The sequence below is a fragment of the Lysinibacillus sp. CTST325 genome, from assembly GCF_054665055.1.
This window is the reverse complement of record NZ_BAAFHO010000001.1, coordinates 346,028-807,400: the sequence shown is the minus strand read 5'-3', so window position 1 is coordinate 807,400 and position 461,373 is coordinate 346,028. Positions and strand designations below refer to the sequence as shown.

The window sequence follows — 461,373 nt, the reverse complement described above, 5'->3', positions numbered from 1 at the left end:
AAAGCTTAAAGGCTGCAGAAGAGCTAGAAAAAGAAGGCCACTCTGTAGAGGTTATTGATTTACGTACAATCCAACCAATTGATATTGAAACAATTATTGCGTCAGTTGAAAAAACAGGTCGTGCAATCGTTGTACAAGAGGCTCAAAAACAAGCAGGTATCGCTGCAAATGTTGTGGCTGAAATTACAGAACGCGCGATTTTAAGCTTAGAAGCACCAGTACTTCGTGTGGCTGCACCAGATACTGTGTACCCATTCCCACAAGCTGAAGGTGTTTGGTTACCGAACTATAAAGATGTAATGGAAACTGCAAAAAAAGTTTTAACATTCTAATGTAGCTTCTAAACAAGGAACTGTAAATAGAAAGGATGGGTACACATGGCATTTGAATTTAGATTACCAGACATAGGCGAGGGTATTCACGAAGGCGAAATCGTGAAATGGTTCGTTAAAGCTGGAGATGCAGTAAAAGAAGATGATATTCTTTGTGAAGTACAAAATGACAAAGCAGTGGTAGAAATCCCTTCTCCGGTTGAGGGAACAGTAGAGGAAGTCTTAGTAGGAGAAGGCACAGTAGCGGTTGTTGGTGATGTCTTAATCCGCTTTGATGCACCTGGCTATGAAGACTTAAAGCTAAAAGGTGATGACCATGCTGAGGCGAAAACAGAGGCTCAAGTTCAAGCAACAGCTGAGGATGGTCAGAAAGTAGAAAAGGCTCCTGTTAAAGATGAGCAGGCTCCAGAGAAAGCTACTGAAAAGACTGAAACTGTAGCTGTAGCTGATGAAAATAAGCGTGTCATCGCAATGCCTTCAGTACGTAAATTTGCACGAGAGCATGATGTTAATATTCGTGAAGTTAAAGGTACAGGCAAAAATGGTCGTATTTTAAAACAAGATATTGAGAATTCCCTAAAAGGTGGAGGCGCTGTAGAGGCTGAAGTAGCACCGGTGGCTAATGAGGAGGCTGTTCAGCAAGAAACAACTGCACAAGCAGCAGCACCAGTAGTTCTTGAAGGTGAATTCCCTGAAACACGTGAGAAAATGTCGGGCATTCGAAAAGCGATTGCAAAAGCGATGGTTCACTCGAAACAAACGGCTCCACATGTTACACTAATGGATGAAGTCGATGTAACAGCTCTAGTAGCACATCGCAAAAAATTCAAAGATATTGCTGCTGAAAAAGGTGTCAAATTAACGTACTTACCATACGTAGTTAAAGCGCTTATTTCAACTTTACGCGAATTCCCAGAATTTAACCGCTCATTAGATGATGCAACACAAGAGATTATTCAGAAGCATTATTATAATATTGGTATTGCAGCAGATACAGAAAAAGGCTTGTTAGTACCAGTTATTAAGCACGCAGATCGTAAATCTGTATTTGCAGTATCAAACGAGATTAATGAATTAGCGACAAAAGCACGTGAAGGCAAGCTTGCACCACATGAAATGAAGGGCGCTTCGATGTCGATTACGAATATCGGCTCTGCAGGAGGACAATGGTTTACTCCGGTAATTAATCATCCTGAAGTAGCAATTCTAGGTATTGGTCGAATTTCAGAAAAACCTGTAATAAAAAATGGTGAAATTGTAGCCGCACCTGTGTTAGCATTATCATTGAGCTTTGATCATCGTATGATTGATGGAGCCACTGCGCAAAATGCTTTAAATCACTTAAAGCGTTTGCTAAGTGAACCAGAATTATTATTAATGGAGGCGTAACAAAAATGGTAGTAGGAGATTTTCCAATCGAAACAGATACTCTTGTCATTGGTTCAGGTCCTGGAGGATATGTAGCCGCAATCCGTGCAGCTCAAACTGGCCAAAAAGTAACAATCGTTGAAAAAAATGTACTTGGTGGTGTGTGCTTAAACGTAGGTTGTATCCCATCAAAAGCATTAATTTCAGTAGGTCACCGTTTTGAGCATGCTAAACATTCAGATGACATGGGTATCATCGCTTCTGACGTGAAATTAGACTTCTCAAAAGCACAAGCATTTAAAGACAGCGTTGTTAAAAAATTAACTGGCGGTGTTGAAGGCTTACTTAAAGGTAATAAAGTTGAAATTGTACAAGGTGAAGCTTATTTCGTTGACGCTCATTCAGTGCGTATCATCAATGGTGAATCTGCTCAAACTTACACATTTAACAATGTAATTATCGCAACAGGTTCTCGCCCAGTTGAAATTCCAACATTCAAATTCTCTGATCGCGTACTAAATTCTACTGGCGCACTTTCTTTACAAGAAGTACCAGGTAAATTAGTGGTTATCGGTGGAGGTTATATTGGTACAGAGTTAGGTTCAGCATATGCTAATCTTGGCTCACAAGTAACAATTATCGAGGGCGGAAAAGATATCTTAGCTGGTTTCGAAAAACAAATGACACAAATCGTGAAAAAAGGCCTTAAAAAGAAAGGCGTTGAAATGGAAGTAAACGCATCTGCAAAAGGCGTTGAAGAAACAGAAAACGGCGTAGTAGTAACATATGAAGTTGGCGGAGAAGAGAAAAAAGTTGAAGCTGACTATGTATTAGTAACTGTGGGTCGTCGTCCAAATACAGATGAAATGGGCCTTGCTGAAATCGGTATTGAATTTGGTGAACGTGGTCTTATCAATGTTGACAAACAATGTCGTACAAATATTCCAAACATCTATGCAATTGGTGATATTGTAGCTGGTCCTCAACTTGCTCATAAAGCATCTTACGAAGGTAAAGTTGCTGCTGAAGCAATCGCTGGTGAAAAATCAATCGTTGATTATTTAGCTATTCCTGCTGTATGCTTCACAGATCCAGAAATGGCAACAGTTGGTTATAACGAAGATGAAGCGAAAGCTGAAGGCATTGAATACACTGCAGCGAAATTCCCATTCGCAGCAAATGGTCGTGCACTTGCATTAAACCAAACAGAAGGTTTCGTGAAGCTTGTTGCGCGTAAAGAAGATGGCTTATTAATCGGTGCTCAAATCGTAGGTGCTGGTGCATCAGATATGATCGCTGAAATGGGCTTAGCAATTGAAGGCGGCATGACTGCTGAAGATATCGCATTAACAATCCATGCTCACCCAACATTAGGTGAAATTACAATGGAAGCTGCTGAAGTATTACTTGGCAACCCGATCCATATTGTAGCTAAAAAATAATAAAGTTTATGAAAACGGCTATAAAGCATTTGCTTTGTAGCCGTTTTTTTGTATATTACTTGTAATTTTGATAAAGTAATTATATCGAATGAATATTCAAATAATATAGTTCGGTTGGGATTATATTAAATACCGAATAGATTTAGCAAATGTGTCAGATAGTCTCTGAAATTGACTGCTAGATATTCGAACATGATATCGATGTTTGTATAACAAAAGAAGTTGAACAAAAAACTGGGGTGATAACAATGGAACTAGGCTTAAAAGGGAAAGTAGCAGTTATTACAGGTTCAAGTAAGGGAATTGGTTATTATACAGCGATGCAGCTTGTGAAAGAGGGGGCAAAGGTTGTACTTTGTGCTCGTGGTGAAAAACAGCTTCAAGTGGCCGCTGGCTGTATTAAAAACGAAACAGGCGAGGACGTATTAATTGTAGCGACTGATATTACAAAGGAAAAAGATTGTAAATACTTAATTGAACGAACAGTAGAACATTTTGGTCGCCTTGATATTCTTATTAATAATGCAGGGACAGCTTCAGCTAATCCATTTGAAGCGGTTAGTAGTGAACTATGGCAAGCTGATTTAGATTTAAAAGTGTTTGGTGCTGTCAATTGTTCAAAATATGCTGCACCTCATTTGCGTAAGGTTGGTGGAGGTGCAATAGTTAATGTGACTGCGGTAATGGCTAAAACACCACCAGCAAATTCACTCCCTACTACTGTAAGTCGTGCGGCAGGACTTGCGTTAACAAAGGCTATGAGCAAAGACTTAGGGAAAGATAATATTCGTGTGAATTCTGTTTGTATTGGGCTTATTCGTAGTGATCAAATAGAGAAGAAGTGGAAAGAAGAAGCGCCAGAACTATCATGGGAAAATTATTCCCGTAAAGTAGGTCAAGAGATTCCGCTTGGTCGAGTAGGGGATACTCAAGAAGCAGCGAATGTCATTACTTTTTTAGTATCAGATGCAGCTAGTTATGTGACAGGGACTGCTGTAAACATTGATGGTGGTTCTGGACACGCATTATAATGTAAAAAAAGACTATTTAGCGGTGTCTAAAAAACGAATATAGAGCAGTTTTTAGACAACCTCTTTATCCTATATATAGAAAAAGGATGGCTCAAAGTGTTTTGGAGTTATCCTTTTTTTCTATTGTTTTCCTAAAATTACAATAGACAGAAAATTCCTGCAGATGTAGAATAAACGTTATAGGGGGTGAAATGTGGCGAAATGTTGAACGGAAATTTTACTTCGATGTTAAAGAGAGTTGTTCGTATGATTGTTCAGATTGGGATACTCAATATTTTTTATTACATGGGTGTTGGCATTGTGGCTTTACTACATGTACCTCTTCCGGGAAGTGTAATTGGATTACTATTACTAGCACTTTCACTCAATTTTAAAATAATTAAAGTAGAATACATTCAAGATGGAGCAGGCTTCTTAATTGGCGTATTAACCTTGTTTTTCATTCCTGCAACAGTAGGAGTGATTGACTACCCTGAACTTTTTTCAACAACTGGCCTATTGATTATGCTAGCCGTTATAGCAAGCACGCTAATCTCTATTTATGTTACAGGATTACTTAGTCAAATGGTTGAGAAAAAAGAGCTGGCTAAAAAAGAAAGAGAAGCCATTGTAGAAGAAGGAGAGGGGGAATTAACGGTTGATTGAAATTATTGTTGTCGTTGGCACCGTTGTCTTATTCGTGTTATTTACAAAACTTTATCAACGTTACCCACATCCTTTAATGATCCCACTAGTGACGACAACGATCGTCAGTGCTGTTATGTTATTAGTCTTTAATATTCCATATTCTACTTATATGGAGGGAGGGCAATGGCTTCAAAAAATGCTAGGCCCAGCAGTTGTAGCATTAGCTTATCCTCTATATAATCAGCGTGAGATCATTATGAAATATAAGTATGCTATTTTGTCAGGTATTTTTATCGCCATGATTACAGGCTTAGCGACAATATTTGTGATGCTGAAATGGATTGGCGTCAATAAAAGTTGGCTGCTGACGGCCTTGCCTAAATCATTAACGACACCTGTAGGTATGCAGGTGAGTGAGACAATTGGTGGCATCCCACCATTAACAGCTGTACTCGTAATGCTAGCAGGGTTTGTAGGCGCTATTATTGGACCGTTAGTCATTAAATACGGCAAAATTGATTCTGCCGTTAGTAGAGGTGTTGCGGTAGGTAGTGCTTCACATGGAGTTGGACTTGTTAAATTAAGAGAATATGGAGAACAAGAATTATCAGTAGGCTCGCTATCTATGGCCTTAACTGCAATTATTGGCGCATTTTTATGTCCACTTTTTGTTTATTTATTTTTGTAAAAAAAAGCTATATACAGAAATCTGTATATAGTCTTTTTAATTTTTTTCGATAATAAATTGAATGGTATGAGCAAGTCCTGTATGGAGTATACCTTCATTTCGCATTTGTTCACCTGTGAAAAAATGGATGATTTTATGAGGCTGACACCACTTTAGAACATCCAAAGGATCATATAAGAAATCAAGCTGTCTTGGGCCACCTGATGCGTAAGGTAGTTGATAAATTGAATAAAGTTCCATCATAATACGACCGCCAGGTTTTACAGAGTTTACAATCCGCTTAAACACTTCTTGTTGCTGTTCGGCTGGAAAATGTCCAAACACCATAATAGCAGCATCAAACTTTTCTACTGTCAGTTCATCTTGCAGTAAGTCAGTGAGCTTTGTGTGCACTCTAACGTTATGTTTTTCTGCGAGCTGTTCTGTTTTTTTAAGACCACTTTCCGCATAATCAAAGGCAGTTACTGTATGCCCCTGTAAAGCTAAAAATACAGCATTTCGACCTTCACCTTCGGCATATGCAGCCACATTTGGGTAATCCTTTAAATAGTGTACATAGTCTTCTATAAATGCATTTGGCTGCTCACCATACACATATTCAGCTGTTTTAAATCGTTGATCCCATGTATTCATTCCATCACTCCCTTTCTAAATATTTTAAGTAAATTATGCTCTAGAATCGAATTTTTTGCTCAGTATCTTTGAAAGCAACTATGCGTTGCGAATTAGCAAATAACAACTTCTAGAATAAAGTGTAATAATCCATTATTATTTGATCAAAATCCGATAAGTTGGAGGTGAAGTTCAATGAATTTAGAAAACCGTTTAAAGGATTTAAGAGAACAACATAAGTATACACAAGATGATGTCGCAAGTTTTTTAAATATTTCAAGACAATCCGTTTCAAAATGGGAGTTAGGAAAGGGCTATCCTGATATTGATAATTTAAGAAGGTTAAGTGATTTATATAAAATTTCTTTAGATCAGCTTATTACAGGTGAAGAAAAATATCATAAACTAGAAGCCTCAGTCCTAGCTTCAGCCCCTGATTCAAATAAATCCGATCACAAAACTGTTGGTGATTTTTTGTGGAGGTATTGGTGGCTCGTTTTCCCTATGTTTGGTATGATTTCTTCTTGGTTCTATTATCATTAATAATCGACAAAAAGCTACCTCTTTCTGAGGTAGCTTTGCCATTAAATAATAGGTTTGCGTTCTTTAATGACGCGAATTGTTTTTAATGTGGTATCTTCTGGTCCTTGTACTGGTAAACCAGCTTCAATATTCATTTGAATATAACGAATATTTTCTTGAGTAATTATTTCCCCGGGAATAAAAATCGGAATACCTGGGGGATATACCATAACGAATTCTGCGCAAATACAATTATCCGCTTCTGCAAGAGGAACAACTTCAGTATCTGCATAAAATGCATCACGTGGTGACATAGCAAGTGCAGGAATTTCTGGTACATTGACCATGGTTTCAGTAATAGCAGCTTCTGAATCGAATGCTTTTGACATACGACTAAGGGCATTGATAAGGAGATTAATTTCCTTTTTCGTATCACCTAATGTCACTAAACATAAAATATTGTATAGATCTGATAATTCTACTTCAATATTTGCATTGTGACGAAGCCATTCTTCAGCTTGATGACCAGAGATACCTAAATCTTTAACGCTTATTAGTAGCTTTAAAGGATCCATATCATAAGTTGCTGATGAATTTAATTTTTCTTTACCAGCACATTTTAAATGCGGAATTTGGTTAATGCGTTTACGTGCATCCTTTGCCAAGCGAAGTGCATCGTCAATTAAATCATAACCATGGATCGCTAGCTGACGTCGTGCTGTGTCAAGGGAAGCGAGTAATGGATAAGATGTCGATGTTGTTGTTAGCATCGACAGGATAGCTTGTACACGCTTTGCAGAAACAAGTCCTTCACGAACATTTAAAATAGACGTTTGAGTCATAGAACCACCAAGCTTATGTACGCTTGTTGCAGCCATATCAGCTCCAGCTTCCATTGCAGAGTATGGAAGATCATCATGAAATTTAATGTGTACGCCATGTGCTTCATCTACAACTACCGGAATATTGCGGCTATGGACGATTTCGACAATACGCTTTAAGTCTGCTGAGAAGCCGAAGTACGTTGGATTAATAACAAGAACTGCCTTTGTATCTGGATAAGCATTTAAAGCTTTTTCAACAGCTTCAGGCGATATTCCATGAGAAATACCATATTCACTATCTACTTCAGGATGAATAAAAATCGGGATTGCTCCAGCGAAAACAATCGCCGACATAATGGATTTATGAACATTCCGTGGTACTAGAATCTTATCACCTGGACCGACGACGGTCAGAATCATCGCCATGATGGCGCCACTAGTACCTTGAACGGAAAAGAATGTATGATCAGCACCAAAGGCTTTGGCAGCAAGTGCTTGCGCTTCTTTAATGGCGCCCTTTGGTGAATGTAAATCGTCTAGTGGAGCAATATTAATTAAATCAATTGATAAAACGTTGTCGCCGACGAATTCTCGGAACGCAGGGTCCATACCTTGCCCTTTCTTATGGCCTGGAATATGGAACTGAATTGGGTGTCTGTTCCGATGTTTAAGTAATACGTCGAACAATGGAGTCTCTAATTGTGACAACGCAGGTACCACCTCACTTTATAATATGTAAGAAAACAAATGAATTATAGCACCTAATTGCAAGAAAAAATAGACTTTACAGAAAAAAATAAAATAAAAAGGATATTTTGATAATTCCGAGAAAATAGTATCGTAGGAAAGGGGAGATATTATGAATTGGAATTCACGTGTGACGGAACTTTTAAATATTAAATACCCAATTATTCAAGGGGGATTAGCCTATTTAGCATATGCTGATTTAGCAGCTGCGGTATCAAATGCTGGGGGGCTAGGGCAAATAACAGCTATGAGTTTACGAGATCCTGATTTATTGCGCGCAGAGATTCATAAACTACGAACATTAACGGATAAACCGTTTGGCGTAAATTTTGCAATTGGTATGTATGGCACTGGTTATGAGGATATGGTGCGTGTTGCAGTGGAAGAAAAAGTACCAGTTGTTTCGATGACTGGAGGAAATCCTGCACCTATTTTTGATATTTTGAAAGGAACGGATATTAAAAAATTAGTACTTGTTGCTGCACGTAGACAAGCTCAAAAGGCGGAAGAGCTAGGCGCAGATGCTGTTATGGTTGTTGGGCAAGAAGGTGGAGGCCATCTTGGGCGTGATGATATAGGGACAATGGTACTTGTACCACAGGTTGTAGATAGTGTGAAAATACCTGTTATTGCTTCGGGTGGAATTGGTGATGGCCGTGGCTGGATGGCAGCTCATGCACTAGGAGCAGAGGGGATTGAAATGGGTACGCGTTTTATAGCGACAAAGGAATGTGTTGATGCTTCTGAGGCTTATAAAGAAGCCTTAATCGCAAGTACCGAGGCAGATACGACTGTTATAAAACGCTCTATAGGTGCACCAGCAAGAGCGTTGAGCAGTGAATTTACGGAAAAGATATTAGAAATTGAGCGTACTACACCTACGTATGAGGCATTAAAAGATTATATTAGCGGGAAAGCAAATAAACGTTTTATTTATGATGGTGAAAAAGATGAAGGGATTGGCTGGGCTGGACAAGTTACAGGTATGATTCATGATATTCCAACAGTCGAGGAGCTGATCACTCGAATGCTTGCAGAAGCAGAAAGTATTCGGGTAAAATGGGCTTAATGTATATGTTTTTCGTATCGGTCAGTAATATAAAGGTGGTTATGTCCAATGGAATACTCTTATCCGTTTTCGACGGATTGGTCAACTGAGGAAATTGTTGATGTTGTCCAATTTTTTGAAGGAATTGAACAAGCTTATGAAAAAGGCATTAAGCGTGAAGTAATGATGGCGAAATATCGTCGTTTTAAAGAAATTGTTCCTTCACAGGCCGAGGAAAAAACAATTTTTCGTGAGTTTGAAGAAGCAAGTGGCTATGTCAGTTACCCTGTTGTGAAACAAGTAAAAGAAGGAACTGATGGCACGATTATTAAAGTTGCCCCGAAGCAACGTAGATAAAAAATTGTGGACGTGAGTATTTCTCATGTCCACATTTTTTTATCTGATAGCTTTACACTGTCTCGGTGTTAAAAATAAGCGTATTTCATATACTACATAAACAAAAAAATTTCCTTATTTTTGTAAAATAGAGAAAAAATAAATAATTTCCTCAAACCCTCATCCACAAGAATAATCTTCAAACAAATTTTCATTTGCTAGGGATAATAACGAAAATTTTCCACAATATATAAATATCTATGAAAATTATTTTAGTTATTATGTCACAAAGCATGAAGCACAATCCGTCAAACTTTATTTTCCAACAATGATGTTATAAATAGGGAGTAAACGGCTAAAAGTTTCTTCCGTTAATTGATGAAGTTGGCTAGCTGACAGCTTGACAGCTTCATCTTTTGGAATATGACGACCTACTAAAAACTCTCCTTTTTTAACATCACGTAAACGGATAAGTAATTCATCTAGCTTGTCTTCCTTTGCATCTTGCAAGGGGATTGCTGCTGGAGACATATGATCCCCGGAGACAATGAAATCATCAGGAAGCTGCTGCAGCATTGCTCTGTTGGCAATTAAACGTTCTGCCATCACATTTTTTTGTGGAGCTTCATAAATAATAGCTAAGACGATGAATAAATGTGTGCTCCAAAGTCCAATCTGAAAGTGAGGTAATGATTTATAACCTCTTTTGTACGGGGCAAAAGCAACCCAGCTGTCGTTTGGGGGATTTACTGTTCTACGCGCATGCTTCGCAACATGAGGATAAAATTCTTCTCCAAGATGACTCGAAAAGAAGGAAGAAAAATCCTCTCCAAGCAATTGGAATTTTGGTCGTACACATACATTTAATGCATCCATTCTCTGTTCTAAGCCGTCTATTTGAAAAACATTGAAGTCTTTGTTAGTCCACTTTATTTTCGGCATTTTTATTAACTCCTTTCGATTTATAAGGTTTATTTTATAAGGAAAATGGGAAAAAATCTTATAACAAGCATTTTATCGAATGTGATAAGTTTTGTGAAAAAATAAAAAAGGAAGTGATTTTTATGAAACCAATCGTAAAAATTATACGTAAAATCGACATTGAAAAGCAATATGAACACATTTTGCAATTAGAATTAGATTATGAATTAGCCTCGCTATTCTCGGCAATGAATGAAAAAAATGAATTTGAAATTGAAAAAAGTAAAAAACGTTTGGGTGAAATTCAGCTGGAACTTGAAAGCTTGCACGCCTATGCGTAATAAAAATTATATACCGATTTGAAAAATCACTTGCTGAATATTCCGACAGCAGGTGATTTTTATTGCTATAAAGGGTAAAATAGACAGTATATCATAATGGAAAGTTATACTTTCAGGGGAAAATTATGTGCTGCTTATTAACAAAAAAAGTATTTTGAGTTGGCTTAAAGCATAGGGCCTTTTCTTATAATCGAAGGGTGGGTTTTTATGGATTTACAACAAATTGATCAATTTGCGAAAAGTATTATATATGAAGCGGGTAGCCGTATTCGAGAGGCCTTTTCGTACAATCTAGTTATCGAGACAAAATCGAGTGCAAACGACCTTGTCACAAATATTGACCGTGAAACAGAATTATTTTTTATCGAAAAAATACGAGGTTTCGATCCAACCCACAAAATTTTAGGGGAAGAGGGAATGGGAGAGAAAGTTGAGTCGTTAGATGGCGTTGTATGGATTATTGATCCAATCGATGGCACGATGAATTTTGTGAAACAACATCGTCATTTTATGATTTCTATCGGTATTTTTGTTAATGGGGTAGGCAAGCTTGGTTACATATTTGATGTAATGCGTGAAGATTTATTTTATGCTATTGCAGGTGAAGGGGCATGGTACAATGACTCACCATTACGTAAATTGCAGTCAGTCAAAATAGAAGAATCGGTCATTGGTATAAATGCTCACTGGGTAGCACCCAATCGACATATTCACCATGAAAAAGTAATTGACATGGTAAGGAAAGTACGTGGTACGAGGTCTTATGGTTCAGCCGCAATGGAAATCGCGTTTGTTGTCAGTGGTAAATTAGATGCTTATGTGTCTATGCGACTATCGCCGTGGGATATTGCTGGAGGTACGATTATCGCTAAGGAAGTTGGTGCTATTACCACTAATTTACATGGAGAGGGCTTTGATTTCTTGCATCAGGATACGTTTATCATTGCCAATCCTTCTATACACAAAGAGTTATTAGAAAAATATATTGTGCCTTATGAATAATAAAAGGAGCCATGTCTATTTTTTAGACAGGCTCCTTTTTGCTATTAAAGTAGTCCTTGCTCACGCAGTTTACGTTTCATTTTAAAGGCTGTCATGAAGATGACACAAGTAGCCACAATGCCTGCTATTATACCTAATACACTACTAACTGCCACTGAATATCCGATAGAACACATTGCTAAAACAGCCGCTAATGCGTATACGGCCATTACGAATTTTGCACGATTCATAGCCGAGCCTCCTATATTAAAAATTTGTAAATCAAATATATTTTTTAGAATGAGGAAAATTCTAATAAGGACATTTCTATCCTTCTTGTGCTATAATATCACAGTTAAACATTCGAAAAAAGAATATGGAGTGGAATAATGACAAACTTACGTCAAGATCTTCGCAATATCGCAATTATCGCACACGTTGACCATGGTAAAACTACTTTAGTCGACCAATTACTAAAACAATCAGGTACATTCCGTTCAAACGAACGTGTTGAAGAACGTGCAATGGACTCTAACGATATTGAACGCGAACGTGGTATTACGATTTTAGCTAAAAATACAGCAGTAAACTATGAAGGAACTCGTATCAACATCCTTGATACGCCTGGACACGCTGACTTCGGTGGTGAGGTAGAACGTATTTTAAAAATGGTAGATGGCGTTGTACTAGTTGTCGATGCGTATGAGGGTTGTATGCCACAAACACGTTTTGTGTTAAAAAAAGCATTAGAACAACGTTTAACACCAATCGTTGTTGTTAATAAAGTAGACAAAGATTCAGCTCGTCCACTAGAAGTAGTAGATGAAGTACTTGAATTATTCATTGAACTAGGTGCAGATGAAGATCAATTAGACTTCCCTGTTGTCTATGCTTCAGGTGTAAATGGTACAGCTTCTTTAGACGCTGATCCATCTAAGCAAGAAGCGAATATGGAATGTCTATTTAAGAAAATTATCGAAGCTATTCCAGCACCAATTGATAACTCAGAAGAGCCATTACAATTCCAAGTAGCTTTACTTGACTATAATGACTTCGTTGGACGTATCGGTATTGGTCGCGTATTCCGCGGAACAATTTCTGTAGGTCAACAAGTATCTCTTATGAAGTTAGACGGAACAGTGAAAAACTTCCGTGTAACGAAAATCTTTGGTTTCTTCGGCTTAAAACGTGAAGAAGTTGAGACAGCAAAAGCTGGTGACTTAATCGCCGTTTCAGGTATGGAAGACATCAATGTTGGTGAAACAGTTTGCCCTGTTGAGCACCCAGAAGCGCTAACGCCATTACGTATTGATGAGCCAACTTTACAAATGACTTTCTTAGTAAACAATTCTCCATTCGCAGGTCGTGAAGGGAAATGGGTTACTTCTCGTAAAGTAGAAGAGCGTTTACGTGCTCAATTACAAACGGACGTATCTTTACGTGTTGAAGATACTGATTCTCCAGATGCTTGGACAGTTTCAGGTCGTGGGGAGCTTCACTTATCTATCCTTATCGAAAACATGCGTCGTGAAGGCTTCGAATTACAAGTGTCAAAACCACAAGTAATCGTGCGTGAAATCGACGGCGTGAAATGTGAACCTTACGAACGCGTTCAAATCGATGTGCCTGAAGAAAATGTTGGTTCAATTATTGAATCAATTGGTACACGTAAAGGTGAAATGCTTGATATGGTGAACAACGGCAGTGGTCAAGTTCGTTTAACGTTCTTAGTACCAGCTCGTGGATTAATCGGTTATACAACTGAATTCATGTCGATGACAAAAGGTTTCGGTATTATCAATCATACGTTCGATTGCTATCAACCATTATTACCAGGAAAAATTGGTGGCCGTCACCAAGGTGTACTAGTTTCAATGGAAACTGGTAAATCAACAACTTATGGTATGATGCAAATTGAAGACCGTGGTACACTGTTCTTGGAGCCAGGTACAGATATTTACGAAGGTATGATCGTTGGAGAAAATACTCGTGACGCTGATATCACTGTAAACATCACAAAAATGAAACAAAAAACAAACATCCGTTCAGCAAACAAAGACCAAACGAATGTAATTAAAAAGCCACGTATTCTATCACTAGAAGAAGCGCTTGAATACTTAGGTGATGACGAGTACTTAGAAATCACACCAGAATCTATTCGCCTTCGTAAACAAATTCTAGATAAAAACGAACGTGAGAAAGCAGCGAAAAAATTACGTAACGCAGAACAATAATTTTCCGCTGACATGAAAGGAAGAGGAGTCTTGGATATAAAGTCCGCTTTATTGGGTGAACTAAATGTTATTCAAGTTGCTGCATCAACAAATGCAGAGGAAACAACAAAGGTTTATGAGAGAATGTCTGGTATAACAAGATTTTTATATGAAAATTTACCGAGCTATGACATTGCAGGCTTCGTTGTATTTCTTCTTGTATTTGTACTTTCTGCAATTGTCTATAAATTAGGCTTTGCAAAGAAGTTAAAGCTATCTCAAAATATTGTCATTTATGTGTTCCTATTCCTAGGATGTATTATGTTGACATTTTTCGCGTTATTCCTACCTATGATTGAGGGTCTCATCGTAGCGGCGTTAATTTTGATTGTATATAAAACACGTATGTGGCGTGAAAAGAGAGAAGAGCAACAAGCTGCCAATCAATGAGAGTAGCTTGGCTCCTATACCGTGAAACTTGTATTGAGTTTTTAAGTAATAAAACAGCCTTAGCATTAATTTGCTAAGGCTGTTTTATTTGGTATAGTAAAAAATTTTATCATTTTAAGCCATCTACATATAAACAATTGACTACGGAACCCATTTTCAATCGATTGTGTCTCTCAAACCTAAATTGATTGGCACCGAAATCTTCTAGTGTGAATAAGTTAATGTCGATAGGCTTATTTTCATCAATCAAGGAGGAAATGGAATGCGGTGGCTTAAAAAAGGTTTACTATTTAGTGTTATTGCTTTATTACTCCTTTCTTTGACGGCGTGCAATAAAACAGAGCTTGAAAAAGTCAAAGTTGGGGAAGTGACGCGCTCGATTTTCTATGCGCCGCAGTATGTAGCACTTGAAAAGGGGTACTTCAAGGATGAAGGGCTTTCCGTTGAGCTACAAACAATTGCGGGTGGCGATAAGACAATGACAGCGTTACTATCTGATGGAATTGATATCGCCTTAGTTGGATCGGAAACTTCTATATATGTAACGCTTCAAGGCGCTAATGACCCGATTCAAAATTTTGCGCAGTTAACTCAAACAGATGGCACATTTTTAGTGGCACGTAAAAAGATGGATAGTTTTTCATGGGATCAGTTAAAAGGTTCTACATTTTTAGGGCAACGTAAAGGTGGAATGCCGCAAATGGCTGGTGAGTTTGTCCTGAAAAAACATGGCATTGACCCTGCGAATGATTTAAAACTCATTCAAAACATTGATTTTGCTAATATTTCTACAGCCTTTGCTTCTGGAACAGGGGACTATGTACAGCTATTTGAACCACAGGCTAGTATCTTTGAGAAAGAAGGTAAGGGCTATATTGTCGCTTCTTTTGGTACTGAATCTGGGCAATTACCTTATACATCGTTTATGGCAAAAAGCAGCTATTTAAAAGACAATGCGAAGACAGTTCAAGGCTTTACAAATGCATTGAAACGAGCGCAGGATTTTGTACAAAAAGCGAGTCCAGCTGAAATAGCAAAAATTATTCAGCCATACTTTGAAAATGTAGATGTTGGATTAATTGAAACAGTGGTTGAGCGTTATAAATCACAGGGTTCCTATGCTACAGATCCTATTTTAGATAAGGGGGAATGGGATAACTTGCAAAAGATCATGGAGGAAGCAGGTGAACTTCCTCAACGGGTGGACTATGAAAAGCTTGTGAATACAACCTTTGCTAAAAAGGCAGCTGAGTAATATGGATATTTTAAAAGTAGAAAATATTCACCATAGCTATTTTTCAAAAACGCAGGCTAAGGAAGTTTTACGTAATATAAATTTAGATATTCGTGAAGGTGAGTTTGTTTCTTTTATAGGACCGAGCGGATGTGGGAAAACGACGTTATTATCAATTATTGCGGGCTTATTTTCGTCCACAGAAGGTAAGGTATACATTGAAGGTGAGGAAATTTCATCACAAAATCAGTCTCTCATTGGTTACATGCTTCAGCAAGATTATTTATTTCCTTGGAAAACTATCGAAGAAAATGTCACGATTGGTTTGAAAATCATGGAGCGAAGTACTAAAACACATAAAGTAACTGCAAATGCACTTTTGCGAGAAATTGGTTTACCGCACGTAGGGAATAACTATCCGAGAGAGTTATCAGGTGGCATGCGTCAACGAGTAGCACTGGCAAGAACTTTAGCAGTGGACCCTAAAATTTTATTGCTAGATGAACCGTTTTCGGCACTTGATTATCAGTCTAAATTAAAACTGGAGGATTTGGTTGTTGAAACGTTAAAGGCCTATCAAAAAACTGCAGTTCTTGTAACGCATGATATTGGTGAAGCCATTGCGATGAGTGAACGGGTATTTCTATTCTCGGCAAATCCGGGTACATTGCATAGAGTTTTTGAAATGCCTTCGGAGTTACAAGAGCTTTCACCTTTTGATGTTCGACAGCATCCAGCATATTCAGATATATTCCAAACTATTTGGAAGGAGCTGGAGAGTCTTGGATAATGCTTTATTTAAACAGTATCTGCAAATGTTAAAAAAAGAAAAGCGCTATGTTCGATTATATCAACTTATCATCTTACTCGTGTTTTTTTGTGGGTGGGAGCTTCTTTCAAGATTTGGATGGATTGACCGTTTAATTTTTAGTTCACCAACGCAGGTATGGCACACATTAGTAGAAAAAGTGAGCGATGGTACGTTAACACTGCATGTTGGTGTTACGTTAATGGAAACGATCATTGGCTTTATTGCTGGTACATTAATAGGTACTTTAATAGCAATCGTATTGTGGTGGTCACCGATGCTATCAAAGGTACTAGACCCATATTTAGTTATTTTAAACGCCATGCCGAAAGTTGCCTTAGGACCAATTTTAATAGTCGCTCTTGGTCCGGGGTATTTTTCAATTATAGCGATGGGTGCGTTGATTTCAATCATTATTACAACCATCGTAGTTTATACAGCTTTTAAAGGGGTAGATCCAAACTACAGCAAAGTATTACAAACTTTTGGGGCAACTAGATGGCAAATATTTAGGGAAGTTATTTTACCTGCTTCATTCCCAACGATTATTTCTACTTTGAAAGTAAATGTAGGACTTTCTTGGGTAGGGGTCATTGTAGGTGAATTTTTAGTTGCTTCAAAAGGGCTAGGTTATTTAATTATTTATGGTTTCCAGGTGTTTAATTTTAATCTTGTGCTTATGTCACTTCTCATCATTGCTTTTTTTGCGACGATTATGTATCAGGTTGTCGAGTTGATTGAGAAGGCGATTGTAAAAAATAATGGTTAGACGACGAAGGAGGTGTCTCAAAAATAATGAGACACCTCCTTCAATGTGCTGTTAAAATTCTTTATCCATTTGTGGTGAAGTACGATAAAAACGGAAATTTCCTGTTTCAATGCGTGCAACGGTATTTTCTTCAATACGATCATGACATGAACCACACATATACGTATGAATTGGTCGATTGCGTAATTTTTTTGCTAACGGTAAATTATCATCTAAATTGTTAATTGTATCGCAAATAACGCATTTTACGCGCATTGCATTCCCTCCTACTCAGCACGAATTGCTAATATATTTTTGATAGGGTTGTCTACATTTGAACCGTCTCTAAATAGCACATGAACAGGGCCATCTTCCATTAATGGCTTGCCATCTTGGCTATATTTTAAAATGAATGTATACGCTTCTTCAATTGTAAATGAATATTCTTTGCCATCTTCACATTCTATGACGATTGTTGTTGCTTCAGGTTTAATCTCAGCATTTTTCAAGAAGTGACTTAATTCGATCCCGAAAGTACCTGTTTCCATCCCTTTGCGGTCAAATTTTCGTTCTGATTTCAATGTTGGTGGGAAAGTAGCTCCTTCCATAATCTCACGCGACCAGTGAGCACCTACTTCACGCATATATTTAATATCCGAATCTTCTTCAACTTCTTTTGTATCGAAGTACGTTTTTAAATCTAATTTACGATCATCGAAAATCCAAACAGTGGGATCTAATGTTAGTTGGAATGTAACTGCGCCCTTGATAGGAATTATTGTTTCCATTATAGAAATCCTCCTCAAATCTTGTATATCCATGAAATAGTATAACGCTAATGACTAGAGATAATAAAGAAATATAATTCGATTTCTCTATTTTCCAATGTAGACACTTGCATTTTTAACGACTAAAAGATAAACTTTATTAAGATAGAATCGAAGAAATATCAGATAATGGGGGCGTCCTCATGGATACTAAATCACAAACTTCTTTTCAGGAGAAGGCTTTGGAGCTTTTAGTTGCTGATGCAGACAAAATTGCTCGCCTCATTCGAGTACAAATGGATCATTTAACAATGCCACAATGCCCTTTATATGAAGAAGTATTAGATACACAAATGTTCGGCCTTTCACGTGAAATTGACTTTGCTGTGAAGCTTGGACTCGTTGATCGCGAAAAAGGTAAAGAAATTCTCGATTCACTCGAGAAAGAGCTTTCTGTATTACATGACGCGTATACAGACAAATAAAAAGAAAAAACTCAAACGCAATTTGCGATTTGGGTTTTTTTTCTAGAATGAGGTTTTCCGATGAAACAATACTTAAAACGTTATGCACAAAATTTTGATTACTCATTATTTTTTACTGTCCTATTGTTAAGTTTATTTGGATTAGTAATGATTTATAGTTCAAGTATGATGGTAGCAATTGCACTAAAAGGAAAAGCGGCAGATTACTATTACCACAAGCAAGTAATCAACTTAATAGTAGCTTTTATCGGATTTTTAGCAGCAGCATTTTTCCCGTATAAGCATTATGCAAATAAAAAAGTTATGTTGCTACTTACGGCTGTGCTTGTCGTGCTTTTTGCTTGGGTAAAAATAGCTGGTAATGGTGATGAAGTAGGAATAGGATCTAAAAGTTGGATTCATGTTCCCGGTTTTGGGAACTTTCAGCCTTCTGAATATGCGAAGCTATTTATAATTTTATATTTTGCTGCTGCTTTTTATCGGAAAGGACAAAAATATACATTTGAAAAGCTACAACCAACAGAAATATTTTATCCAATATTCCTCTGGATTCTTGTTGTTGCTTGTGTAGCATTTGAAACCGATTTGGGAGCGAGTATTATTCTTTGTGGGATTGCTGTTTGTGTAGTAGCAGCGAGTGGCATTCCCTTTAAAACGTTTTGGAAGTTTTTCGGGGTATTGGGCGCGTTTGGGGGAGTAATCTTTGGTATACTATGGTTGTTTAAAGGGAATATGTTAACTGATAACCGTTTAGGCCGTATTAAATCATTCATAAACCCGTTTAATTATGAAGATGGTAGTGGTCACCAAGTTGTCAATAGTTATTATGCAATTGGCGGAGGCGGTTTAGAAGGAAGAGGTCTCGGTCAGTCGATTCAAAAATTGGGGTATTTACCTGAACCACAAACCGATTTTATTATGGCAATTATTATGGAGGAACTAGGAATTTGGGGAGTTCTTATCGTATTAGGTGGTTTAGGATTTATTGTATATAAAGGATTTTCGATTGCGTTACGCACGAAAGATCCACTAGCACGTATGATTACGGCTGGTATTGCGAGCTGGATTGGCTGGCAAACGTTTATTAATCTTGGGGGTGTAACTGGGTTAATCCCGTTAACCGGTGTAACGCTACCTTTTATTAGCTATGGCGGGACATCTATAATTATTCTATCTTTAGCAATGGGAATATTAATCAATGTTTCTATGTTTGAAAAGGTAGAAAGGAAAAAGACACAATCATAAAGGGGGATATCAATGGAGTCAATCAAAAAAATTCTCGTAGCCAATCGAGGAGAAATTGCAATTCGTATTTTTCGTGCATGTACGGAGTTGAATATCCAAACAGTAGCCATTTATTCGCGAGAGGATAGTGGTGCATTTCATCGCTTTAAAGCAGATGAAGCCTATTTAGTGGGAGCTGGCAAGAAACCAATTGATGCTTATTTAGATATTGAGGGCATTATTACGATTGCCAAAGATGCTAATGTTGATGCGATTCATCCGGGTTATGGTTTTTTATCGGAAAACGTAGAATTTGCACGTCGATGTGAAGAAGAGGGGATTGTCTTCATTGGACCGACTTCCCAGCATTTAGATATGTTTGGAGATAAGGTGAAGGCGCGTGAACAAGCAATTGCTGCAGGCATTCCTGTTATTCCTGGTACAGATGGTCCAGTAGATAATTTAGCAGAGGTAGAGGCTTTTGCTAGCGCATATGACTATCCAATTATGATTAAGGCAGCATTAGGCGGCGGTGGTCGTGGAATGCGTCTTGTTCATACAGAAGAGGAGCTAGCTTCCTCGTATGAACGTGCAAAATCAGAGGCGAAGGCAGCATTTGGCTCTGATGAGGTATATGTAGAAAAGGCTATTATTAAGCCAAAGCATATTGAAGTCCAAATTATTGGCGACCAACAAGGTAATATCATTCATTTATATGAACGTGATTGCTCGATTCAACGTCGTCATCAAAAGGTTGTTGAAATCGCACCATCTAATTCGATTTCTGAAGATTTAAGAGACCGAATTTGCGATGCGGCGGTTCAATTAATGAAAAATGTCTCATACATAAATGCGGGGACAGTTGAGTTTTTAGTTGCAGGCGAGGATTTTTATTTCATCGAAGTCAATCCTCGTATTCAAGTAGAGCATACGATTACTGAAATGATTACAGGTGTTGATATTGTGCACGCCCAAATTAAAGTAGCAGCGGGCTACGGACTGCATAGTGAGGAAATCCATATGCCACAACAGGCAGATGTTCCAATGATTGGCTATGCGATTCAAGCACGTGTCACAACGGAAGACCCGGCTAATGACTTTATGCCGGATACAGGGAAGCTTATGGTGTACCGTTCAAGCGGTGGCTTCGGCGTTCGATTAGATGCCGGAAATGGCTTCCAAGGGGCTGTAGTAACACCGTACTATGATTCATTGCTGGTGAAAATTTCAACGACAGGGATGACGTTTAAAGAAGCCGCAGCAAAAATGGATCGAAATTTAAAAGAGTTCCGTATTCGTGGGGTGAAAACGAATATCCCATTCTTAAATAATGTCGTGACGCACGAGAAATTTTTAACGGGTGCATTTGATACAAGCTTTATCGATACAACACCTGAGCTATTCATTTTCCCTGAGCGCAAGGACCGTGGGACAAAGCTCTTAAGCTATATTGGTAATGTAACGTTAAATGGCTTCCCAGGAGTAGAGCAGAAGGCGAAACCAATTTTTGTGCAGCCGAGTATCCCAAAAGTCGATAAACTAATCGTTCCTCCGGCGGGGACAAAGCAAATTTTAGATGCCCAAGGAGCAGACGGGCTTGTGAAATGGATTCTAGAGCAAGAGGACGTGCTATTAACGGATACAACTTTCCGAGATGCGCACCAATCACTTCTTGCGACACGTGTACGTTCACAGGATATGTTCCAAATTGCAGATGCAACAGCGCGTATGATGCATGATTTCTTCTCACTCGAAATGTGGGGAGGCGCGACGTTTGATGTGGCTTACCGTTTCTTAAAAGAAGACCCATGGGAGCGCCTTGCTAAGCTGCGCGAACAAGTACCGAATGTGCTATTCCAAATGTTATTACGTGGTGCGAATGCAGTTGGTTACACAAACTATCCAGACAATTTAATTCGTGAATTTATCGCTGAATCAGCGGCATCAGGCATTGATGTTTTCCGTATTTTCGATAGCTTGAACTGGATTAAAGGAATGGAAGTAGCCATTGATGCTGCACGTCAATCAGGTAAAATTGCTGAAGCTGCGATCTGTTACACAGGAGATATTTTTGATGAAACAAGAGCAAAATATTCAGTTCAATACTACAAGGAAATGGCAAAGGAGCTGGAGGCAGCGGGTGCTCATATTTTAGCGATAAAAGATATGGCTGGATTATTGAAACCAGAAGCAGCATATCGTTTAATTTCCGAGTTGAAGGAGACGACAAGTCTACCAATTCATCTGCATACGCATGATACAAGTGGCAATGGTATTTATTTATATGCCAAAGCGATCGAGGCGGGAGTGGACATCATTGATACGGCGCTCGGTTCGATGGCAGGCTTAACGTCCCAGCCAAGTGCCAATTCCTTGTACTATGCAATGAAGGGCAGTAAGCGTGAGGTTCGTGCCGATATTGATGCGCTTGAAAAGTTATCGTACTACTGGGAAGATGTGCGTAAGTATTATAAGGATTTTGAAAGCGGCATGATTAGCCCGCATTCTGAAATTTATGTCCACGAGATGCCAGGTGGCCAATACAGTAACTTGCAGCAACAGGCCAAAGCAGTGGGCCTTGGGGACAGATGGGAAGAAGTGAAGCATATGTATTCACGCGTAAACCTTCTATTTGGCGATATTGTCAAAGTAACCCCATCATCGAAAGTCGTCGGTGATATGGCGTTATTTATGGTACAAAATGATTTAGATGAAAATTCTGTACTGACAAGAGGGCAAACTATCGACTTCCCAGATTCTGTGATTGAGTTCTTCCAAGGTTATTTAGGACAACCTCATGGTGGTTTCCCAGAGGCACTGCAAAAGGTTGTGTTAAAGGATCGTGAAGCAATTACGGTACGTCCTGGCGAGCTATTGGAGCCTGTGAATTTTGAGCAACTAGAGGCGGTACTAGAGGAAAAATTAAATCGTGCCGTGACGAAACAGGATGTGCTAGCGTTTGCTTTGTATCCAAAAGTGTTTGAAGAGTATGCAAAAACAGTGAACTCCTTCGGTAATATTTCGGTATTAGATACGCCAACATTCCTATATGGATTAAAACTAGGCGAAGAAATCGAAGTCGAGATCGAAAAAGGGAAAACACTGATTATTAAACTTGTTTCCATTGGTGAACCACAGCATGATGGTACGCGTGTTATTTACTTTGAGCTAAACGGTCAATCCCGTGAACTAGTAATTCAAGATATGACTGTCGAAGTAGATGGTAGTTTGGCATTAAAAGCTGATCCAAGCAATCCAAATCAAATTGGCGCAACGATGCCAGGTACGGTCTTAAAGGTAGTCGTATCGAAAGGAAGCCATGTGAAACGTGGGGATCACTTATTAATTACTGAAGCAATGAAAATGGAAACGACCGTCCAAGCACCGAAAGATGGTATCGTGAAAGAAGTATACGCAAGTGCGGGCGACGCCATTTCAACAGGTGATTTGTTAATTGAAATTGAATAATTGATAAAAAAGAAGGTTATTAGATGGCTTTTATAGCATACTAATAACCTTTTTTATTTGCTATATTGGTTCATCAGCATAATGTAGGATTGCTTTCCTGGGGGAGGCGGGGCAACAAGTCTGTGCGAAAGCGAAGCGACAGCAACAAATGTTTTCTGTGCGAAAGCGAAGCGACAGCAACACGATTTTGCTCACGAAGGCGTTATCACAGGATGTGGTGGTTAAAAACTGAAATTGTTCCGATAAAATGGGATATCATTCCGATAAAAGTTAAAATTGTTCCGATAAAATAGGATTTTGTTCCGATAAATCTACAAAGTATTCATATGAATATGAATTCATCACAATATAGTGGAGTGATTTCCTGGGGGCGTCCGATGATCCGCTTGGGCCAACACGATATTGGTCACTCAGTCGTTGCCACAGGACGTGGCGTTCTTAGACTGAGTTCCTCTATTGCAGCGGATGTTTGAACACTCGCTGAAAGAAATTAAATTTATCTACTAACTTTTACGTTTTATCGACTAACTTTTGAATTTTATCTACTAACTTTCACGTTTTATCGACTAACTTTTGAATTTTATCTACTAACTTTCACGTTTTATCGCCCAACTTTTAATTTTTATCGACATCTACATTCCAGAGAGCAAAAAAAGGATTCACACACAAAACTGTGTATGAATCCTTTTACTTTATTTTGTCGCCCAGCCTCCGCTTCAACCAACTTATTCATATGACATACGTTTTAACAAATACCATTCCTAACTTTGATGATGTGCCTATCATTTTGCTATGTTTCAATAATAAATTTGTGAATTTTTTGAGGCAGAAGCGTTTGAAAATAAAAAGATTCGCCATCGAAAAATATGGCGAATCTCTTTCTACTATTATTTATTTTTTTCATTATAATTGCTACGTGCAACTAGCATTACCATATAGCAAAGTAGACCAAATAGAATTGAAATAAATAATGAATGAAGTAATGCGACTGTTAAATTCAATTTAGTTAGGACTACTAGCATACCAGCAATTACTTGTAAAATTACTATAGTAAATGCAATAATCCAGCCGTAGTAAATAACACGTTGATTTTTATATTCTTTTATAACGTGCCACGTTATGTATGCAATCCAAATGAAAAAGATAAGAACAGCTAGACGATGCCCCATTTGCACCCATTCATACATATTATTAAAAGCTGCGAAAGGTGTGTCGTTATAGCAAAATGGCCAGTCAGGACATATTAAGCTAGAATCTGTATGGCGAACAAGCGCCCCTGTATAAACGACTAAATAAGAATAAATTGTGACAGCAATCGTATGCCAACGTAATTTTTTTCCAATAAAAACGTTATCGGCATCAAATTTCCGATCGACTTCAAATACAATCATAGAAAGAAGAAGGACAGCAGCAAAGGAAATAAGAGAAATCCCAAAGTGGAGCGCTAATATGAAATCACCTTGTCCCCACAACACTTGAGCTGCTCCGATAAGAGCTTGTGCGATTAAGAAAAACATCGCTAAGAAACCTAATAATTTTACTTCGCGAATATGACCGAGTTTACGCCATGTCCAAACTGTTAACGCAAGAATTGAAATAGATACGACCCCAGTTACAAGACGATGTGAAAATTCAATTAAGACTGCTGGTGTAATTTCTTTTGGAATAAGAGAACCATTGCAATCAGGCCAGTTTCGACCACAGCCTAAGCCACTATCTGTTTTGGTAACAAGTGCCCCACCTAGTAAAATAAGGAGCATTCCAACTGTAGCGGCAACAGCAAACCATTTCATATACCTGTTGTGTTGCATAAAATGAGTCACCTACTTTATCTATGAACATTACATGAAAGTAATGTTTCTGCTACTAGATGATATCGAAAATACAATTAAAATACAACTTGTAAAGAGTAGGGAGTATTAGATGTCGATTCCATTTCACAAATTGTTCATAATTTCGTACTCTAACCTTCACAATTCATTTTAGAAAATGATTTACTATAGATATGTTGTTTTTAATATATTTCTAGACAAAGCTAATTTTTACAACTTCATCTAAATTTCACTTAATGTCTAGAAATCAATCGCAAATTTCGCTATAGTAATTGGTAGCGGAATATGCTTACAAAAATGAAAGGAGAAGGTATCATGTCAAACGGTCGTGCACTGACGGCTACTAGAAATAGTGGACCAGCATCAACATCTGTTGTAAAAGATTTCTTAGCACTAATAAAAATTGGAATCGTTAACTCGAATCTTGTCACAACGTTTACAGGGATGTGGCTGGCATTTCAATTTACTAGTAGACACTTCTTGCAAGAGCTCGATGTCATATTGTTCACCATGCTGGGTGCGGCATTAATTATAGGTGGCTCAGGCGCAATGAATAACTTTATTGATCAGGATATTGATCCAATCATGAAAAGAACGAAGGGTAGACCGACAGTAACGGGTAGATTTAAGCCGAATTTTGTATTGACTATTGCCCTCTCATTTTTAATTGTAGGTGAAATTTTGTTATTTGCGGCATCGTTTGCGGCCGGCATGTGGGGACTAGTAGGAGTATTTGCTTATGTCGTTCTGTACTCAATGTGGTCAAAGAGGAAGCATGTTAGTAACACGGTTGTAGGAAGTATTTCAGGGGCGATTCCACCAGTTATTGGGTTTGCAGCTATTGAACCTGCATTAGGTCCTGGAGCACTTGCCTTATTCCTTATCATGTTTGCATGGCAACCACCGCATTTTTATGCACTTGCTATGAAACGTACTGAGGAATATCGTGCAGCTAATATACCAATGCTACCTGTAGTAAAAGGATTTAAACGTACAAAGTACTCGATGTTATTCTGGATTCTTTTATTATTACCATTACCATTCCTTTTACCAGAGCTTGGAGTAGGCTTCTTAATTCTTGCCACTGCATTGAACTTGGGCTGGTTGATTCTAGCTTTTAAAGGCTTTACTACAAAAGATGATATGAAATGGGCAAATAAAATGTTTATCTATTCGTTGAATCATATGACCATACTATTTGTATCCATCATAATTTTTGCGTTGTTTAGCTAAATCTAGGAATTCTTTCTTTTCCTAAAGAATTCATATAGACAGAACTTATTTCCTAGGTACACATGAAAATACAACAAAGAAAGAGGGGTTTAATTAAGCATGATGAAAGGGCTTAAAAAATGGCGTCTTTTTTCACTACTAGCAGTGATGATGGTTTTCCTTTCTGGTTGTGGTGAAGATTATATTTCTGCACTGAAACCATCTGGTCAAGTAGGTAAAGAACAATTCAATCTATTAATGCTAGCTACTGGGATTATGACGTTAGTTGTAGTAGTAGTATCCGTTATCTATTTACTTGCATTCTTAAAATTCCGCCGTTCAAAAGTTGGCGAAAACGTTATTCCTAAGCAAGTAGAAGGAAGTCACACTCTTGAAATAATTTGGACAGTTATTCCAATTATTTTGTTATTAATCTTAGCTGTACCAGTTGTTACGGCTACTTACAAATTTGCAGATGTTGCTGCAATGGATGAAGTAGATGAAAACGGTGACAAAACAGCACTTACAGTAAATGTAACTGCTAAATTATATTGGTGGGAGTTTGAATACCCTAACCAAGGTATTGTAACTGCACAAGAATTAGTTGTACCAACAGGTCAAAAAGTTTACTTTAACTTAAAAGCTGCCGATGTTAAGCACTCATTCTGGATTCCTGCTGTAGGCGGTAAAATGGATACGAACGTAGATAACTTAAACAAGTTCTATCTAGAGTTCGATAAAGAATCAAAAGACCTTAAAGACGGCGTATTCTATGGTAAATGTGCTGAGTTATGTGGTCCTTCACATGCTCTAATGGACTTCAAAGTAAAAGCATTAAGCCCGGATGCATTCGACGCATGGGTAGCTTCAATGAAAGCAACAGATAAAAAAATAGCTGACAAAACTTCAGCTGATCTTGGGGAAGCAACATTTGCTAAGAGCTGTATGGGTTGTCATGCTGTATCTGGTACAAGCGGTCCAGGTGCAGGTCCTAACTTAACTGCATTTGGTGACCGTAACCGTGTTGCTGGTTTCTTAGAACATAATGAAGAAAACTTAAAAGCTTGGATTAAGGATCCTGGGAAGTTCAAGCCAGGTAACTTAATGATGAATCCAGAAGGTACTGCGCCAATTTATGGCGACTTAACTGACGAAGAAATTCAAGCTCTAGCAACTTATATCATGGGCTTATCTGTTGAGAAATAATTTCAAGTTTTATGTAACAAACTTTGAGGGAGGTAAAAGTTGTGAGCTCATACACACAGAAAAAGGGCTTTGGAGCAACTGTCTGGGACTACATTACAACTGTTGACCATAAAAAGTTAGCAGTAATGTATTTATTAGCCGGTACATTGTTCTTTGCTATCGCTGGTTTTGAAGCGTTATTAATGCGTATTCAATTAATGAAACCAAATAACGATTTCATCTCAGCTGGTTTTTTCAATGAATTATTAACAATGCACGGAACGACAATGTTATTCCTAGCTGCGACTCCATTACTATTCGCATTTATGAACATGCTTGTACCATTACAAATTGGTGCGCGTGACGTAGCATTCCCGTTCCTTAACTCTTTAGGGTTTTGGTTATTCTTCCTAGGTGCATTATTCCTTCACCTGTCATTCTTTATGGGTGGCGCACCTGATGCGGGCTGGACGTCTTATGCATCATTATCTTTATATTCTCCTGGACATGGTATTGACTTCTATGTTCTCGGTTTACAAATATCAGGGGCGGGTACATTAATATCAGGTCTTAACTTTATCGTTACGATTATTACAATGCGTGCTCCAGGTATGACATTCATGCGTATGCCATTATTCACTTGGACTGCGCTAGTATCAAGTGCATTAATTCTGTTCGCATTCCCTCCATTAACAATTGGTTTATTAATGATGTTATTTGACCGTATGTTCGGTGGTAACTTCTTTGACCATACTATGGGTGGTAACACAATTATTTGGGAACACTTATTCTGGATCTTCGGACACCCAGAGGTTTATATCTTAGTATTACCAGCGTTTGGTTTATTCTCTGAGATTATCCCAGCGTTCTCTCGTAAACGTTTATTTGGATACTCTTCAATGGTATTCGCAACAATTTTAATCGGTTTCTTAGGGTTCATGGTTTGGGCTCACCACATGTTTACAGTTGGTCTTGGGCCAACAGCTAACGCAATCTTTGCTGTTGCAACAATGGCAATTGCCGTTCCAACAGGTATGAAAGTATTTAACTGGATCTTAACTATTTGGGGCGGATCTATTAAAGTTACAACACCAATGCTTTATGCACTTGGTTTCATCCCGTCATTCGTTGCGGGTGGTGTTACAGGGGTAATGCAAGCATCTGCACCTCTTGACTACCAATTACACGATTCTTACTTTATCGTTGCTCACTTCCACTACGTAATCGTTGGTGGTATCGTAACAGCGTTATTTGGTTCAGCGCACTTCTACTGGCCAATTTTCTTCAACCGTATGTTAAACGAAACACTTGGTAAAATTACTTTCTGGGTATTCTTTATCGGATTCCATTTAACGTTCTTTGTTCAACACTTCTTAGGTTTAATGGGTATGCCACGTCGCGTATTCACTTACATGGAAGGTCAAGGTTGGGATCAGTTCAACTATATCTCTACAATCGGTGCATTAATGATGGGTGTAGGGGTTATCTTAATGGTAATCAACTGCTTAATGTCAATCAAAGGCAAACCAGCAGGTCGCGATCCATGGGGCGATGGACGTACATTAGAATGGTCAATTCCACAACCAATCCCATTCTATAACTTCCGTCAAACACCACTTGTTCGTGGTTTAGATCCTTGGTGGATTGAAAAACAAGAAGGTAATAAAGAAATTACATTTGCTGAGCCAATCGGTGATATTCATATGCCAAATAACTCAGCTATCCCATTTGTTATTTCTGTAGGTATGTTTATCGCGGCATTCGGTGCTCTTTATAATCCAGATGCAGATAAACCGTGGTCAATTTACGTTTTAATTGCAGGTCTTGCAATTACATTTGGTGCTATGATTTTCCGTTCTGTTAAGGACGATCACGGCTTCCACTTACACAAAGAAGAAATTCTTGAAATTGAAGAACAACTTTACGGCAAAGGAGGAAATAAATAATGGATTTCAATACTAAATTTACTCCTCATACTTGGCCAGATCATCCTGAACAAGCGACGATGGAAGGGAAAAATAAAGTTGTTGGTTTCTGGATTTTCCTTGCCTGTGAAGTTGTACTTTTCGCAAGTTTATTCGCTACTTACCTAGCACTTAAGAACAAAGGGCCTGCTGGCATGGAGTTCACTACACAAGGTTTATTTGAATTACCTTTAGCTTTCGCAATGACGATGTTATTATTAACATCTTCACTAACGTCTGTTTATGCAATTTACCATATGCGTAACTTTAACTTTAAAGCTATGCAAACTTGGTTTGGTATTACAGTACTTTTAGGTCTTGGATTCTTATGTTTAGAAATTTATGAATTCAATCATTATGTAGGTCTTGGTTTTACATTTAACCAATCTGCATTCTCAACTGCGTTTTATTCATTAGTTGGTACACATGGTTTCCACGTAACATTAGGTCTTGTGTGGATTACTACGTTAATGCTTCGTAATGCTAAGCGTGGTCTTAACTTATACAATGCACCTAAATTCTTCGTGGCTGCATTATACTGGCACTTTATCGACGTAGTTTGGGTATTCATCTTTACAGTAGTTTACTTGATGGGAGTGATCGGATAATATGTCTTCACACGATACACCTATAGTTGCTAAGTCTCAGGCACAATACGAGTATGATCGTCATCATAATGCCGTTCATATGCGTAAACAAGTAATTAACTTTGCGATTATGATTTTCTTTACGTTTATCGCATTCGCAGTAGTTGCAGCTGATTTTTCTAAATACTTAATATTCCCACTCATCTTATTGCTTGCGGGTGTTCAAGTTGTTCTTCAACTTTACTCTTTCATGCACTTAGAAGACAAAAAAACACACTTCGGTGGTGTAATTGGTTTCTTCATGTGGATGGGTATACTAATCGCATTTACATTCTTCTTAGCATTTTTAACAATTATTTGGTGGTAATCACCAAAAAAGCACGTTCTCTACTTTCAGTAGGAACGTGCTTTTCTTTTTGGGTTCTATTCACGTTTAAGTGAATGAGCAGGTAAGAATTAATATAATTCATGTGAGAGTGATTTCCGTTCCAGGCTACTCGCTTTCCTGTGGGCGAGCGTCGAGCCGCTTCCTCCGCTGAGGGAACGAAGGCTAAGTGCGTCACGTCCTGTGACAACGCCTTCGTGACCAACATCGTGTTGGCCTCAGGGTCTCGCCTGTCTCGCTTTCCCACGGGAGTCGAGTAGCCTTCCACTCCAATCAGCGATAGCATAGAATTTTTATAAATTTTATTCATTTCAATAGTGGACGTTATGGATAACACACCATAATGAACAAAATAGACTTGTAACAGTGACGTAATTGTACATTGCTGTTGGTTTCACTCAGACAAACCCTTTTGCTAAAGATACGTTATCATTTAAATTAAGAGAATACATGCTATGTGAATCAGTTGATTGGAGTGGAGACTGGGTGACTCCTTGGGGATTAGCAATAGAGGAACGAAGGCTAAAACCATCACGTCCTGTGATAACGCCTTCGTGACCAACATCGTGTTGGCCCGAGACCCTGGAGCGAGCTGCGCGAGTGAAGCGGCTCATCGGACGCCCCCAGGAAAGCGCCCAGTCGGAACGGAAATCAACCCCACGCTATGGTGAGGAGCTAGCAAGAAATAATATAATTCATGTTGGTTTTTTATACTTTGAATAATTTTTTTATAAATACGATAATCCTGAAAGAGAGGTAAACTATAGATAGTAATTTGTTCACCTTTCGTTCATTGCAGAATAAGTGTAAGCGTTCTATAATAGGAGTACTGAAGTTAAAGGAGTGCGTTCTGTATGCCACTTAGTATATTTGGTTTCCAAGCTTTATGGAGCCCATACTTAATAGGGGTTCTTGTTTTCATAACAGTCATCTATTTTCTAGTCACAACAAAGTGGCGCAAGGATTTTAAAGTAAGCGAGCCTTTGAAAAGGAAAGAGGCTATTTATTTTGTACTGGCAATGGTAACGATTTATATTATTAAAGGATCTCCAATAGATTTAATGGCGCATATTATGTTTACGATGCATATGGTGCAAATGGCTATTTTATTGTTACTTGTACCGATTTTCTTAATTAAGGGAATTCCTTGGTGGGTATGGAAAGTTGCAATTGAAGCACCGGTTGTTAAATCTTTATTTAAAACATTTACACTCCCGGTCGTTGCGATATTTGTGTTTATTGGTTTATTTTCTTTCTACCATTTACCTGCAGTATTAGACTACATTAAATTAAACGAAACTTTACATGGTACATATACATTTGTATTATTTGTTTCTGCAGTTTTAATGTACTGGCCTTTGATTCAAAAGATGCCTAATAGTTCGCAAATGAAACCATTGTTTAAGTTAGCCTATATCATTGCTAACGCGGTATTAATTACACCTGCGTGTGCGTTAATTATTTTTGCGCCAAACGCTATGTATGAAACATATACAAATGGTGATGCATGGCTTAAAGCAATGGAACTTTGTGTACCTGTTTCTACATTATCTAGTTTATCTTTATCAGGTCCAGAACTCTTTACAAATATGACACCTGTTGCCGATCAGCAACTGGGCGGCGTTTTAATGAAGATTTTACAAGAGCTTATTTTTGGTGTATTACTTGGATCAATATTTATTAATTGGTATCGTTCAGAACAAAAGGATCCTGATAAAATTACTGCTGATGCGTTAAAAGAACATCAAAAGAAATGGGAAAATCAACAACAACAACATCAGTTGTAAAAAGAAACTTAATTTGTATAAGGGGTTTTGTAAATGGAATTGCAAATTTTGCCTACTATAAGTACATCATTCATCGTTATTAGTGCTGTACTTGTAGCTATTGGTTGGGGCTTAATTATAAAAAGAAAAGTAGAGGCACATAAAAAAGTAATGCTTGCAGCAGGAGTTGCAGCACTTATCTTCTTTATTATATATGCTTCACGAACAATCTTTATTGGTAACACAGCTTTTGGTGGCGGAGAAGATTTAAAGCCATATTATACTTTCTTCTTAATTTTCCACATTACTCTCGCAACAACTGGAGCAGTATTTGGAATTGTTAGTATTATTTCTGGCTTGAAAACGAATCTCAAGCTTCACCGTCGTATAGGACCGATTACAAGTATTATTTGGTTCTTCGTAGCTATTACCGGAGTTTTAGTATACATTTTACTATACGTTATGTTTGAACCAGGTGAAACAACATCTGTCATTAAAGCTATTTTAGGCTTTTAACCTATTTTAGCGGGTGTTCGAACATCTGTACCTGCCGCTATGTTAGCACTACGCTTTCGTGCAAAAAACATCTGCAGGTCTAAGCACAAAGTCGATTTCGGACGCAATTATGCCGAGGCATAATTGATAAAAAAATCTCCCTCCTTATTTTTGAGAAGGAGGGAGATTTTTTATGGATGTTTGATTAAATAAGGAAACGACAACAACAACGAGTAAAGGGCCAATTAAAATACCGGAAAATCCAAACATTTTAAAACCGATAAACATGGCAATAAAGGTTGTTAGTGAGGAGAGTCCAACTTTATTTCCAATAACTCTGGGCTCAATCATTCGTCGAACTAAAAATTGAGCGATCGTAAGTACGACTAACATAACAGCATAGATATATTCACCTGTAAAGGCTTTGTATATTGCCCAAGGAAGAAGCAAAATAAATGAATCTAAAAAAGGAACGAAATCTAAAACGACTAGTAAGAGTGCTAAAATAAGGGGGAATGGTGTTTTAAGAAAATAAAAGGTTCCAAAAGCTATAACAAAAATGCAAATACCAACTAAAAATTGTGCTTTTACAAAACCAAATAAAGCAAGTTTTACACGCTGTCCAATAAATAGTATTTTTTGATGATAGTGAAACGAAATAGGCGCTAACATTTTACGGTTAATATTCGGTAATTCTAAAAGAAACATATATAGTACGATCCAATAGACAAAAATGTCGAACAAACGAGAAGTTATATACGTAAGTGAAGATGACCAAACATTTAAATTTGTTAAAGAAAGAGCATATTTCTCGATTGAAGATAGAGCCCGTGCTATCATAAGTTGAATTTGTATAACAAGATCTAGGGGCAAGTGATAAGTATAGTTGGAAAGCTTGGATTGTATTTGAATCCATAGTGATGATAGCTGATTGAGGTACTCTGGAATATGAATGATAAATGTTGAAAATTGTTTCCAGCTTATAAATATAATGAGAATACATAATAGTAATGTCATGCTTGAAAAGAACAAGAAAAAAATAGATGCGACTATTTTGCGTTTTTTTCGGAACCGTTTACTAATTCGTATGATGACAGGTTCCAATAATAAGGCAGTTACGTAGGCAAGCAGTATAGGTAATGACAGGGATATAAACCAGAGAATTGCAATTCCGATAGCTATAACGATGATCGGATGGCGAAAAAAAGGGTGTTTTAAAAATTGTAACATTTATCTCACCTACATCATGTAAAAGATATAGTTAGTATGAGAAGAAATAAAATTTTTACTCAAAATAAAAAAGACTGGACCACCAGTCTTTTCAGATGTAGCTATTGCACTGCATGCTGTTGCCGATTTACTGTTAACCCTTATAAAAAATAAAATAATTTCGATGATTAATCGACATATATGCAAAGTGAAATAACTATCTAAAATTATGCATGAATTTCAAAAGCTTCTAGGTCTAATCTAACCTTTTTTAAGATTTCTTCACATTTTTTTACAAGATGAGCTGGGTAAACTTCATCATCACCATACTCAACGCCGTGTGGATAGTAGTACTTACCAAGTGCTGGTTTCATTAATGTTAGAATTGCATCATGTGCACCAACATCACCAGATTTAGCATATGAGAATACACGTAGGTAATAACGACCTTCGCGAGTATCGAAACGCTTATCAAATGTCATACGTTCGTAATCCCAGCCGCCATCACATTCTAAACCATTTTTTTTCATGACGCTTACAATAAGTTCTTGATCAGCTGTTAAATTTTCAAGGTTAGTATTTTCGAAATACATCTATAATCCTCCTTTAGGTTCTCGTACATAGTATACGCTCATTTTTATAATAGAGCATATTCGACATTGTTGCAATGACAACATTGTGTCAACCCAATTACAATTGATATAATAAATAGAATAATGTGATAAGAAGGAGTCATGTATGAAAGCTTTATTTCGCATTTTTATGGTATGTGCTGCAATTACATTAATTGGCTTTATGTTTTTTAATACACCTCGTGAAAACGAGCCATTAAAAGGCCCGAATGCCAATTCAAATGTTATTCCCAAAACCGAGTTAAAGCAGCCTGAAATGGGAGCAACGACACGTCCAAAAAGCGGTATGTCGACATTAATCGGTCAAGAAGCTAAGGTAGTTTTGGAGAAATATGGTGAACCCGTACGAAAGGAACCATCCTCCTTTGGATATGATTGGTGGATCTATAACTCCAGTGCTTCTACATTTTTCATGGTAGGTGTTGACAATAATATTGTGACACAAGTTTACATTGCTGGTGAAGATTTGGATGCTTTTCCTTTTAAGGTCGGTCAGAAACGCGATGATATATACCGAATGACCATTATTGATTATGAAGTAACTGCGAATGTCGGTAAAAATATTTTCGTTTTCTCGATGAGTGAAGAAGATATGCAGACACGACTGCTTGTAAAATTCGATGGGCTTTTTGCACAACTTTATATAGATAGAGAAACGGGTAAGTTACAAGGAATACGTTTTACGAATAGTAAAACCCTTGTTCTTCATCAACCTTACGAAATGACTTATCAAGGTGAGCTAGTAATACCAACACCACCATCTTCCTTTTTACAGCAGGAAATTAATGAAGCAAGTGCTGCACAGCTTGACGATTTAATAAATGTAACAAGAGATGAACATGATTTAACGCCATTAAAAATGGATGATTCATTAGAAGAAGTTGCAAAAATTCATAGTGAAGATATGAAGGTTCACAATTTCCTTGCTCATGAATCACCAACAAATGGAGATTTGAAAAAGAGATTAGACACACATGGAATCGAATATAGTGAGGCGAATGAAAATCTTGCGACTGATTATTTTGATGCGATTGAAGCAATGCATGGCTGGCTTAATTCACCTGAGCATCGAAATGTAATTTTAAATGATAAATATACGACAGTGGGATCTGGAGTATTTTTAAACTATTATACGCAAATATTTTTAGAATCTTCTTCTCAGGGGCTGGATAGTGAGAATAAAGACTCTGAGGAACCAGTAGAAAATATTGATGAATCATCACCATAAATAGAAATTTGAGACTGAAAATAAACTTGGCGAAATCAAGTTTATCTTCAGTCTTTTTCATTTTTAACTTCTTTCAGCATTTGTATTGTGTACCAAAAGCGAAGCGAAAGGTACAGAAGTCTCCCATCTCTATAGGTGAGATGAGCACAATGATCGCCTACATTTTTCGTCACATCGTTACATACGCCGTCATATGATAGAGAACCGAAAGGGGGAATGAAGCTTGCAATTAGCGGAGCTATTAAAAGATTGGCCATGTAGCGTAACTGGGGGATCTATTCGCACAACTATTACAGGAGTCGAGGATTATGCTCAGGCAGTAAAACCTGGGGATATTTTTATTGTACGTAAAGGTAAGAAAACAACGGGAAGTCGTTTTGTAAAAGAAGCATTAGCTCGGGGTGCTGCCGCAATAGTATCAGAGGAAAGTATTTCAATGCCAATTACCGATCAAAATATTCCTTTTGTTTGGGTTCCGAATACATCCTTATTTTTATCGTATGCGAGTGCAAAGCTTTCAGCCTTTCCCGCAGAAGCATTAACAGTCATTGCGATTACAGGTACAAATGGTAAAACTACAGTGAGTCATTTTGTGAGCCAATTATTAAGAGCCCTACATAAAAACGTTGCAGTTATTGGAACTGTAGGATTTTTCATCAATGAACAGAAACAACAAACTGTGTATGAGCAATTAACTACATTACAGGCAAAAGAGTTGCATCCGATTTTAAAGCAATGTGTACGAAATGGTGTTACACATGTTGTTTTAGAAGCTTCATCAATGGGATTACAGCAAAATAGACTTGATCATTGTGATATCGATTGTGGTGTTTTTTTAAATTTATCGGAGGACCATTTAGAAGATCATGGAGGGCTTGAGGCATATAAGCGTGCGAAAAAAAGATTGGCAGATTTATCGAAAAAGCTAGTGCTAAATGGAGATGATAATTTTTGCCGTTCCGTCGGTATTTATGATAAGAAAAAATCCTGCTCATTTGGCTTTGATAATCATAATGATTTACATATCCAAATTGTCAGTGAATCATTTGGAAAAACGGTACTTTGTTTACAAACGTCATCGAGTGAGCATATTGTAGAAATCCCTTTTGTTGGTAAATATCATGTACAAAATGCTGTAGCTGCGTTGATGACTTTATGGCGCATAGGTTTCTTAATTGAAGAGATAGCAGAGCATATGTGGTTGTTAAGGCTACCAGAAGGAAGACTTGAGAAAATAGACAATCCATTTGGGATTGATGTGTACGTAGATTACGCACATACTGCAGAGGCATTACAGGCTGTTCTGCAAACTTTTGATCGCTCGAAAACCCTGTACCTTGTATTTAGCTGTGGGGGAAATCGAGATAAGGCGAAACGTTTTGCGATGGGGGCAGTAGCTAGTAAGTATGCTGATGTCATTTTTTTAACGACTGATAATCCGCGTGATGAAGACCCGATTTTAATTAATGAAAGTATTATTGCTGGTTTTACTGAGCAGCAATATTATGAAATCTATCTAGATCGGAAAGTTGCTATTCATCAAGCATTAGCAAAGGCAGAAAAAGGTGATATTGTACTTGTTGCCGGAAAAGGGCATGAACAGACCCAACAAATAAAAAATCAAAAATTCCCTTTTTCCGATCAACAATGTATTCGAGATTACTTTTTAAATCTTATGACTAAGGACGGCGTTGAATGACAAAGAAAGAACCAGTCGCAATAGCCAGTTTTCGTCCAGTCTCATCCTCGATATCACATTCCATCACAAGTGTCTGACGCCCTTTATGCACGAAACGTCCATGAGCAATCAGTTCTTTGTTGGTTGTTGTAGCAATATAAGAGATATTTATATTTGTTGTGACAACATTAAAGCCTTCTGGTACTGAGCGTGAAGCAAGTCCTCCCATTGCTGCATCTGCAATTGTTGCAATAATCCCGCCGTGTGGTACCTTAATGGTATTATGGATAACAGGTGTAATGGGAATGCGAACTTCGCTAACTTCAGGCTCAAATTTGCCAACCATGTGTAAGGCCGCATTAATATAACGTCGATGAATACCTTGTTGTTTATCGCGAAGGCCAGACAATAAATGTAGTAAAACTTCCTCATCTTCAGCTGTACTATGTTGTAAAATCTCTGCAAGTAATTGTTCTATTTCTTTTTTAGACGATGGTACCAATTTAAAAACTCCTTCATTTAAAAATATCAATAATGTAAAATTACCATAAAATCTGTTATGATGGGAAAGAGATTGGGGGAATTAAAAATGATGATGACCTCTGACTGGGCAATCATTTTGGATGAGGCCGATGCGCTTTGTGAGATGATTCTTTCCTCTGAGCCTGCGAAAATGCTTCAGCAAGCATATGATGCTGTGTATAGCGATGTCCAAATAGTCGAAGTTATTTATGCATTTAATCGCATGAAAGAGCAGTATGAAGATGTACAACGTTTCGGAAAATATCATCCGGACTATCATACAATTATGAAATCGATTCGTCAGCAAAAGCGCGCACTCGATTTAAATGAAAAGGTTTCAGCTTTAAGAATTGCTGAAAACGATTTTCAAGATTTACTTGATCAAATAAGCTTACTTATAGGGAAAACTGTTTCAGAAGCGGTAAAAGTCCCTGTAAGTAATCCGTTCTTTGCATCAGGTTCTTCATGTGGTGGAGGATGTGGCTCAGGCGGTTCTTGCTCTTGCTCTGCATAAACAAGGTAATACTTTTTCTAAGACTGTATGCAAACTCAGGTGAGTTTCTATACAGTCTTTTTTTATACGATGCTACAGTAGCTACAGCTCAGTGTGTGTAATGACTGCAAAAAAATTGTATAGTAATTGCATAGGCGTTATAGAAATTAAAGGAGGATTAACAGATGAAGACGTATCGAATTGCCGTTATACCAGGAGATGGGATTGGTAAAGAGGTTGTACCAGCGGCGATAGAAGTTCTTGATAAAGCCGCTCAATTAGATGGCAACTTTCAATTTGAATGGACAACATTCCCATGGGGTTGTGATTATTATTTAGAGACAGGTAAAATGATGCCTGATAATGGTATTGAAATTTTAAAAGGGTACGATCAAATCTTTTTAGGTGCTGTAGGAATGCCAGATTTAGTACCAGACCACATTTCATTATGGGGGCTACTTATTAAAATCCGCCGTGAAATGAAGCAATCTATTAATGTGCGTCCAGCAAAGCTACTTCAAGGTTTACCTTCACCTTTACGTAATCCAAATGGCTTTGATTTTGTTGTTGTACGTGAAAACTCAGAGGGAGAGTATGCTGAGAGTGGTGGCAGAATACATAGTGGACAGGATGAAGTTGCTATCCAAAATGCTATTTTTACAAGGAAGGGAACAGAACGTGCCATGCGATATGCATTTGAAATGGCAAAAACTCGACGCCAGCATGTTACAAGTGCCACAAAATCTAATGGAATTACATACAGTATGCCTTTTTGGGATGAAGTGTTTGCACAAGTAGGTAAAGACTACGAGAACATAGGACAAGTATCCAATCATATTGATGCTTTAGCTGCCTTTTTAGTGATGAAGCCGGAAAACTTTGATGTCATTGTTGCATCCAATTTATTTGGGGATATTTTAACCGACTTAGGTGGTGCGATTATGGGGAGTATCGGAATTGCTCCAGCTGCAAATTTAAATATAGAACGACAATATCCATCTATGTTTGAACCAGTCCATGGCTCTGCTCCTGACATTGCAGGACAAGGTATAGCAAATCCACTTGGACAAATTTGGACAGGTAAAATGATGCTTGATTTCTTAGGCTATCATGAAATTGGGGCAAAAGTGCTGAATGCGATGGAAGCAACATTAGCAGAAGGTATTAAAACAGGTGATTTGGGAGGAACAGCGACATTACGTGATGTAACGGATGCGGTATTACATCATCTACAATAAAGCAAAACTTTAAACAGTGGGGTTTTCTTCAGCCCCGCTGTTTATTAGATTTTGGCTGTTTTCTTAAAGATTGTGCTATTCAACTAACGGAGTAGGCTAGTGGAATAAGAGGGGATTATTGACTCAGTGTAGAATATTTCCCTTGGAGAGTGATTTTATGAATGTTAGATTCTCGTTTGTTTTAGATAAAAATGTGCCTAATGGACCAGGGTACTCTGCTTACGAAAACGGTTTTATAGAAGGTGCTTTAAACATTTTTCTAGATGAAAAATTGTTTTTTAATGACCCATATGTCAATCTTGCAGAGTTAGGAACCCAACTGGGTGAATGGTTACAAAAGATTCGCAGAGGCCTTAAAGAAAATATGGACTATGAAACAATTGACCATAATGAGACAATACTCAATTTCATTTATGTAGGAAATGATTATTGGAGAATTTATTCAATTTGGCAGAATTTCGAAACAGACAAATACATTACCACAACTGTATTAGCTGAAGCGGTCACACATTACATACAGGGGTTAAATAAGGAACTTCACGAAATTGATTACGTTGTTAAACTCGATAAGTTCCTCCAATAATTCACTCCTCATTTAAATCAAAAGGAATAATCTCTTTCACTCACATGAAAGAACTTAATCATCTTTCATTTTCTGTGGTGAAGTGCTAATTTTTGCGCTACATGGGTGGCTAACGGGTGCGATTGTTCAACAAAAGAAAGGTTTAAAATATAGAGTAGACTATGTTATACAGATATAGAGAGATATAATAATTAATTTGTGGTAAGTTATGAATAGTTTGATTTCTTTAAACTAAGTAGAAGAATATAAAATGTTATGGAGGAAATATGCTTAAAGACAATTTTAAAATTAGTAATATTCCCGCAGTTTTATGGGGAGAAAAGAGTGAAAAAATTTTTATTGCAGTACATGGAAATATGTCAAATAAAGAAGATGCAGTGATTCAAATATTAGCTGAAGAAGCCAATCAAAAAGGTTATCAAGTATTAAGCTTTGATTTACCTGAGCATGGAGAAAGAAAAAATGATAATACTCCTTGTAAAGTACAGTTTTGTGTTAGTGAATTATCTATAATTATGAATTACGCAAAAGAACATTGGAAAGAAGTAAGCTTGTTTGCATGTAGTATGGGAGCTTATTTTAGCCTTTTAGCTTATCAAAACGATGTGCTAAAAAAGGCATTATTTTTATCACCGGTATTTAATATGGAACGAATTATCGAAAATATGATGAAATGGTTTAATGTAACACCAGAGCTTTTGCAAAAAGAAATGACTATAGAAACACCTATTGGTCAAAAGTTATATTGGGATTATTTATGCTATGTAAAAGAACATCCTATTAATACATGGAATACAGATACATATATTATGTATGGAGCCAAGGATGAACTGTGCGAATTTGAAACGATTGACTATTTTGCAAAAAAACACAGTTGTGAATTAGAAGTCATGGAAGCAGGTGAACATTACTTTCATACTGAAGAACAGTTGAAAGTATTTGAGCAGTGGTTACACAAGCACATCGATTAACAAATTACAATTTATCTAAGAGATTTAGTAAAGAACCTGTTAGAGAAGAATTGTGAATATATAAACTGATTTTATATTTAAGAGGAATTATAAATGTGAATTTATTCACTTAAACAAACAGGTGCTTTACCTCAATATGGTCCACTATTTTTCACCAATCCCTAAATCTATTATAGACACGAAGCGAGATGTTATTTTTTTCTAAACAGTTTATCCTCAAGAGGGATGCCAACCACAACAACCAAAACCGTTAGAATTACCAGGGCTTGAAAAATAAAATACGCAACTTGATCGAACATCGTATCTCTCCATCTTTTATTAATAATTCCTACCTTATATTCTGTAATTATTCAACCCCTATTGAAGAGTCCAACTAAACAAATAAAGAGGCTGGGACATAACTAAATGGTTCCTTCATAAAGCCGAATAATCTCTAAATTAACAAAACACGATAAATAGAAAAACCGAACTATTCCGAAACACTTCATGAGAGTTTCGTTGGATAGTTCGGTATTTTTGTTGGCTGAAACACATTTGTCCCAGCCCCTTTTAATAATATAACTTACTTCATTACAACGTATACAGTTGTTACTTTTTATATTTTGTGAACTTCAACAATAGGGCGCGGCTCTTGGTATACAAATGCGCATGCTAAAAATGGAATTTTGCACCAATTTATTGCACATAAAATTCATCATATAGGGCAGCTTTCTGTGTAGGCACGAGAGTTAGATTTATCCCCTGTACCTGCTAATTATATAGATAGAAATAAATAAAAGGTAAGGGCTGTTAAAAGAAGGCCCTCACCAATCAATGTGTTAACTATAATAAAATGGAGATTAGCCTCCATTTTATTATTCTTATTTTTGTAGTAATTCTACAGCAATATCAGGTCGATCTGTAATAATACCTTTTGCACCGTTGTGAATTAATTTAGTCATTGTTGCTCCGTCATTAATAGTCCAATAATGAACAGGGATGTTTAAATTGTTTAAAAACTGGATGAACTTAGGTGATTCTAGTGTGATTACTCCTGATTTAGGCGGTATCTGGAATACGTCTACCTTTGGATGATATAAGTGTCCAAACTGGCTTGAGAAAGAAGCAAATGCTTTACGAACATCTGATTCACCAGCACCGAGCGCTACTTGATTTTGTGCATATAAGTTAAAGCGATCAATCTGTTCACCGTAAAAGCTCGTGACAACTACTCGATTCTCAGCACCAAGTTCTTCAATTAAACGCCATAGTTTAGATGGCATTAAACTTCCTTCATACGTATCTGGTGCATCTTTAATATCAATATTTACTAACAAGTTTGGATAAGTTTCTAATAATTCACGTAATGTGACAACGTCAATTTTTTCATCTCGATAAGGAAATTCCCCATCTAAATCTTCAAATTGATAACCGTGGTTTAGTGCATTTATTTCCGCTAAAGTCATGTCTGCAACAAGTCCGTAGCCATCTGTCGTACGATCGACAGTATCATCGTGGAAAACGATAATTTCCTCATCTTTGGTTAAGCGAATATCTATTTCAAAGCCGTCAACACCTAACTGTGCGGCTTTTTCAAAAGCAGGCATTGTATGCTCAGGTGCTATATGAGCACCGCCACGATGTGCGAGAATAATTGGGTGATCAAATTGTAATGCTTGTTTACCTTCTCGTTGTTGAGGTTTAGAAATAGCTTTACTACCTGCCCAAGCCGCTGCACTTGCCGCTGCGATTGCAAGTGCAATCTTTGTTTTCTTACCCATATTCGTCCTCCTTAACAATTAAATTAATATAAATAGTACTGGCAATTTCACTTTTTAACTTTTTTCAGTTTTTTCAGCAATTGTTTTTTCTAGAGAAAGCAAAGCGTCAGCTACAATATATGCCGAGGCATAATTGCTTTTTCAGTGAGCAAACAAAAAGTTCTAACGTAAACTAGTACTCTATAACTTGCATAAGTGAATGTAAAACTCTAAGTCAACGTTGTATGCTTTTCCATTATAACGGAAAATTGAGCGTTCTGTCAGCTAAACTCTGTTGCTATCATTTTCCGGTCTATGGTATTCTTTTATGTAAGAAATGAGGGGAATACTATGAACGAACGCCAAGGACTAATCGTTTACGTCCATCAATTAAAACATGCGAAGTCTCTTCGAAAATATGGTCATGTTCTTTATATTTCTCGGAGGCAAAAATATGTAGTGATTTATTGCGAGCGAGAGGAAATTGAATCAATGACAACTAAACTACAACGCCTTCCATTCGTGAAAGACGTTGTAAAGTCTTATCGTCCATTTGTTAAAACTGAGTATGAAAATGCAAAACCAGATAAAGCGAAAGAATATGACTATAAAGCAGGTCTATAATACTATGTTAACGCCGGAATATAGTGATGAAGTCTCATTATTCCGATCAAGTATTGATAAAATAGTTTTGATTCCGAAAATATAGAAGAGTGCTTTATTTCTACAACAACCGCTTTTCTATCTAGTCGTTTAATACTTTCTTCAAATATTTTTTGTCGCTGTGAAGGCTGCTCTTCATTATAAGGGATGCCTTCTCGACAAATATAAATCGGCATGAATTTACTTTCACCGACTGGTTTTAAAGCGACTGCTAAAGAAGCAACCTTTTTTTCTTCTTTAGTGGATGTTAGTATAAAGGCTTGGTGGAAGCGATCTTGATTGGTTCTCACTATTTCAAGTAGCTCATAAACATCACCATAGCCCTCACCTAATTCTATAAATTGTTGTGGCATAAAAACTGCACATCCTTTCCAATACACATAGTATCATGCTGCGGGAGGTCAAGCACATGAAATTTGCAATGAGTTTTTTTTCCATTCTAGTACTAATCATTACCGGAACGTTATTTTTTCAGTACCATGCTTATTCGTCTGACTTAGAGACAGGCAATGGCGAATTCCGTTATTCACAAGAGATAGAAATTGTCTATCGAGAAAATAGCTTGGATATTCGACAACATTTTAAAAATTTACCCAACCAAAAAGTGGAGATAGAGTGGCCAGAAAATGCGATAAATCCTAGTTGCTTTATCGATAACGAAAAAAGCTGTAATCGCTTATCAAAAGAAGTCTCATATTTTAAAAAAGGGGAGACTAAATCACAATCTGTTTCATACATAATTCCGATTAAGGGTGGCTTAAAAGATAAAATGCTCATCCAAAATGTTTTCGCCACATTAACGAATGGTGAATCATCTTATTCTGTTGTACATATTTCAACTGATAGTAAAATTGTTGGTCAGTGGATAACGGGCTTGCCTTTAGTAGGTCAGCAAAAACTATCACTTGTTAACTATACAATGTTTAGTGGATATGGTACAGTTCGTGATATTTATTGGCAAACGGGTGATTTAAAAGTACAAGAGCAAACTCCTGTGTTGTCTATTTATGCCCCGGGAGCTATTTCGAAGGATTTCTTGAAATCATTGGAGAGTTTTAAATTTTTGAATGATCAACATATTGCTATTATTCAAGAAAAGAATCCAGTGAAAGAACATGATGACCGACTTTTATTTTTACCAGAGCTAACTGAACAAGCTGTTGAACAGGAAGTTATACTGTCGCAAATAAAGACGAAATATAAGTTTAAAGATTCACCAACATGGTTGCCGGAAGTGGTGGCTTCCTATTTAGTGAAGGATACGATTGGCTCGGATAAAGCAAAGAAAATCGTGAAGACGTTAAAAGAATATATGACAGCTAATCAAGAGTCGACATGGCAGGAAGCTTTGAATAAACTTGGGGAAGAGCCGATTTCCCCTGCATCAATGGACGATCTTTTATCCGAGGTATTAGATGCAAAAACGTCTTATTTTAAGTTGAATGCTGCCCAAGAAAATGGCACATATCCACTATTATTTGAGGATGACCGAAGTGTTTACGTAAATGACGATTTGAGAGAAGATGTTCATGTAATACTTTATGAAGGGCAAGTATTGTATAATGCTGATAAATTGTTACCTTATTTAGGCTATACTGCTGGTGAAGGTGAAAATGGGTATTATATCAATAGTGATAATCGTACCTTCCGATTCCCGAAAGAACCAGGATTTTATGTATTTAATCAACGTAGATATTCGACTATTTCAGAACCGATTATTAAAATTGCCAATAATTATTATGTTGAAGAAGCTTGGCTACAACGATTATTTTTAGTAGAATTACAAAAAAGTGATGGTCGTATCAATATTAAGTTATTAACACAAGAACAAGAATAAATTTTTTTGCAGCGGAGGTTCGTCTTTCGCTGCAAAAATGCTTTTATCTTCAATTAACATGTTATTGCAGCAACAACAATGTTTTGTCTGTGCGAAAGCGAAGCGACAGCAACAATAATTACGCCAAGGCGAAATTAATTTATGGAAAAAGAAAGTACGGTGATTTGCCTATGAGAGTTGTAGCAGGAGAACGAAAAGGGATGCCTTTAAAGGCAATTGCAGGGAACACGACGAGACCTACAACTGATAAAGTAAAGGAATCCATATTTAATATTATTGGTCCATTCTTTGATGGAGGTATGGCGCTCGATTTATTTGCAGGGAGCGGTGGCTTAGGTATCGAATCTTTAAGTAGAGGGGCTGAGCACGCCGTTTTTATTGAAAAGGATGCAAAGGCGTTCCAAGTACTACAGGAAAATATTAAAAAATGTCGTTATGAGGATTGCTCTGAGCTTTTTCGTATCGATGCGAAGCGTGCTGTGAAAGCGTTATTAAAACGTGATATTGCGTTTAAATTAGTATTTTTAGATCCACCATATCATCACAAAGAATATTATGACTTAGTGCAGATTCTTGTCGACAATGATAAAATTCAACATGATGGCATTATTTTATGTGAGCATGCAAAAGAAGTAGAATTACCACAGAGATTTGGGGACTTTGTATTAAAAAGACAAGAAACATATGGCGGAACGATTATATCCGTTTATCTTCATTCGGAGGGTGTCTAAACACCCCTTGGAAATTGATCGTTGCATAGAGGAAGAGGGAGAATAAGTTGTCAGAGAAGATTGCTGTAGTTCCTGGAAGTTTTGATCCAGTGACATTTGGTCACTTAGATATTATTAAACGGGCGGCAGATGTATTTGACACAGTTTATGTTGCTGTTTTAAATAATTCATCCAAGCATCCGTTATTTTCAGTAGAAGAGCGCATGGCATTAATGGCGGAAGTTACTAAAACATTGCCTAATGTACGTATTGAAAGTTCATCGGGGCTATTAATAGACTATGCTAAGGAGAAAAAAGCAAAAGCGATTGTCCGTGGTTTACGTGCTGTTTCGGATTTTGAATACGAAATGCAAATTACTTCGATGAACCGTTTTCTTGATGAAACCATTGAAACGTTTTTCATCATGACAAAAAATCAATATTCATTCTTAAGCTCAAGCATTGTTAAAGAGGTTGCGAAATACGGCAGTGATGTTAGTGAGCTTGTTCCTCCTTGTGTTGTAGAAGCTTTGAAAGAAAAGTATAATTTTTAACTTCTTTCAGCAGGTGTCCAAACATCTGTACCTGTCGCTACGCTTTCGGTATAAAAGACATCCGCTGAAATAGAGTAACTCAGTCTAAAAACGCCATGTCCTGTGCATTACTGAAATGACCGATATCGTGTCGGCCCTCGTGCAGGCCCAAAGCCGATTCCGGACGCAATTATGCCAAGGCATAATTGATAAATAAACTAAACAAGTGAGGCTGGGACAAAACTGATCAAAGCCTTAAAAAGCACGAGAAATCAATTTTAGAAACGTTGATTTCTCGTGCTTTTTTGATGTGGAATTTTGTCCTGGTTTTATTTCATTTGACAAAAAATGGATTCAGGAATTATTATAATATTTTCTGCTATTATTTTTGGTTACATCTAAAGAAAGTTATAAGAGTAGGGAATGATTGAATTCCTCTATTGTGCTTTCTCCTAAGTCCAGTCTTTACTCCTCACTCCAATCAAAAAACTTAAATGCTAAACCTTATCTTTAGATTATTTATTTTAAGAAAAAAAGAGCATAAATAGTGGGTACAATGATTATGCTAAGTAGGCGGAATTTTAGATATGGTCGAACGGAAAGCTTGGCTGATTTCGCAATTACGAAAATTTGTAAGTGAATGCTTATACTTTGCATTGTTAACAACATAACAACTAGTAACGGTAAATATGGCAGATTTGGAAAAGCTGAGACAGTCATTTTAAGACCATTTGTAACTTCAAGAATGGCGGCTATGGAAAGCTCAGCTGTATAGGGAAGTTTGGGTAGCAGTGAATCTAAGCCTTGCTGGACAATCGTCTGGATGGTAGTGAAAAAAATTATTGTAGTTCCAACTAATAGTATTGTTGGCGCTGTTTCTTTAATGCTTTCAGAAAAAGGTGCTGTATGTAAAGGTGTATTGTGTATGGAAATGCTAGGAGGATCCGTTTTACGAAATAAGAAGTAACCAGTTATTAAACAACAAATATTAAAACTATGTAGTAAACATAAAAACATCCATCCGAACGTATTACTGTGTAATAAATCAAGGCTGACAAATCCTAGCACGAAAAGAGGACTTGGAGCGTGACATACGGCTAATAAAAAATTTGCTTCTTTTGGATGTAGTTGCCCACTGTTTTTTAAGTAAACAATTGTTGTTGCTCCAGATGGATACCCCCCGAGTGCGCTAATAATATAGGCTTGTACGTATAAAGAAGCTCTTTTTGTTTTCGTTCGCATAGGAGCCGTTAAACGGAGAAGCCATTGCGTTAAAATAAGGTAAGGTAATAAATACGGGAAAAGGGCCTCCATAAAAAGATTTAAACCTAAATCAGTACCGTTATGAGCAGTTTGTGGGAATAACAAGAGTAATAGAATAAGAACTATGCAAATCGCTATTTGAATTATCGCATACATGTTATCATCTCGTTTCAACTTTTTGTCATTCACATAGGCAAATGCTAAAATCAATATATGTAAAAAAGGCAAAAACATGAACGTATGGTTTTGCAAGCGTCCTAGGAGGTGTTTTTCTTTTGAAGAAAAAAATTAGTATTTATGCAGTGTTATTAGTCGCGATTTGTTTTTTAATGTTGTACCGACTAGACGCTTATATCATGAAGCCAGGAAGCGCTTATGATGTCAGTAAATTTGTTAACGTTGAAAATAGCCATACCGATGATAAAGGATCCTTGAGTTTAATGACGGTGGCTATGCAGCAAGCTACCCCTTTTTCATATTTATGGGCAAAAACTCAAAAATATCAAAAACTAATGGATATTGACCAAGTTCGAAATCCATTGGAGGATGAAGAGGAATATAATGTTCGACAGTTTAAATTAATGTCTGATTCTCAATTTAATGCAAAGTATGTAGCTTTTCAGAAAGCTGGGCTCCAAACAAAAATTCTCTTTAACGGTGTTTTTGTATTAAATGTCCTAGATGGCGGTGCTTCAGATAATTTAATAAAAGCTGGTGATGAAATTATTGAGGTTGATGGCCAAAAAATTAGAAACCAACAAATGCTTGTTGATCTTTTAAAGCCGAAGCAACTTGGAGATAAGGTGACAATTAAATTAAAACGTAATACAAAAGAACAAGAGGTAACGATTACATTAAAGGAAATACCTGAATCAGAAGAGAAAAGGGCAGGGTTAGGTATTACTTATACTGAAAGTAAATCTATTGAAACAAATCCAAATGTGTCTATGAAAACGGAGGATATTGGCGGCCCATCTGCTGGGTTAATGTTTACCTTAGAAATTTTAGACCAACTTCTCGAAGAAGATTTAACGAAAGGCTATGCTATTGCAGGGACAGGGGAAATGCTGGTTGATGGCTCTGTTGGAAGAATTGGTGGAATAGACTATAAAGTCATTGCTGCTGATCGTGATGGTATGGAAATCTTTTTTGCACCAGATGATGAAATTACTCCAGAAATGAAAGCTAAATATCCTGAACTGGAATCTAATTATGCTACAGCAGTAAAGACAGCGAAAGATATTGAAACAAAAATGAAAATAGTTCCGGTTAAAACTGTGGATGATGCAATTGCATATTTAAAACAGTTACAGCCGAAATAAAGGTTTTTCTGTAGCGTGGGGTTGATTTCCGTTCCGACTGGGCGCTTTCCTGGGGGCGTCCGATGACCCGCTTCACTCGCTTCACTCGCTTCGCTCGCTCCAGGGTCTCGGGCCAACACGATGTTGGTCACGAAGGCGTTATCACAGGACGTGATGGTTTTAGCCTTCGTTCCTCTATTGCTGATCCCCGAGGAGTCGCCCAGTCTCCACTCCAATCAACCATTTCACATAGCGTATAACTTTTGCATTTCGCTCAAATAAAAAATGGAAGAGCAGCTTCGCTTTCGCTCAAAAAACATTTGTAGCTGCCGCTTTGCTTTCGCGCAGAGCAAAGCTTCCGGGGGGCGTCTGATGACCCGCTTTTACGTTTTAACAAAATGACATCCAACTTTTTAGTTTGAGCGGGACCTTTTCAGGAATTATCGCCCAACTTTTAAATTTTATCTACCAACTTTTACGTTTTATCTACCAACTTCTGAATTTTATCTACCAACTTTCACGTTTTATCACCTAACTTTTAATTTTTATCGAACAAAAAGGATTCACACACAAAACTGTGAGTGAATCCTTTTACTTTATTATGTTTTAAGTGTCTTTTAGCATTTCACTCTTTAATTTATAGTGATAGTATGCAAAATGTTTGCGTAGCAGATGTACAATAACATTCTCTATTCTGTTTGATTATGGTAAGTGGCCATAGCGTTCATTCTTAATTGCATAAATTAAAAGTACTGCACTATCATTGATTGGAATGGAAGGCTACTCGACTCCCATGGGAAAGCGAGACAGGATGTTTTCTGTGTGAAAACAAAAGCGGAGGAAGCGGCTCAACGCTCGCTCACAGGAAAGTAAGTAGCTTGGAATGGAAATCACCCTCATTTAAAGCGCCACGACATTTCTTGACCATTTTTTTGTCAATAACATAAAAGGATGCTAGAAGAATTTCTGGCATCCTTTTGCATTGCTTAAAAACGAATCGGTGGTGTTTGATAATCTTTAGGAAGACTTTGCTCTTTTATTCCTTGTTCTATACTTAAATTGTATACTTCTGCTGCATGAATATCTACAGCAAGCATAGCATCATCCATAGCTGCTACACGACTGATTAAAGGTAAAGGTATATCTTTTTTATGCATTCCTAAATAGCCTTGTCCCTTCTTGCTCATACCAAGTAAACGTATACTAGATGGGGCTTCAAAGCTTTGCAACTGTTCTTTTGTAAATCCGGTATAAATGTGTGTGAGCATACGTTGGAGTCTTGTCCAAGTATAGCGCTTGGATTTGATTTTCTCCATAAAACTACTGAATGAATGACTTGTTTTCGCTGCTTTAATTAGAGCATTCTCAATGCCTTCTGATACTTCGGCGTAGCGCGTAAGTTCATGGGGTGTGTGACGAATAAGCGTAAACTGTAACAATGGCCAAAAAGTTTCCCAACTTGCAAAATCACCATATTTTTCGTGCCAATCAGCTAAATAATCAAACGATGCTTTAGGGAGAAAATCTTCCACACTTTGTAGAGTGTTGGTTGTTGCTAGAGCCTTGCGTATTCCTGTGGCACTAGCAATGGATGCCCCTTCTTGTAAAGCGTCATGGTAACCTGCAACAATGCGAGGGATCGTTAAAGGTTTAATGTTACTACCTAGAGCCATAGCAGCCTCAATATAATGAAAACCAAGTATATTGTTTGGTTGTCCCAAATCAATGTATGTTGCAGGGAATTTTTGAGAAAGCTGTTCATAGGCGTAATGTAGACTTTTAGGATAGCTTGCACCCGTTTTAAGGCTTTCTTTAATAAGAGTGTTATATTCAGTGCGATGATTATTAATGAGCTGAAACGTATTCATAAAGGGTTGAATGGAACCGTCTTCGCTTCCAAAGGCAAAAGAATCGCAACCAATTGCAGATAGTAAGGAAATTGCTCCTTTTGCGAAATCAGTTGCAGGCGCGGTACTATAAACGTAGGGTAGCTCAATGACTATATCAACACCACCAGCGAGAGCCATTTTTGTGCGTGTCCATTTATCGACCATGGCTGGTTCACCACGTTGCAAAAAATCCCCACTCATGACTGCGATCACAATATCCGCTTGTGCTACTTTTTTTGCCTGTTCCATATGATAGGCATGTCCGTTGTGAAAAGGATTGTATTCAACAACTATTCCGACTGCTTGCAAATGTAAGCCCCCTTTATCAATATCATTTGCTTCTCGTTCTTATTTAGAGCTTTTTTCTTATATAGAACGGTTTGGAGCAAATACACTTTTTATAATATATAATTATAGGTGGGTTTTATTGTGGTGACAAGAAATTATCTTGACATCTATTTTTACACATTATATAATCAACATTGTTGTCTCGAGGTGATTAAACGAATGAAATGGTCAATTCATCAATTATCTAAATACCGCCAAAACGGGATGCCAATCGATGCCTATGTCCAACTGGACGAGGTGATGGAGCGAAACCAGGATATTCGAGCAATTTCGCCCGTTCATGTAAAAGGGCTATGTACTTTCGGTGCATCGCAAATGACATGTCAGCTAACTGTGACAGCGACGTTAACATTACCATGTGCACGCACGTGGGAAGATGTTGAGTTTCCTATCGAGGTTGAGACAGTTGAAGTTTTCAGCTGGATTGACGAGGAAAAACGAGGGGAAGATGACGGAGATATTCACTATATTGTTGGTGAAGTAATCGACATGAAGCCGGTTATCGAGGAGTTAGTGCTTCTTGAAATACCTTTGCAAGTGTTCAAGGAGAATACCGAAGGACAAGTGCAAGGTGGTAAAAACTGGTCTTACGCAACAGATGAAGACGTTGAACTACACAAAAAAGCTGACACACAAAAAGTGGATCCAAGACTAGCTAATTTAGCTAAGTATTTTGATCAAACAGACGAATAGACGATCTGTAAGGAGGTGCCATCAATGGCTGTACCATTTAGAAGAACTTCTAAAACTGCAAAAAGAAAGCGTCGTACGCATTTCAAACTATCTGTACCTGGTATGGTAGCTTGCCCAAACTGTGGGGAAGCAAAATTATCACACCGTGTTTGCAAAGCTTGCGGACAATACAAAGGTAAAGAAGTAGTAAGCAAATAATACAGTGTTTGCTCACTTAAAAGGCTAGTAGAGAGACCATGGCTCTTTACTAGCCTTTTTGTTGGTTGAAAGAGACGGAATTTTTCGGCAATAATGAAAAGATATATAGTACTATAATAATTGTATGATACAATTTATCCGTCGGGACAAAGGGGGAAATAGTATGGCTTACATAATTGATAACAAAGAAGGTATTATGACGTTTACGATTAATCGAGAAGAAAAACGGAATGCGGTGAATGATGAGGTTATGGATGGGCTACAAGAAGTCATTACATATATTCGAAATCATGATGATGTTCGTTTTTTAGTCGTAACGGGAGTAGGGGATAAATCATTTTGCTCGGGAGGGGACTTATCTGAATTCCATGCGCTCGAAACAGAGGATGAGGCGTTTGGGATGTTGGGTAAGATGGGCGAAATATTATACGACCTTGCAACATTGCCTGTGCCAACGATTGCATTAATTAACGGAACAGCGGTTGGTGGAGGTTGTGAAATTGCAACAGCTTGCGATTTTCGTCTAGTGGCAAGTCACGCGAAGTGCGGTTTTATACAGGGGACATTAGCAATTACGAGTGGCTGGGGAGGCGGTACATACTTATTCGAACGAGGATTACGCCATGATCTTGCGATGAAGATGCTAGTCGATGCGAAGCCTTATCCGGCGGAATTACTATATGAGATTGGTTGGGCAATGCGCGTTTTTGAAGGTTCAAAAGAAGCAGCATTGAATGATTTTATCGAACATATGCGTAAAATTCATCCTTCTGTTCATAAGGCTTATAAAGAAATTGAGCTTCGTAAGTGGCGTGAGCGTAATATGTATGAACGTGTTATGGAGGAAGTTCGAACATGTGCGAAATTGTGGGAAAGTGAAGCTCACCACGAGGCAGTTGCTAATTTCCTAACAAAGAAAAACAATAAATAATGTATAACGGCAGTGATTATAAGAAAACATAATCACTGCCTTTTTTAATTCGATGATTCTATTTTGCTCGCGCACGCATATAGTAGTAAAAAATGCGAGGGTGATAGATTATGGAATTGAAAAAAAGAAAAGATCAATGGACAAAGGAAGACGATGAAAGATTAGCAGAAATTGTGTTGCATAATGTGCAAAATGGCAAAACACAGCTAGAAGCTTTTGAAATGGCTGCTGCTGAACTAGGTCGTACAAAACAAGCATGTGGTTTCCGTTGGAATAAAACATTACGTAGTCAATATAGTCAGTCACTACTAGCTGTGCGAAATCAGCCGCAACAATCGATGCGAAGCCATTTGAAACTGGCATTAACAAGTTTTGATGAATTAACAGAAGCCTATCAAAGTCTCGAAGTAAGGCACCGTGAATTACAAAATGAGCATGATAAACTAGTGAAATGGTTGCAGCAAGGGTATTCTTTAATGAAAGATTAAAATAAGAAAGCTGACGAAAGTTAAAATTGCTGTAGAGTAAGTTACTTAGAAAAAATGTAAACTTGAACGAAAACATAATGCTGCGCTGAGTGTTTCAAAAATTATTTATCCTCATTAACGGTCCGTGAAAAAACCACCGATTAAAGTTTCACTTTTTATATTATCGTAAACACTTAGTCAATCCTGTATAATAAAAGAACCTGCAAAGGAGGTGCCTTAGAAATCATTCTAAGGCACCTCCTTCTGTAGAAAGGGACAAAAAGGGTCATTTAACTTCTTTCGGCAAATGTTTAATGTAACGTAAGTGAAACGGCAGTTACAAATGTCTTTTGTGCCGAAAGCGTAGCGACAGGTACAGGTATCCGAACATCCGCTGAAATAGAGGAACTCAGTCTAAGAACGCCACGTCCTGTGGTAATTTATCTGTCCGAAAGCGAAGCGACAGTAACAAATGTTTTCTGTAGCGAAAGCAAAGCGTCAGCTACAATTATGCCGAGACATAATTGATTGATGGTCAGTAGTGGCTAAGATGTTATTGCGATAGAACTGTTTAGGAGGGCGTTCTCTTATGTTAGATCGCCATTGTAAATGTGGGAGGTGTAATGAGTTGTGGATGTAGCGATTATTGGTGCAGGTGCTGTAGGTCTATTAACGGCAAGTTTTTTAGCTGAGTCTGGTATGTCTGTAACGTTGGTTGCAAGAAGGCAGGGACAGGTAGATGAACTTAATGCGAACTATTTAACACGAGTGAATGTTGATGGAACGAAAACTGTACAAAAAGTTGCTTCAACTACGAAATTAATGGAGTTACCGCAGCAAGATTTAATTGTAATTGCTGTTAAGTATGGTCAATTACAAGAGCTTTATGGACAATTATCTGCGTTACCAAGTACAATTTCGTTGTTGTTTATGCAAAATGGTTTAGCGCATTTTGATGAAGCACTGCGTTTACCACAAAAAAATATTGCCTTTTGCTCTGTGTCATTTGGTGCTCAAATGATAGATCAGGCAACTGTGCAACATAGGGGTGTAGGTGCTTGTAAAATTGCAATAGAGCGAGGGAATAGGGATGCCTTTAACGATTTGTTACAATTTGAAAATTCCTTATATCCAGTTGAATTGGTTGCTAATGCTGAACAAATGTTGTTTGAGAAAGCTGTATTCAACTGCTTGATTAATCCTTTAACGTCCGTATTGCAAGTGAGGAACGGAGAATTAGTAATGAATAAGCAAGCGTTTTTATTAATGCAAACTGTCTATCAAGAATTAACGGATGCTTTTGAAGGCGTAGAGCAAGCTATACCTTTTTTCAAGGTGATAGAGTTATGTGAAAAAACAGCAAGTAATACATCATCTATGCTAGCGGATCGGATACATGGGAGAAAAAGTGAAATTGACACGATCGTAGGAGTAATATTAGAAAAAGCTCTAGCAAAAGGTCATGATTTGCCTACTTTACGCACTTTATACCACCAAGTACTTGCGATAGAGGAGAGCGGTGAAAGACGTTGAAAGATTTTTTACATATAGTTATAAGTATCCTTATTTTTTGTCCAATCCTCCTTTTTGTGATTGTCTATTTAATTAGTCGGAAGGTTAAAATTCGAGGCACTCATGCTTTTGGAGTGGCATCGGACGTGACAACAGTGTGTTTGTTTTTTTCAGTACCACTAGCAATTGGTGTGCTGTGGAATGTCAATGTTAGTGCACTATTAGTAACGCTTGCGATAATGATGGCAATGATTTTTACATATATTGATTGGCGAACGAAAAAGGAAATTGAAGTGAAATCGCTACTTAGGAAAATTTGGCGCTTTCAATTTTTAGTGTTAAGTACGGCATATATTGTTATTTGTATAGTAGGTGTTATTCGATCTGTTATAGAATATTTACAGGCTGTCTAAGCATTTTCTTTTCATGTTGAAGCCATAAGCGTTAAAATAATAGCATTAAAGATTGTTTTATATTAATAACTCTATATGTGCAAAAAATTAAATAAAATTCCAATGCATGACAACGTTTGAGTATCTGACAAAAAATCGTATACTGTTTTTCTAAATATTTGTTGGGATTGTCGATTTGATAAACGTTCTAATTGCTTAGTAGTATTAAAGGGATTTATTTTATTTTAAGTTTGCTTATGAAGAGTAAGAAGATGATTTAGTGAGTAGAGGAGTTTGTGTTAAATGAAACTGGAGTCAATCCAAGTACCCATAAAAAATCGTTTGCTAGCAGATTATTGGTCGTCGAATACTGCCATCCATGAGTTTTTTGAATACGCATATAACGATAAATCTTTTGAAAAACGAGCGCAATATTTAGATCAGCATGCATATGATCAAAAAGAATTAACAGCCATCATACGTCAATTTATGGAGCCGCTCGGTTTATCAAAGAAAGCGAATGAACATTTGCTACAACTAGAGCAAGGGGCTGTTGCAGTTGTCGGTGGGCAACAAGCGGGTATCTTAACAGGCCCTCTTTACTCGGTGCATAAGGCGATTTCGGTCATTGCATTAGCGAAAGAGCAAAGTGTAAAACTTCAGCGACCGGTTGTTCCTGTTTTTTGGATAGCTGGTGAAGATCATGATTTAGAGGAAATTAACCACACGTATACAGTACGTGGTGAAGATATTAAAAAGCGTGTTTACGGTGAACGTTCAAGACGTAAAACGATGGCTTCTGAAACAAGTATAAACGAAGAATCAATGACACAATTAATGAGTACGATTGCGAAGGATATGGGCGAAACAGAATTCACTGAAATGCTTGTGAAACAATTAGTAGATACTCTTAATGAGTGTGAAACATTTACGGACTTCTTTGCGCAACTTATGAACCAATTGTTTAAAGATGAAGGTTTATTGATGATTGATGCAGCGGACTTTAAATTCCGCCAATATGAGCGTGAGAATTTTACCCGTATCATTCATAAGAATGAAGAAATTGCTAAAGTGGTGACAGAAAAAGAAGCGGAGTTGGAACGTGCAGGCTATGGTAATCCTATTTTGGCATCAAACGAAGCGGCCAATTTATTCTATGTAGAAGATGGGGAGCGTCATCTTTTAGAAAGAAAAAATCAACAATTTGTTAATCTAGCTGCAAATATCAAGCTATCACGTGAAGAAGTTTTAGAAATTGCTGAAAAACACCCTGAGCAGTTAAGTAATAACGTTGTGACGCGTCCGCTAATGCAGGAAATGACATTGCCTGTGCTTGCATTTGTTGGTGGACCAGGGGAGCTTGCTTACTGGGCGACATTGAAAGATGCATTTGCGGTATTAGGTTTACAAATGCCGATTTTTGCTCCGCGTCTTCATATCACAATTGTCACACGTCACGTAGAACAACTTTTACGTGAATATCGTTTAAATGTTGCCGATGTTTGGGATGGAAAAGCGGTACAGCTTAAAGAACAGTTTATTGCTGAAATACAGGATGCTGAAGCGAAGCATCAAATTCAGGCGATGCAACAAGATCTTTTAGAAAAGTATGAGGCCCTTCAACTTTATTTAGAAGAGCAACAACTATTGCTAGATAAAATTCTTGTGAAAAATAAAGAGAATCATCTAAAACAATTTGAGTATTTACAGCAAAAGGTTGAACAAACTGTCCTTAACAAGCATGAAACGACAATTCGAAAATTTATGACGCTACAAAATGAGTTGTATCCAAATGAAGGATTCCAGGAAAGAACTTATAATCCTTATCAATATTTTAATGAGTTTGGACCTATGCTAATTACTGAAATGTTGAAACAAAATTATAGCATTGGCAATCACCACTATTTAATTTATTTATAATTCCAATGTTTGTAACGTTATACCCAATTAACAATTTAATACAATGTTAATTTGATGAACAATGACGACATAAATAGTAAATGGAGAGCTATCCTACTAAGGGTAGCTCTTTTTTTGTGTCATTTATCATGGATTCAATAACTTGTTAAAGGTCTATTCACGTATTAAGTGTTAAAATGTCAAGTTTTTTTTAAAAAAAGTGGTGGAAAGTGGGGGGATGTGGTACATTATTTAATAAAGTGGGGTGAATAGCATGTTCATGGGAGAATATCAACACTCTGTTGATGCGAAAGGACGATTAATCGTGCCCGCAAAATTTCGTGACGCCTTAGGTGAAACGTTTGTTGTCACACGCGGACTTGATAATTGTTTATTTGGCTATCCTATGGATGAATGGCGAAAACTCGAAGAAAAATTAAAGGGCTTACCGATGACCAAAAAGGATACACGTGCATTTGCAAGGTTTTTCTTTTCTGGGGCAACGGAAGTAGAGATAGACAAGCAGGGGCGCATTAACATTCCTTCAACTCTTATGCAGCATGCACATCTTGTAAAAGAATGTATCGTGTTAGGAGTTTCGAATCGAATTGAAATATGGGCGAAAGATGCTTGGGAAGCTTACTTTAGTGAGTCGGAACAATCCTTTAATGAAATTGCAGAAAATATGATTGGCTTTGATTTCTAAATTTTTTTTTAGTTAAGGCCAGAAGGGAGCGAGTGGTATGTTCGATCATACAACCGTGTTATTAAAAGAAACTGTTGATGGGTTGAACATCGATCCTGATGGTGTATATGTGGACTGTACGTTAGGTGGAGCAGGACACAGTGAATATTTAGTACAACAATTGTCTGAAAAAGGGCGTCTAATTTGCTTCGATCAAGATATGACAGCTATTAACAATGCAAAAATTCGATTGGCGCCATATATTGAGCGTGTGACATTTGTTCATTCGAATTTCCGCTATTTAAAAGAAGAGCTATTAGCGCTTGGTATTGAGCAAGTTGATGGTGTTTTATATGATTTAGGCGTATCTTCACCACAGCTAGATACACCAGAACGTGGCTTTAGTTATCACCATGATGCACCTCTAGATATGCGCATGGACCAAACGGCACCACTTACAGCATTTCATGTTGTGAATGAATGGGCATATGAAGATTTAGTACGTATATTTTTCCGTTATGGAGAAGAGAAATTTTCCAAGCAAGTTGCTCGTAAAATCGAAGAAGCACGTAAGGTGGCACCGATCGAAACAACCGGCCAACTTGTAGAACTTATTAAAGAGGGTATTCCAGCAGCGGCTCGCCGTAAAGGTGGACATCCAGCGAAGCGCATATTCCAAGCAATACGAATTGCTGTTAACGATGAGCTAGGCGCGGCAGAGGATTCTTTAGTCGATGCGATTGATATGATAAACGTAGGTGGACGCATTAGTGTCATTACGTTCCATTCATTGGAGGACCGCCTATGCAAAACTATTTTTAAGGAAGCGTCATCATTACCGGAATTACCACCGAATTTACCAGTGATTCCAGATGACATGAAGCCAACTTTAAAGCTTATCACGAGAAAGCCGACTCTTCCTTCTGATGAAGAATTGGCAGTAAACAATCGTGCTCGTTCAGCAAAGCTTAGAGTGGTTGAGAAAATTAACGACAAAGGGCGTGAGTAAATGGCAGCAGTTCGTGTAAGGCAGCACCAGCAACAACAAGTGCAACAACCGATAACACCCCCTAGTCCACAACCCACTATCATCCGTCGTAAAAAAACGAACCAGAAGTTTGAAAAAACAATGCTAATTGTTTTAGTTAGCATTGTTGCTGTATTATCGGTACTAGTTTTAAACAAGCAAGCAGCAATTCAAACGACAAGCATGGACATTCAAAAAATCGAAACTGAAGCAGAAGAGATTGCAAAAAAGAATGTTGACTTGACAGTTCGTGTGAGTGAACTTTCTACATACGAAAACATATGGAAAAAAGCTAAAGAACTCGGTTTAACTCAAAATGAGAAAAATGTAAAGGTAGTGCCGGGAGAATGAAAAAAAAGAGATTTCGATTCCAATGGGGAGCCTTTCTATTATTAATTTTTTATGGAGGGCTCTTTTTTCTATTGTTCTCAAGAATGTTTATGTTACAGGCGACAGGTGAAGTGGAAGGACAAGAGCTTGCGGCAAGAGCAGCTGCGAAATATAGCAAAGAAAGTGCAATATCAGCAAGCCGTGGGAAAATTTACGATACAAATGGGCAAGTCATCGCGGAGGATACACTGAGTTATCGACTAATCGCAGTCGTCAATGAAAAAGCCACGACCGATGCAAAAAAACCTCGACATGTAGTAGATCCAGAAAAAACTGCGAAAATATTAGCAGAATATATTCCTGAATTGGACGAAGAAAAAATCTATAAGCAGCTTACTAGGGTAAATAATGAGGGCGAAAAGCCTTATCAAGTTGAATTTGGAAGTGCAGGCCGTGGATTAAGTCATGAGACTATGAGTAAAATCAAGGCGGAGAAATTGCCAGGGATTTTATTTGTAAACGATTTAAAACGTTATTATCCAAATGGTATATTTGCCTCGCACTTAATTGGTTTTGCACTAAAAGAGGATAATAAGGATGGTACGTTCACGACAAAAGGGAAAATGGGTCTTGAGCTTACCTACAACAAAGAACTAACCGGAAAAGACGGTAAGATTGAATATGAGACAGATGCATTCCATTATTTATTGCCAAGTAGTGAGAAAATGGTGACACCTGCGAAAAATGGTGATGACATTTATTTAACACTAGATAAAACAATTCAAAGCTTTTTAGAGGAAGCGATGACAGCGGTTGAGAAGGAATATAACCCTGAAGCGATGACAGCTATTGTGGCAGATCCAAAAACTGGTAAAATACTAGGGATGTCACAGCGACCTACGTTTAATCCTGATACACGGGAAGGCGATAATATGAAGTGGCTGAACGAAGCTATTGAAGAGACTATAGAACCAGGCTCGACGATGAAAACGTTCACGCTCGCTTCGGCTATTGATACAGGTGTGTGGGATCCGAATGAAAAGTATATGTCAGGTCAATACAGAGTCCTTGATAAAGTAATTAAAGATTACAATAAAGTTGGTTGGGGTAAGATTAATTATTTACAAGGCTTTCAACGTTCATCCAATACTGCAATGGCACACTTATTAAAGCTTATTGGTGAGGATGTCTTTTTTGACTATTTAGATCGATTTGGGTTTGGTAAAAAAACTGGTATTGATTTACCGAATGAAGCAGCGGGGAAACTTTTATCGAAATACCCAGTAGAACGGGTGACAACAACGTTCGGTCAAGGTTCTACGGTAACGCCGATTCAATTAATTCAAGCATTGACAGCGATTGCGAATGACGGGAAAATGATGCAACCGTATGTGATAGATCGTATTGTTGACCCTTCGACAGGAAAAACGATTAAAAAGCATGAGCCGATTGTTAAGGGACAACCAGTTTCAGCCGACACGGCGAAGCAAGTGAAAGAAATTCTTGCCTCTACGTTAACAGCTGAGAAAGGTACGGCGACGGATTTTGTTCTTGATGAATATGAAGTTGCAGGGAAAACAGGTACTGCCCAAATTCCTAAGCCAAATGGTAATGGTAAATATTTCGAAAACGAGTATTTGTATTCATTCCTAGGGATGGCTCCTGCTGATAACCCTCAGCTCATTATGTATGTTTCTGTAAAAAGACCAAAGTTAAAGGGTGACCTTGGTTCTATACCAGTGTCAAAAGTATTTAACCCAGTTATGTTAAATAGCTTAAAGTATTTAAATGTTAATCCAGAAGATGTAAAGCATGTTGACGATACAAAAATACAAGATTACACAGGTAAAAGTGCTGAGGCTATACAAGTAGAGCTTGCGAACGATGGTCTAAAGCCAGTTATTGTTGGTAGTGGCGGTAAAATTATTGATCAATATCCAAAGGGTCCTCAAAAACTTGTAAAAGGTAATTTTGTATTTTTAAAGACTGAGGGTGATATAACGTTGCCAGACTTCACCAATTGGTCGTTACGTAATGTACTTGCTTTTAAGACAATGGCAAATTTAGAAATTGAAGTTGTTGGAGAGGGCTTTGTAGCTAGTCAGAGCGTCTCGGCAGGAACGGTAATTTCAGATAGTTCACCGATTGTCGTGAAGCTGAAAACGCCAGCTGAAAGTTTTAAGCAAGATGTAGAAACCCCACCCGAAGGTGAAACAACTGAATAAACCCTGAATAGAAGCCCACTTTATTTCATACGTTGTAAAAAACAAGGTGTGATGTCGAATGAAGTGGATTTCTATCCATTCCAAAAAGCGATTGCGTATTTTATACGTATTGTTTATGTTTGTAGCTGTTGCGGTTGTTATTAGGCTTGTCTTCTTACAAGTATTAGATCAAAAAGATCTGACAAAGAAAGCCGAAGAGAATTGGGACCGAGAAATTCCTTTTGCCAATGAGCGAGGGCATATTACTGATCGTAAGGGGAAAAATATTGTCACAAATAAGCTTGCGCCAACTTTATATTTCATGCCTTCGCAAAGCAAGGATATTGAAGGAGCAGCAGCGAAAATTGCACAAGTTTTGGGCGTAGATGAACAAAAGCTGTTAGAAAAAATGAAGAAAAAAGAATACTTAGTAAAGCTGGCACCTGAAGGAAAAAATATTCCCTACGAAAAAGCAGTAGAGTTACAAGGTATGCAGATTGAGGGGTTATATAGTGGTGTCGATTATTCAAGGGATTATCCTTACGGTACCCTATTATCTCGTTTTTTAGGCTTCACAGGTTATGATGCTCAAGGTTTAGCTGGAATTGAATATGAATACGATAAGTTATTACAGGCTAATTCTTCTGCAATACGGATCTTTACAGATGCGAAAGGGAATAATTTACCGAACGTAAAGAGCGCCTGGAAGGCTGGTGAAGATGGCGCAACAATCGAGCTAACGATAGACGTAGACGTACAGCAGGTCGTCGAGCGTGAACTGTCACAGGCAATGGAGCGTTATGATGCTGACCAAGCAATGGCGATTGCCATGAATCCAAACACTGGCGAGATTTTAGCGTTATCCTCATATCCAACCTTCAATCCAGCAGAATATCAAACGGTAGAGCCTGCTATCTACAATCGAAATTTACCAGTTTGGATGACATATGAGCCAGGGTCAACGTTCAAAATTATAACGCTCAGTGCTGCTTTAGAAGAAAATGTAGTGGATTTAGAGAAGGATACTTTTTATGATCCAGGCTATTCAATGGTTGCCGGAGCAAGATTGCGCTGTTGGAAGCGTGAAGGTCATGGCTCTGAAACCTTCCTCGAAGTTGTAGAAAATTCTTGTAACCCTGGCTTTATTGAATTAGGTCAGCGAATAGGTAATGAAAAACTACTACAATATGTTAAAGATTTTGGTTTTGGCAAAAAAACAGGTTCTAACATCGCTGGTGAAGCTTCAGGGATTTTATTTTCCAAGGATTCTTTTGGACCTGTTGAGCAGGCCACAACTTCATTTGGCCAAGGTGTTGCCGTTACACCAATTCAGCAAGTGCAAGCAGTAGCTGCAGCAGTAAATGGGGGCAAGCTTTATACGCCATATGTTGTGAAGCAAATTATAAATCCTAATACTGGAGAAGTTATAGAAGAGACTAAACCGGAAGTTAAAAAACAGGTTATTCGTGAGGAGACGTCTGCAAAGGTACGAGGTGCATTAGAATCTGTTGTCGCAAAGGGCTCGGGACGTCAAGCTTACCGAGATGGATTACGGATTGGTGGCAAAACTGGTACAGCACAAAAAGTAGAAAATGGTCGCTATAAAGACGGTGAATATATCGTATCGTTTATTGGCTTCGCACCTGCGGATAATCCGCAAATTGTCGTTTATGTAGCAGTAGATAACCCGAAAAAGGGAACACAGTTTGGCGGTGTGATAGCAGCTCCAATCGTTGGCCAGATTATTGAAGACGTTGCACCTTTTGTTGGCATTGAAAAATCGAAGGAACAGCTTGAAAAGGATTATCGTTGGGGTGACCCAATTACTGTGAAGGTACCAAGTTTTATTGGTCAAACGAAGGACGATATTGCCAAGCAACAATATCCATTCCGTATTGAATGGCATGGAGAAGGTACTAAAATTGGCAATCAACTGCCTGAAGTGGATAGTGTTATTAAACAAGATGGCACCATTCACCTTTATTTAGAGAACTAATATAACTTTACCTTTAAAAAATGGGAAAGAACCACTATTATAATGAAGGGTAGTAATAAATACATGAAAGTTTGTGCTTTTTTCTTCAAGAAGAAAGTGAAACAAGATTTAAAGGAGATTTTTCAATGAAACTCGCAACAACACTTACCATTTTAGCTCTTGCTTTTATAGTAACAGTTATCCTGGCACCAATTAGTATTCCACTTCTTCGCCGATTAAAGTTCGGGCAAAGTATTCGTGAAGAGGGACCACAATCCCATATGAAAAAAGCTGGTACACCAACGATGGGTGGCATTATTTTCTTACTTGCCATTATCCTCACTACTGTTGGTGTAGGTAGCTTTTTAGATTTATTTACAACACAAACCGTCGTACTGTTATTAGTATTAATAGGGTTTGGGTTAATCGGCTTGTTTGATGATAGCTTAAAGGTTGTTTTTAAACGTAATTTAGGACTAACATCACTTCAAAAGCTTATTTGTCAAATTGTCATTGCAATCTTGGCCTATTTCTTACTACATGTAGGATCGTTTGATACAACACTTGCTATACCATTTACAGATTGGACGATCGATCTTGGTATTTTCTATGTAGCCTTTTTAATTTTCTGGTTAGTGGGCTTTTCGAATGCAGTGAATTTAACAGACGGATTAGATGGACTTGTGGCAGGTACTGCATCTATTGCCTTTGCAGCATTTGGTGTTATTGCTCTGTTCCAAGATCAAGCTGATATCGCCTTATTTACATTTGCGGTAACAGGTGCATTATTAGGATTTTTACTTTTTAATGCGAATCCTGCAAAGGTATTTATGGGGGATACGGGTTCGTTAGCATTAGGTGGAGCTTTAGCCATGGTCTCTGTTTTAGTAAAAGCAGAATTTCTACTGTTATTAATTGGATTGGTGTTTGTTATTGAAACATTATCCGTTATTTTACAGGTAGGTAGCTTCAAACTTCGTAAAAAACGTATTTTTAAAATGAGCCCTATTCATCATCATTTTGAATTATCAGGTTGGTCAGAATGGAAGGTAGTACTTGTCTTTTGGTCAACTGCTTTAGCAGTAGCATTGATTGCAGTTTTATCGGAGGCGTTCTTATGAGAAACTTTTCAGATTTACAACATAAAAAAGTCCTTGTTTTAGGTCTTGCTAAAAGTGGTGTGGCTGCAGCTGAGATATTACATGAGCTTGGCGCATTTGTGACGGTCAATGATTCAAAACCATTTGATGAAAGCCCAGATGCGCAAGGTCTATTGCAAAAGGGAATTACAGTTATTTGTGGCCGTCACCCAGAGGATTTACTCGATGAAGGCTTTGAATTAGTAGTGAAAAATCCAGGGATTCCTTATAGCAACAAAATAGTAGCAGATGCAATAAACCGTGGAATCCCCGTATGGACAGAAATTGAGCTTGCCTATTTAATTAGTGAAGCGCCGTTTATCGGTATTACAGGATCAAACGGTAAAACAACTACGACAACAGTAATTTTCGACATGCTGAATAACGGAGGTTTAGAACCGTTAATTGCAGGGAATATAGGAACAGTCGCATGTGGTGTTGCAAGAGAAGCAAAAAAGGATAATGTAATTGTTACAGAGTTATCATCTTTCCAATTAATGGGTATCGAAACTTTTAAACCAAAAATTTCTATATTAACAAATCTTTATGATGCGCATCTTGATTATCATGGGACGTTTGACAACTATGCAGAGGCAAAGTTTGGTGTTACACGTAATCAAGATGAAAGCGATTATTTTATTTATAATGCTGATCAGCCAATTGTTGTTGGTTATGCAACACAATCAAAAGCTAAAAAGATACCATTTAGTTCTAAGGGACGTATGGATGAAGGAATTAGTGCGGATGATACAACAATTTACTGGCAAGGTGAGCCATATCTAGATCGAGCAAATATCGCTTTGCCTGGTAAGCATAACTTAGAAAATATTTTAGCAGCTGTCGCATCTTGTATTTTACTCGGCTGTGACAAAGCTAAAATGGAAGAAGTTTTAGCAAAGTTTGGAGGAGTTCGTCACCGTACTCAGTTCGTACGTGAATGGAACGGACGCAAGATTTACAATGACTCAAAAGCAACAAACTGCTTAGCAACAAAAAGTGCTTTGGATGCATTCCAAGCACCTGTTATTTTACTGGCAGGTGGCTTAGATCGAGGACATTCATTTGAAGAATTACGTCCATGTATGAGCCATGTAAAGGGTGTTGTTGCCTTCGGAGAAACAGGACTACGCTTTGTAGAATTTGCAAAGTCATGTGGTGTACAACAAACTGTCATTGCCCAAAATGTTGAGGATGCAGTACATTACGCGGCGCCAATGTCAGCAGAAGGCGATGTTATTCTATTATCTCCAGCATGTGCAAGTTGGGATCAATATGACAGCTTTGAAATACGAGGCGATGTTTTTATTGATGCTGTAATGAAGCTGTAATGAGCCTGTAACTATTTTAGAATATACTTGACTTGGAAGGATGGCAATACTGAGAGGGAAAGAAAGCTATTTATTGCTCGTCACAACATTGATGCTTTCTATAATCGGCATTATTTTCGTCTATTCTGCAGGTACCTATTGGAGTGCCGTTCATTATAGTGGAAAAATGCCGTTTTATATGAAGCAAAGTTTATACTTTGCGGTAGCTATTGTAGTGTTTTTAATCACTATTCGATTAAATATTTTGAAAGAGCAGTCCTTTTGGAAACTGGCCTATATATTTTCGCTAATTTTACTAGTCCTTGTACTGATACCAGGAATTGGACTAGTTCGAAATGGTTCTCAAAGCTGGATTGGCATAGGTCCTTTAACAATTCAGCCAGCAGAGCTAACGAAAATTACAGTCATTGTATACATGAGCCATATTTTAGCGCAGCATAAAACAGGTACGTCGATTATTAATTGGCGGCATGGATTGATTTTATTATTGCCTGTTGTACTTATTATGCTACAGCCTGATTTTGGTTCAGTTTTTATTCTAGTTGTGTCTGTGTTTCTATTGTTTTTTGTGGCAGGGTATCCTTTAAAGCTTTATGCGATCTTTATGGTTGCTGGGATTGCTGGATTAGTAGGCTTGATCGTCACAGCGCCATACCGACTAAAGCGGATTCAGGCATTTATCGATCCGTGGGTCGATCCTTTAGGTAGTGGGTTTCAGGCTGTACAATCATTAATGGCTATAGGTCCTGCCGGAATTTTCGGGCATGGTTTTGGACAAAGTAGGCAAAAGTTTTTATATTTACCCGAACCACAAAATGACTTTATTTACGCAATAATTCTTGAAGAGGTTGGATTGCTTGGTGGGCTTGTTATTTTAGCACTTTTCGTACTGGTGATTTATGCAGGCTATAAATTTGCAGTGCGTGCTAAAACAAGAACATCCTATTACGCAATCATTGGACTAGTAACAATGCTTGCCGTACAAGCATTTCTAAACATAGCAGTAGTAATTGGTTTAGTTCCTGTAACAGGTGTTACATTGCCTTTTATCAGCTATGGAGGAACATCTTTAGTAACAATGTGGCTAATAATAGGTATTATTTATCAATTAGCGAAATAAATATAAAGGAGGAGTACTTTTTTGGAGAAAGTAATTGATATAGAAGATCGCATACCTACGCTAAAAAAGCGACGAAAAAAGCGTACAAATCGGAAATTCATAGTGCTAATATTACTTTTCTTTATCGTGTTAGCAGTACTCCTTTATTTTCAATCTCCTTACAGTAAAATCAACAACATATCAGTCAACGGTGCTCGATTAGTAGATGAACAATTTTATATGAAGACAAGTACTCTTACAACTGGGAAGTCGATGTGGGGATTTAAAGTAGAAGACGTAGAGAAAATATTACTAAAGGATAAATGGGTGAAAGAAGCACATGTTAAACGTAATTGGCTTCAAGGTGTGACAATAGAAATTAAAGAATGGAAAAAGGTTGCGTACTTAGCTGGTGACGGTACTTATTATCCATTGCTTGAAAATGGCAAGCGCTTTGAACAAGCTGGGGATGATATCCCGATTGATGCACCTGTATTTATCGGCATAACTGGCGAAAAGACCATTAAGAAGCTGGTCAAGCAATTAGCTCAATTAAATCCAGAAGTATTAGCATTAATTTCTCAAGTCAATACAAACAGTAATGAGACAAATCCTAATGCAATCAAGCTCTATATGAACGATGGCTATGAAGTTCGTGCCGTTATTCAAACTTTAGCAGAAAAGCTAAATCATTACCCTTCACTTGTGGCACAAATTCCAAATTTGGAGAAGGGGGTTATTGATTTAGAGGTCGGCTCGTATTATCGTCCTTTCAATAGTGAGTACAACCAAGCAAATATTGATTTAGATCAAGATGCGGCCAACCAGGAAGTGGAAAAAGATGAACAACAAGAAAAAGAATAGCAAAGAAAATTTCTTTTCTAGAAAACAATTTCAGTTGCTTATTGTTTGTGTGAGTATGGGGTTTATCATTGGCTATTCCTACAACCAGGCAAAAGATAATCGAGATGCAGGTTCGACTAATAAGGAGCTTTTCGAGCAAGAGGATTCTTATCGTGAGGAGTTAATTGCACAGCAAGAGCGCAATAAAGAATTATCAGAAGAGGCGAATGCTTTGCAAGAAAAAATTCGCAAGTATGAAAAATCATTTGTCGCTAGCAAAAAGGATTATACAAAGCTTGTTGAAGAAGCAGAGGATTTACGCTTGTTGTTAGGCGATTTAAATTCAGAAGGAAAAGGGATACGTATTACCCTTCAAGATGGTGATTACAGTCCAAAATCCGCTAATCCTAATGAGTATATCGTGCACGAAAGTCATATTTTTAAATTGCTCAATGAGCTTAAAATTTCTGGTGCGCAAGCAATTGCTATTAATGGTCAACGTGTTTTGGCGAATTCTTATATACGTTGTAATGGACCAGTCATTACTATTGATGGTAAGCAACATCCAGCTCCATTCGTCGTCGAAGCTGTAGGAGATTCAGCAACATTAATAGCTGCCTTAAACTTAACTGGTGGCGTTGTGGATCAATTATTAAATGACAATATTGTTGTATCATTAGAAGAAGATCAAAAGCTTACAATGCCAAAAGCAAAAGTAGAAAGTTAAACGATTTCTAGTCAATATTTACAAATTAAATTTGGTTATAGCCTCTAGGTAGCTTATAGATAATTTTGCATAATTCAAGATCTAAGGCGTAAATCTGTGAGGGGTTACGATACGTCTAGGAGGGGCTATTTTGAAAAAAAATATGTTTACCCGAATAACGATCGTGCTATTTATTATCGGTTTGATGATAGCGGTACAATACAATACCATAAAGCAACCAGCTGAGCGAGATACACGAGATATTTGGGCCATAAGAGAGGAATTAGCAGAAGAGAAGCAAAGGCATTCCGCATTATTAGCAGAAATTCGCTCACTTAATGAAGTAGTGGGTCGCTATGAGCAATCTGAGAAAGCAAATTTACAGTCAGCATTAAATGAAACGCTGAATCGTTTAAAACTACAGGCCGGGCTAACGGAAGTCACAGGTCCAGGAGTTATACTTCGAGTTGAACCAGCACCAGAATTAGTTGAAATGGGGTTTGAAATCAAAGAAATCACACCTGATTTACTAACCCAATTACTAAATGCTCTGTTTAAAAACAATGCAGCGAGTGTCTCGATTGATGGAAATCGGGTTGTTCAGACGACAGCCATTCGAGACATAAATGGAAAGACTACAGTGAACAGTGTACCACTGTCCTCACCACCCTTTGAAATTTATGTTGGGACAAGCTCTTTTAAAGAAGCTCAAAAAATGTACAACTCGTTACAAGCTTCTACATTTATCGATTCCTTTTATTTGGATAACTTTAATTTAATAATAGAGGAACCAACTGAGCATTTAACAATCCCAGCATTTGATCAGCGATTGACAAATGATTATTTAACAGAGGTGGAAAAAGGAGAATAATATATGTGGCTACCATTTTTAGGTTTGATATTTGGACTTGCCCTTGGCTTGTTAACAAATATACAAATACCCTCTATATATGAAAATTATCTGTCAATAGCTGTTTTAGCAGCTTTAGATACGTTATTTGGCGGTATTCGTGCTCAATTACAGCAAGTATATGACGATAAAGTATTTGTATCAGGATTCTTTTTTAATATAGCTTTAGCAGCAGGATTAGCCTTTTTGGGTGTGTATTTAGGGATAGATTTGTATTTAGCTGCTATTTTCGCTTTCGGAGTACGTTTGTTCCAAAATATAGCAATAATTAGGCGTATTTTACTAACCCGTTTGGATGAGAAACGTCATAAAAGGAACAAAAATTCCATAGAATGAGAGAAAAATTGAGCAAAATGCTCGATTTGCTTAGACATTATGCCGAATTTACAATAGAATGAGAATAAGAAGCATTTTTTCAAGGAGGTGCAGCTAATTGAATCAGCAAGATTTATATATTTCTCTTGATATAGGATCTTCCTCTATCAAGGTATTAATAGGTGAAATGAGCGACGGCCAATTACATGTAATTGGAGTCGGAAATGTAAAATCGAATGGAGTTCGAAAAGGTGCAATTGTTGATATTGATGCAACAGTTCAATCGATTCGAAAAGCAATAGATCAAGCCGAACGAATGACAGGGTATCAAATTAATGAAGTCGTTTTAGGTGTTCCTGCTAACCAGACGATGTTACAGCTAGTTAAAGGTGTTGTCGCTGTAAATAGTGAAAATAGAGAAATTACAGATGATGATTTAGATAGAGTGGTAGAATCTGCACAAGTCATGTCAATACCTCCTGAACGTGAATTAGTAAACATTATTCCACGACAATTTATTGTGGATAATTTAGATGAAATCAAAGATCCACGAGGTATGATTGGTATTCGTTTAGAAATGGATGCCACAATGATCACAACTTCTAAAACACTTTTACACAATGTTTTACGTTGTGTAGAACGTGCAGGTCTAAGTATTCGAGAAATCTATTTACAACCATTAGCAGCAGGTTTCTTTGCATTAACAGAGGATGAAAAAAACCAAGGTACCGCTTTCATTGATTTAGGAGGCGGTTCAACGACTATTACAGTATTTGAAGAAGGACTGTTAACACATACGGGTGTCATTCCAGTTGGTGGCGATCATATTACGAAAGATATTTCAATCGTCTTAAAAACACCAACAGAACAGGCAGAACAAATTAAACATCAATTTGGACATGCCTTTTATGATGACGCATCAGATGATGAACTCTTTGAAGTACCCGTTGTAGGGACAGATTCAACAGATCAGTACAGTCAGCGCTTTATATCAGAAATAATTGGTGCTCGTTTGGAAGAATTATTTGAGTTAGTCATCGACGAGTTAGCCCGTCTAGGTGTAAGAGATTTACCAGGCGGTGTTGTTTTGACAGGAGGCGTTGCAAAGCTTGAGGGAATTGCACAATTGGCACGCCAGATTCTGCAAACACGTGTTAGAATATATACACCTGACTATATTGGCGTTAGAGAGCCTTCATTTACGACGGCAGTTGGACTTATTCGTTACGCCTATTTAGAAGATGATTTTTATGGAAAAAGTACTAATACGCAGCCTATTGAATATGCAGTTGTAGGATCCCCTACAGCCACACCTAAGAAGCAAGAATATGCTGCACCTTCAGAATCAAAAGGAAGCGTGATCGGAAGAGCAAAAAAATTATTTGATAAATTTTTTGATTAACTTCTTTCAGCAGAAGTCTCCCACCTCTATAGGTGGTGAGAGATGAATGCGGATTTAAGCTACTTTTCAGCAGATGTCCAAACACCTGCTGAAAGAAGTTAATGCCTCCGGCGGATGTCACGGAATCGGAAAGGAGTTCTTTGTGCCAGCACAAAGCCGATTCCGGACGCAATTATACCGAGGCATAATTGATCTTGAATGCGTAATGAATGATACAGAGTCGAGTTACCGTGGGAGGAAAAAGAAATGTTAGAATTTGATACAAGTGTTGATCAACTTGCAGTAATAAAAGTCATTGGTGTTGGTGGCGGCGGTAACAACGCTGTCAATCGAATGATAGAACATGGTGTACAAGGTGTTGACTTTATCGCAGTAAACACAGATGCACAAGCGCTAAATTTATCGAAAGCAGAAATAAAGCTACAAATTGGTACAAAACTCACACGTGGATTAGGTGCAGGTGCAAATCCTGAAGTAGGGAAAAAAGCTGCTGAAGAGAGCCGTGAACAATTAGAAGAGGTTCTACGTGGTGCAGATATGGTATTCGTTACAGCCGGAATGGGCGGAGGGACTGGTACTGGTGCCGCGCCAGTAATCGCACAAATTGCTCGCGATTTAGGAGCTCTTACAGTCGGTGTTGTAACGCGTCCATTTACGTTTGAAGGTCGCAAACGACAAACACAAGCTATCGGTGGTATTGGTGGCATGAAGGAGTCTGTTGATACTTTAATCGTCATTCCGAACGACAAGCTATTACAAATTGTCGATAAATCTACGCCAATGCTAGAGGCATTCCGTGAAGCAGATAATGTTTTACGACAAGGTGTACAAGGTATATCAGATTTAATTGCAACACCAGGTCTTATTAACTTAGACTTTGCAGACGTAAAAACAATTATGTCTAACAAAGGTTCAGCGTTAATGGGTATTGGTATTGCTACAGGTGAAAACCGTGCTGCAGAAGCAGCTAAGAAAGCTATTTCAAGTCCTTTACTTGAATCATCAATTGATGGCGCTAAAGGTGTCCTCATGAATATTACTGGTGGCTCAAATCTTAGCCTATTTGAAGTACAAGAGGCTGCAGATATTGTAGCATCTGCTTCAGATGAAGAAGTTAATATGATTTTCGGTTCTGTTATTAACGAAAATCTAAAGGATGAAATTATTGTTACAGTAATTGCGACTGGTTTCTCAGAGGAAGCTTTACAGCAACAGCGTAATACTGCACGACCGACGTTAAATACAAATAGACAAGCTGCACAACAACAGCAAGCTCCGATTCGTGAGCAACGTCAAGAAGTACATGTACAGCAAGAACAACCACGTCAAAATCAACAAAATTATGTACAGGATGACATGCTTGAGGTACCAGCATTTTTACGTAACCGTAAAAATCGCGGATAAGCATCCAACCTTCTAAAAAGCTCGTATTTTACATTATGTGAAATACGAGCTTTTTATGTTGATAATATGTAAATGAAAAAAACTGAGATTAGTCCGATAAAACGAGATTTTGTTCCGATAAATCTTCAAAGTATTTATATAGCAGTGAATTCATCACAATAGCGTGGAGTTGATTTCCGTTCCGACTGAGCACTTGTCGCTGACGCTTCGCTTTCGCGCAAGCAAAGCTTCCTGAGGGCGTCCGATGAGCCGCTTGGACCAACACGATGTTGGTCACGAAGGCGTTATCACAGGACGTGATGCGTTCCCCTACGTGCTCGCTACAGTGTCGCATCTGTGCCGCTGATCCCCTAGGAGTCGCACAGTCTCCAACTTTTTAGTTTTATCGGAACACTTTCAGGGATTATCGCCCAACTTTTGAATTTTATCGACTAACTTACACGTTTTATCACCCAACTTTTAATTTTTATCGACATCCACCTTCAAAAGAGCAAAAGAAGGATTCACACACAGCCTTGTGTGTGAATCCTTTTACTTTATTATGTAGTCTAGTCTGAACGTAAATCAACTAATTCACATGGCAAGTATCCTCTGACACGTCGCTTTAAATTAAGTGATACACGTAATTTAAACAAATGGGTGGCAGTGAAAATGAAGCGACAGCAACAGATGTTTTTTTGTGCGAAAGCGCAGTGAAAACGAAGCGACAGCAACAGATGTTTTTTGTGTGAAAGTGCAGTGTAAACGAAGCGACAGCAATAGATGTTTTTTGTGCGAAAGCGCAGTGTTAACAAAACGACAGCAATAACAATAATGGAGGAAACGGCTCGATGTTTGCCTCTTAGAAAAGCGGCGGATAGCCTGGAACAGAAATCATCCTCATATAAAGCGCTACAACATTCATAAAAATTTCCTTGGCCATTTTCAGCGTATAAAAAATTAATTATGTTCAAATGTGTAAGGAAAAGATGTATTTTGTCAAAACATTTTAATAAAATGATGCGATTGTTTGACAATATTTGTGGGAGTAACATGCTAACTTTGTATGTAGGAGGCGGCTGTTATGTATGGAGAATGGCTGGTGCTCATTAATACCCTTTTTAATCTAGCGATACTCAAGTTTACGGCAAAAGTAACAGGGGTTTTTGTAAAGAACACGAGATTATTAATGAGTTCTATTTGTAGTAGTTTTGTAGCTGTAATAGGTGGACAAATGCTGTTAACGACGCTACTGAGTTTTATCTTACTGATCGGACTAGCTTTTCGCTTCAAGATTCGAAGCTTTCAAAAGCAAGGACCAATCGTTTTAACAGCAACAATTATTATTGGTGGATTATTAACAGCATTACAACCGTATTTAAAGAATCTTTCTGTTGTCCATTTTATAATTATTTGCCTACTATTAGCAGTTGGTAATCTTCTTGCTTTTTATAAGCAATGGGGATTTGTAAAGCTTGAGCGGTTAAGTGGTCAGTTTGTGTTTGATACGACGTTAAAAATTTTTGATGTAAAGATACCGCTTTCTGCATTTGCGGATACGGGAAATCAAGCGATTGAACCACTATCAGGAAAACCTGTACACTTTGTCTCTTATGCAGCGTTACGACCACACTTACCTGCAACATTTTGCAAATCATTATTAGAATGGCAAGAAACTGATCCGTATAATGTATCTATGTTTTCAGAAGATTATCAGCGTTATATTCGATTTATTCATGTCAATACAGTACAACAGCAATCGGTTGTATTAGGTTTTCGCTTTGAAGAGTGGCATATCAAAGGGGAGCACTCACAAGTGAAAACGAATGAATATATCGTTTTAACAAAAAAAGCTAAAAATTTTCCACATAGCACAGCAGCAATTTTACATTTTTCAGCGCTTTCAAATAACTCATAGAGGGGGAGAACTATTGCTTCTTAGGCTACTTGCTAGCTTGAAAAAATTTTGGAGTAAGTTTCGGAGTCGTGAAACGTACTATATAGGGGGAAATGATTCATTGCCAGTGCCACTAAGTCGAGAAGAAGAAGTTACAGTCATTGCATCCTTTATGAATGGTGATTTACGAGCTAGAGATACACTAATTGAACGTAATTTACGTCTTGTTGTTTATATTGCTAGACGTTTTGATAATACGGGTACACCGATTGAGGATTTAATAAGTATTGGCTCTATCGGTTTAATAAAGGCGATTGAAACGTTCAATACAGATAAAAATATTAAGCTTGCCACATACGCGTCTCGTTGTATTGAAAATGAGATTTTGATGCATTTACGTAAAACAAGTCGCATGAAGGGTGAAGTTTCATTAGATGAACCATTAAACTCCGATGCTGATGGAAACGAGTTGTTATTGTCTGATATTTTAGGAACTGAAGAGCATATTATTTTAGACAATGTAGAGAAGAAAATTGAGCGTCAACATATGTTTCATGCCATTAATTTACTAGGTGCACGTGAACGATATATTATGGAATGTCGTTTTGGTCTCAATGGAAAAATTGAAATGACTCAAAAAGAGGTTGCTGATCATTTAGGTATTTCGCAATCCTATATTTCCCGATTAGAAAAGAAAATTATTCAAGATTTACGTGAAAATCTGAATCAGCCAATATCTTAGAGAGGGAAATTTACCCTACCTAAAATTGGTCGTAGCTTTTGTGCATATTCTCGTTTCTCTCGGACAAACTGATGTAACGGTTTAGTCAGAGAATAACATCCGGAGGAATCGAATATGCGAACTAAAGTAGATCTTTGCGGCTTAGATACATCGACTTTGCCAATTTTAAAGCACGAGGAAATGAAGGAACTATTCATTCGTTTACAAGCTGGAGAAACTGAGATTAGGGAAGAGCTTGTAATGTGCAATTTAAGGTTAGTGCTTAGTATTGTCGGTAGATTTGCCTACAGGGGTGAGCAGGCAGATGATTTATTTCAGGTAGGCTGTATTGGCCTCATGAAAGCCATTGATCATTTTGATTTGAAGCATAATGTACGATTTTCAACATACGCTGTACCGATGATCATTGGTGAAATTCGTCGCCATCTGCGTGATCATCATGCATTACGTGTTTCTCGTTCTCTAAGAGATATTGCGTATAAGGCGATGCAGGCAAAAGAGCAATGGATAACCGATAATTTACGAGAACCAACGATTGAAGAAATTGCTGAAATGATTGACATGAAAAAGGAAGATGTTTTATTTGCCTTAGATGCCATTCAAGACCCAGTTTCTTTACAGGAACCCATTTATTCAGACGGTGGAGACGCTGTTTATATGATGGACCAATTACGTGATGATGATGTATCAGAAGATCAATGGGTTGCCTACGTGTCAGTAAAGGAAAGTTTGCAAAAGTTAGATGATCGTCAACAAATGATTGTTGCAAAGCGTTTTTATTACGGTGAGACACAAACTGAAATTGCAAAAGAATTGGGGATTTCTCAAGCGCAAATTTCACGTCTAGAAAAAAATGCAATTGAAACAATGCAGAAAGATTATAAGTAAAAAACAATGCGCATCCGAATGCTCGGTGCGCATTTTATTTATGTCAATAATTAAGAAAGTAAAAGGATTCAAGCACAGCTTTGTGTGTGAATCTTTTTTTGCTCTTTAGCAGGTGGATGTCGATAAAACTAAAAAGTTGGATGTCATGTGAATTAGTTGATTGGAGTGGAGACTGGGCGACTCCTTGGGGCTCATCGAACGCCCCCAGGAAAGCGCCCAGTCGGAACGGAAATCAACCACACGTTTTGCCAAAGAGAGATTCCTTAATCATTTCATGTTCATTTAAACAACAATAAACACATAAATATATAGAGAAAACATAGTTTGTTGAGATAAAACGATGTTGAGAGTAATTGATTTAGGGAGGGATAAAATGCGTTTCTCAATGTTACAGCAAAAAGAAGTTATTGAAGCAGGCAATGGACGCTTTTTAGGATTTGTGGTAGATGCAGAGGTATCTAAAGAAACAGGCTATGTTACGGCTTTTATGATTGCAGAACCCCGTAAATATCTAGGCTTTTTTCGCGGAGAAGAATCTGTTAGGAAAGTGTATATGAAAGATGTACTTGTAGTGGGGAAAGATGTAATTTTGGTAAAAGCATTATCCTAAAGAGAAAAATATCTATGCCTATAAAAAAATTTAGCAATTTTAAAGCATAAGGATGGTATAAGTACTTCACATAGGTCAGGCTATTCATTGATAATTCAAGCATTGCTTGTTACAATAAAAGAAACTATTGTTGTAAAGTTGGGAAAAACAGTGACAAAAATCTTAGCAAATTTAAAGAAAATTAATGATCTTATACAAACAGCAAAAAAACGTGCAAATCGTGAAACAGAAAAAGTCCAAATTATTGCAGTGACAAAAGAAGTTTCTGTAGAAAGAACACAAGAAGCAATTGATACAGGGCTTATGCATTTAGGTGAGAACCGTCCTGAAGGCTTAAATCGTAAAATTGAAACGATTCATGCTGATGTACATTGGCATTATATCGGATCTTTACAAACACGTAAGGTCAGACAAGTTATTAACAGTATTGATTATTTACATTCATTAGATCGTTTGAGTTTAGCTCAGGAAATTGAAAAAAGAGCAGACAAACCTGTAAAATGTTTTGTACAAGTTAATGTATCTGGCGAGGAAGCAAAACATGGTTTATCGATTGAAGAAGTTCTGCCTTTTATTGAATCATTAAAGGATTTTACAAAAATTCAAGTTGTTGGTTTAATGACAATGGCACCAAACACAGATGAGGATACAATTATTCGCTCTGTTTTTAAGCAATTAAAACAATGTCAACAGCAAATAGCCGAGCAAGGATTCGCGCACGCACCTTGTACCGAGTTATCAATGGGCATGTCTAATGACTTTGAAATTGCGGTAGAAGAAGGGGCTACATTTGTTCGAGTTGGAACGGCTCTTGTTGGAAATGAAAGAAGGGAACAGGATGAGCATGAAAAATAAAATTAAAAATTTCTTTTATCTTGAGGAAGAACTAGAAGAAGAAATCACGCAAGCTCCTATTCAACAGCAACAACCCGTACAACAACAGCAACAGATTCAATCTGCGAAGCCTAAAAAAGTTATGAAAGAGCGTAAAGCAGCGGTTCAGGAAATTTTTCCGCAAAGTACAGCACCTACAAATAACATAGTAAGTTTGCAGGCAGCCATGAATTCTAAAGGCGCAAAAGTTGTCTTAGTTGAACCTAGAGTTTATGCCGAAGCTCAGGATATTGCGGAACACTTAAAAAATAAGCGTGCAACGATTGTCAATTTACAACGTATTGAGCGAGAACAAGGTGTACGGATTATTGATTTTTTAAGTGGCACAGTTTATGCACTTAGCGGTGATATTCAAAGAATCGGTAAAGATATTTTCCTATGCACACCTGATAATGTAGAAGTGTCTGGCGAAATTTCGAATTTTATTTTAGACGATAATTAATAGCGAGGATTGTAGTTTATATGGATTTATGGATAATTCTAGGTTATATATCATTAGCATTTAACGTGTATTCTTATATGTTAGTTGGATATGTTTTAATGTCATGGGTGCCTGCTGTACAAGATTCAGCAATTGGCCGTTTCCTTAAAAAAGTATGTGAGCCTTATTTGGGGATTTTTAGAAAATTCATCCCTCCAATTGGGATGATTGACATTTCACCAATTGTGGCAATTTTTATGCTTACTTTTATTAAAAATGGGCTTTTTATTGTAATTCAAAAAATATTCTTTATGTTTTAATAAAAGAAATCCTCACGAACGGTGGGGATTTTTTATTTATGGGGAATACTTTTTAGATATCCTTAAAATACCAATGAAATGGTACAAGTAAAAGAGTGATAATAGAGGTGAAGTTATATGGAGCATTTAATACAGCATTTTAGGAAAGATGAACAGCCTTTCATTGAACAGGTTATAGGTTGGCAGCATGAGGTAGAGGATCGATATGCTCCAAAGCTTACTGATTTTTTAGATCCTCGGCAGCGCTTTATTGTAGCATCGATAATTGGACAGTATGACACATTAAAAACAGCTAGTGCTGGGCTCTTTGATGAAGCAGAAAGACAACGCATGCTGATTTATCCTACTTATTATGAGCCTATGGAGGAAGATTTTCAGCTTACAGTATTTACGATTCAATATCCTGTGAAATTTGTTCAATTAGGACATCCAGATGTCCTTGGAGCTTTGTTATCTTTAGGGTTGGAGCGTGGCAAATTCGGTGATATTCGTGTCAATGACCATCTTATACAATTTGTAGTAGCGATGGAGGTAGCTGATTATGTACGTTTACATTTAACAGGCATCGGCAAGGTAAAGGTTCATGTAGAATCGATTAAAGAGACGGAGCCATTGCTACAAAACGAGGATGAGTGGCTAGAAGAATCTCATACGGTTTCTTCTATGCGTTTAGATGTGATTATCTCAACGGTTTTAAAAATTTCTCGTCAGAAGGCACAAGCATTAATTACAGGTAAAAAGGTACGCGTCAATTGGGCTGAACGGGATTCAGTTGCTTTTGAATTACAAGAAGGAGATATTTTATCTGTACGTGGAAGCGGTCGAATAAAAATGATGATGACTGAAGGTCGTACAAAAAAAGATAAAATTCGTTTGCAAATCGGTCGATTGACCCCAAAAAGCTAAAAATCAAGTAAATTTCATTAATTTTTACTGCTAAGTTGTTGGAACAATTGTATAATAGAAAGTACGAATGTACATGTAAAGGAGAGAAGGATCGTATGCCGTTATCACCTATTGATATACATAATAAGGAGTTTACTAAATCTTTCAGAGGTTATGCTGAAGATGAAGTAAATGAATTTTTAGATCAAATTATCAAAGACTATGAAATTTTGTTACGTGAAAAAAAGGAAGTAGACAGACAACTAGAAATTTCCTTAGAGCAAGCGAGATATTTTAGCTCCTTAGAGGAAACGTTACAAAAATCAATTGTTGTTGCACAAGAAGCAGCTGATGAAGTACGAAGAAATTCGCAAAAAGAGGCTAAGCTCATTGTGAAGGAAGCAGAAAAAAATGCTGATCGTATTATCAATGAGGCTTTAACAAAGGCTCGAAAAGTGACAATTGAAATTGATGAGCTGAAAAAGCAGTCAAAGGTATTCCGTAATCGCTTTAAAATGCTTGTAGAGGCACAACTGGATTTACTAAATGCAGACGATTGGGATCATTTGCTACAATATGATATTGACCTTACTGAAATTCAAGCATCTGTTGAAGAAGCACAGGAAGCCGATCAAGTTTAATCGCTTTATTATGTAGCAATAAGTGAAACTTGACGTGATTGTTTGATTTTCATATACTATTGAAATAGTAATTAATTTGAACAGATATGCAAACAGGCAGAGACGAAGACAGTATTTGTTAGGCGTAGTTAAGCGATTTGGGGATAGTGTGAGCCCGAACAAGCAAATAACAATGAACATCACTTCTGAGCTAAAATAACTGAATGTAGTAAGTTATTTCGTGATGCACAACGTTAACGTGCTTAAGAGTGGTAGTACAATTTTGTGCTACAATTAGGGTGGTACCGCGAGTATAAGCTTCTCGTCCCTTTGAGGGATTGAGAGGCTTTTTTTTATGTTCAAATGGCGGAAGGCTTCCATTTTTATTCGTGTGGCCTATACTTTCGTTGTTGAAAAGTATTGATTTTGCCAATAACTAGAACTTAGGGATGGCATTTCTCAAAATGTATGCCGTGAATATAAGTTGATCGTCGCACACCCCAAAGAAAGCGCCAAGTCGAAACGGAATCAACCTTACGTTATGGTAATGAGTCTAATAACTGTCGTATGTGTGAATGAGCGCCTAAGTGCATATGTTCTTTGTTTGTAAACATAAAGGAGGAATTGAAAAATGGTTGAGTACAAAGATACTTTATTAATGCCAAAAACAGATTTCCCAATGCGTGGAAACTTACCGGCAAATGAACCGAAGATGCAAGAAAAATGGAATGAAATGGACATTAATAAATTACAGATGGAGCGTACAGAAGGACGCCCTGAGTATGTGTTACACGATGGACCTCCATATGCAAATGGTGATATCCATATCGGTCATGCTTTAAATAAAGTACTGAAAGATATGATTACGCGTCATCGCTCTATGACTGGCTACCATGTAAACTATATTCCAGGCTGGGATACACATGGTTTACCAATTGAGCAAGCACTTACGAACAAAGGTGTAAAGCGCAAAGAAATGACTGTTGCTGAATTCCGTAAATTATGTGAAGAGTATGCTTACGAGCAAATCGACAACCAACGTACACAATTCCGCCGTTTAGGTGTTCGTGGTGATTGGGAAAATCCATATATTACATTAAAGCCTGAATTTGAAGCACGTCAAATTGAAGTATTCGGAAAGATGGCTGAAAAAGGCTATATTTATAAAGGTTTAAAACCAGTTTACTGGTCTCCATCATCTGAATCTGCACTTGCAGAAGCAGAGATTGAATATCAAGATATTAAATCGCCTTCTATTTATGTAAGCTTTGCGCTTAAAGATGCTAAAGGTGTTGTCCCAGCAGATGCTAAAATGATCATTTGGACAACAACACCTTGGACAATTCCAGCAAACTTAGGGATTTCTGTGAACCCTGAATTTATCTATGTGGTAGTTGCTGTTGCCGATAAAAAATTCATCATCGCAAAAGAATTAGTAGAAACAGTTGCGAACGAACTTGAGTGGGAGTCATATGAAGTTGTTCAAGAAGTTAAAGGTGAAGCTTTAGATCGAATTGTTGCACAGCATCCATTCTATGACCGTGAATCTCTTGTGATGGTTGGAGAGCACGTCACTGCTGAAGCGGGTACTGGCTGTGTTCATACAGCACCAGGACACGGGGAAGACGACTATCATATTAGTAAGCTATATGGTTTACCAATTCTTAGCCCTGTTGATAATAGTGGTTGCTATACAGATGAAGCACCTGGTTTTGAAGGTGTATTCTACAATGATGCAAACAAATTAATCACAGAAAAATTAAAAGAAGTCGGTGCATTAGAAAAACTTAACTTCTTTACACACTCTTATCCACATGACTGGCGTACGAAAAAACCAGTTATTTATCGTGCAACACCACAATGGTTTGCGTCAATAGATGCATTCCGTGATGAGTTGCTAGACGCTGTAAAATCAACGACATTTACACCTGCTTGGGGTGAAACTCGTCTTTATAATATGATTCGTGACCGTGGAGACTGGGTAATTTCACGTCAGCGTGCATGGGGTGTACCAATTCCAATTTTCTATGCTGAAAATGGTGAGCCAATTATTACACCAGAAACAATTGCTCATATCTCTGCATTATTCCGTGAACATGGGTCAAATATTTGGTTCCAAAAAACAGCAAAAGAATTATTACCTGAAGGCTTCACACATGCAGGTAGCCCGAACGGTGAATTTACAAAAGAAAACGATATTATGGACGTTTGGTTTGACTCAGGTTCTTCTCACCAAGGTGTGCTAGTAGAACGTGGTATGAAATATCCAGCTGATTTATATTTAGAGGGCTCTGACCAACACCGTGGATGGTTCAACTCATCATTAATTACTTCTGTAGCTATTAATGGCTATGCACCATATAAGGGACTATTAACACATGGTTTCGTGCTAGATGGTGAAGGTCGTAAGATGAGTAAATCTTTAGGGAATGTAATTATCCCGAAAAAGGTTATGGATCAATACGGAGCAGATATTCTTCGTTTATGGGTTGCCTCTGTAGATTATACAGCCGACGTTCGTATCTCAATGGATATGTTGAAGCAAGTATCTGAAGTTTATCGAAAAATCCGTAACACATTCCGTTTCTTACACGGAAATGTAGCAGATTTCGATGCAACGAAAGATCGAGTAGCATATGAGGATCTTCGTGAAATGGATCAGTACGTTTATATGCGCTTGCAGGATGTATTAAAAACTGTACGTGCTGCATATGATCGCTATGATTTCGCAGCTGTTTATCATGCAGTGAATAACTTTGTTGCAGTAGAACTATCTTCATTCTATTTAGATATTGCAAAAGATGTTGTGTACATCGAAGGCCATGACAACAAAGACCGCCGTGCGATGCAAACAGTTATTTATGACACATTAATGACATTAGTAAAAGTAATGTCACCTATTATTCCTCATACAAGTGACGAGATGTGGTCTTATTTACATGCTCAAGGTGTTGTAGAAGAGGTATCTGTACAATTAACAGACTTCCCAGAGGTACATGAACATGAAAACTTCGAAAGTCTACGTGCAAAATGGGTGAAAATTATTGATGTTCGCGATGATATCTTAAAAGCATTAGAAGAAGCACGTAATGCAAAAACAATCGGTAAATCACTTGAAGCAAAAGTGACAGTTTATGCAAAAGAAGATGTGGCAGCATTATTAAATGATGCAAGCATTGATTTTGCACAGCTTTCAATCGTTTCTGCTTTTGAAGTAGCGTCAATTGATGCTGCACCTGCAGATGCATTAGCTCTAGAGCATGCATCGATTGTTGTAGAAAAAGCAACAGGTGAGAAATGTGAGCGTTGCTGGTCTATTTCTGAAACAGTCGGCTCAAATGAATCACAACCAACAGTGTGTGCTCGTTGTGCAGAAGTTGTAGCAAAGTATTACGCTTAAAAACAAGAATCTGCATTCTATATAATTAGTAACGCAAGTCTCCTTGGTGATGGGGGGCTTGCGTTTTTTATTTTGTCATTGAGGTCTAGCAGATTCTTTTTTGTAGTGGAGTGACTTGGATGCTTCATTTACGTGTTCTGAACTATTTAAATAATATTTCTTGCGTATTGCGGTAGTCTGTTGGGGATATACCGACATATTTCTTAAAAGTAAGGCTGAAATAATTAGGTGTGTTAAAGCCACAGATGAAGGAGATTTTTTCGATGGTGTAATCGTATTTTCGCAAATAGGGCAGTGACTTGATGATACGTGTAAAGGCTACATAATCCACAAAATTGCGACCAGTCTCTTTTTTAAACAATCTGCTAAAATGAGTAGCACTAAAGTTGATATATTTGGCAACATCACTGATCGTCAGTTGTTCATCAAAATGCTCCTCGATATATTGGATAGCCTTTTGGAGCTGTTCTTGCTTTGTTAAATCTTCATAAAATCGTATATGAATACTATGAACGGGCGGTTTCCTCCGTGCCTTTCGAGCTTGGCTATAGGATTCCTTGACTTGCATGGGGTCCTGAAAAACTCCACCAATCCCCATAAAAAGATGGATACAATAATCTTTTTTTAACACTTCAATAACCTCAAGTAAACAAGCGCCCCCCTCAGACCAATGCTTAAATGATGTGTATTCATTAGGAATGCGCATAAGCAACAGTAAATAACGTTCAAAATGTAAAAAGGATAGAGGTGCTTTATGAGCAAAGTTTTGGTGAAATACATTTGTTATAACACTGCTTGCATCATGAGGGATAGGTCCATCTTCATTTACATCTATATAGCCTTGGATTAAAAAGACGATATTTGGGATGCAATGCCTCGATAAGAAAGATGATGACTGGATTATTTCCTGCTCACTTTCAACCTCTCCTCGTATAAGCCGTTTTAAAAAAGCTTCTCGGAAGGGTGAAGTATGGTCTTGCGTAATTTGCTGCGATAACTCAAGCATTGTAAGAGTACTTGCCTGTTTTTCTTTGTAGGATGTATAAAGTTTTTTAACATTTCTTAGAAATTTTGCTTTCTGTAATGGCTTTATAAGAAGTGCGGGCAAATTTAGTTCAATTGCTATACCAGTTGAGTAAGTAAGGTGTTCTGCAACAATAGGGATAGTTATACTATTAGGATAATTTCTTTTTAACCGATTTATCTTTACCCAGTCAAATAAATGGTTGATTTCATAAACAATGATGGTGGAAGTCTCTGTTTTGGGTTCGTCACAGTTAATAAAGGTATTAGGTAAAAATTCTTCTAACCAGTAGTCCATTTGTTGTTTTTCATTTGAATTTTCAATGTACCAAACAATATTTAATATGCTAACATCTCCTTTCTATTGAAAATGGAAAAGAATAAAAATATTTTAACTTATAATAGCATTTTTTTGTACTAATACAGCAATATTTTGTAACTATTTTCTAGATTAAATAGAATAGAATAATTGTAGTGAATAATAATTTGAAATTTCAGATAATTATCCACTGATCCAGAAAGGGGGAGCTGAAATATGGCGGAAGTAGGGAGTCATGATTATGAATACGTGGAAGCTGGAACTGTAGATGTGAAGGATCTTCCATCGCTAGATGAAACTACGAACAAAATTATGAAAGATGAGTTTACTACAGGTTTTAGCTTAACGGTATTTTATTTCATTTTAATTTTTAGTATTCCAGTTATGAACTGGTTTGCTCCGGAGCTTGCTTTTAAGAAAATTTGGGGTGGTATAACAGTTACATGGTTTGTGACAACCGTCGTAATGATGTTAATGGCCTTTATTATTGCGTATGTGCATACAGCATTGTACGAAAAACGCCTAAAGAAATACGAAATACTAAATAAGTAGTTTCAGATTAGGGGGTATGTTGAATGATGAAAGCTCTATTAGAACCGAAGATGTTAATGACTATTGCTTTAATGGGGACAATTGTATACATTACGTATTTAACGAAAAGAAATGCAACGGCATCTGATTTCTTTGTTGGGGGACGAAGTTTTGGATGGTTTACAAATGGTTCTGCAATAGGAGGAGACTATTTAAGTGCAGCTACATTTCTTGGGATAGCTGGTTTAACTTTTCAATTAGGGTATGATGGTGCTTATTATGCATTTTGCTTTTCCATTGGATTAACGTTGTTAGCTATTTTTGTGGCAGGTCCATTAAGACGTTTTGGTGCATTTACCGTTGCCGATTTTTTAGCCTATCGTTTTCATAGTAGACGAGCTAGGCTAGTAGCAGTAGCTGTAGTTTTAGCGATTTCGGGTTTTTATGCAGCGCCACAATTATTAGGGGCAGCTCAAATTTTAAGTATGTTTTTTGGGACTTCATATGAATTCGGCATCATCTTTACTTGTATTGTAATGGTCTTCTATGTAGGGATAGGCGGTATGAAAGGAACAACAATCAACCAAGCTTTAGAGCTTTGGATTCGCCTTGGTGCGTTTGTTGTTATGTTGATTGCAGCAATGTATAGTGGTTTGCATTACGATAAAATTTTAGCTGCTATTAATTCATTCAGCGGTCCGATTGCAGGAACCTCACCATATGCACTAGATGGAAATGATGTTAATTTTGATGGTGCTGCATGGACCGGGACAGGCTTTTATTTCCCAACATTTTGGCAAACCATCAGTATGACAATAGGTTTAGCATTAGGTACAATTGGTTTGCCGCATATATTACTAAGATTTTATACGAATCCAAGTGCGAAGGCGGCTCGTAAATCAGCATTAATGGCGATCGGGATTGCCAGTACGTTTTTCTTATTAGCTGTATATTTAGGTGTTGTAGGTCGTTCTATTTTTATCTCGGGTACAGCAAGTGAGGAAGTAATGCGTGATCTAGTGCTTGGCGGGAACAATATGGTTATTCCTACGACAGCACTGGCACTAGGAGGTAAATGGCTGCTTGGGCTAGTCATAGCAGGTGCATTTGCGGCCATATTCTCGAATTTATCAGGGTTATTTATTACAAGCTCAGGTGCATTAGCCCATGATTTATATGCAAGTATTATGAAAAAGGATATTACAGAAAAACAACGAGTGATTGCAGGGAAAGTAGCGATTGTTATATTAGGTATTTTATATGGAGCATTGGGCTTACTAGTTAAGGATGCATCCATAGGACATTTAGTGGCACTAGCCTTTACTGTTGCGGCGAGTACCTTTACACCAATATTTATTTTAGGTATTTGGTGGAGAGGAATGACAGAAAAAGGAGCTATTGCAGGTTTACTCATTGGTCTTGGCGTATCTATGTGGATGATTTTTCTACCAGGAACATTACCAAGCTTCTTACAATTTAAAATCCCTGGCATAGTGACAGTACCAGTAGGCTTCTTATCCGTTGTTATTGTGTCATTATTAGATCGAAAAGTACCGGCTGATGTCAATGATTTCATGAAGCGTGTGCATTCAAAAGAGTCTGAAACAGCCTGAAACTTCTGTATCTGTATAACATTGAATAAAAATTGATAAGCTATTGCCATTACTTATGAAGTGATGGCAATAGCTTTTTTTGTAGGAACGAAAGTGACGGTAGAAGGGCCGAAGCGACGGAAGGAAGAGCCGAAGCGACGGAAGGAAGAGCCGAAGTGACGGAAAGAAGAGTCCAAACGACGGATAGAAAGGCTGAAGCGACGGATAAAAGAGTCAAAGTGATGGATAGAGCTGCAAAAGCGAGAAAAGAAGAGCTAGAATGACGGATTGAAGCCAGAGCGACGGATAGAAGAGTCGGAGCGATGGAAAGAAAGGTCAAAGCGACGGATGAAAATCAGAGCGACGGAAAGAAGAGCCGAAGTGACGGAAAGAAGGCCGAGAGCGACGGAAAGAAAGGTCAAAGCGACGGATGAAAATCAGAGCGACGGAAGGAAGAGCCAAAGCGACGGAAAGAAAGCCGAGAGCGAAGGAAGGAATGGCCGAAGTGACGGATGAAAATCAGAGCGATGGAAAGAAGAGCCGATGCGACGGAAAGAAATGTCAAAGCGATGGAAAGAAAGCCGAGAGCGACGGAATGAAAGGCCGAAGTGACGGATGAAAATCAGAGCGACGGAAAGAAGAGCCAAAGCGACGGAAAGAAGAGTCAAAGTGACGGATGAAAATCAGAGCGACGGAAAGAAGAGCCGAAGTGACGGAAAGAAGAGTCGAAGCGACGGATGAAAATCAGAGCGACGGAAGGAAGAGCCGAAGTGACGGAAAGAAAGGTCAAAGCGACGGAAAGAAAGCCGAGAGCGACGGAATGAAGGGCCAAAACGACGGATGAAAATCGGAGCGACGGAAAGAAAGGCAAAAGCGACGGATGAAAATCAAAGCGACGGAAAGAAGAGCCGATGCGACGGAAAGAAAGGTCAAAGCGACGGAAAGAAAGCCGAGAGCGACGGAAGGAAGAGCCGAAGCGACGGAAAGAAGAGTCCAAACGACGGATAGAAAGTCCAAAACGATGGATAGAGCCGCCAAAACGATGGATAGAACCACCAAAATCATGGATAGAACCGCCAAAACCGTGGATAGAATCACCAAAATCATGGATAGAACCGCCAAAACGACGGATAACTCAACATACATCCGCAAGAAAGCGCCAATCGGAGCAAAAATCAACCCCACGCAATGGTATTCATCTATATTTTAATGCTATATTAGTTATTCTGAGATGGGCTGTTATGGTAGAATAGGTTAGATGTTGAGCGAACGGAGGAGTGTCTGTGTATAAATATTATGGATTGGCCGTATTCGTAGTTATTTTAGATCAGTGGACAAAATGGCTAATTGTGAAAAATATGGAGTTTGGCGAACGAATTTCAGTATGGGATCCGTGGTTTGGGATATTGTCTCATCGTAATAGAGGAGCGGCATGGGGTATGCTCGAAGGACAAATGTGGTTATTTAGCATTGTCACGATAGGCGTTATTTGTGCTATCCTATACTTTTATCATAAAGAGGCTAAAGGTAAACCTATTTTTCAAATAGGCTTAATGCTTTTATTAGGTGGAGCTGTAGGTAATTTTATTGACCGTATCTTTAGAGGTGAAGTGGTCGATTTTGTAAGTGTCTTAATTCCAGTAATTAATTATAATTTCCCAATCTTCAATATTGCAGATGCTGCTTTAACAATGGCGGTAGTAATATTAATGATTGGCTTAATCGTTGAAGAGAAAAAAGGAAAGAAACAGGTGAAAGAATGACGCAAGTATCATATACAATGGAAGAACAACAACAGGGAGAGCGCATTGATAAGGCGCTTTCGGGCGTGCAATCAGAGTGGTCGCGTACACAAATCGGGAATTGGATTACTGAGGGTATTGTCAAAGTAAATGGAGAGACAGTCAAGGCGAAGTATAAGGTAAAAGTAGGGGATATCGTAGAAATTGATGTACCCGAAGCAGAGCCATTAGATGTTATTGCTGAAAACTTAGAGCTTGATATTGTTTATGAAGATGCAGATGTTCTTGTTGTAAATAAACCAAAGGGCATGGTTGTCCATCCAGCACCTGGACATATGACAGGTACGCTTGTAAACGGCTTAATGTATCATTGTCAGGATCTATCAGGTATCAATGGCATTATGCGACCAGGAATTGTTCACCGTATCGATAAAGATACATCAGGATTATTAATGGTTGCTAAAAATGACACAGCTCATGAATCGTTAGTGAATCAGCTAGTCAATAAAACAGTGACACGTAAATATACTGCGCTAGTTCACGGGCATATTGCACATGATAAAGGAACAATTGATGCACCGATTGGTCGCGATCAAAAGGATCGTCAAAAACAAGCAGTTGTCGATAAAGGGAAGCATGCAGTAACTCACTTCCAAGTTATCGAACGCTTTGGTGAATATACTCTTGTAGAATGTCGTTTAGAAACGGGACGAACTCATCAAATTCGTGTGCATATGAATTATATTGGATTCCCACTTGTTGGTGATCCAAAATATGGACAAAAAAAGACAATTGACTTTGGTGGACAAGTATTACACGCGGGTGTATTAGGCTTCGATCATCCTACATCAGGTGAATATTTGCAGTTTGAAGCACCAATTCCTGCTGATTATGAACAATTATTAAATGATTTAAGAAATAGTCATTGACGTATAGTAAAAGAAGGTCTATACTAACGAAAGTGAATGAACAACTTAACTAAATATTCACCTTTAATGACAGTCCAGAGAGGCTGAGAAGGTACATGTGAATGTGTTGTAAAAAATTTGTGCTGCAAATTTTTCAACATACTATTTAAACACGTATATAACCCTCTCAGGCCATTCGCCTTGAGAGGTTTTTTTATGGACACATGACCAACAATATATAAAAGAGAGGAGGAAACTTACATGGCACAAAATGAGCTATTAGATAGCCCATCTATGGCAAGAGCGTTAACACGCATTGCACACGAAATTATTGAACGTAATAAAGGTATCGATGAATGTATTCTAGTTGGTATTAAAACACGAGGTGCCTTTCTTGCAAGACGCCTTGCAGAACGAATTGAAAAAATTGAAGGCAAACCAATCCGTACGGGGGAGCTAGACATCACTCTCTATCGAGATGATTTAACGACAAAGCATGATAATGAACAGGCACATGTTGAACAGGTAGATATTGATGATGTGGTCGTTAATCAAAAAATTATTTTAGTCGATGATGTACTTTATACTGGGCGTACAGTACGCGCTGCACTTGATGCAGTAATGGATTTAGGGCGACCTGCACAAATTCAACTTGCAGTACTAATTGATAGAGGTCATAGAGAACTACCAATTAGAGCTGATTATGTTGGCAAAAATGTACCAACATCTGGCGCTGAGCGTATTGTCGTAAATTTACAAGAGGTAGACGGAGAAGATTGCGTCATCATTTTTAAAGAAGATTAACTATAAAGTGAGGAAACCTTATGTCAAATGCAGTATTAGATATTAAAGATAAACCGACCCCAGTCCAACTAGTGACATTAAGTTTCCAGCACATGTTTGCCATGTTTGGGTCAACGATCTTAGTTCCTCAGTTGGTTGGTCTTAGTCCAGCGATTGCCCTTTTAACAAGTGGAATTGCTACACTGTTCTTCTTATTAATTACGAAATTTCAAGTGCCAGCATATTTAGGTTCATCCTTTGCCTTTATCGCCCCGATTTTACTTGCAGCAGGTGGTTTAAATAAAGATGGTTCAAGTGTAAATCCAGGTCATGCGATGATTGGTGCAATGGCAGTCGGGATTACGTATGGTATCGTATCCCTAATCATCTGGAAAAGCGGCTATAAATGGATTATGAAAATTTTACCTCCGATTGTAGTAGGACCTGTCATTATGGTAATTGGTCTTGGATTATCAGGGACAGCGGTAAATATGGCGATGAACGTTGATGGTAAATATAGCTTTTTACACTTCTCAGCAGCGTTAGTGACATTATTTACAGCTATTATTTTCACGATTTTCTTTAGAGGTATTTTAAGCACAATGCCAATCTTAATTGGTTTAATCGTAGGATATATTTACTCAATGATGATCGGAATTGTAGATTATTCACCAATTGCCAAAGCAGATGTTTTTGCAAAGCCTGAGTTTTTAATCCCAGGTGTTCACTACGACTTTGAAATCACAACCAAGCTACTCCTAACGATGGTACCAATCGTTATCGTAACTATTTCAGAACATATCGGTCACCAGTTAGTATTAGGGAAAGTTGTTAATCGAGATTATATTAAAGAGCCAGGCTTACACCGTTCACTTTTAGGGGACGGAATTGGAACATTTATTAGTGCATTAATCGGTGGTCCACCGAAAACAACTTACGGTGAAAATATCGGTGTTCTTGCTATCACACGTGTTTACAGTGTGTATGTCATTGCAGGTGCAGCAGTCGTAGCAATTTTACTATCATTCTTCGGGAAAGCAATGGCAGTTATTGCAACAATCCCAACAGCTGTACTTGGTGGGGTTTCCATCTTGCTCTTCGGTATCATTGCAGCAAGTGGATTACGAATGTTAGTTGATAATCATATCGACTTTGGGAATAGTCGTAACTTGGTTATTGCCTCTGTTATTTTAGTCATTGGCATCGGTGGAGCGAAGTTCGTTATTTCGGAATCACTAAGTATTGAAGGGATGGCATTAGCAGCGATTATCGGTGTTGTTTTAAATGCCATTCTACCAGGTAAAAAAGAAGCGGATATACCAGTACCGTACAATCAAAATAAAAATTCATAGAAGTACCTTTTAATGAATTGTCCAGAGAGGCAAAAAAAGGGAAGTTGTAGACAGTCTAAAAGTAGGAGTGTATCCTGCTGTAGTTTGTCGCGCCTCCTTATGCCTCGTTGATGACATCAACGGGGCTTTTATTATCTTCATTCATCCCACCCCTGAAGATGAGATGAATGAAGATAAAGCCTCCGGCGGATGTCACGGATTTTGAATTGTGCTCGCACAATTCAAAATCCGGACGCAATTACGCTAAGGCGAAATTGATTTTAGCGAACGTTATACATAACGTTCATGAAACACAACCCAGTGGAGGTACATGATGAAGAACTTATTATCGATGGAACATTTAACAATTGAAGAAATTAACCACATTCTAGATCGAGCGCAAGCTTTTGAGAATGGTGAAGCATCATCATTATCTCGCCCATACAACGTCGCAAATTTATTTTTCGAACCAAGTACGCGCACGAAAACAAGCTTTGAAATGGCAGAGCGTAAAGTTGGCTGTATCGTGATCCCATTTGACGGTAGCTTTTCAAGTGTCTCAAAAGGAGAGACATTGTACGATACGGTAAAGACGTTGGAAATGATTGGTATGGATGCAGTAGTCATTCGCGCAAAGGAAGATGCGTATTACAATGAACTACTTGAAGGCATCGATGTATCCATTATTAATGGAGGTGACGGCACTGGTCAGCATCCGTCTCAATCATTATTAGATCTTTATACAATCAAAAAAGAGTTTGGTTCTTTTGAAGGGTTGAATGTGACAATCACTGGAGATATATGTCATAGTCGTGTAGCGAAATCGAATGCGTTAGCGTTACAGCGCTTAGGGGCAAATGTACATTTCCTTTGTCCGGAAGAGTGGGCAGGTAGTTTCGAAGCGCATCATTCTTGGGATGATTTAATCGAAATAAGCGATGTGATTATGTTACTTCGTGTGCAGCATGAACGCCATAAGGTAAATAAAAGCTTCTCAAAAGAGAGCTATCATCAAGAGTACGGTTTAACAATTGAACGTGAGAAACAAATGAAGGAAAAGGCAATTATTATGCATCCAGCACCGGTCAATCGTGATGTGGAAATTGCGTCAGAGCTAGTAGAATGTGAGCGTTCTAGAATTTTCGAGCAGGTTCGTAATGGTGTCTATACACGGATGGCTATTCTTGAAACAATTTTAAAGGGGAGAGAGTAACATGACAAAGATTCTTCAAAATGTACAAATGCTAAATGAACAAGGCGAGCTACAAACAGTAAATATCGCTATGGCGGATGGCAAAATTACTGCAATAGGTCAAAACGTAACTATAGCAGACGCAGAAATGATCGAAGGAAATGGTTTAGTTGTTGCACCAGGCTTTGTCGATGTACATACACATCTTCGTGAGCCGGGCTTTGAACATAAAGAAACAATTGCTACAGGGTCAGCATCAGCAGCAAAAGGCGGCTTCACAACAATTTGTGCGATGCCAAATACAAAACCAGTGCCAGACTCAGTAGAAAATATGCAGTTGATTAACGGTCTTATTAAAGAAAGTGCAGTTATTCGAGTACTTCCATATGGCTCATTAACTAAAGATATCTCAGGTGAGGTTCGCACAAGTATTGAAGAATTAAAAGCACATGGGGCTGTCGCATTTTCAGACGATGGTGTTGGTATCCAGCTTGCATCAACAATGTATGAGCAAATGAAGGATGCCGCACAGCACGATATGGTAGTTGTCGCACACTGCGAAGATAACTCATTAATTTACGACGGAGTAATGCATGAAGGGAAGCGTAATCAAGAGCTTGGTTTACCAGGAATACCATCAATTTGTGAATCCGTTCAAATTGCACGAGATGTTCTACTGGCAGAAGCAGCCGGAGCACGCTACCACGTATGTCACGTATCAACGAAGGAATCTGTACGTGCAGTTCGTGACGCGAAAGCAGCGGGTATTCGTGTCACTGCAGAAGTTTGCCCACATCATTTATTACTTGAAGAAATGGATATCCCATCAGATGATGCAAACTGGAAAATGAATCCTCCATTACGTGGAGCAGATGATAAAGACTCACTTCACGCAGCTATGCTAGATGGCACAATTGATTGTATCGCTACAGACCATGCTCCACATACAGTAGAAGAAAAATGCTGTGGTATGGTTGGTGCTCCGTTTGGCATTGTAGGCTTCGAAACAGCGTTCCCACTGCTTTACACACAGTTTGTAGAAACAGGGAAATGGTCGTTAAAACAGTTGATTGACTGGATGACTGTAAAGGCAGCTCAAATTTTCGATTTACCATATGGCACATTAGAAGTTGGTGCTTCGGCAGATATGATTTTAATTGATTTAAATAAAGAGCAAACAATTGATGCAGAAGGCTTTGTATCAAAAGGACGCAATACACCATTCAATGGTTGGGTTGCAAAAGGATGGCCAGTGTTAACAATTTTTGAAGGCAATATCGTATACCAGGAGGCAGAGTAATGAAAAAACGTTTACTTATTTTAGAAGATGGCACAGTATTTACAGGTACAGCGTTCGGTAGTGAGCGAGCTTCACAAGGTGAGGTTGTATTCACGACAGGGATGACAGGTTATCAGGAAACCATTTCTGATCCTTCGTTCTACGGACAAATCGTAACGTTAACTTACCCTTTAATCGGTAATTACGGTATTAACCGTGATGACTTTGAATCGATCACACCAGCTATTCGTGGATTTGTAGTCCGTGAATTAGCAAAAACACCTTCAAATTTCCGTTGTGATTTAACGGTAGATGAGTATTTAACTTCAAAGGATATTCCAGGGATTGAAGGAATTGATACACGAAAATTAACACGCATTATTCGCAGTAAAGGTTCAGTAAAGGCTATTTTAACAGCGGCTGATGAAGAAGTGAATGTGGATGAAGTCGTAGCAAAATTACAGGCAACACCAGCGATTACACATCATGTTCGTGAAGTATCACCGAAAGCAGCCTACCCGTCACCAGGTCGTGGCAAACGAGTAGTATTAATTGATTATGGTATGAAGCACGGTATTCTTCGTGAGTTAAACAAACGTGATTGCGATGTGCTCGTTGTCCCTTACAATACACCGGCAGAAGAAATTTTAGCATGGCATCCAGATGGGATTATGCTGTCAAACGGTCCAGGTAACCCTGAGGACGTAGTAGAAGGCATTGAAACCGTACGTAATTTAATCGGAAAAGTGCCAATGTTCGGTATTTGCTTAGGTCACCAAATCTTCTCGCTAGCATGTGGTGCACAAAGCTTTAAATTACCATTCGGTCACCGAGGTGGTAACCATCCGGTAAAAGATTTACGCACGGGTCGCACAGACTTAACATCTCAAAACCATGGTTATGCGATCGATATCGATTCATTGAAAGATACAGATTTAGAAATAACACATATCGCATTAAATGATGGTACTTGTGAGGGTGTACGTCACAAGAACTATCCAATCTTCACGGTGCAATATCACCCAGAAGCATCACCAGGTCCAGAGGATTCAAATCACCTATTTGATGAATTTATCGAAATGATGGAAGTAGAAGCAGGGAAGGGGAAACAACATGCCTAAACGTACAGATATTGAAACTATTTTAGTAATCGGATCAGGTCCAATCGTGATCGGACAAGCAGCAGAATTTGACTACGCAGGAACACAAGCTTGTCTTTCTTTAAAAGAAGAAGGCTACCGCGTTATTTTAATAAACTCAAACCCTGCGACAATTATGACAGATACAGAAATTGCTGACAAAGTATATATTGAGCCAATTACACTTGAGTTTGTATCACGAATTCTACGTAAAGAGCGTCCAGATGCCATCCTACCAACACTTGGTGGTCAAACAGGTTTAAATATGGCCATTGAATTAGATAAATCAGGAATTTTAGATGAGCTTAGTATTGAAATTCTTGGAACAAAATTAGAAGCGATCCATAAAGCAGAAGACCGCGATTTATTCCGTAATTTAATGTATGAGCTAGGTGCACCAGTACCGGAATCAGATATTATTCATAACTTAGACGAGGCGAAAAACTTTGTAGCGAAAATTGGCTACCCAGTAATCGTTCGTCCTGCCTTCACGCTTGGTGGTACAGGCGGCGGTATTTGCTACAACGATCAAGATCTAGAGGAAATCGTGACATCTGGTCTAAAATATTCACCAGTAACACAATGTTTACTAGAAAAATCAATCGCTGGTTATAAAGAAATCGAATATGAAGTAATGCGCGATGCTGCCGACAACGCAATCGTTGTATGTAACATGGAAAACGTTGACCCAGTTGGTATTCATACAGGTGACTCTATTGTAGTGGCACCTACGCAAACACTTTCAGATCGAGAAAACCAAATGTTACGTAATATTTCATTAGATATTATCCGAGCACTAAAAATTGAAGGTGGCTGTAACGTACAGTTAGCACTTGATCCATACAGCTTTAATTACTATGTGATCGAAGTAAACCCTCGTGTATCGCGTTCGTCAGCGTTAGCATCAAAAGCAACAGGCTATCCAATTGCAAAGTTAGCAGCAAAAATCGCAGTTGGTTTAACTTTAGATGAAATCAAAAACCCTGTAACAGGTTCTACGTATGCTTGCTTCGAGCCAGCTCTAGACTACATCGTGGCGAAAATTCCACGCTGGCCGTTCGATAAATTCGAATCAGCAAAGCGTAATCTTGGTACACAAATGAAAGCGACTGGTGAAGTAATGGCACTTGGTCGTACATTTGAGGAAGCTATGCTAAAAGCAGTACGCTCTCTTGAAACAGGCCAAGTTCACTTAGAGCTAAAACATGCAGAAGAGAACTCTGATACTTGGATTGAAAAACGTATTCGCAAAGCAGGTGACGAGCGTCTATTCTTCATCGGTGAAGCACTTCGTCGTGGTGTAACAATTGAGCAAATCCATGAATGGTCTGCAATTGACTTATTCTTCTTAAATAAATTCAAAAACATCGTAGATATGGAGCAAACACTTGCTAACCATAAAAACGATAAAGATGTGTTACGTACAGCAAAACGTCTAGGCTTTGCAGATAAGAAAATTGCTGAGCTTTGGGACACAACTCCAGAAGAAGTATATGCATATCGTAAAGAAAATGGCATTATCCCAGTATATAAAATGGTTGATACATGTGCAGCGGAGTTTGAATCTGAAACACCATACTTCTATGGCACATATGAAGATGAAAACGAATCGATTAAATCAGATAAGCCGTCAGTTGTGGTACTTGGTTCTGGTCCAATCCGCATTGGTCAAGGGGTTGAATTCGACTACGCAACAGTACACTCAGTATGGGCAATTCAAGAAGCGGGCTACGAAGCGATTATTATTAACTCGAATCCAGAGACAGTATCCACTGACTTCTCGATTTCAGATAAATTATACTTCGAGCCATTAACAATCGAAGACGTTATGCATATTATCGACCTTGAGCAACCAATTGGAGTAGTTGTACAATTCGGTGGTCAAACAGCTATTAATCTAGCTGATAAATTAGCTGCCAATGGCGTGAAAATCTTAGGTACAACACTTGAAGATATCGACCGTGCAGAAAACCGAGACAAGTTCGAGCAAGCATTACGTGACTTGAACATTCCACAGCCACTAGGTCAAACAGCTGTATCAACGGAGGAAGCACTTGCTATTAGTGAACGTCTAGGCTTCCCTGTACTAGTTCGTCCTTCATACGTACTAGGTGGACGCGCGATGGAAATCGTCTACAACCAAGAAGAATTACAACATTACATGGAGAACGCAGTAGAAGCATCTCCTGATCACCCAGTATTAGTAGACCGCTACTTAACTGGTCAAGAAATTGAAGTAGATGCCATTTGTGACGGTGAAAATGTCTTAATTCCAGGTATTATGGAGCATATCGAGCGGGCAGGGGTTCACTCTGGTGACTCGATCTCTGTATACCCGCCACAAAAATTAACACAAGTGCAAAAAGATACGTTAGTGGATTATACAACTCGACTTGCAAAAGGTCTTGGTATCGTAGGCTTAATGAACATTCAATATGTAATTTCACAGGGTGAAGTATTTGTCATCGAGGTTAACCCTCGTTCATCTCGTACAGTACCGTTCTTAAGTAAAATTACAAACATTCCGATGGCGAATATTGCAACGAAAGCGATTCTTGGTAAATCAATCGTAGAACAAGGCTATCCAGCAGGCTTAGCGCCAGAGCAAAAAGGTGTCTTCGTTAAAGTGCCAGTATTCTCATTCGCTAAATTACGTCGTGTTGACATTACACTAGGGCCTGAAATGAAATCAACAGGTGAAGTAATGGGTAAAGATGCAACATTAGAAAAAGCACTTTACAAAGGTCTAGTTGCAGCAGGTATGGAAATTCGTACAGAAGGAACAGTATTGTTCACTGTATCCGATAAAGATAAAGAGGAAGCAATTGCACTTGCAAAACGCTTCTCAACAGTAGGCTATCGTATTGTCGCTACTGAAGGTACAGCTCAAGCGTTTGAAGATGCAGGTGTACGCACAGATGTAGTTGGCAAAATCGGTGCAAAAGGTGAAACATTAATCGATTTAATTCAAAACGGTGAGGCACAACTTGTTGTCAACACTTTAACAAAAGGCAAGCAGCCGGCACGTGATGGCTTCAGAATTCGTCGTGAGTCTGTAGAAAATGGCGTACCTTGCTTAACTTCATTAGACACAGCGGAAGCGATGGTTCGAGTTATTGAATCAATGACATTCACAGCAGAACAAATGCCAAAAGCGGAGGTAGTACATTAATATGATTCGTCAAGAGAAAATGACGGTCGTCTCTCAAAAGCAAATTGCGACAAACATTTTCGAATTGACACTTCGTGGAGAACTGGTTCAGGATATGACACCTGGCCAGTTTGTCCATGTAAAGGTGTCAGATTCAATGGAGCCGCTTTTACGTCGACCAATTAGTATTGCAAACATAGATAAAGACAACAACGAATTTACAATGATTTATCGTGCGGAGGGTCGCGGAACAAAAGTGTTAGCGACAAATCGCGAAGGGCAGCTTGTCAATGTCCTTGGTCCAATCGGTAATGGGTTCCCTGTGGAAGCAGTAAAAGAGGGAGGAACAGCTCTACTAGTTGGTGGGGGAATTGGAGTACCTCCATTACATGAGCTTTCCAAGCAATTGAATGCACGTGGTGTTAAAACAATTCATGTGCTAGGCTTCCAAACGGAGGATGTATGCTTCTATGAGGAAGAATTCAGTGCCCTCGGTGAAACGCATTATGTAACGGTTGATGGTTCTAAAGGAACAAAGGGCTTTGTCACAAATGTTTTAGAGTCACGAGCACCTGAATTCGATGTCTTTTATTCTTGCGGTCCGCTACCAATGTTAAAAGCACTTGAAGGCTTTTATCTAGAAAAAGAAGGATATTTATCATTTGAGGAGCGTATGGGCTGTGGGATCGGTGCTTGCTTTGCATGCGTATGTAAAACAACAGACCAAGTAGCAAAAGACTATGTCAAAGTATGCTCTGACGGTCCAGTTTTCCCGAAAGGTACGGTGGCATTATGAGTCGTTTAAACATTCAATTACCAGGATTAGACTTGAAAAATCCAATAATGCCAGCATCCGGCTGCTTTGGCTTTGGACGTGAATATGCACAGCTTTATGATTTATCAAAGCTTGGCGCTATTATGATTAAAGCTACGACTGTGGAAACACGTCCCGGCAATCCAACTCCACGCGTAGCAGAAACAGCAGCAGGGATGTTGAATGCCATTGGTTTACAAAATCCCGGAATCGAAAAAGTAATGAATGAAGAATTAAAGTTTTTAGAAGCGTATGATGTGCCAATCATTGCAAATGTTGCGGGTACAGAGACAGCGGATTACGTAGAAGTAGCGCAACGCATTTCTACTGCACCAAATGTGAAAGCATTAGAACTTAATATTTCTTGTCCGAACGTTAAATGTGGTGGAATTCAATTCGGTACAGACCCTGCAACTGCACGTGAGCTAGTGAAAGCTGTCAAAGCTGTTTCTGAAGTGCCTGTATACGTGAAATTGTCTCCTAACGTAACGAATATCGTAGAAATTGCACAAGCTGTTGAAGCGGGTGGTGCAGATGGTATTACAATGATTAATACACTAATTGGTATGCGTTTAGACGAGCGTACAGGTAAGCCAGTGATTGCCAATGGTACAGGTGGCTTATCTGGTCCTGCCGTAAAGCCAGTTGCGATTCGCATGGTCTATGAAGTGTATAAGGCTGTCAATATTCCGATAATTGGGATGGGTGGCGTGACAGAAGCGCAGGATGTTATTGATTTTATGTCGGCTGGCGCATCTGCAGTTGCTGTTGGAACAGCAAACTTTGTTGATCACTTCGTTTGTCCAAATATTATTGATGAACTACCTGCAAAGCTCGATAAATTAGGGGTAGAGCATATTTCAGAAATTATCGGAAGGAGCCATCGTCTATGAATACAAAACCAATACTAGCATTAGATTTTCCTGGAGAAGCAGAAGTATTCAACTTTCTAAAGCACTTTAACGAGCCTCTTTTCGTGAAAATTGGTATGGAATTATATATGCAGGAAGGGCCGGATATTGTACGCAAGGTAAAAGATCTAGGTCATGATATTTTCCTAGATTTAAAATTACACGATATTCCTAATACAGTTGGCTCTGCTATGAAAGGTCTAGCAAAATTAGGGGTAGATTTAGTCAACGTTCATGCTGCGGGCGGACGTCCTATGATGGAGGCAGCGCTTGAGGGACTTGAAGCGGGTACTCCGGCAGGACGTGAACGTGCGGCATTGATTGCTGTAACACAGCTGACGTCTACAACAGAAGAGCAAATGCAGGCAGAGCAAAGAATTGCTTTATCTTTACAAGAGTCTGTATTACATTATGCAAGCTTAACAAAACAGGCTGGCTTAAATGGTGTTGTCTGCTCCGTACATGAGGCAAAAGCTATTGCTGAAGTGTGCGGTGAAGATTTCTTACGTGTGACACCTGGTATCCGATTAGCAGGTGGCGACGCACACGACCAAAAGCGCATTGCAACACCAGACGGCGCGAAACGTGACGGTTCTTCATTAATCGTCGTTGGACGTGCCGTTACAGGTGCACAAGATCCAGTAGCAGCATATAAAATCGTAAGTGAATTATGGGAGGCATAACTATGACATTACAAAATGAAATCGCACACGCTATGTTAAAGGTAGGAGCAGTAGAATTAAATCCAACAGAACTATTCACATGGGCATCAGGCATTAAATCCCCAATCTACTGTGATACACGTCTAACAATTTCTGATCCTGTAATTCGTAAGCAACTAGCATACGGTTTAGCATCTCTTATTAAAGAAAACTTTGATACAACTGAAATCGTAGCAGGTACAGCAACAGCGGGCATTCCACATGCAGCTTGGGTAAGTGATATTTTAGAATTACCAATGGTTTATGTACGCTCTAAAGCAAAAGAGCATGGCCGTGGTAACCAAATCGAAGGAAAATATGCAGCAGGTCAAAAAGTCGTAGTAGTAGAAGACATCGTTTCTACAGGCGGTTCATCCATTACAGCTGTTGAAGCTTTACGCGCAGCAGGTTGTGAAGTACTAGGCGTTGTTTGTGTCTACACATACAACCTTCCACGCGCTGAACAAGCATTTGAAGAGGCAGGCATTAAATATGTATCTCTAACAAATTTCGATTATTTAATTGAAGCAGCGAATGAATCAGGTGCTATTCAAGAAGGAGACATTCCATTCTTAAAAGATTGGCATGGTAAATTAAAAGCAGGCGAGCTTTAATTAAAAAAGGGGTGGTATGATAATTTATTCATACCACCCTTTCATTTGTTGAAAAACTATTGTGTCATAAAAAAGACTGGCCAATATTTTCCTGAGTCTGATTACAGTATGAAGGGTCAAGGGAATCTTTGTTAATGTTGTGCTTGGGATAGGGTGATTTCTTAAAATAAAGTAGAATGACACGCAATAAGATACACGATATATGAAGTGGTTGATTGGGGTGGAGGCTGGGCGACTCCTTGGGGATTAGCGTCACAGATGAGACCCTGGAGCGAGCAAAGCGAGTGAAGCGGCTCATCGGACGCCCCCAGGAAAGCGCCCAGCCGGAACGGAAATCACCCCCTCGCTTTGACCAAGAACTACACATTATTTAATCATTTACAGTAGCGGAGAAATGAGTCGCATAAGTGATTCAAGCATGCGTTTTTGAATACTTCGCTTTTGAAATGACGCCCATGTAATTTCTATAGATTCTTTAAAATCATGTTCAAAATCATCTTTTATATCTAGAACTGTTTTAGATTCATATAGGACCGCAATGATTTCATAATTAAGCTCAAAACTACGAATATCCATATTTGCTGTACCAATTGATGCAACTTCATCATCAACAAGTACAATCTTAGCGTGCATAAAAGCATCTTTAACGCGGTAAATGGAGACACCCGCTTTTAGAAGCGGTGTAAAGTATGATTGGGATGCTTGATCACTAATGATACTATCGCCTTTTCCTGGATATAAAATGCGGACATCTACTCCAGAAAGTGCACTCAAACGTAATAATGTTAATGTTTCCTGATCAGGAATGAAATATGGAGTGGCAATCCAAATTGACTTTTTGGCAGAGCCCATAATTTTCAATAAAGCATTTCGAATATTTGTATCATCTGAGCTAGGTCCACTTGCAACGATTTGTACGGCACCTTCTGCCTGATGAGTTCCTTGACTTGGAAAGTATGTGCTATCCATAAATTGATTCCAAGACTCAGTATTTAAGCTACTAGTGGCATAGAGAAAATCTTCTAGGAAAATGGCCTGCAGTTTATATAGTGCTTTTCCTTCAATTTTTAAATGACTATCACGCCAAATAGGAAACTTCTTCGAACGACCAAGATATTCATCCCCGACATTGAGTCCACCTGTAAACCCAATTGTCCCATCTACAATAACAATTTTACGATGGTTACGATAATTGACGGTTTCTAATAGCCAAGGTGAAAGAATAGAATCAAATTCGACTACTTCAATCCCTGCCTCTTTCATTGGTTGTAAGAAACTACTGCGTAATTTACTACTACCAAGTCCATCGTAAAGAAATCGTACGATCACGCCAGATTTAGCTTTTTTTATTAAGGCATCTCGAATTGTTGTACCGATATCATCTGATCGATAAATATAGTATTGAATATGAATATGATGTGTAGCTTTTTCAATCGCTTGTAGAATCTCAGTAAATGTTTCATCACCATTTGTTAAGAGTTTTGTTGCTGTTTCATGAGCAACAGGACCACCGCCAAATTTTTGTATAACTTGTATCAAATAAGTGGATCGTTCATTTAAAGGGGAAGAGGATTCTAAATTAAAACTTCTTCCTTCTAAAATTCCACGGAATAATTTCCTTTTTTCTTCTGAACGTTGTAAATGTTTCTTTCTTCTCCAGCGACTTCTTCCAAACAGTAAGTACAGAAGTAAACCGATAACAGGGAGAATGGCTAATACTAAAAACCAAGCTAATGTACTTTGCGGGGAACGGTTTTCAATAAAAATAACAAAGGAAATCCCTATAATTGTGATAGGCAATAGTATGCCGATTAAGGTATATAAGGAAATGACGGACTTATTTAAGACGATGAGCATAATTGCCGCAATTGCAAATACAAATAGTAATTGGACTACGCGATTCTTCATATGTATACATTTTCACCTATTCTTTTTTATATTTTTATAAGAGGAAGTAGTACTTTAATAGTTTTATGATAAATTGTTTCCTATTTATTTACAATATAGACACTTCCGCGCTAACGGATATTGTTAGTAATGAGCAAATTTATATAGCTAATTGCAAATGATTCCTCTACTGTGAATCAAAAATCTTTACCATTGATCAATTAAAACATTTAGAACAATTATACCTCGGTGTAATTATTGCTGCCACTTCGTTTTCCCTACAGAAAACATTTGTAGGTACCGCTTCGCTATCACTACAGAAAACATTTGTAGTTACCGCTTCGCTTTCGCGCACATAAACAATGCATCCTTGTGCTTAGGCCTGCATGTGGGCCGACGTGATGTCGGTCATTTCGGTAATGTCACAGGACGTTTTTTTAGACTGAGTTCTTCTATTTTAGCGGATATGTGTAAACTCGCTGAAAAGAAACTTAGCCTGCATTATTAGACCACCTAAAGAGGTGGGATACATCTGTACCTGAGTTACCAAAAATAATTGATGAAAGAGGTTAAATTTTCTCAATAATACTTCTCCTAAATGATAAATCAACTTAACGGAAAATAATAATTAACAATTCATTATGCGTAATATTTTCCATTTTAAGGAATACAATATTTGGAATATTCATAACATTAAAATAATTTAACGAAGAAATTATTAACAAAAAATTTATAATTGAATTGTAAGAGGTATGTATATTTTCCTTGAAGAAAAATAGAGATTTAATATTATTTAAATATAATGAAATGTGTGTATTTTATGATATTAATTATTTTTAAAAAGTAATTAATATTCATTATTAATGTTATTATGCTATTTTTCAGGGAATGAAAATAGTTTTTTATGAATAATTAACTATCATTTGACATTAATTGTTTTTTAAAAATAATAGAGTGTTTAGAAATGAAATAATAAATAATGAAAAATTATGAACTCGATTTCTCATGATTTTGATGATGATGTAAAGTCGAAATTGTATTTATTTTTACAATAATTTAAAAATGTACTTGATTTAATATATTATTTCTAGATAAAATGATGATACAATTAATTGTCAGATAATTCTTTTGTTGGAATAATAGTTTGCGAATGAGAGTGATTATTAATGACAACAATTTATATGAAAGTAAGATGCTAATTATATTTAAGGATAAAGCTGTTTTGATTTTTCTGAAAATTGAAATACGCGGTGAAGAAAACATTAAGTAAACAAAAGCAAATTCATTTAAATTGAATGTGGTTCTTAAAAAGTTGTTTTTTTGATTTGATAGGGAGGTAATCGTGTGACAAATAATCATGAAATGATTATTGAGATTAATAATTTACGTACAAGCTTTCGGCGAGCAGATGAATATTTCGCTGCAGTAGATGGTGTTGATTTGCGCATTCGAAAAAATGAGGTGCTTGCAATTGTAGGTGAGTCAGGTTGTGGTAAAAGTACTTTAGCTACATCAATTGTTGGATTACATAATCCTATCAACACAAAAATTGAAGGTGAAATATTATATAAAGGAAAAAATTTAGTAGATATAACGGAGCAGCAATATACCCAGTTACGGGGAAGCGATTTCGGTTTTATTTTCCAAGATCCACTGGCAGCACTGAATCCGTTAAAGCGAATCGGTTTCCAAATTGAAGAACCACTTATATACCATACGGATTTAAATGAAGCACAACGCCGTGAGCGTGCAATGGAGTTATTACAGCAAGTAGGTATACATAACCCGGAACGTATTTATAAGCAATATCCGCATGAATTATCAGGTGGTATGCGACAACGCGTAATGATAGCGACAGCGATTGCATGCAAGCCACCTCTTATTATTGCAGATGAACCAACAACGGCATTAGATGTAACGATTCAAGCGCAAATACTAGATTTATTAAAAGAATTACAAATAGAAACTGAGTCAGGCATTTTGTTAATTACCCATGACTTAGGTGTAGTAGCTGAAGTAGCAGATCGAGTTGCAGTAATGTATGCTGGACAAATTGTCGAAGAAGCACCAGTTATTGAATTATTTAGAAATCCTAAACATCCATATACACGTTCGTTACTTAACTCTATTCCTCAATCCCATAAGGTAAATGAAAAGTTAGAGGTTATTCATGGTATGGTTCCTTCATTATTTAATTTGCCGCGTGGAGGTTGCCGATTTGCACCACGTATTCCATGGATTGACGAAAGCGCCCATGAGGAAAATCCAACATTACATGAGGTTGGACCAGAACATTTTGTTCGTTGTACGTGTTGGAAAGATTTTCACTTTAAGAAGGATGAGGGAAAATAATATGAGCTTTATGCAAATTAAAGATTTATGCGTGCATTATCCTATCCGTGGTGGTTTCTTCAATACAATTGTAGATCATGTTTATGCGGTAGATGGCATTAGTATGGAGTTTGAAAGAGGTAAAACGTATGGTCTTGTTGGAGAATCAGGATGTGGCAAATCGACAACAGGTAAGGCAATTATTGGTTTAGAGCAAGTAACATCGGGTCAAATAATCTATGAAGGACAAGATGTAACGAAAATGCGTCGTAGTGGTAATTCAGGATTTAATCGAGACGTACAAATGATTTTCCAAGATTCTCATTCAAGTATGAATCCAAGAAAACGTATACGTGATGTTATTGCAGAGCCTATTCGAAATTTCCTGCGTCTAAGTGAAGAGGAAGAACGAAAACGAGTTAACGAGCTTTTAGCGATTGTTGGAATGCAAGAGGATGCCCAATATAAATATCCTCATGAATTTTCTGGTGGTCAAAAGCAACGATTGGGTATTGCACGTGCTATGGCATGTCGCCCCAAATTAATTATTGCAGATGAACCTGTTTCTGCTCTTGATTTATCTGTACAAGCACAGGTTTTAAACTTTATGCAAGATATACAAGAGGAATTTGGCGTAACGTACTTATTCATTTCACATGATTTAGGTGTTGTAAAGCATATGTGTGATGAAATCAATATTATGTACCGAGGACGCTTCGTAGAAAAAGGACAAAGAGAAGATATTTATAATGATCCACGTCATATTTATACACACCGTTTACTATCTGCAATTCCAGATATTGAGCCTGAAACACGTGTAGAACGTAAGCAAGAGCGTTTAAAAGTAAGTCAGTATTATAAAGAAAATCAGCATAAATTTTTTGATAAAGATGGAAAAGTTTATCCTTTACAATCAATTTCAGATACACATGCTGTAGCGTTGGCGTCGATTGAAGGAGGAATGTGATTATGTGGAAAACGGTTCTTCGAAGAGTCATCATCATGGTTCCACAAATTATTATTTTAAGTATGTTAGTGTTTATCATTGCTAAGCTAATGCCAGGCGATCCATTTACAGGTTTAATGGGACCAGAGACAGATCCTAACCGTATTGAAGAGTTACGCGAAGCAGCAGGCTTAAACGACCCATGGTATCAACAATATGCGAGATGGGTGTCAAATGCAGTACATGGCGACTTAGGCAAAAGCTACACATATCAACGCAGTGTAACATCACTTATTGGTGAACGAGCGCTCAATACTTTCTACTTATCATTAGTTGCAATGATCCTAACTTATTTAATTGCTATTCCATTAGGGCTTCTAGCGGGGCGTTATCAAGATTCTCGATTAGACCGTGGAATCGTGTTTTATAACTTTTTAAGTATGGCAATACCTCCGTTCGTGTTTGGTTTAATTTTAATTTATGTATTCGGCTATATATTAGGCTGGGTTCCAACATCGGGTTCGGTGGATGTATTAGTTGAAAAAGGTACTTTTGGTTATTATTGGAATAAAATGTATCATATTATTACACCGGCTATTACAATGGCAGTTTTGGGAACGTATACAATCATTCAATATTTACGTTCAGAAATTATTGATTCTAAAAACCAAGACTATGTTAAAACAGCACGTAGTAAAGGTTTACCAATGAATAAAGTATATACACGACACATTTTCCGTAATTCATTAATTCCGATTGCGGCGGGTCTTGGTTTCACTATTACAGGTTTACTAGGCGGAACAATCTTTATTGAAACAATCTTTAGTTATCCAGGTATGGGAGAACTATTCATGTCTTCAATTGCGAGTCGTGACTATAGTGTAATTACGGCACTTATCGTGTTGTATGGTTTCTTGGGGTTACTTGGAAGTATGTTATCAGACATTATTTTAAGCATTGTAGACCCACGAATTCGTATCGACTAACTTGCAAAGAATAGAGGTGACTTTACATGGATAAAACAGAAGAGAAAAAATTAGAAGAACAACATCGCCCAGCTGTAGGTTTCCAAGTTGTTTGGCGCGAGTTTAAAAAAGATAAATTAGCGATGTTTTCATTAATATTATTAACATTATTAATAGCAGCAGTGTTTATTGCTAGTTTTATTATTGATGTAGACGAAATAATGAAAGTTAAATTACTAGGTCGCTTTGCGGAGCCGGGTGTAGATGGATATATTTTAGGTGCAGATGACGCAGGGCGTGATATTTTTGGACAATTAATTATCGGAGCGAAAAACTCTTTAATTATTGCTATATGTATTACGCTTATTGCAGCAGTTATCGGTATTGTTATCGGTTTAATTACTGGCTATTACGCAGGTAAAGTTGACCTTGCTATTATGCGAATTATGGATTTCATTATGATTTTACCTAGTTTTATGATTACGATTGCCATTGTTTCAACACTAGAGAAATATTCACCGATCCACATCGTCATATTATTAAGTATGTTTGCTTGGATTGGGAAGGCAAGGTTAATACGTAGTAAAACATTAACTGAAGCTCGTCGAGATTATGTAAGTGCTTCAAAAACAATGGGCACAAGTGACTTCAAAATTATGTTTAGAGAAGTTCTACCAAACTTAAGCTCCATTATTATCGTTAACTTAACATTAAGTCTAGCGGGTAATATGGGTGCTGAAACAGGGCTTTCATTTTTAGGGTATGGCTTACCACCTTCAACACCGAGTTTAGGTACTCTAGTAAGCTATGCAAGAGATCCTGAGATTTTAGTGGATAAATGGTGGATTTGGTTACCCGCAGCATTATTTATTTTATTAATGATGCTTGGTATAAATTATGTTGGTCAAGCGTTACGACGTGCGGCTGACTCAAGACAACGATTAGGTTAAGGAGGAAAGGTAAATGAAGAAAAAAAGTTATGTTCTTTTAACTTTACTATTGACACTAGTTTTAGCACTAGCGGCATGTAGTGGAGGGGGCAAAGAATCTTCAAAAGATGACAAGAAGAAAACAGCAACTCGTAGTTTCCCAATGGAAGTAAAGAATGAAGGAGAACCAATTAAAGGTGGTGTTTTACAAGTAGCTTTACCATCTTCATCACCGTTCAAAGGTATCTTTTTACAAGAATTCTCCTCAGATACCAATGACTCAGCGATTATGAAATTTGCAAGTAACATTCTTTTTGATAATGACGGTGACTTTTTACTAACAGATACAGGTCTTGCAAGTCTAAAGGTTGACGCAGATGCAAATAAAGCAACTGTAAAAATACGTGAAAATGTAAAATGGTCTGATGGAGAGCCATTTACAATCGACGATGTTATCTTCCCTTATGAAATTATCGGTCACCCTGATTATGAAGGCGTTCGTTATGACGATGATTTCCAAAATATTATTGGCGCTGAAGAGTACCATGATAAGAAAGCAGATACAATTTCAGGTTTAAAACGAGTAGATGATCATACATTAGAAATTTCATTTAAATCAATTTCACCAGCAATTTACAGCGGTGGTGATGGATTGTGGAGTTCAGCTGTACCAAAACATCAATTAAAAGATATTCCGGTAAAAGATATGATAAGCTCTGATGCAGTGCGTGTAGATCCAGTAACTTTAGGGCCTTTCAAATTCGATAAAATTGTTAATGGTGAGTCTGTGAAATTTGTTAAAAATGAAAATTACTGGAAAGGTGAACCTAAACTCGACGGTGTAGTAGTAAAAGTAGTTTCACCAGAAACATTACCGAAGGCATTAAATTCAGGAACTTATGACATAGCGGTAAATGGTTTCCCAGGTTCAAAGATTACACAAATTGAAAATTCTAAAAACTTAGCGATTTTATCGCGTCCACGATTATCTTATAGCTATTTGAGCTTCAAACTAGGTAAATTCGATAATGCAAAAGGAATTAACGTAACAGATAAAAATGCAAAATTAGGTGACCCAAAATTACGTCAAGCATTAGCTTATGCAATCGATGTAGAAGAGGTAAACGAAAAATTAGGCAATGGTATTAATACACGTGCCACAACGTTAATTCCTCCAGCATTTGCATCATTCCATACAAAGGATATGCCAGGCTTCACGTATGATAAGAAAAAGGCGCAACAATTATTAGATGAAGCAGGCTATAAAGATGTGGATGGCGATGGCATTCGTGAAGATAAAGATGGTAAACCATTTACAATCAAATTAGGGGCACAAGGTGGTACGGATGTTCTAGAATCTACAATTGAATACTACCGTCAAAACTGGAAAGAGGTAGGTATCAATGTTGAATTGGCCACTGGACGTCTAATGGAATTTAACTCATTTAGTGATAAGCTTAAAAAAGATGATCCAGAGATTGAAATGTTCTTTGGTGCTTGGAGTACAGGAACAAATCCATCTCCAAAAGGATTATATGGTGAGGGTGCATTATTCAACTTGTCACGTTTTGTATCACCTGAATTAACTGCAATTTTAGATGATATCGATTCTAAAGAATCTTTAGATATAAATCATCGCAAAGAAGCATTCCGAAAGTTTGAAGAGTATATGTTTGAACAGGCTACAACAATTCCAACTGTGGCAGTTACTGATCTAATTCCAGTTAATAAACGTGTTAAAAACTATAATTTTGACTATGCAAATGAAACTCAATACCATGAAATCGAGTTAACTGCTGATGCTCCATTAAAAAACTAAATAGCACATAGTTAAGTGTGAGAGTGTAAAACTGTAGGTAAATTCTTTAACAAGAATTTCCTACAGTTTTTTTACGTGTGTTTTAACTTCTTTCAGCAAATGTTTTCTGTAGCGAAAGCAAAGCGTCAGCAACAGAAGTCTCTCGCCTCTATAGGTGGTGAGATGAATGCGGATTTAAGTTACTTTTCAACGTGTGTCCGCATGATCAAAGGAAACCTAAATATTGTATGTAGGTCTGTTTCAAAGTGTAGGACCGTACATTAACTAATAGGGGCAAGAAAAAGCATTCGTTGCGATATCACATAAATGCTTTGGTCAATTACATAATGCGACAATAAGGAGCTATTTTGTCAAATCAAAGTCCCCTTACAGCTTTTCATTCATTAAATTCATACTGAATCCAGAATAGTTATCTAATTTATGTCGAGAAATTAATTTATTTTTTACAAAAAAATAAAGGAGAAGTCCGTAACAAATAGTTGAATTAAATTATTTGTTTTCTGTAATAATTCTAACTTTAAGGCGTTGATGTGTTAATAGAAAAAATTATTTATTAATAGTTATTAGGAAAATATGTAAAAATGGTAAAATATATAAACAGAGATCAGCGTCATAGGTGAGACCCTGTAACGCAATCGGCCATCCTCCAGAAAGCGCCCGGTCGGAATGGAAATCAATCACACGTTACGGTGTTCAGCCAAAATTTATTTAAAAACCTAATCCGAATAAATGTAGAATTTATGAGGGAAAGTATAAGGAATAAATGAATATTTGTTATATTGTAATAATAAAAAAGTAACGCTTTAAACCGATAAAGTGGGAAGTCAACAAAATATTCATTGAAGAAAAATACAAATTTATTGAGTGGAATTGGAATAGTTGTATGGATTAATTTGTATATAAGAATATAAGAAATGTAAAAATTCACTTGCTTAAATGCATTATTTCTAGCTAAAATGATATTACACTTAATTATCAGAATATTATTTTATTTGAGATTTGCGCGAAAATTGAGATTGATATTGTTTTAAATTGATGATTTTATACTTTGATATGATTTTAAAATAAATTATTTTTGATGAACTTAATATTTAAATGTAATTTTTATGTAAAAAAGATATTGCTTAACACGCAGCATCAAACACTCACTACATTGGTAACAGTAGGTAAGTAAAAACTCTTAAAAGGTGTGATATAAAATGAGCTTAATGTTAGAAGTGAAAAACCTTAAAGCTGGTTTTGATATAGACGGGGATCTATATCATGCAGTTGATGATGTATCATTTTCAGTTAAATCTGGTCAGATCGTTGGAGTAGTTGGTGAATCAGGCTGTGGAAAAAGTGTAATGTCTCTTTCTATTATGCAATTACTTCCCAAAGGAGTTGGTAAAATCACCGGAGGAGAAATAAGATTCCACGGGAAAAACATAGAGAATTATTCGAACGATGAGATGAATAAAATTAGAGGAAATGATATTAGTATGATTTTCCAGGAGCCTATGACATCCTTAAATCCTGTTTTTACTATAGGCTCACAAATTGAAGAAATTATGCTTAATCATAGTAAAATGTCTAAAGTTGAGGCTAGAAGTAAGGCAATTGATTTATTAAAACAGGTTGGCATCCCAAGAGCTGAAAAAATTGTAAATGAATACCCTCATCAATTGTCAGGTGGTATGAGACAAAGAGTAATGATCGCTATCGCTATTGCTTGTCAGCCTAGACTTTTAATAGCGGATGAACCAACTACTGCACTTGATGTAACAGTGCAAGCCCAAATACTAGAATTATTGAAAAGTATTCAGGGGGAAAATAGCATGTCTATTGTCCTGATCACCCACGATTTAGGTGTAGTTGCGGAAATATGTGATGAAGTAATTATTATGTATGCTGGAAAGATTGTAGAACGGACAACTGTTGATAACTTGTTTTACAATCCCAAACACCCATATACGAAGCTCTTAATGGCATCGATTCCGAGAATAGATACAGAAGTAAATGAGTTAGCTACTATTAAAGGCATTGTACCTTCTTTAAAAAATATGCCTCAAGTAGGCTGCCGTTTTGTTGATAGATGTCCATCGGCGATGCCTGAATGTAGCAGTGTTATGCCGCAACTTACCTTCGTAGATATCAATCATGAAGTCTCTTGTTTACTTTATGAAGGCAGTAATTCTAGAAAGGGTGTGAGTAGACAATATGAATCAAACTACAAATAATAAAGAAAATTTATTGGAGCTAATTAATTTAAAAACCTATTACCCGATTAAAGGTGGATTATTCAAACATACGATTGGGCATGTTAAAGCAGTTGATAATATTTCTTTTTCCATAAAAAATGGTGAAACATTAGGGTTAGTAGGCGAATCTGGCTGTGGAAAGTCAACAACAGGTCGTACGATTTTAAGATTGTTAGAGTCAACAGAAGGAAAAATTATTTTTAATGGTCATGATATTACAAAATTGCAAGGAAAATCATTAAGAGAAATAAGGAAAGATATCCAAATGGTGTTTCAAGATCCTTATGCATCATTAAATCCTATGCAAATGGTAGGTAGTATCATAGCTGAACCAATCATGAATTACCATAAAAAATCACTTAAATCCTTAAAAAATGAAGTTTTAGAGCTTTTACAAAAAGTTGGCTTACCCGAAGATGCATATTACAAATATGCGCATGAATTTTCAGGTGGACAGCGTCAGCGTATTGGTATTGCTAGAGCACTTGCACTTAAACCAAAACTAATTATAGCGGATGAACCAGTTTCAGCATTAGATGTCTCTGTGCAATCTCAGGTTCTTAATCTGCTAAAAGAGTTACAGGATGAGTTTGACTTAACATTTTTATTTATTGCTCATGATTTAAGTGTTGTAAAACATATGAGTGATCGAATCGGTGTTATGTATTTAGGGAACATTGTGGAAATTGCAGATAAAGAACATATTTATGATGAACCACTTCATCCTTATACACAAGCGTTAATCTCTGCAATCCCGGTACCTGATCCAAGGAAAAAGAGTAGCCGTATCGTATTAGAGGGTGATATCCCTAGTCCGGCTAATCCTCCTAAGGGGTGTCCTTTCCATCCACGTTGTCCGAAGGCGATGGCAGAGTGTTCATTATCTAAACCAACCTTAAAGGAGGTGAAGCGGGGGCATAGAGTTGCATGCCATTTATATTGAAAAATAATAAGAAAATAGTGTGTTAATTATTTTCAAAATAAAATTCACGGGGGGATAAACAATGAAAAAATCAGCATTATGGGCTTTCATGCTAATGCTAGTAACAGCTTTATTTTTAGCAGCGTGTAATAGCGACAACTCGACAACTGACAAGGATAAGGAAAAAGATAAAGGTGATTCCACAAAGACTAGTGAAACAGCAGAAAATAAGGTTGTAACATTCGGTACTGACCAAGCGCCTGAAGGTGTATTTGACCCAGCCTTTAATGGAAGTATTGTAGATAGCTATATCCAAGGTTTTACAACGGAAGGTATCTACTCTGTAAATGATGACTTAGAGTATGTTCCAAATTTAGCAACTTGGGAAATTAGTGAGGATAAATTAACTTATACGTTTAAATTTAAGAAAGGTGTAAAATGGCATAATGGCGAGGAGTTAACAGTTGATGACTGGGTATTTGCATTAGAGACACTAGCTGATAAGGAGTACGATGGTCCACGATTCAATTATGTTGAAAATATTAAAGGCGCAAAAGCAAAAAAAGAAGGGAAAGCTGACAAAATCGCAGGGATCGAAGTCGTTGATCCATATACTGTGAAAATTACTTTTGAAAAAGTGAAAATTAATAATTTGGAAAATCTTTGGTCTAATCCAATGCCAAAGAAACATTATGAAGGTATTGCTGTTAAAGATTTAAGCGAGTCGAAACAAGTTCGTGAAAATCCTGTTGGCTTAGGGCCGTTTAAAGTGAAAAAGGTTGTAGACGGTGAATATTCTGAATTAGAGCGTTTTGATGATTACTGGAAGGGCAAGCCGCAGCTTGATGGGGTGATTGTAAAAGTAATTGACCCATCATTGGCAGCCGGTGCGTTCCAAAACGGAGAAATTGACATCATGGATATTAGACCACAAGCTGTGAAAGAATTGTCAGCATTGAAAAATGTACGTATTGAAGAAACTAATGGTGTAAGTTACTCGTATATCGGTCTTCGTTTTGGTCATCGTGATAAAGCTACTCTTAAAAATGTAGCAGATTTTGATAAGTTTAAATCAAAAGAATTGCGTCAAGCACTGTTATACGCAATTAACCGTCCAGCAATGATCGATGCTTTCTTAGAAGGAAAAGCTAATGTTGCGAATACTGTAGTTCCACGCGCCTTCTGGACTGCTGCAGAGGAATCTGACTTAAATCAATATGGACACAATCCAGAAAAGGCTAAAGAGCTTCTTAAGTCTGCAGGTTATGTAGATATTAATGGTGATGGTTTTGTAGAAGATCCTAAAGGTAAACCGTTTAAAATTTCATTTGGTCACTATGCTGGTCCTGCTGCTTTTGAGGGACGCTCTCAAGCAATCATTCAAGCTTGGAATGATATCGGAGTGAAAACAGAACAAGCAACTGGTACTTTAATCGAGTTTAACTTATATAACGATATGAAAGATAATGATGATGCTGCATTAGAAGCATTCTTCGGTTCTTGGAGTACAGGTGCAGATCCTGACCCATCTGGATTATGGGGGAACGATGCAGAATGGAACTACGGTCGCTACGTAGATGCAAAGAACCAAAAATTATTAGATAAAGGCTTAAGTGAAGAAGCATTTGACAAAGATACACGTAAGAAAACTTATGTGGAATGGCAAAAATACTTCAATGAAGAATTACCAGCCCTACCATTATGGGAAAACATGGATTTATATGGCATTAATAATCGACTACAAGGTGTTCATATTAACGCTGTTGGTTTCCAAACAGATGTTCATAAATGGTACATTAAGGAATAAATAAAAAACTTACAAAGAAAGTTCTTAATCCTACTAACTAGGTCCACTTCATGAATTGGACCTAGTTAGTAAATTTCTAGATAAGGAGACGTCACATGCTTCAATACACACTTCGAAGATTTCTTGGCATGATTCCATTGTTACTCCTTATTTCTGTGGTGGTGTTCTTTTTAGCGAAAATGATGCCAGGGGATCCATTTGCTGGTGAAATCAATCCTTCTAATACGAATCCACAATACATTGAAGAAATGAGAGAAAAATTAGGCTATAATGACCCGATTATCGTGCAATATGGTAGATGGGTAGGTAAATTTATACAAGGGGATTTCGGGAAATCTACTGTTTATAAAAAACCGGCTGCAGAGATTATTGCTCAGCGAATACCAAATACAATATTTTTAGCGTTAACATCATTAGTTTTTACGTACATTTTTGCATTTCTTATGGGAATGTATGCTGGAAGAAAGCCTTATACACTCGGGGATAATTTAATTGCAACTTATAATTATTTAGCTTTAGCCATTCCGTCGTTTGTTGCAGGGATTGTTGCTATTTATTTCTTTTCCTTTAAGCTAGGATGGTTTCCTTTTAGTGGTTCCGTAGGTGTAGGCATAGGGGAGGGAACATGGGGTTACTACATGAGTAGGGTGCACCATGTTTTATTACCAGCACTTATTTTAGGGTTAATGGGAACGGCGTCCTATACACAATTTTTACGAAATGACATTATTGAAAATAGTAGGAAAGATTTTGTAAGAACAGCGAGAGCAAAGGGAACAAAAGAGTCGAAAATTTTTAACAAACATATTTTACGGAATTCGATTATTCCAATTATTACGTTTCTTGGTTTTGATATCGCAACATTAATTAGTGGTGCGGTAATAACAGAAACTATCTTTACTTATCCGGGGATAGGCGCACTTTTCTTAGAATCTGTTGGACGTAGAGATTATGCGGTCATGATGTCGATAACAATGTTACTTTCGTTTTTAACACTGTTTGGAAATTTAGTGGCGGATATATTATATGGTGTAGTAGATCCGCGTATTAGACTAGATTAAGGAGGGGAAAATTATGACATTGGTAACTGATCAAGAAGTTTTATCTCCAAAAACACCAAAAAAAAGCCCCTCTCCATGGGTGATAGCGAGACGAAAGTTTGTTAAAAATAAATTAGCTATGATTAGTCTAATTTTTTTATTAGTAGTTATCGTTTTATCTTTTTTAGCTCCCTATATTACAACAAAAGACATTGTACGTGTCGACTTTATGAAAATTAGTCTACCTCCATCAAGTGAGCATTGGTTGGGAACAGATACGAATGGACGAGATGTTTTTACTAGAATGCTCTACGCTGGTAGATCATCTTTAACAGTTGGGTTAGGCTGTATGATTTTTATTGTAATGATCGGGACAGCTGTTGGCGCTATTTCAGGGTATTTTGGAGGAAAAATAGATCAAATGTTAATGCGATTTACTGACTTCGTATTAATGTTTCCATTTTTAGTTTTCGTCATTGTTTTAAATACTATCCTTACTGGAAAAGTATCTGGTTTATGGACATTAATAATTGTCATTTCACTTTTAGGCTGGGGAAGTGTTGCAAGGATTGTGCGTAGTAGGGTACTAGCTGAAAAAGAAAATGAGTATATATTAGCAGCGCAATCTATTGGTTGCAAACCTTCAAAAATAATTATTAAACATTTATTACCAAATGTTGCCTCGACGATTATTGTACAAGCAACATTATTAATGGCTGTAACAATCGTTGCTGAGTCCAGTTTAAGCTTTTTAGGATTTGGTGTACCAGCTGATACTCCGAGCTGGGGCAATATGTTATTTGAGGCTAGAAACTCAGAGGTACTGAAAAATATGCTTTGGATGTGGGTACCACCTGCAACAGCCATTACTCTAGTTATTTTGTCGATCAACTTTATTGGAGAAGGATTAAAAGATGCTTTAAATCCAAAATCAAGAAGGTAATAGACAAGCTTAAGATTTGTTAGAGAAGAAAATAAGACACCTTTAAAAGTAATAAATTCTCACTTTTAAAGGTGTTAATTTTTTATTTACATTAATTGGAAATAAATGAAGATAGAAAATCCATCCAGCAATAAATGATGGATGGATTTGTAAGGTTTATCGATGATCAATCCAAGTTTTCACAAGATCTGCAGTACCATAAACGTAATGCTGATCGCCAACTTCGTGGTATGCTGCGCTATCGTCAACCTCTGTATGCTTGTACGGAATACGTTGACGACGTTTTTCTGACATTGGGTCAGGAAGTGGAATTGCTGATAATAATGATTTTGTATACGGATGAACAGGGTTATTGTATATATCATCTGCTTTACCGATTTCCAAGATTTTACCACGGTACATAACAGCGATACGGTCACTGATATACTTAACCATAGATAGGTCATGGGCAATGAAAAGATATGTTAATCCACGTTCTTTTTGCAGTTGTTTTAATAAGTTTACAACTTGCGCTTGAATCGAAACGTCAAGTGCAGAAATAGGTTCATCGGCGATAATAAACTTAGGATCTAAGCTTAGCGCACGAGCAATTCCAATACGTTGACGTTGACCGCCAGAGAATTCGTGTGCATAACGGTTTGCGTGCTCTTTGTTTAAGCCAACAGCCTCTAGTAGTTGATTAACTTTTTCACGACGCTCTTTTTTATCTTTGTAAAGACCATGAATCGTAAAACCTTCACTAATGATTTCACCAGCTGTCATACGCGGGTTTAATGAAGCGTATGGATCTTGGAAAATCATTTGCATTTGACGATTAAATTTCTTTAATTCATTTTTAGATTTCTGCCCATGGACGTTCTCACCATCGAAAATAATTTCACCATCTGTAATGTCGTACAGACGAATAATGGAACGACCAGTTGTTGATTTACCACAGCCGGATTCTCCTACAAGACCAAGTGTTTCACCTTCGTATACATCGAAGCTAATACCATCAACAGCTTTAATAGGGTTACTTGCTGAACCGAAATGCTGCTTTAAATTTTTAATTTCAAGAACTTTTTTTGCGCCCGTTTTAGTCATTTGATTGTGCCTCCTTTGCTAAATATCCTTCAATACGTTTAGCAACCGCATCTGGAAGCGGAATTTTTGGTGCATTAGGATGCATCAACCAAGTTTTGGCAAAGTGTGTTTCGCTTACTTGGAACATCGGTGGCTCTTGCTCGTAGTCAATAGCCATTGCGAACTCGTTACGAGCGGCAAATGCATCGCCCTTTGGAGGGTTCGTAAGATCTGGTGGTGAACCAGGAATTGTGCGTAATAGCTCATCGGTATTGTTATCTAAGTCTGGCATTGAACCAAGCAGACCCCATGTATAAGGGTGCTTAGGATTATAGAAAATATCATTAACAGTACCATATTCAACGATTTGACCTGCATACATAACTGCAACCCGGTCAGCAACGTTTGCCACGACACCTAAATCGTGGGTAATGAAAATGATCGATGTTTTCGAATTTTTTTGGATTTCTTTCATTAGCTCTAAAATTTGCGCTTGAATGGTAACGTCTAATGCTGTTGTTGGTTCATCGGCAATTAGAAGCTTTGGATCAGCTGCAAGTGCGATGGCAATAACAACACGTTGGCGCATACCGCCTGAAAACTCATGCGGATATTGGTTATAACGTTTTTCAGGGAAGGGGATACCTACCTGCGTTAAAAGTTCAATTGCACGTTCTTTAGCATCAGCTCTTGATACTTTTTTATGTTGTAAAATAACTTCAGTTATTTGACGTCCGACCTTCATCGTCGGGTTTAAGCTTGTCATTGGATCTTGGAAAATCATCGCAATTTCATTTCCGCGTACTTTTGACATTTCTTTATCGCTTAAAGGCACTAAATCGCGACCGTTAAATAAAATTTGACCTGACTCGTAAATACCAGGTGGCTGTGGAATTAGTTTCATTAAAGCGTTACTTGTAACACTCTTACCAGAACCGGATTCACCAACGATTGCGAGTGTTTCACCTTCTTTTAAGTCAAAGTTTACACCACGAACAGCATGAACAAGTCCTGCATACGTTTTAAAGTTTATTTTTAAATCTTTTACTTCTAAAATTGTTTTACTCATTTTCGGCCACCTCCTTATTTACGTAGTTTTGGATCTAATGCATCACGTAAGCCGTCACCAACTGCGTTAAACGCAAAGATTGTTAGTGAAATGAACATTGCAGGGAATATTAAACGCCAAGGTGCATTTGCAATCGCGCCATTTCCTTCAGAAGCCATTGTTCCCCAAGAGGCTTGTGGAGCAGGAATCCCAAGTCCTAGATAACTTAGGAAAGACTCTGTAAAAATAGCAGATGGTACTGTTAATGTCATTGATACTAAAATCGCACCAAGTGCATTTGGCACTAAATGTTTTAAAATTAAATGTCCTGTTCGTGCCCCCAGAGTTCGAGCGGCTAAAACATACTCTTGATTTTTAATAGATAATACTTCACCACGTACAATACGGGCCATATTGATCCAACCTGTAATGGATAATGCGATAATCATTGGTATAATACCTTGTTGTAATACTACTAAAAGTACGATTACAACTAAAAGGTAAGGAACAGCTGTTAAAACATCGGCAATACGCATCATAATATTGTCAACACGACCGCCCGCTAAACCAGAAATACATCCCCATAATACGCCAATGATCAAGTCAATAATTGCCGCAGCAAATCCGATGAATAAAGAAATACGAGCGCCAGCCCATACTCGAACGAAAATATCTCGCCCTAAATCATCTGTACCAAACCAGAATTCTGATGATGGTGGGGCATTAAAAGCGCCTAATTGCTCTTTATAGTTGTATTGTGAAAACATTGGCACAAATGTAGCCATTAAAACAATAACTATTAAAGCGATTAAACCAAAAATCGCTAGTTTATTATGGGAAAAACGAATAAATACTTCCTTCCAAAAGGAGACAGATTTATCTGCTAATTTTTCAGTTGCTTCATGATTTCCGCCAACAATTTTAAACTTATCTTTTTCGATATGTTGCTGTGTCATTACTTTTTCGCTCCTTTCAATCTAATTCGCGGATCGATCACGCTGTATAAAATATCTACAATGAATACCGCAAATAAAAGAATGATTGCGTAGAACACCGTTGTCCCCATAACTACTGTATAATCACGGTTCGTAATACTTTGCACAAAGTGTTTACCTAATCCAGGAACCGCAAAAATTGACTCTACAATGAAGCTACCTGTAACAACAGCAGCAGTTAATGGGCCTAAATAAGTAACGACTGGTAAAAGCGCGTTACGTAAAGTATGGCGGAAGACGACTGTCCATTTACCTAAGCCTTTTGCACGGGCCATTTTTACATAATCACTATTATTTTGTTCAAGCATACCTGAACGTGTCAGTTTAGCAATAAAACCCATATGCGATAATGCAATTGCTAAGGCTGGCAATATACTATAACTAAAGCCTTTCCATCCACTAATCGGGAATAACTGAAGCTTATAGGCAAGGAAATACTGCATGAGTCCAGCTAATATAAAGGATGGGACAGAAATTCCAAGCACCGCAAAGGTCGTTGCCAAATAATCTGGGAACTTATTATGATAAAGCGCTGCAATTACACCGATTAATACACCAAAGCCAATTGCTAGCAGCATCGCTTCAATCCCTAAAGTTAAAGATACAGGGAAGCCTTCTGCAATCATATCATTTGTAGAACGCGCTTTATATTTCATAGATTCACCGAAATTAAAAGTGGCCGCATCGATTAAATAATCTTTGTACTGAATATACCAAGGGTTATTTAATCCATACGTTTCGTTTAACTTTGCCTCTATTTGAGGAGGGAAATTACGTTCAGATGCAAATGGGTTACCAGGAGCAAGACGCAATAGGAAAAACGTTGCCGTTACGATGACGAAAAGCGCGAGAAGTATATACATCAGCCTTTTCAAAATATATTTAATCACATAAAACTCCTCCTTCTATTTGTCAATTATCTGACAAATAAGTGCTTTCGTATTTTAAAAAGAGCTGACTCGTGCCACAGTGGCTACGAGGCAGCTCTCTGCTTAGAGCTTAAAAAGAAATTATTCTTTAATCTTTACGTATTTAAGGTGAATATCACCAGTAGGATTTGGATCTAAGTTTTCAACACCTTTTTTAACTACTGATAAGTTAGTGTAGTAGTAAATAGGTGCAACTGGGAATTCTGTCATAACAATTGCTTCTGCTTGTTTTAAATAATCAAAACGTTTAGCTTCGTCTACCTCAGCTACCGCTTTGTTCAATAAATCTGTGTATTGAGCATTTTCCCAGCCTGTTTGGTTGTTACCATTTTTAGCTGAATCGAACATTTCAAGGAATGTATATGGATCTAGATAGTCAGCTACCCAGCCCATACGACCAATTTGATAGTCACCAGTTTTTAATTTATCAATATAAACTTGCCATTCAGAATTATCTAATGTAGAGCTGATACCGAGTTTTGTGCTCCATTCTGATTGAATATATTGAGCGATCGCTGCATGCGCTTCAGAAGTGTTAAATGAAATGTTAACTTTAATGTCTTTAGGATCTTTAATGCCAAGTTCTTTCATACCAGCTTCAAGAGCAGCTTTTGCTCCATCAACATCGTTATCTTTGATGTAACCACGGTCTTCTTCAAATTTAGGAACTGCTACCGGAATCATACCTGTAGCCGGTTTTTGTTCACCTTTAGTTACGTTGTCAATTAATTTTTGACGATCGATTGCTAGAGTAAGAGCTTTACGGATATTTGCATTAGACATAATTTTGTCTTTTGTATTGAATTTATACCAATAAATACTTGCTTGGTCCTTGATTCTTAAAGAACCATCTTTTTTGAATCCATCAATTGCATTAAGATCTACTGTTTGGAATGGTGCACCGATATAGTCAAGCGAGCCAGATTTAAAGTTAGTAGCAACAGTTGGTTCTTTTTCAATCATTGCAATATTTACAGTGCTAACATCAACATTTGATGCATCCCAATAATCTTCATTTTTTGTAAGAACGATAGAAGCGTCATGTTTCCAATCGCTTAATTTATAAGGACCATTTGTTACGTAATCTTCACCTGCGTCTGCGTACCATTCTTTATTAGCTTCAGATACTTTTGGGTTAACTGGTAAATAAGTTTTGAATCCTGTTAATTCTAGGAAATAAGGAGTTGGGTTTTCTAAAGTTACGACTAAAGTTTTGTCATCTTCAGCTTTGATACCAATAGCATCGGCAGAACCGCCTCCTTCGTTGTATGCTTTAGCCCCTTTAATTGGGTAGAAAATAGAAGCATACGAAGAAAGGTTTTCTGGATTTAACGCCCATTTCCAAGCATATTCGAAGTCACCTGCTACAACTGAATCACCATTTGACCATTTTGCATCACGTAAGTGAAAAGTATAAGTCTTTTTATCAGGACTGATTTCCCACTTCTCAGCCATACCTGGAGTAGGCTTACCTTCAGCGTCTGAAACAGTTAGACCCTCGAAAATGTTAATTAAGATAGCACTAGATGTAGTATCCTCTGCAAGTCCTGGGTTTAAAGATGGTGGTTCTGAAGTTATTGCTAAGTTAAGCTCTTTAGATTTTGAACCAGAATCTTTGCTTCCGTCTGAAGATGAAGAATTATCAGACTTTTCACCACCGAAGCCACATGCAGCTAGTACTAATGAGAATACTGCAAGGACAGTTAATAATAAAAACTTTTTGTTTTTATTCATGTGAATCCCCCTTATACAATTTTAAGCCTTCTATGAAGCTCTTATTTAATATACCAAAAAAATCATTGTGTACAAAATAAAAAATATTCAAATTTATATAGTATTATCTGACATTTTTGAACATAATAATTTTTTTCGATTCATCGATTTAAATGGAGAAAGCGCTTTCATGATAAAAAAATGATGTTTATTTGTTCTAAATATCAAAAATAGAATAAAAATAAAAAAGTAACTTACTATATCGAAAATTCTTATTCTTCAGACAATGCTATTGTTATTTGAAAAATGAGTCAAAAGTAACGTGGGTGATTTATAAGATATTTGTGTAGATTTGTAGAAAATCATTGTAAAACTGAGTGATTTAGATTCCAAGATAGGTATTTCCTGTAATTTATATTCTCAAAGAATGAATATTATTATCTATTAATGATATATAAGAAACTTGTTTTGTATTTATCTTAGATTAACCGGTATAAAAGAGAAGAAAGAAAAATTAGAGTAAAATGTGGCTCTCTTAAAGAATAAATATCGTGTATTTCAGTAAAATATGTTTTTTTGAAATAATTTACACATTACTTGAATATACAATAATGTATAAAAAAACAGTGTATTGAATCAATTATATGAATGTAAAATTCGGCATACAGTAAATGGAAAAATACGTTTGTTTTTTGATATTGTTTTATGGAGAAATCCAATTGTCTTGCTTAGGAGGAAAGCTCCTACATAAAGTTACTAAACATTGTGTAGGTAGAACTAATGAGTAGAAAATTACTGCACTTCTTTACATGGTCGATTTTACCATATTTAATTAACTAAATGGTAGTCTTCTTAAAAATAAACAGTAAAGTAGCAGTTAACGGTAGTTAAAGGTGAATGTTTCCTTAGGCGAGCGAAGGATTATTAGCGTATATGATGTTAGTATCCTTAATTATGGTAGCTCCATTGCACTCACGTTTTCGATATCAGAAATGTAGTAAAACATTAATAAAGCAGAGTATTTCGATTAAAGAAATGCTCTGCTTAAATGTTTAAAGCTTAAATTGATTAATTTGGGTTTGTAAGTCCGAGGATTTTTCGCTTAAATCTGTAGCAACATGATTTACTTGTTGCATTGTCGCAGCTTGTTCCTTACTAGCTTCGGCAATGATTTGTGTATTGGCTGCACTAGAAGAAGCACCCTGAGCAATTTCTGCAACAGAGGCTGCTACTTGTTCAGCGCTTGCAGAGATTTCTTCAGAAGTAGACGAAATGTCTTCTATTTGATCTGTCATCGTATTGATCGCTTTTACGATCGCTTCGAAAGAGTTACCTGCGTTCCCAATAATTTTCACACCATCTGTGACAGATTGTAGCCCATCTTCGACAGCCTTCTCTACATTTTGCGTATCTTCTTGGATTTCTTGTGTTAACGTAACGATTTGATTGGCTGATTGCTTTGATTCTTCTGCTAGCTTACGAACTTCATCAGCTACGACAGCGAAGCCCTTGCCATGTTCACCTGCACGTGCAGCTTCAATTGCTGCGTTGAGTGCTAATAAATTTGTTTGATCTGTGATGGCTGTAATTACTGTAGTTATATTGCCTATTTCTTCTGATTGCTTACTTAATTTTTGAACGACCTTGTTAATTGTTTGAGTAGAATTATAAATCACGTTCATTTGTTGTTGAGCTTCATCAACTGTACTATTACCGTTATTCGCCAATTCAGTTGTTGTCACTGCGCTTTGATGAAGTTGTTGGGTTGCCTCTGCTATACGTTGTACACCTACTGCTGTTTCATCCATTGCAAGTGCACTCTCATTGGCAGCAATTGTAGCAGTTGAAGCCGTATTCGCTGTTTCGTTAATACGTACAGTAATCTCATCAGTAGAAGCAGAAATTTCTTCTATAGAGGCAGAAAGTTCCACAGCAGAAGATGATAAATGTTCCGCATTGCCTTGGATATGGGTTAATAAACCTCGTAAGCTACTTTTCATTACGTTAAAGGCTGTTGAAAGCTGACCGATTTCATCTTTAGATTGATGAGAGATATCTTGATGATATAATTCACCATTAGCAATATTATTGGCAGCCATAACTACGGATTTTAAAGGTCGTGAAATTGTACGCTGTACATAATACATCAGAGATATCCCAAGTATTACACCAATAATGATAGCGATGATTGAGATTGTTTGAGAATATGATACTGCTTGTTTAGATTCTTTCGTGACAATATCAAGTTGATTTTTTTGGTAACTTACAATTTTCTCTGATACTGCTAACAAATCTGTATTTGCTTTTTGAACATCGCCATTAACTTTTTGTATCGCTTCTTCTAATTTTCCAGCATCATGAAGTGCTAATGCTTCTTCAGCTGCTTTGTTAAAAGCTTCATTATATGTATGTAGATCTTTTGCATAAGTCTCCATTTCGGATGAATCAGATTTTTCATTGATCTCTATTATATGCGCGTTTAGCATTCTAGCATGCTTTGTAAAGTTATCTTTATTAGCTGCTGTGTCTTCAAGGAGTATTGCCCGAATGTAAAGACCTTGCATTGCTCGTTCAATTTGAATATTATTAGCTAATTCTACTAGCGTTACACGGTTTTCTAGCGCACTTTCTACCTTCTTATCAATGTTTGAGAATTGAATAAACATAATGACCAATGAAATAATTAAGGTCAGAATGATGGTTAAAAAACCAAAGCTTAATTTTTTGCCTACAGACATAAAGATACGTCCTTTCTGGAATGCCATTTACTTTTTATTTAAATTTAGCCATTTAGAAGGGGAGAAGTCAATAACCTCGGAATAAACAGTGCGGATTATTCATCAGTTTTTTTAGCGTTATTATAATAAGGAACAATAGATACAAAAATCGATCAAATTAAAGGGGAATAGGATAGATGTATAGTACAGAATACGTGGTCCTGTCATGAGAAAGAAAACGATACATTTCATTTGTATAAGTAGATAAGTTAATCCAGTCTATAGGATATGTTTGTTTTATTTTTCATCAAGGTAAGCCTCGCCATGGAGAAGACAAGACGTCTCGACGATTCTCATAAAATGCTGAAAGTCGGAGTTTTACGATTAAATAGTTATACAACTTTATGCAATGCAAAAGTTTATCTACAGTCTGAGAGACTGGGACATAAGTATGTATTTTCAAAAGCACAATTATAATATCGCATCAGAAAAGCGCGAGAAATCAACATTTCTAAAATTGATTTCTCGCGCTTTTTAAGGTTTTATCCAGTTATGTCCCAGCCTCAATCTTTAAGATTGTTTTTTTAACTGTAAAATGACAGCTTCATCTGGGTCAATGTATAAAGTCTTTTGTTCAAAGTAAATAACAAAACCAGGTTTAGAGCCATTTGGTTTTTTTACCTGACGTATTTCTGTGTAATCTACAGGAACAGAGGAAGAGTCTCTTGCTTTTGAAAAATAGGCAGCAAGTGTTGCCGCTTCTCTTAATGTTGTTTCGTCAGGTTCACTTGTATGGATGACAACATGTGAGCCAGGGATATCCTTTGTATGCAGCCAGGTATCCGTGCGTTTAGCTATTTTAAATGTAAGCATGTCATTTTGTTTATTATTTTTCCCAACAGAGATCGCTACACCTGTTGAAGAGGCATAACGTTCAGGCTCGGGTTTCATTTGTTTTTTCTTTTTTCGTGCATGACGTAATTTCAAATAACCTTGTTCTGCTAATTCTTCGCGAATTTCTTCAATATCTCCAGGAGCAGCTTGTTGTACCTGCTGAGCAAGCATTTCGAAATAGGTAATTTCCTCTTTTGTTTTTTCTAACTGTTCTTGAACCATAATAAGGGCATTTTTTGCTTTTGTATATTTTGTGTAATAGCTTTGAGCATTTTCAACAGGTGTTTTACGTTCACTGACTGGAATGGTGATTTCTTCATCTCCAGTTTCACTATAATAGTTAGTGACAGTTACTTCCTTTACACCTTTTTCAAACGCGTAAATATTCGCCATCAGTAATTCTCCATATAATTGGAACTGATCAAGCTTAGATGCGCGTTCGTAGTCTTTATTTAACTTTTTAGTTTTTAATATAAGCTTGTCAATTTCATTTTGCAGCCATCGCTCCAAATCACCAGCTTGCTGTTTAACTCGATCACGCTCAGCTCGAGCAAAGAATACGCGGTCAAGTAGCTCATGGACATTTGGATAAATCGTTACATCTCCTTGTAAATGTGTTAAAGCGATCGGTGAGAAGTACGTTTTATTATTTGCATTTACATACATCGGCTTTGTTCCGCCATTATTAAAGGAAGCTATGAAATTTTTAAAGCAATTTACACGATCATCTGTGTCAGCTAATCGGAATAATAATTCCTCAGCATGTATAGGCGAGAAACCAATAAATTGCGAAACGACTTCCTTAGCCGTTTTTGATTCAGAGAAAAACAGTGTAAGCTGTTCGTCGGTTACTGCTAGTGGGTGCCATTTATTCTGTGCGGGCGGTGCGATATAAGGCTGACCAGGTAAAACTGTACGGAAACTATTCACAGAAGGTGGCAAATGCTTTAAGCTGTCGACTATTTTTCCCTGCTCTTTATCTATTAACAAAAGGTTACTGTGACGGCCCATAATTTCAGCATGGAGCTCCCTTACAATAGGGTCGCCAATTTCATTTTTACTTTCGATTTCTACTATTATAATTCGATCAAAATCGTGCTGTTTAATAGAAGAAATAAACCCACCCTCTATATGTTTTCTCAACAGCATACAAAACATAGGTGGTTCTGCTGGATTTTCTATAGATTGCTCAGTAAGGTGAACACGTGCGTAAGAAGGATGAATCGAATAAAGTAACTTATGATTGCTTCCGTTTGCACGGATATGTAGCACAACTTCCTGAGCGTTTGGTTGATGTATTTTAGTGATCCGACCTGTTACTAATTGTTGTAGGTCGGCTGTCATTGAATAAGTAAATAAGCCATCAAATGCCATATGAATTCCTCTTTCCAAAGATATAAGCATCTTGGTACTTTCGTATTTATTATTTTTTAATGGTGCATTAGCTCCATACTCTAAAATTTGTGTAGTAGTTATCACTATAGAGTGGCAAATGTACTTTTCCACCATAGTGTGGTTGATTTCCGTTCCGGCTGGGCGCTTTGTTGTTGCTGACGCTTCGCTTTCGCACAGATAAAACAATTGCTGTCACTACGCTTTCGCACAGAGCAAAGCTTCCTGGGGGCGTCCGATGAGCCGCTTCGCTTCGTTCCTCTGTTGCTGATCCCCGAGGTGTCGCTCAGTCTCCATTCCAATCAACTTCTAGACATGGCATAAATTTTAACAAAGGTCATCTCTTCTTTTGGTGATGAGTTTTTTCTTATGTTTATCATAGCATTTTTTAGGCGAATATTAAAATATAGCTTCGAATGTGGTAGAATTAGCTTTTGCTCAATCTTCATTCAGTGGGTGTCCAACCACCTAGCGAAAGCTATAATTATGCTAAGGCGAAATTGCTTTAATTTTTTACGGAGAGACATCATAAATGACAGAGCTTATGTTATAATAATCCCAGTATGCAAAGAAAGGTGTGACGAACCTTGGTGCGTAGTATGACTGGTTTTGGCAGAGGTGTCACAACAACAACAGACTTTCAATTAACCGTAGAAATGCGCTCGGTCAACCATCGATTTTTAGAAATCAATGCAAAATTCCCGAAAGAATGGCTTGAAGCAGAAATTTTTGCAAAGAAATTAATTTCGCAAGCTTTGTCACGTGGCAAAATTGATGTGATGGTTTATGTTAAAGATTTAGAGAACGTCGAGCAATCTATTGAAATTAATTGGTCATTAATTGAAGCGTATCGTAAGGCAAAAGAGCAATTAGCAAGTAAAGTACCACTAGAAGAAAAATGGACAATGCAAGAGCTACTATCGCTTGAACAAGCGCTTGTACAGGAAAAGCCACAGCTTACACCTGAGGATTTACTCTGTGCTGTTGAAAAGGCTATTTCACAAGCACTTGAACAGCTCATTCAAATGCGTGAGCGTGAAGGGCAAGAATTACATGATGTTGTTGTACAATATAAAGAACAGTTAATGGAACAAGTGAACCACATTCGTTCATGTGCATCTCTTGCTGTAGAAAAATATCGTACACGATTATTGGAAAGAATTTCTCAAGTGGCGGATGGAGCGTTGTTAGAAGATCGCCTACTTGCCGAAGTAGCGATATTCGCAGAACGTGTGGACATCACTGAAGAATTGGACCGATTAGATAGTCACTTTAATCAACTGGAAGAAACATTACAAGAAACGATTTCAGTTGGCCGTAAATTAGACTTTTTAATGCAGGAAATACACCGCGAGATCAATACGATTGGTTCAAAAAATCAATCAACAGAGGCGGCCGTTGCAGTAGTTCAGGCGAAAACAATTTTAGAAAAGATGCGTGAGCAAGTTCAAAATATCGAATAGCTTGCCTGTATCTGTTATAAATTAAGGGAGATATAGAGAATAAATGATAAAAGAACGTGGATTATTAATTGTTCTGTCTGGCCCATCTGGTGTAGGTAAAGGGACAGTGCGAAAAGAATTATTTTCTCAGCCGAATACGAATTATGAGTATTCCATCTCGATGACAACACGAAATCCTCGCGAAGGTGAAGTAGATGGTGTAGACTATTTTTTCAAGACACGTGAAGAATTTGAAACGTTGATTGAACAGGGTGGCTTATTGGAGCATGCTGAATTTGTAGGGAATTATTACGGAACACCGTTAGCCTACGTAAATGAAACACTTGATGCAGGACGTGATGTGTTTTTAGAAATCGAAGTGCAAGGTGCTGCACAAATCCGCAAAAAGGCACCAGATGCATTATTTATTTTCTTAGCCCCACCAAGCTTAACGGAATTAAAAGACCGTTTAGTTGGTCGCGGGACGGAAACAGCAGACGTTATTGCGAAGCGTATTGCAACTGCAAGTGAAGAGCTCGAAATGATGAGCCTTTATGATTATGTAGTTGAAAATGATGAAGTGACAAATGCTTGTGATCGTATAAATGCGATTATTAAAGCAGAGCATTGTCGTAGAGAACGTGTTGAAAAAAGATATTTGTCAATGTTGAGAGGAGAATAAACCTATGTTATACCCATCAGTAGATACATTAAAAAAAGAAATCGATTCAAAATACTCATTAGTAAGTCTAGCATCTAAACGTGCTCGTCAAATGCAAGAGGAACAAGACACTGAACGTTTACACAAGTATGTTTCCCATAAATACGTAGGGAAAGCACTTGAAGAAGTAGCGGCAGGTGTACTTACGAAAGTATCACAGGATGAGTCAACTGTGTACGAAGACGAAATCTAACATTGATAAGTAAGCTTTTGCCAAATTAATGTTAACTTCTTTCAGCAAATGTCTTTTGTACCGAAAGTATAGTGACAGGTACAGAAGTCTCCCACCTCTATAGGTGGTGAGATGAATGCCGATTTAAGCTACTTTTCAGTGGATGTCCAAACACCGCAGAAATAGAGGAACTAAGTCTAAGAACGCCACGTCCTGTGGCAACGACTGAGTGACCAACATCGGTGCTGTTGCTACGCTTTCGCACAGACAAAAACACGTTGCTGACGCTGCGTTAGCACTACGTTTTCGCGCAAAAAACATTTGTTGGCCTAAAGCCTCCGGACGCAATTATGCCGAGGCATAATTGATCGTTTGCAGTGGATTTTTGATTATACAGAATGTCGAGAGCTCCCGGGGAATGTTCCTTTGGGAGCTTATCATTTGAAAGGACGATTGTGCATGAATAAAAATATTTTACTTTGTGTTTCAGGTGGCATAGCAGTTTATAAGGCTGTCGCTCTAGTGAGCAAGCTATCTCAGGCAGGAGCAAATGTAAAGGTTATCATGACAGCATCAGCAAGACAATTTGTGAATCCGCTGAGCTTTCAAGTTATGTCCAAAAATGATGTTTTTTTCGATACTTTTGATGAAAAGGATTCGAGTGTTATTGCCCATATTGATTTGGCGGATTGGGCAGATTTAATTTTAGTTGCACCAGCTACCGCAAATGTCATAGGTAAATTAGCGAATGGAATTGCAGACGATATGGTAACGACGACCTTGCTTGCAACAACTGCCCCTGTATGGCTTGCACCAGCGATGAATGTACATATGTATGACCATCCAGCGGTAAAACGAAATTTGGCTCAGTTACAATCTGATGGCTATCAATTTATTGAGCCTTCGGAAGGGTTTTTAGCATGTGGCTATGTTGGTAAAGGTCGTTTAGAGGAGCCAGAAAAAATAACAGCGATTGTACAAGAGTTTTTTTCAAAGAAGCATAAGCCATTAGCTGGTAAAACGGTAGTGGTTACAGCTGGGGTGTCTTATGTTCCAATGGACGAGCACCATGTAATTAGTACGCAGGCGAATAGTAGAATTGGTCAGGCAATAGCAAAAGAAGCGAAAACACTTGGGGCAAATGTAATCCTCATAGATGATAACGATACAAGCGTGCATAAGCTCTTTGAGCAGGTTGAGGATTATAAAAAGCAATATCCATCTGCATTTTTTATCCATGCAGCAAATACGCCTACAATTGAAGGGGCACCAATACTATCAGTAGAAGGAATGACCGCAATAACTTTTGGGCAAAAAGTTATTGGTGAGCCCATGTTAACAATTATGTCTGACACGTGGATTGATTTTAGTGACACGGCAGAAGTAAATGGTCAATTGTGGGATACGACAAATGCCACGCAGTTTGCACAATCATTATGGACATATATATTACAGGGTGAGAAGCAATGAGTTTGTTGATTGCAGAGGTTATAGTGGATGTTTCAACTTACCATGTAGATCGTCCATTTGACTATGAAGTGCCTACAGAATGGGCACATATTATAGAGATGGGCTGTCGTGTAAAAGTACCGTTTGGGCCAAGAAATGTTCTAGGCTTTGTGGTCGGATTAAAAAATGAAACAGATGTACCATCTAATAAATTAAAGTCTATTGCGCAAATTTTAGATATAGAGCCTGTATTAACCGAAGAAATGCTGTTAATGGCAAAGTGGCTGAAAAACGAAACGATTTGCTATGAAATTGATGCCTTACAGGTCATGCTCCCATCAGCGCTTCGAGCGAAGTATGAAAAAATCATAACGCTACTAGAGGAGAAAGATGCTTTGCCAGATGAGGCTCAAGCTATTTTTGGTAAGCGACAACAGGCTAATTTCAAAGAATTCGAGCGTGCAGAATTACTTCCTTTATTAAAACAGCTTATCACTAATAAAATTGTAAAAATTGAAAATGTTGTGAAGCAGCAAGGCAATGTGAAAGAAATACGGATGGTCAAAATTTCAGATCATCAGCATGATATCGACAAAGCAATGGAAGGTGCAGCGAGAGCAGCTAAACAACGCCATTTAATTGAATGGATGGGCAAACATCTTGGAGAGGTCCTTTTGCCACAGAAAATCTATGAGGAAACAGGTGCATCTGTCGCGGTATTACAGTCAGTTATTGACAAAGGAGCTGCCCATTTTATACAAGAAGAGGTATATCGAGATCCTTTTACGAGAGAGGTTTCCCGTACGCAATCTTTACAGTTGACGGATGAGCAGCACGTAGCTCTAAAGGCTATTACTAAATCGATGGAAGAACAGACTGCGCAAACTTTTTTACTGCACGGCGTTACTGGAAGTGGTAAAACTGAAATATATTTGCAAGCGATACAAAAGGTGTTAGATGAAGGTAAGGAAGCCATTATGCTAGTGCCTGAAATATCATTAACACCACAAATGACAGAGCGTTTTCGTAGTCGTTTTGGTGAGATGGTTGCTGTGATGCATAGTGGCTTATCTGTCGGTGAAAAGTATGATGAATGGCGCAAAATTCAGCAAGGAAAAGTAAGTGTTGTTGTTGGAGCTCGTTCAGCGATTTTCGCACCTTTTACAAATTTAGGCCTCATTATTTTAGATGAAGAGCATGAATCAACCTATAAGCAAGAAGATTCACCTCGTTATCATGCTAGAGATGTAGCGATTTGGCGAAGTGAATTTTACAAATGTCCTGTTATATTAGGTAGTGCAACGCCTGCACTTGAATCATTTGCGAGAGCAAAGAAGGGCGTATATAGTTTGCTATCATTAAAGCAACGTGCTTTGCATCAACCGTTACCAACTGTTTTTATTGCCGATATGCGTGAAGAACTTCAAAAAGGGAATCGTTCTATGTTTTCGGAGCAACTTATTGATGCTATACGTGTAAGGCTTGAGAAAAAAGAACAGATGGTGCTGTTTTTAAATCGTCGTGGCTATTCTTCTTTTGTGCTTTGTCGTGATTGTGGAACGGTTGTACAATGTCCGAACTGTGACATCTCGTTAACGTATCATCGAACTACCGAGAAATTAAAATGTCATTATTGCGGATATGAGGAGCGTGTTCCTCATATATGTCCACAATGCCAGAGTGAGCATATCCGTTATTTTGGTACGGGAACACAAAAAGTCGAGGAAGAAATTTATAAGCTATTTCCTGAGGCAAGGGTTCTCCGAATGGATGTTGATACAACGAAACAAAAAGGCGCACATGAAGAAATTTTGCAGGCATTTGGGGAAGGAAAGGCAGATATTTTGCTCGGGACGCAAATGATTGCTAAAGGTCTTGATTTTCCAAATATTACGCTAGTTGGTGTCCTTAGTGCTGATACCTCTCTGCATCTACCCGATTACCGTGCAGCGGAGCGTACATTCCAATTATTAACGCAGGTTAGTGGTAGGGCTGGGCGTCATGAAAAGCATGGTGAGGTTATTATTCAATCGTATACACCAGAGCATTATGCAATAGAATTGGCCAAAATACAAGATTACGAGCCATTTTACGAACGCGAAATGTTTTTACGCCGCCGCTCTAGCTATCCTCCGTATTATTATGTAGCACTTGTTCAAATATCTCATGAGGATGTCATGATGGCGGCAGAGTATGCTGGACGTGCAGCGGATTGGCTAAAGGAAAACTTATCAAACAGGGTAGCAATTATTGGTCCAACAACTGCAAGTATTAGTCGTCTCCAAAATAGATATCGTTATCAATGTTTGATAAAATATAAAATTGAACCAAATCTCATTCCTGTATTACAGCGCCTTCTAGCGATGTATCGAGCGGAATGGATTAAACAGGGAATATTAATGACGGTAGATTTAGATCCGTCAACTATATAAAATGCTCCATCACCTAAATTTGAGCATGACTTTTTGTTGAAACGTATGTCATGGGTAAGTTGATTTCCGTTCCGGCTGGGCGACTCCTCGTGGATCAGCGATGGGGGAACGAAGGCTAAAACCATCACGTCCTGTGATAACGCCTTCGTGACCAACATCGTGTTGGCCCGAGACCCTGGAACGAGTAAAGCGAGTGAAGCGGCTCATCGAACGCCCCCAGGAAGTTTTGCTCTGTGCGAAAGCGAAGCGACAGTAACAAAGCGCCCAGCCGTAACGGAAATCAACCCTACGTTATGATATGAACTAGTTAGATAATGATGAGGCGTTACAAGACAAGGTATAAGCCTTAATATAGAAATGAGGAACATAACATGGCAATTAAAAAAGTTATTGAACATCCAGCAAAGGTACTATCAACGCCGTGCGCAGAAGTAAAAGAAATTAATGAAGAAATTATTACATTACTAGATGATTTATATGACACAATGGTTGAATACGATGGTGTTGGTATTGCTGCACCACAAATAAATGTAGGATTACGTGTTGCCATTGTCGAACTTGGCGAGGAACGAGATATTTTAGAAATGATTAATCCGACTGTCATTGAAACAGATGGTGCTGAAGTTGATATTGAAGGATGCTTAAGCTTCCCAGGATTATACGGTGAGGTTGAACGACCTGACTATGTGAAAATTGAAGCATGTGACCGTGAAGGACGTGTATATGAGTTAGAAGCGGGAGGCTTTGATGCACGAGCAATTTTACATGAAATCGATCATTTAGATGGCGTGCTATTTGATTCAAAAATCAAACGCATTGTAACTGAAGAAGAACTTGAAGCGATGTACGCTGAAGAGGAGGAATAATATGACTTCAATAATTTTTATGGGGACACCTGATTTCTCCGCGCCAATTTTGCGTATGCTACATCATGAAGGCTATGATATTAAAGCTGTAGTTACACAACCAGATCGTCCAGTTGGGCGTAAGCGTGTGCTAACACCACAACCTGTAAAGGTAGCAGCTATGGAGTTAGGTTTACATGTTATTCAGCCGGAAAAGCTACGCGGTTCTGAGGAATTACAGCAAATTATTGATTTACAGCCTGACTTAGTTGTAACAGCCGCTTTTGGACAAATTTTGCCGAAAGAATTACTAGATGCACCACCGCTTGGTTGCATTAACGTCCATGCGTCACTTTTACCGAAGTATCGTGGTGGAGCACCTATTCACCAAGCAATTATTGATGGTGAAAAAGAGACTGGTGTAACAATCATGTATATGGAGCAAAAGCTAGATGCCGGTGATATCATATCTCAAAAGGCTATCCCAATTGAGGAGGAAGATCATACAGGTGGACTATTTGATAAGCTAAGTGCTGTAGGCTCTGATTTATTAAAAGCTACACTTCCTTCTATTATAAATGGAACAAATAACCGTACAGTGCAGGATGAAGCGCAAGTAACCTTTGCAAGCAATATTTCGCGTGAACAAGAACGTATCGATTGGACAAAGGATGCTACAACTTTATACAATCAAGTGCGTGGTCTTCATCCGTGGCCAGTTGCCTATACAACCTTTGAAGATGGCAACTTTAAAATTTGGTGGGCACAGGTGGGTAGCACAAAGCATGATGCTTTACCTGGTGAGGTTGTTGAGATTTCGAAGGATCATTTTGAAGTTGCAGCAGGAAATGGTACAACACTTGCCTTGTATGATGTCCAACCAGCTGGTAAAAAACGTATGACAGCAGAGGAATATTTACGTGGTACAGGTTCTAAATTACAGATTGGGGACCAATTTAAATGAGTAAAAAAAGCGTAGTAATTTGGGATGGAAATGTGCGTGATGCTGCACTTTCTATTCTGTTAGCAGTGGATAAAAATCAAGCCTATAGTAATTTGCTTTTAAATGAAACGATCAAGCGACATAAAATTGAAACGAAGGATCGTGCGCTTTTAACAGAAATTACGTATGGTACTTTACAATATAAAATGACACTTGATTACTATTTAGAGCCATTTATTCGTGGCTCAGTGGATCATTGGGTGCGCTGGCTTTTACGTTTATCTTTATATCAAATGCATTATTTAACGCGTATCCCACCACATGCAGCGGTAAATGAGGCTGTAGAAATTGCTAAGCGTCGAGGTCACAAAGGGATAGCTTCAATGGTCAACGGTATTTTACGCTCTATTTTACGTCAGGGTGTAGCTTCTACTGATGACATTAAAGATCCAATTGAGCGCCTTGCTATTGAGACGAGTCATCCCGAATGGTTAGTGCAGCGCTTTGTCGATAACTACGGTATTGAAGTAGCGTCTGAAATGCTACATGAAAATAATGTACCCCCAGTGCAGACTATACGTGTAAATACGACGAAAGCAAGCGTTGAGCAAGCGATTGCCAGCATAGAAGCGGAAGGTTTATCAGCGCAAAAAAGCGAGCTAATGCCTGAATGTTTACATGTAACAAATGGTCAGCCAGCTCGAACAAAGGCATTCCAAGAAGGGCTTATTACTATTCAGGATGAAAGCTCCATGATTCCAGCAAATGTTTTACATCCATCACCTGGCATGCGCGTTTTAGATATGTGTGCAGCTCCGGGAGGAAAGACAACACATATAGCTGAGATTATGAAAAATGAAGGTTCGATTTTAGCGACTGACCTTCACCCTCATAAATTAGATTTAATCGACCATAATACGGATCGTCTAGGGATTGATATCGTAGAGACTGCTCCGATTGACGGACGTAAGGCACCGGATTTTCTACAACGAGAATCATTCGACGCTATTTTAGTCGATGCGCCTTGTAGTGGTTTAGGTGTTATGCGCCGTAAGCCAGATATTAAATATACAAAGCGAGAAGAAGATTTAGAAAGCCTCCAAAAAATACAATTGGCACTATTAGATGCGGCAACAAAAGTATTGAAAATAGATGGCAAGCTTGTGTACAGTACATGTACAGTGGATAAAAGGGAAAACGAAGGTACTGTAGAAGCCTTTTTAACAACGCATCCAGAAATGGAAGCTATACAACTAGAATCTTTACCAACAAAATTAGCGGAAAAGCAAGCAAATGGCATGCTTCAAGTCTTTCCACAAGACTTTGGCAGTGACGGTTTCTTCGTTGCCGCCTTTCGTAAAAAAGGAGAATCCAACTAATGGTGGATCAAGAGAAATTTAATGAGCGTATTAACGACTTAGTTGAAGAAGCAGAAGACAAGCCTGTTCGACGCCCGAAAAAAGAAAAACCAAATTTAAAGGAATCGGTATACTCATTACAGCCGGAACAATTAGAAGAATGGTTAAAGGAAAATGGAGAAAAACCATTCCGTGCAGCACAAATTTTTGATTGGCTTTATAATAAACGTGTAAAAACATTTGAAGAAATGTCTAACCTTTCAAAGGGATTACGTGAAAAGCTTGAAGCAAGTTTTGCATTGACGACATTGTCAACAATTATTCAACAGGAATCCAAAGATGGTACTATCAAGTTTTTATTCCAATTACAAGATGGCTATTCGATTGAAACTGTATTAATGCGTCATGAATATGGGAACTCTGTTTGTGTGACGACACAAGTAGGCTGCCGAATTGGCTGTACGTTTTGTGCGTCAACTTTAGGTGGATTAAAACGTCACTTACTAGCAGGGGAAATCGTGGAGCAAGTTGTCAAAGTACAACAAACTTTAGATGAATTGGGCGAACGTGTGTCACATATCGTCATTATGGGTATAGGAGAACCTTTCGATAATTATGATGCGATGATGAACTTCTTAAAAGTCATCAACCATGAAAAAGGGTTAAATATTGGTGCTCGTCACATCACTGTCTCCACATCAGGAATTGTTCCTAAAATTTATGAATTCGCTGATGAACAGCTACAAATCAACTTTGCAGTATCCTTACACGCACCAAACCAAGAGGCTCGTCAAAAACTGATGCCAATTGCACGTGCTTACAAATTGGATGAATTAATGGAAGCCGTTCGTTACTATACGAAAAAAACTGGCCGACGTGTTACTTTTGAGTATGGTTTAATGTCTGGTGAAAATGATTCTGTTGAAATTGCAGAAGAATTATCTGCATTAATAAAAGGACTTAAATGCCACGTAAACTTAATTCCTGTAAACTACGTACCAGAACGTGATTATGTTCGCACATCCCGTAGTCAAATCTTTGCCTTTGAAAAAACATTAAAGAAGAATGGTATTAACGTAACGATCCGCCGAGAGCAAGGTTCTGATATTGCTGCTGCTTGTGGTCAATTACGTGCGCAAGAGAGATCTGAAGAGACGAGGTGACCAGTGTTGGAATACACAGTCGAAAGTGATATTGGGTTAAAAAGAGCAATTAATGAAGACCGTGCGGCATTTTTTAAACGTCCAGACGGGCTTGCACTAGCACTTGTAGCGGACGGCATGGGGGGTCATAATGCTGGCGATGTAGCGAGTGATATGGCGATGAAACAGATAGAATCCGTTTTTTTACAGGCAGAGGCACATCATTTTGCATCAACAACATCAAAAAAAGAGTGGTTATTACAAGCAGTCAAGCAATTGAATAAAAGTATATATGACTATTCTTTATCACATGAAGACTGTAAAGGGATGGGCACGACGTTTATTGCAGTGTTAATTGAAAAAAATCATTGCTTTATCGCACATGTTGGCGATAGTCGTGTGTATTATTTCTTTGATGATGGTGCACAACAAATAACAAGAGATCACTCCTATGTAAATGTTCTGGTTGAAAATGGTGAAATTAGTGAAGAGGAAGCGTTGACGCATCCGAAGAAAAATTTCATCTTAAAAGCTGTAGGTACAGAAGAAACGATTGAACCTGACTTTTATGAAGTTGATTTAGCATCAGAATCGTATTTACTCATTTGCTCTGACGGTTTAAGCAATAAACTTACAGTGTATGAAATGGCATCAATTATTACGTATCCGGATTCAATAGAAGAAAAAGGACGAAAACTTGTGGAATTAGCAAATGCAAGCGGGGGAGAAGACAATATCTCCCTCGTGCTACTCACAAGGCAAGATGAGGAGGTGTAAGTATGCTTGTAGGTAAACGAATTAGTGATCGCTATAAAATTATAGGGCTAATTGGTGGCGGTGGTATGTCCAATGTTTATTTAGCACATGACATGATTTTAAACCGTGATGTAGCGATCAAAATATTACGCTATGATTTTACCAATGAGGATGAATTGCATCGCCGTTTTCAACGTGAAGCACTTTCTGCTACAAGCCTTACACACCCAAATATCGTTAGTGTTTATGATGTAGGTGATGATGGTGATCTACATTATATTGTGATGGAATATGTCCGAGGAAAAACATTAAAGCAGTACATACAGGAATTTGCACCAATTTCTCCTGCTAGAAGTGTGCATATTATGAAGCAGTTAACATCAGCAATTGCCAATGCCCATGAAAATCATATTATCCATCGTGACATTAAACCTCAAAATATTTTAATGGACGCTGAAGGCAATGTGAAAATAACTGATTTTGGCATAGCGATGACTCTTAGTGCAACGTCATTTACACAAACGAACTCCGTACTAGGAACGGTGCATTATTTATCACCAGAGCAAGCTCGTGGTGGTACGGCAACAAACAAATCTGATATTTATGCACTTGGCATTGTTTTATATGAATTATTAACAGGTGAATTGCCCTTCTCAGGCGAGTCAGCTGTTTCGATAGCGCTTAAACATTTACAATCTGAGACGCCATCCGTTCGTGCATTCGATGCTACAATTCCTCAAAGCGTGGAAAATGTTGTGTTAAAAGCTACAGCGAAAGATGCTTCTCATCGTTATTCAACTGTAGAAGAAATGCAAGCAGATTTAGAAACAATTTTATCGCCAAATCGAATCAATGAACCGAAGTTTGTCATACCGGAAGATAATGATGTGACAAAGGCTATTCCGATTATAAAAGAGCCAACTATACGTAAAGATGAAGATTTAACGAAGACAAGAGCAATCGAACCAATTACACAAGCAAAGCCGAAACCTGAGGCTAAGAAGCCTGTTGCAAAGACAGCACCTGTAAAGAAAAAGATAAAATGGCCAATATATGTTGCTGGACTATTAATAGCGGCTATCGCCATTTTCCTATTCCTTTATTTTGGCACAGATCTATTTAGCCCTAAAAAGACACCTGTACCTAGTGTGGCTAATTTGACAGTTGAGGAAGCTACTAAGAAATTAGTGGCTGAAGGTTTTACTGTTGGTAAAGAACCTCAGGAGCGTTATGATGAGAGCGTTGAAAAGGGTAAAGTCATTGAAACAGACCCTACAGAGAGTACAGAGCGTGTAAAAGGTACGGAAATAGACTTAATCGTCAGTCTTGGAATAGAAACGACGAAAGTGGAAGATTATAGAGGACAGCAAATCAGCCAAGTTCGATCAATGTTAAATGGTAAATTTTTAGAACCAGATATTAACTATGTGCATTCAACAGAGCGAGAAGGAACAATTATTGATCAAGATCCTAAACCTCAAGAAGAGGTAATCGCTAAAGATACAAAGATGGAATTTAAGGTAAGCGCAGGTATACAAATGGTTACCGTAGGTAATGTTGTGAATTACACGAAAGCTCAAATGGATGACTATGTTAGAAGAAATGGCTTAAAATGGAGTATTGCTCGTGAAGACTATCATAATACAGTAGCTGCTGGAAGTGTTATTTCCCAATTGACAAGAGCTGGGACTGAAGTTGAACCAGGCTCTACAATAGCTGTTGTGATAAGTAAAGGACCTGCCGAAAAACCTGTAAAAACTTTGGTGAAAACTGTGCATGTGGAAATACCATATGAACCAACAGAGGAAGGTATGGAGCAATCTATTCGTATTGAAATTCAAGATAAAGACCATACAATGTCATCAGCTGCCGATAAATTTACTATTACGGCTAATAAACCGTATAAAATACAGCTTGTTATTGAAGAGGGCAAAGTAGGCGCATATAGAATTATACGTGATTCGCAAATTATTGAGGAAGACAGTTTCAATTATGATGATGTTAAATAAGGGGGAATTGGATGGCGCAAGGCCAAATACGTAAAGCATTAAGCGGTTATTACTATGTATATGATGGAGAACAACTAATACAATGTCGAGGACGTGGGGTATTTCGTAATCGCGGGGAATCCCCACTCGTTGGCGACAATGTAGAATATACTCTGGAAACAGAGGGATCAGATGGTACTATTCAAAAAATTATGGAACGCCAAAATGAATTAGTACGTCCTCCAATCGCCAATATTGATCAAGGGATTCTTGTGTTTTCTGTAAAAGAACCTAATTTTAATACAATTTTATTGGATCGTTTCTTAGTTGTTTTAGAGTCATTTTATGTTCATCCGATTATTTGTTTAACAAAGATGGATTTGCTAGAAGATCATGAACGTGAGGAATTGCAAAGCTATATAGCAGATTATGAAAGTATGGATTATACCGTACTGCAAACCTATAAGGGTGAGGAAGAATTAGTTGATCGTCTACAACCTATTTTAAAGGGAAAAACTTCTGTATTAGCAGGGCAATCGGGAGTTGGGAAATCCACACTACTAAATACTTTAATTCCAGATTTAAATTTAAAAACCGGAATTATTTCACAAAGCTTAGGGCGTGGAAAACATACGACTCGTCATGTCGAATTAATCGAGGTATGTGATGGCTTATTAGCAGATACTCCAGGATTTAGTTCATTTGATTTTGATGAAATAGAAAAAGAAGAATTAGGCGCATGCTTCCCTGAAATGGCCCGTATGGCAGATGATTGTAAATTTAGAGGCTGTTTACACTTGAAGGAACCAAAATGTGCAGTAAAGGCAGCTGTTGAGGCGGGAGAAATTCGTGACTACCGTTATAAACACTACGAACAATTTATGCAAGAAATTATGGATCGAAAGCCGAGGTATTAATGATGATACAAATAGCACCATCAATTTTAGCAGCGAACTTTGCTAAATTAGGAGAAGAAGTAAAAGAAGTAGAAAAGGCAGGGGCACAGCTTATTCATATCGATGTTATGGATGGTCATTTTGTGCCAAATATTTCTTTTGGCTCTATTGTATTAGACGCCATTCGTCCTTTAACTGATTTACCGCTAGACGTTCATTTAATGATCGAAAATCCTGATCAATATATTGAACAATTCGCCAAAGCAGGAGCAGACTATATTACGGTGCATGTTGAAGCTTGCCGCCATTTACACCGCACGATCCAATTAATTCGCTCATATGGAGTCAAACCTGGTGTTGTATTAAACCCACATACACCAATAGAATCTATTCAACACGTTTTAGAAGATATTGATATGGTGTTGTTCATGACAGTGAATCCAGGATTTGGTGGGCAAAAATTCATTCATTCTGTTGTGCCAAAAATTGAAGCATTAGCAGCTATTATTAAAGAACGTAATCTCGATATTGCTATAGAGATTGACGGTGGTATTAATGCAGAGACTATTATTCCTTGTGCCAAAGCAGGAGCAACAATTTTTGTAGCTGGTTCCGCTATTTATAGTAAAGAAGATCGTTCTGCAGCCCTACAGGAAATTTTAGCTGCTGGTGAGGCAGCGATTCAAGGATGACAGTAGTCGTTGTTTGTGCAGGTGGGCCAAGAGCGGAACTCTGTTCATTTAGTCCGTATAAAGAACAAAGTGATGTGTTATTTATCGGAGCAGACCGAGGGGCTCTATATTTAATCGAGCAAGGAATCACACCGCATGCCATAGTAGGAGATTTTGACTCACTATCGCAAGAGGAATACAAGCTGGTGATGGCACATACAAATGATAGACAACGATTCCAGGAAGAAAAAGATGAAACAGATACGGACTTAGCGTTATTAAAAGCTTTGACCTATACACCGCTAGAAATTGTACTTACAGGTGTTACAGGTGGTCGTTTAGATCATTATGAGGCAGCAGTTCGTTCGATTTATCGATTACAAAAAGAGCATCCGCAGGTAGTGTTAAAGATTATTAATCATGCAAATATGTTGCAATTTTTAATGCCGGGCAAGCACTTTATTGAAGTAAACGAGCAATACCGTTATTTGTCTTTCTTTGCACATGAAGAGCCGATTAAAGATGTGACATTAAGGCATGTGAAGTATGAAACAACAAATGAGGAAATCTCTCTTGGTACATCTCGCTTTACAAGTAATGAAATAATAGGGAATTCAGGGTCTATATCTTTCTCGCAAGGCATATGTTTAATGATAAGAAGCATAGATTAGCATAAGGGGGAGAGAGTCCTGAAAGTATATACGTTCCAGCTGCCGAAATTTGTAAGTAGTATTACGCGTACATGTATCAACATTTTTAAAAAAGAAAAGAAAGTAAAAAAATCCGACTAACACTAGTCGGATTTTTCTTATGGTATTGGAAAACAAAACGGTCAAGGAATTCTTTGTGAATATTATGGTGGATGATTTCCGTTCCAGGCTACTCGCTTTCCTGTGGGCGAGCGTCGAGCCGCTTCCTCCGCTGCGCTCCGTGCAGGGTCTCGCCTGTCTCGCTTTCCCACGGGAGTCGAGTAGCCTTCCACTCCAATCAGCGGTAGCGTAGAACTTTTATTAATTTTATGTATTTCAAAAGTGAACGCTATGGCTACTCACCATAATCAAACAGAAGAAACTTATAACAATAATGCTATTGTACACCTGATCTTGCTGACGCTACGTTAATTCTACGCTTTCGCGAAAGACATGCCAGAAGATACATACTATGAGAAGTGGTTGATTGTAGTGGAGACTGGGCGACTCCTCGGGGATCAGCGTCACAGATGAGACCCTGGAGCGAGCAACGCGAGCGAAGCAGCTCATAGGACGCCCCCAGGAAAGCGCCCAGTCGGAACGGAAATCAACCACTCGCTTTGTTGAAGAACTATACTTTATTATATCGTAACTGCCATTCTGCATAAGTGTTTTGTTGTGCTGCTATAAGTAATGAAAGCCGCTAGGAATTACTATGAGAAGTAATTTCTAGCGGCATAGTCATTTTATTATATAAATATTCACAAAGGCGGTTGGTAGTTTGCCCAGTTAATAAGACAGAAAAAAATCGATTTGCGCCAAATGCGAAATCGATTTTTTGGAAGCAACGATTAAACGCGCTCGATTTTACCTGATTTTAATGCACGTGCAGAAACCCATACACGTTTTGGTTTACCGTCTACTAAGATACGAACTTTTTGAAGGTTAGCACCCCAAGTACGTTTGTTAGCGTTCATAGCGTGGGAACGGTTGTTACCAGTACGAGCTTTACGTCCAGTGATTACACATTGTTTTGGCATGTAGTATTCCCTCCTTACTGTTGATGCTGAAAGATTATTATTTCAGTTCGGTATTTCACATACCATAATAATTTAACATACCATGACGTTCAGTGCAATAGTTTTCACTTAACCTTTCAAGAAAAAAACCTTTACAGACAAAAAATACTTGTTAAATAATGGTTGTTAATTCCTAGGTGTTACAATTCTTGGTATATAGTAGCTCGATTTTAACCCAACACTAACTGCACGCCCGATTGGAAAAGATTAATAAGCAGCGGAAGATAAAAAAACCCTTATTTTCCTCGGTAGCCAAGCTTCATTGAAACACGTTTACCCGTTTCCACTAAACGCTCTGTAAGGGTATTAATATGTTCTGCAGAAACGTTAAAGCTAACAAAACCTATACTTACTGCACCGACTACTTCATTGAACCCATTTAAAATGGAAACTGCAATTGAAGATGTTCCTGCTGTTCTTTCCCCATGACTAATGGCAAATTCTTGTAGTCTTATTTGTTCAAGCTGTGCCTCTAATTCAGCGATTTCTTCATGAGGAATAAGCTGTTCAATAATTGCTCTTGCTTGAGAAACGGGCATTGTGGCTAAAATTGCTTTATTTGCAGCTCCAATATGCATCGGTATACGAATACCTAGCTGATCGTAAATACGGATGGGATTAGCTGCACTGTCTATTCTTTCGATAATAATTGTATCTATACCAGCGGGCTTACTTAAATAGACGCTTTCCTCGACTTCTCTTGCTAAACGCTCTAATTCTGGCCTGATTTTGCTAATGTAGTCCATCGTATCATACACTTGTAAGCCAAGTTCCATCCATATTGTACCAAGCCGATATTGTTTAGTTTGATCGTCTTGTTCAATCATTCCTTCCTTAATCATCGCTTTTAAAATTCTATGTAATGTACTTAGTGGTAAATTGCATTTTGCCGAAAGCTCTGAAATGGACAAGCTGTTTTCATTTGCTTCAGAAGCCAAAACTTTAGCGATTGTCATAGCTCGTTCTAATAATTGCATGGATGTCCCACCTCTCTTTCATTCATTTTATTTTTATTCCGTCTCTACGTCTAGCTACGTAATGTGGATATCTATTTCATTATGCTTCCTGCCCAAATAGAACGAATATATAAATTTTTCTAAATATATTGACAGTATACTTTAAAACGCATATATTTTTCATATAAACTTTCCTCTCGACGGAAACGTTTTCCACTACACGGAAAAGGGGTGAAGGGAATGCATTATTGTTCATCAATGTATGCACCTTTGAAACACGTAATAGTAAAACATCCAAAAGATGCTTTCCGAAACCAAGAGCATCTTAGCGATGAATGGAAAACATTTAACTACTTATCAGAACCTAACTATGATGAGGCTCTGAAAGAATATGCTGAATTTATGAGCATTCTAGAAAAGTATGTTGAAAAAATTGATTTTTTACCAGAATCAGATGAAGTAGGGTTGGATTCGTTGTATGCGCATGATCCTGTAAAGTTCACATCAAATGGTGCCATTATCTTGAAATCTGGCAAAACATTAAGACAGCCAGAAGCAGCTGTTTATAAAGCATTTTTACAGGAAAAGGGCATTTCAGTTATCGGAGAATTGACTGGAGAGGCTGTATCAGATGGTGGTGATATTGTTTGGCTTGATGATCGTACACTTGCTGTAGGTCGAGGCTATCGAACGAATGATGAAGCTATTCGACAGCTTAAGGACATGACGGAGGATTTTGTCGATGAATTTATTGTTGTACAACTACCGCATGATTTAGGTGAAGCAGAATGTTTACACTTAATGTCCTTCATTAGTATGGTGGACAAGGATTTAGCGGTTGTGCATTCACGATTAATGCCAGTTTTTTTTCGACAGCTTTTAATTGAACGAGGTATTCAATTAATTGAAGTTCCGAATGAAGAGTATGATGCGCTAGGCTGTAACGTTTTAACGCTTGCACCTAGAGTATGTATTGTTCCCAATGGAAATCCAATTACAAAGCAACAATTACGTAATGCAGGTGTAACAGTTTACGAATATAAAGGAAATGAAATTTCGCTAAAAGGAACAGGTGGACCGACATGTCTAACTTGCCCAGTAGTAAGAGGATAAAAGGAGATGAAGTACAATGTTGTTTAAAAATGTTATTGTAAAAAATCCAGGAAATAGCTATGTAAATGGTTTAACGACTAGTAACTTAGGAAAACCGATTTTAGAAGAATTATTTAAGCAACATGAAAAATATGTTGAAGCTTTGAAGAAATGTGGCGTTGAGGTTACACAGCTTCCAGCAAATGAAGCCTTCCCAGATTCAACATTCGTAGAGGATACAGCTGTTTTAACACCTGAATTTGCCATTATTTCAAATCCAGGTGCAGAAGCTCGTAATCGTGAGATTGAGGGAATCGAACCAACTGTTAAAAAGTTCTATGGAAATTTATATTATATCGAAGGCCCAGGAACACTTGATGGCGGAGATGTATTGCAGGCAGGAAAGAAATTTTATGTCGGTATCTCTGACCGTACTAATGAAGAAGGAGCTCGACAATTTAAAGGAATCGTTGAAAAAGAAGGCTATGAGGCAACGATTATTCCGTTAAAGGAATTTTTCCATTTAAAAACGGGTATCGCATATGTTGGTGAGAATCGTATGGTGCTAGCAGGAGAGTTTATCGACCATCCTGCATTCGAATCCTATGAAAAAATTATTATTCCAAAAGAGGATGAGTATTCAGCAAACTGTATTCAAGTAAATGATTATGTCATTATTCCAGCAGGCTATCCAGAAACTAATCGTAAATTAAATGATTTAGGCTACCAAACAATTGAGCTTGAAATGTCTGAATTTAGAAAACATGATGGTGGGCTAAGCTGCTTGTCATTACGTTTTTAATTCAATACCCAATCAATTTATCTCCTATAAATTGATTGGGTACTTTAGTAGAGTTAATGTCAGAATTTTCGATATATAGATAACAACTAGAGAGTGGGGATGGATGTTGAGTAAAGGGGAACAACGGCAAGATAATCAATTAAACCGTTCAATGAAAAGTCGTCATTTATTAATGCTATCGCTCGGTGGAGTTATTGGAACAGGACTATTTTTAAATGTTGGCTACACAATTAATCAGGCAGGTCCAGGAGGAGCATTAATTGGTTATTTATTTGGTGGCTTAATATTGTACATGGTAATGAATTGTCTAGGAGAATTAGCTGTTTACATGCCTGTAACTGGTTCTTTCCAAACCTATGCAACACGTTTTATCAGTCCTTCAGCAGGATTTTCTTTAGGGTGGATGTATTTTGTCGGGTCAGCTGCCACAGCGGGGGTAGAATTTACTGCGGCGGGAATTTTGATGAAGCATTGGTACCCAAATGTCCCTGTTTGGATATGGTGTGCCGTATTTATGGTACTGTTATTTACTTTGAATGCATTAACAACTAGAGGCTTTGCAGAGGCAGAGTTTTGGTTTGCAAGCATTAAAGTCATTGCGGTGATTGCATTTATCATTATAGGAGTTGCTGCAATCTTTGGATTGATTCCACTAGCTGATCGTCCAACACCAAATTTTACGAATTTAGCACCGTCTGGTTTATTCCCAGCAGGTATTACAATCATATTTGTCACGATGATGAATGTTATCTTTTCTTATCAAGGTTCAGAACTTGTTGGAATTGCAGCAGGAGAAACCGAAAATCCAGAAAAAAATATTCCTCGGGCAATAAAGACAATTCTTTTTAGAATTATAGTTTTCTATATTGCTTCTATTATTGTTTTATCTGCCATATTCCCTTCATCGGAGCTTGGACTACTGGAAAGTCCTTTTGTCACATTGATGAATTTAGCTGGCGTTCCATATGCTGCTGGCATTATGAACTTTGTTATTCTAACAGCGATATTATCAGTAGGTAACTCATGTTTATATGCTTCAACACGTTTATTATGGTCGATGTCAAAAGAGGGAATGGCTCCTAAATTATTTGGACGACTAAGGAAAAACAAAGTGCCATTAAATGCACTCATTTTCACGATGCTCTTCTCGCTTCTTTCCTTATTAACGAGCGTGATGGAAGCAGATGCAGTATTTGTTTTACTCATGTCTATTGCAGGGATTTCTGTAACAATTTCATGGATGGGAATTTGCGCATCTCAATTGATGTTCCGATATCGTTATGTCAAAGCAGGAGGAGATGTATCTGAATTAAAATTTAAAACTCCATTTTATCCAATGATTCCAGTGTTCTGTATTGTTTTTTGTACGCTAATTCTTATCTTTTTAGCTTTCGACCCAACACAAAGAGTTGGTTTACTATATGGAATTGGATTCTTTATCGCTTGCATGATTTTCTATAAATTAAAATTGAGTAAAACAAATACAGTTTCTTCTGAGTTAGAAATAAAAAATGAGGAATCACTTGATATACATTGATATGTATTCGGTGTTGAGAAGATCGGATAAAGGAGAATTTTTATGAATGTTTATCTTTGGAATACACCTGAAAAGCTACGCGCATTATTATGTGAAATTGTCAGTTGGGAAAGTAGGACATTAACAAAAGGTGAACATGAATTTGCCTATAAATTAACAAATAAATTGCAAACGCTTACTTATTTTCAGAAAAACCCGGAACTTATTGAATTGCATGATGCGGGTCTTGAACGCAATGCTGTGACTGCCTTGTATAAGCATCCATCTGCAGTAGAAACAGTTGTTTTAATAAGTCATTTTGATACTGTCCATACCGAAGAATATGGTGAGCTTGAACCATTAGCCTTCTATCCTGAAGAGCTTACAAAAAAGCTAATGGAACCTAAATACAAAAAAGATTTACCGGAAGCCGCAAGAATTGATTTAGAATCGGGTAACTATTTATTTGGTCGTGGGACGATGGATATGAAAATGGGGCTTGCTTTGCATATGCAGTTGATTGAAAAGGCAAGTATCGAAGAATGGCCAATCAATCTAATTTTAACAGCTGTGCCAGACGAAGAAGTGAATTCTGCTGGGATGCGTGCAGCAGTTGTAGAGCTTGTCAGACTTCGTGAACAGCATGGCCTTTCTTATAAACTATTTTTAAATAGTGAGCCTTCTTTTTCGCAAGGCCCAGCTGATATCAATGAATATATTTATTCAGGAACTATCGGTAAAATTATGCCTGCTGCCTTATTTTACGGAAAAGAGACTCATGTGGGGGAGCCATTAAAAGGAATGACAGCAAATTTTATTGCCTCATACATGACGCAGCATATGGAGTGGAATCCAATTTTCCGTGAAACAGATTTAGGTGAAAGTACGCCATTACCTGTATCCTTACAATTAAAAGATTTGAAAAGGGAGTATTCTACACAAACACCTTATCGTGCAGCAGCCCTTTATAATGTGTTTTTATTAAAGCGCACAGCATCGGAAGTAATGGATATTTTTGAACAAGTTGCATTAGAAGCAATGTCAGCTTGTAATGAGCAGTATAAGCGAATTTGTGAGCGGGAAGAGGTACATGGCGTAGGTGAAGTAAAGGTAATTCGTTATGAGGCACTTTTAGAGTATGCGATCAAGAAATTAGGGGCTAAGGAAGTAAGTTTAATAAAAAATCAGGTTATTGAAAATAGTATATGGGATGATCGAGAGAAATCTATTCGCATCGTGGATCAGCTAATGATTCGTTGTCAGGAACTAGCACCAGCGGCAGTGATGTTGTATGCGCCACCTTACTATCCTGCGATCAATTCATCCAATCATCCCCTTGTCATTCAATCGATAGAATTAATGAAGAAAACAGCCAAAACATTTGATATTGAGGTGGAGCAAATTCACTATTTTAATGGTATTTGTGATTTGAGCTATGTTAATTATTCCGATGACTCAAATGAATGGACAGCATTCGAGCGCAATACACCTGTATGGGGAGACACATACAGTATTCCTTTTGAAGCAATGTCCGCATTACAAGGCCCTGTTTTAAATGTTGGACCTTTTGGCAAAGATGCCCACCAAAAGACAGAAAGATTACATGTGGATAGCGCATTTAAGGAAATGCCAGTGATGATTGATACGCTGATTAAAAGCTTATTTTAATTTAAGGAATGGCTCTGTTAAATAATATTGATGATATTTAAATAGGCTGGGACAAATGTGTTTCAGCCAACAAAAATACCGAACTATCCAATGAAACTCTCATGAAGTGTTTCGGAATAGTTCGGTTTTTCTATTTATCGTGTTTTGTTAATTTATAGATTATTCGGCTTTATGAAGGAACCATTTAGTTATGTCCCAGCCCCTTTTTTGCTGTTAGAAGTAAGGCGTTGAAAGTAATCTTCATAACAACTTACTTGTAAAGCAACACCCGATTCACCAATTAACTTAATTGATTCTGGTTCAAAGATTACATTGTTGTTTATACCTGGAAAAATGCCAGCCGGAACGAAAATCACCCCCTTGCTTTGCCGAAGAATCCTTTTTTTACATAATATTTTCATTTCATTGACACAATAGTTTTACAAAAAACATGGAAGCTGATTTTTGAAATAAAGCATCAGCTTTTTTATTTTTGAGAATATTTTATGCAGCGAAGTGAAATGCCTGCTATATAGTTTTGTTTTTGACTACGGAAACCTGCCTAGCAATATGGTAGGCTTTTAGAGCTTTTTTAAAAGGTCGAGCTAATCTTGTTCTTTTTTCAACAATTTTTCAAAGACTACTTGTATTTTTCATTATTTAGACGATAAATAAAGGACAAATTATTGCAAGATCGTTATTAGGAGCGGACGTTATGGAAAATCAAGAAAAGCTTGTTCTCTCTATACAAAAAGAAATGATTCAATTTAATTTAAAACGCATGCGAACAGTAGCATGGACATTGATGTATATATCAGCCATCATTACAATTATTCATTATGGCGAGGTCTTCTTTGTGAAAACAGAGAGAGCGATGGTGCCAGTTTATATAGCCATCCACACTATATTGTTTTATCTAGATCTAGCGGTGTTGTTATTTGTAAAAGAAAAGAAAATTAAGGTTACATCTCTTAACTTACGAAAATACGAATTTATCTTACTTGCTTATATTTATACTAGCTTGTTATTGATTACTGTCATAACCGTAATGGACGTTTATTTCTTTAAACATGCGGCTCTTTATGAGGTGCTGTTTTTATTGATTTGCACTGTTTTTTCAATCCATTTCCTGAAAATTTTTTGGATTATGTTCATAACAGTGCCACCAATTTTAATAAGTGCTTATTTGAGTGTTGGGATATCAGGTGAAAGTATTAAAATATTTTTACCGATGTCCCTTATTATTCCCATAGGGCTTATTATTCAGCGTCACACTTATAAAGTACAAAGACAAATTACGAAACAACATATTTTATTACAAGAAGAAATGACAAAAACTAAGAATTTATCAAAATTATTAGCTGAGAAAAATAATGAACTATCAGAGCAAGCATTTCGGGACACATTGACAAATTTGCCTAATCGACGAGCTTTTAATAATAAATTGACACAAATAGGGCAACAACTTAGTAAACCAAAATCTTTAACTGTCATGATGATTGATCTTGATTTCTTTAAAAACTTAAATGATAATTACGGTCATTTACAAGGTGACGAAGCTTTAATAAAAGTGGCAGCTCTATTAGATGAAATTGCAGAAAAGTATAATGCATTTGCAGCACGTTGGGGAGGCGAAGAGTTCGTAATCGTTAGTCAGCATGCTGCTAAATTTTCAGCGCATGTGTGTGAGGAAATTTTAGAGGAAGTACGCCACTTAAATATTCGTCATGAGCATTCAAAAGTAGCTGATATTGTAACAGTCAGCATCGGGATGTGTCATGCCAAAATCTCAAATAGCGAGCAACTGAAAATATGCTGTGAATTAGCTGATCAAGCACTATACATAGCAAAACAAAACGGTCGTAACAACTTTTACTGCAAAAGTGGAAATTTCGATGAAGATGTATGTTTACCTTTTAAATGTCAGTGAAACGTTGATACAATGCGCTTTCATGCCTTCTAAGGTTGCTTAATGCATAACGAAAGTGTTACAATATCATTTAGTCAAAAAGAGCCAAGGGGGCATTTCTATGTCAATTGAATTAAACAATGAATTCGGCCAAATTGATATTTCAACAGATGTACTTGCACAAATAGCTGGTGGCGCTGCTGTAGAATGCTACGGTATTGTTGGCATGGCATCTAAACATCAAATTCGTGATGGTCTAACTGATATTTTACGTAAAGAAAATTTTGCAAAAGGTGTTGTTATTCGAAAACAGGACGACGATTTACATATTGATATGTACATTATTGTTAGTTACGGGACAAAAATTTCGGAAGTTGCTTATCAAGTACAATCGAAAGTGAAATATACAGTGGATAAAACATTAGGTATGAGCGTGAAATCTGTCAATATCTTTGTGCAGGGCGTTCGTGTAGCGAATGATTAAGAGGAGGAACTAATTCTAATGCAGTCTTTAGACGGAATTAAGTTTGCAGAAATGGTGCAAATGGGTGCCCATCACCTGTTCCAAAATGCAAATTATGTTGATTCATTAAATGTATTTCCAGTACCAGATGGTGATACAGGAACGAATATGAACTTATCGATGACATCTGGGGCAAAGGAAACAGAACAGTATGCGTCAGAACATATCGGCAAAACAGCTCAAGCTTTATCAAAAGGTTTACTTATGGGAGCACGCGGAAATTCAGGCGTTATTTTATCGCAGTTATTCCGTGGCTTTGGTAAATCTATTGAAAAAGAAGCGACAATTGATGCCAAGGGTTTTGCCGGTGCCTTCCAAGCAGGCGTAGAAACTGCTTATAAAGCAGTAATGAAGCCAGTTGAAGGAACGATTTTAACGGTTGCACGTGAAGCGGCGAAAAAAGGTGTAGAAGTGGCAGAAACTGAAACCGATATCATTGCAGTGATGGAAGCATTTACTGCTGAAGCGCATGCTTCGTTGCAACGTACACCTGAACTTCTACCTGTTCTAAAAGAAGTCGGTGTTGTAGATAGTGGCGGTCAGGGTCTTCTATTTGTGTATGAAGGATTTTTAGCATCTTTAAAGGGCGAGCCATTACCGGTGAAAAATGAAGCAACTTTAGATGATTTAATTAATGCAGAACATCATAGAGCACAAGATTTCATGAATACTATGGATATTGAATTTGGTTATTGTACAGAAATCATGGTACGTTTTGAAGAAGGAAAAGAGCCATTTAGCGAAGAACAATTCCGTAATGAATTAAACCCTCTAGGTGATTCTTTACTCGTTATTTCGGATGAAGAAATTGCAAAAGTGCATATTCATTCTGAACAACCAGGCGCTGTTTTAGCAATGGGCCAAAAATATGGTAGTCTAATTAAAATTAAAGTCGACAATATGCGTGAACAGCATTCTGCCATTGTTGGTGAGGATCATAAAGCACCTTCTCCAGCTAAGAAAGCAGAAAAGCACCCATATGCGATTGTAACGATTGCAATGGGCGAGGGAGTTGCTGAATTACTTCGTTCAATTGGTGCCTCTTATGTTATCGAAGGTGGTCAAACAATGAACCCTTCAACTGAAGATATTGTGAAGGCAGTACAAGAAATTGGTGCTGAAAAAGTATTGATTTTACCAAATAACAAAAATATCGTGATGGCAGCAGAACAAGCAGTAGAGCTTTTAGATATAGAAGCGGCTGTAGTTCCAACGAAAACAATCCCTCAAGGTATGGCAGCGATTTTATCGTTTAATCCAGAGTCGGCAGTTGAAATGAACCAAGCAACAATGACAGAAGCCTTCGCAAATGTTAAAACAGGCCAAGTAACTTATGCAGTTCGAGATACATCTATTGATGGTGTGGAAATTCATAAGGATGATTTCATGGCTCTTGCGGAAGGAAAAATTGTATTATCTACCCCAGCATTAAAAGATGCTGCTGAGAAGGTAATTACTGATTTAGTGGATGAAGATGCAGAAATTGTAACAGTCATCTATGGTGAGGATACAACCGAAGAAAAGGCCTCAGAATTAGTGAAATTCATTGAAGAGAATTATCCAGAGGTTGAAGTAGAGTTATTTAATGGTAAACAAGGATTATATCCATATATTATTTCGGTAGAATAATTCACTCTACTTTGCGCATAAGTAGACAAAGCAGTGCACAAGCCGTGTACTGCTTTTGTTTATGGTACAGGGAGAATAGGGGATAAGAAACGAGTTGAATCAGCTAAAAATAAATGATTTGATGTATGCATCCAGTGGACAATGAACTTGGAAATACTGGGATATCAACATTTTGAAATTATTGTGTATACGGAGTAGACAAAAGTTAAACAATATTTCCAATGTGTAAATTATAGTCGTGTAAATTTTCTGAAAGTTGATAAAGAAGTGCTTTACTTTTATAGTAACTATCAAGCATGATATAAATAAAAAATCGATATTATTATATGGATAGAATAGAGGGGTGTTATTATGAAGTTTACTTCAGTATTTGATATTATTGGACCAGTGATGATTGGGCCTTCTTCTTCTCATACGGCAGGTGCCGCACGAATTGGACGCGTTGCCAGAGATTTATTTGGAAGACAACCGAAGTGGGCGAAAATCCACTTATATGGTTCGTTTGCTGAAACGTATAAAGGACATGGAACAGATGTGGCTTTGGTAGGGGGCCTATTAAATTATGATACATTCGATGAGCGAATCAAAACAGCTTTTGCCGATGCAGAAAAGGCAGGGTTAGATTATGAGTTTATCCCAGAAACAGCAAATATGGAACATCCGAATACAGCTCGCCTTGTAATTGGTGATGATGAAGGAGAGATGTCTGTCGTAGGTATTTCTATCGGTGGCGGTAAAATTGAAGTGAGTGAGGTTAATGGCTTCAAGCTACGTCTAACAGGTGGTATGCCAGCAATCCTTGTTGTTCATGATGATCGTGCTGGCTGTATTGCCAATGTGGCAAATTGCTTAGCGATGCATGCTGTCAACATTGGGCATATGGAGGTTTCGCGTATTGAACGTGGTTTAACGGCCCTTATGGTGATAGAAGTCGATCAAAACATTGAGGAAAAAGTATTACAACAAATTTCTTTAATACCACATATTTCGAAGGTTTCTAAAATTAATAACTAAGGAGGTGCACGAATATGGACGTATTGTTTCATAATGTTCGTGAACTAGTTGAACGAGCGGAGCAAGAAGGAAAGCTAATTTCTGAAATTATGATTGAGCAAGAAATGTTAATAACTGGACGCTCAAGAGATGAAATTATAAAGCAAATGGACAATAATTTAACGGTGATGGAAGAAGCTGTTGAAAGAGGCTTGAATGGTGTAAAATCTGTAACAGGCTTAACAGGCGGTGACGCAGTATTGCTTCAAAATTACATTGCGCAAGGCAATTCGCTGTCGGGGGATTTATTACTAGACGCGGTGAGTAAGGCTGTTGCAACAAATGAAGTTAATGCGGCTATGGGTACAATTTGTGCTACCCCAACTGCGGGTTCTGCTGGGGTTGTACCAGGGACATTATTCGCGGTAAAAAACAAGCTAAATCCGACACGTGAGCAAATGATTCGTTATTTATTCACATCGGGTGCTTTCGGCTTCGTTGTTGCTAATAATGCTTCGATTTCAGGTGCTGCTGGTGGCTGTCAAGCAGAGGTTGGCTCAGCTGCTGGTATGGCAGCAGCTGCGATTGTAGAAATGGCTGGTGGTACGCCGCAGCAATGTTCAGAAGCATTTGCGATTACACTGAAAAATATGCTAGGGCTAGTTTGTGACCCGGTAGCGGGATTAGTAGAGGTTCCTTGTGTTAAGCGAAATGCTATGGGAGCGGCAAATTCCCTTGTGGCAGCGGATATGGCCCTTGCAGGGGTTACAAGTCGTATCCCATGTGACGAAGTGATTGGTGCGATGTACCGAATTGGACAATCTATGAGTCCGAATTTAAAAGAAACTGCACGTGGTGGCCTTGCTGCAACACCAACAGGTAAAGCTATTAGCAGAGCCATCTTTGATAATGGCAATTTAGAAAGTATTAAGTCACTTCAAAAATAAAAATATTAAACACGCTTTTCCTAAGAGGAAGGCGTGTTTTTTTGAGGCAATATAATTGAAAAGTTATATAATGATATTGAATATATAAAATTGCGTAGCATGAATTGTTCGAAAGTGTTAACACGAGCAACAATATTATGAAAGCTAAGAGTAGTCGTAAGAAAGGGGAAAACTCATATGCTGAAAAATAGTATGGTTAAACGAATGACTGCAGGTAAAGTACTTGTAGTGAAAAACTTTGGAGGAGCTGTCGTGCAAGGTGACTGATTTAAAGAATCCCGTTACTGAATTAAAGGGAATCGGGAAAGAAACAGCAGGACATTTAGAGGCATTGGGCATCGAGACGATTGCGGATTTGTTATGGACGTTTCCGCATCGTCATGAGGATTTTCGCTTAAAGGATTTAGCACAAACACCACATAATGAACGTGTCACAGTTGAGTGTAAAGTTGAACGTGAGCCGACAGTACTGTTTTTAGGTCGCAATAAATCACGATTACAAGTCACGGTGCTGGCAGGTCGACATTTAGTTAAGGTTGTTTTTTTTAATCAAGGCTATTTGAAGCAAAAGCTTGTACCGGGAGCTATTATCACCGTTACGGGAAAATGGGACCGCGGCAGACAAGTAATCAATGGAACGTCTGTAACGTTTGGCCCTAAGACAGATCAAGTCGACTTTGAACCTGTTTATAGTCTAAAAGGTTTGATTCCGCAAAAACGATTTCGTAAATATATGCGACAAGCATTAGATGAGTTTGGTGCAGAGATACCAGATGCTGTTCCGCAGCGTTTACAAGCAGATTATAAGCTTGCTACAATGCGTGAAGGGCTTGAGGGAATTCATTTCCCTGTTGATGCTGGACATGCGAAACAGGCTAGAAGACGCTTTGCCTATGAAGAGTTACTAAACTTTCAAGTACGTATTCAAGCGTTACGTAAAATTAGAAAAGATAGTGAGCACGGTACAGTTATACAGTTTGATTTGCAAAAGTTACGTGCTTTTATTGCATCATTGCCCTATGAATTAACCGGTGCGCAAAAACGAGTTGTCAATGAAATTTGTAAAGATTTGAAAGAGCCTCATCGTATGAACCGCTTACTTCAAGGGGATGTAGGGTCGGGGAAAACAGTTGTCGCGGCAATATGTTTATATGCAGCAGTAACTGCTGGTTTTCAAGGGGCATTAATGGCGCCGACGGAAATTTTAGCTGAGCAGCATGCTGAAAATTTGAAGGAATGGTTTGAGCCATTTGGCGTACGTGTAGCTTTACTATCAGGATCGACGAAAGCAAAGCAGCGTCGTTTACTATTAGAAGAACTGGCAAACGGAGACATAGATATTTTAATTGGTACACATGCGTTAATTCAGCCTGATGTCGTTTTTTACAAGCTTGGTTTTGTGATAACAGATGAACAGCATCGTTTTGGTGTAGAGCAGCGTAGAATATTGCGTGATAAAGGAGAAAATCCAGATGTGCTCTTTATGACGGCGACACCAATCCCGCGTACACTCGCGATTACAGCATTTGGAGAAATGGATGTTTCGATGATTGATGAAATGCCAGCGGGGCGTAAGCAAATTGAAACGCATTGGATGAAAAAAGAGCAATTTGGCTCTGTTATGTCAAAGCTAGAATTAGAGCTTGCTGCTGGTAGACAGGCTTATGCTATTTGTCCGCTAATCGAGGAATCAGACAAGCTGGATGTACAAAATGCGGTAGACATCTATGAGCAACTTGCAACATATTTTAATGGGCGTTACAATGTCGGATTAATGCATGGTCGCCTATCGGCGGATGAAAAAGACGCTGTCATGCGAGCCTTTAGTGAGGGAACTATTCATGTGCTCGTTTCTACAACTGTTGTTGAGGTTGGGGTTAACGTACCGAATGCAACTTTTATGATTATTTATGACGCTGAACGCTTCGGCTTAGCTCAGTTGCATCAGCTGCGTGGGCGTGTTGGACGAGGCGAACATCAGTCATATTGTGTATTGTTAGCCGATCCGAAATCTGATGAAGGCAAAGAGCGAATGCAGTCGATGACGGAAACGAATGATGGCTTCCGTCTAGCGGAAAAGGATTTGGAACTACGTGGTCCAGGTGACTTTTTTGGTCGTAAACAAAGTGGTTTGCCTGATTTTAAAGTAGCGGATTTAGTGCACGATTATCGAATACTTGAAACGGCAAGAAAAGATGCAACAGATATGCTTGAGACAGATGCTTTTTGGCATGATGATGAGTACAAATATTTACGCGAAATGCTTGAAAATTCAGGTGTTTTACAAGGGGACCGCTTCGATTAACTAAATCTTTGATGCTCAATTAGGAATGTGAGCACTTGTTTTAAAAACAAGTCTTGCATTCTTTTTTTATACTCTATATACTGATATTAGTACCAAGTGCTAATAACAACTAAAAAGGTGGCGAATGATGTTGAGACGAACGAAAAAAGAGCGACAGCGACAATTATCCGAAACGATAGCTGATAATCCATTCGTCACAGATGAACAGCTAGCAACACAGTTTCAGGTTAGTGTCCAAACAATTCGTTTAGATCGTATGGAATTAGCGATTCCAGAATTACGAGAACGAATTAAAGATGTTGCTTCGAAAACCTATGAAAATGAAGTTAAATCACTACCGATTGATGAAGTTATCGGAGAAATAATTGATATTGAATTGGATAATCGTGCATTATCTATTTTTGACGTAAAAGAAGAACATGTTTTTCAGCGCAATGGCATCGCACGTGGGCATCATTTGTTTGCACAGGCAAACTCATTAGCGGTAGCAGTAATTGATGACGAACTAGCATTAACCGTACATTCTAACATTACCTTTGTGAAACCTGTTAGAGCTGGAGATCGTGTTATTACAAAAGCAATCGTTATCGGACGTGATGAAAAAAATCATCGTACAAAAGTAGAGTTAACGTCCACTGTTAACGGTGAAACAGTTTTTGTTGGTGAATTTGATATGTACCGCACGAAAGGTAAAGGTGAACAACAATGAAATTAGCGCTTGATGGAATGGGTGGAGACAACGCACCAAAATCAGTTGTTGAAGGTGCTTTATTAGCATTAGAGCAAATTCCAAATTTAGAAATTCAATTATATGGTCAGCAGCAAAAGCTTGAACCATTTTTAAAAATACATGATCGATTAACTGTAGTACATTGTGAGGAAGTTGTGGAAGGAACAGACGATCCAGCACGAGCTGTTCGTCGTAAAAAGGATTCATCAATGGCAAGAATGATGGATGCTGTTGAAGAAGGAAAGGCGGATGCTTGTCTTTCAGCAGGTAATACAGGTGCTTTAATGGCAGGAGGCTTATTTAAAGTAGGACGTATTGAAGGGATTGCTAGACCTGCTCTAGCCACTACACTTCCTACTTTAGATGGTAAGGGCTTTTTAATGCTTGATTTAGGAGCAAATGCAGACGCACGACCTGAGCATTTATTGCAATATGCGATTATGGGCGATATTTATGCGAAAAAGGTAGGCGGCTTACAAAAGCCACGTATCGGCTTGTTGAATATCGGTACTGAGGATAAAAAAGGAAATGAATTAACGAAGGCAGCTTTTGGATTATTAAAAGAAGCGGATTTAAACTTTATCGGTAACGTTGAAGCTCGAGATTTACTTGAAGGGGTAGCGGACGTTGTTGTAACAGACGGCTTTACGGGTAACATGGTGCTGAAATCGATTGAGGGTACTGCTGGCGCGTTATTTTCAATGCTAAAAGAGGCGTTCATGTCTTCAACAAAAACAAAAATTTCGGCAGCACTTATGAAAAATAATTTGCGTGACCTAAAAAATAAAATGGACTACACGGAGTACGGTGGTGCAGGTTTGTTTGGTTTACAAGCACCTGTCATTAAGGCACATGGCTCATCCAATGCCAAAGCAATATACAGTGCGATTCGCCAAGCAAATACGATGGTTGAGCATACAGTCATCTCGACGATTACAGATACAGTACGTCACTTAGAAATTGATTAACTTCTTTCAGCGGGTGTCCAAACACCCACTGAAATAGAGGAACTCGGTCTAAGAACGCCGCGTCCTGTGGCATTACCGAAATGACCGACATTATGTCGGCCCTCACACAGGCCTAGGCACAAAGCCGATTCCGGACGCATTGTTTATCTGTGCGAAAGCGAAGCGACAGCAACAAATTATGCCGGGGCAGAATTGATTAAAAAGGGGATTAAAAAAATGACGAAAATAGCATTTATTTTTCCAGGCCAAGGTTCTCAAGTAGTTGGGATGGGGCAAGAGTTTATCGAGAATGCGGCAGAAAGTAAAGTATTTTATGAGCGTGCAAATCAATCGCTTGGCTTTGAGCTTTCTAAGCTTATGTTAGAAGGACCAGCCGAGGAGCTAACATTGACTTACCATGCACAGCCGGCATTGTTAACTACTGGTGTGATGGTTGCAGAAAAATTACTTGCCGCAGGTATTAAGCCAAATTATGCAGCTGGACATTCACTTGGAGAATATGGTGCATTAGTAATCGCTGGTGTGCTTTCATTTGAGGATGCAGTTTCTGTTGTGCATAAGCGTGGGCTTTATATGAATGAAGCTGTACCTGCAGGACAAGGTGCTATGGCAGCTATTCTAGGGATGGAGCTTGAGGCACTGCATGAAGTAACGGAAAAAGTTTCTGCAGCAGGTGATCCAGTTCAGGTAGCAAATGTAAACTGTCCAGGGCAAATCGTTATTTCAGGTACGAAGGAAGGCGTTGAAAAGGCGTCTTTAGCAGCGAAGGAAGCTGGTGCTAAACGAGCAATTCCTTTAGTTGTTAGTGGTCCATTCCATTCAGAGCTAATGCGACCATCATCTGATAAATTAAAAGCAGCGTTGGCTGATATATCATTATCAGCTCCACAAATCCCAGTCATCGGCAATGTAATGGCGAAAGGATTAGAGGATGTTCTAGCTATTCAGCATGAATTAGTAGAACAAGTATATAGCGCTGTGCAATGGGAAGCATCTGTGCGTGAAATGATTGCGCAAGGTGTGGATGTCTTTATTGAGTGTGGACCGGGCAAAGTATTAAGTGGATTAGTGAAGAAAATTGATCGATCTGTTGCGACATACTGTGTTTATGATGAAGCATCATTAGAGGCTGTGCTAGAAGCGGCGAAGGAGTGGACAATTAATGCGTAAATTAGAGGGTAAAGTAGCTGTTGTAACTGGTGCTTCACGTGGAATAGGACGATCTATTGCATTAAAGCTTGCTGATGAAGGTGCTAAAGTTGTCGTTAACTACAGCGGTTCACAGGCAAAGGCAGAGGAAGTTGTCGCAGCGATTCAAGAAAATGGCGGCGAGGCTATAGCCGTACAAGCGAGTGTTTCAAAAACAGAGGAAGTTTCAGCATTAATGGATGTAGCGGTGAAAACATTCGGCTCGCTTGATATTTTAGTCAATAATGCGGGTATTACTCGTGATAACTTGTTAATGCGTATGAAAGAAGATGAATGGGACGATGTGCTAGATACGAACCTAAAAGGTGTTTTCCTTTGTACGAAAGCAGTAACACGTCAAATGATGAAGCAACGTGCAGGCCGTATCATCAACATTTCATCGATTGTCGGCGTAGCTGGTAATGCAGGGCAAGCTAACTACGTAGCTGCAAAAGCAGGTGTTATTGGGCTAACTAAAACAACTGCAAAGGAATTAGCTTCACGTAATATTTTAGTAAATGCAATTGCACCAGGCTTTATAGAAACTGAAATGACTGAGCAACTACCAGAAGATATCAAGCAAGGTATGCTTACGCAGATTCCTCTAGCGAAACTTGGGCAGCCTGAGGATATTGCAAAGGCCGTAGCTTTTCTAGCTTCAGATGATGCTAACTATATGACAGGTCAAACGTTACATATAGATGGCGGTATGGTAATGTAATTTCAAATAGTCATAGATAATGATTTTTTGTATAATCATTGAGGGGAGGTGAATGTTTTGTCTACAGTATTAGAACGCGTAACAAAAGTAATCGTGGACCGTTTAGGTGTTGAAGAAAGTGAAGTTACTCTAGAAGCTTCTTTCCGTGATGATTTAGGTGCTGACTCATTAGACGTAGTTGAGCTTGTAATGGAGCTTGAAGACGAATTCGATATGGAAATTTCTGATGAAGATGCTGAAAAAATCTCAACAGTTGGTTCTGCAATTTCATACATCGAAAGTAAAATAAACTAATCGTTTAACTTTATATAGCAGAGATTAATCACCTCTACTGGTGCTGACGTGGATGCGGTCATTATACAATATATGTTTATGATTGAATAAAGTTAAAGCCTTTGGCAGAAATTACTCATGCTTTTCTTCGGTGTGGAGAGTAAATACTATGCTGAGGCATGTTTAAAAAGGGGACGAAATGGTTCGTTTAGCGAACCATGATCGTCCTCTTTTTTTATATTCATTCAGTAGAAGACACTCACTTATGAAGGTGGTAAGAAGAATACAAGAGTCGTTCTTTTTTTAGTGAGTGTCCTAACACCTACTGAACTAGAGGAACTCAGTCTAAGAACGCCACATCCTGTGGCAACGACTGAGTGACCAACATCGTGTTGGCCTAAAGCCTCCGGCGGATGTCACGGATTTTGAAAGGAACGAATAAAGGATGTTAGCCTAAAACCTTCGCATCATGCGAAAACGGCTGACTGACCTGCATCGTGCAGGCCAAGGCATAATTCAAAATCCGGATGCAATTTCGCCTTGGCGAAATTGACCTTGAAAAAATTAATTTCCAAAACATTGTATTTAAGCCGAAATACTTTTGCATAAATGCCTTGAAAAAGGTACACTTAAACGGTAGAAACTATTAGGAAGGCAGATTGTTCAATGGCTATGAAAAGAAAAGGAACTATGCAGAAATCTGGCGTGCTTCCTGAAAAAGTACGCAATCAATTCGAGCTTTTACAGCATGAATTAAATATCACATTTATTAATAAAAATTTATTGTATCAAGCATTCACACATTCATCTTATGTGAATGAGCATCGCCGTAAATTGTTTACGGATAATGAGCGTCTTGAATTTTTAGGAGACGCAGTACTTGAACTGTCTGTTTCTAAATACCTTTTTGAGAAATATCCTCATATGAGTGAGGGTGAGCTGACGAAGCTACGAGCATCCATAGTATGTGAGCCGTCACTTGTTATCTTTGCAAATGAATTAGGCTTTGGTCGCTTTGTATTACTCGGAAAAGGTGAGGAATTAACAGGTGGACGGGAACGCCCAGCGTTACTTGCGGATGTATTTGAGTCATTTGTAGGTGCCCTTTATTTAGATCAAGGCTTACAAACGGTTGTGTGCTTTTTAGAACGCATCGTATTCCCGAAAGTAGAAGTCGGTGCTTTTTCGCATGTGATGGATTTCAAAAGCCAATTGCAAGAAATGGTACAGCAAACAAATAACGGCCTTCTTCATTATGAAATTATTGATGAAAAGGGTCCTGCACATAACCGTACCTTTGTATCGAGCGTACTATTAAATGGGCAAGAGCTTGGTAATGGTCGTGGGAAATCAAAAAAAGAAGCCGAGCAGCAAGCTGCACAATGTGCGATGCGTTTAATGCGTGAGCAAACTGCAAAAGAGGAGGCTTAATAGATGTTCCTAAAACGACTCGAAGTGATTGGCTTTAAATCTTTTGCGGAACGCATTGGAGTTGATTTTGTACCTGGTGTTACAGCGGTGGTTGGACCAAATGGTAGTGGTAAAAGTAATGTCACTGATGCTATTCGTTGGGTACTTGGGGAGCAATCGGCAAAGTCGTTACGTGGGGCAAAGATGGAGGATGTTATTTTTGCTGGAAGTGACTCACGTAAGCCACTAAACTTTGCAGAGGTAACATTAATTTTAGATAACACAGATGAACAGTTAGCTTTTTCATATACAGAAGTTAGCGTAACAAGACGCGTATACCGTTCAGGTGATAGTGAATATTTACTAAATAACCAGCAGTGTCGCCTGAAGGATATTACGGACTTGTTTATGGACTCAGGACTTGGGAAAGAGGCCTTCTCCATTATTTCGCAAGGCCGTGTCGATGAAATTTTAAATAGCCGACCTGATGACCGTCGTTCAATTTTTGAAGAGGCAGCTGGCGTATTAAAGTATAAACTAAGAAAGAAAAAGGCAGAGCATAAGCTTGTTGAAACAGATGAAAACTTGTATCGTGTTTTGGATATTTTACATGAGCTAGACAGTCGTCTGGAGCCGTTAGAAATTCAGGCATCAAGTGCAAGAGATTATGTGCAAATGTCAACAGAGTTAAAGGATTTTGATATTGCTATCCTTGTGCACGATTTAAAAAATTGTGCACAATCTTTGCATGCTCTGAAAGCTGAGTATACGGAGCTATATGAAACGGAGCAAAAACAAGCTCATCATATTTCTTCGATAGAAAAGCAAACTGCAAGTATTCGTAAGCTTTTAAAAGAGTTAGATGATTATCTAGATACGACTCAGGCCGAGTTTGTTAATGCAACAATGGAGGTAGAGCGTTGGGATGGTCGTAAAGCGTTAATGGCTGAAAAACGACAAAATGCTTCTAATCAACTACTTCAATTGAACACGGCGTTACAAGAAGCAAAAGCTGAAGTTGAGGCTCTTATAGCTCAAGAGCAAGAGAAAAAAGAATTGTTCACTGAAAAACAGCAAGAGGTTGCAGCGCTGAAACAAAGCATTAAGCAATTAGAACAATCTTTAAATCGCTCAGTTTCTGAAATTGAAGAAGAAATTGAAGAACAAAAAAACCACTATATCGATTCTTTAAACGAAGAAGCAACAGTTAAAAATGAATTAAAAAATATCGAACAACAGTTAGTGCAGCAAAAAGCGATGGCGACACGAATGTTAGACCAAACTGATGAAATCGGGCAAGAGCTTGCGCAAATTCTAGCTGAAAAAGAGAAGCTAGTTGTTGCTCATACTACAACAACTAACGAATTGCAGGGAAAACTTGAGCAATATGAAGCATTGCAAATACAGCTTAAAAACGTCAATGCATCATTTAATGAAAAGCAGGATATGCTTTATAAAGCTTATCAGCATCAGCAGCAACTGAAAGCTAGAAAAGATACGCTTGCTGAGCTAGAAGCAGATTTCTCTGGGTTCTTCCACGGAGTAAAAGAAGTATTATTAGCACGTGATAAAGGTGAATTAGCTGGGATTGAAGGGGCTGTTGCTGAGTTAATTCAAGTGGATGGGAAATATTCTCAGGCTATTGAAACAGCATTAGGGGCAGCCTCTCAGCATATTGTGACAACCAATGAACAATTTGCTCAACAGGCAATTCATTGGTTAAAACAAAAGAGAGCTGGACGCGCAACATTTTTACCTAAAACAGTTATCAAGTCACGGAAGATCAATCTATCTATGATTCAGCTAGCAACTGAGCACCCAGCATTTGTCCAAATGGCTGACGCACTTGTAACGTTCGAAGAAAACAACCGCACAATTGTCGAGAACCTCCTTGGTAATGTTATCGTTGCATCAAGTTTAGAAGGTGCAAGCCAAATTGCTCGTTTATGTGGGTTTAGGTATCGTGTTGTAACACTTGAAGGTGATATCGTCAATGCAGGCGGTTCACTGACAGGTGGTGCAATGAAGCAACAATCTTCACTCTTTACAAGAAAAGCGGAATTAGATGGTTTAATAGTAAAGCTAGAATCGTTGGAAGCATCTATTTATAGTGCTGAACAGGCTGTCTCCACTGAAAAAGAGAAGCTTGCAACATTGCGAGACAAAGTAGAACAATTGAAACTTGACGGTGAGCAACTACGAAAAGATGAAATGCAACAAGCGAGTCGTATACGCGAGCTAGAAGTTGGCGAGAAAAGCTTGTCTGCACGAGTATCTTTTGCTTCTAATGAAACACAAGATGTAAAAACACGCGAAGAAGCATTGTTAGCTCAAAAGGAAGCGGCTTCGGAGCGTTTAACGGCACTAGCGACAGAACTGCAAGAGATAAACGAAACAGTGGAGCAACTAAGTAAGGTGAAGCTACAAAGTGAATCGGAGAAAGATTTACTTCGTGAGCAGTCAGCGGAAAAACGCTCGCAGTTAGCGGTAATACAGGAGCAAATGTCACAAGTACAAATTGCTACAGCAGAGCTAGCCCTACAATTAAACAAAGCTCGTCAAAAAGTCGACAATATTTCTCAGGAAATAATCTGGCTTCAATCTGATGAATCGACAAAACTTTTAAGTGATGAAGAAGTGGATGAGCAAGTTGCTACGTGGAAAACGAGAAGAGATTCGTTGCAAGACACTATTTCACAGAAAAAAGATGAAAAAGTAGCACAACAACAAGAGCTTACTACTTTAGAGGAACAGCTGAAGGAATTGCAACGTACACATAAAGGCTACCTTGAAGCGATACGTGCAAATGAATTGAAGCGAAGTCGTGTAGAGTTTGAAATCAATAATTTCAATGAACAGCTAGAAGAAAACTATCAGCTAACATATGAGGAAGCTGAGGAGTTAGCCCTAGCGATTGATGATGAAGAGCATATGCGACGTCGAGTGAAATTACTGAAGAAATCTATAGAGGAGCTAGGTCCTGTTAATTTGAGCGCCATTGAGGAATACGATCGCGTACTTGAACGCCATTCATTTTTAACAGAGCAGCGTGAGGATTTACTTGCTGCACAGGAAACATTACATGAGGCTATTAAAGAAATGGATGAAGAAATGACGCTACGATTTAGCGAAACCTTCTATGCCATTCGAGAGCAATTTAAACGTGTATTCCGTGAATTGTTTGGTGGAGGGCAGGCGGATTTAGTGTTATTAGACCCTCAGAATCTGCTAGAAACAGGTATTGAAATTGTAGCACAACCTCCAGGGAAAAAATTACAAAATCTAAGTTTGCTTTCAGGTGGTGAACGTGCACTAACCGCGATCGCTTTATTATTCTCCATCCTAAATATTCGACCTGTACCATTTTGTATTCTCGATGAGGTAGAGGCGGCTTTAGATGAGGCGAATGTCGTCCGATATAGCCAATATTTGAAGAAATTTAGCCGTAATACGCAATTTATTGTAATCACCCATCGTAAAGGAACGATGGAGGGAGCGGATGTGTTGTATGGTATTACAATGCAGGAATCTGGCGTATCTAAACTTGTATCAGTAAAATTAGAAGATGAACCCGTACTTGCGGAGCAAAGGAGCGAACAAGCATGAGTTTTTTTAAACGTTTAAAAGATAAATTGACAGGCAATCCCACCGAGGAAGAAAAAGTAGTAGCAATCAATGAAGAAGAAGCTGCTGAACAGAAGCAAGACGAAGCAACAGAGCCTGCTCAAATTGAAGCAACTGTGGATGAAATGGAAAAAGCTGAGGAAGTTTCAGTAACGGAAACCTCAATTGAAACAGAAACTCCTGTAGCCATTGAAGATCAAGAGCAACAAGAAGTGCAAGAGGTCGCAGTAGTAGAAGAACCTGTAAAGGAGAAAAAACCTTCTGCATGGTCTATTACACAAAAGTTCAAGGCTGGTCTTGAAAAAACGCGAAATTCATTTACTTCTAAAGTAAACGACCTAGTTGCTCGTTATCGAAAAGTGGATGAAGATTTCTTTGAAGAATTAGAAGACTTATTATTACAGGCAGACGTTGGCTTTGAAACAGTAATGGAGCTAATGGATAAATTACGCTTTGAGGTTCAGCGTAAAAATATAAAAGATACAAACGGTATTCAAACGATTATTTCTGAAAAACTTGTGGAAATTTATGAGCAAGGAGAAGAGGATTTAATCGAGCTTAATATACAACCTAAAGGTGAGCTTACGGTAATTTTATTCGTAGGGGTAAACGGTGTTGGGAAAACGACAACAATCGGTAAACTTGCCCATCGTCTAAAATCACAAGGTAAAACAGTTGTTTTAGCAGCAGGTGATACTTTCCGTGCTGGTGCCATCGATCAATTACAAGTTTGGGGAGATCGTGTAGGCTGTGAAGTGATTAAGCAATCGGAAGGTTCAGATCCAGCGGCGGTTATGTATGATGCAATTCGTGCAGCGAAAAACCGTAATGCAGATGTGTTAATTTGTGATACAGCAGGGCGCTTACAAAACAAAGTAAACTTAATGAATGAGCTTGAAAAAGTTCATCGAGTAATCTCTCGTGAGGTACCGAATGCTCCGCATGAAGTACTATTAGCATTAGATGCAACAACAGGTCAAAATGCACTAGTTCAAGCACAAACATTTAAGGAAGCTACAAATGTAACGGGGATCGTTTTAACGAAGCTTGACGGCACTGCAAAAGGTGGTATTGTTCTTGCAATTCGTAATAAGTTACACATTCCTGTGAAGTTTGTTGGTCTTGGTGAAAAAATGGATGATTTACAACCATTTGATGCAGAGCGCTATGTGTATGGCTTATTTGCTGATGGTTTAGATAAAGAACTACAAAATAGTGAGGACTAGGTTCATCACCGATGTGGATGACTTTTGTTAAAACGTATACTATGTAAATAAGTTGATTGGAGTGGAGGCTGGGTGACTCCTTGGGGATTAGCGATAGAGGAACGAAGGCTAAAACCATCACGTCCTGTGATAACGCCTTCGTGACCAACATCGTGTTGGCCCGAGACCCTGGAGCGAGCAACGCGAGTGAAGCGGCTCATCGGACGCCCCCAGGAAAGCGCCCAGCCGGAACGGAAATCAACCACATGCTTGGTGATGATCCGAGGATTAACATTTAAGTAAGTAAATTTGTAATTGCGCTCGTCTGTGCAGGTGAATCGCATTGTTTAAAAGGGAAATACTGGATATAGGTGAAAAACGCCTAAAGCAGTTAATTAAAGCTTTTAGACAAGGAGATTACCTTGACACAGACGGGCGCTTTTCGTTATGATACAAATGACTAATAACGGGAGGAGAAACATTCGATGCTACTTGAAAAAACAACACGCATGAACTTTCTCTTCGACTTTTATCAAGCATTATTAACAGATAAGCAAAGAAGTTATATGGAGCTCTATTATTTAGATGATCACTCACTTGGAGAAATCGCTGAATCGTATGGGGTTTCACGCCAAGCTGTTTATGATAATATTCGTCGAACAGAAGCGATGCTTGAAGAATATGAAGAAAAACTATGTTTACTTGAAAAATTTCAACAACGTACACAAATGCTTGCGCAGCTAACAACAGGGATTACAGAACAAAGTATGACAATTAAAGAGCAGCTAACGCTTATAGAACAGTTGAAAGAATGGGATTAGGAGGCGAAAGCAATGGCTTTTGAAGGATTAGCGGAACGACTCCAAGGAACGATCCAAAAGATTAAAGGTAAAGGTAAAGTATCGGAACAAGACGTTAAAGAAATGATGCGCGAAGTCCGATTTGCTTTAATCGAGGCGGATGTTAACTTAAAAGTAGTCAAAGAATTCGTTAAAAAGGTCAGTGAACGAGCTGTCGGTGTAGATGTTATGCAAAGCTTAACACCAGGTCAGCAAGTTATTAAAATCGTACAAGAAGAATTAACAGAATTAATGGGTGGCGAGCAAAGCCCAATTAAATTTAATACAAAGCCACCAACTGTTATTATGATGGTCGGCTTACAAGGTGCAGGTAAAACGACAACTACAGGTAAATTGGCGAATGTGTTACGTAAAAAATATAATCGTAAGCCATTACTAGTTGCTGCAGACGTTTATCGTCCAGCGGCTGTTCAGCAGTTACAAACATTAGGGAAGCAGTTATCCCTACCTGTTTTTGCGTTAGGAACCGATGTATCTCCAGTAGAAATTGCACGTCAGGCAATTGAATTGGCAAAAGAAGAACATCATGATGTCGTTATTATCGATACAGCAGGTCGCTTGCATATCGATGAAGATTTAATGCAAGAATTAAAAGATATTCGTGCGTTAAAAGAGCCGGATGAAGTATTCCTAGTTGTAGATGCTATGACTGGTCAGGATGCTGTAAACGTGGCAGAAAGCTTTAATGAAGCAGTCGGTATTACAGGAGTTGTGTTAACAAAGCTAGATGGTGATACACGTGGTGGTGCGGCGCTATCAATTCGTTCCGTTACACAGAAGCCCATTAAGTTTGTTGGTATGGGTGAGAAGATGGATGCGCTGGAACCTTTCCATCCAGAGCGTATGGCGTCCCGTATATTAGGGATGGGTGACGTTCTATCACTTATTGAAAAGGCTCAGGCAAATGTTGACGAAGCAAAGGCTAAAGAACTAGAGGAAAAGTTTAAAACCCAAAGCTTTACATTTGATGATTTTGTTGAGCAATTGCAGCAAGTAAAGAAAATGGGTCCACTTGACGAAATTTTAAAAATGTTACCGGGTGCCGGCAAAATCAAAGGCTTAGACAATGTTAAAGTTGATGATAAGCAAATGGGTCGCGTAGAAGCGATTATTTATTCGATGACACCTGCTGAAAAGACGAATCCAGAAATTATTAACGGTAGCCGTAAAAAGCGTATAGCGAAGGGTTCTGGGACATCAATTCAAGAGGTAAATCGTCTATTGAAGCAATTTGAAGAAATGAAAAAAATGATGAAGCAAATGACAGGCATGGCAAGTGGCAAAGGAAAGAAAAAGATGAAACTACCAGGCTTCGATTCATTGTTTAAATAATATTTTATAGGTGTTAAGAAAAAACACTTTACAAACAACCTAAACATTGATAATATACTATCTTGTGTGAAACTTATTCGGAGGTGCTATTAAAATGGCAGTTAAAATTCGCTTAAAACGTATGGGAGCTAAAAAATCTCCTTTCTATCGTATCGTAGTTGCAGACGCTCGTTCACCACGTGACGGTCGTTCAATCGAAACAGTTGGTACTTACAACCCACTAACTAAACCAGCTACTGTAAACATTGATGAAGAGAAAGCTCTTAAATGGTTAACTGACGGTGCAAAACCATCAGATACAGTGCGTAACTTGTTCTCAGAACAAGGTATCATGGAAAAATTCCATAACCAAAAATTCAGTAAATAATCGGGGGCGAGGTCTTTGAAGCAGCTGATTGAAGCAATCGTTTTACCGTTAGTCGATTATCCAGAAGAAGTTCGTATAGAGACGGATGAAAATGCAAATCGAATTGTTTATAAACTTTTTGTTCATCCAGAGGATCGAGGGAAAGTCATAGGCAAGCAAGGGCGAGTAGCGAAAGCGATTCGTACAATTGTTTATTCAGCGGCGGGTAGTCACCATCAAAAAAAGACCTACGTCGATATATTGGATTGAAAGAAAAGATTTTCACGTCTTTTATATGCAACAAGCACTGGAGAGTCCTGACAGGTATGTTTACATGCGCTTAGGAATTCGAAGTGGCCTTGAGGTAAAGCGTAAAATCTGGACTTGAAAGGAAGGAGCTTGCCGGTTCCTTCCTTTTTTTATTATCGTAGTTACATTGAGAGATAATTGAACATAATGACATTGAGGAAGACTGGTCAACGTCTAAGCTATAACACCGTCCACCAAAAGTTAAACTGCTTTTGTAGGTGAAAGGTGAGAGAAAGGTTACTTTTTGATCTGGCTAGCTAGTAGCTTGATGGGGATGAGCATGTTTTAGCATTTTTATATGAGGTGAGATTTGAATGGAATGGTTTAATGTAGGTCGTATTGTCAATACACACGGTATTCGCGGTGAGGTGCGTGTGTTATCAACAACAGATTTTGAGGAAGAGCGCTTCGCAGTAGGAATAAAGCTTGCGGCGTTTAAAAAAGACGATAAAAAGCCAACATGGGTAACAATTGAATCAATGCGTCGTCATAAAAACTTTGTTTTGTTAACCTTTGAGGGTATGAATAACATCAACTTGGTTGAGCCTTTCAAAGAAGGCATGCTCAAAATTACGAAAGATCAAATGACAGATGATTTATTAGAGGAAAATGAATATTTCTTCCACGAAATAATTGGCTGTACAATTGTATCTGAAGAAGGCGAAACAATCGGAGCAGTGACTGACATTCTTCAAACGGGTGCTAACGATGTATGGGTAGTCAAGGGCACTAAAAAAGAGCATTATATCCCATATATCGAGGATATCGTCAAGGAAATTGATGTTGCTGAGAAGAAAATAGTGATACATGTAATGGAAGGTCTTCTATGATGAATATTCATGTGTTAAGTTTATTTCCGGATATGTTTACAGGCGTTTTTGGAGCATCCATATTAAAGAAAGCACAGGAAAAAGGTGCTGTAAATATGGAAGTAACTGATCTCCGTGGATTTTCAGGTAACAAGCATAATCAAGTAGACGATTATCCGTATGGTGGTGGTGCGGGGATGGTGTTAAAACCAGAGCCGATGTTTAGCGCTGTAGAGGCCATTACAGAAGGGAAAAATCCTCGTATCATTTTGATGTGTCCGCAAGGTGAACGCTTTACTCAAAAAAAGGCAGAAGAGCTAGCGCAAGAAAAAGAACTAGTATTTTTATGTGGTCATTACGAAGGTTATGATGAACGCATTCGTCAGCATCTTGTCACAGACGAGATTTCAATTGGAGATTTCGTATTAACTGGTGGCGAGCTAGGGGCTATGACGGTTATAGATAGCGTTGTACGACTTCTGCCGGGGGTTTTAGGACAAGAGGATTCCCACATACAAGATTCGTTCTCAACGGGTCTTCTAGAGCACCCACATTATACACGCCCTGCTGAATATCGCGGAATGAAAGTACCTGATATTTTACTATCGGGCAATCACGCAAAGATTGAGCAATGGCGTATGGAAGAATCTTTGAAAAGAACATTCGAGCGTCGTCCTGATTTACTCGAGAATTATCCATTAACAGACAAGCAAAAATTGTATTTAGAAAAACTTAAAAACAACGATAAAGATGCTTGATTGCTATCTATATTTATGATAACATCTAATCTGTACTTCTATGTGAAGTACTGAATTACGGTGTTCCGCTGTGGCATAGATTGCGTGCAAGAGCATCTGTCTAAGGAGAGAAAAACAATGTCAAACATTATTACAGAGATTACAAAAGCTCAGCTTCGCACTGATCTACCAACTTTCCGTCCAGGTGATACTGTTAAGGTACACGTGAAAGTAGTAGAGGGTACTCGTGAACGTGTCCAAGTATACGAAGGTGTAGTAATTAAACGTCGTGGTGGCGGTATTAGCGAAACTTTCACAGTTCGTAAAATTTCTTACGGTGTAGGTGTTGAACGTACATTCCCTGTACACACACCAAAAATCGCTAACTTAGAAGTTGTACGTCGTGGTAAAGTACGTCGTGCTAAACTTTACTACCTACGTAACCTACGTGGTAAAGCTGCTCGTATTAAAGAAATTCGATAATTATGACTTAAAAGTGAGGGGCTTGTGTAACAAGCCCCTTTTCTTTTTGCTTGTCATCTTAAATAGCTATCAACTAAAATGAGGATAGACAAGGGGGCAAATCTCGATGGAAAAACAAATAAAGGAAAAGAATGAATTATGGGAATGGACAAAGGCACTTCTAATTGCATTTGCGATTGCAGCGATTATTCGTTATTTTTTATTTACACCCATTGCAGTAGATGGCCAATCCATGATGCCAACCCTTGAAGATGGCGACCGTATGATTGTGAATAAAATTGGTTATAAAATAGGTGAACCAAAACGCTTTGATATTGTTGTATTTCATGCTCCTGAGAAGAAAAACTATATTAAACGTGTTATTGGGCTTCCAGGAGAGACATTGGAATATAAAAATGACCAATTATACATTAACGGTGAACCGATAGATGAGCCTTATTTAGATGCTTACAAATCAAAAATTACAGAAGGTACTTTAACCGAGGATTTTACATTAAAAGACATTGATGTAAACCTAAAAGATAATGTAATTCCAGAAGGCTATGTTTTCGTTATGGGAGATAATCGTCGATACAGTAAGGACAGTCGTATTATTGGAGTCGTCGATCAGAAAGAGATTATTGGTAATACAAGTCTGATTTTCTGGCCGTTTAGTGAAATTAAAATTGTAAAGTAATTCTTGAAAGGGAGGGCTAAACACTCCCTTTTTCTTTTAGTTTAGGAGGTATAGATATGACTATACAATGGTTTCCAGGGCATATGGCAAAGGCCCGCAGAGAAGTAACAGAAAAATTAAAGCTAGTTGATATTATATTTGAATTAATAGATGCACGTTTACCGCTATCTTCCCGAAATCCGATGATAGACGAAGTGATTAATCAAAAACCGCGTCTCCTTATCTTAAATAAATCAGATATGGCAGATGAGCACGAAACGCGTAAATGGGTAGAGTACTTTGCTCAACGTGGTCATAAGGCAGTAGCAATCAATTCCCTTGAAGGCAAAGGATTACAGCAGGTTACAAAGGCTGCTCAAGAAATATTAAAAGAAAAATTTGACCGTATGAAGTCACGTGGGATGAAGCCAAGAGCTATACGTGCAATGATTGTTGGAATTCCAAACGTAGGGAAATCGACGCTAATTAATCGCCTAGCAAAGAAAAATATAGCAAAAACGGGGAATACTCCAGGGGTAACTAAGGCTCAGCAATGGATAAAGGTTGGTAAGGAGCTAGAATTACTCGATACACCAGGTATTTTATGGCCGAAATTTGAAGATCAAGAAGTAGGTTATAAATTAGCCTTAACAGGTGCTATAAAGGATACGATAACGAATATGGAGGATTTAGCGGTATATGGTCTACGCTTTTTATCCGTTCATTATCCGGCACGAATGGAAGAACGCTATGGCTTTCAGTTTATACATGAAGATTTAGTGGATACCTTCGATCATATCGGTAAACTTCGCCGTGTTTTCGGTCCCGGAGGAGAAATCGATTATGATCAAGTAGCTCAACTGATCGTTCGAGATATTCGTGGCCTGCAATTAGGCAAACTAACATTTGACTTTGTTAGCGAACAACTTGAAAAAGAAACAGAGCAGTAATAATACGAAACTTTAATTAGTGGGCGTTTTTCATCTCCGCTGATTAGTAGTCTTCACCAATCGGGCATTTACGAGCAGTGAATCCCTCACCTAAAATCATTGCTTTCGATACAAATAAATTACTGCCCGTTAATGCGGGATAACGAACGTAAAACTGTCATACTCACGCCTTAAATCGTGAGCGTGACAGTTTTTCTTTTAGGAATGCTTCTTTTTGCCGATAAATGATATAGAGCGAGAAAAAGAAATTATATTAATATTGATATAGAAAAAAGGGAATGCATATTTTTGGTTTATCACCAAAAGTTGAGGATGTCTTTTATTAAAACATATGCTATATATAAGTTGATTGGAGTGGAGGCTAGGCTAGGCGACTCCTTGGAGATCAGCAATAGGGAAACGAAGGCTAAAACCATCACGCCCTGTGATACCGCCTTCGTGACCAACATCGTGCTGCTGCCGCTACGTTGCACTACGCTTTCGCGCAAAAAACATCTGTTGCCCCAAGCGGCTCATCGGACGCCCCCAGGAAGCTATGCTCTGTGCGAGAGCATAGCGACAGCAAATGTTTTCTGTAGCGAAAGCAAAGCGACAGCAACAAAGCGCCCAGCCGGAACGGAAATCAACCACACGTTATGGTGATGATTCATATTTTGAGAGAATCCACTACCTTGTAGTGAAAAAATGACTGATATTAGTAGAATGCTCAATAACAGTCAGCGCAAAATAGCTTTGAACTGTTGATGTAGACAAAAAGGGAGTAAATATATGAAAACGATTAAAGAAATTACTACAGCATTGAAGGAAGCGGAGGAATGGCAGGACTGGATGACAAGGGTAGCAACCGATGAACGTGCAGGTGTGCAAAAGGCTTGGCAAAGCTGGCAAAAGCGCCAAGAGAAAAAGCAACATATACTGCAGGAACATCAAGCGAAAGTTGATTTCGATCAAAGTTACGGAGGAGCAAATACCTTGATTGCAGGGGTAGATGAAGCAGGGCGTGGACCGTTAGCAGGGCCAGTAGTAACTGCTGCTGTTATTTTACCTGTAAATTGTGAGGCTCTAGTTGGATTAAATGATTCAAAGCAATTATCAAAAGATAAACGCAATGCTTATGCTGCTTTAGTAAAAGAGCATGCATTATGTTATTTTGTCCATTTCCAATCAGCACAACAAATTGATGAATTAAATATTTACGAAGCGACGAAGCAATCGATGAAGACAAGTGTAGAATCGTTATCTATTCAACCTAATTATGTGCTAGTTGATGCTATGACGCTGCCAATCTCTATTCCACAGGATTCAATAATTAAAGGGGATGCGAAAAGCTTAGCTATTGCAGCAGCATCCATATTGGCAAAAACGGCTCGAGATGATTATATGGATGAATTGGATAAGGAATTTCCTATGTATGGTTTTGCTCAGCATGCAGGATATGGAACAAAACAGCATTTAAAAGCACTTGAAGAGTTTGGTCCAACTATTTATCATCGCACATCATTTGAACCGATAAAGTCAATGCTTTAACTTGTTTAAGCAATGTTTTGTGTAGCGAAAGCAAAGCCGCAGCTATAAATATTTATTGTACAAACATCCGCTGAAATAAGTTAATGCTCCGGCGGATGTCATTTGAAAACATATTAGCAAACAAAAAAATAAAAGGCACATCAGCAAAAGTTAGAAATGATATTTGTTGAAACATATATCATGTGAATAAATTGATTGGAGCGGAGACTAGACGACTCCTTCGGGATCAGTGGCTCATCGAACGCCCCCTAAGACAGTGCCCAGTCGGAGCAGAAACCAACCCCACGATAAAAAAATGAAGCCAATTACGCTAAGGAGTAATTGATGAAAGGAGTATGTATATGACAGCCACATCTTTTAATCCGATTCAAATGCAACAAACTGCTTTAACCCCAACTAATCAGCCACTTACTTTAAAACAAGGGCAAGTATTTCAAGGAACAATCAAACAATTATATCCAGATCAAATGGCGGAAATACAAGTTGGTCAACAAAAGTTTATTGCTAAACTCGAAGTGCCACTAAAAGCAGGTGATGCCCACTTCTTCCAAGTAACTGGTACAAGCCCACAAACAGAACTAAAAGTTGTTACGGGCCCTATGGAGCAATCGGCTTCTCAAAGTCAACAAATTAATCAGTTACTTGAATCAATGAATTTGCCCAAAACAGCTGAGATGCAGCAAATTCTAGCTCATTTTATGAAAGCACAGCTACCGATTTCAAAAGAGCAGCTGATGCAGGCAGAAGTGTGGTTAAAGGCATTACCAGAGGGTGTTACTAAGATGGATGCCCTACAAGCCATTCAAAAAATGGTAGAGTTTAAAATGCCAATGACAAATGATGTTTTTCAAGCTCTTATAAGTGGACAAAAAACTACTGGTATGGTTTCCGTAATGGAAAACTTTACGCAGCTTTTAACGAAAGAAATAGCTTTACCAGAAAACCTTAAGCAAAATCTAATGCAACAGGTACAGGCTATTGCAAAGCCTTTTGAAGTAGAAACAGGTAGTTTAGTACTTGCCAAGTCCATACAAATATTAACGAATAATGCTGCTTCTATGAGTGAAAAGATTCAAGCCATGAATATTTTAAAAGAGGCGGGGATACTTCCTCAGCAGGCAACCTTACAAAACTGGTCAAGTCTTAGTGATGTAAAGTCTATCCAGTCAAATCAGTTTCAACAAGCTGGAGAAGTTATTCAAACCATTTTATCGACAAAATCTGACAATATAAATCATCTTGTTGACCAGCTTAAATCTTGGACAGCCAATCAAAGCTTGCTAACCAATGAACAAAAGCAGTCATTAAATCAACTTATCGATCGATTTAATCAGCTACCAGCAACTAAACAAACGCTAGAGATTTTCGCAAAACAGATGCAAGAACAACTTATAAAAGCGTTTGCAGAAAATTCTTCGGATCGTTTATTTACACAAGACGCCAATGCTCTTTCGGTAAAGGACCATTTATTATCGCTTTTAAAGCAGGAAGCTACTACTCCGCTACAAAATGAAGCGTTCATGCGAAGTCTTATGAAAAATAGTGTTGAATCCTCGCAATCAATGATTCAACAGATCGTTACGCAAGCAGATGCCCATGTACAAAATTCTATGGACAGTAAAGCAATGGAACATGCACTTAAAACGGTATTAAAAAATCTAGGAGTTAGTTATGAAGCGACGCTTAGTAATAAGTCAGCAGATCTACAGCAAATTGCACATCAATTAAAACCGCAACTACATACATTATTGCAGGAACCACATATTTCTCCACAACTGAAGGAAGCCGCAGAAATGCTAATGGCACGAATGAACGGCATGCAGCTAGCATCAGGGGAGAATGGCCATCAGCATCAGCTTATTATGCAAGTACCATTAGAATTTTTTGGCAGGAAAATGGATGCAACATTGCAGTGGAATGGGCGCATGAAGGAAGACGGTAAAATTGATGCCAATTATGCGCGTATATTATTTTATTTACAAATGGAATCTATGAAAGAAACGGTTATTGATATGCAGGTTCAAAATCGTGTAGTTTCTGTGACAGTATTTAATGAAAATGATGATATTATTCCGCTTGCGGAACCGCTGAAAGCAGCGTTGAAAATAGGCCTAGCTGAAAAAGAATATCAACTTTCAGGCGTTTTTATTAAGCAATTTGAAAAAGCCCAACCTGCAAAAACAACCCCTGTAGTAGAACAGCAGGAGGAACATAGCGGGGTGGATTTTCGCGTATGAGTGAAGAAAAATTTACTCGAAAAGAGGCCATCGCTCTCACGTATAAGCTAGGACGTTTTGATAGTCCAACAGTAGTAGCAAAAGGAAAAGGGAAAATAGCAGAAAATATATTAGCGCGCGCGAATGAGCACGATGTCCCGATTTATGAGGATCCTAACCTTGTTCAATTACTTGGACAATTAGATCTAAATGAGTCAATCCCGGAAGAATTGTATGAAGCTGTTGCTGAGGTTTTTGCATTTATTTATCGATTAGACCAACAATATGCTGAAAAATATAGAAAAAATAGATAATTCTGATTTTCGCAAAACTCTGTTTTAGTACACAAAACAGAAAAAAGCGTCATATTAATAGATAAAAAATGAATAAGAGACAAGGTATAGACTTTATCAGAATCTTTAGTTAGAATAGATTATGTTAGTAAAACAATTTTATGCAAATGTTTGATGGGAGGATGTATTATGAATATCCATGAATATCAAGGGAAAGAGATTCTTAGAAAATATGGTGTAGCTGTACCAAACGGAAAAGTTGCTTTTTCCCCTGATGAAGCAGTGAAAGTAGCGAAAGAACTTGGCTCTAATGTGACAGTAGTCAAGGCGCAAATTCATGCAGGTGGACGCGGTAAAGCGGGGGGCGTAAAAATCGCTAAAAACCTTGACGAGGTGCGTACATACGCAAAAGAATTACTAGGTAAAATTTTAGTAACTCATCAAACAGGTCCAGAGGGAAAAGAAGTAAAACGCTTATATATTGAAGAGGGTTCTGATATTCAAAAAGAATACTATTTAAGTTTAGTATTAGACCGCGCAACATCCCGTGTAACAATGATGGGGTCTGAAGAGGGCGGCATGGATATTGAAGAAGTAGCGGAATCAAATCCAGAAAAAATCTTCAAAGAAGTTGTGGATCCTGTTGTTGGATTAACAGGTTTCCAAGCGCGTCGCATGGCGTTTAATATGAATATTCCAGCTAACCTAGTAGGGAAAGCTGTTAAATTAATGTTAGGTTTGTATCAAGCCTTTATCGACAAAGATGCTTCAATTGTAGAAATTAATCCACTTGTTGTAACTGGACAAGGTGAAGTTGTAGCATTAGATGCTAAATTTAATTTCGATGCAAATGCGTTGTATCGTCATAAAGATATTGTCGAATTACGTGATTTTGATGAAGAAGATCCAAAGGAAATCGAAGCATCTAAATATGACCTTAGCTATATTTCATTAGATGGCAATATTGGCTGTATGGTTAATGGAGCTGGTCTTGCGATGGCTACGATGGACACAATTAGCTATTATGGCGGAAGCCCTGCTAACTTCTTAGATGTAGGTGGCGGTGCAACGGCAGAAAAAGTAACAGAAGCTTTCAAAATTATTCTTTCTGATCCACATGTAAAAGGCATTTTCGTAAACATTTTTGGCGGAATTATGAAATGTAACATTATTGCCGAGGGTGTTGTGACAGCTGCCAAAGAAATTGGCTTAGCTGTGCCGTTAGTTGTACGTTTAGAAGGTACAAATGTGGAACTTGGAAAAGAAATTTTAAATGCATCTGGTTTAAACATCGTTGCAGCGGATTCAATGGCTGACGGTGCACAAAAAATTGTGGGACTAGTAGGCTAAGGAAGGCAGGGAGAACAATGGCTGTATTTATTGATAAAGATACGAAGGTAATTGTACAAGGGATTACGGGCGAAACAGCGCTTTTCCATACGAAGCAAATGCTTGATTATGGTACTAAAATTGTAGCTGGTGTAACACCAGGTAAAGGCGGTCTTGAAATTGAAGGAGTGCCTGTATTTAACACTGTAGTGGAAGCTGTAGCTGCAACAGGCGCAACAACTTCAGTTATTTATGTACCTGCTGCATTCGCGGCAGATGCTATTTTAGAGGCAGTTGATGCTGAATTAGAACTAACAATCTGCATTACTGAACATATTCCTGTCCTTGATATGGTTAAGGTTAAACGTTATATGGAAGGTAAAAAGACACGTCTAGTTGGTCCAAACTGTCCAGGTGTTATTACGGCAGATGAGTGTAAGATTGGTATTATGCCTGGTTATATCCATACGAAAGGGCATGTAGGAGTTGTTTCTCGCTCTGGTACGTTAACATACGAAGCCGTACACCAATTAACACAAGCTGGTATTGGCCAAACTACAGCTGTAGGTATCGGTGGAGACCCTGTCAACGGTACAAACTTTATCGATGTTTTGGAAGCGTTTAACAACGATCCAGAAACATATGCAGTTGTGATGATTGGGGAAATTGGAGGTACAGCTGAAGAAGAAGCGGCTGAGTGGATTAAAGCGAATATGACGAAACCTGTCGTTGGCTTTATCGGTGGACAAACAGCGCCTCCAGGTAAACGTATGGGTCACGCAGGTGCTATTATTTCAGGTGGTAAAGGAACAGCTGCAGAGAAAATTAAAGCAATGAATGCTGCAGGTATTGAAGTAGCGGAAACGCCATCTGTCATTGGTGACACACTTATTAAAGTAATCAAAGAAAAAGGGCTATACGAAAAGTGTAAAACCCATTAAAATGGAAGATGTAGCACATTGTGGCTACATCTTTTACTTTATGTAGACACGGCTTTAAATGCTTCTATTGGAATTTGTTCAAGAACCTCCTACTTACTTAAGGACCTTTCCTAAAAAAAGCTGTGTCATTAAAGATGCGGTCATTTAATTTCTTCTATATTAAAAGGAGGTTTTTAAATGATTTTTTCAGTCGATACACAGAGATTGCTAGCTTTACATTATATATACCCATTACCACTTCAAAAACTTCAGCAATTACTGTCCCCGGTGGATATACTAAGTTATTTTGAAGACGCGCCCCCCTACGAGATTGCAAAAGCATTGCAACTACCATCTCAAAGAGCATCGGAAATATCCCGGAGTTTTCGACAAATTATGACATTTCCTTTTAGGGAAACTTATGAACGGGCCAATATTTCCCCTATTCCTTTTCATCATCCTTTTTACCCGGCGCAATTATTTGAAATATCCAGTCCACCTACTGTATTGTATGTGAAAGGTCGGTATTCTCTATTAACGGACGAAAAACAAGTAGCCATTATAGGCTCTAGAAAGGCTACAGCTTATACAAAGACTGCGATGGACTTAATCGTTCCGCCTCTTGTTGAACACGGATATACTGTCGTAAGCGGGCTTGCAAGAGGGGCAGATACGATCGCTCATGAAACAACCATAAAAGTTGGCGGTTCCACAATTGCAGTGCTTGGACACGGGTTTAATTATATATACCCTAAGGAAAACCAGTCTCTTGCTGGGCATATGGCGGAGCATCAGTTACTTGTCACAGAGTATCCTCCATATATGAAGCCTGCAAAATGGCATTTTCCAATGCGTAACCGAATAATTAGTGGATTGTCCAAAGCTTTAGTTGTAACCGAAGCAGCATTAAGAAGTGGCACACTTATTACAACAGAATATGCTTTAGAGCAAGGAAAAGATGTATTTGTTGTACCGGGTCCAATTAATGCGGAGCAATCAAAAGGCACAAATAAATTACTATTAGAAGGAGCTATTCCGGTGTGCAATGGTCACGAAATCGTTGAAACACTTACTCTCTTTTCTAACAAAAATTGAAAAAAAGTTGCATTATCTTAAAATCTGTTATACATTTTGCAACAGGTAACTTAAAAAATTAGCAATAGACCTCTCTAAGGGGGAGATATAGATGGCGGATTATTTAGTGATTGTAGAATCACCAGCAAAAGCAAAAACAATTGAACGATATTTAGGGAAAAAATATAAAGTGAAAGCGTCAATCGGGCATGTTCGTGATCTACCACGTAGCCAAATGGGTGTTGGTCCTGAAAATGATTTTGAACCTAAATATATTACTATTCGTGGTAAAGGTCCTGTTTTACAGGAATTAAAGTCTGCAGCTAAAAAAGTGAAGAAAGTCTTTCTAGCGGCCGATCCAGACCGCGAGGGAGAAGCGATTGCTTGGCACCTTGCGACTGCGTTAAATATTGATATTGATTCAGATTGTCGTGTCGTTTTTAATGAAATTACAAAAGATGCGATTGTAGACTCTTTTAAAAACCCACGTCCAATTAATATGGATTTAGTAGATGCACAGCAAACACGTCGTATATTGGACAGACTTGTTGGTTATAACATTAGTCCGATTCTTTGGAAGAAGGTTAAAAAGGGATTATCAGCAGGACGAGTACAATCTGTAGCACTACGCATGATTATTGATCGTGAAAATGAAATTAAAAATTTCCAACCGGAAGAATATTGGACAATTGAAGGTTCTTTTGAAAAAGGCAAGAAAACGTTCGATGCGCTTTATTATGGTGATGGAAAAGAAAAAATTAAATTAACAAATGAAGAACAAGTAAAATCTATTTTAAAAAATGTTAAAGGTACAAGTTTTGAAGTTGTCAATGTATCTAAAAAAGAACGTAAACGAAATGCAGCACCTGCTTTTACAACCTCTTCTTTGCAGCAAGAGGCCGCACGTAAGTTAAATTTCCGTGCTAAGAAAACGATGATGCTTGCCCAACAATTATATGAAGGTATTGATATTGGTAAAAAAGAGGGGACAGTCGGTTTAATTACGTATATGCGTACCGATTCTACACGTATTTCGGACACAGCAAAAACTGAGGCAATCGCCTACATTGAATCCAAGTACGGTAAAGAATTCATCTCCACGGAGTCGAAGCAGGCTAAAAAAGCATCCAATGCACAAGATGCCCATGAGGCTATTCGTCCAACTAGTACGATACGAACTCCAGATGAATTAAAAACGGTGCTTAGTCGCGACCAATTGCGCTTATATCGTTTAATTTGGGAGCGCTTTATCGCTAGTCAGATGGCGCCAGCTGTACTTGATACAGTTGCTGTTGATTTACAAAATGGGGATGTTTTATTCCGTGCAAACGGCTCACAAGTTAAATTTGCTGGCTTTATGAAGTTGTATATTGAGGGTACAGATGATCAAACTGAAGAAACAACAAAGCTTTTACCTGAAATGGAAGTTGGCGATCAAGTAAAATCTCTTGAAATTGAGCCGAAGCAACATTTTACACAGCCACCACCACGTTATTCAGAGGCGCGTCTTGTAAAGACAATGGAAGAGTTAGGTATAGGGCGCCCGTCCACATATGCACCGACCCTCGATACAATACAGCGCCGTGGCTATGTCGTATTAGATGCAAAACGATTTATGCCGACTGAGCTGGGAGAAATCGTGCACCAACTCGTACTAGAGTTTTTCCCTGATGAAATAAATATCGAATTCACAGCACAAATGGAGCAAGATTTGGATGATATTGAAGAAGGTAGTCGTCAGTGGAAAGAAATTGTCCGTGAGTTTTATAAGGATTTTGAGGTCCATGTAAAACATGCAGATGAGGCGATGGAAAAGGTTGTTATAAAAGATGAACCGGCCGGCGAGGATTGTGAGCTTTGTGGATCTCCAATGGTCTTTAAGCTTGGACGATATGGGAAATTTATGGCTTGTTCAAACTTCCCAGATTGCCGCAATACAAAAGCTATTATGAAACCTATTGGCGTAAAATGTCCTTCCTGTGAAACAGGCGAAATTGTAGAACGAAAGAGTAAAACAAAGCGTTTATTCTATGGCTGCAATCAGTACCCTGAGTGTGAATTTGTTTCTTGGGACAAGCCAATTAGTAGACCATGTCCGAAATGTAATGCATTATTAGTAGAGAAAAAAATTAAAAAAGGTGTGCAAATTCAGTGTACGAAATGTGACTATGAAGAGACACCTACTCAATGATAGAAAGATGGTAAGAACATGACTGAACAAGTAGTAAATGTAATAGGCGCAGGTCTTGCGGGCAGTGAGGCTGCTTGGCAAATTGCTCAACGTGGTGTGAAAGTTAGACTTTATGAAATGCGTCCAGTAAAGCAAACACCAGCTCACCATACTGATAAATTTGCAGAGCTTGTTTGTTCGAACTCACTACGTGCAAATGGATTAACAAATGCCGTAGGTGTGATTAAAGAAGAAATGCGTATTTTAGATTCTGTTATTATGAAGGCAGCAGATGCATGTTCAGTACCAGCAGGCGGTGCCTTAGCAGTGGATCGTCATGAATTTGCGGGCTATGTGACAGAATCAGTGAAAAATCATCCTCTTGTGGAAGTAATTCATGAAGAAGTCACTGAAATTCCAGAAGGCATTACCGTGATTGCCACAGGACCACTAACATCGAAAGCTTTAGCTGAAAAAATTCAGGGCTTAACAGGTTTAGATTATTTATATTTCTATGATGCAGCAGCACCAATTATTGAAAAAGACAGCATCGATATGGAAAAGGTTTATTTAAAATCTCGTTACGATAAAGGGGAAGCAGCTTATTTAAACTGTCCTATGACAAAGGAAGAATTTGATCGTTTCCGTCAAGCGTTAATCGAAGCGGAGGTTGTGCCATTAAAAGAATTTGAAAAGGAAATTTACTTTGAAGGCTGTATGCCAATCGAAGTAATGGCTGCTCGCGGGGAGAAAACAATGTTATTTGGACCGATGAAGCCAGTAGGTCTAGAAGATCCAAAAACAGGGAAACGACCTTATGCTGTTGTTCAATTACGTCAAGATGATGCAGCAGGAACTCTTTACAATATAGTTGGCTTCCAAACACATTTAAAATGGGGACCACAGAAAGAAGTATTGCAATTAATTCCGGGATTAGAGAATGTTGAAATCGTTCGTTATGGCGTTATGCATAGAAATACGTTCATTAATTCACCAAAGGTTCTAGAGAAAACTTATCAGCTTCGCGAGCGGAAAAATATTTTCTTTGCTGGCCAAATGACAGGTGTCGAAGGATATGTTGAGTCTGCTGGTAGTGGATTAATTGCTGGTATTAATGCGGCTCGATTAGCATTAGGACAAGAACAAATTATCTTCCCATTTGAAACGGCATTGGGAAGCATGGCGCGTTATATAACAGAAGCACAATCGAAAAACTTCCAGCCAATGAACGTTAACTTTGGAATTTTCCCTGAACTTCCTCCGGGACGTCGTTCAAAACCAGAGCGTGCAGAGATGCATGCTACACGTGCAATAAGCACAATTCGTAATTTTGTGAATTCACAAACAATTTGATTGCAAAAAGCCTCTAAAAGTTGATATACTCTTAGAGGCTTTTTCTTTTTTGTAGGCAAAATGCTAATTTACACGTATTTTATTATTTTGTATGGAGATTTTCTCAAAATATAAACATTTGCACTTGCTATATGATGAAGATAGGTATAGTGTCAATATGTATGTTTTCTACATTAACGATACCCTAAGTGACAAACTAAAGAGATAAACGAAATTGTCCTTTCTTTAATAGCAGGTGTAAGTATTTGGGTTCATCACCAAACGCTAGGGATGACATTGAAACGTATGCTATGTATAAATGTTGGTTTCCGTTCCGACTGGACGCCCCCGGGAAAGCGACCAGCCGGAACGGAAACCAACCCCACGTTATGGTAATGAGCCGTCATTTACAGAAGGTTTATAATAATTCGTTGGTGGTGAATCTTTTAATGTTAGTTTCGTCCCGAGATGCACTTGAACAGTTTATGCTTTATATCCAAATTGAAAAAAACTTCTCTGTTCATACAGTGCGAGAGTATGAATCGGATCTACTAGATTTTTTAGCGTTTTTGCAGGCGGAGGGCGTAAATGATTTAGCTAGTGTTGAGTATATACATGCACGTCTTTATGTGACGAAATTGTATGATGAAAAGAGAGCAAGATCATCGGTATCAAGGAAAATCTCCTCTATACGCTCCTTCTATCGCTTTCTAAATAGACAGTACGGATTAGATGATGGGGCATTTCGATCACTTTATCATCCAAAAAAAGAATCACGCTTACCTAGTTTTTTCTATGAAGAAGAGTTGAAGCAGCTTTTTGATGCGAATGTTGGCGATGATTTGAAATCATTAAGAAATACGGCTATATTAGAGCTGTTATATGCGACAGGTATTCGTGTAAGTGAGCTCACCTCTATTCAAGTAGAAGATGTTGATTTCCATTATTCAATTATTAGGGTAATGGGAAAAGGGCGAAAAGAACGTATTATTCCATTCGGGCAATTTGCGAGTTTAGCTATGCAGGATTACATAGAACAAGCTCGTCCACGATTGATGAAAAACACAAGTCATCAGCAATTGTTTGTCAACATGCGCGGTGGGGAACTTACTCCTCGAGGTGTACGTCATATTTTAACTGAAATGATTGACAAGGCCTCGCTCCATACGAAAATATATCCACATATGCTTCGCCATACTTTTGCTACACATTTATTGAATAATGGCGCAGATTTACGTACGGTGCAGGAGTTATTAGGTCACGCTCATTTAACTTCTACACAAGTTTACACACATGTAACAAAAGAGCATCTTCGTCAAACCTATATGAATGCTCATCCAAGGGCATAATAAGCTAAGGAGGAAGGCAAATGGGACAAATTCATGCGACAACGATATTTGCGGTTCATCATAATGGAGCTTGCGCTATGGCAGGTGATGGTCAAGTAACCCTAGGGAATGCAGTTGTGATGAAGGGTACAGCAAGGAAGGTCAGACGTCTGTTTAATGGGCAGGTACTTGCCGGATTCGCCGGATCAGTTGCCGATGCTTTTACACTTTTTGAAATGTTTGAAGGAAAGTTAAATGAATACAATGGCAACTTACAACGTGCAGCGGTTGAAGTAGCTAAGCAATGGCGCGGTGATAAAATGCTACGTCAGTTAGAGGCCATGCTACTTGTAATGGATAAAAGTACGCTCCTTCTTGTTTCGGGTACGGGAGAAGTAATTGAACCGGATGATGGAGTATTGGCAATTGGTTCTGGGGGTAATTATGCATTATCAGCAGGTCGTGCTCTGAAAAAATATGCGGGTGATATAATGTCTGCTCGCGAAATTGCAGAAGCGGCATTAGAGACTGCTGCTGAAATCTGTGTGTTTACGAATCATAATATTATCGTGGAGGCGCTTAACTAATGACAAAAAATAATTTAACGCCAAGACAAATTACTGAGCATTTGGATCGTTATATCGTTGGACAAAATGAAGCGAAGCGAGCGGTGGCTATTGCGTTACGTAATCGATATCGTCGTTCACTGTTAAGTGATGAGATGAAGGCTGAGGTAATTCCGAAAAATATTTTGATGATTGGACCTACAGGTGTCGGAAAAACAGAAATTGCACGAAGAATTGCAAAGCTAACGAATGCACCATTTGTGAAGGTAGAAGCAACAAAGTTTACAGAAGTAGGGTACGTTGGACGTGACGTAGAGTCAATGGTACGTGATGTAGTAGAAGCTTCTCATCGTCTTGTAAAAGAAGAAATGATGGAGTCTGTAAAGGACCAAGCAGAAGAATTAGCAAACGAAGCCATCGTTAAGCTATTGGTTCCTTCCTTACGAAAAAAACAGTCTATGCAAAATCCATTTGAAATGTTATTTGGTGGGAAAGAACCGCAAGCCAATGACGATTCCTCTGAAGAAACTGAAGTACGCTCCAAACGTGCGCAAATCGCTATCGATTTACGTAATGGTAAATTAGAAAATGAATGGGTTACAGTTGAAGTAACGGAACAAAATCCTTCTATTTTCGATGCGTTACAAGGAACTGGCATGGATATGTCAGCTAACAATGGCATGCAGGATATGTTATCTAATTTGATGCCTAAAAAGCAAAAGAAACGCCGTGTACAAGTGAAAGACGCGCGCCGTATTTTAACAATCGAAGAAGCGAATAAGCTCATAGATGCAGATGAGGTTGCCCAAGAAGCTATTTCAAGAGCTGAACAGTCAGGTATTATTTTTATTGATGAGATTGATAAAATCGCTAGTAAGGATGGTAACTCCTCTGCGAATGTATCACGTGAGGGTGTGCAACGTGATATTCTGCCAATCGTTGAAGGTTCTACTGTAACGACGAAGTACGGTGCTGTAAAGACAGACTTTATGCTGTTCATTGCTGCTGGAGCATTTCATATGTCAAAGCCATCAGATTTAATTCCTGAATTGCAAGGCCGATTCCCGATTCGAGTAGAGCTTGAAAAATTAACGAAGCAAGATTTTGTACGTATTTTGAAAGAGCCAGACCAATCACTTATTTTGCAATACAAGGCATTATTAGAAACAGAAGGCGTGGAAATAAACTTTACGGAAGACGCGATTGAACGAATTGCAGAAATTGCAACCGAGGTCAATCAAGCAACTGATAATATTGGAGCTCGACGTTTACACACAATTTTAGAACGTTTATTGGAAGAATTATCGTTTGAGGCTGCAGAAATTGCGCCTGCAAATATTCCAATTAATGCTGCATATGTAGATCAAAAACTTGCGGGTATAGTAAAAAACAAAGATTTGTCACAGTTTATATTGTAAGATAAGGCTGAATAGTTTCATTCAGTTGTAAAAAACTTTAGAATATTAAGTAAATACTCTTCGGATTATTTATAGGAGGAACATATAATGAATTTATTAGAAAAAACGCGTAAAATTAACTCGATGCTCCAAGCATCTGCTGGTAAGCCAGTAAACTTTAAAGAAATGGCAGATACATTAGGAGATATTATAGACAGTAATGTTTATATTGTTAGCCGTAAAGGGAAGCTTTTAGGCATTTCAATTCATCAACAAATTGAAAACGAACGTATGAAAAAGATGTTTGAAGAGCGTCAATTCCCAGAAGCGTATACACATAGCTTGTTTACAATTTCTGAAACATCTTCAAACTTAGATATTAATGACGAACATACTGCTTTCCCAGTTGAAAACAAAGAGCTATTCCAAAATGCATTAACAACGATTGTTCCGATTGTTGGTGGTGGTGAGCGTCTAGGTACATTAATCCTTGCTCGTTTATCTTCACAATTCGAGGATGATGATTTAATTTTAGCTGAGTATGGTGCAACAGTAGTTGGTATGGAAATTTTACGTGAAAAATCTGAGGAAATTGAAGAGGAAGCTCGTAGCAAAGCTGTTGTACAAATGGCAATTAATTCTCTTTCATACAGTGAGTTAGAAGCTATTGAACATATCTTTGAAGAGCTTGACGGCCATGAAGGCTTACTTGTTGCTTCAAAAATTGCAGACCGAGTTGGCATTACACGTTCAGTTATCGTAAACGCATTACGTAAACTAGAATCTGCAGGTGTAATCGAATCTCGCTCTCTAGGTATGAAAGGTACTTATATTAAAGTACTAAACGGTAAATTCTTAAACGCATTAGCTGAAATTAAAATGAAATAATAATAAAACGTTCTTCGGGAACGGTGTCAGGCATCTGGAATGAATTTTCCAGATGCCTTTTAACTTCTTTCAGCAGGTTCCAAACACCCGCTGAAATAGAGGAACTCAGTCTAAGAACGCCACGTCCTGTGGCAACGACTGGGTGACCAACTTCGTGTTGGCCTAAAGCCTCCGGCGGATGTCACGGAATCGGAAAGGAGTCCTTAGAGGATTTTAGGCTAACTGACCTGGCTACGCTTTCGCACAAAAAGACATCTTACCACTGACGCTACGCTTTCGCGCAGATAAAACAGTGCTGAAGTTTCTTTTTATAACTATAAATTAGAGTGATGTGCCAGAAGATACACGCTTTGTGAAGTGGTTGATTGGAGACTTCTTGAGGATCAGCGGTAGAGGAACGAAGGCTAAAACCATCACGTCCTGTGATAACGCCTTCGTGACCAACTTTGTGTTGGCTCTAGCCCCTGCAGCGAAGCGGCTCATCGAACGTCCCCGGGAAGCTTTGCTCTGTGCGAAAGCGTAGCGACAGCAACAACAAAGCGCCCAGCCGGAACGGAAATCAACCGCTAGTTTTGCCTGAAGAGCCATACTCTATTTAATATGACACCTAAAATTCATTAGTAACATGAAGGCATCTGGAATAATTGTGTTCCGGATGCCTTTTTGAACTTTATCGTAGTTCGACAAGAATTCGACGAATTTTTCAGCTGATTTACCATGCTCTAATTAAGTCGAACTATGATATAGTACTAAATAGGGGGGAGAAATAATCTATTTTTTAATCCTTTCCCTCATCTCCTATAGGTATGTTTTCGACCCTTATAGAAGCAATTATCATTGCTTTCTCCCTAAACTAGATTTTTCGAGTTCACGTTACTTTTTGCATAAATGAAAAAAATAGATGCTTCAATTGTTACTTATAAGACAGTCTAGAATAACTATTCTGAATTTTTGGCATTTTTCCCATCATGGACATAAATAGTAAAAAGGAACTCTAATTTAGACATTGTGTCTACTGATATTTTGTTAAAAAAAGGAAAAAACTCAATCCTAAAACCGTAAACACTGTCTAAGTAGTGTAAATTAACTAGATGTATATTGTGACCCGTGAAGCCTGTAGTAGTAAGGGGTGCAGAAGTATTGTCCTGGTTATTCGTGAATAAAAATGGGTCGTATATACTATTAAAAAGGGACAAAAGACAATAGACACTAGGTATCATCTTAATTACAATTGTGTTATTGGATAAAAAATGAAATACATAAATGAGGTGAATGTTTTGGATTTGTTTGGAGGAACTATTAGTAGCCTGGAAAACGGACTTTCCTATGCAACTTTGAATCATAAAACAATCGCTAATAACATTGCGAATGTCGATACGCCGAATTATAAGGCGAAAAGCGTAAGTTTTAAGGATATGTTGGCGAAAGAACAACAAATGTCAATTTCGGCATATCGTACTGATAGTAGACATTATGATTTCGAGATTCGACAATCAACACCAGGCGTGAATAATGTGGATGGCTTACGTTATCGAAATAACGGTAATGCCGTTGATATGGATGCTGAACAGGCGAAACTAGCGAAAAATCAAATTTATTACAACGCATTAATTGAACGTATGAACGGTAAGTTAAATACTCTAAATACTGTCATAAAAGGAGGTAAGTAATAGATGTCTATTTTTCATGGAATGAATACCACTGCCTCAGCTTTAACAGCACAGCGTTTACGAATGGATGTCATTTCTTCAAATATGTCAAACATGGATTCAACGCGATCTAAACAAGTGAATGGGCAGTGGGAACCATACCGCCGGAAGTCTGTGACACTTACAGCGCAAGAGGGACAGTTTTCAAAGTTCTTTAATGTAGCACTTGGTAAAGACGCAAAAAGCGGCGTTGGTAACGGCGTAAAAGTTACACAAATAAAAGAGGATACAGAAACACCCTTCAAACTTGTGTATGATCCAACTCATCCCGATGCAAATGCAGATGGCTATGTAAATATGCCAAATGTAGATCCATTAAAAGAAATGGTAGATTTAATGTCAGCTACTCGTTCCTACGAGGCAAACGTAACTGTATTTAATGCAAATAAATCCATGCTGACAAAGGCTTTAGAGATTGGAAGATAAATAAGAAGAAAGGAAGATACATAATGACAATTTCGTCCGTTTCACAAATGACACCTACGCAGGTTGTAAATGAAACAAATAAACTTAAAACGACACCTTATGAAGCACAACAGAGCTTTGCGAACTCGTTAAAAGAAGCAATATCAAAAGTAAATGATCAACAAATTACTTCTGATAATCTTACTCAAAAGTTAATTAATGGTGGAGATGTAGAGTTGCACGAAGTGATGATTGCATCACAAAAAGCGAGCATTACATTAAATGCAACAATTGAAGTTCGCAATAAGGTGATTGAAGCTTACCAAGAAATAATGCGAATGAGTGTCTAACTTTATTTGAACAAGTGATTACATTCACTATTGAAGTAAAGAAAATATCCCATAATTAGGTAGAGGATTCCTAAGTGGATTACGTTACAGATAATACCATTGAGCGAGACAGTAGGGAACGAAGGTTAAAAGCATCACGTCATGTGATGATGCCTTCGTGACCAACATACTGATTGTCCCAAGTGACTCATCGGATGCTCCTAGGAAAAAGCCTAATCGAAACGGAAATCAACCTGTAATGGTGATGATAATAATGGAATGTTATGGGATGCCACTGTTTTCGCGAATTATTAGATGGATAGGTTATTCACTATAACCGGAGGATCATAATGAATGAACGATTGACGAAAATAAAAAACGACACCAGCCAATTTTGGACAAGTCGTAGCAAAAAACAAAAAATTGTGATGATTAGTTCAGTGTTAGGAATTATAGCACTTGCTACCGTTATTACAATTTTCGCTACAAAAACTACATATGTACCACTTTATAAGGATTTATCGACAAGAGAAATCGGACAAGTGAAGGGAGCGCTAGACACTAAAGGTGTAAAGTATGAAATTGAACCGGGAGGGACATCGATTTCAGTCCCTGAAGACCAAGTAGATTCATTGCTAGTGCAATTGGCATCGGAAGGATATCCGCAATCAGGATCGATTGATTACTCTTTTGCAAATAGCTCTGGGTTTGGTATGACAGATAATGAGTTTAACCTATTAAAAAAAGCAGCGACTGAAACAGAAATTGCGAAGCTCATTAAAAATCTAGATGGTGTAAAAGATGCAAAGGTAATGATCAATGTTCCAGAAGAGGGAGTTTTCTTAAAGGATGTTAAAGAAGAAGCGACAGCATCTATTGTTTTGAATACTGATCCTGGCTATAAATTTACAGAGCAACAAATTGCCACTATGTACAATTTAGTAGCAAAAAGTGTTCCGAATTTAAACACGGATAACATTGTTATTTCTAACCAATTCTCCGAGTACTTTGATCTACATGCTGCAACTGCTGATGGAACTTCAACAACGACAGCTGAAGGTCAGCTACAAGCGAAGAAATTGGTTGAGCGCGACCTACAGCGACAAGTTCAAAGTATGCTAGGTACGCTTATGGGACAAGACAAAGTAGTAGTTTCTGTGACAACAGACATTGATTTCAAAAAAGAAAATCGTGAAGAAAAACTAGTTACGCCGGTTGACGAAGAGAATATGGCGGGAATAGAAATTAGTGCTCAACGTATTACAGAGCAATATTCTGGAGGGGCTGCAGCTACTGGTACACCTGAAGCTGAAACGACGACAGATAACTTCACAACTTATAACGAAGGTGTAAATGGTAATGGAGAATCCGAACGTAAAGAAGAAACAATTAATAATGAAGTAAATCGTATACGCAAAGAAATCCAAGAGGCACCATATAAAGTTCAAGATATGGGTATCCAAGTAATCGTTGAACCGCCGACAGCAACTGACGCAGGAACGTTACCAGATGGGGTTCGTGAGGATATCCAGAAAATTTTAAGTACTATTGTTCGTACGACGATTTCTAAAGATGTAGCAGCAGAACTTACTCAAGATCAAATCGATGAAAAAGTAGCTGTTTCAGTGCATCCTTTAAATGGTAAAGCAACAGAGACAGCTAGCGAAAAATCTGTTATTCCATGGTGGGTTTGGGTAATCGGCGGCATATTACTAGCTGTAATATTATTGCTTGCATTCTTCATTATCCGTTCACGTAAACGTGCGCAGGAAGAAGAAGAACTTAGTATCCTAGATGAACAAGAAGAACTAATGATTGAAGATATTAATGAAGAAATTGAAACGGAAGCTACAATGCGTCGTAAACAGCTTGAAAAAATGGCAAAAGATAAGCCAGACGATTTTGCGAAGTTACTGCGTAGTTGGATTGCGGAAGACTAACTAGGAGGTTCGACTGTGTCCAAGAAAGATAAAGAATTAACTGGAAAACAAAAGGCCGCGCTCTTGTTAATCTCATTAGGGCCTGAGGTTTCAGCTTCTGTTTATAAACATTTAACAGAAGAGGAAATTGAACGCTTAACATTAGAGATTTCAAGCGTTAAAAAAGTAGAAGCAAACGTTAAAGAAGAAATTATTGAAGAATTCCACAATATTGCGCTTGCGCAAGACTATATTACACAGGGTGGTATTGGCTACGCGAAGACAGTATTGGAAAAAGCGCTTGGTGTAGAACAGGCGCAAACAATTATTAATCGTCTAACATCTTCTTTACAAGTGCGTCCGTTTGACTTTGCGCGTAGAGCTGATCCAGCACAGATTTTTAACTTTATTCAAAATGAACATCCACAAACAATTGCCCTTATTCTCTCTTATTTAGAGGCAGGGCAAGCGGGTGTTATTTTATCTTCATTACCACAGGAAGTACAAGCTGATATTGCTAAACGTATAGCCGTAATGGAATCAACTTCTCCAGAAGTTATTAGTGAAATTGAATCTGTATTAGAGCGTAAATTATCATCAACTGTTACACAGGATTACACGGAAACGGGCGGCATTGACGCAGTTGTTGAAGTGTTAAATGGTGTAGACCGACAAACTGAAAAAACGATTCTCGATGCACTCGAAATTCAAGATCCAGAGCTTGCTGAAGAAATCAAAAAACGTATGTTTGTATTCGAGGATATTGTTACGCTCGACAATCGCTCAATTCAACGTGTTATTCGTGATTGTGAAAATGAAGACTTACTGCTTTCAATGAAAGTTTCAAGCGAAGAAGTAAAAGATATTATTTTCCGCAATATGTCACAACGTATGGCTGAGACATTTAAGGAAGAAATGGAAATTATGGGACCTGTACGTCTGCGTGATGTAGAGGAAGCACAATCTCGAATTGTTGCTGTCATTCGTCGCTTAGAGGATGCTGGTGAGATTATTATTGCACGTGGTGGAGGAGATGACGTCATTGTCTAGAATCATCCGTTCTGTATATACACAGTCCAATGGCGATCATGTCAAAAAGATTCAAATTCGTGATATGTTTGAGATGCAAGAGGTAGAGAACGGAGAAGTTCCACCTCAAAAACAAATTACTATCGAAGAAGTGCTAGAAGAGCGCGAACGTTTACTTGCAGAGACTAGAGCAATTTTACAGGCTGAACGTGAGGCTTTTGAACAAGAAAAGCAAATGTTCTTTCAAGAAATTGAACATTTAAAGCAAGGTTGGGAAGAAGAACGACCTAATCGAGTGCAAGAAGCTTATGATGAAGGATTTGGTCAAGGCTATGAGGACGGGATAAACAAAGCTAATGAAGCGATGGCACAATCTCTCCAAACGGCCAATGAAATAATCATTCATGCGGGGGAAAACGCTCGGAAATATATTGAAGATCAGGAATCGATTATTTTAGAGTTAGGCTTAACTGCAGCAGAGCGAATTATTAATGCATCTTTAGAGCGAGACAACGAATTATTTGTTTCGATCGTTCATAGAGGACTTAAAGAAGCGAGAGAAATGAAAGAAATAAAAATTTACGTTACACCTACCTACTATGCTTTAATTACTGCTAATCGGGATGAACTAGCTGAAATGTTCCCAACTGACGTACCATTTATGATTTTTGTAAATGAGGAGTTAGAACATGAAACAGATTGTTATATTGAAACAAATCATGGCCGGATTGTTGTAAGTATTGATGAGCAATTAAACGAACTAAGATTGAAGCTATATGAAATATTAGAAAGTAAGGAATGATCTAGATGAAAACGGCTCAATTAATCGAACAAATACCTCAAATACCAACCTTTAAAAAATTTGGTAGAGTAACTAGAGTTGTCGGCTTGATGATTGAGTCACAAGGTCCAGATAGTTCCATTGGTGATGTCTGTAAAATTCATGTGGAAACTTCCAAAAACGGTCATCAAATCATCTTAGCAGAGGTTGTAGGCTTCAAAGATGAAATTGTCGTCTTAATGCCTTTTACTTCTCTACGAGAAATATCAATTGGCTGCCTAGTCGAAGGTACAGGGGCACCACTTGAGGTAAAAGTAGGCCCCGAGCTAATCGGTAAAGTACTTGATTCTATGGGAAATCCAATAGATGGAACTTTATTACCGAAAGGATTAATGACAGTTCCGACAGAGCAGGACCCACCCAATCCACTAACGCGCCCACCTATTAATGAAAGACTTGAAGTAGGTGTTAAAGCAATTGATGGCATGCTAACAGTGGGTAATGGACAACGTGTTGGTATTTTCGCTGGTTCTGGGGTCGGGAAAAGTACATTGCTCGGTATGATTGCGCGAAATACCCAAGCAGATTTAAACGTAATTGCGCTAATTGGAGAGCGTGGTCGTGAGGTTCGGGAGTTTATAGAGCGTGATTTAGGACCAGAGGGTTTAAGTCGGTCAATAGTAGTAGCTGCTACTTCTGATCAGCCTGCACTAATGCGAATTAAAGGAGCCTTTACCGCAACAGCGATTGCCGAATATTTTAGAAATCGCGGCTTAAATGTCATGTTGATGATGGACTCTGTGACCCGTGTTGCCATGGCGCAGCGTGAAATCGGTCTTGCGACAGGTGAACCACCAGCTCAAAAAGGTTATACACCATCTGTATTTGCCATTTTACCTAAACTATTAGAACGCACAGGTACTAATGAGAAAGGCTCTATTACTGCCTTTTATACAGTGTTAGTAGATGGTGATGATATGAATGAGCCAATAGCAGATACGGTGCGAGGGATTTTAGATGGACATATAGTGCTTGATCGAAACCTTGCCAATAAAGGTCAATATCCAGCTATTAATGTCTTAAAAAGTGTCAGCCGTTTGATGAATCATGTGGCAGAGCCAGAGCACAAAAAGGCAGCAGAACGATTAAGAGAGCTCTACTATACATATGACAAGTCAGAGGATTTAATTAATATCGGTGCCTATAAGACAGGAACATCAAAGGAAATTGATGAAGCTATTTACTATGAACCTCTCATTACCGCTTATTTAAAGCAGGGCTATTTAGATAAGGTGACCCTTGAGGAAAGTAAGAATGAGTTAATTTCATTATCGAACGGTGGTGGAAAATAGGGTGGTAAGCTATATATATCGTTTTGAAAAAGTGTTAACCATTCGAGAGCAGGAAAAAAATGAAACAGAAATTGCCTATAAAGAATCAGTACGTTCTTTTGAAGAAATAGCGACTAAGCTATTTGAGTTGTTAAAAAAGAAAGAAGATTTAATAGAGTTTCAGCAGGAACGTTTAGCTGTAGGTTCATCAATAGAGGAAGTTCATCATTATGCACGGTTTATTGATAGCCTCGAAAAAACAATTGCTGATGTACAGCAGAAAGTTGTTCAAGCTCGTGCAAAAATGAATTGGCACGAAGAAAAATTATTAGAAAAAAACTTGGAAGTACGTAAATTTGAAAAAATGCGAGAAAAAGATTTTAAAGTATTTCAGCAGGAACAGGATCGTATCGAAGGCATTTTTTTAGATGAGATATCATCACTTACGTATAACAAGAGAGAAATCAGGTGATTTCATGGCGAAAACAGACAATAGACTTAAAGCAGAATTAGTAGAACAACCGCCTAAACGTAAATCAGGAGGCTTGCGAAAGTTTTTTACGTGGTTTGTAATACCTATCATGTTTGTAGCGGCAGTTCTACTTGTTGTTGCAACCCTTATGAATACGAATGTCTTTGATTTAGGGAAGAAGGCAGTCCAAAGCCTACCATTCGTTCCTTCAGAAGAACAACAAGCAAAAGATGCTGTCGTTAATAATGATTCAAAAGTTGTAAAGTTACAGGCCGAAATACAAGAAAAAGAAGCAGAAATCGTACAGCTTCAAAAAAAGATGGATACGGCAACGACTGAAAAAGAAAAGTTAACGACAGAAAATGAACAGCTGAATTTTGAAATTGAAAAATTAAATAGGGAGCAAAGTGACGTAAAGCGTGACTTTACTGATATTTTAAAAACATTTGATAAAATGTCCCCTAAAGCAGCAGCGCCAGTTCTTATTAAAATGAGCGATACTGAAGCACTGCGTATTTTAACAAACTTAAAACCAGATAAATTAGCTGCGATTTTAGAAAAAATGGATCCACAAAATGCTGCTAAATATACAGAAATGATGGCTAAACAATAAGGAAATATGAAGGGAGGTGAAAAAATGGATGTGGCAATGATGCAAATGATGTCTAAGGCTATGCCAGCTAAAACTGCGGCTGCAAAACCTACAACATCAGGCGATTCCAATATTAAAGCAAATGGACCGTCGAACAAGTTTGGGTCTGTTTTTGGACAGATTATTTCTTCTTCAAATCAAATGCAGCAGCCTACACAGTCAACAGACACAAAAGATACCTCTGATTTGACAGCTGTTTTAAATGCTGAATCTATAGAAGACGTACTAGACTTACTGGATATTCCACACGACGATGGCTTGTTAATGCTTCAAATTGGTGATGAAGGCAAAGCTGTTGCAATAGATGAAATGTTAAATCTTGATAACTTAATGGATGCATTGGGGATTGATACCGAGCAACTTCAACAATTAGTACAACAGTTGCTAGGAGAAGATAAAGAAGCAAAAGATGTATGGGAGCTTTTAGCAATAGTAGACGCTCAGGCACCAATGCTTCAAACGCAAATCGTAGCAGCTTTACAAGGCGAAGGACAAGTGACTCCAAAGGAAGCAGCGCCATTACTTCAAGTGTTAAAGTTAGCACAATTAGTTGGACAAAAAACGGACTTAACAGCATCACAAGAAAACTTACTAACTGACATAAAAAGTCTTTTGACAACGATTCAAACACAAGTAGAAACGACTCTATCTGAACAGCAAGTAACAACTAAAACAACAGTAACGCTTCCGTTGCAAGGCTTCCAGAAAGTAGTTCAACAAGTTCAGGTTACAAAGCAGACAGACACAAGTGCTAATGAAATGGTGACTTCTAATACAGTCCAAACAAAAGCAGACACGTTCCAAGTGACACTGCCAGCTGCAAAACCAGCACAGTCTGAGGCATTTTTGAAAGAGATGCAGGCAATCATCAATAAAGCCCAAATCTCAAATGCACAAGGTATTACACGCCTATCTTTGAAATTGTATCCGGAAAATCTAGGAACAATACGTATCGAGCTTGTGCAAAATGACGGTGTCCTGACAGCACGACTACTGGCTTCTACGGCTCATGGACGTGAATTACTTGATAGTCAGGCACATCAATTAAAGCAAGCCTTTGTACAGCAAAATATTCAAGTTGATCGTCTCGATATTGCTCAATCATTGCAAGACGCAGATCGCCAACAACGCGACCAAAGCTTCTTCAATAATTTCTTCAAGCAACAACAGCAAGAAGAGCAAGAGCAAAAAAACGACGATGAAGATGAAGGTAAATCATTTAGTGACTATTTAATAAATGAGGAGGTGTAAAGATGGCAGATGCGACGACTAATACAAAACCAGTAAATACAAATGTAACGGATGAACTTTATTATTCCAATTATAAGAAGCCAACGAAGCAGACGGGTAATAGTGATCTTGGAAAGGATGCCTTCTTAAAATTATTAATTACTCAATTACAACACCAAGATCCAACAAATCCAATGGATGACCGAGAGTTTATTTCTCAAATGGCACAGTTCTCTTCTTTAGAACAAATGCAAAATATGACAAAAGCGATGGAATCATTACTTGCCTCACAGCAACAAACACAACTTATGAGTTATACAACATTTGTTGGTAAGGAAATACAATGGCACGAAGTAACAGATAAGCTAGACGAAAAAAACAAACCTATTATTAATGAAGGAACAGGCACAATTAAATCAGTGAAGTTTGTAGATGGTGAACCGGTGTTTGTACTAACTGATGGTAAGGAATTAGCTCCTGGTAATATCTCAGCTATTTTAGGCGGTTCAAGTGAAAATGTAGTAACAGAATCTCCACTTGTACAAGCAAGCAAACTAATTGGTAAAAATGTTAAGTATATGGACGGCGAGCAAGAACTACAAGGACGTATCGTTTCTGTAACAACAAAAGATGGTGTTACTCATTATGTCTTAGACAATGACAAAAAATTAACAGATAAAGAATTTACCGTAATAAGCGAATAAAGGTGGAGAAGAATGATGGATAAGTTTTCAATACATCGTGTACCATTGCATCCATCTATTCGCCAGACACAATCTAAGCCAATAAACTCACAGCAATCGTTTAAAGCTCATTTACAAGAAGCTACCAATCAACAAGAGTTAAAAGTGAGCAAGCATGCCCATGAACGTATTATGGAGCGTAAAATAGCGATTTCTGAACAAGAATGGCAGGCTGTTTCAGACAAGGTATTTGAAGCACACTCAAAAGGTGTCAAACAACCATTAGTCTTGATGGATCAAGCAGCTTTAATCGTCAGTGCTAAAAACGCAACTGTCATTACAGCGATGGACCGCACGGAAGCAAAGCAGCAAATATTTACAAATATTGATGGCACAATAGTGCTATAAGGGCTGGACCTTTGAAAGGAAGCCTAGGTGTGCTGATTGATAGAGGCACACAATATAAATGAAGGGAGAACGACATTATGTTACGTTCTATGTATTCAGGTATTTCAGGTCTTAAAAACTTCCAAACAAAGTTAGACGTTATTGGTAATAATATCGCTAACGTTAATACAGTTGGTTTTAAAAAAGGGCGTGTTAATTTTAAAGATTTAATGTCTCAAACACAAGCGGGCGCATCTGGATCTACTGCAACAACTGGGGGTGTAAACCCAAAACAAGTAGGTTTAGGTTCACAATTAGCTGCTATTGATACCATTCACGGTGGCGGATCCTTACAGAGTACAGGACGTGGACTAGATTTAGCGATTGAAGGTGATGGCTTCTTTATGGTAGCTAATGCGAATGGCGCTCCAGACGAAACTACTGGCTTTATTGATGAAGATGGATTCAATAACACGTTATTTACACGTAATGGTATTTTCTACATGGACAACAATGGCTACATAGTTAATGCCGATGGGAAATATTTAGTTGGTGTAACGGCTGGTGATCAGATTGTTACTGAGAAGGATGATACAGGTATTTTACCGGATGCTGCACCAAAAGCATCTGGAGATGAAGGTGCCAACTTATTTGATGATGCTGGGGAGTTAACACCTGCTGAGGGGGGTGTAGGACCAATTCGTATCCCGACAACAGCCAAAGAGGTAAATATTGGACCTGATGGTACGATAACTTATGTAGATTTAAATGGTGATAAACAGTGGGCTGGACAATTGGTAATGGCTAAATTCCCGAACGCTGGCGGTCTTGCTAAAGTAGGGGGTAATTACTATCAACAAACTACAAACTCAGGTGTAGCGTATGCACAAGTAGCTACTGTAGCAGGTATGGGTAAAGTTGTTCCAGGTACGGTAGAAATGTCCAACGTAGACCTTTCAGAGGAGTTCACTGAAATGATTGTAGCGCAACGTGGTTTCCAAGCCAATACGCGTATTATCACAACTTCTGATGAAATTCTTCAAGAGCTTGTGAATTTAAAACGCTAGGTTTTATAAAATAGATTTTAGTAAGAGATATATACGTAATATGATCATACAGGTAAAGAAAATACTAGATAGATTACAAAGTGCTCAAAACTAAAACATAATTTCATATGAGGGAGGGTCGGGCCGGCTCTCGTGTTAGACCCGGCCCTATTTCAATGATTGAACTAACACGTTTAAATGGCAAAGCATTTACATTGAATGCTTTATACATAGAAACGGTCGAATCTTTTCCAGATACGACCATTACATTAACGACTGGAACCAAAATCATTGTTTTACAGAGTCAAGATGAGGTGCGACAAAAGGTAACAGCCTTTTATAAAAATATACAAATACTATCAAACCCGCATCTACGAGGTGAAGAAGATGAAGAATAACAAAGTGTTAACGATGATTATCATCGTACTAGTAGCAATCATACTTATCGGGGGTATTTGCTTTGTATTGTTTACCCAATTTAATAAGCAAGGAAAGTCCCTAGAGCCAACTATTGATGAAATCGTAGAAGCTTCTGTTGAAATTCCAGAAATCACTACTAATCTAGTTGATAACAAAATTGTACGCTTTTCGTTAAAAATTCAAACATCAAATAAAGATGCTGCAGCTGAATTAACGAAACGTGATTTCCAAGTGAAAAATATTGTTATTCAAGAGCTTTCAGAAATGGAGCAAAAAGATTTAGAAGGTAAGCAAGGGAAACAAGTTTTCCAAAAATCATTAAAAACAAAAATTAATGAATTGATGCAAGAGGGAGAAGTTCAGGAAGTTTATTTTACCTCCTTCATCACCCAATAATAAAGAAACTGCTTGAAATGGAGGTGGGCAAATGGCAGGAGATGTGTTATCTCAATCCGAGATAGATGCGCTGCTTTCCGCAATATCAACCGGGGAAATGTCAGCGGACGACATAAAAAAAGAGGACGAGGGGCGCAAGGTTAAAGTGTATGACTTTAAACGAGCACTACGTTTCTCAAAAGATCAAATCCGAAGTTTGACCCGAATACATGAAAATTTTGCACGATTACTGACAACCTTCTTTTCTGCACAGCTAAGAAGCTATGTGCAGATTACTGTTGCATCAGTGGACCAAATACCTTTTGAAGAGTTTGTACGTTCGATTCCGAATATGACACTCATTAATGTGTTTGAAGTGCCACCATTAGATGGTAATATATTGATGGAAATAAATCCGAACATTGCCTATTCGATGCTAGATCGTTTAATGGGCGGTAGTGGGGCGAGTCATAGTAATGTAGATAACTTAACAGAAATAGAAACTAAAATTATGACAAACCTTTTTGAACGTTCATTCGACAATTTACGCGAGGCATGGGAAAATGTTGCGGAAATTGATCCAATCTTAGTAGAACTTGAGGTTAACCCTCAATTTTTACAAATGATTTCACCAAATGAAACAGTTGTCGTTATTTCCTTAAATACGATTATTGGTGAGACAAGCGGTATGATTAATATTTGTATCCCGCATGTTGTATTGGAGCCAATTGTTCCAAATCTTTCTGTTCGTTACTGGATGCAGACGAATACAAAAGAGATGTCTCCAGAGCAAACAAAAATGCTTGAAACACGTGTGAAACAAGCACAACTACCTGTTTCCGTTGAACTAGGTATTACAGACATTACCATTGAGGATTTCCTCACAATGCAAGTTGGTGATGTTATTCAATTAGAACAAAAAATTGAAGATCCACTACTGTTAAAAGTAGGGACATTACCGAAATTTACAGTTCAACCAGGAAAGCAAGGCAAAAAATTAGCAATCCAGATTATCGACCCTTTGAAAGGAGGAGACGAAGATGAGTGATGAAATGCTCTCCCAAGAAGAAATTGAAGCGTTATTAAGGGGCGAAACGTTGGAAGATAAAAACAGCGGCACTGAAGCTTCTACAAATGAGGAAATTAATGATTTAAAAGTAGAGGATTACCTCGATTCGTTTGCCCAAGATGCGTTAGGTGAGGTAGGAAATATATCTTTTGGTAGCTCTGCTACGGCGCTTTCAGCGTTATTAGGTCAAAAAGTAGATATTACTACCCCAAGTATTTCAATGATTAACCGTAATAAATTAGAAGAGGAATTTCCTCATCCTTATGTAGCCGTACAGGTTGAATATACAATCGGATTAACAGGAATGAATTTACTTGTCATTAAGCAATCCGATGCAGCGATTATTGCTGATTTAATGTTAGGTGGAGATGGCTTAAATCCGAAACCAGATTTAGGTGAAATTCAACTAAGTGCCGTGCAAGAAGCGATGAATCAAATGATGGGTTCTGCGGCTACTTCAATGTCAACAGTATTTAACAAAAAAGTGGATATTTCTCCACCTACTATAGATTTAATGAATATTTCTCAAAACGAAGGACGAGAAAATATTCCTGAAGATGATTTACTCGTAAAAGTATCTTTCAGATTGAAAATTGGTAATTTAATTGATTCGAATCTAATGCAATTATTACCGCTGAAATTTAGTCAAAACATTGTAAAATCTCTGTTAGGAGAAACAGAATCAATCGAGGAACCTGTGGCTGCAACAATAGCACCTGAAGCGCCAGTAGCACCGACGCCTGTCCAACCACAAGCGCCAATAGCACCACCGCCTGCGCAACCAGTATATCAACAGCAGGCAGCTCCTGTGCAGCAACCAATGTATCAAGAGCAACAACAGATTCCCCAAGCAACAAGACCTATGCAACCGGTCAATGTTCAACAAGCACAGTTTGCTAGTTTTGATCCAAATGTTATCTCGCAATCTGAAGCTAGAAATTTAAATATGCTACTTGATATTCCATTGCAAGTTACTGTAGAGTTAGGACGTACAAAGCGTTCTGTAAAAGAGATATTAGAACTATCTAGTGGTTCGATTATTGAACTAGATAAATTGGCTGGTGAACCAGTTGATATTTTAGTTAATAGCCGTTTAATTGCTAAAGGTGAAGTCGTTGTTATTGATGAAAACTTCGGTGTCCGCATTACAGATGTTTTAAGTCAAGCAGAGCGTTTAAATAATTTAAGATAGTTTCAATTGGAGGAGTTAACCATGTCTAAAAGAATTTTGATTGTAGACGATGCCGCATTCATGCGCATGATGATCAAGGATATTTTATCGAAAAATGGGTTTGAAGTTGTTGGAGAGGCTGCTGATGGTTTACAGGCTGTTGAAAAGTACAACGAATTAAAGCCAGACCTAGTAACAATGGATATTACGATGCCAGAAATGGACGGTATTGCTGCTCTTAAAGCAATTAAAGGTTCAGATCCAAATGCAACTGTAATTATGTGTTCGGCAATGGGACAACAAGCAATGGTAATCGATGCAATTCAAGCTGGTGCGAAAGACTTTATTGTTAAACCTTTCCAAGCTGATCGTGTAATTGAAGCGATTCAAAAAGCTCTAGGATGATTGAATGCAAATGTTAAAATCATTTCGTCTAACGATGATTTTCGCATTTCTTGTTTCCTTCCTGTTTTTGTACCCTACAACGACTCCTGTGTATGCAGAATCTAACACAAATTTTGTCAACGACTGCATCAATAATAAAGGAGATTGCAAAGAAGATAGTACTCCAGCTGCTAAGCAAGATTCAGATATACAGGCGGCTGGAGACATATCTGCGTGGGAATACATAAAAATGGTGTTGGCGCTTATTTTTGTTATAGCTTTATTTTATGGATTAATAAAGTTTTTAAATAAAAGAAATTTGAACTTTCAACGTAATCAATTAGTACAAAATTTAGGCGGTTTATCGTTAGGTGCTCAAAAGTCAGTACAACTATTACAAGTAGGTAAAACACTCTATTTAGTTGGGGTCGGTGAGGATGTCCAGCTATTACGTGAAATTACTGATCCTGATGAAGTTGCAACACTTTTAGCACTTTATAATGAACGACAAGAACTTGCAGTAACATCACCGTATATTGCAGAAGTATTATCTAAGTTTAAGAGAAAAAATAAAGAAAGTTCACCAGCACAGCAAAAACAAGGCTCTTTTGGTGAGCTATTTGAAAAAAAGATTTCCGAAATTAAACAGGAGCGCAGTGAAGAACTGGAGAAATGGAAGCAAAAGGAGAATGATGATAAATGAATGATGTAATCAGTGTTTTTTCCAACAGCGACCCGACAAATGTCTCTAGCGCTGTGAAGCTTCTCTTGTTGTTAACAGTTCTTTCACTGGCACCAAGTATTTTAATTTTGATGACATCGTTCACACGAATAGTTATAGTATTATCGTTTGTTCGTACTGCGTTGGCGACACAGCAAATGCCGCCGAACCAGGTCATTGTGGGCCTTGCCTTGTTTTTAACTTTCTTTATCATGGCCCCAACATTTCAAGAGGTCAATAAAGAGGCGTTGCAGCCATTATTTTCTGAGAAAATTGGAATTGAAGAAGCGTATGATCGTGCCAGTGTGCCGTTTAAAGAGTTTATGAGTAAGCATACAAGGCAAAAGGATCTTGATTTATTTTTAACTTATAATAAAGCAGAAAAGCCAGCATCAGTAGAAGCAATTCCCCTTACAATGCTCGTACCTGCTTTCGCATTGAGTGAGATTAAAACAGCGTTTCAAATTGGCTTTATGATTTTTATTCCATTCCTAGTAATCGACATGATTGTTGCAAGTACTCTAATGTCGATGGGGATGATGATGTTACCACCGGTTATGATTTCATTGCCGTTTAAGATTTTATTATTTGTACTCGTTGATGGTTGGTATCTTGTGATGAAATCATTACTACAAAGTTTTTAGGGGATGATACAGTATGACAGGTGAATTGGTTATTTCAATTGCAGAGCGTGCCATTATGATTATCCTTCTAACAAGCGGTCCGCTATTATTAGTTGCTTTAATCACTGGTTTAGCGGTCAGTATTTTTCAGGCAACAACATCGATTCAAGAGCAAACTTTAGCATTCGTTCCGAAAATCATCGCTGTATTAGCAGCCATCGTATTTTTCGGTCCTTGGATGTTATCACAAGTGACTAGCTATGCGAGAGACATTTTTGAGAATTTAACGCGTTATATAGGGTGAGTAGATGAATGAATTAATCCCGCATTTTACGGTTTTCTTATTAGTGCTTGTGCGCGTATCGGCATTTTTTGTCACTGTGCCTTTTTTCTCGTACAGAACGATTCCGCCACAAGTTAAAATAACGCTCGCATTAGTTTTAGCTTGGATGATGTATTACACAATTGACGTCGAACCATTTGTATTTAATGGTGATTACATACTTTTAGTGATGAAAGAAGCGCTCATTGGACTGTTGCTCGGTCTAGTTGCTTATATCATCATGTCGGCAATTCAAATTGCCGGAAGCTTTATAGATTTTCAAATGGGTTTTGCCATTGCCAATATTATTGACCCGCAAACAGGTGCACAAAGTCCATTGATCGGACAATTTTTTAATACGCTAGCATTACTTTTTCTACTAGCTATAAATGGACATCATATGATTCTCGATGGAATTTATTATAGTTATCAATTCTTACCGATGGATCAAGGATTTCCTAATTTCGCAAATGCCAATTATATAGAGTTTATCATCACAACATTTACAGCTGTTTTTGCGATTGCCTTTCAAATGGCTGCTCCTGTTGTAGCAACTTTATTTTTAGTCGACTTGGCACTAGGAATCACGGCGAAAACTGTACCTCAATTAAATATTTTTGTTGTAGGTTTTCCTATTAAAATTGGTGTTAGTTTTCTAGTGTTATTCACAATGATGGCTGTAATGGTTCAGGTGATACAAAAGCTTATTACAATTATGATTTATGCGATGCGTGATTTAATGGCTATTTTAGGTGGTGGGTAAAATGTTGCTACTGCTGGATTTAGATTTACAGTATTTTGCGGGAGAAAAAACGGAAAAGGCGACGCCCAAAAAACGACAAGATGCTCGAAAAAAAGGTCAGGTTATCAAAAGTCAGGATATTTCCAGTGCAATTGTCATGCTCATGGTATTTATCTTTTTATACTTCTTTGCAGGTTCACTGCTAGACGATCTTTTAGCTTTTTTTAGGCAAACTTTTATTCATAACATACGCGTAGAATCACTAACAATTGATAGTGTGATGCGCTTATTTACAGAAACATTGGTGCAAATGGCTTTTGTTATTGGTCCAATTATGGGAATTGCATTTGTTGGAGCATTGGCAGGTAACTTTCTACAGTTCGGTTTTCTATTTACATTAGAACCAATGAAGTTTGATTTAAAGAAAATGGACCCGATCAAAGGGTTGAAAAAAATATTTTCTGTTAAAGCCATTATAGAGCTTATAAAGTCAGTATTAAAGATTGGCTTCATCGGTGGCGTTACGACAATTATAGTTTGGACGAATTTACCGGAAGTTTTGGCGTTATCCTTTAAAAGCCCATGGATAACTCTTATTACCGTGGGTAAGCTTGTTGGTATCATGGGGATTGCTGCTTCGCTCGTCTTACTATGTGTATCCCTTTTAGACTGGATGTATCAAAAATTTGATTACGAAAAAAATCTTAAAATGTCTAAGCAAGATATTAAAGATGAATATAAAAATAGTGAGGGCGATCCGCTGATAAAATCGAAAATTAAGCAACGCCAACGCGAAATGGCAATGCGTCGAATGATGTCAGAGATTCCAAACGCCGATGTTGTCATAACTAACCCAACTCACTATGCGATTGCACTCAAATATGATGAGGAAAGTATGGAAGCCCCACGCATTGTTGCCAAGGGTACAGACTTTATCGCTCAAAAAATTAAACTGATTGCGAAAGAACATGATGTGATTATGGTTGAAAACAGGCCATTAGCACGAGCAATGTACGATCAAGTAGAAATCGGTGATCAAGTACCAGAAGAGTTTTTCAAAGCAATAGCCGAAGTGCTTGCTTATGTTTATCGAATTAAGCGGAAAATTTAAAGCTTTTTGTAGGAGGGACACAAATGAAAGTTCGCGATATAGGGGTTTTAGGTGCGGTTATTTTAATCGTTGCGATGCTCATCATTCCTCTTCCTCCGTGGATGTTAAGTTTCTTAATCGTCATTAATATTACATTAGGATTAATAGTACTGTTAACAGCAATGAGTATGAAGGAAGCGTTAGACTTTTCTATTTTCCCTTCAGTTATTTTATTGTTAACTTTGTTCCGACTCGGATTGAGCGTTTCTACAACACGTGCCATTTTAGCCAAAGGTGATGCTGGTGCGGTTGTTGAAACGTTTGGAGATTTTGTAGTCGGCGGGAATGTACTAGTTGGTTTAGTTGTATTCTTAATTCTTGTGTTAATTCAGTTTATCGTTATTACAAAAGGAGCGGAGCGTGTAGCTGAAGTAGCAGCACGTTTCACACTGGATGCGATGCCGGGTAAACAAATGAGTATTGATGCTGATTTAAATGCAGGAGTTATTTCTGAAAAGGAAGCACGTGAACGACGCGAAAAAGTAGCGGGTGAAGCGGACTTTTACGGAGCGATGGATGGTGCCACAAAATTCGTAAAAGGGGATGCCATTGCCTCCATGGTCATGGTTATTATCAACTTATTATTTGGTATCATCATTGGTGTTGTGCAGATGGATCTCCCATTTGCAGATGCAGCAAATCATTTTTCTAAGTTAACAGTTGGGGATGGTATTGTCTCACAAATTCCCGCGCTACTTATCTCTACTGCGACAGGGATTGTCGTAACACGTGCATCTTCTAAGGGAAGTCTTGGTGAAGATATTACAGGGCAGCTTTTTGCTCAAGCGAAACTGCTTTATGTAGCTGGTGGAACCATACTTTTACTTGGATTTTTCACACCTATACCTCTCTGGATAACAATTCCAATTGGTGGTTCACTAATTGCTGGTGCTTATATGATGGATCATAAGAAACCAGAGGATGAAGAAGAATTACTTGAAATTGAGGAAGAAGTGGCAACAGACGGCATGAAGAGCCCTGAAAACGTTGTGAATTTATTAAATGTGGACCCAATCGAGTTTGAATTTGGCTATGGTTTAATACCGTTAGTAGACGCTGCTCAAGGCGGCGATTTATTAGATCGAGTCATTATGATACGTCGACAGTTAGCATTAGAATTAGGGATTGTCATTCCGGTTGTCCGTATTCGCGATAATATTCAATTACAACCAAATGAATATCGAATTAAAATAAAGGGTAATGAAATGGCACGTGGTGAACTTCTACTTGATCATTATTTAGCAATGAGTCCAGGAGATGATGATTCTATCGAAGGAATTGACACAGTTGAACCATCATTTGGCTTACCTGCAAAATGGATCACTGAGCAAGTGAAAGAGGATGCCGAAATGTTCGGCTACACAGTTGTTGACCCACCGAGCGTAGTGTCGACTCACTTAACCGAAATGATTCGTGCAAATGCTTATGAATTACTCGGTCGTCAAGAGACGAAGCAGTTAATTGATCATTTACGTGAAACACATCCAATTTTAGTCGAAGAGCTGACGCCTACACCGTTATCGACTGGAGAAATTCAAAAAGTACTGGGTAAACTCCTACGAGAAAATGTTTCAGTCCGAAACTTACCAATTATTTTTGAGACGCTAGCAGACTATGCAAAGTTAACGAGCGATACCGATATATTAACGGAGTATGTACGTCAATCATTGGCACGTCAGATTACTTCTCAATACGTAGGAGACAGCTCATCATTAAAGGTTATAACTGTTTCAGGTAAAGTAGAGAAAATGATTGCTGATAGTATTCAACAAACTGATCACGGAAATTATTTAGCAATGGATCCACAAGATTCTCAAACTGTCTTGGAGATTATTGCTGCAGAAGTAGAACGCGTTTCCTTTATGGAACAATCTGCTATTATCTTATGCTCTCCTGCAGTTCGTATGTATTTACGTCAACTAACGGAGCGTTATTTCCCGCAAATTCCAGTTCTATCATACAATGAACTTGATGCTACGGTTGAAATTCAAAGTGTTGGGATGGTGAATGTTGAATGAAAATGAAAAAATATTATGCATCCTCCATACCAGAAGCGATGAAGCTTGTGCGTGCTGAATTAGGTGAGGACGCTGTCATTTTGAATTCGAAAGTAGTAGTTACAAAAAAGTTTTTTGGAATCATTAAAAAGAAAAGTTTTGAAGTTGTTGCAGGGATTGATTCAATGGAGCCGAGTAATGCGGCTCCAGCACCTGCAGCTTTACCTCTAACAACAGCTAAAAAAGAGAATGTAAGGTTACAAGAGATTACGAATGCTGTGCAAGCTAACATGCACCAAGTACAGCCAAAGAACGATGCGCCCTTGCATGCGGAAACTGGCATTTCTGAAGATTTGAGAAAGGAAATTGCAGATTTAAAATCTTTAATGCATTCTATGCATAAGAAGACTATCCAAGATCAATATCCCGATGAACTCTTATCCTTCATTGAATACTTAAGACAGCAGGAGCTAAGTGAGGAGCTCATCACAAAGATTGGTGATGAGCTTTTTACGCATTTCAAAGAAGCGTCAGAAATCAATTTTTCTCAATGTAAGATGGTTACGAAAAATTTATTGCGAAAAGAGCTAGAGAATCTCCCAGTCGGGGGCTTATCCTATGAAAAAAAATATATTAATGTTCTAGGTCCAACAGGCGTAGGAAAGACTACAACAATTGCTAAAATGGCAGCTAGAGCAGTTTTAGAAAAAAAGAAAAAAATAGGATTTATCACGACAGATACTTACCGTATTGCCGCAATTGAGCAATTAAAAACGTATGCTGGACTGTTACAAGCTCCTGTCGAAATAGCCTATAATGCAACAGATTTTGAACAAGCAATCCATCGATTGTCCCATTTAGATTTAGTGTTTATAGATACAGCAGGCCGAAATTATAAAGAGGTAAAATATGTAGACGATTTACAGCGTCTCATAAAATTTGATGATCAAGCTGAGTCCTTCCTAGTACTTGCTATGACAACGAAAGAAAAGGATATGGCAAACATTGTAGAGCAATTTAAGCAATTACCAATTGAAAAATTCATTTTTACAAAAATTGATGAAACAAATTCTATTGGCACAATGATTAATTTAATGATTAAATATAATAAAGGACTTGCTTACTACACGAATGGTCAAGAAGTACCAGAAGATATTGAGGAAGCTGATCTAGAAGCAGTACTAAATTTATTTTTTCAAGGTGAAGAAAAATGAGAGACCAAGCTGAAACATTACGCTTGAAAATGTTGAAACAGCAGGGTGAATTAGGCAGGGCAATTGCAGTTGTAAGTGGTAAAGGTGGGGTTGGTAAAAGTAACTTCACGATGAATTTTGCCATTACATTGGCCAATAAAGGGAAAAAAGTTGTCATCGTTGATATGGATATTGGTATGGGGAATATCAATATTTTAATTGGAAAAAATGTATCCTATAGTTTAAAAGATTACCTAGAAGGAAATAAGTTACTAGATGAAGTAATATTTGAAGGTCCTTACGATTTAAAGTATATTTCAGGTGGGTCTGGTATGTCGGGCGTCTTAGAATGGTCAGAGAGTATGTTTGATCGACTCATCTATGCATTTGAGCAGCTTCAAAAAAGCTTTGATTACATCTTATTTGATATGGGAGCAGGAGCAACTAACTGGTCATTAGATTTACTAACTTCTATAGATGAAATCATCGTTTTATCAACAGCAGAGCCAACTTCTATAACAGATGCATATTCAATGATGAAATATATTCATACGAGAGATGTAGACAAGCAATTTTATATACTCTGTAATCGAGCTTATAGTAAAGAAGAAGGACTGGAAACTAATGAACGACTGAAGCGTACGATGAAACGTTTTTTGGACAAAGAGGTTACGGTATTAGGTTCATTACCTGAAGATTCTGTTGTGCGTAAGGCTGTGCGTGAGCAAGTGCCTTTTTCACTTGCTTATCCAGACGCGCTTATTACAAAGACACTTCATCTTATAGTGGCACGTTTCATAGAACACCGTGTGGAGGAAGTTCATGCACATGATCAGTCAGCGGGTAAATTCTTAACTAAATTAAGAAGTATTTTTTCGAAAGGACGTGATTAATTGGACTTTTTACATAAAAGCAAGCTATTAGTTGTTGATGATTCTGCTTTTATGAGAAAGCTAATTAGTGACTTTTTTGTTGGTAACTCGAAGGTTGAAGTAGTTGGAACAGCACGAAATGGGAAAGATGCGATAAAAAAGATTCAATCATTGCAGCCAACAGTTGTGACAATGGATATTGAGATGCCTGAAATGAATGGGCTGGATGCTTTAAAAGAAATTATGGCTATATGTCCAGTACCTGTTGTCATGCTCTCAAGTACAACTCAACGAGGAGCAGAAAATGCCTTATCAGCAATAGAACTTGGTGCAGTAGATTTTGTCGCGAAGCCGAGCGGAACTATTTCTCTTGATTTACATAAAATCCAAACTGAACTTGTCCACAAGGTTGAACAAGCATCATTGGTACCTATTTCAAAATTAAAGAAGCCTTCTGGTAGTAAAAGACAACAAGAACAGCCATTAATAGCGAGTACCGTTAGAAGAGAATCATTTAGTCAAGCCATGGTGACTCCTCCTGTCAATGTTTTTCCGACAATGGCAGAATTATCAAAGTCACATGTGGAATGGAATAAAGTTGGCCGGAAAATTGTACTGATTGGGACTTCCACTGGCGGACCTAGAGCATTACAAGAAGTAATAACAAATATCCCAAAATCAATTCAAGCACCAATTTTAATTGTCCAGCATATGCCAGCAGGATTTACAAAATCTCTCGCTACTCGTTTGGATCAATTGAGCGAGATTACCGTAAAGGAAGCTGAGCAAGGAGATATTCTTCAAAATGGAACGGCGTATATTGCACCTGGTGGGTATCATTTAAAACTAAGAAAAGTAGGTACCTCCTTTGGCATAGTCCTTGATAATAATGAACCACCTAGATCTGGACATCGCCCTTCTGTAGATGTGATGTTTGAAGATGTCAGCCAATTTAAAGATTTTGATAAAGTGGCAGTAATTATGACAGGCATGGGCCATGACGGCTCTGATGGACTAAAAGCACTAAAAAATACTGGAAATGTGATGGCAATCGCTGAGTCAGCTGAAACTTGCATAGTGTATGGTATGCCGAAAGCAGCAGTGGAAACGCAGCTTGTCGATGAAGTAGCAGATGTAGATGATATTGCACAAACAATAATGAAATATTTGCCTTAAAGGGGTGTCCTCTTATGGAAGTCAATCAATATTTAGAGATGTTTATTGAAGAAAGTAAAGACCATTTACAAGCGTGTAGTGAACATTTATTAGAACTAGAAAAAAATCCAGACGATTTGGCGATTGTTGGAGAAATTTTCCGCTCTGCGCATACATTAAAAGGTATGTCTGCGACAATGGGCTTTGAAGATTTAGCAGATTTAACTCATAAAATGGAAAATGTGTTGGATGCGATCCGAAATGAGAAAATCCATGTAACTCCTGAAATTTTAGATGTTGTCTTCGAGTCTGTAGACCATCTAGAAGAGATGGTAATGGACATTGCAAATGGCGGAGATGGAAAACGTGATGTATCTTCAACTGTTGCTCAATTAAAGCGTATCGAGTTAGGAGAGGAAGCGATTCCTGAAGTAGTAGGAACTACTGAGACACCCGCTACTGCTGTAGCAAGTGTTTTAGAGTATGACGGCTTTGAACAAACCGTTATTGCACAATCTGCTGAACAAGGTTTCAATGCATTCGAAATTTCAGTGAAATTACGTGAGGACTGTCTTTTAAAAGCAGCACGAGTATTTATGGTGTTCGAAATTTTAGAAAAAGATGGGGAAGTTATTAAATCAAATCCATCAGTAGAAAAGCTTGAAGACGGACAGTTTGACCAACAATTTTACGTAGCTTTCGTAACAAAAGAATCTGCTGAAGATATGCAGAAAAAGATTATGAGAGTTTCAGAAGTTGAAGAAGTGATTGTCGCAACTATTGAGACACCAACTACTGCTGTAGCAAGTGTATTAGAGTATGACGGCTTTGAACAAACCGTAATTTCACAATCTGCTGAACAAGGGTTCAATGCATTCGAAATTTCAGTGAAATTACGTGAGGACTGTCTTTTGAAAGCAGCACGTGTATTTATGGTGTTTGAAATATTGGAAAAAGATGGGGATGTCATTAAATCAAATCCATCTGTAGAAAAGCTTGAAGACGAACAGTTCGATCAACAATTTTACGTAGCTTTCGTAACAAAAGAATCTGCTGAAGATATGCGGAAAAAGATTATGAAAGTTTCTGAAGTCGAAGAAGTGATTGTCGCAACGATCGAACAAAAGCAACATAGTGAAAAAGAACAAGCAATTCAAGAAGTAGTGGCAACAGCAACGGTAGAAGTTGAGGCTCAACCTGCTACTGCACCTAAAACAAATACTGCAGCACCTACACCTGCAAAAGCAGCGGCTCCTGCTAAGGCTGATAAAAACCATGCGCCTGTTGGTAATAAAACAATTCGTGTAAATATCGAGCGACTTGATATATTAATGAACTTATTTGAAGAACTTGTTATCGATCGAGGACGACTACAGTCTATTGCAACTGAGGTTAACCATGGAGAGTTAAATGAAACAGTGGAGCGTATGAGCCGCGTCATGGGTGATTTACAAACTATTATTTTAACGATGCGTATGGTTCCAGTTGAAACAGTATTCAATCGCTTCCCGAAAATGATTCGTCAGTTATCTCGTGATCTAAACAAGAAAATTAACCTCGAAATTATTGGTGCTGAAACAGAACTAGATCGTACAGTAATCGATGAAATTGGGGATCCTCTTGTTCATTTAATTCGTAATTCTGTTGACCACGGTATTGAAAATCCGACAGCTCGTCTGGCAAAAGGTAAACCAGAAGAAGGAACAGTTGTCCTGCGTGCTTATCATAGTGGTAACTATGTCTTTATTGAAATTGAAGATGATGGAGCAGGTATTAACCGTGAAAAAGTACTTGCGAAAGCTATTTCTAAAGGTATTGTTACACAAGAACAATCATATGCAATGTCAGATAAGCAAATCAATGAGCTTATTTTGGCTTCTGGTTTCTCAACAGCAGATGTTATTTCTGACGTATCAGGCCGAGGCGTTGGATTAGACGTTGTTAAAACAACAATAGAATCATTGGGTGGAAATATTTCAATTGAATCTACACAAGATGTAGGATCAAAATTCTCAATTCAATTACCACTGACATTATCGATTATTTCTGTCATGCTAGTAGAAATAGAGAAAGAGATTTATGCAATTCCACTTTCATCAATTATCGAAACTTCAATTATCCGTTCATCTGAAATTATGAATGCGCATAATCAAAAAGTAATCGACTTCCGTGGCAAAGTAGTACCACTAGTATTTTTAGAAGAAATCTTTGAGGTACCTCGCAAAGAACCACAGGGTGACGAATTCCATTCAGTGGTCATCGTTCGAAAAGGTGAGAAGCTTGCTGGTTTAGTTGTGGATTCATTCATTGGCCAACAAGAAATTGTGCTGAAATCATTAGGAAACTACTTAACGAATATTTTTGCAATTTCAGGTGCAACAATTTTAGGTAACGGAAAAGTAGCCTTAATTGTGGATTGTAACGCACTTATTAAATAAGGTGAATGAATAAGAGAGGTGTAAATAATGACAAATGCAGTGGAACAAGAAAGTATTAAAGTAATTGTTTTTCAACTAGCAGATAAAGAATATGCGATTCCAGTCTCACATGTACAAGGGATAGAAAAACTAATGCATATTACGCGCGTACCGAAAACGGCGAAATATGTAAAAGGTGTTATTAACCTACGCGGTGTCGTAACACCAATTGTAGATTTACGTGAACGATTTGAATTACCAGTCTCTGAGCACGAAGAAACAACACGTATTATCATTATTTCATTAGAAGATATGGAAGTAGGTTTCGTCGTAGACTCAGCAAATGATGTGTTAGACATCCCTGCTGACTCAATTGAACCACAGCCCGAAGTAGTAGGTTCACTGGAAGAAGAGTTTATTTCAGGGGTGGCTAAAATAGATAAACGATTATTAATTTTATTGCATTTAGAGAAAGTACTAAATCCACTAAAGTAGGGATCGATAATGACATATAATCAAAAGATTACATCACTACATTTAGATGTATTAAAGGAAATTGGTAATATAGGTGCTGCGCATGCTGCGACAGCACTTTCCAATTTACTTGGTAAAAAAATTGATATGCGAGTACCAAAGGTCGAAATGGTGTCATTTAATGACATGATGGAGCTTGCTGGAGGATCTGAAAATGTCGTAGTTGGAATCTATCTACGCATTGAAGGTGATGCTGAAGGTAGTATGTTCTTTATTCTGCCAATTGAACAAGCAAATCGTTTTATTCGTCGTCTCATATTTGATGAATCATTCGACTTTAAAAAACGACCTGTTTCAGAGTTAGGTTTATCAGCTATGCAGGAGATGGGTAATATTTTATCTGGCTCTTATTTATCGGCGTTATCTGATTTTACAAATTTAAAAATTTATCCAACTGTGCCAGGACTAAGTGTTGACATGTTTGGTGCCATTATTAGTATTGGTTTGATTGAATTATCACACGTTAGCGATAATGTTATCGTCATAAACACATCCATTTTTGAAGACGGTGTAGAAGATCAGGAAACGGTAAGAGGGCATTTCTTCTTATTACCAGATCCAGACTCATTTGATGCTATTTTTAAAGCATTAGGAGTTTCATAGATGATGCTAAACAGTAGTAATGGGCAAGTTATAAAAGTTGGAATTGCACAAATGGATGTAGTAAAGTTACCAAATACGATAAGAACATCAGGTCTTGGATCTTGTGTTGGTGTTATTTTATACGATGAATCAAAAAAAATAGCTGGTTTAATTCATGTGATGTTGCCAGATTCGAGTTTAGGGAGACAAGAGTCAATAAATGTGGCCAAATTTGCTGACACAGGCATTGCGGCAATGATTGACTTATTAAAGTTAGAAGGCGTTCAAAAATTCAAGCTAAAGGCAAAAATTGCGGGTGGTGCGCAGATGTTTCAATTCACTTCCGATAAAGATTCTATGCGCATCGGCCCACGTAATGTAGAAGCTGTAAAGCATGAGCTAAAGCGTCATGGAATTCGTTTAGTTGCCGAAGACACGGGCGGTAATAGTGGTAGAACAATTGAATTTAATCCTGCGACTTCGACATTACAAATTCGAACGGTTAACCAAGGAGTGAGCGAAATATAATGTTTGGTTCTATTTTTTATAACCTATGGGGAGCGTTAATTGCCTTTTCTATATATTTTTTTAGTACATTTCTAAAACCTTATACACCACTACGAATTATCATAGGGTCATTTGTGGCGGGAATCATTGTGTTTTTCGTCATGTATATTGTAAGATTTTTAATTGCCTACATTTTATTCACACCAGAGGACGCTGAAGAAGTCGTTGACAGTGAGCATGAAGAAAACGAATCCGGCAATCGTGAGGAAGACAATCAAGAAACACCGACGGCCAACTCTACCGTTGAGTTTCAAGATGAAAACTCAGAAGAAATTGCTCAAGTTGTACGCACGATGATGAATCGTGAAGATGATCCGCAATTAAATAGTGCTTAAAAAATGGGAGTCGCGAGGAGCGGCTCTTTTTTATAGTTATTTAATTCTTTTGCCTTAGTAAGTTTAGACTAAATCTAAACTTACTAAGGCCTGACACATAAATGTAAAGAATCTGTGATAGAGTATGAGAAACAAATGAAATTATAGTCGATTCTTGTTATAATATAGGAAAGAATTACATTGGTTTTTTATGTTAGAGGCTCATAGCTAATAACTCTTTGTTGCCCTCTACGAATAACTTAATTAAAAAGAAGTACAACGGAAAACATCAAGGTAATATAAGACAGTGGCAAACAGGCGCGTAGAAGCGTTTTTCTTAGAGAGGTGGATTACATGACACAACCAATTCTGAACGATGAACAAAAGCTGTGGAACCGCTGGATAAATGAACGTGATCCAGATGCTGGTGATTTACTTATAAAAAAATATATTTCTCTAGTATCCTATCATGTACAACGCATTGGAGCGAGCTTACCAAAGAGTGTATCGCGAGATGATTTAACGAGCTTAGGTATGCTAGGTCTTTTTGACGCGTTAAATAAATTTGATATTAATAGAGACTTGAAATTTGATACATATGCTTCTTTTAGAGTAAGAGGAGCAATTATTGATGGTTTACGTAAGGAAGATTGGTTGCCGCGTTCTGCACGTGAGAAGGCAAAAAAATTAGATGCACAGATTGAACAGTTAGAACAAAAATATATGCGTCATGTAACGCCTGAGGAACTTGCGGAACATATGACTTTACCTGTTGAGGAAGTTTACCAAACTGTACAGGAGCATTTCTTTTCAAATGTTCTTTCCATTAATGAGCAGCAAGATCAAGATGAGACTGATGGAAAGTCATTTGTTATTCGTGATGATACGACAACGACACCTGAGCAAGCTGTCGTTAAGTCAGAACTGCTTGGGGATTTAGCGGAAAATATCCAAAAGCTCAATGATAAGGAGCAGCTGGTGCTTAGTTTATTTTATACTGAGGAATTAACATTAACAGAAATTGGAGAAATGCTTGAATTATCAACATCACGCATTTCGCAAATCCACTCTAAGGCGTTATTAAAGCTACGGAAATTATTATCTAATGAAATGATTAATGCATAATAATCCTAATATACATATCGTTGAAGGAGGGAGTCTCATGAGTTTAAAAGGTGTCGAACTACAAATAGCTATTCCAAAAACTTTTGAAGCAGGGAAAATGGCGGATCAGGCACAACAACAAACTTTGGCTCAGCAAGCACATGCAAATGAAGCGTTAAAAAAAGAAATAGAACGCAAGCAAAAAGTTGTGAATACTTCAGAGGGTATGGATGAGATTAGTGAAGATGAAGAAGCAGGTATCGAGTATATAAAAGGTACTCGAAAAAAGAAAAATAAGGATAACGAGAAGCGAGAGACACAAGCGCAGCATCCGTTTAAAGGGAATTTTGTGGATTTTAGTGGATAGGAGCTTACTATGACAATCATACTAATTGCAGTTCTTTTTATTTTACAGCTACTTTCATTTTATTTCCTTATTATATTAAATACGAAGCTAGCGAAATTTAAGGACTTAGAAAAAAAACAGGAGCGTTTAATGCATGAAATGGATGACACCATCAGTGTTTATTTAGCTGAGATGAAAGATGAAAATGATCGCCTAATTCAAGAGCTACAACGAGTTTCGAAGTCTGAAACTCAAACGAATGCTGTGAAACAGGAAGAACAGATTGAGAGACAAAAGGAGCAAGGGCAAAAGCCTTCTTTGACAAAGGAAGAAAGCACAGTAGACGGTTCTCCTAGTCTAGATAATGAACCGCGTTTTTATGTGCCCAAAAATATTGTAGCCAATGCTTATTCACGTCAGCAGCAAACTGGAGCTAAAACTGAAGCTAAGGTAGTGCATTCGGCCCAGCAACCAACTGATGCAACCAAAAAGGAAGTAGCGAAGCCATTAACAATAGAACAACAAGCTGTTCAATTAGCGAAACAAGGTAAAACAGCAGAAGAAATTGCCAAACAGCTGCAAAAAGGAAAAACAGAGATCGAGCTTTTATTGAAATTTCATCACTAAAACAGTTGCGAATGGGATAAAGCTATGATATAGTTGCAAATGGTGTTATTAATACACACGCATTTTGATGTAGTAAGTGGTGCTCTAAGCATAGGGTAGCTTGTTGCAAGTGATAAATGCGGAGGATAAAAACCAAACATACTAGGAGGAAATACACATGTCAGTAATTTCTATGAAACAATTACTTGAAGCTGGTGTACATTTCGGTCACCAAACTCGTCGTTGGAACCCAAAAATGAAGAAATATATCTTCGTTGAGCGTAACGGGATCTACATCATCGACTTACAAAAAACTGTTAAAAAATTAGAGGAAGCTTATGACTTCATGCGTCAAGTTGGTCAAGACGGTGGTAAAGTTCTTTTCGTTGGTACGAAAAAACAAGCACAAGAAGCGATCAAAGATGAAGCTGAACGTTCAGGCAACTACTACATCAACCAACGTTGGTTAGGTGGTACTCTTACAAACTTCGGTACTATTCAAAAACGTGTTGCACGTATGAAAGCAATCGAAAAAATGGAAGAAGAAGGAACTTTCGAAGTTCTACCTAAAAAAGAAGTAATCCAACTTAAAAAAGAACACGAACGTCTAATCAAATTCTTAGGCGGTATCCGTGATATGCACGATCTTCCAGACGTAATGTTCGTGGTTGACCCACGCAAAGAACGCATTGCTGTTGCAGAAGCTCGTAAATTAAACATCCCTCTAGTAGGTATTGTTGATACAAACTGTGATCCAGATGAAATCGACTACGTAATCCCTGCTAATGATGATGCTATTCGCGCTGTTAAACTTTTAACTGCTAAAATGGCTGACGCTTTAATCGAGTCAAAACAAGGTGAAGAAGAAGCTCCAGCTGTAGAAGCTGCTGCTGAGTAATTCACGTTTACAAAAAGGTGATAAGTGGCTCAGGACCCTTATCACCTTTTTTAGAACTTATCACTAAAATTTATACAACCAATTTGAGGAGGAAACACTAAATGGCAAACATTACTGCACAATTAGTAAAAGAATTACGTGAAAAAACTGGCGCTGGAATGATGGATTGTAAAAAAGCGTTAGTACAAACTGATGGCGATATTGATGCTGCAATCGATTTCCTACGTGAAAAAGGTCTTTCTTCAGCTGCTAAAAAAGCTGACCGTATCGCTGCAGAAGGTACAACTTACATTTTAGAACAAGGTAACGAAGCAATCATCCTAGAAGTAAATGCTGAAACTGACTTCGTTTCTAAAAACGATAAATTCCAAGTATTAGTTGCTTCATTAGCTGAACAATTACTTGCTGCTAAACCTGCAACAGTTGAAGCTGCATTAGAGGTTGCAAATGCTGAAGGTGTAAAAGTTGTTGACCAAATTTCAACAGCAATTGCAACAATCGGTGAAAAAATTACTCTTCGTCGTTTCGAAGTGAAAACAAAAACTGATGCAGATGCATTCGGTTCTTACTTACACATGGGCGGCCGCATTGGTGTATTAGTTACTTTAGAAGGTTCTACAGATGCTTCTGCTGCTAAAGATGTTGCTATGCATATCGCTGCTATTAACCCTACTTATGTTTCTCGCGATGAAGTTTCTGCTGAAGAAGTTGAACGTGAGCGTAAAGTATTAACTGAACAAGCTCTTAACGAAGGTAAACCAGAAAACATCGTAGCAAAAATGGTTGAAGGTCGTCTTGGTAAATACTTCGAAGATGTTTGCTTACTTGACCAAACATTCGTTAAAAACTCAGATCAAAAAGTACGTGACTTCGTTGCTTCAACTGGCGGTTCAGTAAACGGCTTTGTACGTTACGCTGTAGGTGAAGGTATCGAAAAACGTGAAGATAACTTTGCTGAAGAAGTAATGAGCCAAGTTAAAGGTAACTAATTTACTTGCGTTTGATCCTAATCAAATAATATCTAGATTTTCTAGACAAAAAATGGGGAACACAACATAGCGTGTTCCCTATTTTTCCGAAATGAGCGAAAAAAGATATAATTGGTTCATCCACCAAAAGTTGTGGATGTTTGTTAAAACGTATACTATGTATATAAGTTGATTGGAGTGGAGACTGGGCGACTCCTTGGGGTCAGCAATAGTGGAACGAAGGCTAAAACCATCACTTCCTGTGATAACGCCTTCGTGACCATCATTGTGTTGGCCCAAGCGGCTCATCGGACGCCCCAAGGAAGCTTTGCTCTGCGCGAAAGCGAAACGTCAGCGACAAATGTTTTCTGTGCGAAAGCGAAGCGTCAGCAACAAATGTTTTCTGTGCGAAAGCGAAGCGTCAGCAACAAATGTTTTCTGTGCGAAAGCGAAGCGTTAGCAACAAAGCGCCCAGTAGGAACGGAAACCAACCACTCGTTATGGTAATGAGCCATATAATTTCCTATTCTGCCTTATTCATAACTAGCAATTATTGTTATTTATACTATAATGGAAAAGGAAATAGAGATGTTTTAAATAAAGTCTGACGGAGGTTTACAATGAGTGTGCCACAATATAAACGAGTAGTTATAAAATTAAGTGGTGAAGCGTTAGCTGGGGAAGCGGGCTTCGGTTTATCACCAAAAATTATCAAGTCTGTTGCAGAAGAGGTAAAAGAAGTAGTAGATCTTGATGTAGAAGTTGCTGTTGTTGTAGGTGGCGGTAATATATGGCGTGGAAAAATCGGTAGCGAAATGGGGATGGATCGTGCAGCAGCCGATTATATGGGTATGCTAGCAACGGTTATGAACTCTTTAGCGCTACAAGATGCACTGGAGAAATTAGGAATTGAAACACGTGTGCAATCTTCTATTGTAATGACACAAGTAGCGGAGCCATATATTCGCCGTAAAGCAGTTCGTCATCTAGAGAAAAAACGTGTAGTTATTTTTGCAGCAGGTACTGGTAACCCATTCTTCTCTACTGATACTACAGCTGCGTTACGTGCAGCTGAAATCGACGCAGATGCGATTTTAATGGCAAAAAATAATGTAGATGGTGTTTATTCTGCGGATCCAAAAGTAGATGCGACTGCCATTAAATATGATACACTCACATACTTAGACGTTATCCAACAAGGCTTACAAGTAATGGATTCGACAGCTTCTACTTTATGTATGGATAACGATATTCCGTTAATTGTCTTCTCAATTACGGAACCAGGTAATATTAAACGTGCCGTACAAGGCGAAAAAATTGGAACAGTTGTTAGGAGGAATGCATAATGGCTAAACAAGTTTTAGAACAAGCTAAAGAAAAAATGAACAAAACAATTGCCGCTTTTTCACGTGAACTATCTTCAATCCGTGCAGGTCGTGCAAATGCTGCTTTATTAGATCGCATTACGGTTGATTATTATGGTGCACCAACACCGATTAATCAGCTTGGAGGTGTTTCGGTACCAGAAGCACGCTTATTAGTTATTACACCTTACGATAAAACAATTTTAGGTGAAATCGAAAAAGCAATTATGAAATCGGATATTGGTATTACACCAACAAATGATGGATCTGTTATTCGTTTAATGATTCCTGCTTTAACAGAAGATCGTCGTAAAGATCTTGTGAAGCAAGTGAAAAAAGAAGCAGAAGATGCAAAAATCGCTGTACGTAATGTTCGTCGCGATGCGAATGATGATCTAAAAAAACTTGAAAAAGCTGGCGAAATCACAGAAGATGATCTACGTGGCTACGGTGAAGATATTCAAAAATTAACGGATGACTTCATCGTTAAAGTAGATCAAGTGACGAAAGAAAAAGAAAAAGAAATTCTAGAAGTGTAAGCAACTCGTTTTGCATATCTATGATGGAACTTTTTGATGAGATGAAGGCGTCCTATATAATAAAGGACGTCTTTTCTCTTTACTATTAAAGTATCTTCATTCAGCGGGTGTTCAAACACTTACTGAGATAGAGCATCTTTAATTGTTTTTAGGGAAATATCTTTCATCTATTTTTGCTTTCATTTAAGATTAAGAAGAACTATTCTTTACGTGAACTGAAATACATTATTGAACAATGAACAAAATAAGGGAAACAATAACCCTTTTTAACCTTCAGGTGAGTGGGTGTGATAAAAGTCTTAAAAGCCCATCTAATAAAGAGTTCATCACCAAAAAGTTGGAATATGTCATGATAAGTTGATGTTCGTTTTGACTACACTCATTTGTAACGAAAATTAACTTAACATATGGTGATATTTTAAAATGTGTATAGTTCTAAAATAAGGTAGTTCATACATAGTCAATTTAGAGGGAAAAAAAAGACAAAACGCGCTTTTGTTTGTTATGATAGGTTAGTATACGTCCGATTAGTTGTAGTGGGGGAGTTAGCATGTTTAAAAAGCTATTAGGTAAACAAATAAATATAGATTCACTATCATTGGAGGAACGTGTTGCCCTTGCTAAAAACGAGCCGATTCCTGCCCATGTAGCGATTATTATGGACGGAAATGGACGTTGGGCAAAGAAACGCGCCATGCCACGTGTTGCTGGGCACCATGAAGGTATGAAGACGGTACGAAAGGTAACTAGATTTGCGTCAGATCTAGGTATTAAAGTTTTAACGGTGTACGCGTTCTCTACAGAAAATTGGAAGCGACCAAAACCAGAGGTCGATTTCCTAATGCGTTTACCTGTCGAATTTTTAGGTTCCTTTTTACCTGAAATGATGGAACGCAATGTACGTGTTGAGATGATAGGAGATCCAACTTTATTACCTGCACATACGCAAAAAGCGTTGTATGAGGCGATGGAGGAGACGAAGCATAATACAGGATTAATTCTAAATTTTGCTTTGAATTATGGAAGTCGTTCGGAAATGGTTAATGCCATGAAAACAATGCTTCAGAAGGTGCAGGATGGTCAATTAACGATGCAAGACATAACAGAAGAATGCATGACCTCTCATTTAATGACGGCTCATTTGCCAGAGCCAGATTTATTAATTCGCACAAGTGGTGAAGTGCGATTAAGTAACTTCATGTTATGGCAGCTCGCCTATACAGAATTTTGGTTTACAGATACATTGTGGCCAGATTTTAGCGAGGAAAACTTACTGAAAGCGGTGGAAAACTACCAGAAACGTAATCGCCGTTACGGTGGGTTGAAGGGAGAAGAAACAACTTGAAACAACGAATTATTACAGCAATAATTGCAGCAGCACTATTTATTCCATTTGTTATTTATGGGAAAGTGCCATTTACAATACTTGTGCTTGCGATGGCTGTTGTCGGCTTTTATGAAATACTAAAAATGAAAGGTATTTCCCTTTTTTCAGTACCTGGTTTTTTAGGGTTACTAACATTAATACTACTTGTTATACCAACAGACTGGTCAAATAAGGTAGTAGATGCAATTGGCTATTCCTCCAATTTAATGGTTGTGTATGGTCTAATGATGCTATTACTCATATATGTAGTACTTGTAAAAAATAAAATTACATTCGATGAAGTTGCATTTATATTATTAGGTGCGTTTTATGTCGGGTTAGGCTTCCATTATTTAATTGAAACACGAAGCTATGGTCTAGAGTTTGTCGTATATTGTTTACTTGTAGTTTGGACAACTGACTCAGGTGCATATTTTGTTGGAAGAAAACTAGGCAAAAATAAACTATGGCCTGAAATTTCACCGAAGAAAACCGTGGAAGGTTTTGTAGGTGGGATTGTTATAGCAGTAATTTTTGCAATCGCGATGCAAGCAATTTATCCATTTGCAAAAGGCTATGGCTCACTTATTTTCATTACAATCTGTGCGTCAATTATTGGCCAAATGGGCGATTTAGTGGAATCTGCTATCAAGCGCCATTTTGACGTAAAGGATTCAGGAAATATTTTACCTGGGCATGGCGGTATTTTAGATCGCTTTGATAGTCTATTGTTCGTAGTCCCTTTACTACATTTTTTCCATTGTTTTTGGTAACTGGGAAACAATAGCGGTCATCGGACGCCTCTAGGAAAGCTTCCAGTCGGAACCGACATCAACTCTACGTCATGCTGACGAGCCATAATAATAGCATTTTCCTCTAAACAGAGTGCTATATCATTTGCTGAGATAGAAAAAGGGGACAATTTGTCGTGAAAAAAATTAGTTTACTTGGTGCAACTGGTTCAATCGGTTGGCAAACCTATGATATTTTAAAAGAACAACGCGATGCCTTTCATTTAGTAGCGTTTTCTTCAGGAAAAAACATCGAAAAAACGCGTGAAATGATTGAAACTTTAAAGCCCGAGCTTGTATCTGTTCAATTAGAAGAAGATGCAATTATGCTCGCTAAAGAATATCCACAAGTACACTTTACGTTTGGTGCAAAAGGGCTTGTAGAGGTCGCTACACATCCTGATTCGACGGTGCTAGTAAACGCGGTTCTTGGTAGTGTTGGACTAGAATCGACATTAGCTGCAATTCGCATGGGCAAAACAATTGCTATTGCCAATAAAGAAACACTTGTAACTGCTGGACATTTAGTGATGGCAGAGGCCAAGAAATATAATGCAGCAATTTTGCCGGTTGATAGTGAGCATTCTGCGATTTTCCAATCGATGAATGGTGAGAATCCGAAAAATATTGAACGATTAATTATTACGGCTTCTGGTGGTAGCTTCCGTGACAAAACACGCGAGGAATTGAAGCATGTAACGGTTGCAGATGCACTAAATCATCCGAACTGGTCAATGGGTGCGAAAATTACGATAGATTCAGCTACAATGATGAATAAAGGGCTAGAAGTCATTGAAGCACATGTTTTATTTGATATGCCTTATGATAAAATTGATGTACTTTTGCATAGAGAAAGTATTATTCACTCTCTAGTTGAGTATCATGATACTAGTGTCATTGCACAACTAGGTACGCCGGACATGCGTGTACCTATCCAATATGCATTAAGCTACCCAGATCGTATGCCGCTACATAACGGACAACGACTTAATTTAGCGCAAATTGGTCAGCTACATTTTAAAGAAATGGATTTTGAACGTTATCCAGCATTGCGACTAGCATATGAGGCTGGGCGCACAGGCGGTACAATTTTAACAGCGATGAATGCAGCGAATGAAGCGGCAGTTGCGGCATTTTTACAAGGGAAAATAACATTCCTTGAAATTGACGAAACGATTGAGCGTGTAATGCAAGCACATAACAACATATTAGTGCCAGATTTGCAAACAATTTTGCATGTAGACAGTGAAACAAGAAAAACAGTGTTAGACATGGTAAAATAAAGAGAGAAGATATCGTTAACTATTCGCTTTTAAAGGTGGGGTATTATGCAAACAGCTATTGCATTTATTTTAATATTTGGCCTACTTGTATTCTTTCATGAATTTGGTCACTTCTTATTCGCGAAACGAGCAGGAATTATGGTTCGGGAATTTGCAATCGGTATGGGACCAAAAATTTATGGAAAAACACATGGTGAAACAATCTATACGATACGTTTATTGCCGATTGGCGGTTACGTGCGTATGGCTGGCGAGGACATGGATGGCGCCGAATTACAGCCGGGCTATCGAGTAGGGCTTATTGTAGATGAAGAAAATGTTGTAAAGAAAATTATCTTTAATCAAAATAATAAGCAATTACCAGATTTGTTATTTTTAGAAGTTGAGCGTGCCGATTTAGAAAAGGATTTATTTGTAGAAGGCTATGATGAAGAGGAAAAATTAGTTCGTTATAATGTTGCAAGAGATTGTATTCTTGTAGAAAACGGTAAAGAAACGTTAATTGCACCATATGATCGTCAATTTAACGCTAAAACAGTTGGTCAACGAGCTATGACAATCTTTGCAGGTCCGTTATTTAACTTTATATTAGCTTTTATTATTTATATGCTGATTGGCTTAATTCATGGTGTACCTACGTACGAGCCAATCATCACGGAAGTAGTAGAAAATGATCCGGCTGCACAAGCAGGAATGCTTGCAGGTGATAAAGTAGTTGGCATTGACGGACAAGTAGTTGAAAAATGGCAAGATTTAGCTGCCATTGTACAAGATCACCCTGGTGAAGATATTACTGTAACAGTTGATCGAAACGGTCAGCAAGTTAACCTAAAAATGAAGGTAAAAGAAGTAAAACAAAATGGCGATAAATATGGTCAAATAGGGGTTAAGTATGAGAGTCCACGTGAATTTAATCCATTAAAGGCTGTTGTTTATGGCGCACAAGAAACGTATAATATGACTGCTCGAATATTTGAATTGCTTGGTATGTTAATTACCGGTAAATTCACGATAGATGCTCTATCAGGTCCAGTAGGAATTTATAAAGCGACAGAGCAGGTAGCTCAATATGGATTCATCAATTTAATGAATTGGGCTGCGATGTTAAGTATTAACCTTGGAATTATGAATTTACTTCCGCTTCCAGCACTTGACGGTGGTCGTCTATTGTTCTTTGGCTTCGAAGCAGTAAGAGGCAAACCAATTGATCGTCAAAAAGAGGGTCTTGTGCATTTTGTCGGTATCGTACTATTGATGATCTTAATGGTCGTAGTTACATGGAACGATATACAACGATTCTTCTTTTAACTTATTTCAGCAGATGCCAAACATCCGCTGAAATAGAGGAACTCAGTCTAAGAACGCCACGTCCTGTGGCAACGACTGAGTGACCTATATCACGTTGGCCCAAAGCTGATTCCAGACGCAATTACGCAGAGGCATAATTGATCTAAATAAGTTAAGTTAAGTTTTTCAAGTAAAACATATTTAGAAGAAGCCTGGGCAATTATGCCAAGGTGGAAATTGATTGAAAAAACATAGCTTTGAGCGCAATTTTTTTGAAACATTGCGTTCAAAGCTAAATTTGTTTATGCTAATTAGAGTATAAAACTTATCTATTAAAAAGGTGGAACACTGAATGAAGCAAAGTAAAACATTTATCCCAACGCTACGTGAAGTACCTGCTGATGCAGAGGTTAAATCACATAAGCAATTATTACGTGCAGGGTTTATTCGTCAAAATACAAGTGGGGTATACTCGTATTTACCGCTTGCAAAACGTGTCTTAACAAAAATAGAAAACATTGTTCGTGAAGAGATGGAAGCAATCAATTCAATTGAGCTTTTAATGCCTTCATTACAATCTGCGGAACTTTGGCAGGAATCAGGTCGCTGGGAAAAATACGGTCCAGAATTAATGCGTTTAAAGGACCGTCATGATCGTGATTTCGCATTAGGGCCAACTCATGAAGAAGTAATCACAACTTTAGTACGCGATGAAATTAAATCATATAAAAAATTACCGCTAACACTTTATCAAATTCAAACTAAATTCCGTGATGAAAAACGTCCTCGCTTTGGTTTACTACGTGGCAGAGAGTTTATTATGAAAGATGCATACTCTTTCCATGCATCACGTGAAAGTTTAGATGAAACATATGATGATATGTATCGTGCTTATTCAAATATTTTCTCTCGTCTAGGTTTAAACTATCGTGCAGTTATTGCAGATGCAGGCTCAATTGGTGGGAAAGGTACACATGAATTTATGGTGCTTTCTGAAATTGGAGAAGATACAATTGCATACTCTGACACGTCTAATTATGCTGCAAACATCGAAATGGCAGAAGTTCTTGTAGACTATCAACCATCAGATGAAGCGTCAAAAGAGCTTGAAAAAGTGGCAACACCAGACCAAAAAACAATCGAAGAAGTATCAGCTTTCTTAAATGTTGAGCCTTCAAATGTCATTAAATCATTAGTATTTGATGTTGACGGTGAATTAGTTGTTGTACTTGCTCGTGGAGATCACGAAATTAATGATATTAAGCTGAAAAATGCGCTTGATGCTGGTTCTGTTGAACTTGCAAGTGAAGCGGCAATCCGTGATTTATTAGGCTGTGGAGTTGGTTCAATCGGTCCTGTTAAATTACCGATAGACGTAAAAGTAGTAGCTGACAATGCTATTAAATCGATTCGTAACGGTGTAGCCGGTGCAAATGAAGATGGTTTCCATTTAGTTAATGTTAATCCAGAGCGTGATTTTGCAGTGAATAAATACTTAGATATTCGTTTTATTCAAGAGGGTGATCCATCTCCAGATGGACAAGGAATTATCAAATTTGCAGAAGGTATCGAGGTTGGTCATATTTTCAAATTAGGAACAACTTACTCTGCAAAAATGAATGGTACATTCTTAGACGAACAAGGTAAATCACAACCATTTATTATGGGATGCTATGGTATTGGTGTATCACGTATTTTAGCTGCTGTTGCAGAGCATTTCCAAGATGAAAATGGTTTTGTGTGGCCAACACAATTAGCTCCTTATGATATCCATGTTGTCCCTGTTAATACAAAGGATGAAACACAAGTTGCCTTAGCTGATGAGCTATATGGCTTATTGAAATCATACCGTTATGATGTGCTATTAGATGATCGTGCTGAGCGCGCTGGGGTTAAATTCGCAGATGCTGACTTAATTGGCTTACCTGTCCGTGTCACAGTAGGTAAAAAAGCAACTGAAGGTATTGTTGAGGTTAAATTCCGTCAAACAGGTGAAACGTTCGAATGGAAAAAAGAAGAGGTCATTGATCGCTTAAATGAATTTTTCCGCAAAAATTAATTTCCTTTAAAACGGCTTGTCCCAAAAAGGATGAAAATGGCATTAAATAGATAAAAGATTCGCGCCACTTCTCGGGGACAGCGAGCCAAGCATGAATTCATAGATGTTTAGGATTTGTGAGGCTTGACGGTCGCCCGCGGAAAGGGAGCGAATTTTTTCTTTGATTCGTAAACGTTGGTGAGGAAATAAAACAAGGGGCTTTTAAGACTGCCTCTTTCTGAAAGTAGGTGTCAATAGATTGGAACAGCAACAAGAAGCAAGAACGAAGTTTCAAATGCTCTTGCAACAACTAGAGTTAACAGATGATGTGTATATGTCCTTTTTTGAAGAAGGTGAATTATCACGACTAACTGTACACAAAAAGAACAGGCTATGGAATTTTACCATTAAATTACGAGATATACTTCCTTTTTCACTATACCAACTATTTCGTACTCGTTTGACTGAAAAATTTTCAGCGATCGCTCAAATCCACACAACTTTCGATACGGTAGAGAAAAATGTTACGGAAGAACTTGTCCAACAATATTGGCTAACAGTAGTAGAACAAATAGATGAGATGGCGCCACCTTTAAAACATTGTCTAGCATCGCAAATGCCTATGTGGAATGGGCAAAAAATCACTTTATCTTGCATGCAAGAAATGGAATTTATGATGCTGAAAACAAAGTATGCAGAAAAGCTTTCCGAAAGCTATAGTCAATTTGGCTTTCCACACATTGTGATAGATTTTGTGCTTCAAGATCAAACGGAAGAAATGATCGCGGCACAGGAAGCTTTCATGGAACAGAGGCGTTTAGAGGAAGCAGCTTTAGCTCAGCAAGCGATACAAGATTACCAAAAACGTGAGCAGGAGAAGAAAGAAAATCCAGCTATTGCGAACCTTGGTGACCGTCCATTCCAGCTTGGTATGTTAATTAAAGATGATGAAACAATGGAAATTAAACGCATTGTTGAAGAAGAACGCCGTGTTATCATAGAAGGTTTTGTTTTTGATACGGAAATTAGAGAGCTGAAAAGTGGTCGCTCTTTATTACAAATAAAAATTACCGACTATACGGATTCTATCGTAGTAAAAATGTTCTCACGTGATAATGATGATGCGGAACTTATGAAGCATTTGAAAAAAGGCATGTGGGTAAAAGTCCGAGGCTCTGTACAAACTGACACATTCATTCGTGATTTAATCGTTATGGCAAATGATATTAATGAAATAAAAAAAGCAACACGTCAGGACCACGCGCCAGAAGGCGAAAAACGGGTGGAGCTACATCTTCATACACCAATGAGTCAAATGGATGCTGTGACACCAGTTGGTAGACTTGTTGAGCAGGCTGCAAAGTGGGGTCATCCAGCCGTGGCTATTACTGACCATGCTGTTGTTCAATCCTTCCCAGAGGCCTATGCAGCAGGGAAAAAGCATGGCATAAAAGTTATTTATGGCTTGGAGGCTAATTTAATAGATGATGGTGTACCGATTGCGTATGCACCTGAGAACCGATTATTATCTGATACTACCTATGTCGTGTTTGACGTAGAGACGACAGGACTATCAACTGCTTACGATACTATAATTGAGCTTGCTGCGGTGAAAATTAAAGATGGAAATGTGATAGACAAATACGAAAGCTTTGCCAATCCACATCACCCCCTTTCAGCAACAACCATTGAACTGACAGGCATTACAGATGATATGGTACGTAACGCGCCAGAAGTGGAGCAAGTCATTAAGGAGTTCCATGCATTTATCGGAGATGGCATAGTAGTAGCCCATAATGCATCGTTTGATATGGGCTTTTTATATACAGGCTATAAAAAATTCGGGCTAGAGGGTACGATTCATCCAGTTATTGATACGTTGGAGCTTGCGAGAATGCTGTATCCAACGATGAAAAACCATCGTTTAAATACACTTTGTAAAAAATTCAATATTGAATTAACCCAGCATCACCGGGCTATTTATGATACAGAGGCAACGGGTTATTTACTTTTACAGCTGTTAAAAGATGCAGATGAATTAGATATTAAATACCACGACGACTTTAATAAGCATGTTGGTGGTGGGGATGCTTATAAAAAAGGACGACCAATGCACTGCACAATATTAGCGGTAGATAATGCTGGATTAAAAAATTTATTTAAATTAGTTACCCACTCCCATACAAAAACTTTCTATCGTGTACCTCGCGTAACACGAGCGGTTCTAGAGCAATATAGAGAAGGTTTATTAGTCGGATCAGGTTGCAGTAATGGTGAATTATTTGAGACGATGATGAATAAATCCCCAGAGGAAGCAGAGCAAGTTGCGAGATTTTATGATTATATTGAAGTTCAACCAAAGGCAGTGTATGCACCGTTAATTGAGCGCAATGTTATACGTGATGAATGGACACTTGAAGATATTATTCGCAAGCTTGTAAAGCTAGGGAAGAAAATCGATAAACCAGTTGTAGCTACCGGTAATGTACATTACTTAGATCCAACAGATGGGATGTTCAGACAAATACTAATCGGCTCTCAAGGTGGTGCCAACATCTTAAATAGATCAAAGCTACCTGAAGTTCATTTTAGAACGACTAATGAAATGCTTGAAGAATTTGATTTTTTAGGACCGGATCTTGCGAAGGAAGTAGTTGTCACCAATTCTCAAAAAGTCGCAAATATGATTGGTGAAGTTAAACCAATTAAAGATGATTTATATACACCAAAAATTGAAGGTTCAGATGATGAAGTTACAAATTTAACCTATGAAATGGCACATCTTATATACGGAGAAGAGCTACCAGAAATCGTGAAGGCCCGAATTGAAAAGGAATTAAAGTCAATTTTAGGCCATGGTTTCGGCGTAATTTATTTAATTTCTGCGAAGCTTGTGAAAAAATCATTAGCGGATGGCTATTTAGTAGGTTCCCGTGGATCTGTTGGATCTTCATTAGTAGCGACCTTTATGGAGATTACCGAAGTAAACCCACTTCCACCTCATTATGTTTGTCCAAATTGTAAGCATTCCGAGTTTTTTAATGATGGTTCTGTAAGCTCAGGCTTTGACTTACCAAATAAAGATTGTACGGAATGTGGGACACCATATAAAAAAGATGGGCAAGATATCCCATTCGAAACGTTCCTTGGCTTTAAAGGAGATAAGGTACCTGATATTGATTTGAGTGTGACACGTTGTTAACTGAAAAGGTTAACCACCTTAGTTGGTAGAACTGCTATTTCGAAGTGTGGAATGAGAGAGTAACGCCTTGAAACACACTCGCTGAAGCTACGACAAGCGTGAACGGTATTGCAAACACCAAAAACGTTTGAAGCTCGTTAAAGTAGACTGAAGTTCACCCAAACAATTAGGCTGTGGAAAGAGGGATAAGTCTCTTGTGAATGATAGGTCTGGCGTCTATAAAATTCCTATGGTTAGAAGCGGTAGAATAATCGAGACGAACCCTCGACTGACTTTTCGTGAATGTCACGTAGTAGAAATACTGCGGGGTCCAGTTAGGACTTCTAGGTGTGGATGAGTAAGTGTTAGGTTATGAAAATCCATATTGTGTTACAGGCACAATCCAGCCTAGCGGAATTTAGAGGGAACCTAAGGGAATTATGTACAGATAGAAATAGTGGAACGTGTGAAGCTCCTAACGTAAGAGAAGATTGCACTTCAATGACGACGGTGTATGGAAAGGCAAAATGGCTATAACATACTTTAAAGGAGTGGCAGTAGTGCCGTAGTACTGACGAAGAAATGCTGTTGATGACTGAATAACCAATAAGTCGGAGGAAAAAACATTTCAGAGGGAAGGGCACAAGTCGTTAACGTTGAAACAAAACCTACAATAAGTCAGATTTGTATATGACTAAAGAGAACGAAAACTTCGTAAAGGAAGTGATTAGTTGGCTGACTTAATGATTCAAAAATTAAGAAATATTTTGGTTTGCAAGAGACATTTGATAACCTTTTTATAGAAAGCGAAAAAGGTCGATACTTCACAGATATTTACAAGTGAAGATTTAAAAGGCTCATCACCAAAATTTGTGGCTGCCATTTGTTAAAACATCTGCCATGTATATAAGTTGATTTCCGTTCTGGCTGGGCGACCCCAGGAAAGCGCCCAGCCGGAACGGAAATCAACCACACGTTATGGTGATGAGCCATTTAAAAGTAATGGATTGCTGATATATCCTATTGAAAATAAATAAAATAAACGAACTAAGAACGGAAGTAGGAAATCCAAAGCTTAGTTTATAAATTTCAACAAAGTTAACGATGGAACGCCGTATGACGCCGAAAGGGTCACGTACGGTGTGGGACGGGGGAAAAGCTGGAGATAATATCAAAAGTTTACCTATCGTCATATTTCTCGGGAGAATATCAACCACAAGCTCATAACTATACGAAGGTATTATTCGGTGAAGATTATGTATATCGTGCTGGAACAATCGGTACAGTTGCAGAAAAAACAGCGTATGGCTATGTAAAGGGTTATGCTAGTGATAACAACTTGCATTTCCGCGGTGCCGAGGTAGATCGCTTAGTGCAAGGTTGTACAGGTGTAAAACGTACAACAGGGCAACACCCTGGAGGAATTATCGTAGTACCAGATTATATGGATATCTTTGACTTCTCACCAGTGCAATTCCCTGCGGATGCACAGGATGCAGAATGGCGTACGACACACTTTGATTTCCATTCCATTCACGATAATATTTTAAAACTTGATATTCTTGGACACGATGATCCGACTGTGATTCGTATGTTGCAGGATTTATCAGGGATAGATCCGAAAACGATTCCAACAGATGATCCAGTCGTTATGAAAATCTTTAGTACTCCAGAATCTTTAGGCGTAACAGAAAAACAAATTGGTTGTAAGACCGGAACTCTCGGCATTCCTGAGTTCGGTACACGTTTTGTACGCCAAATGCTTGAAGATACGAAGCCATCAACATTCTCAGAGCTTGTGCAAATTTCAGGACTTTCACACGGAACAGACGTATGGCTTGGTAACGCGCAAGAGTTAATTCAAAACGGTACATGTGTGCTGAAAGAAGTAATTGGCTGTCGTGACGATATTATGGTGTATTTAATTTACCAAGGGCTAGAACCGTCACTGGCATTTAAAATAATGGAGTCCGTGCGTAAAGGGAAAGGTTTATCTGAAGAGTTTGAGGCAGAAATGCTGTCGAATAAAGTACCAGGCTGGTATATCGAATCATGTAAAAAGATAAAATACATGTTCCCGAAAGCCCATGCGGCAGCTTACGTGTTAATGGCTGTTCGTATTGCATGGTTTAAAGTACATTTCCCGATTCTTTATTATGCAGCGTATTTCACAGTACGTGCAGATGATTTTGATTTAATTGCCATGGTACAGGGCTCGCAAATGATTCGTGCAAAAATTGATGAAATCAATATAAAGGGCTTAGATGCTTCAACAAAAGAAAAAAACCTATTAACTGTGATGGAACTAGCGCTTGAAATGTGTGAGCGTGGGATGAGCTTCCAGAAGGTCGATTTATATCGTTCTCAGGCTAGTGAATTTATCATTGATGGGAACTCTTTAATTCCACCATTCGATGCGATTCCTGGACTTGGTACAAACGTTGCGAAACAAATTGTGGCAGCACGTGAGGATGGAGAATTTTTATCGAAGGAAGATTTACAGCAACGAGGCCGTGTATCCAAGACATTGATTGAATACATGGATCAATTGGGTTGTTTAGAAGGAATGCCTGATGCGAATCAATTATCACTTTTCTAAAATAAGAAGGTTAGTGTAAAGCATCTTCACATTAACGAATAACTTATCTGCATTATGTTCAAATTAAGGCTTATAAAGTTGGGGATGACATTTGTTAAAATGTATATCATGTAAATAAGTTGATTGGAGTGAAGGTTGGAAGCCCCTAGGAAAGCGCCTAGCCGGAACGGAAATCAACCCCCTCGTTATGGTGATGAGCCTAATTTAAGCACAAATTTCAATTTTATACCCAAGCATAATTGATTAGATGAGGTGTCTAGAAAAAGGAAATTTGCATTGTGCTGTAAACTATGCTATCCTAATGGTAATAATTTGTTGATATTTTTCCAGCAAAAGAGTGGGACCTTCCCGCTCTTTTCTGTTGTTATACCGTAGCAAAACAAATTTTTGACTAACAGCAGGTAAGACCGTTAAATTTCACCAAAGCTACTGGTGGAATTTCTGTTTTATTACGCCAGAATTTGATAGATACAGGAGGAAATAATGAGCAAAGTACCATCTTTAATTGAAGAGCTCGCCAAACCGATTGTTGAAGAGTTAAATCTTGAACTTGTAGATGTCGAGTTCGTAAAAGAAGGACGTAACTGGTTTTTACGTGTTTATGTGGATACACCTGAAGGTGGAATTGACATTGAACAATGTGCTCAAGTTAGTGAACGACTAAGTTTGCTATTGGATGAAAATGATCCAATTACACAAAACTATTATTTAGAAGTTTCTTCACCTGGAGCAGAACGTCCATTAAAAAAAGATACTGATTTTGAAAATGCGATTGGCAAATTTATTTATGTTAAAACCTATGAGCCCATCAAGGACATGAAGGAATTCCAAGGCTACTTAACGTCATACGATGAACATACATTAGTGATGGAAGTACGCATTAAAACGCGTAAAATTACAGTAACAATTGAACAAGAAAAAATCGCATTGGCACGACTAGCCATCGATTTCTAAGCATAATGCATATTTAGGAGTGAAAACAAAAATGAGTAGTGATTTGTTAGATGCGCTAAATGCGCTAGAAGAACAAAAAGGAATTTCAAGAGATGTGTTAATTGAAGCAATAGAAGCGGCATTAGTTACAGCTTACAAACGCAACTTCAATCAAGCACAAAATGTTCGGGTTGACTTAAATTTAGATAAGGGCTCTATTCGTGTCTTCTCACGCAAAGATGTAGTCGAAGAAGTAGAAGATGACCGTTTACAAATCTCTGAAGAAGATGCCAAGGCAATCAATCCTGCATACCAGTTAGAAGATGTGGTTGAGCAGGAAGTAACACCTCGAAACTTTGGTCGTATTGCTGCACAGACAGCGAAACAAGTTGTTACACAACGTGTTCGTGAAGCAGAACGCGGCTTAATTTACGAGCAATATGTAGACCGTGAAGATGATATCGTGACGGGTGTAGTTGAGCGTCTAGATGCTCGTAATATTTACGTAGGTCTTGGAAAAGTAGAGGCTGCATTACCACAAAACGAACAAATTCAAGGTGAAACATACCATCCACACGATCGCATTAAGGTTTATATTACAAAGGTTGAACGTACAACGCGCGGACCACAAGTTATTGTTTCACGCACACATCCGGGTTTATTACGTCGCTTATTTGAAATGGAAGTACCTGAAATTTATGAAGGTATTGTAGAAATTAAATCAATTGCTCGTGAAGCAGGGGATCGTTCTAAAATTTCTGTTTATGCACATAACGAAGAAGTAGATCCTGTAGGCTCATGCGTTGGAGCAAAAGGCGCTCGTGTGCAAACAATTGTAAATGAATTAAACGGTGAAAAAATCGACATCGTTGAATGGTCAGAAGACCCAGTTGTATTTGTAGCAAATGCTCTTAGCCCATCTAAAGTTTTAGATGTTCAAGTCAATGAAGAAGAAAAATCTACTACTGTTGTTGTTCCAGACTATCAGCTATCACTAGCAATTGGTAAACGTGGTCAAAATGCTCGTTTAGCTGCTAAGCTAACTGGCTGGAAAATTGATATTAAGAGTGAAACAGATGCTCGTGAGTTAGGTATTTATCCATCTGCAACAAGCACTTTCATACCTGCTGAGGATGAAGAAAGTGATTTTGATGATGTGACAGTTGACTTATATCAAGACGACGAAGAATAAGTAAGAAAGCCCGTGTGACTAGTTAGCTGCCATTATTCAGTGGGCGTTGGGCTGCGTCGACTGAATAATGGCAGAGCCTATATTGGAAAATATTATGGGTAAATTCCAAATATATATAAACAATGTAGTGCATGGCTAGTCCACCTCTTACGACAAGCTTCAGAGAGGAAAGGTGATTCTTATGGCTATTAATAAAAAAGTACCTCTTCGAAAATGTGTAGCTACCGGAGAAATGCTACCAAAAAAAGAAATGATTCGTGTCGTTCGTTCGAAAGAGGGCGAAGTAAGTGTTGATATCTCCGGAAAAAAACCCGGACGTGGTGCCTATGTCTCTAAAACGGAAAAAGCGATTGAAATCGCCCGTAAGAAAAATGTTTTAGGGCACCAACTTGATGTAAAAATCCCTGAAGAAATCTACGATGAGCTTATTTTGTTGATTCGTAGGGAGTCTATTATATGATTAATAATCAAGCGGTGTATAATTTGCTTGGGATAGCGGCAAGAGCCCGTAAAGTGATTTCAGGAGAAGAGTTAGTAGTAAAGGAAGTCCGCAATGGTAATGCTAAGCTAGTACTGCTTGCAAACGATGCTTCTAAAAACTCTAGCAAAAAAATTCAAGATAAATGCACGTATTACAACGTTGAGTATCATGTAATTGGTGATCGTTATGATCTAGGACATGCTACAGGTAAGGAGGCCCGAGTGGCTTTAGCTATTACCGATAAAGGTTTTGCAAGCAAATTGTCTAGTCTACTCAACGAAAAATAATCGGGGGTGAGCAGATGACCAAAATCAGAGTTCATGAATATGCGAAACAGGTGAATAAATCGAGTAAAGAGGTTATTGAAGCACTAAATAAATTAAATGTTAGCGTAACAAACCATATGTCAATGTTAGAAAAAGATATAGTGGCAAAGTTAAACCAAACATTTAAAACTATAAAAGACGTGAAGCAACCTACTCAAAATGTATCGCAAAAATCACAGCAATCGGTGAAAAAGCAAGATGGGCAAAAGCAGCAATCTGCTACTTCCAAGCCTAAGGCCAATAATCAGCAACATCAGCAACAAACGCATCAAAACTCAAATTCGTCTAACGAAAAATCTAAGAATACAAAAGGTAGTCAAAATCGAAATATGACAAATAATAATAATAACAACAATAATAATAACAATAATAATAATCGTAGAGGTGGCGGAGGTTACAACCAACGTCCAAAACCAGGAATTCATGGCGGAAAACGTCGCCATCCAAAAACACACCAACCAAGTCAACCAGTGAAACAAAAGGAATTACCAGAAAAAATTACTTTTGTTGAATCACTTTCTGTAGCGGAATTAGCTAAAAAGTTACACCGTGAGCCATCAGAAATTATTAAAAAATTATTTATGCTTGGTGTAATGGCAACAATTAACCAAGAATTAGATAAGGATGCAATTGAATTAATTTGCGCAGACTATGGTGTAGAAGTTGAAGAAGAAATTCGTGTAGATATTACGGATTTAGAAACACACTTCGAACAAACAGAAGAAGTTAACGAGGCGGAATTATCAGAACGTCCTCCTGTAGTAACAATTATGGGTCACGTTGACCATGGTAAAACTACATTGTTAGACTCTATTCGTAATACTAAGGTTACAGCTGGTGAGGCTGGAGGTATTACTCAGCATATCGGTGCTTATCAAGTAACTGAAGGCGACAAAAAAATATCGTTCCTAGATACACCAGGACACGCAGCTTTTACAACGATGCGTGCGCGCGGTGCGAAAGTAACGGATTTAACGATTTTAGTAGTAGCTGCGGATGATGGCGTAATGCCACAAACAGTAGAAGCGATTAACCACGCAAAAGCAGCGGAAGTACCAATTATTGTTGCAGTCAATAAAATGGATAAACCTTCAGCTAATCCTGACCGTGTGATGCAAGAGTTAACAGAGCATGGCCTAGTTCCTGAAGCTTGGGGTGGCGAAACGATTTTCGTACCAATCTCCGCACTAAAAGGTGAAGGCATTGACACATTACTTGAAATGATTTTACTTGTCGCTGAAGTTGGAGAATTAAAAGCGAATCCTAATCGCTTAGCACTTGGTACAGTAATTGAAGCACAATTAGATAAAGGTCGAGGTTCTGTTGCAACACTTTTAGTACAAGATGGAACATTAAAAGTTGGGGATCCGATTGTTGTCGGTCATACTTTTGGGCGAGTACGTGCGATGGTAAATGATAAAGGCCGTCGTGTGAAAGAAGCTGGACCATCAACACCAGTAGAAATCACAGGCTTAAATGAAGTACCACAAGCTGGCGACCGTTTCGTTGTCTTTGAAGATGAAAAAACAGCACGCCAAGTTGGGGAAACTCGTGCAATGTCAGCGATTCAAGCACAACGCTCAGAAAAACAACGTGTAACGCTTGATAACTTATTCGAACAAATGAGTCAAGGCGAAATGAAAGAGCTTAACTTAATTGTTAAAGCTGACGTTCAAGGTACTGTAGAAGCTATGGCCGCATCATTAATGAAAATTGATGTTGAAGGCGTAAACGTGAAAATTATTCACACTGGCGCTGGTGCGATTACAGAATCAGATATTTCTCTTGCAGCGGCTTCAAATGCAATTGTTATTGGCTTCAACGTTCGTCCAGATATCAATGCTAAACGAGCAGCTGAAGAAGAAGGCGTAGATATTCGTCTGCACCGCATTATCTATAAAGTAATCGAGGAAATTGAACAAGCAATGAAAGGTATGCTTGATCCAGAATTCGTAGAAAAAATTATTGGTCAAGCAGAAGTTCGACAAACAATTAAAGTATCAAAAGTTGGTACAATTGCTGGTTCATACGTAACAGAAGGTAAAGTAACTCGTGATTCTGGCGTACGTGTAATCCGCGACAATGTAGTAATTTTTGAAGGTGAATTAGATACACTTAAACGTTTCAAAGATGAAGTTAAAGAAGTTGCCAAAGGTTACGAATGTGGTATTACAATTACAAACTTCAACGATATTAAAGAAGGCGACATTATTGAAGCCTATATTATGGAAGAAGTTAAACGCGTTTAATGATTGTATATGCAGAAGTTGAATTCATGATTCAAACTGCCCATTCGTTGAAGGAAAAACGTGCTGTCTTACAGCGTATGCTTACCCGCACTAAGCAAAAATTTAATGTATCCATAGCGGAAATTGACCATCAAAATGTATGGCAACGCACGAAATTAGCGCTTGTTGCTGTTTCTTCTTCAAAAGAAGCAGCCGAGCGTGAAATTAATCACGCGCTTCATTACTTACAGTCAAATCCGGCTTGGGAACAGTTAAATGTGTGGCGAGACTATTTATAAGTAACATTAGAAGTTGTGTTGTATGATTTAGTCATACCTTGTATGTAAATATATGTGCAAGTGAAGACATAACTTTCTGTACATCGAAATTGAGGTGACAAACTATGTCTCTACGCTCAAACCGTGTCGCTGAGCAAATGAAAAAAGAGCTTGGTGATATTATTGGACGTAAAATAAAAGATCCGCGTGTTGGTTTCGTTACTGTTACTGGTGTTGAGGTGACAGGTGATTTACAACAAGCGACAATTTATATTACAACTCTAGGCAATGAACGTGAAAAAGAGGAAACATTAAAAGCTTTATTAAAGGCTTCTGGTTTCATTCGCTCAGAAATCGGGTCACGAATCCGTTTACGTCGTACACCAGAACTAATCTTTGAATTCGATTCATCGATTGAATATGGTAATCGTATTGATTCATTGCTACGTGGTTTACACGAAGAATAAGCTTAACTTAAAAAAGTCTGCCATATGCATGTTCATGCAGGCAGGCTTTTTACATTCAACGGAAATGCTACAGAACATTTTGCATTTTTTTCTGAAGTGTCAGGGCATTCATCTATATAAAACTGTAGCAGAAAAACAAAATATGCTAAAACTGAAATGAGGAGGAAATTTATGAACGGTATTTTACCGCTTTGGAAGGAACGCGGCATGACAAGTCATGATTGCGTCTTTAAATTACGAAAAATTTTACGTACTAAAAAAGTTGGCCATACAGGCACACTTGATCCAGGAGTTGAGGGAGTACTTCCCATTTGTATTGGTCAAGCAACACGCATCGCAGAATACTTAACGGATGCAGGAAAAACCTATGAAGCTGTTATTTCAATTGGACGTACAACGACAACTGAGGATGCAGAAGGAGAAACGGTTGAGCAAGATAGTACAAATAAAAAGTTCACACGTACTCAATTGCAAGAGGTTTTAGCATCGCTAACAGGTGTTATTCAACAAACGCCACCGATGTTTTCAGCTGTCAAAGTAAATGGTAAACGTCTCTATGAATATGCTCGAAAAGGCGAAATTGTCGAAAGACCTACTCGTCAAGTTACTATATATGCATTGGAACTACTCGATGATGTAGAAATATATGAAGGGCAAGAAATTACATTCCCTGTACGTATAGCGTGTAGTAAAGGGACGTATATCCGAACACTAGCTGTACAAATTGGAGCGGCACTTGGCTATCCAGCACACATGAAAGAGCTCGTACGCACAGCCTCAGGTACATTTACGCAAGAGAATTGCTTTACGTTGGCACAAGTTGCTGAACTGATGGAAGCTGAACAAATGGATACATGCATTTTACCAGTTGAGTATGCATTAACAGATTATCCATATATGGAGATCACTTCCGCAAACGAAAAAGAAATTTTCAATGGACAAGTGCTTCCCGCAGATGCATTATTAAAGATACATGATAAAATTGTTTTTGGAATCAGTGGGAAAGCAATTGCGGTCTATCATGCCCATCCTACAAAGGAAGGGCTTATGAAGCCACATAAGATGTTTCCGACGATAGAGTAGGAGGATTTTTAGTATGGAGGTCATTCATTTAAAATACCCACACCAACTACAGCAACGAGAAAGCATGCAGCCATATTCATTGGCTCTTGGTTTTTTTGATGGTGTACATAGAGGGCATCAGGCAGTTATTAAGGCAGCGAAGGACGAAGGAGACAAGTGTCAAATTCCAACGGCTGTTATGACATTCGATCCACATCCTTCTTTAGTGCTTGGCGGACGTAACGAAAAAGTATTTTATATAACGTTATTACAGCAAAAGTTGCAACTTTTCGAAGAACAGGGTGTTGATACAGCATTTGTTGTGCATTTCACATCTGATTTTGCAAAGCTTTCACCTGATGCATTTATTGATACATTTATTCGTGGGTTGAACATTCAACATGTTACAGCTGGCTTTGATTATTCTTTTGGTGCATTTGGTAAAGGAACAATGGAAGATATGCGTGCATTGAGTAATGGAGATTACGGCGTAACGGTTGTTGAAAAGAAAACTGATGAAATCGAAAAAATTAGCTCTACACGTATCCGTAAGCTTTTGCAAGAGGGAGAAATGGAAGAAGCAAGATTGCTCCTAGGACGACCATTTGAAGTTACGGGTATCGTTGTACACGGTGATAAGCGAGGGCGCACAATAGGTTTCCCAACTGCAAATGTCCAAGCGTTAGAGGGAACTTATATTCCTGCTAGCGGTGTATATGCGGTTCGAGTACTTGTACAAAATAACTGGTATGATGGTGTATGTAATGTAGGATATAAACCAACATTTAAAGATCCAAACGACAAACAATTATCCATCGAAGTCCATATATTAAACTTCGAAAAAAATATTTACGGTGAAGAAGTGCATGTCGCTTGGTATAAACGTATAAGAAGTGAACGAAAATTCGATGGTATTGAAGCTTTGAAAGCACAAATCGAAAAAGATAAACAGGAAGCAATTGAATATTTTAAGGTTATTACCAAAAGTTAAAGCGTATACCATGAATATAAGTTGATTGGAGAGGAGGCTGGGCGACTCCTTGGGGCTCATCGGACGCCCCCAGGAAGCTCTGCGCGAAAGCGAAGCGTCAGCAACAAAGCGCCCAGCCGGAACGAAATCAACCCCACTTTATAGTGATGAGCCGTATTTTATCGGCTTCATGCAAATTAAATCTGCTTTAACATTTGAATAGGCTGACGTTAACGCTTGCTTGACCTATTGTTTTATGGTAACATTCATAAGTGCATAATATGCTTATCCTTAGCTCGGTATATCGATGACTCCAACGTGTACTGTGCTAATGGGGATTAACAATTATTTAGGAGGTCCATACAAAATGGCTATTTCAAAACAACGTAAAAACGAAATTATTGCTGAGTTCCGTACTCACGAAAGTGACACTGGTTCTCCAGAAGTACAAGTTGCAGTATTAACAGAGGAAATTAACGCTCTAAACGCTCACTTACGTACACACAAAAAAGATTTCCACTCTGAGCGTGGTCTTCTTAAAATGGTAGGTCGTCGTCGTCACTTATTAAAATATCTTCGTGAAACTGACGTACAACGTTACCGTGAACTAATCACTCGTTTAGGCTTACGTCGCTAATTGTCAATCGAAAAGCGGGATTAATCCCGCTTTTTCTTTATGTTTATAAACATTAAGAATAACCAAGGCGAAATTGATTATTTAGAAAAAAGCATGTATGATATGAACTTCAAGCAAAAAAACACTGTTTCAATCAAATACAGAAATAAATCCTAAATAAATTGGCAATAACTGAATTTAAATGTATTATTATTTCATGAAATATTTAGCATAGAACAAGCATTTTTGGTACACTTACTATTAGTACATACAGACGAAGTAAGTGTTTTTATAATAGAGAGGGGTTCATTGAATGAACGAAAAGAAAGTCTATTCCTATGAATGGGCTGGCCGTCCACTTGTAATCGAAGTTGGACAGTTAGCAAAACAAGCAAATGGGGCCGTATTAGTACGCTATGGTGATACATCTGTACTTTCAACAGCAACAATGTCAAAATCACCGAAACCACTTGATTTCTTCCCATTAACAGTAAACTACGAAGAACGTTTATACGCAGCAGGTAAAATTCCTGGTGGCTTTATTAAGCGTGAAGGACGTCCATCTGAAAAAGCAATACTAGCAAGCCGGTTAATTGACCGTCCAATTCGTCCAATGTTCCCAGACGGTTTCCGTAATGAAGTACAAGTTATTTCAATGGTTATGTCTAACGATCCGGATTGCACGTCTGAAATGGCTGCAATGGTTGGATCATCATTAGCGTTAGCGATCTCGGATATTCCATTCGACGGACCGATTGCAGGTGTACAAGTTGGATATATTGACGGTAAATTTATTGTGAACCCAACTGTGGAACAATCTAATCAATCAACAATCCATTTATCTGTAGCAGGTAACAAGGATGCTATCAACATGGTTGAAGCAGGTGCACTAGAAGTACCGGAAGAAGTAATGCTAGAAGCCATTATGTTCGGTCATGAAGAAATCAAAAAAATTATTGCTTTCCAAGAGCAAATTGTTGCAGAAGTAGGGAAAGAAAAATTACCAGTAACATTATTTGAAATTGATGAAGCGATTCAAGCAGATATAAAAGCAGCTTGTGAGACTGACATGCATGATGCAATTCAAACTGCAGAAAAACATGCACGTGATGAGGCTATTCAAGCGGTAAAAGACCGTGTTATTGCTTCTTATGAAGAGCAAGAAGCGGATGAAGTAACAATGAAGCAAGTTTATACAATTCTAGATAAAATGGTGAAAGACGAAGTACGTCGTCAGATTACAGAAGATAAAGTTCGTCCAGATGGTCGTAAGTTAGACGAAATCCGTCCACTTTCTTCTGAAACTCAGCTTTTACAACGTACTCACGGTTCAGCATTATTCACGCGTGGACAAACACAAGCCCTTTCTATTTGTACATTAGGTGCACTTGGGGATGTACAAATTATCGACGGTTTAGGTGTGGAAGAATCAAAACGCTTTATGCATCACTATAACTTCCCACAATTTTCAGTAGGGGAAACAGGCCCAATTCGTGGACCAGGTCGTCGTGAAATCGGTCATGGTGCTCTAGGAGAGCGTGCTCTTGATGCGGTTATTCCAGATGAATCTGTATTCCCATATACAATCCGTTGTGTATCGGAAGTACTTGAGTCAAATGGTTCTACATCTCAAGCTTCTATCTGTGCTTCAACGTTAGCAATGATGGATGCTGGTGTTCCATTAAAAGCACCTGTAGCAGGTATTGCAATGGGTCTTATAAAAAAAGGCGAACACTACTCTATTTTAACTGATATTCAAGGTATGGAAGACCACCTTGGAGATATGGACTTTAAAGTTGCTGGTACAGCTAAAGGTGTAACAGCACTTCAAATGGACATTAAAATTGATGGTTTATCACGCAATATTTTAGAAGAAGCATTAACACAGGCTAAAATTGGCCGTATGCACATTTTAGAATCAATGCTTGCTACTCTTGCAGAACCACGTGAAAAATTATCTACATTTGCACCGAAAATTGTAATCGTGAAAATCAATCCTGATAAAATTCGCGATGTCATCGGACCTGGTGGTAAACAAATTAACAAAATTATTGAAGAAACTGGCGTAAAAATTGATACTGAGCAAGATGGTACAATTTACATCTCTTCTGCAGATGAAGAAATGAACGCTCGTGCAAAACAAATTATCGAAGACATCGTACGTGAAGCAAAAGTTGGCGAGTATTATTTATCAACAGTTAAACGTATTGAAAAATTCGGTGCGTTCTGTGAAATATTCCCAGGGAAAGACGGCTTACTTCACATCTCTGAAATTCAAGAGGAACGTACAAAACAAGTTGAAGATGTCTTAAAACTTGGCGATCAATTACTTGTAAAAGTTATTGAAATAGACAAGCAAGGTCGTGTGAATTTATCTCGTAAAGTTGTTATCCAAGAGGAAAAAGAACGCGCTGAGCAAGATAAATAATAAATTGTAGAAAAGGCTGCGTATAATGCGCAGCCTTTTTTAAATCAAATATAAGGAAAATGGTTCAATAAGGGATATTTTGGGGGAAGCTTCACATTATGGTTCATCATTAAAAGTCGTGGATGACTTTTGGTAAAACGTATACTATGTAAATAAGTTGATTGGAATGGAGAATGGGCAACTCCTTGGGGATTAGCGATATAGAGGAACGAAGGCTAAAAGCATCACGTCCTGTGATAACGCCTTCGTGACTAACATCGTGTTGGCCCAAGCGGCTCATCGGACGCCCCCAGGAAGCTTTGCTCTGTGCGAAAGCGAAGCGTCAGCAACAAAGCGCCCAGTCGGAACGGAAATCAGCCACACGTTTTGGTGATGATCCCACATTATGCCTTTGAGTAGAACCAGAGATGAATTGGGGGAGATTTTTTGGTACAAGTACATACATGTCAGAATGGTGTGCGTATTGTGTCTGAGCAAATCGATCATGTAAGATCCGTTGCGCTAGGCATTTTTGTTAATGCAGGATCTCGTTATGAGCTACCTGAGGAAAATGGCATTACACATTTTATAGAACATATGCTTTTTAAAGGGACAAAAACTCGAACAGCTCGCCAAATTGCTGAAGAATTTGACCGAATTGGTGGAGAGTTAAATGCCTTTACATCTAAGGAAAACACTTGTTATTATGCAAAGGTTTTAGACCATCATGCTGAGCTTGCAGTTACAATATTAGCGGATATGTTCTTTAATTCTACGTTTGCAGAGGAAGAGTTAGAGAAGGAAAGACAAGTAGTACTAGAGGAAATATTAATGAGTGAAGACGCAGCTGATGACGATGTTCACGAAAAACTATGGGGAGTCATGTATCCAAACGACGCACTCGGTCGACCAATTCTCGGAACTGCGGCTACTTTAAAAACATTTACAGCAGATATGATACGTAATTACATGGCTAAACATTATGGTCCAGAATCAGTTGTTATTTCAATAGCGGGAAATATTTCTACGAAGCTCATGCAAACAATTGAAGACTTATTTGGCCAATATCAGCCATCTCCTCTTGCGGTTGAGCCTGTGCTTTCGAATCCTCATTTTTATCCAGGAGAGGTCTCAAAAACTCGCGATACGGAGCAAGCGCATTTGGCCATTTCTTATCCAGCAATTGGTGTAAAGGATCCAGATATGTATAGCTTTATTGCACTTAATAATATTATCGGTGGTAATATGAGCTCTCGTTTGTTCCAAGAAGTACGCGAAGAACGTGGTTTAGCCTATTCAATATTTTCTTATCAATCCTGTTATGCAGATGTTGGCGCATTTACGATTTATGGTAGTACAAGTCGTCAGCAATTATCACAGCTTCAACATACAATTGATGCGACATTACTTGATATCGTAGCAGGTGGTGTGACTGAGGAAGAGCTTACGAATGCGAAGGAACAGCTGAAGGGTAGTTTTGTACTCGGTCTAGAGGGGACAGGTGCTCGTATGAATCGCAACGGTACAAGTGAGTTAGTACATCGCAGACATCGTTCTGTAGACGAAGTATTAGCGTCCATCGATGCCGTATCGATGGAATCGCTAGATCGCTTAATAGCAAAAATCTTGAAAGCTGAGCCAGCCATTTCAATTATTGGCCCAGAAGCTTAAAAAAAGGTTGCCGTTTATAGGCAACCTTTTCTCTATTCAGTTGCTTAAAAAACCTCTCTTGCTAAATATAAGGTATGGCTTTGACGAAAAATAAAATTACTAATGAGTATACTCAATAGTGAAGGGATCAAAATAATTATCAAATTTTCTGCTATTTGGGATAAAAAGTAATGAATAGGTAAATTAATTATAAAAATAAGGAAGATGGCTGTTAACATTCTAAAATAACGCATCCGCTTTTTCTCGTCTAGATGATGGATATAAAACTGGATGGAGATGAGTAAAGAAGCACTGCTAATATAGGCGAAGTACATGGCAAAATGCTCTAGAAAATTATCGTCAGCTGCTGTTTGTGAAAAATAAGCAGGTGCTATTAGAACAAAAAGTAGCATCACGATGCCATGACAATATAGAAAATCAGCTTGTAGCTGTGTTTTTCTTGTCAAAGGCAGACTATTAACAAACAATTCCCAATTTACTTTTTGATCGTCCTCATAAATCCCTTCAACAATGGAAGCAGAAAAAACTGCAGCAAATATTACTATTGCGGGATTATCTAAAAAAGGTATTTCCATATTACTTATGATCGTACAAATAATAACTGCAAAAAGAATGGACCATTTTTGAATCATTATTCTTTGTAAAATTAAAGCCTGCATTGTCTCTTTCCCTCCTAGAATTCTTTGCGTTGATAAATTACGGTTGAAATGATAGAGGACAGCCATAAGATTAAAAGTCCAGCAATAGGAGCAAAAAACATATACTGTTTTAAGTTGGATAATGTTAATGTCATATCTGGAAAATACTCTTTTAAAAGACCAAATAAGAAACCAGGTATGAAGCAAAGAGCAATAAGAACCATTCTTCCCTTTATAGAACCGAATTTAATGTAGATCGGTAATAAAAGTGCTAGCATACAAAAGGCTAATGTCACAAGAAGGTTAAATGTTGGAAAAAACTCTGTTGATGCCCAGTTATTCGTAAAACGATGAATAATGAATACAATCGGTAGTGCGAGTATAAGCCCAAAAAGCATAAGAAGGATACTAAGTATATATTTACTAAGTACTATGTCCCCTTTTGAAATGGGTAAAGTATTTGCATATTTATCCCAACTGCTTTGTTCATCATAGGTAAGAGCAGTTATAGTTTGAAAGGTCACGATAAATATAATTATTGTAAAGAGCATTAAACCTTGTTGCATAAAAATTGATATAAATAGGAAAAAAATCAGCACGAAAGCCTGTGTTTTTAGTTGACGTTGAATCGTCATTAAATCTTTTAAGATAAGACCTGCCATGTTCAAACACTACCTTTCACATAAAATAGCATGATATCTTCTATAGAAGGCTTTTCAAGGGAGAATACCTCATTTACTTCATTTTTTAGAACTAAGACTTCTGTTCCAAAGGTTCCATTACGTTTTCTTATAATGGCATGTTCTGGTATTACACTTACTTCCTCATTATTTCCTTTAAATATGCCGTACTCATAGACAAGTACATCCTTACTTTCGCTAAATAAAATTTCCCCATTATGAATGAATGTAATGTAGTCAGCTATCTTTTCTAAATCACTTGTTATATGAGAAGAAAATAGGATGCTATGTGTTTCATCCTGCATAAACGTTAAAAATAAATCGAGAATTTCATCACGAATAATTGGATCTAGCCCACTCGTTGGTTCATCTAAAATTAACAGCTTTGGATGATGCGACATGGCTAATGCAATGGACAGCTTCATCCTCATTCCTCGAGATAATTCTTTTACCTTCTTCCTCACTGGAATTTTAAATTGTGCTAATCGTTCGGAATAATAGCCTGAATCCCATGTTTTAAATACTTTTTTCATAAATTTGTCGAGCTGCGTCGCATTGAGCGTTTCAGGCACATGTAAATCGTCAAAAACCACACCGATGTCGTTTTTTATCGATAATTCATGTTCGACAACATCCTTACCGAATAGCAAAATTTCGCCATATTCTTTTTTGAGTAAATTAAGTATGCATTTAATTATAGTAGACTTCCCAGCACCGTTTTCTCCTACAAAACCCATGACAGTGCCTTGAGGTACTGAAAAACTTACATCATTAAGAGAAAACCCTTCAAAGCTTTTCTGTAAATCATGAACTTCAATAGCATTCATTTAGTTGTCCTCCTCCAAAATTAATGAAAGTAACTCCTGTAATTCTTCTTTTGTCAGCCCAGCAGTTTTGGCCGTTTTCACTGCCTGTTGCATATGCTTTTCAACTTGACGTAATAATTCCTCGCGTAGAAAATCTTGATTTCGTTCTGTAACAAAACTTCCTTTTCCAGCTACTGTTTCGATAAATCCATCTCGCTCTAAATCAGCATAAGCTCGCTTCGTTGTCATAACGCTAATTTTTAAATCCTTTGCAAGTGCACGAATAGATGGTAGTGCGTCACCTGCCTGTAATTTATTGGCTAGTATCGCTTCCTTAAGCTGTACGGTTATTTGCTCATAGATGGGTTTATCACTGGCGTTGCTTAAATGAATATGCACAAATTTCTCACCTCTCAAAACTGTATATATACACTATATACAGCATGATGAATAAATGCAATATTTTCATACTTTGGGTAAGGGTCACGAATTGCAAAAACTCGGCATATATTGGGGTAACGGTTCAAGGAGGGAGATGAGGAATGCTACTATCAGAGATGGTGGATAAAGAGTTAATTCAAATTGAGGGTGGCGTACATTTTGGTATATTGGCACATACAGAATGTCTATTAGATGTACAAACAGGAAAGATTCATGGTTTTGAAATTGTTAAAGATAAATTGCCATTCCAAAAAAAGAAAGTGAAAGTTAGTGAAATGATACCTTGGCACGAAATTATACTAATTGGAGAAGATCGAATTTTATTTAACAAAACAACGACGGTACAGTCAGAATTTTTACAGTGAGGTGAGCTTTTGGAAAATGAAAAATGGCTTGTTATCGGTGAGGATCTAAGATTAAAGGAATTAGCTACAATGCTAAGAAGCCCATCGAGAACGGTATTTTATAAAAGAACATCAGTTTGGAATGAAGAGTTAAATAAGCTTGTATTAGAATTCCAACCAAATAGAATTATTCTTCCCATCCTTCCACTAAAAATTGAAGTGGAACAGCTGTATGGGATATCCCAAGTTAAGTTTTATACAGGGCGTTTGACTATGCATTGGAAGCAATTGCTTGAGAAAAATGAAACAAATTGTTATTTGCAACAAGAATCATTTATTTGGCAAAACGCAAGATTAACAGCCGAGGGATTTATCGCCACGTTTTACGGACTCGAGCAAAAATGTATTTACGGACAAAACTTTACTATCGCAGGTTTTGGACGCACAGCCAAAATGCTCGCCTCTTTACTCGTCAAGATGGGCGCTAATGTCCATATAGTTGCGCGTTCAGTAGTACAAGTGAGTGAAGCAAAGGCATATGGTTATAAAGCTACGAATTTAGACGACCGCAAATGGTCAATTAATGACGGGATTTTTATCAATACGATTCCAGCAAAATGGATTACAGAATCATTCCTAGATCATGTCCCAGCTGTCCTATATGATTTGGCTTCAGAGCCTGGCTGTTTAGATATAGACACTGAGCAATTACAAACGTATGTACTATTGCCATCATTACCTGGGAAATACTTTGCACATGATGCAGCTACAATATTGTGCAAGGCAATAGAGGAGGAAGAAAATTGCTAACGGGTAAACGAATTGGTTTAGGTATTACAGCCTCTCACTGTACGTATGAGGATGTAGTACCTAAAATTCAAAATTTTATAGATGCAGGAGCATCAGTTATTCCAATCATTACGCATTCCGTGTTACATGCGGCTACTCGTTTTGGTACCGGAGAGGAGTGGATTGCAAAAATAGAGGAATTGACTGGAGAAAAGGTTATATCCTCTATTAAAGAGGCAGAACCATTCGGACCATCCAATCCATTGGATGCAATGGTTATAGCGCCGATGACGGGCAATAGTATTAGTAAATTTGCTAATGCAGCAACAGATAGTCCGGTATTGATGGCGGCTAAGGCAACATTGCGTAACGGTTCGCCTGTTGTCCTAGGTATCTCAACAAATGATGCGCTTGGCTTAAATGGTATGAATATTATGAGGCTGCTAAATGCTAAAAACATTTACTTTATTCCATTCGGGCAGGACTCACCACATTCCAAGCCAAATTCCTTGATTGCTGATTTTGATCAAATGGTCGCAACTGTACATGAAGCGATTACGGAGAAAAAGCAATTACAACCACTGTTTATACAATATTTCAAATAATTCATGAATTACACACAATTTTCAGTATTTTTGTGATACAATAGCACACATTATGGAACATGTACTCAAGGAGAGATGACAGATGACAAAGCAGTTAACAGTTGCGGTTGTTGGAGCAACAGGGGCAGTAGGCACAAAAATGATGGAACAGCTAATTAAACGGAATTTTCCAATCGGAGATATTAAGTTTTTAGCTTCTGCACGTTCAGCAGGGAAACCAATCGAATTTAATGGTAAGACATATACAATTGAAGAAGCGACACCTGAAGCTTTTGAAGGCGTCAATGTCGCTTTATTCTCAGCTGGTGGTTCTGTATCAGCGGTGTTGGCGCCAGAAGCGGCAAAACGTGGTGCCGTAGTGATCGATAATACGAGCCATTTCCGTATGGATCCAGAGGTACCACTAGTTGTGCCTGAAGTAAATCGTGGCGATCTTGCTAAGCATAAAGGGATTATTGCGAATCCAAACTGCTCTACAATCCAAATGATGGCTGCACTTGAACCTATTCGTAATGCATTTGGCTTAACAAAAATTATTGTATCAACATACCAAGCAGTTTCAGGTGCAGGTATTTCTGCTATTCAAGAATTAAAGGCACAAAGTGAAAATTGGGATGCAGGTAAGGATGTAGAAGCAAATATTTTACCTTCTGGTAGCGACAAACGTCATTATCCAATCGCTCGTAATGTCATTCCACAAATTGATAAATTTACTGACAATGGCTTTACATACGAAGAAATGAAAATGATTAATGAAACGAAGAAAATCATGCATGCACCAGAGCTAAAAGTAGCAGCAACTTGTGTTCGCGTGCCAGTCGTTTCAGGACACTCTGAATCTGTTTATATTGAAGTAGAAAAAGAAGCAACGGTACAGGAGATTTTTGAAGTATTACGCAGTGCACCAGGTATAGTATTACAAGATAATATCGCAACACAAACTTACCCAATGCCTATCTATGCAGAAGGGGAAGATGCTACTTATGTAGGACGTATTCGTCAAGATTTAGACAATAAAAAAGGATTCCACCTATGGATCGTTTCTGACAATCTTTTAAAAGGCGCTGCATTAAACTCTATTCAAATTGCAGAAGCAATGCTGGAGGATAACTTACTATAAGAGGGGTGTAAGGATGAATTTAGGTCGAATTGGAACGGCGATGATTACGCCGTTCAAAGAAGATGGCACGATTAATTATCCAGAACTAGAACGTATTATTAATTATTTGATTGATAATGGTACAGATTGTATTGTCGCATGTGGCACAACCTCTGAAAATCCAACTATGTCCACAGAAGAAAAAATTGAAGTTGTACGCTTTACAGTAGAAAAAGTAGCAGGCCGTGTACCTGTAATTGCAGGTACAGGGGATAACGAGACTGCTTACTCTATTGCAATGACGCACAAGGCTGAAGAAAATGGTGCAGATGGTATCATGCTTGTAGCACCATATTATAATAAGCCAAATCAGCGCGGTATTTTTGCGCATTTTGAAACAATTGCAAAAGAAACAAGTTTACCTGTCATGCTTTATAACGTGCCAGGACGTACAGGCGTCAATGTTGCCTATGAAACTTCCGTTGCTTTAAGTAAAATTCCTAATATTTCATGGATTAAAGAAGCAAGTGGCAATTTAGATCAAATGGGCGATATTATTGAGAATGTTGATTCAGATGATGATTTCTTCGTGTATAGTGGGGATGATGGTTTAACACTTCCACTACTAGCAATAGGCGGAACAGGAATTATTTCAGTTGCTGCTCATGTTGTTGGAAATGATATGCAATTAATGATTAAAGCGTTTGAAGAAGGAAATCACGAGCTAGCAGCCAAAATTCACCGAGCATTATTACCACTTGTACGCGCGTTGTTCGCACAGCCAAATCCATCGCCTGTAAAATACGCGATGACCAAATTAGGCTTTGATACACTTAATGTTCGTCTGCCAATGATGGAAATGACAGATGAAGAAAAAGCAAACTTTGACCGAATTTGGGATACGTATCAAGAAAAAGCGAAAAGGTTTAGAAAAATAAGTACTTTTAGTTAAATCCTAAGACCGTAAACAAACGTGAGATTTTTTAGTTTGTTTACGGTCTTTTTCTTTTGTTAGAAACATAGAAGAATAAGACCGTCGCTCCAGATGGGGGGCCCTCATGGAAGATAGTATCCGCTCGGGTAGGATGGGAAACCGCTCAGGTAAGGCAGGAATCCTCTCAGGCGCTAGAACAACCTTACAGAGAATGGCTTACAAACGGCGATATATCCCATCTCCAAAAACTACATCGCTTAATAAAAGACAAAAATTAGACCTTTCACAATGCCACATACTCAACCTGCTTTCCATCTATTAGTAATAAAATTAGCAATAAATTTCTGTTTCCATCATGAAAGTTGAATTTTTAATTTGTGCAAAAGCTTTGCAAACCGTATAATAAATCTTAAGTGGTTGCTGTTCGGGATATTTTTTAGGAGGAAATAAATTGACGAAAAAGAAAAATGAATTAATTCGCATCATCCCACTTGGTGGCGTGGGCGAAATTGGGAAAGCAATGTACGTAGTAGAAATTGACGAAGAGCTATTTGTAGTGGATAGCGGCTTAATGTTCCCTGAAGACGAAATGCTGGGCATTGATATCGTAATTCCGGATATTACGTATTTAGAAGAAAATAAAGATCGTGTAAAAGGGATTTTCTTAACACATGGTCATGAAGATGCAATTGGCTCGATTGCCTATGTATTACAAAAAGTGAAAGCGCCAGTGTACGGATCAAAATTAACAATTGCACTTGCAAAGGAACATTTAAAAGAATTGCCTGCACCACATCAGGTGAAATTCTTTGAGGTTACGAACCGTAGTCGTATGAATTTTAACTCGACGTATGTGACATTCTTCCATACAACACATAGTATTCCCGATTCGTTAGGGGTAGTGTTCCATACATCTGAAGGAGCAATTGTTCATACAGGGGAGTTTAAATTCGATCAATCAGCGACAGGTAAATTTAAACCTGATTTAGCAAAAATGGCTCAGTTAGGTGAAGAAGGCGTATTTATTCTGTTATCTGAGTCGAGTGAAGCTGAGCGACCAGGTTATACGACATCTGAGATTGTGATTGAAGAGCAATTATCAAAAACATTCCATTCAGCACCAGGTCGTATTTTAGTTGCTGTTTATGCATCGAATTTTATTCGTATCCAACAAGTATTAACACAAGCTCAAAAGTCGTTCCGTAAAGTAGTCATCGTAGGTAAACCTTTAGAAAAAGCTGTGGATTTAGGTGTACAGCTAGGTTACTTAACAGCTGAGGAAGATACAATCATCCCTATTTCAGAAATGCAAAAGTATCAAGATGATGAGATTATTATTATTGCTACAGGTAATAAAGGGGAACCACTTGATGCATTAGAGAAAATCGTTCGCAAACATCACCGAGACATTAAAATAAAGCAAGATGATACAGTATTAATTACTTTTACACCATCTCCTAGTATGGAAGTACAAATGGCTAATACGATGAACTCTATCGCAAAAGCAGGCGCTGAAATTCTAACATCTAGCAAAAATGTACATGTGTCGGGTCACGGTAGCCAAGAGGATTTAAAATTAATGCTAAACTTAATGCAACCGAAGTACTTTATCCCTGTGCAAGGTGAGTACCGTATGCTTATTGCTCACTCTAAGCTTGCTCAACAACTAGGTATGCAAAAATCACAAATTTTTATCGCCGATAAAGGGGATATTGTGGAATATAAAAATGGTAAAATGCGGATGAGTGGCCGTGTACAAGCTGGTAATGTATTAATAGACGGTATTGGTGTTGGCGATGTAGGCAACATCGTACTTCGCGATCGTAAATTATTATCGCAGGATGGTATTTTCATTGTTGTAGTAACGTTAAACCGTGCTCAAAAGAAAATTGCATCTGGTCCAGAAATTTTATCGCGTGGTTTCGTATATGTACGTGAATCAGAAGAATTAATGGTAGAAGCTTCTGAGATTGCGAAAACTGTAATTGAAAAATACGTTGGTAAAGATACATTTGAATGGACAAACATTAAACAAGAAATTCGAGATACACTGAATACGTATTTATTCCAAAAAACGAAGCGCCGCCCAATGATTATCCCAATCATTATGGAATATTAAAAATGAAAGATCATCGTTGAATGAAAAAGGATTTTCTAGCCGAATGTAAACGGTGGAAAATCCTTTTTTTGACTCAATCCTAAAAGTTAGGAATGGCATTTATTGGAACATATACTATTTATATAAGTTGATTGGAGTGGAGGCTGGGTGACTCCTTGGGGATTAGCGGCTCATCGGACGCCCCAGGAAGCTCTGCTCTGTGCGAAAGCAACAAAGCGCCCAGCCGGAACGGAAATCAACCACACGGTATGGTGATAAGTCTATTTTTTGAAATAATCAAGTTCTACATGTTATTATTCGCTACATATAAAGAATGGATTACAAAAGAAGGTGAAATAGATGGCGACTAGTAAAAAAAGAAAAGTCACGAAAGGTAAAACGACTTCAGAAAAAAAAGAAATGCATCCGCTTATGTATGAAGTTTTAGGGCTTATCTTAATTGCATTAGCGGTTATTATGATTTTTGAATATGGCATGATTGGACGTGTTCTCCAAACTATAGCAATGTTTCTTTTAGGAAATTTACATTTTGCTGTGCCATTTATGCTTATATTTGTTGCGTTATTACTGATGATTGGGCGGAAAAAAATAAGCATTTATGATCGTCTCATATTAGGAATGCTCCTCATTGTTATGAGTTTAACAATTTTTAGTCACGGCATTCTTTTTGAACAATTATCAAAATCTGGAGGTTTATTATCAGACTCTGTGTTGCGAGAATCTTGGCGAATTTTAATTAATTCAGAGGGTATAATCCATCGAAGTAATGCACTTGGCGGAGGTATGATTGGTGCACTGTTATTCAGTGCTCTACATGTATTATTTGAGGCAAAAGGTGCGAAGGTCGTTGCATGGGTTATTTTCTTTATTGGCTTAATTTTAGTAACAGGAAAGGCGCTTGTTCCATATTTAGCGGAAAAAATGCCTGACCTTTTTGGCAAATGGCAAAAGAAACATCGTGAAAAGAAAAAAAATGTGCCAAAGAAACCTAAAAATCGCCGTTCAAAAGTAGAAAGCAAGGATGAAATCGCAGCTGTCGAACAGGAGCCTAAGGTACAAGAGGAAGAAGAAGTTTCTCATGAACCAATCATCTCTGCCTTTACTCAAAATGTGTCTCATGAACGAGAAGAATTTGCAATAGCTGAAAATGAAGATATAGAACATGGAGAAATGGTTGATGATGTCCATATCGAAGGGGCAGATGCTGTAGAAAATGCAGATTATCAACTGCCGTCTTATAATCTATTACAATTACCGCCACAACATGACCAAAGTGGCGAATATTCTGTCATTCAGGCAAATGCGAAAAAGCTTGAGCAAACTTTGCAAAGCTTTGGCGTAAAGGCAAAAGTAACGCAGGTTCATTTAGGCCCAGCAGTAACGAAATACGAAATATTACCGGATATAGGCGTGAAGGTGAGTAAAATTGTAAACTTACAGGATGATCTTGCCTTAGCACTTGCTGCAAAGGATATTCGTATGGAAGCACCTATTCCTGGGAAGTCTGCGATTGGCATTGAAGTACCAAATAGTGAGGTAGCCATCGTTACACTTCGGGAAGTGTTAGAGTCTAAAGATGGTGCAAAGCCAGAAGCTTTATTACAAGTCGCATTAGGTCGTGATATTACTGGACAAGCAGTACTCGCCGAGCTCAATAAAATGCCACATTTACTTGTTGCAGGTTCAACGGGTAGTGGGAAAAGTGTGTGTATAAATGGTATTGTCGTATCAATCCTAATGCGTACAAAACCACATGAGGTAAAGTTAATGATGATTGACCCGAAAATGGTGGAGTTAAATGTTTATAATGGAATTCCTCATCTACTGGCACCAGTTGTTACGGATGCTCGTAAAGCGTCTCAGGCGCTGAAGAAAGTTGTGGCTGAAATGGAGCGCCGCTATGATTTATTTTCTCATACAGGTACTCGGAATATCGAAGGCTACAATGGTCATGTACAAAAAGTCAATGAGCAAACGGATGAAAAACATCCGAAATTACCTTATATTGTCGTAATTGTAGACGAGTTAGCGGACTTAATGATGGTTGCCTCAAGTGATGTAGAGGATTCTATTACACGTTTAGCACAAATGGCACGTGCAGCAGGGATTCATTTAATTATTGCAACCCAACGACCAAGTGTTGATGTATTGACAGGAGTTATTAAAGCAAATATTCCTTCGCGTATTGCCTTTGCCGTTTCATCAGCTATCGATTCTAGAACAATATTAGATATGGGTGGAGCAGAACGTTTACTCGGTCGAGGAGATATGCTGTTTTTACCTGCTGGTGCATCTAAACCAAAACGTGTGCAAGGGGCATTTTTATCAGATCAAGAAGTTGAGTCAGTTGTTACCTTTGTTATAGAACAGCAAAAAGCACAGTATCAGGAGGAAATGATTCCGACCGAAGAAGAGACAATTTTAGAGGAAACGGACGAATTATTTGATGAGGCTGTGCAGTTAGTTGTAAGTATGCAGACGGCCTCTGTTTCGATGTTGCAACGCCGCTTCCGTATCGGCTATTCGAGAGCTGCTCGTATTGTCGATCAAATGGAACAACGCGGTATTGTCGGGCCTCCAGAGGGTAGTAAACCTCGACAAGTGCTCATTAATCAATACGATAATTAGTGCCAAAACAACGACAAAAAATTGAATAATGTTGTGGACATCGAGAAGGCCCAATTTCATTTTAAAATTTGAACGTAATTAGGCTAAGGTGCAATTGATTTCAATCTATAAAAATGTTATATTTATGAACGATTAGTAGGAATGTTGTACATCAGATGTCTGATCTCTGATATTGGTGGTGATATATGTGACTATTAAAGCAGATCATCGTCATCTCTATCTTCAAGTAATTGATCGTTTAAAGTCTGACATTGAAACAGGCATTTTTAAAGAAAATGAAAAACTGCCTTCAGAGTTTGAATTATCAAAATCACTAGGAGTCAGTCGAGCAACTCTTAGAGAAGCGCTACGACTGTTGGAAGAGGAAAATGTTATTGTACGTCGACATGGGGTGGGGACTTTTGTAAACCCTAAACCGTTGTTTACTTCAGGAATCGAGCATTTATCGAGCATTTCTTCTATGATAGAGGCAGCTGGTATGGAACCCGGTTCCCGCTTTTTAAAGGCGACGGAAAGCATACCTTCTGAGGAAGATTTAAAACGCTTCCAATGTGATGGCGAAGATAAAATACTCACAATTGAACGTGTCAGAACAGCGGATGGCGAGCCAGTAGTATACTGCATAGACAGATTACCAGCAAGCTTCCTGCCAACTGACTTTGTTGAAAAAAAAGAAGTTTCACTTTTCTCTGCACTTGAACAATCCGGTAAAATTCATGTTGCCTATGCCGTTACATATATTGATCCAATCGGGTATCATGAGCAAGCTTCACCGATTTTAAATTGCGGGCGTGAAACAGCTCTTTTAGTATTAAAGCAATTGCATTACGATGATCATGATCAAGTAGTGCTGTATTCAAAAAATTATTTCCGAGCTGATAAATTCAGCTTCCATGTAGTTCGTAAACGGGTGTAGAACATTTCTAAATATTTTTCCTGCTAATTACAATACCTTTGGGGGGTTAACAAAATGAAAAAACGTAAATTTGGCTTAGTATTATCATCAGTTTTAGCTGCAAGTGCAATCTTAGGTGCATGTGGTACGAAAGACGAAGAAAAACCTGCAAAAGAAAATGGAAATGCATCATCAGGCGAAAGCAACAAAGAAGAAGCATTCTCAGTAGCAATGGTTACTGACGTAGGTGGCGTTGATGATAAATCATTCAACCAATCCGCTTGGGAAGGTGTGCAAGCTTACGGTAAAGAAAATAACCTAAAAGAAGGTAATGGCGGCTTCGCTTACTTACAATCAAAATCAGACGCTGACTATGAATCAAATTTAAACGCATTATTACGTCGTGACTTTAATTTAGTTTTTGGTATTGGTTATTTGATGGAAGATGCTATGACTGCAATAGCTGAAGAAAATCCAGATAAAAAATTCGCAATCGTTGACGCTTCAGTTAAAGCAGACAACGTAGCATCTATTATGTTCAAAGAGCAAGAAGGTGCCTTCTTAGCTGGTGTAGCTGCTGCAAAAATGACTAAAACAGGAAAAATCGGCTTCGTTGGTGGAGGAGATATTCCCGTTATTAATCGCTTTGAAGCTGGCTTCGTTGAAGGAGCTAAAACAGTAAATCCGGCTATTGATATTCAAAAGAAATATACTGGCGCATTTGATAAAGCTGATCTTGGTAAAATGACAGCTAACAGCATGTATTCTTCAGGTGTAGATATTATTTTCCACGCTGCTGGTGCAACTGGTAACGGTGTATTCTCTGAGGCAAAGGAACGTAAGAAAAAAGATCCTAATGCAAATGTATGGGTAATTGGTGTAGATGCTGACCAATACGAAGAAGGTAAAGTAGATGATAAAACAAACGTTACTTTAACTTCTATGTTAAAAGGTGTTAACGCAGCAGTTATAGATATTTCAAATAAAGCTAAAAACGGTGAATTCCCTGGTGGCAAAACGCTTACTTATGGTTTAGCTGAAGACGGCGTGAAACTTGCAGATTCTCGTGGTGCAATCCCAGCAGATGTTCAAACTGTTATTGATGAATATAAAGAAAAAATTGCTAAAGGTGAAATTAAAGTTCCAGAAAAAGTGAAAAAATAATTCATCTTTTGATCATCATAAGGACTTTTAAAAGGCCCTTATGATGATTTTTCAATCTATCGTTATATTTCGACTATTCGCAATACTCTATTTGATTCTTTTTGTTTACCATAGAGGTAGTAATTTTTCTATGAGTTTATCGTAAGAATAGTAATGATGGTAACAAGTTAATAGAAGAAAGGTTTCTAACGATGACCTTTCCTGTATTAATTTATCTTCATTCAGAAGAATATCTACCTCTATTAGTGAGACAAGACATGCATGAATTTTTTGTTAATAGGGTACATAATGCCAACTGAACGAAGATGGAACCTCTGGCTGAGGTCATTGCTGTCGATGTAAAAAACGTTGAACTAACAGTGACTATGGCTAGTATTATTAAGTTTGTCTCAAACAAATATAGAAAACGGTTTCAAAAACTGGACGTATTGTTTATCTGTGCGAAATGGAGTGTTAACGAGGCGTCAGTAACACATGTTTTCTGTAGCGAAAGCAAAGCGACAGCTACACATGTTTTCTGTAGTGAAAGCGAAGCCGTAGCTACAAAATGTTTTACGTAGCGAAAACAAAGCAATAGCTACACATGTTTTCTGTAGCGAAAGCAGAGCGACAGCTACAAAATGTTTTCTTTGGCGAAAGCAAGGCGACAGCCACAATTACGCCAAGGCGAAATTGATAAAAGTGCCTATTAAGGGAGTGACGAAATTGGAATACGTGATTGAGATGCTAGGAATCCGAAAAGAATTCGGTGATTTCGTGGCGAATAATAACATCACCCTCCAACTGAAAAAAGGCGAAATCCATGCATTACTAGGTGAAAATGGTGCAGGTAAATCGACTTTAATGAACGTCCTTTTTGGTTTGTATCAACCAGAGGGCGGCGAAATTCGAGTTCGTGGGAAGGCTGTTAAAATTACAAATCCGAATGTGGCCAATGATCTAGGAATTGGTATGGTGCATCAACACTTTATGTTGGTGGAAAATTTTACAGTAACAGAGAATATTATTTTAGGTTCTGAGCCTACAAAAATGGGTGTTATTAATATTAAAGATGCGGCAAAGAAAGTACAGGCACTTTCGGAAAAGTATGGTTTAGATGTTGATCCATATGCCAAAATCGAGAATATTACAGTAGGGATGCAACAGCGTGTTGAAATTTTAAAGACATTATACCGCGGTGCAGAAATTTTAATCTTTGACGAACCTACTGCATCTTTAACACCACAGGAGATTACGGAGCTTATTCAAATAATGCGCCGCTTAATTGCAGAGGGCAAATCCATTATTTTGATTACCCATAAGCTAAAAGAAATTATGGAAGTCTCAGACCGTGTGACGATTATCAGAAAAGGGGAAGGGATTGGAACAGTTACAACTGCTGAAACAAATCCTGACCAATTAGCTGAAATGATGGTTGGTCGCCAAGTCGAATTTAAAACAGAAAAAACAGAAGCAAATCCAACTGATGAAGTACTTGCGATTGAAAACTTGATTGTTACAGACTATCGTAATATCGATAAAGTAAAAGGGTTGAACTTAAAAGTACGCAAAGGTGAAATTGTTGGTATTGCGGGTATCGATGGAAACGGACAATCTGAGTTAATCGAGGCCATAACGGGTCTACGTAAAATTAAAAGTGGTAACGTTAAATTAAATGGCAAAGAAATAACAAATATGAAGCCTCGAAAAATTACGGAGGAAGGCGTTGGGCATATCCCACAAGACCGTCATAAACACGGTTTAGTGTTAGATTTCCCAATAGGTCATAATATCGCACTGCAAACATATTATCAGTCTCCAATCGCTAAGGGCTTTGTCATGGACTACAAGAAAGTGTCTGAAAAAGCACGCCAAATCATTGAGGAATATGATGTGCGTACTGGTAATGGTGAAATGACACCGGCTCGTGCCCTTTCAGGTGGTAACCAACAAAAAGCGATTATCGGTCGTGAAATTGATCGTAATCCTGATTTATTGATCGCAGCATTACCAACACGTGGTCTTGACGTAGGGGCAATTGAATTTATTCACTCTCGCCTTATTGAGCAGCGTGATAAAGGAAAAGCAGTACTGTTAATTTCATTTGAATTAGATGAAGTCATGAATGTTTCGGATCGTATCGCTGTTATTTATGACGGTCAAATTGTGGATGAGTTAAATCCAAAAGAAACGACAGAACAAGAGCTGGGCCTATTAATGGCAGGGCAAAGTAGTAAAAATAACATGAATGGTGCGAAGGAGGGGAACGACTAATGTCAAATCGTGTCATTAATATACTCGTTCCTATCATCTCTATCATTATCGGTTTAATCGTTGGTGCTATCGTGATGGTAGTCAGCGGCTATGACCCAGTACAAGGTTATAGTGCCCTTTGGACAGGTATTTTTGGAGATTCATATTCAATTGGGAACACAATCCGTCAAATAACACCGTACATATTGGCGGGTCTTGCGGTAGCATTTGCCTTCCGCACAGGTTTATTCAACATCGGTGTTGAAGGTCAGCTAATTTTAGGTTGGCTAGCAGCAGCTTGGGTAGGATATGCATTTGATTTACCTAAAATCATTCACTTACCATTAGCATTACTTGCGGCAGCAGCTGCAGGTGCATTTTGGGCCTTTATTGCAGGTTTCTTAAAAGCGAAATTTAAAGTTCACGAAGTTATTGCGACAATTATGTTAAACTACACTGCGCTTTATATTGCGAATGCAGTCATTAAAAACTTGTCAGACGGTGGCTTTAAAACAGAACGAGTTCATGTATCAGCTTCATTACGTTCTCCGTTTTTAAGAGAGCTAACAGACAATTCAAGTCTTCACTATGGCATCATTGTTGCTCTGTTAATGGTAATAGTTATGTGGTTCATTTTAGAAAAAACAACACGCGGATATGAGCTAAAAGCGGTAGGCTTTAACAAGCATGCTGCAGACTATGCTGGTATGAGCGTTAACAAAAACATTATTTTAGCTATGACGATTTCAGGTATGTTCGCAGGTCTTGGTGGTGCTATGGAGGCACTAGGTACTTTCGGAAACGCTTCTATTAAACCAGGCTTTACAGGTATTGGTTTCGATGGGATTGCTGTTGCCTTACTTGGTGCCAATACGCCACTAGGGGTAGTATTCGGGGCTTCATTATTCGGCTCACTTAAATACGGAGCACTAAATATGCCAAATGCTGCAGGTATTCCAGAGGAAATCGTGTCTATTATTATCGCGTTAATTATTTTCTTCGTGGCATCAGGCTATATTATTCGAGTAGCAGTACAAAAGTTGAGCAAGAAAAAGGAGGGACAATAACATGGGCTTTTTAGAAATGTTATATTTCATCATCCCTTCGGCGATTCTTTATGCAACACCTTTAATTTTTACGGCAATCGGTGGTGTATTCTCTGAACGTTCTGGTGTAGTAAACATCGGATTAGAAGGTTTAATGATTGTTGGTGCATTTGTTGGTATTTATGTCAATTTAGAATATGCTTCAACTTTCGGTTCAGCAACAATTTGGATGGCAATGCTGGCAGCTTTCATTATTGGGGGAATCTTTTCACTTCTTCATGCAGTTGCGTCTATTTCCTTCCGTGCCGATCAAACAGTATCGGGGGTAGCTATTAACTTATTAGGTTTAGCGGTATCCGTATTCTTGGTAAAAATGATTTATGATAAAGGTCAAACAGATATGATTGACCAAACCTATGCAATAAATCGTTTCGCTATCCCTTATTTAGAGGACATACCGTTCTTTGGTCCATTATTATTCCAAAATGTCTACAGTACATCGATATTAGCTTTTGCAGTAGCTATTGGGGCATGGTTTATCATTTATAAAACACCATTTGGATTACGTTTACGCGCTGTCGGTGAACATCCAATGGCTGCAGATACGATGGGTGTAAACGTTAATAGAATGCGCTATATTGCTGTTGTTATTTCTGGGGCATTAGGTGGTCTTGGTGGTGCAGTGTATGCGCAATCAATTGCAGGCAATTTCTCACATGCAACAATTGCCGGCCAAGGCTTTATGGCCATTGCTGCAATGATATTCGGTAAATGGCATCCGATCGGTGCATTAGGTGCAGCTTTATTCTTTGGGGTAGCACAAACGTTAAGTGTTGCAGGAAGCGGAATTCCTTACATTCAAGATATTCCAGCTGTATACTTACAAATTTTACCGTACGTCTTAACGATCTTTGCATTAGCAGGATTTATCGGTAAAGCAAATGCACCAAAAGCTAGTGGCCAACCTTATATTAAAGGGAAACGCTAATAACAAACAGATAATTATTGATACTAAAGACTGGGCGAAAATGCTCAGTCTTTTTCCTTGTACATATCTCAAGTGTTTGGGAAAATAATGGTTGGATGTTGATCTTTATTTGCTAGTATAAACAGGTTCATCAATTATCCAAATGTAATTTCACACATTTCATATACATACTTTGGATTCTTTTTGCAATTATAGACAATAGACATGTATAGTATGTGTAGTACTTTGTTATATTAAGATAGATAAGGAGGGTTCTATATATGTTTAAAACAATACCTTTTGCAAAAGGTGTCAATTTGCATATCCGACAAACGACCCAATTTAAAACCGTAAATTTTTCAATTAAATGGAGAAGAGCTTTAACGGCGACAAATGCGTCTGAACGTACAGTGTTAACAAATGTATTGCAACACAGTAATGATAAATATAAGACAACAGCTGCATTCCGAAGTTTCTTGGATGACTTGTATGGCACAGTGTTATATTTTGACACATCTAAACGTGGTAATGAACATACAGTACTGATGAATGTAGAAGCCGTTAATGATCATTATTTGGCAAATACAAGTGTTTTAAACGAGGTACTTGATTTATTGCACACAGCAATATTTGAACCGAATTTAGAAAATAGTGTATTTAAGGAATCAATTGTGGAACGTGAAAAGAAAACAGTCATTCAGCGTATTGAGTCCATTTTTGACGATAAATCTCGTTTTGCGCAACAACGCATTCAACAAATTTTACGTCCAAATGAACCGGCCTCTATTTCTGCTAACGGAACTGTCGAGGACATTCAAAAAATTACCCCGACGTCATTGTTTGAAGCATATCAATCCATGCTTGCTAACGATAAAATAGACATTTATGTCGCGGGTGATATCAATGAAGACGAAATCGTAGCGAAACTAAAAGAAGCGCTACCATTTAATGATCGTACACCTGAAGAAATTCCTGCTGTACTTCCACAACAGCATCCACAAAATGATTATGTACGTGAACAACAAGAAATGAAGCAAGGTAAGCTGCATATCGGCTTTAGTACACCAGTACGATTTGGTGACGCTGATTTCGCCAAAATGCAAATCTTTAACGGCGTGTTCGGTGGCTATCCTCATGCCAAATTATTTATGAATGTTCGTGAAAAGGAAAGTTTAGCCTACTATGCGTCTAGCTCATATGCATCACATTATGGCTTAGTCTTTGTTGTATCTGGGATTGAACCAAAGAATGAGGAAAAAGCGCTATCACTTATTAAGGAACAACTTGCTGTTATGCAAGCGGGCGATATTACAGATTTGGAAATAGAGCAAACAAAGGCAATGCTGACGAATCAGCTAAAAGAAGCGTTGGATTCTGCTCGAGGACAAATAGAAATTTTTGACCAATATAAAGATTTACCCGAGGAGTTCTCTGTTGAAGCTTGGGCAAATAAATGGAAAGCTGTGACAAAGCAAGATATTGTTGAAATGGCGAAGCAAGTACAGCTAGAAGCGGTCTATTTCTTATGTGGAAAGGAGCAAGCCGCACAATGAAAACAATTGAATTCAAACAATTAGATGAAACATTGTATTATGAAAAATTAGAAAATGGCTTAGATGTCTATATTTTACCAAAAAAAGGCTTTTCCAAAACATTTGTAACGTTCACCACAAAATACGGTTCTGTTGACCGTACATTTGTGCCAATGGGTGGAACTGAAAGCATTACAGTACCAGATGGCATTGCCCACTTTTTAGAGCATAAAATGTTTGAAAAAGAAGATGGAGATGTCTTCCAAAAGTTTAGTGAATTCGGCGCTTCAGCCAATGCCTTTACATCATTTACACGTACAGCGTATTTATTTTCTTCGACGAACAATATTTATAACAGCACAGAAACACTATTAAATTTTGTGCAAGAGCCTTACTTTACAGAAGCAACTGTTAATAAGGAAAAGGGCATTATTGGTCAGGAAATTACGATGTACGATGATCAGCCAGATTGGCGTCTATATTTTGGTACAATCGAAAATATGTATCATAATCACCCAGTAAAAATTGATATCGCTGGTACAATTGAGTCGATTGATGGCATTACAGCGGACCATTTATATACGTGCTACAATACATTTTATCATCCGTCCAATATGTTATTGTTTGTCATTGGTGCAGTAGATCCTAATGAAATGATGACGTTTATTCGTGACAATCAAGACAAAAAAGAATTCCCTGAACCAACACCAATTCAACGCTTTTTCGATCAAGAGCCGACAGAAGTTGCTATCAAAGAACGTGAGTTGCATATGGATGTACAAAAACCTAAGGTCTATATCGGCTTAAAAGCAAAAGAAACAAATCTTTCTGGGCATGATATGTTAAAACATGAGCTGTCTGTTCAAATTGCACTTGAACTTATTTTTGGACGTACATCTAAATTTTATGAGAATGTCTATGATGAAGGATTAATCGATGAAACGTATGCATTTGATTTCACGTTAGAAAATGGCTTTGGATTTGCTATGATTGGCTCAGATTCTACAGAACCGGCCGCATTAGAGAAAGCTATTAAGGAAGAATTAGCAAAGTATGATGGAGATGCACATTTTGAAAGTGCCGATTTAGAACGAGTAAAACGTAAAAAAATAGGTTTCTTCCTACGTGCACTGAACTCGATTGAATTTATCGCCAACCAATTTACACGTTATTCGTTTAATGATATGAATTTGTTCGATGTTGTGCCTGTACTAGAAGAATTAACGATTGAAGATTTGAAAAAAGCATTTTCTTCAGTTCAAGGTGAATCTCAACAAACTGTCTTTAAAATTTTACCTACAGAGAAGGGCGTACAGTGAAAAAGTTTGCCCTCGTTTTAGGTGCATCGGGTGAGATTGGCCGTGCTATTTGTCGAAGTCTGGCAGAAGACGGTTGGTCCATCTACATACACTATTCAAACAATGAAAAAGCAGCACAAGCTTTATACTGCTCCCTTTCAGAAAGTTTCCCTGCACAGGAGTTTATGCCTGTACAGGGAGATTTTTCGAAAGCGTCCGGGGCACAATTGCTAGCATCTCAAATTTTTAATGTGCAAGCGATTGTCTTTGCAAATGGTCAAGCACATTATTCTCTGCTTGAAGATACTACGGTGGAGGATATGGACGCATTATGGCGTGTCCATGTACAAAATCCAATGCGTCTAACGGCATTGTTGTCATCAAAGCTGCGCGCTCACGACGTCAGCTATGTGCTTTTTATTGGTTCAATTTGGGGAGAGGCTGGATCGGCTGGTGAAGCACTTTACGCCGCTGTGAAGGGCGCCCAACATGCTTTTGTGAAGTCATATGCAAAAGAAGCAGCACTGTCACGTATTCGTGTTAATGCCATTGCACCTGGTTTTATTAATACCTCGATGAACAGTCATTTAAGCGTAGAGGAGCTTGAATATATTTTAGAGGACATTCCACTAGGTATAACTGGACAAACAACGGATGTTGCTGAAATGGTACGTTTTTATCTTTCTGGAAAAGCAGATTATGTAACGGGACAAATTATTAGGGTAAACGGTGGCTGGTACATATAATGTTCTTTTCTGCACATACTACATGTGTAAAGGAGGAGGAACATATGACTATTTTAGAAAACTGGCAAAAATGGACATCGTTTTTAGGTCAAAATGTTATGCGAGCAGAATCAAGTGGGATGCCAACGAAAATGATTCAACAAGCTGCTGTACAAATTGGAGAATATTTGGCGACAAATGTCGATCCTAAAAATGAACAAGAGCGAGTGTTGTCGGATTTATGGGGCGTTGCCTCTGAAGATGAAAAACAAGCATTGGCGAATTGTGTCATTAAACTTGTAGAAAATAAGCCTGTGCAGTAAAACGAAGAGGAGAACTATCTCCTCTTTTTTTTCTGTATAAAAGAGTGATTTTCGCATTGAAAAGGGAACGTATGTAAGCCTATTCTTTATGTTCAAAAAAAAATTAGTAAGTTTTTAAAAATAACGCCATAATTCCATGTATTCTAACTTTCCATTACATAAAAAATCAGCTATGATGGAACTTATAAAGGATTTTTTACGTTAACTAATAGGAAGGGAACGAGTGTGTTTGAGCGATTGGTACTTTGAATATGAAATTCAGGTGAATCGCCCTGGATTATTAGGAGATATTGCTTCACTTTTAGGGATGCTTCGTGTCAATATTATTTCAATAAATGGTGTCGATGAGGATCGACGTGGTATGTTAGTGCATACAGACAACGATGAGACAATTGAGCGTTTTCGTACAATTGTTTCGACAATGGAACATATTAACGTTACCAAATTTCGACAACCTAAGCTCCGTGATCGTTTAGCCATTAGGCACGGTCATTATATTCCTCGAGATGCAGATGAAAAAAATACCTTCCGCTTCGTACGAGATGAACTTGGTATTTTAGTTGACTTTATGGCTGAGCTCTTTAAAAAAGACGGGCATAAGCTTATTGGGATACGTGGAATGCCTCGTGTTGGAAAAACTGAATCAATTGTAGCGGCAAGTGTATGTGCCAATAAAAAATGGATTTTTTTATCGTCTACAATGATTAAGCAGACTGTTCGCAATAAACTTGCTGGTGATGAATTCAGTGACAATAATATTTTTATATTAGATGGCATTGTGACACGTCGTTCATCTGATGAGCGACATTTGCAACTAGTGCGTGAAATGATGAGTATGCCTTCCATTAAGGTCATCGAGCATCCAGACATGTTTGTTCAGCATTCAGAATATAAGATAGAGGATTTTGATTATATCATTGAATTGCGTCATCACCCAGATGAAGAAATTACGTATGAAATAATGGAAAAAAGCCAAATGATGTCCGAATCTAATTCATTTGGTGGATTTAATTTTTAATTTGATATTAAAGTAGGTGTTATGAGTGGCAGAATTGGGAACTCGACTGAAAGAGGCGAGACTGTCTAAAGGCTACAGCTTAGACGATTTACAAGAAATTACGAAAATTCAAAAGCGTTATTTAATAGGTATTGAAGAAGGCAATTATTCGATTATGCCTGGTTCGTTTTATGTACGAGCTTTTATTAAACAATATGCTGACGCTGTTGGTTTGGACGCAGAGGAGCTTTTAGAAACTTTTAAAAGCGAGCTACCAGGTACTCCAAACAATCAAGTAAGTCAATCGATGACGAGTAGTCCAAGTAGAAGAAAAGTTTCAAAAGGCCCTTCTACTAAAATGATGGAGGCAATGCCGAAAATAATCGTTGGTTTATTTATCATTGTCATTATTGTGGTGATTTGGGTGCTTATGCAGTCAAAAAATAAAGCGGTGCCCGATGCTATGGACGATACTCCATCAGAAATAGAATATGATACAAAAGCAAAACCAATAGATACAGAAAAAGATAAAGAGCTTAAAAAAGCTCAAACAAATAACAAACAAGACTCAGCAGATTCAAAAGATTCAACACAGGAAACACCTGATGAAAAGCAAACTGAAGAGGTTAAGCAATCGATTTCAGCTGGGGCTATTGAAGCGGATGGTGCTACAACTTCATATACGTTAACAGGTACAGATGCATTTAAAATACGTATAGAAGTATCAGGTCCTACATTTATCGGTATTCGAAACCAACAGCAACAAGAATTACTATCAGATACTCGTGTATATAATGCAGGAGAAGTAGTAGAATTCGACGCAACATCTCAAAGTTACGCCCGTATCCGTTTAGGTAATTCAGCGCAAGCTAAAGTATATATTAATGACGAGCCTTTAACGTATGCACAGCAAATTGTAACGCAAAACATCGTCATCAATTTCAATAAAGAATAGTAGTCATCTAGTGATGACTACTTTCTTTCATCATGAAAGGTGTTAGAAAAATGAACATTCCAAATAAAATTACCATCTCTCGAATCTTACTTATTCCGTTCTTTGTCATTGTTATGATGTTTGATTTTGGCTGGGGAACAATGTCACTATTCGGTGCGACGATGCCTGTTCATCATTTTGTAGGTGCACTCATTTTTATTATTGCTTCAACGACTGATTGGGTGGATGGTTATTATGCACGTAAGTACAATCTTGTGACAACATTTGGGAAATTTTTAGACCCACTTGCTGACAAGTTGCTAGTTTCAGCGGCTTTTATTTTAATGGTAGAGCTTAAAATGGCGCCTGCATGGATCATTATTATTATTATTAGCCGTGAGTTTGCAGTAACTGGCTTGCGTTTAATATTGGCAGGTGAAGGAGAAGTTGTTGCGGCGAACCAGCTTGGTAAAATTAAAACATGGGCGCAAATTGTAGCCATCGGAGCAGCACTTTTACACAATACAATCTTTACACTTATCGGTCTTCCATTCGATACAATTATGCTATATATTGCATTGTTCTTTACGCTATGGTCTGGGTGGGATTATTTCTATCTAAATCGACGTGTCTTACTTGAGTCTAAATAAGAGAGGTCTTGAGGATCATGAATGCTGAAATTCTTGCAGTTGGCTCAGAGTTATTGCTTGGTCAGATTTCGAACACAAATGCAAGATTTATCTCTAGTCAGTTGTCCGAGTTAGGAATAAATGTGTATTATCACACGGTTGTTGGAGATAATGCACAACGTTTAGAAGAGGCTATTTCCATTGCAGAGACTCGTGCTGATTTAATCATTTTCTCTGGTGGGCTTGGTCCTACAAAGGATGATTTAACAAAGGAAACGATTGCACGTCATCTTGATGTTTCTCTCGAATTTGATGATATCGCACTGGCTAATATTGAGCAGTTTTTTGCAAAACGAGGACGTCCAATGACGGATAATAATCGTAAGCAGGCTTTAATACTAACGGGTAGTGAGGTGCTTTCAAACTATCATGGTATGGCACCTGGCATGATATTAACAAAGGATGAACGTACGTATATTTTACTTCCAGGGCCACCTAAAGAGCTTGAACCAATGTTCCAGTTTGAAGCAAAGCCAAAGCTTGGTGCGATGTTAAATGCTGGAGGGGTAATTACATCGCATGTCATGCGTTTTTATGGAATTGGAGAGGCGGAGCTTGAGGTTCGTGTCCAACATATTTTAGATGCGCAAACAAATCCAACTGTTGCTCCACTTGCTTCTGACGGCGAGGTTACATTGCGTGTAACTGCTAAAGCAGAAACGGAGCAAGAAGCGCAGCATCTTATTGCCGCAAAGGTAGCAGAGATTCAAGCGCTTGTTGGGAACTATCAATACGGTATAGATGATGATTCTCTTGCCTCTAAAACAGTAGAAATGTTACTAGACAATAAGTTAACGATTTCTGCAGCAGAAAGTTTAACAGCGGGATTATTTCAATCAGAACTAGCTGAAATACCAGGTGTAGGAGATGCCCTTGTTGGTGGCGTTGTTACGTATACAGAAGAGGCTAAGATTAAGCAACTCGGTATTTCAAAAGATTTTTTAACTACACATGGGATTGTAAGCAGTGAATGTGCAGCGGCGATGGCTAGTGCTGTACGTAAAAAGTTTGATACGGATATTGGTATTGGATTAACAGGTGCGGCAGGTCCTACAGCCCATGACCATCAACCAGCGGGGACGGTTTGGATTGGTATTGCCATTGGCGATGAGAAACCAATAACGTATTTACTTCATTTATCGGGTATGCGTAATACAAATCGACTGCGCGCGGCGAAATTTACTTGTCATTATTTAATGCAGCTTTTAGAAGAAAGAGGTTTTAAAAAACGTTAATCAATTCTGCCCGGCATAAATATAGGTTCATCATCAAAAGTTGTAGATGAGATTTTATTAAAATGTTTACTTTGTAAATAAGTTGATTGGAGTGGAGGCTAGGCGACTCCTCGGGGATTAGCGATTAGAGGAACGAAGGCTAAAACCATCACGTCCTGTGATAACGCCTTCGTGACCAACATCCTGTTGGGCCGAGACCCTGCAGCGAAGCGGCTCATCGGACGCCCCCTGGAAAGCGCCCGGCCGGAACGGAAATCAACCACACATTTTGATGATGATCCATAATATAGTCAAAATAGAAATTTGGGTAATGGAAAGTTACCCAAATTTTTATTTTGAAGAAAAACGAATAAACGTTCGCTTTTTTCTTGCGTCTTCTCTCAAAAACAAGTATAGTAGAGATAGAGAAAAACAGTGAACAGTTTTCGAAGGAGGAAAATGAATGAGTGATCGTAAAGCTGCCTTAGAACAGGCGTTAAAACAAATTGAAAAGAATTTTGGTAAAGGTTCCATCATGAAACTTGGCGAAAAGACTGATTTAGAAATCGCTACATCTTCAAGTGGTTCGCTAGCACTTGATGCTGCATTAGGTGTTGGTGGTTATCCACGTGGACGTATTATTGAAGTATACGGCCCAGAATCATCAGGTAAAACAACGGTTGCTCTTCATGCCATCGCAGAAGTGCAGGCAAATGGTGGACAAGCAGCGTTTATCGATGCTGAGCATGCACTAGATCCAATTTACGCACAAAAATTGGGCGTCAATATTGATGAACTTCTATTATCTCAACCAGATACAGGAGAACAGGCGCTTGAAATCGCAGAAGCATTAGTACGTAGTGGTGCTATCGATATCATCGTTATTGACTCCGTAGCAGCATTAGTTCCGAAAGCGGAAATCGAAGGAGATATGGGGGATTCGCATGTTGGTTTACAAGCCCGTTTAATGTCTCAGGCCTTACGTAAGCTTTCAGGTGCTATCAATAAATCAAAAACGATTGCCATTTTCATAAACCAAATTCGTGAAAAAATTGGTGTTATGTTCGGAAACCCAGAAACAACACCTGGTGGACGTGCGCTTAAATTCTACAGCTCAGTACGTTTAGAGGTTCGTCGTGCGGAAGCTATTAAACAAGGCAATGACATTATGGGTAACCGTACAAAAATTAAAATTGTGAAAAATAAAGTAGCGCCACCATTCCGTACAGCTGAAGTTGATATTATGTACGGTGAAGGAATTTCAAAAGAGGGCGAAACAGTCGATTTAGGTGTTGAACTAGACATCGTTCAAAAAAGCGGTTCTTGGTATGCTTACGGTGATGAGCGCCTAGGTCAAGGTCGTGAAAATGCTAAACAATATTTAAAAGAAAATCCAACAGTACTAGACGACATCGCAAATAAAATCCGTGCTTCTTATGGTATTGCATCTTCATCTTACACAATCGCTGCGCATGATGAAGAGGAAGATATGGATGAGGAATTAAAGCTTCTTCTTGAAGATGAATAATATACATGCATTGTTCCCACTCTTTATAGTGAGAGCAATGCATTTTTTTATTTACACATACTGGGGAATGTGGTTTTATAATATTTGTTAGGTTATCCATATATTTGGCGCATCTTCAAAAGTCGTGGATGACAGTTCTGTGAAAATAATTCCTAAGTACTGTTTCTACGCATTAATGTTAAAAGTAAAAATAAGTGTTGTGTAAAAAGCATTAGGTAATTAATCCTCTTAATGGATATGACTTACTTTTTTTCTTGAGAGGGCGAACAGATGCCCGACTATCCTTGACAGAGCTTAAGGCTAGCTATACAATTAAAAATGTATAATTTCTGAATTATGACTTTAAATAGGCAGTACATTCTGACTTCATTTTAAATGAAGACTCTGGCAGATGTCATGGATTTTGAAAGAAATGAATAATAAGAAGATAGCCTTAGATCTTCGCATCCTGCGAAAATGGCTAACGTATCTGCATCGGTAAAACGCCACTTCCTGTGACTATACCGAATGCCCGACATCGTGTCGGCTTCTCGTGCAGACCTAAACATTTATTCAAAATCCGAGACACAATTATTATGCCAAGGCGAAATTGATGTATGCGCCGACTGAAACTGTAATACCCAAATAGCAAGAGGAGGTGTTCATATGGATGGAATTACTATCATCTCCGCTTTGCTTGGACTCATCGTTGGTGCCGCTGTTAGCTATATCTACATGAAAAAAGTGAATGACTCAAAAATCACTGGTGCTAAACATGTCGCTGAAACAATCGTTGAAGAAGGAAAACGAGAAGCGGAGGCATTGAAGAAAGAAGCACTACTTGAGGCCAAAGATGAAACTCACAAATTTCGTACTGAAGCAGAAAATGACATTCGTGAACGTCGTTCAGAACTTCAGAAACAAGAGAACCGTTTATTGCAAAGAGAAGAGAATCTTGATCGCAAAGATGATGCTCTAAATAAGAGAGAAGCAGGCTTAGAGCGTAAAGAACAAGCTCTAAGTGAAAGACAACAGCATATTGAACAGATGGAAAGCAAAGTGGACGAGCTCGTTGCCTTGCAAAAATCAGAGCTAGAGCGAATTTCTGCTTTAACTAGAGATGAAGCAAAAGCTATTATCTTAGGAGAAGTAGAAAAAGAGCTAACAACTGATATTGCTGTGATGACGAAGGAAGCTGAGACACGTGCGAAGGAAGAATCAGATAAAAAAGCACGTGAAATTTTATCACTGGCACTGCAACGTTTTGCTGCAGATCACGTTGCTGAAACAACGGTATCTGTCGTGAACTTGCCAAATGATGAAATGAAAGGTCGTATTATTGGTCGTGAAGGTCGTAACATCCGAACTTTGGAAACGCTAACAGGTATAGATTTAATTATTGATGATACTCCAGAGGCGGTTATTTTATCAGGCTTTGATCCAATTCGTCGTGAAACGGCTCGACTTGCACTTGAAAAACTTGTACAGGATGGTCGCATTCACCCTGCTCGAATTGAGGAAATGGTGGAAAAATCTCGTCGTGAAGTGGATGAACAAATCCGCGAAACAGGTGAGCAGACAACATTTGAAATTGGCATTCATAATTTACATCCAGATTTAATGAAGATTTTAGGCCGCATGAAATATCGTACAAGTTATGGACAAAACGTCCTAAAACATTCAATTGAGGTCGCATATTTAGCAGGCTTGCTCGCTGCTGAACTTGGTGAAGATGTAGCATTAGCTCGCCGTGCAGGCTTATTACATGATATTGGTAAGGCGATTGACCATGAAGTTGAAGGTAGCCATGTCGAAATCGGTGTGGAATTGGCAACAAAATACAAGGAACATCCGGTCGTTATTAACAGTATTGCTTCTCACCATGGTGATACAGAAGCAACATCTGTCATCGCGGTATTAGTGGCTGCAGCTGATGCGTTATCAGCAGCTCGTCCAGGTGCTCGAAGTGAGACGCTTGAAAACTATATCCGCAGACTTGAAAAGTTAGAGGAAATTTCTGAAAGCTATGATGGCGTAGAAAAATCCTTTGCGATTCAGGCTGGTCGTGAAATCCGTATAATTGTACAACCTGAAAAAATTGATGACTTAGCTTCACATCGCTTAGCGAGAGATATCCGTAAGCGAATTGAAGAAGAACTTGATTATCCAGGTCATATTAAAGTAACGGTTATTCGTGAAACACGTGCCGTGGAATATGCGAAATAAAATCATTAATAGATTTTATTTCAAAAGAAAGAATAGAATTTTCGAGTCGATATGCTAGGTGGGTATTTGCACCAGATCATCACAGGAAAATCTTGTCGCGGATTGCGGGCTCGAAATGTTTTTTATTCATGAGGACACTGAAAACTTTAGCAATAATAAGTTAATTTTGCGAAAAAATAGGCAACTTCTTGTTCGGTTTCGAACAAAGAGTTGCCTATTTTTATTTGCTCTTTAGTTTTAAACAATAACCACTTCCTTAAGAGTACTCATAATATTTATAGATTGAGCATAATAAAAGTATTGGACCTTTTCTAATTAGAGAGGAGGATATTGATGGTTGATATGCATAGTCATGTCTTATGGAATGTAGATGATGGACCAAAAACGATGGCAGATACTATGCGGTTGTTTGAACAAGCGGTTAAAGAAGGAATTAAAGAAATAATAGCCACACCCCATTGCCATCACCCACAATATCATGCGGATTATAGCGCAGTGAAAAATCAAATTCATTTATTACAATCTGAACTCATAAAAAAAAGTATTCCCCTAACACTTTTTACCGGGCATGAAGTACGATTATCAGAAAAAATCATTCCACTCTATAAAACAAATCAAATCCACACATTAGCGTGCTCTAATTATATGTTGTTAGAATTACCATCCTATACTGTACCGGCTTATACAATAAGAATTATTCGTGCATTACTGTCTGAAGGAATTATCCCAATTATTGCGCATCCAGAACGAAATAAAGCCATTGTTGAACGGCCTGTTTACTTAGAACGATTAATTTGCGAAGGAGCAAAAGCGCAAATAACTGCTGGAAGCTTAGCTGGTTATTTTGGTCGCACAATACAAAAGCGCTCACTTGAGCTAGTAAGAGCTAATTTAGTTCATACGTATGGATCGGATGTACACAATCTATCATCTCGACCATTTTTTTTTGATGCAGGGCTTTGTTATTTAGAAAAGAAAAAAGAGTTAGATGCCATCGATATATTACTCGAAAATAATGCAAGAATAATTGAAAACCAGCCATTTCTTATACAAGAACCTTGTAAAATCGAAGTGAGAAAATGGTGGAAGATTTTTTAGGATTAAGAGAAGAACTGTACTTAACTTGAGAAATATGTAAGTGAGAAATATGTAAGTGAAAAATACGGAAAGTTTTAATGTCATTATTGAAATCGTTGGTAAATAATGATTACTGTGGCCAGATGGGTCTTGTCGACACCATTTGGACTTTGAAACGTTACTTCATTTTCATGATATTACGAACGATTGTCGTGTCTCATATGAAGAAAAAAATGCTTGAATTATTGAATGAACAGAAGGTGTCATATTGAGTATAGTAGAAGATCATTACAGGCAATGGATAAAGGAAACTGTTCCTTCTTATTTAAAAGAAGAATTACTAGCCATTGTAAATGATGCAACACAAATTGAAGATCGATTTTATCAATACCTACAATTTGGTACAGCAGGTATGCGTGGTGTGTTAGGTGCAGGTACAAATCGGATGAATATCTACACAATTCGCAGAGCTGCATACGGGCTAGCGCAGTATATCACAGAAAACGGAGAAATAGCCAAACAGCGGGGTGTTGTCATTGCCTATGATACACGGCATTTCTCAAAGGATTTTGCTATTGAAACAGCTCAAGTGCTGGGGGCATTAGGGGTGAAAGTATTCGTATTTCGCGATGCACGCCCAACACCTGAATTATCTTTTGCAGTAAGGTATTTAAATGCTTTTGCAGGTGTGGTCATTACCGCTAGTCACAATCCAAAACAATATAATGGTTTTAAAGTTTATGGGGAGGACGGGGCACAACTGACGCCATCCGCTATTCAAACTATCGTTGAAAAATTCGATGATATCCAAAATATTTTTGACATTCCAACAACATTATGGCACATATTAGAGCAGCATCGAACAGTAAAATGGGTTTTATCGAATATTGACCAAGCCTATAAAGAAAAATTACTCAGTTTAAAACAACGTACAAATATCGATTTCACTATACCAATTGTTTACTCACCTCTTCATGGTGCAGGGCTAATATTGGTACAACAAGGTTTACAAGCATTTGGTTTTACAAATGTCCATATTGTCGATCAGCAAGCCGTACAAGATGGAGATTTTCCAACGGTTCCTTATCCAAACCCAGAGGAAGCGGCAGCCTTTAAGTATGCAATTCAAAAAGGTAACGAAACAGGTGCACAAATACTATTAGCAACCGACCCAGATGCTGATCGATTAGGTGTGGCAGTAATAACAGAGCGTGGTTATCAATTATTAACAGGTAATCAGCTAGGTGCACTTATCTTACAGTATTTGCTTGAGGCGAAAAAAGAAAAAAATGAGCTACCTGGAAACGGCGTATTACTCAAAACAATTGTTACCTCTGAACTTGGTGCAGTAATTGCTCAACAATACGGAGTTGAAACCGTGAACACACTGACAGGTTTTAAATACATTGCAGAAAAGATTGCTGAGTATGACGAATCGAAGGAAAAAACGTTCCTATTCGGCTATGAAGAAAGTTATGGCTATTTGGTCCAAAGCTTTGTGCGTGATAAAGATGCTGTTCAAGTCGCGTTGGTAGTAACAGAGATGGCAGCCTATTATGCAACAAAACAACATACGTTACTAGATGCTCTGGACAGTTTATTTAATAAATATGGCTATTATCAAGAAGCATTACAGTCACAAATATTTGAAGGCATTGCTGGTCAAAAGGAAATGCAAGCTTTACTACAAAACCTTAGGGAAAATAGAATTTTTGACATGGCAGGTCAAAAAGTAATGGTAATAGAAGATTACTTAACGCAACAAGCCATTCATCAAGATGGCTCGATTTCTTCAATTAAATTACCTAAAGAAAATGTCTTAAAGTTTATTTTAGAAGATCAATCATGGATAGCGATTCGCCCTTCCGGAACAGAGCCAAAATGTAAGTTTTACTTTGGTACAGTAGCTAATACGAAAGAACAAGCACAACATAAGCTACAACGATTACAGGCAGCGTTTATGATAGAACAATGAAGAAAGTCTAGGCTCTATTGAAGTATTAAAGTTACCAAAAGAAATTGTGCTGAAGTATGTATTAGCAGACGGTTCCTGGGTAGCAATTCGTCCCGCGGTACAGAACCGAAATGCAATATTTACCTTAAGGTAGTAGGGGAATCGTGAATAGCAGCGACAAACGACTACAACATCAACAGGCAATTAGTCATTAAATAGAGGTGTTTTTGTAGAAATTATTTGATGAAAGTGGTTCTTCCATATAAATCGGAAGGATCGTTTTTTTTTTGAAAATAATCCTAAATATATTGCAAGTCATTTTTATTATAAGTTGGTTGAAGTAAATTCACTAATGAAAAAATGATAGGCTCAAAATTATGAGAAAAAGGTCTTAGAATATATAGAGGAGCGCAATAATATAATCATAAGTGAAGAGAAGGAAACAATCTCTGGGTACGATTCTATATAACATTATTTAATGTTAGCTTTTATAAATGGAAATGTTACAGTAGTGACATATTTTTTTGAAAATATACTAGCAGGTATTTGGATAAGGGGTGATGGCCATTGGAGACAACATTTACATTACAAGATTTATTGACAACAATTCGAAAACGTTGGTTCCTTGTTCTAAGCTGTATAGTTATTGCAAGCACTGTAGCTGCAATCATTAGCTTCTATTTATTAACACCAATCTATCAAGCAGAAACGCAAATATTAGTAAATCAAAAAAGTTCTAATATCGAACAATATCAATGGGCACAAAATAACGAAACAGATTTACGATTAATAAATACGTATAATGTCATCATTAAAAGCCCTGTAATATTATCGAAAGTCATAGAAAAACTTGAGTTAGATACAACATCAGATAGTTTAGCGGAACAAATTACAGTATCTAGTGCAAATAACTCACAAGTTGTAAATATTATAGTTATGGACGAACAAGCATCCATGGCCGTGGAAATTTCGAATACGTTAGTAGATGTCTTTAAAAAGGAAATTCCTATATTAATGAATGTTGATAATATAGAAATTTTATCAGTAGCTAATCTAATAGATAATCCTAAACCGGTAAAACCAAATAAGCTACTAAATATTATCAGCGCAACTGTTGGTGGTTTAATGGTGGGAATCATGTTAGCTTTTTTACGAGAGTTTTTGGATACAAGGTTTAAATCAGAGCAAGAAATAGAAGAAATATTAAATCTGCCAATTATCGGTTTAGTTGGAGCAATCGCTCTGGAAAAAGAAACGAATAAATCGATGAAATCACGAAGCGTGAGGAGGAACTAACCATATTTGGTTTGAAAAAAAGTAAAAAAATAAAAACTTCTATAATGGGACGTAAACTAGTGACAGATTCAAAATCAATCATATCTGAACAATTCCGAACGATGCGTACAAATATTCGATTTTCGTTGCCAGATCAAGAAATAAAATCACTACTCGTTACTTCATCTATACCGGGGGAAGGTAAATCCACAAATGCTGCAAATCTCGGTGTTGTTTTTGCTCAAGAAGGTAAAAGAGTTATTATCATAGATGCCGATATGCGTAAACCAACTTTACACCATACGTTTAGTACTTTTAATACCGATGGATTGTCAGATGTGTTAACAAGGCAGAAGGTTTACTTTAATGTTATTCAAAAAACATCAGTGGAAGAGTTAAGTATTATCCCAAGCGGACCACTTCCGCCAAATCCGGTTGACCTACTATCATCGAATACTATGGAAATACTTATGCAGGATTTAAGGAAGGATTATGACATCATTATTTTAGATGCACCTCCATTATTATCGGTATCAGATGCGCAAATTTTGTCTAATAAATGTGATGGCACTATATTAGTTGTGAATATGGATTTAGTACAAAAAGTAGATGTTTTAAAAGCAAAGGCTGCACTTGTTTCTTCAAAAGCACAAATTTTGGGCGTTGTACTAAATAATATTAAAACACCTAAGAACCATTATTATTATTGATCATATCGTTCATAGAAAGAAGGCGTTGATGCTGAAATAGAGGACTTTTATGCATTAACAACTTATTCAATCATATGAAATGAGGTCATACTGTGAGTAAGCAATTTTTGCATACAAATATTCTGAATTATGACTCTAATACCATTAATTGGTCATATTATGCAAAAAATGTAGAAAAAATCCACCGATATTTAGAGCTAGCAGAGGATGTTCCGACTGGTTGGCTTCATGCACCGCTGGAAGCTTATGATGCATTATTTGTTCATATTGAAAAGACAGCACATGAAATTCGTAGTTTTGCAGATGTACTTATTGTCATTGGAGTGGGTGGTTCTTTTCTAGGTGCCCGTGCTGTCCAAGATGCCCTGACACCTTATTTTGGTGCACATCATGATGGAATTGAAGTAATATATGTAGGGCAAAATATGAGTGGAGCTTATATGAAGCAATTACTGGAGAATATTGAGAATAAGAGTGTATACGTGAATGTTGTGTCAAAATCTGGAGGGACTATGGAACCAGCACTGGCGTTTCGAGTTTTACGTCAGTATATGGAATTACATTATGGAGAAAAAGCAGCTGAACGTATTATTGTCACGACAGACGCCAAAAGAGGGTTATTAAAGAAAATAGCCGATGCTTCGGGCTATCGACAATTTGTTATACCTTCAAACATAGGTGGTCGTTTTTCGGTATTAACCGCTGCTGGTCTTTTGCCTATGGCAGTTGCAGGGGTTGATATTTATAACTTAATGTCTGGAGCGAAGGTAGCGGCATTAGAGTTTAAAGAATCAAGACTTGAGTATAATGAGGCGTACCGATATGCGGTGTTACGTCATGCATTATATGAACAGGGATACAAAATTGAATTGCTTGCTTCATTTGAACCGGCCTTAAATAAGTTTCATGAATGGTGGAAGCAACTGTTTGGTGAGAGTGAAGGTAAAGACAGAAAAGGTCTTTATCCCTCTACAGTAAATTTTCCAACAGATTTGCATGCAATCGGGCAATTTATACAGGAGGGTAGCCCGATTTTGTTTGAAACATTACTTCACTTCCATGAAATTGGGGATGATTTGGCAGTACCGTATGATGCACGCAATGAGGATGGACTAAATTATTTAACGAATCGAACATTTAATGAAATAAACGCCATTTCTAAAGAAGGCACAGCACGTGCGCATTCGGAAGGCAATGTCCCAGTTATACAGCTGGAATTACCAAAGCTAGATGCTTATCATATTGGCTTTCTAATTTATTTTTTTATGAAGGCATGTACAATGAGCGCATATTTACTAGGTGTCAACCCATTTGATCAGCCAGGTGTAGAAACATATAAGCTTAAAATGATGGAACTTTTACAAGAGCAGAAAGCACCGAAATATAGTGAGTATTAGATTTATATTAAAACATACAAAATTTCTTATTGTGAAGATGCCCTAAAAGTATTTAATGACTTTTAGGGCATTTTTTAAAGTAAGAGTAATTTTTTTCTGGTACCTAACTTTATTTAGAAGATACTTATTATGAACTTCAGTTGCAATTAATTTTAAAAAATAATTCTGTGTAGGTGAATGTGATTGGAAATTAATACTCCTTTTAATTAGAGTCTTAATTTGTTATTTTTTTCTATATTTCCGATACAAAGGAATATAGATATTGTACGAGCATATATATTCAATTATAACAATGTGCGTTATCGAATAAAATGAAATGACCAATGTTATAAATATAAGTAGCTATAAGATTCATTCTAATCTATATAACAAATATTTTATTAAACATTAAAAGTCGGGAATTTCAATTTAATAAATAAAGTGCTAGTTAAATAGAGTGAGGTTGGGCGAGTGAAGCTGATCGAATTCGCTTTTCGCTACAGATCAACATGGCAATAAAACTTAACTTATTTAGACATATGGATCAGTGAGTCATGTGAGCTAAAAGTAGGGGTGATTTTTTTGGAGAATAAGAAAAAAATATTGTTTTTGTGCCAGTATTTTTATCCTGAATATATTTCGTCGGCTACACTCCCTTTTAACACTGCAGTGGCTCTTAGTAAGGCCGGTTTTACCGTCAGCGCATTGTCTGGGTATCCGAAAGAGTACAACTTAACAAATAATGTCCCGTTGCAAGAAATCTATGAAAATATTGAGATAAGTAGACTAAAATATATCCAACTTAAACGTAGTAATTTTATCGGACGATTAATTAATTATTTTTCTTTCACATTTTCTGTAGCCTTACGTTTTAGACAATTGAGAAAGTATGAGGCAATAATCGTTTACTCAAATCCACCAATATTACCGTTAATAGCAGCTCTAGCGAATAAGTTTTTTAATACAAAAGTAGTGTTTGTAAGCTACGATGTATACCCAGAAATAGCTTATTTTACAAACACTATTTCTGAAAATAGTGTCATTAGCAAAATGATGAAAAGAGTTAATAAATGTATTTTTAAACATGTAAATACAGTTGTTGCTTTATCGAATGAAATGAAAGACTATCTACTAAAACATAGAATAGCATTAAAAAAACACCAAATTGAAGTAATCCCTAATTGGTGCGAGGATAAAGCATTCTCTAATGGCAATAAAGCATATGAAAATAAACTATTAGAATCCATAAAAACAGATGAAAATCTTATCGTATCTTATTTTGGCAATATGGGAATATGTCAAGATTTGGATCCGATTTTGGAGGCAATCCGCCAATTAAAAGATGATAAGAACGTTCAATTTCTTTTTGCAGGACATGGAAATAAAATGGATACATTAAAAGAGATTATAGAAACAGAGAATTTGAATCACGCACGTGTATTTGATTTTTTACATGGACATGATTTTCAAAAGGCTCTTAGTATCAGCGATTGTTTCATTGTAAGTTTATCGGATGGCTTGACTGGCCTAGCTGTACCAAGTAAAACCTACAGTTATATGATGGCTGGTAAACCAGTAATCGCGATTATAGGAGCGGATTCTGATATAGCTAGAGATTTAATAGATCATAATGCAGGATACGCTATGCAAGCCAAGGATAGCTCCAAACTAGTAGTTGTTATTAAAGATCTCCTTGATGATAGGGAGAAGCGTGAATATATGGGAGAGAATTGTAGGAAGTTATTTCTTGAGAAATACACGATGGAGAAATGTACTCGAAAATATGTGAATCTTATGCATAAATTACTGGAGGATCAATAATATGTTTAAAGACAAAATATTATTAATAACTGGCGGTACGGGTTCGTTTGGAAATGCAGTTATGAAGAGATTTTTAAATACCGATATTAAAGAAATTCGCATTTTTTCAAGAGATGAGAAAAAACAAGATGATATGAGAAAAGTTTATAAAAATGAAAAATTAAAATTTTATATAGGCGATGTAAGGGATATATCGAGTTTGAAAAATGCTATGCACGGTGTAGATTACATTTTCCATGCTGCTGCGCTAAAACAAGTTCCATCCTGTGAGTTCTTTCCATTAGAAGCAGTGAAGACTAATGTAATGGGAACAGATAATGTACTGACTGTGGCAATTGAAAGTAGTGTAAAAAAGGTAATTTGTTTGTCGACAGATAAAGCCGCTTATCCAATTAATGCAATGGGCATTTCAAAAGCAATGATGGAAAAGGTGATTGTTGCAAAAGCAAAAACAGTTGATCCAAAACGCACATTAATATGTGGTACTCGCTATGGAAATGTGATGGCTTCACGCGGTTCTGTTATCCCGTTATTTATTGACCAAATTAAAAATGGCCAAGCACTAACAATTACAGATCCAAAAATGACTAGATTTCTAATGAGTCTTGAAGAAGCAGTTGAATTAGTATTATTTGCATTTGAACATGCGGAGGCAGGAGATATTATGGTGCAGAAATCGCCTGCATCAACTGTTTGGGATTTAGCGCATGCCATCAGGGAGTTGTTCAATGCGGAAAATAACATAGATATTATTGGTACTCGTCATGGTGAAAAACTATATGAAACTTTGCTTACTCGAGAGGAAAATGTGGTTGCACAAGATTTAGGAGAGTTTTACCGTGTGCCTGCTGATAAAAGGGACTTAAATTACGAAAAATACTTCGTAGAGGGTGATCAAAAATTATCCATACAAGAGGAGTACAATTCTCACAACACAGAAATGCTAAATATTCAGCAAATAAAAGAAAGGTTATTAAAGCTTGATTATGTACAAGAAGAATTGAAAGGTTGGGTCTACGATGAAAATACTAGTGACCGGTTCAAAGGGGTTTATCGGTAAGAATCTCATAGCAAAGCTTAAAAACCAAAATTATACTGAAATTCTGGAATATAATAGAGAATCAAACATAGACTTGTTAGATGAATATTGTAAAGAGGCGGATTTTATTTTCCATCTTGCAGGAGTAAATCGGCCGAAAGATCAGTCTGATTTCATGGATGTGAACTATGGCTTTACCTCTATTCTTCTTGATTCATTAAAGAAATACCAAAATACTTGCCCTGTTATGCTAGCATCATCTACTCAAGCAGAACAAAATAATCCTTATGGCATTAGTAAAAAAGCTGGTGAGGACTTGCTTTTTGAATATAGTAGAAAAACAGGTGCGAAAGTTTTAGTTTATCGTTTGCCCAACGTATTTGGTAAATGGAGTAGGCCAAATTACAACAGTGCTATAGCAACATTTTGTCATAATATTGCACATGATTTACCTATAAAAGTAAGTGATCCTAGTCTTGATATGGAGCTAGTTTACATTGATGATGTTGTGGAAGAATTGCTTGAAGCCTTGAATGGGAATGAGAACGCAATCCAAGGCGGCTATTGCCAAATTCCTGTTGTCCATAAGACGACACTAGGAGAAATTGTAGAATTGATTTATTCATTCAAAAAAAGTAGAGAAGAACGCTCTATTCCTAATATGTCCCACACGTTTACCAAAAAATTATACAGTACATTTTTAAGTTTCCTAAGTGAAAATCAATTTAGCTATGATCTTAAGATGAATGTAGATTTAAGAGGGTCATTTACAGAGTTTATTAAGACGCCTGATCGAGGCCAAATATCTGTAAATATTTCAAAACCAGGTATAACAAAAGGTAACCACTGGCATCATTCAAAAAATGAGAAATTTTTAGTTGTAAGTGGTCAAGGTGTGATTCGATTTAGAAATATTAATTCGAATGAAGTAGCGGAGTACTTTGTTAGTGGCGATAAATTGGAAGTGGTTGATGTTCCAGTGGGATATACACACAGCATTGAAAATTTAGGCGACACAGATATGGTAACAATCATGTGGGTGAATGAAGTATTTGATCCTGAAAAACCAGATACAATCTATTTGGAGGTATAAGGTGAAGAAGCTAAAAGTAATGACTGTTGTAGGTACTCGTCCAGAAATTATTAGACTATCTGCTGTCATAAATAAATTAGAAAAATCAAATGTTATCGAACATGTATTAGTCCATACTGGTCAAAATTATGATTATGAGTTAAATGAAGTGTTTTTTAGAGAGTTCTATTTAAAGACACCGGATTATTTTTTAAATGCAGCAACTGGAACTGCTATTGAAACAATAGGAAATATTCTTATCAAGATTGATCCGGTATTAGAGGAAGTTCAACCAGATGCACTTTTAGTATTAGGTGATACAAACAGTTGTTTATGTGCAATTGCAGCAAGGAAAAGACATATTCCTATATTTCATATGGAAGCGGGAAATAGATGTTTTGACCAAAGAGTACCGGAAGAAACAAATAGAAAAATTGTCGATCATATTTCAGACATAAACTTAACTTATAGTGACATAGCAAGAGAATATTTATTAAAGGAAGGACTACCTGCAGATCGAATTATTAAGACGGGGAGTCCGATGTTAGAAGTACTCAATTCAAGAAGAGCGGATATAGAAAAATCAGATATAGTAGCAAGATTAAATCTTAAAGAAGTAGATTTTTTTGTAGTATCAGCACACCGAGAGGAAAATATTAATTCAGAAACAAATTTTTTAGATTTAGTAGATAGCTTAAATGCGATTGCAGAAATGTATGAGTTGCCTGTCATAGTTAGTACACATCCTAGAACTTTACAAATGATTCATGCGAAGGGGATAGAGTTTAATCCTTTAGTAAATATAGTAAAGCCTTTGGGATTTAATGACTATGTCAAACTTCAAATAGAAGCAAAGGCCGTATTAAGTGATAGTGGAACGATAAGTGAGGAATCTTCTATTCTTGGATTTAGAGCACTTAATATTAGACAGGCGCATGAAAGACCCGAAGCAATGGAAGAGGCTACAGTTATGATGGTAGGGCTGAAGAAAGAGAGAGTTTTACAAGGATTAGAGATTTTAAAGACACAAGAGAATTACAGCTTAAAAAGAGTTGAAGATTATAGCATGCCAAATGTGTCAGATAAAGTGCTTAGAATTATTTTGTCGTATACGGATTATGTAAATCGTGTAGTTTGGGGAAAAAATTAATGAAAGTACTACAAATTAATTCAGTTTGTGGAGTAGGGAGCACGGGAAGGATAGCAACTGATATCCATCAAATATTAATGGAACAGGGGCATGAAAGTTATATTGCATACGGTAGAGATCTTCCAAAGAACTGTGATACAGCAATTAGAATAGGTACTAAAACGGATAACTATGCACATGTTGTATTAACAAGAATTTATGATAAACATGGTTTCGGATCAAAAAAGGCTACAGAAGAATTTATTACCAATATTAAAAGTATAAATCCAGATGTGATTCATCTGCATAACATTCATGGGTATTATATCAACATTGAATTGTTATTTGATTATATAAAAATGGCGAACAAACGTGTTATTTGGACCTTACATGATTGTTGGGCTTTTACAGGACATTGTTCGCATTTTGATTTTATTGATTGTGGAAAATGGAGAATCGGCTGTGATAAATGCCCGCAAAAAAGTGTATATCCTACAAGTTTGATTTTTGATAATTCTAAAGAAAACTATATGAATAAAAAAGATATTTTCACAGGTGTGAAGGATTTAACAATAGTAACGCCATCAAAATGGTTATCTGCCTTAGTAAAAGAGTCTTATTTAGGAGAATATCCTGTCGAAGTAATTAATAATGGCATAAATTTAGATATTTTTAAACCTACAGAAAGCATTTTTAGAGAAAAGTATAATCTTATGAGCAAATTTATAATATTAGGAGTAGCAAATAATTGGAATAGAAAAAAAGGTTTCGATTACTTTAAGGAGTTATCGAAGCTATTAGAAAAAAATGAAATAATAGTTTTGGTGGGCTTATCGGAGAAGCAAAAAAAGGAATTACCTAAAAAAATAATTGGCATAACAAGAACTAATAATACTCAAGAACTGGCAGAAATATATTCTGCTGCCGATGTTTTTATTAATCCAACATTAGAAGATAATTTTCCAACTACAAATTTAGAAGCTTTAGCTTGTGGAACACCTGTAATTACATTTGATACAGGGGGGAGTCCGGAAAATATTAGTGATAAATGTGGCATTGTAGTCGAAAAGGAAAGTATTAGTGCTTTAAATAAGGCTGTTGAAGAAGTTTATGAAAATGGTAAAGCATCCTACACAAATTTTTGTATACAAAGGGCAAATCGATTATATAGTAAAATAGATCGGTTCAATGATTATGTAGATATTTACAAAAGAATAGTATAAATTTCGTAATCTTTTTTCTTTATAAGAAGGTGAACCTAGATGTATTATGGAGTTTATTTATTGGGAATTATTTTTTCACTATTAAATGGCAAGAGCAAAATCCTTTATATGATCTTTGCAACTATTTTAGCAGGGTTGGCCGTTTTTAGATATGGTGTTGGTCCAGATTACTTTGCATATGAATATTTATATAATAGATTGAATGAATCACCCGCTCAAGAATTTTTGTATGGTGTTGATAATCAAGAAATTTTATTTAGATTTTTTGGATCATTATTAAAGAGTGTTGGCATCTCATATCAACAATATATAACCGTAATAGCTATCATTAATCTGTACTATATGGGTAAAATATGTAGAAAATATAGTGAGAATCCAACTCTTTCACTTCTAATATATTTTTGTTTTTATTATCTTGTTTGGACGTTTAGTGGATTAAGACAGGGTCTAACACTGGCAATAGGAGTATATTATTTACTTGAATGCTTAGAAAATAATAAGACTATTAAATTGTTTATAACTACTATTATATTATCCTTCATTCATACTTCAGCAATTGTATTAGTTCCATTGTATTTTATTGCTAGAATTGATTTTAAAAAAAGAACCCTCATTTTTTTAGTACTAGCAAGTATTTTTATTTCAATTTTACCAATGGGACTATTAATTAACCATCTACAATGGATGCCTATCCTCGACAAAATAATACCATATTCGACTTTTACTAACAGTATAAATAATATATTTGATTTTCAAAGTATAATAAGGATTATTTTTTTAGTAATTGCTTTTTTTTATTATGATGCATTTTCACAGAAAAGTGAATTCTCAAAAAGGGTTATTAATATTTATATTATTAGTTATTGTTTATATTTTTTTCTTAAATTTTCCGAACTTACTGCAGCAAGGATATCTCTTTATGGGGTCTTATTAAATATCATATTATTAACCAATTTTTATTATTTGTATAAAGATAAAATCAATAAATTAATCTATATTGGATGTTTGTTATTCTTGAGTTTCATTTATTTATTAAAGGAGTTAGAGACTTTAGGTCAACTATCGGGATTAGATCATGCAGATTCTTTCCAAATACCATACACGAATATATTTAATAAAAATGAGCATATCTTTAAAAATAGATATAAAAATTTTTTGGAGCATCAATAGTGTTGTGTGAAGAATCTGAATTTTCGGTTTTTTTGTTTTAGCATAAAAAGACACTCTTTAAACATCGTATAGGTGTTTAACACGGCAATCTGTATCTCAAAAAATTTTCTCAATTAAGCAATATTCGTTATCGTACTGGTAAACGTGCTAAAGTTCTTTGACATTATTGCCGTAGTTTATTATGCCAATAAACAATCTGTTGATTAAATCATGACCATGTAAAAACTACAATAGCAGCCTAAATACAAAAAAGTTGAACTCCGAAAAATTTTGTTCTTATGGATTTTTTAAAAATATTTAAATCAATTAAATGGGGGATTTAAATGACCGGTGAAATTTTGGTTAGTATAAATTGCCTAACATATAATCATGAAGATTATATTGCAGATGCAATTGAAAGTTTCTTAAAGCAGAAGACTAATTTTAAATACGAAATTTTGATTCATGATGATGCGTCGACTGATAGAACGCCGGAGATTATTAGAAAATATGAAATGGAATTTCCAGATATTATTAAACCGATATATCAAATTGAAAATCAATATTCAAAAGGTGTTAATGTAAGTGAAATTATCAGAAAAAAAGCAAGAGGCAAATATATAGCTTTATGTGAAGGCGATGATTATTGGACAAATGAAAATAAGCTTCAAAAACAAGTTGATTATATGGAGCAAAATCCAGAATGTACTATTTGTTTTCATAACGGTCATGTAGAAGACCAAAGAGGTAAAGGTAAAAATCGATTAATCATACCATGGTTACCTGAAAATAAAAATTACTTCAAGAATGAAAATCGAAAGTATTTAGCTGGAGAATTACAACTACTTGGATATATTCCAACAATGTCTATTCTCTATTCCAAAAGAATTTTAAATAACCCACCAGATTGGTATTTTGATGCTCCAGTGGGAGATAACGCGTTGAAGTTACTTGCGGCTAGTTATGGATATGCATACTACATGAACGAGGCTATGGGTATTTATAGGTTTAATGTACCTCGATCTGCAACGACAAAATGGAAAGAAGAAAGTAAAGAACAAGCAGTGAAACGATGTAATAGATTCATTACAATGCTAAAAGATTTTAATGATTATACAAATAAAAGGCATGAAAGAGAAATCGAACTTTCAAAACTAACTTGGGAAATTCAGCGGCTACGCTTAATGGGGGATTATAAAGGACTCAAAGATAAAAAATTTAATAGGTATCTAAATCTTCTGAATGGTCCTGATAAAATTAAAGGTTATATTTCAATTTATTTCCCTTCTTTTTTTAACTACGGAAAAAAAATAAAATTTATCTTTCGGTAACTTGTTTACAAAATAGTAGGTTTAGTCTTTGGAAGGGGAGATGGTTGGTTGCGCAATGAAATAACAAAAGCTGAAATTATCTCATCTCTGTTGTGGAAAGTGATGGAAATCATGGGGGCTAAAGGGATTCAATTTGTTGTTTTGATTGTACTAGCTCGCATGCTACTACCCAAAGATTTCGGTTTAATTGTACTAGTAACTATTTTTATTATGATAGCTAGCGTAATAGTTCAATGTGGATTTAATACTGCGTTAATACAAAAGAAAAATGTTGACGAAGTTGATTTTTCCTCTGTTTTTTACTTAAACCTATTTGTTGCTAGTATTTTATATGTAATGCTTTTCTTTTCTGCGCCTGCTATAGCTATATTCTTTGAAGAAACACAGCTAGTAACTATTTTAAGAATTCTTGCGTTAACTTTGTTTTTGGGTGCCATTAATTCAATACAGAATGCTGTTATTGCTCGAAATATGCAATTTAAAAAACAATTCTTTAGTAGTGTAGGAGCAGTCTTAGTATCAGGAATTGTTGGTATAACATTGGCGTATCATAATTTCGGTGTATGGGCATTGATCGTACAGCAATTAACGAACCAGTTTTTAATTACGTTAATTTTATGGTTCACCGTAAAATGGAAACCAAGAATGCTCTTTTCATTTAAAAGATTAAGAGACTTATTTTCATTCGGGTGGAAGATATTGTTATCATCTTTGATTGATGTTATATATACAAATATTAGCGGAATCATAATTGGTAAAATATATAGTCCAAGATTATTGGGTTTTTATAGTAGAGGGGAGCAGTTTCCCAGTTTCATTGTAAGTAATATAAATGGATCTATACAATCAGTCATGCTTCCTGCTTTGTCATCTCATCAAGAAGATAGACAAAAAGTAAAGGAAATGGTTCGTAGGTCAATTGTCACGAGTACATTTATTGTATTTCCGATGATGATAGGGCTAGCTGTTATCGCTGAACCGTTAGTAAAGATTTTGTTAACAGAAAAATGGTTATCTACTGTTCCATTTATACAAATTTTTTGTGCTGTGTATGCATTATGGCCTATACATACAGCAAATTTGCAAGCCATTAATGCTCTAGGTCGTAGTGATATTTTTTTGAAGTTAGAAATTGTGAAAAAGCTTATTGGACTTACCATTTTGGGAATTAGTTTACCGTTTGGTATATATATGATAACATTCGGGTTATTTGTAAGTGGGGTATTTTCTACATTTGTTAATGCATACCCAAATTTGAAATTACTAAACTATAGCTTTCAAGAGCAGTGGAAGGATATAATGCCATCTTTACTTTTATCGTTAGTAATGGGCTTTGTAGTATATAACATAAAATGGATAGGGATAACGGATACGGTAACAATTAGTGTGCAAATAGTTGTAGGAATAGTTGTATATGTTGGGTTAGCAAAGATATTTAAACTAGAATGTTTTACTTACCTGTTATTAACTATGAATGAGATGTGGAGAAATAGAAAAGGAAAAGATTTTACTTTAAAGGAGTCAATAGATTGAGTGGTTCTTACGTACACCAAAGTAGAGAATGCCCTAAAATTTTCTCAATGGCAAACGTTTTATTATAGAAGTATATTGAAAATTATGGTTATCAAGTAGAGGGAGAGGCTTTTCTGTTGATGATCAGCTTGTATTTTGGCCATGGGGACAAGAAACGGTAGTCATTTGATTCCACATGTATTGATATGATGGAAACTGTCATTAAACCAGCATTAGGTGAAGATTATCGTGTTCTAAAAATAGTTGAACCACATGGCTAATAGTCATCCTATTTGATAAATAGTTAGAATAGAGGAACATTTAAAGAGCTTGAAATTGAATTTAAGAAAAATAATATAGTTGAATATGATTTATACTGGGTCCAACGCTAAGCTGGGAACTATGGTACTGAAATTTTCTTCAATGGATGAAATGTTAGAGAAGATGGACAATATGGAAAATTGGATGAAGATCATTGTAAAAGATTCAGTAGTGAAAAATTAGTGAAGTAAAATGGGGGAAACGATGAAACCTATTCAAGTAACACAATCTTCAATGCCTGACTTTGAGGAGTTTTCTGAAGAAATTAGAGGTATATGGGATAGTCGATACCTGACTAACATGGGTGTAAAACATCAACAACTAGAAGCGGGATTGGAACAGTATTTAAAAACGCCTAATGTTTCGCTATTTTCGAATGGGCATCTTGCGTTAGAATATGCCATCTCAGCTTTCAATTTAACCGGTGAAGTGATTACAACACCTTTTACCTTTGCATCCACAACGCATGCGATTGTTAGAAATGGATTAACACCTGTCTTCTGTGATATTGATCCGGATAACTATACGATCCAAACTGACAACCTCGAGCGTTTGATAACAGAAAAAACGTCGGCGATAATTCCTGTCCATGTTTATGGTAATATTTGTGATGTTACTGAAATTAATAGAATAGCAAAAAAGTATAATCTTAAAGTAATTTATGATGCCGCACATGCTTTTGGTATTACAGTCAATGATGAAGGAATCGCAAACTATGGTGATGTATCCATGTTCAGTTTCCATGCTACAAAAGTCTTTAATACGATTGAGGGTGGAGCATTAACTTTTAAGGACCCTAGTTTCAAAGATGTAATAAATGCACATAAAAACTTTGGTATTACTGGGCCAGAAACTATAGAGTATATTGGTGGTAATGCAAAAATGAATGAATTTCAGGCAGCTATGGGCCTTTGCAATCTTCGAAGTGTAGATCAAGAAATTAAAAAGAGAAAAAAAGTCTATAATAGATATGTCGAACAACTTAGTGGAGTTAAAGGAATCCAACTGTCGCTTCATCCAGAGTGTGTGAAAAGTAATTATGCATACTTTCCTGTATTATTTGATGGGTTCACACTTTCACGTGATGAAGTTCATGAAAAATTAAAAAAAAATAATATTTTAACTAGAAAGTATTTTTACCCCTTAACAAATAGTTTTGAATGCTATAAAAATAGATTTAAAACCGGAGAAACGCCGGTTGCAAAATTTATAGCAGAAAGAGTCCTAACTTTACCACTGTACGCTGATTTATATCTAGATGATATTGATAAAATTGTAACTATTATTAAATCATAGGGGGGATTTGAGTGAGAGTAGCTTTAATGCAGCCCTATTTTTTTCCGTATTTAGGATATTTTCAATTGATAAATGCTGTAGATGAATTCGTTATTTTTGATAATGCACAATATGTTAGAAGAAGCTGGATATCTAGAAATAGAATTTTGAACGAGCATAAAGAAAGTGTTTTTATCAATGTTCCTATAAGTAAATCTCCAAGAGAAACGAAAATTAAAGATATTTTAATAAACAATAATATTAATTGGCAAGGAAAGCTTTTTAACCAATTAATATATTATAAACAAGCTCCTTATTTTAACTATGTTGTAGATTTCTTAAATGACTGTTTATCTAATAGTAGTCATAATAATTTAAGTGAATTTAATACAATACTCCTTCGCAAAATTTGCTCCCTATTATGCATAAAAACAGATATAACAATATTGTCAAAAAAATTTCCTGCTATTGAATCGGCCAATTCGGCAGACGAATGGGGCATTAAAGTGTCTAAAGCATTAAATGCTACCACCTATATTAATGCTATTGGTGGTAAAGATTTTTATAATCAAGAAAAATACAGAGACAATGGTATAAGTATACATTTTATTAAGCCCAGCCTATCCCCATACAAACAATTTGATAAACATTTTATTCCGGGTCTCTCAATTATTGATGTCATGATGTTTAATGATATAAATAAAATTAAGGATATGTTAGAAATGCAAGTTTATTTTGATAGTTTAGATGTATATATGTAAACTAGCTTAATAATGGAGTTGAACTTAAATGTCTATTACAAGTATGAAAGTCATTTTTATTACTATGGGCGTTAGTAACGTAATTAATACGTTATATGACTCTGCGATTAATATTATCGGAGTAGTTGAATCAAAACAAAGAGACGTGAATAAGCAAAACGAGGAATTACAAAATTTTTGTTTAGAAAAAGGGTTACCTTATTATTTTATGAACAAAGGCTGTAATGATTGTTTCGAAAATTGGGTTAAGGAACTTGAGCCCGATTTGATAGTTATCTACGGAATGTCTGAATTGTTAAAAGGGAATATCTTGAGTATTCCAAAAAAAGGATGTATTAATTTACACTTATCATTACTGCCTAAATACAGAGGGTCTCATCCGATTTTTTGGACTTTTTATAACTATGATTTAAATCCCGGTGCAACCGTTCATTATATTGACGAAGGCGAGGATACAGGGAATATTATCTATCAAGAAAGTTTTGAATTGCCAATTGGATCTACAGAGGAAGAATTGGTATTTTTGAGCTCCAACATCGGGGCGAAATTACTAATAAAGGCAATTATCAACATTGAGAATGATTGTGCACCGAATATTAAGCAACCTTTCGAAAGTCCGACTGTTCGAGCTAGGCGAATTCAGCCTGATGAATATAAAGAAATCATAAATTGGAAGGAATGGGAAATAGAGAGAATTTGGCACTTGTTAAGAGGGACGCAAAATTGGTGCAATGTTTTTGATTTTTCTGAGATTCAAGGGAAAGTTTCTAAATGGCGTATATTGAATTATGTAAAACAGGATGTTAAATACTGGTATGAATTAGGCAAAGTATATAAAAGAGGCAATCTTTTTTTTGTATTATGTGGACTCGGTTATATTTACATGGAAATAAGTACGGAAGTAGAAGCATTATTATTAAGTTTAGATTTGTTGAAAAATATTTTTGTCTATTAGAAGGTGAAAAAGAAATTTAAATCAACGTAACAAATGGGGTAGGTAAAATAATGAGAGTAGCTATTATGCAACCATATTTTTTCCCTTATATCGGTTATTTTTCTTTGTTACAGGCTGCAGATATGTTTGTTATTCTTGATACCGTGCAATTTCAAAGGAAGAGCTGGATGAAGAGAAATAAAATTATTACTTTTAAAGGTGGCAGCACCTATATAAAATTACCAGTGAAAAAGGCTCCTTTAAATACTTTAATCAATCAAATTGTAATTAACAATGAAGAAGACTGGAAAACAGCATTGTTTAATCAATTATTGGTCTATAAAAAAGCTCCCTTTTACAATGAAACAATTAGCTTAGTGAAAAGTATTTTATATGAAGATACTAAAAAGTTAGTGGATGTCAATAAAAATATTTTGCTTGAAATAAGTAATTATCTTGGGTTAAATTGTGAAATTGTAGTATTTTCTGAGATGAATATTAAAGTTGAAGATGTAAATAGTGCTGACGAATGGGCATTAAATATTTCAAAAGCTTTAAACGCTACGGAATACATTAATCCCCCAGGGGGAGTATCTTTTTTTAATAAACAAAAATATAAAGATAGTAATATTGAATTGAAATTTATTAATAACAAATTGCAGCAATATAAACAATTTCATTTTAATTTTATACCAGGATTATCCATAATAGATGTTATGATGTTCAACAGTATAGAAGAGATTCACAAGATGTTAGCTGATTATGATGAGATTTGAAAAAAGTAATCTAGGATATTTCATTTGAGTGTATTTAAACAGTGACAAGAGGTGAATATCAGATGAAAGGAATTATTTTAGCTGGAGGTTCAGGTACTCGACTTTATCCCCTGACGAAATCTGTTTCTAAACAAATGCTACCTATTTACGATAAACCGATGATTTATTATCCGCTATCCGTCTTAATGCTTGCGGGCATAAAAGAAATACTAATAATTTCTACTTCTAGAGATATCGGAGGATTCAAAGAACTTTTAGGAAATGGCTGTAACTTAGGGATGAACTTTGAATACGCTGTACAAGAAAATCCTAATGGCCTTGCAGAAGCCTTTATAATTGGAGAGGCGTTTATCGGTAAATCACCAGTCGCATTAGTATTAGGTGATAATATTTTCTATGGTTCTAATTTGAGCAATCGTTTACAAGCTGCAGCGTCTTTATCGACCGGGGGCATTATTTTTGGCTGTTATGTAAATGATCCAAGGGCCTATGGTGTAGTAGAGGTAGATGAGCAGATGAATGCTATCTCTATAGAAGAGAAGCCGGAATACCCTAAATCTTCATACGCAGTTCCAGGTTTGTACTTTTTTGATAATAAAGTAGTAGATATCGCAAAAAACGTAAAACCTTCAGCACGAGGCGAAGTGGAGATTACTTCTATTATAGATGAGTATTTGCAAAGAGGCGAACTAAAAGTAGAGCTTACAGGTAGAGGCTTGGCGTGGTTAGATACAGGAACTCATGAGTCATTGCTTGAGGCGTCAAACTTTGTAGAGGCTATCCAAAAAAGGCAAGGGCTATATATTGCTTGCATTGAAGAAATAGCATTCAGAAGAGGATATATAACAAAGAAGCAGTTATTAGATCTTGCCGAGCCTCTAATGAAGACAGAATACGGTAAATACTTAGTTGAAGTTTCTCATTCATTAAACAACTCTCATGTGACAATGTAGAGTTTTTTTATTTCAGTCGAACAAGTTTAATAGGGGTGAGACAAATGACAAAGAAAAAAATTCTGATTACTGGTGGAGCTGGGTTTATTGGTGGAAACTTTGTTCAATACATGGTTAAAAAGTACCCTGAGTATGCAATTTATAATGTAGACGTATTAACATATGCAGGTGATTTAACTAAACACCGTGATATAGAAAAAATGGGGAATTATCATTTTGTGAAAGCAGATATTGTAGACTATGATGTGATTTTTTCTTTATTTGAGAAAGAAAAGTTTGATTATGTTGTGCATTTTGCTGCAGAAAGTCATGTGGATCGATCCATCACAGATCCAGCGGTTTTTGTTTCTACAAATGTGCTAGGAACACAGGTGTTATTAGATGCTGCAAGGCAAGTAGGAATTACCAAATTTGTTCATGTCTCTACAGATGAAGTATACGGTGAATTGGATTTTGATCCAACAACTTTTTTCACTGAAGAAACACCGTTACAACCAAATAGTCCATATAGTGCAAGTAAAGCTTCTTCTGATTTCTTAGTCCAAGCGTATCACCATACTTATGGAGTGCCTATTAATATTACACGATGTTCTAACAATTATGGGCCTTATCACTTCCCGGAAAAATTAATTCCTTTAACGATTTCGCGTGTATTAAATGAAGAAAAGATACCTATATATGGTGATGGTCAAAACATTCGTGATTGGTTACACGTATTTGATCATTGTGCTGCCATTGATTTAGTTTTACATGAAGGTGTAAATGGAGAAGTATATAATGTTGGTGGACATAATGAACGTACGAATTTAGAAGTAGTTAAAACCATAATTCGTACATTAGGGAAATCAGAAGCATTAATAGAGTTTGTAGCAGACCGTTTAGGCCATGATAAGCGATATGCAATTGATGCAACAAAATTAGAACAATTAGGTTGGCATCCGATATATACTTTTGAAACTGGAATTGCTCAAACGATTCAATGGTACATGGAAAACAAAGAATGGTGGGAGCAAATTATTAATGGGGAATATCAAAATATGTTGAAATGACTTTAACCTATTCATCTGAAATCACCCCAAATTAGTAGATGAAAAGATGTTGTAATCGGTTTGAAGGCGATTAATAAAATAAAAAAACGGCTTTTTATGAAATGACTAAAATTTCACTTACTTGCTCTCAATTTTGAGTATGTTCGTAAATTATTAAAATATCATGCCCTTGTATCGTTACAGTCATAATGAATTCAACCTGTACAAAACGCAAAATCAAAGAGGTTTGCGTTTTATTTTGCGATTTACTAGGAGTAGATGGTAAACTAAAAGGTGCTAATTAAAGAAAGAGTGGTCTTGTCAAATGAAAGTACTATTTATTGGAGATATCGTCGGTTCGATTGGCCGCGATGCAGTGGAAAAATATTTACCACGCTTAAAGCGAAAATATAACACAGACGTTGTTATTGCCAATGGTGAAAACGCAGCGGCAGGTCGCGGCATTACACGAAATATTTATAATGATCTATTGCAAATGGGTGTAGATATTATCACAATGGGCAATCATACTTGGGATAATAAAGATATTTTTGATTTTATTGATGATGCAGAGTATTTAATACGCCCGGCGAACTTTTCAAATGAGGCACCAGGTAAAGGAATGGTGCAAATTTCAAAAAACGGTGTAACACTATCTGTTATTAATTTACATGGACGAGTATTTTTACCTCCTCATGAGGATCCATTTGCAATGGCTGAGAAATTAATCGAAGAAGCACATAAAACGTCACCGCTTGTATTCGTGGATTTTCATGCAGAAGCGACAAGTGAAAAAATTGCCCTTGGATGGCACTTAGATGGAAAGGCCTCGGCAGTCGTTGGTACACATACACATGTGCAAACAGCCGATGCACGTATTTATCCAAATGGAACAGCCTATATTACGGACGTTGGGATGACAGGTCCATACGATGAAATTTTAGGGATGACGAAGGAAAGTGTCATTTATAAATTCCAAACAAACATGCCATCTCGTTTTGAAGTGCCTAAAAAAGGACGCGATGTGTTAAGTGGTTTCTTTGTAGAGATTGATGATAAAACAGGAAAAGCCCTACATTGTGAGCGAGTTTATATAAACGAAGATTATCCGTTCCAAGCATAAGAAGAGAAACTATTGTGTATGTAAAAAATGCACAATAGTTTTTTGTTTTGAAAATTTGTTAATTCAATAAAATTAAAGCCTCATAATAAAATATGACTCTTCGGCAAAACGAGGGGTTGATTTCCGCTCCTACTGGGCGCTTTGTAGCTGTCGCTTTGCTTTCGCTACAGAAAACATTTGTAGCTGTCGCTTCGCTTTCGCGCAGAGCAGAGCTTCCTGGGGGCGTCCGATGAGCCGCTTGGGGCAACAGGATGTTGGTCACGAAGGCGTTATCACAGGACGTGATGACTTTAGCCTTCGTTCCCCTATGCGCTCGCTCCAGGGTCTCGGGCCAACAGATGTTTTTTGCGCGAAAGCGTAGTGTTAACGTAGCGGCAGCAGCACCGATGTTGGTCACGAAGGCGTTATCACAGGACGTGATGGTTTTAGCCTTTGTTCCCCTATCGCTAATCCCCAAGGAGTCGCCCAGTCTCCGCTACAATCACCCTCTTCATTTAGCATGTATTTTCTGGCATGTTAATCTAATTTATAGGGATAAAATCAAGCGTCAACAAGATGCGTTATTTGTGTGAAAGCGAAGCGACAGCAACGACATATATACAATCACCTTAACCGTTTTAAGTTTCTATTCTGAAGAGAGTAACCATTAAGGTTCACTTTTAAAATACTCAAATTTTATAAAAGTTCTACACTATTGTTGATTGCAGTGGAAGGCTACTCGACGCTCGCCACAGGAAAGCGAGTAGCCTGGAACGGAAATCATTTTACGTTTTGCTAAGGAGCCCTAAGTTATTTATTATGGCGCCTTTATTTCAATGACAAAGTAATTTTCTCTCGGTAATTATCAGTCTTTTTAGATTGTTTTGATATATAAGAAATGAATATAGTCTATTTTCTTCTTACCGAGCATAAAATGACCTATCGACAATAACTTGAGGTCCAAAAAAAGGGGGACATGAGTTGTTGAGCGTAAACACTATTCGCGAAACGGGGAGGAATAATTGTGGATTCATTAAAAGTATCATCACGCTCTAATCCAAATTCAGTTGCAGGTGCATTAGTCGCGGTAATCAGAGAAAAAGGGCAAGCAGAAATGCAGGCAGTTGGGGCTGGTGCACTTAACCAAGCCGTGAAAGCAGTGGCCATTGCACGCGGATTTGTAGCGCCAAGTGGCACGGATTTAATTTGCGCACCGGCGTTTGCCGATATTTTAATTGCTGGTGAGGAACGTACAGCCTTAAAGCTTCTTGTGGAAAAACGTATTCGATAAAAAAGTAATGAAGTAAAATGCCTTGCACATAATAAGCTGCAAGGCATTTTTTTCGTTTATATAGACAATCAGGATTTGAGGAAGAGGATCCTTCATGCTCTACATACTAATATGTTAAATGTCACTTGAAATCCGCAAATTAATTTTTTAAAATTAGTTGATTTGAAATTTACAACTTTATGAACGCCATTTTCAGTCAAAGGTCTGAATTTCTTTTAAATCGAGGAATAACAATAGTGCAGACCGTTTCTTCGTGTTAAACTTATGAAGGAAAAATAATAGTATATACATTGGATCTAAGGAGTTGTTGACATGTTACATCAGCTTTCATGGAAAGTCGGTGGGCAACAGGGTGAAGGGATTGAAAGTACAGGCGAAATTTTCTCAACGGCAATGAATCGTTTAGGTTACTTCCTATACGGTTATCGTCATTTCTCTTCTCGAATTAAAGGTGGCCATACGAATAATAAAATTACAGTTCGTCCAACAGAAGTACGTTCAATTGCGGATGATTTAGATATTTTAGTAGCGTTCGACCAAGAAACAATCGACGTCAATTATAAAGAATTAACAGAAACAGGCATTATTTTAGCGGATTCAAAATTTACTCCAGTGAAGCCAGAAGATTCAAAAGCGCCATTATTTGTAGTACCTTTTACAGAGGTAGCGGCAGAGCTTGGTACTTCGTTGATGAAAAATATGGTGGCGATCGGAGCAACAGCTTCTTTGCTAAATCTAGAGGACGAAGTGTTCCAAAATGTTGTAGATGATATTTTTGGCAAAAAAGGTGAAGAAGTTGTTCAGAAAAATATGGAGGCCATTGCACGCGGTCATGAATTAATGAATGAGCTGTTAGGCGATCGTGTAGGTAACTGGGCTTTAGCACCAGCAGACGGTAAACGCCGTATGTTCATGATCGGAAACGATGCAGTAGCACTTGGTGCACTTGCAGCTGGGACACGCTTTATGGCAGCCTACCCAATTACACCAGCTTCTGAGATTATGGAATACCTTATTAAAAAATTACCGAAATTCGGTGGTGCGGTTATTCAAACAGAAGACGAAATTGCTGCAGCGACAATGGCAATTGGGGCAAACTTTGGTGGTGTTCGTGCCTTTACAGCTTCTGCTGGCCCTGGTCTTTCATTAATGATGGAAGCACTTGGTCTTTCAGGTATGACAGAGCAGCCACTAGTTGTTGTTGATACACAACGTGGTGGTCCATCAACAGGATTACCAACAAAACAAGAGCAATCAGATTTAATGGCGATGTTATATGGTACGCATGGTGAAATTCCAAAAGTAGTAATTGCACCATCTACAATGGAAGAAGCATTCTTTGACACAATCCAAGCATTTAACATTGCAGAGGAATTACAATTACCAGTTATTTTAATGACTGATTTGCAATTATCTCTAGGTAAACAATCTGTAGAGCCATTCGATTACAATAAAATTGAAATTCGTCGCGGTAAAATTGTTACAGGCGACATTGAAGAAGCAGCCGATAAAGCATACTTCAAACGTTATGAAGATACGGAAGATGGTATTTCACCGCGTGTGCTACCTGGTACGATGAATGGTATTCACCATGTAACAGGGGTTGAGCATGATGAAACAGGTAAACCATCTGAAGCATCTGGTAACCGTCAAGTACAAATGGATAAACGTTTCCGTAAGCTAGCGGCATTGAAATTTGATAATCCAGTATATGCAAATGCGCCACACGAAGAAGCCGATATTTTATTAGTGGGCTTTAACTCAACACGTGGAGCTATTGAAGAAGTACAAGAACGCTTAAATGCTCAAGGTATGAAGGTGAACCATGCACATATTCGTTTAATTCACCCATTCCCATCTGCTGAGGTGGCACCACTTGTAGCAAAAGCGAAAAAAGTAATCGTTGTAGAAAATAACTACACAGGTCAATTAGCAAATATTATGAAGATGAATGTTGGTGGTCACGATAAAATCGAGACTATTACAAAATATGATGGTACACCATTCTTGCCAGGTGAATTAAAAAATCGTGTGAAGGAGTTGACTCGCTAATGGCAACATTTAAGGATTTTCGTAATACAGTGAAACCAAACTGGTGCCCAGGCTGTGGTGACTTCTCTGTTCAAGCAGCGATTCAGCGCGCCGCGGCAAACGTTGGTATTGAACCAAACGAATTAGCGGTTATCTCTGGGATTGGCTGTTCTGGTCGTATTTCAGGCTACATTAATTCTTACGGCTTCCACGGTATTCATGGTCGTGCATTACCAATTGCACAAGGCTTAAAAATGGCTAACCGTGATTTAAACGTTATTGCTTCTGGTGGTGACGGGGATGGCTTTGCGATTGGTATGGGTCATACCATTCATGCTATCCGTCGTAATATTGACATCACATACGTTGTTATGGATAACCAAATTTATGGTTTAACAAAGGGGCAAACATCTCCACGTTCCGCTGCAGGATTTATTACAAAATCTACGCCAGGTGGTGCGATTGAGCCTTCATTAAAACCGTTAGAAGTAGCTTTAACAAGCGGAGCTACATTTGTCGCACAAGGTTTCTCAACGGATATTAAAGAGTTAACAGCTTTAATTGAAGCAGGCATTAATCATAAAGGCTTCTCATTCATCAACGTATTCTCACCTTGTGTTACGTATAACAAAGTGAACACGTACGATTGGTTTAAAGAAAACTTAACGAAGCTTGCTGATATTGAGGGCTATGACAATTCTGACCGTGGTATGGCAATGCGTACAGTGATGGAGCATGAAGGTTTAGTAACAGGTATTATTTATCAAGATACTGAAACAGCCTCATATCAAGAAAAAGTACCAGGCTATTCAGAGCTACCATTAACAGATATTGATATTAAAATGAGCGAAAATGATTTTAATGAATTAGTGAAAGAATTTATGTAAAAATGATAAAATCAAAGCATTTGGAACGATGACATTCCAAATGCTTTTTTTGTGTATCGCGGGGAACGACGTAGCGGGTATTCGCTGTTGAACCATGAGTATGGCATAGCATGTAACGCTGATAGTGAACATGAAAATGACTTTGTAACGGTGCAAAATAATGAAATATCAAGGTAATTTACTTGTTTCTATAGCTTCCTGAATTAAATGAATCCCTTCGCCAATTTTATTTTCTGGGATACTAGTTGTGTTCAGCTTAAGAAATTTATGATTATGTTTATATCCAGCTATATAATTTTTTTTGTAATCATCTACTAATACTTGTCGTTTGGCTAATTCTTCGTGAAGTTTATTCATATTTATTTGTTTCGGTAGCTTGATTACCGTATGCATTTGATGATTATCATTAAATTGATAATCAGAAAAGTAAGTTCTTAGTACCTCACGCAGAGTGTTTGCTTTCTGTTGATGTCTGAACACGATTTTATTCTTATGGTGTGCATATAACCCACTTTCCATAAACGTCTGCATAATAACTTGACTTAAAGAATTCGTATGGATATCAATAACCTCTTTAAAGCTTTGAAAGGTCTCAATCATGTCCTCGGGCAGAACAGTGATACCTAACCTCTGACCAGGAAACATAATTTTAGAAAAGCTCTTTAAATAAATTACGCACTGATTCGTATCCATTTCATAAAGTGTTTTGTAGCTATTGCTTCCTTCAAAATCACCCAAATAATCATCTTCTATTATATAAAAATGGTACTTTTTCGCATAATCTAAAAGCATCCATTTTTCCTGTTCATCCATGGTAGTACCAAGTGGATTATGAAGCCGTGGCATTAAATAGACATAGTTGGGACGCTTGATTTTAATCATTTCTTCTAATTGTTTTAAATCTATCTTGTCAAAATCTCGGTAGCAGGTGAAATAATCCAAATGAAGACGTTCAATCAGATTTATGATTTGATGATAGGTTGGCTGCTCTATTAGAATGGATTCTTTCTTGGTCATCATCATTAAAGCCAGAATATGCAAAGCTTGCTGTGTACCGCTTGTTATCATGATTTGTTCTTTTTTAGAGAAAATCTGATCTTCTGCTAATAATTTTTGAAATAAGCTTTTCAGTTCCTCATTACCGGTTGTTGCTCCATAGGTGAATAATTCTGATTTTCCATTTTGAATAGCTGTTTCCAAACATTGCGAATAACTGTCCAATGGAAAGTCCGTCCAGGAAGTAGAGGCAGTGGAAAAGTCGTATATTCCATTAAAAGAAGCAGCTTTTCCTTTTTTTGAAATAATAAAATAGCCTACATTTGGCTTAGCATATATTCTATTCATTCCAACCAAATGTTGCAGTGCCTTTGTAATCGTGACTTGACTCACGCCAAAAGTATCCATCATTTCCCTTACAGATGGGAGACGCTCATTATATTTTCCCTGCTCAATATCTTGCAGTATGCTATTTGCAATCAGTTGATGTTTCCGCATGCTATCCCTCCCATAACAATAGATTACCATGAATTTATTCTAGCTATGCTTCAATATGCCTTGTCTGTATCGATACAGAGATAAAAAGAAATTCAATGTATACAGCATTCTTCCTTTATTCTAAAAAAGAAGGAGGGAGGAAATCATGAGAAAAAATAGTGCATTAGTGGCAGCCGTTGTTTTTTCCATTATTATTGGATTTTCCTTTATGTTTATCAAAATTGCCTTAACATATGAAGGACAATTACTAATATTAGCGCAACGATTTACATTTGCCTTTTTAGGATTGCTTCTATTACTAGCCATAAGACCGATTAACTTAAGGTTAAATCGGAAGGAAGTTATGTTGGTGTTGGTTATTTCGCTGATTTATCCGATTCTGTTTTTTAGCAGCCAGATACTTGGACTTAATCAGACAACTGTTACAGAAGCAGGAATCATCCAAGCTATTGCTCCTGCCATAACGGTTCTATTGGCACGATTATTTTTGAAAGAACAGATTCAAAGAATACAAGGAATAGGAATCTCTTTGAGCATTGCAGGAGTCGTTTTTTTACAGCTGATGAATAACTCGGGAGGATATGAATTTCATCTAATCGGTAATCTGTTGATTATATTATCTATTTTGGCAATGGCCATTTGGCAAGTGATGTCTAGAAGCGCAACAAAAACAGTGGCTCCAATCCAAATTACGATATATATCATGTTCAGTGGCTTTCTATTCTTTAATGCCATGTACTTTATAAACGGTGGATCTGTCAATGAATATGTGGATTCCGTAAAGGAGATTCCTTATTTGTTATCAATTTTATTTTTAGGAGTTCTATCTACACTCGGTACGTCATTATTGTCTATTTACGCCGTATCCCAATTACCGGTTATTCAAGTGAGTGTGTTTAACAATGTTACTACTTTGATTACAATACTTTCTGGCGTATTGTTTTTAAGCGAGTCGTTCCATTATTACCATGTTATCGGTGCGGTGGTAATTATTTTAGGCGTTATTTTGGTGAACGCTAAGAAGAAACCGGATTGCTCTAATGCAACATAAAAATGCCATTCAAGAATTTGATGAAAATAAGAAAAAACTCAATGTTTTGGAAGGAAGTATTTATGAGGATATTCAGCGCGGTGTATCATCGTATGGTTTTGAAAAATTTATTATGCGACTACGAGAGTCGCAGTAACTGTTATGCAAAAAAAGGTGGAGGGAAGTAGCTTAATCCCGCCTACGGAAAGCATTCGCCCATAGTGGAAATTAACAGCTTTACTTCATACAAAGACTATAGATAAACTCTCAAATTTTCTCGAGTTTATCTGCAGTCTGATGCATTCGTATCGATACAAATGCATTATTTTTTAGAACACAAAGTCAAAACTTCTATCATAATGAGGATTAACAGACTGATTAGGGGGGATAGATGCTTAATTGAAAAGGGCTTGAGCAGTACCAAGGATTGTATTTTGATAATAGTTTATTTACGGGAGGTATATAAATGGTTCATATTAATGGTATAAAATCAGAAGTAAAAACAATCACTGTACTTGGTACAGGAATTATAGGTGCTCCTGTGGCTGCAAATTTACAAAAACATAAGTTTGAAGTGCGTGCTTGGAATCGGACACGTTCGAAAGCAGAAAAGCTTCAATCTGTTGGAGTTACAGTATTTGATACACCGCTAGAAGCAGTACAAGGCACAGACGTCATTATAAGTCTTTTGAAAGATGGTCCCGTGGTATTAGAAGTAATGCAATCTGTAAAGGAAAGTTTATCAAAAGGGACAGTCTGGATTCAGATGAGTACGGTTGGAACGAACATTGATGAATTAGCGTCCTTTGCCAATCAACATGAGTTAATCTTTTATGATGCTCCTGTGCAAGGAACAAAACAGCCAGCAGAACAAGGACAGCTTATTATTTTGGCTTCTGGTCCAACTCAATATAGAAAGAGGATGGAACCAATCTTTGAAGCCATTGGAAAACGCACGGTATGGGTTTCTGAAAAACCTGGAACTAGCAGTCGTTTGAAATTAGCATTAAACAGCTGGGTTTTCGCTTTGACACATGGTGTTGCCGAGAGCTTAACTATCGCAAAAGAATTGGGTGTTGATCCGGCGTTGGTTGTAGATGTGGTAACAGGTGGACCGATGGATAATGCTTATTTTCAGCAAAAAGCAAATGCCATATTGACGGATGATTATACAACCAGTTTTTCAGTTACAAATGCAGTAAAAGATGCTCAATTAGTGGTAACGGCTATGGAAAAAGAAGCATTACAAGTAGATATTACACGTGCCGGATTACAAAGGTTTCAACGTGCGGTTGATAAAGGACATGGTGACAAAGATATAGCAGCTTCCGGATTAGCGGGGAAAAAAGGTGAATAAATCGATTAGACTAGACAATCAAGATGCATTACACACCGAAAAACTCCCAATATGGAATCTCATCGCACTATCAGTTGCCAGTTTTCTTGCCATTATGACAGAAACGATACCTGCCGGCTTACTTCCGCAAATCAGTCAAGGGCTTGATATTTCAGAGGCATTGGCAGGTCAGTTTGTTACACTTTTTGCAATTGGATCGGTTGTAGCAGCTATCCCACTTGTTGCATTAACACAAAGATGGTACCGGAAAAAAGTGTTGTTAATGGCACTATGTATTTTGTTTTTTGCCAATACATTAACAGCACTTTCACCGTATTATGTGCTTACCTTGATATTACGTTTTATTGCAGGAATGGCTACTGGACTGCTCTGGGGGCTGGTAGCAGGATATGCGCGTCGTATGGTAGCACCGCCTTTACAAGGTCGTGCACTAGCCATCGCAGGAACAGGACAGCCGATTGCATTGTCACTGGGTGTACCAATTGGAACTTGGTTGGGGATGTATCTGGAATGGCAAGCCATCTTTTTAATTATCAGCGGGGGGACACTTCTGTTAATGATATGGATATACAAGAAAGTACCAGATTATCCTGGACAAACTACCGGACAGCGTCAATCTATTTATGAGATCCTCAGATTGCCTGGTGTACGTCCAATACTGTGTGTTGTATTGGTATGGATCTTGGGTCATAATATTCTCTACACCTATATTGCTCCATACATGACTCATGTCGGACTTGCCAATCATGTAGGTTTTGCTTTATTTACTTTTGGAATTACGTCGATAGTAGGCATTTGGATCATTGGTATATATATTGATCATCATTTACGCTTGATGACAATAATTAGTCTGGGAGCTTTTGCAATTAGTTCCTTGGTGTTAGGAATCGCAAATGAGATGACACTGCTCATTTTTCTTTCCATAGCTGCTTGGGGACTAACTTTTGGCGGAGCACCAACGTTATTGCAAACAGCCATGGCAGATGCTACCGGAGAAGGTGCAGATGTTGCACAATCTATTTTTGTAACGATATTCAATCTTTCCGTAGCTGGTGGTGGATTTGTAGGTGGATTAATGTTAAATCAAATGGGAGCAGGTTCTTTTCCTTGGATACTTTTATTATTAAGTTTAATTGGTTTATTGATAGTATACAGAAAAAAAGAACAAGCATTTAAGCCTTGTCGGCAGTAAATAGTAGTATATTAAAATTTTATTAGAGTCATTAAATGTTTATCTCAGTGAATATGTCGAAACTTTGATAAAAGAAACACCATTAACATTCCCACTTGTTCAAGGCAAATAAAACAAGCAGGAATGTTTTGTTTTTTTGTGAAATCCTACTTAATCCAAATATCATTCAGCTTCAGTTTGATAAATGCTAATCGTACTTCACTAAAATAAGTCACTCTTTTCCGGTAACTTTGTATACGGATGCTGCCGCTACCCTTTCGAGCATAAAAAATCTGTTGCTCCAACGCCCCCAGGAAGCTTTGCTCTGTGCGAAAGCGAAGCGTCAGCAACAACAAAGCGCTCAGTCGGAACAGAAATCAACCTCTCGTTTTGCCGAAAAGTCATACTTTATTAATGTTGTTCCGCAAAAAAATTTGACATCCTTATAAAATCCTTATAATCATTTTCTACACTATAATCATCGAAAGGAAGATGATTATGGAAGATATTATTTTACAAACAGAGAATCTTAGTAAAAGCTTTAAGGGGCAAAAAATTGTAGAGGATTTGTCGTTGACGATACCACGAAATACTGTTTACGGTTTACTCGGACCAAATGGTGCGGGGAAATCGACAACGTTAAAAATGATAACAGGTATGCTGCGTCCGAATGCGGGAAAGATACTTTTTAATGGCCGTGAATGGAATCGAAATGATTTAAAAGACATTGGTATATTAATTGAAACACCACCGCTTTATGGAAATTTAACGGCAAGAGAAAATCTTAAGGTTCGAACGATTGCCCTTGGATTGCCAGAATCGCGTATTGACGAGGTATTAAGAATCGTAGACTTGACCAATACAGGAAAAAAACGAGCTGGGCAGTTTTCTTTAGGGATGAAACAGCGACTAGGAATAGCTATTGCGCTATTAAACAATCCAAAGCTTTTAATTCTTGATGAGCCAACAAATGGTCTTGATCCAATTGGCATTCAAGAGCTTCGAAAACTGATTCGCTCTTTTCCTGAGCAAGGGATTACAGTCATTTTATCTAGCCACATCCTGTCAGAGGTAGAGCAAGTTGTTGATGAAATTGGCATCATTGCGGGAGGGAAATTAGGCTATCAGGGAGTTGCTCCTCAAGGTCAGGAATTAGAATCATTATTTATGCAAGTAGTGTCTGCCAATAGAAAGGCGGGCATGTAACATGATATCAATTATGAAGGCTGAAAGATTAAAGTGGAAAAAGACTTTTATTATTAAATTAGTTTGGCTAGCGCCTATTGTAGTGATATTACTAACTGCAATGTTAATGGGAGGAAAGTTTTTTCAAAGTGGCGCTTATAATTGGTGGTATACAATGCTCCTGCCGGGTGCACTGACGATATGTTGTGCATTGGTGATCGAAAAAGATGCTAAATTGAAATATCATAGTATTCTCGCAATGCCGTTCAATCTGAAGAAGATTTGGTTTGGCAAAATACTTGCATGTAGTGCCTGGTTGTTAGTAACTACATTTATTTTCTTTGCTGGTATTACTGCTGGTGGAATACTATTTGGTAATAGCTATTCTTTCATTAATAGTCTTACAGGTAGTTTGTTAATTTTCGTAACGTTTTTATGGCAAATTCCACTTTGTTTATTCCTTGCGGCAAAATTAGGAACTTATATGGCTATTTTTATAAATTTAGTTGCCAATATTGCTGGCATGATTGCATTTGCAAATGGGGATTTTTGGTATAGTGTTCCTTACGCCATTACAGCAAGACTAATATGTCCAACATTAAAGATTTTACCAAATGGTCTGCCTGTGCCTGAGGGCAGCCCGTTATTAAGCATGTCGGTTTTAGTTCCAGGTATATTAATAGCTTTAGTATGGTTTGCTTTAATCAGCTTCCTTACTGCACGTTGGTTTCAGAAAAGGGAGGCGAAATAGTGTATGGTAATGTTAAGATTACTTAGAGCAGAGTTTCTTAAAACAAAAAGAACGCCATTTTTGCTCACACATCTAATTGTACCGATTATTATTTCAGGGATGTTTTTAGCATACTATACTTATTCACCATGGGGTTTCAATGATAGGGTAACGGCTTATCTTCAAGCAGTAGCATGCGGGTTTCCAATTATTATTGGATTAGTGTGTGCAATGGCAGCGGAGCAAGAAGCAAATGCAGGACATTTTCAGGAGATGCTAACAGCTACTAAAACAAAAATAGTGGCCTATTTAAGTAAGTTGCTACTGTTATTGTTATTTAGTTTTGGAGCAATATTACTGTCCTTCGGTATTTTTAGTGTTGGTTTTATTGAACTTTTGCATGAAGATACTTTTGGTTATCAATTTTATTTCATAGCTGGATGTATTCTATTTGTAAGCTTTGCATTTTTATATATTTTACATTTTTTTGTTAGTCTTCATTTTGGGAAAGGTGCCTCAATCGGATTAGGTATTGTGGGATCACTAATAGTAGCCTTACTACTCACTGGACTAGGTGATGGTATTTGGTCATACATACCTTATGGTTGGGGAGGTCACTTTGTTTCATTATGGGCAATGAAGGCGTCAGGGGTTGACTTATCGACAGTGGAAATAGGACTACAGGAAGGTATTATTGCTTCAGTATGCGGGACATTGCTCGCATTAGTCCTTTCTTGTTTATGGTTTTGGAAATGGGAAGGAAGAAAAACAGAAGGTTAGGGAAAATGATGAGGGTAGAAATATGGCAAAAATATTAGCAGTAGATGATGAAAAAGGTATTTTAGTATTGATAAAAAATGCATTACTAAAAGACGAGCATTTAGTAACGGCAGTCTCTGATGCAACAGAAGTAAGTAAAATGGATCTTGGTGCCTTCGATTTAATTTTATTGGATGTGATGATGCCCGAAATTGATGGATTTACTTTATGTGGCCAAATACGTCATGCGGTAGATTGTCCTATTCTTTTTTTAACGGCTAAGTCATTGGAGGAGGATCTAATGTATGGTCTTGGTCTTGGCGCAGATGATTACATTATCAAGCCGTTTGGCATTGGGGAGCTTCGTGCAAGAGTGAATGCGCATTTGAGACGCGAAAAAAGAGAGAGACGTAGTATTCTTTTTGTAGATAATGTTCACTTCAATCTCTCGGGCAAAGAGCTGTTTGTAAATGAAGAGAAGGTAATGCTGACAAAAAGTGAATATGAAATATGCGAATTTCTAGCTCGAAATCGAGGACAGGTGTTTTCGAAAGAAAAGATTTATGAAACTATTTTTGGGTTTGATGGGAAGAGTGATAGTACGGCTATTACTGAGCATATTAAAAATATTCGTTCAAAGCTACATGCTTTTAATGTTGACGCCATTGACACTGTTTGGGGGATCGGATATAAATGGAGACAATGAAGCCCACTAAAGGCACAAGACTACATACTTTTTTTCTTCGATATCTCCTTTTTCTAAGTTTAGGAACCATTCTGTTAGTAGTATTACTGATCTGTTTAACGTTGTTTGCTCTTTCTACCAACATCGTATTACCAGCAAATTATGCAGAAACACAAATTTCATTATCAAAGGATCGTATCGCATCTAGTAGTTCGGTTACAGCTGATATTATTCCAGATCTTGTTGATTACGCCGTCTTTTCTAAAGAGGGTAAACTTATTGCAGGAAACCTTTCAGAGAAGGAAGCTTTCAAAGCTTGGGATGCAATGAAAAAAGACCAAGCTCAAGGTATCGCCCAATTTTACTCGGTTATAGAGCGAGAAAATGAGATTTGTATATTACGATATTATTTAGTACCTCAGTATCGTTCGGTTATTATGAGGAAGTATTTACCTAATCCGCAACTGTTAGATATTCTATTATTTATTATAGGGGTTATAACTATAGCAACTGTCCTTGCAATCCATTTTGGAAGAAAGCTTAAGAAGAAAATGTTTGGCTTGCAGGAGGCCATTGAAAAAATACAAAATCAAAATTTAGATTTTACGATAAACCCTTCAGGAATTCGTGAAATAGATGAAATATCTATTTCCCTAGAGCAGATGAGAGAGGCTTTAAACAACTCGTTAAAACAGCAATGGGAAACAGAGCAGACACGTAGAGAACAAATTTCTGCTCTTGCCCACGATCTGAAAACACCTCTTACAATTATTCGGGGGAATGCAGAACTTTTACAGGATACTGATCAAGATGATAGTCAAAGAGAATATAATGACTATATTTTAAAAAATACAATGGAAATAGAAAAATTCACGAAAGAGCTAATTGATTTATCAAACTTGGAGAAAAATATCGTTCGTGAAAAAACGAATGTTAAAACGGATGCATTTATGATAGAAGTAGAAGATCAAATGAGAGCTCTTTCGTTGGAAAAAAAGCTTCAAGTAGATGTCCAAAAGGAAATGATTCCTCCACTTATATTGATCGATGAAGAGCGGTTCTATCGAGCGATTTTAAATATTATTGCCAATGCTGTAGAACACACACCTGAAAACGGAAAGGTGACATTAACTGTTCAAAGCGCTGCTGACTTTATTCAGTTTACTGTTACCGATAGCGGCCGTGGATTTTCTCCGAGAGATTTAAATGAGGCTACCAAACAATTTTATCGCGGAGATCCAAGTAGAAATGCAGGGAATCACCATGGTATGGGACTTTATATTGCCCAATCCATTGTTCAGAGTCATGGTGGAACAATGCTAATTGGCAATGATTTATCAGATGGTGGGGGTAAAGTGACCATAACAATCCCAATCCCAAGCCCAAGCCCAATCAACGAAGCGCCCAGCCAGAACGGAAATCAACCCCACGCTATGGTGACGAGCCTTTAATTAATAGAAATGGTTGGTTAACACACTTATAAAGTATCTTGATAAAAGGATGGTATTGGCAAATTTGCTAATATCATTCTTTTTGTTTTTGGTGGAAAGGAAAAAATGGGGAGTGTGTTCGGGCAATCGTATTGTAAAAAATGCTACAATAAAAGAAAAAAAGAAGAGGCGATGCACGTGGATAACGTCATTGATTTTATTGCAAAGAAAAAAGAACGCGAAGAAAGGCAGCGTGCCCAGGATTTAGAAAGGTATGTTGCGACACAATGTAATTTTCATCAACCAGAAAATATTGATGCACTTGTTGATGGAAAAATGATTGAGGTCAAGGACCATACGTTGTTTTTAGGTTTTCTCTCGATATTAAAAGATGAAAAAATTGATCCACTTGATATTTTTCAGGATGTTTTTACATTAGAACCTGCCCACTTTGAGATGTCCTACAATATGAGATGGTGGTCAGTTGTACAGCTTGCCTTTACATTTTTAACAATTTTAAAGGAAAACGAGCCGCATACATATGCAGATTTTCTTGGTTTATAAAATGAATCTAGAGTATGTGCACGTCTTGGAAAGCTACATAAACGTGCGCATACAAAACTAGATTCCTTCTTATTTCCTCTAAAAAACTTTTACAATCCCCCCTCAATTAATAATAGTTCATAGATTTTCATAATTCCTTAATAATTTTTACTGAATATTTTAACGTCCTCCATACTTGCTTAATGTTTGTTTCCTAACATAAATGTTGTAAGGCAAATGAAAACAAACATAAACAAATGGAGGTTCCAACTCATGGCAATTCAAAAGTTGTGGAAGAAAGGTCTAATCGGAGCATTAGCAATTTCAATGTTGGCAGCTTGTTCTGACGGTTCATCTAGTTCGAATGAAGTGAAAAGTGATTTGTCACTTGAAGAGGTTACAAAAAAAGCAAAAGAAGAAGGCACTGTAAATTCTGTCGGTATGCCAGATACTTGGGCTAACTGGGTAGAGACTTGGGAAGAGCTTGGTACTGAATATAGCCTCAAGCATAAGGATACAGATATGTCGAGTGCTGAGGAGCTAGCAAAGTTTGAGGCAGAAAAGGATGATGCCACTGCGGATATTGGTGACGTCGGAATTGCCTTTGGACCGATTGCCAAGGACAAAGGGTTAACATTACCGTACAAAACATCATATTGGGATGAAATACCTGACTGGGCAAAGGATAATGATGGCCATTGGATCGTGGGCTACACTGGAACCATTTCATTTTTAACTGATAAAAACAACGTCAAAAATGCCCCGAAATCTTGGGAGGACATTAAAAACGGAGATTACACAGTCAGCATTGGTGATGCTTTAACAGCGAATCAAGCACAATTTGCTATTTTAGCAGCTGCAATGGCTTTTGGTGGCGATGAATCGAATATCCAACCAGGGATAGACTTTTTTGCTGACTTAGCAAAACAAGGGCGTTTAAAAGGAGATCCAACTGTAGCGAATTTAGAAAAAGGTGAAATTGACGTAGCTATCTTATGGGATTTTAATGCACTTGGCTATCGACACCAAATTGATGAGAAACGTTTTGATGTCGTCATTCCTTCAGAAGGATCTGTAACATCAGGCTATGCAACGATCATTAATAAATACGCTAAAAACCCTCATGCTGCAATGCTAGCTCGTGAATACATTTTATCCGATGCAGGACAAGAAAATTTAGCGAAAGGTTATGCTCGTCCAATTCGTGACAAGGTTCAATTGTCTCAAGATGTTCAAAAGCTATTACTACCTGCAGAAATGTACAAAAATGCACAGCCAGTAAAAGACCAAAAGAAATGGGAAGAAACAACAAAGCAAATTCCACAACTATATCAAGAGCAGGTATTAATTCATGGAAAATAATAAAGTTGTTTTAATTGTCGTAGATGCACTTCGCTTTGACACTGCCTGTACCCATATGGGATTTATGCACCATTTAGTTGAACGTAAAATTGCAGCACGCTACAAGGTTTGCTCAGAGGTGCCGTCACTATCAAGGCCATTATATGAAACAATTTTAACGGGAACACCACCCATTGTACATGGAGTAACGAGCAATATGACAGTACGTTTATCCACGCAAAATAGTTTATTTCATTTAGCGAAAGAAAACGGTCTGTCTACAGCAGCTGCTGCTTATTATTGGGTAAGTGAGCTATACAATCGTGCACCATTTGTGCATATGGAGGACAGGCTACAATTAGATACTCAATTGCCGATTGAGAATGGATTGTTCTACTTCGAGGATCGCTATCCAGACAGTCATTTATTTGCTGAAGCTGCTTGGCTAATGGATCAAAAGCAACCAAATTTCTTATATATTCATCCGATGAATGTAGATGATGACGGTCATAAATTTACGGCTGATTCGGCACAATATCGCAATCGTGTTTTAGCAGTTGATGCATTATTATCATTATTTATCCCAAAATGTCTTGCGCAGGGTTATGAAGTGATCGTAACAGCTGATCATGGGATGACGAGTGATGGTAATCATGGAGGCACAACAGTTGAGGATCGCCATGTACCGATGTTTGTTATTTCGAATCATGTTAGAGCAGGCATTAAGGATGAGGTTGTATCACAGTTACAAATTGCTCCGCTGTGTTGTCATTTATTAAATATCGAACCTTCTGATGAAATGGTTCCCTTGTTATTAGAGGGGATGCATTCATTAAAAAAGGCTTAATTTTAACAACATTATTCGGGCGTGTTAGGGAAGCTTCCAGCAGGGAAATTGAGTAGCCCTTATTAGAAATGAGTTCTCTTATTGGCTCATCACTAAAAAAGTTGGGATGCCATTTTTAAAACGTATGCCATGTATTAGTTGATTGGAGTGGAGGCTGGGCGACTCCTTGGGGATAAGCGTCACAGATGAGACCCTGAAGCGGCTCATCGGACGCCCCCAGGAAAGCGCCCAGCCGGAACGGAAATCAACCCCACGTTATGATGATGAGCCTAATTAATAATAATGATTAATCAAAATGGCCGCTATTAACTATAGAAAGAAGTGATGGTTTTGATTTCAAAACGGCAAACAGTTGCCTGGCTTTCTCCTTTTCTAGTACTTGTCTTGTTATTTTTCTTAGTACCGTTACTGTATATGCTCATCACAAGCTTTCAAAATAGTGATGGATTTACACTCGCACAATATCAATCTGTACTAACGAATGATTACATTTTACAAGGCTTTACAAATAGTATTACACTGTCCGTTATTTCGGCAGTCATTGCCTTAATTGTTACCCTATTTGCTGTTTATGCGATTATGAGATTTTCTGAGCCAGTGCGTGAGAAAATTTTAATCCTAACAAATTTAACATCAAATTTTTCAGGTATTCCGTTAGCTTTTGCCTTTATCGTATTACTTGGCAATAGTGGGCTCTTTACATTGCTATTCGATAAATGGGGCATTGGGACATTATCGTCCTTTTCTCTTTATAGCTGGGGTGGCTTGTTACTGATTTATATTTATTTTCAGCTACCATTAGCCTTAATGCTTTTATACCCAATTTATGATGGAATACAGCAACAATGGAAGGACGCAGCAGCATTACTAGGAGCTTCTACTTGGCAGTTTTGGATGAAGATTGGGATCCCTGTTATGCTTCCTGGGATTGTTGGAACATTTAGCGTATTGTTTGCTAATGCAATGGGAGCGTATGCCTCGGCCTACGCACTAACTAGCAGTAATTACAATTTAGTAGCCATTCGTATTGGTTCTCTTATTAAGGGAGATATTTTTGCACAACCAGAGCTGGCAAGTGCTATTGCAGTAATACTAGCAGTAACGATGGTGACGGCGATGCTATTAAGTGAATGGAGCATTTCAAAAACAAGGAGGAAGTTATAGTGAAAAAAAGAGGCTTTGCTGATTTATTTTTCCTCCTGTTAGTGGCGTATTTAGTGTTGCCAGTTGTTGCAACAATGCTTTATGCCTTTGCGACGAATTGGAATAAGACCATTTTGCCAGAAGGATTAACATTTAAATGGCTTGCTACATTATTTCAGGATGCAGAATTTATACAGGCGTTTGGACGTTCGGTTTTATTGTCTAGTGGGGCTGTAATAATTGCATTGCTCGTTATCGTACCGGCTATTTTTGTGATCGTGTTGTATTTTCCGAAATACGAAAAATGGATCCAAATGGCTGTTGTGATGGTGTATTCATTTCCTGGAATTATTTTAGCAGTTGGGCTCATCCGTGTTTACACCAAATTTGGTGTGCCGATGATTCTCGTAGTTTTAGGGGCCTATGTTATCGGTATCCTACCATACATTTATCAGGGAACACGCAATAGTTTACGGAATGTAGATGCACGGCAGCTTTTAGATGCAGCGCAAATACTGGGAGCATCGAAATTGCAGGCATTTACCAAAATATTATTACCTACTGTTTACCCAGGCTTATTTGCAGGTGCATTATTATCGTTTTCCGTACTTTTTGGAGAATTTGTCCTGATTAATCTTGTTGTCGGTTCTCGCTTTGAAACGGTGCAAATTTATTTAATGAAGAAGCTTAGTACAAGTGGACATATTGCTAGTGCAGTTGTCTTTATTTATATCGTTCTTATGGGCTTATTAACGTTCGCTATAGCAACATTAACGAAACGATCGAAAGGTGCTACAAATCTATGAGTTATATTGTGATTGAAGGACTTCATAAAAAATATGGATCAACGACGGTTTTATCAAATATAAATATGAAGATTGAAAAAGGTGAATTTATAACTCTTTTAGGTCCGAGTGGCTGTGGTAAGAGTACAATTCTACGTATTTTAGCAGGCTTAACAGATGCATCTGCGGGGAAAATTATCATAGAAGGCAAGGATATGAATGGTGTTCAACCAAAGGATCGCCAAGTTGGTATGGTGTTTCAATCATATGCACTATTTCCAAATATGACGGTGAAAGAAAATGTAGCCTTCGGTTTACGCATGCAAAAAGTAAATACTGCTGAAGTGGAGCAACGTGTTCAAGAAATACTTGAAATCGTACATTTAAGTGAAAAAGCAAAGGCATATCCGAAAGAATTATCAGGAGGTCAGCAGCAGCGTGTTGCCCTTGCTCGAGCATTAATTGTACGTCCAAAAGTATTGCTGTTAGATGAGCCGCTCAGTGCGTTAGATGCCCAAATTCGTAAGAAACTTCAAGCAGATTTACGAGCTATTCAACAAAAGCTAGGTATAACGATGATTTTAGTTACGCATGACCAAGAGGAAGCAATGGCTGTTTCTGACAGAATATTTGTGATGAATAATGGGATGATTGCACAGAGTGGAACTCCTACTGCGATTTATACAAGCCCTGAAAGTGAATTTATCGCTAATTTTATCGGGCATTACAATGTTTTTACGCGTCAAGCCCTTGAGAAAATGATTGGCGAGGCATTGCCAAAAGAATACTCAAAATTTGCGATTCGACCAGAAGCCATACATCTCGATCAGAGACAGGGGGATGTTTGTATGAATGGAGAGGCGAAGCAGTCAATAATGAGTGGCAATGTTATTCGGACAACGTTAGAGGGTGAATGTCTCTTTACGATGGAGCAGTTGCACCAACGAGGGCACTCGTTTGAACTGGGTAAGAACTATGTGTGCTATGTGGCGAAAGAAGATGTGATTGCATTATCATGACATATGCAAAAATTGAACGTTTTGAATTTATTTTAAAACAATTAGAGGCTGATGAAAAAATTATTGTTGCCACTATTGCAGAAGAATTACAAGTGGCACCGGAAACGATTCGTAGGGATTTTGATGAACTAGAGCAACAGCATTTATTAACGAGAGTACACGGCGGAGCTGTAAAGTATACGAACGTTAGAAATGAACCAGCATTTTTGCGTAAGCTTCAAATGCAAAAAGAAGCAAAGCGCGATATAGCTCGTTTAGCAGCTAGTCGTATATGTGACGGGGATACAATTGCGGTTGATACAGGGACAACGACGGTGCATATTGCAGATTTTTTATTGGCAGTCGACGATATAACTGTCGTAACCAATTCGATCGCTGCAGCTGTACAATTTAATTTGGCTATAGAAGAGCGGCGGATGACAGGCAAAGTCATATTACTTGGAGGAACGACCAACCCAAGGCAATCCTCTGTCGCAGGAGCTATGACATTGGAATTATTAGGGAATATGAATTTTGATAAAACATTTATATCGTGTGGTGGTATAAGTGAAGGTATCGTGTACGATTATGATTTAGATGAATCGTTAATTTCTAAAAAAATGCTTGACCGTAGCAAGATGAACTTTTTATTAGCGGATGCATCTAAAATAAATGGAAAGTCCTTTTACCAAATATGTCACATAGAAGAGTGCTCAGAAATTCTTTGTGATATAGCTTGCCCATTGGAATGGCAAATGTATGAGGAAAAGTGGACGGTATGCAATGGAGGGAAATCGGATGATTGATTATCATGTACATTTAGAGGAGGGCCCATACTCATTTCGTTGGCTAGAACGCACTTCTCAGGCAATTAACTTTTTTAATGAAGAAGAAGGAGCAGCGAAAGGGTCTAAAGCATTTATAGAGCTACAAATGCAGCAGTTATCAAAGCATTTACAGAATGGTTGCTATAGTGAGGAATGGTTAGATTTATATTTACAACAAGCAAAGCAGCTTGGTTTGCGCGAGGTTGGGATTGTCGACCATCTATATCGTTTCAAGGAGACGCGAGCATACTTTGAGCGATATATGCAATTAGATGACAATGAAGTTGGTAGAGCTCAGCGTTACTGGCTTGATTGTGTGATGACGGAAAACATGGATGATTTTGTTTCAATTATTAATCAAGCAAAGGAAAAGTGGAGTCGTCATGGAATTTCCTTAAAGCTTGGCATCGAGGCAGATTATTTTGTCGGTGGTGAGGAAGAATTAGCATCATTATTAGAAGGTTATCCGTGGGATTATGTTATCGGATCTGTCCATTTTGTGGATGGTTGGGGCTTTGATAATCCTCAAACACAATACATATTTGAGGACATGGATGCAGCAGCCTTACAGGAAAACTTTGCACGATTTTTTGCTACAGTAGAAAAAATGATCCTCTCGAATATGTTTGATTTTGTGGCGCATTTAGACAACTTTAAAGTGTTCGACTATCAAGTGAAGGACACGGCTTTTCTGGACTCTTGGTATGAAAGAATTGCAAAGGCACTTGTGACCACACAAACTGCCACTGAAATAAATGCCGGCTTATATTATCGCTATCCAGTAAAGGAAATGTGCCCAGGCCCACGTTTCTTGCAAATTTTAATTGAACACGGTGTAACCTTTACAGTTTCCTCAGATGCGCATTTCCCAGACGATTTAGGCAAATACACATTTGCGAATACAGATTTACTAAAAAGCTATGGCGTTCAATCGATTGTTGGCTTTGATCAACGCCAAAAACAATATATAGAACTATAATATATGTCGCCGTTGATGGATATCTTCGGTGATTTTTTATTAATAGGAAAAGTGGTGGATGGGCTTCGGAGAGGTGATGGGTTGGTTGAGCAAAGCGATGGAAAGAACCGCCGGAGAGATGGAAGGAGTCGTCCAAGCGACGGAAAGAACCGGCGGAGCGACGGAAAGAACTGACGAAGCGACGGATAGAAGTCCAAGCGACGGAAAGAACTGACGAAGTGACGGAAAGAGTCGTCCAAGCGACGGAAAGAACCGACGAATCGACGGAAGGAGTCGTCCAAACGACGGAAAGAACCGACGAATCGACGGATAGAAGTCCAAGCGACGGAAAGAACTGACGAAGCGACGGAAGGAATCGTCCAAGCGACGGAAAGAACCGACGAAGCGACGAAAGGAATCGCCAAAGCGACGAAAAGAACTGACGAAGTGACGGATAGAAGTCAAAGTGACGGAAAGAGTCGTCCAAGCGATGGAAAGAACCGGCGGAGCGACGGAAGGAGTCGTCCAAACGACGGAAAGAACGGACGAAGCGACGGATAGAAGTCAAAGCGACGGAAAGAACCGACGAAGCGACGGAAGGAATCGCCAAAGCGACGGAAAGAATTGACGAAGTGACGGAAGGAGTCGTCCAAGCGACGGATAGAACCGGCGAAGTGACGGATAGAAGTCTAAGCGACGGAAAGAACCGGCGGAGAGACGGAAGGAATCGCCAAAGCGACGGAAAGAACTGACGAAGTGACGGAAGGAGTCGTCCAAGCGACGGATAGAACCGCCAAAGTCGTGGATAGAACACTCAAACCGACGGATAGCTCCCCTCCCCCGCAAAACTAACGCCCCCCTCAACCCAACGAAAATATTCATCTAGCTAAGAGTAATTAAGTCTAAACCGCGACATTTAGTACGCAAACCTTGTAGGATGTAGCAATTATTCAGTATAATAGTAAAATGGGAATTCAAATGTATGGAATTCGTTTGAAAGGAGTTACCTGATTGCAATGAATGAAGAACAACGCTTAGCAAATCAACAAGTCAATCAACCAAAAAAAGAAGACAAGCCTGAAAAGGATTATAGTAAATATTTTGAAACGGTCTTTACGGCACCTTCATTAAAAGATGCTAAAAAACGTGGGAAAGAAGAAGTTAAGTACCATAAGGACTTTAACATTGCAGAAGAGTTTGCAGGTATGGGTACGGGGCGTACTTTTTATATTCGTACGTATGGCTGCCAGATGAACGAGCATGATACGGAAGTGATGGCTGGGATTTTTATGCAGCTAGGTTATACGCCTACAGATGTAATTGATGAGGCTGATATCGTGTTACTGAATACGTGTGCCATCCGCGAAAATGCAGAAAACAAAGTATTTGGAGAACTGGGATTCCTACTAAAATATAAACGTAAAAATCCAGAAATGCTTATTGGGGTTTGTGGCTGTATGTCACAGGAAGAATCAGTTGTAAATAAAATTTTAAGAAGTTATCCACATGTCGATATGGTGTTTGGTACACATAATATTCACCGTTTACCGAACATTTTAAAAGAAGCATATATGTCTAAGGAAATGGTCATTGAGGTTTGGTCTAAAGAAGGCGATGTTATTGAGAATCTGCCGAAAAAACGTCTTGGCTCCATTAAAGCTTGGGTAAATATTATGTACGGCTGTGATAAATTCTGTACGTATTGTATTGTACCTTATACGCGTGGTAAGGAGCGTAGTCGCCGTCCAGACGAAATCATTGCTGAAGTTCGTGAACTAGCGGCTGCTGGCTATAAAGAAATTATGCTGCTGGGGCAAAATGTCAACGCTTACGGTAAGGATTTTGAGGATATTGAATATCGACTTGGTGATTTAATGGATGAATTACGAAAAATTGATATTCCACGCATTCGTTTTACAACGAGTCATCCACGTGACTTTGATGATCATTTAATCGAAGTTCTTGCAAAACGTGGTAACTTAGTTGAACATATTCATTTACCAGTACAATCTGGTTCAAATGATGTGCTGAAAATTATGGCGCGTAAGTATACACGTGAGCATTTCCTTGGTTTAGTAGCAAAAATTAAGGCGGCTATTCCGGAAGTAACACTAACGACTGATATTATCGTAGGCTATCCTAATGAAACAGAGGAGCAATTTGAGGAGACATTATCCTTGTACCGTGAAGTAGGCTTTGAAATGGCCTTTACTTATATTTATTCTCCTCGTGAGGGTACACCTGCTGCCAAAATGGTGGATAATGTACCTGAAGAAGTGAAAAAAGAACGTCTTCTACGATTAAATGAAGTTGTAGGGGAGTACTCTCGCAAAGCATTAGAGGGCTTGAAGGGTGAAATAGTAGAAGTCTTAGTCGAAGGTACAAGTAAAAAACGCGAGGATGTGTTAGCTGGCTATACGCGTAAAAATCGTCTTGTAAACTTTAAAGCGCCAGCAGATTTAATTGGTCAATTAGTGAAGGTAAAAATAGTCGAGGCTACTTCTTATTCACTAAGTGGTGAGTTCGTAGAAATAGTAAAAAATGAAAAGGTGGAAGCGTAAATGTCACAAGTATTATATACAAAAGATGATTTAATCAAGAAGTCACACGAAATTGCGCATATGATTGCCAATACGCCAGAAGTTGAATTTTTCAAAAAGGCCGAAGCACAAATTAATGAAAATCAATCAGTGCGTGAGCGTATTGCAAGCCTAAAAAGCCTACAGAAACAAGCTGTTAACTTCCAACACTTGGGGAAAGAAAAAGCGCTTAAATTAATTGAAGATAAAATCGCAAAAATTGAAGAAGAAATCAACTCAATCCCAGTGGTTCAACAATTTAAAGAATCTCAAGTTGATGTAAATGATTTATTGCAATTGGTTTCGAACACAATTGCTAACAATGTTACAAATGAGATTGTTCGCTCAACTGGTGGAGATTTACTTCGTGGAGAAACTGGCTCATACGTAGCCAATACAACACCAGGCAGCTGCTCATAAAAATAATAAAAGTAATAGCTCGAATGCTAGCATTCGGGCTATTTTTATGTGTTTAATTTCTTTCGGTGGGTGTCTAAACATCCGTACCTGTCGCTACGAATTCGGCACAAAAGACATCCGCTGAATTAGAGGAACTCAGTTTAAGAACGCCGCGTCCTGGGGCATTACCGAAATGACCGACATCGTATCGACCTTCATGCAGGCCAAAGCACAAAGCCGGTTCGGACGCATTGTTTATCTGCACGACAATGGCAAATGAGTTCTCTGTAGCGAAAACGGAGCGTCAGCTACAAATGTTTTCTGTAGCGAAAGCAAAGCGCCAGCTACAATTATGCCTCGTCATAATTGATTAATACTCGTGGAAATTAGTGCAATTCAGACGACTTAGGATGAAAAAAGTCAGTAATCACATTCTATAAAAATATATGTTCACCCAATGGGCGCTACCTGCATATGATGGAGTGAAAAGAGTCAAAGGAGGAATTGCGCTGAAACGTTTACGACAAATCGTGACGAGAGCAGTAGTTGCCAAAGGGAAGAAGAGAACGGAAGAACGTGTAACATTAAGTCCATCGAATAAACCGACGAGTATACTCGGGTGCTGGGTTATCAATCATACTTGCTCCGCGAAAAAAGTCGGTAAGTTTGTAGAAGTATCGGGGAAATTTGATGTCAATGTATGGTATGCCTATAGTAGTCATTCGAAAACAGCGGTGTTTTCTGAAACGGTGCACTATAAAGACAAAGTGAAGCTTTCATTTAGAGAAGGCGAAGTGAGTGCTGGTGATGATGTTCGTGTACGTGTTATTCAAGAGCCAAACTGCATAGAGGCAATCATTTCTCCGTGTGGTACGAAGTTTGAAATCGTAGTAGAACGTGAAGTTGTAGTAGAAGTAATGGGAGAAACGACGATTTGCATTAGTGTACATCCACTAGATTTCGAAGAGGAATGGAACTTTGATGAGAGCTCATCTTCGTCTTCATCTAGCTCTAGTTCCAGCTCCTCGTCTAGCTCCAGTGAAGAAGGTAGGTATGTTTTAGAGTCCTCATCGTTTCCTGATGAACGATCAAGATAATACTGAAGATTTTATACATGCGAAGCGCTAGCATCTTAAAAAAGGTGAATTAAGCGTTTCGCATGTATCTTTTGTTATAATAAAAATATCTATATGGTTAGAGTGAGGTAAATTTTAAAATGACAACATATACACCAATGATGCAACAGTATTTGCAGGTAAAGGAAGATTACAAGGATGCCTTTTTATTTTTTAGATTAGGCGACTTTTACGAGATGTTTTTTGAGGACGCTATTAATGCCTCTCAACTTTTAGAAATTACATTAACGAGTCGAGATGCGGGTGCAAAAGAGCGTATTCCAATGTGTGGCGTTCCGCATCATTCGGCAAAAAATTATATTGAAACGCTTGTGCAAAAGGGTTATAAGGTTGCAGTTTGTGAGCAAACAGAAGATCCAAAGCAAGCAAAGGGTGTAGTGAAGCGTGAAGTTGTACAGCTTATTACACCAGGTACAATCATGGAAGGTAAGTCGCTTGATGGTAAAACCAATCATTTTATTGGTGCTGCGGAGCAATTCGACGATATGACATTTGGCTACGCTTATTTAGACTTATCTACAGGTGAAGCGGTAGCCTCCTCGATTGAGGGCGACGGTAAGGCACTTTTATTGCAAATGCAGGCATACGGTATTCGTGAATTAATTGTAACGGAAAGTTTGCAGCTTCTATTAGCAGAGCATGCAGTAAACGCAGGTATCGTCCTTTCTATTGGAACAGATGAAATGACAATGGATAAAGCCGCACATTATTTAGATGCGGTGCCAAATGATTTACAAATTGCGTGCCTTCGTTTGCTTGCTTATATCGATAAAACACAAATGCGTTCTTTATCACATATTCAAGCATTTACTTACAATGAAATGAAAAATTATTTACGTATTGACTCTAGCTCTAAGCGTAATTTAGAGCTTATTCAATCTATTCGCGGTGGCGATCAAAAGGGCACACTTTTATGGTTGTTAGATGATACAGTGACAGCAATGGGGGGACGTAAGTTAAAGCAATGGTTACACCAACCTCTTGCTTCACGTGCTGCTATTGAAGAAAGATTAGCAAACGTCACTGATTTATTAGAGGAATACTTTGTAAGAACAGAGCTGCAAGCTTCTTTAAAACAAGTATATGATTTAGAGCGTTTAGCTGGACGTGTAGCTTTTGGTAATGTTGGTGGACGAGATTTAGCGCAGCTACGTGATTCATTGCGTCAAGTACCTGCCATTCAGCAGCAATTACTTGGTACCGATAAAGAAACATTGCAAAAGCTAGGCGTAGCGCTTGATACGTGTGCAGATGTAGAGGCACTATTAGCTCGTGCTATTACAGACAATCCACCAATTACAATTAAAGAGGGTGACGTCATTCGCGATGGCTATGATGCGCGCTTAGATGAACTACGCTATGCTTCTCGTAATGGGAAGGATTGGATTGCGCAGCTAGAGCAAGAGGAACGGACGAAAACTGGCATTAAAAACTTAAAAATTGGCTACAATCGAATTTTTGGCTACTATATTGAAATTACGAAATCTAATATCCATTTAGCAGATTTAACACGTTATGAACGTAAGCAAACTTTGGCCAATGCCGAGCGTTACATTACACAGGAGCTTAAGGAAAAAGAAGCATTAATTTTAAATGCTGAGGAAGAAAGTTTAACGTTAGAGTATAACTTGTTTGTGGCAATTCGTGATGAATTAAAGGCGTTTATTCCACGTGTCCAAGCATTAGCGGCAAGCATTAGTGAGCTTGATGTGCTATTAAGCTTTGCAAGTGTTTCAGAGAAATATCGTTTTACGAAGCCGGAGTTTCATGGCGGACGTTCGCTAGAAATTATTGAAGGGCGCCATCCGGTTGTTGAAAAAATGCTTAATAAGCAAATGTATGTACCAAATGATTGTGTACTTGAGGAAAATAATAATATGATGCTGATTACAGGTCCGAATATGTCCGGTAAAAGTACGTATATGCGTCAAGTTGCACTAATTGTTGTCATGGCGCAAATGGGCTGTTATGTGCCTGCTGAAAAAGCTAGATTACCAATTACAGATCAGATTTTTACACGCATCGGTGCAGCGGATGATTTAGCTGCGGGACAATCAACATTTATGGTGGAGATGTTAGAATCTCAGCACGCCATTACGCATGCTACAAAAAATAGTTTAATGCTGTTTGATGAAATTGGTCGTGGGACATCTACTTATGATGGTATGAGTCTTGCTCAATCCATGATGGAATACATCCATGACAAAATTGGAGCAAACACGCTGTTTTCAACTCACTATCATGAATTAACGGCACTTGAAAAGGAGCTTCCTCGACTGCAAAATGTACACGTTTCTGCAACTGAAAAAAATGGCACGGTTGTCTTTTTGCATAAGGTGAAAAAGGGCGCTGCCGATAAATCTTACGGCATTCATGTAGCACAGCTTGCACAGTTGCCAGAGGAAATTTTAACAAGAGCACAAGTGCTGCTTGAAAACTTCGAGGCTGGAAATGAAGCTGGAAAAGAAGTCAGAAGCGAAGTAGCCGTAGTACAAGAAGTTGTTGAAAAGCCAGTTCAAATGTCACTATTTTCGGAGGGAGAACCAATCTCTCCAACAGAGTCAGAGGTGCTTAAAAACCTAGAAAAAGTAAATATTCTAGGCACTTCACCAATGCAAGCGATGAATATTTTATACGAATTACAGCAGCAACTAGTAAACGCAAAAAAGTAAAGGAGTGATGCGCTATGGGAAAAATACAAATTATGGACGAGTGGCTGTCCAATAAAATCGCGGCAGGGGAAGTAGTGGAAAGACCAGCCTCTGTAGTAAAAGAGCTTGTTGAAAATGCCATTGATGCAGGAAGTACGTCCATTGATGTTTTTTTACTAGAAGCGGGCCTCACTTCAATTCAAATAATTGATAATGGTAGTGGTATGGATGAAGAGGATGCATTAATATCATTCTCTCGCCATGCGACAAGTAAAATTCATCAAGAACACGATTTATTTCGTATTCGTACCCTTGGCTTCCGTGGTGAGGCCTTAGCTTCCATTGCATCGGTGTCAAAAATGACACTTATTACATCTAATGGTGAATCAGGAACGTATTTAGAGCTTGAGGGTGGGCATATTGCTACACATAAACCTGGCCCTTTGCGCAAGGGAACAGATATTACAGTGGCACAGCTATTTTTCAATACACCCGCTCGATTAAAATATATGAAAACAATACAGACCGAGCTTGGACATACTATTGATCTAATGAACCGACTTGCACTCGGAAATCCACAAATTGCGTTTAGATTATTGCATAATGGCCAGCAATTGTTACAAACAAATGGGCGAGGAGACGTACAGCAAGTATTAGCTGCCATTTACGGGGTGCATAATGCGAAAAAAATGGTATCCTTCAATGGAGAGTCACATGATTATAAAATTTCTGGCTTCGTATCACTACCAGAGGTGACTCGTGCTTCGAAAAACTATATGTCATTGTTTGTGAATGGGCGCTGGGTGAAGCATTATTTGGTACAAAAAGCGATTGTAGACGCTTATCATACGTACTTGCCTATAGAACGTTTTCCAATTGTAGCGCTCTATATAGAGGGTGATCCTTATTTAACAGATGTCAATGTTCATCCTGCCAAACATCAAATACGTTTAAGTAAGGAGCCTGAGCTTCTTAAGTTAATTGAAGAAACCATACGAGAGAAAATCCGCAATGTTATACGAGTACCGCTAATGGAAAAGAAGGAGAAAGTGGTAAAGCCTGCGACGGAGCAGTTAAATATTTGGAAACCAGCACCAAAGATTAATGTGGAGAAAATGAATGCTATTGTAGAAAAACTTTATGATGTGCAAACAGTGCAGGAATCGAACACATTAGATCCTATAGTGCCACAACCTGAAGCCGTCCCTACTGCCATTGAAGATAACTGGCAACCGACACCAGTGATGGAAGTGAATTCTCCTGAAGTAGTGAATCCTCCTGAAGAAGTGAAGTTAGAGGAGCCAGTGGAAATTCTAGAAGATGAGCCAGCTAAAGAACCATTTCCTGCGCTTGAAGTGGTTGGGCAAATTCACGGCACGTATATTGTTGCACAAATGGAGGATGGCTTTTATTTAATTGATCAGCACGCTGCTCAGGAGCGTATTAAATATGAATTTTTCCGTGAAAAGGTCGGTCAGGTGAATCCGAATGAGCGTCAGGCTTTATTGCTTCCATTGACATTCCATTATGCTGCTGACGAGGCTCTTATATTAAGAGAAAATAGTCAGGAGTTAGAAGCTGTTGGCGTATTTTTAGAGGAATTTGGACAGGCTTCATTTGTAGTGAGAGAGCATCCTAGCTGGTTCCCTAAGGGAGAAGAACAAGAAATTATTGAGGACTTAATTGAACAAGTACTGACAACTAAAAAGGCGGACGTCAAAAAATTACGTGAGGCAGCAGCGATTATGATGAGCTGTAAAAAGTCGATAAAGGCCAATCATTATTTAACGAAAGAGCAAATGGATACGTTACTGCAAGATTTACGCAATGCCGACAATCCATTTACTTGCCCACACGGACGTCCAGTGCTGATACATTTTACAACGTATGAAGTGGAAAAAATGTTTAAACGGGTAATGTAGATGAAACGCCTGACAATTTATTAAAAGGGACTATTCAAGAGCAATATGAATAGTCCATGCTGCATAAAGGAATTTTATAGGTAGAGCATCATACAAGATTAAAGCTATTGCTAGTTATACAGTCTGGCATACGAGTAGAGGTTACACATAATTTCAATTTATAGCTAATGGGGGAAAAAGTTATGTTTTCATTTGAACATCGTCCTAAAATTATGCATTTTTTAGAGCAATATAGCTTTGACGTTTTAGTCATTGGTGGCGGCATTACTGGTGCTGGTATTGCGCTTGATGCAGCATCTAGAGGGCTATCAGTCGCTTTGATTGAGAAGCAGGATTTTTCTGCAGGCACATCAAGCCGTTCAACAAAGCTTATTCATGGTGGGCTTCGTTATTTAAAGCAACTTGAAGTAGGGGTAGTAGCTGAGGTTGGGCGTGAGCGTGAAATTGTTTATGATAATGCTGTTCACGTGACCACTCCTGAAAAAATGCTACTACCATTATATAAGAAGGGCTCACTTGGACCATTTACAACATCAATGGCACTGAAGGTATATGATCGATTAGCAGGTGTTAAAAAGCATGAACGTAGAACAATGTTAAACGTTCAGGAAACGGCAGCGCTAGAGCCTTTACTCAATCGAGATGAGCTTATTGGTGGTGGCTATTACGTTGAATATCGTACAGATGATGCCCGTCTGACAATTGAAGTGCTGAAAAAAGCTGTGGAATATGGAGCGCTTTGTTTAAATTATGCGGAGATGACAGAATTTTTATATGAGAAGAAAAAGCTTGTTGGGGCACAAGTGAAGGATCATGTTACAGGGAAAACGATCAAAGTACATGCTGCGCAAATCGTCAATGCAACTGGACCTTGGGTGGACGAGGTTCGCCAAAAGGATAAAGTAGCAGACAAAAAGCAATTGCGTCTCACAAAAGGAGTTCATATTGTCTTTGATCAAAAGGATTTTCCATTACAACAAGCAGTGTACTTCGATATAGTGGATGGGCGTATGGCCTTTGCTATTCCACGTGATGGTAAAGCCTATGTAGGGACAACAGATACAGTTTACGAGGGAGACCCTGTACATCCTGTCGCTACCCAAGAGGATGTTGACTATTTAATTGCTGCTACAAGAACTGTCTTTCCAACCGCAAATATTTCAAGAGATACGATTGAATCGTCGTGGGCAGGTGTGCGTCCACTTATTTTTGAAAAAGGGAAGGATCCATCCGAAATTTCACGCAAAGATGAGATATGGACGGCTCCGAGTGGACTAATGACGATTGCGGGTGGCAAACTAACGGGCTACCGTCAAATGGCAGAAACAATCGTTGATAAAATTGTGAAAACCCATAAATATAAGCACGCAAGTCCATGTGTAACACGTGAGTTATCACTTTCTGGAGCAAAAGGCATTAATGCCATCAATTTCACTGATTATAGTACTTATAAAGCTAAAGAGGGCGTTCAGTATGGTCTAAATTATGATGAAGCAAAACAGCTTGTACAAAAATATGGCACGAATGTCGATGCATTATATAACCAGGTGAAATATTTACATGAGCATGGAAGTACGATGCCATTAGCCCTACATGCAATGCTACTTTATGGTATCGAAGCGGAAATGGTGTACACACCAAGTGATTTCTTTATCCGTCGAACAGGCTTATTATACTTCGATATTGATGGAGTAAAACGTTATAAACAGCAGGTCATTCAAGTTATGCAACAACATTTTAACTATACAGAGTCACAAAGAAATACTTATGTCGCTCAACTAGAGCAAGCTATTTTTGATGCAACAAATTTCATGGAGGAAGGAGTGTAGGCAATGCGTTATATAGAAATGTCAGATGGTCATTTTCTGTTTACTCGTACATTAAAGCCATCGAAGCCATGTATTGGTCATATTCATATTTTACATGGTATGGCGGAACATAGTGGACGTTATATTACATTTGCCAATAGCCTAAATGAAGCTGGCTATGCAGTGACAATGCATGATCATCGAGGGCATGGAGAAACAGCAGCTTATAATGGAACACTAGGTTTTTTTGCTGAACAAAATGGATTTGATCGCGTCGTAGAGGATGCACATGAAGTAGTTACACTATTGCATGAACAATTTACAGATGTACCTTTGATTTTATTTGGTCATAGTATGGGATCGTTCATTACTAGAAGATATATTCAATTGTACAGCGATCAAGTGGATAATGTGATTCTTTGTGGAACAGGAAACGTTACAACATTGCATACGATGGGGAATTTAGTAGCAAAAGTATTGGCCAAACAGCTTGGAAAAGATACAGAGAGTAAGTTATTAAATAAGCTGAGCTTTGGTAGCTTTAATAAACAGTTCCCAAATTCGAAGACTGCGTATGACTGGTTATGTTCAGCGAAAGACGAAGTACAAAAATATATAGATGATCCGTATTGCGGCTTTATTCCAACAAATCAATTTTTTGTGGATTTAACAACAGGTTTTATGTCGTTAAATCGTAAAAAAGAGATAGCCAAAACAAAAAAAGACTTACCTATATTATTGATAAGTGGTAGTAAGGATCCAGTCGGAGAACAAGGCCGAGGTGTATACGCTGTAGCACAACAATTGGCAGAAGCGGGTATACAGGATGTAACGGTCTACTTATTTGAGGATAAGCGCCATGAAATCCTAAACGAAGACAATCAAGAGGCAGTCTATCAAGTTATATTACGGTGGTTAGAAAAATATGATACAAGATAAATTACAGCAGGCAGAGGTCGTAGCAATCGTAGGACCGACTGCTTCTGGGAAAACAGCATTAAGCATTGAGTTAGCAAAAAAATATAACGGCGAAATCATCAATGGCGACTCTATGCAAATCTATCGAGGCTTAGATATTGGTACTGCGAAAATTACTGAGGAAGAGATGGAGGGTGTACCTCATCATTTACTAAGCTTCAAAGAGCCAACAGAATCCTTTTCGGTAGCAGACTATCAAAAATTAGTGCGAGCTAAAATTGCAGAAATTCAAGCGAGTGGTAAGCTACCGATTATTGTAGGAGGCTCTGGTTTATATGTGCAGGCAGTACTCTATGATTTTCAATTTACAGAGGAGCAGGTAGATGAGGTGGCGCGGAAAGCTTATTATGCAGAACTGGAGAAATTAGGTCCAGAGGCAATGCATGCTAAGCTTAAAAAACTTGATCCACAAACAGCAGAGACAATTCATCCAAATAATACTCGTCGTGTTATACGTGCGTTAGAGATGATTGAACTTAGTGGCGTTTCAAAGGCATCCGAAGCCCAAAATCGTGGAGAAGTTCCACTTTATAATCATGTGATTATAGGGCTTGGGCAAAATATGTCACGTGAAGTACTCTATGATCGTATTAACCTTCGTGTCGATATAATGATGGAAAAAGGGCTTTTAGAAGAAGTAAAAGGCTTATGGCAGCAAAATATACGAGGTGTGCAGTCAATCCAAGCAATCGGCTACAAGGAATTATATGATTACCTAGATGGCAAATGTTCTTTAGAAGAAGCCATTGACAGCTTAAAGCAAAATTCTCGCCGCTATGCGAAAAGACAACTAACATACTTCCGTAACAAAATGGATGTATATTTTGTTAATAATGACGAAAAACTTTAATTAATTCTTAAAAATCACTAATTGCTAAATTGGCAGAACATGCTACTATAGGAATGAAGAGGTAGAAAGAGAGCATAGGAGGCATATTGGATGAAATCAATTAACTTGCAAGATACATTCTTAAACCATCTACGTAAAAACAATGTTTTTGTAACTGTGTTTTTGTTAAACGGATTTCAGTTAAAAGGAACTGTGAAATCCTATGATAATTTTACAGTTTTATTACTAGATGCTGAAAGCAAGCAACATCTTATTTACAAACACGCTATTTCTACATTTGTTCCAGCAAAGCAAGTAGATTTTTTAGAGACAGAAGAATAGAACATTAGAGTAAAACAGTTAGTGTTCATGACACTAGCTGTTTTTTTGCCTTCAGGCTATAATGTAAGAGGAGATTGACATATTGGAGGACTACACAGATGAAAACTATGGATACAACAGAAATATTAGAACTATTAGATGCGAACGAAGATCTATACATTATTGATGTTCGTGAAGATGATGAGGTAGCACAAGGCATGATTCCTGGTGCTCAGCACATTGCTCTTGGGACAATCCCTGAGCGTTTAGATGAATTAGATGCTTCTAAGCCATACATTATCGTTTGCAAGGCAGGCGGTCGTTCAGCAAATGCTTGTGCATACCTAGAGGCTCAAGGCTTTGACGTAACAAACCTTGAAGGCGGCATGCTTGCTTATGATGGAGAGTTAGAATTTAAATAATTGTCGTTTAAAACCCTCGTTTAGGCGAGGGTTTTTCTTATACATTCGAGTTGATATAAGATTGAAGCAATTCGTTATAATTTGGTAAAATGTGTTATAATTGTAACGTGCAAGGAGGTATTAGTATGTATCGAACAATAGCACCCCCAACAATGTCTTTACAGTAGAATCTGCTGTTTAGGCATTCAATTAAAGCTTGCTAATTCTCAATAGATTCTACTGTATATCGAAGACTATATACATGTAGAAAGTAGGAATTAGAAATGAGCGGAAAACTATCTTTTATTTTATCGATGATTATTTTTGGAGCTGTCGGTGTTTTTGCAAAATATATTAAGTTGCCTTCAAGTGAAATTGCCTTTTGGATGAGTCTCGTTGGCTCTTGTTTTTTACTGTTGATTTTCCTATCTAAAAAAGAAAGATTTACGAAAACAACTATTTTGCAAAATAAATGGCCATTGGTACTTTCGAGCTTTGCCTTATGTGGAAATTGGATTTTCCTTTTCCGGGCATACAAGGAAACAACCATCGCAAATGCAGCTCTAAGCTATTATTTTGCACCAGTACTAGTGATTTGTTTGTCACCTATAGTTTTGAAAGAGAAAATAGTATTAAGAAAAATATTTTATGTTTGTGTTGCTCTAGTTGGCCTGTATTTTATTGTCCAAAGTCAAACTACCGAAACAAGCGAACATTTTATCGGTATTGTCTACGGCCTTATTGCAGCTTGCTTCTATACAATAGTAACATTCACCAGTAAGTATATTCATGGATTAAAAGAGCCCGATAATACGATTATTCAACTTGCTTTAGCAGCGTTATTCCTTGCTCTTTACCTTTTTGGGACTAATGGGTTCCAAGTAATGCAAATCGATATAAAATCAATTAGTTTACTTATAGCATTGGGCATTGTCCATGCCGGGATCGGTTTCTATTTGTTCTTTTTAGGAATGCGTCATCTAAAAGGGCAAAGTATAGCTATTTTAAGCTATATTGATCCACTAACATCATTAGTGATTTCGACGATGATTATAGGAGAGAAAATGGCGACCCTACAAATAATAGGCGCTATCCTTTTACTCGGCGCAACATTTCTGAGTGAAATAGATAAAACAAAGTTGATATCACAGCAATAAACGGACAGAAAGCTCCCAAAAGCCTTTTTGGCATTAGGGAGCTTTTTCTAGCATAGGGAATAGAATTATGAAGCATAAAGAAGTGAACTACTTGCCATTTAGCAGAGCTTAATGTTGTAGCTTCTCAGTTAGCAACCTTGATCTTTTTCTGTAATAGAAGCACTTTGAATATATTCTGCATAATTTATTAATTTTCTTTAATATTGTGCCAAGCACCATTCTTTAGTTTCTTGGTCGGCAAAGGATGCTTCTACACTATTTAAATAAATTTGCCGATAATCTTCTTCGCTTAGATTAAATTCGTTGTTAACTAAATGGATTTCTTTTGCCATTGTAGTATCTGATACTGTTCTGTTATCCGTATTAAATGTCACTTTTATTCCATCTTTATGAAACTTATAAATCGGATGTTCAGAATAATGATGAACAGCTTTCGTTTGGACATTACTTGTTGGACACATTTCAAGCACTACCTGTCTTTCTTTCACAATCTTATAAGCCTCGGCACAATCTTTAATAAATACTCCGTGCCCTATTCTTTCAGCACCTAGCAGTTCAACAGCATCTAAAACGTTTTTACCAATTCCCGTTTCACCGGCATGAATAGTAACTCTGTAGCCATATTTTTTAGCTAATGCGATTGGATCTACAAATTTTTCACAAAAGCCTTCTTCTTCGGATGCACATAGGTCAATTGCCACCACACCATTTCCAAGGAACTTTTTCCCCTTTTCAACCACTTCAAATGCACTTTCTACAGACATCGTCCTCATGCAAGACAGGATTATATTTCCCTTTATTTCGTAACAGTTTTCAGCGTCTCTCATTCCTTCTATAACAGATTGAATAACTTCTTCAACATCAAGACCTTGTAATATATGAAGTAACGGGGCAAATCTAACTTCTAAATATTTCACATTTTCTCTTGTTGCATCCTCAAATAGCTCAAAAGTAATTCTTCTAAGGTTCTCCTTAGACTGCATGACTAAATTAGGAAGAGAAAATCTTTTTAAATACTCATCAAGGGATTCACATTCTAACGGAGCAATCAGCTCCTTTTGCAGCTCATCCTTATCAAAAGAGGGTAACTGAATGCCTTCCTTCTGTGCAATATCGATAATAGTTTCAGCCCTTAGGCTTCCATCCAAATGACAGTGTAGTTCAATTTTTGGCAATGCTAAAAAGTTCATTTTTGACCTCCGGAAAAAATTTTTTAGATTAAAAAACAGAAAAAAATTCCTGACTACAAAGAAAATACAAATTTTGTACTTTCTTCGTAATCAGGAATTTCGGTTCCTGGTAGAGACCCCCAAACCATATTATTGGGGTTATACGAAATATTATTGAATTCATTTATGATTTTTAATATGATAATAAAAAATTTTCGGATTGTCAACATGGTCCCTACCTTTTTCAAAAAAACTGCTTCGTCCGTTTAAGTACATTTCTTCAAATAGTTATTTGTTGTTATTAAGAGGAAAAGGTTCTTTGATTTACATTTTGGAGTACTGAATGCCAACATTCATTATTATCTCTTACACCTAATGATCCATATATCGATAGACCACTCGCCCAAATCCCTTTAATACCGACTTCCTCTACAACTTTTACGGAAAGACCGTTATGGGCTTCCATTAAAAATCCAAGTTTATCTGAATATATTTTTTTAAAAAATTCATCCTTTTTTTCAATAGCTCCCATCTCCATACTCGACATATCTATATGTCTAAAAGTAAAGATTAGCGGGGCAAATATATTAGAAACTAATGATTTTGAAATTAATAAAATGGATAATTGGTGGAATTTACGGAAGGCTTGCAACTGAGGATCATGGGATTGTCAATTCAAATCGGGGTTCTCAAGCAATATCGATTGAAGAATTATTATCAGGTTATTTGATGATGGATAATACAAAGAAAGATCAAACAATAGACTCTCTAAAAGAAGATTCAATTTTAGCATCTGAAGTAATAGCATCTCACTTTCCTAGTAGAGAATATGGCATTGATTTTGGAATAAATCTTGAAGGAAAACCTATATTATTTGAAGTAAATACAACGCCAAGCATACGTAGTTTTGCCAAAGCTGATAGGGCGATCTGGAAGAATATTGTTGAGATTAGGAAAATGCAAAATGAAGGCTAAGTTTGAAATGTAGTTATTTTTCATTTTAGTAATCGGCATATTTCTATTCAATAGACATACATCAAAAAATTACTTTCCTTCTATAATTTTAGGAAAGAAGAAACTTAATTGGATCCGTTACTTGTGTAGATTAGGGATTTCCTGAAAAAATGGGTTATGGTTGGGTAGGCGTGATATGAATCAATTTTCTATTGAAGACGATTCAGCTTGGGCTCAAATTGCCAGCCCTCAGGAACCTGAATTCGCGTACATTAGTTTATTTGGTTATTCGAAGTGTTAAAAGATTCTTTTGATTCACTCTTACCGGCGAAGGAAAATCCCTGGAAAGAATGTCTGTTTACAACTTGAACAGACATTTTTTTACATTAATTATACTTTGTTAGAGATATGTAGAACTATAACTTCTAAATGATTGTAGGGAATAGTTTCATTTCATTTTGAAGCAACGTCCTAAAGACATTGGTTACTCCGAAAGATTTCAGTATGTAGTTTTTTAGTAACCATTTATAACTACTTAGGCTTGGAATAAAGTTTAATTAAAAGCACTTCTTTAGCCTACATTTTAAGATAAATAAAAAGAATCCATTTCGAATAAAAGGCTTCTTATTTTTGCTTACTGAAGTACTATAAAAAACAATTAAAGAGAAAAGGAACCAATAAAACTAAAATAGCACCTATACCAAAAACAGAAATCACTTTTATCATGTCTTTCTTCAACAAAACACCACCTAATATCCATTTTTTAAAATCCAAACTATTATGTAAGGATGAGTGCTTTTATACTGCGTTTATATTAGTGTTAACGTTATTACTAGTGAATTATTAGCAGTGTGAATTAGCCTTTCATAAGATCAAAAATTAATAAAAACACAAGTATGCTATTTAATACTTAGCAACCCTCGCTTAATAGCTGTTACGACAGCACCTACTCGAGATTCTACGTTTAATTTCCTAATGATTGATGAGATATGATATTCAACTGTTCTTATGCTTATCATCATTTCCTCACTAATTTCAGAATTGGTTTTATCCTCTGCTATCCGTGTTAATATCTCATACTCTTTTGGGGTAAGCATTTTATCTATCTTATTTTCTTTAATTTTAGGAAACAATTTGTATCCTAAATATACTTGTTTAATGGTAAAGACTAGTTCTTGAGTTGATTTTTCTTCTGTAATAAAAGCACTTGCTCCTGCATTATAAGTGGCTTGAACATATTCTACATAATCATACTTCGATAAAATGACGACTCGTAAGTGAGGCATATTTTTTAGTAGTTCTATCGTTAAATCAAGCCCACTAGAAAATTTCATTCGAATATTCATTAACACAATATCCGGAGAGTTAGTATTAATTTCATGTAGTAAAAACTCTGGATTAGAAATGGCCCCTACTACGCGAATAGTTGGTTCATTGTTTAATCTGTATGATAAGCATTCTAATAGTAATTGACGATCATCTACAAGTAGCACATTAATAATCAAACTGCTCACTCCTTAGCTATATCAATTTCTGCATAATCATGTCTGTTATTGTCTTTAGATGATGAGAGAAACTAAAAATGCAATTTTTCTATTATACCCGTTCAAATGATTTCAAAACTTTTATTCTGTTTTTCTAATTACTAGGTAAATTATTAAGTGAATTTTTACTTCTATACTTTTATATGGGATTATATATGATGTAATAATATTTGCGGGAAATACGGATGTTTTAATAGTTCTTTTTGTTATAATTGCATTACTCTAATAACTCTGAACATTTAATATAAATTTTACACAAATTAACTTTAATTACTTGTAATTACATATTTTGTACGATACTTTAAATATACCATAAAATTACCAAATAGGATTTTGTAATTGATTAAAAGAATCCAAAGAGTTTGTTGATTGAAGTCAAAACAGAATGACTCAAAGAGAATTAACGTCAACAGCACAAAATAACTTTGAAATTTAAACTGTAGGGTAATTTTATGAAAGTATATTTAGTTCCAAAAGAAGGCTTTTTTCTCCTACAGGATAAGCGAAAAGAGCTTGAATGAAAGCTATAACCGTACACATTTTGATACCATCCACGTTTCCTTAAATGAAACCAAATTAATAGCAAGGGACAAATCTTTACTCTTTAATATAATGCGCTGAATAATCTGAAATTTCTATTATTTTTAGCGTATTTACTATATAAAACTGGAAAAGTAAGGAGGTGGAATATATGCAAATCATTGAACTAAATGAAGGTATGCGCTTATTTGATGTTCCTTCAACTGCAGAAGCTGTGTGGTGTTGCTGCTGTTATTTCTGTACTTCTACAGGATGATTTGTAAAATATAAAGCACTTATTTACATACTTTGGGAGCGCAACAATTGTTCAGAGACCTTTCTTTGAAAGGAGGGAAATAAGTGCTTTGAGAACAATCATTACTAAAAATTCTTAAGTTATATTGCTACACAAAGAACTTAGCCTCTTCTGTTAATGTATGGTTAATATACATTTATTGGGGAGGTTTTTTTAGAATTATATTAAATTTTAACTTCGTTCAGCAAATGCTTTTGTAGCGAAAGCAAAGCGTCAGTTACAAATGTTTTTGTAACGTAGTGAAACGTCGTTATAGAAGTATCCCACCTCTATAGATGGTGAGATAAATGCGGTTTTAAGTTACTATTCAGCAGGTGTCCAAACATCCGTTGAAATAGAAGAACTCAGGCTATGAACTTCGCATTCTGAAAAAATGCCTGAGTGACCAACATCATGTTGCATGTTGCTGTCGCTCCGTAAGCACTTCGCTTTCACGCAAAAAACATCTGTTGGCTTAAAGCCTCCGGAGGATGTCACGGAATCGGAAAGGAGTTCTTTGTGCAAGTACAAAGCCGATTCAAGACGCAATTATGCCGAGGCATAATTGATGTATGTAAATTTTATGAAAGAAGGTGGAACAATTGGGACGTATCCAGAACAGAGAATTAAAGGTTAAATTAATATAATCACCGAGAATATTTGGGATGAGAATTTAAGCCATTCAATACTGGGAACTGAATTAACACTATCAAAAATGAAATTAAACCAAATCCTTGATGTAATAAAATACTTAAATAATAGTAAAAACTTCTCCATTTTATATAGTGGTAAAAAAAATATGGATGATTTTTCTGGAATTATTGACAAGCATTATGAGATATCTTCAGAAGGAGAGGAAATACGTATCAATTCAATGATAAGGGATACGATAGAGCCTTCTACTTTTATAGAAACAGATGTTATGATAAAAACGAAAGAAAATTCAGATAAATCATCCTCTTCTTTTGTATCTATATGTTATGAATTTAACAATGGATTATCAAAAGATGAAAAAATTTATTTATCTTTGTTTAGTATGATGATGACAATGAATGACACGGGATTGCTGTATGAAGAATTTCGGTTGAAAAAACAAAGTGTGTATTTTATCGTGTGCTTACCTTTTCATTTTAAATATGAAAGTATTTTGCAAGTCCAATTTATTACTGAACAAGAAGATTTAGAATCACTCATCTTACATATTAATGAAAAGATGAATATAGACAGTAAAGAAATTAACATTATGAATAAATATTTAGAGAAAAGCAAAAAGTTTTTACAGCATAAAATTTACAAGATATTAGAAAATGATAAGGATTTTTTATTATTTTTAGGTAATGAGCGGGTTATTGAAAGGCATCATTTATCATTAGATGAAATGCTTCAAGTTCTTGATAATATTGATATTAAAGACATGCAAGCATTTATAAATGAAAAGTTAAATCATGCAACAATGAAGCGAATCATTCTATCATAATTGAGGTGTTCTAATTGAATGAAGCAATATCAATAAAAGATTTGAGTTTTTCGTATACCTTAAATAAACAAATATTGAAAAATATTAATTTAACGATAAACCACAATGAAGTGTTTGGGTTACTAGGACCAAACGGAGCTGGAAAAACAACTTTATTAGAATGTATACAAGGAGTTAAAAATGGATTCACTGGCACCATAACTGTCAATGGTTTAGATGTTACAAAAGATGGAGATAAAATTAAACCACTTATAGGTGTACAATTTCAGTCAAACTCCTATTTTGATCATATTAAGGTGGATGAATTGTTCGAATTTTTCGCCACATTATACAATATGGAGATTACTGAAAAAGAAATTGAAGACTTATTAAAAAAAGTCAATATGCAAGAACATAAAAGAGCTTACGTTAATAAACTTTCTGGCGGGCAAAAACAAAGAATAAGTATAGCATTAAGTATTCTCAATAAACCACAGGTCTTGTTTTTGGATGAACCAACAACTGGTTTAGATCCAAACTCTAGAAAAGATTTGTGGCATATTATTAAGGATATTAGAAAAGAAGGGACAACAATAATCCTAACGACACATTATATGGAAGAAGTAGAAGCACTCTGTGATAATGTATGTTTTATAAACGATGGGAGTATTTATACAGTAGGAAAACCTGAAGAAATTATTAAAAATGCTAATTTAAACTCGGTTATTAAAATAGGTTTAATAGTAGATTCTTCTGTCCAGTATTTAGAAAGTTGTTCGACAGTAGATAAGATTAAAAAAGAAGATGACTATTTCTACTTATACACGAAGGATATTAGAAAAACGTTAGATTATATAAATAAATTAGAAGATGAAAAAAGAATAACAACAACGAGCATTAATATTCAAAAAGCAAATTTAGAAGATGTATTCTTAAATATGACTGGAAGTGTTTTGAAATTATGAATAGTTTTGTTAATTTATCTTCTATATTTTTCAAAATGGAAATAAGAAATAAACAAGCGGTTATTATGAGTACGGTGTTCCCTATTCTAATGATGGCTTTAATGGGTACAGCAGGGAAAGACGCTGCAAGAGAGGGTATGTCATATATGTCCTATATTTTCCCTGGTATTCTAGGGATGGCTTATGGAGCTATAGGTCTTATAGCTTTACCCGTTATGATTGCTTCGTATAGGGAAAGGGGTATTTTTAAAAAAATTAAAGTTACTCCAATCTCTACATCAAAAATAATGGTATCTATTTTCAGTACACAGCTTTTCATTATGGCTATACAAACAGTTATTATTTTGGGCATTAGTGTTTTCATTTTTAATGTTCAATTAAATTTTAATTCAATTTATACTCTTTTATTAATTCCATTGTTATTAATGGGTGGTCTTAGCTTATTAGCCATCGGTTTAATAATCGGAATTTACGCTAATAACGCAAAAAATGCCACAACTATGGGGAATCTTTCAAATCTAGTTTTCATTTTTTTAGGTGGTACTTTCTTCCCGAGCGATGTGTGGCCAAAATTTCTAATGCCATTTGTTTATATTAATCCACTTAATTATATTATTGAAGCTATTAGAAAAACACTGATCTTCGAGACACAAAATCTCAACACTTATCTGACTGAATTATCAGTATTAACTGCTATAGCAGTAATTACTTTAGTATTTTGTGTTAAAGTTTTTAAATATGAATAATTAAGCATATTTATTTACTTAAATAACAATGAAGCTTGAAAATTTAAAATGTTGACACAATGAGCGCTTTGCCGTAGATTTAAAGTAATTGCATAAAAGCGTTAGGTGCCCACTGCGGGAGAATAGGGAATAAAGTGAAAAGCTTTAGCGGTCCCACCACTGTAAAAAGGGAGTTTCATAGAGAATGCCACTAGCATCGTTCTGGGAAGGTTCTATGAAATGTTGAAATTGAGCCAGGAGACCTGCCTATCTGCTTCGTATTATATAGACGATGGAAAAGTCTGTAGTTTATTTGTTATGGATAAACTACAGGCTTTTTATTTTTTTCTCAAAATCATTCTTCGAGTAACGAGGGCAAAAAAGAAAGGGGAAATTTTCATGCAATTATTACAACAAACGATCCACAACATTCAAAGTGCCGACCACAAAATGATGGGGCAGGCAAGAGAACGCATAGATGCACTTTGCAAGCCACCTAGTAGTCTGGGAAAGCTGGAAACTCTAGCTGTGCAACTATCTGGTATTACAGGTGAACTATATCCTGCAATTGATAATAAAGCAATTATTGTCTGTGCCGCGGATCATGGTGTCTGTGATGAAGGAGTGACACCGAATCCACAAAATGTGACGGTCTTCCAAACATTAAATTTTCCTAGAGGCGGAACTGGTGTCTGTGCTATCGCAAAAATCACAGATGCTAAAATTGTCACAGTGGACGTTGGTGTAAAAGAGGATATTCCGAACGATGCTGGTGTCATCTTAAAAAAGATTAAATATGGCACGGACAATATGGCAAAAGGTCCTGCTATGTCAAGGGAAGAAGCCATTCAATCTATTGAAGTAGGAATTGAAGTAGCTACGGAAGAAATTAAAAAAGGGATAAATGTACTCGGGACAGGTGAAATGGGTATCGGTAATACAACACCGAGTGCTGCCATATTATCGGTTCTTCGCGAATGTCATCCGAAAGAAGTGACAGGCTTCGGTGCAGGTGTTGGACCAGGGGGAATAGCACATAAAGTAAAGGTCATTCACAACGCTATTGCATTAAACAAACCAAATCGTCATGATGCTATAGATATTCTCTCAAAAGTCGGTGGATTAGAAATAGGCGCTATGGCAGGAGTGATACTTGCTGCCGCCGCACATCGTAAACCAGTTGTTATTGATGGCTTTATTTCTACTATTGCTGCTCTTATTGCATACGAACTCGAACCAAACGTAAAAGACTATGTCATTCCTTCACATGCCTCTGAAGAACCAGGTGCAAAAATTGCAGCTGAAATGCTCGGAATTGAACCGATGCTGCAAATGAATATGCGATTAGGTGAGGGTTCTGGTGCAGCTTTAGCCTTTCCTATTTTGGACGCAGCTTGCTCTATGATGAAAAATATGACTACTTTAGAAGAAGCTATGTTGCTGTTGAAAAATTAACTTTAGTCGCTGCTGTGGATGCACGGAGTTTGTGATAAATAAGGAATTAAATTTAAAATTCAAAACAAGCCCAAATCTGATATTTGGGCTTGTTTTTATGCAACAGTATAACTATGCTCGATTCAACTTCCGTAACGGTAAACGCCATTTCCTCATATATGAAAGTATTCTTAGTACTGTGATCACACCAAATAATACATATAAAAAGATATCCCCTGTAAATAGTTGAAGTCCGATGATAAGCCCGGCTATTGCTGCCCAAACACCATAGATTTCATCACGGAGGACTAAAGGTTGTCGTCTAGCTAATAAATCGCGAATAATTCCACCACCTGATCCTGTTAAGACAGCAGCTACAATAACGGCACTAATAGGCATGTCGAGCTTCACAGCATAAAGGGCACCTTGAATCGCAAATGCCGATAATCCAATAGCATCAGTGAAATTGCCCCAGCGATGCCAGTGTTGAATGAGTCGATGTGGAAATAAGAAAAAAATTGTGATGGCTGCAATGGCAATTTGAAACATCATATCTTGACCCCACAATGTTGTTACAGGTAAACCAATGAGTAGATTTCGTATAGCTCCACCACCAAAAGCAGTTACGATACCGAGTATATATACACCGAATAAATCGTATTCTTCCTCCATTGCAATTATTGCCCCGGAAATAGCAAAGGCGATTGTTCCGACGATACTAAAAACCTCCCAAGCCAACCCTTTCACCCCTTATGTGAATAAATCATTTCATGTTGTTGTAGATTACAACCTAGAAAACATTAAAGTTACCTTTTTGTATCTAGAAGTTTTTGCGAAAAAAGCATCGACTTACGATTTGGAATTATCAAATATCTTATTATAGCAGAATTAAATAGATTAAGTTCGCCATTAAGTTTAGCGCCTAATGAAAATCAGAAATAAATGCAAATTTTGCAGGCAAGCTCACAAATTGATAAGATAAGATTTGAACAAATGTGAAATGGAGAAGAACATAATGACTTTTACAACCAATTTAACAGAAGAAACACTAGCGTTAGCTGCTAAAATAGAAGAAAAAGTACGCCCTTTTCATGCAAAGGTAGAAGACATGGCATTCTTCAATCAACAAAAAGTGCTTGCTGCGTTCCGAAAGCATCAAGTAAGTGATTATCATCTGCACCCATCTAATGGTTATGGCTATGATGATGAGGGGCGTGACAATCTAGAACGTGTTTATGCAGAGGTCTTTGGAGCGGAGGCTGCCATTGTACGTCCGCAAATTATTTCTGGTACACATGCAATCACACTTAGCTTATTCGGAGTGCTTCGTCCTGGTGATGAATTACTTTATATTTCGGGTCAGCCGTATGATACATTGCAATCAATAGTTGATGGTGGAGACAAGGATACTGGCTCGCTAAAAGATTATAAAATCGGTTATAGTCATGTGGATTTAATCGATAATCAAGAGATCAATTGGGAAGGTGTTGCAGCTGCAATTACACCAAACACGAAAATGATTGCTATCCAACGTTCGAAGGGCTATGCAACACGCCCATCCTTTACTATTTCGCAAATTACAGACATGTGTGCGAAAATCCGTGAGTTAGCACCAAATGCAGTTATTTTCATTGACAATTGCTACGGTGAATTTGTTGAGGCACAGGAACCGACAGAGGTTGGGGCTGATTTAATGGCAGGCTCACTCATTAAAAATCCTGGTGGAGGCTTAGCGAAAATTGGTGGTTATATTGCGGGTCGTGCAGATTTAGTAGAGAAATGTGCTTATCGCATGACATCACCAGGTATTGGTGCTGAAGCAGGGGCGACATTAAATACGCTTGGTGATTTCTATCAAGGATTTTTCCTTGCGCCACATGTTGTATCTCAAGCATTAAAAGGTGCCATTTTCACAGCTGCTATGCTAGGAGAAATTGGCATGAATACATCACCTAGCTATGATGCTAATCGTACAGATTTAATTCAATCGGTTTCTTTCCAAACTGCGGAACAAATGATTGCTTTTTGCCGTGAAATTCAAGCAAACTCACCAATTAATGCGCATTATGCACCAGAGCCGGCGTATATGCCTGGCTATGAGGATGATGTCATCATGGCAGCGGGAACGTTCATTCAAGGTTCCAGTATTGAGCTTACAGCAGATGGTCCTATTCGTCCGCCATTTACAGCATTTATTCAAGGTGGGTTAACATACGAGCACGTGAAATTTGCAATTTGTAGTGCTGTTCAAAAAATCCAAAAATAGATAGCGAAAAAACTATTCAAAATATCTCCATTTTGAATAGTTTTTTATTTATGGATGAAAAAGTTGAAGATATCATTTGCTAACACGTAGAAATGTAACATCGGACGCCCTCCAGGAAAGCGCCAAGTCGGAACAGAAATCAACCCCACGTTAGGATAATAATCTTTGTTTTTTACTATTTTTCATCAGTTCAAAAAAATTATTTAAATCCATGTTAGGAAACCTTACACGAACGGTTGACAGTGTGAATTTTTCGTTATATTATTAGCAGGTATTGGAGGGGACTTAAATGAGTCGTGAAATTAGACGAACTATGCCGTTGTTATCTATGAATATCGTAATGCAATTGACCGAGCTTTCGGCACGTCAGATTCGTTATTATGAAGAACACCATTTAATTGAGCCGCACCGAACAGAAGGTAACCGTCGAATGTTTTCATTAAATGACGTCGATGCATTGCTTGAAATTAAAGATTACTTGGAACAGGGCATGAACATGGCAAAAATTAAAAAGCTGTTCGCTAAAAAGACTGAACCTGTTTCAACAGATGAACCTAATTTAAGTGACTCAGAATTACGTCGCATCATGCGTGAGGAAATGCTTCAAGCGCAGCGCATGCAAAAATCATCCATCCGTCGTGGGGATTTATCTCGATTCTATTAATAAAAAGCAACATCATTAATTACTATATTAATAGGGTAGGGTAATGATAAAAAAGCTAGACATTTTATAGGAGTGTGGAAAACTGTGGGTAAATACACAAAAGAGGACATTAAACGTCTAATCGAGGAAAAAAACGTAAGCTTTATACGTCTACAATTTACGGATATTCTTGGCACAATCAAAAATGTTGAGATTCCTGTAAGCCAATTAGACAAAGCTCTAGAAAACAAAATGATGTTTGATGGCTCATCTATTGAGGGCTTCGTACGTATCGAAGAATCAGATATGTATTTATATCCTGACTTGGATACTTTCGTAGTGTTCCCTTGGACTTCTGAAAAAGGGAAAGTAGCACGTTTCATCTGTGATGTATTCACTGCTAAAGGCGAGCCATTTGCTGGTGACCCACGAAACAACTTAAAACGTATCCTTAAAAAAATGGAAGACATGGGCTTCTCGAGCTTCAATTTAGGGCCTGAGCCAGAATTCTTCTTATTCAAATTAGATGCAAAAGGTGAACCGACACTAGAAGTAAATGACCACGGTGGTTACTTCGACTTAGCACCAACTGATCTTGGCGAAAACTGCCGTCGTGATATCGTATTAGAGCTAGAAGAAATGGGCTTCGAAATTGAAGCATCTCACCATGAGGTAGCTCCAGGACAACACGAAATTGACTTTAAATATGCAGATGCAATTACAGCTTGTGACAATATCCAAACGTTTAAATTAGTTGTTAAAACAATTGCTCGTAAACACGGTTTACATGCTACATTTATGCCAAAACCATTATTCGGTGAAGCTGGCTCTGGTATGCACTTCAACGTTTCATTATTTAAAGGTAAAGAGAATTCATTCTATGATGAATCTACTGAACTAGGTCTTTCTGAAACAGCAATGCAATTCATGGCAGGTGTCCTTGCTCACGTTCAAGGCTTCACAGCTGTGACAAACCCAACAGTTAACTCTTATAAACGTCTTGTACCAGGTTATGAAGCACCATGTTATGTAGCATGGTCAGCTCAAAACCGTTCACCACTTATTCGTATCCCATCAGCACGTGGTCTTTCAACTCGTGTAGAAGTACGTTCAGTGGACCCATCTGCTAATCCATATTTAGCGATGGCTGTTATTTTAGAAGCTGGTCTTGAAGGTATTCGCAGCAGCTTAACACCACCAGCTGCTATTAACCGTAACATTTACGTGATGTCTGATGAAGAGCGTAAAGCGAATGGTATAGCAAACTTACCACCAGCACTTGACGATGCTTTAGCATTACTTGCTCAAGACGAAGTAGCGCAAGCAGCTTTAGGTGAGCATATCTATGCGAACTTTAAAGAGGCAAAAGAAATCGAGTTTGACATGTATCGTACAACAGTACACCAATGGGAACGCGATCAATATTTAAAAATGTACTAAAAATAGTAACCGAGTACCTAGTATAGGTGCTCGGTTTTTCTTATCAATAGTAAAGATAGAAATAGGTTTTTTCATAGGAGTGTGCTATTAAAAAATGAAGGGGCTGGGACATAACTAAATGGTTCCTTCATAAAGCCGAATAATCTATAAATTAACAAAACACGATAAATAGAAAAACCGAACTATTCCGAAACACTTCATGAGAGTTTCATTGGATAGTTCGGTATTTTTGTTGGCTGAAACACATTTGTCCCAGCCGCATTTTTTAATAGCCCATATGATGATGCCCCATATGATGGCCCATATGATCCATATGATGACCCATAGGATGGCACATATGATGACCCATATGATGATGGCCCATGTGATGGTGATGGTGTCCCATATGATGATGTGGCATATGGCAAGGCTCAGGTGGCATCTCGCAAAGTGTATGAGTTTCACAACATTCTTCCACTACACATTCAGTGCAAGGGAAATGATATTGATGATCAATTATATGTTTGTTAACTGTTGTAATATGTGCTGGTTGTACATGAGGTACGACTGTATGGATGTAATTAGTGCGAACAAATTCCTCTGGCGGTAAACAATGTGGTGGATCGAATTGAGTTGGGCAATGCTGTGGTGGACAACAATGTGGCCCAGCATGATGATGATGATGCATACGTCTATGCATGGTAAAACCTCCTGTTTTGATAAGTTGTGGTTCATAATTAACATATGAGATGAAAGACAGTAGGGTCTATTTGTATGCCTATTAAGGGCCGGTTAAATCTCTTAGGTAATCAAAATAGGTATGATTAATGGGGAGTCTCACCAAACTTTAACTTCTCTCAGCGGATGTTTGGACACCGGCTGATTAAAGCGTCCGGAGGCCAAATTGATCTTCTTTTAGACAATATAAAATTGAGCTTTGTTGAATGGTAATGATACAAAGAAGAAGTGCGGATAATTAGAAGAGAATTATAACAATAACAAATTTTTATGGATTGAATAAAAATGCATTTTGTTGTAGAATTAACCGATGTATTGTTGGTTTATGATATTTTATAGCTATGACTTTGAATAGAAATTTTGCATTGCGGATGTTAATTATAAAAAAGTAGTGTTTGGGCATTCCTTTATTACTTTTTAGAGGGATGTTTTTTTATTTTATCCGTATTCTATCTTTATCTCGCATTAGTGGAAACAGTAATTTATCTGTATCAAAGGCGAAGCGTCAGGTACAAAAATCCCACCTCGAAATTCAGCGTAAGTAAAGAATATAGGTGGGAGATTAACGGCTCCTAAATGCCTGATAGGTAAAGACTAATGATCAGTGAGGAAAAAAGAAATTCCCGCTGATTAAAGTACAGATATACATTTCTTGGCGGTTTAAAAGGACATAACTAACAAGCTTGATGTATAAAACTTCGAAAAAACCTAGAGAAATGAGGCTTTAAATGATGAAAAAATTTCCTTCTTCTACATACTTTTTCTTCATAATTCCGTCTCTTATTGGTGTCCTGTTATTTATGACACCAGTCTTAACGGAAGATGGATGGAAAGTTCCAATTGCTATTTTAGCAAATTTACTAGCCGGTTTCATTGCTCCGGTTATTAGCTATTTTACTATAATTATGTTTGCGATTTCGGCAATTGGTTCACTCATTGCCAAATTTATTCCGCGAAATAATTCAAAAGAGCCTAGTATTTTAGATACATTATTTTATGTAAATTGGTTTTGGACAATAATAAGAGTCATTGGTTTAGTATTTGCCTCTATGGTTGTCTTTGATTATGGATCATCGACGATTAATAATGAAAATACTGGTGGATTATTAATGAACCCAGACGGTGGATTAGTAACATTTTTATTCACGATTTTCTTATTTGCAGGCTTACTATTACCGTTTCTAACAAACTTCGGCTTGCTTGAATTTTTCGGAACGATGATGGTAAAAATCATGCGTCCTCTCTTTAAAAGCCCTGGTCGCTCATCGGTTGATGCACTTACATCGTGGGTTGGGGATGGAACAATAGGTGTTCTTATGACGAGTAAGCAATATGAAATGGGGAACTACACGAAAAAAGAGTCTGCCATTATTGCAACGAGCTTCTCGGTAGTATCCATCACATTCTGTATCGTAGTATTAGATACAGTGCATTTGTCACGCTATTTTATTCCATATTATTTAACAGTAGTTCTTTGTGGTCTTGTGTTAGCGGTAGTAATGCCACGAATTTTCCCACTTGCTAACAAAGAAGATACTTATATAGACGGTACACCAGTAGATTTATCACGTGAGAAATTACCAGAAGGTTATAATTCTGTGTCACATGGCTTAGAAAATGCTTTAACTGTTGCGCATGCAAATCGTGACCCACGTCAATTTTTGAAAGATGGAATTAGAAATGTTTTGGATTTATGGGTTGGTGTAGCACCGGTTGTTATGGCATTTGGTACGGTTGCTTTAATGCTTGCTGAATTCACGAATATTTTTGCATTTTTAGGAAAGCCGTTTGAACCTATTTTAACAGTGCTTGGTTTACCAGAAGCAGCTGAGGCAGCACAAACGATGGTTGTTGGCTTTGCTGACATGTTCCTACCTTCAATTTTAGGAGCAGGGATTGAAGCTGACACTACAAGATTTGTAATTGCTGTCGTTTCTGTGACACAGCTCATTTATATGTCTGAAGTCGGTGGACTAATTTTAGGTACAAAGATTCCACTTAAATTTTTAGATCTAGTTGTTATTTTCTTAATACGTACGCTTATTTCACTACCAATCGCAGCATTAGTTGCACATATACTCTTTTAGATGAAAAAGGCAATTGTTCGAATTACTAACGCGAACAATTGCTTTATTCTTTTTCTAAATTGCGTGTTAAAAAGAATAAAGAGAACAGAATACAACTTGACACATAATTTCATTGAGTTGGGAAAAACTACACTTAAAGTGATACTGAGGTGATAAAATGGACAGAATTTTTTCTCTCTGCTTAAGTTCCTGTTTTATATTATTTTCTCAACCAAGTGATGCCTATATCAATGATTCGCTCAGTCCTTATGAAGAAATTTATCCTGAAATAGGCTATAAAACGGTTGAAGCGGCTGCCTCCGATTTTGAACGGCACTATCATCAAGGGCTAAAGCTACCACTTCGAGTACCTTCTATTAGTTTTACACATCATTTTGGTCGGTTTAATGATCTTGATGGTGACATGAACGATTTTTTTGAAGCGACATTTATTAATCATCAACTTCCTGAGCATCATTATAAAATAACGGTTCGACCTATTCAGTTTAAGTATCCATCTAAAAAAGAAAATATAGTAAAAACATTCAAATTGAAAAACGGAACGACTTCAATTTATATGGAAATTTCAGGTTTCAATGTACTTGCTTTTGAAAGAGAAGATTGGCAATATATGCTATGGATTGACAAGAGGCTTTCGAATAAGGTGACACCTGAAGTTTTAGTTGACATTGCCAATTCCATTGACTACACAACGCAAGTGGATGAACATGGATAACAAAAAAATGCCAAGACCTTTAATGTGGTCTTGGCATCATTTTGTTTTTGAAAGTATTTCGAATAGCCATTATGCTGGGTTGACTGAAGCATTTCGAATCGCCATTGTTATGATTGAGTAAAGTAATACACTAAAAATTAATAAACTACTTAATAATGTAAAGGTAGATATATTTGATAATAGGTCAAACAAAGAAGAATACCACTTGAAGATAATTGTAACAATTGGAATTAAGACTAGTAACCCGATAAAACTGTAACCACCAACAGTTCCTAAACGATAAAAGACAACATTCAATAAAAGACCAGCTGTTAGGAAGAAGAGCAGTAAAACAGTATCCAATGCCATCGTTTGTAAAAATGATGGGGAATTATTAAAAAATAAAATAGGATGAATAATGAATATGTTAGAAACGAAAGTAATTATTTTTTGTGTACAACCAATTATGAAGGCACCTACTAAGCTCCAACAGATGAAAAAGAGCCCCACATTGAACATAAATTGCAAGCGACATAAACCAAGCCTTAAAAAATAAGACAAGGTTTTATTTAGTAACTTTCCTGCCATGACACTGGAAAAGATATAAACAGGTATAGAAATCATGATGGAAAAAGAATAAATATGCAGTTCAAAAAAAGTATCTATGAAAAGTGAAAATAGGACGATTGAAAATAAAATGCACCAAAAAGTTATAATTTGTTTTTTATAGCTTTGAAATAATACATACAAACTACCCTTTACTGTAGTCATTTAATAGCCCCCACTTTCTGCTGTTTACTTAAATACACCAACATATCCTGTAATGAAACACGTTCAAGCATAATATTCTGTCCTTCAATGGATTGACCACCAGCGAAGACAATTGCAGTTAGCTCCTGCATAAATGTATGTTTATAAATAACTTCTAGACCACGTATTGCTTGCTCAACATCAGAAGCACTACCTTTTACTGCAACAATATGCTCATGCCATTCTTCCGCTGTTTTCTGAAGCAGTATTTGTCCTTCGTGTAAAATAAGTATTTCTTCAAATAGCTTACTTGCCTCATCAATTAAATGTGTAGACAAAATAAAAAGTCTTGGATTTTCGGTTTGTTGTTCAATCAATAAATCATAAAAAGTATTTCGAGCAGCTACATCAAGCCCGATATAAGGCTCATCGAAGATTGTAATACCTGCATTACTCGCAAAACCTGTAATAATACCTAACGCAGACACCATTCCTTTTGATAAACTGCGAACCTTATCTTTTGGATTTAGAGCAAAAACTTCTAGTAGCTCTGTTGCAAGATTCTCATCCCATTTTGGATAAAAGAAGCTATTCGCCTTTAACGTTTGTGCAATAGTCATTTCCTCTTGAAAGTTTCCACTCTCAGCAACAAAACAAATATCCCGTTGAGTTAAAGGTACATTGAAAACATTTTCTCCGTTAACAGTGATGTTCCCATTAGTTGTAGCAATGAGTCCGGATAATAAATTTAAGAATGTTGTTTTACCAGCGCCATTATGGCCCAAAAACCCAATGATTTTAGGTCCTTCAATTGTAAAAGAGATATTTTTTAAAGCTTCCTTATGTCTATATGATTTACTAACATTTTTCACTTCAATTTTCATACGTTAACTCCTTTGTAACATATTTTGTAATTCTACATCTGAAATACCTAATCTTATTGCTTCTTTCTTCAATGGCTCTATATGTTGATTAAAAAAATTTTCTCTACGCTCCGCAATTAATATTTCGCGAGCGTTAGCGCTAACAAACATGCCGACGCCTCGTTTTTTATAAATTACGCCTTTGTCCACTAATTCGTTCACGCCCTTTCCAGCTGTTGCGGGATTAATTTGATATTCCTTTGCAAACTCATTTGTAGATGGAATGCGATCTTCTGGTTGTAAGTGTCCATCTAAAATCCCATCCTCTATTCGTTCGCGTATTTGCTGGAAAATGGGCTTTTCGCTATTTAAAGAATGAATTACAATCCACCTCCTTGTGTTAACTGGTTAATTACTTATGTAACTAACCATATAACGATAGGATATTTTTGTCAATGCTAAATTATGAAAAATTTAGTTGACGGAATGCATTCATTAAGTTAGTATTACTAGCGAATAAGAAAGAGGTTCATAGCGCATACCCTCTATAAAAAACTATGGATGACGTCATTTACGCCATATCCCAAAGATGCGGATATGGCGATTTTTTTTTATTAGATTAATGCGTAATGGACTTCTCACAACTTGAGGAGGCATTTTTATGGCAGGAAGAAATGAAGAACAAGGATTACAGGATTTAACCCTACTTGGTAACCAAAACACAAAGTATTTATTTGAATACTCTCCGGAGATACTTGAGGCAGTTGACAATTTACATACGAAAAATGATTTCTTTGTGAAATTTAATTGCCCAGAATTCACGAGTCTATGTCCAATGACAGGGCAGCCTGACTTTGCGACAATGTATCTATCTTTTATTCCAGATAAAAAGCTAGTAGAGAGTAAATCATTAAAGCTCTATTTATTTAGCTTCCGTAATCACGGGGACTTCCATGAGGATTGTGTTAACATCATCATGAATGATTTAATTAAGCTAATCGAGCCACGCTATATTGAAGTATGGGGCAAGTTTACGCCTCGTGGTGGCTTGTCCATTGATCCTTGGTGCAACTATGGTCGCCCAGGTACAAAATATGAAAAAATGGCGGAGCATCGTTTGATGAACCACGATCTGTATCCTGAAAAGGTAGATAATCGCTGATGCTTTACTATTTAAATGGATTGTTTGTAGGGTTTTTAATTTTAGCAAATGTTTTAGCTGTTAAAGTGTTTAGTATAGGCGAATGGATGATGCTTCCGGCAGCAGCGATTTTAATTATTTTCACGTATCCTCTTATTGATGTAATTTGTGAGGTATATGGCAAGGAAGCGGGCGGTCGCACGGTAAGAACAGGCCTTATGGCACAGGTGTTTGCAGCATGCTTTATTGCGATTGCCATTGCACTACCACCTGCAGAAGCCTTTGTTCATCAACAGGAGTTTGAGACAATTCTCGGCGGCAGTATGCGCGTCATTATTGCAAGTCTTGTAGCCTATACGGTCAGTGTTAATTTGGATGTAGTGATATTTAATAAATTTAAGGAAAAGCATGGAAATGATAAGCTTTGGCTTCGAAATAATGCTTCTACGATGTTAAGCCAACTCATCGATACGGCATTATTTATTTCGATAGCCTTTTATGGAATCATGCCAATGAAAGTGTTACTGACATTATTTATAACACAGTATTTGTTTAAATTTTTGGCCTCCATTGTAGCAACACCACTTGTTTATGGGTTAGTTTTCGTTGCGCGAAAATTTGATAAACGTAAAGGCTTTGAACCATCTCATTACTGAAATGATTTAAAGTGATGAAAAACAAAAATGGGATATAAGAAATGTTGTGTCGCTTACACTTCGTAACTCTCTGCTTTAGCAATAACAAGGCCCTCGGAACGGAAATTAACCCCTCTTTTTGCCGAAGAGCTATACTTAATTTCATTAACATAATAGATTTTCAACAACTCGAAGTCATCTCACCCCTGAGATGGCTTTTTAATGTGTCTTTGCGAAAATTAGCGTTGCAAATTTGTACTTAATAATATTTGTAGTATAAAAATCCCTCGTATTCTACGTTTATAGCTCCATTTTTGCATATGTGCAGTATTGCGGCGAAGCATATACTGTGTATGAGAAGGGGGGAGGTGAGTGTATATGAGAATTAACTGGATGATCCGTTTTCAGCATAAACCATTTTTATTTGCGCTATTTTCGTTGATTTTGTTACTCGCACAGCAAGTAGCAACTATTTTTGGCTATGACTTAACGAGTGCAATGAGTGAGCAGGCATCGCACATCTTAAATACCGTATTATCAATTTTCGTTTTAATAGGAGTTGTAGTAGATCCAACTACACGGGGAACCAGTGATAGTGAACGTGCTTTAATGTATCGAAGACCTAGATAAATAACTTGGTAAAAATAAATTAAAAGTGTAATTTTACAATAAGTATAAATATGTTATAATGTTAAAAATTGATAATGCAGGGAGGATGATTGAATGTCGCTTGAAATGGAGCGGAGGGTTGCCATGCTCGAGCAGGAAATGATGGATTTACGACAGGAGTTAGAGGGCTTAAAGCGTCAGCAATCTGTTGATAAAACAAGCACATTGAACGCCAGAAAATCCATTATTGAGCAATCTACGCCAAAACTAGCGCAAAACCCAAAGCCAAATTCAAACTTGGAACCAAAGCCAAAAACAATGCCAGCTCCAGAAAAAAAGATGGAGCCACAGCGAACGTTGGAAGAGCGTATTATGTGGGCACTTCCAAAAGTATTTATGGTAATTTTAGTGATGGGGGTGCTTTGGGGTCTTAAGCTTGTGAGTGATTATGGCTATTTATCGAATGAGGTTAAAATCATCCTCGCCTACGCATTATCGCTTGCCTTAGCCGCAACAGCTTATGTGTTGGAGCATAAAAAAATAGGATCCTCAGCCATCACAATTTCTTTATACGGCGGGGCGTTTATTGTTGGAATATTAACAACAGCGGCTAGTGCGATATTGTATGAAATCATCGGTTTAACGATGGCACTTGTTATTGCTGTCGTTTATATCGGCTACGGTATAGCTATTAGCTATTTAAAGAAAAACGAAGTACTAACAATATTCGTAGCGTTTACCTCGTTATTACTACCTTATTTACTAGAATATATGGATTTTAGTCCTATCATTATTTTAATCTATGTGGTTGTCCTATTTACGATGCTGCAATTTGTCATTCATCAACACAAGCAGAAATTGGCTCTCTATATAGCAACCTTTTTCTCAGTGCTAGCTGTCAGCATTATAGCGTTTATGAATCATGACAATCGAGCTATTTTTGCAATAGGTTTCCTTGTTGTTTTATCTATTTTTTACACAAGTTGGTGCCGTTTATATAATGCAGAATCTAAATTGAAATATATTCATGTTGGACTTCAATTTAGCCTAGGAGCCTTTAGTTTATTGCTCTTGAACTTTATCATTAGTCCTATTGAATATAGCGAAGCACTATTACTCATATTAGTTTGCTTGTTTGCAGCTTTAGCGGGTTATGGCTATAAGCAAAAATGGCAGGAGGCATTTGATAGTGCCGTAACACTCGCATTTATTACACTATGTAATACGCTACTAGTTATAAATTTCCCGGCGAAAGTGGATCATTTGCTCATTCCGTTCATTACCTTTGCGGGCGTAATGATGAGTTTACGTTTACGAGTTAGTATGATGAAGGTTGTCAGCTCATTTTTATTTATGATTACACTCGCTTTAAGCTTTATAATTCATGAGCCAACACCATTCTTCAGCGTAGACCATATTAGCTTGATCATGCCGGGAATATATCTCCTATTTATTTATGTATATGCAAGACGTCCAAAAGAGACACAGACTGCATTTGAAAAGGTAATGAAGGAACTATATGTGATTGATTTTTTAGCAGTAATAACGACTGGTTATTTCTTAGCTTATATCGGAAAGCTAGATGGAACGTACTTTGCAAGTGCTGGTAATATTCCGCATCTAATGTATATGATCCTCGCTTTACTTTTCGCGGGATCACTTTTAGTACCAACAAAATACAAAGGTCGCGCATTAACGCCAGTCCTTAGTGTATTTTTCATTCTCTTCACAATAATACTTGAAGTTATTCCGTACAATATGCAAGGTGTCGAGTGGTTAAATATAGTAACAAGAATCGTATATATTGCTGTTATCGTAGCAATTATGATCGATTTACTGATGAAAGGGCGCATTTATCAAAGCTATCAAGAGCAAATAGAGAAATTTCTTGATCCGATTGTAAGTGCTGGTGTGGTGCTTACGATGATATCTGTTTGGGGTCTCATATCCCAGCTTTCCTACAACAGTTTGCTTGATTGGAAGCTAAGCATTGCCTTCTCAACGATTACATTATTCCTGACAGCAAGTATCTCGCTTTGGCTTAGCAACGTGCGCAACTTACGAACATTACGCATAACAGGTTTTATCATCTTAGTTATTGCGTTTATTAAGCTTATATTCTTTGATTTGTCAGCACTAGACTTATTAATACGAGCTGTCCTGTTTATTACGATTGGTGGGATTGGGTTGCTGTTGTCGGGTAGGTTGTTGAAGAAATAAAAAAATATAGATCTAAAGTATGGTGTTTCAATAAAACATCATTAAAACCGTTTACCTTTATTTTATGGTAAACGGTTTTTTTATATCTAATCGCTTTTTATGGTCACTTAAACTCAGTGATATTTACATTTTTTAGTAATTTAAAAAATTAAAAATAAATACAAATTCATATGAAGAAGTGGTATTGTAAATGCTTTTTATATATGAAATAGTATTATTAGCACAGAAAATATTCCATGGTTAGGAAACTTTAGTTACTATAAGTACTATTGTTTTAGTGTTAAGACGAATATTTTAACTTACTTACAAAAAAGTATGATCGGCATAAGGAGGGAGAAAATGAAACGTAAAAACAGAAAATTATTTAACGATCAAAGGGGATTCACTTTAATTGAGGTTGTTGCTTCTTTAGTAATCATAACTATCATCTTATTATCCTTTTTCGGCTTGCTCATTCAATCGAATAAAACAGGAAAAAGCTCTGAACAAATTATTGATGCTACCTATTTAGCGCAAAAGGAAATGGAGAAAATGTATAACTACTTTAAATCCACCACAATCGAAACTTGGGAATCTAATTTTCCGTACGTAGCTGAAAAGGATGAAGTGAATTCAATCGGTAATATCACTCAGTATAAAGTGACGCCCTCTAATGCTAAAAATAAGGAGATCATAATAGTGAATGCTGAAGATATGTCGCATGATAAAACAGTTAGGATTACTATCGAAGTTTATGATTCCGGAGGGGAGATATTAAAAGCAAAAGTGCAAAATATCTTTAGCTTATAAGAAAAGAGGTGGTACATATGTCTAAAATCCATAACGAGAGAGGCGTGACCTTACTAGAAGTTTTGGCTGTTACTATAATAGCTACGCTCGTTTCTATTGTTGTTATGTCAATCTTAACGAACAGTAAGACTACAAGCGATAAACAAATGGAATCGACTAGTCAATTATCTGACACAACCTATATTTTGAAAGTTGTTACTAAAGATATACGTAAATCTACAAAAATTTATAAAAAAGTTCTAGATGAGTATACAGAATATACATTAATAAATAATCAAAATAATCAAAAATACATTTATATCTATCGCCAAAAAGATCAGACGATTACGAGAAATGATGAAATGATTGCAGAGAATGTGCTTGGTTTTAACATTGAAAATAAACAGAGTCATGTAATTATTGATATTTCAACGCCAAATAGTAAGCCTTTTTCATCAACTATATATTTTAGGGGAGGCAGCTAGATGTTTAAGAATCTAAAACAAGAAAATGGCTATTCGTTACTTTTAGTAATTTTGACAATCGCTTTTATATCAGTTCTTGGAATTACGCTTTTAACACTGACTGCTAATTCATTAAAGATGTCTGCTAATGAGCGAGATGACCAATCTGTATTTTACATTGCAGAAGGTGGCTTAAACAGTACAAAAAGTAAAGTAGAACAATTAGTTAAAATTACATACGATGAAAACAGAATAAAATTCAATAAGCTACCTCTTTATAAAAGAAAGCCTGAAAAATTCAAGTCGGATTTTATAGATTTATTTGAAAGTGGCTTAGAAAATATCTTTGAAAAGAATCAATCAACATATACTGATACAGTAACTTTTGATGAACAATTTAATGAGAAACCTATTGCGGATGTAGAAATTTTACAAGAAAATACAGAACCGTTGCAATATAAAATAATATCCGTTGGTACTATTGGAAAGAAAACGAGAACAGTAGCACAGACAATTACAATCGATTTAGGAAGCGGAACGGGTTCGGGTTTTTCAAATACCGCTGCTATCCACGCAATAAAAAACATTGACCTTGGAGGCGGTAAACTTAATGGGGATGTTGTTTCCGACAGTGGAAAAATTATTATTACACAAGAAAGTGCTAAAATTACTGGTAAGATTGGAACAACTCCAGATAAGTTTTCAAAGCCGAGCTGGTTGAATGTTACTAATGAGATTATAGGGAATGTTGCATTTCCGAAGGATGTATTACCACCTTTCCCGGATATTGAATTTACTAGTTTAAGCACAAGACCATATACAAATTCAATACAAGTTACCATCGATGGAAAGCAAACTCAACTCTCGCTAGAAAATCATTCAATTAAGATTGATGGTGGAGAAAATGGACACATAAATGGGTATCAAAACTTTAGTGGTACTCTCCCACTTACTCAAGATATGTACTTGAAAACGCTTACGGTTTCTTCGGACAGAAAGTTAACTATAGATGTAGGTAATTCAGACAAAAATTTATATATAGATAACTTTGACTTCTCTCAAGGGCATTTAAATATTACGGGAAGGGGTAGATTAACTTTGTATATTAAGGATACTTTTAATTTAAAGGGAGATTCTAGAATGAATAATACAGGAGACATAGGACAGTTAAGTGTATATTATGCAGGCACTTCGTTAATGGATTTTACTGGTGATACAAAAACAAAAGCCTCTATATATGCTAAGTCGGCCGATATAAACATAAATGGTTCTGGTAGCATACAAGGAAACCTATATGCAGGCGGATTGGATATCGCTGTTGAAGGAGGGTCTTATAACCACAACTTATATATTTATGCTCCAGACGCAAAAGTCACAATGGGAGGATCAGGAGAAGTTATAGGAGGAATAATGGCTTATACAGTAAATACCAGTGGAGGTTCAACTGTTTCTTACAAACAAAAAACGATTGAAGATACAATATCAAATGGTGGTTTACTATTTGAAGAAAATAATAATTTAACAATTTCTAATAGTATGCTTGAAGTAGAATAAATATCACGGAGCATGAAGAGGTATATTTATCTCATCTATTAAGGACGAATTTGAGCTAATGTAAGTACATGCGTTGTATAATGGCTGTTTAGAATCCGATTTCTAACTTTTATACAATAGTATACTAAGTTCGTCTTCTTAGTAATGACATTATTTCTACAACTAAATAGTTAGTTTAGAGAAGCTTATAGAGCAATGCTGCCTATGACGATTAGTGGAATGGGGTTCCTAACTGATGAGGCGGTATCGAGAAAGTAATAGAAAAGGGTTATTTAGAGAGTCTGTAATCAAATCAGATTTTCTGAATAACCCTTATTTTAATATTGGTTAAAACTTTTAAAAGTATAGTTTTGGCTATTACTGTGTACTGCAGTTAGAATCGTTTCGTTTGCAAAACTGCCGCCATAATTATGTTTTGTTTCGAATAGAAAAAGCTTTTAAGCATATTAAGTGTAGTACTATCTCTTGTTGAGAATAGAAAGAGGGTACTATTTGAATTTCAAATGCAACCTTTCTATTGAACCTAAAATTAATAGTCTTTTCTGTCTAGAATGGCTGATTAGATAAGTATACATCGAAAGTAGAATGGGGATATATACCTTGATTTTATAGTCCGTAAAACACATTAACATCATTTGAATAGTAATTACAATTTCATGCTTAAAAAATACAAGTTCACTAAATTTTAACTGTTTTTAGTATTAAAGACTCATTTTAAAATATAGTTTGTGTTGTATTGTAAAAACATGGATAAAAAGTAACTGTGTAGCGTGAGTAAATAGACATTTGTTTTTTGACTATATTTGTAAAGGTGATGAGGCTATGAAATTATATTTGAAGTTAGGCGCAATGGTAGCTGTTCTAATCATCTTATTAACAGTCTGGGTACCTAATATAATCGTTGATAGAGCACTAGCTAGAGGTGATGAATCTACAATCGGTGGAATCTCAGTTAAGGATTTAGAGGATGGTGATATTGAAAATGCTTTACAAGAGGCCATTAATACTTGGCGAGACGCTCCTGTAAGCGTAGAAGGGGCCAAAATTACGATTTCACTGGATCCAAAATTGTTTGTATTCGATGTAGAGAGTTCTATGGCTGAATATCATAGTTTAACAGACAAGTCTTGGTTTGCTTTTTGGAAGCAAGGACAAGAGGTACATATACCCTTACATGTGATAGTTGATGATCAAGTGAAGAAACAGCTTGAGGCTACTGGTGTATGGGAAGTTGAAAAGACTTTAAATACGATTATCACCGAAGCTTCCAATTTAAAAAGTCACGAAGTCGCTGCAACAGTTGCAGATACTAATTTAATAGAATCGGAGCGTTTAGCTCTATCAATTGAGGAAATCCCTACAAATGCAAGGGGTGTTGATAAACTGGTGAATACGCTAAATGATTCTATTGTTTTACCGAATGAACCGTTTTCTTTATTAAGAATGATAGAAGAAAAGTATGAAGAATCAGATAGTGAAGCGATTAATTTCGTCGCCTCTATGCTTTATCATGTTGCGCTTCAAACCGAATATGAGATTTCAGAGAGACATTCCCAAGGAGAGAAGCCAAATTATTTACAACAAGGTTTGGATGCGAGGGTAAATCGAGCGTTAGATAAGGATTTGCAATTTGTAAACCGTTCAGATCAACCTAATAAGTTAAAAATCACGGTAGAAGGCGATTCTTTAAAAGTGGAATTACTAGCTCAAAAGAAAGAAAAAGAAATCTCAGTTCGTGTTAGTAAAGATAAAATCATACAACCTCGAGTGATTATTCGTTATTCTGAAGATTTATCAATAGGTAGAGAAGAAGTTATTCAAAAAGGTCAAGAAGGCGTACGGGTCGAAGTGTATCGCTCGATTTCAGAAAATGGTAACACTACAGAGGAACTGGTGAGCCGTGACTATTATCCACCAGTTAATAAAATTATTGTGAAATCTTCAAGACAGCCTGTTGTTTCTGAAAATAGTAGTGGAACGGATAAGGTAAATTCTAATGATCCAGACTTACAAATGGATTTAGATGGAGATGGATTATCGGATACACAATCTGAAAATAAAAAATCCGGAAATGACACTACAAAAATGAATGAAGATACATCTGCAAATACGAACACCTCAAAAGACCCGAATGACCCTGAACTTGTATACGGTTACTACGATAAAGGTGGGAATTTTATACAAACAAGCCCGTAAAGAGAGGAGCAAACGCGAATGGTCGTAAAAACTGGACGAAAGCGCTTAGGTGATTTACTTGTCGAATCTGGTGTTATTACAAATGTGCAATTAGAATTTGCTCTTACAAATAAAACAAAAGAAGAGAAATTGGGAGATTTTCTTATAAAAGAAAATATTCTAACCGAGCAACAGTTAATCGAAGTACTAGAGTTTCAACTAGGAATCCCACATATTCATTTAAATCAATATTCAATCAGCCCGGATTTACTTCAACTTGTTCCGGCTGAACTCGCTAAACGAACAAATATTATTCCAATCCGTCGTGAAAAAAATAAACTGTTTATCGCGATGGCTGACCCGATGGATTACTTTGCAATTGAAGAAGTACGTATGGCGACGGGCTGCCAAATCGAAACAAGTATTGCGGCTAAGGATGATTTATATCGTACGCTAACGAAATACTATGATCTGCAAGAATCTATGGAAGCTGCATTGCTCGATATAGGTGCGACAATTGCTGAAACACAGGAGGAAATTGAACGAGAGGATTCTCCAATTGTTCGCCTAGTTAACCAGATCATTGCTAACGGAGTTGCCCAACGAGCGAGCGATATCCACTTTGACCCGCAGGAGACGGAGTTAAGGGTTCGTTATCGAGTGGATGGCGTTTTGAGAACAGAACGCTCGTTACCGAAACATATGCAAAATATAGTATTAGCACGTATTAAAATTATGGGGAATTTAAATATTACGGAAAATCGAATTCCTCAAGATGGACGTATTAAAACGAATGTTAATTTCAGGCCAGTAGATATTCGACTTTCGACACTTCCGACTGTTTATGGAGAAAAAGTTGTAATGCGTATTTTAGACTTAAGTAGTGTTGCCAATTCCATTGATAAGCTTGGTTTTACAGAGCAAAACGAGGCCCTTTTCCGAAACATGATTGCCAATCCGAATGGGATTCTGCTCATTACGGGACCTACAGGATCAGGGAAATCATCAACATTATATGCTGCCTTAACTAACTTGAATGAAGAGGGTGTCAACATTATTACAGTTGAGGATCCGGTTGAATATCAGCTCGATGGGATAAACCAAATCCAAGTGAAAGAAGAAGTAGGCTTAACTTTTGCCACTGGATTGCGTTCAATTTTGCGCCAAGACCCAGATATTGTAATGATAGGTGAAGTTAGGGATTTTGAAACAGCACAAATAGCAGTACGTGCCTCGTTAACAGGGCATTTAGTTTTAAGTACTTTACATACAAATAGCGCAGTTGAGTCGATTTCTCGACTTCAGGATATGGGGGTAGAGCCATTTTTATTATCCTCCTCACTAGTAGGAATTATGGCACAGCGCTTAGTACGACGAATTTGTCGAGACTGTGGAGAAGACTATACTTTTACCAACCATGAATTAGAAATAATGCGCAATAACGGCATTGAAGGTGTAACACGTGGTAGACGCGGAAGAGGCTGCCCTTCGTGTAATCAAACAGGGTATCGTGGACGGATGGCTATTCATGAAATTTTACCAATCGACCGCAATATTAAAGAAATGATTTTAAGTCGAAGTAGCGATAGTGTGATCCGCGATTATATGAAACAAGAAGGCTATTACACATTACTAGTAGATGGGTTGTTAAAAGTAGTAGAAGGACTAACAACTACTTCAGAAGTATTGCGTGTAGCAAATGTAGATTAGGATGTGAATCGTTCATGACAACATGTAGAAATATTGATGAGCTATTAACGCGTGCATTTGAAGAAAAAGCGTCTGACCTTCATTTAACTAAGGGGATCCCGCCTGTTTATCGTATCCATGGACGACTAGAACATTATGGGAGTGAATTACTAACTTCCGAAGAATTACAGACAATGGTTAAAACTATTTTACCTGAGCATAAATTACAAGAATTTCACGATAAAGGGGAAACTGATTTCAACTATTCATTGCCCGGGAAATGTCGTTTTCGTGTAAATGCATATCATCAACGCAATGAAGTGACAATAGCTGCCCGTTTAATTGAAGCAAAAATCCCTTCCATAGAATCGTTAAATATGCCACAGATACTGTATCAATTAGCAGAAAAACCACAGGGACTTATTTTAGTGACTGGTCCAACAGGTTCGGGAAAATCTACAACGCTTGCTGCAATGATTGATCATATTAATGAAACAAAATCAAAGCATATTATCACGCTTGAGGACCCGATTGAATATTTACATGCACATAAAAAATCAATTATCAATCAACGTGAAGTAGGGGTTGATACTCAGAGCTTTGCCAATGGTTTGCGTGCTGCGCTTCGTCAGGACCCTGACATTATTTTAGTAGGTGAGATGCGGGACTACGAAACGATTTCAACAGCCATTACAGCGGCAGAAACGGGCCATTTAGTGATGGCGACATTACATACAAGTAGTGCTCCGACTACGATTGATCGTATTATTGATGTTTTTCCACCACATCAGCAAGGACAAATTCGTGTACAACTAGCCAATGTTTTAGTGGGCATTATTTCACAGCGTTTATTTGTACGTAAAGATGCCAAGGGACGTATTGCTGCAACTGAAATATTAGTACAAGCACCATCTATTTCAAATTTAATTCGAAATGAAAAAGTTCACCAAATTCCCACTGTAATGCAGACGAGTAAAGCTTTAGGCATGCATACTTTGGAATCTTCAATGCAGCAGCTAATAGCAATGGGGAAAATCTCTTTGGAAGCAGCAAGGCCATATATGAATGCGGGGGATTATAATTGACCGTTTTTCGATATAGTGGACGCACAAAAACTGGTGCACACAAAAAAGGAATCATTGATGCGACCAACAAAAAAGTAGCACTTGAAAAATTACGAGCTCAAGGCATTAATGCTCGTGAGCTGGAAGAGTCTAAAAGCATTTTACATAAAGACTTAAATATTGGTGGTAAAGTAAAGCACCAGGATTTCGTTATTTACTGTCGTCAATATGCAACACTAATCCGTGCTGGCGTTTCAATTGTAGAGGCAACACATATTTTAAGTGGTCAAACGAAAAGTAAAGCATTGAAAAAAGCATTAGAACAAGTGGAAGAGGATATACGCGGGGGGACAGCGTTTTCAGACGCAGCGGCCAAACATCCAAAGGTTTTTCCTGTCATGTTTGTTAATATGATGCGCTCGGGTGAGGCAACAGGGAATATCGATGAGACTTTAGAGCGTTTAGCAGGGACACTGGAAAAACAATTCAAAATTAAAAAGAAAGTACAATCGGCATTGGCATATCCGGCTATTTTATCGGTACTGACAATCGCTGTAGGTATGTTTCTTATGATATTTATCGTTCCGACGTTTATGGCTACTTTTGAAGAAATGGACATGGAAATGCCAATCTTAACTGTCGTTGTTGTTAGTATTTCGGATTGGTTAATAGCATGCTGGTATTTTGCAATTGGGATTCTCTTATTATCCGTTCTTCTATTTAGATTTTTCTATAAAAATAATAAGCAATTTCATTACAATGTAAATTATGCATTATTAAGAATTCCTGTATTTGGTATTTTAATGCAAAAAAATGTAATTGCTCGTATGACTAGAACCTTATCTTCTTTGTTCAGTAGTTCAGTGCCAATTCTACAGGCACTTACAATTGTCGAAAAGGTTGTAGGAAATCCAGTGGTAGGAAAAGTTGTACTGGAGGCAAGAGATAACCTAGAAAAAGGCGGTACCTTATCTGAGCCATTAGAAAAAAGTTGGCTATTTCCTCCGTTAGTAACCCAAATGACATCAATCGGGGAAAAAACGGGTTCTCTTGATTATATGCTCGAAAAGATAGCAGATTTCTATGAGGATGAGGTAGATCGCTCAGTGGATACATTAAAATCGCTCGTTGAACCTTTAATGATATTAGTTCTAGCAGCGGTTGTTGGTGTAATTGTTGCAGCAATTTTCCTACCAATGTTCGCATTATACGAAAATATGTAAGTGTACTAACTTTAAAGGGGGTGGTATAGAAAAGAGAGTAGCAGTTGTTGTAGTAGTAGGTGTACATATTTTCGGACTAATCATAACAATTTATAAGGAGGAACACCGATGTTCAAAAAAATCTTAAACAAAAAACTATTAAAAAATCAAAAAGGCTTAACGCTAATCGAAGTACTAGCTGTAGTTGTTATCCTAGCCATTATAGCGGTAATCGCTATTCCTGCAATTGGCAACATTATTGATAATAGTAGAATTAAAGGCGCAAAGGCTGATGCGGTCAACTTAATTAATGCGGCGCATTTGTATTATACAGATGGTGCAACTGAAACATTTGATGAAAATAAAAAAGATTACTTTGACACTGCAGGTGGTGCACAGAAAGGCTGGACGGTTGCTAAACCAACTGGAGATGCAGGGGCATCTGCCTTAAGATTTAGTGGTACAGTGAAGAGAGGAAATATTACAATAACTTTTACTAATGCAAGTATAGATGATATTAAGCCTGAATCTAAGGAATCTTCAAAGGGTACAGTGGATATTTTGAAAAATTAATCCTCTAACTGGGTCTGATGCTGATAAGTAGCATCAGACTCAGAAAAGAACGATTAATTTAATTAAAGGAGGCATCTTTTCACATGTTTACAAAAAAGAAAAAATCGCATGTGTCGATTGAAATAAAAGATTATATATTGCGTGCGATTGTGGCGAAAGGTGCTGATCCGTCGCAATGGAAAGGCTATGAAATGCCATTAGCACAGGGAATTGTTGAAGGATCTGTTATTCATGATGAAATGGAATTGTTTGATGTAATGAAAAATGATGTGGCAAAATGGGCTGGTAAAAAGCAAAATGCACGTATTTTTGTACCGGATACTTCCGTCTTGTTGAAGAGCTTTGAGCATCCTGATGATATAGAGTGGAATGAATTAAAAGGTTATGTGGAAATGGAACTTGGTCAGTCTATTCATCTTCCATTTCAAGATCCTCTTATTGATGTGTATGACCCAAAGCCTAGTGATGGACAGGCCATGCTATTTGCAGTACCTTCAGAAGAAGTGTCTAAAATGATTGGACTTTTACTTGATGCTACATTAGATCCACAAGCAGCAGATATTCGAGCATTGTGTAATATTCGTTTGTTAGAGTATTTGCAGTTAATAAAGGACGATCGAACTTATTTAATAGCGGATTGGTCAATCAATGAATTGTCGATAAGTATTTTTTCATTTGGTCAACTGGAGTTTTTACGATACCAATCATTTGATACAGATTTATCGAAATGGAAGCCTGAAGAGATGGAAGAGTATCGTTTTTCTTATCATTTAGAAGTCGAAGATGATTATCGTATGATTCTTACTGATCAAATGCTTGAAATCGATCGTATTATGAATTTTTTTAAGTTTTCCTTACATAAAGGTGAGAAAAGTGTAGATGAGATTATCATTTTAGGAGATAATCCACTACTTCCTACCATTAAAGAGTTTTTAGTAAATAATTTTTCGACATCAATTATTATGTTAAATGATTCAATCATTCAAAAATCTTTCCCTCAATTTTCAGAGGAATTTGCAAGCTTAATTGGACTTGCATTAAAGGAGGTTAACTGATGGTACCAGAAATTAACCTCTTGCCGAATTTGGAAAAGAAGCATTCAACACCTACTTTAATGTATGTAGTATTTATTATTCTTATTGGTATGATAGTAGGATATATGATTTTCTTGTTTTTCCAAGCAAAAAGTGATCTTACAAAATTAAGTGCGCAGGAAGTGGAGCTTTCATCGCAACGCGAACAACTTCAAATCGAGTTAGATAGTAAGCAAAATGTGAACCAAGGCTCATTGGAGCAATCCGTACAATTTGTGGAAAATGTATCCTATCCTGTAACACCCTTAATGGATGAAACACAAGTATTATTACCAGAGCAAACGTATTTAAGGAACTATGTATTTGGTGAGAAAAATGTTGAAATTACAGCTGATTTTGAAACGATGTCAGCTATATCAGCTTATTTAGAAAAGCTAACTGCTAGCCCCTATTTCAATGATATACAGGTTGATACTATTTCTAATTTTGATGTTGCTATTGGAAACCAAGAGGAAAAAAGTGCTAAGAACAAGTTTAAGGAAGTACCACGTTATTCGGCAACTATTACATTAGGAATTGATTTTAAATTTCTTGCTGGAGGTAGAGAATCATGACAAGTAGTAAAAATTCAACGATTCTTATCTTAACAGCATTCATTGCAGCCATTCTATTTGCGCTTTATTACTATATATTAACACCTAAATTAGAAGTAGTGGATGCGAAAGAAAGCTCGAATAACGCCCTTCAACAAGAAATTCCTACTATTCAGGAGCAGATAGCTTTACTTGAAAAGAATGGCAAATCAAATAGTACAAGTAACTTAACATTGCGTAAAAAAGTACCTCAAACTCGAGCTATTGATGAAGTAATTCGAAATATTGAAGAGATTGAAGTGGTAACGGGAACACGGGTAGAAGCTATGAACTTTAATAATTATGATTCGCTCGTAGTTGATTCTACTATTACAGATCCCAACTCGACAAATTCTGATGAACAAGTCGATACACAGCAATCTGCAACGGAAGCGGATGAACAAGCTGTTGCTAAGAATGGTGAAACGCCTGAAGTGAAAGATAAAATCCCAACTGCTACTTTTACGAAAGATTCCTTACCAAAGGCATTAAAACTAGTTACATTTGATATTGATGTTGTCGCAATGGATAATAAAGCAATGGTTGAGTTTATAAAAGAGATTGAAAAAATTGATCGTGTGATGAAAATTGATGCTATCGATTTTACATTAACTGGTGAAGAAGCAAAATTCCAAAAGGACGCTGATACAACCTTAAAAGCAACCATACAAGTAACGACGTTCTATTATGAAGGACAACAATAATCTAGATGGCGCGCATACTTAAAGGTATGGGCGTCTATTAGTATAGGAGGACATAAAATGGAAATTGCTTATACAATTACAGTTTTATTATTTGGGCTCGTTCTTGGTTCATTTTTTAATGTAGTTGGCTTACGTGTACCTATGAAGGAGTCCATTGTGCGTCCACCCTCGCATTGCACTTCTTGTAAGAGACAGTTGACGGCGCTTGATTTGGTGCCTGTTTTGTCTTATTTATTTTTAGGTGGAAAATGCCGTAGCTGTGGGCAAAAAATTTCTTGGATTTATCCACTGATGGAACTTATAGCAGGCCTATTAGTTGCTTTTGCTTATTGGAAATTAGGCTTTAATGCAGAATTTTTTGTAGCGCTATTATTAATTTCATTATTAGTCATTATTGTTGTGTCGGATTTTGCGTATATGCTTATTCCCGATAAGGTGCTATTATTCTTTTTACCATTACTAGTTTTTGGACGCGTGCTAGCTCCTTTGTCTCCGTGGTGGGATAGTATAGTTGGTGCTGTCGTAGGTTTTGGCATATTATATTGTATAGCTGTTCTATCAAGAGGTGGAATGGGTGGTGGCGATATTAAATTATTCTTTTTACTTGGTCTCGTACTCGGGACAATACATACAATTCTGACGCTATTTGTAGCGGCAGTAATTGGTATGATTGTTGGCATAGTTATATTAAAGGTACGCGGACAGGGAAGGGAAACACCTATACCATTCGGACCTTCTATTGCTCTAGCAGCTATTATTGTCTATTTCTATGGGGATGCGTTGATGAATTGGTATCTTGGGTTTTGGTAATTAATCAGTGATGGATTCTTTCAATGATTAATAGTCTTCACCAATTAGGTTTTTACAGGCAGTTAATGCAAGATAAAGATCATGGAGGGGATAGGATGAAACCAATTATCGGTATAACGGCTTTTGCGGAGGATGATTTGTCCTCAAGATTAAATGCTGCTTATAGCAAAAGTATAATTGAAGCAGGGGGAGTTCCACTTATAATTCCAATTGGCGTTGAAGAGGATGTAGCACAAATTTTATCGTTGACGGACGGATTATTACAATCGGGTGGCTATGATGTACATCCATTCCTCTTTGACGCAGAACCTACACCAAAATTAGGGAAGGTTCATCCTGAACGAGATTCAGTGGAGCTTGCTTTAATTAATGCAGCCTATATTCGGAAAATGCCGATTCTCGGAATCTGTCGAGGGCTTCAAATACTAAATGTTGCGTTTGGAGGCACAGTCTATCAGGATATTGAAAGTGAGTATCATAGTAAAAAATTAATAAAGCATGTGCAACAAGCAGCACGAGGTGTTACAACACATTATGTTAATTTAACACCTGATACATTATTAAAAACGATTATTGAGGAAGAAAAAATTGCTGTGAATTCATTTCATCATCAGGCAATAAACGTAGTAGCAGAAAAGTTGAAAGTGGTAGCAAAATCAAGTGATGGTATCGTTGAAGCGGTAGTGCATGATGATTTACCATTTTGTCTAGCAGTACAATGGCACCCTGAAGAGCTAGCCATTGCAGGAGATGAAGTATCAAAGAATCTATTTGCAGCATTTGTAAAGGCAAGTTTGAAATTTAAAGTAGAGGCGTAAAACTTTATAAGCGTTAATTTTTTATCCAAGGCTAAGAAAACCTTGGTGAATTTGAATACATTGTTAGGTGTAAGGAATCCATTTTAAAGTGGGTTCTTTTTTAGTGTATAAAATAACACTCAAAACATAAGAAAAAGAGGTATATGCTCATATGTGAACATAATATCCTCTTTATATACTTTAATATTGAGATACTTTTAATGTACACGACGATAAAGACCTACAACTTGTCCCAAAATAGAAACTTGCTCTACAATAATTGGCTCCATTGTTGGGTTTTCAGGCTGTAAACGAAAATGATTTTTTTCCTTGAAGAAACGCTTTACAGTTGCTTCATCCTCTTCAGTCATTGCTACGACAATATCACCATTATCAGCAGTTGATCTTTGTTTAACAATCACTAAATCTCCGTCTAAAATGCCAGCTTCAATCATTGATTCACCCATAATTTCTAGCATAAATAATTGATCTTCACTCGTACCATAAATATCTGGTAGTGGGAAATACTCATCGATATTTTCAATAGCAGTTATTGGAGAACCCGCAGTAACCTTCCCAACTAGTGGGACATGTATAACTTGTTGCTTTTGAATAGAATCCTCTGGCTCTAGAATTTCAATAGCGCGTGGTTTAGTTGGATCGCGTCGAATTAAGCCCTTTTGCTCTAAACGAGCTAAATGCCCATGAACTGTTGAGCTTGAAGCAAGTCCAACTGCCTCACCAATCTCACGTACAGACGGTGGATACCCTTTTGTTCGTACTTCTTCTTTAATGAATTCTAATATGGCCTCTTGTCTTTTCGAAACTTTTTTCATAATTGCTCACCTCTTTTTTTAATCATTTTACTTATTAATAGTATAACAGAATGCGAACACTTAAGCAAACATAGGTTCGAAAAGTGTTTGACAAAAACGTTTGTTCGTATTAATATGAGAACATATATTCCGAACAAACATTCTAGAAAAGGGGTTTTAAACATGAACTGGTTAAAGAAAAATCCACATATTACAATTTTATTAGGAGCTTGTCTACTTTTTGCAGCATACCTTTTTATAACAGACCCAGGCGATGTAACGTACACAGAAATTGAAATCGCTCATGGTGATAGCTTATGGTCGTTAGCCGATCAATACCGTGGTAAAATGAAAACGGATGAATGGATTAAGCTTGTGAAAACAGAAAATGAATTATCGAACGTACAAATTATTGCAGGTAAATCCCTAGTGATTCCAGTAGTGGGTGACCAATCCTATCCTATAAATTCAATTGAAATTGCGAGAAACGAAAAATGAAAATGAATCAACAATCGGCTGTTGTCTATTGCCGTGTGAGTACAGAAAAAGAGACACAAAGTTCCTCGTTAGAGCGTCAGCAAGAGGAGTTGATGCGCTATGCTAAAGAGCAGGGCTATGAAGTCAAGCGTGTTTTTAAGGACAAGCATAGTGGCTATGATGTGGAACGTGAAGGTTTACTAGAAATGCTCGATTTCATTAAAGAAAAAGAAATAAATGCATTATTTGTGCAGGATGAAACACGCTTAGGGCGTGGAAATGCTCGAATGGCAGTATTGCATTTATTGCAGAAAACTGAAACTGATGTTTTTTCTATGCGAGACGAGGGACCTTTACAATTAAATGAAATGGATACGATGCTTCTAGAAATTTTAGCAATCGTTGAGGAGTACCAGCGCAGAATCCATAATGCTAAAATACGTCGTGGTATGCGTCGTGCCGTTGAAAATGGCTATCGCCCTGAAAACAATTTATCTAACCGTGGAAATCCAAATGGTCAAGAACGTAAGGATGTCCCTGTAGACGAAATTGTCAACCTACGTCATCGAGGCTTCACCTTTGAGGAAATCGCTATGACTCTTAGAGGTCTAGGCTTTGAAGTAAGCAAAGCTACAGTCCATAGGAGATATCGGGAACATCAAGAGGAAAGCGAGCAAAACAAAGTGACGTTTTAATCAGTGGGAGTTTTATCGTCCCGCTGATTTTTTACTTTTTAAAGGTTTTAAGCTCCTAATGTGACGAATAGAAACGGCGAAGTAATGGATAGGATCGTCAAAATGATGGATAGAACGTCGATAGCGGCGGATAGGATTCAATCGAAAATAAAAAATAAGAGAAGTAGTGATTTCTACCTCTCTTCCTCATAAATTCATAATGTTGAAAAAAACTTATATCATCTATTATTAATTAGCGCTATTTCATTATCCTCGGTACCAATTTTCATCAAAAGAGAGATGCAGGGCTTTACCCACAGTAATGCCAAATTGTATAAAACCTCTACCTCTTGCAGTTATGATGTTGCCATCTTGTACAACTAGGTCTTCAGAGAAATGACTAAGATCAAAGAAACCTAGCTTTTCCATACCCTCCGGAGATAATCCTACAGTATATTTGATGTTCTTTAATACTCCAGCTTTTGCTAAAAGAGTTGGACTGCTAGAGATACTGGCAATGAGAGCTTTTTTGGCATTCACATGACTAATAAAATTAATTAGTTCTTGCTCATGTATTAATAAAGTTATATCCATACACCCTGGTAATATTAAGCTATCAATTTCGTCAAGATTAACTTCACTTATTTGTGTATCGGCTATACAAGATAACCCAGATTCCCCTTTAATTTTTTCACTGTTTAATCCAACAGTTATAACGGGTTTATTTCCTTGCATTAATATTGATAATGCTACACTCAATTCATATTCACTAAACTGGGGATACAATAATACAGCAGTTTTTTTCATAAATTTCTCCCTCTATTTTAAAACGAATATTTAGAAATCGACATAATTGTATAGTAGTTTATATCCATTCCTCTTCTAAGACAGAATAATAGTATTCATCCCACCACTCATCTCCATTAGGTATGCATTTTTTAAAATAACCTTCGCGTCTCATGCCGATTTTCTCCATCACTCGATAGGATGGGATGTTTTCAGGTTGGCATGTTGCAATAATTCTATGAAGTTTCTTTTCTTTAAATCCGTAATCCAGTACAGCTTTTGCTGCTTCAGAGGCATATCCATTATTGTAATAGTTCGGATTTAATACCCAGCCAATTTCATACGTATGGCCACCAAAATATTGATGGAAAACAATATGACCAATTACAATATTTTCGCTTACTAAAATAATAGGGAAGTGTTTTGCTTTTTCACCGCTATTTTCTGAAACGAACTTTTTAGCTTCTTCCTCATTAAAAACGCCTTCGGGAATATATTTCATCACATTTGGATTCGAAGTATATTCATAGACAGCTTGCCAATCTTGAATCTCAAATTCTCTTATTAATAGTCTGTTTGTTTTGATAAACATTTCACTTTTCCCCCAATTCATGAAATTTCACATTTGTTTTATTTTCTATTTATTTAACAGCTCATCAATCTTTTTATTCATTTTTTTCACTTCGGATTTGTTATATAGATAAAATAACAGCCAAATTAGAGTAAATAGCAAAACACTAAAGAATAGCATTAACATAGTTATTCCTATAGAAGATGTGGGAAGCCAATTTAAAAATAGTGCAACAACAATAAAAGTACCTAAAGAAATTGCAAAATGGATAGCTGTTTGTAGTAAAAACGTTAAACGTTCTACTTGATAAATATAGGATGGTAATACACAAGCAAGTCCCACAATAATTGAACCTAGAGATTGTTGTATAAAGTCTGCCGTAATAGCTTCTAAAAAAATATCTCCAAAAATCCAAGAACCAAAAAGATTAATAAAAACAAAAACTGTACAGCCCATACTTACACCAAACGCTACATTTTTAAAAAAATGCACCTATCTTAAACCCCCAAACGCTTTTTAAATTGTTTTCGATAATTACGAGAAATTACTTCTTTAATGCCTAAAACTAGCTCAATTTCCATTGTTCCATTAAATGAAGCTTCAATATTTTTAACTTTTGCTAGATTTATAATTGCAGATTTAGAAATCCGTATAAAATCATTCCCTAATTGTCGCTCTAACTCATATAAAGGTTTATTCAAAATGAGACGATTATTATCTTCGTCATATAAAGCTAATTCTCTTCCTTCTGTTCGAATAACAATAATTAAGTTTGGATCAACGATATATGTTTTATTATTTGCTATCCCTGTTAAAATTTGTTCTTCTTGCTCTTGTTGTAATAAAGAAATAGCAGCTTGTATCGTAGGAGTAAGTTTTGCTGTACAAATTGTTACATGTGGCTTTTCATACTCTGAATCTATTTTTACCTCTATTTTCAGCTTTATCACCTCTCAAAAAATTATAGCATATACAGCGTTTTGGAAAATGTAGGTCATTCTTTGAAAAAGGCATCTTACACAATCATAACAACATGTTACTCCAAACGTATTGTTGGGGTACATTTCGTTCGTTATATTGAGTTCATGTAAAAGGAGGCCATGGCTATTATGAAGGAATTAACTACTTCAAGTGAAAGAAATAAAACTGGTTGGATATTAGTAAGTATTGCAACTATGCTAACAGCTAGTATAATCTTTTGGTTTTATAATAATCCTGAAGGTTTTATTGAAAATGGAATTGGCTTTAGGACAGATGTATTTTCGAATATATTTATTTGGATTTTTACGCTTTTTATCATAACGGGATACATTGCTTATACACTCTTTGCAATCCCTTTTGTAAAAGCACATTTATTTACTATCTCTTGGCTTAAAGTAATTGGAATATGGGCTGCCATTGTTACGGGGATAGTAGAAGAAGTTGTTTTTAGACATTTACTTATAGAATACTTATTAACTCTTGCATTTTCTGACGTGACACAAATACTAATTTCAGGGTTACTCTTTGGAATTGCTCACAGTGTGTGGGTACTTTTGAAAGGGGATTGGAAGTTTGCATTACCTGCTATTATAAGTACCACAATATTAGGAAGTCTTCTCGCAACGCTTTATATTATGGCAGGAAGAAGTGCCTTTGCACCGATCGTAGCCCATGTTTTAATTAATATGTTTATCGAGCCATGGCTAATGTTAGCTGCTGTTTCTGGAAAATGGGATGGTAAATAAAGAATAAATTGATTATGTATGTATGTAAAATTTATTTTAAAAAATGGTGTAGTCATGACAGCGTGTCTGGCTATCGCCGCTTGCATGTGTATGCCGAAGTACGTGTATTGTAGTTTTAGATAAACCATTACTTTCAATGTCTTGAGGATTACGCTCTTACTTAAGCTTCTTGCTTTTTACGAGAAGCTATTGATATTATAAGCTTCAGACATTTTACTACCGATTTTACCTGAAAAATATAATTACAATAAATAAGGGAGAAATATGTACACGATCAGCAGATTTTCACAGCTTTGCAAAATGAGTGCTCGCATGTTACGACACTACGATAAGGAAGAACTTTTGAAACCAGTACTTGTAGATACAACAAACGGTTACAGATATTATGACCAGAGTCAATTAGAAACGGCATTACGAATCAAGAAACTAAAAGAATATAGATTTTCTCTAACTGAAATTAGAATGATCCTCCAATCATCAGACAGTACAATGTTTATCGGCATGATACACACGAAAATAGATGAAATATCAAACGAAATGAGTCAAAATAGACAGATTATTGCGGAGATGCAAGGGTTGATTGAAAAGAAAGAGGATTTATTACAAGGAGTAAAAAGATCATATGATATATCGCTTGGAATAAGAAACGAGATCAGTGTCGTAAGTCAAAGATTACAGATAAATATTGATGACATGGACAGGTATATTGATTCCCTTTACGATAAGGCGAAAGAAAGTAATATTCAGTTACTTGGTGTTCCCTCAACCATTTTTTTTGATGAAGAGTTTACCCCTGAACAATGTGATATTGAATTAATAATTCCAATCATTCGTAGAAATGACGAAGAAATATCAATGTCAAGAAAATGGCAAATAAAAAAACTTCCCCAAAATATTGTTGCTACTACTTTGCATATTGGAAGTTATGACTATATCGGATATGCACACATGGCACTTGAAGAGTGGGCAGAAAGCAACGGCTACAGCATGGATGGTCCACCATATGAAACCTACTTGAAAGGTTCAGAATGTGACTGTCATGAAGAGGAGTATGTCACGCAAATTAGCTTTCCCGTCTTCAAAAAGCTAATGCAATAATTGCTTGACTTTCACACTATGTCAAACCTTATTCTACTTCCAAGAGAAAACTAAAAGCTTAAGGAGATCTTGGTTATGAAAAAATTTATTGTATTTTGCACAGGGGCTGTATTAACGGCTGGGTTCATTATGGGAGGGTGTAATCCAAGTAAAGTAGAGGGCAGCGAATACGTAAAAAAACAATACGTAGGTAAGTATACAATGCCAGATGAAAGCAACAAACATGAAGGTACGTGGTTACAATGGCCGCATTCCTTTACATATGGTAAAGGCTACGTAGAAAAGATTGAATCAATTTGGATTGAGATGACGGCTGCCCTTAGCGAAGGGGAAAATGTCCATATTATCGCATATGATGAATATGAAAAGAATTATATTTATGACCTTCTGTATGATGAGGGTCTAAATATGGACAAAATCGATTTTTATATTGTTCCTACTGACGATGTATGGGCAAGAGATACAGCACCAATTTTTGTATACGATAAAGATAACAATTTGAAACTCATGGACTGGGGATTTAATGGATGGGGTAAGAAAACACCCTATAAAAAAGATGCATGAATACCAAGTGTTCTTAGTAAGAAGTTAGGTATAGAACGAATAAATCTAAACAGTGTGGTACTCGAAGGAGGAGCATTTGAACTGGATGGTAATGGTACTTTTTTATCAACACGTAGCGCTGTTATTAATAAAAATCGAAACCCTAAACTATCAGAATCAGAAATTGAGGAGTATGTGAGAGAAAATCTTGGCGCTACTAACTTTATTTGGTTAGATGGTGTACCCAATCTAGATATTACAGATTTTCATATTGATGGTTTTGCAAAATTCCATGATAAATCTACAATCATTACAATGAAAAAAGATGATTTAGAAGAATGGGGTCTCTCCAATAAGGATATTAAAACATTAATGCATGCAAAGAATTCTTCCGATAACCCATATCAGTATGTGTATTTACCAATCAGTAAAAATAATATAATTTTAGATAATGGAAAGAATTTGTCGTATAAAGGTTCATATGTAAATTATTATATTGGAAATACAGTTGTGTTAGTTCCGAATTATAATGACCCTAATGACAAAATAGCAAACGATATAATCCAAAAACTATACCCTAATCGAAAAGTAATCGGTATTGATGTAAGAGAGCTTTATAAAGATGGTGGTATGATTCATTGCGTTACACAACAACAACCAGTCAATTTAAAGTGAAAGAGTTTATACACCTAATCTCAACATAATTGAAAACAATGCTACCATTATTGTTCCATTTTGTAATGTTGTTAGAAGGATTAATTTGATAAGAATTGTTTCTAATTTCCCCTATGATAAGCTTTGCAAGTATTACCCTTAACACCTATAAACAGAATTTCTTATCGAACTGGGTATTTATATGCTCCTTATTAGGTAGACAGATTAAAAGTAAAAATCTGTTATCTAGGGGGAGTATTTTTTTTATGGTCCGAAGTAAGCATCCGAGTTGAAATTAAAGATTCTAAAAAATATCACCCACTACTTTAGAAAGTTGCCAAGATCGTCTTGAAATGGAAGGAGAAGAATCGAAGAAGTATCTGAAAGACTACAGTTAAAGCTTATCTATCAGAAGAATATTCTTTACAAGAGGTTGTTCGAAACTACTCCATTTCTGATATACGTGTTTTACGAAAATGAATTCAAAAGTATTCTAGTCATAGTGAATTAAAAGAATCAGGTAAAGGAATGAGCCAAGTATGACGAAAGGAGAAAAATAACCATTGATGAACGTATTCAAATAGTAGACTGTTTAAAGCACCCGGAAAATTATCAGTTAAAAGCGCAAACTTAGATTGCACTACCTTAAAGAATAAAGTGATGCTAGAAAGGTTGGTATAACTGCATTTTAAGGGAATTCATGCTATACTTTGCATACCATATTCATTAAGATATGTATTGAAAGGTGTGTAACTATGTTATCAAAAGAAAAAATTAACCGAATCAATGAACTTTCTGCTAAGGCTAAAAGTGGTACATTAACAGAGGCAGAAGCTAAGGAACGATCAGCGCTTCGTAAAGAATATCTAGATACATTTAGAGCAACGATGCGTGATACAATTGAAAATGTAAAAGTGGTAGATGCAGAAGGAAATGATGTAACGCCGGAAAAAGTTAAACAAGCGAAAAAAAATAAATTTCTCAATTAGTGTGACATATTTAGAGCAATTACGCCCCGGCGTAATTGCGTCCGGATTTTGAATTGGGCTTAAGCAATTATTTTCTTTCGAAATCTATGACAATCGCCGGAGACATTATTTTTATTCAGTTAGCCCCATTGCCGTGAAAATATTATATTCAAATAAATAGTACTTCATAATGAGGGGTATTTTTCTACTGAATAAAGATAAAGTATGTTATAAAAGGCAAATAGTATAACAAAACCATTGTTTTCTGAAGCAATGTTGACTAAACTGTATAAGAACAATATATAGGACGAGAAAGGATGTCACAAAATAATGACTCAACATGCGGATCAACTAGCGATTAATGCTATCCGAACTTTGTCAATCGATGCAATTGAAAAAGCAAATTCAGGTCACCCAGGTTTACCGATGGGGGCAGCGCCAATGGCTTATACGCTTTGGACAAAACAACTTCACCATAATCCGGCTAATCCCAAATGGTTTAACCGCGACCGTTTTGTACTTTCTGCAGGTCATGGCTCTATGCTTTTATATAGCCTACTTCATCTAGGTGGCTACGGCTTACCAATGGAAGAGATTCAAAACTTCCGTCAATGGGATTCATTAACTCCAGGACATCCTGAATATGGTCATACTGTTGGGGTAGAGGCAACAACAGGCCCTCTAGGTCAAGGTATTGCTATGACAGTTGGTATGGCAATGGCTGAACGCCATTTAGCAGCTACTTACAATAAACCAGGACATGACATCGTTGATCACTATACATTTGCACTTTGTGGCGATGGCGATTTAATGGAAGGTGTAGCAGCTGAAGCTATCTCCTTAGCAGGTCACTTAAAACTTGAAAAGTTAATCGTTTTATACGATTCAAACGATATTTCTTTAGACGGTGATTTAGAAAAATCATTCTCAGAAAATGTTCAAAAACGCTTCGAATCTTATGGCTGGAATTATTTAAAAGTTGCAGATGGTACAGATGTTGCAGCAATTAACGCAGCTATCGAAGAAGCGAAAAAATCAACTGGCAAGCCAACAATTATCGAAGTGAAAACTGTTATCGGTTTTGGTTCACCAAACAAATCAGGTAAAGCTGCTTCTCACGGTGCACCACTTGGTCAAGATGAGGTTGTTTTAACAAAAGCATCTTATGAATGGGCACACGAGCCATTCCAAATTCCTGCTGAAGTATATGATACATTTGCAGCAGCAGCTAATGTTCAAGGGGCACAGCCTGAAGAAGCTTGGAATGCTAAGTTTGAAGCATATAAGCAAGCGTTCCCAGAATTGGCAGCACAATTTGAAAATGCAATGAATGGTCAATTACCAGAGGATTTCGCTTCAGAATTACCAGTTTATGAAGTAGGTAAATCAGTAGCTACTCGTTCTTCTTCTGGAGATGCAATCAATGCAATTGCAAAGAAAACACCATCATTCTTCGGTGGTTCAGCTGACCTTGCTGGCTCAAATAAAACAACGATGAAAGACGCTGGAGATTTCTCTGCAGACGACTACGCTGGCCGTAATATTTGGTTTGGTGTACGTGAGTTTGCAATGGGTGCTGCTATGAACGGTATGGCACTTCACGGTGGTCTTAACGTATTCGGTGGTACATTCTTCGTATTCTCTGATTATGTTCGTCCAGCTGTACGTCTTTCTGCATTAATGGGTCTTCCTGTTACTTATGTATTTACACATGACTCAATTGCTGTAGGGGAAGATGGTCCAACACATGAACCAATCGAACACCTTGCATCTTTACGCGCAATGCCGAATTTATCTGTTGTTCGCCCAGCTGATGCAAATGAATCAGCAGTTGCATGGGAGCTAGCAGTAGCGTCTGAAAAAACACCAACTGTTTTAGTATTATCTCGTCAAAACTTACCTGTTCTTGACGCATCTATTGATACAGTACGTGAAGGTGTTACTAAAGGTGCTTATACAGTATCTCCTGCTACAAAAGAAGTGGCAGATGCCATTTTAATTGCAACAGGCTCTGAGGTTTCACTTGCAGTCGAAGCACAAAAAGCATTAAAAGCTGATGGTATAGATGTGGCAGTTGTTTCAATGCCATCTATGGATCGCTTCGAAAAACAAGATGCAGCTTACAAAGAATCTGTTCTTCCAAAAGCTGTAACAAAACGTCTTGCAATCGAAATGGGCTCATCATTCGGCTGGCATAAATACACTGGTTTTGAAGGGGATGTTCTTGCAATTGACAAGTTCGGCGCTTCTGCACCAGGTGAATTAGTAATGGAAAAATACGGATTCACAGTAGAAAATGTTGTAGCGAAGGTAAAAGCGCTATAATTAATAAAATACCGCAATACTCAGTAGGTTAAATCTCCTCTGAGTACTGCGGTATTTTTTTATGTTTAGAGGACTTCACTAAAGAAATCCAAATAGCTGCACAATGAATTAGCAGCATAACGACAAAACAGTAAAAGCCCTTGGTACTTCCGCCAATGTTAAGCTCATCAGCTATTATGCCACTAAACCAAAGAAGCTGACCTGTGACAATGACTGAGAGACTTGCAAAAAGTAGACAAAACCAAATAGATACTTTTTTTACAATCACTATAATGAGTAGTAAAACAGCAAAAAGTAGGGTAGCTTCAAAAATCGGATCAAGAAGTGAAAACGTATTTTCATTTACGAAATGCTTATAAGTAAATCGAGTATCCACACAATCCCTCCTTAAAAATAATAACGGTTTTGGTAATAAAAGGTTTCTTGAATTAAGAAACTCATCTAGTATTAATTTCCAATTGGTATACAATGATAAGCGTAGGCGTCTAACTAGAATTGTTGAGGGGGAATTACATGAATCCACAAACTATACTTACACAAGTAAAGAAAACTTTTTCACAATTAGATTGTACAGGTGGCGGAGTTATTATTAATAAGCATGGTCAAACCGTACTAGAAGAATATTTTGGTGTGCAGGGACAACAAAAAGACGCAAAGAGGGTGGGACCACATACTCTTTTTCATCTTGCTTCTGTTCGAAAAACATATGTAGGATTTGCTGTAGCATATGCGATTTATCATAACTATATTGCTTCAATAGATGATAAACTAAGTGATTATTTAGGAAATGAAAAAGTTTTTGCCGATGTATCGATTAGACATCTACTCACACATACTCACGGTTTACGTTGCCAAAATGAAAAAATAATGAAGGAATTCAAAGCAGGCTATAACTGGGCATACCGAGATATCAATGTAGAACTACTTGCTAAAGTCATTTTTGAAGCTACTGGAAAAACTATTGCAGAAATTGTGGACGAGCAAGTATTTCAGACATTGACTATTACTGAAACAAATTGGTTCAGTGAAAAAAACGAACAGCATATAGAAGTAATACATAATGATAGTCCATTTTGGTATGAAAGCGATGTATGTGATGGTAGCAAAATGAATATGTATAGCACATTAAGTGAGCTAGCTAAGTGGGGACAAGTGCATCTTGATAAAGGGAAAATACACGGAGAACAAATTATACCTGAAGAAATCATACAGTTATTAACGACAATCCAATCCCCGAATAATAAACCAAAGAACTTGCCAACTAATGGCTTTTTCTGGTTTGTTCAGCCTCAAGAAAGAGAGGGGATTACAGAGTTAAGCCCAATATTACCACAAGGAAGCTTTCAATTACTTGGTTTCACCAGTGTTGTTCTATTGGTAATTCCTAAAGAAAATATTGTGGCGGTTCGTGGATTTAATAGCTTTGGTTCACCTGAAGGGTTTGATTACATTAAAGATATTCATGATTTTGGTTCTATAGTATATCAATCAAATCTATAAAGGAATAACAATAAAAGGAGTGCAAGTAATGAAAAAATATAGCGTAGTGTTATTTGATTTAGACGGTACAATATCTGATCCTAAAGTAGGGATAACGAAATCTGTTCAATATGCTTTAAAAAAAATTGGTATAGTTGAAGAAGACCTAGATCAACTTGAAAGGTTTATTGGGCCACCATTACAAGTATCATTCCGAGAAATATATGGATTGGATGATGTTCAAATACATCAAGCGATTGCCTATTACCGTGAACGTTTCATCCAAAGCGGCATGTATGAGAATAAATTGCTCAAAATATATCCTCATTATTAGAATGTTTACAGAAGGATGGATATCAGTTAGCGATAGCTACATCGAAGCCAACTGTATTTGCAGAACAAATTTTACAATATTTCAACCTTGAACATTTTTTTGACTTTGTCGCAGGTAGTAATTTAGATGGTACACGGTCAGCTAAAGGAGAAGTTATCGCATATGTACGTGAACATTTTAATGAAATGAATAATGATCAATTAATTATGATTGGAGATCGTAAATATGATATTGTTGGGGCACATGAAAATCAAATTGATTCTATCGGTGTTACCTATGGCTACGGCTCACTCGAAGAATTAACAGATGTACAAGCAACATACATAGTGAGCAGTGTAAACGAGCTGCAAGAATTTTTTAATAGATTAGGTTAAAAAATACGAAATTGCATGGATAGAAATGCAGTTTCGTATTTTTGGAAAACAGGTAGAATCGCTGATAAAAGCGCGAAAATCGCTGATAGCCCAGGTAGAATCGCTGATAAAAGCGCGAAAATCGCTGATAGCCCAGGTAGAATCGCTGATAAAAGCGCGAAAATCGCTGATAGCCCAGGTAGAATCGCTGATAAAAGCGCGAAAATCGCTGATACCTCAGGTAGAAGCACGGATAACCCAGCAAAATCACTGATAAATCAAACGACCCAAGAAAAACTACTTCGCAAGCCCGTTTTGAAAAGCGTAGACAACTGCTTGTGTTCGATCTTGAACATCGAGCTTCGCTAAAATATTGCTGACATGTGTTTTTACGGTTTTTAATGCAATGTATAAATCGTCGGCAATTTCCTGATTGGCTTTGCCTTTAGCCATTAGCAATAATACTTCCATTTCACGCTCAGTAAGCTGCTCATACAGTGGGGTATTATTGCCGTGGCGCATGCGATGCATCATTTTTGATGTTACTTCTGGCTCTAAAACAGTTTCGCCGCCCATTGTTTTACGAATGGCATCGGCGATTTGCTTAGCATTGGACGTTTTTAAAATATAACTGACTGCACCAGCCTCTAATGCAGGATAGACTTTATCATCATCTAAAAAACTTGTAACCATCATAATTTTTGCTTCGGGCCAAGCTGCTAAAATTTCAGCTGTCGCCTCAGCTCCTGTCATGACTGGCATCACATTGTCCATTAAAATAATGTCTGGACGTAAGGCGAGAGCACGTTCCACTGCCTCTTTACCATTTTCAGCTTCACCTACAACAGTGATATCTGCTTGTGCTGACAAATAGGCAGAAACACCGATACGCACCATCTCGTGGTCATCCACTATTAACACTTGAATCATTCACTTCAACCTCCTTTTGTAGTGGAATTTTAACCTCTACAATTGTACCTTCACCAGGTACGGATACAATTTTGTACATACAACCTATTTCTACAGCGCGTTCGGCAATGTTTTGCAGTCCGTAAGAAGTAGATTTATCGGCTTCAACATCAAAGCCGAGGCCATTGTCCTGAATACGTAAAATGGCTAAATCATCGCGGGCAACGAGCAATAATTCAACTTCGCTCGCTTTGGCATGGCGTAGCGTATTTGATAACGCCTCCTGTGCAATACGGAATAAATGATCCTCCTCCGCTTTGGATAATGACATCTCCTCAAGCTCATATTCAATATGAAAGAATACTTTTTGCTGCAGCTCAATAATGAGCTCCTCAAGACCTTGTGCAAGTGTTTTATTATGCAGAGCTACTGGGCGTAAATGTAATAATAAGGCGCGCATTTCAAGCTGTGCCTGTTGCACGATTTTTTCAACCTGCTTTAAGCTGGTAGCATTTTCATCGGTTTCGGTTAATGCGGACAGTAACATCGAAGCGGCGAATAATTGCTGAGATACAGAATCATGGAGCTCACGAGCAAGACGTTGACGTTCAGCAATGATACGCTCTTGAATAATTTTATCGTTAGCTTCTGCACGTTCATTGGATAAACGCTGTAAGCTTTTTCGTTGAGTATCAATTAGCTCAATTGTTTGAACTAAAGCTTTTTTCAAAGGTTTTGGTAAAGGCTGTTTTTTAGGTAATACAAAATCAGGTTCAACTAACTGTTTCACGATGCGGGTTGCCTGAGCCTCTCTTGCACGAGCAGTCATACTGATCCAACTTGCAATCAGTAAACTAATTGCAAAAAGAGTGACAACAATAAAACCACCGAGTGGAATATTATTATAATTCTGCTGCCATAATGGTTCCCATGTTTTCTCGTTTGGCTCGCCCCAAACAGCGACAAGGAGACCGAATGTAGCACTCATCAACATAAAAAGTAATGTGAAAATTCTTGAGATAAAGGCAATCATTTACGTAGCACCTCCAAGTCCCCAAGCCATGTTGCAACGTGTATGACAAGTGTACGTTTTGCATCCTCAGGGTTTCCATCTGAAAAACTTACACTCTCATTCAGTAAGCGTTGTGGTCCAACATGTAGGCATTTTATTTCACCAAACAATGTCGTGTAGTGTAAGCGGAATGGAATTTCATAGGGGATATAAATTTGTACCTTACCAATTCCTTGTCGAATCGTAATGATACTCGTGCCGGTAGGTAAAATTGTTTGTGTTGTGTCAATCGTAATGTCGCCTGCAAGCCGCTGAATTTGAACATCTTGCCATTTAAAGGCTTCCACTGGTGCCGGTAATATACCGAATAATTCGTTTTTCGTAGCAGGGAGCTTTTCGAAAAGCTCCAAACCAACAACTTTAGCTTCATTTTCTCTTTGCAAGTATTGATAGAGCATATATAAGAGAATGATGACGATAAATAAGCGTAAACTCCACATCGTAAAGAGTGCAATTGAGATAAAGAAAATCCCTGTCCATTTAAAGAATCGATTTTTTTTCGAGAAGCTTAAATAAAGAAGTCCTACCCCAATCAATAGACAGAAGGCGCCACCGTTATTAAAAATTGTGAGCTCCACAAAAACGAGTAAAAAGAAGCATAGTACCCCAAATGTGAGCTTATTAGTTGTGAAATTTTGCAAGAGGGTCACCCTTCTTTCTACAAATTGATGAGAGAAGACGAACTTCTCTTAAAATAAATATTTTTAAAAGTGTTGTTAATTATCTTCAAGCATTTTTTTGATTGTATCATTCATCAATGCTGAATCCAGAGTATTTGGATAGTGGGCAGAGTGCTCTAAAGTGATAAACTCCTTACCATTTGGTGCATCTAATAGCTCATAATCTTGCTTTGCTAATTCATAATTCGTCTGTTTATCATACTTACCATGTATAAAATAAACGGGTATATCTATACTTTTTACAGAATCAAAAAAATTAGTAAGAATGATTTCTTTTTTTAGCTCTTGGCTTTTTATAAGGCTAAATTGTGGCCCTGAAATAAATGCTTTATACAGATCCTGTAAAGAGTAATTAGGGGAAGTAAAAGCCCTTTTTATCAATTCAAAGAGTTTGACTTTCTTGATCGTATCATCAAAATAATTCATACCTTTATATTCATTGATAAGATCGCTAAATCGATCCTCATCTTTTGCTAAATAAGGACCTTTTCCTATATCTTCTAAAATTCGGAGTGTTTTTTTATCTTCATTAGCTATAGCTTCACTCTGTAACCAACTGTATACAAGTTCTTGGCCTTTACTAGTATTGGTTAATTGAGAAATTCCTAAATAGGCATAGAACTTCTCAGGATAATTAGATACAAGCTGAGTTCCAATTACTGTACCGAAGGACTGACCAATGACAAATATTTTTTCCTGTTGATAATGCTTTCTAATATAATCAACTATTATATTAGCATCTTCTGTAAATTGAGAAAGGGTCAGTGTATTATTCGTTAATTTTTTTAATCAATTATGCCTTGGCATAATTGCGTCCGGCATCGGCTTTGTACTTGCACAAAGAACTCCTTTCCGATTTCGTGACATCCGCCAATATAAGTAATATAAGAATGAAAATTGCAAAAAGACATATTTTAAGCATAGGACTAAACCACTTTCAGTTTACACTTTTTTATTTTCTCTATCTCTTTTTGGTCACCTTCTAAAGTTTTTTCTTCAAAGAAATGGGATGCTTCAAAATTGAGGCATCCCTTATTTCTTTTATTATAACATGTTATTTTTTTCAATTAGCAGTTATTGTTATTTATTTTCAATTAGCAGTGGTGCGTTATCTTCTGCGACATTTTTTTCTAGCTGCGCAAGACGAGACTCGAAAGATGTTACTTCATGATCTTTGTCGATTTGGTAAGCAAGCTTATCGATATAGGATTCTAAATCTTCAAAGTTGGTTTTGTTGTTTTTAGCAATCATTCCGTCCATTTGATGGTGAGCGCGTGTGACGTTTTCTTTGCCCATAAGCTGTAATTGACGTACTTTCATGTCTTTAATTTTGTGCTTCATCGTTTCAAATTTGCGTTCAAGTTCGAAGTATTCACGTGTACTTGCTTCGATACTAGCTTGTAATGTATTGTTACGTGCTGTGTATGCTGCAACTTCATCAGAAGCAAAATCAATTAAATCTTGCTCACCGCTAGTAGTAGCTAATTTTAATTGAGCCTCACGTTTAGCTAGTAACTCTGCGTTTTGCTTAAATTCTTGCTCTAGTTTTTCTTTAAGTTGACCTTGACGCTCTAATAATTTTCCAGTTTGCTCTGTTTGTTTTTCTGCTTCACGAATGTATTGGTTTAACATCGCAATTGGGTTTTTTTGTTCCTTCTTATCAAATAACTGATGTAAATCTGCCTCTATTGTATATTTAAAACGTTGAAATAAGTTCATGTAAATTCGCTCCTTTTATTTTGTTAAGTTAGACCATTCTTTTTCAAAGTTTGTAAATGGATCTTCTTCTTTAGCTTCAATCGTTGGGATTTTTACATCTTCGCCATTCCATTTTTTATAGATAACATAGATGACAGCGATTGCTGCTAAACCAACCATTGCAGGGATATTAGATATTGCTGATAGCACACCTATCAGGCCTACTGTAAACCATAAGATTTTGCCGAATGACGATTTACTTGCTGCGTAGAAGTGCATACCGAGTGCTACAAACAATCCTGAAAATAGTAGACCTGCAAGCGGTCCAGTTAAAGCAAGTGCAACACATCCTGCGATAAAGCCTCCGATTAGTAGAAAAAATTTTCTCATATGTTTTAGCTCCTTTCGTTGATACCTTTATATTACCTATTAGCGAGCTTTGCTAAAACGGACTGGAAATTGATTTTACTCTAGGTCTTGAGGCTGAGAGTATTCTAAGCACTAAAGAAAAAGCAAAAATGTAATTAGCCATAATGTATTTAATAGAACGGAAAGTAGAAAGTTTTCGACAAAAATAGAAGATGAATGCCTCCCTCGTTTGACAAATTAAAAAGTTTGGATGAGCTATACTTATGAAAAAGAAATGAGCGAAGGAGGATTTCTAGTGAGAACCTATTCCATATATAAAATAAAAGAAGAGCATTTAACGTTTATTTTCGGCAGAGAGCGTAAGTTATTAGAAATGATGCAAGGCTGTGAAGACGCTAACGAGAAATCCTTAAAAGAGCTTGCATATATATGTGAAACCGTACGATTCGATGAGATTGCTACGATGTTGGAGGCGCAACTAGATTCCAAGTATGCACATTTAGAAAGAGCTCGTAATGCTTTATTTTTAGAACATCCTATTAAAGGAAAAATGGCTATTTATTTAGTGGAACGCAAAATTTGTGTTTATTGTGAGGGTTCACGAATGCTTGATTTGGATCTATTCCAAATGCTTGCGAAGATGAGTGAGCGCTTTATTGCATTTAATAAACAAGATAATGAGTGTGGGTGGTTAAAGCCAATGAAGTATACAATGCATTAGGAAATTTCACTACAATATATAGTAACACGCTAATATTTGGTGTATAATGGAGCGTGGAGAGTTTTTTTCTCGGTATATATTGTAGTGGAGGAGGTTGGTTGTATGCCTACATGGGGCTGGATTATTATCGTAATTATCGCATTAGCAGCGGGCGCAGCACTTGGTTTCTATTTAGCTCGCCAAGCTATGATGAAATATTTAAAAGAAAACCCACCAATTAACGAACAAATGATTCGTATGATGATGGCGCAAATGGGTCGTACGCCGTCTGAAAAGCAAGTACGCCAAATGATGTCACAAATGAATAAATTCCAAAAATAATTGGAGTTTTTAAAGAGCAACTAGTCCAAGCCAGGGCTAGTTGCTTTTTTACCTTCTTTAGCAATTGTTTTTTGTGCGAAAGCGAAGCGACAGATGCACCCGGGTAATACTGATTTTTATAAATTATTTGAATAATTCGTAAAAACCGTATAAATCTATCGGAAAACTCGTTATAATGGAAATATTCTATATAAAGGAGTTGTTTGTATTGCAGAAAGAACAAACAAATGTTGAAAGCTTTGATTTAGATCATACGAAAGTAAAAGCGCCATATGTACGTTTAGCAGGTGTTAAAACAGGAAAAAATGGCGATGAAGTGTACAAATACGATATTCGATTTAAACAGCCAAATAAAGAGCATATGGAAATGCCTGCATTACATTCACTAGAGCATTTATCGGCAGACATTATCCGCAATTACTCCGACCATATTGTTGATTTCAGTCCAATGGGTTGCCAAACAGGTTTCTATGTATCGCTAATCAATCACAATGATTATGAAGACTTATTAAGTATTTTAGAAAAAACATTTACGGATGTAACAAAGGCCACTGCAGTCCCTGCCTGCAATGAAGTGCAATGCGGTTGGGCAGCTAGCCATAGTCTAGAAGGTGCACAAGCGTTAGCCAAAGAATTTTTAGCCAAACGTGATGAGTGGCATATTGTTTTTGCTGAATAAAAAAATTTAAAAAACCTTGCGTGCTGAGCTACACCCTAATTATTAGACACTATCTAACAATTGGAATTGCGGTTCAGCTATTGCAAGGTTTTTCAAGGTGTCTGTAGAGTCGTGCCGCTTTGCTTTCACACAGATACATTGTTGAAGTTCGTTTTATCCACTATAAATTATAATAACATGCTAAGTGAAGGGGGTGATTTTCATACCAGGCTACTCCTTTCACTGTTCTCTACTTATGATGTCGCTTCGATTGCTAACTATAAATTGGAGTGACACGCGAGAAGGCACATGCTATGTGAATTGGTTGATTGGAGTGGAGACTGGGCGACTCCTTGGGGATTAGCGTCACAGATGAGACCCTGGAGCGAGCAAAGCGAGTGAAGCGGCTCATCGGACGCCCCCAGGAAAGCGCTCAGTCGGAACGGAAATCAACCCCTCGTTTTGCAGAAGAGCTATATATTATTTAATGTTGACACAATAGTTTTTCATTTGTACTAAAAATGAAATGGAATGACATTAGACGAAGAAGAATCACGATTAATTTTTTGATAGATGAAATTTTCTAAAAAGTCATGGATTAAATCCTCATATTCAGCCATATTTTCATTAAAGGACTGTGCATGAGCACCTTTATCAAATAGCTTCAGTTTCTTAGGACCAGTTTTTTTATTGTATAAATCCAGTGACATGGAAGCTGGGATAAATGTGTCAGGTATACTATGGATAAAGAGCACAGGCTTTTCAATATTTGTTACAGCCTCAGAAGGTGTCACACTTTTAAAGGAATAACCGTCTCGTAAGCGGACAAAAAAATCTGCAAAACGAATTGGAATAATGGAGCCGTACTTAAATTCTGTCTTCGCAATTTGTTTCAGCAGCATTGAAAAATCAGAAAACGCACAATCAGAAATATAGAAATCTGCACCATCCTCTACAGTTCCTGCATATAGTAGCATTGTTGCGGCACCCATCGATTCACCGTGAATTCCAAGAATGGCGTCTTCACCAATCATTGCCTTTATAGTATTGACTACTGCGTCAAGGTCATTTTTTTCATAATAGCCGTAGCTAGTCGTTTTCCCACCTGTCTCCCCATGTCTACGATGGTCGAAAATCACGGAATTGTAGCCAAGTCGTTCAAAAAGTCGAGCATATTTGACGGAGTTGATTTTATTTTCTGTTACGCCATGGCAAATAATGATGGTATTATTTGTTTCCAATGGCTGAAACATAATGCCGCGAATCGTATAGCCATTTGGAGAGTCAATATTTAATTCACATTTTAAATTTTTATTGTACCAAGCTTCATCAAAACGTTTAGCAGTGGTTTCACGTTCACGAACAAATTCAGGATCCTTTTGCTTAATGTACATTAATTTATTGGAAAGCGCGAAGCCGAACAGACCAGTTGCTGCTGCGGCAATCGTCGTCGTTATACCTGAAAATAAAAGCATTTTCTTTTTCATTATTAACACCTCCACGTCCTGTTTCTTTTGTTGTCTTGGCATACAAGCGACATCATTCGTATGTATGCACTCTTCTTAATTGTAATGTTCCCAACTGAGATTGTTTAAAACACGTCAACATTTTACATTATCTTTGGCAAAACTGCGATCATTTCTATTATCGAAAATCGTCAAAATATTTGTTAAAATAGATATATCTGCTAGTAGCATATGCATGCAGTGTTCATTTTTGAACGGGGAAAAGGGGAGAATGTTTATGACGAAAGAGGTAGTAATAGTAAGTGCTGTACGAACAGCAATTGGTTCATTCCAGGGAACATTAAAGGACGTACCAGCGACAAAATTAGGGAGTATTGTTATTAAAGATGCATTAGCACGTGCTGGTGTAGCAGGTGAGCAAGTTGACGAGGTCATTATGGGGAATGTCTTATCGGCTGGACTTGGGCAAAATCCAGCTCGTCAAGCCGCGATTGCAGCAGGCTTACCACATGGAGTATCTGCATTAACGATTAATAAAGTTTGTGGCTCTGGATTAAAAGCGGTTCACTTAGCGACACAAGCTATTTTAGCAGGTGATGCGGATATTGTCGTTGCAGGTGGATTTGAAAATATGAGCCAAGCACCATATGTATTAAGAAATGCACGAGAAGGCTTCCGCATGGGGGATCAAAAAGTAGTCGATACAATGATTCATGACGGATTATGGTGTGCTTTCAATGACTATCATATGGGCGTTACAGCTGAGAATTTATGTGATGCCTATGAGATTTCTCGAGAGGAGCAAGATGCCTTTGCAGCACGTTCACAACAGCGTGCAGAAGCGGCAATAGCAGCAGGGAAGTTTAGCGATGAAATTGTAGCGGTGGAAATTCCTCAGCGCAAGGGCGATCCGATTATTTTTGATAAAGATGAATTCCCGCGTCAAGGCGTTACAGCTGAGTCTCTATCTAAACTACGTCCTGCCTTTAAAAAGGATGGCTCCGTAACAGCAGCAAATGCATCTGGCATTAACGATGGTGCAGCGGCTGTCGTTGTCATGTCGAAAGAAAAAGCAGAAGAGCTAGGCATTCGACCAATCGCACTAATTACAGCGAATGCGAGCGCTGGCGTTGACCCAGCTATTATGGGAACTGGCCCTGTAACGGCCGTAAAGAGAGCATTGGCAAAAGCTGATGTGACGTTAGATAATATAGATTTAATTGAAGCAAATGAAGCTTTTGCAGCTCAATCTATTGCTGTAGATCGCGAACTAGGCTTTAATCATGATAAACTAAATGTGAACGGGGGCGCAATTGCCCTTGGCCACCCAATTGGGGCAAGTGGAGCACGTATTTTAGTAACGCTTTTACATGAGATGGAAAAGCGTGATGCAAAAACAGGTCTCGCAACACTATGTATCGGTGGGGGACAAGGTGTAGCAACTGTAGTCAAGCGCCCTTGAAGTGAATAAGAAGGTGAATTGCAATGGGAAAGAAACGAAAACAACAACGTGTGGAGAGTAGCGTAACAGCTAGTCTACCAAAGCAGGAGGCAGTTACATTAGCTGATCAGCTAGGCGGTGACGTGCTTGCCAAATTAAAAGCTGCCAAGCAAGATTTAACAGCGAAAGAGCAGGCCGCAGAAGAAGAGCGCCAAGCAAAACTAGCCTTTGAGCGCAAACAACGTGAAAAAAACAAATCGTTTGAAGAACTACTAAACGAATACGGCGACAAAGGCTCAAAATTCTAAAGAGAAACAGTGAATCCAAATGCGGATTCACTGTTTTTATGTTTTATCGGAACAATTAGTTGTGGAGATGAAATTATTTACATTATATTCCTTTAGTGATAAGATTAATCATCTTTAAATAAAAAAGGTAGACGTTGCCAATACATATATCTCTTAATAATAGTTTAGTTACAATCTATGATAGGAGAGAAAAAAATGATTGAATTAAGCACTAATAGATTAAGATTAATCCCATTAAATGCAAAATATTTAGACTTACTAATCAATGATGAAAAGTCATTGGAAATAGAGTTGTCAGTTAGTAGTAAAGAAGTTTTTCTTGATGAAGAACTTAGACAAGCTTTGAAGTTTAGATTATCGAAAGTATTAGAAAATAAGGAAAAATATATTTGGTACACGAATTGGATAATCGTATCGAAAGAAGAAAACTGTATCGTTGGTGGCATTATGTTAAAAGGTCTACCGAATGAACAGGGTGAAGTCGTAATCGGATATTATACATTTCCACAATATCAGGGGATGGGTTACATGACGGAAACTGTTAGGATGATGAAAGATTGGTTACTACGTCAATCTAACGTTAAGTATGTGATGGCTGATACGGATAAAGATAATATTGCCTCCCATCAAGTATTACAAAAAGCAGGGGCAACGTTATATACAGAATCTGAAGAGCTATATTTTTGGAGATTCGTCTAAGATTATAAAAAAGACAAAGGGAACTTTAAATTTTATTAAAATCAATACACTTAGTATTCTATATACAATGGGCACATAATAATTTTTAAGCTGAACTAATTTTGCTATTAGTTCAGCTTCGTTGTTCAACTAACTGGGTGCGTTAGTTGAAGAACGGAGCTATAATTATCATTAGAATCGAACATAAAATTAGAGAATTACTAACTTTTTTTGGAAGCTTTACTTTTCCTGGTCCTTTATAAAATCCGGAAAATTGAAATTTATTTCTGTATAACACAAAAATTAAAATAAGAATTGAAATACCAACTAACCAACCACCAATGGTATCATCTACATTTATCCCTAATCTCGCATAGATTAATTTCACCAAAGTCCCCATCATAGCACCTAGAATTAATAAAATTCCAGTTATTCGTATTAACTCCAAAAATAATCTAAACATAATTCAAGTCACCTTCGATTTTAATATATCTTTATTATAAGGAAATTCCTATCTTTCTGCGTCGCTTCATTCGATACGGTTCTACACATGCCTATTACTTAAATTAACCTGTAGCTTATCGTTAAAACTGTACGCTAAAACCATTAAATTTATGGATTCCAGTACCGAATTTAGTAAGTTTATTTTCATTCAAAAACTGAACTGCAATTTTTACTTCTTTTAAAATTTTTGGTTCAAGCCCTAAAGTATTATGTGAACCGTAAACCATTGAAACGTTTGGTATCTCTGCAATTTTTTTCAATGAATTAACTAAATCAACAGGGTTTGTTGTAGGATAAAAAGCATAGATAGGGGTTTCATCATATAGTAAATCCCCTGTAAACAAATAACCGTTTGTTTCATCAAAAACACAAATATGACCAGGAGAATGTCCAGGAGTATGATAGATGACTAATTTTCTATTACCCAACTCAATTACATCGCCATCAACTAACAAATCTGTAGGTTCCCCTTGAAATGGTTGATATGTGTCTGGATTAAATGTATTTGGAGTAGGTAATGTTATATCTCTACTAATATCTTTTCTAATTTGCTCTATTGACAAACCTTTTATTCCATTCACTAACCAATCTTTATCTCCCTCATGAACATAGATCCTTTCAAATTCTCCATGACTTCCGATATGATCTGCGTGGACATGAGTAGTGATGACCTCAATCGGGAAGGTAGTCAATTGGTCAGTAATTCTCTTAATATTATCAATTCCAAGACCAGTATCAATTAGTACCGCTTTTTGATTACCCAATAATAAAAATGAATGTACCTTCTCCCAATGTCCATATTCACTAATTGCGTAAGTATTCCCATCAATCTGTTGCACAGTAAACCACGAATCTTTAATCATTCATTACCTCCGAAAAATTATTTTACTTCCTTATAGTATAACCCAGTATCCTTTTGCCACTTTAAGAGCTGCTTATGCAACTCAAGCCCCTGCTAGTTACAATGAACGCCCTCTGTATATCTAGAGCGGATAAACATCTATTTTCAAAAGTTATTTATAAATCAATTTCATCTAGCACTTCTTCGGTGGTTTTATTAATTAGTTTGATTGTTCCTTCTTCAAGAGTATTGTCACTTTCAAAGTACCAAATATACAATCCTTATAATTGATATTCTTCTACGACTTCAGTAGGTAACATTTCTAAATTTAGATTGTAGCATTTTTATCATCAAGTTGAAGAAGTCGGTTATCGCCATCTTTAATTAATCCAAATATTAGATTTTCACCATGTCCTTGATAACCGTTTAATTTTTCATAATTTCTGTTATGATCCATAGGCCCCCAAGTAAGGAATTCTGCTTTCCATCCCCAAAGTCCTTTTCGTGCATATATAGCTCCTAGATTATTCTTATCTTTAATGAAAAAGAAAAGAGCATTACTGTTTATTTTATAACCTGGAATTAACTCTAAATCTTTTTCAACGGCAAATATAGCTTCTTGAGGTTCTGAATAGGAACTAGATTTTTCGGAAAATAACCATATAACAGTAATAAAAATTACGATTACTGCAAATGCGATACTTGTTTTTTTGTTTAAAGTCACTGGAACACCTCGCTTATTTACCATTATTTTACCACAAAGATCTATTCTTCTCTTCAATTAACCTGCCCCATAGTTGAATGACTGATAGAAAAATTTACATATACTATATTTTTATTAAATATTTTCAGAATATATCTTTAAACACAAATATAAGCTGAACTAAATGAAATTAGTTCAGCTTCAAAATAACGTATTATAATGTTGCACGTTGTATATAGGATACTGATCTATTAAGTGCATTACTTTACCTCTTTTTAAAGCGCCCTTTGTCTTTTAAACATTTTCCTCACCAACACGACAATCCCAACAAAAACAATCGCTCCAGCTGTATCCAAAATAACATCCTGTACGCTCATCATGCGTCCTGGTGTAAAGCTTTGACGAAATTCATCAAGCGTGGCTATAAGAGCTGTCCCAACAATAGCGACACCTGCGGCGAACCGACGTTTTCCCCATGCAAAGAAAATACCAAGTGCGATGCAGCCGAATCCAACAAAATGTGTTAATTTCCGAACTAAAAACTCTACAAACTTAAAGTAACCACGTTCTTCCACAGAAACAACTGTGTCCCAATAAGGAATTTTTAACATAGATAATTGCTTTTCAAACGGTTTATTTGCTAATACTTGCTCCAATTCAGGAATAATAGACTGTTGTTCATAGGTCATACTAGAGGAGATCGCAAGTACTATTAAAAAAACTATTAAGATAAGCCATTTTTTCATCGGTGCTCCATATATTGTTCGGCTTTTGTTAGCTCTTTTACTGCTTTACAATCTGTTATTGAATCCATTTTTTCATAGGCAGCGAGTGTTTGCGCCAGCTGTTCCTGTGAGCTTGCACCAATCACTGTTGAAGCTATAGTAGGTTCCTTTAGATTAAAGGCGATTGCAAGTGCATGTAAATCGTCATAATGTGAAGATAAGCCTGATAGTACTGCTGTTAATTCATCCGCTGTATAAGTGTTAAAGCCATTGACATGCTGTAAACGTTCTTTCCAGCTATTTGTTAGTAAACCTTTTGCAACAGTGCCACGCGTTACAACGGAAGCCCCTTCACTTGCGATAAAGTCGAGCCATTCTTCTGGTCGACGATCTAAAGCACTGTACTGCATCATGACACTTTTTGCAGAGCTTGCAGGTAAAAAACGCTTTAGTACATTTGGTCGAATAGAAGAAATGCCATATTCTCGAATCAAGCCATCCTTTTTCAACTCTTCAAAAGTGTCGATAATACCATCCCAATCGTCCTCAATCGTCCCACCATGTAACTGATAAACATCAATATAGTCAGTTCCTAGTCGTTTTAAGCTAGCGTGTAGAGCTTCCTTTATATAAGACGAAGATGCATCCCAATGCCAACCTTCTACACCTTCTGTCCATCGATTACCAACTTTCGTAGCGACTATAACATCCTGACGACGCTTTCCTAAAATAGCGCCAATAATTTCTTCATTTGATCCAAAATCATATAAATCGGCTGTATCGATGTAATTAATGCCAGCATCTAGTGCCATATCGACGATTTCAGCAGCCTTTTTCTTATTTGTCGAAAGAGACATGCCCCCTAAACTAATTTCTGAAATAAACAATTCACTTGAGCCAAGCTGTCTTTTTTTCATGCCAATGCCCTCCTTCGATTTCTCTACTTGTAATGGTACAATGAACATATCTGAAGAACAAGCGAGGTTATAGTCAATGAAAAAGTTTGAGGAAAAAACGACAAAGACTACACCCATTTATGACGGGAAAATTGTGAAACTACAGGTTGATGATGTCACTTTACCGAATGGTAATGTTGCAAAAAGGGAGATTATTAAGCATCCAGGCGCTGTCGCAGTTATAGCTGTTACCGATGAAGGCAAATTAGTATTAGTGGAGCAATATCGAAAAGCTTTAGAGCGTTCAATTATTGAAATTCCAGCTGGTAAGCTTGAACCTGGTGAGGAGCCGATTGTGACCGCGCGCCGAGAATTAGAGGAAGAAACAGGTTACGGTGCACAAAGCTTAACTTATTTACAAGCGTTTGCAACATCCCCAGGCTTCGCAGATGAGATCATCCATCTATTTGTGGCAAAGGAATTGTATAAAATTGAAAATAAGGCAGACCTAGATGAGGATGAATTTGTCGAATTATTAGAAGTTTCGTTGGAAGAAGCGGGGCAAATGGTTGCAGATGAGCGTATATTTGACGCCAAGACAGCGTTTGCCGTACTTTGGCTTGCGGCACAATAAGAAAATATCTTTAGCATAATAGAAGCGGACGAGCATAAGCTGTACAAACCTTGATAGAAAAGGAGCATGTTTATGTCTCGTACGGTGTCTATATTTTATCACGCTTCCATCATTGCTGTGAGTTTCGTTTGTGGCGTTATCTTATTTCATATTATTGGTGGGCCGAATGCAGAGCCTTTTATTTCATTTATAGAGCCTCGATTAACAAATGGGGACAGGCATTCTCTATTTCGTTTAGTGTTACCTGTTATTGTTTCAATAGCACTTGTACTATTGCTTGCAACGCATAGTGTCCTGAAGGTTCTAGTACGTGTAACAGTGGCGATACGTGCAACCTTTTTTGGCTTTAGCTCGGTTTTTTTATTACAAAAGCTTGAAGCTTTCTGGGTTTATACGATTTGGTGGTTTCCATTTCAGCTCATCTATTGTATATTGTTGCTAAACCTATGCAATTTACTTGTACCGTCTTGGTCAAAGAGAAAAATCGGGAAAATGATACATGGTCGGACAATTTTGTTGAATTTTATCGCATTTTTCATCATAATAGTGGCTGAGTTTATTGTTATTTCTTATGTATTAAATTGATGAATACAACATGAAAATGGCTCATCACCAAAGGTTGTGGATGGCATTTGTTAAAACGTATACCTTTTATATAAGTTGATTGGAGTGAAGACTGGACGCCCCCAGGAAAGCGCCTAGTCGGAATGGAAATCAACCACATGTTATGGTGATGAGCTATGAACATTTAGCTTCTTTCAGCAAGTGTCTTTTGTAGCGAAAGCAAAGCGTCAGCTACAGAAGTCTTCCACCTCTATAGGTGGTTTCAGCGGGTGTGCAAACATCCGGTGAAATAGAGGAACTCAGTTTAAGAACGCCACGTCCTGTGGCAATTTATCTGTGCGAAAGCGAAGCGACAGCAACATACGACTGAGTGACCAACTTCGTGTTGGCCTAAAGCCTTCGGCGGATGTCACGGAAATCGGAAAGGACTTCATATAGGATGTTAGCCTAAAATCATCGCATCCATGCGATAGCGGCTAACTGACCTGCATCGGTGCTGTGTTGCTGTCGCTATGCTTTCGCGCAAAAAACATCTGCAGGCCTAAGCACAAAGCCGATTCCGGACGCAATTATGCCGAGGCATAATTGATTATCAGGTAAAAACATACAAAAGCATATTCGAAATCTACTCACTATCTTGTAATAGGATTTACTCCTTTGGTATAATGGAAAGAGTTTAGGGGGGCGTCACATGGAAAGCCGAATTGATCGTATAAAAAAACAGTTGCATAGTGCTAGTTATAAGCTGACGCCGCAGCGAGAAGCAACAGTTGCTGTACTGCTTGAGCACGAGGAAGACCACCTAAGTGCAGAAGACGTTTACCTTTTAGTAAAAGAAAAGGCACCAGAAATTGGTCTTGCTACTGTCTATAGAACGTTAGAGTTACTAACTGAGCTCAAAATTGTCGACAAAATCAACTTTGGCGATGGCGTTTCGCGCTATGATCTACGCCAAGAGGGCGCTGCGCATTTCCACCATCATCTTGTTTGTATCGAATGTGGTGCGGTTGATGAAATTCAAGAGGATTTACTTGAAGATGTGGAAGCCGTTGTTGAAAAACGTTGGAACTTTATCATAAAGGATCACCGACTAACTTTCCACGGCATTTGCTGGCGCTGTCATGATAAAAACGACGAGGTATCAGAAGAAAAGTAAAAAGATGTTCCAAAAAGTTTTATGACTTTTTGGGACATCTTTTTTTATTAGCAAAATTTCGTTGTTTTATTTAATCCGAAATTTTATTTTTAATAACTTTTGAACGGTCTTGGATATCTGTAATACGTAACGTATTATTTGATAATTTCATTGTGTAACGTTTTTCGCGCTGGTATGACCAAGTACCATCTTCTGTTTGATAAAAATCGAAAACTTCTGTTGAATCAAGAATGATTGTGGATGGATCAGTAGCATATATCTTGTCAATCATATTAGATTTGAAATCATAGGAATAGTAACTGAATGTGTTATGGTCGGTTACGAATTTACTGTAATCTTTACGTACTTGTGTACCCTCTAAAAAATAATCCTGAACATAACTAAAATCAGCATTTTCTAAAGCGTACTTGTAGTTATTGCGGAAATCATGGAAGAGAGAACGAGCCGAGTCTTCATATTCAGATAAGAATGTTTGCGTTGCTAATTGATTTGCTTTTTTTTCTTCATCAGCTTTTTGTTTAGCCTGTATTGAGGCAAATTGAAGGTGATTTTGCTTATTATTCAGTGTAATAATGTCGGATTTTTCTTCTTGTCCATCTTGCCCTTTTTTAACAGCATATACTTTAACAGAATCATCTAGCTTTGCCGCAAAAAGTTTAACATCTTGTGCTTTCTTTCCAGTACTTTTTCCGTTGATAAATACAATTGCATCTTCAATATCAGATGTAAGATGTATTTGATAATCAGCAAGATCTATTGAAAGGATCTTTTTGTTATCTTCTGTATTGGAAAGGGTTAGCTCACCTTTGATTTCATTTTGAAAATATTCATCTTGTAATGATAAATTATAAGTGTAAATACCAGGGGCAAACTTACCGATATTTTTTACTTCATCAGATAGTTCGGTAGATGCCAATTCTCCTAATTTGAATTTCGTGTCGAGCTTAACAGGACTAACAGTATTAACACTTAATTCAATTGGTTGAATATCGAATGTATATTTTTTATAGAATATTAAGAAACTATTTTCTCTTATTGTTATTAGTTTTGAATCATCCTTATTTGTTATAGGCGCTGAATATCCTTTTTTCATAAATTCATTCAACTTTTCTTCTAACTCAGGATTAATATTTTTAGTCCAATCTTGACTCTTCATATAGTTGAAAAATGCTTTGCTATCAATGATTGTTTCATCAGGAAATCTGAATGATTGGGCGAATTTTTCATAATCTTCATCTACAAAATATTTGTTCAGATTAGCTAACTGTTTTTGGGGGTCTAACTGACTTTTAATTATAAAATGTCCACCAATTAGCAGTGCTAATATAGCCAAAACACTACCAATAATAACCTTTTTTGTTGTGCTCATCGGTACTTTATCTGGGGATTTTTTAGGGAAGTAGTTGTGTTGATTTTTGTGTTCTTCATCTTCTTTTTGGATATTTTTCACAACATCCGTTTCTTCCGAATGAATAGCTGAGAGTTTAGTACCACATTCTAAGCAAAATTTCTCATCCGAAAGTGCTTGCTTTCCACAATTCTGACATTGACGCATTATAAAACTCCTTTTTTGTAAATATAATATAAATATACCACGTAAAATAATAGAATAAAGAATAACTTATTGAATATTTGCGAATTAATGGATATTATTATGGTAAATAGAGGTAGAAATAGTAAGGGAAGTGTGACCATGATTGATATGAAAGATATAAGTACGATGGAGCTGAAGGATTTAAAAAATGGTTTAAAAATGGTGAAAGATAAGCGAATGGAACTGATAGTTAAATTAGGAGAACTGGTTCATTTGCAGCTGTTAAACAAGACACTAGATCCTAATGAATTAACAGAAATTTCCTTGGAAATTGCATCGCAAGATCGCTTGATATACAGATATGGTAAGCAGATAACACTTATGAATGCAGCATCACAACAGTGTTCAAAATGCTTACAACAACTTGTAGAGAATGCAAAATTCTGCGGGAATTGCGGTACATTGAATCCTACTTATGTAGATCCAAATATAGTGTATAAGTCATGTGGAAGCTGTTCTGAAGAAATACATGAGACTGCTCTATTTTGCCCATGCTGTGGTATGAAGCAGGGGGAAATAGAATGATTTGTAGGCATTGTAATGAGCAACACCCTAAATATTTTACATATTGTCCTAAAACGGATGGAATTATTGAACAAGAGCCGCTTAAATATACATATGCAACGAATGATTTTTGCTTATCTTGTGGGACGAAAAACGAAGAATCAGGCTCGTTTTGTAGTCAATGTGGCTCGTTAACAATTAATAAAGTTGAGCAGAAAGCAACATTAAATAAAGTAATAAGCAATACATTAAAAAATGTTAACGTACCAAACATGGGGAATATGAAAGGTCAAGAATTAAAGACTTTGTCAAAAGAAAAAGTGAATTTCTTTAAAAATAACCCACTATTCTTTGTTCCTATTGTTGTGTCCATTTTATTATTATTTTTGTTTACTTTCTTTGTGAAAAGTAGCATTTTAGATGTAGCAACGGTTGATCAAGGTCGAGAAGAATCAGCCATCATTAAAGCAATTATTGATGACCCTTCAGAGTTTGAGGATATGATATATAAGGAGTTTGGTGTCAGACTAAGTATACCTAAAGTACTCTCGCTACCACGCTTAGTGACAGTGCTTCATAATGTTAAAGCGGAAGGGCATGTAATGTTAGGTGCAGTTTATGATCAAAATTCATTGGATATATCTATGGACAATGTGTTATTTGGTCTATTGTTCATTCCTTTTATTGCTTTAGCAATAGGTGGTGTACTATACGGTATTCTAGCAAGGAAACATAATTGGCCTTTATACCAAGGAATTGTTTATTCAACAATTGTCTATGTTATTGTGATGTCAGTTGTTTCTATTATGTCAAATTTCAGTACTAGGATTGGTGAAGTAGAAACTAAAGGGCTCTTTATGATTGACGTTTCATTGAATTATTCAACTTTGGATATGATTCTTTCAGCGACTATCTTATCAATTGTCATATTTGGGTTTACTGCAATTTTAACTTATTTTAATAAATCTATTTTTGAAAAGTTGAGCTATCAAGTAAAATATGTGCAATATGCTATGTTTTCTGTAGCAATTACGTGTATTGGGTTACTTATTAATTTCTTAAACGTTTATTTTAGTTTGGGTAAAAAGGTTTTTGAATCAGAATTGCCAGAGGGGTTAGTTGGAACTGTTTCAATTTTTAGTAGTATTTATATGGGTACTTGGAATTGGATATGTACGTTTTTTTCAAAGCAACAAATGCGTATATCAACAGATGGTTTAACAGAGAGCATAACTTACAGCATTTTTGGTAATGAGAAATCTGAAATATACAATTCTTATTTTTATAGTTTATTTGAAGAGGGAAACTATTCGTTATTGCCATCATTTATTTTAGTACTAGTTACGATCGTATTGATTAGTGCAGCAGGCTATATATTGTATATTGTCCATCGCATGAATTGGAAAGAATGTTTGATTTTTGCAGGCATATTTACAGCGCTACAGATGATGCTTATTTATTTTGTGAATATTCAGCTCGATTTTGTAGCTACCACCGATAAAACGGTTCAGTTTTCATTTGCATTTGAAATGATTGCAACGGTTTTACTTGTTTTTATCGTCTCTTCTGCAAGTTTTGCCGCTGGTGGTTTTTTACGACAGTATCAATTGAAAAAATAAATAAACGGCCTCCCTTATGTTGTGTGAAGTGAAGGGAGGTTTTTTTGTGTAGAGAATATTGAACATGCTAAAATGGAGGATAAATAGATTGTTAGGGGGGCGCTGTGATGAATGAATTTCAATATGCAATAGAGGATTATATCCATTTTATCCAAGTAGAACGGCAATTATCTGATAATACATTAGCATCCTATCGCCGAGACTTAGAAAATTACGTGAATTTTTTGCGGGAAGTGGAGGGCATGTCTGATTTTCGTAAAGTGGAAAGGACGACCATTTTGCGTCATTTAGAGCAGTTGCGTATGCAAGGAAAGACAAGTCGTACTGTTGCTCGTCATATTTCCTCCATTCGCAGTTTCCACCAATTTTTACTCCGAGAAAAGCGAGCAGAAACAGATCCAACTGTCCATTTAGAAATGCCGGCCATTGAGCAAAAGCTACCAAATGTCCTCTCTATTGAAGAAATAGAAGCTTTATTAGCGACACCAAATCGCAGCAAACCACAAGGCATTCGCGATGTGGCAATGTTAGAGCTATTATATGGGTCAGGGATGCGCATTAGTGAGCTGATTGCATTGGATTTAGCAGATATTCACTTAACAATGGGCTTCGTACGCGTTTTTGGTAAGGGAGGCAAGGAGCGTATCATTCCCCTTGGAAAAAGCGCTCTTTCCGCATTAAGTACTTATTTAGATAGCGCACGAAGTCAATTACAAGGGAAATCTCCAAAAACAGAAGCTTTTTTTATCAATCAAAGAGGAAAACGTTTAACAAGGCAAGGTTGTTGGAAATTAATGAAGGAGCACGCTTTAAAAGCAGGCATCCAACATGAATTAACGCCACATACATTACGTCATTCTTTTGCAACACATTTAGTAGAGAATGGTGCGGATTTACGAGCAGTGCAAGAGATGCTTGGACATGCCGATATTTCCACGACACAAATTTATACACATATTAGTAAATCCCGACTATCAGAGGTTTATAAGCAATTTCATCCACGCGCTTAAGTGAGAAATTCATCAGTCGGAGGTCTGACCTTTATTTTTCGCTGTTTTTTGGTAAAATAGAAACATGAGATTAGGAGGCAAAATTATGAATAAACCATTTAAAAAAATCCACGTAGCTGTATTGGACTCAGTTGGAATTGGTGAAGCTCCAGACGCAGCGAATTTTGGAGATGTAGGTTCACATACATTAGGACATATCGCTGAAAAAATGAATGGGCTTACAATGCCACATATGGAGTCTTTCGGCTTAGCAAACATTGAACCGTTACAAGGTATGCAAGCTACCGACAAACCAAAAGCATATTACGGAAAAATGCAAGAGGCATCTGTTGGTAAAGATACGATGACAGGTCATTGGGAAATCATGGGATTAAATATCGATAAACCGTTTAAAGTGTACCCAAAGGGATTCCCTGCTGAACTTATTGCAGAGCTAGAAAAACGTACAGGCCGCAAAGTCCTTTGCAATGAACCAGCAAGCGGAACACAAGTAATCGAGGACTTCGGCAAGGAGCATATGGAGACAGGAGCGATTATTGTTTATACATCTGCTGACCCTGTTTTGCAAATTGCTGCACATGAAGAAATTATTCCACTAGAGGAATTATATAAAATTTGTGAAATTGCTCGTGAGTTAACATTACAACCCGAATATTTAGTTGGCCGTGTTATTGCTCGTCCATTTGTCGGTACACCAGGAAACTTCGAACGTACATCTAATCGTCATGACTATGCGTTAAAGCCATTTGGTCGCACAACGATGAATGTCTTAAAGGATGCAGGTTTAGATGTTATAGCAATCGGGAAAATTTCTGATATCTTTAACGGTGAAGGTGTCACTGATGCAGTTCGTACGAAAAACAATATGGATGGTATGGATAAGTTTGCAGAGGTAGTACGTCGTGATTTCCATGGTATAAGCTTCTTAAACTTAGTGGACTTTGATGCGAATTTTGGACATCGTCGTGACCCACTAGGTTATGGTAACGCATTACAAGAATTTGATGCGCGTTTACCAGAAATTACCGAGGCAATGACAGAAGATGATTTACTAATCATTACGGCAGACCACGGTAATGATCCAACATTCCCAGGGACAGATCATACACGTGAATATGTACCGTTAATTGTCTATTCACCACGCTTTAATGGTGGTAGCGAGCTAGCGCTTCGTGAAACTTTCGCAGATATTGCAGCAACAGTTGCTGAAAACTTCAAAGTAGAAGCACCAGAGTTTGGTAAAAGCTTCTTAACTAATCTGAAGTAAGGGGGATTTTCGATATGAATATGGCACAGCTATTTGAAAAGAAAAAGCAAGGCAAGGAGCTAACACAGGCCGAAATTCAGTATTTTGTAGAGGGTTACACTACGGGTTCAATTCCTGATTATCAAGCAAGCTCCCTACTAATGGCAATCAGATTATTGGGTATGACATATGATGAAACATTTTATTTAACAAAAGCAATGATAGAATCTGGAGATGTTATTAATTTATCTTCTATCGAAGGTTTTAAAATTGATAAACACTCGACAGGCGGTGTAGGTGATAAAGTTACACTAATTGTTACGCCAATTATTGCTGCACTAAATATCCCAGTGGCGAAATTTAGTGGTAAGGGTCTAGGCATTACAGGTGGTACAATCGATAAATTAGAATCAATTCGTGGCGTTAAAACAGAGCTTTCATCACAAGAATTTATCGACAATGTCAATAAACATAAAATTGCAGTGGCTGGTCAAACAGGTAATCTTGTACCAGCTGATAAAAAATTATATGCATTGCGAGATGTGACGGGTACTGTCGATTCCATTCCACTTATTGCCGCGTCTATCATGAGTAAGAAAATAGCAAGTGGTGCAGACGGCATTGTACTTGATGTTAAATGTGGCTCAGGCGCATTTATGAAAACAGAAGAAGAAGCGCAGGTTTTAGCTGATACGATGACTGCAATCGGTGAAAAACTAGGTCGTAAAGTAGTTGCGCATATTAGTGATATGGATAATCCACTAGGTAAAATGATTGGTAATAAGCTTGAAGTAGTAGAAGCATTTGCTTTATTAAGTGGACGTATGGACGAAACGCATGAGGATCTGCTTGAGGAATGTATTATTATTTCTTCGCTTATGTACCAAGTTGCAGCAGGTGTCAATGAGACTGAAGCAACAGCTGCTGTTAAACGAGTATTAGAGGATGGTTCAGCAGCTTCAAAATTTGAAGAATTTATCGTAGCACAGGGTGGCGATTTAGCGGATATCGTGCAAAAAGACACAGCAAATAAAGTAGCTATCAAAGCACCTACTGAAGGCACTGTAGGGACGATTAATGCTTTATTAATCGGGGAAGCTAGCGTTGGCCTTGGCGCAGGTCGATTAACTAAGGAATCTGAGCTTGATTATGATGCTGGTATTCAATTGATTGCCAAAAAAGGCGACCATGTTCGTGCTGGCGAAACGATTGCTTATTTATATTCGAATAGTCAAATCGATGAGGAAACAATCGAAAAAGTACTGAAAGCTTATACAATTGCATAAATAATACGAAGCGAGAACTCTCTTTAACAAAGAGGGTTCTCGCTTTTTTTGTTCTCTATGGAAAGGTGAAGGGGTTAAGTGGCGGAAGGAAGAGGTTAAGCGGTGGAAGGAAGTCAGGGCGGCGGAAAGAAGAGTCGGAGTGACGGAAAGAAAGGGCGAAGCGACGGAAGGAAGAGTCTGAGCGACGGAAAGTAGAGTCGAAGTGACGGAAGGAAGAGTCAGAGCGACGGAAAGAAGAGTCGAAGCGACGGAAGGAAGAGTCTAAGCGACGGAAAGAAGAGTCGAAGTGACGGAAAGAATGGTCGAAGCGACGGAAAGAAGTCAGAGCGACGGAAAGAAAGGGCGAAGCGACGGAAAGAAGAGTCGAAGCGACGGAAGGAAGTCAGGGCGGCGGAAAGAAGAGTCTGAGCGACGGAAAGAAAGGGCGAAGCGACGGAAGGAAGAGTCTGAGCGATGGAAAGAAGAGTCGAAGCGACGGAAAGAAGTCAGAGCGACGGAAAGAATGGGCGAAGCGACGGAAGGAAGAGTCTGAGCGACGGAAAGAAGAGTCGAAGCGACGGAAGGAAGTCAGGGCGGCGGAAAGGAGAGTCGGAGCAACGGATAGAATCGTCAAAGTCGTGGATAGAACAGTCAAAATCGTGGATAGAACTGGCAAAGTGACGGAAGGATGGCTCGAAGCGACGGAAAGAAGAGCCGGAGTGAAGGAAGGAAGAGTCTGAGCGACGGAAGGAAGTCAGGGCGGCGGAAAGAAGAGTCTGAGCGACGGAAAGAAAGGGCGAAGCGACGGAAGGAAGAGTCAGAGCGACGGAAGGAAGTCAGGCGACGGAAAGAAGAGCCAGAGCGACGGAAAGAAGTGTCAAAGCGACGGATAGAATCATCAAACAGATGGATAGACTGTGAAAAGGTTCTTGCAACTTGCTGAGAACAGAAAAAATAAAGTGCATTTAACATAATAATAATTTTTGTGAAAAATGCCCGCCACGTTTAAAAAATGTTGATTTATCCCATACTGCATTTAACCAAAAAAGCTATAAGTATGTCGATTTGACACTATTTCGGAAGACTTTGCACTAGTTCTGTCAGCCGCAAGGAATCACCACATAGAATGTGGAATTGCACGAGGAGGAGGCGATGTTCATGCATTTTCAATTAGAGATGGTAACAAGAGAGACAGTAGTTGTACGTTTATTTGGGGAGCTCGATCATCATGCAGTAGAGCAAATTCGAGCTAAAATTTCTACAGCAATTTTTCAAGGCGCTGTATCGACCATCATTTGGAATTTAGAGGGGCTTTCCTTTATGGATAGTTCAGGTGTAGGTTTAGTGCTTGGTCGAATGCGTGAATTAGAGGCAGTCGCTGGACGAACAATTTTATTGAATCCATCGCCGACAATGCGAAAAGTGTTTCAATTTTCAGGTTTAGGGCCGTGGATGATGGATGCAACTGAAGAAGAAGCGATTGATCGAGTTAGGGGGATTGTAAATGGATAACGAAATGACATTAACTTTTTTAGCAATTAGTGAAAATGAAGCCTTAGCGCGAGTAGCTGTGACAGGTTTTATCGCACAATTAGATCCAACAATTGATGAGCTATCCGAATTTAAAACGGTTGTCTCAGAGGCAGTTTCTAATGCCATTATTCACGGTTATGAAGAGAATGGTAAGGGTGTTGTTACAGTTCATGCAAAACGTGAGGATGATATTGTAACAGTGTCTGTTATGGATAAAGGTATTGGTATTGAGGATGTAAGCCAAGCGATGGAGCCGTTATTTACGACGAAAGGTGCGATGGAACGTTCAGGTATGGGCTTTACCATTATGGATAGTTTTTCAGATCAGTTGACAGTAATGTCCAAGTGGCAAGAAGGTACAACTGTCACGTTTACGAAGAAATTTTACTCGGTTCGCACACCGGTAATGTGAGGATGCGATTTTGAAGCCGCTAGAACAGTCGTCCGATAAGCTATTGTCACAGGGAGAAATGCGAGATTTAATTGCACGTGCACAGCAGGGCGATCATGAGGCTCGTAAACGAATGATTGAAGGGAATACGAGGCTTGTGTGGTCTATCGTCCAACGTTTTACAAGCAGGGGCGTGGAGCTCGAGGATTTATTTCAGATTGGCTGCATAGGGCTCATGAAGTCTGTGGATAAATTCGATCTAACGTATGATGTTAAATTTTCGACATATGCTGTACCAATGATCATCGGAGAAATTCAGCGCTTTTTAAGAGATGATGGTATGGTGAAGGTTAGCCGATCTATTCGTGAGCTTAATTTTAAAATTCGTCATGCAACTGATGAATTCATTAAAAAAAATGAGCATCCACCAACCATTCATGAGTTAGCACAAGTTCTTGGTGTCACCTCTGAGGAAATTGTAACAGCTTCTGATGCATTAAGAGATCCTGCTTCCTTGCATGAACAATTGTATGAGAGCGAAGGGGATTCTATTACATTAATGGATCAGATGAAGGACGAAAAATCTGAGCAGCCATTTGACTATATACCACTAAAAGAGGTGCTCACAAGACTTGAGCCTAGAGAACAATCGATTATTTATTTACGATATTTCTCAGATTGTACCCAAACTGAAATTGCTAACAGGTTGGGCATATCACAAGTTCAGGTATCACGATTAGAGAAAAAAATTCTTGCCCAATTAAAAAATTGGATGGCCACAAGTGCCACAGTTGAAGAGGAAGAAGTAAAAAAAGACATTTAAGAAAATGGTGACAGCATGACAGAAAAAGATAAACTTTTTAACAGCTTAGAAGAAGCCGAAAATTTTCTTAATGAACAATTTGGTGACGGCGAATCATTTGACGTTAGTATTAAGCATGTATTTGTCAAAGATTTGCCGGTTCTTTGTGCATATATAAGCGGACTTGTGGATGGAATAGTGTTAACACAATTACTCTCAAACATGTTACCTGATGAAGACATTGATATTGAGGATGAAAAGGAGTATTTTGAAGCCTATTTCAATTACCAAGGTCGTTCAGAGGAAACCAAACGTGAAGCCATTTTATTATCAATATTAAGTGGACAAGTAGCCTTTATAACGAAAAGTGGTTACGGCTATGTTGCAGAGATACGAAGTTATCCAGGACGTACCCCTGAGGAGCCTGACAATGAAAAGGTTATTCGTGGATCTAGGGATGGCTTTATAGAAGGGATTTCACAAAATGCTGCTTTGATTCGTCGACGAATTCGCAATAGTAATTTACGTTTCGAGCTACATAAAATATCCGAAATCGGTCAAACCGATGTTGCGCTAGTGTTTATAAAGGGTATTGCGAGTGATGAAACGCTCGATAAATTGCGACAGCGCATTAAACAAATTCATCATGATGGTTTGACTATGACTGATAAATCACTAGAGGAATGGCTGTTTAAACAGAAGTTTCATCCAGTTCCTTTTGTACGTTATACGGAACGACCAGATATTACCGCAGCGCATTTACTTGAGGGCCATATAGCCATTGTTGTCGATACGTCTCCTTCTGTCATTATTGTGCCAGCAACGGCTTTTCATTTACTGCAGCATGCTGAGGAGTATAGGCAGGCACCATCAGTCGGAACCTTCGTCCGTTTTATGCGCTATTTTGGAGTAATTACGGGTTTATTATTATTGCCAATGTGGTATTTATGTGCAACGCACGGGATACATTTACCCGATGAGTTATCCTTTTTAGGGGCAAAGAAAAAATCACATATCCCACTTTTACTACAAGTACTTATTGGAGATATTGGGATAGAATTTTTGAGGATGGCCGCCATTCATACCCCATCCCCATTATCCACTGCGATGGGGTTGGTTGCGGGTATAACGATTGGCCAGATTGCTATTGATGTTGGGGTATTCTCGCCAGAAGTAGTGTTATATACAGCCATTTCAGCTATTCTGACCTTTATAATTCCGTCGTATGAATTGGGTATCTCCATTAAACTCTTTAGAATATTGTTGTTAATAATGACTGGAATTTGGGGAGTTAATGGGTTATTTATTGGGTTATTTATATTATTTACGTATTTATGTTCATTACGTCCGATGCAAGCGCCTTTTTTATGGCCACTTATTCCGTTCTTTCCAAATGCGATGCTTCGCGTACTTGTCCGTTTCCCAATGACAGCAGATGCATTAAGACCTTATGTAGTCGATTCCGAACATCGAAAAAGATCATAGGAGCCGTTGCACTCGTTTTTTTCATGTGATAAAGTTCACATATAGTATTTTGTGATTTTTGTGAAAATTGTCTCCATTCATCAAAGGGTTCTTCACGACAAGGTGTTGGTATATATGTAATATTAGCCATCGAGTACTGTTCGAACCTTTGGTGAATGATAGCTCTAAAAAGGCTAGTAGCATTGCTACTTCCATTTGAGGTGCAAATTTTATCACAAGATGGAACGATGTGAAAAGGGAGAGATGCACATGCATTTTTATGGAACACAAGCGATTTCTGAAGATGGTCATTTAACGATTGGACAGGTAGATACAATAGAGCTTGCAAAAGAGTATGGTACACCTTTATTTGTGTATGATACAGCGCTTATTCGTGAGCGAGCACGCGGCTTTATTGATACATTTAAAAAACTAGGTGTAAAAGCAGAAGTAGCTTATGCTTCAAAAGCATTTGCATGTGTAGCTGTGTACCAATTAGCGGCAGAAGAAAGTCTATCTTTAGATGTTGTCTCTGGTGGAGAATTATTTACAGCTTTAAAGGCTGGTTTCCCTGCAGAGCGCATTCATTTCCATGGTAATAATAAGAACATTGCGGAATTAGAATTAGCCTTTGACTCGAAAATCGGTTGTATTGTCGTGGATAATTTCTATGAAATTCAACTTTTACAAGAAATCTCAGAGCGCCGTCGTCAAAAAATGCGTATATTACTACGCGTCACACCAGGTGTTGAGGCACATACGCATGATTTCATTACGACAGGTCAAGCGGATTCTAAATTTGGCTTCGACTTAAATAATGGTCAAGCAGATGAAGCTTTCCAACAAACTTTTAACCATGAATACTTAGAGCTTCTAGGATTACACTGCCATATCGGCTCACAAATTTTTGACACAGCGGGCTTTGCCTTAGCAGGAGAAAAACTAATTGATAAAATTTCTGATTGGAACAAGACTCACGATTTTACATGTACTGTGTTAAACTTAGGAGGGGGCTTCGGAATTCGTTATACTGAGGAAGATGCACCGCTTGAGCCACAAGTATATGTAGAGGATATGATTACAGTTGTAAAGAACAAAGCGACAGTACTTGGTCTAACTATGCCGGAAATTTGGATTGAACCAGGGCGATCACTTGTAGGCGATGCAGGAACATCACTTTATACAATTGGTTCACAAAAAACAGTACCTAATGTTCGTAAGTATATTGCTGTCGATGGCGGTATGAGTGATAATATCCGTCCAGCATTATATGATGCGAAGTATGAGGCTGTCATTGCAAGTAAAGCAAATGAATCAAAAAGTGAAACATATACAGTGGCTGGTAAACTTTGTGAATCTGGCGATAAATTAATCATTGATGCTAAGCTTCAGGAAGCAGCTTCTGGTGATGTGTTAGCAATCTTCTGTACTGGTGCGTATGGATATTCTATGGCGAGTAACTATAATCGTGTGCCACGACCAGCAGTTGTATTTGTAGAAAATGGCAAGCATCAATTAGCAATTCGACGCGAAAGTTATGAAGATATTGTACAAAACGATCTCCCGCTAACGTTAAAAAAGGGTGAGTAAAAATGAGAAAAAACAAATGGGTATTACTAGCGTCCATTTCAACTTTTATTTTGTTGTGGGGCGTTGTCTATTGGGTATTGGCGTCTAAAGGTATTCTCGGACCTGGTTCGTAAGACAGAAATTGACTTGCGGTAAAAGTACAAATCGTGTAGGATAGTCAAAGATTATGTACAGCTAGAAAATGAGGGAATAGACAAATATGTTAATTCGATATAAAAAAGCTTTCGAGAAAATAGCAATGGGGCTACTCTCGTTTATGCCTAACGAAAAAGACATAAAAAAGCTCAAAGAGACAATCCACTCCTATGAAAATGATGATAATTGGGTTTTATATTTATGGAAAAAGAACGATGAGTATGTAGGCATTGTTGGACTTGTAACAGACAGTAATAATATAGCTATGATTCAACATGTTTCCGTTGTCCCTTCTTATAGAGGTGAGGGTGTTGCGAAGGAAATGCTACAGGAGGTAGCAGACCTTGGCCAGTATGAAAGTGTGCGTGCAACAGAGGAAACGCGTAATATTGTTCAAAAATGTATAAATTGTATCGATGAAGAAGCAGACGATCATTGACGTCTGCTTTTTCTTTGTTTGCTTTCTTGACGCTCTGCAAGAATATGTGAGCGATCTCGAAGCATATGTTTATGAAGAAGATAGTTAGAGTTGCTTGGTGGTAAAATCTGTATGCGAGCAAATACTAATTCCTCTAATGTGGATGAAAGAGGAAGTTGAAATGCTTGAAAGGACTTGCCCCTTTGGGTAGCAGAAAGTGAATCTGTTAGTTGTGTTAGTAGTATTTCGTAGTCGATTTCGTCAAAAAAGATGTGTCCCATATTCTGTTGGAAATTATGGAGTGCTTTTTCTAAAATTCGCGCAGCACCAATAAAATTGTCACGTCGCCAATGATATAAACCTGTTGCGAGCTGTACGTATCCAACGAGTGGGTGCTTTTTATCACTTGGAGCAATATCTTTCCAGTATTCTTCAAGGACTTCATGGCATTCAAAAAAATCTTGATTACCATTGAAAAAAGTACAATAGTCGATAAATAAAGTGTGGTGCTGTGGATGCATTTTGGACTCCTTTCTACTATACTAAAAGAACATAGAATCTCAGGGTGGTAAAACAATGTCTTATGAAGTAAAATTAGAAGCCTTTTCAGGGCCTCTTGATTTATTATTGCATTTAATTCACAGATTGGAAATTGATATTTATGATATCCCAATGGCTGAAATTACTCAACAATATATCGACCATATACATGCTATGCAGGTACTTGAGTTAAATGAGGCTAGTGAATATTTAGTGATGGCTGCAACATTATTAGCTATTAAAAGTCGTATGCTCTTGCCAATTCATGAAGGTGAGCTGGAAGATGCCGAATTAGAAGTTGACGGCCCAGACCCTCGTGAAGAACTGGTGCAACGTTTAATAGAGTATAAGAAATATAAAGAAGCAGCGAGTAGCCTGCAAGAGCTTGAAACAGATCGTGCACAGGTATTTACACGGCCTCCAGCAGATTTATCAGAGTTAGCATCAGATGAGCAAATGGCGTTATTTGATTTGAACGTCAACATCTATGACATGCTTGGAGCCTTTCAAAAACTGATGCGTCGAAAAAAATTAAAGAAACCGCTAAAAACAACTGTAGCGAGACAAGAACGTTCAGTGAAAGACCAAATGCGTTCAGTTGTCGATTCATTACGAACTACAGGTGGACGTGCATCATTTTTCGAGCTTTTTCCCTATGAAGATAAGCCAACGCTTATTCTGACGTTTTTATCTATTCTTGAACTAATGAAACGTCAGGTCGTCATCGTAGAGCAAGACGGTAACTTTGAAGAATTAACAGTTACATTACAGAAGGAGGAGTGGGATGATGACGAAAACAATGATGCTACAGAGTAGAATAGAAGCCTTATTATTTGTTGTTGGAGACGACGGCTTAACCATTAAACAATTGTCACAACTTTTAGGTGAACCGGACGAGTTAGTCGTACAAACAATGGAAGTATTGAAAACAACATATGAAGAAGATTTAACAAGAGGCGTTACTATAAAAGAAATAGCTGGAGTTTATCAGCTTATCACAAAATCTGATTTAGCAGATACCATTCAAAGATTAGTAGAAAATCCAACTGCTCAATCATTATCGCAAGCCTCACTCGAGGTATTGGCTATTGTGGCATACAAACAACCAATTACACGTGTAGCAATTGAAGATTTACGTGGTGTGAAATGTGAAAGACCAATTCAAACGCTCGTTTCTAGAGGGTTAATTAAGGAAGTTGGTCGCTCGGAAGGGACAGGACGTGCAATCTTATATGGTACTACAAAAGAATTCTTAAACTACTTTGGTTTAAATAGTATAGATGAAATGCCGCCTTTACCTGAAGAAGAGTTAGTTGAACAAGAGCAAGAAACAGATCTATTTATGACGAAATTCCAAGAAACCTTTAGTGGAGTAAAGTAAATGAGCAAGGTATAATACTTAGCTTGAAACATAAATATAATCTATATTTTCCTATTACTTTTAATAAGGAGTGGCTCGTTGCTTCGGTTAGTACGTTTAATATTGTTCATGATAGTCGTGGTAATGTTAATGCTTCCAGAAACCAGTTTAGCACGGGGAGGTAGCGGATATGCTGTTTTAGATGGTGATACGGGCCGTGTTTTATTTGAATCAAATAGTGATGCACGGTTACCAATTGCTAGCTTAACAAAAATTTGGACAGCACTTGTTGCTATTGAGAATAGCAATCTTCAAGATGAAGTAGTTATTTCACCGAGGGCTGCAACTGCTGAGGGCTCGTCAATTTACTTGCAAGCAGGTGAAAAGGTTTCGGTAGAAACACTGTTATATGGTTTGATGCTTCGCTCAGGAAATGACGCAGCAACAGCTTTAGCAGAGCATGCTGGCGGATCGGTAGAAGGGTTCGTCAAGTTAATGAATGAGCGGGCTGTTGTTGCTGGTCTCACAAATACAGTATTTATGAACCCGTCCGGCTTGCACCATGATGAGCACTTATCGTCAGCGAGAGATACTGCTGAAATGTTAAGGGTTGCTCTCCAAAATAAAACTTTCAAGAAGATTGCCTCCACAGTTCTATATCGTGCCAATACTGAAAACGGGATGTTATGGGAAAATAAGCACCGTTTATTACGAGAAGGGTCAGGGGTTGCCATCGAAATAGGCGATGAAACACAACAACCTGTTAATGCATTAAAATCAGCTAAAGGTTCAGCATTTGCCGGAAAAACAGGCTTTACGAAGGTAGCTGGTCGGACCCTTGCAACCGCCTTCCAAAAGGACGGGCAAACATGTATTGTCGTCACTTTGAATGAATCCGATGACTGGAACGTACATCGGGGTTTAGCTAACAAGGTTTGGCAAGATTACAGCCTTGAAACAGTGGTGAAAAAAGGTAAATATAAAGTCAATAAAAGCCTTTCCATTCGTTTAGAGGAACCAATTCTTTTGCAGTTAAATAAAGACGAAAAAGAAAGTGTAAGGCAAGTTTTGCATGTTTCTAGAAAACGTAAGGAAGGTGTACTGTCCATCTTTCTAGGTGAAGAGCGTATCTATGCAGTGCCAGTTAAAGTTGAATCAGTGGATCGTTAAAAGCGATTCGCTGTTTTTTTGTTTATGACCCACATTAGGATAGCGTTTGTGGGCGACGCCAGTACCTTTCGAGCATATTACGATTGTGTGCACATGAATTTAGAATTATTTAACAAATTGCAGAAAATTTAGTAAAATTAAATTAGGTAGTCTTAAATTTTTGGAATATTAATAGAGGGGAGAAATTATTTATGACCACTGAATCAAACAATAGGCAATATCAAATAGGGGTAATAATAATTTTATTCTTGTCAAGCTTTATCGTTCCTTTTATTTTTTTATATCCAATTCAAGAGTTGTTCTATCGACCTAAGGAATATTACTTTTTTGACCCTTTTTTTACTGCCTATATTGTATTAATGGTAGTATTATTCATGTTAGCAGTCATGTTATTAATCAATTTTTTAGTGACTCCTAAAACAAAAAAAAGGAAGAATATTCAACGAGGAATCGTGGGGTCATCGTTTGTAATTGCTAGTGCATTGATATTTTTATGTATTAATAACTATCAATATATTGATACAAAAGGAATTCATATGAATCATTATTTTAGTTTGCAAGAAGATTATACAAGCTGGGAAGATATTGTAAAAGTTGAACAGACTATTGTAGAAAAAAATGGTGTCAGTTTGCCAGAAAAATTGATTTTTACATTACAAGATGGTTCAATAATTGAACAATCTTTAACCGAAAAGTTATCAAGCGCGAAGCAATTTATTAATAAAGAAATAAGTAACTATGGACTTACAATCGAAAATAAATATAGTGGAAATGAGTAATAATGAAAGGCTGCCGAAAATGGTGGCTTTTTTGTTTTGTTTTATAAAAAATTAAGAGCGCTCGCAATTTGATGAAAAGTAATAAGAGGATTTGATTAAAATTGGATCATCACCAAAAGATGGGGATGATTTGTTACGTAGATAAAGCTTGAAAGGTGGATGTCGATAAAATTCAAAAGTTGGTAGATAAAACTTAAAAGTTGGTAGATAAAACTCAAAAGTTGGGTGATAAACGTAAAAGTGTTCCGATAAAATTCAAAAGTTGGAAGACATTTTGTTAAAACGTATTCCACGTATATAAATTGATCTTCGTCCCAGTTGGTTGACTCCTTGGGGATTAACGTCACAGATGAGACACTACGCAAAGCGGGGAGAGGAACGAAGACTAAAAGAGTCACGTCTTGTGATAACGCCTTCGTGACCAACCTGCTGCTTGCCGCTTCGCTTTCGCGCAAAAAACCTGCTGCTGCTGTCGCTTTCACGCAATAAAACAGCTGCTGCCCCGACGACCTCAGGAAAGCGCCGTGCCGGAATGGAAACCAACCTACACTATGGTGATAATCCTTAATATTTAAATGCAAATTATCCAGAAACTAGTTGATAAAAATTATTTCAAATCATTTAATTATTTATGCATAATTAGTTTTTCTTTAATAATGTATAAAAGTATGACATAATTTTCACAGATTAGCGGGAAAAATAACCTTATTCATAATGTGCGAATGAGGTTTAATGCTTGGTGTCAAACCAAGGTGAAAGAAAATTAGAGGTGAAAGAATGGAAAGATTACAAAAGGTCATTGCGTATGCTGGTGTGGCGTCTAGACGTAAGGCAGAACAATTGATTGTAGAAGGTAAAGTTAAAGTGAACGGAGTCGTAGTGCGTGAGTTAGGTACAAAGGTTTCCAACTCAGATACGATAGAAGTAGAAGGCGTGAAGCTTGAGAAAGAGGATAAGGTTTATTATTTACTATATAAACCACGTGGAACGATTTCAGCTGTAACAGACGACAAAGGACGCAAAACTGTCACAGATTTGTTTAAGCATATCCCGCAACGAATTTTCCCAGTTGGCCGTCTCGACTATGATACATCTGGCTTATTGTTATTGACAAACGATGGTGAATTTTCTTATATGCTGACACATCCGAAGTTTAAAATCGACAAAACATATATTGCTCGTGTTAAAGGTGTTCCAACGATTGAAGGTTTAAAAAAGCTTCAACGAGGAATTAAGTTAGAAGATGGCAAAACAGCTCCTGCAATGGTTAGTATGACTTCATTTGATGAAAAAGCAGGTAAGGCAATCTGTGAAATTACGATCCACGAAGGGCGAAATCGTCAAGTGCGTCGCATGTTCGAGGCGATCGGTACTCCTGTTGTTAAACTAAAACGTGAACGCTTTGCCTTTTTAGATTTATTCGGGCTAGCTCCGGGGGAATATCGTGAATTAACAAAGCATGAAGTGAAGCAATTGCGAGTGTTAGCGGAGACAGGAAAAATCGGATAAATGAGCATTTTCTAATAGAAAGTGAAATACTTCTATGTGTAATAGTAACGTATTCACTTTCTTATTAGTGAAATCGTTCATAAATCATTCATAATTATTAGCTAAGCCTTTGTGTTTCATTTTGCTATAATAGGTGAGAATAGCTAACCTAGATTAGTTGCATCCTGATGAAATCGTTTCCACGGTTTGCAAGGTGGTGTTTGACGCACAAGTGAATGATAAATGTTAAATTTGACAAACATGTAAATGTTGTAAATCAGACGGTAAAATCTATACATATGAATGTTTGTATGAAAAGCTTAGCGTCATTTGTAGTTACTCTAAGCCGTAAGTAGATAGGGGGTTTATTAACTTGGAGAAAAAGAAAAAACGTCTCGTCATTCGTACCATTATTTTGGCAGTCTTAGTCTTAGCAATTGGTTACACGGTATACGGAACAGCAACAAAGGATAAAGTAGAGTTAATAGCAGTGGGCTCTAAAGCACCAGACTTCACGTTAGTAGATTTAAACGGTGAGAAACATAAGCTGTCTGATTATAAAGGGCAGGGAGTGTTTTTGAACTTCTGGGGAACTTTTTGTCCGCCGTGTGAGAGGGAAATGCCTGCAATAAACCGTCAGTATCAAGCCTTTAAAGATCAGGGTGTACAAACATTGTCGGTCAATATCGCGGAAACAGATTTTGAAGTACAGAATTTTGTCGATAGACACAAATTAACGTTCCCAGTAGTTATTGACAAAACGAAAAGCGTTAGTACTACCTACAATGTAGGTAGTTTACCTGCAACTCTCCTTATTGATCCAGATGGTAAAGTAGTCAAAATTATTACTGGTGAAATAGCGGAGGGAAAAATTGCTTCGTACATGGAATTAGTGAAGCCAAAATAAGGAGTAAATGACTATGGAAAACATTATTTGTGCTTGTGGTCATAGTAACCCATATGGCACGAAGCTTTGTGAGAAATGTGGTCGCCCTTTAACTGAGGAAGGTAAACAAACAAAAGTTGTTGATATGCGCTATGACGGAATGGCGATTCGCTCAAAAACGTATAACGCAACAATCGTTGATAAAATTTGGAATTTCTTCTCGAATGTAAAAGTCGGGATTGCTCTTATTATTATAACGTTAGTCGCAGCGTCAATTGGAACAATACTACCGCAAGAGATGTATGTTAATGCCCCCGAACCTAGTAAAGCGGAGTATTATGAGAAAGTGTATGGTTGGTTGGGCAAATTCTATAATAATTTAGGACTTTCTAATTTGTATAGCACTTGGTGGTTCCAAATTTTAGTGGGTATGCTTGCGATATCTATTATTGTTGCGAGTTTAGACCGTGGTTTACCATTACACAAGTCTCTAAAAAATCAACGCGTTAAACGTCATGAAAGTTTCATGAAGCGCCAACGTATCGTTGCGGATGGACAAGTGCCAAACCCTGATGAAACGCTAGATAAAGTTGAGCAAAAAATGACTGAATTAAAATATCGTGTTCGTCGTGATGGAAGCGCATTGCTAGCAGAGCGTGGCCGTTTTGCTCGATATGGCCCATACATAAATCATGTCGGTCTCATTATCTTTTTAGCAGGTGTTATGTTGCGCCTAGTACCTGGTTTTTATGTGGATGAGACGATTTGGATCCGTGAAGGCGAGACACGAGCTATACCAGGTATGGATGGCTATTTTATAAAAAATAATAAATTTATTTTAGAAACCCATGACGATAAACCTCAGGATGAGCAATCTAACCAAGGTGTCAATGCTATGGCGAAGAACTATCAAACAGACATCACATTATACAAACAACCTGACGGAGCTCTTCCTGGAGATACAGATAATCTTAAAAAATTGAGAGATTACTCTATTCGTGTCAATCATCCGTTAAAAGAAAACGGTTTTGCACTGTATCAAATGAATTATCGCCTCGACGAATTGAGACAGATGAATTTTAATTTAGTGAATAAAGCAACAGAAGAAGATTCACTAGGTCAAATTGACATTGATTTAACGAATCCTAAAAAAGAATATGATTTAGGAAATGGTTCCTCAGTAAAGATTCTTGTGTATACACCAGATTTTTCTGGTTTTAAAGATGGTGAACCACAAACAAAAACATCAATACCAAATAACCCAGCATTTATATTTAAAATGACAACACCAGAAACTCCAAAAGGTGAAGTAAGCTTTGTAGAAATCAGGAAGCCGCCATTTGAACCACTTGGTGAAAACAAATATAGAATGAAATTCGTAGGAGCAGAGACGCGTAATTCATCAAACTTTACAATTCGTAAGGATAGTACGATACCATTGTTATTTGTCGGCGGTATTATTTTCATGATTGGTGTAGTAATTGGCTCGTATTGGAACCACCGACGTTTATGGTTACAGGTGGAGCCTGATGGTCGAGTGTTGATGGCTGCCCATGTGAATAAAAATATGTTCAGTATGAAAAAGGATTTAGATACAGTCACTACATTTGCTGGTCTACCACCATATGAAGATCAGTTAGATAAGTCAGAAGATGTCAAGAAATCCACAAAGAAAAAGGAAGGTGACAACACCTTATGAGTTTGATTGACATAAGTAGAAACCTATTATTTGTAGCATTCATAGCCTACCTAGTTGCCACTTTATTATTTGGTGGTTCGATAAAGCAATCGAATGCTACAGGCAAAAATACCGAAAAATGGGGTAAAGTGGCGATCACTGTCACAATTATAGGTCTACTTTCGCAGCTTGGTTATTTTGTCACTCGTTGGATTTATGCAGGGCATGCACCTGTTAGTAATATGTTTGAATTTACGACTGCGTTTGGAATGTTCATTGTTGGGGCATTCGTTTTGATTTATTTTATTTATCGTGTGACGGCTCTAGGCTTAGTAGCATTACCTGTGGCGTTATTAATAATTGCCTATGCAGCAATGTTCCCGAAAGAGGTAACTCCTTTAATGCCGTCTTTACAAAGTTACTGGTTAACAATTCATGTTATTACAGCTGCTTTGGGGCAATCACTTTTAGCAATTAGTGCGGTAGCAGGACTAATTTATTTATTAAAAGTAGTTAATTTAAAGAAACCTTCTAAACAACGTTTCTGGTTAGAAGCGGTAATGTTCTTCCTTGTAGTAGTCGTTGGTTTTGTAATTGCTACATCTGTTTTTAGTTTGATGGGTTACGATTCAACATATACTTATGTTGATAAAGAGGGTAATGGACGTCAAATTGAATACAAAATGCCGCCACTATTTGGTATGAATGAATATAAGGCGGTTGAAGAACATGGCATGTCTCCGTTAGTAGAAATGCCTCCGCTCATTAATGCGAAAAAATTAACATCAGTTGTGTGGTCATTATTAGTAGGATCTGTTTTATATTTATTGATTCGATTAATTGCACGACGTCGAATTAGTGCGATTTTCCAACCTTTTGTCAAACGAGTAAATTTACAATTAGTTGATGAAATCGGTTATCGTTCAGTATTAATTGGCTTCCCAGTATTTACGTTAGGTGCTTTAATCTTTGCAATGATTTGGGCACAACTTTCGTGGAGTCGTTTCTGGGGATGGGATCCGAAGGAAGTGTGGGCACTTATTACATGGTTATTCTATGCAGCATTCCTACACTTACGTTTATCGAAAGGCTGGGAAGGTGAAAAATCTGCATGGTTAGCATTAATTGGTTTCGCAATAATATTATTTAACTTAGTTGCTGTTAACTTGATTCTTGCAGGTTTACACTCATACGCATCAGCATAGACTAAGTTGATTTTGAGCACATATGAAATATTTACGTCGCTAGTATTAGAAAGAAGAGCCTTCTTGCTGTGGCAAGAAGGCTTTCTTTCCTTTTCAATAAGTGCTGTACCATGTACAATAGAAAGTAGAGAAAGATTAGAAGAGAGGGATCGTGAAAGTGTCAGAAAATATTTCAGTATTAGTAGTAGATGACGAGGATCGTATTCGCCGCTTATTAAAAATGTATTTAGAGCGAGAAGGGTACCTTGTTGACGAGGCGGAAAATGGTGAACAAGCGATCGAAAAATCTTTGGAAAAAGAGTATCACTGTATTTTATTAGATATTATGATGCCTGAAAAAGACGGGCTTGAAGTTTGTGCGGAAATCCGTGAACGAGCAGCAACACCAATTATTTTATTAACTGCAAAAGGCGAGGAAGCGAATCGTGTACAAGGCTTTGAGCTTGGAGCAGATGATTATATTGTAAAACCATTTAGTCCTCGTGAGGTTGTGTTACGTGTGAAGGCTATATTACGCCGTTCACAAGCATTCTCACCTTCGACAAATGCTTCTTCTTCAAAAGATTTAGTTGTGTTCCAACATTTAATGATTGATCATGATGCGCACCGTGTAACAGCAGAGGGTATTGAAGTAAATTTAACGCCTAAAGAGTATGAATTGCTTTATTTCCTAGCTAAATCACCAGACAAAGTATTTGACCGTGAACAATTACTTAAAGAAGTTTGGCATTATGATTTCTTTGGCGACTTACGTACAGTTGACACACATGTAAAACGTTTACGCGAAAAGCTCAACCGTGTATCTGAAAACGCTGCAAAAATGATTGTTACTGTATGGGGCGTTGGTTACAAATTTGAGGTTGTCAATGAATAGAATATGGAACAGTGTTGTCGGGAAGCTATGGGTAACCATATTGCTTCTCGTTTCATTTGTATTGTTTGTTTTCACGATTTTAATGCTTGAATTTCTTCAGAATTACCATATGCAACAAGCAGAAAGCTCCTTGCGTCAAACTGCAGCAACAGTTGCCAGTATAGTAGATGATAATGAAACAGCAGAATCGACTTCGGAATTATTAAAAGATATTTTACCAGAAAGTACAAATGCACTTATTGCTATTAACCATGACAGAGTTTCTTTCGCTATGCAGGAAGGTGTCAATAAAAAAGAAATACAGGATATGATTTTAGCCAATAAATCGTTCCAAGAAGTTTTTCAATCAGATAAACCGATTATTAAGGAAATGATGATGCCGTCTTCAACGGACGAAGAAAAATTGGAATCGTATGTTGTACTTGGTTTCCCGCTAAATGTGGAAAATGCTGTTCACGGAGCTGTCTTTATTTATCAAAGTCCGGATGCGCTGCATAAAACATCGAAAGAGACGACGAAAATTGTCTTTCTATCAGCTTTCATTGCGTTTGTGCTGACGACATTTTTTGCGTTTTTCCTTTCATCACGTATTACGTCACCATTGCGTAAAATGCGTGAACTGGCGTTTGAAATTTCTAAAGGGAATTTTGAAGCGAAGATGCCGACTACACAAAATGATGAAATAGGCCAGCTTGCAGTTGCCTTCAATCAAATGGGCCGTCAATTGAAACACAATCTAGAAGTGATCAATCAAGAAAATGAACAGCTTTCAAATATATTAACATCGATGACAGACGCAGTTATTACGTTTAATCGTGATCGTACAATATTATTAAGTAATCCGCCAGCGGACCGTTTAATGCAAACATGGTTTGTCAATAAGGGATCACAAAGTGCGAAGCCAATTCCGCCAGAGCTTTATCATATGCTCGATCATGTACTGATGTTTGAGGATAAGCTTGAAGAAGAAATTGAGATGGATGGAAGTTACTATACGTTTACGATTAGCCCTCTTTATAGTGAGGAATCGATACGTGGAGCGGTTGCGGTTATACGTGATATGACGGAGCAGCATCGTTTAGAAAAACTGCGTTCTGACTTTATTGCCAATGTGTCTCATGAGCTACGGACGCCAATTTCGATGCTCCAAGGTTATTCAGAGGCTCTAATGGATGATGATTTTATTCAAGATCAAGAAGAACGTAATGAGATTACAAAAATTATTTATGATGAATCGAAACGTATGGGACGTCTCGTAACAGATTTATTAGACCTTGCGCGTATGGAATCGGGGCATATGACGCTTTACAAGGATGAGCTCCCAATTAATTCTACATTTGAACGTATTACTCAAAAATTTGCACAGGTTGCAAAAGAGAAACATGTTCGTCTAATATTTGACAGTGAATTTAATGACGAAGCTTCGATTAGTATAGATGAGGATCGAATTGAACAAGTATTAACGAATTTAGTTGATAATGCTCTCCGTCATACTGATGAAGGGGCGGTAACAGTGAAGGTTGAGCAGGAGCCAACCTTTGCCAAGATATCTGTCCAGGATACAGGGCATGGTATTCCACAAGAGGACTTACCATATGTCTTTGAACGTTTCTATAAAGCTGATAAAGCACGAACACGTTCTAAAGGCGGAACTGGCCTAGGTTTAGCTATTGCTAGAAATATTGTCAAGGCACATTCAGGCAATATTATGGTAGATAGTGTGCTAAAAGAGGGGACTACATTCACGTTTTATTTACCTTTTGATTAATACTATTAAAGAGTGGTATTAATTGGATGTAACTTCTGTGGACATTTAGACGACAAATATAAATAGAACGGGGGTGGAGTGCTTTGAATGACTCCGTGTTCCATCGGTTATACGATGCATATCATCAAGACGTGTTCCAGTTTCTTATTTATTTAGTAAAAAACCGTACACTTGCTGAAGATTTAGCGCATGAGGTTTATGTTCGCGTATTGCGCTCGTATGATCAGTTCGCAGGGAATAGCAGCGAAAAGACTTGGCTTTTTGCTATTGCTAAAAATGTCGCTATTGATCATTTTAGAAAGCAGGCTGTACGACAAAAACATTCACTTGATTTTTTTGATTGGGAAACGGAACAGCTACATTCAACCACACCATCACCGGAAGAAATGCTGCAGGCCAGTGATGAATTTATGCAGGTACAATCAGCACTTGAACACTGTACTGGTGACCAAAAAATGGTCATTATTATGCGCTACTTTCAAGATTTATCGATTGCAGAAACTGCACAAATACTAGATTGGACAGAAGCGAAGGTAAAAACCACTCAGCATCGTGCCATTAAATTTTTAAGGCAACAGCTACAACAGGTTAGTGAACAGGAGGCGAAAAGGCAATGACACATAACCAATTTGATGATGACCAACTTGAGCATCTATTAAATAATGCCCCTAAGCTTTCTGACCGCCGTTCGAAAGAAGAAATATTCAATCGATTAATGACAGATGCTCGCTTGCAGGATAATGTCCATCTTCAAGAAGCTATACAACAACCGATAGATGATGAAATAACATCGCAAGAGCAACAACACAGTATTCCTATGCAACAAGAAAGTACCGAGACAGCGACAACAAAGAAGAAAATTCGTAAATGGCCAATCTTTATGAGCGTTGCAGCAGTTTTCGCTTTAACAGTACTTACAGGCTCTATGTTCATGAATCATAATGATGCAAAAATAGACCAGGCTAATGCTCCTGAAACCTCTCAATATTCAACATCGCAGGATAGTCATGCAGCGAAAAGCTCTGTCAACCATGATAAGATGATGGAATCCAACAGCATAGTAGCAGAACATTCAAGGATCATGTCTTTACGATCATCAGTTTATGAGGAAGATTTAACAGATGCAGTAGTATTTCATATTGGTTTGGCAAATCGTGATAAGAAAAGCGTACCGATGACGTATATCATTCCAAATGAACGAGTTGCTACTGATTTTGCGAAGAAAAAGCCTACAACATTACAAATGTATGAAAAGTATGCGCCGCAAATTGATGAGAAAGCAAATGGTCTTACTAACTATCATCCATATAAAGGAGAATTGAAGGAGAAGGGCGATAAACTAGTTCATGTATTGCCGGAGGAAAATGATTATGATGTTGCTTCAGCAGATACTAATGAATATTTAGAGACTTTACAGGATACATTCTCTGATTCAGAGTATAAAGATGTTGAGTTTGAAAATCCTGATGGTACAGCCTACAAATTTTCCAAGGAAGAAGAGCCAAGTAATCCTAAGGCATTAACAAGCTCAAATCATTTTAATTATTATTTATATAAAGATGAAAATGGAGCTGAATATTTATCACCCGATTCTCGTAAAACTTTTCCCACTGTAACAGAAGCACTTACCGATATGCGAAATAAAAATGATGATGTATACGTTTCAGTTGTACCGGAAAATATAACATACACTGTGAAAGAAGTAGCAGAAGGTGTTATTGTTACATTTGATGAGCCGCTTGATTTAACGACCATGGATACTGTTCGTGCAACTCAGCTGATAGAAGCTATGATGCTCACTGCTGCAAGCTTTGATCAACAAATACGTTTAGACAATGTTGTACAGGAAACCTGGGAGGGATTTGATTTAAAAAAATTCTTGCCAAAGCCTGTAGGAGCCAATAAACGATATATGCCATAAACAGCATAACGGTAGAACTTAAAAAATTTTTTGGAGCATTCTCGCCGCTATATGTGCGTGAATGCTCTTGTCATTTTATGACACCAGTAGCAAAGAGTTATTGCTCATAAAAGCCTATTGGTGAGGATTAGTGGAGATGTAGAAAACCCTCACTGATTAAAGTTTCGCTCTATGAGCTATTGGTCGAGTATTTATAAAGCATACAAGTTTAATCGGAATTTTTTAAGCAAAGCTATTTACATTTCTCTAATAATTCATTATAGTAAGGCTATGAAACAAAAAAATAATGATTCATCTTCGGGGCAGGGTGAAAATCCCGACCGGCGGTAATAGAGTTGTAAATCGCTAATGTTTCCTTTAAGACATATTAGCTCGCATGATTTACTAAAAGCTCTTCAGCCCGCGACCTGTGCAAATAATTTTTTGCATGGCTGACTTGGTGTAATTCCAAGGCCGACAGTTAAAGTCTGGATGGGAGAAGATGGAGGTACGATCGTCATTCATTGTTATGAATTTAGCTATGTATGAGCGTTTTTTCGATGTGGCTTCACACAGCGTATGCTCAGAAAATAGTTAATTAATGGCGTTTTTTAATCATGCCTATTCTCCCTTATGCTCTTTTGCATAAGGGTTCTTTCATGATGATAATCGATTAGGTCGTAACCTTTCTTCTTGCGAGATTGAATCAGCAAAGAGGAGAGAGTTTTCTATGAAGAAAAATGTTAAACTTCAATCGTATATTACGATTGGCATGCTGAGCAGTATTTCGTTTTTATTAATGCTTTTTAATTTCCCGATTCCGCCATTTCCAGCGTTTTTGGAAGTGGACTTCAGTGATATGCCAGCATTACTAGCAGCGATCACTATGGGACCTGTAGCTGGTATTTTAGTAGAATTATTTAAAAATGTGTTGGACTGGGTTTTCTCAGGCACGCCAACGGGAGTACCGGTAGGACATATCGCGAACTTTGTGACAGGTATTTTATTTATTCTACCAGTGAGTTTTGTTTTTAATCGCTCCAAAACAGTTAAAGGCCTTATCGGAGGTTTAGCTGCTGGAACAATTGTAATGGCAGTAGGGATGAGCATTCTTAACTATGCAGTATTTTTACCTATGTACACTTACTTTTTAGGTATGGAGCCTGTTGTAGGTGATTCACTATATAAAATGATCGTAGCTGGTATATTGCCATTTAACATTGTAAAAGGTATTTTAATTACTATCATCATGGCATTACTATTTACAACGATGCGTAAATGGATTAATAATCAGCGTTCCATGTATTTAACAAAATAATTAGGATGAGACCTCGAGCTGTTAAGCGTTCGAGGTTTTTTTATTTAGAATGATGGTTGAGGTGTTGGATAATATTACGCAAAAGTAACGTATAGAATTAATCTAGTCGAGTGTATTATTTTATTGTAGAATAAGGAAGAGTTGAGTAAGTTAGAGGAGTTTGAAGAGATGAGTGAAAAAAAGAGTCAGTGGTCTAGTAAACTAGGCTTTATTTTAGCATCGGCTGGAGCTGCAATTGGACTAGGCGCAATTTGGAAGCTTCCTTATGTTACTGGACAAAGTGGTGGAGGAGCGTTTTTCCTTATTTTTGTTCTATTTACATTGCTGATTGGTTTACCGATGTTGTTATCAGAATATATTTTAGGTCGTGGTACACAGTCTGAGGCTGTAACTGCCTATAAAAAAATTGCACCTACAAAAACAGGTTGGGCTTGGGTTGGTCGTATGGGTGTGCTCGGCTGTTTTTTATTATTAAGTTTTTACAGTGTTGTAGGAGGTTGGATTTTTATATATAGTGGCCTTGGTGTGACTGGGGCTGTTATTGATCCTTCCGTTGATCCTAGTGAACTATTTGCAAAGATTGTAGGAACACCTTGGATTACATTACTAGGTTTAGGGCTGTTTACGCTAGTAAATGTATTAGTCATTTCACTTGGTGTGCAAAATGGTATAGAAAAGGCCAATAAGTGGATGATGCCTTTATTATTCATTATGTTTATTGTGCTTGTTGTGAGGGCTTTAACATTAGATGGGGCAATGGAGGGGGTTAAGTTCTTCTTATGGCCTGACTTTTCCAATATAACTGGAAAGGCTATATTAGAAGCGTTAGGGCAGTCTTTCTTTGGCTTAGCGGTAGGGTTTTCTTGTCTTGTGACGTACAGCTCCTATTTAAAGAAAGATGTGAGCTTACCTAATTCCGCAGGCTCCGTTGTTCTTCTCACAGTGCTTGTATCGTTTTTAGCAGGATTAGCAATTTTCCCTGTTGTATTTGCTTTTGATTTAGAACCAGCATCTGGACCTGGCTTACTGTTTATGGTTCTGCCAACAGCATTTAGTCAAATGCCATTTGGTGAAATATTCTTAGCGATGTTTTTATTATTATTTTTATTCGCAACGCTAACTTCTTCATTCAGTTTATATGAAATTATCGTAGCGGCATTTATGGAAAAGGGACGTATGTCTCGTTCTGCATTGACGATGCTACTAGGTGTAGTAGTCTTTATTGCGGCGATTCCTGCAGCGCTTTCATCAAGTACTTTAGCGGATGTATCAATTTTTGGAAAAACAATTTTTGATGCAACTGACTTTTTAGTATCTAATTTAATGCTTCCGTTAGGTAACTTATTGATTGCTATTTTTATTGCGTATGTAGTTGATAAAGAAATTGTGAAGAAGGAATTATTAATAGGAAGTCAAATGGGGCAGGGGTTCTATTCAACGTATCGACTACTGATGTTAATAGTAGTACCTTTTGTGATTATCGTTGTGTTTGTAAATATGCTTTTACAATATTAAAGTGAATAGGTTGCATTCCGTTTAATAGGAATGCAACCTACTTTTATGTTTGGGAGGGCAACAACAGGGTTAGTATTCGCTAAGTGATAGTTCACCTAGCCAGCCTTCTTTAATGATCTGTCTTGCTTGCTCTTCGCTTTTAGTAATAGGGAATACTTTATCGACTTGTGAAATAGCAAACAAGTTACGAATGAAATCATCGACAACAATAATGGCGATTTTCTTTTCTTTTACAGATACTTTCTTTGCGAAATTGACAATCATGCCAAAGCCGGTACTATCGATGTTTGTAACCTTTTGCATATCGATAATATATCCATGCATTGTTTCCAAGCTTAATGATTGAAGCTCAATTTTTATCTCTTCAATCAACCCATATTCTAAATCGCCCATAAACGCAATCAAAATATAATCAGCCTTTGTGTCAATATCCATCGCAATTTTCTTCTGATTCATACTATAGCGCCTCCATTTTCTTTTTCATGTTAGGAAATTCTAATTCTATAGAAGTTAAAACTTGAATTTATTGACTTCATTTTGTAATTTATCAGCAATAGATGCTAACTCATCTGAACTTTGTGTAATTTCTGCCACAGTTGCATACTGTTCTTCCGATGTTGCGGCAATTTCCTCTGTTGCTGCGGCGGAGTCTTCAATGATGCGGGAAATATCTTGAATGGCTTTTTGAACCCCTAAGGAGTTGTTGTTTACATTCGTAAATGCAGCCTTCATCTGCTCAACGCCTTTTTCTGTTTCTTCAACCTTTTCAACGATTTCCTTTAATGCAGTTCCTCCCTTGTTGATAATGGTTACTTGCTCCTCTACTGCTAGTAGATTACTTTCCATCGTGCGAACTGTCACAGAAGTTTCAGCCTGAATATCTTTAATGAGATTTGTAATTTGTCCTGATGCTAAACTTGATTGCTCGGCTAACTGGCGTACCTCTGATGCAACGACGGCAAAGCCTTTTCCTTGCTCGCCTGCTCGTGCTGCTTCGATGGCTGCATTGAGTGCAAGTAGATTTGTTTGCTCTGCGATACCCGTAATAACAGTAATAATGCCGCCAATTTCTTCAGAGCGTTTACCGAGTTTTTGGATAGAATCTGTCGCGTAAGACACTGTTTGTGTGACATCGCTTAAATGTTTTATAGCTTCATTGATTGCCTCTTCACCTTGGCGTGCAAAATGGGTAGATTCTATAGCACTATTTAACGTGCTTTCGGCCTTTTGTAAACTGCTCGATACTTCTCCAATTGTTTTTTGCATCATAGTCACTATTTGTTCAGCTTGATCAGATTGAGTCGTAGTACCAACTGCAATTTCATTCATCGTAAGTGCAATTTGGTTAGAAGCCTCACTTGTTTGATGTGATGATTCTGCTAATGAATGCGATGAGTTAGCTATTTGATTGGCGCTACCAGCTACGATTGTCATCGTCTCTGTTAAACGATTTTTCATATCATTAAAGGCATTTGCTAAAACAGCAATCTCATCTTTACCTTTAGGATTTAATAACTTTACATTTAAATCTAAATCTGCTAGCTCTTTAGCATTCGAACTTAAAATATTGATAGGTGTGATGATTTGTCGCTGTAAAAACCAACTAATCCCAACAATCATTAATATGGCAATTCCTAAGGAAATCACTACATTTTCCAGTGCAGACTTTGTAGCAATACTTATATATGGAGCGGTAGGTACAGCAGTCGCCCATACGCCAATAACATCTCCTTGGCTATTTAAAATTGGGTCATAGGCTCCTTGGTGCATACTACCCAAGACATTTGCTGATCCGATAAAACGTTTTTTTTCTCCTAGTACAACTTTCGCAACTTCATCAGAAACCTTTGTATTTAATGCGCGTTCTCCATTTTCGACTATATTTGTACTAATACGAGTATCGTTTTGGAAGATTGAGACGACATTTCCGTTTGTTAACTCGCCGACTTTATCAGCTACCTCAAAGTTGTCTACCATTTTGACGTCGCCTTTATATAATTGATTGCTTTTAATGGACCATTCTCCGGGGAATTTAGCATCTAAATATTCATAGCCTAATTGAATATCTGATAAAAGCTTTGTATTTGCACTTTCTAAAAGATTTTTTTTGGCAACATAAAAATTTATTCCTGCTAAAAGTGTAGTAAGTAGCAAAATACACCCGAATATTAACAGGCTCATTTTTTTTCGGATTGACAACTTCATGAAAACTCCTCCAATTATACGTTTACTTTATACATGAATTTTTTTTGAAATACCAACTAAAAATTTCGTTTCAGAAATATGTTCAAACCAAATATGGTCGACCATATTTTTAATAAAAAATAAACCTCGCCCGCGATCTGAATAATCGGGTTCGTTCAAATTAAATTGGAGAACCTTATTCCAATCATTTTCAGCGATTCCTTTCGCTTCATCAGTAACTGTTATTTTTATTTCTTCATTAGAGCGGGATACGTGTACTTGAATTGCTTTTTTTGAATGTGGCTCCATCTTTTCAACAGCTGCCACAGCATTTATAAATAATTCATGTACGACAAATCGTAATTCTCTTTTAAAAGGTAGATTATATACATTGGTATAATTCTCCATAATTTGATCTACATAAGCTATAGCTTGTGTATCAGGATTTACATTGAGTATGAATTCCATCATCAATCACCGACCCTGTAATGTAATTGTTATTGAAACTACTGTGATATCATCGCTGTAATCATTGTCGAATAAATCATATTTTTGAGAAAATTTTTGCAAGGCGTAGCCATTATCTTGTGAAGCATAAGAATGGAAAAAGTCCATATCAACAACGTGTTGCTCATTAATTGTCAATAAGCCGTCCGTATAAAGTATTATGCGATGCCATCCGGATAAAGGTATCGTTTTCTTATTGATATGAATGGTTGGGAATAGCCCTAAGATAGGTGTATTTGCTGGGAGGAACACCGTCTCTCCGTATTTTCCAAATAAGAAACCAGATGGATGAGCTGCATTAACATAGTGTACAGTTCCGTTTTTCGTATCAATGAGTATGTAGATGGCTGTCATTAAAAAACGGTCCATATCTTCATCGGAAAATAGCTCATAAATTTGACGATTAAGTTCTCGGATTACTAAAACTGGATCAATTAATTTTGTAATTATTCCTTTTAACAAAGATCTAATGGACATTGTAACGAGTGATGCGGCAATGCCATGTCCCATTGCGTCGTAAAGAAGAATCGCAGTTAAGTGTTCATTAATCTTAAACCAGCAGTACATGTCACCACCTAATGTATTGGATGTAACATAAAGCCCATCTATCTGAATATGCTCAAGATTCAGTGAGGGTGATAATGCATTTTTTTGAAATTTCTTCGCGATAATTAAATCTTTTTGAATAATACCTTCTTGCTGCTTTCGTAGCTTAGATTCCTTTTGATATTTAAGGGCCACCTGAATCCTAGTTTTAAACTGGGTGAAATCAAATGGTTTTAAAATGAAATCGAAAATCCCAGCTTCAAAAACCCTATCAATTGTAATGCTTTTTTCGTAAGTAGTAGAAAGAAGGATAGGGGCATCGAGCCAGCTCTTTAGTTCGTCAATTTGTTGACAAATGTTTTCGCAATTTTTAAGTGTCATTTTTGCATCGAGAATAATTAATTCCAGCTCTTCTTTCAAAGAATCTGCTAAATAATTCATTGCCGCGTCAGTTGTTGTAAAGCAATGAATATTTTTGATGTCGATACGATGAAAATATTTTTGCAGACGCAACACATCATTACTTACGCTGCCAATAATTAATACTGACATGCTTCTTACATTCACCGCCTTATGTATCTTTAACAGAAGATAAAGCCTCGGACGAAGTTACGCCAAGGTAAAATGGATATGATAATTTCCGACTATTATATATACGCCATATTTACTTATCTGATGAATAATACAGAAATTCTAATTTGCTATAAATTTACCAATAAATATGACATTACACAAGACTAATGTGATATAAAATATGGAAATAAAATTCTTGCTACAAGCAATAAAGTCAAAAATATTTCAGTTAAACTACCGTATGGTGAGTCTAAAGACCTTAAATGATAAGTGGGAAGGGAGGCGGACTCTATCCATCTGAAAAAAAGATAAATATATTCGATAAAATGCATGTAATAAAACCTTACATAGATATTGTGTTTTTCCTCTTTTTAATGTATTTTAAAAACAGTTATAAAAGAGTTGTGTTAATTAAAATTACATTGGAGTGGTGGAAAATGAAACGTTTTACAAAAGAAGATATTAAACGTCGTGTTAAGGAAGAAAATGTGAAATTTATTCGCCTACAATTTACTGATATATTAGGAACAATAAAAAACGTTGAAGTACCAGTTAGTCAATTAGAAAAAGCATTGGACAATAAAATTATGTTCGATGGTTCATCCATTGAAGGTTTCGTACGCATTGAGGAATCAGATATGTACTTGAGCCCTGACCGTAATACTTTCGTAATTTTTCCTTGGACGGCTGAAAAAGGTAAAGTGGCTCGATTTATCTGTGATATTGTTAGACCAGATGGTACACCATTTGAAGGTGACCCACGCTCCAATCTGAAGAGGGTTTTAAAGGAGATGGAGGAATTAGGTTTTAGCTCATTTAATTTAGGGCCAGAGCCAGAATTTTTCTTATTTAAGCTGGATGAAAAAGGTCATCCAACACTTGAGTTAAATGATAGTGGTGGGTATTTCGACTTAGCCCCGACTGACTTAGGGGAGAACTGTCGACGTGATATCGTATTAGAGTTAGAAGAAATGGGCTTTGAAATTGAGGCATCACACCATGAGGTTGCACCTGGTCAACATGAAATTGACTTTAAATATGCAAGTGCGATCGAAGCATGTGACAATATTCAAACGTTTAAACTTGTTGTAAAAACGATAGCTGCACAGCATGGACTGCATGCAACCTTTATGCCAAAGCCACTATTCGGTGTTAACGGTTCTGGCATGCATTTCAACTTATCATTATTTGAAGGGGATAAAAATGCGTTTTATGATGAACGTGCAGAATTGCAATTAAGCCAAACAGCGCGTAGCTTTATGGCAGGGATACTAAAACATGTACACGGCTTTACAGCTATAACAAACCCACTTGTTAATTCCTATAAACGATTAGTGCCGGGCTATGAGGCTCCTTGCTATGTAGCATGGTCTGCACAAAACCGATCACCACTTATTCGAATTCCAGCTTCACGAGGACTATCAACACGTATCGAGCTGCGTTCTGTCGATCCAGCTGCGAATCCTTATTTAGCAATGGCTGTTATTTTAGCATCTGGGCTCGATGGCATTCGCAAAGACCTCACACCACCAGACGCCGTAGATCGCAATATTTATAAAATGTCACGAGCAGAACGTGAATTGAATAATATCGACAACCTTCCATCGTCTTTGGAATATGCACTCCTTGAACTAGAAATGGATCATACTGTACGTGAAGCACTGGGAGATCATATCTTTGAAAAATTCACGGCTGCTAAAGAAATAGAATGGAATAAATACCGCACACGTGTCCATAACTGGGAGCGGGAAGAATATTTAAAAATGTATTAGAAGGGGAGTGTTGGGGCTTTAGTGCCCCGACACTTTTTTAACTTCTTTCCGATTCCGGATACAATTATGCCGAGGCATAGTTGATTTAAAAATACAATGAAGGCCATCCTAATCTTTCCTTGATAGGGATAGTCTTTTTTTAGTTAGTTAGCTTACTTTGAATTATTAATTTGCCTTTTTCATTTAGTTCATAGTCATGGATATAAACACCATTTTCAGCTGAAAATCTAAAAAAATTCGGTATTTCTAACCAACCATCCTCAACTAATAGATGATCCTTTATCTTAAATTTTTTATAGTACTCATTATCATTGAAAAATAAATATATTTGATTATTAAAATCAATGTTAAGATCACTTACACTATCAATATCCGAAACAACTTCTTGTGTATGATTGGTCGAAGCGTCATAAAAAATTAGCTTACCATCACCAGTTGAAGGTTTAGAAGGGTCGTCAAATGTTAGGTAAAACCATTGTCGATCATTTAGTAGTCTTGCCCTATCAATAAATTCATATGAACTCTTAAATTCTTTTATTTCTTTACTTTTTACATCATATAAATAGAGGTATCCAAAATGATCTTTTTCATCAGTAAATAATATTTTTCCATCCTTTGCAGATAAAGACATATTTATGAATGTAAGGCTATTTGAATTAATTATACTTATAGTTTCGTCTGTTTTGAGATTCTTAAGCATAACTTCCGCTTTTTCACTTTTTCTGTCCTTTTTAATCCAAGTAGCGTAGTCTCCGATCAGTATGGGGAAATCATTAATAACATTTTCTTCATTTTCTTTTGTTAATGGTTGAAGTTCTTGCGTCTTTAAATTCATAAAATATGGATTCAGATACCCTCCATTTTCATCGGTATCTACCCACAATAACCAATTATCATTTAATTCTACCCCTTGAACCGACGGTAATTTGAATTTACTGGTAAAAATAGTTGTGCATTTTTGAGTCTTGCGATTATATTGAATAATTTTATTATCAAGAGAAGGACTTTCTTGATCTACACTCATATAAATATAGTCAGCATTCCCTCTATATGAGTGAATATTAGTAAAAGGTACGTCTACTGTTTTATTAAAATCTTTATCGGTTATTTGATAATAATTTGAACTTTGGGGTTTAATCAAAGATCTATTTGACTGTACACCATTGTATACGGCTTTAAAAACAATGAATAGGAATATAGCTGCACACGATAGTATTATTGTTCGCTCTATTACTTTCAAGTGAATCTCTCCATTTGAACTACGATATTTTTATAGGCTGTGTTAATGTTTAATGTTGTTTTTTTAAATGAATTTTAGGGAAATGGCTTCTCAATCATATTTCAACTTCATGTAGTTCATAAATGCCGCTATATGGATAAATATTTTGCATAATCTTCGAACTGAGATAAATAATTCTTTAAATTATTACCCACTTCATTCAAATCACCATATATATTTTGGTCTGCTAAATAAAAAGCATCCGATAAGTAAATCATTTCAACCTCTATCCACTTATTACTTTCGACTAACTGTAAATGGTCAATTAATCGAAATAACATTGAAAAAACGTCTGATACGTTGTTGATTGAAAGAAAATATTCGTTCAGCAGCCCGAGTAATATCTTAGAAGGAAGGTCGTCATTATTTAAACCTCCATTGAACAATTTTAATTTCGAACAGACATCAATGGGTTTTTCCTGTGAAGACAATGATATTTCAATTACTTCATACGGTGGATTATCAAGGCGTTCAATAACATTATCAGCCCATTTAATCACATCCTGAACGGAATAAAGACCTATTAAAATCCCTAACCTATATACTTCCGCCGTTACATTTATATTCATACTAAAACTCCTATCTTTAGCAGAACCATATAAAAATTAAATATGGACAGACGAAGGCTTTCAATGGTATCTGTCATTTCGAACAAAAAAGATGTAAACAAGAACTCTTTAATATTGTGTTTTGTACTTTCATTACTACGATATCGACAAATAAGAACCAAGTAAGATAATTATCAAGATACTTAGTTGCAACACCTTTAAAACGAACTCGAGGGATTCATCTTAATGTTGAACCTAAGAAGTTGCTCAGCTTCGCTCCAATCATCTCATGTTTATAAAGGAATTTAAAGTGTATATTACCGAATATTCCGTATAATCTTCTAGTGGTCTATATACTCCTATTGCGTTCCCGGCTACTACCGAAAATATTCTGTGACAAATACTTCCTATTAATCTATGATTAGAAGAAAAGGGGGAAAATGTATGACGCAAGCGACTCAAGTAGTTACAATCCAAAATAATGACATTGTTCAATTTGAACATGACATTAATAATGCTCTATTAGATTTAAGCGATTATTTAATAGTGGATATTAAATACAATACGTTATATATAGGGGAGCATACAGTTATACATTCAGCTTTAATTATTTATAAATAATTGATTCAAAGGGGGACATACCATGTCAAAAATATATTGGGTATCCATTACTAAAAGAACAGATGAATCTGAAGTGAAGCAAAATATCATTGAAAAAATATTTGCTAAGAAATCGGAGCTAAAGGATTTTCTAGAAAAAGAAGGCTATTGTAAGTCAGCAAAAAATCAATATATTAAAATCGATGATGGATCGTTATACGAAGCGGTCGTTGAAAAAGTAAAAATTAAATAATTAATATTATAAGAGTTTACCCGCGGGTAAGAGGGAAATACCCGCGAGAGATAATGCCAAGCACAAGGCGTAAGCTTTCAATCTTTGTTATCCATAGGTATCTACCTATTACCATTAATCATGAGCAATTATTGAAATAATGATAAAAGAAATTTCCTATCTTCAGGGAAGGATAATGTTAAATCGAGTATTTCTTCTTTTGATTTCCACGCAATTTCATAAATTAATTCATCGGGATCATGTATCATCATTTGACCACCAGTAATGATCGTCTCAAAATAACGAACTTCCACTGCATCATTATTTTTATGTAACACTTCTCTGACGATGTCTACTACAAATCCTGTTTCCTCATATACTTCGCGGATACAACATGTCTCAAAATTCTCAGTAGTTTCTTTTCCGCCTGATGGCACTGACCATGTTTTTACTTCCTCTTCAGTCCCTTGCAAAACCATTAATAATTGATTTTCTTTATTTAAGCAAATTCCTGCAGCACCTTGCCATTTAACCAATATCAAAACCTCCAATCTAATTTTTTATACTATTTTAACCTATATTATCCAAAAATAGGTGTTACTTTTGTTAATTCTATGCATATAGGTTGATTGGAGTGGAGACTGGTCGACTCCTTGGGGATCAGCGTCACAGATGAGACCCTGGAGCGAGCAACGCGAGTGAAGCGGCTCATCGGACGCCCTCAGGAAAGCGACCGGTCGGAACGGAAATCAACCCCACGTTATGGTGATATGCCAATAAAAAAAGCTTTCATTTTTACCTGTCCAAAGTTAGCATAAAAAGACAGGAATAACTAATTTTGATGTTTTAAACTATAAACAAGGAGTGAGAGCAATTGAGTTGGATTGAGTCGATTCAAAAAGCAATAAATTACATCGAAGAGCATTTATTAGATGACATCACAATGGAACAAATTGTACGAGAGGTTAATTCTTCGGTCTTTCATTTTCAACGGACTTTCTCGATTTTAACGGATATGTCTATTGCGGATTATATAAGACGTAGAAGGCTAACATTAGCTGCACAGGAGTTAATAAATACAGAGCAAAAAGTAATCGATCTCGCCTACAAATATGGCTACGACTCTCCTGAAGCTTTCACAAAGGCATTTCGTAAGCAGCATAATCTAACGCCTAGTGAAGCAAGAAAGAAGCAAGGACAACTAAAATCATACAATCGCCTGGTCATCCAGGTAAGTCTGAAGGGAGCAGAACCAATGAAGTATAAAATCGTAGAAAAAGAAAAGTTTCAAGTAGTAGGGGTAAAAAGAACATATAATTGTCAAAATGGTGAGAACTTGCAAGACATTCCTCATTTTTGGAATGAGATGAATTCGAAAAATTTCGATCATCAACTTATCCAATTAAATAACGGAAGCATCAAAGGGACGCTAGGTGTTTGTGTACCAAATACAGACCAAGGGCAAAATGGTTTCATTGATTACTGGATTGCTACGGATCATGTAGGGGAAGTGGGAGAAAATCTATTAGCGTTGGAGATACCTGCATCGAAGTGGGTTGTCTTTGAGGTGCATGGCCCTATGCCAGATGCTATGCAAAATACTTGGAAACAAATTTATTCAGAGTGGTTCCCATCCAATCCATATAAACCAGCAGGAACAGCTGAACTTGAAGTTTACCCTGATGAAGATGCATATAGCCCTGATTCATACTCTGAAATTTGGATTCCAATTCAATAAAGATAAATGGATTTGGTAAACGATTAGTTTGCCAAATCCATTTTTTGTAGTGATGATGTTTTATATAGTGTAGTCCAGCATAGTAAACACCGTATCTTGTATCTAAAAATTATCCTTAAGAGAAATTTTCGCTTTCTTCAACATCCATATTTTGTATAATGTATTGAAGGAGGTTGCATATGGACATAGATAGCATTATTTTCGATTTGGATGGGACACTTTGGGATTCAAGAAAAACAGTAGCGCAATCATGGACGCAGGTAGTTCAGGCGTCTCCTTACGGTAAAGGGAAGATAACCGAAGAGGATTTATCTAAAACGATGGGCTTACAAATTCAAGAAATAGCAGCTGTATTATTTGATTATCTTGATGAAGAAAAGCAGATGGAGCTTATTTTTGCATGCTGCCAGCAAGAGCAAGATGATTTATTACGTAATGGCGGTATTTTATATCCGCAGTTAGAAGAAACTTTACTAGCTCTTTCAAAAAAATTCCGCTTGTTCATTGTGAGCAATTGTCAGGAGGGCTATATAGAAACATTTTATGCTTATCATAATCTAGATAAATATTTCATTGACTTTGAAAATCCGGGGCGTACAGGCTTGTCAAAGGGTGAAAATATTCAATTAATTATGGAAAGAAATCACATAAAAAAAGCTGTATATGTGGGAGATACACAGGGAGATAGGCTTTCTGCAAAGTTTGCAGGGACCCCTTTTGTTTTTGCTTCATATGGTTTTGGTAAGCCAGAGGAGTATGACTATATCATCGAAAAGCCAATAGATTTATTGAATATAGTTTAAACTAGAGAGGGAGTATGGAGTTGTCTCTCCTGACGGTTTCTATACTCTTATTTTTATTAAAAGGAATAGGGGATTTTAACATCCTACTTATTTGGACATATGTACTCAGACGAAGATTCATTTAATCTTGATTGTGAAATTTGGATTCCGATTAAGTAACAGAAATGAAAGCAGCCAAGAATGTTCATAGGTAACATTCTTGGCTATTATAATTTTCACATCAATTTATTTTAATAAAGAATAAACATTAATGTCATAAGTAGATTCTTTTGATTCTTCATTTTCCTGAAATGTTCCTTCAAAAGTAAAATTCAATTTTTCTACTACCTTTATAGAATTTATATTACCAGGCTCGATTTTTGCTTCAATTCTATTTATGTTTAAAGTGGTGAAAGCATAATCAATCAAAGCCGAAATACTTTCTGGCGCATAGCCTTTTCCCCAATAAGCTTTAGCAAGATCATATCCGATTTCTGCTGAGGCGTTAACTTCGTCAATTGAATTGAATCCACAAGAGCCGATTATCTCATTTGATTCTTTCTCAATAATGGTAAAGCGAATAGCTTTGCGCTCCTCAGTTAATTCATCAAAAAGCTCAATCATTTCCTTTGCTTGTTCTTCATGAGTAAAATTAGTGATATTCATAAATTTTGTAACTTCTGGATCTGACCAAATATTAAATAAAATATGTGCATCAGCCATCTTCATTTTTCTTAAATATAATCTTTTTGTGTAAATTTGTTCTATCAATACTTTTACCTCCAAGTTATTAATTAAGTTTGGATGAAAAATATTGCTATCTGCGCATAATTCAGTCCCTTCAATTTTATGTACCCATTATACAATATTTAAACAATAACCCCAATGATTTCAATCAACTTTATAATGAATGAAGATATATCAAAAGAATAGGGGAAATGATAATGATCAAGGTAACGGCCGAAAATTATTCGATTATTAAAGAAACAATAGAAAGGGCACCAACATTTGTCTATAGCATACTAGATCAGGTAATAGAAGGCACTGTCTACGCCGACAATGAAATCTTCCATTCATTGCTGTTTCAAACTAAATCAGGAATATACTATGTTTATGGTGAGTCTTCCAGCGATCAAATCGTAAATAAACTTGGATCTTTACTACAAGAATCTATTGAACAAAGTAAACGTTTCACATTGTTTTCTTACTCGGATGATTGGATCGAAAAAATTGAACATCGATTAAACGATCATGTGAAAAAGCTAGAAAGATACTCTTTTAGTTTTGCTATAAATGCTTATAACGATAGAGAAAGGCGAAAGTCGCTTGACTATGAATTCATTAAAATCAAGCAACATCAAATTGAACATTGTTTAGAATTTAACAATCAATATTATGAGGAATACTGGGATTCTACTAATAATTTTCTTGAAAATGGCTTTGGTTTTTGTCTGCAGCATGGAGATAAAATTATTAGCGAAGCGGTCTCTATTTTTAAATCGCAGCAATTTGCAGAGATTGATATAGTTACTGATTCGAATTATAGAGGAAAAGGATTAGCAACCTTCATTGCAGAGAAATTTATTGATTTTTGTATTTTAAATGATATTCAGCCTTGTTGGGATTGCGATATCCATAACCAAGCATCTTATCATTTAGGCACTAAGCTTGGCTTTACTAATCCGCAAAAATATGCAGTCTATACAAAATCTTAATTCATAAAAAATGCTCACGTTGGAAAAATAACATCGTGAGCATTTTTTATGAGTTAAAAGAATCTATTACGCATTCCGAAGATATTGTAAAACAATTTTGCATCTCTAGCCATTTTAGTATTGGCGTTCATTTGTGGTCGTAAGCAATTTTGGAACATTTCATCGCAATATCTTGATCTACCATATCGAGCATAACATTCGTCGTGTAATTTGCAGCATGAATCTACAGCGTTGATAGGTCTACCTGGTCCCGAACATCCTGGTCCACAGTATTTATAACCAGGATAGCAAAAACCAAATCTGCGGTGTCTGTACATTATCTATTCTCCTTTTTAAAAGAAATAATTGTTACTATAAAATATGAAATTTTTGCTTGTAGAAGGGGATTAAAAACTAATGTAAGTGAAAAAAAGCATTAACTGATGAGACAAATCTATAAATGTAAGGTTCCTGTAAGCTTTTCAAAAAACTACTGTAAGGATGAGAGGTTATGATTGTCTTAGCACAGTAAAGTATAAAAGATAAGGAGTTTTAAGAATGAATTCATCCGTTACTCAAAAAGAAAGAATCGTTTCCTTAGATATTATTCGAGGGCTAGCGTTATTTGGCATTCTGTTTATAAATGTAGCGGCCTACCAGGTGATAGTAGAGGGAGGTCCGATGCCTGACTATAGTGGAATTAATGGCATTATTGATAAGCTCATTGATATTTTTATTGAGAAGAAATTCTTTTCGATTTTTTCATTCCTCTTTGGTGTAGGTTTTTATATTTTTGCTTCACGTGCAGAAGCGCGTGGCGATAAGCCAAGATGGCGTTTTGCAAGACGGTTACTATCTTTATTATTAATTGGCATTGTCCATATTTTTATTTTCTGGGGCTCTATCCTTGCTATCTATGCAGTAATAGGCTTTTTACTAATTCCCTTCTATAATGCAAAGATTTCAACAATTAGTAAATGGCTATTTGCTATTATTACTGTTCATGTCCTTTGCATCCTTGGACAACTATTTATGCCAAATCAAGGAGTTTTTTCATCTGTTTTTGGTATTTTAGGAAATGATGCAGTTACTATTTTCATCATGTTTTTGACCGGTTTTTTAGTAGCAAAAGCTGATTGGATTAGTCGTATTAGTGAATACTCAAAACAAATAAAGTGGATTCAATTTGTGACATTCCCACTTTTTGTAGGCATCTCGCTTTGGATTTGGTTTGCTGCTCAAGGGGAAGATCAAAATCTTCAATTAATTATTGGTTTAGGGGTAATTCCGACAACGTATTTTTATTTAACTTGTCTATTTGTTATGTTGGAGAATAAGCGCATCGCGAAGCTTCTTCAACCAATTGGACGAGTTGGTCAGATGGCATTTACAAACTATTTAGCTCAAAGCTTTATTGGTCTAGCTATTATGTCATTAATGGGGCTTGAAGTTGTTTCACCTTCTGATGTAGTGATTATTGCAATCCTAACTTTTATCATTCAAATTATCTTTAGTGTCATCTGGTTTAAATTCTTTAAAATGGGGCCATTTGAAAAAGTATGGCGCTTCATGACATATGGAAGAAAAGCAGTGCCGAATAAGTAAACAATTTTGTGAGATACTCTCTGGCGGTAAATTATTTCAATCCGCTAGGGGGTTTTTAGTGCTATGATAATGTATGAATTTGTAAAAAGTGAAACCTAAAGAAGGAGTCATCCGTAAAATAGTAAAATAGGTATCCACATAAAGGAGAAATACCAAATGAAAAAATACATAGCAGTCACAACAGCGTCATTTATGGCTATGCAATTAGCCGCGTGTGGGAATACAGAAACTCAGACTATTGAAGAATCTACTAATACAAATAATGTAACGGAAGAAAATAATACTTCAACATCAGGGAATGGTTTACAAAGTGTCTATGACAGCGACATGGCAAATTCATGTAAGAAATGGAAAGAAAGTGATGATGGCTCGTTCGAATGTTTAGATGAAAATTCGCCGCATTATGCACATCATTTCTTCAATGGACTTATGTATGCAACTACCGGAGCTATGATAGGAAGTGCCATTTATAAAAGTCGCAATTTAAGAAATGGTACAGATAGAGAGAATAAAGGTGGCGGTTCAGCAGTACCACGAACGAATTATAGCAATACGAGCGAAAGTAAAAATGCGAATTCAAATGGAATTACGACGAATGGCTCTCAAAATCCGTCTGGTACAACATCTAGTAGCTCAAATAACTCAACGACAAATATTTCAAATAACTCAACAACGAATAGCACAAATAATTCAACAACAAATAACTCAAATTCAAATACAAGCGATTCAAAGTCTTATTCGAGCGGCAAGCGTTCATACTCAAATAGTTCAGGTTCAACGACGAATAGTTCTAATTCTTACTCAAGTCACTCATCATCTAGCACGGGGAAATCAGGCTTTGGCTCAGGTGGTGCCTCTCGAGGTGGCTCTTCATCTTCTTAAAAGGAGAAATCAATATGGACAATCATTTTCAACAACGTCAAGCGTTTTATTCTCAATTTCCTAATTTCTTTCCAGACTTTGAGGACCTTGAGTACGCCTTATACGATGTATTAGATTTACCTAAAGAGAAAATCGAGGAAATTAACTATGCATCTACTATACTTTGGAAAATATTTTTAAAGGTTGGGAAACAATTTAAGCATTTATCGGATGAACAACTTTTAGCACTAGGCATTCGTTCTGAAATGCTACCATATATTCAATTAGATTATTTACAGCAACAATCGGTACTGGCTCGCTTCGATTTTATTTGTACAGAGGACGGACAATTAAAATGTCTTGAATTAAATGGTGAAACGCCATTTCTTGTCCAAGAAACCTTTGAGATCAATGAAGCACTTTGTCAGCATTTAGGATTTGATAGTCCGAATGATGTTTCAGCATTACATAAAACCTTGTCTGGTGCACTTTTTGCAGCTATGCATTATTTAAATGATGTGAAAAAACCTAAAATCATCATTACAGGGAAAACAGCTACGGAAGATTATGAGGAATATTGTCAGGTACAGTTTTTAAAGAAATGTATACCTTTTGATGTGGAATATGTTCCTATACAAGAGCTAATCATTTTTTCTAGTAACACTGCTAATATAGCTCGTGGCCTTTATACGCCTGCCATGGAGAAAATTGATATTTTGTATCGTCCCGCACACCCAGTAGAGTTTTTAATAGATGATATGTCTTCCGATGGTGATCGTATAGGTCTACAATTACTGGAACTTGTAAAAGACGGGCAGCTTGCTATTATCAACGCACCCGCTGCATATGTACTGCAATCGAAAATTTTATTATGGCTGATTTGGGAACGAAAAGATGATCCGCTTCTTTTTAATGCAGAAGAACGAGCTGCTATTCACAAATATATGTTGCCAACGTACCTTTCGGCAGAACCATTTGTTCAGGAAAACTTGCCGTTTGTAAAGAAACCTGTCTATTCTCGGGAAGGGAATACTGTAGAAATTTATGCAGGGGATGGTACGAAAACGAATGCCTCTGCATATACCCATTATGATGATAATTTGTTTATTTATCAGCAGTACGTGGAAATGCCCTCTATAACGATAAAGCTAAAAGATGGATTACAAACAAAGAAATGGTTAATCGGCTCATTTATCGCTGATAATCGTGCATGTGGCTTATCTTGTAGAGTAGGCAATCAAATTACAGAATGGGATTCGCACTGGTTAGCTGTTGGATATAGGGAAGAAACCTAAAAAACGGCGGAACTTTTTATAAAGTTCCGCTGTTTTTATGCCCTGTTACTCGTTCCAGCCTTTACAGACGTCTATCCATTCTTGATATGGAGTATAGGTTTCTAATTCAGAAATAGTAAGCTCAATGGCGGAGTTGCTACTACCACATGCAGGGAATACTGTTGTGAAGCGTTTAAGTGATTCATCTAAATAAATAGCAACGCCCTCATTCACGCCAAAAGGACAAACACCTCCTACCTCGTGTCCAATCTTTTCAAGTACTTCATCTTTTCCAAGCATCTTTGCCTTTGTACCAAAGGCAGCTTTAAATTTTGCATTGTCGACTTTGGCATCGCCTGCAGCAACAATTAATATCGCTCCATCGTTCACAAGAAACGATAAGGATTTCGCAATGCGTTCAGGCTCACACCCGAGTGCCTGTGCTGCTAGTTCAACGGTCGCCGAGCTTTCGTTTAGCTCCTGTATTTTGTGTTGCACATTCCATTGTGCTAAATGTTCACGTACTTTTTCAATTGCCATATGTAATACCTCCTTACAATACTACACTTTATTTTAACATAATTTTCAGAATATATAGTTGTGTTATCTTCCGGAAATAACCTATTATAAAAATAGTTAGTATAAAATTACTCTTTTGGAGGTGGAGCCGTTGATTATGAAAGTGCTACAGTCTCTTTTTGTACTAATAGGATTATTATTTTTCACAGGAGTAGTTGCGTTGTATGTAATTATTAGTGGCGGGCTACATTTTAGTGGGCTACTCTTAACTGTTCCTATATGTTTATTTGTCCTATTTGTTTGTTTAATTTTTGATTGGTTGACAACAACAAAACGGAAAATATGGTTAGCTGGAGTAATGGGCATTGCGTTGTTGATTGCCTCGATTAAACCTATTCAACATTACTACAAAATGAGTATTCCAACTGTTGATGCAGAAATTGATGTGTCACTCTATCAACCATTTACAGAGCAAAATAAAGTAGTAAAGTCAGATACAAAAGCTTCATTGCAATTAGTTGAGTCACTACCTCGCTTAGATGGGGCGACGGCGATGTATCCACTGTATGCTGCCTTTGTAGAAGCAACATATCCAAAGGGTTACTATCCATATGATAAAAGTAGAGTGATGGTGAGTCGTACACCTGAAGCTTATCAAAATTTGATTTCAGGAGATGTTGACCTGATTTTTGTAGCAGCGCCATCTGAATCACAAAAGAGGCAAGCGGAGATGGAAGATCTTACATTTGACATGACCCCTATTGGGCGAGAGGCATTTGTCTTTTTCGTCAATCATAAAAACAGCGTAGAAAATTTATCACTGGAGCAATTTAAACAAATATACGCTGGAAAAATTACGAATTGGCATGAAGTCGGTGGTGAAAATGCTGCGATTCGTGCCTTTCAACGCCCAGCAGATAGCGGAAGCCAAACAGCACTTGAAAGAATGATGGGGGATACACCAATCGTGGAAGCACCTGCTGAAAATGTTGCAACAGGTATGGGTGGTATTATTCATGAGGTATCACAATATCGTAATTATAAAAATGCCATTGGCTACACGTTTAGATTTTACTCAACAGAAATGGTGAATAACAACGAAATTAAATTATTGTCCATTGATGGGGTTGCGCCCACAAAGGAAAATATTCGTAATGGCACATACCCACTTGTATCTGAATTTTATGCAGTTACAGCAGGGACAGATAATCCTAATGTAAAGAAGTTTATAGACTGGATTGTATCAGACGAGGGGCAAGCACTAGTTGAAAAAGTTGGTTATGTACGAGTGGAAAATGACTGAATAATTTGCTATACTAATAGCACAATCAAACATGATAGTTTTCTAGGGTTCCGTAGCAATGCTAGTCTGGTCCGAGAGAAAACCACAAATTGATTTTGTGACACGGAAGGATAAAAGCCTGGGAGATACTGTTTACAGCAGTGTTCCTTAGGCTTTTTTATTTGGCTACTGTGGGAGTGAAGCAGAAGAAAAAGCTCAATTCAGGTTTTTGGTCACCGAACTGCCCGGGTAAGCGGAAGAAGTGATCAGGTAGATCAGAAAACCGTCTCAAAGAACGGGCCAATAATAGTATACATCCGTGTTTAACAATAAAATGGAGGAATTCGCGATGAATAAACAATGGTTAAGTGTCTTAATTGCTGCTTTTTTTGAAGTCGGCTGGGTTATTGGCTTAAAGCATGCAGGGAATGCACTCGAATGGATTGGTACCGCAATTGCAATTTTTGTTAGCTTTTATTTACTGATTAAGGCTGGAGAAAGCTTACCAGTCGGTACTGTTTATGCAGTATTCGTAGGCTTAGGGACAGCGGGGACAGTATGTGCTGATAGCTTACTGTTCGGAGAGCCATGGAAATTAGCTAAAATTTTATGTATCGTCGTTTTACTTGCAGGGGTCGTTGGTTTAAAGCTAGTGACAGGGGAGCCTAAAGAAAAAGAGGTGAGTGAATAATGGCATGGGTTGCATTAGTAGTTGCGGGGCTATGCGAGATGATGGGTGTTTATATGATTAGTAAATATAATGATGCTAAAAGTATTAAAAATTTAGTGTTATTGATTTTCGTATTTACCTTGAGCTTTGCCGGGCTTGCATATGCTATGGAAACATTACCAATGGGGACAGCATATGCAATTTGGACAGGAATTGGAGCGGCAGGTGGCGCTTTACTTGGAATGTTGTTTTTCAATGAATCCAAGGATTGGAGACGTCTTGTTTGCATTATTCTTGTTTTAGGAGCAGCGATATTTTTGAAATTACTATCTTAGTGAATAGTCATCTGGCATCGGTCTAATCGTTGCGGGGTGACTTTTTTTAGTATACACAACGATAGATAAAAGAGTTTTTTGCATAAAAATTCACAAAAGAAACAAATAAGATATTCAAATATTATGAAATATTTGTTAAAATAAGGATAGTTATAATGTTAATTAGGGACCTTAAAATTCTCTAAGCTGACGTTAATTATTCGTATTCTGATCATTACGGTGAGTTTTTTTATATAGTAGTCCTAAAAAGATTTGAAAAGCCTAAAAAAAGACAGACAACCACTGTCAGTTGTCCGTCTTTTTAAAAAAATTATTTTTTTACATCCTTCGTCCATTCAGCAACTTTGTCTGCATTGGCTTCTACCCAATCTTTAGCAGCTTGTTTTGGGTCTTTGCCATCCATAATTTCTAACATAACGCTCTCTAAATCTTCTGATGTCCAGTGGAAGTTATCTAGTACAGAATAGACATCTGGTTGATCTTCCTTTAAACCTTTACGAGCAAATGTGTTAATCGTTTCTTCGCCACCATAAACGCCTTTAGGATCTTCTAAGTATTTAAGATCATATTTAGCGAATTTCCAGTGAGGAGACCAACCTGTCACGATAATGTCTTCTTTATTTTTAATTGCTTTAGCAAGAGACGTTGTCATAGCACCAGATGAAGAAGTTAATAGCTGCCAATCTGCTAAATTATCATATTCATCTAAAGCTTTTTCAGTAGCAGCTGTAATCCCAGCACCAGGCTCAATACCTGTAATTGTGCGATCTGCTTGATTTTTTAAATCTTCAATCGAATTAACGTCCATATAGCTTGGTACTACTAGACCTATTTTGGCACCAGTAAGGTTTTCACCTAGCTCATCAAGGTCGTTCTTATATTTTTCGTACTGTGGGGCATGAGTATTTGGTAACCATGCAGCGACCATACCATCTGCTTCACCCTTTGAAACAGCCTCCCACATAATTGCATTATCAAGTGGTGTTAATGTTACATTGTAGCCTAAATCCTCTAGCACCTGACCAACTACATTAGTTGAAGCAATTTCTGTATCCCATTCAACGTAGGCTAGATTGACATCCTTTGAGTTACCACTACTCTTACTTGAATCATCACCACTACATGCTGCTAGCAAAAAGCCAAGCCCTAAAGCCATTCCTAATTTAGTTAATGTTTTCAGTTTCATCGAATCTTCCTTTCGTATATTAATAGTTTTGTGTCAAACTACAAAAAGTAAATCTCAGCAGTGAAAGTGAAGAACTAAGATTTGCGTTAATCAATTGCCTCTTTTTCTATACGGCTTTCTTCTTATTAAAACTTTGCGTTAAGCGGTCTATTACAATGGCGAAAATTACTAGGCCTAAACCTGCAACAAAGCCATTTCCAACCTGTGTTCGTTGAAGTGCAGTTAATACTTCGCGTCCTAGACCAGGTGCACCGATCATTGAGGCAGTTACAACCATTGACAGTGATAGCATAACAGTCTGGTTAATCCCCGCCATTATAGTTGATTTCGCAAGTGGGATTTCTACTTTAAAGAGTTTTTGATTTGAAGTACTACCATATGAATCCGCAGCTTCTACTAATTCTTTTGGTACTTGGCGAATTCCTAGGTTCGTCATACGTACAGTTGGTGGTAAGGCAAAAATAACGGATGCAAATACGCCAGGTACTATCCCAATACCAAAGAAGGCAACGGCAGGAATCAAGTACACGAAGCCAGGCATTGTTTGCATGAAATCGAGTATCGGCTTAATCACATTTTCTGCTACAGTTGACTTGGACATTAGAATGCCAAGAGGAACACCTAAAATGATCGAGATGATACTTGAGAAGAGCACGAGCGTCGTTGTTTCCATAAGATGTGTCCATAAGCCTTGATTATAAATAAATAACAAACCAAGTAATGAGAACGTTGCGAGCCCGAATTTTTTGCCGGTAACGAAAAAGGCAAAAATGACAACAAGTAAAATTAGAATAATCGGGGGAATGCTCACTAATAAATCAGTGACCTGATTCATGAGTAGTTTTCCATTTTTTTGAATCAAGTTAAAAAACACTGAAAAATTACTCGTCAACCAGTCCATAACTGATTCTACCCATGGTCCCACTGGTATAACTGGAATATTGTCTAAAAAATTATTCATGTGCAACTGCCTCCTCATCGCTAGTTGAAAGTGCTTCGATGACAACGCCACGGATAAGAACACCAAGTAAGCGCTCATCTTTTACAACTGCAATCGGAGTAGGAGAATTATGAATCATGCCTAAAATATCCTGTAAAAGCATATCTGGTGGAACGGTTAACATTTCTGATTGAACAATTGAATGTACCGTTTGTTCTTGTCTTTTAGCTGCAGCCCGTGCGTCGTCAGCAGTAATATAGCCTTTTAGATGTCGATTTTTGTCAACGGCCATTAGTAAACTAACTGTTTCTTCGCGCATTCTTTTAAGTGCTACGGTCGGTCCATCTACATCTACATTGACATATACAGGTCGAACCATGGCATTTTCAGCTGTTAATACTTTAGAGCGATCGACATCTTCTACGAAGGTTTTAACATAATCATTTGCAGGATTTGTTAAAATTTCTTCTCCAGTACCAATTTGAATGATTGAACCATCTTTCATAATGGCGATACGATCCCCAATACGTAATGCTTCATTCAAATCGTGGGTAATAAATAAAATTGTTTTTTTCAATGTGCTTTGTAAATCAAGTAACTCATCTTGCATTTCTTTTCGAATTAATGGATCAAGTGCAGAAAAAGCCTCATCCATTAGTAATATTTCAGGGTCATTTGCAAGTGCTCGTGCTAATCCAACACGCTGTTGCATACCACCTGATAATTGACTAGGATATTGGTCCTTATAAGCAAGTAAGCCTGCATTGTCGAGAGCCTGCTCTGCTTTTGCTTGCCGTTCTTCTTTTGAGATGCCTCTGATTTCAAGGCCGTATTCTGTGTTTTGAAGAAGTGTACGATGGGGGAATAAACCGAAGTTTTGAAAGACCATACTCATTTTGTTTCTTCTTACATTACGTAAACTCTCTTTGCCCATTTTAGAAATGTTTTCTCCATCGATGTAAATATTCCCACTTGTAGGCTCTATGAGACGGTTTAAAAGCCGAATCAGTGTCGACTTTCCACTTCCTGATAATCCCATGATAACGAAGATTTCACCTTCATTTACGGTAAAACTTGCATCGTATACACCAACTGTTGCACCTGTTTCTTTTAAGATATCAGTCTTGCTTTTTTGTTGCTTGACGAGTTCTAAGGCTTGGGGAATATGTTTCCCGAAAACTTTAGAAACATGTTCCACTTTTATTTTTTCCAATAGAACCACTCCTTTCGTAGATCAATTTCGCCTTGGCGTAATGGGTGTTGCTTCACTTACGCACAGATAAATTGCCACTAGACGTGGCTTTCTTAGGCTGAGTACCTCTATTTCAGTAGGTGTTTGGACACACACTGAATGAAGATAAATACTATTTGAGGATAATGATACCCAAATATAAACAAGTAACAACTTAACCCTAACAAAGAGTTGTTACTTTTGTCAAATCGACAAAATAGAAAAAATCCGCTTAAACGCTGTTATATCAGCGTTTAAGCGGATTTTAATTTGGATATAAAAAGCTCTGAACTCGAGCGAAACTTTCATCATTTCCGATAAAGTAAATGATATCTTCTTCTTCCAAAGACACATATGGACCAGGTGATAGTAATAATTCATTTTGACGACGAATTCCGACAATCGTACTAGATGTATTTTGCCAAAAATTCAATTCCTGTACTGTTTGGTGGATACAAGGGCTTTCAGCCGTCATCTCTAATTGATAAGGAATAAACGGATTGACGGATCTGAAATGTTCAGTTCGACTAATAAGTTGTTTGGTCTTATCCTGTAGATTTATTAATTCTTGGTGCTGCTTTTGAATGCTGGACATAAGCTCATGTTGTAGTTCATGGACTGATTGAACATCATGGAATTGGCGGACAAAATGTGCAGCCTTTTCATATGAGATGATAATAACTCCACTACCTTTAGTGGCCTCCACAATTTCCAAGTCTTGCAAAACAGCAATCGCTCTTCTCGCAGTTTCCGATGAGACATTGTATTGGCTTGCTAGAGATGATCTTGCGTAAATTTTATCGCCAATTCGATATTTTCTTTCCACGATTTTTGAGGCTAGATCGACAGCAATTTGCTGGTATTTTGGCTGTTTCACCTGCACATTTTTTTCTAATTGCATTCTAAACTTCCTTTCGTCATTACAGTTCCCTCAGCTTATTATAGACTAGCCTGCACAGAAAAAATAGCATCTCCATAAGCTATTAGTATATGATAAAAACGTAATATAGCAGTTTTGGTTTCTTATTAAATTTTTAAATAGAATAGAAGCTGAAGTTTGACAGTTATTAGTTATTATTATAAACTAAGTTACGTTATGTAAGTAATGTGAAAATACAAGTGCTCAGTTAGTAGGTCTAGCTAGCTGTTAACAATAGAAGGTTGGAGAAAATATGACAATTACAACTAAAGTTTTGGATATAGTGAAAGACAAAATGACGATCGTGAAGCATTCAGAAAATGAAAGTATTTGCCTAGTTGGTCCAGTGAAATTACCGGTAAAACAGGGTGAATTTTCAGCGACATTTCAATGGTATAACTGGTTAAAAGTAGGCGCTAATCAGTCAAAAGAGGAAATTATTGATGGGTTAGCATCTGCAAACTTAGCTTTTTTACAACAGTCATCAGTGCTTGTTTATGGAGATTTTACACATGCAGAGGATGCTTTAATTCGCATGCATAGTATTTGTCATACAGGGGATATTTTTGGAAGCCAACGCTGTGACTGTGGTTATCAATTACATGAATCGATGAAAATGATTGTGGAGCATGGCTGTGGGGCCATTTTCTACTTAGCTGATCATGAAGGTCGTGGCATCGGATTATTCTCGAAATCTCTTGCTTATTTATTACAAGAAGAGGGGTTAGATACGGTTGAAGCAAACCATGCTCTTGGCTTCCCAGACGATACTCGTTCTTATGAAGAGGCCATTACTGTGTTAGCTGCACTTCGATCAAAGCCAGTTACACTTATTACTAATAATCCGAAGAAGCTTGCTGCATTACAGGCACATGGTTTAGCTGCAGAAGGACATGTCCCATTATGGGGAGGATTAACGGAGACAAATCGTTTTTATTTAGATACGAAAGTAGAGAAATCTGGACATTTGCGTGAAGAGAAGTGAGTGGAGGAACGAAGATGACAACAGATGAAAAATATATGCAGTTAGCACTTGATTTAGCCGCTAGTGCAAAAGGAAATACGAATCCTAATCCACTAGTCGGGGCTGTAATCGTCAAAGATGGTGTAATTGTAGGAACAGGTTTACACAGAAAAGCAGGGGAACCACATGCAGAGGTGCATGCATTCCGTATGGCTGGAGAACATGCTAAAGGCGCGACACTTTATGTAACTCTTGAGCCGTGTTCGCATTATGGGAAAACACCTCCTTGTGCAAATTTAGTGAAGGAATCAGCAGTTAGTCGTGTGGTTGTAGCCATGCAAGATCCCAATCCTACAGTTGCTGGACGTGGTATTCAACTGTTACGAGATGCGGGTATTGAGGTAGAGGTAGGTATTTTAGAAGCTCAAGCTCGCCGTTTAAATGAACGTTTTATTCACAATATGCTAACAAAACGTCCATTTATAATTTCAAAATACGCGATGACTTTAGATGGAAAAATAGCTGCCCATACAGGACATTCCAAGTGGGTAACTGGTGAGGAAGCACGTGAGGATGTTCACCGTATTCGTCATGAGGTGGATGGTATTTTAGTTGGTGTTGGTACTGTTTTAGCTGACAACCCATCTTTAACGACAAGATTAAAAGAAGTTTACGGAAAAAATCCAGTGCGCATTATTATGGATAGCTCCCTTCGTACACCAGCTCATGCCAATGTTCTGAATGTAGAAGAAGCGAAAACAATTATTGTATGTAGTGAGAATGTCAGTCAAGAAAAAATAACAGCATTTGAGGAAAAAGGCGTAACTGTATTGCCAGTTCGACATGAATCTGAGGGGCTTGTTGTGGATGATATGCTTGAAAAACTATATCAATATGGCATTACGGATATTTTAGTAGAGGGTGGAAGTACGATCAACTCTTCATTTTTACAGCAAGGTGCTATTAACAAATATGTGATTTATATAGCGCCAAAAATTCTCGGTGGTCGTTTATCATTAACACCTATTGCTGGTCAAAATCCATCTACTATGGATGAAGCATGGGATGTAGAATTTGCTTCGTTTGAGCAGGTTGGGCAAGATTTACGTATTATGGCTTATCCAAAGCTAGGTGAAGAAAAGTGAAATATCAAGCAGATGTTTGTATCGTAGGGGCTGGGCCAGGTGGAGCACTTCTTTCGCATTTACTAGCGAAAAAAGGTCTTTCCGTGATACTACTGGAACAAAACGCAGCACTTGGGCAGGCATTTCGCGGTGAGCATTTAAATGAGGAGGGTGAGGCTGTTTTAAAAAGTCATCAGCTTTTTGAAGCAGTCGAGGCGCTCGGTATATTACGTATGGGAAAGCTTGAATATTACGCAGACGGTAGAGCAATAAAAACTATTCTCCCTGATGAAGCTGTAGGGCATTTAGGAATTCATGTGCCCCAAGCAAATCTATTAAAGGGAATTTTACAAGAAACGCAGCATTTCCCGCACTTTTTTTGTTTCCTAAATACGAAGGTGACGAAGCTCATAGTTGATTCTTTGGGCAGATATACGGGTGTCATTGCATCAAGGGATGGGGAAACCATTGAAATTAGTAGTCAGTTAATTATCGGTGCTGACGGTCGTTACTCTACTATTCGTAAGCAAGCGCACATTGAGATTCAAAAGCATAAACATGGCTTTGATTTATTGTGGGCAAAAATCCCTGCCCCTCAAGGATGGGAGCCATCGATTAAAATGGCATTAATAGGTGATAAACAGTTATCCTTATTTACGCAGGTTGGTGGGTTCATTCAAATCGGCTGGAACATTGAACAAGGAAGCTTTTCACAGCTCAGAAAAAAAGAATTTACACCATTTATCCAACAGCTTTTAGAACAATTCCCGGAACTATCTGATGCTGTAAACGAACATATCAGATCTTGGCAAGATTTTGTCTTGCTTGATGTATTCAGTAGTCATTGTGACTGCTGGGGGACAAAGGGGCTTGTGCTAGTAGGGGATGCTGTTCACACGATGACACCAACTGGAGCATTTGGGCTCAATAGTGCACTCAAGGATGCAGATTGTCTTGCGTCATTATTAAATAAAGATACGCTTGTTCATTTTAACGTACACGATTTTCAACAAATGCGCGAGCAGGCTATTGAAGAAGTATTAGCGAAGCAAATTGAAAAAGAGCAAACATTCGCGACTAACTTTATCAACAAGGCTTCTTGAAGGGAAGAAAAACAACATGAAATTTGGCTTTGATATAGATGACACACTCATAGATTTACGAGCACACGCCTTTGCGCTCTATAATAAAAAACTTGGTAAAAATGTTGCACTAGAAGTATTTCAAGCTTTGCAAAGAGTTGAAATTCACGAACCTTTTGGATTAACAGATGCTGAAGGAGCGGCGATGTGGAATAGTTCATTAGAGGGAATTTATTTTACGGACTGTCCTTCTTTTGAGGGAGCACTAGAGACGCTTCAAACTTTGGCACATCAGGGGCATGATATTTATTATATTACTTCACGTCCTAAACGGTATTGTGAGCAAACACAAGCATGGATGAAAGCACAAGGATTTCCTATCACAGAAGGTCACTTTTTCTGCGGAATGCAGGATACAGAAAAAGTGGCGATCATCAAAGATCTAGCTTTAGATGTTTATGTAGATGATAAACCAGCTGTATT

General features: G+C 37.4%; 453 protein-coding genes, 6 pseudogenes, 4 riboswitches and 1 other annotated feature (2 of these 464 only partly in view). Of the genes and pseudogenes, 367 read left to right on the top strand and 92 right to left on the bottom strand.

Translation table 11 applies throughout. The features are described 5' to 3' along the window. The 6 genes from ACYQ73_RS04040 to ACYQ73_RS04015 form a co-directional block, all read left to right on the top strand. Nucleotides 1–332 carry the final stretch of an alpha-ketoacid dehydrogenase subunit beta gene (locus ACYQ73_RS04040; protein ID WP_079559704.1) on the top strand. The gene continues 646 nt to the left of window position 1, outside the view, so 332 of the gene's 978 nt are visible here — the last part of the coding sequence; its start codon lies beyond the left edge, outside the window; its stop codon occupies nt 330–332. A 45-nt stretch (nt 333–377) separates the two neighbouring features. Further along, entirely contained in the window at nt 378–1,721 is a 1,344-nt protein-coding gene (locus ACYQ73_RS04035) for a dihydrolipoamide acetyltransferase family protein (protein ID WP_460011252.1), read from the top strand. Nucleotides 1,722–1,726: 5 nt separating this feature from the next. Continuing rightward, nucleotides 1,727–3,142, top strand: a complete 1,416-nt coding sequence (gene lpdA, locus ACYQ73_RS04030) for a dihydrolipoyl dehydrogenase (protein WP_370077012.1) — start codon at nt 1,727–1,729, stop codon at nt 3,140–3,142. Nucleotides 3,143–3,390: 248 nt separating this feature from the next. Continuing rightward, on the top strand, nt 3,391–4,173 hold the full coding sequence (locus ACYQ73_RS04025) for an SDR family NAD(P)-dependent oxidoreductase (protein ID WP_460011251.1): 783 nt from the start codon (nt 3,391–3,393) through the stop codon (nt 4,171–4,173). Nucleotides 4,174–4,374: 201 nt separating this feature from the next. Then, the gene (locus tag ACYQ73_RS04020; RefSeq protein WP_460011250.1) at nt 4,375–4,818 is read left to right on the top strand and encodes a CidA/LrgA family protein; all 444 of its coding nucleotides are present in this window, start codon (nt 4,375–4,377) and stop codon (nt 4,816–4,818) included. After that, the gene (locus ACYQ73_RS04015; RefSeq protein ID WP_370077018.1) at nt 4,811–5,488 is read left to right on the top strand and encodes an LrgB family protein; all 678 of its coding nucleotides are present in this window, start codon (nt 4,811–4,813) and stop codon (nt 5,486–5,488) included. The genes ACYQ73_RS04020 and ACYQ73_RS04015 overlap by 8 nt, the downstream gene beginning before the upstream one ends. A 36-nt stretch (nt 5,489–5,524) precedes the next feature. Here ACYQ73_RS04015 and ACYQ73_RS04010 read toward each other — a convergent pair whose 3' ends face one another. After that, a complete protein-coding gene (locus ACYQ73_RS04010) occupies nt 5,525–6,121 on the bottom strand; it encodes a class I SAM-dependent methyltransferase (RefSeq protein WP_460011249.1) in 597 nt (198 codons plus the stop codon). A gap of 174 nt (nt 6,122–6,295) precedes the next feature. Between ACYQ73_RS04010 and ACYQ73_RS04005 the strand changes: the two genes are divergently transcribed. Then, nucleotides 6,296–6,643, top strand: coding sequence for a helix-turn-helix transcriptional regulator (locus tag ACYQ73_RS04005; RefSeq protein ID WP_460011248.1), 348 nt, complete (start codon nt 6,296–6,298; stop codon nt 6,641–6,643). Nucleotides 6,644–6,684: 41 nt separating this feature from the next. Here the strand turns inward: ACYQ73_RS04005 and ACYQ73_RS04000 are convergent, their stop codons facing one another. Further along, nucleotides 6,685–8,154 carry an aminotransferase class I/II-fold pyridoxal phosphate-dependent enzyme gene (locus ACYQ73_RS04000; protein WP_460011247.1) on the bottom strand — a complete coding sequence of 490 codons (1,470 nt, stop codon included), beginning with the start codon at nt 8,152–8,154 and terminating at the stop codon, nt 6,685–6,687. A gap of 151 nt (nt 8,155–8,305) precedes the next feature. On the opposite strand from ACYQ73_RS04000, the gene ACYQ73_RS03995 reads away from it, so the two are divergent. Together ACYQ73_RS03995 and ACYQ73_RS03990 are read left to right on the top strand one after the other, a co-directional pair. Further along, nucleotides 8,306–9,262: an NAD(P)H-dependent flavin oxidoreductase gene (locus ACYQ73_RS03995; RefSeq protein ID WP_460011246.1), complete on the top strand. Its 957-nt coding sequence runs from the start codon at nt 8,306–8,308 to the stop codon at nt 9,260–9,262. Nucleotides 9,263–9,310: 48 nt separating this feature from the next. Beyond that, complete coding sequence (locus tag ACYQ73_RS03990) at nt 9,311–9,598, top strand: UPF0223 family protein (RefSeq protein WP_460011245.1); 288 nt, start codon at nt 9,311–9,313, stop codon at nt 9,596–9,598. A gap of 294 nt (nt 9,599–9,892) precedes the next feature. On the opposite strand, the gene ACYQ73_RS03985 is transcribed toward ACYQ73_RS03990, so the two are convergent. Then, entirely contained in the window at nt 9,893–10,519 is a 627-nt protein-coding gene (locus tag ACYQ73_RS03985; protein WP_460011244.1) for a YktB family protein, read from the bottom strand. A 122-nt stretch (nt 10,520–10,641) separates the two neighbouring features. Between ACYQ73_RS03985 and ACYQ73_RS03980 the strand changes: the two genes are divergently transcribed. Further along, nucleotides 10,642–10,839, top strand: coding sequence for a hypothetical protein (locus tag ACYQ73_RS03980; RefSeq protein ID WP_460011243.1), 198 nt, complete (start codon nt 10,642–10,644; stop codon nt 10,837–10,839). Nucleotides 10,840–11,046: 207 nt separating this feature from the next. Beyond that, complete coding sequence (locus ACYQ73_RS03975) at nt 11,047–11,841, top strand: inositol monophosphatase family protein (RefSeq protein WP_460011242.1); 795 nt, start codon at nt 11,047–11,049, stop codon at nt 11,839–11,841. Between the two features lie 44 nt (nt 11,842–11,885). Here ACYQ73_RS03975 and ACYQ73_RS03970 read toward each other — a convergent pair whose 3' ends face one another. Further along, a complete protein-coding gene (locus tag ACYQ73_RS03970) occupies nt 11,886–12,071 on the bottom strand; it encodes a DUF5325 family protein (protein ID WP_460011241.1) in 186 nt (61 codons plus the stop codon). Nucleotides 12,072–12,209: 138 nt separating this feature from the next. Between ACYQ73_RS03970 and typA the strand changes: the two genes are divergently transcribed. From typA to ACYQ73_RS03945, 5 genes are all read left to right on the top strand, one after another. Beyond that, nucleotides 12,210–14,054 carry a translational GTPase TypA gene (gene typA / locus ACYQ73_RS03965; RefSeq protein ID WP_460011240.1) on the top strand — a complete coding sequence of 615 codons (1,845 nt, stop codon included), beginning with the start codon at nt 12,210–12,212 and terminating at the stop codon, nt 14,052–14,054. A 30-nt stretch (nt 14,055–14,084) separates the two neighbouring features. Next, the gene (locus ACYQ73_RS03960; RefSeq protein ID WP_460011239.1) at nt 14,085–14,483 is read left to right on the top strand and encodes a YlaH-like family protein; all 399 of its coding nucleotides are present in this window, start codon (nt 14,085–14,087) and stop codon (nt 14,481–14,483) included. A 262-nt stretch (nt 14,484–14,745) separates the two neighbouring features. Beyond that, nucleotides 14,746–15,738 (top strand): ABC transporter substrate-binding protein, encoded by a 993-nt coding sequence (locus ACYQ73_RS03955; RefSeq protein ID WP_460011238.1) that lies wholly within the window; start codon nt 14,746–14,748, stop codon nt 15,736–15,738. A gap of 1 nt (nt 15,739) precedes the next feature. Then, nucleotides 15,740–16,507, top strand: a complete 768-nt coding sequence (locus ACYQ73_RS03950; RefSeq protein ID WP_460011237.1) for an ABC transporter ATP-binding protein — start codon at nt 15,740–15,742, stop codon at nt 16,505–16,507. Then, a complete protein-coding gene (locus ACYQ73_RS03945) occupies nt 16,500–17,294 on the top strand; it encodes an ABC transporter permease (protein ID WP_400934100.1) in 795 nt (264 codons plus the stop codon). The genes ACYQ73_RS03950 and ACYQ73_RS03945 overlap by 8 nt, the downstream gene beginning before the upstream one ends. Before the next feature lie 51 nt (nt 17,295–17,345). Here ACYQ73_RS03945 and ACYQ73_RS03940 read toward each other — a convergent pair whose 3' ends face one another. Then, entirely contained in the window at nt 17,346–17,549 is a 204-nt protein-coding gene (locus tag ACYQ73_RS03940; RefSeq protein WP_460011236.1) for a YlaI family protein, read from the bottom strand. 11 nt (nt 17,550–17,560) lie between these two features. Continuing rightward, nucleotides 17,561–18,061 carry a peptidyl-prolyl cis-trans isomerase gene (locus ACYQ73_RS03935; RefSeq protein ID WP_460011235.1) on the bottom strand — a complete coding sequence of 167 codons (501 nt, stop codon included), beginning with the start codon at nt 18,059–18,061 and terminating at the stop codon, nt 17,561–17,563. Nucleotides 18,062–18,243: 182 nt separating this feature from the next. On the opposite strand from ACYQ73_RS03935, the gene ACYQ73_RS03930 reads away from it, so the two are divergent. From ACYQ73_RS03930 to pyc, 3 genes are read left to right on the top strand one after another with little or no spacing between them, the layout of a single operon-like run. Further along, nucleotides 18,244–18,525 carry an Fpa/YlaN family protein gene (locus ACYQ73_RS03930; protein ID WP_049668302.1) on the top strand — a complete coding sequence of 94 codons (282 nt, stop codon included), beginning with the start codon at nt 18,244–18,246 and terminating at the stop codon, nt 18,523–18,525. Between the two features lie 60 nt (nt 18,526–18,585). Next, nucleotides 18,586–19,770 carry an FtsW/RodA/SpoVE family cell cycle protein gene (locus ACYQ73_RS03925; RefSeq protein ID WP_460011234.1) on the top strand — a complete coding sequence of 395 codons (1,185 nt, stop codon included), beginning with the start codon at nt 18,586–18,588 and terminating at the stop codon, nt 19,768–19,770. Between the two features lie 12 nt (nt 19,771–19,782). Continuing rightward, nucleotides 19,783–23,217 carry a pyruvate carboxylase gene (pyc, locus tag ACYQ73_RS03920; RefSeq protein ID WP_460011233.1) on the top strand — a complete coding sequence of 1,145 codons (3,435 nt, stop codon included), beginning with the start codon at nt 19,783–19,785 and terminating at the stop codon, nt 23,215–23,217. A gap of 887 nt (nt 23,218–24,104) precedes the next feature. Here the strand turns inward: pyc and ACYQ73_RS03915 are convergent. Continuing rightward, nucleotides 24,105–25,028 (bottom strand): COX15/CtaA family protein, encoded by a 924-nt coding sequence (locus ACYQ73_RS03915; protein ID WP_460011232.1) that lies wholly within the window; start codon nt 25,026–25,028, stop codon nt 24,105–24,107. Nucleotides 25,029–25,364: 336 nt separating this feature from the next. Between ACYQ73_RS03915 and cyoE the strand changes: the two genes are divergently transcribed. The 5 genes from cyoE (at nt 25,365) to ACYQ73_RS03890 (ending at nt 30,364) form a co-directional block, all read left to right on the top strand. Then, nucleotides 25,365–26,282, top strand: coding sequence for a heme o synthase (gene cyoE / locus ACYQ73_RS03910; protein WP_460011231.1), 918 nt, complete (start codon nt 25,365–25,367; stop codon nt 26,280–26,282). Between the two features lie 99 nt (nt 26,283–26,381). After that, a complete protein-coding gene (coxB, locus tag ACYQ73_RS03905) occupies nt 26,382–27,467 on the top strand; it encodes a cytochrome c oxidase subunit II (protein WP_460011230.1) in 1,086 nt (361 codons plus the stop codon). Nucleotides 27,468–27,508: 41 nt separating this feature from the next. Continuing rightward, the gene (gene ctaD / locus ACYQ73_RS03900) at nt 27,509–29,392 is read left to right on the top strand and encodes a cytochrome c oxidase subunit I (protein WP_460011229.1); all 1,884 of its coding nucleotides are present in this window, start codon (nt 27,509–27,511) and stop codon (nt 29,390–29,392) included. Then, the gene (locus tag ACYQ73_RS03895) at nt 29,392–30,018 is read left to right on the top strand and encodes a cytochrome (ubi)quinol oxidase subunit III (RefSeq protein ID WP_460011228.1); all 627 of its coding nucleotides are present in this window, start codon (nt 29,392–29,394) and stop codon (nt 30,016–30,018) included. Before ctaD ends, ACYQ73_RS03895 begins: the two co-directional genes overlap by 1 nt. A 1-nt stretch (nt 30,019) precedes the next feature. Further along, nucleotides 30,020–30,364: a cytochrome C oxidase subunit IV family protein gene (locus ACYQ73_RS03890; protein ID WP_460011227.1), complete on the top strand. Its 345-nt coding sequence runs from the start codon at nt 30,020–30,022 to the stop codon at nt 30,362–30,364. 416 nt (nt 30,365–30,780) lie between these two features. Here the strand turns inward: ACYQ73_RS03890 and ACYQ73_RS03885 are convergent, their stop codons facing one another. Beyond that, a complete protein-coding gene (locus ACYQ73_RS03885) occupies nt 30,781–30,996 on the bottom strand; it encodes a hypothetical protein (protein ID WP_460011226.1) in 216 nt (71 codons plus the stop codon). Between the two features lie 240 nt (nt 30,997–31,236). On the opposite strand from ACYQ73_RS03885, the gene ctaG reads away from it, so the two are divergent. Then, nucleotides 31,237–32,169 carry a cytochrome c oxidase assembly factor CtaG gene (ctaG, locus tag ACYQ73_RS03880; protein ID WP_460011225.1) on the top strand — a complete coding sequence of 311 codons (933 nt, stop codon included), beginning with the start codon at nt 31,237–31,239 and terminating at the stop codon, nt 32,167–32,169. Nucleotides 32,170–32,202: 33 nt separating this feature from the next. Next, complete coding sequence (locus ACYQ73_RS03875; protein ID WP_249073255.1) at nt 32,203–32,664, top strand: DUF420 domain-containing protein; 462 nt, start codon at nt 32,203–32,205, stop codon at nt 32,662–32,664. A gap of 144 nt (nt 32,665–32,808) precedes the next feature. Here the strand turns inward: ACYQ73_RS03875 and ytvI are convergent, their stop codons facing one another. Continuing rightward, on the bottom strand, nt 32,809–33,873 hold the full coding sequence (ytvI, locus tag ACYQ73_RS03870) for a sporulation integral membrane protein YtvI (protein ID WP_460011224.1): 1,065 nt from the start codon (nt 33,871–33,873) through the stop codon (nt 32,809–32,811). Nucleotides 33,874–34,079: 206 nt separating this feature from the next. After that, the gene (locus ACYQ73_RS03865; protein WP_460011223.1) at nt 34,080–34,445 is read right to left on the bottom strand and encodes a YugN family protein; all 366 of its coding nucleotides are present in this window, start codon (nt 34,443–34,445) and stop codon (nt 34,080–34,082) included. 145 nt (nt 34,446–34,590) lie between these two features. Here ACYQ73_RS03865 and ACYQ73_RS03860 point away from each other — a divergent pair, with 145 nt between their 5' ends. Both ACYQ73_RS03860 and ACYQ73_RS03855 read left to right on the top strand, forming a co-directional pair. Then, nucleotides 34,591–35,712, top strand: a complete 1,122-nt coding sequence (locus tag ACYQ73_RS03860; RefSeq protein ID WP_460011222.1) for a CAP domain-containing protein — start codon at nt 34,591–34,593, stop codon at nt 35,710–35,712. Nucleotides 35,713–35,935: 223 nt separating this feature from the next. After that, nucleotides 35,936–37,411: a UDP-N-acetylmuramoyl-L-alanyl-D-glutamate--2,6-diaminopimelate ligase gene (locus ACYQ73_RS03855; RefSeq protein WP_460011221.1), complete on the top strand. Its 1,476-nt coding sequence runs from the start codon at nt 35,936–35,938 to the stop codon at nt 37,409–37,411. Here ACYQ73_RS03855 and ACYQ73_RS03850 read toward each other — a convergent pair. Further along, on the bottom strand, nt 37,392–37,892 hold the full coding sequence (locus tag ACYQ73_RS03850; protein WP_460011220.1) for a PaaI family thioesterase: 501 nt from the start codon (nt 37,890–37,892) through the stop codon (nt 37,392–37,394). The genes ACYQ73_RS03855 and ACYQ73_RS03850 overlap by 20 nt on opposite strands. A gap of 87 nt (nt 37,893–37,979) precedes the next feature. On the opposite strand from ACYQ73_RS03850, the gene ACYQ73_RS03845 reads away from it, so the two are divergent. From ACYQ73_RS03845 to ACYQ73_RS03830, 4 genes are all read left to right on the top strand, one after another. Then, nucleotides 37,980–38,426, top strand: a complete 447-nt coding sequence (locus ACYQ73_RS03845) for a YlbF/YmcA family competence regulator (protein ID WP_460011514.1) — start codon at nt 37,980–37,982, stop codon at nt 38,424–38,426. A gap of 164 nt (nt 38,427–38,590) precedes the next feature. Next, complete coding sequence (locus ACYQ73_RS03840) at nt 38,591–39,643, top strand: tartrate dehydrogenase (protein WP_460011219.1); 1,053 nt, start codon at nt 38,591–38,593, stop codon at nt 39,641–39,643. A 157-nt stretch (nt 39,644–39,800) separates the two neighbouring features. Next, a complete protein-coding gene (locus tag ACYQ73_RS03835; RefSeq protein WP_460011218.1) occupies nt 39,801–40,226 on the top strand; it encodes a DUF7878 domain-containing protein in 426 nt (141 codons plus the stop codon). 266 nt (nt 40,227–40,492) lie between these two features. Continuing rightward, nucleotides 40,493–41,197 (top strand): alpha/beta hydrolase, encoded by a 705-nt coding sequence (locus ACYQ73_RS03830; RefSeq protein WP_460011217.1) that lies wholly within the window; start codon nt 40,493–40,495, stop codon nt 41,195–41,197. Nucleotides 41,198–42,057: 860 nt separating this feature from the next. Here ACYQ73_RS03830 and ACYQ73_RS03825 read toward each other — a convergent pair. Next, complete coding sequence (locus tag ACYQ73_RS03825; protein ID WP_460011216.1) at nt 42,058–42,957, bottom strand: glycerophosphodiester phosphodiesterase; 900 nt, start codon at nt 42,955–42,957, stop codon at nt 42,058–42,060. Nucleotides 42,958–43,287: 330 nt separating this feature from the next. On the opposite strand from ACYQ73_RS03825, the gene ACYQ73_RS03820 reads away from it, so the two are divergent. Further along, nucleotides 43,288–43,560 carry a YlbG family protein gene (locus ACYQ73_RS03820; RefSeq protein WP_132357596.1) on the top strand — a complete coding sequence of 91 codons (273 nt, stop codon included), beginning with the start codon at nt 43,288–43,290 and terminating at the stop codon, nt 43,558–43,560. Nucleotides 43,561–43,562: 2 nt separating this feature from the next. Here the strand turns inward: ACYQ73_RS03820 and ACYQ73_RS03815 are convergent, their stop codons facing one another. Further along, nucleotides 43,563–43,952, bottom strand: a complete 390-nt coding sequence (locus tag ACYQ73_RS03815; protein WP_400721425.1) for a DUF7147 family protein — start codon at nt 43,950–43,952, stop codon at nt 43,563–43,565. Between the two features lie 56 nt (nt 43,953–44,008). Here ACYQ73_RS03815 and ACYQ73_RS03810 point away from each other — a divergent pair, with 56 nt between their 5' ends. The 3 genes from ACYQ73_RS03810 (at nt 44,009) to coaD (ending at nt 46,700) form a co-directional block, all read left to right on the top strand. Then, the gene (locus ACYQ73_RS03810; protein WP_460011215.1) at nt 44,009–45,436 is read left to right on the top strand and encodes an RNA polymerase II; all 1,428 of its coding nucleotides are present in this window, start codon (nt 44,009–44,011) and stop codon (nt 45,434–45,436) included. A 170-nt stretch (nt 45,437–45,606) separates the two neighbouring features. Beyond that, nucleotides 45,607–46,167 carry a 16S rRNA (guanine(966)-N(2))-methyltransferase RsmD gene (gene rsmD / locus ACYQ73_RS03805; RefSeq protein ID WP_460011214.1) on the top strand — a complete coding sequence of 187 codons (561 nt, stop codon included), beginning with the start codon at nt 45,607–45,609 and terminating at the stop codon, nt 46,165–46,167. 47 nt (nt 46,168–46,214) lie between these two features. Then, a complete protein-coding gene (gene coaD, locus ACYQ73_RS03800) occupies nt 46,215–46,700 on the top strand; it encodes a pantetheine-phosphate adenylyltransferase (RefSeq protein ID WP_460011213.1) in 486 nt (161 codons plus the stop codon). A 498-nt stretch (nt 46,701–47,198) separates the two neighbouring features. On the opposite strand, the gene ACYQ73_RS03795 is transcribed toward coaD, so the two are convergent. Further along, nucleotides 47,199–48,152, bottom strand: coding sequence for a hypothetical protein (locus tag ACYQ73_RS03795; RefSeq protein ID WP_460011212.1), 954 nt, complete (start codon nt 48,150–48,152; stop codon nt 47,199–47,201). A 65-nt stretch (nt 48,153–48,217) separates the two neighbouring features. Here ACYQ73_RS03795 and ACYQ73_RS03790 point away from each other — a divergent pair, with 65 nt between their 5' ends. Next, nucleotides 48,218–49,264, top strand: coding sequence for a SepM family pheromone-processing serine protease (locus ACYQ73_RS03790; RefSeq protein WP_460011211.1), 1,047 nt, complete (start codon nt 48,218–48,220; stop codon nt 49,262–49,264). A 62-nt stretch (nt 49,265–49,326) separates the two neighbouring features. After that, nucleotides 49,327–49,503: a hypothetical protein gene (locus ACYQ73_RS03785; RefSeq protein ID WP_460011210.1), complete on the top strand. Its 177-nt coding sequence runs from the start codon at nt 49,327–49,329 to the stop codon at nt 49,501–49,503. A gap of 726 nt (nt 49,504–50,229) precedes the next feature. On the opposite strand, the gene ACYQ73_RS03780 is transcribed toward ACYQ73_RS03785, so the two are convergent. Beyond that, the gene (locus tag ACYQ73_RS03780; protein ID WP_460011209.1) at nt 50,230–51,441 is read right to left on the bottom strand and encodes a nucleotidyltransferase; all 1,212 of its coding nucleotides are present in this window, start codon (nt 51,439–51,441) and stop codon (nt 50,230–50,232) included. Between the two features lie 198 nt (nt 51,442–51,639). Between ACYQ73_RS03780 and ACYQ73_RS03775 the strand changes: the two genes are divergently transcribed. From ACYQ73_RS03775 to ileS, 31 genes are all read left to right on the top strand, one after another. Continuing rightward, nucleotides 51,640–52,173, top strand: coding sequence for a YceD family protein (locus ACYQ73_RS03775; protein ID WP_460011208.1), 534 nt, complete (start codon nt 51,640–51,642; stop codon nt 52,171–52,173). 24 nt (nt 52,174–52,197) lie between these two features. After that, nucleotides 52,198–52,371, top strand: coding sequence for a 50S ribosomal protein L32 (rpmF, locus tag ACYQ73_RS03770; protein WP_010858320.1), 174 nt, complete (start codon nt 52,198–52,200; stop codon nt 52,369–52,371). A gap of 163 nt (nt 52,372–52,534) precedes the next feature. Beyond that, a complete protein-coding gene (locus tag ACYQ73_RS03765) occupies nt 52,535–53,302 on the top strand; it encodes an enoyl-CoA hydratase/isomerase family protein (RefSeq protein WP_460011207.1) in 768 nt (255 codons plus the stop codon). Nucleotides 53,303–53,412: 110 nt separating this feature from the next. Further along, nucleotides 53,413–53,790 (top strand): transcriptional regulator, encoded by a 378-nt coding sequence (locus ACYQ73_RS03760; RefSeq protein ID WP_460011206.1) that lies wholly within the window; start codon nt 53,413–53,415, stop codon nt 53,788–53,790. A 609-nt stretch (nt 53,791–54,399) separates the two neighbouring features. Continuing rightward, on the top strand, nt 54,400–55,302 hold the full coding sequence (locus tag ACYQ73_RS03755; RefSeq protein ID WP_460011205.1) for a ketopantoate reductase family protein: 903 nt from the start codon (nt 54,400–54,402) through the stop codon (nt 55,300–55,302). Beyond that, nucleotides 55,299–55,694, top strand: a complete 396-nt coding sequence (locus ACYQ73_RS03750; protein ID WP_460011204.1) for a DUF3397 domain-containing protein — start codon at nt 55,299–55,301, stop codon at nt 55,692–55,694. The genes ACYQ73_RS03755 and ACYQ73_RS03750 overlap by 4 nt, the downstream gene beginning before the upstream one ends. 282 nt (nt 55,695–55,976) lie before the next feature. Then, a complete protein-coding gene (gene bshC / locus ACYQ73_RS03745) occupies nt 55,977–57,593 on the top strand; it encodes a bacillithiol biosynthesis cysteine-adding enzyme BshC (protein WP_460011203.1) in 1,617 nt (538 codons plus the stop codon). 253 nt (nt 57,594–57,846) lie between these two features. Beyond that, entirely contained in the window at nt 57,847–58,278 is a 432-nt protein-coding gene (gene mraZ, locus ACYQ73_RS03740) for a division/cell wall cluster transcriptional repressor MraZ (RefSeq protein ID WP_402868235.1), read from the top strand. Nucleotides 58,279–58,315: 37 nt separating this feature from the next. Further along, nucleotides 58,316–59,266, top strand: a complete 951-nt coding sequence (gene rsmH, locus ACYQ73_RS03735; RefSeq protein ID WP_402868233.1) for a 16S rRNA (cytosine(1402)-N(4))-methyltransferase RsmH — start codon at nt 58,316–58,318, stop codon at nt 59,264–59,266. Then, a complete protein-coding gene (gene ftsL2, locus ACYQ73_RS03730; RefSeq protein ID WP_460011202.1) occupies nt 59,267–59,635 on the top strand; it encodes a cell division protein FtsL in 369 nt (122 codons plus the stop codon). Then, on the top strand, nt 59,632–61,839 hold the full coding sequence (locus tag ACYQ73_RS03725) for a penicillin-binding protein (protein WP_460011201.1): 2,208 nt from the start codon (nt 59,632–59,634) through the stop codon (nt 61,837–61,839). Before ftsL2 ends, ACYQ73_RS03725 begins: the two co-directional genes overlap by 4 nt. A gap of 58 nt (nt 61,840–61,897) precedes the next feature. Beyond that, nucleotides 61,898–63,814, top strand: a complete 1,917-nt coding sequence (locus tag ACYQ73_RS03720; protein ID WP_460011200.1) for a stage V sporulation protein D — start codon at nt 61,898–61,900, stop codon at nt 63,812–63,814. Nucleotides 63,815–63,939: 125 nt separating this feature from the next. Next, nucleotides 63,940–64,914 (top strand): phospho-N-acetylmuramoyl-pentapeptide-transferase, encoded by a 975-nt coding sequence (gene mraY / locus ACYQ73_RS03715; RefSeq protein WP_460011199.1) that lies wholly within the window; start codon nt 63,940–63,942, stop codon nt 64,912–64,914. Then, nucleotides 64,911–66,260: a UDP-N-acetylmuramoyl-L-alanine--D-glutamate ligase gene (gene murD, locus ACYQ73_RS03710; RefSeq protein WP_460011198.1), complete on the top strand. Its 1,350-nt coding sequence runs from the start codon at nt 64,911–64,913 to the stop codon at nt 66,258–66,260. The genes mraY and murD overlap by 4 nt, the downstream gene beginning before the upstream one ends. Nucleotides 66,261–66,300: 40 nt before the next feature. After that, complete coding sequence (gene ftsW / locus ACYQ73_RS03705; protein WP_460011197.1) at nt 66,301–67,380, top strand: putative lipid II flippase FtsW; 1,080 nt, start codon at nt 66,301–66,303, stop codon at nt 67,378–67,380. Nucleotides 67,381–67,401: 21 nt separating this feature from the next. Continuing rightward, a complete protein-coding gene (locus ACYQ73_RS03700) occupies nt 67,402–68,223 on the top strand; it encodes a cell division protein FtsQ/DivIB (RefSeq protein WP_460011196.1) in 822 nt (273 codons plus the stop codon). Continuing rightward, the gene (locus ACYQ73_RS03695) at nt 68,201–68,929 is read left to right on the top strand and encodes a DUF881 domain-containing protein (protein ID WP_460011195.1); all 729 of its coding nucleotides are present in this window, start codon (nt 68,201–68,203) and stop codon (nt 68,927–68,929) included. The genes ACYQ73_RS03700 and ACYQ73_RS03695 overlap by 23 nt, the downstream gene beginning before the upstream one ends. 130 nt (nt 68,930–69,059) lie before the next feature. Next, complete coding sequence (locus ACYQ73_RS03690) at nt 69,060–69,779, top strand: DUF881 domain-containing protein (RefSeq protein WP_460011194.1); 720 nt, start codon at nt 69,060–69,062, stop codon at nt 69,777–69,779. Nucleotides 69,780–69,782: 3 nt separating this feature from the next. Then, nucleotides 69,783–70,154, top strand: coding sequence for a small basic family protein (locus ACYQ73_RS03685; protein WP_370075316.1), 372 nt, complete (start codon nt 69,783–69,785; stop codon nt 70,152–70,154). A 97-nt stretch (nt 70,155–70,251) separates the two neighbouring features. Continuing rightward, entirely contained in the window at nt 70,252–71,535 is a 1,284-nt protein-coding gene (gene ftsA, locus ACYQ73_RS03680; protein WP_460011193.1) for a cell division protein FtsA, read from the top strand. A 246-nt stretch (nt 71,536–71,781) separates the two neighbouring features. After that, a complete protein-coding gene (gene ftsZ, locus ACYQ73_RS03675; RefSeq protein ID WP_460011192.1) occupies nt 71,782–72,939 on the top strand; it encodes a cell division protein FtsZ in 1,158 nt (385 codons plus the stop codon). A 1,063-nt stretch (nt 72,940–74,002) separates the two neighbouring features. Beyond that, nucleotides 74,003–74,836, top strand: a complete 834-nt coding sequence (locus ACYQ73_RS03670) for a sigma-E processing peptidase SpoIIGA (protein ID WP_460011191.1) — start codon at nt 74,003–74,005, stop codon at nt 74,834–74,836. Between the two features lie 13 nt (nt 74,837–74,849). Further along, the gene (sigE, locus tag ACYQ73_RS03665; protein ID WP_049668349.1) at nt 74,850–75,557 is read left to right on the top strand and encodes an RNA polymerase sporulation sigma factor SigE; all 708 of its coding nucleotides are present in this window, start codon (nt 74,850–74,852) and stop codon (nt 75,555–75,557) included. 114 nt (nt 75,558–75,671) lie between these two features. Next, nucleotides 75,672–76,445 (top strand): RNA polymerase sporulation sigma factor SigG, encoded by a 774-nt coding sequence (gene sigG, locus ACYQ73_RS03660; protein ID WP_049668350.1) that lies wholly within the window; start codon nt 75,672–75,674, stop codon nt 76,443–76,445. A 373-nt stretch (nt 76,446–76,818) separates the two neighbouring features. Next, the gene (locus ACYQ73_RS03655; protein ID WP_049668351.1) at nt 76,819–77,055 is read left to right on the top strand and encodes a PRC-barrel domain-containing protein; all 237 of its coding nucleotides are present in this window, start codon (nt 76,819–76,821) and stop codon (nt 77,053–77,055) included. Between the two features lie 150 nt (nt 77,056–77,205). Then, nucleotides 77,206–77,910 carry a YggS family pyridoxal phosphate-dependent enzyme gene (locus tag ACYQ73_RS03650; RefSeq protein WP_460011190.1) on the top strand — a complete coding sequence of 235 codons (705 nt, stop codon included), beginning with the start codon at nt 77,206–77,208 and terminating at the stop codon, nt 77,908–77,910. Beyond that, on the top strand, nt 77,894–78,391 hold the full coding sequence (locus ACYQ73_RS03645) for a cell division protein SepF (protein WP_460011189.1): 498 nt from the start codon (nt 77,894–77,896) through the stop codon (nt 78,389–78,391). Before ACYQ73_RS03650 ends, ACYQ73_RS03645 begins: the two co-directional genes overlap by 17 nt. Before the next feature lie 20 nt (nt 78,392–78,411). Next, nucleotides 78,412–78,690, top strand: coding sequence for a YggT family protein (locus tag ACYQ73_RS03640; protein WP_460011188.1), 279 nt, complete (start codon nt 78,412–78,414; stop codon nt 78,688–78,690). Between the two features lie 117 nt (nt 78,691–78,807). After that, entirely contained in the window at nt 78,808–79,596 is a 789-nt protein-coding gene (locus ACYQ73_RS03635) for a YlmH family RNA-binding protein (protein WP_460011187.1), read from the top strand. A gap of 95 nt (nt 79,597–79,691) precedes the next feature. Further along, a complete protein-coding gene (locus ACYQ73_RS03630) occupies nt 79,692–80,216 on the top strand; it encodes a DivIVA domain-containing protein (RefSeq protein ID WP_460011186.1) in 525 nt (174 codons plus the stop codon). A gap of 90 nt (nt 80,217–80,306) precedes the next feature. Then, nucleotides 80,307–80,528 (top strand) — a binding site (T-box leader). 298 nt (nt 80,529–80,826) lie between these two features. Continuing rightward, the gene (gene ileS, locus ACYQ73_RS03625) at nt 80,827–83,595 is read left to right on the top strand and encodes an isoleucine--tRNA ligase (RefSeq protein ID WP_460011185.1); all 2,769 of its coding nucleotides are present in this window, start codon (nt 80,827–80,829) and stop codon (nt 83,593–83,595) included. 142 nt (nt 83,596–83,737) lie between these two features. On the opposite strand, the gene ACYQ73_RS03620 is transcribed toward ileS, so the two are convergent. Continuing rightward, nucleotides 83,738–84,916 (bottom strand): helix-turn-helix transcriptional regulator, encoded by a 1,179-nt coding sequence (locus ACYQ73_RS03620; protein WP_460011184.1) that lies wholly within the window; start codon nt 84,914–84,916, stop codon nt 83,738–83,740. Nucleotides 84,917–85,153: 237 nt separating this feature from the next. On the opposite strand from ACYQ73_RS03620, the gene ACYQ73_RS03615 reads away from it, so the two are divergent. Next, on the top strand, nt 85,154–85,489 hold the full coding sequence (locus ACYQ73_RS03615; protein WP_460011183.1) for a hypothetical protein: 336 nt from the start codon (nt 85,154–85,156) through the stop codon (nt 85,487–85,489). Nucleotides 85,490–85,512: 23 nt separating this feature from the next. Then, nucleotides 85,513–87,081 carry a sodium/solute symporter gene (locus tag ACYQ73_RS03610; RefSeq protein ID WP_460011182.1) on the top strand — a complete coding sequence of 523 codons (1,569 nt, stop codon included), beginning with the start codon at nt 85,513–85,515 and terminating at the stop codon, nt 87,079–87,081. 49 nt (nt 87,082–87,130) lie between these two features. On the opposite strand, the gene ACYQ73_RS03605 is transcribed toward ACYQ73_RS03610, so the two are convergent. Genes ACYQ73_RS03605 through ACYQ73_RS03590 form a run of 4 tightly spaced genes read right to left on the bottom strand, consistent with a single transcriptional unit; the run spans nt 87,131 to nt 88,057 of the window. Further along, nucleotides 87,131–87,400, bottom strand: coding sequence for a hypothetical protein (locus ACYQ73_RS03605; RefSeq protein WP_460011181.1), 270 nt, complete (start codon nt 87,398–87,400; stop codon nt 87,131–87,133). Beyond that, on the bottom strand, nt 87,397–87,522 hold the full coding sequence (locus tag ACYQ73_RS03600) for a hypothetical protein (RefSeq protein ID WP_460011180.1): 126 nt from the start codon (nt 87,520–87,522) through the stop codon (nt 87,397–87,399). The genes ACYQ73_RS03605 and ACYQ73_RS03600 overlap by 4 nt, the downstream gene beginning before the upstream one ends. Beyond that, entirely contained in the window at nt 87,498–87,728 is a 231-nt protein-coding gene (locus tag ACYQ73_RS03595) for a hypothetical protein (protein WP_460011179.1), read from the bottom strand. The genes ACYQ73_RS03600 and ACYQ73_RS03595 overlap by 25 nt, the downstream gene beginning before the upstream one ends. Further along, a complete protein-coding gene (locus ACYQ73_RS03590) occupies nt 87,725–88,057 on the bottom strand; it encodes a hypothetical protein (RefSeq protein WP_460011178.1) in 333 nt (110 codons plus the stop codon). The genes ACYQ73_RS03595 and ACYQ73_RS03590 overlap by 4 nt, the downstream gene beginning before the upstream one ends. Nucleotides 88,058–88,081: 24 nt before the next feature. Here ACYQ73_RS03590 and ACYQ73_RS03585 point away from each other — a divergent pair, with 24 nt between their 5' ends. The 13 genes from ACYQ73_RS03585 (at nt 88,082) to pyrE (ending at nt 101,625) form a co-directional block, all read left to right on the top strand. Further along, entirely contained in the window at nt 88,082–88,270 is a 189-nt protein-coding gene (locus ACYQ73_RS03585) for a hypothetical protein (RefSeq protein ID WP_460011177.1), read from the top strand. Between the two features lie 73 nt (nt 88,271–88,343). After that, nucleotides 88,344–88,823: a signal peptidase II gene (gene lspA, locus ACYQ73_RS03580; protein ID WP_460011176.1), complete on the top strand. Its 480-nt coding sequence runs from the start codon at nt 88,344–88,346 to the stop codon at nt 88,821–88,823. Beyond that, nucleotides 88,820–89,731, top strand: coding sequence for an RluA family pseudouridine synthase (locus ACYQ73_RS03575; protein ID WP_460011175.1), 912 nt, complete (start codon nt 88,820–88,822; stop codon nt 89,729–89,731). The genes lspA and ACYQ73_RS03575 overlap by 4 nt, the downstream gene beginning before the upstream one ends. 240 nt (nt 89,732–89,971) lie before the next feature. Beyond that, nucleotides 89,972–90,514 carry a bifunctional pyr operon transcriptional regulator/uracil phosphoribosyltransferase PyrR gene (pyrR, locus tag ACYQ73_RS03570; RefSeq protein ID WP_460011174.1) on the top strand — a complete coding sequence of 181 codons (543 nt, stop codon included), beginning with the start codon at nt 89,972–89,974 and terminating at the stop codon, nt 90,512–90,514. A 20-nt stretch (nt 90,515–90,534) separates the two neighbouring features. Further along, entirely contained in the window at nt 90,535–91,845 is a 1,311-nt protein-coding gene (locus ACYQ73_RS03565; protein ID WP_460011173.1) for a solute carrier family 23 protein, read from the top strand. Nucleotides 91,846–92,158: 313 nt separating this feature from the next. After that, the gene (locus tag ACYQ73_RS03560; protein WP_460011172.1) at nt 92,159–93,037 is read left to right on the top strand and encodes an aspartate carbamoyltransferase catalytic subunit; all 879 of its coding nucleotides are present in this window, start codon (nt 92,159–92,161) and stop codon (nt 93,035–93,037) included. A gap of 1 nt (nt 93,038) precedes the next feature. Beyond that, complete coding sequence (locus ACYQ73_RS03555; protein ID WP_460011171.1) at nt 93,039–94,316, top strand: dihydroorotase; 1,278 nt, start codon at nt 93,039–93,041, stop codon at nt 94,314–94,316. Then, complete coding sequence (locus ACYQ73_RS03550) at nt 94,316–95,416, top strand: carbamoyl phosphate synthase small subunit (RefSeq protein WP_460011170.1); 1,101 nt, start codon at nt 94,316–94,318, stop codon at nt 95,414–95,416. The genes ACYQ73_RS03555 and ACYQ73_RS03550 overlap by 1 nt, the downstream gene beginning before the upstream one ends. After that, the gene (gene carB / locus ACYQ73_RS03545; protein ID WP_460011169.1) at nt 95,409–98,606 is read left to right on the top strand and encodes a carbamoyl-phosphate synthase large subunit; all 3,198 of its coding nucleotides are present in this window, start codon (nt 95,409–95,411) and stop codon (nt 98,604–98,606) included. The genes ACYQ73_RS03550 and carB overlap by 8 nt, the downstream gene beginning before the upstream one ends. 1 nt (nt 98,607) lies before the next feature. Further along, nucleotides 98,608–99,381, top strand: coding sequence for a dihydroorotate dehydrogenase electron transfer subunit (locus ACYQ73_RS03540; protein ID WP_460011168.1), 774 nt, complete (start codon nt 98,608–98,610; stop codon nt 99,379–99,381). After that, the gene (locus ACYQ73_RS03535) at nt 99,378–100,292 is read left to right on the top strand and encodes a dihydroorotate dehydrogenase (RefSeq protein WP_460011167.1); all 915 of its coding nucleotides are present in this window, start codon (nt 99,378–99,380) and stop codon (nt 100,290–100,292) included. The genes ACYQ73_RS03540 and ACYQ73_RS03535 overlap by 4 nt, the downstream gene beginning before the upstream one ends. Beyond that, nucleotides 100,289–100,993: an orotidine-5'-phosphate decarboxylase gene (gene pyrF, locus ACYQ73_RS03530; RefSeq protein ID WP_460011166.1), complete on the top strand. Its 705-nt coding sequence runs from the start codon at nt 100,289–100,291 to the stop codon at nt 100,991–100,993. Before ACYQ73_RS03535 ends, pyrF begins: the two co-directional genes overlap by 4 nt. Nucleotides 100,994–100,995: 2 nt before the next feature. Further along, entirely contained in the window at nt 100,996–101,625 is a 630-nt protein-coding gene (gene pyrE, locus ACYQ73_RS03525; protein WP_460011165.1) for an orotate phosphoribosyltransferase, read from the top strand. Between the two features lie 378 nt (nt 101,626–102,003). On the opposite strand, the gene ACYQ73_RS03520 is transcribed toward pyrE, so the two are convergent. Next, nucleotides 102,004–103,533, bottom strand: a complete 1,530-nt coding sequence (locus ACYQ73_RS03520) for a cardiolipin synthase (protein WP_460011164.1) — start codon at nt 103,531–103,533, stop codon at nt 102,004–102,006. 1,341 nt (nt 103,534–104,874) lie between these two features. Here ACYQ73_RS03520 and ACYQ73_RS03515 point away from each other — a divergent pair. The 10 genes from ACYQ73_RS03515 to opp4C all read left to right on the top strand — a co-directional run bounded on the left by ACYQ73_RS03515 (nt 104,875) and on the right by opp4C (nt 117,454). Beyond that, complete coding sequence (locus tag ACYQ73_RS03515; protein ID WP_460011513.1) at nt 104,875–105,864, top strand: ABC transporter ATP-binding protein; 990 nt, start codon at nt 104,875–104,877, stop codon at nt 105,862–105,864. Nucleotide 105,865: 1 nt separating this feature from the next. Then, entirely contained in the window at nt 105,866–106,810 is a 945-nt protein-coding gene (locus ACYQ73_RS03510) for an ATP-binding cassette domain-containing protein (RefSeq protein WP_460011163.1), read from the top strand. Between the two features lie 2 nt (nt 106,811–106,812). Further along, nucleotides 106,813–107,775, top strand: coding sequence for an oligopeptide ABC transporter permease (gene opp4B / locus ACYQ73_RS03505; RefSeq protein WP_460011162.1), 963 nt, complete (start codon nt 106,813–106,815; stop codon nt 107,773–107,775). 26 nt (nt 107,776–107,801) lie between these two features. Further along, a complete protein-coding gene (locus ACYQ73_RS03500) occupies nt 107,802–108,704 on the top strand; it encodes an ABC transporter permease (RefSeq protein ID WP_460011161.1) in 903 nt (300 codons plus the stop codon). A gap of 13 nt (nt 108,705–108,717) precedes the next feature. Continuing rightward, nucleotides 108,718–110,502, top strand: coding sequence for an oligopeptide ABC transporter substrate-binding protein (locus ACYQ73_RS03495; protein ID WP_460011160.1), 1,785 nt, complete (start codon nt 108,718–108,720; stop codon nt 110,500–110,502). Nucleotides 110,503–111,701: 1,199 nt separating this feature from the next. Continuing rightward, nucleotides 111,702–112,721 (top strand): ABC transporter ATP-binding protein, encoded by a 1,020-nt coding sequence (locus ACYQ73_RS03490; RefSeq protein ID WP_460011159.1) that lies wholly within the window; start codon nt 111,702–111,704, stop codon nt 112,719–112,721. Then, complete coding sequence (locus tag ACYQ73_RS03485) at nt 112,702–113,685, top strand: ABC transporter ATP-binding protein (RefSeq protein ID WP_460011158.1); 984 nt, start codon at nt 112,702–112,704, stop codon at nt 113,683–113,685. The genes ACYQ73_RS03490 and ACYQ73_RS03485 overlap by 20 nt, the downstream gene beginning before the upstream one ends. 61 nt (nt 113,686–113,746) lie before the next feature. Then, nucleotides 113,747–115,471: an oligopeptide ABC transporter substrate-binding protein gene (gene opp4A / locus ACYQ73_RS03480; RefSeq protein ID WP_460011157.1), complete on the top strand. Its 1,725-nt coding sequence runs from the start codon at nt 113,747–113,749 to the stop codon at nt 115,469–115,471. Between the two features lie 95 nt (nt 115,472–115,566). Beyond that, nucleotides 115,567–116,532, top strand: coding sequence for an oligopeptide ABC transporter permease (gene opp4B, locus ACYQ73_RS03475; protein ID WP_460011156.1), 966 nt, complete (start codon nt 115,567–115,569; stop codon nt 116,530–116,532). A 13-nt stretch (nt 116,533–116,545) separates the two neighbouring features. Further along, nucleotides 116,546–117,454, top strand: coding sequence for an oligopeptide ABC transporter permease (gene opp4C, locus ACYQ73_RS03470; RefSeq protein WP_460011155.1), 909 nt, complete (start codon nt 116,546–116,548; stop codon nt 117,452–117,454). 156 nt (nt 117,455–117,610) lie between these two features. Here the strand turns inward: opp4C and ACYQ73_RS03465 are convergent, their stop codons facing one another. The 7 genes from ACYQ73_RS03465 to ACYQ73_RS03435 form a co-directional block, all read right to left on the bottom strand. Next, nucleotides 117,611–118,537, bottom strand: coding sequence for an ABC transporter ATP-binding protein (locus ACYQ73_RS03465; protein WP_460011154.1), 927 nt, complete (start codon nt 118,535–118,537; stop codon nt 117,611–117,613). Next, a complete protein-coding gene (locus ACYQ73_RS03460) occupies nt 118,530–119,585 on the bottom strand; it encodes an ABC transporter ATP-binding protein (protein ID WP_460011153.1) in 1,056 nt (351 codons plus the stop codon). The genes ACYQ73_RS03465 and ACYQ73_RS03460 overlap by 8 nt, the downstream gene beginning before the upstream one ends. 14 nt (nt 119,586–119,599) lie before the next feature. Beyond that, entirely contained in the window at nt 119,600–120,520 is a 921-nt protein-coding gene (locus ACYQ73_RS03455; protein ID WP_460011152.1) for an ABC transporter permease, read from the bottom strand. Next, on the bottom strand, nt 120,520–121,449 hold the full coding sequence (locus tag ACYQ73_RS03450; protein WP_460011151.1) for an ABC transporter permease: 930 nt from the start codon (nt 121,447–121,449) through the stop codon (nt 120,520–120,522). Before ACYQ73_RS03450 ends, ACYQ73_RS03455 begins: the two co-directional genes overlap by 1 nt. A 120-nt stretch (nt 121,450–121,569) precedes the next feature. After that, the gene (locus ACYQ73_RS03445) at nt 121,570–123,222 is read right to left on the bottom strand and encodes a peptide ABC transporter substrate-binding protein (RefSeq protein ID WP_460011150.1); all 1,653 of its coding nucleotides are present in this window, start codon (nt 123,220–123,222) and stop codon (nt 121,570–121,572) included. Nucleotides 123,223–124,253: 1,031 nt separating this feature from the next. After that, nucleotides 124,254–125,939, bottom strand: a complete 1,686-nt coding sequence (locus ACYQ73_RS03440) for a methyl-accepting chemotaxis protein (protein ID WP_460011149.1) — start codon at nt 125,937–125,939, stop codon at nt 124,254–124,256. A gap of 549 nt (nt 125,940–126,488) precedes the next feature. Then, nucleotides 126,489–128,186: an Rqc2 family fibronectin-binding protein gene (locus tag ACYQ73_RS03435; protein WP_460011512.1), complete on the bottom strand. Its 1,698-nt coding sequence runs from the start codon at nt 128,184–128,186 to the stop codon at nt 126,489–126,491. Nucleotides 128,187–128,791: 605 nt separating this feature from the next. On the opposite strand from ACYQ73_RS03435, the gene ACYQ73_RS03430 reads away from it, so the two are divergent. Genes ACYQ73_RS03430 through rpoZ form a run of 3 tightly spaced genes read left to right on the top strand, consistent with a single transcriptional unit; the run spans nt 128,792 to nt 130,560 of the window. Further along, on the top strand, nt 128,792–129,667 hold the full coding sequence (locus ACYQ73_RS03430; protein WP_460011148.1) for a YicC/YloC family endoribonuclease: 876 nt from the start codon (nt 128,792–128,794) through the stop codon (nt 129,665–129,667). 43 nt (nt 129,668–129,710) lie between these two features. Continuing rightward, complete coding sequence (gene gmk, locus ACYQ73_RS03425) at nt 129,711–130,328, top strand: guanylate kinase (RefSeq protein ID WP_049668385.1); 618 nt, start codon at nt 129,711–129,713, stop codon at nt 130,326–130,328. A 4-nt stretch (nt 130,329–130,332) separates the two neighbouring features. Then, a complete protein-coding gene (gene rpoZ, locus ACYQ73_RS03420) occupies nt 130,333–130,560 on the top strand; it encodes a DNA-directed RNA polymerase subunit omega (RefSeq protein WP_053483349.1) in 228 nt (75 codons plus the stop codon). A 97-nt stretch (nt 130,561–130,657) separates the two neighbouring features. Here the strand turns inward: rpoZ and ACYQ73_RS03415 are convergent, their stop codons facing one another. Further along, complete coding sequence (locus ACYQ73_RS03415) at nt 130,658–130,804, bottom strand: hypothetical protein (RefSeq protein WP_460011147.1); 147 nt, start codon at nt 130,802–130,804, stop codon at nt 130,658–130,660. A 194-nt stretch (nt 130,805–130,998) separates the two neighbouring features. Between ACYQ73_RS03415 and coaBC the strand changes: the two genes are divergently transcribed. Both coaBC and priA read left to right on the top strand, forming a co-directional pair. Then, nucleotides 130,999–132,009: a bifunctional phosphopantothenoylcysteine decarboxylase/phosphopantothenate--cysteine ligase CoaBC gene (gene coaBC / locus ACYQ73_RS03410; RefSeq protein ID WP_460011146.1), complete on the top strand. Its 1,011-nt coding sequence runs from the start codon at nt 130,999–131,001 to the stop codon at nt 132,007–132,009. Then, nucleotides 132,006–134,420, top strand: coding sequence for a primosomal protein N' (priA, locus tag ACYQ73_RS03405; protein ID WP_460011145.1), 2,415 nt, complete (start codon nt 132,006–132,008; stop codon nt 134,418–134,420). Before coaBC ends, priA begins: the two co-directional genes overlap by 4 nt. Before the next feature lie 48 nt (nt 134,421–134,468). On the opposite strand, the gene ACYQ73_RS03400 is transcribed toward priA, so the two are convergent. After that, entirely contained in the window at nt 134,469–134,627 is a 159-nt protein-coding gene (locus ACYQ73_RS03400; protein WP_460011144.1) for a hypothetical protein, read from the bottom strand. A gap of 164 nt (nt 134,628–134,791) precedes the next feature. Here ACYQ73_RS03400 and def point away from each other — a divergent pair, with 164 nt between their 5' ends. The 10 genes from def to spoVM are packed head-to-tail and all read left to right on the top strand — an operon-like array spanning nt 134,792 to nt 143,810. Further along, nucleotides 134,792–135,286 (top strand): peptide deformylase, encoded by a 495-nt coding sequence (def, locus tag ACYQ73_RS03395; RefSeq protein ID WP_460011143.1) that lies wholly within the window; start codon nt 134,792–134,794, stop codon nt 135,284–135,286. A 1-nt stretch (nt 135,287) separates the two neighbouring features. Further along, nucleotides 135,288–136,229, top strand: coding sequence for a methionyl-tRNA formyltransferase (fmt, locus tag ACYQ73_RS03390; RefSeq protein ID WP_460011142.1), 942 nt, complete (start codon nt 135,288–135,290; stop codon nt 136,227–136,229). Continuing rightward, nucleotides 136,226–137,587 (top strand): 16S rRNA (cytosine(967)-C(5))-methyltransferase RsmB, encoded by a 1,362-nt coding sequence (gene rsmB, locus ACYQ73_RS03385; protein ID WP_460011141.1) that lies wholly within the window; start codon nt 136,226–136,228, stop codon nt 137,585–137,587. The genes fmt and rsmB overlap by 4 nt, the downstream gene beginning before the upstream one ends. Then, on the top strand, nt 137,587–138,729 hold the full coding sequence (gene rlmN, locus ACYQ73_RS03380; protein ID WP_460011140.1) for a dual-specificity RNA methyltransferase RlmN: 1,143 nt from the start codon (nt 137,587–137,589) through the stop codon (nt 138,727–138,729). The genes rsmB and rlmN overlap by 1 nt, the downstream gene beginning before the upstream one ends. 6 nt (nt 138,730–138,735) lie before the next feature. After that, complete coding sequence (locus ACYQ73_RS03375; RefSeq protein WP_460011139.1) at nt 138,736–139,485, top strand: Stp1/IreP family PP2C-type Ser/Thr phosphatase; 750 nt, start codon at nt 138,736–138,738, stop codon at nt 139,483–139,485. Between the two features lie 2 nt (nt 139,486–139,487). After that, nucleotides 139,488–141,473 carry a Stk1 family PASTA domain-containing Ser/Thr kinase gene (gene pknB, locus ACYQ73_RS03370; RefSeq protein ID WP_460011138.1) on the top strand — a complete coding sequence of 662 codons (1,986 nt, stop codon included), beginning with the start codon at nt 139,488–139,490 and terminating at the stop codon, nt 141,471–141,473. An 11-nt stretch (nt 141,474–141,484) separates the two neighbouring features. Continuing rightward, entirely contained in the window at nt 141,485–142,369 is an 885-nt protein-coding gene (rsgA, locus tag ACYQ73_RS03365) for a ribosome small subunit-dependent GTPase A (RefSeq protein WP_460011137.1), read from the top strand. Between the two features lie 2 nt (nt 142,370–142,371). After that, nucleotides 142,372–143,040, top strand: coding sequence for a ribulose-phosphate 3-epimerase (rpe, locus tag ACYQ73_RS03360; protein WP_049668396.1), 669 nt, complete (start codon nt 142,372–142,374; stop codon nt 143,038–143,040). Continuing rightward, entirely contained in the window at nt 143,037–143,690 is a 654-nt protein-coding gene (locus tag ACYQ73_RS03355; RefSeq protein ID WP_460011136.1) for a thiamine diphosphokinase, read from the top strand. The genes rpe and ACYQ73_RS03355 overlap by 4 nt, the downstream gene beginning before the upstream one ends. A gap of 18 nt (nt 143,691–143,708) precedes the next feature. Next, complete coding sequence (gene spoVM, locus ACYQ73_RS03350; protein ID WP_100544041.1) at nt 143,709–143,810, top strand: stage V sporulation protein SpoVM; 102 nt, start codon at nt 143,709–143,711, stop codon at nt 143,808–143,810. Nucleotides 143,811–144,559: 749 nt separating this feature from the next. On the opposite strand, the gene rpmB is transcribed toward spoVM, so the two are convergent. Then, on the bottom strand, nt 144,560–144,748 hold the full coding sequence (rpmB, locus tag ACYQ73_RS03345; protein WP_004227417.1) for a 50S ribosomal protein L28: 189 nt from the start codon (nt 144,746–144,748) through the stop codon (nt 144,560–144,562). A gap of 275 nt (nt 144,749–145,023) precedes the next feature. Continuing rightward, nucleotides 145,024–145,764, bottom strand: a complete 741-nt coding sequence (locus ACYQ73_RS03340) for an IclR family transcriptional regulator (protein ID WP_460011135.1) — start codon at nt 145,762–145,764, stop codon at nt 145,024–145,026. A gap of 219 nt (nt 145,765–145,983) precedes the next feature. Between ACYQ73_RS03340 and ACYQ73_RS03335 the strand changes: the two genes are divergently transcribed. The 4 genes from ACYQ73_RS03335 (at nt 145,984) to ACYQ73_RS03320 (ending at nt 150,821) form a co-directional block, all read left to right on the top strand. Continuing rightward, nucleotides 145,984–146,856, top strand: coding sequence for a dimethylarginine dimethylaminohydrolase family protein (locus ACYQ73_RS03335; protein ID WP_460011134.1), 873 nt, complete (start codon nt 145,984–145,986; stop codon nt 146,854–146,856). 16 nt (nt 146,857–146,872) lie between these two features. Then, on the top strand, nt 146,873–147,637 hold the full coding sequence (locus ACYQ73_RS03330; RefSeq protein ID WP_460011133.1) for a dimethylarginine dimethylaminohydrolase family protein: 765 nt from the start codon (nt 146,873–146,875) through the stop codon (nt 147,635–147,637). 103 nt (nt 147,638–147,740) lie between these two features. Then, nucleotides 147,741–149,174: an amino acid permease gene (locus ACYQ73_RS03325; RefSeq protein ID WP_460011132.1), complete on the top strand. Its 1,434-nt coding sequence runs from the start codon at nt 147,741–147,743 to the stop codon at nt 149,172–149,174. A gap of 42 nt (nt 149,175–149,216) precedes the next feature. Beyond that, nucleotides 149,217–150,821: a M20/M25/M40 family metallo-hydrolase gene (locus ACYQ73_RS03320; protein WP_460011131.1), complete on the top strand. Its 1,605-nt coding sequence runs from the start codon at nt 149,217–149,219 to the stop codon at nt 150,819–150,821. 188 nt (nt 150,822–151,009) lie between these two features. Here ACYQ73_RS03320 and ACYQ73_RS03315 read toward each other — a convergent pair whose 3' ends face one another. Further along, a complete protein-coding gene (locus ACYQ73_RS03315; protein ID WP_460011130.1) occupies nt 151,010–151,177 on the bottom strand; it encodes a hypothetical protein in 168 nt (55 codons plus the stop codon). A 338-nt stretch (nt 151,178–151,515) separates the two neighbouring features. Here ACYQ73_RS03315 and ACYQ73_RS03310 point away from each other — a divergent pair, with 338 nt between their 5' ends. The 14 genes from ACYQ73_RS03310 (at nt 151,516) to ftsY (ending at nt 169,246) form a co-directional block, all read left to right on the top strand. Then, nucleotides 151,516–152,730, top strand: coding sequence for a GGDEF domain-containing protein (locus ACYQ73_RS03310; protein WP_460011129.1), 1,215 nt, complete (start codon nt 151,516–151,518; stop codon nt 152,728–152,730). Between the two features lie 100 nt (nt 152,731–152,830). Continuing rightward, nucleotides 152,831–153,193, top strand: coding sequence for an Asp23/Gls24 family envelope stress response protein (locus ACYQ73_RS03305; RefSeq protein ID WP_053594173.1), 363 nt, complete (start codon nt 152,831–152,833; stop codon nt 153,191–153,193). Nucleotides 153,194–153,211: 18 nt separating this feature from the next. Then, entirely contained in the window at nt 153,212–154,861 is a 1,650-nt protein-coding gene (locus ACYQ73_RS03300) for a DAK2 domain-containing protein (protein WP_460011128.1), read from the top strand. 351 nt (nt 154,862–155,212) lie between these two features. Further along, nucleotides 155,213–155,875: an L-serine ammonia-lyase, iron-sulfur-dependent subunit beta gene (gene sdaAB / locus ACYQ73_RS03295; RefSeq protein ID WP_460011127.1), complete on the top strand. Its 663-nt coding sequence runs from the start codon at nt 155,213–155,215 to the stop codon at nt 155,873–155,875. A gap of 14 nt (nt 155,876–155,889) precedes the next feature. Next, nucleotides 155,890–156,801: an L-serine ammonia-lyase, iron-sulfur-dependent, subunit alpha gene (sdaAA, locus tag ACYQ73_RS03290; RefSeq protein WP_460011126.1), complete on the top strand. Its 912-nt coding sequence runs from the start codon at nt 155,890–155,892 to the stop codon at nt 156,799–156,801. A 259-nt stretch (nt 156,802–157,060) separates the two neighbouring features. After that, entirely contained in the window at nt 157,061–159,106 is a 2,046-nt protein-coding gene (gene recG, locus ACYQ73_RS03285) for an ATP-dependent DNA helicase RecG (RefSeq protein WP_460011125.1), read from the top strand. Nucleotides 159,107–159,236: 130 nt separating this feature from the next. Next, complete coding sequence (fapR, locus tag ACYQ73_RS03280) at nt 159,237–159,815, top strand: transcription factor FapR (RefSeq protein WP_460011124.1); 579 nt, start codon at nt 159,237–159,239, stop codon at nt 159,813–159,815. Further along, entirely contained in the window at nt 159,812–160,804 is a 993-nt protein-coding gene (gene plsX, locus ACYQ73_RS03275) for a phosphate acyltransferase PlsX (RefSeq protein ID WP_460011123.1), read from the top strand. Before fapR ends, plsX begins: the two co-directional genes overlap by 4 nt. Nucleotides 160,805–161,020: 216 nt before the next feature. Further along, nucleotides 161,021–161,974 (top strand): ACP S-malonyltransferase, encoded by a 954-nt coding sequence (gene fabD, locus ACYQ73_RS03270; protein WP_460011122.1) that lies wholly within the window; start codon nt 161,021–161,023, stop codon nt 161,972–161,974. Beyond that, on the top strand, nt 161,967–162,713 hold the full coding sequence (gene fabG, locus ACYQ73_RS03265) for a 3-oxoacyl-[acyl-carrier-protein] reductase (RefSeq protein WP_460011121.1): 747 nt from the start codon (nt 161,967–161,969) through the stop codon (nt 162,711–162,713). The genes fabD and fabG overlap by 8 nt, the downstream gene beginning before the upstream one ends. 57 nt (nt 162,714–162,770) lie before the next feature. Beyond that, nucleotides 162,771–163,007 carry an acyl carrier protein gene (acpP, locus tag ACYQ73_RS03260; protein WP_008181678.1) on the top strand — a complete coding sequence of 79 codons (237 nt, stop codon included), beginning with the start codon at nt 162,771–162,773 and terminating at the stop codon, nt 163,005–163,007. A gap of 645 nt (nt 163,008–163,652) precedes the next feature. Next, nucleotides 163,653–164,417 carry a ribonuclease III gene (gene rnc / locus ACYQ73_RS03255; protein WP_460011120.1) on the top strand — a complete coding sequence of 255 codons (765 nt, stop codon included), beginning with the start codon at nt 163,653–163,655 and terminating at the stop codon, nt 164,415–164,417. 3 nt (nt 164,418–164,420) lie between these two features. Further along, a complete protein-coding gene (smc, locus tag ACYQ73_RS03250; RefSeq protein ID WP_460011119.1) occupies nt 164,421–168,002 on the top strand; it encodes a chromosome segregation protein SMC in 3,582 nt (1,193 codons plus the stop codon). Next, nucleotides 167,999–169,246 carry a signal recognition particle-docking protein FtsY gene (gene ftsY / locus ACYQ73_RS03245; RefSeq protein ID WP_460011118.1) on the top strand — a complete coding sequence of 416 codons (1,248 nt, stop codon included), beginning with the start codon at nt 167,999–168,001 and terminating at the stop codon, nt 169,244–169,246. Before smc ends, ftsY begins: the two co-directional genes overlap by 4 nt. Nucleotides 169,247–169,251: 5 nt before the next feature. Here ftsY and ACYQ73_RS03240 read toward each other — a convergent pair whose 3' ends face one another. Next, the gene (locus tag ACYQ73_RS03240; RefSeq protein ID WP_460011117.1) at nt 169,252–169,446 is read right to left on the bottom strand and encodes a hypothetical protein; all 195 of its coding nucleotides are present in this window, start codon (nt 169,444–169,446) and stop codon (nt 169,252–169,254) included. A gap of 264 nt (nt 169,447–169,710) precedes the next feature. Between ACYQ73_RS03240 and ACYQ73_RS03235 the strand changes: the two genes are divergently transcribed. The 21 genes from ACYQ73_RS03235 to codY all read left to right on the top strand — a co-directional run bounded on the left by ACYQ73_RS03235 (nt 169,711) and on the right by codY (nt 190,746). Next, nucleotides 169,711–170,046 carry a putative DNA-binding protein gene (locus ACYQ73_RS03235; protein ID WP_460011116.1) on the top strand — a complete coding sequence of 112 codons (336 nt, stop codon included), beginning with the start codon at nt 169,711–169,713 and terminating at the stop codon, nt 170,044–170,046. Between the two features lie 12 nt (nt 170,047–170,058). Continuing rightward, nucleotides 170,059–171,417 carry a signal recognition particle protein gene (ffh, locus tag ACYQ73_RS03230; RefSeq protein ID WP_248718149.1) on the top strand — a complete coding sequence of 453 codons (1,359 nt, stop codon included), beginning with the start codon at nt 170,059–170,061 and terminating at the stop codon, nt 171,415–171,417. Between the two features lie 94 nt (nt 171,418–171,511). After that, the gene (gene rpsP, locus ACYQ73_RS03225; protein ID WP_049668417.1) at nt 171,512–171,784 is read left to right on the top strand and encodes a 30S ribosomal protein S16; all 273 of its coding nucleotides are present in this window, start codon (nt 171,512–171,514) and stop codon (nt 171,782–171,784) included. Nucleotides 171,785–171,799: 15 nt separating this feature from the next. Then, a complete protein-coding gene (locus tag ACYQ73_RS03220; RefSeq protein WP_004269410.1) occupies nt 171,800–172,033 on the top strand; it encodes a KH domain-containing protein in 234 nt (77 codons plus the stop codon). Between the two features lie 353 nt (nt 172,034–172,386). Beyond that, nucleotides 172,387–172,902 (top strand): ribosome maturation factor RimM, encoded by a 516-nt coding sequence (rimM, locus tag ACYQ73_RS03215; RefSeq protein WP_460011115.1) that lies wholly within the window; start codon nt 172,387–172,389, stop codon nt 172,900–172,902. Continuing rightward, entirely contained in the window at nt 172,902–173,639 is a 738-nt protein-coding gene (trmD, locus tag ACYQ73_RS03210) for a tRNA (guanosine(37)-N1)-methyltransferase TrmD (protein ID WP_460011511.1), read from the top strand. The genes rimM and trmD overlap by 1 nt, the downstream gene beginning before the upstream one ends. Before the next feature lie 117 nt (nt 173,640–173,756). After that, nucleotides 173,757–174,101, top strand: a complete 345-nt coding sequence (rplS, locus tag ACYQ73_RS03205; protein ID WP_049668419.1) for a 50S ribosomal protein L19 — start codon at nt 173,757–173,759, stop codon at nt 174,099–174,101. A gap of 106 nt (nt 174,102–174,207) precedes the next feature. Next, the gene (lepB, locus tag ACYQ73_RS03200; protein WP_460011114.1) at nt 174,208–174,777 is read left to right on the top strand and encodes a signal peptidase I; all 570 of its coding nucleotides are present in this window, start codon (nt 174,208–174,210) and stop codon (nt 174,775–174,777) included. A gap of 56 nt (nt 174,778–174,833) precedes the next feature. Further along, nucleotides 174,834–175,706 carry a ribosome biogenesis GTPase YlqF gene (ylqF, locus tag ACYQ73_RS03195; protein ID WP_460011113.1) on the top strand — a complete coding sequence of 291 codons (873 nt, stop codon included), beginning with the start codon at nt 174,834–174,836 and terminating at the stop codon, nt 175,704–175,706. A 768-nt stretch (nt 175,707–176,474) separates the two neighbouring features. Next, on the top strand, nt 176,475–177,233 hold the full coding sequence (locus tag ACYQ73_RS03190; protein WP_460011112.1) for a ribonuclease HII: 759 nt from the start codon (nt 176,475–176,477) through the stop codon (nt 177,231–177,233). A gap of 341 nt (nt 177,234–177,574) precedes the next feature. After that, nucleotides 177,575–179,470, top strand: coding sequence for a hypothetical protein (locus ACYQ73_RS03185; protein ID WP_460011111.1), 1,896 nt, complete (start codon nt 177,575–177,577; stop codon nt 179,468–179,470). Continuing rightward, the gene (locus tag ACYQ73_RS03180; protein WP_460011110.1) at nt 179,467–179,763 is read left to right on the top strand and encodes an EscU/YscU/HrcU family type III secretion system export apparatus switch protein; all 297 of its coding nucleotides are present in this window, start codon (nt 179,467–179,469) and stop codon (nt 179,761–179,763) included. The genes ACYQ73_RS03185 and ACYQ73_RS03180 overlap by 4 nt, the downstream gene beginning before the upstream one ends. A 168-nt stretch (nt 179,764–179,931) precedes the next feature. Beyond that, nucleotides 179,932–181,092 carry an ADP-forming succinate--CoA ligase subunit beta gene (gene sucC, locus ACYQ73_RS03175; protein ID WP_460011109.1) on the top strand — a complete coding sequence of 387 codons (1,161 nt, stop codon included), beginning with the start codon at nt 179,932–179,934 and terminating at the stop codon, nt 181,090–181,092. A 17-nt stretch (nt 181,093–181,109) separates the two neighbouring features. Continuing rightward, nucleotides 181,110–182,012: a succinate--CoA ligase subunit alpha gene (gene sucD / locus ACYQ73_RS03170; RefSeq protein ID WP_460011108.1), complete on the top strand. Its 903-nt coding sequence runs from the start codon at nt 181,110–181,112 to the stop codon at nt 182,010–182,012. 177 nt (nt 182,013–182,189) lie between these two features. After that, nucleotides 182,190–183,086, top strand: coding sequence for a DNA-processing protein DprA (gene dprA / locus ACYQ73_RS03165; RefSeq protein WP_460011107.1), 897 nt, complete (start codon nt 182,190–182,192; stop codon nt 183,084–183,086). A 91-nt stretch (nt 183,087–183,177) separates the two neighbouring features. Further along, on the top strand, nt 183,178–185,256 hold the full coding sequence (gene topA, locus ACYQ73_RS03160) for a type I DNA topoisomerase (RefSeq protein ID WP_460011106.1): 2,079 nt from the start codon (nt 183,178–183,180) through the stop codon (nt 185,254–185,256). 18 nt (nt 185,257–185,274) lie between these two features. Beyond that, entirely contained in the window at nt 185,275–186,588 is a 1,314-nt protein-coding gene (trmFO, locus tag ACYQ73_RS03155; RefSeq protein WP_460011105.1) for an FADH(2)-oxidizing methylenetetrahydrofolate--tRNA-(uracil(54)-C(5))-methyltransferase TrmFO, read from the top strand. A gap of 428 nt (nt 186,589–187,016) precedes the next feature. Then, nucleotides 187,017–187,916, top strand: a complete 900-nt coding sequence (gene xerC, locus ACYQ73_RS03150) for a tyrosine recombinase XerC (RefSeq protein WP_460011104.1) — start codon at nt 187,017–187,019, stop codon at nt 187,914–187,916. 20 nt (nt 187,917–187,936) lie between these two features. After that, nucleotides 187,937–188,482, top strand: a complete 546-nt coding sequence (hslV, locus tag ACYQ73_RS03145) for an ATP-dependent protease subunit HslV (protein WP_460011103.1) — start codon at nt 187,937–187,939, stop codon at nt 188,480–188,482. Next, nucleotides 188,482–189,879, top strand: coding sequence for an ATP-dependent protease ATPase subunit HslU (gene hslU, locus ACYQ73_RS03140; RefSeq protein WP_460011102.1), 1,398 nt, complete (start codon nt 188,482–188,484; stop codon nt 189,877–189,879). Before hslV ends, hslU begins: the two co-directional genes overlap by 1 nt. 87 nt (nt 189,880–189,966) lie before the next feature. After that, entirely contained in the window at nt 189,967–190,746 is a 780-nt protein-coding gene (gene codY, locus ACYQ73_RS03135) for a GTP-sensing pleiotropic transcriptional regulator CodY (RefSeq protein WP_132357446.1), read from the top strand. A 321-nt stretch (nt 190,747–191,067) separates the two neighbouring features. On the opposite strand, the gene ACYQ73_RS03130 is transcribed toward codY, so the two are convergent. Beyond that, complete coding sequence (locus tag ACYQ73_RS03130) at nt 191,068–191,229, bottom strand: hypothetical protein (protein ID WP_460011101.1); 162 nt, start codon at nt 191,227–191,229, stop codon at nt 191,068–191,070. 794 nt (nt 191,230–192,023) lie between these two features. On the opposite strand from ACYQ73_RS03130, the gene flgB reads away from it, so the two are divergent. From flgB to tsf, 37 genes are all read left to right on the top strand, one after another. Continuing rightward, a complete protein-coding gene (flgB, locus tag ACYQ73_RS03125) occupies nt 192,024–192,416 on the top strand; it encodes a flagellar basal body rod protein FlgB (RefSeq protein ID WP_460011100.1) in 393 nt (130 codons plus the stop codon). A gap of 3 nt (nt 192,417–192,419) precedes the next feature. After that, complete coding sequence (gene flgC, locus ACYQ73_RS03120; protein WP_460011099.1) at nt 192,420–192,881, top strand: flagellar basal body rod protein FlgC; 462 nt, start codon at nt 192,420–192,422, stop codon at nt 192,879–192,881. Nucleotides 192,882–192,904: 23 nt separating this feature from the next. After that, a complete protein-coding gene (gene fliE / locus ACYQ73_RS03115; protein ID WP_132357443.1) occupies nt 192,905–193,210 on the top strand; it encodes a flagellar hook-basal body complex protein FliE in 306 nt (101 codons plus the stop codon). Nucleotides 193,211–193,539: 329 nt separating this feature from the next. Continuing rightward, nucleotides 193,540–195,129 carry a flagellar basal-body MS-ring/collar protein FliF gene (gene fliF, locus ACYQ73_RS03110; RefSeq protein ID WP_460011098.1) on the top strand — a complete coding sequence of 530 codons (1,590 nt, stop codon included), beginning with the start codon at nt 193,540–193,542 and terminating at the stop codon, nt 195,127–195,129. A 15-nt stretch (nt 195,130–195,144) separates the two neighbouring features. Further along, nucleotides 195,145–196,158, top strand: a complete 1,014-nt coding sequence (fliG, locus tag ACYQ73_RS03105; protein WP_053594207.1) for a flagellar motor switch protein FliG — start codon at nt 195,145–195,147, stop codon at nt 196,156–196,158. Further along, nucleotides 196,151–196,939 carry a flagellar assembly protein FliH gene (gene fliH / locus ACYQ73_RS03100; protein WP_460011097.1) on the top strand — a complete coding sequence of 263 codons (789 nt, stop codon included), beginning with the start codon at nt 196,151–196,153 and terminating at the stop codon, nt 196,937–196,939. The genes fliG and fliH overlap by 8 nt, the downstream gene beginning before the upstream one ends. Nucleotides 196,940–196,944: 5 nt before the next feature. Then, nucleotides 196,945–198,270, top strand: a complete 1,326-nt coding sequence (fliI, locus tag ACYQ73_RS03095) for a flagellar protein export ATPase FliI (protein WP_460011096.1) — start codon at nt 196,945–196,947, stop codon at nt 198,268–198,270. Between the two features lies 1 nt (nt 198,271). Continuing rightward, the gene (gene fliJ / locus ACYQ73_RS03090) at nt 198,272–198,721 is read left to right on the top strand and encodes a flagellar export protein FliJ (RefSeq protein ID WP_100543936.1); all 450 of its coding nucleotides are present in this window, start codon (nt 198,272–198,274) and stop codon (nt 198,719–198,721) included. A gap of 4 nt (nt 198,722–198,725) precedes the next feature. Then, nucleotides 198,726–199,334 (top strand): MotE family protein, encoded by a 609-nt coding sequence (locus ACYQ73_RS03085; RefSeq protein WP_460011510.1) that lies wholly within the window; start codon nt 198,726–198,728, stop codon nt 199,332–199,334. Between the two features lie 24 nt (nt 199,335–199,358). Beyond that, on the top strand, nt 199,359–200,624 hold the full coding sequence (locus tag ACYQ73_RS03080) for a flagellar hook-length control protein FliK (protein ID WP_460011095.1): 1,266 nt from the start codon (nt 199,359–199,361) through the stop codon (nt 200,622–200,624). Between the two features lie 2 nt (nt 200,625–200,626). Then, entirely contained in the window at nt 200,627–201,307 is a 681-nt protein-coding gene (gene flgD / locus ACYQ73_RS03075) for a flagellar hook assembly protein FlgD (RefSeq protein WP_460011094.1), read from the top strand. A 15-nt stretch (nt 201,308–201,322) separates the two neighbouring features. After that, nucleotides 201,323–201,694: a TIGR02530 family flagellar biosynthesis protein gene (locus tag ACYQ73_RS03070; RefSeq protein WP_134018946.1), complete on the top strand. Its 372-nt coding sequence runs from the start codon at nt 201,323–201,325 to the stop codon at nt 201,692–201,694. Between the two features lie 77 nt (nt 201,695–201,771). Beyond that, nucleotides 201,772–202,740: a flagellar basal body rod protein FlgG gene (gene flgG, locus ACYQ73_RS03065; protein ID WP_460011093.1), complete on the top strand. Its 969-nt coding sequence runs from the start codon at nt 201,772–201,774 to the stop codon at nt 202,738–202,740. Between the two features lie 155 nt (nt 202,741–202,895). Further along, complete coding sequence (locus ACYQ73_RS03060; RefSeq protein ID WP_402868127.1) at nt 202,896–203,117, top strand: flagellar FlbD family protein; 222 nt, start codon at nt 202,896–202,898, stop codon at nt 203,115–203,117. Then, nucleotides 203,107–203,535 (top strand): flagellar basal body-associated protein FliL, encoded by a 429-nt coding sequence (gene fliL / locus ACYQ73_RS03055; protein ID WP_460011092.1) that lies wholly within the window; start codon nt 203,107–203,109, stop codon nt 203,533–203,535. The genes ACYQ73_RS03060 and fliL overlap by 11 nt, the downstream gene beginning before the upstream one ends. Before the next feature lie 31 nt (nt 203,536–203,566). Next, entirely contained in the window at nt 203,567–204,562 is a 996-nt protein-coding gene (gene fliM, locus ACYQ73_RS03050; RefSeq protein WP_370042860.1) for a flagellar motor switch protein FliM, read from the top strand. Next, a complete protein-coding gene (gene fliY, locus ACYQ73_RS03045) occupies nt 204,555–205,775 on the top strand; it encodes a flagellar motor switch phosphatase FliY (protein ID WP_460011091.1) in 1,221 nt (406 codons plus the stop codon). Before fliM ends, fliY begins: the two co-directional genes overlap by 8 nt. Before the next feature lie 21 nt (nt 205,776–205,796). After that, the gene (locus tag ACYQ73_RS03040; protein WP_049668450.1) at nt 205,797–206,159 is read left to right on the top strand and encodes a response regulator; all 363 of its coding nucleotides are present in this window, start codon (nt 205,797–205,799) and stop codon (nt 206,157–206,159) included. Nucleotides 206,160–206,169: 10 nt separating this feature from the next. Beyond that, nucleotides 206,170–206,841: a flagellar biosynthetic protein FliO gene (locus ACYQ73_RS03035; protein ID WP_460011090.1), complete on the top strand. Its 672-nt coding sequence runs from the start codon at nt 206,170–206,172 to the stop codon at nt 206,839–206,841. Continuing rightward, nucleotides 206,838–207,503, top strand: coding sequence for a flagellar type III secretion system pore protein FliP (fliP, locus tag ACYQ73_RS03030; protein WP_460011089.1), 666 nt, complete (start codon nt 206,838–206,840; stop codon nt 207,501–207,503). The genes ACYQ73_RS03035 and fliP overlap by 4 nt, the downstream gene beginning before the upstream one ends. 13 nt (nt 207,504–207,516) lie before the next feature. Next, the gene (fliQ, locus tag ACYQ73_RS03025) at nt 207,517–207,786 is read left to right on the top strand and encodes a flagellar biosynthesis protein FliQ (RefSeq protein WP_337991288.1); all 270 of its coding nucleotides are present in this window, start codon (nt 207,517–207,519) and stop codon (nt 207,784–207,786) included. Between the two features lie 4 nt (nt 207,787–207,790). Continuing rightward, the gene (fliR, locus tag ACYQ73_RS03020) at nt 207,791–208,567 is read left to right on the top strand and encodes a flagellar biosynthetic protein FliR (RefSeq protein ID WP_460011088.1); all 777 of its coding nucleotides are present in this window, start codon (nt 207,791–207,793) and stop codon (nt 208,565–208,567) included. 1 nt (nt 208,568) lies between these two features. After that, the gene (flhB, locus tag ACYQ73_RS03015; protein ID WP_460011087.1) at nt 208,569–209,657 is read left to right on the top strand and encodes a flagellar biosynthesis protein FlhB; all 1,089 of its coding nucleotides are present in this window, start codon (nt 208,569–208,571) and stop codon (nt 209,655–209,657) included. Nucleotides 209,658–209,680: 23 nt separating this feature from the next. Then, entirely contained in the window at nt 209,681–211,714 is a 2,034-nt protein-coding gene (gene flhA, locus ACYQ73_RS03010) for a flagellar biosynthesis protein FlhA (RefSeq protein WP_460011086.1), read from the top strand. After that, nucleotides 211,711–212,907: a flagellar biosynthesis protein FlhF gene (gene flhF, locus ACYQ73_RS03005; protein ID WP_460011085.1), complete on the top strand. Its 1,197-nt coding sequence runs from the start codon at nt 211,711–211,713 to the stop codon at nt 212,905–212,907. Before flhA ends, flhF begins: the two co-directional genes overlap by 4 nt. Then, nucleotides 212,904–213,779 carry a MinD/ParA family protein gene (locus ACYQ73_RS03000; RefSeq protein ID WP_460011084.1) on the top strand — a complete coding sequence of 292 codons (876 nt, stop codon included), beginning with the start codon at nt 212,904–212,906 and terminating at the stop codon, nt 213,777–213,779. Before flhF ends, ACYQ73_RS03000 begins: the two co-directional genes overlap by 4 nt. Beyond that, nucleotides 213,780–214,934 (top strand): protein-glutamate methylesterase/protein-glutamine glutaminase, encoded by a 1,155-nt coding sequence (locus tag ACYQ73_RS02995; RefSeq protein WP_460011083.1) that lies wholly within the window; start codon nt 213,780–213,782, stop codon nt 214,932–214,934. A 14-nt stretch (nt 214,935–214,948) separates the two neighbouring features. Continuing rightward, nucleotides 214,949–217,351, top strand: coding sequence for a chemotaxis protein CheW (locus ACYQ73_RS02990; RefSeq protein ID WP_460011082.1), 2,403 nt, complete (start codon nt 214,949–214,951; stop codon nt 217,349–217,351). Nucleotides 217,352–217,378: 27 nt separating this feature from the next. Next, complete coding sequence (locus tag ACYQ73_RS02985; RefSeq protein ID WP_370042849.1) at nt 217,379–217,825, top strand: chemotaxis protein CheW; 447 nt, start codon at nt 217,379–217,381, stop codon at nt 217,823–217,825. 9 nt (nt 217,826–217,834) lie between these two features. Next, nucleotides 217,835–218,467 (top strand): chemotaxis protein CheC, encoded by a 633-nt coding sequence (locus ACYQ73_RS02980; RefSeq protein ID WP_132357421.1) that lies wholly within the window; start codon nt 217,835–217,837, stop codon nt 218,465–218,467. After that, the gene (locus ACYQ73_RS02975; protein WP_460011081.1) at nt 218,468–218,974 is read left to right on the top strand and encodes a chemotaxis protein CheD; all 507 of its coding nucleotides are present in this window, start codon (nt 218,468–218,470) and stop codon (nt 218,972–218,974) included. It begins immediately after the preceding gene. Beyond that, complete coding sequence (locus ACYQ73_RS02970) at nt 218,974–219,348, top strand: hypothetical protein (protein ID WP_460011080.1); 375 nt, start codon at nt 218,974–218,976, stop codon at nt 219,346–219,348. The genes ACYQ73_RS02975 and ACYQ73_RS02970 overlap by 1 nt, the downstream gene beginning before the upstream one ends. 333 nt (nt 219,349–219,681) lie before the next feature. After that, nucleotides 219,682–220,452 carry a FliA/WhiG family RNA polymerase sigma factor gene (locus ACYQ73_RS02965; RefSeq protein ID WP_460011079.1) on the top strand — a complete coding sequence of 257 codons (771 nt, stop codon included), beginning with the start codon at nt 219,682–219,684 and terminating at the stop codon, nt 220,450–220,452. A gap of 37 nt (nt 220,453–220,489) precedes the next feature. Beyond that, nucleotides 220,490–220,798, top strand: coding sequence for an RNA polymerase subunit sigma (locus tag ACYQ73_RS02960; protein WP_460011078.1), 309 nt, complete (start codon nt 220,490–220,492; stop codon nt 220,796–220,798). Between the two features lie 9 nt (nt 220,799–220,807). Then, entirely contained in the window at nt 220,808–221,404 is a 597-nt protein-coding gene (locus ACYQ73_RS02955) for a hypothetical protein (RefSeq protein WP_460011077.1), read from the top strand. Between the two features lie 157 nt (nt 221,405–221,561). Beyond that, complete coding sequence (gene rpsB / locus ACYQ73_RS02950) at nt 221,562–222,281, top strand: 30S ribosomal protein S2 (protein ID WP_132357415.1); 720 nt, start codon at nt 221,562–221,564, stop codon at nt 222,279–222,281. Between the two features lie 101 nt (nt 222,282–222,382). Continuing rightward, nucleotides 222,383–223,270: a translation elongation factor Ts gene (gene tsf, locus ACYQ73_RS02945; protein WP_460011076.1), complete on the top strand. Its 888-nt coding sequence runs from the start codon at nt 222,383–222,385 to the stop codon at nt 223,268–223,270. A gap of 78 nt (nt 223,271–223,348) precedes the next feature. On the opposite strand, the gene ACYQ73_RS02940 is transcribed toward tsf, so the two are convergent. After that, nucleotides 223,349–223,558, bottom strand: a complete 210-nt coding sequence (locus ACYQ73_RS02940) for a hypothetical protein (RefSeq protein ID WP_460011075.1) — start codon at nt 223,556–223,558, stop codon at nt 223,349–223,351. 311 nt (nt 223,559–223,869) lie between these two features. On the opposite strand from ACYQ73_RS02940, the gene pyrH reads away from it, so the two are divergent. The 21 genes and pseudogenes from pyrH (at nt 223,870) to pnp (ending at nt 248,678) form a co-directional block, all read left to right on the top strand. After that, nucleotides 223,870–224,595, top strand: a complete 726-nt coding sequence (gene pyrH / locus ACYQ73_RS02935) for a UMP kinase (RefSeq protein WP_387080018.1) — start codon at nt 223,870–223,872, stop codon at nt 224,593–224,595. Further along, nucleotides 224,595–225,152: a ribosome recycling factor gene (frr, locus tag ACYQ73_RS02930; RefSeq protein WP_460011074.1), complete on the top strand. Its 558-nt coding sequence runs from the start codon at nt 224,595–224,597 to the stop codon at nt 225,150–225,152. The genes pyrH and frr overlap by 1 nt, the downstream gene beginning before the upstream one ends. A gap of 550 nt (nt 225,153–225,702) precedes the next feature. Next, nucleotides 225,703–226,497, top strand: a complete 795-nt coding sequence (locus tag ACYQ73_RS02925) for an isoprenyl transferase (RefSeq protein WP_460011073.1) — start codon at nt 225,703–225,705, stop codon at nt 226,495–226,497. Then, nucleotides 226,494–227,291 (top strand): phosphatidate cytidylyltransferase, encoded by a 798-nt coding sequence (locus tag ACYQ73_RS02920; RefSeq protein ID WP_460011072.1) that lies wholly within the window; start codon nt 226,494–226,496, stop codon nt 227,289–227,291. Before ACYQ73_RS02925 ends, ACYQ73_RS02920 begins: the two co-directional genes overlap by 4 nt. A gap of 155 nt (nt 227,292–227,446) precedes the next feature. Beyond that, on the top strand, nt 227,447–228,592 hold the full coding sequence (gene dxr / locus ACYQ73_RS02915) for a 1-deoxy-D-xylulose-5-phosphate reductoisomerase (protein ID WP_460011071.1): 1,146 nt from the start codon (nt 227,447–227,449) through the stop codon (nt 228,590–228,592). Between the two features lie 45 nt (nt 228,593–228,637). Further along, the gene (rseP, locus tag ACYQ73_RS02910; protein WP_460011070.1) at nt 228,638–229,900 is read left to right on the top strand and encodes an RIP metalloprotease RseP; all 1,263 of its coding nucleotides are present in this window, start codon (nt 228,638–228,640) and stop codon (nt 229,898–229,900) included. 331 nt (nt 229,901–230,231) lie between these two features. Next, a complete protein-coding gene (locus ACYQ73_RS02905) occupies nt 230,232–231,938 on the top strand; it encodes a proline--tRNA ligase (RefSeq protein WP_460011069.1) in 1,707 nt (568 codons plus the stop codon). Nucleotides 231,939–232,176: 238 nt separating this feature from the next. Further along, nucleotides 232,177–235,104 (top strand): annotated as a pseudogene (locus ACYQ73_RS02900) (PolC-type DNA polymerase III); the annotation flags it as partial. Nucleotides 235,105–236,293: 1,189 nt separating this feature from the next. Beyond that, nucleotides 236,294–237,697, top strand: a pseudogene (locus ACYQ73_RS02895) (PolC-type DNA polymerase III); the annotation flags it as partial. Between the two features lie 483 nt (nt 237,698–238,180). Beyond that, nucleotides 238,181–238,651 carry a ribosome maturation factor RimP gene (gene rimP / locus ACYQ73_RS02890; protein WP_142507439.1) on the top strand — a complete coding sequence of 157 codons (471 nt, stop codon included), beginning with the start codon at nt 238,181–238,183 and terminating at the stop codon, nt 238,649–238,651. 31 nt (nt 238,652–238,682) lie between these two features. After that, a complete protein-coding gene (gene nusA, locus ACYQ73_RS02885) occupies nt 238,683–239,822 on the top strand; it encodes a transcription termination factor NusA (protein ID WP_132357402.1) in 1,140 nt (379 codons plus the stop codon). Nucleotides 239,823–240,003: 181 nt separating this feature from the next. Then, a complete protein-coding gene (gene rnpM / locus ACYQ73_RS02880; RefSeq protein WP_053483264.1) occupies nt 240,004–240,282 on the top strand; it encodes an RNase P modulator RnpM in 279 nt (92 codons plus the stop codon). Then, nucleotides 240,279–240,590, top strand: a complete 312-nt coding sequence (locus ACYQ73_RS02875) for a YlxQ family RNA-binding protein (protein WP_387080033.1) — start codon at nt 240,279–240,281, stop codon at nt 240,588–240,590. Before rnpM ends, ACYQ73_RS02875 begins: the two co-directional genes overlap by 4 nt. A 14-nt stretch (nt 240,591–240,604) precedes the next feature. Continuing rightward, the gene (gene infB, locus ACYQ73_RS02870) at nt 240,605–242,878 is read left to right on the top strand and encodes a translation initiation factor IF-2 (RefSeq protein WP_460011068.1); all 2,274 of its coding nucleotides are present in this window, start codon (nt 240,605–240,607) and stop codon (nt 242,876–242,878) included. Beyond that, entirely contained in the window at nt 242,878–243,156 is a 279-nt protein-coding gene (locus ACYQ73_RS02865; protein ID WP_053483261.1) for a DUF503 domain-containing protein, read from the top strand. The genes infB and ACYQ73_RS02865 overlap by 1 nt, the downstream gene beginning before the upstream one ends. 104 nt (nt 243,157–243,260) lie before the next feature. Next, complete coding sequence (gene rbfA, locus ACYQ73_RS02860) at nt 243,261–243,602, top strand: 30S ribosome-binding factor RbfA (RefSeq protein ID WP_100543905.1); 342 nt, start codon at nt 243,261–243,263, stop codon at nt 243,600–243,602. A gap of 171 nt (nt 243,603–243,773) precedes the next feature. Continuing rightward, on the top strand, nt 243,774–244,685 hold the full coding sequence (gene truB / locus ACYQ73_RS02855) for a tRNA pseudouridine(55) synthase TruB (RefSeq protein ID WP_460011067.1): 912 nt from the start codon (nt 243,774–243,776) through the stop codon (nt 244,683–244,685). A 13-nt stretch (nt 244,686–244,698) separates the two neighbouring features. After that, nucleotides 244,699–245,655 (top strand): riboflavin biosynthesis protein RibF, encoded by a 957-nt coding sequence (gene ribF, locus ACYQ73_RS02850; RefSeq protein ID WP_460011066.1) that lies wholly within the window; start codon nt 244,699–244,701, stop codon nt 245,653–245,655. Between the two features lie 49 nt (nt 245,656–245,704). Beyond that, nucleotides 245,705–245,857: a hypothetical protein gene (locus tag ACYQ73_RS02845; RefSeq protein WP_460011065.1), complete on the top strand. Its 153-nt coding sequence runs from the start codon at nt 245,705–245,707 to the stop codon at nt 245,855–245,857. 144 nt (nt 245,858–246,001) lie between these two features. After that, entirely contained in the window at nt 246,002–246,271 is a 270-nt protein-coding gene (gene rpsO, locus ACYQ73_RS02840) for a 30S ribosomal protein S15 (protein ID WP_068983113.1), read from the top strand. Between the two features lie 292 nt (nt 246,272–246,563). Beyond that, a complete protein-coding gene (gene pnp, locus ACYQ73_RS02835) occupies nt 246,564–248,678 on the top strand; it encodes a polyribonucleotide nucleotidyltransferase (RefSeq protein ID WP_460011064.1) in 2,115 nt (704 codons plus the stop codon). Nucleotides 248,679–248,787: 109 nt separating this feature from the next. Here the strand turns inward: pnp and ACYQ73_RS02830 are convergent, their stop codons facing one another. Then, the gene (locus tag ACYQ73_RS02830; protein WP_460011063.1) at nt 248,788–248,958 is read right to left on the bottom strand and encodes a hypothetical protein; all 171 of its coding nucleotides are present in this window, start codon (nt 248,956–248,958) and stop codon (nt 248,788–248,790) included. Nucleotides 248,959–249,104: 146 nt separating this feature from the next. On the opposite strand from ACYQ73_RS02830, the gene ACYQ73_RS02825 reads away from it, so the two are divergent. After that, complete coding sequence (locus tag ACYQ73_RS02825) at nt 249,105–250,328, top strand: M16 family metallopeptidase (RefSeq protein ID WP_460011062.1); 1,224 nt, start codon at nt 249,105–249,107, stop codon at nt 250,326–250,328. A 44-nt stretch (nt 250,329–250,372) separates the two neighbouring features. Here ACYQ73_RS02825 and ACYQ73_RS02820 read toward each other — a convergent pair whose 3' ends face one another. The 4 genes from ACYQ73_RS02820 to ACYQ73_RS02805 are packed head-to-tail and all read right to left on the bottom strand — an operon-like array spanning nt 250,373 to nt 252,851. Further along, nucleotides 250,373–250,987, bottom strand: a complete 615-nt coding sequence (locus tag ACYQ73_RS02820; RefSeq protein ID WP_460011061.1) for an ABC-2 transporter permease — start codon at nt 250,985–250,987, stop codon at nt 250,373–250,375. A 14-nt stretch (nt 250,988–251,001) separates the two neighbouring features. Continuing rightward, nucleotides 251,002–251,628 (bottom strand): ABC-2 transporter permease, encoded by a 627-nt coding sequence (locus tag ACYQ73_RS02815; protein ID WP_460011060.1) that lies wholly within the window; start codon nt 251,626–251,628, stop codon nt 251,002–251,004. A 2-nt stretch (nt 251,629–251,630) separates the two neighbouring features. Then, nucleotides 251,631–252,473: an ABC transporter ATP-binding protein gene (locus ACYQ73_RS02810; protein ID WP_460011059.1), complete on the bottom strand. Its 843-nt coding sequence runs from the start codon at nt 252,471–252,473 to the stop codon at nt 251,631–251,633. Continuing rightward, nucleotides 252,474–252,851 carry a GntR family transcriptional regulator gene (locus ACYQ73_RS02805; RefSeq protein WP_460011058.1) on the bottom strand — a complete coding sequence of 126 codons (378 nt, stop codon included), beginning with the start codon at nt 252,849–252,851 and terminating at the stop codon, nt 252,474–252,476. It abuts the gene before it with no gap. 143 nt (nt 252,852–252,994) lie between these two features. On the opposite strand from ACYQ73_RS02805, the gene ACYQ73_RS02800 reads away from it, so the two are divergent. The 46 genes from ACYQ73_RS02800 to ACYQ73_RS02575 all read left to right on the top strand — a co-directional run bounded on the left by ACYQ73_RS02800 (nt 252,995) and on the right by ACYQ73_RS02575 (nt 307,187). After that, nucleotides 252,995–253,258, top strand: a complete 264-nt coding sequence (locus ACYQ73_RS02800) for a YlmC/YmxH family sporulation protein (RefSeq protein WP_132357391.1) — start codon at nt 252,995–252,997, stop codon at nt 253,256–253,258. A gap of 9 nt (nt 253,259–253,267) precedes the next feature. Then, nucleotides 253,268–254,047 (top strand): NAD(P)-dependent oxidoreductase, encoded by a 780-nt coding sequence (locus ACYQ73_RS02795; protein WP_460011057.1) that lies wholly within the window; start codon nt 253,268–253,270, stop codon nt 254,045–254,047. Further along, the gene (locus ACYQ73_RS02790) at nt 254,041–254,631 is read left to right on the top strand and encodes a dipicolinate synthase subunit B (RefSeq protein WP_460011056.1); all 591 of its coding nucleotides are present in this window, start codon (nt 254,041–254,043) and stop codon (nt 254,629–254,631) included. Before ACYQ73_RS02795 ends, ACYQ73_RS02790 begins: the two co-directional genes overlap by 7 nt. A gap of 82 nt (nt 254,632–254,713) precedes the next feature. Next, entirely contained in the window at nt 254,714–255,751 is a 1,038-nt protein-coding gene (locus tag ACYQ73_RS02785) for an aspartate-semialdehyde dehydrogenase (RefSeq protein ID WP_460011055.1), read from the top strand. Between the two features lie 13 nt (nt 255,752–255,764). Then, nucleotides 255,765–256,682, top strand: coding sequence for a 4-hydroxy-tetrahydrodipicolinate synthase (gene dapA / locus ACYQ73_RS02780; RefSeq protein WP_460011054.1), 918 nt, complete (start codon nt 255,765–255,767; stop codon nt 256,680–256,682). Between the two features lie 433 nt (nt 256,683–257,115). Beyond that, the gene (locus tag ACYQ73_RS02775) at nt 257,116–258,783 is read left to right on the top strand and encodes a ribonuclease J (RefSeq protein ID WP_460011053.1); all 1,668 of its coding nucleotides are present in this window, start codon (nt 257,116–257,118) and stop codon (nt 258,781–258,783) included. Nucleotides 258,784–259,122: 339 nt separating this feature from the next. Continuing rightward, nucleotides 259,123–261,411, top strand: coding sequence for an FtsK/SpoIIIE family DNA translocase (locus ACYQ73_RS02770; protein ID WP_460011052.1), 2,289 nt, complete (start codon nt 259,123–259,125; stop codon nt 261,409–261,411). A 187-nt stretch (nt 261,412–261,598) separates the two neighbouring features. Continuing rightward, nucleotides 261,599–262,327: a GntR family transcriptional regulator gene (locus tag ACYQ73_RS02765; RefSeq protein ID WP_132357384.1), complete on the top strand. Its 729-nt coding sequence runs from the start codon at nt 261,599–261,601 to the stop codon at nt 262,325–262,327. Nucleotides 262,328–262,381: 54 nt separating this feature from the next. Continuing rightward, complete coding sequence (locus tag ACYQ73_RS02760; protein ID WP_460011051.1) at nt 262,382–263,470, top strand: BMP family lipoprotein; 1,089 nt, start codon at nt 262,382–262,384, stop codon at nt 263,468–263,470. A gap of 705 nt (nt 263,471–264,175) precedes the next feature. Beyond that, complete coding sequence (locus ACYQ73_RS02755) at nt 264,176–265,723, top strand: ABC transporter ATP-binding protein (RefSeq protein WP_460011050.1); 1,548 nt, start codon at nt 264,176–264,178, stop codon at nt 265,721–265,723. Continuing rightward, the gene (locus tag ACYQ73_RS02750) at nt 265,723–266,769 is read left to right on the top strand and encodes an ABC transporter permease (RefSeq protein WP_460011049.1); all 1,047 of its coding nucleotides are present in this window, start codon (nt 265,723–265,725) and stop codon (nt 266,767–266,769) included. Before ACYQ73_RS02755 ends, ACYQ73_RS02750 begins: the two co-directional genes overlap by 1 nt. Nucleotide 266,770: 1 nt before the next feature. Beyond that, nucleotides 266,771–267,736 (top strand): ABC transporter permease, encoded by a 966-nt coding sequence (locus ACYQ73_RS02745; protein WP_460011048.1) that lies wholly within the window; start codon nt 266,771–266,773, stop codon nt 267,734–267,736. Nucleotides 267,737–267,996: 260 nt separating this feature from the next. Beyond that, complete coding sequence (yfmF, locus tag ACYQ73_RS02740; protein WP_460011047.1) at nt 267,997–269,268, top strand: EF-P 5-aminopentanol modification-associated protein YfmF; 1,272 nt, start codon at nt 267,997–267,999, stop codon at nt 269,266–269,268. After that, nucleotides 269,265–270,566 (top strand): EF-P 5-aminopentanol modification-associated protein YfmH, encoded by a 1,302-nt coding sequence (gene yfmH, locus ACYQ73_RS02735; protein ID WP_460011046.1) that lies wholly within the window; start codon nt 269,265–269,267, stop codon nt 270,564–270,566. Before yfmF ends, yfmH begins: the two co-directional genes overlap by 4 nt. Beyond that, entirely contained in the window at nt 270,563–271,291 is a 729-nt protein-coding gene (gene ymfI / locus ACYQ73_RS02730; RefSeq protein WP_460011045.1) for an elongation factor P 5-aminopentanone reductase, read from the top strand. The genes yfmH and ymfI overlap by 4 nt, the downstream gene beginning before the upstream one ends. 44 nt (nt 271,292–271,335) lie before the next feature. After that, nucleotides 271,336–271,593, top strand: coding sequence for a DUF3243 family protein (locus ACYQ73_RS02725; protein WP_460011044.1), 258 nt, complete (start codon nt 271,336–271,338; stop codon nt 271,591–271,593). 229 nt (nt 271,594–271,822) lie between these two features. Further along, on the top strand, nt 271,823–272,611 hold the full coding sequence (locus ACYQ73_RS02720) for a DUF3388 domain-containing protein (RefSeq protein WP_142507413.1): 789 nt from the start codon (nt 271,823–271,825) through the stop codon (nt 272,609–272,611). 25 nt (nt 272,612–272,636) lie between these two features. Then, the gene (locus ACYQ73_RS02715; RefSeq protein ID WP_460011043.1) at nt 272,637–273,545 is read left to right on the top strand and encodes a helix-turn-helix domain-containing protein; all 909 of its coding nucleotides are present in this window, start codon (nt 272,637–272,639) and stop codon (nt 273,543–273,545) included. Between the two features lie 50 nt (nt 273,546–273,595). After that, nucleotides 273,596–274,174: a CDP-diacylglycerol--glycerol-3-phosphate 3-phosphatidyltransferase gene (pgsA, locus tag ACYQ73_RS02710; RefSeq protein ID WP_460011042.1), complete on the top strand. Its 579-nt coding sequence runs from the start codon at nt 273,596–273,598 to the stop codon at nt 274,172–274,174. A 17-nt stretch (nt 274,175–274,191) separates the two neighbouring features. Then, on the top strand, nt 274,192–275,448 hold the full coding sequence (locus tag ACYQ73_RS02705; protein ID WP_460011041.1) for a competence/damage-inducible protein A: 1,257 nt from the start codon (nt 274,192–274,194) through the stop codon (nt 275,446–275,448). Between the two features lie 442 nt (nt 275,449–275,890). Next, nucleotides 275,891–276,955 (top strand): recombinase RecA, encoded by a 1,065-nt coding sequence (gene recA, locus ACYQ73_RS02700; RefSeq protein ID WP_460011040.1) that lies wholly within the window; start codon nt 275,891–275,893, stop codon nt 276,953–276,955. 645 nt (nt 276,956–277,600) lie between these two features. Then, nucleotides 277,601–279,160 (top strand): ribonuclease Y, encoded by a 1,560-nt coding sequence (rny, locus tag ACYQ73_RS02695; protein ID WP_460011039.1) that lies wholly within the window; start codon nt 277,601–277,603, stop codon nt 279,158–279,160. Between the two features lie 333 nt (nt 279,161–279,493). Next, entirely contained in the window at nt 279,494–280,258 is a 765-nt protein-coding gene (locus ACYQ73_RS02690; protein WP_460011038.1) for a tyrosine-protein phosphatase, read from the top strand. A gap of 247 nt (nt 280,259–280,505) precedes the next feature. Then, a complete protein-coding gene (locus ACYQ73_RS02685; protein WP_460011037.1) occupies nt 280,506–282,212 on the top strand; it encodes a phospho-sugar mutase in 1,707 nt (568 codons plus the stop codon). A gap of 546 nt (nt 282,213–282,758) precedes the next feature. After that, nucleotides 282,759–283,487: a YveK family protein gene (locus ACYQ73_RS02680; RefSeq protein WP_460011036.1), complete on the top strand. Its 729-nt coding sequence runs from the start codon at nt 282,759–282,761 to the stop codon at nt 283,485–283,487. A 44-nt stretch (nt 283,488–283,531) separates the two neighbouring features. After that, nucleotides 283,532–284,176, top strand: coding sequence for a CpsD/CapB family tyrosine-protein kinase (locus ACYQ73_RS02675; protein WP_460011509.1), 645 nt, complete (start codon nt 283,532–283,534; stop codon nt 284,174–284,176). Nucleotides 284,177–284,268: 92 nt separating this feature from the next. Beyond that, a complete protein-coding gene (locus ACYQ73_RS02670; RefSeq protein WP_460011035.1) occupies nt 284,269–285,573 on the top strand; it encodes a glucose-6-phosphate isomerase in 1,305 nt (434 codons plus the stop codon). A 561-nt stretch (nt 285,574–286,134) separates the two neighbouring features. Next, entirely contained in the window at nt 286,135–287,373 is a 1,239-nt protein-coding gene (locus ACYQ73_RS02665; protein WP_460011034.1) for a glycosyltransferase family 4 protein, read from the top strand. Nucleotide 287,374: 1 nt separating this feature from the next. After that, nucleotides 287,375–288,433, top strand: a complete 1,059-nt coding sequence (locus ACYQ73_RS02660) for a polysaccharide biosynthesis protein (protein ID WP_460011033.1) — start codon at nt 287,375–287,377, stop codon at nt 288,431–288,433. Continuing rightward, nucleotides 288,393–289,505 (top strand): capsular polysaccharide biosynthesis protein CapF, encoded by a 1,113-nt coding sequence (locus ACYQ73_RS02655; RefSeq protein WP_460011032.1) that lies wholly within the window; start codon nt 288,393–288,395, stop codon nt 289,503–289,505. Before ACYQ73_RS02660 ends, ACYQ73_RS02655 begins: the two co-directional genes overlap by 41 nt. Nucleotide 289,506: 1 nt before the next feature. Continuing rightward, nucleotides 289,507–290,634, top strand: coding sequence for a non-hydrolyzing UDP-N-acetylglucosamine 2-epimerase (gene wecB, locus ACYQ73_RS02650; RefSeq protein WP_460011031.1), 1,128 nt, complete (start codon nt 289,507–289,509; stop codon nt 290,632–290,634). Further along, on the top strand, nt 290,634–291,836 hold the full coding sequence (locus ACYQ73_RS02645) for a glycosyltransferase (RefSeq protein ID WP_460011030.1): 1,203 nt from the start codon (nt 290,634–290,636) through the stop codon (nt 291,834–291,836). The genes wecB and ACYQ73_RS02645 overlap by 1 nt, the downstream gene beginning before the upstream one ends. A gap of 39 nt (nt 291,837–291,875) precedes the next feature. Further along, complete coding sequence (locus ACYQ73_RS02640; RefSeq protein WP_460011029.1) at nt 291,876–293,006, top strand: EpsG family protein; 1,131 nt, start codon at nt 291,876–291,878, stop codon at nt 293,004–293,006. A 323-nt stretch (nt 293,007–293,329) separates the two neighbouring features. Further along, nucleotides 293,330–294,316, top strand: coding sequence for a glycosyltransferase family 2 protein (locus ACYQ73_RS02635; RefSeq protein ID WP_460011028.1), 987 nt, complete (start codon nt 293,330–293,332; stop codon nt 294,314–294,316). Nucleotides 294,317–294,364: 48 nt separating this feature from the next. After that, nucleotides 294,365–295,849 carry a lipopolysaccharide biosynthesis protein gene (locus ACYQ73_RS02630; RefSeq protein ID WP_460011027.1) on the top strand — a complete coding sequence of 495 codons (1,485 nt, stop codon included), beginning with the start codon at nt 294,365–294,367 and terminating at the stop codon, nt 295,847–295,849. A gap of 504 nt (nt 295,850–296,353) precedes the next feature. Then, a complete protein-coding gene (locus tag ACYQ73_RS02625) occupies nt 296,354–297,445 on the top strand; it encodes a DegT/DnrJ/EryC1/StrS family aminotransferase (RefSeq protein ID WP_460011026.1) in 1,092 nt (363 codons plus the stop codon). An 11-nt stretch (nt 297,446–297,456) separates the two neighbouring features. After that, nucleotides 297,457–298,185 (top strand): WbqC family protein, encoded by a 729-nt coding sequence (locus ACYQ73_RS02620; RefSeq protein WP_460011025.1) that lies wholly within the window; start codon nt 297,457–297,459, stop codon nt 298,183–298,185. Between the two features lie 28 nt (nt 298,186–298,213). Then, nucleotides 298,214–299,140 carry a methionyl-tRNA formyltransferase gene (locus tag ACYQ73_RS02615; RefSeq protein ID WP_460011024.1) on the top strand — a complete coding sequence of 309 codons (927 nt, stop codon included), beginning with the start codon at nt 298,214–298,216 and terminating at the stop codon, nt 299,138–299,140. 50 nt (nt 299,141–299,190) lie between these two features. Then, nucleotides 299,191–299,895, top strand: a complete 705-nt coding sequence (locus tag ACYQ73_RS02610) for a WbqC family protein (protein ID WP_460011023.1) — start codon at nt 299,191–299,193, stop codon at nt 299,893–299,895. 62 nt (nt 299,896–299,957) lie between these two features. Continuing rightward, entirely contained in the window at nt 299,958–300,848 is an 891-nt protein-coding gene (gene rfbA, locus ACYQ73_RS02605) for a glucose-1-phosphate thymidylyltransferase RfbA (protein WP_460011022.1), read from the top strand. 44 nt (nt 300,849–300,892) lie between these two features. After that, entirely contained in the window at nt 300,893–301,897 is a 1,005-nt protein-coding gene (rfbB, locus tag ACYQ73_RS02600) for a dTDP-glucose 4,6-dehydratase (RefSeq protein WP_460011021.1), read from the top strand. A gap of 304 nt (nt 301,898–302,201) precedes the next feature. Continuing rightward, nucleotides 302,202–302,999 (top strand): TIGR00282 family metallophosphoesterase, encoded by a 798-nt coding sequence (locus ACYQ73_RS02595; RefSeq protein ID WP_460011020.1) that lies wholly within the window; start codon nt 302,202–302,204, stop codon nt 302,997–302,999. Between the two features lie 229 nt (nt 303,000–303,228). Next, nucleotides 303,229–303,360, top strand: a complete 132-nt coding sequence (locus tag ACYQ73_RS02590) for a hypothetical protein (RefSeq protein WP_460011019.1) — start codon at nt 303,229–303,231, stop codon at nt 303,358–303,360. Between the two features lie 642 nt (nt 303,361–304,002). After that, on the top strand, nt 304,003–304,269 hold the full coding sequence (locus ACYQ73_RS02585; protein WP_004224903.1) for a stage V sporulation protein S: 267 nt from the start codon (nt 304,003–304,005) through the stop codon (nt 304,267–304,269). A gap of 312 nt (nt 304,270–304,581) precedes the next feature. Continuing rightward, on the top strand, nt 304,582–306,321 hold the full coding sequence (locus ACYQ73_RS02580; protein WP_460011018.1) for a 2-oxoacid:acceptor oxidoreductase subunit alpha: 1,740 nt from the start codon (nt 304,582–304,584) through the stop codon (nt 306,319–306,321). Continuing rightward, the gene (locus ACYQ73_RS02575) at nt 306,321–307,187 is read left to right on the top strand and encodes a 2-oxoacid:ferredoxin oxidoreductase subunit beta (protein WP_132357351.1); all 867 of its coding nucleotides are present in this window, start codon (nt 306,321–306,323) and stop codon (nt 307,185–307,187) included. Before ACYQ73_RS02580 ends, ACYQ73_RS02575 begins: the two co-directional genes overlap by 1 nt. Before the next feature lie 168 nt (nt 307,188–307,355). Here the strand turns inward: ACYQ73_RS02575 and ACYQ73_RS02570 are convergent, their stop codons facing one another. Then, nucleotides 307,356–308,681, bottom strand: coding sequence for an aminotransferase-like domain-containing protein (locus ACYQ73_RS02570; RefSeq protein ID WP_460011017.1), 1,326 nt, complete (start codon nt 308,679–308,681; stop codon nt 307,356–307,358). 145 nt (nt 308,682–308,826) lie between these two features. Here ACYQ73_RS02570 and ACYQ73_RS02565 point away from each other — a divergent pair, with 145 nt between their 5' ends. The 12 genes from ACYQ73_RS02565 (at nt 308,827) to ACYQ73_RS02510 (ending at nt 319,759) form a co-directional block, all read left to right on the top strand. After that, complete coding sequence (locus ACYQ73_RS02565; RefSeq protein ID WP_460011016.1) at nt 308,827–309,732, top strand: DMT family transporter; 906 nt, start codon at nt 308,827–308,829, stop codon at nt 309,730–309,732. Continuing rightward, nucleotides 309,722–309,868, top strand: a complete 147-nt coding sequence (locus ACYQ73_RS02560; protein ID WP_460011015.1) for a hypothetical protein — start codon at nt 309,722–309,724, stop codon at nt 309,866–309,868. Before ACYQ73_RS02565 ends, ACYQ73_RS02560 begins: the two co-directional genes overlap by 11 nt. A 309-nt stretch (nt 309,869–310,177) precedes the next feature. Continuing rightward, on the top strand, nt 310,178–311,068 hold the full coding sequence (locus ACYQ73_RS02555) for an NAD(P)-dependent oxidoreductase (protein WP_460011014.1): 891 nt from the start codon (nt 310,178–310,180) through the stop codon (nt 311,066–311,068). Further along, nucleotides 311,061–312,260, top strand: coding sequence for an MFS transporter (locus tag ACYQ73_RS02550; RefSeq protein WP_460011013.1), 1,200 nt, complete (start codon nt 311,061–311,063; stop codon nt 312,258–312,260). Before ACYQ73_RS02555 ends, ACYQ73_RS02550 begins: the two co-directional genes overlap by 8 nt. A 477-nt stretch (nt 312,261–312,737) precedes the next feature. Further along, entirely contained in the window at nt 312,738–313,445 is a 708-nt protein-coding gene (locus ACYQ73_RS02545; protein ID WP_460011012.1) for a lantibiotic protection ABC transporter ATP-binding protein, read from the top strand. Nucleotide 313,446: 1 nt separating this feature from the next. Beyond that, the gene (locus ACYQ73_RS02540) at nt 313,447–314,175 is read left to right on the top strand and encodes a lantibiotic immunity ABC transporter MutE/EpiE family permease subunit (RefSeq protein ID WP_460011011.1); all 729 of its coding nucleotides are present in this window, start codon (nt 313,447–313,449) and stop codon (nt 314,173–314,175) included. A gap of 3 nt (nt 314,176–314,178) precedes the next feature. Beyond that, complete coding sequence (locus tag ACYQ73_RS02535; protein ID WP_460011010.1) at nt 314,179–314,934, top strand: lantibiotic immunity ABC transporter MutG family permease subunit; 756 nt, start codon at nt 314,179–314,181, stop codon at nt 314,932–314,934. Nucleotides 314,935–314,956: 22 nt separating this feature from the next. Next, nucleotides 314,957–315,619 (top strand): response regulator transcription factor, encoded by a 663-nt coding sequence (locus tag ACYQ73_RS02530; RefSeq protein ID WP_460011009.1) that lies wholly within the window; start codon nt 314,957–314,959, stop codon nt 315,617–315,619. A 101-nt stretch (nt 315,620–315,720) separates the two neighbouring features. After that, on the top strand, nt 315,721–317,049 hold the full coding sequence (locus tag ACYQ73_RS02525) for a sensor histidine kinase (protein WP_460011008.1): 1,329 nt from the start codon (nt 315,721–315,723) through the stop codon (nt 317,047–317,049). 171 nt (nt 317,050–317,220) lie between these two features. Continuing rightward, nucleotides 317,221–317,592: a 2-oxoglutarate ferredoxin oxidoreductase subunit beta gene (locus tag ACYQ73_RS02520; protein ID WP_460011508.1), complete on the top strand. Its 372-nt coding sequence runs from the start codon at nt 317,221–317,223 to the stop codon at nt 317,590–317,592. A 252-nt stretch (nt 317,593–317,844) separates the two neighbouring features. Beyond that, nucleotides 317,845–318,933: an ABC transporter substrate-binding protein gene (locus ACYQ73_RS02515; RefSeq protein WP_460011007.1), complete on the top strand. Its 1,089-nt coding sequence runs from the start codon at nt 317,845–317,847 to the stop codon at nt 318,931–318,933. After that, nucleotides 318,923–319,759 carry an alkaline phosphatase family protein gene (locus ACYQ73_RS02510; protein WP_460011006.1) on the top strand — a complete coding sequence of 279 codons (837 nt, stop codon included), beginning with the start codon at nt 318,923–318,925 and terminating at the stop codon, nt 319,757–319,759. Before ACYQ73_RS02515 ends, ACYQ73_RS02510 begins: the two co-directional genes overlap by 11 nt. A gap of 78 nt (nt 319,760–319,837) precedes the next feature. Here ACYQ73_RS02510 and ACYQ73_RS02505 read toward each other — a convergent pair whose 3' ends face one another. Further along, nucleotides 319,838–319,966 (bottom strand): hypothetical protein, encoded by a 129-nt coding sequence (locus ACYQ73_RS02505; protein WP_460011005.1) that lies wholly within the window; start codon nt 319,964–319,966, stop codon nt 319,838–319,840. A 117-nt stretch (nt 319,967–320,083) separates the two neighbouring features. On the opposite strand from ACYQ73_RS02505, the gene ACYQ73_RS02500 reads away from it, so the two are divergent. Genes ACYQ73_RS02500 through ACYQ73_RS02480 form a run of 5 tightly spaced genes read left to right on the top strand, consistent with a single transcriptional unit; the run spans nt 320,084 to nt 324,491 of the window. Further along, nucleotides 320,084–320,923, top strand: coding sequence for an ABC transporter permease (locus tag ACYQ73_RS02500; RefSeq protein WP_460011004.1), 840 nt, complete (start codon nt 320,084–320,086; stop codon nt 320,921–320,923). Next, nucleotides 320,923–321,708, top strand: coding sequence for an ABC transporter permease (locus ACYQ73_RS02495; protein ID WP_460011003.1), 786 nt, complete (start codon nt 320,923–320,925; stop codon nt 321,706–321,708). The genes ACYQ73_RS02500 and ACYQ73_RS02495 overlap by 1 nt, the downstream gene beginning before the upstream one ends. Continuing rightward, nucleotides 321,705–322,706: an ABC transporter ATP-binding protein gene (locus ACYQ73_RS02490; RefSeq protein ID WP_460011002.1), complete on the top strand. Its 1,002-nt coding sequence runs from the start codon at nt 321,705–321,707 to the stop codon at nt 322,704–322,706. Before ACYQ73_RS02495 ends, ACYQ73_RS02490 begins: the two co-directional genes overlap by 4 nt. After that, nucleotides 322,703–323,491: a DeoR/GlpR family DNA-binding transcription regulator gene (locus ACYQ73_RS02485; RefSeq protein WP_460011001.1), complete on the top strand. Its 789-nt coding sequence runs from the start codon at nt 322,703–322,705 to the stop codon at nt 323,489–323,491. The genes ACYQ73_RS02490 and ACYQ73_RS02485 overlap by 4 nt, the downstream gene beginning before the upstream one ends. Continuing rightward, complete coding sequence (locus ACYQ73_RS02480) at nt 323,484–324,491, top strand: histidinol phosphate phosphatase domain-containing protein (protein ID WP_460011000.1); 1,008 nt, start codon at nt 323,484–323,486, stop codon at nt 324,489–324,491. The genes ACYQ73_RS02485 and ACYQ73_RS02480 overlap by 8 nt, the downstream gene beginning before the upstream one ends. A 543-nt stretch (nt 324,492–325,034) precedes the next feature. Here the strand turns inward: ACYQ73_RS02480 and ACYQ73_RS02475 are convergent. Then, complete coding sequence (locus ACYQ73_RS02475; RefSeq protein WP_460010999.1) at nt 325,035–325,316, bottom strand: hypothetical protein; 282 nt, start codon at nt 325,314–325,316, stop codon at nt 325,035–325,037. 170 nt (nt 325,317–325,486) lie between these two features. On the opposite strand from ACYQ73_RS02475, the gene miaB reads away from it, so the two are divergent. The 11 genes from miaB to ACYQ73_RS02420 all read left to right on the top strand — a co-directional run bounded on the left by miaB (nt 325,487) and on the right by ACYQ73_RS02420 (nt 338,651). Continuing rightward, nucleotides 325,487–327,031 (top strand): tRNA (N6-isopentenyl adenosine(37)-C2)-methylthiotransferase MiaB, encoded by a 1,545-nt coding sequence (miaB, locus tag ACYQ73_RS02470; RefSeq protein WP_460010998.1) that lies wholly within the window; start codon nt 325,487–325,489, stop codon nt 327,029–327,031. Next, nucleotides 327,032–327,469, top strand: a complete 438-nt coding sequence (locus ACYQ73_RS02465) for a YlbF/YmcA family competence regulator (protein WP_460010997.1) — start codon at nt 327,032–327,034, stop codon at nt 327,467–327,469. A 425-nt stretch (nt 327,470–327,894) separates the two neighbouring features. Further along, complete coding sequence (gene cotE, locus ACYQ73_RS02460; RefSeq protein ID WP_460010996.1) at nt 327,895–328,545, top strand: outer spore coat protein CotE; 651 nt, start codon at nt 327,895–327,897, stop codon at nt 328,543–328,545. Between the two features lie 119 nt (nt 328,546–328,664). Further along, nucleotides 328,665–331,256: a DNA mismatch repair protein MutS gene (gene mutS, locus ACYQ73_RS02455; RefSeq protein WP_460010995.1), complete on the top strand. Its 2,592-nt coding sequence runs from the start codon at nt 328,665–328,667 to the stop codon at nt 331,254–331,256. A 14-nt stretch (nt 331,257–331,270) separates the two neighbouring features. Next, nucleotides 331,271–333,157: a DNA mismatch repair endonuclease MutL gene (gene mutL / locus ACYQ73_RS02450; RefSeq protein WP_460010994.1), complete on the top strand. Its 1,887-nt coding sequence runs from the start codon at nt 331,271–331,273 to the stop codon at nt 333,155–333,157. A 182-nt stretch (nt 333,158–333,339) separates the two neighbouring features. After that, nucleotides 333,340–334,986, top strand: a complete 1,647-nt coding sequence (locus tag ACYQ73_RS02445) for a glycerol-3-phosphate dehydrogenase/oxidase (RefSeq protein WP_460010993.1) — start codon at nt 333,340–333,342, stop codon at nt 334,984–334,986. Nucleotides 334,987–334,989: 3 nt separating this feature from the next. Beyond that, nucleotides 334,990–335,904: an alpha/beta fold hydrolase gene (locus ACYQ73_RS02440; protein ID WP_460010992.1), complete on the top strand. Its 915-nt coding sequence runs from the start codon at nt 334,990–334,992 to the stop codon at nt 335,902–335,904. Next, nucleotides 335,891–336,793: a tRNA (adenosine(37)-N6)-dimethylallyltransferase MiaA gene (miaA, locus tag ACYQ73_RS02435; protein ID WP_460010991.1), complete on the top strand. Its 903-nt coding sequence runs from the start codon at nt 335,891–335,893 to the stop codon at nt 336,791–336,793. Before ACYQ73_RS02440 ends, miaA begins: the two co-directional genes overlap by 14 nt. A gap of 90 nt (nt 336,794–336,883) precedes the next feature. Beyond that, nucleotides 336,884–337,114: an RNA chaperone Hfq gene (gene hfq / locus ACYQ73_RS02430; RefSeq protein WP_049668557.1), complete on the top strand. Its 231-nt coding sequence runs from the start codon at nt 336,884–336,886 to the stop codon at nt 337,112–337,114. A 98-nt stretch (nt 337,115–337,212) separates the two neighbouring features. Further along, nucleotides 337,213–337,515 carry a rhodanese-like domain-containing protein gene (locus tag ACYQ73_RS02425; protein ID WP_460010990.1) on the top strand — a complete coding sequence of 101 codons (303 nt, stop codon included), beginning with the start codon at nt 337,213–337,215 and terminating at the stop codon, nt 337,513–337,515. Nucleotides 337,516–337,778: 263 nt separating this feature from the next. Continuing rightward, nucleotides 337,779–338,651 carry a DMT family transporter gene (locus ACYQ73_RS02420; RefSeq protein ID WP_460010989.1) on the top strand — a complete coding sequence of 291 codons (873 nt, stop codon included), beginning with the start codon at nt 337,779–337,781 and terminating at the stop codon, nt 338,649–338,651. Between the two features lie 197 nt (nt 338,652–338,848). On the opposite strand, the gene add is transcribed toward ACYQ73_RS02420, so the two are convergent. Together add and ACYQ73_RS02410 are read right to left on the bottom strand one after the other, a co-directional pair. Beyond that, nucleotides 338,849–339,841 carry an adenosine deaminase gene (gene add / locus ACYQ73_RS02415; RefSeq protein WP_460010988.1) on the bottom strand — a complete coding sequence of 331 codons (993 nt, stop codon included), beginning with the start codon at nt 339,839–339,841 and terminating at the stop codon, nt 338,849–338,851. 67 nt (nt 339,842–339,908) lie between these two features. After that, nucleotides 339,909–340,007: riboswitch (purine riboswitch) on the bottom strand. 147 nt (nt 340,008–340,154) lie between these two features. Continuing rightward, nucleotides 340,155–340,352, bottom strand: a pseudogene (locus tag ACYQ73_RS02410) (phosphoenolpyruvate phosphomutase); the annotation flags it as partial. Between the two features lie 65 nt (nt 340,353–340,417). Here ACYQ73_RS02410 and ACYQ73_RS02405 point away from each other — a divergent pair. Beyond that, nucleotides 340,418–340,795, top strand: coding sequence for a YheC/YheD family protein (locus ACYQ73_RS02405; RefSeq protein ID WP_460010987.1), 378 nt, complete (start codon nt 340,418–340,420; stop codon nt 340,793–340,795). Between the two features lie 878 nt (nt 340,796–341,673). Here ACYQ73_RS02405 and ACYQ73_RS02400 read toward each other — a convergent pair. Next, on the bottom strand, nt 341,674–342,279 hold the full coding sequence (locus tag ACYQ73_RS02400) for a response regulator transcription factor (protein ID WP_460010986.1): 606 nt from the start codon (nt 342,277–342,279) through the stop codon (nt 341,674–341,676). Between the two features lie 1,568 nt (nt 342,280–343,847). On the opposite strand from ACYQ73_RS02400, the gene ACYQ73_RS02395 reads away from it, so the two are divergent. The 4 genes from ACYQ73_RS02395 to cobT all read left to right on the top strand — a co-directional run bounded on the left by ACYQ73_RS02395 (nt 343,848) and on the right by cobT (nt 347,733). Further along, nucleotides 343,848–344,609 (top strand): hypothetical protein, encoded by a 762-nt coding sequence (locus ACYQ73_RS02395; protein ID WP_460010985.1) that lies wholly within the window; start codon nt 343,848–343,850, stop codon nt 344,607–344,609. 14 nt (nt 344,610–344,623) lie between these two features. Next, a complete protein-coding gene (locus tag ACYQ73_RS02390; RefSeq protein WP_460010984.1) occupies nt 344,624–345,553 on the top strand; it encodes an ABC transporter ATP-binding protein in 930 nt (309 codons plus the stop codon). Further along, nucleotides 345,550–346,299 carry an ABC transporter permease gene (locus ACYQ73_RS02385; RefSeq protein WP_460010983.1) on the top strand — a complete coding sequence of 250 codons (750 nt, stop codon included), beginning with the start codon at nt 345,550–345,552 and terminating at the stop codon, nt 346,297–346,299. Before ACYQ73_RS02390 ends, ACYQ73_RS02385 begins: the two co-directional genes overlap by 4 nt. Nucleotides 346,300–346,385: 86 nt before the next feature. Beyond that, nucleotides 346,386–346,563: riboswitch (cobalamin riboswitch) on the top strand. A 114-nt stretch (nt 346,564–346,677) separates the two neighbouring features. Further along, the gene (cobT, locus tag ACYQ73_RS02380; protein WP_460010982.1) at nt 346,678–347,733 is read left to right on the top strand and encodes a nicotinate-nucleotide--dimethylbenzimidazole phosphoribosyltransferase; all 1,056 of its coding nucleotides are present in this window, start codon (nt 346,678–346,680) and stop codon (nt 347,731–347,733) included. Between the two features lie 111 nt (nt 347,734–347,844). On the opposite strand, the gene ACYQ73_RS02375 is transcribed toward cobT, so the two are convergent. Beyond that, on the bottom strand, nt 347,845–348,450 hold the full coding sequence (locus tag ACYQ73_RS02375; protein WP_460010981.1) for a trimeric intracellular cation channel family protein: 606 nt from the start codon (nt 348,448–348,450) through the stop codon (nt 347,845–347,847). A 277-nt stretch (nt 348,451–348,727) separates the two neighbouring features. Here ACYQ73_RS02375 and ACYQ73_RS02370 point away from each other — a divergent pair, with 277 nt between their 5' ends. From ACYQ73_RS02370 to glnA (ACYQ73_RS02360), 3 genes are all read left to right on the top strand, one after another. After that, nucleotides 348,728–349,978 (top strand): methionine gamma-lyase family protein, encoded by a 1,251-nt coding sequence (locus ACYQ73_RS02370; RefSeq protein WP_460010980.1) that lies wholly within the window; start codon nt 348,728–348,730, stop codon nt 349,976–349,978. A 289-nt stretch (nt 349,979–350,267) separates the two neighbouring features. After that, nucleotides 350,268–350,642 (top strand): MerR family transcriptional regulator, encoded by a 375-nt coding sequence (locus ACYQ73_RS02365; RefSeq protein ID WP_460010979.1) that lies wholly within the window; start codon nt 350,268–350,270, stop codon nt 350,640–350,642. An 84-nt stretch (nt 350,643–350,726) separates the two neighbouring features. Further along, complete coding sequence (glnA, locus tag ACYQ73_RS02360; protein ID WP_460010978.1) at nt 350,727–352,061, top strand: type I glutamate--ammonia ligase; 1,335 nt, start codon at nt 350,727–350,729, stop codon at nt 352,059–352,061. A gap of 265 nt (nt 352,062–352,326) precedes the next feature. Here the strand turns inward: glnA (ACYQ73_RS02360) and ACYQ73_RS02355 are convergent, their stop codons facing one another. Continuing rightward, the gene (locus tag ACYQ73_RS02355) at nt 352,327–352,740 is read right to left on the bottom strand and encodes a CotD family spore coat protein (protein WP_460010977.1); all 414 of its coding nucleotides are present in this window, start codon (nt 352,738–352,740) and stop codon (nt 352,327–352,329) included. 769 nt (nt 352,741–353,509) lie between these two features. On the opposite strand from ACYQ73_RS02355, the gene ACYQ73_RS02350 reads away from it, so the two are divergent. Further along, nucleotides 353,510–354,865, top strand: coding sequence for a YjiH family protein (locus ACYQ73_RS02350; RefSeq protein ID WP_460011507.1), 1,356 nt, complete (start codon nt 353,510–353,512; stop codon nt 354,863–354,865). Nucleotides 354,866–355,022: 157 nt separating this feature from the next. Then, nucleotides 355,023–355,580, top strand: a complete 558-nt coding sequence (locus ACYQ73_RS02345) for a hypothetical protein (protein WP_460010976.1) — start codon at nt 355,023–355,025, stop codon at nt 355,578–355,580. Between the two features lie 69 nt (nt 355,581–355,649). On the opposite strand, the gene ACYQ73_RS02340 is transcribed toward ACYQ73_RS02345, so the two are convergent. From ACYQ73_RS02340 to ACYQ73_RS02330, 3 genes are read right to left on the bottom strand one after another with little or no spacing between them, the layout of a single operon-like run. Continuing rightward, entirely contained in the window at nt 355,650–356,330 is a 681-nt protein-coding gene (locus ACYQ73_RS02340; RefSeq protein WP_460010975.1) for a hypothetical protein, read from the bottom strand. Beyond that, the gene (locus ACYQ73_RS02335; RefSeq protein WP_460010974.1) at nt 356,327–357,193 is read right to left on the bottom strand and encodes an ABC transporter ATP-binding protein; all 867 of its coding nucleotides are present in this window, start codon (nt 357,191–357,193) and stop codon (nt 356,327–356,329) included. The genes ACYQ73_RS02340 and ACYQ73_RS02335 overlap by 4 nt, the downstream gene beginning before the upstream one ends. 3 nt (nt 357,194–357,196) lie before the next feature. Next, on the bottom strand, nt 357,197–357,514 hold the full coding sequence (locus ACYQ73_RS02330) for a GntR family transcriptional regulator (protein WP_460011506.1): 318 nt from the start codon (nt 357,512–357,514) through the stop codon (nt 357,197–357,199). A 319-nt stretch (nt 357,515–357,833) separates the two neighbouring features. Between ACYQ73_RS02330 and queF the strand changes: the two genes are divergently transcribed. From queF to ACYQ73_RS02245, 17 genes are all read left to right on the top strand, one after another. Further along, nucleotides 357,834–358,334, top strand: a complete 501-nt coding sequence (gene queF, locus ACYQ73_RS02325) for a preQ(1) synthase (RefSeq protein WP_460010973.1) — start codon at nt 357,834–357,836, stop codon at nt 358,332–358,334. Further along, nucleotides 358,334–358,969, top strand: coding sequence for a queuosine precursor transporter (locus ACYQ73_RS02320; protein WP_460010972.1), 636 nt, complete (start codon nt 358,334–358,336; stop codon nt 358,967–358,969). The genes queF and ACYQ73_RS02320 overlap by 1 nt, the downstream gene beginning before the upstream one ends. A gap of 357 nt (nt 358,970–359,326) precedes the next feature. Further along, a complete protein-coding gene (locus ACYQ73_RS02315) occupies nt 359,327–359,578 on the top strand; it encodes a phage holin (RefSeq protein WP_460010971.1) in 252 nt (83 codons plus the stop codon). Between the two features lie 93 nt (nt 359,579–359,671). Then, complete coding sequence (locus tag ACYQ73_RS02310; RefSeq protein WP_460010970.1) at nt 359,672–361,777, top strand: DUF2339 domain-containing protein; 2,106 nt, start codon at nt 359,672–359,674, stop codon at nt 361,775–361,777. 339 nt (nt 361,778–362,116) lie between these two features. Beyond that, a complete protein-coding gene (locus tag ACYQ73_RS02305) occupies nt 362,117–362,566 on the top strand; it encodes a type IV pilus modification PilV family protein (RefSeq protein ID WP_460010969.1) in 450 nt (149 codons plus the stop codon). A 17-nt stretch (nt 362,567–362,583) separates the two neighbouring features. Next, nucleotides 362,584–363,030, top strand: coding sequence for a type II secretion system protein (locus tag ACYQ73_RS02300; RefSeq protein ID WP_460010968.1), 447 nt, complete (start codon nt 362,584–362,586; stop codon nt 363,028–363,030). Next, nucleotides 363,031–364,563: a pilus assembly PilX N-terminal domain-containing protein gene (locus ACYQ73_RS02295; RefSeq protein ID WP_460010967.1), complete on the top strand. Its 1,533-nt coding sequence runs from the start codon at nt 363,031–363,033 to the stop codon at nt 364,561–364,563. An 822-nt stretch (nt 364,564–365,385) separates the two neighbouring features. Next, a complete protein-coding gene (locus ACYQ73_RS02290) occupies nt 365,386–366,759 on the top strand; it encodes a VanW family protein (RefSeq protein WP_460010966.1) in 1,374 nt (457 codons plus the stop codon). An 18-nt stretch (nt 366,760–366,777) separates the two neighbouring features. Next, the gene (locus ACYQ73_RS02285) at nt 366,778–368,448 is read left to right on the top strand and encodes a GspE/PulE family protein (protein WP_460010965.1); all 1,671 of its coding nucleotides are present in this window, start codon (nt 366,778–366,780) and stop codon (nt 368,446–368,448) included. Nucleotides 368,449–368,462: 14 nt separating this feature from the next. Continuing rightward, the gene (locus tag ACYQ73_RS02280; RefSeq protein WP_460010964.1) at nt 368,463–369,512 is read left to right on the top strand and encodes a type IV pilus twitching motility protein PilT; all 1,050 of its coding nucleotides are present in this window, start codon (nt 368,463–368,465) and stop codon (nt 369,510–369,512) included. Then, nucleotides 369,509–370,714, top strand: coding sequence for a type II secretion system F family protein (locus ACYQ73_RS02275; RefSeq protein ID WP_460010963.1), 1,206 nt, complete (start codon nt 369,509–369,511; stop codon nt 370,712–370,714). Before ACYQ73_RS02280 ends, ACYQ73_RS02275 begins: the two co-directional genes overlap by 4 nt. 108 nt (nt 370,715–370,822) lie before the next feature. Further along, on the top strand, nt 370,823–371,266 hold the full coding sequence (locus tag ACYQ73_RS02270) for a prepilin-type N-terminal cleavage/methylation domain-containing protein (protein WP_460010962.1): 444 nt from the start codon (nt 370,823–370,825) through the stop codon (nt 371,264–371,266). Nucleotides 371,267–371,349: 83 nt separating this feature from the next. Continuing rightward, nucleotides 371,350–372,321, top strand: coding sequence for a type IV pilus biogenesis protein PilM (gene pilM, locus ACYQ73_RS02265; RefSeq protein WP_460010961.1), 972 nt, complete (start codon nt 371,350–371,352; stop codon nt 372,319–372,321). After that, the gene (locus ACYQ73_RS02260) at nt 372,321–372,914 is read left to right on the top strand and encodes a PilN domain-containing protein (protein ID WP_460010960.1); all 594 of its coding nucleotides are present in this window, start codon (nt 372,321–372,323) and stop codon (nt 372,912–372,914) included. Before pilM ends, ACYQ73_RS02260 begins: the two co-directional genes overlap by 1 nt. Continuing rightward, nucleotides 372,911–373,636 (top strand): hypothetical protein, encoded by a 726-nt coding sequence (locus ACYQ73_RS02255; protein WP_460010959.1) that lies wholly within the window; start codon nt 372,911–372,913, stop codon nt 373,634–373,636. The genes ACYQ73_RS02260 and ACYQ73_RS02255 overlap by 4 nt, the downstream gene beginning before the upstream one ends. Nucleotides 373,637–373,693: 57 nt before the next feature. Continuing rightward, the gene (locus tag ACYQ73_RS02250) at nt 373,694–374,446 is read left to right on the top strand and encodes a prepilin peptidase (RefSeq protein ID WP_460010958.1); all 753 of its coding nucleotides are present in this window, start codon (nt 373,694–373,696) and stop codon (nt 374,444–374,446) included. A 95-nt stretch (nt 374,447–374,541) separates the two neighbouring features. Then, nucleotides 374,542–375,264 carry a gamma-glutamyl-gamma-aminobutyrate hydrolase family protein gene (locus ACYQ73_RS02245; protein WP_460010957.1) on the top strand — a complete coding sequence of 241 codons (723 nt, stop codon included), beginning with the start codon at nt 374,542–374,544 and terminating at the stop codon, nt 375,262–375,264. 197 nt (nt 375,265–375,461) lie between these two features. On the opposite strand, the gene lexA is transcribed toward ACYQ73_RS02245, so the two are convergent. Next, nucleotides 375,462–376,079, bottom strand: a complete 618-nt coding sequence (gene lexA, locus ACYQ73_RS02240; protein WP_460010956.1) for a transcriptional repressor LexA — start codon at nt 376,077–376,079, stop codon at nt 375,462–375,464. Nucleotides 376,080–376,241: 162 nt separating this feature from the next. Between lexA and yneA the strand changes: the two genes are divergently transcribed. Both yneA and ACYQ73_RS02230 read left to right on the top strand, forming a co-directional pair. Continuing rightward, a complete protein-coding gene (gene yneA / locus ACYQ73_RS02235; protein WP_460010955.1) occupies nt 376,242–376,556 on the top strand; it encodes a cell division suppressor protein YneA in 315 nt (104 codons plus the stop codon). Beyond that, the gene (locus ACYQ73_RS02230; RefSeq protein ID WP_460010954.1) at nt 376,553–377,230 is read left to right on the top strand and encodes a YneB family resolvase-like protein; all 678 of its coding nucleotides are present in this window, start codon (nt 376,553–376,555) and stop codon (nt 377,228–377,230) included. The genes yneA and ACYQ73_RS02230 overlap by 4 nt, the downstream gene beginning before the upstream one ends. Nucleotides 377,231–377,476: 246 nt before the next feature. Here the strand turns inward: ACYQ73_RS02230 and ACYQ73_RS02225 are convergent, their stop codons facing one another. From ACYQ73_RS02225 to ACYQ73_RS02210, 4 genes are read right to left on the bottom strand one after another with little or no spacing between them, the layout of a single operon-like run. Next, entirely contained in the window at nt 377,477–378,016 is a 540-nt protein-coding gene (locus tag ACYQ73_RS02225; protein ID WP_460010953.1) for a DJ-1/PfpI family protein, read from the bottom strand. 58 nt (nt 378,017–378,074) lie between these two features. Continuing rightward, nucleotides 378,075–378,587 carry a GNAT family N-acetyltransferase gene (locus tag ACYQ73_RS02220; RefSeq protein WP_460010952.1) on the bottom strand — a complete coding sequence of 171 codons (513 nt, stop codon included), beginning with the start codon at nt 378,585–378,587 and terminating at the stop codon, nt 378,075–378,077. Between the two features lie 45 nt (nt 378,588–378,632). Then, a complete protein-coding gene (locus ACYQ73_RS02215) occupies nt 378,633–379,058 on the bottom strand; it encodes a DUF3021 domain-containing protein (RefSeq protein WP_460010951.1) in 426 nt (141 codons plus the stop codon). A 5-nt stretch (nt 379,059–379,063) separates the two neighbouring features. Continuing rightward, on the bottom strand, nt 379,064–379,516 hold the full coding sequence (locus ACYQ73_RS02210; protein WP_460010950.1) for a LytTR family DNA-binding domain-containing protein: 453 nt from the start codon (nt 379,514–379,516) through the stop codon (nt 379,064–379,066). A 159-nt stretch (nt 379,517–379,675) separates the two neighbouring features. On the opposite strand from ACYQ73_RS02210, the gene ACYQ73_RS02205 reads away from it, so the two are divergent. The 5 genes and pseudogenes from ACYQ73_RS02205 to tkt all read left to right on the top strand — a co-directional run bounded on the left by ACYQ73_RS02205 (nt 379,676) and on the right by tkt (nt 385,881). Then, on the top strand, nt 379,676–380,293 hold the full coding sequence (locus tag ACYQ73_RS02205; protein ID WP_460010949.1) for a CPBP family intramembrane glutamic endopeptidase: 618 nt from the start codon (nt 379,676–379,678) through the stop codon (nt 380,291–380,293). 264 nt (nt 380,294–380,557) lie between these two features. Next, nucleotides 380,558–381,391 carry a MerR family transcriptional regulator gene (locus ACYQ73_RS02200; protein ID WP_460010948.1) on the top strand — a complete coding sequence of 278 codons (834 nt, stop codon included), beginning with the start codon at nt 380,558–380,560 and terminating at the stop codon, nt 381,389–381,391. Between the two features lie 75 nt (nt 381,392–381,466). After that, nucleotides 381,467–382,609: pseudogene (locus tag ACYQ73_RS02195) on the top strand (agmatine deiminase family protein). Between the two features lie 734 nt (nt 382,610–383,343). Continuing rightward, nucleotides 383,344–383,577: a DUF896 domain-containing protein gene (locus ACYQ73_RS02190; RefSeq protein ID WP_370046141.1), complete on the top strand. Its 234-nt coding sequence runs from the start codon at nt 383,344–383,346 to the stop codon at nt 383,575–383,577. Between the two features lie 309 nt (nt 383,578–383,886). Then, on the top strand, nt 383,887–385,881 hold the full coding sequence (tkt, locus tag ACYQ73_RS02185; RefSeq protein ID WP_460010947.1) for a transketolase: 1,995 nt from the start codon (nt 383,887–383,889) through the stop codon (nt 385,879–385,881). 28 nt (nt 385,882–385,909) lie between these two features. Here tkt and ACYQ73_RS02180 read toward each other — a convergent pair whose 3' ends face one another. Next, on the bottom strand, nt 385,910–386,257 hold the full coding sequence (locus ACYQ73_RS02180) for a hypothetical protein (RefSeq protein ID WP_460010946.1): 348 nt from the start codon (nt 386,255–386,257) through the stop codon (nt 385,910–385,912). Between the two features lie 137 nt (nt 386,258–386,394). On the opposite strand from ACYQ73_RS02180, the gene ACYQ73_RS02175 reads away from it, so the two are divergent. Both ACYQ73_RS02175 and ACYQ73_RS02170 read left to right on the top strand, forming a co-directional pair. Beyond that, nucleotides 386,395–387,381 (top strand): serine hydrolase domain-containing protein, encoded by a 987-nt coding sequence (locus tag ACYQ73_RS02175; protein WP_460010945.1) that lies wholly within the window; start codon nt 386,395–386,397, stop codon nt 387,379–387,381. A 28-nt stretch (nt 387,382–387,409) separates the two neighbouring features. Continuing rightward, nucleotides 387,410–388,068: pseudogene (locus ACYQ73_RS02170) on the top strand (HAD family hydrolase). On the opposite strand, the gene ACYQ73_RS02165 reads toward ACYQ73_RS02170, so the two are convergent. From ACYQ73_RS02165 to ACYQ73_RS02135, 7 genes are all read right to left on the bottom strand, one after another. Further along, a complete protein-coding gene (locus tag ACYQ73_RS02165; protein WP_460010944.1) occupies nt 388,065–388,298 on the bottom strand; it encodes a hypothetical protein in 234 nt (77 codons plus the stop codon). The pseudogene ACYQ73_RS02170 and the gene ACYQ73_RS02165 overlap by 4 nt on opposite strands. Nucleotides 388,299–388,344: 46 nt before the next feature. Further along, nucleotides 388,345–388,977: a response regulator transcription factor gene (locus ACYQ73_RS02160; RefSeq protein WP_460010943.1), complete on the bottom strand. Its 633-nt coding sequence runs from the start codon at nt 388,975–388,977 to the stop codon at nt 388,345–388,347. Continuing rightward, on the bottom strand, nt 388,952–389,989 hold the full coding sequence (locus ACYQ73_RS02155) for a sensor histidine kinase (RefSeq protein ID WP_460010942.1): 1,038 nt from the start codon (nt 389,987–389,989) through the stop codon (nt 388,952–388,954). The genes ACYQ73_RS02160 and ACYQ73_RS02155 overlap by 26 nt, the downstream gene beginning before the upstream one ends. Then, a complete protein-coding gene (liaF, locus tag ACYQ73_RS02150) occupies nt 389,986–390,678 on the bottom strand; it encodes a cell wall-active antibiotics response protein LiaF (protein WP_460010941.1) in 693 nt (230 codons plus the stop codon). The genes ACYQ73_RS02155 and liaF overlap by 4 nt, the downstream gene beginning before the upstream one ends. A gap of 66 nt (nt 390,679–390,744) precedes the next feature. Then, nucleotides 390,745–391,473 carry an alpha/beta fold hydrolase gene (locus tag ACYQ73_RS02145; RefSeq protein ID WP_460011505.1) on the bottom strand — a complete coding sequence of 243 codons (729 nt, stop codon included), beginning with the start codon at nt 391,471–391,473 and terminating at the stop codon, nt 390,745–390,747. Between the two features lie 315 nt (nt 391,474–391,788). Then, nucleotides 391,789–392,427 carry a PspA/IM30 family protein gene (locus tag ACYQ73_RS02140; RefSeq protein WP_248718309.1) on the bottom strand — a complete coding sequence of 213 codons (639 nt, stop codon included), beginning with the start codon at nt 392,425–392,427 and terminating at the stop codon, nt 391,789–391,791. 15 nt (nt 392,428–392,442) lie between these two features. Continuing rightward, nucleotides 392,443–392,796, bottom strand: a complete 354-nt coding sequence (locus ACYQ73_RS02135) for a lmo0954 family membrane protein (protein ID WP_460010940.1) — start codon at nt 392,794–392,796, stop codon at nt 392,443–392,445. A gap of 274 nt (nt 392,797–393,070) precedes the next feature. On the opposite strand from ACYQ73_RS02135, the gene sirA reads away from it, so the two are divergent. The 3 genes from sirA to ACYQ73_RS02120 all read left to right on the top strand — a co-directional run bounded on the left by sirA (nt 393,071) and on the right by ACYQ73_RS02120 (nt 394,496). Beyond that, a complete protein-coding gene (sirA, locus tag ACYQ73_RS02130; RefSeq protein ID WP_053483154.1) occupies nt 393,071–393,496 on the top strand; it encodes a sporulation inhibitor of replication protein SirA in 426 nt (141 codons plus the stop codon). 102 nt (nt 393,497–393,598) lie between these two features. After that, nucleotides 393,599–393,817 carry a YneF family protein gene (locus ACYQ73_RS02125; RefSeq protein ID WP_132363185.1) on the top strand — a complete coding sequence of 73 codons (219 nt, stop codon included), beginning with the start codon at nt 393,599–393,601 and terminating at the stop codon, nt 393,815–393,817. Between the two features lie 175 nt (nt 393,818–393,992). Beyond that, entirely contained in the window at nt 393,993–394,496 is a 504-nt protein-coding gene (locus ACYQ73_RS02120) for an S-ribosylhomocysteine lyase (protein ID WP_460010939.1), read from the top strand. A gap of 253 nt (nt 394,497–394,749) precedes the next feature. Here the strand turns inward: ACYQ73_RS02120 and ACYQ73_RS02115 are convergent, their stop codons facing one another. Together ACYQ73_RS02115 and ACYQ73_RS02110 are read right to left on the bottom strand one after the other, a co-directional pair. Next, nucleotides 394,750–394,887 carry a hypothetical protein gene (locus tag ACYQ73_RS02115; RefSeq protein ID WP_460010938.1) on the bottom strand — a complete coding sequence of 46 codons (138 nt, stop codon included), beginning with the start codon at nt 394,885–394,887 and terminating at the stop codon, nt 394,750–394,752. Between the two features lie 103 nt (nt 394,888–394,990). Continuing rightward, nucleotides 394,991–395,962 (bottom strand): alpha/beta hydrolase, encoded by a 972-nt coding sequence (locus ACYQ73_RS02110; protein ID WP_460010937.1) that lies wholly within the window; start codon nt 395,960–395,962, stop codon nt 394,991–394,993. 256 nt (nt 395,963–396,218) lie between these two features. Between ACYQ73_RS02110 and ACYQ73_RS02105 the strand changes: the two genes are divergently transcribed. From ACYQ73_RS02105 to ACYQ73_RS02095, 3 genes are all read left to right on the top strand, one after another. Beyond that, nucleotides 396,219–397,403, top strand: a complete 1,185-nt coding sequence (locus ACYQ73_RS02105; protein ID WP_460010936.1) for an acetyl-CoA C-acetyltransferase — start codon at nt 396,219–396,221, stop codon at nt 397,401–397,403. A gap of 23 nt (nt 397,404–397,426) precedes the next feature. Next, a complete protein-coding gene (locus ACYQ73_RS02100; RefSeq protein WP_460010935.1) occupies nt 397,427–397,690 on the top strand; it encodes a YqkE family protein in 264 nt (87 codons plus the stop codon). Nucleotides 397,691–397,885: 195 nt separating this feature from the next. Then, a complete protein-coding gene (locus tag ACYQ73_RS02095) occupies nt 397,886–398,389 on the top strand; it encodes a GNAT family N-acetyltransferase (protein ID WP_460010934.1) in 504 nt (167 codons plus the stop codon). A gap of 142 nt (nt 398,390–398,531) precedes the next feature. Here ACYQ73_RS02095 and ACYQ73_RS02090 read toward each other — a convergent pair whose 3' ends face one another. From ACYQ73_RS02090 to ACYQ73_RS02070, 5 genes are all read right to left on the bottom strand, one after another. Next, the gene (locus tag ACYQ73_RS02090; protein WP_460010933.1) at nt 398,532–398,831 is read right to left on the bottom strand and encodes a hypothetical protein; all 300 of its coding nucleotides are present in this window, start codon (nt 398,829–398,831) and stop codon (nt 398,532–398,534) included. A gap of 121 nt (nt 398,832–398,952) precedes the next feature. Next, nucleotides 398,953–399,735 carry an MBL fold metallo-hydrolase gene (locus ACYQ73_RS02085; RefSeq protein WP_460010932.1) on the bottom strand — a complete coding sequence of 261 codons (783 nt, stop codon included), beginning with the start codon at nt 399,733–399,735 and terminating at the stop codon, nt 398,953–398,955. A 306-nt stretch (nt 399,736–400,041) separates the two neighbouring features. Continuing rightward, nucleotides 400,042–400,494 carry a hypothetical protein gene (locus tag ACYQ73_RS02080; protein ID WP_460010931.1) on the bottom strand — a complete coding sequence of 151 codons (453 nt, stop codon included), beginning with the start codon at nt 400,492–400,494 and terminating at the stop codon, nt 400,042–400,044. Nucleotides 400,495–400,691: 197 nt separating this feature from the next. Continuing rightward, on the bottom strand, nt 400,692–401,162 hold the full coding sequence (locus tag ACYQ73_RS02075; protein WP_460010930.1) for a VanZ family protein: 471 nt from the start codon (nt 401,160–401,162) through the stop codon (nt 400,692–400,694). Further along, entirely contained in the window at nt 401,159–402,058 is a 900-nt protein-coding gene (locus ACYQ73_RS02070) for an aldo/keto reductase (RefSeq protein ID WP_460010929.1), read from the bottom strand. The genes ACYQ73_RS02075 and ACYQ73_RS02070 overlap by 4 nt, the downstream gene beginning before the upstream one ends. A gap of 76 nt (nt 402,059–402,134) precedes the next feature. Here ACYQ73_RS02070 and ACYQ73_RS02065 point away from each other — a divergent pair, with 76 nt between their 5' ends. The 3 genes from ACYQ73_RS02065 (at nt 402,135) to fur (ending at nt 404,391) form a co-directional block, all read left to right on the top strand. Further along, on the top strand, nt 402,135–402,671 hold the full coding sequence (locus ACYQ73_RS02065; protein WP_460010928.1) for an NUDIX domain-containing protein: 537 nt from the start codon (nt 402,135–402,137) through the stop codon (nt 402,669–402,671). Nucleotides 402,672–402,743: 72 nt separating this feature from the next. Then, entirely contained in the window at nt 402,744–403,256 is a 513-nt protein-coding gene (locus ACYQ73_RS02060; RefSeq protein ID WP_460010927.1) for a hypothetical protein, read from the top strand. Between the two features lie 670 nt (nt 403,257–403,926). Then, nucleotides 403,927–404,391 (top strand): ferric iron uptake transcriptional regulator, encoded by a 465-nt coding sequence (fur, locus tag ACYQ73_RS02055; RefSeq protein ID WP_132363163.1) that lies wholly within the window; start codon nt 403,927–403,929, stop codon nt 404,389–404,391. Nucleotides 404,392–404,461: 70 nt separating this feature from the next. Here fur and ACYQ73_RS02050 read toward each other — a convergent pair whose 3' ends face one another. Beyond that, a complete protein-coding gene (locus tag ACYQ73_RS02050; RefSeq protein WP_460010926.1) occupies nt 404,462–405,946 on the bottom strand; it encodes a TcaA 3rd/4th domain-containing protein in 1,485 nt (494 codons plus the stop codon). 87 nt (nt 405,947–406,033) lie between these two features. Here ACYQ73_RS02050 and ACYQ73_RS02045 point away from each other — a divergent pair, with 87 nt between their 5' ends. From ACYQ73_RS02045 to ACYQ73_RS02025, 5 genes are all read left to right on the top strand, one after another. Next, nucleotides 406,034–406,510, top strand: a complete 477-nt coding sequence (locus tag ACYQ73_RS02045) for a zinc ribbon domain-containing protein (protein WP_460010925.1) — start codon at nt 406,034–406,036, stop codon at nt 406,508–406,510. Then, the gene (locus ACYQ73_RS02040) at nt 406,507–408,108 is read left to right on the top strand and encodes a hypothetical protein (RefSeq protein WP_460010924.1); all 1,602 of its coding nucleotides are present in this window, start codon (nt 406,507–406,509) and stop codon (nt 408,106–408,108) included. The genes ACYQ73_RS02045 and ACYQ73_RS02040 overlap by 4 nt, the downstream gene beginning before the upstream one ends. A 107-nt stretch (nt 408,109–408,215) precedes the next feature. Next, nucleotides 408,216–409,118 carry a site-specific tyrosine recombinase XerD gene (gene xerD, locus ACYQ73_RS02035; protein WP_460010923.1) on the top strand — a complete coding sequence of 301 codons (903 nt, stop codon included), beginning with the start codon at nt 408,216–408,218 and terminating at the stop codon, nt 409,116–409,118. Between the two features lie 85 nt (nt 409,119–409,203). After that, complete coding sequence (gene deoB / locus ACYQ73_RS02030; RefSeq protein WP_460010922.1) at nt 409,204–410,385, top strand: phosphopentomutase; 1,182 nt, start codon at nt 409,204–409,206, stop codon at nt 410,383–410,385. Between the two features lie 14 nt (nt 410,386–410,399). Further along, nucleotides 410,400–411,650, top strand: coding sequence for a thymidine phosphorylase (locus ACYQ73_RS02025; protein WP_460010921.1), 1,251 nt, complete (start codon nt 410,400–410,402; stop codon nt 411,648–411,650). A gap of 382 nt (nt 411,651–412,032) precedes the next feature. On the opposite strand, the gene ACYQ73_RS02020 is transcribed toward ACYQ73_RS02025, so the two are convergent. Continuing rightward, nucleotides 412,033–412,284: a hypothetical protein gene (locus ACYQ73_RS02020; protein ID WP_460010920.1), complete on the bottom strand. Its 252-nt coding sequence runs from the start codon at nt 412,282–412,284 to the stop codon at nt 412,033–412,035. Beyond that, nucleotides 412,281–412,601 (bottom strand): hypothetical protein, encoded by a 321-nt coding sequence (locus tag ACYQ73_RS02015; RefSeq protein ID WP_460010919.1) that lies wholly within the window; start codon nt 412,599–412,601, stop codon nt 412,281–412,283. Before ACYQ73_RS02015 ends, ACYQ73_RS02020 begins: the two co-directional genes overlap by 4 nt. Before the next feature lie 186 nt (nt 412,602–412,787). On the opposite strand from ACYQ73_RS02015, the gene spoIIAA reads away from it, so the two are divergent. From spoIIAA to ACYQ73_RS01985, 6 genes are all read left to right on the top strand, one after another. After that, nucleotides 412,788–413,141: an anti-sigma F factor antagonist gene (gene spoIIAA / locus ACYQ73_RS02010; RefSeq protein WP_460010918.1), complete on the top strand. Its 354-nt coding sequence runs from the start codon at nt 412,788–412,790 to the stop codon at nt 413,139–413,141. Further along, nucleotides 413,134–413,574: an anti-sigma F factor gene (gene spoIIAB, locus ACYQ73_RS02005; protein WP_460010917.1), complete on the top strand. Its 441-nt coding sequence runs from the start codon at nt 413,134–413,136 to the stop codon at nt 413,572–413,574. The genes spoIIAA and spoIIAB overlap by 8 nt, the downstream gene beginning before the upstream one ends. A 10-nt stretch (nt 413,575–413,584) precedes the next feature. Next, nucleotides 413,585–414,376, top strand: coding sequence for an RNA polymerase sporulation sigma factor SigF (gene sigF, locus ACYQ73_RS02000; RefSeq protein WP_053483127.1), 792 nt, complete (start codon nt 413,585–413,587; stop codon nt 414,374–414,376). Nucleotides 414,377–414,391: 15 nt separating this feature from the next. Continuing rightward, on the top strand, nt 414,392–415,840 hold the full coding sequence (locus ACYQ73_RS01995) for a spore germination protein (protein ID WP_460010916.1): 1,449 nt from the start codon (nt 414,392–414,394) through the stop codon (nt 415,838–415,840). Nucleotides 415,841–416,089: 249 nt separating this feature from the next. Further along, nucleotides 416,090–417,409 carry a diaminopimelate decarboxylase gene (gene lysA / locus ACYQ73_RS01990; RefSeq protein ID WP_460010915.1) on the top strand — a complete coding sequence of 440 codons (1,320 nt, stop codon included), beginning with the start codon at nt 416,090–416,092 and terminating at the stop codon, nt 417,407–417,409. 199 nt (nt 417,410–417,608) lie between these two features. After that, nucleotides 417,609–417,983, top strand: a complete 375-nt coding sequence (locus ACYQ73_RS01985) for a GNAT family N-acetyltransferase (protein ID WP_132363147.1) — start codon at nt 417,609–417,611, stop codon at nt 417,981–417,983. Here the strand turns inward: ACYQ73_RS01985 and ACYQ73_RS01980 are convergent. Further along, the gene (locus ACYQ73_RS01980; protein ID WP_460010914.1) at nt 417,977–418,483 is read right to left on the bottom strand and encodes a DUF309 domain-containing protein; all 507 of its coding nucleotides are present in this window, start codon (nt 418,481–418,483) and stop codon (nt 417,977–417,979) included. The two genes, ACYQ73_RS01985 and ACYQ73_RS01980, sit on opposite strands and share 7 nt — an antisense overlap. 55 nt (nt 418,484–418,538) lie before the next feature. Here ACYQ73_RS01980 and ACYQ73_RS01975 point away from each other — a divergent pair, with 55 nt between their 5' ends. From ACYQ73_RS01975 to ACYQ73_RS01960, 4 genes are all read left to right on the top strand, one after another. Continuing rightward, on the top strand, nt 418,539–419,318 hold the full coding sequence (locus tag ACYQ73_RS01975) for a segregation/condensation protein A (protein WP_132363143.1): 780 nt from the start codon (nt 418,539–418,541) through the stop codon (nt 419,316–419,318). Continuing rightward, nucleotides 419,290–419,883 (top strand): SMC-Scp complex subunit ScpB, encoded by a 594-nt coding sequence (gene scpB / locus ACYQ73_RS01970; RefSeq protein WP_460010913.1) that lies wholly within the window; start codon nt 419,290–419,292, stop codon nt 419,881–419,883. Before ACYQ73_RS01975 ends, scpB begins: the two co-directional genes overlap by 29 nt. Nucleotides 419,884–419,961: 78 nt before the next feature. Further along, nucleotides 419,962–421,032 (top strand): D-alanyl-D-alanine carboxypeptidase family protein, encoded by a 1,071-nt coding sequence (locus ACYQ73_RS01965; RefSeq protein ID WP_460010912.1) that lies wholly within the window; start codon nt 419,962–419,964, stop codon nt 421,030–421,032. A gap of 191 nt (nt 421,033–421,223) precedes the next feature. Continuing rightward, nucleotides 421,224–421,811, top strand: a complete 588-nt coding sequence (locus ACYQ73_RS01960) for an Asp23/Gls24 family envelope stress response protein (protein ID WP_460010911.1) — start codon at nt 421,224–421,226, stop codon at nt 421,809–421,811. 95 nt (nt 421,812–421,906) lie between these two features. Here the strand turns inward: ACYQ73_RS01960 and ACYQ73_RS01955 are convergent, their stop codons facing one another. Then, the gene (locus ACYQ73_RS01955; protein WP_460010910.1) at nt 421,907–422,293 is read right to left on the bottom strand and encodes a hypothetical protein; all 387 of its coding nucleotides are present in this window, start codon (nt 422,291–422,293) and stop codon (nt 421,907–421,909) included. A 295-nt stretch (nt 422,294–422,588) separates the two neighbouring features. Here ACYQ73_RS01955 and ACYQ73_RS01950 point away from each other — a divergent pair, with 295 nt between their 5' ends. The 10 genes from ACYQ73_RS01950 (at nt 422,589) to ACYQ73_RS01905 (ending at nt 434,443) form a co-directional block, all read left to right on the top strand. Then, nucleotides 422,589–423,320 (top strand): pseudouridine synthase, encoded by a 732-nt coding sequence (locus tag ACYQ73_RS01950; protein WP_132363137.1) that lies wholly within the window; start codon nt 422,589–422,591, stop codon nt 423,318–423,320. Nucleotides 423,321–423,672: 352 nt separating this feature from the next. After that, the gene (gene resA, locus ACYQ73_RS01945; protein WP_402871983.1) at nt 423,673–424,206 is read left to right on the top strand and encodes a thiol-disulfide oxidoreductase ResA; all 534 of its coding nucleotides are present in this window, start codon (nt 423,673–423,675) and stop codon (nt 424,204–424,206) included. 13 nt (nt 424,207–424,219) lie between these two features. Next, nucleotides 424,220–425,884 carry a cytochrome c biogenesis protein ResB gene (gene resB, locus ACYQ73_RS01940; RefSeq protein WP_460010909.1) on the top strand — a complete coding sequence of 555 codons (1,665 nt, stop codon included), beginning with the start codon at nt 424,220–424,222 and terminating at the stop codon, nt 425,882–425,884. Further along, entirely contained in the window at nt 425,881–427,068 is a 1,188-nt protein-coding gene (ccsB, locus tag ACYQ73_RS01935) for a c-type cytochrome biogenesis protein CcsB (RefSeq protein ID WP_460010908.1), read from the top strand. Before resB ends, ccsB begins: the two co-directional genes overlap by 4 nt. Before the next feature lie 157 nt (nt 427,069–427,225). Then, complete coding sequence (locus ACYQ73_RS01930) at nt 427,226–427,942, top strand: response regulator transcription factor (RefSeq protein ID WP_049668637.1); 717 nt, start codon at nt 427,226–427,228, stop codon at nt 427,940–427,942. Continuing rightward, nucleotides 427,935–429,710: an ATP-binding protein gene (locus ACYQ73_RS01925; RefSeq protein ID WP_460010907.1), complete on the top strand. Its 1,776-nt coding sequence runs from the start codon at nt 427,935–427,937 to the stop codon at nt 429,708–429,710. Before ACYQ73_RS01930 ends, ACYQ73_RS01925 begins: the two co-directional genes overlap by 8 nt. Nucleotides 429,711–429,793: 83 nt before the next feature. Continuing rightward, nucleotides 429,794–430,327: an RNA polymerase sigma factor SigX gene (sigX, locus tag ACYQ73_RS01920; protein ID WP_460010906.1), complete on the top strand. Its 534-nt coding sequence runs from the start codon at nt 429,794–429,796 to the stop codon at nt 430,325–430,327. Beyond that, entirely contained in the window at nt 430,324–431,631 is a 1,308-nt protein-coding gene (locus ACYQ73_RS01915; protein WP_460010905.1) for an RNA polymerase subunit sigma, read from the top strand. The genes sigX and ACYQ73_RS01915 overlap by 4 nt, the downstream gene beginning before the upstream one ends. Before the next feature lie 289 nt (nt 431,632–431,920). Continuing rightward, nucleotides 431,921–432,118: riboswitch (FMN riboswitch) on the top strand. 222 nt (nt 432,119–432,340) lie between these two features. Further along, nucleotides 432,341–432,928, top strand: coding sequence for an ECF transporter S component (locus ACYQ73_RS01910; protein WP_460010904.1), 588 nt, complete (start codon nt 432,341–432,343; stop codon nt 432,926–432,928). Nucleotides 432,929–433,096: 168 nt separating this feature from the next. Continuing rightward, a complete protein-coding gene (locus ACYQ73_RS01905; protein WP_460010903.1) occupies nt 433,097–434,443 on the top strand; it encodes a sodium-dependent transporter in 1,347 nt (448 codons plus the stop codon). Between the two features lie 69 nt (nt 434,444–434,512). Here the strand turns inward: ACYQ73_RS01905 and ACYQ73_RS01900 are convergent, their stop codons facing one another. Genes ACYQ73_RS01900 through ACYQ73_RS01885 form a run of 4 tightly spaced genes read right to left on the bottom strand, consistent with a single transcriptional unit; the run spans nt 434,513 to nt 438,232 of the window. Continuing rightward, nucleotides 434,513–434,899, bottom strand: coding sequence for an STAS domain-containing protein (locus ACYQ73_RS01900; RefSeq protein WP_460010902.1), 387 nt, complete (start codon nt 434,897–434,899; stop codon nt 434,513–434,515). A 54-nt stretch (nt 434,900–434,953) separates the two neighbouring features. After that, nucleotides 434,954–436,624: a methyl-accepting chemotaxis protein gene (locus ACYQ73_RS01895; RefSeq protein WP_460010901.1), complete on the bottom strand. Its 1,671-nt coding sequence runs from the start codon at nt 436,622–436,624 to the stop codon at nt 434,954–434,956. A gap of 51 nt (nt 436,625–436,675) precedes the next feature. Then, entirely contained in the window at nt 436,676–437,098 is a 423-nt protein-coding gene (locus tag ACYQ73_RS01890) for an ATP-binding protein (RefSeq protein ID WP_460010900.1), read from the bottom strand. Nucleotides 437,099–437,101: 3 nt separating this feature from the next. Further along, nucleotides 437,102–438,232: a SpoIIE family protein phosphatase gene (locus ACYQ73_RS01885; RefSeq protein ID WP_460010899.1), complete on the bottom strand. Its 1,131-nt coding sequence runs from the start codon at nt 438,230–438,232 to the stop codon at nt 437,102–437,104. A 458-nt stretch (nt 438,233–438,690) separates the two neighbouring features. On the opposite strand from ACYQ73_RS01885, the gene glnA (ACYQ73_RS01880) reads away from it, so the two are divergent. Further along, nucleotides 438,691–440,025, top strand: coding sequence for a type I glutamate--ammonia ligase (glnA, locus tag ACYQ73_RS01880; protein WP_460010898.1), 1,335 nt, complete (start codon nt 438,691–438,693; stop codon nt 440,023–440,025). Between the two features lie 139 nt (nt 440,026–440,164). On the opposite strand, the gene ACYQ73_RS01875 is transcribed toward glnA (ACYQ73_RS01880), so the two are convergent. The 3 genes and pseudogenes from ACYQ73_RS01875 to ACYQ73_RS01865 form a co-directional block, all read right to left on the bottom strand. Further along, a complete protein-coding gene (locus ACYQ73_RS01875; protein ID WP_460010897.1) occupies nt 440,165–441,265 on the bottom strand; it encodes a hypothetical protein in 1,101 nt (366 codons plus the stop codon). Nucleotides 441,266–441,393: 128 nt separating this feature from the next. Next, the gene (locus tag ACYQ73_RS01870) at nt 441,394–441,873 is read right to left on the bottom strand and encodes a hypothetical protein (RefSeq protein ID WP_460010896.1); all 480 of its coding nucleotides are present in this window, start codon (nt 441,871–441,873) and stop codon (nt 441,394–441,396) included. Then, a pseudogene (locus ACYQ73_RS01865) lies at nt 441,870–442,078 on the bottom strand (hypothetical protein); the annotation flags it as partial. The gene ACYQ73_RS01870 and the pseudogene ACYQ73_RS01865, both read right to left, overlap by 4 nt. Before the next feature lie 218 nt (nt 442,079–442,296). Here ACYQ73_RS01865 and ACYQ73_RS01860 point away from each other — a divergent pair. Both ACYQ73_RS01860 and ACYQ73_RS01855 read left to right on the top strand, forming a co-directional pair. Further along, the gene (locus ACYQ73_RS01860; protein ID WP_268635783.1) at nt 442,297–442,473 is read left to right on the top strand and encodes a sporulation protein Cse60; all 177 of its coding nucleotides are present in this window, start codon (nt 442,297–442,299) and stop codon (nt 442,471–442,473) included. A gap of 22 nt (nt 442,474–442,495) precedes the next feature. Next, on the top strand, nt 442,496–442,705 hold the full coding sequence (locus ACYQ73_RS01855; protein ID WP_460010895.1) for a hypothetical protein: 210 nt from the start codon (nt 442,496–442,498) through the stop codon (nt 442,703–442,705). A 128-nt stretch (nt 442,706–442,833) separates the two neighbouring features. Here ACYQ73_RS01855 and ACYQ73_RS01850 read toward each other — a convergent pair whose 3' ends face one another. Next, nucleotides 442,834–443,220 carry an NUDIX hydrolase gene (locus ACYQ73_RS01850; protein ID WP_460010894.1) on the bottom strand — a complete coding sequence of 129 codons (387 nt, stop codon included), beginning with the start codon at nt 443,218–443,220 and terminating at the stop codon, nt 442,834–442,836. A 338-nt stretch (nt 443,221–443,558) separates the two neighbouring features. Between ACYQ73_RS01850 and ACYQ73_RS01845 the strand changes: the two genes are divergently transcribed. Continuing rightward, on the top strand, nt 443,559–444,422 hold the full coding sequence (locus ACYQ73_RS01845; RefSeq protein ID WP_460010893.1) for an AraC family transcriptional regulator: 864 nt from the start codon (nt 443,559–443,561) through the stop codon (nt 444,420–444,422). A gap of 179 nt (nt 444,423–444,601) precedes the next feature. Continuing rightward, nucleotides 444,602–445,225 (top strand): HAD family hydrolase, encoded by a 624-nt coding sequence (locus ACYQ73_RS01840; protein ID WP_460010892.1) that lies wholly within the window; start codon nt 444,602–444,604, stop codon nt 445,223–445,225. A 225-nt stretch (nt 445,226–445,450) separates the two neighbouring features. On the opposite strand, the gene ACYQ73_RS01835 is transcribed toward ACYQ73_RS01840, so the two are convergent. Then, nucleotides 445,451–445,975, bottom strand: a complete 525-nt coding sequence (locus tag ACYQ73_RS01835; protein ID WP_460010891.1) for a GNAT family N-acetyltransferase — start codon at nt 445,973–445,975, stop codon at nt 445,451–445,453. A gap of 173 nt (nt 445,976–446,148) precedes the next feature. Here ACYQ73_RS01835 and ACYQ73_RS01830 point away from each other — a divergent pair, with 173 nt between their 5' ends. After that, a complete protein-coding gene (locus ACYQ73_RS01830; protein WP_460010890.1) occupies nt 446,149–446,919 on the top strand; it encodes a GNAT family N-acetyltransferase in 771 nt (256 codons plus the stop codon). Between the two features lie 53 nt (nt 446,920–446,972). Here ACYQ73_RS01830 and ACYQ73_RS01825 read toward each other — a convergent pair whose 3' ends face one another. Then, nucleotides 446,973–447,236 carry a Parvovirus coat protein VP1-like protein gene (locus tag ACYQ73_RS01825; RefSeq protein WP_460010889.1) on the bottom strand — a complete coding sequence of 88 codons (264 nt, stop codon included), beginning with the start codon at nt 447,234–447,236 and terminating at the stop codon, nt 446,973–446,975. A gap of 220 nt (nt 447,237–447,456) precedes the next feature. On the opposite strand from ACYQ73_RS01825, the gene ACYQ73_RS01820 reads away from it, so the two are divergent. From ACYQ73_RS01820 to ACYQ73_RS01810, 3 genes are all read left to right on the top strand, one after another. Further along, a complete protein-coding gene (locus ACYQ73_RS01820; protein ID WP_460010888.1) occupies nt 447,457–448,503 on the top strand; it encodes a DUF418 domain-containing protein in 1,047 nt (348 codons plus the stop codon). 156 nt (nt 448,504–448,659) lie between these two features. Continuing rightward, nucleotides 448,660–449,385 carry a hypothetical protein gene (locus tag ACYQ73_RS01815; RefSeq protein WP_460010887.1) on the top strand — a complete coding sequence of 242 codons (726 nt, stop codon included), beginning with the start codon at nt 448,660–448,662 and terminating at the stop codon, nt 449,383–449,385. A 14-nt stretch (nt 449,386–449,399) separates the two neighbouring features. Then, nucleotides 449,400–450,659, top strand: a complete 1,260-nt coding sequence (locus tag ACYQ73_RS01810; protein ID WP_460010886.1) for a glutathionylspermidine synthase family protein — start codon at nt 449,400–449,402, stop codon at nt 450,657–450,659. A gap of 45 nt (nt 450,660–450,704) precedes the next feature. Here the strand turns inward: ACYQ73_RS01810 and ACYQ73_RS01805 are convergent, their stop codons facing one another. After that, on the bottom strand, nt 450,705–451,178 hold the full coding sequence (locus ACYQ73_RS01805; RefSeq protein WP_460010885.1) for a YbaK/EbsC family protein: 474 nt from the start codon (nt 451,176–451,178) through the stop codon (nt 450,705–450,707). A 136-nt stretch (nt 451,179–451,314) separates the two neighbouring features. On the opposite strand from ACYQ73_RS01805, the gene ACYQ73_RS01800 reads away from it, so the two are divergent. The 3 genes from ACYQ73_RS01800 to ACYQ73_RS01790 all read left to right on the top strand — a co-directional run bounded on the left by ACYQ73_RS01800 (nt 451,315) and on the right by ACYQ73_RS01790 (nt 453,444). Further along, nucleotides 451,315–452,460 carry a PstS family phosphate ABC transporter substrate-binding protein gene (locus ACYQ73_RS01800; protein WP_460011504.1) on the top strand — a complete coding sequence of 382 codons (1,146 nt, stop codon included), beginning with the start codon at nt 451,315–451,317 and terminating at the stop codon, nt 452,458–452,460. Nucleotides 452,461–452,491: 31 nt separating this feature from the next. Continuing rightward, nucleotides 452,492–452,587: riboswitch (guanidine-I (ykkC/yxkD leader) on the top strand. Nucleotides 452,588–452,788: 201 nt separating this feature from the next. Further along, nucleotides 452,789–453,130, top strand: a complete 342-nt coding sequence (locus ACYQ73_RS01795; protein ID WP_460010884.1) for a DMT family transporter — start codon at nt 452,789–452,791, stop codon at nt 453,128–453,130. Beyond that, nucleotides 453,130–453,444 carry a DMT family transporter gene (locus ACYQ73_RS01790; protein ID WP_427560915.1) on the top strand — a complete coding sequence of 105 codons (315 nt, stop codon included), beginning with the start codon at nt 453,130–453,132 and terminating at the stop codon, nt 453,442–453,444. Before ACYQ73_RS01795 ends, ACYQ73_RS01790 begins: the two co-directional genes overlap by 1 nt. A 310-nt stretch (nt 453,445–453,754) precedes the next feature. Here the strand turns inward: ACYQ73_RS01790 and ACYQ73_RS01785 are convergent, their stop codons facing one another. From ACYQ73_RS01785 to ACYQ73_RS01770, 4 genes are all read right to left on the bottom strand, one after another. Beyond that, nucleotides 453,755–454,630: a glycine betaine ABC transporter substrate-binding protein gene (locus ACYQ73_RS01785; protein WP_460010883.1), complete on the bottom strand. Its 876-nt coding sequence runs from the start codon at nt 454,628–454,630 to the stop codon at nt 453,755–453,757. Nucleotides 454,631–454,736: 106 nt separating this feature from the next. After that, nucleotides 454,737–455,591, bottom strand: coding sequence for an ABC transporter permease (locus ACYQ73_RS01780; protein ID WP_460010882.1), 855 nt, complete (start codon nt 455,589–455,591; stop codon nt 454,737–454,739). Further along, on the bottom strand, nt 455,584–456,783 hold the full coding sequence (locus ACYQ73_RS01775; RefSeq protein ID WP_460010881.1) for a quaternary amine ABC transporter ATP-binding protein: 1,200 nt from the start codon (nt 456,781–456,783) through the stop codon (nt 455,584–455,586). The genes ACYQ73_RS01780 and ACYQ73_RS01775 overlap by 8 nt, the downstream gene beginning before the upstream one ends. Before the next feature lie 283 nt (nt 456,784–457,066). Continuing rightward, complete coding sequence (locus ACYQ73_RS01770) at nt 457,067–457,702, bottom strand: TrkA C-terminal domain-containing protein (protein ID WP_460010880.1); 636 nt, start codon at nt 457,700–457,702, stop codon at nt 457,067–457,069. Between the two features lie 271 nt (nt 457,703–457,973). Here ACYQ73_RS01770 and ACYQ73_RS01765 point away from each other — a divergent pair, with 271 nt between their 5' ends. The 4 genes in view from ACYQ73_RS01765 to ACYQ73_RS01750 are tightly spaced (at most 16 nt apart) and all read left to right on the top strand, a layout consistent with a single transcriptional unit that may run on beyond the window. Beyond that, on the top strand, nt 457,974–458,705 hold the full coding sequence (locus ACYQ73_RS01765) for a GTP cyclohydrolase II (protein ID WP_460010879.1): 732 nt from the start codon (nt 457,974–457,976) through the stop codon (nt 458,703–458,705). A gap of 14 nt (nt 458,706–458,719) precedes the next feature. Continuing rightward, nucleotides 458,720–459,829 carry a bifunctional diaminohydroxyphosphoribosylaminopyrimidine deaminase/5-amino-6-(5-phosphoribosylamino)uracil reductase RibD gene (gene ribD, locus ACYQ73_RS01760; RefSeq protein WP_460010878.1) on the top strand — a complete coding sequence of 370 codons (1,110 nt, stop codon included), beginning with the start codon at nt 458,720–458,722 and terminating at the stop codon, nt 459,827–459,829. Continuing rightward, nucleotides 459,826–460,911 (top strand): FAD-dependent monooxygenase, encoded by a 1,086-nt coding sequence (locus ACYQ73_RS01755; protein WP_460010877.1) that lies wholly within the window; start codon nt 459,826–459,828, stop codon nt 460,909–460,911. Before ribD ends, ACYQ73_RS01755 begins: the two co-directional genes overlap by 4 nt. 16 nt (nt 460,912–460,927) lie before the next feature. Continuing rightward, nucleotides 460,928–461,373: the 5' portion of a 5' nucleotidase, NT5C type gene (locus tag ACYQ73_RS01750; RefSeq protein WP_460010876.1), read on the top strand. The gene runs 118 nt beyond the window's last position; only the first 446 of its 564 coding nucleotides appear in the window; it begins with the start codon at nt 460,928–460,930; its stop codon lies beyond the right edge, outside the window.

Coding starts and splice junctions, on each gene's coding strand:
- ACYQ73_RS04035 (WP_460011252.1), top strand. CDS start 378: ATGGCATTTGAATTTAGATTACCAGACATAGGCGAGGGTATTCACGAA.
- lpdA (WP_370077012.1), top strand. CDS start 1,727: ATGGTAGTAGGAGATTTTCCAATCGAAACAGATACTCTTGTCATTGGT.
- ACYQ73_RS04025 (WP_460011251.1), top strand. CDS start 3,391: ATGGAACTAGGCTTAAAAGGGAAAGTAGCAGTTATTACAGGTTCAAGT.
- ACYQ73_RS04020 (WP_460011250.1), top strand. CDS start 4,375: ATGTTGAACGGAAATTTTACTTCGATGTTAAAGAGAGTTGTTCGTATG.
- ACYQ73_RS04010 (WP_460011249.1), bottom strand. CDS start 6,121: ATGAATACATGGGATCAACGATTTAAAACAGCTGAATATGTGTATGGT.
- ACYQ73_RS04005 (WP_460011248.1), top strand. CDS start 6,296: ATGAATTTAGAAAACCGTTTAAAGGATTTAAGAGAACAACATAAGTAT.
- ACYQ73_RS03995 (WP_460011246.1), top strand. CDS start 8,306: ATGAATTGGAATTCACGTGTGACGGAACTTTTAAATATTAAATACCCA.
- ACYQ73_RS03990 (WP_460011245.1), top strand. CDS start 9,311: ATGGAATACTCTTATCCGTTTTCGACGGATTGGTCAACTGAGGAAATT.
- ACYQ73_RS03985 (WP_460011244.1), bottom strand. CDS start 10,519: ATGCCGAAAATAAAGTGGACTAACAAAGACTTCAATGTTTTTCAAATA.
- ACYQ73_RS03980 (WP_460011243.1), top strand. CDS start 10,642: ATGAAACCAATCGTAAAAATTATACGTAAAATCGACATTGAAAAGCAA.
- ACYQ73_RS03975 (WP_460011242.1), top strand. CDS start 11,047: ATGGATTTACAACAAATTGATCAATTTGCGAAAAGTATTATATATGAA.
- ACYQ73_RS03970 (WP_460011241.1), bottom strand. CDS start 12,071: ATGAATCGTGCAAAATTCGTAATGGCCGTATACGCATTAGCGGCTGTT.
- typA (WP_460011240.1), top strand. CDS start 12,210: ATGACAAACTTACGTCAAGATCTTCGCAATATCGCAATTATCGCACAC.
- ACYQ73_RS03955 (WP_460011238.1), top strand. CDS start 14,746: ATGCGGTGGCTTAAAAAAGGTTTACTATTTAGTGTTATTGCTTTATTA.
- ACYQ73_RS03950 (WP_460011237.1), top strand. CDS start 15,740: ATGGATATTTTAAAAGTAGAAAATATTCACCATAGCTATTTTTCAAAA.
- ACYQ73_RS03940 (WP_460011236.1), bottom strand. CDS start 17,549: ATGCGCGTAAAATGCGTTATTTGCGATACAATTAACAATTTAGATGAT.
- ACYQ73_RS03935 (WP_460011235.1), bottom strand. CDS start 18,061: ATGGAAACAATAATTCCTATCAAGGGCGCAGTTACATTCCAACTAACA.
- ACYQ73_RS03930 (WP_049668302.1), top strand. CDS start 18,244: ATGGATACTAAATCACAAACTTCTTTTCAGGAGAAGGCTTTGGAGCTT.
- ACYQ73_RS03925 (WP_460011234.1), top strand. CDS start 18,586: ATGAAACAATACTTAAAACGTTATGCACAAAATTTTGATTACTCATTA.
- pyc (WP_460011233.1), top strand. CDS start 19,783: ATGGAGTCAATCAAAAAAATTCTCGTAGCCAATCGAGGAGAAATTGCA.
- ACYQ73_RS03915 (WP_460011232.1), bottom strand. CDS start 25,028: ATGCAACACAACAGGTATATGAAATGGTTTGCTGTTGCCGCTACAGTT.
- cyoE (WP_460011231.1), top strand. CDS start 25,365: ATGTCAAACGGTCGTGCACTGACGGCTACTAGAAATAGTGGACCAGCA.
- coxB (WP_460011230.1), top strand. CDS start 26,382: ATGATGAAAGGGCTTAAAAAATGGCGTCTTTTTTCACTACTAGCAGTG.
- ACYQ73_RS03895 (WP_460011228.1), top strand. CDS start 29,392: ATGGATTTCAATACTAAATTTACTCCTCATACTTGGCCAGATCATCCT.
- ACYQ73_RS03890 (WP_460011227.1), top strand. CDS start 30,020: ATGTCTTCACACGATACACCTATAGTTGCTAAGTCTCAGGCACAATAC.
- ACYQ73_RS03885 (WP_460011226.1), bottom strand. CDS start 30,996: ATGAGCCGCTTCACTCGCGCAGCTCGCTCCAGGGTCTCGGGCCAACAC.
- ctaG (WP_460011225.1), top strand. CDS start 31,237: ATGCCACTTAGTATATTTGGTTTCCAAGCTTTATGGAGCCCATACTTA.
- ACYQ73_RS03875 (WP_249073255.1), top strand. CDS start 32,203: ATGGAATTGCAAATTTTGCCTACTATAAGTACATCATTCATCGTTATT.
- ytvI (WP_460011224.1), bottom strand. CDS start 33,873: ATGTTACAATTTTTAAAACACCCTTTTTTTCGCCATCCGATCATCGTT.
- ACYQ73_RS03865 (WP_460011223.1), bottom strand. CDS start 34,445: ATGTATTTCGAAAATACTAACCTTGAAAATTTAACAGCTGATCAAGAA.
- ACYQ73_RS03860 (WP_460011222.1), top strand. CDS start 34,591: ATGAAAGCTTTATTTCGCATTTTTATGGTATGTGCTGCAATTACATTA.
- ACYQ73_RS03845 (WP_460011514.1), top strand. CDS start 37,980: ATGATGATGACCTCTGACTGGGCAATCATTTTGGATGAGGCCGATGCG.
- ACYQ73_RS03840 (WP_460011219.1), top strand. CDS start 38,591: ATGAAGACGTATCGAATTGCCGTTATACCAGGAGATGGGATTGGTAAA.
- ACYQ73_RS03835 (WP_460011218.1), top strand. CDS start 39,801: ATGAATGTTAGATTCTCGTTTGTTTTAGATAAAAATGTGCCTAATGGA.
- ACYQ73_RS03830 (WP_460011217.1), top strand. CDS start 40,493: ATGCTTAAAGACAATTTTAAAATTAGTAATATTCCCGCAGTTTTATGG.
- ACYQ73_RS03825 (WP_460011216.1), bottom strand. CDS start 42,957: ATGGGTAAGAAAACAAAGATTGCACTTGCAATCGCAGCGGCAAGTGCA.
- ACYQ73_RS03820 (WP_132357596.1), top strand. CDS start 43,288: ATGAACGAACGCCAAGGACTAATCGTTTACGTCCATCAATTAAAACAT.
- ACYQ73_RS03815 (WP_400721425.1), bottom strand. CDS start 43,952: ATGCCACAACAATTTATAGAATTAGGTGAGGGCTATGGTGATGTTTAT.
- ACYQ73_RS03810 (WP_460011215.1), top strand. CDS start 44,009: ATGAAATTTGCAATGAGTTTTTTTTCCATTCTAGTACTAATCATTACC.
- rsmD (WP_460011214.1), top strand. CDS start 45,607: ATGAGAGTTGTAGCAGGAGAACGAAAAGGGATGCCTTTAAAGGCAATT.
- ACYQ73_RS03785 (WP_460011210.1), top strand. CDS start 49,327: ATGACCCGCTTCACTCGCTTCACTCGCTTCGCTCGCTCCAGGGTCTCG.
- ACYQ73_RS03775 (WP_460011208.1), top strand. CDS start 51,640: ATGAAATGGTCAATTCATCAATTATCTAAATACCGCCAAAACGGGATG.
- rpmF (WP_010858320.1), top strand. CDS start 52,198: ATGGCTGTACCATTTAGAAGAACTTCTAAAACTGCAAAAAGAAAGCGT.
- ACYQ73_RS03765 (WP_460011207.1), top strand. CDS start 52,535: ATGGCTTACATAATTGATAACAAAGAAGGTATTATGACGTTTACGATT.
- ACYQ73_RS03760 (WP_460011206.1), top strand. CDS start 53,413: ATGGAATTGAAAAAAAGAAAAGATCAATGGACAAAGGAAGACGATGAA.
- bshC (WP_460011203.1), top strand. CDS start 55,977: ATGAAACTGGAGTCAATCCAAGTACCCATAAAAAATCGTTTGCTAGCA.
- mraZ (WP_402868235.1), top strand. CDS start 57,847: ATGTTCATGGGAGAATATCAACACTCTGTTGATGCGAAAGGACGATTA.
- rsmH (WP_402868233.1), top strand. CDS start 58,316: ATGTTCGATCATACAACCGTGTTATTAAAAGAAACTGTTGATGGGTTG.
- ftsL2 (WP_460011202.1), top strand. CDS start 59,267: ATGGCAGCAGTTCGTGTAAGGCAGCACCAGCAACAACAAGTGCAACAA.
- ACYQ73_RS03725 (WP_460011201.1), top strand. CDS start 59,632: ATGAAAAAAAAGAGATTTCGATTCCAATGGGGAGCCTTTCTATTATTA.
- ACYQ73_RS03720 (WP_460011200.1), top strand. CDS start 61,898: ATGAAGTGGATTTCTATCCATTCCAAAAAGCGATTGCGTATTTTATAC.
- mraY (WP_460011199.1), top strand. CDS start 63,940: ATGAAACTCGCAACAACACTTACCATTTTAGCTCTTGCTTTTATAGTA.
- murD (WP_460011198.1), top strand. CDS start 64,911: ATGAGAAACTTTTCAGATTTACAACATAAAAAAGTCCTTGTTTTAGGT.
- ftsW (WP_460011197.1), top strand. CDS start 66,301: ATGGCAATACTGAGAGGGAAAGAAAGCTATTTATTGCTCGTCACAACA.
- ACYQ73_RS03695 (WP_460011195.1), top strand. CDS start 68,201: ATGAACAACAAGAAAAAGAATAGCAAAGAAAATTTCTTTTCTAGAAAA.
- ACYQ73_RS03685 (WP_370075316.1), top strand. CDS start 69,783: ATGTGGCTACCATTTTTAGGTTTGATATTTGGACTTGCCCTTGGCTTG.
- ftsZ (WP_460011192.1), top strand. CDS start 71,782: ATGTTAGAATTTGATACAAGTGTTGATCAACTTGCAGTAATAAAAGTC.
- ACYQ73_RS03670 (WP_460011191.1), top strand. CDS start 74,003: ATGTATGGAGAATGGCTGGTGCTCATTAATACCCTTTTTAATCTAGCG.
- sigG (WP_049668350.1), top strand. CDS start 75,672: ATGCGAACTAAAGTAGATCTTTGCGGCTTAGATACATCGACTTTGCCA.
- ACYQ73_RS03655 (WP_049668351.1), top strand. CDS start 76,819: ATGCGTTTCTCAATGTTACAGCAAAAAGAAGTTATTGAAGCAGGCAAT.
- ACYQ73_RS03645 (WP_460011189.1), top strand. CDS start 77,894: ATGAGCATGAAAAATAAAATTAAAAATTTCTTTTATCTTGAGGAAGAA.
- ACYQ73_RS03640 (WP_460011188.1), top strand. CDS start 78,412: ATGGATTTATGGATAATTCTAGGTTATATATCATTAGCATTTAACGTG.
- ACYQ73_RS03635 (WP_460011187.1), top strand. CDS start 78,808: ATGGAGCATTTAATACAGCATTTTAGGAAAGATGAACAGCCTTTCATT.
- ACYQ73_RS03630 (WP_460011186.1), top strand. CDS start 79,692: ATGCCGTTATCACCTATTGATATACATAATAAGGAGTTTACTAAATCT.
- ileS (WP_460011185.1), top strand. CDS start 80,827: ATGGTTGAGTACAAAGATACTTTATTAATGCCAAAAACAGATTTCCCA.
- ACYQ73_RS03620 (WP_460011184.1), bottom strand. CDS start 84,916: ATGGACTACTGGTTAGAAGAATTTTTACCTAATACCTTTATTAACTGT.
- ACYQ73_RS03615 (WP_460011183.1), top strand. CDS start 85,154: ATGGCGGAAGTAGGGAGTCATGATTATGAATACGTGGAAGCTGGAACT.
- ACYQ73_RS03610 (WP_460011182.1), top strand. CDS start 85,513: ATGATGAAAGCTCTATTAGAACCGAAGATGTTAATGACTATTGCTTTA.
- ACYQ73_RS03585 (WP_460011177.1), top strand. CDS start 88,082: ATGGATAGAGCCGCCAAAACGATGGATAGAACCACCAAAATCATGGAT.
- ACYQ73_RS03575 (WP_460011175.1), top strand. CDS start 88,820: ATGACGCAAGTATCATATACAATGGAAGAACAACAACAGGGAGAGCGC.
- pyrR (WP_460011174.1), top strand. CDS start 89,972: ATGGCACAAAATGAGCTATTAGATAGCCCATCTATGGCAAGAGCGTTA.
- ACYQ73_RS03565 (WP_460011173.1), top strand. CDS start 90,535: ATGTCAAATGCAGTATTAGATATTAAAGATAAACCGACCCCAGTCCAA.
- ACYQ73_RS03560 (WP_460011172.1), top strand. CDS start 92,159: ATGAAGAACTTATTATCGATGGAACATTTAACAATTGAAGAAATTAAC.
- ACYQ73_RS03555 (WP_460011171.1), top strand. CDS start 93,039: ATGACAAAGATTCTTCAAAATGTACAAATGCTAAATGAACAAGGCGAG.
- ACYQ73_RS03550 (WP_460011170.1), top strand. CDS start 94,316: ATGAAAAAACGTTTACTTATTTTAGAAGATGGCACAGTATTTACAGGT.
- carB (WP_460011169.1), top strand. CDS start 95,409: ATGCCTAAACGTACAGATATTGAAACTATTTTAGTAATCGGATCAGGT.
- ACYQ73_RS03540 (WP_460011168.1), top strand. CDS start 98,608: ATGATTCGTCAAGAGAAAATGACGGTCGTCTCTCAAAAGCAAATTGCG.
- ACYQ73_RS03535 (WP_460011167.1), top strand. CDS start 99,378: ATGAGTCGTTTAAACATTCAATTACCAGGATTAGACTTGAAAAATCCA.
- pyrF (WP_460011166.1), top strand. CDS start 100,289: ATGAATACAAAACCAATACTAGCATTAGATTTTCCTGGAGAAGCAGAA.
- pyrE (WP_460011165.1), top strand. CDS start 100,996: ATGACATTACAAAATGAAATCGCACACGCTATGTTAAAGGTAGGAGCA.
- ACYQ73_RS03520 (WP_460011164.1), bottom strand. CDS start 103,533: ATGAAGAATCGCGTAGTCCAATTACTATTTGTATTTGCAATTGCGGCA.
- ACYQ73_RS03515 (WP_460011513.1), top strand. CDS start 104,875: ATGATTATTGAGATTAATAATTTACGTACAAGCTTTCGGCGAGCAGAT.
- ACYQ73_RS03510 (WP_460011163.1), top strand. CDS start 105,866: ATGAGCTTTATGCAAATTAAAGATTTATGCGTGCATTATCCTATCCGT.
- opp4B (WP_460011162.1), top strand. CDS start 106,813: ATGTGGAAAACGGTTCTTCGAAGAGTCATCATCATGGTTCCACAAATT.
- ACYQ73_RS03500 (WP_460011161.1), top strand. CDS start 107,802: ATGGATAAAACAGAAGAGAAAAAATTAGAAGAACAACATCGCCCAGCT.
- ACYQ73_RS03495 (WP_460011160.1), top strand. CDS start 108,718: ATGAAGAAAAAAAGTTATGTTCTTTTAACTTTACTATTGACACTAGTT.
- ACYQ73_RS03490 (WP_460011159.1), top strand. CDS start 111,702: ATGAGCTTAATGTTAGAAGTGAAAAACCTTAAAGCTGGTTTTGATATA.
- ACYQ73_RS03485 (WP_460011158.1), top strand. CDS start 112,702: ATGAATCAAACTACAAATAATAAAGAAAATTTATTGGAGCTAATTAAT.
- opp4A (WP_460011157.1), top strand. CDS start 113,747: ATGAAAAAATCAGCATTATGGGCTTTCATGCTAATGCTAGTAACAGCT.
- opp4B (WP_460011156.1), top strand. CDS start 115,567: ATGCTTCAATACACACTTCGAAGATTTCTTGGCATGATTCCATTGTTA.
- opp4C (WP_460011155.1), top strand. CDS start 116,546: ATGACATTGGTAACTGATCAAGAAGTTTTATCTCCAAAAACACCAAAA.
- ACYQ73_RS03465 (WP_460011154.1), bottom strand. CDS start 118,537: ATGACTAAAACGGGCGCAAAAAAAGTTCTTGAAATTAAAAATTTAAAG.
- ACYQ73_RS03460 (WP_460011153.1), bottom strand. CDS start 119,585: ATGAGTAAAACAATTTTAGAAGTAAAAGATTTAAAAATAAACTTTAAA.
- ACYQ73_RS03455 (WP_460011152.1), bottom strand. CDS start 120,520: ATGACACAGCAACATATCGAAAAAGATAAGTTTAAAATTGTTGGCGGA.
- ACYQ73_RS03445 (WP_460011150.1), bottom strand. CDS start 123,222: ATGAATAAAAACAAAAAGTTTTTATTATTAACTGTCCTTGCAGTATTC.
- ACYQ73_RS03440 (WP_460011149.1), bottom strand. CDS start 125,939: ATGTCTGTAGGCAAAAAATTAAGCTTTGGTTTTTTAACCATCATTCTG.
- ACYQ73_RS03435 (WP_460011512.1), bottom strand. CDS start 128,186: ATGGCATTTGATGGCTTATTTACTTATTCAATGACAGCCGACCTACAA.
- gmk (WP_049668385.1), top strand. CDS start 129,711: ATGATAAAAGAACGTGGATTATTAATTGTTCTGTCTGGCCCATCTGGT.
- rpoZ (WP_053483349.1), top strand. CDS start 130,333: ATGTTATACCCATCAGTAGATACATTAAAAAAAGAAATCGATTCAAAA.
- coaBC (WP_460011146.1), top strand. CDS start 130,999: ATGAATAAAAATATTTTACTTTGTGTTTCAGGTGGCATAGCAGTTTAT.
- priA (WP_460011145.1), top strand. CDS start 132,006: ATGAGTTTGTTGATTGCAGAGGTTATAGTGGATGTTTCAACTTACCAT.
- ACYQ73_RS03400 (WP_460011144.1), bottom strand. CDS start 134,627: ATGAGCCGCTTCACTCGCTTTACTCGTTCCAGGGTCTCGGGCCAACAC.
- def (WP_460011143.1), top strand. CDS start 134,792: ATGGCAATTAAAAAAGTTATTGAACATCCAGCAAAGGTACTATCAACG.
- fmt (WP_460011142.1), top strand. CDS start 135,288: ATGACTTCAATAATTTTTATGGGGACACCTGATTTCTCCGCGCCAATT.
- rsmB (WP_460011141.1), top strand. CDS start 136,226: ATGAGTAAAAAAAGCGTAGTAATTTGGGATGGAAATGTGCGTGATGCT.
- rlmN (WP_460011140.1), top strand. CDS start 137,587: ATGGTGGATCAAGAGAAATTTAATGAGCGTATTAACGACTTAGTTGAA.
- pknB (WP_460011138.1), top strand. CDS start 139,488: ATGCTTGTAGGTAAACGAATTAGTGATCGCTATAAAATTATAGGGCTA.
- rsgA (WP_460011137.1), top strand. CDS start 141,485: ATGGCGCAAGGCCAAATACGTAAAGCATTAAGCGGTTATTACTATGTA.
- rpe (WP_049668396.1), top strand. CDS start 142,372: ATGATACAAATAGCACCATCAATTTTAGCAGCGAACTTTGCTAAATTA.
- ACYQ73_RS03355 (WP_460011136.1), top strand. CDS start 143,037: ATGACAGTAGTCGTTGTTTGTGCAGGTGGGCCAAGAGCGGAACTCTGT.
- rpmB (WP_004227417.1), bottom strand. CDS start 144,748: ATGCCAAAACAATGTGTAATCACTGGACGTAAAGCTCGTACTGGTAAC.
- ACYQ73_RS03340 (WP_460011135.1), bottom strand. CDS start 145,764: ATGCAATTATTAGAACGAGCTATGACAATCGCTAAAGTTTTGGCTTCT.
- ACYQ73_RS03335 (WP_460011134.1), top strand. CDS start 145,984: ATGCATTATTGTTCATCAATGTATGCACCTTTGAAACACGTAATAGTA.
- ACYQ73_RS03330 (WP_460011133.1), top strand. CDS start 146,873: ATGTTGTTTAAAAATGTTATTGTAAAAAATCCAGGAAATAGCTATGTA.
- ACYQ73_RS03325 (WP_460011132.1), top strand. CDS start 147,741: ATGTTGAGTAAAGGGGAACAACGGCAAGATAATCAATTAAACCGTTCA.
- ACYQ73_RS03320 (WP_460011131.1), top strand. CDS start 149,217: ATGAATGTTTATCTTTGGAATACACCTGAAAAGCTACGCGCATTATTA.
- ACYQ73_RS03310 (WP_460011129.1), top strand. CDS start 151,516: ATGGAAAATCAAGAAAAGCTTGTTCTCTCTATACAAAAAGAAATGATT.
- ACYQ73_RS03305 (WP_053594173.1), top strand. CDS start 152,831: ATGTCAATTGAATTAAACAATGAATTCGGCCAAATTGATATTTCAACA.
- ACYQ73_RS03300 (WP_460011128.1), top strand. CDS start 153,212: ATGCAGTCTTTAGACGGAATTAAGTTTGCAGAAATGGTGCAAATGGGT.
- sdaAB (WP_460011127.1), top strand. CDS start 155,213: ATGAAGTTTACTTCAGTATTTGATATTATTGGACCAGTGATGATTGGG.
- sdaAA (WP_460011126.1), top strand. CDS start 155,890: ATGGACGTATTGTTTCATAATGTTCGTGAACTAGTTGAACGAGCGGAG.
- plsX (WP_460011123.1), top strand. CDS start 159,812: ATGAAATTAGCGCTTGATGGAATGGGTGGAGACAACGCACCAAAATCA.
- fabD (WP_460011122.1), top strand. CDS start 161,021: ATGACGAAAATAGCATTTATTTTTCCAGGCCAAGGTTCTCAAGTAGTT.
- fabG (WP_460011121.1), top strand. CDS start 161,967: ATGCGTAAATTAGAGGGTAAAGTAGCTGTTGTAACTGGTGCTTCACGT.
- rnc (WP_460011120.1), top strand. CDS start 163,653: ATGGCTATGAAAAGAAAAGGAACTATGCAGAAATCTGGCGTGCTTCCT.
- smc (WP_460011119.1), top strand. CDS start 164,421: ATGTTCCTAAAACGACTCGAAGTGATTGGCTTTAAATCTTTTGCGGAA.
- ftsY (WP_460011118.1), top strand. CDS start 167,999: ATGAGTTTTTTTAAACGTTTAAAAGATAAATTGACAGGCAATCCCACC.
- ACYQ73_RS03240 (WP_460011117.1), bottom strand. CDS start 169,446: ATGAGCCGCTTCACTCGCGTTGCTCGCTCCAGGGTCTCGGGCCAACAC.
- ACYQ73_RS03235 (WP_460011116.1), top strand. CDS start 169,711: ATGCTACTTGAAAAAACAACACGCATGAACTTTCTCTTCGACTTTTAT.
- ffh (WP_248718149.1), top strand. CDS start 170,059: ATGGCTTTTGAAGGATTAGCGGAACGACTCCAAGGAACGATCCAAAAG.
- rpsP (WP_049668417.1), top strand. CDS start 171,512: ATGGCAGTTAAAATTCGCTTAAAACGTATGGGAGCTAAAAAATCTCCT.
- rimM (WP_460011115.1), top strand. CDS start 172,387: ATGGAATGGTTTAATGTAGGTCGTATTGTCAATACACACGGTATTCGC.
- trmD (WP_460011511.1), top strand. CDS start 172,902: ATGAATATTCATGTGTTAAGTTTATTTCCGGATATGTTTACAGGCGTT.
- rplS (WP_049668419.1), top strand. CDS start 173,757: ATGTCAAACATTATTACAGAGATTACAAAAGCTCAGCTTCGCACTGAT.
- lepB (WP_460011114.1), top strand. CDS start 174,208: ATGGAAAAACAAATAAAGGAAAAGAATGAATTATGGGAATGGACAAAG.
- ylqF (WP_460011113.1), top strand. CDS start 174,834: ATGACTATACAATGGTTTCCAGGGCATATGGCAAAGGCCCGCAGAGAA.
- ACYQ73_RS03190 (WP_460011112.1), top strand. CDS start 176,475: ATGAAAACGATTAAAGAAATTACTACAGCATTGAAGGAAGCGGAGGAA.
- ACYQ73_RS03185 (WP_460011111.1), top strand. CDS start 177,575: ATGACAGCCACATCTTTTAATCCGATTCAAATGCAACAAACTGCTTTA.
- ACYQ73_RS03180 (WP_460011110.1), top strand. CDS start 179,467: ATGAGTGAAGAAAAATTTACTCGAAAAGAGGCCATCGCTCTCACGTAT.
- sucC (WP_460011109.1), top strand. CDS start 179,932: ATGAATATCCATGAATATCAAGGGAAAGAGATTCTTAGAAAATATGGT.
- sucD (WP_460011108.1), top strand. CDS start 181,110: ATGGCTGTATTTATTGATAAAGATACGAAGGTAATTGTACAAGGGATT.
- dprA (WP_460011107.1), top strand. CDS start 182,190: ATGATTTTTTCAGTCGATACACAGAGATTGCTAGCTTTACATTATATA.
- topA (WP_460011106.1), top strand. CDS start 183,178: ATGGCGGATTATTTAGTGATTGTAGAATCACCAGCAAAAGCAAAAACA.
- trmFO (WP_460011105.1), top strand. CDS start 185,275: ATGACTGAACAAGTAGTAAATGTAATAGGCGCAGGTCTTGCGGGCAGT.
- xerC (WP_460011104.1), top strand. CDS start 187,017: ATGTTAGTTTCGTCCCGAGATGCACTTGAACAGTTTATGCTTTATATC.
- hslV (WP_460011103.1), top strand. CDS start 187,937: ATGGGACAAATTCATGCGACAACGATATTTGCGGTTCATCATAATGGA.
- hslU (WP_460011102.1), top strand. CDS start 188,482: ATGACAAAAAATAATTTAACGCCAAGACAAATTACTGAGCATTTGGAT.
- codY (WP_132357446.1), top strand. CDS start 189,967: ATGAATTTATTAGAAAAAACGCGTAAAATTAACTCGATGCTCCAAGCA.
- ACYQ73_RS03130 (WP_460011101.1), bottom strand. CDS start 191,229: ATGAGCCGCTTCGCTGCAGGGGCTAGAGCCAACACAAAGTTGGTCACG.
- flgC (WP_460011099.1), top strand. CDS start 192,420: ATGTCTATTTTTCATGGAATGAATACCACTGCCTCAGCTTTAACAGCA.
- fliE (WP_132357443.1), top strand. CDS start 192,905: ATGACAATTTCGTCCGTTTCACAAATGACACCTACGCAGGTTGTAAAT.
- fliF (WP_460011098.1), top strand. CDS start 193,540: ATGAATGAACGATTGACGAAAATAAAAAACGACACCAGCCAATTTTGG.
- fliI (WP_460011096.1), top strand. CDS start 196,945: ATGAAAACGGCTCAATTAATCGAACAAATACCTCAAATACCAACCTTT.
- ACYQ73_RS03085 (WP_460011510.1), top strand. CDS start 198,726: ATGGCGAAAACAGACAATAGACTTAAAGCAGAATTAGTAGAACAACCG.
- ACYQ73_RS03080 (WP_460011095.1), top strand. CDS start 199,359: ATGGATGTGGCAATGATGCAAATGATGTCTAAGGCTATGCCAGCTAAA.
- flgD (WP_460011094.1), top strand. CDS start 200,627: ATGGCAGATGCGACGACTAATACAAAACCAGTAAATACAAATGTAACG.
- ACYQ73_RS03070 (WP_134018946.1), top strand. CDS start 201,323: ATGGATAAGTTTTCAATACATCGTGTACCATTGCATCCATCTATTCGC.
- flgG (WP_460011093.1), top strand. CDS start 201,772: ATGTTACGTTCTATGTATTCAGGTATTTCAGGTCTTAAAAACTTCCAA.
- ACYQ73_RS03060 (WP_402868127.1), top strand. CDS start 202,896: ATGATTGAACTAACACGTTTAAATGGCAAAGCATTTACATTGAATGCT.
- fliL (WP_460011092.1), top strand. CDS start 203,107: ATGAAGAATAACAAAGTGTTAACGATGATTATCATCGTACTAGTAGCA.
- fliM (WP_370042860.1), top strand. CDS start 203,567: ATGGCAGGAGATGTGTTATCTCAATCCGAGATAGATGCGCTGCTTTCC.
- fliY (WP_460011091.1), top strand. CDS start 204,555: ATGAGTGATGAAATGCTCTCCCAAGAAGAAATTGAAGCGTTATTAAGG.
- ACYQ73_RS03040 (WP_049668450.1), top strand. CDS start 205,797: ATGTCTAAAAGAATTTTGATTGTAGACGATGCCGCATTCATGCGCATG.
- ACYQ73_RS03035 (WP_460011090.1), top strand. CDS start 206,170: ATGTTAAAATCATTTCGTCTAACGATGATTTTCGCATTTCTTGTTTCC.
- fliP (WP_460011089.1), top strand. CDS start 206,838: ATGAATGATGTAATCAGTGTTTTTTCCAACAGCGACCCGACAAATGTC.
- fliQ (WP_337991288.1), top strand. CDS start 207,517: ATGACAGGTGAATTGGTTATTTCAATTGCAGAGCGTGCCATTATGATT.
- fliR (WP_460011088.1), top strand. CDS start 207,791: ATGAATGAATTAATCCCGCATTTTACGGTTTTCTTATTAGTGCTTGTG.
- flhB (WP_460011087.1), top strand. CDS start 208,569: ATGTTGCTACTGCTGGATTTAGATTTACAGTATTTTGCGGGAGAAAAA.
- flhA (WP_460011086.1), top strand. CDS start 209,681: ATGAAAGTTCGCGATATAGGGGTTTTAGGTGCGGTTATTTTAATCGTT.
- flhF (WP_460011085.1), top strand. CDS start 211,711: ATGAAAATGAAAAAATATTATGCATCCTCCATACCAGAAGCGATGAAG.
- ACYQ73_RS03000 (WP_460011084.1), top strand. CDS start 212,904: ATGAGAGACCAAGCTGAAACATTACGCTTGAAAATGTTGAAACAGCAG.
- ACYQ73_RS02990 (WP_460011082.1), top strand. CDS start 214,949: ATGGAAGTCAATCAATATTTAGAGATGTTTATTGAAGAAAGTAAAGAC.
- ACYQ73_RS02985 (WP_370042849.1), top strand. CDS start 217,379: ATGACAAATGCAGTGGAACAAGAAAGTATTAAAGTAATTGTTTTTCAA.
- ACYQ73_RS02980 (WP_132357421.1), top strand. CDS start 217,835: ATGACATATAATCAAAAGATTACATCACTACATTTAGATGTATTAAAG.
- ACYQ73_RS02975 (WP_460011081.1), top strand. CDS start 218,468: ATGATGCTAAACAGTAGTAATGGGCAAGTTATAAAAGTTGGAATTGCA.
- ACYQ73_RS02970 (WP_460011080.1), top strand. CDS start 218,974: ATGTTTGGTTCTATTTTTTATAACCTATGGGGAGCGTTAATTGCCTTT.
- ACYQ73_RS02965 (WP_460011079.1), top strand. CDS start 219,682: ATGACACAACCAATTCTGAACGATGAACAAAAGCTGTGGAACCGCTGG.
- ACYQ73_RS02960 (WP_460011078.1), top strand. CDS start 220,490: ATGAGTTTAAAAGGTGTCGAACTACAAATAGCTATTCCAAAAACTTTT.
- ACYQ73_RS02955 (WP_460011077.1), top strand. CDS start 220,808: ATGACAATCATACTAATTGCAGTTCTTTTTATTTTACAGCTACTTTCA.
- rpsB (WP_132357415.1), top strand. CDS start 221,562: ATGTCAGTAATTTCTATGAAACAATTACTTGAAGCTGGTGTACATTTC.
- tsf (WP_460011076.1), top strand. CDS start 222,383: ATGGCAAACATTACTGCACAATTAGTAAAAGAATTACGTGAAAAAACT.
- ACYQ73_RS02940 (WP_460011075.1), bottom strand. CDS start 223,558: ATGAGCCGCTTGGGCCAACACAATGATGGTCACGAAGGCGTTATCACA.
- pyrH (WP_387080018.1), top strand. CDS start 223,870: ATGAGTGTGCCACAATATAAACGAGTAGTTATAAAATTAAGTGGTGAA.
- frr (WP_460011074.1), top strand. CDS start 224,595: ATGGCTAAACAAGTTTTAGAACAAGCTAAAGAAAAAATGAACAAAACA.
- ACYQ73_RS02925 (WP_460011073.1), top strand. CDS start 225,703: ATGTTTAAAAAGCTATTAGGTAAACAAATAAATATAGATTCACTATCA.
- rseP (WP_460011070.1), top strand. CDS start 228,638: ATGCAAACAGCTATTGCATTTATTTTAATATTTGGCCTACTTGTATTC.
- ACYQ73_RS02905 (WP_460011069.1), top strand. CDS start 230,232: ATGAAGCAAAGTAAAACATTTATCCCAACGCTACGTGAAGTACCTGCT.
- rimP (WP_142507439.1), top strand. CDS start 238,181: ATGAGCAAAGTACCATCTTTAATTGAAGAGCTCGCCAAACCGATTGTT.
- nusA (WP_132357402.1), top strand. CDS start 238,683: ATGAGTAGTGATTTGTTAGATGCGCTAAATGCGCTAGAAGAACAAAAA.
- rnpM (WP_053483264.1), top strand. CDS start 240,004: ATGGCTATTAATAAAAAAGTACCTCTTCGAAAATGTGTAGCTACCGGA.
- ACYQ73_RS02875 (WP_387080033.1), top strand. CDS start 240,279: ATGATTAATAATCAAGCGGTGTATAATTTGCTTGGGATAGCGGCAAGA.
- infB (WP_460011068.1), top strand. CDS start 240,605: ATGACCAAAATCAGAGTTCATGAATATGCGAAACAGGTGAATAAATCG.
- ACYQ73_RS02865 (WP_053483261.1), top strand. CDS start 242,878: ATGATTGTATATGCAGAAGTTGAATTCATGATTCAAACTGCCCATTCG.
- rbfA (WP_100543905.1), top strand. CDS start 243,261: ATGTCTCTACGCTCAAACCGTGTCGCTGAGCAAATGAAAAAAGAGCTT.
- truB (WP_460011067.1), top strand. CDS start 243,774: ATGAACGGTATTTTACCGCTTTGGAAGGAACGCGGCATGACAAGTCAT.
- ribF (WP_460011066.1), top strand. CDS start 244,699: ATGGAGGTCATTCATTTAAAATACCCACACCAACTACAGCAACGAGAA.
- rpsO (WP_068983113.1), top strand. CDS start 246,002: ATGGCTATTTCAAAACAACGTAAAAACGAAATTATTGCTGAGTTCCGT.
- pnp (WP_460011064.1), top strand. CDS start 246,564: ATGAACGAAAAGAAAGTCTATTCCTATGAATGGGCTGGCCGTCCACTT.
- ACYQ73_RS02830 (WP_460011063.1), bottom strand. CDS start 248,958: ATGAGCCGCTTGGGCCAACACGATGTTAGTCACGAAGGCGTTATCACA.
- ACYQ73_RS02820 (WP_460011061.1), bottom strand. CDS start 250,987: ATGCAGGCTTTAATTTTACAAAGAATAATGATTCAAAAATGGTCCATT.
- ACYQ73_RS02815 (WP_460011060.1), bottom strand. CDS start 251,628: ATGGCAGGTCTTATCTTAAAAGATTTAATGACGATTCAACGTCAACTA.
- ACYQ73_RS02810 (WP_460011059.1), bottom strand. CDS start 252,473: ATGAATGCTATTGAAGTTCATGATTTACAGAAAAGCTTTGAAGGGTTT.
- ACYQ73_RS02800 (WP_132357391.1), top strand. CDS start 252,995: ATGCTACTATCAGAGATGGTGGATAAAGAGTTAATTCAAATTGAGGGT.
- ACYQ73_RS02785 (WP_460011055.1), top strand. CDS start 254,714: ATGACAAAGCAGTTAACAGTTGCGGTTGTTGGAGCAACAGGGGCAGTA.
- dapA (WP_460011054.1), top strand. CDS start 255,765: ATGAATTTAGGTCGAATTGGAACGGCGATGATTACGCCGTTCAAAGAA.
- ACYQ73_RS02770 (WP_460011052.1), top strand. CDS start 259,123: ATGGCGACTAGTAAAAAAAGAAAAGTCACGAAAGGTAAAACGACTTCA.
- ACYQ73_RS02760 (WP_460011051.1), top strand. CDS start 262,382: ATGAAAAAACGTAAATTTGGCTTAGTATTATCATCAGTTTTAGCTGCA.
- ACYQ73_RS02750 (WP_460011049.1), top strand. CDS start 265,723: ATGTCAAATCGTGTCATTAATATACTCGTTCCTATCATCTCTATCATT.
- ACYQ73_RS02745 (WP_460011048.1), top strand. CDS start 266,771: ATGGGCTTTTTAGAAATGTTATATTTCATCATCCCTTCGGCGATTCTT.
- yfmF (WP_460011047.1), top strand. CDS start 267,997: ATGTTTAAAACAATACCTTTTGCAAAAGGTGTCAATTTGCATATCCGA.
- yfmH (WP_460011046.1), top strand. CDS start 269,265: ATGAAAACAATTGAATTCAAACAATTAGATGAAACATTGTATTATGAA.
- ACYQ73_RS02725 (WP_460011044.1), top strand. CDS start 271,336: ATGACTATTTTAGAAAACTGGCAAAAATGGACATCGTTTTTAGGTCAA.
- pgsA (WP_460011042.1), top strand. CDS start 273,596: ATGAACATTCCAAATAAAATTACCATCTCTCGAATCTTACTTATTCCG.
- ACYQ73_RS02705 (WP_460011041.1), top strand. CDS start 274,192: ATGAATGCTGAAATTCTTGCAGTTGGCTCAGAGTTATTGCTTGGTCAG.
- recA (WP_460011040.1), top strand. CDS start 275,891: ATGAGTGATCGTAAAGCTGCCTTAGAACAGGCGTTAAAACAAATTGAA.
- rny (WP_460011039.1), top strand. CDS start 277,601: ATGGATGGAATTACTATCATCTCCGCTTTGCTTGGACTCATCGTTGGT.
- ACYQ73_RS02690 (WP_460011038.1), top strand. CDS start 279,494: ATGGTTGATATGCATAGTCATGTCTTATGGAATGTAGATGATGGACCA.
- ACYQ73_RS02675 (WP_460011509.1), top strand. CDS start 283,532: ATGGGACGTAAACTAGTGACAGATTCAAAATCAATCATATCTGAACAA.
- ACYQ73_RS02660 (WP_460011033.1), top strand. CDS start 287,375: ATGTTTAAAGACAAAATATTATTAATAACTGGCGGTACGGGTTCGTTT.
- ACYQ73_RS02655 (WP_460011032.1), top strand. CDS start 288,393: ATGAAAATACTAGTGACCGGTTCAAAGGGGTTTATCGGTAAGAATCTC.
- ACYQ73_RS02645 (WP_460011030.1), top strand. CDS start 290,634: ATGAAAGTACTACAAATTAATTCAGTTTGTGGAGTAGGGAGCACGGGA.
- ACYQ73_RS02640 (WP_460011029.1), top strand. CDS start 291,876: ATGTATTATGGAGTTTATTTATTGGGAATTATTTTTTCACTATTAAAT.
- ACYQ73_RS02635 (WP_460011028.1), top strand. CDS start 293,330: ATGACCGGTGAAATTTTGGTTAGTATAAATTGCCTAACATATAATCAT.
- ACYQ73_RS02625 (WP_460011026.1), top strand. CDS start 296,354: ATGAAACCTATTCAAGTAACACAATCTTCAATGCCTGACTTTGAGGAG.
- ACYQ73_RS02615 (WP_460011024.1), top strand. CDS start 298,214: ATGTCTATTACAAGTATGAAAGTCATTTTTATTACTATGGGCGTTAGT.
- ACYQ73_RS02610 (WP_460011023.1), top strand. CDS start 299,191: ATGAGAGTAGCTATTATGCAACCATATTTTTTCCCTTATATCGGTTAT.
- rfbA (WP_460011022.1), top strand. CDS start 299,958: ATGAAAGGAATTATTTTAGCTGGAGGTTCAGGTACTCGACTTTATCCC.
- rfbB (WP_460011021.1), top strand. CDS start 300,893: ATGACAAAGAAAAAAATTCTGATTACTGGTGGAGCTGGGTTTATTGGT.
- ACYQ73_RS02595 (WP_460011020.1), top strand. CDS start 302,202: ATGAAAGTACTATTTATTGGAGATATCGTCGGTTCGATTGGCCGCGAT.
- ACYQ73_RS02590 (WP_460011019.1), top strand. CDS start 303,229: ATGAGCCGCTTGGGGCAACAGGATGTTGGTCACGAAGGCGTTATCACA.
- ACYQ73_RS02580 (WP_460011018.1), top strand. CDS start 304,582: ATGTTACATCAGCTTTCATGGAAAGTCGGTGGGCAACAGGGTGAAGGG.
- ACYQ73_RS02575 (WP_132357351.1), top strand. CDS start 306,321: ATGGCAACATTTAAGGATTTTCGTAATACAGTGAAACCAAACTGGTGC.
- ACYQ73_RS02570 (WP_460011017.1), bottom strand. CDS start 308,681: ATGCGGAAACATCAACTGATTGCAAATAGCATACTGCAAGATATTGAG.
- ACYQ73_RS02565 (WP_460011016.1), top strand. CDS start 308,827: ATGAGAAAAAATAGTGCATTAGTGGCAGCCGTTGTTTTTTCCATTATT.
- ACYQ73_RS02560 (WP_460011015.1), top strand. CDS start 309,722: ATGCAACATAAAAATGCCATTCAAGAATTTGATGAAAATAAGAAAAAA.
- ACYQ73_RS02555 (WP_460011014.1), top strand. CDS start 310,178: ATGGTTCATATTAATGGTATAAAATCAGAAGTAAAAACAATCACTGTA.
- ACYQ73_RS02545 (WP_460011012.1), top strand. CDS start 312,738: ATGGAAGATATTATTTTACAAACAGAGAATCTTAGTAAAAGCTTTAAG.
- ACYQ73_RS02540 (WP_460011011.1), top strand. CDS start 313,447: ATGATATCAATTATGAAGGCTGAAAGATTAAAGTGGAAAAAGACTTTT.
- ACYQ73_RS02535 (WP_460011010.1), top strand. CDS start 314,179: ATGGTAATGTTAAGATTACTTAGAGCAGAGTTTCTTAAAACAAAAAGA.
- ACYQ73_RS02530 (WP_460011009.1), top strand. CDS start 314,957: ATGGCAAAAATATTAGCAGTAGATGATGAAAAAGGTATTTTAGTATTG.
- ACYQ73_RS02520 (WP_460011508.1), top strand. CDS start 317,221: ATGCACGTGGATAACGTCATTGATTTTATTGCAAAGAAAAAAGAACGC.
- ACYQ73_RS02515 (WP_460011007.1), top strand. CDS start 317,845: ATGGCAATTCAAAAGTTGTGGAAGAAAGGTCTAATCGGAGCATTAGCA.
- ACYQ73_RS02510 (WP_460011006.1), top strand. CDS start 318,923: ATGGAAAATAATAAAGTTGTTTTAATTGTCGTAGATGCACTTCGCTTT.
- ACYQ73_RS02505 (WP_460011005.1), bottom strand. CDS start 319,966: ATGAGCCGCTTCAGGGTCTCATCTGTGACGCTTATCCCCAAGGAGTCG.
- ACYQ73_RS02500 (WP_460011004.1), top strand. CDS start 320,084: ATGGTTTTGATTTCAAAACGGCAAACAGTTGCCTGGCTTTCTCCTTTT.
- ACYQ73_RS02490 (WP_460011002.1), top strand. CDS start 321,705: ATGAGTTATATTGTGATTGAAGGACTTCATAAAAAATATGGATCAACG.
- ACYQ73_RS02485 (WP_460011001.1), top strand. CDS start 322,703: ATGACATATGCAAAAATTGAACGTTTTGAATTTATTTTAAAACAATTA.
- ACYQ73_RS02480 (WP_460011000.1), top strand. CDS start 323,484: ATGATTGATTATCATGTACATTTAGAGGAGGGCCCATACTCATTTCGT.
- miaB (WP_460010998.1), top strand. CDS start 325,487: ATGAATGAAGAACAACGCTTAGCAAATCAACAAGTCAATCAACCAAAA.
- ACYQ73_RS02465 (WP_460010997.1), top strand. CDS start 327,032: ATGTCACAAGTATTATATACAAAAGATGATTTAATCAAGAAGTCACAC.
- cotE (WP_460010996.1), top strand. CDS start 327,895: ATGTTCACCCAATGGGCGCTACCTGCATATGATGGAGTGAAAAGAGTC.
- mutS (WP_460010995.1), top strand. CDS start 328,665: ATGACAACATATACACCAATGATGCAACAGTATTTGCAGGTAAAGGAA.
- mutL (WP_460010994.1), top strand. CDS start 331,271: ATGGGAAAAATACAAATTATGGACGAGTGGCTGTCCAATAAAATCGCG.
- ACYQ73_RS02445 (WP_460010993.1), top strand. CDS start 333,340: ATGTTTTCATTTGAACATCGTCCTAAAATTATGCATTTTTTAGAGCAA.
- ACYQ73_RS02440 (WP_460010992.1), top strand. CDS start 334,990: ATGCGTTATATAGAAATGTCAGATGGTCATTTTCTGTTTACTCGTACA.
- miaA (WP_460010991.1), top strand. CDS start 335,891: ATGATACAAGATAAATTACAGCAGGCAGAGGTCGTAGCAATCGTAGGA.
- hfq (WP_049668557.1), top strand. CDS start 336,884: ATGAAATCAATTAACTTGCAAGATACATTCTTAAACCATCTACGTAAA.
- ACYQ73_RS02425 (WP_460010990.1), top strand. CDS start 337,213: ATGAAAACTATGGATACAACAGAAATATTAGAACTATTAGATGCGAAC.
- ACYQ73_RS02420 (WP_460010989.1), top strand. CDS start 337,779: ATGAGCGGAAAACTATCTTTTATTTTATCGATGATTATTTTTGGAGCT.
- add (WP_460010988.1), bottom strand. CDS start 339,841: ATGAACTTTTTAGCATTGCCAAAAATTGAACTACACTGTCATTTGGAT.
- ACYQ73_RS02405 (WP_460010987.1), top strand. CDS start 340,418: ATGATTTTGAAATTAATAAAATGGATAATTGGTGGAATTTACGGAAGG.
- ACYQ73_RS02395 (WP_460010985.1), top strand. CDS start 343,848: ATGAAATTAAACCAAATCCTTGATGTAATAAAATACTTAAATAATAGT.
- ACYQ73_RS02385 (WP_460010983.1), top strand. CDS start 345,550: ATGAATAGTTTTGTTAATTTATCTTCTATATTTTTCAAAATGGAAATA.
- cobT (WP_460010982.1), top strand. CDS start 346,678: ATGCAATTATTACAACAAACGATCCACAACATTCAAAGTGCCGACCAC.
- ACYQ73_RS02370 (WP_460010980.1), top strand. CDS start 348,728: ATGACTTTTACAACCAATTTAACAGAAGAAACACTAGCGTTAGCTGCT.
- ACYQ73_RS02365 (WP_460010979.1), top strand. CDS start 350,268: ATGAGTCGTGAAATTAGACGAACTATGCCGTTGTTATCTATGAATATC.
- ACYQ73_RS02355 (WP_460010977.1), bottom strand. CDS start 352,740: ATGCATAGACGTATGCATCATCATCATCATGCTGGGCCACATTGTTGT.
- ACYQ73_RS02350 (WP_460011507.1), top strand. CDS start 353,510: ATGAAAAAATTTCCTTCTTCTACATACTTTTTCTTCATAATTCCGTCT.
- ACYQ73_RS02345 (WP_460010976.1), top strand. CDS start 355,023: ATGGACAGAATTTTTTCTCTCTGCTTAAGTTCCTGTTTTATATTATTT.
- ACYQ73_RS02340 (WP_460010975.1), bottom strand. CDS start 356,330: ATGACTACAGTAAAGGGTAGTTTGTATGTATTATTTCAAAGCTATAAA.
- ACYQ73_RS02335 (WP_460010974.1), bottom strand. CDS start 357,193: ATGAAAATTGAAGTGAAAAATGTTAGTAAATCATATAGACATAAGGAA.
- queF (WP_460010973.1), top strand. CDS start 357,834: ATGGCAGGAAGAAATGAAGAACAAGGATTACAGGATTTAACCCTACTT.
- ACYQ73_RS02320 (WP_460010972.1), top strand. CDS start 358,334: ATGCTTTACTATTTAAATGGATTGTTTGTAGGGTTTTTAATTTTAGCA.
- ACYQ73_RS02315 (WP_460010971.1), top strand. CDS start 359,327: ATGAGAATTAACTGGATGATCCGTTTTCAGCATAAACCATTTTTATTT.
- ACYQ73_RS02310 (WP_460010970.1), top strand. CDS start 359,672: ATGTCGCTTGAAATGGAGCGGAGGGTTGCCATGCTCGAGCAGGAAATG.
- ACYQ73_RS02305 (WP_460010969.1), top strand. CDS start 362,117: ATGAAACGTAAAAACAGAAAATTATTTAACGATCAAAGGGGATTCACT.
- ACYQ73_RS02300 (WP_460010968.1), top strand. CDS start 362,584: ATGTCTAAAATCCATAACGAGAGAGGCGTGACCTTACTAGAAGTTTTG.
- ACYQ73_RS02295 (WP_460010967.1), top strand. CDS start 363,031: ATGTTTAAGAATCTAAAACAAGAAAATGGCTATTCGTTACTTTTAGTA.
- ACYQ73_RS02290 (WP_460010966.1), top strand. CDS start 365,386: ATGAAATTATATTTGAAGTTAGGCGCAATGGTAGCTGTTCTAATCATC.
- ACYQ73_RS02285 (WP_460010965.1), top strand. CDS start 366,778: ATGGTCGTAAAAACTGGACGAAAGCGCTTAGGTGATTTACTTGTCGAA.
- ACYQ73_RS02280 (WP_460010964.1), top strand. CDS start 368,463: ATGACAACATGTAGAAATATTGATGAGCTATTAACGCGTGCATTTGAA.
- ACYQ73_RS02270 (WP_460010962.1), top strand. CDS start 370,823: ATGTTCAAAAAAATCTTAAACAAAAAACTATTAAAAAATCAAAAAGGC.
- pilM (WP_460010961.1), top strand. CDS start 371,350: ATGTTTACAAAAAAGAAAAAATCGCATGTGTCGATTGAAATAAAAGAT.
- ACYQ73_RS02260 (WP_460010960.1), top strand. CDS start 372,321: ATGGTACCAGAAATTAACCTCTTGCCGAATTTGGAAAAGAAGCATTCA.
- ACYQ73_RS02255 (WP_460010959.1), top strand. CDS start 372,911: ATGACAAGTAGTAAAAATTCAACGATTCTTATCTTAACAGCATTCATT.
- ACYQ73_RS02250 (WP_460010958.1), top strand. CDS start 373,694: ATGGAAATTGCTTATACAATTACAGTTTTATTATTTGGGCTCGTTCTT.
- ACYQ73_RS02245 (WP_460010957.1), top strand. CDS start 374,542: ATGAAACCAATTATCGGTATAACGGCTTTTGCGGAGGATGATTTGTCC.
- lexA (WP_460010956.1), bottom strand. CDS start 376,079: ATGAAAAAAGTTTCGAAAAGACAAGAGGCCATATTAGAATTCATTAAA.
- yneA (WP_460010955.1), top strand. CDS start 376,242: ATGAACTGGTTAAAGAAAAATCCACATATTACAATTTTATTAGGAGCT.
- ACYQ73_RS02230 (WP_460010954.1), top strand. CDS start 376,553: ATGAAAATGAATCAACAATCGGCTGTTGTCTATTGCCGTGTGAGTACA.
- ACYQ73_RS02225 (WP_460010953.1), bottom strand. CDS start 378,016: ATGAAAAAAACTGCTGTATTATTGTATCCCCAGTTTAGTGAATATGAA.
- ACYQ73_RS02220 (WP_460010952.1), bottom strand. CDS start 378,587: ATGTTTATCAAAACAAACAGACTATTAATAAGAGAATTTGAGATTCAA.
- ACYQ73_RS02205 (WP_460010949.1), top strand. CDS start 379,676: ATGAAGGAATTAACTACTTCAAGTGAAAGAAATAAAACTGGTTGGATA.
- ACYQ73_RS02200 (WP_460010948.1), top strand. CDS start 380,558: ATGTACACGATCAGCAGATTTTCACAGCTTTGCAAAATGAGTGCTCGC.
- ACYQ73_RS02190 (WP_370046141.1), top strand. CDS start 383,344: ATGTTATCAAAAGAAAAAATTAACCGAATCAATGAACTTTCTGCTAAG.
- tkt (WP_460010947.1), top strand. CDS start 383,887: ATGACTCAACATGCGGATCAACTAGCGATTAATGCTATCCGAACTTTG.
- ACYQ73_RS02175 (WP_460010945.1), top strand. CDS start 386,395: ATGAATCCACAAACTATACTTACACAAGTAAAGAAAACTTTTTCACAA.
- ACYQ73_RS02160 (WP_460010943.1), bottom strand. CDS start 388,977: ATGATTCAAGTGTTAATAGTGGATGACCACGAGATGGTGCGTATCGGT.
- ACYQ73_RS02155 (WP_460010942.1), bottom strand. CDS start 389,989: ATGATTGCCTTTATCTCAAGAATTTTCACATTACTTTTTATGTTGATG.
- ACYQ73_RS02140 (WP_248718309.1), bottom strand. CDS start 392,427: ATGAACTTATTTCAACGTTTTAAATATACAATAGAGGCAGATTTACAT.
- ACYQ73_RS02135 (WP_460010940.1), bottom strand. CDS start 392,796: ATGAGAAAATTTTTTCTACTAATCGGAGGCTTTATCGCAGGATGTGTT.
- ACYQ73_RS02125 (WP_132363185.1), top strand. CDS start 393,599: ATGCCTACATGGGGCTGGATTATTATCGTAATTATCGCATTAGCAGCG.
- ACYQ73_RS02120 (WP_460010939.1), top strand. CDS start 393,993: ATGGAAATATTCTATATAAAGGAGTTGTTTGTATTGCAGAAAGAACAA.
- ACYQ73_RS02115 (WP_460010938.1), bottom strand. CDS start 394,887: ATGAGCCGCTTCACTCGCTTTGCTCGCTCCAGGGTCTCATCTGTGACG.
- ACYQ73_RS02110 (WP_460010937.1), bottom strand. CDS start 395,962: ATGAAAAAGAAAATGCTTTTATTTTCAGGTATAACGACGACGATTGCC.
- ACYQ73_RS02105 (WP_460010936.1), top strand. CDS start 396,219: ATGACGAAAGAGGTAGTAATAGTAAGTGCTGTACGAACAGCAATTGGT.
- ACYQ73_RS02100 (WP_460010935.1), top strand. CDS start 397,427: ATGGGAAAGAAACGAAAACAACAACGTGTGGAGAGTAGCGTAACAGCT.
- ACYQ73_RS02095 (WP_460010934.1), top strand. CDS start 397,886: ATGATTGAATTAAGCACTAATAGATTAAGATTAATCCCATTAAATGCA.
- ACYQ73_RS02090 (WP_460010933.1), bottom strand. CDS start 398,831: ATGTTTAGATTATTTTTGGAGTTAATACGAATAACTGGAATTTTATTA.
- ACYQ73_RS02085 (WP_460010932.1), bottom strand. CDS start 399,735: ATGATTAAAGATTCGTGGTTTACTGTGCAACAGATTGATGGGAATACT.
- ACYQ73_RS02075 (WP_460010930.1), bottom strand. CDS start 401,162: ATGAAAAAATGGCTTATCTTAATAGTTTTTTTAATAGTACTTGCGATC.
- ACYQ73_RS02070 (WP_460010929.1), bottom strand. CDS start 402,058: ATGAAAAAAAGACAGCTTGGCTCAAGTGAATTGTTTATTTCAGAAATT.
- ACYQ73_RS02065 (WP_460010928.1), top strand. CDS start 402,135: ATGAAAAAGTTTGAGGAAAAAACGACAAAGACTACACCCATTTATGAC.
- ACYQ73_RS02060 (WP_460010927.1), top strand. CDS start 402,744: ATGTCTCGTACGGTGTCTATATTTTATCACGCTTCCATCATTGCTGTG.
- fur (WP_132363163.1), top strand. CDS start 403,927: ATGGAAAGCCGAATTGATCGTATAAAAAAACAGTTGCATAGTGCTAGT.
- ACYQ73_RS02050 (WP_460010926.1), bottom strand. CDS start 405,946: ATGCGTCAATGTCAGAATTGTGGAAAGCAAGCACTTTCGGATGAGAAA.
- ACYQ73_RS02045 (WP_460010925.1), top strand. CDS start 406,034: ATGGATATTATTATGGTAAATAGAGGTAGAAATAGTAAGGGAAGTGTG.
- ACYQ73_RS02040 (WP_460010924.1), top strand. CDS start 406,507: ATGATTTGTAGGCATTGTAATGAGCAACACCCTAAATATTTTACATAT.
- xerD (WP_460010923.1), top strand. CDS start 408,216: ATGAATGAATTTCAATATGCAATAGAGGATTATATCCATTTTATCCAA.
- deoB (WP_460010922.1), top strand. CDS start 409,204: ATGAATAAACCATTTAAAAAAATCCACGTAGCTGTATTGGACTCAGTT.
- ACYQ73_RS02025 (WP_460010921.1), top strand. CDS start 410,400: ATGAATATGGCACAGCTATTTGAAAAGAAAAAGCAAGGCAAGGAGCTA.
- ACYQ73_RS02015 (WP_460010919.1), bottom strand. CDS start 412,601: ATGTTAAATGCACTTTATTTTTTCTGTTCTCAGCAAGTTGCAAGAACC.
- spoIIAA (WP_460010918.1), top strand. CDS start 412,788: ATGCATTTTCAATTAGAGATGGTAACAAGAGAGACAGTAGTTGTACGT.
- spoIIAB (WP_460010917.1), top strand. CDS start 413,134: ATGGATAACGAAATGACATTAACTTTTTTAGCAATTAGTGAAAATGAA.
- ACYQ73_RS01995 (WP_460010916.1), top strand. CDS start 414,392: ATGACAGAAAAAGATAAACTTTTTAACAGCTTAGAAGAAGCCGAAAAT.
- lysA (WP_460010915.1), top strand. CDS start 416,090: ATGCATTTTTATGGAACACAAGCGATTTCTGAAGATGGTCATTTAACG.
- ACYQ73_RS01985 (WP_132363147.1), top strand. CDS start 417,609: ATGTTAATTCGATATAAAAAAGCTTTCGAGAAAATAGCAATGGGGCTA.
- ACYQ73_RS01980 (WP_460010914.1), bottom strand. CDS start 418,483: ATGCATCCACAGCACCACACTTTATTTATCGACTATTGTACTTTTTTC.
- ACYQ73_RS01975 (WP_132363143.1), top strand. CDS start 418,539: ATGTCTTATGAAGTAAAATTAGAAGCCTTTTCAGGGCCTCTTGATTTA.
- scpB (WP_460010913.1), top strand. CDS start 419,290: ATGACGAAAACAATGATGCTACAGAGTAGAATAGAAGCCTTATTATTT.
- ACYQ73_RS01960 (WP_460010911.1), top strand. CDS start 421,224: ATGACCACTGAATCAAACAATAGGCAATATCAAATAGGGGTAATAATA.
- ACYQ73_RS01950 (WP_132363137.1), top strand. CDS start 422,589: ATGGAAAGATTACAAAAGGTCATTGCGTATGCTGGTGTGGCGTCTAGA.
- resB (WP_460010909.1), top strand. CDS start 424,220: ATGGAAAACATTATTTGTGCTTGTGGTCATAGTAACCCATATGGCACG.
- ccsB (WP_460010908.1), top strand. CDS start 425,881: ATGAGTTTGATTGACATAAGTAGAAACCTATTATTTGTAGCATTCATA.
- ACYQ73_RS01925 (WP_460010907.1), top strand. CDS start 427,935: ATGAATAGAATATGGAACAGTGTTGTCGGGAAGCTATGGGTAACCATA.
- ACYQ73_RS01915 (WP_460010905.1), top strand. CDS start 430,324: ATGACACATAACCAATTTGATGATGACCAACTTGAGCATCTATTAAAT.
- ACYQ73_RS01910 (WP_460010904.1), top strand. CDS start 432,341: ATGAAGAAAAATGTTAAACTTCAATCGTATATTACGATTGGCATGCTG.
- ACYQ73_RS01905 (WP_460010903.1), top strand. CDS start 433,097: ATGAGTGAAAAAAAGAGTCAGTGGTCTAGTAAACTAGGCTTTATTTTA.
- ACYQ73_RS01900 (WP_460010902.1), bottom strand. CDS start 434,899: ATGAATCAGAAGAAAATTGCGATGGATATTGACACAAAGGCTGATTAT.
- ACYQ73_RS01895 (WP_460010901.1), bottom strand. CDS start 436,624: ATGAGCCTGTTAATATTCGGGTGTATTTTGCTACTTACTACACTTTTA.
- ACYQ73_RS01890 (WP_460010900.1), bottom strand. CDS start 437,098: ATGATGGAATTCATACTCAATGTAAATCCTGATACACAAGCTATAGCT.
- ACYQ73_RS01885 (WP_460010899.1), bottom strand. CDS start 438,232: ATGTCAGTATTAATTATTGGCAGCGTAAGTAATGATGTGTTGCGTCTG.
- glnA (WP_460010898.1), top strand. CDS start 438,691: ATGAAACGTTTTACAAAAGAAGATATTAAACGTCGTGTTAAGGAAGAA.
- ACYQ73_RS01870 (WP_460010896.1), bottom strand. CDS start 441,873: ATGAATATAAATGTAACGGCGGAAGTATATAGGTTAGGGATTTTAATA.
- ACYQ73_RS01860 (WP_268635783.1), top strand. CDS start 442,297: ATGACGCAAGCGACTCAAGTAGTTACAATCCAAAATAATGACATTGTT.
- ACYQ73_RS01855 (WP_460010895.1), top strand. CDS start 442,496: ATGTCAAAAATATATTGGGTATCCATTACTAAAAGAACAGATGAATCT.
- ACYQ73_RS01840 (WP_460010892.1), top strand. CDS start 444,602: ATGGACATAGATAGCATTATTTTCGATTTGGATGGGACACTTTGGGAT.
- ACYQ73_RS01830 (WP_460010890.1), top strand. CDS start 446,149: ATGATCAAGGTAACGGCCGAAAATTATTCGATTATTAAAGAAACAATA.
- ACYQ73_RS01825 (WP_460010889.1), bottom strand. CDS start 447,236: ATGTACAGACACCGCAGATTTGGTTTTTGCTATCCTGGTTATAAATAC.
- ACYQ73_RS01820 (WP_460010888.1), top strand. CDS start 447,457: ATGAATTCATCCGTTACTCAAAAAGAAAGAATCGTTTCCTTAGATATT.
- ACYQ73_RS01815 (WP_460010887.1), top strand. CDS start 448,660: ATGAAAAAATACATAGCAGTCACAACAGCGTCATTTATGGCTATGCAA.
- ACYQ73_RS01810 (WP_460010886.1), top strand. CDS start 449,400: ATGGACAATCATTTTCAACAACGTCAAGCGTTTTATTCTCAATTTCCT.
- ACYQ73_RS01805 (WP_460010885.1), bottom strand. CDS start 451,178: ATGGCAATTGAAAAAGTACGTGAACATTTAGCACAATGGAATGTGCAA.
- ACYQ73_RS01800 (WP_460011504.1), top strand. CDS start 451,315: ATGAAAGTGCTACAGTCTCTTTTTGTACTAATAGGATTATTATTTTTC.
- ACYQ73_RS01795 (WP_460010884.1), top strand. CDS start 452,789: ATGAATAAACAATGGTTAAGTGTCTTAATTGCTGCTTTTTTTGAAGTC.
- ACYQ73_RS01790 (WP_427560915.1), top strand. CDS start 453,130: ATGGCATGGGTTGCATTAGTAGTTGCGGGGCTATGCGAGATGATGGGT.
- ACYQ73_RS01785 (WP_460010883.1), bottom strand. CDS start 454,630: ATGAAACTGAAAACATTAACTAAATTAGGAATGGCTTTAGGGCTTGGC.
- ACYQ73_RS01780 (WP_460010882.1), bottom strand. CDS start 455,591: ATGAATAATTTTTTAGACAATATTCCAGTTATACCAGTGGGACCATGG.
- ACYQ73_RS01770 (WP_460010880.1), bottom strand. CDS start 457,702: ATGCAATTAGAAAAAAATGTGCAGGTGAAACAGCCAAAATACCAGCAA.
- ACYQ73_RS01765 (WP_460010879.1), top strand. CDS start 457,974: ATGACAATTACAACTAAAGTTTTGGATATAGTGAAAGACAAAATGACG.
- ribD (WP_460010878.1), top strand. CDS start 458,720: ATGACAACAGATGAAAAATATATGCAGTTAGCACTTGATTTAGCCGCT.